This is a genomic window from Stenotrophomonas sp. 107298_Sma (assembly GCF_056480345.1).
In genome coordinates this window covers 3,831,388-4,284,609 of sequence record NZ_CM151094.1, presented here as the reverse complement: position 1 = coordinate 4,284,609, position 453,222 = coordinate 3,831,388, and the positions used below count along the sequence as shown (strand labels likewise).

388 protein-coding genes, 1 tRNA gene, 1 pseudogene and 3 riboswitches (2 of these 393 cut by a window edge) are annotated in these 453,222 nt (G+C 66.5%); of the genes and pseudogenes, 224 read left to right on the top strand and 166 right to left on the bottom strand.

The genetic code is table 11. The features are described from left to right. From ACZK2G_RS19810 to ACZK2G_RS19800, 3 genes are all read right to left on the bottom strand, one after another. Positions 1-1,419, bottom strand: the beginning of a protein-coding gene (locus ACZK2G_RS19810; RefSeq protein ID WP_478474182.1) for an efflux RND transporter permease subunit. It extends 1,704 nt beyond the left edge of the window; only the first 1,419 of its 3,123 coding nucleotides appear in the window; it begins with the start codon at positions 1,417-1,419; its stop codon lies off the left edge, out of view. A 31-nt stretch (positions 1,420-1,450) separates the two neighbouring features. Continuing rightward, positions 1,451-4,684 (bottom strand): efflux RND transporter permease subunit, encoded by a 3,234-nt coding sequence (locus tag ACZK2G_RS19805; RefSeq protein ID WP_136639172.1) that lies wholly within the window; start codon positions 4,682-4,684, stop codon positions 1,451-1,453. A gap of 74 nt (positions 4,685-4,758) precedes the next feature. Beyond that, positions 4,759-6,003 (bottom strand): efflux RND transporter periplasmic adaptor subunit, encoded by a 1,245-nt coding sequence (locus ACZK2G_RS19800; protein ID WP_136639173.1) that lies wholly within the window; start codon positions 6,001-6,003, stop codon positions 4,759-4,761. Between the two features lie 186 nt (positions 6,004-6,189). Here ACZK2G_RS19800 and ACZK2G_RS19795 point away from each other — a divergent pair, with 186 nt between their 5' ends. From ACZK2G_RS19795 to ACZK2G_RS19740, 12 genes are all read left to right on the top strand, one after another. Continuing rightward, positions 6,190-7,509 (top strand): M20 family metallopeptidase, encoded by a 1,320-nt coding sequence (locus ACZK2G_RS19795; RefSeq protein ID WP_478474179.1) that lies wholly within the window; start codon positions 6,190-6,192, stop codon positions 7,507-7,509. Positions 7,510-8,064: 555 nt separating this feature from the next. Further along, complete coding sequence (gene queF / locus ACZK2G_RS19790; RefSeq protein WP_136639424.1) at positions 8,065-8,883, top strand: NADPH-dependent 7-cyano-7-deazaguanine reductase QueF; 819 nt, start codon at positions 8,065-8,067, stop codon at positions 8,881-8,883. 233 nt (positions 8,884-9,116) lie between these two features. Next, positions 9,117-9,410 carry a LysM peptidoglycan-binding domain-containing protein gene (locus ACZK2G_RS19785; RefSeq protein WP_005419771.1) on the top strand — a complete coding sequence of 98 codons (294 nt, stop codon included), beginning with the start codon at positions 9,117-9,119 and terminating at the stop codon, positions 9,408-9,410. A gap of 44 nt (positions 9,411-9,454) precedes the next feature. Continuing rightward, entirely contained in the window at positions 9,455-9,964 is a 510-nt protein-coding gene (locus ACZK2G_RS19780) for a hypothetical protein (protein WP_046986070.1), read from the top strand. A 134-nt stretch (positions 9,965-10,098) separates the two neighbouring features. Continuing rightward, positions 10,099-10,968, top strand: coding sequence for an RHS repeat-associated core domain-containing protein (locus ACZK2G_RS19775; protein ID WP_189720140.1), 870 nt, complete (start codon positions 10,099-10,101; stop codon positions 10,966-10,968). Between the two features lie 784 nt (positions 10,969-11,752). Continuing rightward, entirely contained in the window at positions 11,753-13,975 is a 2,223-nt protein-coding gene (locus tag ACZK2G_RS19770) for an NADP-dependent isocitrate dehydrogenase (protein ID WP_046986069.1), read from the top strand. A gap of 358 nt (positions 13,976-14,333) precedes the next feature. Next, positions 14,334-15,302, top strand: a complete 969-nt coding sequence (locus ACZK2G_RS19765) for a hypothetical protein (protein WP_337302276.1) — start codon at positions 14,334-14,336, stop codon at positions 15,300-15,302. Then, positions 15,295-15,843: a GTP-binding protein gene (locus ACZK2G_RS19760; protein WP_046986067.1), complete on the top strand. Its 549-nt coding sequence runs from the start codon at positions 15,295-15,297 to the stop codon at positions 15,841-15,843. Before ACZK2G_RS19765 ends, ACZK2G_RS19760 begins: the two co-directional genes overlap by 8 nt. Continuing rightward, complete coding sequence (locus ACZK2G_RS19755; protein ID WP_478474176.1) at positions 15,836-16,252, top strand: roadblock/LC7 domain-containing protein; 417 nt, start codon at positions 15,836-15,838, stop codon at positions 16,250-16,252. The genes ACZK2G_RS19760 and ACZK2G_RS19755 overlap by 8 nt, the downstream gene beginning before the upstream one ends. 53 nt (positions 16,253-16,305) lie before the next feature. Beyond that, positions 16,306-16,665: a hypothetical protein gene (locus ACZK2G_RS19750; RefSeq protein ID WP_012512293.1), complete on the top strand. Its 360-nt coding sequence runs from the start codon at positions 16,306-16,308 to the stop codon at positions 16,663-16,665. Between the two features lie 147 nt (positions 16,666-16,812). After that, a complete protein-coding gene (gene aceK / locus ACZK2G_RS19745; RefSeq protein WP_426354995.1) occupies positions 16,813-18,543 on the top strand; it encodes a bifunctional isocitrate dehydrogenase kinase/phosphatase in 1,731 nt (576 codons plus the stop codon). Between the two features lie 72 nt (positions 18,544-18,615). After that, entirely contained in the window at positions 18,616-19,488 is an 873-nt protein-coding gene (locus ACZK2G_RS19740; protein WP_046986064.1) for an energy transducer TonB, read from the top strand. Positions 19,489-19,527: 39 nt separating this feature from the next. Here ACZK2G_RS19740 and ACZK2G_RS19735 read toward each other — a convergent pair whose 3' ends face one another. The 3 genes from ACZK2G_RS19735 to ACZK2G_RS19725 form a co-directional block, all read right to left on the bottom strand. Continuing rightward, complete coding sequence (locus tag ACZK2G_RS19735) at positions 19,528-21,102, bottom strand: sensor domain-containing diguanylate cyclase (RefSeq protein WP_046986063.1); 1,575 nt, start codon at positions 21,100-21,102, stop codon at positions 19,528-19,530. 114 nt (positions 21,103-21,216) lie between these two features. Further along, the gene (locus tag ACZK2G_RS19730; protein WP_046986062.1) at positions 21,217-22,227 is read right to left on the bottom strand and encodes a cupin-like domain-containing protein; all 1,011 of its coding nucleotides are present in this window, start codon (positions 22,225-22,227) and stop codon (positions 21,217-21,219) included. A 119-nt stretch (positions 22,228-22,346) separates the two neighbouring features. After that, positions 22,347-25,337: a TonB-dependent receptor gene (locus tag ACZK2G_RS19725; RefSeq protein ID WP_046986061.1), complete on the bottom strand. Its 2,991-nt coding sequence runs from the start codon at positions 25,335-25,337 to the stop codon at positions 22,347-22,349. Between the two features lie 490 nt (positions 25,338-25,827). Between ACZK2G_RS19725 and ACZK2G_RS19720 the strand changes: the two genes are divergently transcribed. Beyond that, complete coding sequence (locus ACZK2G_RS19720) at positions 25,828-27,024, top strand: sugar MFS transporter (protein WP_337302403.1); 1,197 nt, start codon at positions 25,828-25,830, stop codon at positions 27,022-27,024. Between the two features lie 17 nt (positions 27,025-27,041). Here ACZK2G_RS19720 and ACZK2G_RS19715 read toward each other — a convergent pair whose 3' ends face one another. Beyond that, positions 27,042-28,049, bottom strand: a complete 1,008-nt coding sequence (locus ACZK2G_RS19715; RefSeq protein WP_046986059.1) for a LacI family DNA-binding transcriptional regulator — start codon at positions 28,047-28,049, stop codon at positions 27,042-27,044. A 341-nt stretch (positions 28,050-28,390) separates the two neighbouring features. Here ACZK2G_RS19715 and ACZK2G_RS19710 point away from each other — a divergent pair, with 341 nt between their 5' ends. Next, positions 28,391-30,922 (top strand): glycoside hydrolase family 3 protein, encoded by a 2,532-nt coding sequence (locus ACZK2G_RS19710; RefSeq protein ID WP_295379553.1) that lies wholly within the window; start codon positions 28,391-28,393, stop codon positions 30,920-30,922. A gap of 155 nt (positions 30,923-31,077) precedes the next feature. Here the strand turns inward: ACZK2G_RS19710 and rho are convergent, their stop codons facing one another. Both rho and trxA read right to left on the bottom strand, forming a co-directional pair. Then, the gene (rho, locus tag ACZK2G_RS19705; protein WP_253078614.1) at positions 31,078-32,829 is read right to left on the bottom strand and encodes a transcription termination factor Rho; all 1,752 of its coding nucleotides are present in this window, start codon (positions 32,827-32,829) and stop codon (positions 31,078-31,080) included. Between the two features lie 232 nt (positions 32,830-33,061). Beyond that, complete coding sequence (gene trxA / locus ACZK2G_RS19700) at positions 33,062-33,391, bottom strand: thioredoxin (RefSeq protein ID WP_005411275.1); 330 nt, start codon at positions 33,389-33,391, stop codon at positions 33,062-33,064. Between the two features lie 510 nt (positions 33,392-33,901). Here trxA and rhlB point away from each other — a divergent pair. The 5 genes from rhlB to ung all read left to right on the top strand — a co-directional run bounded on the left by rhlB (position 33,902) and on the right by ung (position 39,050). After that, positions 33,902-35,626: an ATP-dependent RNA helicase RhlB gene (rhlB, locus tag ACZK2G_RS19695; RefSeq protein ID WP_046986056.1), complete on the top strand. Its 1,725-nt coding sequence runs from the start codon at positions 33,902-33,904 to the stop codon at positions 35,624-35,626. Between the two features lie 227 nt (positions 35,627-35,853). Continuing rightward, the gene (ftsE, locus tag ACZK2G_RS19690; protein ID WP_005419728.1) at positions 35,854-36,540 is read left to right on the top strand and encodes a cell division ATP-binding protein FtsE; all 687 of its coding nucleotides are present in this window, start codon (positions 35,854-35,856) and stop codon (positions 36,538-36,540) included. Positions 36,541-36,542: 2 nt separating this feature from the next. Continuing rightward, on the top strand, positions 36,543-37,490 hold the full coding sequence (gene ftsX, locus ACZK2G_RS19685; RefSeq protein ID WP_136639413.1) for a permease-like cell division protein FtsX: 948 nt from the start codon (positions 36,543-36,545) through the stop codon (positions 37,488-37,490). Between the two features lie 7 nt (positions 37,491-37,497). Continuing rightward, positions 37,498-38,340, top strand: a complete 843-nt coding sequence (locus tag ACZK2G_RS19680; protein ID WP_012512286.1) for a response regulator — start codon at positions 37,498-37,500, stop codon at positions 38,338-38,340. Next, entirely contained in the window at positions 38,337-39,050 is a 714-nt protein-coding gene (gene ung, locus ACZK2G_RS19675) for a uracil-DNA glycosylase (RefSeq protein WP_005419723.1), read from the top strand. Before ACZK2G_RS19680 ends, ung begins: the two co-directional genes overlap by 4 nt. Positions 39,051-39,087: 37 nt before the next feature. Here the strand turns inward: ung and ACZK2G_RS19670 are convergent, their stop codons facing one another. The 3 genes from ACZK2G_RS19670 to ACZK2G_RS19660 all read right to left on the bottom strand — a co-directional run bounded on the left by ACZK2G_RS19670 (position 39,088) and on the right by ACZK2G_RS19660 (position 42,672). Continuing rightward, positions 39,088-40,623, bottom strand: coding sequence for a serine hydrolase domain-containing protein (locus ACZK2G_RS19670; RefSeq protein WP_430766324.1), 1,536 nt, complete (start codon positions 40,621-40,623; stop codon positions 39,088-39,090). Positions 40,624-40,753: 130 nt separating this feature from the next. Further along, positions 40,754-42,283, bottom strand: coding sequence for a M56 family metallopeptidase (locus ACZK2G_RS19665; protein ID WP_478474171.1), 1,530 nt, complete (start codon positions 42,281-42,283; stop codon positions 40,754-40,756). Continuing rightward, positions 42,280-42,672: a BlaI/MecI/CopY family transcriptional regulator gene (locus ACZK2G_RS19660; RefSeq protein ID WP_006397459.1), complete on the bottom strand. Its 393-nt coding sequence runs from the start codon at positions 42,670-42,672 to the stop codon at positions 42,280-42,282. The genes ACZK2G_RS19665 and ACZK2G_RS19660 overlap by 4 nt, the downstream gene beginning before the upstream one ends. Before the next feature lie 357 nt (positions 42,673-43,029). Between ACZK2G_RS19660 and rpoH the strand changes: the two genes are divergently transcribed. After that, complete coding sequence (rpoH, locus tag ACZK2G_RS19655) at positions 43,030-43,905, top strand: RNA polymerase sigma factor RpoH (RefSeq protein ID WP_136639410.1); 876 nt, start codon at positions 43,030-43,032, stop codon at positions 43,903-43,905. A gap of 139 nt (positions 43,906-44,044) precedes the next feature. Here rpoH and purD read toward each other — a convergent pair whose 3' ends face one another. Genes purD through purH form a run of 3 tightly spaced genes read right to left on the bottom strand, consistent with a single transcriptional unit; the run spans position 44,045 to position 47,866 of the window. Beyond that, the gene (gene purD / locus ACZK2G_RS19650) at positions 44,045-45,328 is read right to left on the bottom strand and encodes a phosphoribosylamine--glycine ligase (RefSeq protein WP_478474170.1); all 1,284 of its coding nucleotides are present in this window, start codon (positions 45,326-45,328) and stop codon (positions 44,045-44,047) included. Positions 45,329-45,386: 58 nt separating this feature from the next. Beyond that, positions 45,387-46,265 (bottom strand): hypothetical protein, encoded by an 879-nt coding sequence (locus ACZK2G_RS19645; RefSeq protein ID WP_426355007.1) that lies wholly within the window; start codon positions 46,263-46,265, stop codon positions 45,387-45,389. A 17-nt stretch (positions 46,266-46,282) separates the two neighbouring features. Then, complete coding sequence (gene purH / locus ACZK2G_RS19640) at positions 46,283-47,866, bottom strand: bifunctional phosphoribosylaminoimidazolecarboxamide formyltransferase/IMP cyclohydrolase (RefSeq protein WP_426355008.1); 1,584 nt, start codon at positions 47,864-47,866, stop codon at positions 46,283-46,285. A 219-nt stretch (positions 47,867-48,085) separates the two neighbouring features. On the opposite strand from purH, the gene ACZK2G_RS19635 reads away from it, so the two are divergent. From ACZK2G_RS19635 to ACZK2G_RS19610, 6 genes are read left to right on the top strand one after another with little or no spacing between them, the layout of a single operon-like run. Continuing rightward, positions 48,086-48,703 carry a CDP-alcohol phosphatidyltransferase family protein gene (locus ACZK2G_RS19635; RefSeq protein WP_478474169.1) on the top strand — a complete coding sequence of 206 codons (618 nt, stop codon included), beginning with the start codon at positions 48,086-48,088 and terminating at the stop codon, positions 48,701-48,703. A 34-nt stretch (positions 48,704-48,737) separates the two neighbouring features. Continuing rightward, positions 48,738-50,489, top strand: coding sequence for a bifunctional alpha/beta hydrolase/class I SAM-dependent methyltransferase (locus ACZK2G_RS19630; protein WP_478474167.1), 1,752 nt, complete (start codon positions 48,738-48,740; stop codon positions 50,487-50,489). Positions 50,490-50,512: 23 nt separating this feature from the next. Continuing rightward, positions 50,513-51,817: a phosphatase PAP2/dual specificity phosphatase family protein gene (locus ACZK2G_RS19625; protein ID WP_295381684.1), complete on the top strand. Its 1,305-nt coding sequence runs from the start codon at positions 50,513-50,515 to the stop codon at positions 51,815-51,817. Continuing rightward, on the top strand, positions 51,814-52,251 hold the full coding sequence (locus tag ACZK2G_RS19620; protein ID WP_295381672.1) for a hypothetical protein: 438 nt from the start codon (positions 51,814-51,816) through the stop codon (positions 52,249-52,251). Before ACZK2G_RS19625 ends, ACZK2G_RS19620 begins: the two co-directional genes overlap by 4 nt. 13 nt (positions 52,252-52,264) lie before the next feature. Next, positions 52,265-52,894 carry a lysophospholipid acyltransferase family protein gene (locus tag ACZK2G_RS19615; RefSeq protein WP_478474165.1) on the top strand — a complete coding sequence of 210 codons (630 nt, stop codon included), beginning with the start codon at positions 52,265-52,267 and terminating at the stop codon, positions 52,892-52,894. After that, positions 52,891-53,886, top strand: a complete 996-nt coding sequence (locus ACZK2G_RS19610; protein ID WP_136639402.1) for a phosphatidate cytidylyltransferase — start codon at positions 52,891-52,893, stop codon at positions 53,884-53,886. The genes ACZK2G_RS19615 and ACZK2G_RS19610 overlap by 4 nt, the downstream gene beginning before the upstream one ends. A 128-nt stretch (positions 53,887-54,014) precedes the next feature. Here the strand turns inward: ACZK2G_RS19610 and fis are convergent, their stop codons facing one another. From fis to prmA, 3 genes are all read right to left on the bottom strand, one after another. After that, entirely contained in the window at positions 54,015-54,290 is a 276-nt protein-coding gene (fis, locus tag ACZK2G_RS19605) for a DNA-binding transcriptional regulator Fis (protein WP_006397198.1), read from the bottom strand. A gap of 114 nt (positions 54,291-54,404) precedes the next feature. Beyond that, complete coding sequence (locus ACZK2G_RS19600; protein WP_136639401.1) at positions 54,405-55,172, bottom strand: DUF3426 domain-containing protein; 768 nt, start codon at positions 55,170-55,172, stop codon at positions 54,405-54,407. A 42-nt stretch (positions 55,173-55,214) separates the two neighbouring features. Continuing rightward, positions 55,215-56,135 (bottom strand): 50S ribosomal protein L11 methyltransferase, encoded by a 921-nt coding sequence (gene prmA, locus ACZK2G_RS19595; RefSeq protein WP_046986074.1) that lies wholly within the window; start codon positions 56,133-56,135, stop codon positions 55,215-55,217. Positions 56,136-56,299: 164 nt separating this feature from the next. Here prmA and ACZK2G_RS19590 point away from each other — a divergent pair, with 164 nt between their 5' ends. Next, complete coding sequence (locus tag ACZK2G_RS19590; RefSeq protein WP_046986043.1) at positions 56,300-57,262, top strand: hypothetical protein; 963 nt, start codon at positions 56,300-56,302, stop codon at positions 57,260-57,262. Further along, entirely contained in the window at positions 57,259-57,633 is a 375-nt protein-coding gene (locus ACZK2G_RS19585) for a hypothetical protein (protein WP_065723554.1), read from the top strand. Before ACZK2G_RS19590 ends, ACZK2G_RS19585 begins: the two co-directional genes overlap by 4 nt. 134 nt (positions 57,634-57,767) lie before the next feature. Here the strand turns inward: ACZK2G_RS19585 and accC are convergent, their stop codons facing one another. The 5 genes from accC to ACZK2G_RS19560 all read right to left on the bottom strand — a co-directional run bounded on the left by accC (position 57,768) and on the right by ACZK2G_RS19560 (position 61,616). Continuing rightward, a complete protein-coding gene (accC, locus tag ACZK2G_RS19580) occupies positions 57,768-59,135 on the bottom strand; it encodes an acetyl-CoA carboxylase biotin carboxylase subunit (protein ID WP_006397186.1) in 1,368 nt (455 codons plus the stop codon). Positions 59,136-59,145: 10 nt separating this feature from the next. Then, positions 59,146-59,625: an acetyl-CoA carboxylase biotin carboxyl carrier protein gene (accB, locus tag ACZK2G_RS19575; protein ID WP_006397184.1), complete on the bottom strand. Its 480-nt coding sequence runs from the start codon at positions 59,623-59,625 to the stop codon at positions 59,146-59,148. 53 nt (positions 59,626-59,678) lie between these two features. Next, on the bottom strand, positions 59,679-60,101 hold the full coding sequence (locus ACZK2G_RS19570) for a lysozyme inhibitor LprI family protein (protein WP_006397182.1): 423 nt from the start codon (positions 60,099-60,101) through the stop codon (positions 59,679-59,681). Beyond that, positions 60,101-60,550 carry a type II 3-dehydroquinate dehydratase gene (gene aroQ / locus ACZK2G_RS19565; RefSeq protein WP_046986041.1) on the bottom strand — a complete coding sequence of 150 codons (450 nt, stop codon included), beginning with the start codon at positions 60,548-60,550 and terminating at the stop codon, positions 60,101-60,103. The genes ACZK2G_RS19570 and aroQ overlap by 1 nt, the downstream gene beginning before the upstream one ends. Positions 60,551-60,869: 319 nt before the next feature. Next, entirely contained in the window at positions 60,870-61,616 is a 747-nt protein-coding gene (locus ACZK2G_RS19560; RefSeq protein WP_478474163.1) for a DOPA 4,5-dioxygenase family protein, read from the bottom strand. 166 nt (positions 61,617-61,782) lie between these two features. On the opposite strand from ACZK2G_RS19560, the gene ACZK2G_RS19555 reads away from it, so the two are divergent. After that, on the top strand, positions 61,783-62,610 hold the full coding sequence (locus ACZK2G_RS19555) for an isocitrate lyase/PEP mutase family protein (RefSeq protein ID WP_136639398.1): 828 nt from the start codon (positions 61,783-61,785) through the stop codon (positions 62,608-62,610). A gap of 75 nt (positions 62,611-62,685) precedes the next feature. Here the strand turns inward: ACZK2G_RS19555 and ACZK2G_RS19550 are convergent, their stop codons facing one another. Next, complete coding sequence (locus ACZK2G_RS19550) at positions 62,686-63,216, bottom strand: hypothetical protein (protein ID WP_478474162.1); 531 nt, start codon at positions 63,214-63,216, stop codon at positions 62,686-62,688. A 127-nt stretch (positions 63,217-63,343) separates the two neighbouring features. Between ACZK2G_RS19550 and ACZK2G_RS19545 the strand changes: the two genes are divergently transcribed. Beyond that, positions 63,344-63,940, top strand: coding sequence for an NAD(P)H-dependent oxidoreductase (locus ACZK2G_RS19545; protein ID WP_478474161.1), 597 nt, complete (start codon positions 63,344-63,346; stop codon positions 63,938-63,940). A 16-nt stretch (positions 63,941-63,956) separates the two neighbouring features. Beyond that, positions 63,957-64,550 carry a TetR/AcrR family transcriptional regulator gene (locus ACZK2G_RS19540; protein ID WP_046986037.1) on the top strand — a complete coding sequence of 198 codons (594 nt, stop codon included), beginning with the start codon at positions 63,957-63,959 and terminating at the stop codon, positions 64,548-64,550. A 5-nt stretch (positions 64,551-64,555) separates the two neighbouring features. Here the strand turns inward: ACZK2G_RS19540 and ACZK2G_RS19535 are convergent, their stop codons facing one another. Next, positions 64,556-65,350: a D-alanyl-D-alanine carboxypeptidase family protein gene (locus ACZK2G_RS19535; protein ID WP_136639397.1), complete on the bottom strand. Its 795-nt coding sequence runs from the start codon at positions 65,348-65,350 to the stop codon at positions 64,556-64,558. 120 nt (positions 65,351-65,470) lie between these two features. Between ACZK2G_RS19535 and ACZK2G_RS19530 the strand changes: the two genes are divergently transcribed. After that, positions 65,471-67,024: an alkaline phosphatase gene (locus tag ACZK2G_RS19530; RefSeq protein WP_478474160.1), complete on the top strand. Its 1,554-nt coding sequence runs from the start codon at positions 65,471-65,473 to the stop codon at positions 67,022-67,024. Here the strand turns inward: ACZK2G_RS19530 and ACZK2G_RS19525 are convergent. Beyond that, positions 67,021-67,212 (bottom strand): hypothetical protein, encoded by a 192-nt coding sequence (locus ACZK2G_RS19525; protein ID WP_046986035.1) that lies wholly within the window; start codon positions 67,210-67,212, stop codon positions 67,021-67,023. The two genes, ACZK2G_RS19530 and ACZK2G_RS19525, sit on opposite strands and share 4 nt — an antisense overlap. 98 nt (positions 67,213-67,310) lie before the next feature. Between ACZK2G_RS19525 and ACZK2G_RS19520 the strand changes: the two genes are divergently transcribed. From ACZK2G_RS19520 to ACZK2G_RS19505, 4 genes are all read left to right on the top strand, one after another. Next, on the top strand, positions 67,311-68,216 hold the full coding sequence (locus tag ACZK2G_RS19520) for a LysR substrate-binding domain-containing protein (RefSeq protein ID WP_046986034.1): 906 nt from the start codon (positions 67,311-67,313) through the stop codon (positions 68,214-68,216). Positions 68,217-68,305: 89 nt separating this feature from the next. After that, a complete protein-coding gene (locus tag ACZK2G_RS19515) occupies positions 68,306-68,995 on the top strand; it encodes an HAD hydrolase-like protein (protein WP_478474159.1) in 690 nt (229 codons plus the stop codon). Further along, positions 68,992-70,287, top strand: a complete 1,296-nt coding sequence (locus ACZK2G_RS19510) for a DUF5690 family protein (protein ID WP_136639393.1) — start codon at positions 68,992-68,994, stop codon at positions 70,285-70,287. Before ACZK2G_RS19515 ends, ACZK2G_RS19510 begins: the two co-directional genes overlap by 4 nt. Positions 70,288-70,298: 11 nt before the next feature. Further along, positions 70,299-71,453 (top strand): TIGR03364 family FAD-dependent oxidoreductase, encoded by a 1,155-nt coding sequence (locus tag ACZK2G_RS19505; protein ID WP_253078598.1) that lies wholly within the window; start codon positions 70,299-70,301, stop codon positions 71,451-71,453. 40 nt (positions 71,454-71,493) lie between these two features. Here the strand turns inward: ACZK2G_RS19505 and phnF are convergent, their stop codons facing one another. After that, positions 71,494-72,240, bottom strand: coding sequence for a phosphonate metabolism transcriptional regulator PhnF (phnF, locus tag ACZK2G_RS19500; RefSeq protein WP_253078597.1), 747 nt, complete (start codon positions 72,238-72,240; stop codon positions 71,494-71,496). A 100-nt stretch (positions 72,241-72,340) separates the two neighbouring features. Between phnF and ACZK2G_RS19495 the strand changes: the two genes are divergently transcribed. Together ACZK2G_RS19495 and ACZK2G_RS19490 are read left to right on the top strand one after the other, a co-directional pair. After that, a complete protein-coding gene (locus ACZK2G_RS19495; protein ID WP_478474158.1) occupies positions 72,341-73,483 on the top strand; it encodes an alpha-D-ribose 1-methylphosphonate 5-triphosphate diphosphatase in 1,143 nt (380 codons plus the stop codon). A gap of 138 nt (positions 73,484-73,621) precedes the next feature. Further along, a complete protein-coding gene (locus ACZK2G_RS19490) occupies positions 73,622-76,234 on the top strand; it encodes a TonB-dependent receptor (RefSeq protein WP_337302257.1) in 2,613 nt (870 codons plus the stop codon). A gap of 54 nt (positions 76,235-76,288) precedes the next feature. Here ACZK2G_RS19490 and ACZK2G_RS19485 read toward each other — a convergent pair whose 3' ends face one another. Further along, positions 76,289-77,005 carry a transporter substrate-binding domain-containing protein gene (locus tag ACZK2G_RS19485; protein ID WP_478474157.1) on the bottom strand — a complete coding sequence of 239 codons (717 nt, stop codon included), beginning with the start codon at positions 77,003-77,005 and terminating at the stop codon, positions 76,289-76,291. An 82-nt stretch (positions 77,006-77,087) separates the two neighbouring features. Between ACZK2G_RS19485 and ACZK2G_RS19480 the strand changes: the two genes are divergently transcribed. Beyond that, positions 77,088-77,459 carry a VOC family protein gene (locus ACZK2G_RS19480; protein WP_046987302.1) on the top strand — a complete coding sequence of 124 codons (372 nt, stop codon included), beginning with the start codon at positions 77,088-77,090 and terminating at the stop codon, positions 77,457-77,459. A 64-nt stretch (positions 77,460-77,523) separates the two neighbouring features. On the opposite strand, the gene ACZK2G_RS19475 is transcribed toward ACZK2G_RS19480, so the two are convergent. Next, a complete protein-coding gene (locus tag ACZK2G_RS19475; protein WP_046987301.1) occupies positions 77,524-78,366 on the bottom strand; it encodes an arylamine N-acetyltransferase family protein in 843 nt (280 codons plus the stop codon). A 203-nt stretch (positions 78,367-78,569) separates the two neighbouring features. Between ACZK2G_RS19475 and ACZK2G_RS19470 the strand changes: the two genes are divergently transcribed. Then, positions 78,570-81,110, top strand: a complete 2,541-nt coding sequence (locus ACZK2G_RS19470) for a methyl-accepting chemotaxis protein (RefSeq protein ID WP_478474156.1) — start codon at positions 78,570-78,572, stop codon at positions 81,108-81,110. 121 nt (positions 81,111-81,231) lie between these two features. On the opposite strand, the gene ACZK2G_RS19465 is transcribed toward ACZK2G_RS19470, so the two are convergent. The 5 genes from ACZK2G_RS19465 to ACZK2G_RS19445 all read right to left on the bottom strand — a co-directional run bounded on the left by ACZK2G_RS19465 (position 81,232) and on the right by ACZK2G_RS19445 (position 89,126). Continuing rightward, positions 81,232-83,754 (bottom strand): PepSY domain-containing protein, encoded by a 2,523-nt coding sequence (locus ACZK2G_RS19465; RefSeq protein ID WP_478474155.1) that lies wholly within the window; start codon positions 83,752-83,754, stop codon positions 81,232-81,234. Positions 83,755-83,987: 233 nt separating this feature from the next. Next, a complete protein-coding gene (locus ACZK2G_RS19460; RefSeq protein ID WP_253077957.1) occupies positions 83,988-84,551 on the bottom strand; it encodes a TlpA family protein disulfide reductase in 564 nt (187 codons plus the stop codon). Continuing rightward, positions 84,548-86,932, bottom strand: a complete 2,385-nt coding sequence (locus ACZK2G_RS19455) for a protein-disulfide reductase DsbD family protein (protein WP_478474154.1) — start codon at positions 86,930-86,932, stop codon at positions 84,548-84,550. Before ACZK2G_RS19455 ends, ACZK2G_RS19460 begins: the two co-directional genes overlap by 4 nt. Then, positions 86,929-87,267, bottom strand: a complete 339-nt coding sequence (gene cutA, locus ACZK2G_RS19450) for a divalent-cation tolerance protein CutA (protein WP_006396762.1) — start codon at positions 87,265-87,267, stop codon at positions 86,929-86,931. The genes ACZK2G_RS19455 and cutA overlap by 4 nt, the downstream gene beginning before the upstream one ends. A gap of 68 nt (positions 87,268-87,335) precedes the next feature. Continuing rightward, positions 87,336-89,126: an endonuclease gene (locus ACZK2G_RS19445; RefSeq protein WP_478474153.1), complete on the bottom strand. Its 1,791-nt coding sequence runs from the start codon at positions 89,124-89,126 to the stop codon at positions 87,336-87,338. 357 nt (positions 89,127-89,483) lie between these two features. Between ACZK2G_RS19445 and ACZK2G_RS19440 the strand changes: the two genes are divergently transcribed. The 3 genes from ACZK2G_RS19440 to ACZK2G_RS19430 all read left to right on the top strand — a co-directional run bounded on the left by ACZK2G_RS19440 (position 89,484) and on the right by ACZK2G_RS19430 (position 92,250). After that, the gene (locus ACZK2G_RS19440) at positions 89,484-89,771 is read left to right on the top strand and encodes a co-chaperone GroES (RefSeq protein WP_006396661.1); all 288 of its coding nucleotides are present in this window, start codon (positions 89,484-89,486) and stop codon (positions 89,769-89,771) included. Between the two features lie 83 nt (positions 89,772-89,854). Further along, entirely contained in the window at positions 89,855-91,504 is a 1,650-nt protein-coding gene (gene groL / locus ACZK2G_RS19435; RefSeq protein WP_012512251.1) for a chaperonin GroEL, read from the top strand. A gap of 134 nt (positions 91,505-91,638) precedes the next feature. Continuing rightward, the gene (locus tag ACZK2G_RS19430) at positions 91,639-92,250 is read left to right on the top strand and encodes a DUF6445 family protein (RefSeq protein ID WP_046984259.1); all 612 of its coding nucleotides are present in this window, start codon (positions 91,639-91,641) and stop codon (positions 92,248-92,250) included. Positions 92,251-92,280: 30 nt separating this feature from the next. On the opposite strand, the gene ACZK2G_RS19425 is transcribed toward ACZK2G_RS19430, so the two are convergent. Further along, a complete protein-coding gene (locus ACZK2G_RS19425) occupies positions 92,281-93,168 on the bottom strand; it encodes a LysR substrate-binding domain-containing protein (RefSeq protein ID WP_046984237.1) in 888 nt (295 codons plus the stop codon). Between the two features lie 248 nt (positions 93,169-93,416). Between ACZK2G_RS19425 and ACZK2G_RS19420 the strand changes: the two genes are divergently transcribed. Next, positions 93,417-94,052, top strand: coding sequence for a glutathione S-transferase family protein (locus ACZK2G_RS19420; protein WP_046984238.1), 636 nt, complete (start codon positions 93,417-93,419; stop codon positions 94,050-94,052). 13 nt (positions 94,053-94,065) lie between these two features. Then, on the top strand, positions 94,066-95,094 hold the full coding sequence (locus tag ACZK2G_RS19415) for an LLM class oxidoreductase (RefSeq protein WP_478474151.1): 1,029 nt from the start codon (positions 94,066-94,068) through the stop codon (positions 95,092-95,094). 27 nt (positions 95,095-95,121) lie between these two features. On the opposite strand, the gene ACZK2G_RS19410 is transcribed toward ACZK2G_RS19415, so the two are convergent. Beyond that, positions 95,122-96,081, bottom strand: a complete 960-nt coding sequence (locus ACZK2G_RS19410) for a retropepsin-like aspartic protease (protein ID WP_428709738.1) — start codon at positions 96,079-96,081, stop codon at positions 95,122-95,124. A gap of 74 nt (positions 96,082-96,155) precedes the next feature. Between ACZK2G_RS19410 and ACZK2G_RS19405 the strand changes: the two genes are divergently transcribed. The 7 genes from ACZK2G_RS19405 to ACZK2G_RS19375 all read left to right on the top strand — a co-directional run bounded on the left by ACZK2G_RS19405 (position 96,156) and on the right by ACZK2G_RS19375 (position 101,639). After that, positions 96,156-96,863 carry a response regulator gene (locus tag ACZK2G_RS19405; protein WP_046984240.1) on the top strand — a complete coding sequence of 236 codons (708 nt, stop codon included), beginning with the start codon at positions 96,156-96,158 and terminating at the stop codon, positions 96,861-96,863. A 32-nt stretch (positions 96,864-96,895) separates the two neighbouring features. Further along, positions 96,896-98,194 (top strand): sensor histidine kinase, encoded by a 1,299-nt coding sequence (locus ACZK2G_RS19400; protein WP_136638560.1) that lies wholly within the window; start codon positions 96,896-96,898, stop codon positions 98,192-98,194. A 72-nt stretch (positions 98,195-98,266) separates the two neighbouring features. Beyond that, positions 98,267-98,767, top strand: coding sequence for a MarR family winged helix-turn-helix transcriptional regulator (locus ACZK2G_RS19395; RefSeq protein ID WP_046984260.1), 501 nt, complete (start codon positions 98,267-98,269; stop codon positions 98,765-98,767). Continuing rightward, positions 98,764-99,510: a DNA alkylation repair protein gene (locus ACZK2G_RS19390; RefSeq protein WP_046984242.1), complete on the top strand. Its 747-nt coding sequence runs from the start codon at positions 98,764-98,766 to the stop codon at positions 99,508-99,510. The genes ACZK2G_RS19395 and ACZK2G_RS19390 overlap by 4 nt, the downstream gene beginning before the upstream one ends. A 51-nt stretch (positions 99,511-99,561) precedes the next feature. Further along, positions 99,562-99,900, top strand: a complete 339-nt coding sequence (locus ACZK2G_RS19385) for a DUF6616 family protein (protein WP_295380740.1) — start codon at positions 99,562-99,564, stop codon at positions 99,898-99,900. Positions 99,901-100,012: 112 nt separating this feature from the next. Further along, a complete protein-coding gene (locus ACZK2G_RS19380; protein WP_478474149.1) occupies positions 100,013-100,270 on the top strand; it encodes a hypothetical protein in 258 nt (85 codons plus the stop codon). A gap of 295 nt (positions 100,271-100,565) precedes the next feature. Next, positions 100,566-101,639: a 3-deoxy-7-phosphoheptulonate synthase gene (locus ACZK2G_RS19375; protein ID WP_046984245.1), complete on the top strand. Its 1,074-nt coding sequence runs from the start codon at positions 100,566-100,568 to the stop codon at positions 101,637-101,639. A gap of 51 nt (positions 101,640-101,690) precedes the next feature. Here ACZK2G_RS19375 and ACZK2G_RS19370 read toward each other — a convergent pair whose 3' ends face one another. From ACZK2G_RS19370 to ACZK2G_RS19355, 4 genes are all read right to left on the bottom strand, one after another. Continuing rightward, positions 101,691-104,795, bottom strand: a complete 3,105-nt coding sequence (locus ACZK2G_RS19370; RefSeq protein ID WP_478474147.1) for an efflux RND transporter permease subunit — start codon at positions 104,793-104,795, stop codon at positions 101,691-101,693. Further along, the gene (locus tag ACZK2G_RS19365) at positions 104,792-107,926 is read right to left on the bottom strand and encodes a multidrug efflux RND transporter permease subunit (RefSeq protein ID WP_478474146.1); all 3,135 of its coding nucleotides are present in this window, start codon (positions 107,924-107,926) and stop codon (positions 104,792-104,794) included. Before ACZK2G_RS19365 ends, ACZK2G_RS19370 begins: the two co-directional genes overlap by 4 nt. After that, positions 107,923-109,089, bottom strand: coding sequence for an MdtA/MuxA family multidrug efflux RND transporter periplasmic adaptor subunit (locus ACZK2G_RS19360; RefSeq protein WP_046984247.1), 1,167 nt, complete (start codon positions 109,087-109,089; stop codon positions 107,923-107,925). Before ACZK2G_RS19360 ends, ACZK2G_RS19365 begins: the two co-directional genes overlap by 4 nt. A gap of 284 nt (positions 109,090-109,373) precedes the next feature. Then, complete coding sequence (locus ACZK2G_RS19355) at positions 109,374-109,991, bottom strand: trimeric intracellular cation channel family protein (protein ID WP_005411215.1); 618 nt, start codon at positions 109,989-109,991, stop codon at positions 109,374-109,376. A gap of 84 nt (positions 109,992-110,075) precedes the next feature. Further along, a riboswitch (glycine riboswitch) is annotated at positions 110,076-110,179 on the bottom strand. A 13-nt stretch (positions 110,180-110,192) separates the two neighbouring features. Next, a riboswitch (glycine riboswitch) is annotated at positions 110,193-110,282 on the bottom strand. 40 nt (positions 110,283-110,322) lie between these two features. Here ACZK2G_RS19355 and ACZK2G_RS19350 point away from each other — a divergent pair. Next, positions 110,323-110,580, top strand: a complete 258-nt coding sequence (locus ACZK2G_RS19350; protein WP_295380731.1) for a GIY-YIG nuclease family protein — start codon at positions 110,323-110,325, stop codon at positions 110,578-110,580. A gap of 72 nt (positions 110,581-110,652) precedes the next feature. Continuing rightward, complete coding sequence (locus tag ACZK2G_RS19345) at positions 110,653-111,084, top strand: nuclear transport factor 2 family protein (protein ID WP_478474145.1); 432 nt, start codon at positions 110,653-110,655, stop codon at positions 111,082-111,084. A gap of 41 nt (positions 111,085-111,125) precedes the next feature. Here the strand turns inward: ACZK2G_RS19345 and ACZK2G_RS19340 are convergent, their stop codons facing one another. Beyond that, a complete protein-coding gene (locus ACZK2G_RS19340) occupies positions 111,126-112,406 on the bottom strand; it encodes an NAD(P)/FAD-dependent oxidoreductase (protein WP_046984250.1) in 1,281 nt (426 codons plus the stop codon). 122 nt (positions 112,407-112,528) lie between these two features. Here ACZK2G_RS19340 and ACZK2G_RS19335 point away from each other — a divergent pair, with 122 nt between their 5' ends. After that, on the top strand, positions 112,529-113,308 hold the full coding sequence (locus ACZK2G_RS19335; protein ID WP_046984251.1) for an NYN domain-containing protein: 780 nt from the start codon (positions 112,529-112,531) through the stop codon (positions 113,306-113,308). Between the two features lie 124 nt (positions 113,309-113,432). Next, the gene (locus tag ACZK2G_RS19330; protein ID WP_046984253.1) at positions 113,433-114,053 is read left to right on the top strand and encodes a glutathione S-transferase family protein; all 621 of its coding nucleotides are present in this window, start codon (positions 113,433-113,435) and stop codon (positions 114,051-114,053) included. Between the two features lie 88 nt (positions 114,054-114,141). Here ACZK2G_RS19330 and ACZK2G_RS19325 read toward each other — a convergent pair whose 3' ends face one another. Beyond that, positions 114,142-116,319: a primosomal protein N' gene (locus ACZK2G_RS19325; RefSeq protein WP_478475604.1), complete on the bottom strand. Its 2,178-nt coding sequence runs from the start codon at positions 116,317-116,319 to the stop codon at positions 114,142-114,144. A 413-nt stretch (positions 116,320-116,732) separates the two neighbouring features. On the opposite strand from ACZK2G_RS19325, the gene ACZK2G_RS19320 reads away from it, so the two are divergent. The 4 genes from ACZK2G_RS19320 (at position 116,733) to sppA (ending at position 121,946) form a co-directional block, all read left to right on the top strand. Next, positions 116,733-117,737, top strand: coding sequence for a hypothetical protein (locus tag ACZK2G_RS19320; RefSeq protein WP_337302246.1), 1,005 nt, complete (start codon positions 116,733-116,735; stop codon positions 117,735-117,737). Beyond that, positions 117,730-118,305, top strand: a complete 576-nt coding sequence (locus ACZK2G_RS19315; RefSeq protein ID WP_136638551.1) for a DUF3106 domain-containing protein — start codon at positions 117,730-117,732, stop codon at positions 118,303-118,305. Before ACZK2G_RS19320 ends, ACZK2G_RS19315 begins: the two co-directional genes overlap by 8 nt. Before the next feature lie 237 nt (positions 118,306-118,542). Then, positions 118,543-119,907 (top strand): MATE family efflux transporter, encoded by a 1,365-nt coding sequence (locus tag ACZK2G_RS19310; protein ID WP_046984256.1) that lies wholly within the window; start codon positions 118,543-118,545, stop codon positions 119,905-119,907. A 116-nt stretch (positions 119,908-120,023) separates the two neighbouring features. Further along, on the top strand, positions 120,024-121,946 hold the full coding sequence (gene sppA, locus ACZK2G_RS19305; protein WP_478474144.1) for a signal peptide peptidase SppA: 1,923 nt from the start codon (positions 120,024-120,026) through the stop codon (positions 121,944-121,946). A gap of 114 nt (positions 121,947-122,060) precedes the next feature. On the opposite strand, the gene ACZK2G_RS19300 is transcribed toward sppA, so the two are convergent. Further along, the gene (locus tag ACZK2G_RS19300) at positions 122,061-122,273 is read right to left on the bottom strand and encodes a hypothetical protein (RefSeq protein WP_012512229.1); all 213 of its coding nucleotides are present in this window, start codon (positions 122,271-122,273) and stop codon (positions 122,061-122,063) included. Between the two features lie 111 nt (positions 122,274-122,384). On the opposite strand from ACZK2G_RS19300, the gene ACZK2G_RS19295 reads away from it, so the two are divergent. Beyond that, a complete protein-coding gene (locus tag ACZK2G_RS19295; protein WP_046984257.1) occupies positions 122,385-123,161 on the top strand; it encodes an SDR family oxidoreductase in 777 nt (258 codons plus the stop codon). Positions 123,162-123,255: 94 nt separating this feature from the next. Here the strand turns inward: ACZK2G_RS19295 and ACZK2G_RS19290 are convergent, their stop codons facing one another. The 9 genes from ACZK2G_RS19290 to ACZK2G_RS19250 all read right to left on the bottom strand — a co-directional run bounded on the left by ACZK2G_RS19290 (position 123,256) and on the right by ACZK2G_RS19250 (position 132,842). Next, positions 123,256-123,984: a hypothetical protein gene (locus tag ACZK2G_RS19290; protein ID WP_426355043.1), complete on the bottom strand. Its 729-nt coding sequence runs from the start codon at positions 123,982-123,984 to the stop codon at positions 123,256-123,258. Between the two features lie 35 nt (positions 123,985-124,019). Next, positions 124,020-124,709, bottom strand: coding sequence for a hypothetical protein (locus tag ACZK2G_RS19285; RefSeq protein ID WP_046983428.1), 690 nt, complete (start codon positions 124,707-124,709; stop codon positions 124,020-124,022). A 43-nt stretch (positions 124,710-124,752) separates the two neighbouring features. Continuing rightward, positions 124,753-125,343, bottom strand: a complete 591-nt coding sequence (tsaC, locus tag ACZK2G_RS19280) for an L-threonylcarbamoyladenylate synthase type 1 TsaC (protein ID WP_136638547.1) — start codon at positions 125,341-125,343, stop codon at positions 124,753-124,755. A 131-nt stretch (positions 125,344-125,474) separates the two neighbouring features. Next, positions 125,475-127,961 (bottom strand): DNA topoisomerase I, encoded by a 2,487-nt coding sequence (locus ACZK2G_RS19275; protein ID WP_337302243.1) that lies wholly within the window; start codon positions 127,959-127,961, stop codon positions 125,475-125,477. A gap of 192 nt (positions 127,962-128,153) precedes the next feature. Beyond that, positions 128,154-129,086: an RDD family protein gene (locus ACZK2G_RS19270; RefSeq protein ID WP_006395961.1), complete on the bottom strand. Its 933-nt coding sequence runs from the start codon at positions 129,084-129,086 to the stop codon at positions 128,154-128,156. Positions 129,087-129,135: 49 nt separating this feature from the next. Continuing rightward, positions 129,136-129,894 (bottom strand): pilin, encoded by a 759-nt coding sequence (locus tag ACZK2G_RS19265; RefSeq protein ID WP_046983425.1) that lies wholly within the window; start codon positions 129,892-129,894, stop codon positions 129,136-129,138. A 39-nt stretch (positions 129,895-129,933) separates the two neighbouring features. Next, positions 129,934-130,407 carry a DUF494 family protein gene (locus ACZK2G_RS19260; RefSeq protein ID WP_005411195.1) on the bottom strand — a complete coding sequence of 158 codons (474 nt, stop codon included), beginning with the start codon at positions 130,405-130,407 and terminating at the stop codon, positions 129,934-129,936. Between the two features lie 43 nt (positions 130,408-130,450). Next, positions 130,451-131,578, bottom strand: a complete 1,128-nt coding sequence (gene dprA / locus ACZK2G_RS19255) for a DNA-processing protein DprA (RefSeq protein WP_478474140.1) — start codon at positions 131,576-131,578, stop codon at positions 130,451-130,453. Positions 131,579-131,708: 130 nt separating this feature from the next. Beyond that, the gene (locus tag ACZK2G_RS19250) at positions 131,709-132,842 is read right to left on the bottom strand and encodes a LysM peptidoglycan-binding domain-containing protein (RefSeq protein WP_046983423.1); all 1,134 of its coding nucleotides are present in this window, start codon (positions 132,840-132,842) and stop codon (positions 131,709-131,711) included. Between the two features lie 126 nt (positions 132,843-132,968). Between ACZK2G_RS19250 and def the strand changes: the two genes are divergently transcribed. From def to ACZK2G_RS19230, 4 genes are all read left to right on the top strand, one after another. Then, on the top strand, positions 132,969-133,481 hold the full coding sequence (gene def, locus ACZK2G_RS19245; protein ID WP_046983422.1) for a peptide deformylase: 513 nt from the start codon (positions 132,969-132,971) through the stop codon (positions 133,479-133,481). Between the two features lie 121 nt (positions 133,482-133,602). Further along, on the top strand, positions 133,603-134,526 hold the full coding sequence (gene fmt / locus ACZK2G_RS19240; RefSeq protein WP_046983421.1) for a methionyl-tRNA formyltransferase: 924 nt from the start codon (positions 133,603-133,605) through the stop codon (positions 134,524-134,526). Positions 134,527-134,529: 3 nt separating this feature from the next. Continuing rightward, complete coding sequence (gene rsmB / locus ACZK2G_RS19235; RefSeq protein ID WP_136638543.1) at positions 134,530-135,861, top strand: 16S rRNA (cytosine(967)-C(5))-methyltransferase RsmB; 1,332 nt, start codon at positions 134,530-134,532, stop codon at positions 135,859-135,861. Positions 135,862-135,883: 22 nt separating this feature from the next. After that, positions 135,884-137,650: an ArnT family glycosyltransferase gene (locus ACZK2G_RS19230; RefSeq protein ID WP_046983419.1), complete on the top strand. Its 1,767-nt coding sequence runs from the start codon at positions 135,884-135,886 to the stop codon at positions 137,648-137,650. On the opposite strand, the gene ACZK2G_RS19225 is transcribed toward ACZK2G_RS19230, so the two are convergent. Next, entirely contained in the window at positions 137,623-138,744 is a 1,122-nt protein-coding gene (locus ACZK2G_RS19225) for a glycosyltransferase family 4 protein (RefSeq protein ID WP_046983418.1), read from the bottom strand. The two genes, ACZK2G_RS19230 and ACZK2G_RS19225, sit on opposite strands and share 28 nt — an antisense overlap. A gap of 44 nt (positions 138,745-138,788) precedes the next feature. Further along, a complete protein-coding gene (locus tag ACZK2G_RS19220) occupies positions 138,789-139,607 on the bottom strand; it encodes a glycosyltransferase family 2 protein (protein WP_136638542.1) in 819 nt (272 codons plus the stop codon). Here ACZK2G_RS19220 and ACZK2G_RS19215 point away from each other — a divergent pair. Further along, positions 139,606-140,664, top strand: a complete 1,059-nt coding sequence (locus tag ACZK2G_RS19215; RefSeq protein WP_136638575.1) for a CDP-glycerol glycerophosphotransferase family protein — start codon at positions 139,606-139,608, stop codon at positions 140,662-140,664. The two genes, ACZK2G_RS19220 and ACZK2G_RS19215, sit on opposite strands and share 2 nt — an antisense overlap. Before the next feature lie 97 nt (positions 140,665-140,761). Here the strand turns inward: ACZK2G_RS19215 and ACZK2G_RS19210 are convergent, their stop codons facing one another. The 4 genes from ACZK2G_RS19210 to ACZK2G_RS19195 form a co-directional block, all read right to left on the bottom strand. Then, the gene (locus ACZK2G_RS19210) at positions 140,762-142,300 is read right to left on the bottom strand and encodes a PH domain-containing protein (RefSeq protein WP_046983415.1); all 1,539 of its coding nucleotides are present in this window, start codon (positions 142,298-142,300) and stop codon (positions 140,762-140,764) included. Beyond that, on the bottom strand, positions 142,297-142,797 hold the full coding sequence (locus ACZK2G_RS19205; RefSeq protein WP_046983414.1) for a PH domain-containing protein: 501 nt from the start codon (positions 142,795-142,797) through the stop codon (positions 142,297-142,299). Before ACZK2G_RS19205 ends, ACZK2G_RS19210 begins: the two co-directional genes overlap by 4 nt. A 75-nt stretch (positions 142,798-142,872) precedes the next feature. Beyond that, positions 142,873-144,006 carry a GTP cyclohydrolase II RibA gene (ribA, locus tag ACZK2G_RS19200; protein WP_046983413.1) on the bottom strand — a complete coding sequence of 378 codons (1,134 nt, stop codon included), beginning with the start codon at positions 144,004-144,006 and terminating at the stop codon, positions 142,873-142,875. 75 nt (positions 144,007-144,081) lie between these two features. Then, the gene (locus ACZK2G_RS19195) at positions 144,082-145,002 is read right to left on the bottom strand and encodes a lauroyl acyltransferase (RefSeq protein ID WP_478474134.1); all 921 of its coding nucleotides are present in this window, start codon (positions 145,000-145,002) and stop codon (positions 144,082-144,084) included. Positions 145,003-145,063: 61 nt separating this feature from the next. On the opposite strand from ACZK2G_RS19195, the gene dtd reads away from it, so the two are divergent. The 7 genes from dtd to ACZK2G_RS19160 all read left to right on the top strand — a co-directional run bounded on the left by dtd (position 145,064) and on the right by ACZK2G_RS19160 (position 150,946). After that, positions 145,064-145,504, top strand: a complete 441-nt coding sequence (dtd, locus tag ACZK2G_RS19190; protein WP_046983411.1) for a D-aminoacyl-tRNA deacylase — start codon at positions 145,064-145,066, stop codon at positions 145,502-145,504. A gap of 90 nt (positions 145,505-145,594) precedes the next feature. After that, positions 145,595-147,451, top strand: a complete 1,857-nt coding sequence (gene rpoD / locus ACZK2G_RS19185; protein WP_046983410.1) for an RNA polymerase sigma factor RpoD — start codon at positions 145,595-145,597, stop codon at positions 147,449-147,451. Positions 147,452-147,586: 135 nt separating this feature from the next. Then, the gene (locus ACZK2G_RS19180) at positions 147,587-148,255 is read left to right on the top strand and encodes a hypothetical protein (protein ID WP_046983409.1); all 669 of its coding nucleotides are present in this window, start codon (positions 147,587-147,589) and stop codon (positions 148,253-148,255) included. A gap of 70 nt (positions 148,256-148,325) precedes the next feature. Beyond that, a tRNA-Ile gene (locus ACZK2G_RS19175) sits at positions 148,326-148,401 on the top strand. 525 nt (positions 148,402-148,926) lie between these two features. Continuing rightward, positions 148,927-149,472 (top strand): GNAT family N-acetyltransferase, encoded by a 546-nt coding sequence (locus tag ACZK2G_RS19170; protein WP_046983408.1) that lies wholly within the window; start codon positions 148,927-148,929, stop codon positions 149,470-149,472. 43 nt (positions 149,473-149,515) lie between these two features. Next, positions 149,516-150,142, top strand: coding sequence for a hypothetical protein (locus ACZK2G_RS19165; RefSeq protein WP_337302239.1), 627 nt, complete (start codon positions 149,516-149,518; stop codon positions 150,140-150,142). A 117-nt stretch (positions 150,143-150,259) separates the two neighbouring features. After that, a complete protein-coding gene (locus tag ACZK2G_RS19160; RefSeq protein WP_046983407.1) occupies positions 150,260-150,946 on the top strand; it encodes a hypothetical protein in 687 nt (228 codons plus the stop codon). Between the two features lie 24 nt (positions 150,947-150,970). Here ACZK2G_RS19160 and ACZK2G_RS19155 read toward each other — a convergent pair whose 3' ends face one another. Next, complete coding sequence (locus tag ACZK2G_RS19155) at positions 150,971-151,363, bottom strand: DoxX family protein (protein WP_046983406.1); 393 nt, start codon at positions 151,361-151,363, stop codon at positions 150,971-150,973. 116 nt (positions 151,364-151,479) lie between these two features. Here ACZK2G_RS19155 and ACZK2G_RS19150 point away from each other — a divergent pair, with 116 nt between their 5' ends. Beyond that, positions 151,480-151,899: an H-NS histone family protein gene (locus tag ACZK2G_RS19150; RefSeq protein ID WP_046983405.1), complete on the top strand. Its 420-nt coding sequence runs from the start codon at positions 151,480-151,482 to the stop codon at positions 151,897-151,899. Positions 151,900-151,948: 49 nt separating this feature from the next. Next, positions 151,949-152,356: a hypothetical protein gene (locus ACZK2G_RS19145; protein WP_478474131.1), complete on the top strand. Its 408-nt coding sequence runs from the start codon at positions 151,949-151,951 to the stop codon at positions 152,354-152,356. 22 nt (positions 152,357-152,378) lie between these two features. Here the strand turns inward: ACZK2G_RS19145 and ACZK2G_RS19140 are convergent, their stop codons facing one another. Next, positions 152,379-153,020, bottom strand: coding sequence for a glutathione S-transferase family protein (locus tag ACZK2G_RS19140; RefSeq protein WP_136638532.1), 642 nt, complete (start codon positions 153,018-153,020; stop codon positions 152,379-152,381). Positions 153,021-153,148: 128 nt separating this feature from the next. On the opposite strand from ACZK2G_RS19140, the gene ACZK2G_RS19135 reads away from it, so the two are divergent. After that, on the top strand, positions 153,149-153,565 hold the full coding sequence (locus ACZK2G_RS19135; protein WP_136638531.1) for a hypothetical protein: 417 nt from the start codon (positions 153,149-153,151) through the stop codon (positions 153,563-153,565). A 7-nt stretch (positions 153,566-153,572) separates the two neighbouring features. Here ACZK2G_RS19135 and ACZK2G_RS19130 read toward each other — a convergent pair whose 3' ends face one another. Further along, on the bottom strand, positions 153,573-154,376 hold the full coding sequence (locus ACZK2G_RS19130; RefSeq protein WP_295377251.1) for an AraC family transcriptional regulator: 804 nt from the start codon (positions 154,374-154,376) through the stop codon (positions 153,573-153,575). Positions 154,377-154,383: 7 nt separating this feature from the next. Here ACZK2G_RS19130 and ACZK2G_RS19125 point away from each other — a divergent pair, with 7 nt between their 5' ends. Next, positions 154,384-155,319, top strand: a complete 936-nt coding sequence (locus tag ACZK2G_RS19125; RefSeq protein WP_211195191.1) for a DMT family transporter — start codon at positions 154,384-154,386, stop codon at positions 155,317-155,319. Positions 155,320-155,327: 8 nt separating this feature from the next. On the opposite strand, the gene ACZK2G_RS19120 is transcribed toward ACZK2G_RS19125, so the two are convergent. Both ACZK2G_RS19120 and ACZK2G_RS19115 read right to left on the bottom strand, forming a co-directional pair. Next, a complete protein-coding gene (locus tag ACZK2G_RS19120; protein ID WP_478474129.1) occupies positions 155,328-156,356 on the bottom strand; it encodes a helix-turn-helix domain-containing protein in 1,029 nt (342 codons plus the stop codon). A gap of 257 nt (positions 156,357-156,613) precedes the next feature. Next, positions 156,614-159,448: a TonB-dependent receptor gene (locus tag ACZK2G_RS19115; protein WP_478474127.1), complete on the bottom strand. Its 2,835-nt coding sequence runs from the start codon at positions 159,446-159,448 to the stop codon at positions 156,614-156,616. Between the two features lie 556 nt (positions 159,449-160,004). On the opposite strand from ACZK2G_RS19115, the gene ACZK2G_RS19110 reads away from it, so the two are divergent. Continuing rightward, positions 160,005-160,457 carry a PA2169 family four-helix-bundle protein gene (locus ACZK2G_RS19110; protein WP_006395575.1) on the top strand — a complete coding sequence of 151 codons (453 nt, stop codon included), beginning with the start codon at positions 160,005-160,007 and terminating at the stop codon, positions 160,455-160,457. An 85-nt stretch (positions 160,458-160,542) separates the two neighbouring features. Here the strand turns inward: ACZK2G_RS19110 and ACZK2G_RS19105 are convergent, their stop codons facing one another. After that, positions 160,543-162,042, bottom strand: coding sequence for an MFS transporter (locus ACZK2G_RS19105; protein WP_478474125.1), 1,500 nt, complete (start codon positions 162,040-162,042; stop codon positions 160,543-160,545). Positions 162,043-162,176: 134 nt separating this feature from the next. Here ACZK2G_RS19105 and ACZK2G_RS19100 point away from each other — a divergent pair, with 134 nt between their 5' ends. After that, a complete protein-coding gene (locus ACZK2G_RS19100; RefSeq protein ID WP_046984789.1) occupies positions 162,177-163,082 on the top strand; it encodes a LysR substrate-binding domain-containing protein in 906 nt (301 codons plus the stop codon). A gap of 198 nt (positions 163,083-163,280) precedes the next feature. Next, positions 163,281-164,468 carry a CmlA/FloR family chloramphenicol efflux MFS transporter gene (gene cml, locus ACZK2G_RS19095; RefSeq protein ID WP_046984790.1) on the top strand — a complete coding sequence of 396 codons (1,188 nt, stop codon included), beginning with the start codon at positions 163,281-163,283 and terminating at the stop codon, positions 164,466-164,468. Between the two features lie 73 nt (positions 164,469-164,541). On the opposite strand, the gene ACZK2G_RS19090 is transcribed toward cml, so the two are convergent. Then, positions 164,542-167,925, bottom strand: a complete 3,384-nt coding sequence (locus tag ACZK2G_RS19090) for an autotransporter domain-containing protein (RefSeq protein WP_478474122.1) — start codon at positions 167,923-167,925, stop codon at positions 164,542-164,544. A gap of 188 nt (positions 167,926-168,113) precedes the next feature. Here ACZK2G_RS19090 and ACZK2G_RS19085 point away from each other — a divergent pair, with 188 nt between their 5' ends. Together ACZK2G_RS19085 and ACZK2G_RS19080 are read left to right on the top strand one after the other, a co-directional pair. Continuing rightward, the gene (locus ACZK2G_RS19085; RefSeq protein WP_478474120.1) at positions 168,114-168,314 is read left to right on the top strand and encodes a hypothetical protein; all 201 of its coding nucleotides are present in this window, start codon (positions 168,114-168,116) and stop codon (positions 168,312-168,314) included. A 105-nt stretch (positions 168,315-168,419) separates the two neighbouring features. Then, positions 168,420-168,770 carry a VOC family protein gene (locus ACZK2G_RS19080; protein ID WP_197617746.1) on the top strand — a complete coding sequence of 117 codons (351 nt, stop codon included), beginning with the start codon at positions 168,420-168,422 and terminating at the stop codon, positions 168,768-168,770. 16 nt (positions 168,771-168,786) lie between these two features. Here the strand turns inward: ACZK2G_RS19080 and ACZK2G_RS19075 are convergent, their stop codons facing one another. Then, complete coding sequence (locus ACZK2G_RS19075) at positions 168,787-169,416, bottom strand: TetR/AcrR family transcriptional regulator (RefSeq protein WP_478474119.1); 630 nt, start codon at positions 169,414-169,416, stop codon at positions 168,787-168,789. 125 nt (positions 169,417-169,541) lie between these two features. On the opposite strand from ACZK2G_RS19075, the gene ACZK2G_RS19070 reads away from it, so the two are divergent. Further along, a complete protein-coding gene (locus tag ACZK2G_RS19070) occupies positions 169,542-171,014 on the top strand; it encodes an MFS transporter (RefSeq protein ID WP_478474117.1) in 1,473 nt (490 codons plus the stop codon). Positions 171,015-171,025: 11 nt separating this feature from the next. On the opposite strand, the gene ACZK2G_RS19065 is transcribed toward ACZK2G_RS19070, so the two are convergent. From ACZK2G_RS19065 to ACZK2G_RS19055, 3 genes are all read right to left on the bottom strand, one after another. Then, the gene (locus tag ACZK2G_RS19065; protein WP_046984795.1) at positions 171,026-171,325 is read right to left on the bottom strand and encodes a KGG domain-containing protein; all 300 of its coding nucleotides are present in this window, start codon (positions 171,323-171,325) and stop codon (positions 171,026-171,028) included. A 136-nt stretch (positions 171,326-171,461) separates the two neighbouring features. Continuing rightward, positions 171,462-172,136, bottom strand: a complete 675-nt coding sequence (locus ACZK2G_RS19060; protein ID WP_136638506.1) for a CerR family C-terminal domain-containing protein — start codon at positions 172,134-172,136, stop codon at positions 171,462-171,464. Further along, positions 172,129-173,385 (bottom strand): M24 family metallopeptidase, encoded by a 1,257-nt coding sequence (locus ACZK2G_RS19055; RefSeq protein ID WP_136638505.1) that lies wholly within the window; start codon positions 173,383-173,385, stop codon positions 172,129-172,131. Before ACZK2G_RS19055 ends, ACZK2G_RS19060 begins: the two co-directional genes overlap by 8 nt. 208 nt (positions 173,386-173,593) lie before the next feature. Between ACZK2G_RS19055 and ACZK2G_RS19050 the strand changes: the two genes are divergently transcribed. Beyond that, a complete protein-coding gene (locus tag ACZK2G_RS19050; protein WP_308518098.1) occupies positions 173,594-175,078 on the top strand; it encodes a DUF4434 domain-containing protein in 1,485 nt (494 codons plus the stop codon). Between the two features lie 5 nt (positions 175,079-175,083). Here ACZK2G_RS19050 and ACZK2G_RS19045 read toward each other — a convergent pair whose 3' ends face one another. Continuing rightward, positions 175,084-175,548: a MarR family winged helix-turn-helix transcriptional regulator gene (locus ACZK2G_RS19045; RefSeq protein ID WP_046984799.1), complete on the bottom strand. Its 465-nt coding sequence runs from the start codon at positions 175,546-175,548 to the stop codon at positions 175,084-175,086. 49 nt (positions 175,549-175,597) lie between these two features. Here ACZK2G_RS19045 and ACZK2G_RS19040 point away from each other — a divergent pair, with 49 nt between their 5' ends. From ACZK2G_RS19040 to ACZK2G_RS19030, 3 genes are all read left to right on the top strand, one after another. After that, positions 175,598-176,509 (top strand): S41 family peptidase, encoded by a 912-nt coding sequence (locus tag ACZK2G_RS19040; RefSeq protein ID WP_478475603.1) that lies wholly within the window; start codon positions 175,598-175,600, stop codon positions 176,507-176,509. A 98-nt stretch (positions 176,510-176,607) separates the two neighbouring features. Further along, positions 176,608-177,501, top strand: a complete 894-nt coding sequence (locus ACZK2G_RS19035) for an NAD-dependent epimerase/dehydratase family protein (RefSeq protein ID WP_046984801.1) — start codon at positions 176,608-176,610, stop codon at positions 177,499-177,501. A 210-nt stretch (positions 177,502-177,711) separates the two neighbouring features. Further along, positions 177,712-180,243 carry a methyl-accepting chemotaxis protein gene (locus ACZK2G_RS19030; protein ID WP_478474114.1) on the top strand — a complete coding sequence of 844 codons (2,532 nt, stop codon included), beginning with the start codon at positions 177,712-177,714 and terminating at the stop codon, positions 180,241-180,243. 96 nt (positions 180,244-180,339) lie between these two features. Here ACZK2G_RS19030 and ACZK2G_RS19025 read toward each other — a convergent pair whose 3' ends face one another. Further along, on the bottom strand, positions 180,340-180,726 hold the full coding sequence (locus ACZK2G_RS19025; protein ID WP_046984802.1) for a DUF2628 domain-containing protein: 387 nt from the start codon (positions 180,724-180,726) through the stop codon (positions 180,340-180,342). A 217-nt stretch (positions 180,727-180,943) separates the two neighbouring features. Here ACZK2G_RS19025 and ACZK2G_RS19020 point away from each other — a divergent pair, with 217 nt between their 5' ends. Then, positions 180,944-181,114, top strand: a complete 171-nt coding sequence (locus ACZK2G_RS19020; protein ID WP_169050326.1) for a hypothetical protein — start codon at positions 180,944-180,946, stop codon at positions 181,112-181,114. Positions 181,115-181,174: 60 nt separating this feature from the next. Here the strand turns inward: ACZK2G_RS19020 and ACZK2G_RS19015 are convergent, their stop codons facing one another. After that, complete coding sequence (locus ACZK2G_RS19015; RefSeq protein WP_478474112.1) at positions 181,175-183,220, bottom strand: TonB-dependent receptor domain-containing protein; 2,046 nt, start codon at positions 183,218-183,220, stop codon at positions 181,175-181,177. Between the two features lie 492 nt (positions 183,221-183,712). Between ACZK2G_RS19015 and mdoH the strand changes: the two genes are divergently transcribed. The 5 genes from mdoH to hemC all read left to right on the top strand — a co-directional run bounded on the left by mdoH (position 183,713) and on the right by hemC (position 189,626). Further along, positions 183,713-185,638, top strand: a complete 1,926-nt coding sequence (gene mdoH / locus ACZK2G_RS19010) for a glucans biosynthesis glucosyltransferase MdoH (RefSeq protein WP_046984804.1) — start codon at positions 183,713-183,715, stop codon at positions 185,636-185,638. A gap of 50 nt (positions 185,639-185,688) precedes the next feature. After that, a complete protein-coding gene (locus ACZK2G_RS19005) occupies positions 185,689-186,348 on the top strand; it encodes an alpha/beta hydrolase (protein WP_136638499.1) in 660 nt (219 codons plus the stop codon). Between the two features lie 3 nt (positions 186,349-186,351). Continuing rightward, the gene (locus ACZK2G_RS19000) at positions 186,352-187,395 is read left to right on the top strand and encodes a sensor histidine kinase (RefSeq protein ID WP_478474110.1); all 1,044 of its coding nucleotides are present in this window, start codon (positions 186,352-186,354) and stop codon (positions 187,393-187,395) included. Positions 187,396-187,405: 10 nt separating this feature from the next. Continuing rightward, positions 187,406-188,137: a LytR/AlgR family response regulator transcription factor gene (locus tag ACZK2G_RS18995; RefSeq protein WP_046984806.1), complete on the top strand. Its 732-nt coding sequence runs from the start codon at positions 187,406-187,408 to the stop codon at positions 188,135-188,137. 577 nt (positions 188,138-188,714) lie between these two features. Further along, positions 188,715-189,626, top strand: coding sequence for a hydroxymethylbilane synthase (gene hemC, locus ACZK2G_RS18990; RefSeq protein WP_136639056.1), 912 nt, complete (start codon positions 188,715-188,717; stop codon positions 189,624-189,626). A 115-nt stretch (positions 189,627-189,741) separates the two neighbouring features. Here the strand turns inward: hemC and ACZK2G_RS18985 are convergent, their stop codons facing one another. Next, positions 189,742-190,518, bottom strand: a complete 777-nt coding sequence (locus ACZK2G_RS18985) for a DUF481 domain-containing protein (RefSeq protein WP_046987542.1) — start codon at positions 190,516-190,518, stop codon at positions 189,742-189,744. Positions 190,519-190,625: 107 nt separating this feature from the next. Beyond that, on the bottom strand, positions 190,626-191,228 hold the full coding sequence (locus ACZK2G_RS18980) for a LolA family protein (protein WP_046987543.1): 603 nt from the start codon (positions 191,226-191,228) through the stop codon (positions 190,626-190,628). 81 nt (positions 191,229-191,309) lie between these two features. Here ACZK2G_RS18980 and ACZK2G_RS18975 point away from each other — a divergent pair, with 81 nt between their 5' ends. Both ACZK2G_RS18975 and ACZK2G_RS18970 read left to right on the top strand, forming a co-directional pair. After that, entirely contained in the window at positions 191,310-192,281 is a 972-nt protein-coding gene (locus tag ACZK2G_RS18975; protein ID WP_046987544.1) for a helix-turn-helix transcriptional regulator, read from the top strand. 26 nt (positions 192,282-192,307) lie between these two features. Further along, the gene (locus ACZK2G_RS18970; protein ID WP_046987545.1) at positions 192,308-193,102 is read left to right on the top strand and encodes a MetQ/NlpA family ABC transporter substrate-binding protein; all 795 of its coding nucleotides are present in this window, start codon (positions 192,308-192,310) and stop codon (positions 193,100-193,102) included. Between the two features lie 106 nt (positions 193,103-193,208). On the opposite strand, the gene glpK is transcribed toward ACZK2G_RS18970, so the two are convergent. The 3 genes from glpK to ACZK2G_RS18955 form a co-directional block, all read right to left on the bottom strand. Next, complete coding sequence (gene glpK / locus ACZK2G_RS18965; RefSeq protein WP_478474107.1) at positions 193,209-194,708, bottom strand: glycerol kinase GlpK; 1,500 nt, start codon at positions 194,706-194,708, stop codon at positions 193,209-193,211. 79 nt (positions 194,709-194,787) lie between these two features. Beyond that, the gene (gene glpD, locus ACZK2G_RS18960; protein ID WP_478474105.1) at positions 194,788-196,269 is read right to left on the bottom strand and encodes a glycerol-3-phosphate dehydrogenase; all 1,482 of its coding nucleotides are present in this window, start codon (positions 196,267-196,269) and stop codon (positions 194,788-194,790) included. Positions 196,270-196,397: 128 nt separating this feature from the next. Then, complete coding sequence (locus tag ACZK2G_RS18955) at positions 196,398-197,033, bottom strand: OmpW/AlkL family protein (RefSeq protein WP_136639053.1); 636 nt, start codon at positions 197,031-197,033, stop codon at positions 196,398-196,400. 186 nt (positions 197,034-197,219) lie between these two features. On the opposite strand from ACZK2G_RS18955, the gene ACZK2G_RS18950 reads away from it, so the two are divergent. The 3 genes from ACZK2G_RS18950 to lpdA all read left to right on the top strand — a co-directional run bounded on the left by ACZK2G_RS18950 (position 197,220) and on the right by lpdA (position 201,532). Continuing rightward, positions 197,220-197,735: a DNA-deoxyinosine glycosylase gene (locus ACZK2G_RS18950; RefSeq protein ID WP_478474103.1), complete on the top strand. Its 516-nt coding sequence runs from the start codon at positions 197,220-197,222 to the stop codon at positions 197,733-197,735. A gap of 167 nt (positions 197,736-197,902) precedes the next feature. Next, entirely contained in the window at positions 197,903-199,615 is a 1,713-nt protein-coding gene (gene aceF / locus ACZK2G_RS18945) for a dihydrolipoyllysine-residue acetyltransferase (RefSeq protein WP_478474101.1), read from the top strand. Between the two features lie 108 nt (positions 199,616-199,723). Continuing rightward, the gene (lpdA, locus tag ACZK2G_RS18940) at positions 199,724-201,532 is read left to right on the top strand and encodes a dihydrolipoyl dehydrogenase (protein ID WP_046984970.1); all 1,809 of its coding nucleotides are present in this window, start codon (positions 199,724-199,726) and stop codon (positions 201,530-201,532) included. 461 nt (positions 201,533-201,993) lie between these two features. On the opposite strand, the gene ACZK2G_RS18935 is transcribed toward lpdA, so the two are convergent. Beyond that, positions 201,994-202,812 carry a hypothetical protein gene (locus ACZK2G_RS18935; protein WP_010481314.1) on the bottom strand — a complete coding sequence of 273 codons (819 nt, stop codon included), beginning with the start codon at positions 202,810-202,812 and terminating at the stop codon, positions 201,994-201,996. A gap of 462 nt (positions 202,813-203,274) precedes the next feature. On the opposite strand from ACZK2G_RS18935, the gene ACZK2G_RS18930 reads away from it, so the two are divergent. The 10 genes from ACZK2G_RS18930 (at position 203,275) to ACZK2G_RS18885 (ending at position 212,792) form a co-directional block, all read left to right on the top strand. Then, positions 203,275-203,640, top strand: coding sequence for a hypothetical protein (locus ACZK2G_RS18930; protein ID WP_211195204.1), 366 nt, complete (start codon positions 203,275-203,277; stop codon positions 203,638-203,640). Between the two features lie 31 nt (positions 203,641-203,671). Beyond that, entirely contained in the window at positions 203,672-204,472 is an 801-nt protein-coding gene (gene atpB / locus ACZK2G_RS18925; protein ID WP_295382031.1) for a F0F1 ATP synthase subunit A, read from the top strand. Positions 204,473-204,545: 73 nt separating this feature from the next. Continuing rightward, entirely contained in the window at positions 204,546-204,851 is a 306-nt protein-coding gene (atpE, locus tag ACZK2G_RS18920; RefSeq protein ID WP_005411133.1) for a F0F1 ATP synthase subunit C, read from the top strand. 106 nt (positions 204,852-204,957) lie between these two features. Then, entirely contained in the window at positions 204,958-205,428 is a 471-nt protein-coding gene (locus tag ACZK2G_RS18915; protein WP_012512170.1) for a F0F1 ATP synthase subunit B, read from the top strand. Between the two features lie 2 nt (positions 205,429-205,430). Beyond that, entirely contained in the window at positions 205,431-205,958 is a 528-nt protein-coding gene (locus ACZK2G_RS18910) for a F0F1 ATP synthase subunit delta (protein WP_006394588.1), read from the top strand. A 44-nt stretch (positions 205,959-206,002) separates the two neighbouring features. Then, entirely contained in the window at positions 206,003-207,550 is a 1,548-nt protein-coding gene (gene atpA, locus ACZK2G_RS18905; RefSeq protein WP_046984974.1) for a F0F1 ATP synthase subunit alpha, read from the top strand. A 78-nt stretch (positions 207,551-207,628) separates the two neighbouring features. Next, the gene (gene atpG, locus ACZK2G_RS18900; RefSeq protein ID WP_006394538.1) at positions 207,629-208,492 is read left to right on the top strand and encodes a F0F1 ATP synthase subunit gamma; all 864 of its coding nucleotides are present in this window, start codon (positions 207,629-207,631) and stop codon (positions 208,490-208,492) included. 38 nt (positions 208,493-208,530) lie between these two features. After that, positions 208,531-209,937, top strand: a complete 1,407-nt coding sequence (gene atpD / locus ACZK2G_RS18895; protein WP_046984975.1) for a F0F1 ATP synthase subunit beta — start codon at positions 208,531-208,533, stop codon at positions 209,935-209,937. Between the two features lie 113 nt (positions 209,938-210,050). Beyond that, on the top strand, positions 210,051-210,473 hold the full coding sequence (locus ACZK2G_RS18890; RefSeq protein ID WP_005411127.1) for a F0F1 ATP synthase subunit epsilon: 423 nt from the start codon (positions 210,051-210,053) through the stop codon (positions 210,471-210,473). A gap of 90 nt (positions 210,474-210,563) precedes the next feature. Further along, a complete protein-coding gene (locus ACZK2G_RS18885) occupies positions 210,564-212,792 on the top strand; it encodes a hypothetical protein (RefSeq protein ID WP_478474100.1) in 2,229 nt (742 codons plus the stop codon). 5 nt (positions 212,793-212,797) lie between these two features. Here the strand turns inward: ACZK2G_RS18885 and ACZK2G_RS18880 are convergent, their stop codons facing one another. Then, positions 212,798-213,181: a GtrA family protein gene (locus tag ACZK2G_RS18880; protein WP_046984977.1), complete on the bottom strand. Its 384-nt coding sequence runs from the start codon at positions 213,179-213,181 to the stop codon at positions 212,798-212,800. Positions 213,182-213,264: 83 nt separating this feature from the next. Here ACZK2G_RS18880 and glmU point away from each other — a divergent pair, with 83 nt between their 5' ends. Together glmU and ACZK2G_RS18870 are read left to right on the top strand one after the other, a co-directional pair. Next, positions 213,265-214,632, top strand: coding sequence for a bifunctional UDP-N-acetylglucosamine diphosphorylase/glucosamine-1-phosphate N-acetyltransferase GlmU (gene glmU / locus ACZK2G_RS18875; protein ID WP_337302222.1), 1,368 nt, complete (start codon positions 213,265-213,267; stop codon positions 214,630-214,632). Beyond that, positions 214,601-215,131, top strand: coding sequence for a GNAT family N-acetyltransferase (locus ACZK2G_RS18870; protein WP_046984979.1), 531 nt, complete (start codon positions 214,601-214,603; stop codon positions 215,129-215,131). The genes glmU and ACZK2G_RS18870 overlap by 32 nt, the downstream gene beginning before the upstream one ends. 86 nt (positions 215,132-215,217) lie before the next feature. On the opposite strand, the gene ACZK2G_RS18865 is transcribed toward ACZK2G_RS18870, so the two are convergent. From ACZK2G_RS18865 to ACZK2G_RS18835, 7 genes are all read right to left on the bottom strand, one after another. Next, positions 215,218-216,570 carry a sensor histidine kinase gene (locus ACZK2G_RS18865; protein ID WP_478474098.1) on the bottom strand — a complete coding sequence of 451 codons (1,353 nt, stop codon included), beginning with the start codon at positions 216,568-216,570 and terminating at the stop codon, positions 215,218-215,220. Beyond that, entirely contained in the window at positions 216,567-217,913 is a 1,347-nt protein-coding gene (locus ACZK2G_RS18860; protein WP_478474097.1) for a sigma-54-dependent transcriptional regulator, read from the bottom strand. The genes ACZK2G_RS18865 and ACZK2G_RS18860 overlap by 4 nt, the downstream gene beginning before the upstream one ends. Positions 217,914-218,033: 120 nt before the next feature. After that, positions 218,034-218,420, bottom strand: coding sequence for a PDZ domain-containing protein (locus tag ACZK2G_RS18855; RefSeq protein ID WP_478474096.1), 387 nt, complete (start codon positions 218,418-218,420; stop codon positions 218,034-218,036). Position 218,421: 1 nt separating this feature from the next. Further along, on the bottom strand, positions 218,422-219,639 hold the full coding sequence (locus ACZK2G_RS18850; RefSeq protein WP_046984982.1) for an ABC transporter permease: 1,218 nt from the start codon (positions 219,637-219,639) through the stop codon (positions 218,422-218,424). A 20-nt stretch (positions 219,640-219,659) separates the two neighbouring features. Then, on the bottom strand, positions 219,660-220,958 hold the full coding sequence (locus ACZK2G_RS18845; protein WP_253078348.1) for an ABC transporter permease: 1,299 nt from the start codon (positions 220,956-220,958) through the stop codon (positions 219,660-219,662). A 10-nt stretch (positions 220,959-220,968) separates the two neighbouring features. After that, positions 220,969-221,694 (bottom strand): ABC transporter ATP-binding protein, encoded by a 726-nt coding sequence (locus tag ACZK2G_RS18840; protein WP_006394322.1) that lies wholly within the window; start codon positions 221,692-221,694, stop codon positions 220,969-220,971. Between the two features lie 35 nt (positions 221,695-221,729). Then, entirely contained in the window at positions 221,730-223,007 is a 1,278-nt protein-coding gene (locus tag ACZK2G_RS18835) for an efflux RND transporter periplasmic adaptor subunit (protein WP_478474094.1), read from the bottom strand. Positions 223,008-223,219: 212 nt separating this feature from the next. On the opposite strand from ACZK2G_RS18835, the gene glmS reads away from it, so the two are divergent. After that, positions 223,220-225,058, top strand: coding sequence for a glutamine--fructose-6-phosphate transaminase (isomerizing) (gene glmS / locus ACZK2G_RS18830; protein WP_046984985.1), 1,839 nt, complete (start codon positions 223,220-223,222; stop codon positions 225,056-225,058). A 439-nt stretch (positions 225,059-225,497) separates the two neighbouring features. Beyond that, positions 225,498-225,929: a CBS domain-containing protein gene (locus ACZK2G_RS18825; RefSeq protein WP_046984986.1), complete on the top strand. Its 432-nt coding sequence runs from the start codon at positions 225,498-225,500 to the stop codon at positions 225,927-225,929. A gap of 67 nt (positions 225,930-225,996) precedes the next feature. Here ACZK2G_RS18825 and ACZK2G_RS18820 read toward each other — a convergent pair whose 3' ends face one another. Further along, positions 225,997-226,425 carry a VOC family protein gene (locus tag ACZK2G_RS18820; protein ID WP_046984987.1) on the bottom strand — a complete coding sequence of 143 codons (429 nt, stop codon included), beginning with the start codon at positions 226,423-226,425 and terminating at the stop codon, positions 225,997-225,999. Between the two features lie 93 nt (positions 226,426-226,518). Next, on the bottom strand, positions 226,519-227,034 hold the full coding sequence (gloA, locus tag ACZK2G_RS18815; RefSeq protein ID WP_046984988.1) for a lactoylglutathione lyase: 516 nt from the start codon (positions 227,032-227,034) through the stop codon (positions 226,519-226,521). A 125-nt stretch (positions 227,035-227,159) separates the two neighbouring features. On the opposite strand from gloA, the gene ACZK2G_RS18810 reads away from it, so the two are divergent. Then, positions 227,160-228,272: a PLP-dependent cysteine synthase family protein gene (locus tag ACZK2G_RS18810; RefSeq protein WP_046984989.1), complete on the top strand. Its 1,113-nt coding sequence runs from the start codon at positions 227,160-227,162 to the stop codon at positions 228,270-228,272. Positions 228,273-228,329: 57 nt separating this feature from the next. On the opposite strand, the gene ACZK2G_RS18805 is transcribed toward ACZK2G_RS18810, so the two are convergent. Then, a complete protein-coding gene (locus ACZK2G_RS18805) occupies positions 228,330-228,734 on the bottom strand; it encodes a hypothetical protein (RefSeq protein ID WP_046984990.1) in 405 nt (134 codons plus the stop codon). Between the two features lie 170 nt (positions 228,735-228,904). On the opposite strand from ACZK2G_RS18805, the gene ACZK2G_RS18800 reads away from it, so the two are divergent. After that, the gene (locus ACZK2G_RS18800; RefSeq protein ID WP_478474091.1) at positions 228,905-230,935 is read left to right on the top strand and encodes a M3 family metallopeptidase; all 2,031 of its coding nucleotides are present in this window, start codon (positions 228,905-228,907) and stop codon (positions 230,933-230,935) included. 81 nt (positions 230,936-231,016) lie between these two features. On the opposite strand, the gene ACZK2G_RS18795 is transcribed toward ACZK2G_RS18800, so the two are convergent. Together ACZK2G_RS18795 and ACZK2G_RS18790 are read right to left on the bottom strand one after the other, a co-directional pair. Further along, on the bottom strand, positions 231,017-231,820 hold the full coding sequence (locus ACZK2G_RS18795; RefSeq protein WP_046984992.1) for an SDR family oxidoreductase: 804 nt from the start codon (positions 231,818-231,820) through the stop codon (positions 231,017-231,019). Further along, positions 231,817-232,383, bottom strand: coding sequence for a DUF1415 domain-containing protein (locus tag ACZK2G_RS18790; RefSeq protein WP_032129027.1), 567 nt, complete (start codon positions 232,381-232,383; stop codon positions 231,817-231,819). The genes ACZK2G_RS18795 and ACZK2G_RS18790 overlap by 4 nt, the downstream gene beginning before the upstream one ends. 192 nt (positions 232,384-232,575) lie before the next feature. On the opposite strand from ACZK2G_RS18790, the gene ACZK2G_RS18785 reads away from it, so the two are divergent. The 3 genes from ACZK2G_RS18785 to ACZK2G_RS18775 all read left to right on the top strand — a co-directional run bounded on the left by ACZK2G_RS18785 (position 232,576) and on the right by ACZK2G_RS18775 (position 236,485). Further along, positions 232,576-234,042, top strand: coding sequence for a benzaldehyde dehydrogenase (locus tag ACZK2G_RS18785; protein ID WP_478474090.1), 1,467 nt, complete (start codon positions 232,576-232,578; stop codon positions 234,040-234,042). Positions 234,043-234,059: 17 nt separating this feature from the next. Beyond that, the gene (locus tag ACZK2G_RS18780; RefSeq protein WP_006393723.1) at positions 234,060-235,187 is read left to right on the top strand and encodes an NAD(P)-dependent alcohol dehydrogenase; all 1,128 of its coding nucleotides are present in this window, start codon (positions 234,060-234,062) and stop codon (positions 235,185-235,187) included. A gap of 200 nt (positions 235,188-235,387) precedes the next feature. Then, complete coding sequence (locus tag ACZK2G_RS18775; RefSeq protein ID WP_478474088.1) at positions 235,388-236,485, top strand: helix-turn-helix domain-containing protein; 1,098 nt, start codon at positions 235,388-235,390, stop codon at positions 236,483-236,485. Positions 236,486-236,520: 35 nt separating this feature from the next. Here the strand turns inward: ACZK2G_RS18775 and ACZK2G_RS18770 are convergent, their stop codons facing one another. After that, positions 236,521-237,003, bottom strand: a complete 483-nt coding sequence (locus ACZK2G_RS18770) for a YajQ family cyclic di-GMP-binding protein (RefSeq protein ID WP_006471121.1) — start codon at positions 237,001-237,003, stop codon at positions 236,521-236,523. 179 nt (positions 237,004-237,182) lie between these two features. Here ACZK2G_RS18770 and ACZK2G_RS18765 point away from each other — a divergent pair, with 179 nt between their 5' ends. The 3 genes from ACZK2G_RS18765 to ACZK2G_RS18755 all read left to right on the top strand — a co-directional run bounded on the left by ACZK2G_RS18765 (position 237,183) and on the right by ACZK2G_RS18755 (position 239,982). After that, a complete protein-coding gene (locus ACZK2G_RS18765) occupies positions 237,183-238,079 on the top strand; it encodes a DMT family transporter (RefSeq protein WP_012512153.1) in 897 nt (298 codons plus the stop codon). A 209-nt stretch (positions 238,080-238,288) separates the two neighbouring features. Next, positions 238,289-239,296, top strand: coding sequence for a methionine ABC transporter ATP-binding protein (locus tag ACZK2G_RS18760; RefSeq protein ID WP_478474086.1), 1,008 nt, complete (start codon positions 238,289-238,291; stop codon positions 239,294-239,296). Next, positions 239,293-239,982 carry a methionine ABC transporter permease gene (locus tag ACZK2G_RS18755; RefSeq protein WP_046984997.1) on the top strand — a complete coding sequence of 230 codons (690 nt, stop codon included), beginning with the start codon at positions 239,293-239,295 and terminating at the stop codon, positions 239,980-239,982. Before ACZK2G_RS18760 ends, ACZK2G_RS18755 begins: the two co-directional genes overlap by 4 nt. Positions 239,983-240,019: 37 nt before the next feature. Here the strand turns inward: ACZK2G_RS18755 and ACZK2G_RS18750 are convergent, their stop codons facing one another. Further along, positions 240,020-240,622 (bottom strand): lipocalin family protein, encoded by a 603-nt coding sequence (locus ACZK2G_RS18750; RefSeq protein WP_046984998.1) that lies wholly within the window; start codon positions 240,620-240,622, stop codon positions 240,020-240,022. Positions 240,623-240,749: 127 nt separating this feature from the next. On the opposite strand from ACZK2G_RS18750, the gene ACZK2G_RS18745 reads away from it, so the two are divergent. Together ACZK2G_RS18745 and ACZK2G_RS18740 are read left to right on the top strand one after the other, a co-directional pair. Then, the gene (locus ACZK2G_RS18745) at positions 240,750-241,076 is read left to right on the top strand and encodes a hypothetical protein (RefSeq protein WP_136639039.1); all 327 of its coding nucleotides are present in this window, start codon (positions 240,750-240,752) and stop codon (positions 241,074-241,076) included. A gap of 69 nt (positions 241,077-241,145) precedes the next feature. Further along, entirely contained in the window at positions 241,146-243,242 is a 2,097-nt protein-coding gene (locus ACZK2G_RS18740) for a prolyl oligopeptidase family serine peptidase (RefSeq protein ID WP_478474084.1), read from the top strand. Between the two features lie 123 nt (positions 243,243-243,365). Here ACZK2G_RS18740 and ACZK2G_RS18735 read toward each other — a convergent pair whose 3' ends face one another. Beyond that, on the bottom strand, positions 243,366-244,550 hold the full coding sequence (locus tag ACZK2G_RS18735) for a pyridoxal phosphate-dependent aminotransferase (RefSeq protein ID WP_046985001.1): 1,185 nt from the start codon (positions 244,548-244,550) through the stop codon (positions 243,366-243,368). 197 nt (positions 244,551-244,747) lie between these two features. On the opposite strand from ACZK2G_RS18735, the gene ACZK2G_RS18730 reads away from it, so the two are divergent. The 9 genes from ACZK2G_RS18730 (at position 244,748) to hslU (ending at position 252,616) form a co-directional block, all read left to right on the top strand. After that, on the top strand, positions 244,748-246,880 hold the full coding sequence (locus ACZK2G_RS18730; protein WP_295382046.1) for a S9 family peptidase: 2,133 nt from the start codon (positions 244,748-244,750) through the stop codon (positions 246,878-246,880). A gap of 55 nt (positions 246,881-246,935) precedes the next feature. Continuing rightward, positions 246,936-247,358 carry a YbaN family protein gene (locus tag ACZK2G_RS18725; RefSeq protein WP_046985003.1) on the top strand — a complete coding sequence of 141 codons (423 nt, stop codon included), beginning with the start codon at positions 246,936-246,938 and terminating at the stop codon, positions 247,356-247,358. A gap of 128 nt (positions 247,359-247,486) precedes the next feature. Further along, a complete protein-coding gene (gene lptM / locus ACZK2G_RS18720; protein WP_012512147.1) occupies positions 247,487-247,759 on the top strand; it encodes an LPS translocon maturation chaperone LptM in 273 nt (90 codons plus the stop codon). Next, the gene (gene dapF / locus ACZK2G_RS18715; RefSeq protein WP_046985004.1) at positions 247,752-248,603 is read left to right on the top strand and encodes a diaminopimelate epimerase; all 852 of its coding nucleotides are present in this window, start codon (positions 247,752-247,754) and stop codon (positions 248,601-248,603) included. The genes lptM and dapF overlap by 8 nt, the downstream gene beginning before the upstream one ends. Then, complete coding sequence (locus ACZK2G_RS18710; RefSeq protein ID WP_006393359.1) at positions 248,600-249,274, top strand: DUF484 family protein; 675 nt, start codon at positions 248,600-248,602, stop codon at positions 249,272-249,274. Before dapF ends, ACZK2G_RS18710 begins: the two co-directional genes overlap by 4 nt. Before the next feature lie 13 nt (positions 249,275-249,287). After that, on the top strand, positions 249,288-250,178 hold the full coding sequence (gene xerC, locus ACZK2G_RS18705) for a tyrosine recombinase XerC (RefSeq protein ID WP_046985005.1): 891 nt from the start codon (positions 249,288-249,290) through the stop codon (positions 250,176-250,178). A gap of 78 nt (positions 250,179-250,256) precedes the next feature. Then, entirely contained in the window at positions 250,257-250,457 is a 201-nt protein-coding gene (locus tag ACZK2G_RS18700) for a DUF3079 domain-containing protein (protein WP_046985006.1), read from the top strand. Between the two features lie 173 nt (positions 250,458-250,630). Next, positions 250,631-251,182, top strand: coding sequence for an ATP-dependent protease subunit HslV (gene hslV / locus ACZK2G_RS18695; RefSeq protein WP_005411093.1), 552 nt, complete (start codon positions 250,631-250,633; stop codon positions 251,180-251,182). A 60-nt stretch (positions 251,183-251,242) separates the two neighbouring features. After that, positions 251,243-252,616: an ATP-dependent protease ATPase subunit HslU gene (hslU, locus tag ACZK2G_RS18690; protein WP_046985007.1), complete on the top strand. Its 1,374-nt coding sequence runs from the start codon at positions 251,243-251,245 to the stop codon at positions 252,614-252,616. A 109-nt stretch (positions 252,617-252,725) separates the two neighbouring features. Here hslU and ACZK2G_RS18685 read toward each other — a convergent pair whose 3' ends face one another. Both ACZK2G_RS18685 and smeT read right to left on the bottom strand, forming a co-directional pair. Continuing rightward, entirely contained in the window at positions 252,726-253,718 is a 993-nt protein-coding gene (locus ACZK2G_RS18685) for a Gfo/Idh/MocA family protein (RefSeq protein WP_478474083.1), read from the bottom strand. A gap of 44 nt (positions 253,719-253,762) precedes the next feature. Next, positions 253,763-254,422 (bottom strand): efflux transporter SmeDEF transcriptional repressor SmeT, encoded by a 660-nt coding sequence (gene smeT, locus ACZK2G_RS18680; RefSeq protein ID WP_478474082.1) that lies wholly within the window; start codon positions 254,420-254,422, stop codon positions 253,763-253,765. 226 nt (positions 254,423-254,648) lie between these two features. On the opposite strand from smeT, the gene smeD reads away from it, so the two are divergent. From smeD to smeF, 3 genes are all read left to right on the top strand, one after another. Next, the gene (gene smeD, locus ACZK2G_RS18675) at positions 254,649-255,830 is read left to right on the top strand and encodes a multidrug efflux RND transporter periplasmic adaptor subunit SmeD (protein ID WP_046985010.1); all 1,182 of its coding nucleotides are present in this window, start codon (positions 254,649-254,651) and stop codon (positions 255,828-255,830) included. Between the two features lie 12 nt (positions 255,831-255,842). Next, complete coding sequence (gene smeE / locus ACZK2G_RS18670) at positions 255,843-258,965, top strand: multidrug efflux RND transporter permease subunit SmeE (protein WP_046985011.1); 3,123 nt, start codon at positions 255,843-255,845, stop codon at positions 258,963-258,965. A gap of 97 nt (positions 258,966-259,062) precedes the next feature. Beyond that, positions 259,063-260,448 (top strand): multidrug efflux RND transporter outer membrane subunit SmeF, encoded by a 1,386-nt coding sequence (gene smeF / locus ACZK2G_RS18665; RefSeq protein ID WP_046985012.1) that lies wholly within the window; start codon positions 259,063-259,065, stop codon positions 260,446-260,448. Between the two features lie 108 nt (positions 260,449-260,556). Here smeF and ACZK2G_RS18660 read toward each other — a convergent pair whose 3' ends face one another. The 4 genes from ACZK2G_RS18660 to ACZK2G_RS18645 all read right to left on the bottom strand — a co-directional run bounded on the left by ACZK2G_RS18660 (position 260,557) and on the right by ACZK2G_RS18645 (position 262,362). Continuing rightward, on the bottom strand, positions 260,557-260,979 hold the full coding sequence (locus tag ACZK2G_RS18660) for a low affinity iron permease family protein (RefSeq protein ID WP_012512139.1): 423 nt from the start codon (positions 260,977-260,979) through the stop codon (positions 260,557-260,559). A gap of 73 nt (positions 260,980-261,052) precedes the next feature. After that, a complete protein-coding gene (locus tag ACZK2G_RS18655) occupies positions 261,053-261,379 on the bottom strand; it encodes a hypothetical protein (protein ID WP_006393104.1) in 327 nt (108 codons plus the stop codon). A 74-nt stretch (positions 261,380-261,453) separates the two neighbouring features. After that, on the bottom strand, positions 261,454-261,711 hold the full coding sequence (locus ACZK2G_RS18650) for a hypothetical protein (RefSeq protein WP_046985013.1): 258 nt from the start codon (positions 261,709-261,711) through the stop codon (positions 261,454-261,456). A gap of 198 nt (positions 261,712-261,909) precedes the next feature. After that, positions 261,910-262,362, bottom strand: a complete 453-nt coding sequence (locus tag ACZK2G_RS18645) for a nucleoside deaminase (RefSeq protein ID WP_046985014.1) — start codon at positions 262,360-262,362, stop codon at positions 261,910-261,912. A 79-nt stretch (positions 262,363-262,441) separates the two neighbouring features. Here ACZK2G_RS18645 and ubiE point away from each other — a divergent pair, with 79 nt between their 5' ends. From ubiE to ACZK2G_RS18620, 5 genes are all read left to right on the top strand, one after another. Beyond that, positions 262,442-263,203: a bifunctional demethylmenaquinone methyltransferase/2-methoxy-6-polyprenyl-1,4-benzoquinol methylase UbiE gene (gene ubiE / locus ACZK2G_RS18640; protein WP_136639030.1), complete on the top strand. Its 762-nt coding sequence runs from the start codon at positions 262,442-262,444 to the stop codon at positions 263,201-263,203. Between the two features lie 301 nt (positions 263,204-263,504). Continuing rightward, positions 263,505-265,433: a M1 family metallopeptidase gene (locus ACZK2G_RS18635; protein WP_295382057.1), complete on the top strand. Its 1,929-nt coding sequence runs from the start codon at positions 263,505-263,507 to the stop codon at positions 265,431-265,433. A gap of 126 nt (positions 265,434-265,559) precedes the next feature. Further along, positions 265,560-266,291 (top strand): hypothetical protein, encoded by a 732-nt coding sequence (locus tag ACZK2G_RS18630; protein ID WP_478474081.1) that lies wholly within the window; start codon positions 265,560-265,562, stop codon positions 266,289-266,291. After that, positions 266,288-266,920, top strand: coding sequence for an HAD family hydrolase (locus tag ACZK2G_RS18625; protein ID WP_136639058.1), 633 nt, complete (start codon positions 266,288-266,290; stop codon positions 266,918-266,920). Before ACZK2G_RS18630 ends, ACZK2G_RS18625 begins: the two co-directional genes overlap by 4 nt. Before the next feature lie 285 nt (positions 266,921-267,205). Further along, positions 267,206-269,179 carry an LTA synthase family protein gene (locus ACZK2G_RS18620; RefSeq protein WP_136639027.1) on the top strand — a complete coding sequence of 658 codons (1,974 nt, stop codon included), beginning with the start codon at positions 267,206-267,208 and terminating at the stop codon, positions 269,177-269,179. 174 nt (positions 269,180-269,353) lie between these two features. On the opposite strand, the gene ACZK2G_RS18615 is transcribed toward ACZK2G_RS18620, so the two are convergent. Beyond that, positions 269,354-270,292, bottom strand: a complete 939-nt coding sequence (locus tag ACZK2G_RS18615; RefSeq protein ID WP_046985021.1) for a carbohydrate kinase family protein — start codon at positions 270,290-270,292, stop codon at positions 269,354-269,356. Between the two features lie 283 nt (positions 270,293-270,575). On the opposite strand from ACZK2G_RS18615, the gene ACZK2G_RS18610 reads away from it, so the two are divergent. From ACZK2G_RS18610 to ACZK2G_RS18570, 9 genes are all read left to right on the top strand, one after another. Continuing rightward, positions 270,576-271,622: a rod shape-determining protein gene (locus ACZK2G_RS18610; RefSeq protein ID WP_005419402.1), complete on the top strand. Its 1,047-nt coding sequence runs from the start codon at positions 270,576-270,578 to the stop codon at positions 271,620-271,622. Between the two features lie 121 nt (positions 271,623-271,743). Continuing rightward, on the top strand, positions 271,744-272,853 hold the full coding sequence (gene mreC / locus ACZK2G_RS18605) for a rod shape-determining protein MreC (protein ID WP_136639026.1): 1,110 nt from the start codon (positions 271,744-271,746) through the stop codon (positions 272,851-272,853). Beyond that, positions 272,850-273,335 carry a rod shape-determining protein MreD gene (mreD, locus tag ACZK2G_RS18600; RefSeq protein WP_046985023.1) on the top strand — a complete coding sequence of 162 codons (486 nt, stop codon included), beginning with the start codon at positions 272,850-272,852 and terminating at the stop codon, positions 273,333-273,335. Before mreC ends, mreD begins: the two co-directional genes overlap by 4 nt. 3 nt (positions 273,336-273,338) lie before the next feature. Beyond that, positions 273,339-275,414: a penicillin-binding protein 2 gene (gene mrdA / locus ACZK2G_RS18595; RefSeq protein ID WP_046985024.1), complete on the top strand. Its 2,076-nt coding sequence runs from the start codon at positions 273,339-273,341 to the stop codon at positions 275,412-275,414. Beyond that, a complete protein-coding gene (gene rodA, locus ACZK2G_RS18590; RefSeq protein ID WP_478474079.1) occupies positions 275,411-276,523 on the top strand; it encodes a rod shape-determining protein RodA in 1,113 nt (370 codons plus the stop codon). The genes mrdA and rodA (ACZK2G_RS18590) overlap by 4 nt, the downstream gene beginning before the upstream one ends. Positions 276,524-276,682: 159 nt before the next feature. Then, positions 276,683-277,762: a rod shape-determining protein RodA gene (rodA, locus tag ACZK2G_RS18585; RefSeq protein WP_136639057.1), complete on the top strand. Its 1,080-nt coding sequence runs from the start codon at positions 276,683-276,685 to the stop codon at positions 277,760-277,762. A 1,058-nt stretch (positions 277,763-278,820) separates the two neighbouring features. Next, complete coding sequence (gene mltB, locus ACZK2G_RS18580) at positions 278,821-279,966, top strand: lytic murein transglycosylase B (RefSeq protein ID WP_046985795.1); 1,146 nt, start codon at positions 278,821-278,823, stop codon at positions 279,964-279,966. Next, positions 279,963-281,234, top strand: a complete 1,272-nt coding sequence (locus ACZK2G_RS18575; RefSeq protein ID WP_253078328.1) for a septal ring lytic transglycosylase RlpA family protein — start codon at positions 279,963-279,965, stop codon at positions 281,232-281,234. The genes mltB and ACZK2G_RS18575 overlap by 4 nt, the downstream gene beginning before the upstream one ends. 100 nt (positions 281,235-281,334) lie before the next feature. Next, the gene (locus tag ACZK2G_RS18570) at positions 281,335-282,555 is read left to right on the top strand and encodes a D-alanyl-D-alanine carboxypeptidase family protein (RefSeq protein WP_046985793.1); all 1,221 of its coding nucleotides are present in this window, start codon (positions 281,335-281,337) and stop codon (positions 282,553-282,555) included. Between the two features lie 90 nt (positions 282,556-282,645). Here ACZK2G_RS18570 and ACZK2G_RS18565 read toward each other — a convergent pair whose 3' ends face one another. After that, a complete protein-coding gene (locus ACZK2G_RS18565; RefSeq protein WP_136638950.1) occupies positions 282,646-283,719 on the bottom strand; it encodes a lipid A deacylase LpxR family protein in 1,074 nt (357 codons plus the stop codon). Positions 283,720-284,078: 359 nt separating this feature from the next. On the opposite strand from ACZK2G_RS18565, the gene ACZK2G_RS18560 reads away from it, so the two are divergent. From ACZK2G_RS18560 to gnd, 8 genes are all read left to right on the top strand, one after another. Next, complete coding sequence (locus ACZK2G_RS18560) at positions 284,079-285,071, top strand: CsgG/HfaB family protein (RefSeq protein WP_136638951.1); 993 nt, start codon at positions 284,079-284,081, stop codon at positions 285,069-285,071. 168 nt (positions 285,072-285,239) lie between these two features. Continuing rightward, positions 285,240-285,518 (top strand): YbeD family protein, encoded by a 279-nt coding sequence (locus ACZK2G_RS18555; protein WP_012512125.1) that lies wholly within the window; start codon positions 285,240-285,242, stop codon positions 285,516-285,518. Further along, positions 285,506-286,216, top strand: a complete 711-nt coding sequence (gene lipB, locus ACZK2G_RS18550; protein WP_478474078.1) for a lipoyl(octanoyl) transferase LipB — start codon at positions 285,506-285,508, stop codon at positions 286,214-286,216. The genes ACZK2G_RS18555 and lipB overlap by 13 nt, the downstream gene beginning before the upstream one ends. Before the next feature lie 18 nt (positions 286,217-286,234). Next, the gene (gene lipA, locus ACZK2G_RS18545; RefSeq protein WP_136638952.1) at positions 286,235-287,245 is read left to right on the top strand and encodes a lipoyl synthase; all 1,011 of its coding nucleotides are present in this window, start codon (positions 286,235-286,237) and stop codon (positions 287,243-287,245) included. 301 nt (positions 287,246-287,546) lie between these two features. After that, positions 287,547-289,724, top strand: a complete 2,178-nt coding sequence (locus ACZK2G_RS18540; RefSeq protein WP_046986307.1) for a carboxy terminal-processing peptidase — start codon at positions 287,547-287,549, stop codon at positions 289,722-289,724. A gap of 247 nt (positions 289,725-289,971) precedes the next feature. Then, complete coding sequence (locus ACZK2G_RS18535; protein WP_295378966.1) at positions 289,972-290,562, top strand: DUF2242 domain-containing protein; 591 nt, start codon at positions 289,972-289,974, stop codon at positions 290,560-290,562. A 17-nt stretch (positions 290,563-290,579) separates the two neighbouring features. Then, positions 290,580-291,815, top strand: coding sequence for a hypothetical protein (locus ACZK2G_RS18530; RefSeq protein WP_136638983.1), 1,236 nt, complete (start codon positions 290,580-290,582; stop codon positions 291,813-291,815). Positions 291,816-291,825: 10 nt separating this feature from the next. Then, the gene (gene gnd / locus ACZK2G_RS18525) at positions 291,826-292,731 is read left to right on the top strand and encodes a phosphogluconate dehydrogenase (NAD(+)-dependent, decarboxylating) (RefSeq protein ID WP_046986309.1); all 906 of its coding nucleotides are present in this window, start codon (positions 291,826-291,828) and stop codon (positions 292,729-292,731) included. A 295-nt stretch (positions 292,732-293,026) separates the two neighbouring features. Here gnd and ACZK2G_RS18520 read toward each other — a convergent pair whose 3' ends face one another. Continuing rightward, positions 293,027-294,070, bottom strand: a complete 1,044-nt coding sequence (locus ACZK2G_RS18520) for an oxidoreductase (protein ID WP_426355133.1) — start codon at positions 294,068-294,070, stop codon at positions 293,027-293,029. A gap of 171 nt (positions 294,071-294,241) precedes the next feature. Between ACZK2G_RS18520 and ACZK2G_RS18515 the strand changes: the two genes are divergently transcribed. The 4 genes from ACZK2G_RS18515 (at position 294,242) to ACZK2G_RS18500 (ending at position 298,683) form a co-directional block, all read left to right on the top strand. Then, positions 294,242-294,625 (top strand): BON domain-containing protein, encoded by a 384-nt coding sequence (locus ACZK2G_RS18515; protein WP_012512120.1) that lies wholly within the window; start codon positions 294,242-294,244, stop codon positions 294,623-294,625. A 287-nt stretch (positions 294,626-294,912) separates the two neighbouring features. Further along, the gene (locus tag ACZK2G_RS18510) at positions 294,913-296,730 is read left to right on the top strand and encodes a sensor histidine kinase (protein WP_046986311.1); all 1,818 of its coding nucleotides are present in this window, start codon (positions 294,913-294,915) and stop codon (positions 296,728-296,730) included. Further along, positions 296,727-297,167 carry a response regulator gene (locus ACZK2G_RS18505; RefSeq protein ID WP_005411057.1) on the top strand — a complete coding sequence of 147 codons (441 nt, stop codon included), beginning with the start codon at positions 296,727-296,729 and terminating at the stop codon, positions 297,165-297,167. Before ACZK2G_RS18510 ends, ACZK2G_RS18505 begins: the two co-directional genes overlap by 4 nt. Positions 297,168-297,171: 4 nt before the next feature. Further along, positions 297,172-298,683: an ATP-binding response regulator gene (locus ACZK2G_RS18500; protein WP_012512119.1), complete on the top strand. Its 1,512-nt coding sequence runs from the start codon at positions 297,172-297,174 to the stop codon at positions 298,681-298,683. Between the two features lie 75 nt (positions 298,684-298,758). Here the strand turns inward: ACZK2G_RS18500 and ACZK2G_RS18495 are convergent, their stop codons facing one another. Beyond that, positions 298,759-299,502 (bottom strand): proteasome-type protease, encoded by a 744-nt coding sequence (locus ACZK2G_RS18495; RefSeq protein ID WP_046986314.1) that lies wholly within the window; start codon positions 299,500-299,502, stop codon positions 298,759-298,761. 92 nt (positions 299,503-299,594) lie between these two features. Here ACZK2G_RS18495 and folK point away from each other — a divergent pair, with 92 nt between their 5' ends. After that, entirely contained in the window at positions 299,595-300,080 is a 486-nt protein-coding gene (folK, locus tag ACZK2G_RS18490) for a 2-amino-4-hydroxy-6-hydroxymethyldihydropteridine diphosphokinase (RefSeq protein ID WP_253078733.1), read from the top strand. Positions 300,081-300,145: 65 nt separating this feature from the next. Here folK and ACZK2G_RS18485 read toward each other — a convergent pair whose 3' ends face one another. Beyond that, positions 300,146-300,883: a pteridine reductase gene (locus tag ACZK2G_RS18485; protein WP_006391894.1), complete on the bottom strand. Its 738-nt coding sequence runs from the start codon at positions 300,881-300,883 to the stop codon at positions 300,146-300,148. 59 nt (positions 300,884-300,942) lie between these two features. Here ACZK2G_RS18485 and ACZK2G_RS18480 point away from each other — a divergent pair, with 59 nt between their 5' ends. Beyond that, positions 300,943-302,127, top strand: a complete 1,185-nt coding sequence (locus tag ACZK2G_RS18480; RefSeq protein WP_478474074.1) for a class I SAM-dependent methyltransferase — start codon at positions 300,943-300,945, stop codon at positions 302,125-302,127. After that, complete coding sequence (locus ACZK2G_RS18475; RefSeq protein WP_478474072.1) at positions 302,124-302,516, top strand: VanZ family protein; 393 nt, start codon at positions 302,124-302,126, stop codon at positions 302,514-302,516. The genes ACZK2G_RS18480 and ACZK2G_RS18475 overlap by 4 nt, the downstream gene beginning before the upstream one ends. A gap of 137 nt (positions 302,517-302,653) precedes the next feature. On the opposite strand, the gene ACZK2G_RS18470 is transcribed toward ACZK2G_RS18475, so the two are convergent. The 3 genes from ACZK2G_RS18470 to ACZK2G_RS18460 all read right to left on the bottom strand — a co-directional run bounded on the left by ACZK2G_RS18470 (position 302,654) and on the right by ACZK2G_RS18460 (position 308,946). Further along, a complete protein-coding gene (locus ACZK2G_RS18470) occupies positions 302,654-305,011 on the bottom strand; it encodes a beta-N-acetylhexosaminidase (RefSeq protein ID WP_478474071.1) in 2,358 nt (785 codons plus the stop codon). A gap of 111 nt (positions 305,012-305,122) precedes the next feature. Then, positions 305,123-307,783: a TonB-dependent receptor gene (locus ACZK2G_RS18465; RefSeq protein WP_136638959.1), complete on the bottom strand. Its 2,661-nt coding sequence runs from the start codon at positions 307,781-307,783 to the stop codon at positions 305,123-305,125. A 143-nt stretch (positions 307,784-307,926) separates the two neighbouring features. After that, positions 307,927-308,946, bottom strand: coding sequence for a glucokinase family protein (locus ACZK2G_RS18460; RefSeq protein WP_136638960.1), 1,020 nt, complete (start codon positions 308,944-308,946; stop codon positions 307,927-307,929). A gap of 376 nt (positions 308,947-309,322) precedes the next feature. Here ACZK2G_RS18460 and ACZK2G_RS18455 point away from each other — a divergent pair, with 376 nt between their 5' ends. The 6 genes from ACZK2G_RS18455 to ACZK2G_RS18430 all read left to right on the top strand — a co-directional run bounded on the left by ACZK2G_RS18455 (position 309,323) and on the right by ACZK2G_RS18430 (position 318,261). Next, on the top strand, positions 309,323-310,612 hold the full coding sequence (locus tag ACZK2G_RS18455) for a sugar MFS transporter (RefSeq protein WP_006391721.1): 1,290 nt from the start codon (positions 309,323-309,325) through the stop codon (positions 310,610-310,612). A gap of 39 nt (positions 310,613-310,651) precedes the next feature. After that, on the top strand, positions 310,652-311,719 hold the full coding sequence (locus tag ACZK2G_RS18450) for a LacI family DNA-binding transcriptional regulator (protein ID WP_006391719.1): 1,068 nt from the start codon (positions 310,652-310,654) through the stop codon (positions 311,717-311,719). Positions 311,720-311,726: 7 nt separating this feature from the next. Continuing rightward, complete coding sequence (locus ACZK2G_RS18445) at positions 311,727-312,755, top strand: SIS domain-containing protein (protein WP_097048877.1); 1,029 nt, start codon at positions 311,727-311,729, stop codon at positions 312,753-312,755. Next, a complete protein-coding gene (gene nagA, locus ACZK2G_RS18440; RefSeq protein WP_136638962.1) occupies positions 312,755-313,903 on the top strand; it encodes an N-acetylglucosamine-6-phosphate deacetylase in 1,149 nt (382 codons plus the stop codon). Before ACZK2G_RS18445 ends, nagA begins: the two co-directional genes overlap by 1 nt. Next, positions 313,903-314,970, top strand: coding sequence for an acyltransferase family protein (locus ACZK2G_RS18435; RefSeq protein ID WP_478474069.1), 1,068 nt, complete (start codon positions 313,903-313,905; stop codon positions 314,968-314,970). Before nagA ends, ACZK2G_RS18435 begins: the two co-directional genes overlap by 1 nt. A gap of 264 nt (positions 314,971-315,234) precedes the next feature. Continuing rightward, positions 315,235-318,261: an autotransporter family protein gene (locus ACZK2G_RS18430; protein ID WP_478474067.1), complete on the top strand. Its 3,027-nt coding sequence runs from the start codon at positions 315,235-315,237 to the stop codon at positions 318,259-318,261. Positions 318,262-318,389: 128 nt separating this feature from the next. Here ACZK2G_RS18430 and ACZK2G_RS18425 read toward each other — a convergent pair whose 3' ends face one another. Next, positions 318,390-318,818, bottom strand: coding sequence for a hypothetical protein (locus ACZK2G_RS18425; protein WP_136638965.1), 429 nt, complete (start codon positions 318,816-318,818; stop codon positions 318,390-318,392). A gap of 417 nt (positions 318,819-319,235) precedes the next feature. On the opposite strand from ACZK2G_RS18425, the gene ACZK2G_RS18420 reads away from it, so the two are divergent. The 4 genes from ACZK2G_RS18420 (at position 319,236) to ACZK2G_RS18405 (ending at position 322,216) form a co-directional block, all read left to right on the top strand. Beyond that, positions 319,236-320,273, top strand: a complete 1,038-nt coding sequence (locus tag ACZK2G_RS18420; RefSeq protein ID WP_478474065.1) for a S41 family peptidase — start codon at positions 319,236-319,238, stop codon at positions 320,271-320,273. Between the two features lie 3 nt (positions 320,274-320,276). After that, a complete protein-coding gene (locus ACZK2G_RS18415; protein ID WP_337302198.1) occupies positions 320,277-320,612 on the top strand; it encodes a hypothetical protein in 336 nt (111 codons plus the stop codon). A gap of 49 nt (positions 320,613-320,661) precedes the next feature. Next, positions 320,662-321,096, top strand: a complete 435-nt coding sequence (locus ACZK2G_RS18410; RefSeq protein ID WP_136638968.1) for an SseB family protein — start codon at positions 320,662-320,664, stop codon at positions 321,094-321,096. Positions 321,097-321,211: 115 nt separating this feature from the next. Then, positions 321,212-322,216, top strand: coding sequence for an RHS repeat-associated core domain-containing protein (locus tag ACZK2G_RS18405; protein WP_080347447.1), 1,005 nt, complete (start codon positions 321,212-321,214; stop codon positions 322,214-322,216). A 241-nt stretch (positions 322,217-322,457) separates the two neighbouring features. On the opposite strand, the gene ACZK2G_RS18400 is transcribed toward ACZK2G_RS18405, so the two are convergent. Together ACZK2G_RS18400 and ACZK2G_RS18395 are read right to left on the bottom strand one after the other, a co-directional pair. Then, on the bottom strand, positions 322,458-323,678 hold the full coding sequence (locus ACZK2G_RS18400; RefSeq protein WP_478474064.1) for a multifunctional CCA addition/repair protein: 1,221 nt from the start codon (positions 323,676-323,678) through the stop codon (positions 322,458-322,460). 153 nt (positions 323,679-323,831) lie between these two features. Then, entirely contained in the window at positions 323,832-325,817 is a 1,986-nt protein-coding gene (locus tag ACZK2G_RS18395) for a transglycosylase SLT domain-containing protein (protein ID WP_337302195.1), read from the bottom strand. A gap of 151 nt (positions 325,818-325,968) precedes the next feature. Between ACZK2G_RS18395 and ACZK2G_RS18390 the strand changes: the two genes are divergently transcribed. Then, positions 325,969-326,376, top strand: coding sequence for an ExbD/TolR family protein (locus ACZK2G_RS18390; protein WP_136638972.1), 408 nt, complete (start codon positions 325,969-325,971; stop codon positions 326,374-326,376). A gap of 9 nt (positions 326,377-326,385) precedes the next feature. On the opposite strand, the gene ACZK2G_RS18385 is transcribed toward ACZK2G_RS18390, so the two are convergent. Beyond that, positions 326,386-326,817 carry a hypothetical protein gene (locus ACZK2G_RS18385; protein ID WP_136638973.1) on the bottom strand — a complete coding sequence of 144 codons (432 nt, stop codon included), beginning with the start codon at positions 326,815-326,817 and terminating at the stop codon, positions 326,386-326,388. Positions 326,818-327,089: 272 nt separating this feature from the next. Between ACZK2G_RS18385 and ACZK2G_RS18380 the strand changes: the two genes are divergently transcribed. Both ACZK2G_RS18380 and ACZK2G_RS18375 read left to right on the top strand, forming a co-directional pair. Then, complete coding sequence (locus ACZK2G_RS18380) at positions 327,090-329,951, top strand: TonB-dependent receptor (RefSeq protein WP_478474063.1); 2,862 nt, start codon at positions 327,090-327,092, stop codon at positions 329,949-329,951. Positions 329,952-330,258: 307 nt separating this feature from the next. Continuing rightward, positions 330,259-331,173 carry an IS110 family transposase gene (locus ACZK2G_RS18375; protein ID WP_478474062.1) on the top strand — a complete coding sequence of 305 codons (915 nt, stop codon included), beginning with the start codon at positions 330,259-330,261 and terminating at the stop codon, positions 331,171-331,173. Positions 331,174-331,218: 45 nt separating this feature from the next. Here the strand turns inward: ACZK2G_RS18375 and fhuE are convergent, their stop codons facing one another. The 3 genes from fhuE to ACZK2G_RS18360 all read right to left on the bottom strand — a co-directional run bounded on the left by fhuE (position 331,219) and on the right by ACZK2G_RS18360 (position 334,648). After that, positions 331,219-333,351 carry a ferric-rhodotorulic acid/ferric-coprogen receptor FhuE gene (gene fhuE, locus ACZK2G_RS18370; protein WP_478474060.1) on the bottom strand — a complete coding sequence of 711 codons (2,133 nt, stop codon included), beginning with the start codon at positions 333,349-333,351 and terminating at the stop codon, positions 331,219-331,221. 185 nt (positions 333,352-333,536) lie between these two features. Beyond that, a complete protein-coding gene (locus ACZK2G_RS18365; protein ID WP_478474058.1) occupies positions 333,537-334,088 on the bottom strand; it encodes a M23 family metallopeptidase in 552 nt (183 codons plus the stop codon). 77 nt (positions 334,089-334,165) lie between these two features. Continuing rightward, entirely contained in the window at positions 334,166-334,648 is a 483-nt protein-coding gene (locus ACZK2G_RS18360; RefSeq protein ID WP_478475602.1) for an Lrp/AsnC family transcriptional regulator, read from the bottom strand. Between the two features lie 72 nt (positions 334,649-334,720). Here ACZK2G_RS18360 and ACZK2G_RS18355 point away from each other — a divergent pair, with 72 nt between their 5' ends. Continuing rightward, positions 334,721-335,596, top strand: a complete 876-nt coding sequence (locus tag ACZK2G_RS18355) for an EamA family transporter (RefSeq protein WP_295379886.1) — start codon at positions 334,721-334,723, stop codon at positions 335,594-335,596. Between the two features lie 185 nt (positions 335,597-335,781). On the opposite strand, the gene ACZK2G_RS18350 is transcribed toward ACZK2G_RS18355, so the two are convergent. From ACZK2G_RS18350 to ACZK2G_RS18335, 4 genes are all read right to left on the bottom strand, one after another. Beyond that, positions 335,782-336,519 (bottom strand): endonuclease/exonuclease/phosphatase family protein, encoded by a 738-nt coding sequence (locus ACZK2G_RS18350; protein ID WP_478475600.1) that lies wholly within the window; start codon positions 336,517-336,519, stop codon positions 335,782-335,784. 53 nt (positions 336,520-336,572) lie between these two features. Then, entirely contained in the window at positions 336,573-337,400 is an 828-nt protein-coding gene (locus tag ACZK2G_RS18345) for a thiol:disulfide interchange protein DsbA/DsbL (protein WP_136638980.1), read from the bottom strand. A 106-nt stretch (positions 337,401-337,506) separates the two neighbouring features. Continuing rightward, a complete protein-coding gene (locus tag ACZK2G_RS18340) occupies positions 337,507-338,157 on the bottom strand; it encodes a thiol:disulfide interchange protein DsbA/DsbL (RefSeq protein WP_006391516.1) in 651 nt (216 codons plus the stop codon). Between the two features lie 106 nt (positions 338,158-338,263). Beyond that, on the bottom strand, positions 338,264-339,064 hold the full coding sequence (locus tag ACZK2G_RS18335; RefSeq protein ID WP_136638981.1) for a c-type cytochrome: 801 nt from the start codon (positions 339,062-339,064) through the stop codon (positions 338,264-338,266). A 155-nt stretch (positions 339,065-339,219) separates the two neighbouring features. Here ACZK2G_RS18335 and yihA point away from each other — a divergent pair, with 155 nt between their 5' ends. After that, positions 339,220-339,822: a ribosome biogenesis GTP-binding protein YihA/YsxC gene (gene yihA, locus ACZK2G_RS18330; protein ID WP_041864681.1), complete on the top strand. Its 603-nt coding sequence runs from the start codon at positions 339,220-339,222 to the stop codon at positions 339,820-339,822. A gap of 115 nt (positions 339,823-339,937) precedes the next feature. Here yihA and ACZK2G_RS18325 read toward each other — a convergent pair whose 3' ends face one another. The 3 genes from ACZK2G_RS18325 to ACZK2G_RS18315 all read right to left on the bottom strand — a co-directional run bounded on the left by ACZK2G_RS18325 (position 339,938) and on the right by ACZK2G_RS18315 (position 343,109). Beyond that, positions 339,938-340,912, bottom strand: coding sequence for an MBL fold metallo-hydrolase (locus ACZK2G_RS18325; protein ID WP_478474056.1), 975 nt, complete (start codon positions 340,910-340,912; stop codon positions 339,938-339,940). Positions 340,913-341,583: 671 nt separating this feature from the next. Continuing rightward, positions 341,584-342,408 carry a helix-turn-helix transcriptional regulator gene (locus ACZK2G_RS18320; RefSeq protein WP_046982986.1) on the bottom strand — a complete coding sequence of 275 codons (825 nt, stop codon included), beginning with the start codon at positions 342,406-342,408 and terminating at the stop codon, positions 341,584-341,586. Next, positions 342,405-343,109, bottom strand: a complete 705-nt coding sequence (locus ACZK2G_RS18315) for a VIT1/CCC1 transporter family protein (RefSeq protein ID WP_136639623.1) — start codon at positions 343,107-343,109, stop codon at positions 342,405-342,407. The genes ACZK2G_RS18320 and ACZK2G_RS18315 overlap by 4 nt, the downstream gene beginning before the upstream one ends. A gap of 152 nt (positions 343,110-343,261) precedes the next feature. Between ACZK2G_RS18315 and ACZK2G_RS18310 the strand changes: the two genes are divergently transcribed. Then, the gene (locus ACZK2G_RS18310) at positions 343,262-344,626 is read left to right on the top strand and encodes a glutamate--cysteine ligase (protein WP_478474053.1); all 1,365 of its coding nucleotides are present in this window, start codon (positions 343,262-343,264) and stop codon (positions 344,624-344,626) included. Positions 344,627-344,717: 91 nt separating this feature from the next. Here the strand turns inward: ACZK2G_RS18310 and ACZK2G_RS18305 are convergent, their stop codons facing one another. Further along, complete coding sequence (locus ACZK2G_RS18305; protein WP_428710408.1) at positions 344,718-345,776, bottom strand: NAD(P)-dependent alcohol dehydrogenase; 1,059 nt, start codon at positions 345,774-345,776, stop codon at positions 344,718-344,720. A 107-nt stretch (positions 345,777-345,883) separates the two neighbouring features. On the opposite strand from ACZK2G_RS18305, the gene ACZK2G_RS18300 reads away from it, so the two are divergent. Further along, the gene (locus ACZK2G_RS18300; RefSeq protein ID WP_046982989.1) at positions 345,884-346,768 is read left to right on the top strand and encodes a LysR family transcriptional regulator; all 885 of its coding nucleotides are present in this window, start codon (positions 345,884-345,886) and stop codon (positions 346,766-346,768) included. A gap of 141 nt (positions 346,769-346,909) precedes the next feature. Here the strand turns inward: ACZK2G_RS18300 and ACZK2G_RS18295 are convergent, their stop codons facing one another. Next, entirely contained in the window at positions 346,910-347,944 is a 1,035-nt protein-coding gene (locus ACZK2G_RS18295) for a DUF7832 domain-containing protein (protein ID WP_478474052.1), read from the bottom strand. A gap of 132 nt (positions 347,945-348,076) precedes the next feature. After that, positions 348,077-348,739: a TetR/AcrR family transcriptional regulator gene (locus ACZK2G_RS18290; protein WP_478474050.1), complete on the bottom strand. Its 663-nt coding sequence runs from the start codon at positions 348,737-348,739 to the stop codon at positions 348,077-348,079. Positions 348,740-348,815: 76 nt separating this feature from the next. Between ACZK2G_RS18290 and ACZK2G_RS18285 the strand changes: the two genes are divergently transcribed. Continuing rightward, on the top strand, positions 348,816-349,511 hold the full coding sequence (locus ACZK2G_RS18285; RefSeq protein WP_136639620.1) for a DAPG hydrolase family protein: 696 nt from the start codon (positions 348,816-348,818) through the stop codon (positions 349,509-349,511). A gap of 12 nt (positions 349,512-349,523) precedes the next feature. Here the strand turns inward: ACZK2G_RS18285 and ACZK2G_RS18280 are convergent, their stop codons facing one another. Further along, the gene (locus ACZK2G_RS18280) at positions 349,524-349,940 is read right to left on the bottom strand and encodes a VOC family protein (RefSeq protein ID WP_136639619.1); all 417 of its coding nucleotides are present in this window, start codon (positions 349,938-349,940) and stop codon (positions 349,524-349,526) included. Between the two features lie 99 nt (positions 349,941-350,039). Then, positions 350,040-351,143, bottom strand: a complete 1,104-nt coding sequence (locus ACZK2G_RS18275; RefSeq protein WP_426355170.1) for an alkene reductase — start codon at positions 351,141-351,143, stop codon at positions 350,040-350,042. Between the two features lie 131 nt (positions 351,144-351,274). Between ACZK2G_RS18275 and ACZK2G_RS18270 the strand changes: the two genes are divergently transcribed. Next, positions 351,275-352,180, top strand: a complete 906-nt coding sequence (locus ACZK2G_RS18270; protein ID WP_046982993.1) for a LysR family transcriptional regulator — start codon at positions 351,275-351,277, stop codon at positions 352,178-352,180. Between the two features lie 47 nt (positions 352,181-352,227). Here the strand turns inward: ACZK2G_RS18270 and ACZK2G_RS18265 are convergent, their stop codons facing one another. Further along, positions 352,228-355,320, bottom strand: coding sequence for a TonB-dependent receptor domain-containing protein (locus ACZK2G_RS18265; RefSeq protein WP_046982994.1), 3,093 nt, complete (start codon positions 355,318-355,320; stop codon positions 352,228-352,230). Positions 355,321-355,532: 212 nt separating this feature from the next. Here ACZK2G_RS18265 and frmR point away from each other — a divergent pair, with 212 nt between their 5' ends. The 5 genes from frmR (at position 355,533) to ACZK2G_RS18240 (ending at position 359,869) form a co-directional block, all read left to right on the top strand. Continuing rightward, the gene (gene frmR / locus ACZK2G_RS18260; protein ID WP_005411009.1) at positions 355,533-355,808 is read left to right on the top strand and encodes a formaldehyde-responsive transcriptional repressor FrmR; all 276 of its coding nucleotides are present in this window, start codon (positions 355,533-355,535) and stop codon (positions 355,806-355,808) included. Positions 355,809-355,865: 57 nt separating this feature from the next. Further along, complete coding sequence (locus ACZK2G_RS18255; protein ID WP_046982995.1) at positions 355,866-356,975, top strand: S-(hydroxymethyl)glutathione dehydrogenase/class III alcohol dehydrogenase; 1,110 nt, start codon at positions 355,866-355,868, stop codon at positions 356,973-356,975. 8 nt (positions 356,976-356,983) lie between these two features. Continuing rightward, entirely contained in the window at positions 356,984-357,343 is a 360-nt protein-coding gene (locus tag ACZK2G_RS18250) for a YqcC family protein (RefSeq protein ID WP_046982996.1), read from the top strand. 63 nt (positions 357,344-357,406) lie between these two features. After that, positions 357,407-358,237 (top strand): S-formylglutathione hydrolase, encoded by an 831-nt coding sequence (gene fghA / locus ACZK2G_RS18245; RefSeq protein WP_136639617.1) that lies wholly within the window; start codon positions 357,407-357,409, stop codon positions 358,235-358,237. A gap of 186 nt (positions 358,238-358,423) precedes the next feature. Next, positions 358,424-359,869, top strand: a complete 1,446-nt coding sequence (locus ACZK2G_RS18240; protein WP_136639616.1) for a GGDEF domain-containing protein — start codon at positions 358,424-358,426, stop codon at positions 359,867-359,869. A 29-nt stretch (positions 359,870-359,898) separates the two neighbouring features. On the opposite strand, the gene ACZK2G_RS18235 is transcribed toward ACZK2G_RS18240, so the two are convergent. Both ACZK2G_RS18235 and ACZK2G_RS18230 read right to left on the bottom strand, forming a co-directional pair. Beyond that, complete coding sequence (locus ACZK2G_RS18235; RefSeq protein ID WP_046982999.1) at positions 359,899-360,369, bottom strand: hypothetical protein; 471 nt, start codon at positions 360,367-360,369, stop codon at positions 359,899-359,901. Between the two features lie 5 nt (positions 360,370-360,374). Next, a complete protein-coding gene (locus ACZK2G_RS18230) occupies positions 360,375-360,821 on the bottom strand; it encodes a universal stress protein (RefSeq protein WP_478474047.1) in 447 nt (148 codons plus the stop codon). A gap of 141 nt (positions 360,822-360,962) precedes the next feature. Between ACZK2G_RS18230 and ACZK2G_RS18225 the strand changes: the two genes are divergently transcribed. The 4 genes from ACZK2G_RS18225 to ACZK2G_RS18210 all read left to right on the top strand — a co-directional run bounded on the left by ACZK2G_RS18225 (position 360,963) and on the right by ACZK2G_RS18210 (position 366,077). After that, positions 360,963-361,880 (top strand): LysR family transcriptional regulator, encoded by a 918-nt coding sequence (locus tag ACZK2G_RS18225; protein WP_012512076.1) that lies wholly within the window; start codon positions 360,963-360,965, stop codon positions 361,878-361,880. A gap of 154 nt (positions 361,881-362,034) precedes the next feature. Then, on the top strand, positions 362,035-363,564 hold the full coding sequence (locus tag ACZK2G_RS18220; protein ID WP_046983000.1) for an MFS transporter: 1,530 nt from the start codon (positions 362,035-362,037) through the stop codon (positions 363,562-363,564). Between the two features lie 21 nt (positions 363,565-363,585). Continuing rightward, positions 363,586-364,668, top strand: coding sequence for an HlyD family secretion protein (locus ACZK2G_RS18215; protein ID WP_136639615.1), 1,083 nt, complete (start codon positions 363,586-363,588; stop codon positions 364,666-364,668). Then, on the top strand, positions 364,665-366,077 hold the full coding sequence (locus tag ACZK2G_RS18210) for an efflux transporter outer membrane subunit (protein ID WP_478474046.1): 1,413 nt from the start codon (positions 364,665-364,667) through the stop codon (positions 366,075-366,077). Before ACZK2G_RS18215 ends, ACZK2G_RS18210 begins: the two co-directional genes overlap by 4 nt. A 111-nt stretch (positions 366,078-366,188) precedes the next feature. Here the strand turns inward: ACZK2G_RS18210 and ACZK2G_RS18205 are convergent, their stop codons facing one another. From ACZK2G_RS18205 to ACZK2G_RS18185, 5 genes are all read right to left on the bottom strand, one after another. Then, positions 366,189-366,527: a hypothetical protein gene (locus tag ACZK2G_RS18205; protein ID WP_046983003.1), complete on the bottom strand. Its 339-nt coding sequence runs from the start codon at positions 366,525-366,527 to the stop codon at positions 366,189-366,191. A 77-nt stretch (positions 366,528-366,604) separates the two neighbouring features. Next, complete coding sequence (locus ACZK2G_RS18200; RefSeq protein WP_046983004.1) at positions 366,605-367,546, bottom strand: DegV family protein; 942 nt, start codon at positions 367,544-367,546, stop codon at positions 366,605-366,607. A 95-nt stretch (positions 367,547-367,641) separates the two neighbouring features. After that, positions 367,642-368,274, bottom strand: coding sequence for a 2-hydroxychromene-2-carboxylate isomerase (locus ACZK2G_RS18195; RefSeq protein ID WP_478474044.1), 633 nt, complete (start codon positions 368,272-368,274; stop codon positions 367,642-367,644). A 20-nt stretch (positions 368,275-368,294) separates the two neighbouring features. Further along, positions 368,295-369,557 (bottom strand): amidohydrolase family protein, encoded by a 1,263-nt coding sequence (locus ACZK2G_RS18190; RefSeq protein ID WP_478474043.1) that lies wholly within the window; start codon positions 369,555-369,557, stop codon positions 368,295-368,297. Next, complete coding sequence (locus ACZK2G_RS18185; protein WP_337302182.1) at positions 369,557-370,966, bottom strand: amidohydrolase; 1,410 nt, start codon at positions 370,964-370,966, stop codon at positions 369,557-369,559. The genes ACZK2G_RS18190 and ACZK2G_RS18185 overlap by 1 nt, the downstream gene beginning before the upstream one ends. Before the next feature lie 152 nt (positions 370,967-371,118). Here ACZK2G_RS18185 and ACZK2G_RS18180 point away from each other — a divergent pair, with 152 nt between their 5' ends. Both ACZK2G_RS18180 and ACZK2G_RS18175 read left to right on the top strand, forming a co-directional pair. After that, entirely contained in the window at positions 371,119-371,895 is a 777-nt protein-coding gene (locus tag ACZK2G_RS18180) for an AMP nucleosidase (protein WP_005414446.1), read from the top strand. Between the two features lie 43 nt (positions 371,896-371,938). After that, on the top strand, positions 371,939-372,478 hold the full coding sequence (locus ACZK2G_RS18175) for a DUF924 family protein (protein WP_046983008.1): 540 nt from the start codon (positions 371,939-371,941) through the stop codon (positions 372,476-372,478). A gap of 77 nt (positions 372,479-372,555) precedes the next feature. On the opposite strand, the gene grxD is transcribed toward ACZK2G_RS18175, so the two are convergent. Further along, entirely contained in the window at positions 372,556-373,482 is a 927-nt protein-coding gene (grxD, locus tag ACZK2G_RS18170; RefSeq protein ID WP_046983009.1) for a Grx4 family monothiol glutaredoxin, read from the bottom strand. Positions 373,483-373,541: 59 nt separating this feature from the next. On the opposite strand from grxD, the gene ACZK2G_RS18165 reads away from it, so the two are divergent. Then, a complete protein-coding gene (locus tag ACZK2G_RS18165) occupies positions 373,542-374,321 on the top strand; it encodes a polysaccharide deacetylase family protein (protein ID WP_253078695.1) in 780 nt (259 codons plus the stop codon). 68 nt (positions 374,322-374,389) lie between these two features. Here ACZK2G_RS18165 and ACZK2G_RS18160 read toward each other — a convergent pair whose 3' ends face one another. Genes ACZK2G_RS18160 through ACZK2G_RS18150 form a run of 3 tightly spaced genes read right to left on the bottom strand, consistent with a single transcriptional unit; the run spans position 374,390 to position 377,006 of the window. Further along, positions 374,390-375,106 carry a methyltransferase domain-containing protein gene (locus ACZK2G_RS18160; RefSeq protein WP_478474041.1) on the bottom strand — a complete coding sequence of 239 codons (717 nt, stop codon included), beginning with the start codon at positions 375,104-375,106 and terminating at the stop codon, positions 374,390-374,392. A gap of 4 nt (positions 375,107-375,110) precedes the next feature. Beyond that, positions 375,111-375,728 carry an SGNH/GDSL hydrolase family protein gene (locus ACZK2G_RS18155; RefSeq protein WP_046983012.1) on the bottom strand — a complete coding sequence of 206 codons (618 nt, stop codon included), beginning with the start codon at positions 375,726-375,728 and terminating at the stop codon, positions 375,111-375,113. A 3-nt stretch (positions 375,729-375,731) separates the two neighbouring features. Further along, a complete protein-coding gene (locus ACZK2G_RS18150) occupies positions 375,732-377,006 on the bottom strand; it encodes a pyridoxal phosphate-dependent aminotransferase (RefSeq protein ID WP_046983015.1) in 1,275 nt (424 codons plus the stop codon). A 114-nt stretch (positions 377,007-377,120) separates the two neighbouring features. Here ACZK2G_RS18150 and rsgA point away from each other — a divergent pair, with 114 nt between their 5' ends. Continuing rightward, a complete protein-coding gene (rsgA, locus tag ACZK2G_RS18145; RefSeq protein ID WP_426355188.1) occupies positions 377,121-378,230 on the top strand; it encodes a ribosome small subunit-dependent GTPase A in 1,110 nt (369 codons plus the stop codon). Positions 378,231-378,440: 210 nt separating this feature from the next. Further along, on the top strand, positions 378,441-379,694 hold the full coding sequence (locus tag ACZK2G_RS18140; protein WP_136639609.1) for a flavohemoglobin expression-modulating QEGLA motif protein: 1,254 nt from the start codon (positions 378,441-378,443) through the stop codon (positions 379,692-379,694). A gap of 438 nt (positions 379,695-380,132) precedes the next feature. Here the strand turns inward: ACZK2G_RS18140 and ACZK2G_RS18135 are convergent, their stop codons facing one another. The 5 genes from ACZK2G_RS18135 to ACZK2G_RS18115 all read right to left on the bottom strand — a co-directional run bounded on the left by ACZK2G_RS18135 (position 380,133) and on the right by ACZK2G_RS18115 (position 386,556). Continuing rightward, positions 380,133-382,427 carry a TonB-dependent receptor gene (locus tag ACZK2G_RS18135; protein ID WP_046987158.1) on the bottom strand — a complete coding sequence of 765 codons (2,295 nt, stop codon included), beginning with the start codon at positions 382,425-382,427 and terminating at the stop codon, positions 380,133-380,135. 134 nt (positions 382,428-382,561) lie between these two features. After that, positions 382,562-383,098 (bottom strand): hypothetical protein, encoded by a 537-nt coding sequence (locus tag ACZK2G_RS18130; RefSeq protein WP_478474038.1) that lies wholly within the window; start codon positions 383,096-383,098, stop codon positions 382,562-382,564. Between the two features lie 149 nt (positions 383,099-383,247). Continuing rightward, on the bottom strand, positions 383,248-383,988 hold the full coding sequence (gene phbB / locus ACZK2G_RS18125; RefSeq protein ID WP_012481221.1) for an acetoacetyl-CoA reductase: 741 nt from the start codon (positions 383,986-383,988) through the stop codon (positions 383,248-383,250). A 24-nt stretch (positions 383,989-384,012) separates the two neighbouring features. Beyond that, complete coding sequence (locus ACZK2G_RS18120; RefSeq protein ID WP_046987164.1) at positions 384,013-385,341, bottom strand: CitMHS family transporter; 1,329 nt, start codon at positions 385,339-385,341, stop codon at positions 384,013-384,015. A gap of 75 nt (positions 385,342-385,416) precedes the next feature. After that, the gene (locus ACZK2G_RS18115) at positions 385,417-386,556 is read right to left on the bottom strand and encodes an OprO/OprP family phosphate-selective porin (RefSeq protein ID WP_478474036.1); all 1,140 of its coding nucleotides are present in this window, start codon (positions 386,554-386,556) and stop codon (positions 385,417-385,419) included. Between the two features lie 245 nt (positions 386,557-386,801). Between ACZK2G_RS18115 and ACZK2G_RS18110 the strand changes: the two genes are divergently transcribed. Genes ACZK2G_RS18110 through ACZK2G_RS18095 form a run of 4 tightly spaced genes read left to right on the top strand, consistent with a single transcriptional unit; the run spans position 386,802 to position 390,638 of the window. Continuing rightward, a complete protein-coding gene (locus tag ACZK2G_RS18110) occupies positions 386,802-387,491 on the top strand; it encodes a response regulator (RefSeq protein WP_253078688.1) in 690 nt (229 codons plus the stop codon). Continuing rightward, positions 387,484-388,875 (top strand): sensor histidine kinase, encoded by a 1,392-nt coding sequence (locus ACZK2G_RS18105; RefSeq protein WP_046987161.1) that lies wholly within the window; start codon positions 387,484-387,486, stop codon positions 388,873-388,875. The genes ACZK2G_RS18110 and ACZK2G_RS18105 overlap by 8 nt, the downstream gene beginning before the upstream one ends. Beyond that, entirely contained in the window at positions 388,872-389,927 is a 1,056-nt protein-coding gene (locus ACZK2G_RS18100; RefSeq protein ID WP_046987162.1) for an ABC transporter substrate-binding protein, read from the top strand. The genes ACZK2G_RS18105 and ACZK2G_RS18100 overlap by 4 nt, the downstream gene beginning before the upstream one ends. Positions 389,928-389,987: 60 nt before the next feature. Further along, positions 389,988-390,638 (top strand): response regulator, encoded by a 651-nt coding sequence (locus ACZK2G_RS18095; protein ID WP_046987163.1) that lies wholly within the window; start codon positions 389,988-389,990, stop codon positions 390,636-390,638. Positions 390,639-391,039: 401 nt separating this feature from the next. Here ACZK2G_RS18095 and ACZK2G_RS18090 read toward each other — a convergent pair whose 3' ends face one another. Both ACZK2G_RS18090 and ACZK2G_RS18085 read right to left on the bottom strand, forming a co-directional pair. Continuing rightward, on the bottom strand, positions 391,040-393,682 hold the full coding sequence (locus tag ACZK2G_RS18090) for a hybrid sensor histidine kinase/response regulator (RefSeq protein WP_478474033.1): 2,643 nt from the start codon (positions 393,680-393,682) through the stop codon (positions 391,040-391,042). Between the two features lie 66 nt (positions 393,683-393,748). Then, positions 393,749-394,918, bottom strand: a pseudogene (locus ACZK2G_RS18085) (OprO/OprP family phosphate-selective porin). A 332-nt stretch (positions 394,919-395,250) separates the two neighbouring features. Here ACZK2G_RS18085 and ACZK2G_RS18080 point away from each other — a divergent pair. Next, positions 395,251-396,594 (top strand): dicarboxylate/amino acid:cation symporter, encoded by a 1,344-nt coding sequence (locus tag ACZK2G_RS18080; RefSeq protein ID WP_253078774.1) that lies wholly within the window; start codon positions 395,251-395,253, stop codon positions 396,592-396,594. A gap of 229 nt (positions 396,595-396,823) precedes the next feature. Beyond that, positions 396,824-399,115, top strand: a complete 2,292-nt coding sequence (locus ACZK2G_RS18075) for an NADP-dependent malic enzyme (RefSeq protein WP_136638946.1) — start codon at positions 396,824-396,826, stop codon at positions 399,113-399,115. Positions 399,116-399,610: 495 nt separating this feature from the next. Here the strand turns inward: ACZK2G_RS18075 and ACZK2G_RS18070 are convergent, their stop codons facing one another. Both ACZK2G_RS18070 and ACZK2G_RS18065 read right to left on the bottom strand, forming a co-directional pair. After that, positions 399,611-400,351 carry a basic secretory protein-like protein gene (locus ACZK2G_RS18070; protein ID WP_478474031.1) on the bottom strand — a complete coding sequence of 247 codons (741 nt, stop codon included), beginning with the start codon at positions 400,349-400,351 and terminating at the stop codon, positions 399,611-399,613. Continuing rightward, entirely contained in the window at positions 400,348-403,692 is a 3,345-nt protein-coding gene (locus tag ACZK2G_RS18065; RefSeq protein ID WP_478474029.1) for a GH92 family glycosyl hydrolase, read from the bottom strand. Before ACZK2G_RS18065 ends, ACZK2G_RS18070 begins: the two co-directional genes overlap by 4 nt. Before the next feature lie 421 nt (positions 403,693-404,113). Here ACZK2G_RS18065 and ACZK2G_RS18060 point away from each other — a divergent pair, with 421 nt between their 5' ends. From ACZK2G_RS18060 to ACZK2G_RS18050, 3 genes are read left to right on the top strand one after another with little or no spacing between them, the layout of a single operon-like run. Further along, on the top strand, positions 404,114-404,311 hold the full coding sequence (locus ACZK2G_RS18060) for a zinc-finger domain-containing protein (protein ID WP_012512052.1): 198 nt from the start codon (positions 404,114-404,116) through the stop codon (positions 404,309-404,311). A 15-nt stretch (positions 404,312-404,326) separates the two neighbouring features. Next, a complete protein-coding gene (locus tag ACZK2G_RS18055) occupies positions 404,327-405,442 on the top strand; it encodes a glycosyltransferase (RefSeq protein ID WP_478474027.1) in 1,116 nt (371 codons plus the stop codon). Beyond that, positions 405,423-406,754, top strand: coding sequence for an O-antigen ligase family protein (locus tag ACZK2G_RS18050; protein ID WP_046985257.1), 1,332 nt, complete (start codon positions 405,423-405,425; stop codon positions 406,752-406,754). Before ACZK2G_RS18055 ends, ACZK2G_RS18050 begins: the two co-directional genes overlap by 20 nt. Positions 406,755-406,854: 100 nt before the next feature. Here ACZK2G_RS18050 and ACZK2G_RS18045 read toward each other — a convergent pair whose 3' ends face one another. Further along, on the bottom strand, positions 406,855-407,772 hold the full coding sequence (locus ACZK2G_RS18045; protein ID WP_136638942.1) for an LpxL/LpxP family Kdo(2)-lipid IV(A) lauroyl/palmitoleoyl acyltransferase: 918 nt from the start codon (positions 407,770-407,772) through the stop codon (positions 406,855-406,857). Between the two features lie 59 nt (positions 407,773-407,831). Here ACZK2G_RS18045 and waaA point away from each other — a divergent pair, with 59 nt between their 5' ends. Both waaA and ACZK2G_RS18035 read left to right on the top strand, forming a co-directional pair. After that, positions 407,832-409,130 (top strand): lipid IV(A) 3-deoxy-D-manno-octulosonic acid transferase, encoded by a 1,299-nt coding sequence (gene waaA / locus ACZK2G_RS18040; RefSeq protein WP_046985259.1) that lies wholly within the window; start codon positions 407,832-407,834, stop codon positions 409,128-409,130. Positions 409,131-409,349: 219 nt separating this feature from the next. Further along, entirely contained in the window at positions 409,350-410,600 is a 1,251-nt protein-coding gene (locus tag ACZK2G_RS18035; RefSeq protein WP_478474026.1) for an amino acid transporter, read from the top strand. Positions 410,601-410,699: 99 nt separating this feature from the next. Here the strand turns inward: ACZK2G_RS18035 and ACZK2G_RS18030 are convergent, their stop codons facing one another. The 3 genes from ACZK2G_RS18030 to ACZK2G_RS18020 all read right to left on the bottom strand — a co-directional run bounded on the left by ACZK2G_RS18030 (position 410,700) and on the right by ACZK2G_RS18020 (position 413,539). Beyond that, positions 410,700-412,058: a TolC family outer membrane protein gene (locus tag ACZK2G_RS18030; protein ID WP_046985261.1), complete on the bottom strand. Its 1,359-nt coding sequence runs from the start codon at positions 412,056-412,058 to the stop codon at positions 410,700-410,702. A gap of 16 nt (positions 412,059-412,074) precedes the next feature. Then, positions 412,075-412,722, bottom strand: coding sequence for a protein-L-isoaspartate O-methyltransferase family protein (locus tag ACZK2G_RS18025; protein ID WP_006390984.1), 648 nt, complete (start codon positions 412,720-412,722; stop codon positions 412,075-412,077). Between the two features lie 136 nt (positions 412,723-412,858). Further along, positions 412,859-413,539 carry a TetR/AcrR family transcriptional regulator gene (locus ACZK2G_RS18020; protein ID WP_046985263.1) on the bottom strand — a complete coding sequence of 227 codons (681 nt, stop codon included), beginning with the start codon at positions 413,537-413,539 and terminating at the stop codon, positions 412,859-412,861. A 123-nt stretch (positions 413,540-413,662) separates the two neighbouring features. Between ACZK2G_RS18020 and ACZK2G_RS18015 the strand changes: the two genes are divergently transcribed. Further along, entirely contained in the window at positions 413,663-414,802 is a 1,140-nt protein-coding gene (locus ACZK2G_RS18015; RefSeq protein WP_046985264.1) for an efflux RND transporter periplasmic adaptor subunit, read from the top strand. Between the two features lie 3 nt (positions 414,803-414,805). Beyond that, positions 414,806-417,967 (top strand): efflux RND transporter permease subunit, encoded by a 3,162-nt coding sequence (locus ACZK2G_RS18010; protein ID WP_046985265.1) that lies wholly within the window; start codon positions 414,806-414,808, stop codon positions 417,965-417,967. A gap of 163 nt (positions 417,968-418,130) precedes the next feature. Here the strand turns inward: ACZK2G_RS18010 and ACZK2G_RS18005 are convergent, their stop codons facing one another. Continuing rightward, on the bottom strand, positions 418,131-419,036 hold the full coding sequence (locus tag ACZK2G_RS18005; protein WP_295379120.1) for a LysR family transcriptional regulator: 906 nt from the start codon (positions 419,034-419,036) through the stop codon (positions 418,131-418,133). A 115-nt stretch (positions 419,037-419,151) separates the two neighbouring features. Here ACZK2G_RS18005 and ACZK2G_RS18000 point away from each other — a divergent pair, with 115 nt between their 5' ends. Then, a complete protein-coding gene (locus tag ACZK2G_RS18000; RefSeq protein ID WP_046985267.1) occupies positions 419,152-419,925 on the top strand; it encodes an SDR family oxidoreductase in 774 nt (257 codons plus the stop codon). A 104-nt stretch (positions 419,926-420,029) separates the two neighbouring features. On the opposite strand, the gene leuB is transcribed toward ACZK2G_RS18000, so the two are convergent. The 9 genes from leuB to ilvC all read right to left on the bottom strand — a co-directional run bounded on the left by leuB (position 420,030) and on the right by ilvC (position 429,677). Next, entirely contained in the window at positions 420,030-421,091 is a 1,062-nt protein-coding gene (gene leuB, locus ACZK2G_RS17995) for a 3-isopropylmalate dehydrogenase (protein ID WP_046985268.1), read from the bottom strand. Further along, entirely contained in the window at positions 421,081-421,659 is a 579-nt protein-coding gene (leuD, locus tag ACZK2G_RS17990; protein WP_136638940.1) for a 3-isopropylmalate dehydratase small subunit, read from the bottom strand. The genes leuB and leuD overlap by 11 nt, the downstream gene beginning before the upstream one ends. After that, positions 421,659-423,077, bottom strand: coding sequence for a 3-isopropylmalate dehydratase large subunit (leuC, locus tag ACZK2G_RS17985; protein ID WP_478474022.1), 1,419 nt, complete (start codon positions 423,075-423,077; stop codon positions 421,659-421,661). Before leuC ends, leuD begins: the two co-directional genes overlap by 1 nt. A gap of 60 nt (positions 423,078-423,137) precedes the next feature. Beyond that, positions 423,138-423,911, bottom strand: coding sequence for a class I SAM-dependent methyltransferase (locus ACZK2G_RS17980; protein WP_136638938.1), 774 nt, complete (start codon positions 423,909-423,911; stop codon positions 423,138-423,140). 10 nt (positions 423,912-423,921) lie between these two features. Beyond that, positions 423,922-425,508 carry a 2-isopropylmalate synthase gene (locus ACZK2G_RS17975; RefSeq protein ID WP_478474020.1) on the bottom strand — a complete coding sequence of 529 codons (1,587 nt, stop codon included), beginning with the start codon at positions 425,506-425,508 and terminating at the stop codon, positions 423,922-423,924. Next, positions 425,505-426,596 carry a threonine dehydratase gene (locus ACZK2G_RS17970; protein WP_478474018.1) on the bottom strand — a complete coding sequence of 364 codons (1,092 nt, stop codon included), beginning with the start codon at positions 426,594-426,596 and terminating at the stop codon, positions 425,505-425,507. The genes ACZK2G_RS17975 and ACZK2G_RS17970 overlap by 4 nt, the downstream gene beginning before the upstream one ends. A gap of 96 nt (positions 426,597-426,692) precedes the next feature. Then, positions 426,693-426,944, bottom strand: coding sequence for an ACT domain-containing protein (locus tag ACZK2G_RS17965; protein ID WP_012512039.1), 252 nt, complete (start codon positions 426,942-426,944; stop codon positions 426,693-426,695). Beyond that, positions 426,928-428,664, bottom strand: a complete 1,737-nt coding sequence (gene ilvG, locus ACZK2G_RS17960; RefSeq protein ID WP_478474017.1) for an acetolactate synthase 2 catalytic subunit — start codon at positions 428,662-428,664, stop codon at positions 426,928-426,930. The genes ACZK2G_RS17965 and ilvG overlap by 17 nt, the downstream gene beginning before the upstream one ends. A 38-nt stretch (positions 428,665-428,702) precedes the next feature. After that, positions 428,703-429,677 (bottom strand): ketol-acid reductoisomerase, encoded by a 975-nt coding sequence (gene ilvC / locus ACZK2G_RS17955; RefSeq protein ID WP_046985437.1) that lies wholly within the window; start codon positions 429,675-429,677, stop codon positions 428,703-428,705. 733 nt (positions 429,678-430,410) lie between these two features. Between ilvC and ggt the strand changes: the two genes are divergently transcribed. Then, on the top strand, positions 430,411-432,129 hold the full coding sequence (gene ggt, locus ACZK2G_RS17950; RefSeq protein WP_046985438.1) for a gamma-glutamyltransferase: 1,719 nt from the start codon (positions 430,411-430,413) through the stop codon (positions 432,127-432,129). Positions 432,130-432,692: 563 nt separating this feature from the next. On the opposite strand, the gene ACZK2G_RS17945 is transcribed toward ggt, so the two are convergent. Continuing rightward, positions 432,693-434,270 (bottom strand): BCCT family transporter, encoded by a 1,578-nt coding sequence (locus ACZK2G_RS17945; RefSeq protein WP_295376869.1) that lies wholly within the window; start codon positions 434,268-434,270, stop codon positions 432,693-432,695. A 246-nt stretch (positions 434,271-434,516) separates the two neighbouring features. Beyond that, positions 434,517-434,618: riboswitch (TPP riboswitch) on the top strand. A gap of 83 nt (positions 434,619-434,701) precedes the next feature. On the opposite strand from ACZK2G_RS17945, the gene thiC reads away from it, so the two are divergent. The 6 genes from thiC (at position 434,702) to ACZK2G_RS17915 (ending at position 444,226) form a co-directional block, all read left to right on the top strand. Next, positions 434,702-436,546 (top strand): phosphomethylpyrimidine synthase ThiC, encoded by a 1,845-nt coding sequence (gene thiC / locus ACZK2G_RS17940; RefSeq protein WP_478474015.1) that lies wholly within the window; start codon positions 434,702-434,704, stop codon positions 436,544-436,546. Positions 436,547-436,679: 133 nt separating this feature from the next. Continuing rightward, entirely contained in the window at positions 436,680-437,351 is a 672-nt protein-coding gene (locus ACZK2G_RS17935) for an ion channel (protein WP_136639586.1), read from the top strand. A 259-nt stretch (positions 437,352-437,610) separates the two neighbouring features. Next, positions 437,611-439,935 (top strand): winged helix-turn-helix domain-containing protein, encoded by a 2,325-nt coding sequence (locus ACZK2G_RS17930; protein ID WP_046983047.1) that lies wholly within the window; start codon positions 437,611-437,613, stop codon positions 439,933-439,935. A 115-nt stretch (positions 439,936-440,050) separates the two neighbouring features. Next, complete coding sequence (locus ACZK2G_RS17925) at positions 440,051-440,950, top strand: helix-turn-helix transcriptional regulator (protein ID WP_046983046.1); 900 nt, start codon at positions 440,051-440,053, stop codon at positions 440,948-440,950. A gap of 49 nt (positions 440,951-440,999) precedes the next feature. Further along, positions 441,000-443,846, top strand: a complete 2,847-nt coding sequence (locus tag ACZK2G_RS17920) for a TonB-dependent receptor plug domain-containing protein (protein WP_046983045.1) — start codon at positions 441,000-441,002, stop codon at positions 443,844-443,846. Between the two features lie 170 nt (positions 443,847-444,016). Continuing rightward, the gene (locus ACZK2G_RS17915) at positions 444,017-444,226 is read left to right on the top strand and encodes a hypothetical protein (protein ID WP_478474013.1); all 210 of its coding nucleotides are present in this window, start codon (positions 444,017-444,019) and stop codon (positions 444,224-444,226) included. A gap of 63 nt (positions 444,227-444,289) precedes the next feature. Here the strand turns inward: ACZK2G_RS17915 and ACZK2G_RS17910 are convergent, their stop codons facing one another. Both ACZK2G_RS17910 and ppa read right to left on the bottom strand, forming a co-directional pair. Continuing rightward, entirely contained in the window at positions 444,290-445,411 is a 1,122-nt protein-coding gene (locus ACZK2G_RS17910) for an HDOD domain-containing protein (RefSeq protein WP_046983043.1), read from the bottom strand. Positions 445,412-445,562: 151 nt separating this feature from the next. After that, complete coding sequence (gene ppa / locus ACZK2G_RS17905) at positions 445,563-446,099, bottom strand: inorganic diphosphatase (protein ID WP_005410935.1); 537 nt, start codon at positions 446,097-446,099, stop codon at positions 445,563-445,565. A 184-nt stretch (positions 446,100-446,283) separates the two neighbouring features. Here ppa and ACZK2G_RS17900 point away from each other — a divergent pair, with 184 nt between their 5' ends. From ACZK2G_RS17900 to ACZK2G_RS17885, 4 genes are all read left to right on the top strand, one after another. Next, positions 446,284-446,757 carry a hypothetical protein gene (locus ACZK2G_RS17900; RefSeq protein ID WP_046983042.1) on the top strand — a complete coding sequence of 158 codons (474 nt, stop codon included), beginning with the start codon at positions 446,284-446,286 and terminating at the stop codon, positions 446,755-446,757. Positions 446,758-446,829: 72 nt separating this feature from the next. Next, positions 446,830-447,330 (top strand): RNA polymerase sigma factor, encoded by a 501-nt coding sequence (locus ACZK2G_RS17895; protein ID WP_046983041.1) that lies wholly within the window; start codon positions 446,830-446,832, stop codon positions 447,328-447,330. Positions 447,331-447,434: 104 nt separating this feature from the next. Beyond that, the gene (locus ACZK2G_RS17890) at positions 447,435-448,373 is read left to right on the top strand and encodes a FecR family protein (RefSeq protein WP_478474011.1); all 939 of its coding nucleotides are present in this window, start codon (positions 447,435-447,437) and stop codon (positions 448,371-448,373) included. A gap of 210 nt (positions 448,374-448,583) precedes the next feature. Then, positions 448,584-451,505: a TonB-dependent receptor gene (locus tag ACZK2G_RS17885; RefSeq protein ID WP_337302163.1), complete on the top strand. Its 2,922-nt coding sequence runs from the start codon at positions 448,584-448,586 to the stop codon at positions 451,503-451,505. Between the two features lie 150 nt (positions 451,506-451,655). On the opposite strand, the gene ACZK2G_RS17880 is transcribed toward ACZK2G_RS17885, so the two are convergent. After that, the gene (locus ACZK2G_RS17880; protein ID WP_046983051.1) at positions 451,656-451,913 is read right to left on the bottom strand and encodes a DUF2789 domain-containing protein; all 258 of its coding nucleotides are present in this window, start codon (positions 451,911-451,913) and stop codon (positions 451,656-451,658) included. Between the two features lie 108 nt (positions 451,914-452,021). On the opposite strand from ACZK2G_RS17880, the gene ACZK2G_RS17875 reads away from it, so the two are divergent. The 3 genes in view from ACZK2G_RS17875 to exbB are tightly spaced (at most 31 nt apart) and all read left to right on the top strand, a layout consistent with a single transcriptional unit that may run on beyond the window. Next, the gene (locus tag ACZK2G_RS17875) at positions 452,022-452,609 is read left to right on the top strand and encodes a biliverdin-producing heme oxygenase (protein WP_253078748.1); all 588 of its coding nucleotides are present in this window, start codon (positions 452,022-452,024) and stop codon (positions 452,607-452,609) included. Between the two features lie 31 nt (positions 452,610-452,640). Beyond that, on the top strand, positions 452,641-453,108 hold the full coding sequence (locus tag ACZK2G_RS17870; RefSeq protein WP_136639591.1) for a YbaN family protein: 468 nt from the start codon (positions 452,641-452,643) through the stop codon (positions 453,106-453,108). Next, positions 453,095-453,222 carry the 5' portion of a tonB-system energizer ExbB gene (exbB, locus tag ACZK2G_RS17865; RefSeq protein ID WP_295376903.1) on the top strand. 601 nt of this gene lie beyond the right edge of the window, so only the first 128 of its 729 coding nucleotides appear in the window; the start codon lies at positions 453,095-453,097; its stop codon lies off the right edge, out of view. Before ACZK2G_RS17870 ends, exbB begins: the two co-directional genes overlap by 14 nt.

Here is a 453,222-nt window from a genome sequence, read left to right as displayed (position 1 = left end):
CACCACGATGGCCGCGACCAGGGTAACGGTGAACTCGCGGAAGAACGCACCCATCATGCCGCTGGCGAACAGCAGTGGGATGAACACCGCCACCAGCGAGGCGGTGATCGAGACGATGGTGAAGCCGATCTCGCGGGCACCGGTCAGCGCCGCCTGCATGCGCGGCATGCCCTCGTCGAGGTGGCGCATGATGTTCTCGATCACCACGATCGCATCATCGACCACGAAGCCGATCGCGATCACCAGCGCCAGCAGGCTCAGGTTGTTCAGGGTGAAGCCCATCACGTACATCACCAGCGCGGCACCGGCCAGCGACAGCGGCACGGTCACTGCGGCGATCAGCGTGGGTGCCAGCCGGCGCAGGAACAGCGCCATGGTCAGCACCACCATCGCCAGGCTGATCAGCAGGGTGATCTGCACTTCATGCAGCGACGAGCGGATGGTCGGCGTACGATCGAAGTACGGCGTCATCGTGGTGCCGGGCTGCAGGTAGTCGCGCAGGGTCGGGATCTGCGCCTTGACCCGGTCTACGGTCTCCACGATGTTGGCGCCGGCGCGGGTGAACACGTACATCACCACCGCCGGTTTGTGGTCGAACCACGCGGCCTGGTAGGCGTCCTGCTGGCCGTCGTAGACGTTGGCGATGTCCTTCAGGCGGATCACCCGGCCGTCGCCCTGGGTCTTCACCACCAGGTCGGCGAAGTCGGCAGCGCGTGCGACCGAATCGTTGGCGATGATCGCGGTGGTGGTGTTGCCATCGCTGAGGAAGCCGGTGGGTGAGGTCACGTTGGCCGCACGCACCGCGTTGCGCAGGTCATCGGCGGTCAGGCCCAGCGCGTTCATCAGGCGCAGGTTGACGTCCACACGCACCGCCGGCGTCGAGGCACCGGCGATGTCGACCGAGGCCACGCCGCTGATCTGGCGGATGCGCTGGGCCAGCAGTGAGTCAGCGACGTTGTACAGCTCGTCGGCCGACTGCGTTTGCGAGGTCAGCGCGATGGCGATGACCGGATCGTCGTTCGGGTTCGCCTTCTGGTACATCGGCGAACCCATGCCCGAGGGCAGGTCGGCCTGTGCAGAATTGATCGCGGTCTGTACGTCCAGCGCGGCCGAATCGATGTTGTGGCCGCTCTGGAAGATCATGAACACCAGCGAGCTGCCTTCCGAACTCGACGAGCGCATGCGGTCGATGCCGGGCAGCTGGCCGAGGTGGCGCTCCAGCGGTGCGGTGACCGTCGAGGCCATGGTCGCCGCATCTGCGCCCGATTGGCTGGCGTGCACGAAGATCACCGGGATCTCGATGTTCGGCAGCGCCGATACGCCCAGCCGCAGGTAGCAGATCAGGCCGACCATGAACAGGCCGATGGCCAGCAGCGCGGTGCCGATCGGACGGCGGATGAAGGGGCCGGACAGGTTCATCGTGCGGGCCACCACGGCAGTGGGGCGTGGATCATGCCTGCGGCTCCTGCAGTGAACCATCGCGCAGTGCGCGCTGTTCACGGCGGCGTGCCAGCCACTCGGAGAAGCGCTCCATGTACAGGTAGATCACCGGAGTGGTGTACAGGGTCACCAGCTGCGACAGCAGCAGGCCGCCGACGATGGCGATGCCCAACGGGCGGCGCAGCTCCGAACCGATGCCGGTACCCAGCGCCAGCGGCAGGGCGCCGAGCATGGCCGCGGCGGTGGTCATCATGATCGGGCGGAAACGCAGCAGGCAGGCGCGGCGGATCGCTTCGTGCGCGTTGGCACCGGCGCGGCGTGCCTCGATCGCGAAGTCCACCATCATGATGCCGTTCTTCTTGACGATGCCGATCAGCAGCACGATGCCGACGATGCCATCCACCGACAGGCTCAGCCCGCACAGCATCAGCGCCAGCAGCGCGCCAACACCGGCCGGCGGCAGCGTGGAGATGATCGTGATCGGGTGGATGTAGCTCTCGTACAGCACGCCCAGCACGATGTAGATCACCACCAGCGACGCCAGCAGCAGCCACACCACATCGGTCTGGCTGCCGGTGAATTCGGCAGCCTTGCCGATGAACTCGGCATGCAGGTGGGTGGGCATGTCCAGGTTGTCCTTGGTTTCCTGGATCGCCCGCACCGCTTCGGACAGCGAATAGCCCGGTGCCACGTTGAACGAGACCGTCACCGCCGGCAGCTGCTGCTGATGGCTGACCAGCAGTGGCGCGCTGCTGACCTTGCCCTCGGCCAGCGCCGACAGCGGGATGATGTTGCCGGCACCGACGGTGATACCGGTGTTCTGCGCACCGATGCCCGTAGCGGTCGACGAGTTGGACGAGGTGACCTGGCCGAAGCTGGTGGCATTGGTGCCTGTCAGTGCACCGGCACCATTGGAGGCAACGGCCAGCTGTTCCATCAGCGCGGTGCTGGTGCGGAACTCCGGCGCCACTTCCAGCACAACGCGATACTGGTTGAGCTCGGTGAAGATGGTCGAGATCTGGCGCTGGCCGAACGCATCATAGAGGGTGTCGTCGATGGTCTGCATCGGCACGCCCAGCACGCTGGCCTTGTCGCGGTCGATGTTCAGCTCAAGCGCACGGCCCTGGTTGGACAGGTTGTTGTCGACGTCGGCCAGTTCCGGGCGCTTGCGCAGTGCTTCGGTCAGGCGCGTGGCCTGGGTGGCCACCGTGGCCGAATCCACGTCCGACAGCGAGTACTGGTACTCGGTGGCAGCCACGCGGGTATCTAGGGTCACGTCCTGTACCGGCTTCAGGTACAGCGCGACACCTGGAATGCCGGCGACGGCCTTCTGCAGGCGCGGCAGGATCTTGTCCAGGCCGTCACGCTCGCCGCGTTCCTTCAGCACGATCGACAGCTGGCCCTGGTTGAGCGTGGGGTTCATGCTGCCAGCACCGATGAACGCCGACACGCCGGTCACGTCCGGGTCCTGGCGCAGTGCTTCGGCCACCTGCTTGGTGCGCTGCTCCATCTGCGGGAAGGCGATGTTCTGGTCGGCCTGGACCACGCCGGTGATCAGGCCGGTGTCCTGCTCGGGCAGCAGGCCCTTGGGAATCAGCACGTACAGCAGCACAGTCAGCACCAGCGCGCCGCCGGCCACGGCCAGGGTCAGGCGCTGGTGGCCCAGCACCCAGTCCAGGCTCTGTTCGTACAGGCCCACCGTGCGCGTCCACAGGTTCTGCTTGCCGGCCGCCGCCGCACGCTCATGCGCGTCCTCGCCCTCGGGCAGCGCGTCGGGCTTGAGCAGGTAAGCGCACATCATCGGCGTCAGCGTCAGCGAGATCAGCATCGACAGCACGACGGCGATGCTCAGCACCCACGCGAACTCATGGAACAGGCGGCCGGTGACGCCGGGCATCAGCAGCAGCGGCAGGAACACCGCCACCAGCGAAACGGTCAGCGACAGCACGGTGAAGCCGATCTGGCGCGCACCGATTTCGGCCGCTTCCTTGCCACTCTTGCCCTGCTCGATGTAACGCACGATGTTCTCGATCATCACGATCGCATCGTCGACCACGAAGCCGGTGGCCACCACCAGCGCCATTAGCGACAGGTTGTCCAGCGACATGCCGGCAAAGGCCATCACCGCGAAGGTGCCGGCCAGCGACAGCGGCACCGCCACCGAGGGAATGATCGTGGCCCACAGCCGGCGCAGGAACACGAAGATCACCGCTACCACCAGGCCGATGGTGAGGATCAGGGTGAACTGCACTTCATGCACCGAGGCGCGGATGGTCTCGGTACGGTCGTTGAAGATCTGCAGGTGCACGTCGGCTGGCAACACGCCCTGCAGCTGCGGCAGGATCGCGCGGATGCGCTCGACGGTCTGCACGATGTTGGCGCCGGGCTGGCGACGCACTTCCAGCAGCACCGCCGGTTTGCCATCGGCCCAGGCGGCCAGCTGATCGTTCTCAACGCCATCGATCACCTGGGCCACGTCCGACAGCCGCACCGGACGGCCGTTCTTGTAGCTGATGATGGTGTCGCGGTACTCGGCGGCGCTGGACAGCTGGTCGTTGGTGCCAATGCTGTAGGACTGGGTCTTGCCGTTCAACGAACCCTTCGGTGCGTTGACGTTGGCCTGGGTCAGCGCGCTGCGCAGCTGCTCCAGGGTCAGGCCCATGTTCGACAGCTGCGCCGGATTGACCTGGATGCGCACGGCCGGGCGCACGTTGCCGGCGATCGAGACCAGGCCCACGCCCTGCACCTGCGAAAGGCGCTGGGCGAGGATCGAGTCGGCGTAGTTGTTGACGTCGCGCAGCGGGCGCGTGTCCGAGGTCAGCTTCAGGGTGACGATGGCCGCGTCCGCCGGATTCACCCGGTTATAGACCGGCTGGTAGGGCAGCGACGAGGGCAGGGTGGCCTGGCGGATCGCCGCCTGCACGTCCTGCGCGGCGATGTCGATGTCGCGGTCCATCGAGAACTGCAGGATGATCGTGGACAACCCGGCCGACGAGTCGGAGGTCATCAGCTCCAGCCCGGAGATCTGCCCGAACTGGCGCTCCAGCGGGGTGGTGACCAGCGAGGCCATCGTGGTCGCGTTGGCACCGGGGTACTGGGTGGTGACCACCAGGCTGGGCGCATCGATTTCCGGCAGCGCCGACACCGGCAGCTTGCGGTAACCGAGGATGCCCAGCAGCAACAGGCCCGCCATCAACAGCGAGGTGGCGATGGGACGGCGGATGAAGATCGTCGAAAAGCCCACGGACTGATCCTTGCTGGCACTTCAATGTCGGCGCCGGCAGGCTTGCCGGCGCGAGGGAGGTCGGTAGCCTGCGCTCAGCGCGGGCCGCCGCCACGACGGCCACCGCCGCCAGCGTTCTTCTGCTCGGCCGCCTTCAGCTCGGCTTCGGTCGGCACCGCCGGGGTTTCGCCCGGCTTCAGCGCGGTGACCTTGCTGCCCGGCTTCAAGCGGAACTGGCCTTCACTGACCACCCGCTCGCCGCCCTTCAGGCCTTCGGCGATCTGCACCTGGCTGTCACCCACTTCCACGCCGCTGCGCACGGCCTGCATCTTCACCGAGTTGTCGCCCTGCACCACATAGACGTACTCGCCGTCCGGGCCACGCAGCACCGCCTGGGTCGGAATGACCACGCCACCGGCAATCGTGCGCAGCTGCATGCGTACGTTGACGAACTGGCCCGGCCACAGGCCGTTGTCGGTGTTGTCGAAGATCGCGCGCGCCTTGAACGTGCCGCTGTCGGCACTGATCAGGTTGTCGACCACGTCGAGCTTGCCGTCGCCGGACAGCACATGCGAATCGGCGCGGTCCAGTGCTGCCACCGGCACCGCACCGGCGGCCTGCGCCTGGCGCACATCGCCGAGCTGGCGCTCGGGCAGGTTGAACAGCACGTGGATCGGATGGATCTGGGTCAGCGTGACCAGCGCGGTGCCGGCGCTGACCACGTTGCCGGCGTCGACCGCACGGATGCCGGCGATACCGGTGATCGGCGCGGTGACCTTGGTGTACTGCAGCTGCACCTGCGCCGAGCGCATGCTGGCCTCGTTGGCCGCCACCGCGCTTTCATACTGTGCCACTTGGTTTCGCTGTGTATCCAGATCGGTCTTGGCGACGAACTGGCGATACTCCGGCGCGTTCGAGCGCTGGTAGTTGGAACGCGCAGTGGCCAGCAGCGCTTCGTTCTGGCGCTTGGAAGCCACCGCTTGGTCATAACTGGCCTGGGCGGTGCGCGGGTCGATCACCGCAAGCACATCGCCCTTCTTCACTTCCTGGCCTTCGCGGAAGTTCAGGCTCATCAGCTGGCCGCCAACCTGCGGGCTGACGGTGACGGTGTTCATCGCGGTCACCGTGCCCAGGGCACTGGCATAGACCGGCACGTCCTGGCGTGCCGCATCCACCACAGTCACCGGCACCGGGCCGGCATCCGGATCCTCGCCACCCTGGCGCGCAGCTGCCGCCGGGCCACCGGCCTTGTCCTTGCCCCCGCCGAGTACGCGCAGGCCGACCACAGCCAGCACCAGTACCGCCACGACCAGCAGCACGATCTTCCAAACACGTGACATTCAAGGACTCCAAGAGGGCTGGACGGGGCACGGCCCCGGTTGGCATTGCGCAAAGCATACCTGTGCCACATCACGTTTCCTGCATGACGGATGGGACGGGCGCTAAGACCGGATCCGGCCGCGGAGGTTCCCGTGGCGGCGGCGTTGCCCTACATTCAGCTGGAACCCCCTGCCGTGGAGATCGTGATGCGCCGTTCGTTGCTGCTGTCCGCCCTGCTGCTGGCCTTGCCGGCCCTCGCCCATGCCCAGGACGCGCAGCGCCCGGAAGTGACCGCCGCCGCCCAGCGACTGCAGGCCAAGGTGGTGGAGTGGCGGCGCGACTTCCACCAGCATCCGGAGCTGTCCAACCGGGAGGTACGCACCTCGGCCGAGGTCGCCAAGCGCCTGCGTGCGATGGGCCTGAAGCCGAAGACCGGCATCGCCCACCACGGCGTGGTGGCGATCATCGAAGGCGGCAAGCCCGGGCCGAAGATCGCCCTGCGCGCGGACATGGACGCGCTGCCGGTGACCGAACAGACCGGCCTGCCGTTCGCCTCCAAGGCCACCGACCAGTATCGCGGGCAGACCGTGGGCGTGATGCATGCCTGTGGTCATGACGCGCACACCGCCACCCTGCTGGGCGTGGCCGAAGCACTGGTGTCGATGAAGAAGGATCTGCCGGGCCAGGTGATGCTGATCTTCCAGCCGGCCGAAGAGGGCGCTCCGCCGCCGGAGGAGGGCGGTGCCGCACTGATGCTGAAGGAAGGCCTGTTCGCCGACTTCAAGCCGGAAGCGGTGTTCCGCCTGCACGTGTTCTCCAGCGTGCAGGCTGGGCAGATCGCCGTGCGTGGTGGTCCGTTGATGGCTGCCTCGGATCGTTTCGGAATCAAGGTGATCGGTCGGCAGACGCATGGCTCGGCGCCGTGGAATGGCGTGGATCCGATCGTGGCCACCGCCGACCTGGTCGGCACCGCGCAGACCATCGTCAGCCGCCGCGCCAACCTGTCCAAGCAGCCGGCGGTGCTGACCTTCGGCGCGATCAATGGTGGCATCCGCTACAACATCATTCCGGATGAAGTGGAGATGGTCGGCACCATCCGTACTTTTGATGAAGGCATGCGCCAGCAGATCTTCGCCGACCTGCGCAACGTGGCCGAGCACACCGCCGCCGCGCACGGTGCCAAGGCGGTGACCGACATCTACGAGTCGGAAGGCAACCCGGCCACGGTGAACGACCCGGCGCTGACCGCGAAGATGCTGCCAAGCCTGCAGGCGGTGGTGGGCAAGGACAATGTGTACGAGCCGCCGCTGCAGATGGGCGCGGAGGATTTCTCGCTGTATGCGAAGGAAGTGCCGGGCATGTTCTTCTTCGTCGGTTCGACCAGCGTGGGCATCGATCCGGCGACGGCACCGGCGAATCATTCGCCGAAGTTCCTGCTGGATGAGAAGGCGCTGGATGTGGGACTGCGCGCGCTGCTGCAGGTGAGCCTGGATTACCTGCACGGTGCCGGCACCCCGGCGGGGTGAGGATTACCGGCAGGGCTTGCAGCCCTGCACCCGCAGAGGCAACGGCAACAGCCGGAGCAACAGCAAAGGCTGGCATTCCGTGGGATGGCGGGGTGGGTCCGGTGGCAGGGGACGGCGCAAGTACGTCCCTGTAGCCTCGGTCGCGCCATCCATGGCGCTCACGCCCCTGCCACCGGACCCACCCCGCCTTCGACAGCTTCCCGCGGCTGTTGGAGCGACCTCCTGCTTTGGTAGGTGTCGACCTTGGTCGACACGGCGGACGTCATGAACGTCTGAAGCATCGGCTTTTGATTTTGATTGTTCTGATCTTTCCCGTGGTGGATCGGCGGCAGAAATGTGTCTGGGGGCCGGGCGGGTGGGGGTGGCGGGGTATCCGCGCCATGGATGGCGCGGCTAAGCCTCCAAGGACGGATTCACGGCGTCCCCGCCAGCCCCACCCGCCCGGCCCGCACCCGGGAGTCGGGGCTTCCTGCGACCAACCCACCCACCACGGAGGGGCTCCGCCGTTGGCCGACCCGGCCGAAGGCCCGCTCTGCGCGCGATACAATAAGCACCATGAACACCCCCCAGGATTCCAGCCTCGGTCGCGAGGTCAGTTACCCGTCGCAGTACGATCCCGGCCTGCTGTTTCCCATCCCCCGCAGCGGCGCCCGCGCCGAGATCGGCCTCGATGACGCCGCGCTGCCATTCGTCGGCCATGACCGCTGGCATGCCTTCGAGCTGAGCTGGCTCGACCCGCGCGGCAAGCCGCAGGTCGCCGTCGCCACCGTGCAGGTGCCGTGCACCTCGCCGCGGCTGGTCGAATCGAAGTCGTTCAAGCTGTACCTCAACTCCCTCAACAGCACCCGTATCGACAGCGCCGAGGCACTGCGCGAACGCCTGGTGACCGATCTGTCGGCCTGCGCCGGTGCGCCGGTGCAGGTGCGATTCGGCCTGCCGGAACTGCGCGAGGCGCCGCTGGGCGAGTCCATCGATGGGCTGGACGTGGAAATCGACTGCTACGGCCCGCCGCAGGCGGACTTCCTCGTGGCCGACGCGGGCGAGGTGGTGGAGGAGACCCTGGTCTCGGCACTGCTCAAGTCGAACTGCCCGGTGACAGGCCAGCCGGACTGGGCCACCGTCAGCCTGCGTTACCGTGGGCCGAAGATCGATCGCGCGGGCCTGCTGCGTTATCTGATCAGCTACCGCGAACACGCCGAGTTCCACGAGCAGTGCGTTGAGCGGATCTTCAGTGAGGTGTCCGCGCGTTGCCAGCCGCAGTGGCTGGAGGTGGAAGCCCGCTACACGCGCCGTGGTGGCCTGGACATCAACCCTTGGCGCGCCAGCCCTGGCATCGCCGCGCCGGCTGCGACCTACCGCGAACTGCGCCAGTAGCCGCCTCAGGCGGTTACGGGTAGCGCCGGCCGCTGGCCGGCAACCGCGTGGAACCCGCGTGCAGGCCAAGCCGGCCAGCGGCCGGCACTACCGGTTCAACGGCAAGCCCCACGGGTGCCTTCCGCCCCGATTGTTCAGCCGCCCCGGGGGGCGGCTTCACATCTGCACCATCCCCATTTAACAACCGTCATGGCAACGTGCGAACCACGTAGTCATGCAAACGGGAGTTGTGGATGAGTACCGAGAAGAAAGCCGATTTCTCCGGCGTCAGTGGCAGCGTCGACAGTACCGCCGAGCAGGTGCCGAAGGCAGACTTCTCTGGCGTCAGCGCTTCGGTGGACAGCACCGCAGACGTCGTCAGCGGCGGCACCTACACCGTGCAGAAGGGTGACTCGTTGTCGAAGATCGCCAAGCAGCATCTGGGCGACGCCAATGCCTGGAAGAAGATCTTCGAAGCCAATCGCGATGTGCTTGACGACCCGGACAAGATCTTCCCGGGCCAGACCCTGAAACTGCCGCCGAAGTAAACGGCGATCGAACGCCGTCCGACAATCCCTGGGAGGAACCCCGAATGATCAAGACCACCCCGCTCCAGACCGCCCTGATCGCCGCCCTGCTGGGCAGCGTTGCCCTGGTAGGTTGCAAGAAGAAAGAAGAGTCGACCGACAACAACGCCGCGCCCGCCGCAACCGCTCCGGCCGAGACGGCACCGGCGCCGATGACCGGCGCGCCGCCGCCGATGGCAGAAGCCGCTGCTGTCAGCGTCTCGGCGGTCACCGTGGGCAAGACCGCTGCCGCCGACAAGTCGGTTGCAACGGCGGCGCTGTTCGCTCCGAAGGATGACATCATCGTCTCGGTCAAGACCGATGGCGCTGCCAACAACGTCACCGTTGGCGCGAAGCTGACCTACCAGGACGGCCAGGTGGCCGGCGAACAGAACGCAACCCTGAACACCGGCGGTGCGGAAACCACCAACGTCACCTTCAAGAATGCAAAGGGCTGGCCGGCCGGCAAGTACCGCGCCGAGGTCACCGTCGATGGCAAGGCGGCCGGAACGCCGCAGGAGTTCGAGGTCAAGTAAGTCCTGCCGACTCTCTCCCGGCAGGGCTCACGATGGACGCAGCCGCGAGGCTGCGTCCTTTTTTATTGGGCGATACTCGATCGAGGGGGATCTCGGGTACGCTGAACGGAATATGGAAACGTGGGAGGGATGGGATGCTCAACTGGATTGTTCTCACGCTGGCAATGGCGTCGACGGACGGTGAAGTAGTCACCTATGTTCATACGGATGCACTTGGGAGTCCGGTGGCTATTACGGACTCAAACGGGAAGGTGGTCGAGAGATTCGCATATGAGCCTTATGGCTCTGTCGTTGGAATCGTCGCTGCAGATGGTCCTGGCTACTCAGGCCATGTGTTTGATTCCACGACAGGTCTCAATTACATGCAGCAACGATATTATTCTCCCGAAATCGGTGCTTTTCTCAGTGTAGATCCCGTCGCTGCCTATGGTGGGAAGTCTTCCCTCTTCAACAGATACCGATACGCCAATAGCAGTCCTTACAACTTTGTCGATCCGGACGGCAGAGTTCCTGTAGTCACGCGGATGAAGGACGGTTCGGTGAAAATCAGCTTCCCAACAAAGTTTTCAGGGGATGGTGCGACACCCAAGAACATAGCGACCTTCAAAGAGCAGGTGGCGTCAATGTCAGGAACCTATGATATTGGCGGGAAGGAGACGCGCGTGACGGTCGAGGTCACTGACATTGATAGAAGCACTCCGCGGGCCGCCCGTAATGAGATAAAGCTTGTCAACGGGGAAACCTCCCACCGCAGCGGACGGAGTTTCGCGGAGTTGGGCGGAAAGAAGGGCGAGATCAATGTCCTGGATAGATTTGACAAGGGTGTTGTTCCTCATGAAGTGTCACATCTTGGCGGTGTGGATGATCTTTATGACAAGACGACGGGGCTGCCCAATCCTGCACGTGGCGACGGAATCATGAATAGGGTTCCCGGTGTGGTTGACAGCCATACCATCGGTGGAATTGTGGAAGGCGATTCGGCGGTTCAAAAACGGGAGCGTTGAGATGCTTGCACGCATTTTGGTTTTCTTCGCTTTCTTGTGCCCGCTCACTTCGTGGGCCCAGGAATCTGGCCTGTGGAGCTACAGCTGCGACCACTTCCTATATGGCGCTTGTCTGCGCGTGCCAACAGGCATGTCCGTGACCTACGAGGCACCTGTTGACTTCGGCGTGCACCGCGTCAGAAGGGATGATCGGGAAGTCGCTTTGATCTACGAGGGTGATGCCCCCGAAAAGCCTGCGTCAGGAAGCACGCCGGATCTGCGCTTCACGGACGGCGGATATGTCGTGTCGGGGTATGCAAGGGCGGAAGGACGTTCCACCCGGTACGACGTCTACGTTCGACCCGGATCGTTTGGCGCCGGTTCGCTGCACATCCGAGGCTCTGCAGCGACGGCTGATGAACTCGCCAGCCTGGCCGCCGTCGTTGGGGGATTCCGCATCTGTAACTTCCAGCAAAGCAAACGCTCACAGACATTGACCTGTCCAAGGCGTGCCGAGTGGGGGCCGCGATTGTCGGAGTGGGTCATGCGTGTCTCAACGAGCGGGAAGTCGAATTAGCCATCAAGCCTCAGCTTCCAGACCGGAAGTGAGCCAACGACGAAACACAGCGGTCCAGTACCGCCGCGTATGGCGCGGCTTTGCCCCGCGCGGCTGAAAACGCGACAATGCAGGGGTTTCCCCGCCGCGCGCCCACCCTGACGGCGGCGGGGGAAGTGACACGGTTGCACGTGGCCCGGCGCTGGCGCCGGCCTTCCCCTGAGCACTGCTACAGAGTCCAAGTCCCCCATGTCCAAGATCCTCTACACGCTGACCGACGAAGCACCGTTCCTGGCCACCCAGTCGTTGCTGCCGATCGTCGACGCCTATACCTCCACTGCCGGCATCGCGGTGGAAACCCGTGACATCTCGCTGTCCGGCCGCATCCTGTCGCTGTTCCCGGAACTGCTGAGCGATGCGCAGAAGGTCAACGACGACCTGGCCGAGCTGGGCCAGCTGGCGACCACCCCGGACGCCAACATCATCAAGCTGCCGAACATCTCCGCCTCGGTGCCGCAGCTGAAGGCGGCCATCAAGGAACTGCAGGACCAGGGCTACCCGCTGCCGGATTACCCTGAAGCTCCGGCCGACGACCAGCAGCGCGACTACAAGGCGCGCTATGACAAGGTCAAGGGCAGCGCGGTGAACCCGGTGCTGCGCGAAGGCAACTCCGACCGCCGCGCACCGCTGTCGGTGAAGAACTACGCACGCAAGCACCCGCACCGCATGGGCGCCTGGGCCTCGGATTCGAAGTCGCACGTCGCGCATATGGCCGCCGGTGATTTCTACGGCAGCGAGAAGTCGGCCACCCTGGCCAACGCCGGTGCGCTGAAGATCACCTTCCACGGCAAGGACGGCAGCACCGTCGTGCTGAAGGAAAAGACCGCGGTGAAAGCGGGCGAGATCGTCGATGCCGCGGTGATGAGCCGCAAGGCGCTGGCCGCGTTCATCAGTGAGCAGATCGCCGATGCCAAGGCCCAGGGCGTGCTGTTCTCACTGCACCTGAAGGCGACCATGATGAAGGTTTCCGACCCGATCATGTTCGGCGTGGCAGTCAACGAGTTCTACAAGGACGTGCTGGCCAAGCATGCCGACGTGCTCAAGCAGGCCGGGTTCGATGCCAACAACGGCATCGGTGACCTGGCCGCGCGCCTCCCGTCGCTGCCTGAAGCCACCCGCGCTGCGATCGAAGCCGATCTGGCTGCCGAGTACGCGCAGCGTCCGGGCGTGGCCATGGTCAACTCGGACAAGGGCATCACCAACCTCCACGTGCCGAGCGACGTGATCGTCGACGCCTCGATGCCGGCGATGATCCGCGACTCCGGCAAGATGTGGAACGCCGAAGGCAAGCTGCAGGACACCAAGGCCGTCATTCCGGACCGCTGCTACGCCGGCGTGTACCAGGCCGTCATCGACGACTGCAAGGCGCACGGTGCCTTCGACCCGGCCACCATGGGTTCGGTGCCGAACGTGGGCCTGATGGCGCAGAAGGCCGAGGAATACGGCTCGCACGACAAGACCTTCCAGATCGCCGCCGACGGCGTGGTCAAGGTCACCGATGATGCCGGCACCGTGGTGTTCGAGCACGCCGTGGAAGCCGGTGACATCTGGCGCATGTGCCAGACCAAGGACGCGCCGATCCAGGACTGGGTCAAGCTGGCCGTCGAACGCGCCCGCCTGAGCAGCACCCCGGCCGTGTTCTGGCTGGATGCTGCCCGCGCCCACGACGCGCAGGTCATCGCCAAGGTCGAGCAGTACCTGAAGAACCACGACACCGCCGGCCTGGACATCCGCATCCTGCCGCCGGTGGAAGCCACCGCGTTCTCGCTGGACCGCATCCGCAAGGGTGAGGACACCATCTCGGTGACCGGCAACGTGCTGCGCGACTACCTGACCGACCTGTTCCCGATCATGGAGCTGGGTACCAGCGCCAAGATGCTGTCGATCGTGCCGCTGATGGCCGGTGGCGGACTGTTCGAGACCGGCGCCGGTGGTTCGGCCCCGAAGCACGTGCAGCAGTTCGTTGAAGAGGACTACCTGCGCTGGGATTCGCTGGGTGAGTTCCTGGCCCTGGCCGCGTCGCTGGAACACCTCGGCAACCGCTACGACAACGCCGCTGCCCGCGTGCTGGCCAAGGCGCTGGACGAAGCCAATGGCCAGTTCCTGGACAACGACAAGTCGCCGTCGCGCAAGCTGGGTGGCATCGACAACCGCGGCAGCCACTTCTACATCGCGCTGTACTGGGCGCAGGCCCTGGCCGCGCAGACCGAAGACGCTGCACTGCAGGCCCGCTTCGCACCGCTGGCCAAGGCGCTGACCGACAACGAGCAGAAGATCGTCGAAGAGCTGATCGCCGTGCAGGGCAAGGCCGTGGACATCGGCGGCTACTACCGTCCGGACGTGGCCAAGGCCAGCAAGGCGATGCGCCCGAGCGCGACCTTCAACGCCGCGCTGGAGCAGCTGCGCGGCTGATCCATCGCCGCTCGGTCGTGATACCGGAACCCGCGCTTCGGCGCGGGTTTCTTTTTTGCAGGCCGCGGGGGTCAGAGCCCTTCTGCATGGCAAAAGGGCTCTGACCCCTTCCTGCCCGGGGTCGGCTCCCTCTGCACCGCAGAGGGCTCTGACCCCAGCCGAAAAGCGCGACATCCGTCGGCTGTCGGAATGCCGTCAAAGGGGCATGAAACTTGCCCGCGATGGCCGTCGCAGAACCGATAAGAGTGAATCTGCAACCGCCCTCGATCTGAGCAGTCGATCACGACGGCTGCCGCTGGCGATGGCCTAGCCTTGGCGACGCGAGGCCACCGGGGAGGTGGCCGCACGGGGAACACGGATGGCACGCGTGCTGGTGGTGGGAACCGACATCCAGGGCGAGCAGGCCCTGCTGCAGCGGCTGCGCGTGGCATCGGCCCTGCCGGACGACCAGATCCGCCGCAGCCAGGACCTGGATGATTGCGACCTGCTGGTCATCCGCGATACCCCGGCGCTGCGCAACGCGGCCCTGCGCATGCGTCAGCAGCGTCCGCGACTGCAGTGCTGGATCGAGGACCTGGGGGGCCAGCTGCGTGACGGTGATGGCCACCAGGACGTACTTGATGACAGTGCCATCGGCCGTGCATTGCGCGGCATGCAGTTGGCAGTGGAGCCCCTGGCCATGCACGCACTCGCACCGATCCGCCTGGCTGATGGTGCGCATGCCATCACCCGTCTGCTGCGCGAGCGGCTGCCGCTGCGGCAGGGCCAGGCACTGCTGAGTGATGCGGGCGAGCCGTTGCTGTTGATGGATCTGGAGCACGACCAGGCGGTGCTGCTGCAGGAGCCAGCGGCCGCCCTTGTGGAACGCCTGGCCGATGCCTTCGAACGCCTGCAGCTGGATGCGTTGACGCCGGCGCGCCTGCAGGCGCTGGCCGGTGAGCGGCCGCGCCAACCGCTGCGGCCGCTGTTGTGGCAATGGGCGCAGCGCAGCCGCCATTGGCAGGCGCTGGATGAACGCCTGCGCAGCGCGTCGGTGAAACTGCTGCGCTGGCCGGACTTCCGCGTGCTGGGGCACGACCACGATGGCTTCCGCCTGTGCTCGCTGTTGCTCAAGCGGGCCTGCACGGTGGACGAGTGCGCGATGCTGCTCGAGCTGCCGGCCGCAGCGGTGCGCGATTTCATCCATGCCGCCTACCTGTGCGGCTATGCACAGTTGCAGGTGGCGTCGGGCGCACCGATAGCGTCGTCGAGGCACGGCGCCGGTACCGACAACGGCCTGCTCGCCCGCTTGTGGCGGCACCTGCGCGGGAGCGAGCGCAATGCGTGAGCACAAGGTGGTGGTGCTGGGCGGGATGGGCAGCGGCAAGTCGACCCTGGTGCGCAGCATCGCCGCCGGCGCGGTGATCGACACTGACGTTGCCAACAGTGACCGTGCGGGTGCGGACAAGGCGTCGACCACCGTAGCGCTGGACTACGCCGATATCCACCTGCCCAACGGTGAGCGCCTGCGCCTGTACGGAACACCCGGCCAGCAGCGTTTCGATTTCCTGTGGCCGATCCTGTTGCAGGGCGCACGTGGCGCGGTGCTGCTGCTGGATGCGCGTCGCGCCGGCCTGGCCAGCGAGCTGGAAGACTATCTTCAGGTGCTGCGCCCGTTCGCATCATCCTTGGCACTGGCGGTGGCGGTCACCCACCTGGACCAGGCGCCACAGGCCGCGCTGGATGACTGGGCCGCCCGTGCCTACCTCGATGACCAGCCGCTGCCGCTGCTGGCGGTGGATGCCCGTGACCGCGAACAGGGACTGCTGCTGATGGATGTATTGATGAGCGAAATGGAAGCGCACGCACTGGTGGCTGCGCATGGCTGACGGGCAGATGGCGGTACTGCCCGATGCCGGCCAGCGTGAGCGCCTGCAGCCTCTGCTGCAGGACCTGCAGCAGCGCGTGGAAGGCGTGCGCACGGTCGTGCTGGCCAGTGTCGATGGCTTCGCCCTGGTCAGCGCCGGGGCCGAGGGGCGCGGCGAACGGCTGGCGGCGATGACCAGCGCGATGCTGGCGCTGGCCGCGGCGGTCGGGCGCGAACTGGTGCTGGGTGATCTGCAGACGCTGATGCTGGAAGCGGCGGGCGGCAAGGTACTGATGCTGGCTATCCATGCCGAGGAGCGCGCGCCGTTGCTGCTGATGGCGGCCTGCGACCAGCGCAGCGTGATCGGCCAGGTGCTGTGGCAGAGCAGGGAATGTGGCCAGGCGATCCTGGCCGAACTCGGCGGATCGTGAGCCCGGCCGCAGGGGAACGAGGGGCTCGAACCAACATCGACAAGGGGTGCGACGTGGCTGGATTGAATGAATCGTTGAACGCACTGATGGGCATCGACGGCGCGCAGGCAGTAGCGTTGGTCGACTACGAGAGCGGCATGCTGCTGGGCGAGGCCGGTGCCGGCATGGACATGGAAGTGGCCGCCGCCGGCAACACCGAAGTGATCCGCGCCAAGATGAAGACCGCCGCGTCGCTGAACCTAAACGACAGCATCGAGGACATCCTGATCTCGCTGGGCAAGGCGTACCACATCATGCGCCCGGTGGCGAAGAAGCAGGGCCTGTTCTTCTACATCGTGCTGGACCGTACCAAGTCCAACCTGGCACTGGCCCGGCGCAAGGTGCAGGACGTGGAGGCCGAACTGGCGATCTGAGCCGGTAGTGCCGGCCGCTGGACGGCATCTGCATCGATCCATCGACGATCCAGGTGCTGCCGGCCAGCGGCCGGCACTACCTTCGCGCTCGACGGCATCGCACACGCCAGCGTATGGTGGAGACGGTCCTCCACGGGTACGTCGTGCATGTCCGAGCCTGTCATCGCAACCATACTGGCGCCGCGCATCGCCGGCGCCATCCGCGATGGTTTCGAGGATTACCATGCCCGTTTCGCGGCGATCACCGTTCGCGCCCGCCTGCGCTTCGAGCAGCGCGACTGGGCTGGTGCCCGCCAGGATGCGGTCGAGCGCATTGCCCTGTACGACCTGTGCATCGCCGAACAGATGGACGCGCTGCGTCGCCTGGCCGGAGAGGTGATCGGCGAGCGCGCGCTGTGGCTGCAGGTGCACGCGGAGTACAGCGCGCTGCTGCAGGGGCTGATCGACGCCGAGCTGTACAAGACCTTCTACAACACGTTGTCGCGGCGGCTGTTCGCCACTCGTGGCGTGGATCCGGCGCTGGAGTTCATTGCTTTTGATGTCGAACCGTCCGATGCGATCACCCATCCGGTTGCCCGGCATACCTATGCGGTCTCGCCGACGCGACCGGTGGAGGCGCTGCAGCGGGTGCTGGCCGATTACCGCTTCGATATTCCCTATGCCCACCAGCTGCGCTGTGCGGCGGCGATTGCCGTACGTCTGCAGGACGATCTCGCGCATTGGGGCGACACGCCGGTGCGCAGCATCGAGCTGCTGGATACCGTGTTCTACCGCGAGCGCCGTGCCTATCTGGTCGGCCGGGTATTCGGCGAGCATCGCTTCTCGCCGTGCGTGATCGCGCTGGTCAATGACGAGCGTGGCCTGCGTGCCGATGCGGTACTGACCCGGCGCCGCGATGTCGCCCACCTGTTCGGCGTTTCGCGCAGCTATTTCCAGGCCGATCTGGCCACGGTGGGTGATGCCGTGGTGTTCCTGCGCAGCCTGCTGCCGGGCAAGCCGATCGACGAGATCTATACCGTGCTGGGCCGGGCCAAGCAGGGCAAGACCGAGCGCTACCGCACCTTCTTCCGCCACTTCAACGAGCATCCGCAGGAACGGCTGGTGCATGCCGAAGGCACGCCGGGCATGGTCATGGCGGTATTCACTCTGCCCAGCTACCCGCTGGTGTTCAAGCTGATCCGCGACCGCTTCGCCTGGCCCAAGGCGATGTCGCGGCAGCAGGTGGAAGAAAAATATGCGCTGGTATTCAACCTGGATCGTGTCGGCCGCCTGCTTGATGCGCAGCCGTATCGCCACCTGCGGTTCCCACGTGACCGCTTCGCTCCGGCATTGCTGGAGGAACTGCTGCAACAGTGCGCGCAGAGCGTGCGACTGGATGGCGACGAGGTCGAGATCAACCTGTGCTACGTGCAGCGCCGCTTCCGCCCGTTGAACCTCTACCTGCGTGAGCAGGGCGCGGAGGCGGTGCGCGCGGCGGTGCTCGACTACGCGCAGGCAATCACCGACATGGCGCGCAACAACATCTTCCCCGGCGACATGCTGCCGAAGAACTTCGGCGTCTCGCGGCATGGCCGTGCGGTGTTCTACGACTACGACGAGCTCTGCCTGGTCAGTGACTGCGTGTTCCGTGCCTGGCCGCAGCCGCGCACGCCGGAGGAGGCCATGGCCGACGAGCCCTGGTTCCATGTGGGGCCGCGCGATGTGTTTCCCGAGCGTTTCGGCCCGTTCATGGGCCTGCCGGGCGGAGAGCTGGCAGCGGTGCGCGAGCACTACCGGCACCTGTTCGACCCGGGCTGGTGGCAGGGCCTGCAGGAACGCTTCGCCCACGGTGACTATCCGGATACGCCGCCCTATGCGGGCGCACACCGGCTGGCGTGATTGCCATTGTCATTGCCAGCTGCAGCGCCGCCTGCGGTAGGCTTGGCACTCCAAGCACAAGGAGTGAGTGTAATGCGGTCTTCCCTTTTCCTGGCCCTGACGCTGGCCCTGGGCAGTGGTGTCGCCTGCATCGGCGTGGCCGACGCACAGACCGCGCGTGAAGTACGCAAGCAGCTCGAGGCCAGCATGACGCTCAGCGGTATCATCAATATCGGCCGCGAAGGCCAGGTGGAAGGCTTCCAGCTGGATCGCCGTGAGAAGGTTGCCGCCGACGTGGCGGCAATGGTTGACGGCACGGTCAAGGGCTGGCGCTTCGAGCCAGTGCTGGTCGATGGCAAGCCTGTGCTCGCGCGCACCGCTGTCCGCTTGCGCCTGTTGGCCGAGACCCTGACCGGCAATACCATGCAGATCCGGGTGGTCGATGCCAACTTCGGCAGCATCGACAATGAACAGACGCGGCCCAGCGACGACGTAAGTGCGGCGAAAATGCGCCCGCCGGCGTACCCGGAACGGGCGGCTTCAATCCGTGGCCAGGGCGACGTGATACTGCTGGTCAAGGTGGGACGCGATGGCAAGGTCGCCGATGTGATCGCCGAACAGACCAACCTGGCGGTGGTCGCTCCCGAGCGCACCATGCAGATGCTGCGCGATGTGCTGGCAAAGTCCAGCGTGGCGACGGCCCGGGGCTGGACATTCAATCCGCCGACCACCGGTGAGTACAGGGATCGTGAGTTCTGGACCGTGCGGGTGCCGGTCCGCTATGCCTTCGACCGGAAGGAAGAGCGGTATGGCCGATGGTCGGCCTACATTCCGGGGCCGCGCCAACAGGCGCCATGGAAGACAGGCGAAGACGAGAAGGCGTCCGGTACCGATCTACTGCCCGAAGGTGGCGTCTACATGGTCGGCCGCAACGACGGCCCGCGGCTGCTGACGCCGCTGGGGTGAGGGCGCGTGGAGGCGGTGCCGGACGTATCCGGTGCCGCCTCAGTCCGCGTACGGGTACACCACCACCCGGTTGCGGCCCTGTTCCTTGGCCAGGTACAGCGCCTTGTCGGCCAGCCGCAGCGCCTGTTCGGCGTCGACATGGAAGCTCGGGAAATGCGCCACGCCCAGCGACACGGTGATGGTGCCGACCGGCTCGAACGGATGATCGGCAATATGCTGGCGCAGGCGCTCGCCGGCCTGCCGCGCCGATTCGGTGCCGATGCCCGGCAGCAACAGCAGGAACTCTTCGCCACCGGCGCGGCAGAGGATGTCGCTGTCGCGCGAGTAGCGGCGCATCTGGTCGGCGATGTGGACGATGGCGGCGTCGCCGACGTCATGGCCGTGGCTGTCGTTGATCGATTTGAAACGATCGATGTCCAGCGCCAGGATCGCGAACGGGATGCGCTGCACCTGCAGCGCATCCAGCGCCTGCTGGAGGCCGCGGCGGTTGAGCAGGCCGGTCAGTGGATCGGTGCGGCTGGCGCGGTTGAGCGTGCCGATCCGGTCCTGCAGCGCGTTGAAGCTGTGCAGTACCGCCTGCTTGAGCTGGGCGACCTCGAAATACCAGGCACGAATGCCGCTGACGTGGTTGATCGCATTGCCGGTGTCCTCACCGCCCTGCACGTTGCGCGCCAACTGCCATAGCGGCAGCGAGATGCGGCGCGCAAACCACCAGGTGATCAGCAGCGACAGCAGGCCCAGCGGGATCGCGTTCCAGATCACTGCGGTCATCAACCGCGACAGCGGCTGCAGGGTGGATTCGGTCGGGCGCTGGGCGATGATGCCCCAGCCGGTGGCCGGCACCGGTGCATAGCCGGCCAGCATCGACACCCCGCGGTTGTTGCGCACCTGCTGTGCACCGCGTTCGCCGCGAATCACCGCCTTCACCGCCGGGTTGCCGACCACATAGTCACCCACCCGCTTGCCATCGGCGTGGTACAGCAGGCGGCCGTGGCGGTCGACCACGTACAGGTAGGAACCGTCGCGGTAGTAGTGCTTGCCCAGCAGCGTATGCAGCGCGCTGCGCTGGCGCAGGTACAGGGTGCCACTGACATAACCGCGATAGTGGCCCTGGCGGTCGAAGATCGGGTGCGACAGCGAGACCAGCAGCTTGCCGGTGGCCGACTGGTACGGGTCGCTGATCATCGGCTGGCGCGCCGCCAATGCGGCGTTGTTGCCGACGCTGTGCAGGATTTCACCCTGCAGCTGCAGGGTCTGTGGAGAGGTGGCGATCACCAGGCCGTCGGCATCCACCACCAGCGATGAGTTGAAGCTGTTGGTCTGCAGCTGCAGGCGGCTGGCTTCGTCCTGCGCCTGTACCCGATCGAGGTCGCTCTGGCCGAGCCGGGTGGCGGCGTAGGCCAGCTCCTGCTGTGCGGCCAGCAGGAAGTTCTGGGTGGTCTCGGCCAGCTTGGTGGCATAGACACGGTTCGCTTCCAGGGTGTTGCCGACCAGCTGGTCGCGCTGCACCCGGTAGCTGGCCAGCAGGGTGTTGGCCAAGGCAATGATGGCACTGAGCAGGGCCAGGGCAAGGATCAGCTTGCCCAGGTTGAGGCGGGGCGAAATCAGGCGCATGCGGGGCAAACGGAGGCGGAGGGCGCTCAGCGCGGGCAGGTGCCGGCGGAGGCGGGGCTGCATTATCGCCACAAACGGGGCCGCCGCGGGTGAAGTGCGCGCCCCGCGCAGGGCTCACCGTTGCAGGCGTTGGCGCAGGATGTTCCTGATCTGCCCGGCACGCTCTTCGCTCAGTGGCGCAAGTACGCCGCGTGCCTGCGTAGGGATATGTGCGCTGGTCGACATATTGGCGTCGAACACATAGTGATCGAACATCACACGCCACTGCGCGCGCTGCGCTTCGGGCAGATCGCGCAACGCCAGGATCGCCAGCATCAGTGCGTTCATTGGTGAGTCCATCCATGACGGCACCGGGCGCCACCAGCTGTTGATCAGCACGTTGAAGGCATCCAGCCCTTCCATGTGGTGCCACCAGAGTGAAGGAATGAAGACGGCGTCGCCTGGCTCCAGTTCCGCCACCTGCGCCTGTGCCTGGCCGAAGCGTGGGAAGCGCTCGAAATCCGGTGCGTGGAAGTCAACCAGGCTGATGGCCTGGCCTGCCGGGGTGAGATCCAGAGGGCCGATGTAGAGATTGCGCACCTGGTCGGGAGCGAACAGGGTGACCCGGCGACGTCCTGCGGCCACGCAGGCCAGGTTGTCCGGCACATCCTGGTGGGCGGCGATGCGCGAGCGGTTGCCTATCCAGATGCTGGTCAGCGGGTCAGCCACGCCCAGCTGCAGCGGATTGGCCTCGGCCAGGCCAGGCAGGAAGCTGTCCAGGGTGGTCGATGCCACGTAGATCGACGGTGGAGACGGTTCGTGGGCGTACTTCAGCAGCGTGGCCAGCACCACTTTCAGCGGCACCTGCTCGCGGCGGAAGTTGAAGCCGCTCATGTCCTCGTTGTAGAACAGCCGCCCACCCGCTCCCGGCGCGGCCGTGGTGGCGGTCACCGGCATCTGCCCGTGATCGAACAGGGCAAGGTGGGCCACCGCCTCGGCGGCGGACCGGCGCGCGGCGGCCACCAGTGGCCAGTGTGCCACCAGCCCACGGATCACCTTGGGTGTGGTCCAGGTGGGCAGCTGCTCGTGCAGCTGCGCCGGGCCCAGGTCATGCACTTCATCGATGGGGCGGGGTTGGGCCAGCATGCGCGCAAATCCGGAGCGGTGTGTAGAGCCGAGCGTACGCTCGGCTCCGTCGGGATGCACGGCCCCGTCCCGGCCCGGCAGGGCCGAGCCGGCGCTCGGCTCCACGGCCCTGCAACAGGTCAGAACTTGTAGCGCACGCCGAACATGTAGCGTGGGCCGGTCTGGGTGGCGTAGCGCAGCATGTTGGTATGGCGCGAGTACGTGCGCATGGTCTCGTCGGTGAGGTTGATCGCCTCCAGGCTCAGTGTCAGCTGGTCACTTACCGCGTAGCTGATGTTCAGATCGAGCTGGCCATAGGCGGCAGTGTAGTTGGGATTGGGCCCCTGGCCGCCGATGCCGTTGAGGAACTTGTCGCGCCAGTTGTATGCCGCGCGGATCTGCCAGGCATTCTTGTCATAGAAGGCGACAACGTTGGCCGAGTCGCTCAGGCCGATCATCGGGTACTGGTCACCCAGGCTCAGGTTGTTGAAGGTCAGCCCCGACTTCACCTTGGTGTAGTTGGCCGCTACGCCGAAACCGGACTGGCCGAACAGGTGCTGTACCGCCACTTCCCAGCCATCGAGATGGTCCGAGTGCTGGTTGGCGGGCACGGTGACGTCGAAGCCGGCGATCGGATCTCCCGGCAGGCCGGTGATGGTGCCGGTCTTCTGACCCGCCGAATTGGTGCCGGTGTAGGTCACGCCGGGATCGCCGGCATGGTTGGTGAAGATATAGTCGCGGATGCAGGGCATGTCGGTGGTGCCGCAGCCGGAGGCCAGTGCCTCGTTCCAGTACGCACCGCCCACCGGGGTGTGCAGCGTCCCGGTGTTCTCGCGCACGATCGTGTCGCTGATGAAGTTCTTGATGTTCTTGCGGAAGAATCCAACCGAGGCATAGCTGGCCTCGCCGTAGTACCACTCCAGCGACAGGTCGAAGTTGTCCGAGATCAGCGGTTCCAGGCCCGGGTTGCCACGACTGGCGGTACCGCCCTGGGTGCGCACGATGTCGGCCAGCGACTGGCCGCTCTGGATCTGGGTCCAGCTGGGACGGCCCAGCGTGCGGCTGTAGCTGCCGCGCAGTGCCAGCGATTCGCTGAGGTCCAGCTTCAGGTCGACGTTGGGCAACACGTAGTCGTACTTGCCACGGCCACCGATGAAGCTGCTGTCGGCCGCATAGACGATGTTCAGCTCGTTGGCCGAGCCCCAGCTGATACCGGTGGGCACGCGAACCATCGCGTTCGATTCCACTTCGGTGCGCTCATAGCGCACGCCGGCGGCTACGTGCAGCGGCATCGACCAGTCAAAGCTGGTGCGGTACTGCAGGTAGGCACTGCGGGTCTTCTCGGTGGTGCGGATGTCCTCTGAATACTCGCTGGGCGCGTAGTAGCAACTGGGGCATGCCGGATCGGATGCGGTGCCGACCTGCGCGGCGCGATCGATCAGGCGGTCGAAGTCGAAGACCAGGAACTGGCCGGTCAGGCGCGGATCGCTGTGGCCGGAGAATGCCTTGAAGTACTTGGCCATGTTGTCCGCATACCAGATGTCATCGGCGTAGTCGGACGGCGTTCCCAGGCCACCCCAGGTATTGCGCTGCATGATCGCCGAGGCCGAGCGGTTCTCCACCTGGGCGTGGCCGATGCCGAAGTCCAGGGCCGAATAGTCTGCGAAGCGGAAGGTGCCGCGGCCCTGGTACTGCTGCACCTTGGACTTGTTGTAGCTGTTCTGGAATACCGACCCGGTCACCAGCGCATCGGATGCCTGCACGCCACCGGGCGGCAGGGCGATGTTGATGATCGGCAGGTCGCCGCTGTAGTCGACCGTGGTCTTGCCGCGCACGAAGGCGGCCACGCCCAGCACACCGGCAGAACCATACGGGCTGTCCGGCTTCGATTCGGCGGTGGAGTTGTGCGCATCGAACGACAGGTCCAGCGCATCGTTCACTTCCCAGTCCACGTTGAAGCCCAGCGAATGCATGCCGGTCTTGGTGGCCAGCTTGGCGCCACCCATCGACACATCGGAGTTGGTCATGTCCTCGCTGTAGATGATCGGCGCGGCCACCGGGCCGCTGGTCCAGGTACTGTCGCCGGGGCCGTAGTTGAACCATACCGACAGTTCGCTACGCTGCTGCTGCACCTTGTTCTCGACATAGGTGTAGTCCAGCGTGGTCGTCACATTGTCGGCCGGCTTCCACTGGAACGTAGCCTGCGCGTTGGTGCGCTGGCGCTGCACGCCATTGACGTTGTAGGCGGTGTTCTGCGGGCGTGCGTACACATCGTCCGGCCCGGGCCGGTTGGTGATGCGATCGGCGTAGCCCTGGCCAGGCTGCGGCAGCGCACGCCAGTCCGTGGTGTTGTTGCCGTACAGGGTCGCCCAGCCCTCGGCCACCGTGGCCTGGTTGAAGCCCGAATCGCGCTCCTGATGGCTGGCACTGAGGGTCACGCCGAAGCGGTCATCGGCGTAGCGCTGGCTGAAGATGCCCGACAGCTCGCCGGTGATGTTCGAGCCCTGCAGCGTGCGCGGCAGGTTGTCGTTGGATGAATCATTGACCGCCTTCAGGCCCAGGCTGATCACCGGCTCCGATTCCAGCGGGCGCATCGTCTTGATATTGATGGTGGCGCCGATGCCGCCAGCCGGATTGTCGGCGCGGCTGGTCTTGTACACCTCAACGGCCGAAACCGATTCGGATGCGAGGTTGGCGAAGTCGAACGAGCGCGAGCCGTTGAGGCCGCCACCGCCGTTGCCAAGGTTGGATGCAGGCATCTGTCGGCCATTCAACAACACCAGGTTGTAGTCCGGGCCGATGCCGCGCACGGTCACCTTGGAGCCTTCGCCGCTGGAGGTGCGGTCGATCGACACGCCACTGATGCGCTGCAGCGACTCGGCCAGGTTGGTGTCCGGGAACTTGCCGATGTCCTCGGCGACGATGCCATCGACCACGCCCTGGCTGTCGCGCTTGAGGTTCATCGACGACTGCAGGCTGCCGCGGATACCGGTGACCTGCACGGTATCGAGCGTCGCTGGGTCGGCAGGGGCGGCGGCGGGCGCGTCCTGTGCCCAGGCCGGAGCGGCCAGTGCTGCAAGCAGCGCGGAAGTGAGCATCGTCTTGCGAGGTACTGCCGTGTACGTCTTCATGGAAGCTCCCTCCCCAGGGAATTCGGTTGTGTCGGTGCGGCGCTGTCGTGATCGCGGTTACTGCACGTGGCCGGATTGGAGCGACGGTTGACAGCGTTGTCAACAAACTGCCATCAAGTGCGCCTGACCAGCGGTCGTGCCGGCCGTGATGTAACCGTTGCCATGGGCCCGCTCGCACCGATGAATTGCCTTAAAGGAAGGCATCTGCAGCGGTTTTCAAGGTATGACAGCGCTGCCAATCCGATTGCGGAAAAGCGTTGTGCGGTGCAGAACGAAACTGCGCGGATGGCGGTGCGGAACCTTGCCAGGACGGGGTGCAGCGAGCTGACAGCGCTGGACAACCCGGAGCGGCGTCGCATGTCGCACATGACCGATGGATGGCTTTAATCACTGACCGGGAGGACAGGCTTTGGACACAGCAACGACCGTCAGCGGACAGCACGTGCAGGGCAATACCCGCGCGCTGGCTGTGGTGACCGCGATCTTCTTCATGTGGGGCTTCCTCACCTGCCTCAACGACATCCTCATTCCGCACCTGAAGGCCGCCTTCGCACTGACCTGGGTGCAGGCGATGCTGATCCAGTTCACCTTCTTTGGCGCGTATTTCCTGATGTCACTGCCGGCCGGCCGGCTGGTGGCGGCGGTCGGCTACAAGCGCGGCATCGTCGCCGGCCTCGCGATCGCCTGCGTGGGTGCGCTGATGTTCTGGCCGGCGGCGGCCGCACACGTGTACAGCCTGTTCCTGGCGGCGCTGTTCGTGCTGGCCACCGGCATCACCGTGCTCCAGGTGGCCGCCAATCCATACGTTGCGCTGCTCGGTGACGAGCGCACCAGCTCCAGCCGGTTGACCCTGGCGCAGGCGATGAACGCGCTGGGCACGACGCTGGCGCCACTGTTCGGCGGCCTGCTGATCCTCTCGGCGCAGCCACGCAGCGAGGATGAGCTGGCCCTGCTGCCGCAGGCCGAAGCACTGGCCTATCGTGCGGCCGAAGCACAGTCGGTGCAGCTGCCGTACTTCGGCCTGGCGGTGGCGCTGTTCCTGCTGGCCGTGGCGATCTGGATGTTCCGCCTGCCCACCATTGCGGGCGTGGAGGGGCGCATCAGCGGCGAAGGCCGCGTGTGGGATGTGCTGCGCCATCGCCACGTGCGCCTGGGCGTGCTGGCCATCTTCTGTTACGTCGGTGCGGAGGTATCCGTCGGCAGCGTGCTGGTTAACTTCCTGTCCTCGCCGGGCATCGGCCAGGGCCTGTCCGAACAGGAGGCCACCGGCTATGTCTCGCTGTATTGGGGCGGTGCGCTGGCCGGCCGCCTGGTGGGTGCCGCACTACTGGCACGCTTGGACGCACGCCAGTTGCTTGGCCTGTTCGCACTGATGGTGATGGTCTTGCTGGGCATCACGGTCACCGCCAGTGGCGGTATGGCCAAGTGGGCCGTGGTCAGCATCGGTCTGTTCAACTCCATCATGTTCCCGACCATTTTCGCCCTGGCCATCGCGCGCCTCGGCGCACTCACAGGAAAGGCCTCCAGCTTGCTGGTGATGGCCATCGTTGGTGGCGCGGTCATTCCGCTGGCGATGGGCTGGCTGGCCGACAGCTACGGCCTGCAGGTGTCTTTCCTGCTGCCGATGCTGTGCTACGTCTACATCGCCTTCTATGCATGGAACGGCTCACGGCTACCGGCGCCGTGAGCCACGTGTTGCCGTTGTCAGCGCCGGCGTGGCGCGGCAGTCGATTCGCGATCCAGCACCGCATGTTCAACCGTGATCATGCGACCAGCGGCCTCGGCACGGATGTGCTCGATCAACTGCTCGGTTGCCAGCCGGCCCATGTAAGCGGTCGGCTGGCGCACCGTGGTCAGCGCCGGGTAGATGTGCCCGGCGATCGGCGTATCGTCGAAGCCGCACACCGACAGATCGCGTGGTACGCGCAGGCCACGCTCGCCAGCCACGCGGTACACCGCCGCGGCCATGTCATCGTTGGCCGCGAAGATCGCCGTTGGCGGGTCGACCAGGTCAAGCAGGGTATTGGCGGCGTCCACGCCCGATTCGAACGAAAACTGGCCTTTGACCACCAGCTCCGGGTCGTAAGCGATGCCGGCCTCGCGCAGCGCCTGGCGGTAGCCGGCGTGGCGCCACTGGCAGGCCCCATGTGCGCGTGGGCCCTTGATGTGGCCGATGCGCCGATGGCCCTGCGCGACCAGGTGGCCAATCAGTTCGATCACCGCTGTGGTCTCATCCATGCGTACGCCGATGCGGCCTTCCGGGTGGCGCGGCGCGATGCAGGCGAAGGGAATTTCATGCTCCTCCAGATAGGACAGCACCACCTCGTCATCGGTCAGCGGCGGGATCAGCACGACGCCGTCGGGGCGCGAATTCTCGAACAGCGCGGCCAGGTCGGGCAGGGTGCGGCGGCCGGTGCCGACCGGGCCCAGGATCAGGTTGTAGTGCTGCGCATGGCAGGCTTCCAGCATGCCGCTCTGGATTTCCATCAGGTAGTTGCGCGAGGGATTGTTGTAGACCAGCGCCAGCGCATACGAGCGCTGGCCGGCCAGGCTGCGTGCCGACGGGTTGGGCTTGTAGCCCAGCCGTGCCACGGCCGACAGCACCCGTTCGCGGGTCTGCTCGCGCACGTTCGGCTCGTGGTTGAGCACGCGGGACACGGTCTTGATCGAAACCCCGGCAACGGCGGCGACATCCTCGATTCGACTGCGCATGGTGCGATGGATCCTCCTGGAAGGCGGCGGGCACGCGGCGATGGTAGAGCGTGGTGGCCCGGTCGGTGTTGCCGAAGCAGGCGGATGTTGCCACGACAGGAGGTGCGCTGGCACGTCCCGATTCCTTGTCGCGATGCAACACACGGGCACCACTGTAGCGCGCTTGTGATGTGCCGGGGCCCGTGGTTGAGGGGCGGCCACCACAGCGCGCACGAGCAACGATTGACAGTACGGGAGCGGGCTTATATGACAGCGCTGTCAGGAACGGCACTCAGGTGCCCGCGCTGTCGTGCTGCTGCAGCCCCGCACGCCAGGAACTTCATCCACGGAGGTAGAACCCAGTGAATCGCCCCACCCAGACCCTTCTTGCCAGCTGCCTGCTGGCGGCCCTTGCCGCGCCCGCCGGTGCCGCACCGGCCAGCGGCGAACGCCTGCAGGACTGGCCGCACGTGCAGAGCGCGATCACCGCCGACGCGGACATCGAAAGCCGCGTGCAGAAGATCCTTTCGCAGATGACGCTGGCGCAGAAGATCGGGCAGATGACCCAGGCGGAAATCAAGACGATCACGCCCGAGCAGGTGCGCCGCTACTACATCGGTTCGGTGCTCAACGGCGGCGGCTCCTGGCCGGGCATGGACAAGCACGCCAGCGCGCAGGACTGGCTGAAACTGGCTGATGCGTACCACGCCGCCTCGCTGTCAACAGACGCGAAGACGCCGGTGCCGGTCATCTGGGGCACTGACGCAGTGCACGGCCACAACAACGTGCTGGGCGCGACCCTGTTCCCGCACAACATCGGCCTGGGCGCGGCCGGTGATCCGGAACTGATCGAGCGCATCGGTGAGGCGACGGCGCGTTCGGTGCGCGCCACCGGCATCGGCTGGGTGTTCGCGCCCACCCTGGCCGTGGCCCACGACCCGCGCTGGGGGCGCACCTACGAAAGCTATTCGTCCGATCCGGCGGTGATCCGCAGCTTCGCCCATGCCTACGTCAAGGGCGCGCAGGGTCGCTTCCACGACGACGGCAACGTGATCACCACCGCCAAGCACTACCTGGGCGACGGCGCCACCGACAACGGTCGCGACCAGGGCGAGGCGTTGGTCGACAAGGCGACGATGATCAACGTGCATGCACAGGGGTATTACGGCGCGCTGGCCGAAGGCGCGCAGACAGTGATGGCGTCCTTCAACAGCTGGAACGACCGCGCCGCCGGTATCGACTACGGCAAGATGCACGGCAGCAAGGCACTGCTGACCGATGCACTGAAGGACAGGATGGGCTTCGACGGCTTCGTCGTCTCCGACTGGAACGGCATCGCCCAGGTGCCCGGCTGCCGCAACGACAGCTGCGCGCAGGCCATCAACGCCGGCATCGACATGGTGATGGTGCCCGACGACTGGAAGGCGTTCATCGACAACACCATCGCGCAGGTCAAGAGCGGCGAGATCCCGGTGGCACGCATCGACGATGCGGTCACCCGCATTCTGCGGGTGAAGCTGCGCGCCGGGCTGTTCGAGCGCAAGCCGTCCGACAGCCGCTATGCCGGTGATGCCAGCGCAGTGCAGCACCGCGACCTGGCGCGCCGCGCGGTGCGCGAATCGCTGGTGCTGCTGAAGAACGAAGGCAAGCTGCTGCCGTTGCGCCGCGATGCGCGCGTGCTGGTGGTCGGCAAGGGCGCCGACAGCATCGGTGACCAGTCCGGTGGCTGGTCGCTGACCTGGCAGGGCACCGGGAACAACAACGCCGATTTCCCCAATGCCGATTCGGTGCTCGGTGCGCTGCGCGCGGAACTGGGCGCAGACAAGGTCAGCTTCAGCGTCGACGGCCAGGGCGTCGATCCGAAGGCCTTCGATGTGGTGCTGGCGGTGATCGGTGAGACGCCGTATGCGGAAACCAACGGTGACATCCTCGCCTCGGACACCGTGAGCCACAGCCGCGCCTACCCGCAGGATCTGGCCGCGCTGAAGGCCGCGGCGGCGACTGGCAAGCCGGTGGTGACGGTCTACATGTCCGGTCGGCCGATGTACACCAACGACCTGCTCAACCTGTCCAGCGCCTTCGTTGCGGCCTGGCTGCCGGGCACCGAAGGCAAGGGCGTCACCGATGTACTGGTGGCGGGCAAGGGCGGAACGCCCGCGCATGACTTCCGCGGTCGCCTCAGCTTCCCGTGGCCGAGCGTGCCTTGCCCGGCGCCGATCGACCAGCCCGATGCGAAGAAGCCGCCGCTGTTCCCGCTGGGCTATGGCCTGAGCTACGCCAGGAGCGGCAAGGTTGCTACGCTGGGCGAGGCCAATCCGGACAGCTGCGGTGAAGTGACCCTGCTGCCCATCTTCAACCGCGCCGACACCCCGCCGTTCGCTCTGCACGTGGCCGCGGCCGGTGCCACCCAGCCGCTGGGCAACGATCTGAATTCCACGCTGCGCTGGCCGACCGCCACGCCGGTGGTGCAGGTGCGCACCGTGCAGGTGAACACCCAGCAGGACGCCAGGGAAGTGACGTGGCTGGCCCCGGCGCAGCTGATCGCGCGCAGTACCTCACGCCGCAACCTGGGCGCGCTTGCGCGCAGCAATGGCGCACTGCAGTTCGACGTGCAGCTGGTGAAGCGCCCGGCATCGCCGGTGAAGGTGACCATGCAATGTGGCACCGGCTGCGAAGGGGGAGTGGACATCGCCCCGCTGCTGGGCAAACTTTCGCCCGGGCAGAAGCAGACGGTGACCGTGCCGCTGGCGTGTTTTGCAAAGCAGGGTGTGGATCTGGGCGCGGTCGAAGCACCGTTCGTGGTGAGCGCGGACACGCCGTTCGCCGCGGCGTTCACCCAGGTCAAGCTGACCGCCAACACGGCCAATTCGGAGGGCGCGGTGGCCTGCCCGTGATCTGGATGGATGCGCCGGGCCATGCCCGGCGTGTCTGTGACCGCGCGCGGTGATGCATTCCGCCGGGCATGGCCCGGCGCTACCGGTAGATCCACGCCACGCGTGGATGGGCCGTCCCGAAAACAAAAAAAGCCCCGCAGTGCGGGGCTTTTCTCTTACCGCTTCATCGAACCGAAGAACTCGTCGTTGGACTTGGTGTTCTTCATCTTGTCGAGCAGGAATTCCATCGCGGCCATTTCATCCATCGGATGCAGCAGCTTGCGCAGGATCCAGATCTTCTGCAGCAGTTCCGGCTCGATCAGCAGGTCTTCGCGGCGGGTGCCGGAACGATTGATGTCGATGGCCGGGAACACGCGCTTTTCAGCGATGCGGCGGCTCAGGTGCACTTCGCTGTTGCCGGTGCCCTTGAACTCTTCGTAGATCACCTCGTCCATCTTCGAGCCGGTGTCGACCAGCGCGGTGGCGATGATGGTCAGGCTGCCGCCTTCTTCCACGTTGCGCGCGGCACCGAAGAAACGCTTCGGGCGGTGCAGGGCGTTGGCATCGACACCACCGGTCAGCACCTTGCCCGAGCTCGGCACCACGTTGTTGTAGGCGCGGGCCAGGCGGGTAATCGAGTCCAGCAGGATCACCACGTCCTTCTTGTGCTCGACCAGGCGCTTGGCACGCTCGATGACCATTTCGGCCACCTGCACGTGGCGCGCGGCCGGTTCGTCGAAGGTCGAGCTGATGACCTCGCCGCGCACGGTGCGCTGCATTTCGGTCACTTCTTCCGGGCGCTCGTCGATCAGCAGCACGATCAGGTGCACGTCAGGATGGTTGGTGGTGATGGCCGTGGCCACCTGCTGCATCATCATCGTCTTGCCGGCCTTCGGCTGGGAAACGATGAGCGAGCGCTGGCCCTTGCCCTGCGGCGCCATCAGGTCGAGGATGCGGCCGGTGATGTCTTCCGACGAACCGTTGCCACGCTCCAGGGTGAAGCGGCGGCGCGGGAACAGCGCGGTCAGGTTCTCGAACAGCACCTTGTTCTTCGATGCTTCCAGCGGCTCACCGTTGATGGTGTCCACGATCGACAGCGCGAAGTAGCGCTCGCCGTCCTTGGGGAAGCGGATGCGGCCGGACAGGTGGTCGCCGGTGCGCAGGTTGAAGCGACGGATCTGGCTGGGCGAGATGTAGGTGTCGTCCGGGCCGGCCAGGTAGCTGGCTTCGGCCGCGCGCAGGAAGCCGAAGCCGTCCGGCAGGATTTCCAGCACGCCGTCGGCGGCAACGCCGTCACCATGGCGGGTCAGCACCTTCAGCAGGGCGAAGATCACGTCCTGCTTGCGCGCGCGCGCCACGCCTTCGGAGATCTGCAGCTGCTCGGCGATCTCCAGCAGCTTCTGTGCCGGCATGCGCTTGAGGTCGCTCAGCGAGTAGACCGGGAAACCTTCCGGCACGCTGGCATGCGGACGCGGCACGAAGGGCTGCTGCTCGCCGTTGTCGTTGGGCATGCCGTCATCGCGGAAGCGTCCACCGCCACCGCCGCCGTTGCGATCACGATCGCGGCGGTTGCGGAAACGGTCGCGGCGATTGCCCTGGCCCTGACCCTGCTGGTTCTGGTTGTACGGGTTCTGGTTCTGGCCACCACCCTGGTGGTTCTGCTGCCGCGGCTGGCCGGATTCGCGGCCCTCACCACCGTCACCGCCGCCACTGCTGGCAGGCGCCTCGGCGGCGGGCGCGCTCGGCGCGGGAGGCGCTGCAGCCGGTGCCGGCGCTTCGGGCGCGGCTGCCAGCGGCAGGGTGGGCTGCGCCGGGGTGGCGCTGGTTTCGGCGGCGGCCGGAGCGGCAGCCTTGGCTACGCGGGGCTTGCGCACGCGCTTTTCGGCGGGCGCTTCGGCGCTGCCGGTTTCGGGAGTGTTATCGGACAAGAGCGTTATTCCTCGCTTGAAGGTGCGAGCGCCCGGCTGGGGCGGCGAACGTTGGGAATGGGTCTGGAAGAAACTGCGTCCAGAGGGTGCGGCACGCGAACGCGGCCGGATATGCCGACACTATCATCGGCCCGCGGCGCCGTGCAAGGGTCACCGGGAACTGCATTCATGCTGGCGCGGTATGCGCCCACCGGCAGCCGCGGGTGGCGGCCGCCGGTGTTGTCACGCAGGATCAGGCCAGAGCCTTGTCCAGCAGGCCGGCCAGCTGGGCCTTGCCCACCGCGCCGATCTGCTCGCCGACCTTCTCGCCGTCCTTGAATACGACCAGGTACGGAATCGAGCGCACGTGGTACTTGGCGGCCAGCGCACGGTTGTGGTCGACGTTGACCTTGGCGATCTTGGCGCGGCCCTGGTAGGCGTCGGCCAGTTCGTCCAGCGCCGGGGCGATCATCTTGCACGGGCCACACCACTCGGCCCAGAAATCGACCAGCACCGGCTCCTTGGAATTCAGCACTGCGCTATCAAAGTCGGCGTCGCCGACATGTACAACCTTGTCGCTCATCTTGGTTTCTCGTCTTGGATTGCACCCGGCGAAGCCGGAGGTGGGTGAACTGGGCCATGCCCGGTGGCGCGACCCTCGTCGTTGCCTCGCGGCGCACTGCCGCGGTGCGTTCGGCGGGATGCCTGGACGCTCACGGCCGGCAGTGTACCCCTATCGCAGGGCAGGGACAGGCGCCGGCTGGAACCCAGCGTATCGTGATCGCTTCGATGCCTGATATGTGTCGGATTTCACTGTCCTCCTGTACATGGGGTTGGCAGGGGGCGACACCAGCGCCTCCGGCAGGGCTGTTCAAGTCCGGTGTTGCTGGGTGAAGGGTCAGCGTCTCCCTGCGTGGTGAGACGCGTCATTCCGGTTTGTCGGCCCGAGTGCGTTAAACTGGAACATTGAGCGGCGCGCGGACCCGGTGGTCCCGGCCCGCCGACCCGCCGCAGGGGCCGCAGTTTGCGACGGTGCCCCCAGACGATGCAGTGCCGCCCGCCCGCTGGCCGGTGGCCATACCAAGACGGACTCATGAGCGACAAACCGCTGACCGATTTGACCTTTTCCTCCTTTGAGCTGCATCCGGCCCTGCAGGCTGGCCTTGAAGGAGCCGGATTCACCCGCTGCACCCCGATCCAGGCACTGACCCTGCCGGTCGCGCTGCCCGGTGGTGATGTTGCCGGCCAGGCCCAGACCGGCACCGGCAAGACGCTGGCATTCCTGGTCGCTGTCGTGAACCGCCTGCTGACCCGTCCGGCCCTGGCCGATCGCAAGCCGGAAGACCCGCGCGCGCTGATCCTTGCGCCGACCCGTGAACTGGCCATCCAGATCCACAAGGACGCGGTGAAGTTCGGTTCCGACCTGGGCCTGCGCTTCGCGCTGGTCTACGGCGGCGTCGACTACGACAAGCAACGCGAGCTGCTGCAGCAGGGCGTGGACGTGATCATCGCCACGCCGGGTCGCCTGATCGACTACGTCAAGCAGCACAAGGTGGTTTCGCTGCACGCCTGCGAGATCTGCGTGCTGGACGAAGCCGATCGCATGTTCGATCTCGGCTTCATCAAGGACATCCGCTTCCTGCTGCGCCGCATGCCTGAGCGCACCACCCGGCAGACCCTGTTGTTCAGCGCCACCCTCAGCCACCGCGTGCTGGAGCTGGCCTATGAGCACATGAACGAGCCGCAGAAGCTGGTGGTCGAGGCCGAGACCATCACCGCCGCCCGCGTGCGCCAGCGCATCTACTTCCCGGCCGACGACGAGAAGATCCCGCTGCTGCTGGGCCTGCTGTCGCGCAGCGAAGGCGCCCGCACCATGGTCTTCGTCAACACCAAGGTGTTCGTCGAGCGCGTGGCCCGTTCGCTGGAAAAGGCCGGCTACCGTGTCGGCGTGCTGTCCGGTGATGTGCCGCAGAAGAAGCGCGAGAGCCTGCTCAACCGCTTCCAGAAGGGCCAGCTGGAAATCCTGGTGGCCACCGACGTGGCTGCGCGCGGCCTGCACATCGACGGCATCAAGTATGTCTACAACTACGACCTGCCGTTCGATGCCGAAGACTACGTGCACCGCATCGGTCGTACCGCGCGCCTGGGTGAAGAAGGCGATGCGATCAGCTTCGCCTGCGAGCGCTACGCGATGGGCCTGCCGGACATCGAAGCCTATATCGAGCAGAAGATTCCGTCCGAGCCGGTCACCAAGGAACTGCTGACGCCGCTGCCGCGCCCGGAACGCCCGGCCCCGGCGGCAGGCGAGGAAGGCGATGACAACGAAAGCGTCGGCCAGATCTTCCGCGAAGCGCGCGAAGCCCGCGCCGCCGAGGAAGAGCGTCGGGGCGGTGGCCGTAGTGGCGGCCGTTCAGGCAGTGGCGGTGGCCGCGGTGGTCGTGACGGCGAGCGCAGCGGCGAACGTCGCCCGCGTGGCCCGCGCAAGCCGCGTGTGGAAGGCGAGCAGGCTGCCGCCACCCCGGTTGCTGGCGCCGAGGCTGCCGTGACCCAGGCCCCGCGTCCGCCGCGCCCGCCGCGTGCCGAAGGTGCACCGGACGTGGCAGTGGATGGCGAGCACAAGCCGCGCAAGCGCCGTCGTCGTCGCCACGGCCGTCCGGTCGAAGGCGCCGAAGGCGTGCAGGCCACGGCCGGCAATGGCGCCAGCCCGGTCACCCCGGTGCAGGTGGTGGCCAAGCCGGTGCGCACCGCCGCCGATACCGGTGATTCGTTCCTGACCCGCATCGGCCGCAAGATCCGCCGGATGCTGTCGGGCAGCTGATCGGCGCCGCCGATCAGCGGGTAGCGCCCGACCGTTGGTCGGACGACCTTGAAGGGTGTGCCGACCAACGGTCGGCACCCACCGAGCCGAGCATTGGCTCGGCTCTACAGCCTTGATGCCGCAGGTAGCGCCGGGCCATGCCCGGCGAGCGCAGCGGCAGATCGAAAAATCCGCCGGGCATGGCCCGGCGCTACCGATCCGCGGCGCCGCTCCTGCATAATCGGGGTATGAGTGTCCTGCGCTTCGACAATGTCAGCAAACAGTACGCCGGTGGCCACGAGGCGCTGACCGATGTCAGCTTCGAGGTCGCGCCGGGCGAGATGCTGTTCGTCACCGGCCATTCCGGTGCGGGCAAGAGCACCCTGCTCAAGTTGATCCACCTGGACGAGCGGCCCAGCCGCGGCGCGGTGGTGTTCGACGAGCGCAACCTGCTGAAGGTGCGCGGCGGCGATGTGCCCCGCCACCGTCGCGCGGTCGGTGCGGTCTACCAGGACCACCGTTTGCTGATGGACCGCTCGATTGCCGAGAACGTGGCACTGCCGCTGATCCTGCGCGGTACCCGCCGTGGCGACATCAACAAGCGGGTGCGCTCGGTGCTGGAGCGGATGGGCCTGGGCCATCGCGAGAAGGCGCTGCCCTCGCAGTTGTCCGCCGGTGAGCAGCAGCGCGTCGGCATCGCCCGCGCCATCGTCGGCGAACCCAAGCTGCTGGTGGCCGACGAGCCGACGGGCAACCTCGACCCGACCCTGGCGGCGGAGATCATGGCGTTGTTCGCCGAGCTGCCTTCGCGCGGCACCAGCGTGCTGGTGGTCAGCCACGACCTGCCGCTGCTGCGCCGCATGCGCAAGCGCGTGCTGATCCTCGATCACGGCCGGCTGGTGGATGACATCTCGCCGCAGGACCTGGCGGAGTAACCATGGCGAAGAACGAAAACAGCGAAGCCGCCGCCCCGTCGCGCGTGGGTGTCTGGTTCCAGCACCACGTACACAGCGTGGTGTTCAGCCTGGGCCGCGCCTGCCGCAAGCCGTGGGCGACCCTGCTGACGGTGATGGTGATGGCGCTGGCGCTGGCCCTGCCGCTGGGCCTGTCGATCGCGCTGGACAACCTCAAGCAGTTCGCCGGCAGCGTGCAGCAGTCGCGCGACATCAACGTGTTCCTGAAGGGCAATGTCGATGGCCCCGGCGCGCTGCGCCTGGCCGGGCAGCTGCGCGACCGCGACGACGTTGCCGAAGTGAACGTGCGTACGCCCGAGCAGGGCCTGCAGGAACTGCGCGATGCCGGCCTCGGCGAGGCGATCGACGCGCTCGACGACAATCCGCTGCCCTCGCTGCTGGTGATCACTCCCGGCCAGGGCAAGGACGATGCGCGCCTGGCGCGCGCGCTGGAAAGCCTGCCCGAGGCCGACCTGGTGCAACACGATGCGCTGTGGCGCCAGCGCCTCGATGCCTGGCTCGCCTTTGGCGCGCGGCTGGTGCAGGTGCTGTCGGTGCTGCTTGGCGTCGGTGCCGCATTGGTGGTCGGCAACACCGTGCGCCTGGACATCCAGGCCCGCCGTGAAGAGATCGGCGTGCTGCAGCTGCTGGGCGCCAGCGATGGCTTCATCCGCCGTCCGTTCCTGTACCTGGGCGCCTGGTATGGCTTGGGCGCTGGCGCGGTGGCGCTGGCCCTGATCGCTGCCGCCGGTGCCGCGCTGCGCATGCCGCTGGCCGAACTCTCGCGCAGCTACGGCAGCCCGTTCGTGCTGCACGGCCTGGACCTGCTGCATGGCGGCCTGGTCCTGCTCGGCACGCTGCTGCTGGGCTGGCTGGGGGCGTGGCTGGTGACCGGCCATTTCCTGCGCCAGACCCGACCGACCGACACCTGAGACCGGCATGCAACCGCAAGCGTTGAAGCACCTTGAGGGGCCCGCGACGCGGGTGATGGTGGTCGATGGCTCGAAGCTGGTACGCAAGCTGATCGCCGACGTGCTGAGGCGTGACCTGCCGGGCGTGGAGGTGATCGGCTGCGACAGCATCGAGGAAGCGCAGCAGGCGCTGGCACAGGGTCCGGTGGACCTGGTGACCACCTCGCTGACCCTGCGTGATGGCGACGGCCTGGCATTGGCGCGGATGATCCGCGAAGCCGCTGGCCAGGCCTATGTGCCGGTGATCGTGGTCTCCGGAGATGCCCAGCAGCATCTGGAGCAGCGCCGCTTCACCGAGTACGTCACCGATTATTTCGACAAGGCGCTGGGCCATGAGGCACTGGCGACCTTCATCCGCGGCTATGTGCAGCCGCAGACCATTCCCGGCGCCACCATCCTCTATATCGAGGACAGCCGCGTGGTGGCCGAGGCCACCAAGCGCATGCTCGAACGCCAGCAGCTGAACGTGCTGCACGTGGTCAGCGCCGAAGAGGCGTTCACCCTGCTCACCGCCGAGTCGCTGGGCCGCAGCCGCCACCGCATCGACCTGGTGCTGACCGACGTCACCCTGAAGGGTGAACTGAGCGGCCGCGACGTGGTGCAGCGCGTGCGCGTGGACTTCGGCTACGGCAAGCGCCGCCTGCCGGTGCTGGTGATGACCGGCGATGGCAATCCGCACAACCAGACCGGGCTGCTGCAGTCCGGCGCCAACGACCTGGTGCTGAAGCCGATCGAAGAACGGCTGCTGGTCACCAAGGTGCTGTTCCAGCTGCGGCTGGCCCGATTGAATGATGGACCCCTGATTCGATGATGGATGAAGTAGCCGACACCCCGACGATCCAACTGGAACCGAGCTGGAAGCAGCATGTCGGCGATTACCTGCTGCAGCCGCAGATGCGCGAGCTGTCCAGCTTCCTGCGCCAGCGCAAGGCCAGTGGCGCGGCGGTGTTCCCGCCCGGCCCGCAGATCTTCGCCGCGTTCGATGCCACGCCGTTCGAGCAGGTGAAGGTGGTCATCCTCGGCCAGGACCCGTACCACGGCCGTGGTCAGGCCCATGGGCTGAGCTTCTCGGTGCCGCCGGGCGTGCCGGTGCCGCCGTCGCTGCTGAACATCTACAAAGAGATCGAGAGCGATCTCGGTATCCCGCGCCCGGACCATGGCTGCCTGATTCCGTGGGCCCAGCGTGGCGTACTGCTGCTCAATGCCGTACTGACGGTGGAAGAGGGCAAGGCCGGCGCCCATCAGGGGCGCGGCTGGGAAGGCTTCACCGACCACGTGGTGGACGTGCTCAACCGCGAGCGCGAAGGGCTGGTGTTCATGCTGTGGGGCGCCTACGCGCAGCAGAAGGGCAAGGTCATCGACACCCGTCGCCATCGCGTGCTGAAGTCGCCGCATCCGTCGCCGCTGTCGGCCCATCGCGGCTTCCTCGGCTGCCGCCATTTCTCGATGGCCAACGAGTACCTGCAGCGTCGCGGGCAGGCCCCGATCGACTGGTCGCTGCCGCCGCGTTCTGCGCTCTGAGCGGGCCGGGCAGTGGCCCGGCGCCGCCAGCGATGGATCAGTGGCCCGCTGCTGGCGCGATATCCGCGCGCCGATAGTAGGCGCGCGCGCCTTCGGCGATCACGCTCAATGCCTGCACGGTGCCATCGCCGCCGCGATGGAACAGCAGTTCCGCGCCCGCACTGCCTGCCAGGAAGCGGACGGGCGTCAGCGCCTGCAGTGCGACTGGTGCATCACGCCCGGGCAAGCGCAACTGCAGTCCAGCATCGACCGCCTGCACGTCCAGGGTGGCGGCGTCGAACCAATCGGCCAGGCCACTGCGCAGATCCATGGGCAGGGCTTCATCGAGTACGAAGCGGCCGCTGAAGCGCGCATAGCCATCCACCAGCAATGCGGGATCCAGCGTGCGGATGACCGGCTTGGCGTTGTGGCCGAGTGCATCGGACAGGGCATTGCGGATCTCCCCACGCAAGGCAGGGCCGTTGTCCCCATTGGTCAGGATGACGAATCCATCGCCGCTCTCGGGGTAGCCTTCGATGCCTGCGTGATAGCTGTCGTTGCTGCCGTTGTGGAAGAAGCGGCGACTGGCGCCAGCGCCGGCCAGCTCCGGGCCCAGGCCACGGCCGGCCGGTGCCACTTCGCTGACCATCTGCAGGGCCAACGACTGCGGCAGCCATCCATCCGTGGTGCGGATGCTGCGCAGCAAGGCCGCGACGAACAGGCCCATGTCATTGGCGCTGGTCCACAGCCCCGACGCCGCCTGTTCTGGAAAGCTCTGCCAGCCGCGTGGCAGGGCCTCCGGCAGGCCCTTGTTGTCGTGCGCATGGGCAACGTTGCCGTAGCCGGCAGGCAAGGGATTCTGATACGTGCTGCGCGACATGCCCAGTGGCGAGAACACCTCGCGTTGTGCGACCTCAGCGAATGCTCTGCCGGTCAGATCTTCGATCGCCAGCTGCACCACCGTGTAGCCGCCACCGGAATAGTCGACCTGCTGGCCGGGTGCGTGGATCAGGCGTACCGGTTCATTTTTTGCAGGCGCCAGTCCATCCAGTGTCTGCAGCAAGGTCGGAAGGCGTTCGGCGGGCTGGTAGTCCTGGAAGCCATGCACGTTGAAGCCGGCAGTGTGCGAGAGCAGCATGCGCAGGTTGATCGGCGGGTGCTGTCCCTGCGAATCGGCAGGCAGGTGCCAGCGGCGGAGGCGATGGTCGATGTTCTCCTCCAGCGAGACCTTGCCGGCAGCAACCAGCTTCAGGGTGGTCGCCGCAGTGCCCATTTTGCTGACCGAGCCGACCGAGAACACGGTATCGGCATCCACCGCGTCGCGCGTGCCCGCCTGGCGCAGGCCGTATCCGGCGGCGTACACCACCTTGCCATCGCGGATCACCGCAACGGCGGCACCCGGTACCTTGTAGTGGGCGAGGCGTTCTTCGATCGACCACTGTGGCAGCGCGGCGCCCAGCTGCGCGGTGCTGGGGCGTAGGCCACGGGCCATTGCCTGCGCAAAGCGCGCAGCGTCTTCAGCGCTGGCGTCAGTGGCCATCACGTGGAACGGGGCAAGGGAGACCAGCAGCGAACACAGCAACAGGCGGTTCATCATCGACATCCTTGCAGGAGTGGAAGAAGGGCGGGATCGGCGCACGCGGTGCCACGCACGCCTGTCGCGTCCAGTCGTTGCGGGTGGAACGGGTTACCGCCGCAGCGCAGGAGGCGATGCGGCGGAGGAGTCAGCGTCGTTCGCGGCGGGCGCCCTGCGCCAGCAGGTAATCGCGCACGGCCGCGTTGCCAGCCTGGTTCAGCGGTGTCCGCCAGCGCCCCAGCCAGCCGTCGGCTTCCACGCCCAGGTTGATGTCGGCGCCGTGAGCAAGCAGGTACTGCACGGTGACCAGGTGCCCTTCGCGCGAGGCATTTATCAGCGGTGTCTCGTCATAGGTCACGACCCGGTTGACGTCGGCACCAGCCTGCACAAGCTGCTCGACGATGGGTTGCAGGCCCAACGCGGAGGCGACGATCAACGGATTGCCTTCGCCCAGCGCGGCACGATCGGGGTCGGCGCCCAGTTGCAGCAGCGTGTCGACCATCGCCGGATCGCGTGCACGGATGGCCTGGATCAGCGCCGTGCCATCACCGAGCACGCGCGCATCAAGATCGACGCCGGCCGCCGCCAACAGACGGACCTGCGCGACGTCATGCGTGCTGGCGGCTTGGAACAGCTTGATGACGCGCGTATCGGAGGCGCTGGCAGCCGGTGATGGGGCGAGCCGTGGTGAGATGGCCACGGCGGTGCCGGTGCAGGCCAGCAGAAGCAGCAGGCCCAGCCCCAACAGGCTGCGGTGCCGGGGTGTGGGTGACCCGGCGTCCACCAGCTGATCAATGCGCTGCGCCAGCTGGCTGCGCGCACTGAACATACCCAGTGCAAGCGTCGGCGCCTCCTCGCGCAGGGCCTGCAGCTGTTCGACGCTGGCCAGCAGCGAACCTGCATAGTCCAGCGGTTCGCGTGCCTGCATCGCAGCGCGTGCATCACAGGCCATCTCGCGCAGTACCGCCAGGCGTGCCTGGGCAAGGTGCAGGAGCGGATTCCACCAGAACAGTGCTGTTCCCGCCCGCAGCAGCGTGCTTGTCCACAGGTCGCGCCGTTGCAGGTGTGCAACCTCGTGGCGGACGATGTCGCGCAGCACATTGTTGTCCAGGCGTGCCAGCAAGGGGCGGGGCAGGAGGATCTGCGGGTGCCACAGGCCGACGACCATCGGCCCGTCGACGGCGCAGGTGGCGATCGTCACGTGGGCGGGCACGATGTCGGCCAGGACCGCGCGCAGTCCGGCGGTCGCCGGTTGCGCCAGCCGCCGCAGCCGGCGTGCGTGCAGCGTCGCGTCCAGCAGGCGCATGCCCAGCCACAGGGTGCCCAGCAGCCACAGCAGTGCAAGCAGTGTCGGCAGGGTCTTCGGCAGTTCGACGTAGTAGATGTCGGGCTGTCGTCCGGCTTCGAAGATGGCTTCTTCCGCTGTTGCCCCTTCGCCGGGCATGGGGTGGAACGCGGCCGCGGGCGGTGCCGGTGCGGGCAGGGTGGTCGACCAGCCCGGCAGGAAGGCACTGAGTGGCAGCAGCAGGGCCGCTGCCATCGCTGCGGCCAGCAGCCAGGAACGTTGTTCGGCACTGAGGGCCCGCCGCCGTGCCAGCCACAGCGCGGGCAGCAGCACGATTGCGGACAACAGCAACTGTCGTACGCCCAATGCCATCGCCAAGTCGATGAGGTTCATTCCTTCCTCCCGGCCCTGGCATCGCTGACGCGCTGCTGCAGTGCCTGCAGTTCGTTGCGGTCGATTTCGCGTTCGTCCACCAGGTGCTGTGCCAACACGTTCGGTGAGCCGTCGAAGAACTGATGCAGAAGATGGTCAAGCGCTTGCCGGCGGGCCTGCTCGCGGCTGAGCGTGGCGTGATAGATGTAGGCGCGACCTTCCTGGCGATGACTGACAAAGCCTTTCTTCGCCAGCACGTTGAACATGGTCAGCACCGTGGTGTACGCGACCGGCTTGTGTTGGCCGAGCACATCCGCCACATCGCGCACGGACGCTTCGCCCTTGTCCCAGAGGATGTCCAGGATGGCCTGCTCGGCGGGAGTGGGATTCTGCGAGACAGGGCGGGCCATGCGCTTCTACGTATGAATTAGTTGATGCATCGGAGCATGTCGCCGGGTGGCTGTCAACGGGTTTATTAGTAGTAAAGGGTCAACCCTCAGCCCTCGGGCCTGAACACCGGGCAACGTCTCCTGGCCTGAATGGACCTCCAGGACGGCCCGTTCAGCTCCGCTTGACCGGAAATCGCCGGTTTCCGGTGGGTAATTGATTGAATTCCAAGGGATTGTGAATCCCGAAAAGCGTGCTCGCCACTGTCATCAAATCGCGCTACGGTAGGGCTCTGTTTGGGACCAGTGTTGCATCAATAGGATGCTGGAACTTTTTCCTCCTTTAGCAGTCCAAATCCCGGACTGCTAAGATGGGTGCCTATGAGCCAGAACACCTCTACTGCCCTTGTGGCAAACAATCTCCCGATTCCCAGTGCGCTCGGTTCGCTGGACGCCTACATCGGTGCCGTGCACCAGATCCCGGTGCTGTCGGTCGATGACGAACAGGACCTGGCCCGTCGCTTCCGCGACGGCAACGATCTGGACGCCGCTCGCGAGCTGGTGCATTCGCACCTGCGCTTCGTGGTGCACGTGGCCCGTGGTTACAACGGCTACGGCCTTGCGCTGGGCGACCTGATCCAGGAAGGCAACATCGGCCTGATGAAGGCGGTCAAGCGCTTCGACCCGGAGATGGGCGTGCGCCTGGTCTCCTTCGCGGTGCACTGGATCCGTGCCGAGATGCACGAGTTCATCCTGAAGAACTGGCGCATCGTCAAGGTCGCCACCACCAAGGCGCAGCGCAAGCTGTTCTTCAACCTGCGCAAGTCGAAGACCCGCCTGGGCTGGATGAACGCGGCCGAAGTCAGCGCCGTCGCCAAGGACCTGAACGTGTCCGAGCGCGAGGTCATGGAAATGGAATCGCGCCTGTCCGGTCGCGATATCGGTTTCGATGCGCCGACCGATGAAGACAACGACCACGCGCCGCCGTCGCCGGCTGCGTATCTGGTGGCCAATGACGAAGATCCGTCGATGGCCTACGAGCGCGAGGACAGCGAAGACAACCAGATGCAGCTGCTGCGCGAAGGCCTGGCCGAGCTGGATGCCCGCTCGCGCGACATCATCCGCCGCCGCTGGCTGGATGCCGACAGCAAGGTGACGCTGCAGGAGCTGGCCGACGAGTACGGCGTATCGGCCGAGCGTATCCGCCAGGTCGAAGCGAACGCGCTGAAGAAGATGAAGGCGCTGTTCACCGCGTAAGCGGGAGGGCGTTGGAACGAAGAAAGGCCCGGCATCGCCGGGCCTTTCTCGTTTGTGGGGCTCATCCACGCATGGCGTGGATCTACCCAGGCGGTGTGGCGCCCGTACGGCCACGCCATGCGTGGCAGCGGCGTCGGCCTCACCCCTCGCGTGCGATCGCGCGCCAACCAATGTCGTTGCGGTGGAACTCGTTGGCCCACGTCACCTTGGCCACGCCCGCATAGGCGTTCGTCTGTGCATTGCGCACGCTGTCGCCCAGTGCGGCCACGCACAGCACGCGGCCACCCGCACTGACGACCTGGCCCTGTGCATCCAATGCGGTACCGGCATGGAACACCTTGGCACTGGCCGGCACTTCGTCCAGGCCGGAAATCACGTCACCGGTGATCGGTGCTTCCGGGTAGGGCTTCGCGGCCAGCACTACGCCCAGCGACGGGCGCGCATCCCAGTGTGCTTCCACCTGGTCCAGCCGGCCATCGATGGCGGCTTCCACCAGTTCCACCAGATCCGACTGCAGGCGCAGCATCACCGGCTGGGTTTCCGGGTCGCCGAAGCGCACGTTGAATTCGATCACCTTCGGCGCACCGCTGGCATCGATCATCAGGCCGGCGTAGAGGAAACCGGTGAACGGGATGCCGTCGGCAATCATGCCCTGCACGGTGGGGTTCACCACCTCGCGCATCACACGGGCGTGCACCTCCGGCGTGACCACCGGAGCGGGCGAGTAAGCGCCCATGCCGCCGGTGTTGGGGCCGGTGTCGCCGTCGCCGACGCGCTTGTGGTCCTGCGAGGTGGCCATCGGCAGTGCATGCACGCCGTCCACCATCGAAATGAAGCTGGCTTCCTCGCCGTCGAGGAATTCCTCGATGACCACGCGCGCGCCGGCATCGCCGAAGGCGTTGCCCGAGAGCATGTCATGCACGGCATCTTCGGCTTCGGCCAGGGTCATCGCCACGATCACGCCCTTGCCCGCGGCCAGGCCATCGGCCTTGACCACGATCGGTGCGCCCTTCTCGCGGATGTAGGCCAGCGCGGCGTCCACCTCGGTGTGCACGGCGTAGAACGCGGTCGGAATGTTGTGGCGGGCCAGGAAGTCCTTGGCGTAGGCCTTGCTGCCTTCCAGCTGCGCGGCAGCGGCGGTCGGCCCGAAGATGCGCAGGCCGGCGGCGCGGAAGCGGTCGACCACGCCGGCCACCAGCGGCACTTCCGGGCCGACCACGGTCAGCGCCACGCCTTCGGCCTGGGCCAACGCCAGCAGGCCGTCGATATCGGTCACCTTCACCGCAACGTTGCGGCACTTGTCTTCGCTGGCGGTGCCGGCGTTGCCGGGCGCCACGATCACTTCGGTGACACGGGAGGACTGGGCCAGCTTCCATGCCAGGGCGTGTTCGCGGCCGCCAGAGCCGATGACAAGTACGTTCATCACGAGATTCCAGATTGCGTGGGAAGGGAAGGTCGATAGCCCCGGCGGCGCGCGTGGTTCACTCGCAGCCTTCGCGTCGCAGCGATTCGGGGAAGGAGTAGGTCCAGGACTTCGGGTCCAGGGTGAAGCGGTGCTCCTGGCGCACCCGCTTGCCGCCGCAGGTGTTGCCGGTTTCCTCGATCAGCAGTGGCCAGATGCGCGCACTGCGGTCGCTGTCGTCGAAACGCAGTGCGAAATCGATGCTGAAGCGGCGGGTGCGGCAGTCTTCGGCGGTATCGGGGTCGGCGGCCGCGTCGACGTTCTCGCATTCGTACTGGGCGTCGTTGTCGATGTGGCTGCGCACGTTGCCGGTGCTGGTCAGGCCTTTCGGGCCCGGCAGGACCAGGGTCTGCGAGAGCAGCGAGAAGCCCTGGCCGAACCAGCCATCCTCGACTCGGAAGCCGTAGAAATCGCTGCCGGCGCGGATGATGCTGGCGGTGCCCGGCTGGCCACCACTGCCGAAGCGCTCGCCGGTCAGCTCGCTGGCTATCCCGAAGCCATCGCCCTTGGGCTGCAGCACGAAGAACTCGATCGTTCCCGGGTCGATATGCGCACCATCGACCAGCGCACCGCACACCGCCAGTAGTTGTTGCCAGCTGTCACCGCTCACCACCGGTTGCTCGGCGCAGACCTGCCAGTCGATCGCGCGCGTTTCATCGTCCTGGGTCCAGCTGCCGCGCCATTGGCCGGAAAGCTTGGCGTCCTTGCCGTAACGCCCGGTCAGGAACGCCTGCAGACGCGCGGTGCGACTGACATGCGCCGCCGGTTCGCTGGCGGCGGGCTTTGCCGCATCTGCCTGGGGGGCAGATGCGGGTTCGGCAGCCGGCTTGCAGCCGGCCAGCAGGGCGGTGCCAGCGAAGGCGAGCACGGCAAGCGGTTTCAAAGAGACTGCAGACATCCGTGTCGCTCCAGCAATCAGTGGCGGAAGTGGCGGACGCCGGTGAACACCATGGCCAGGCCATGTTCGTCGGCGGCAGCGATGACTTCAGCATCGCGCATCGAACCGCCCGGCTGGATCACCGCCTTGATGCCGGCGGCAGCCGCGGCATCGATGCCATCGCGGAACGGGAAGAACGCATCGGAGGCCATCACCGAACCCTCGACCACCAGGTTCGCATCGGCGGCCTTGATGCCGGCGATGCGTGCCGAGTACACGCGGCTCATCTGGCCGGCGCCGACACCGATGGTGCGGTTGTCCTTGGCATAGACGATCGCGTTGGACTTCACGAACTTGGCCACCTTCCAGGCAAACAGCAGGTCGGTGAACTGCTTGTCGGTCGGCGCCAGCTTGCTCACCACCTTCAGCTCGTCGCGGGTCATGCCGCGGTTGTCGGAGGACTGCAGTAGCAGGCCTGAGCCGACGCGCTTGTTGTCGAAATTGTTCAGGCCGTCGCCGTGCGGGATGCGCAGCACGCGCACATTGGCCTTCTTCTGCGCGTATTCCAGCGCGGCCGGCTCGTAGTCCGGAGCGATCAGCACTTCCACGAACTGGCGGTCCAGGATCACCTTGGCGGTGGCCGCGTCCAGCGGCTTGTTGAAGGCGATGATGCCGCCGAAGGCACTGGTGGGGTCGGTGGCGTAGGCCAACTCGTAGGCATCGCCGTTGCCGGCACCGACCGCCACGCCGCACGGGTTGGCATGCTTGACGATGACGCAGGCCGGCGCGTCGAACTGGCGCACGCATTCCCACGCCGCATCGGCATCGGCCAGGTTGTTGTAGCTCAGCTCCTTGCCCTGCAGCTGCTGGAACGTGGCCAGCGTGCCCGGCACCGGGTACAGGTCGCGGTAGAACGCGCCGCTCTGGTGCGGGTTTTCGCCGTAGCGCAGGTCCATCACTTTCACGAAGGTGGAATTCATCTGCACCGGGTACTCGGCACGCACCGGCACCGCCGTGTCAGTAGCGGTGACCGCCGACAGGTAGTTGCTGATCGCGGCGTCGTACTGGGCGACGCGGTTGAACGCGGCCACCGAGAACGCGAAGCGGGTGGTGGCCGACAGCTGGCCGTCGTTGGCCTCCAGCGAGGCCAGCAGCTCAGCGTACTGCGACGGGTCGGTGGCCACCGCCACGCGGGCAAAGTTCTTGGCCGCCGAACGCAGCATGGCCGGGCCGCCGATGTCGATGTTCTCGACCGCGTCGGCCAGGGTGCAGTCGGCCTTGGCAGTGACCGATTCGAACGGGTACAGGTTCAGCACCAGCAGGTCGATGGCGCCGATGCCGTGCTCGGCCATCACCGCGTCATCCAGGCCGGAACGGCCCAGCAGGCCGCCATGTACCATCGGGTGCAGGGTCTTGACCCGGCCGTCCATCATTTCCGGGAAACCGGTGACGTCGGCCACGTCCTTCACGGCCAGGCCTGCATCGCGGATCGCCTTGGCGGTGCCGCCGGTGGACAGCAGCTCCACGCCGCGTGCCGCCAGCGCGGTGGCCAGCTCGACCAGACCGGTCTTGTCGGAAACGGAGAGGAGGGCCCGGCGGACGGGCAACAGATCAGCAGTCATGGGACAGAATCGGCAGCGGAGCGGGGCCGATATTGTAGGCGGTGGGGGCCGGTGGCGGGTGCTGGAAGGGGTAATTTGCCGCGGCTATCGACGTAAGACCGGGTCGGGCACTTCGATCCGGCCCGATCCAGCGTCCGGCGGGCTGGGGCCGGGTTGTCGGAATCAGCCGACGATGGGGTAGGCTGTGCCCGCACTGCCAAGGATCAGCGGGTACAGATCGTGTCGATCTATGCATTGAAAGGACGTTTCCAGGACCTGTTGCGTCCGGCCGTACGCGGCCTGTACCGCATGGGGATCACCGCCAACACGGTGACCGTGGCCGCCGCCGTGGTTTCACTGCTGGTGGCCGGCGCTGTGTGGTGCTGCGCGCCGGCCCAGCCCCTGCTGTACCTGCTGCTGCCGCTGTGGATGCTGCTGCGCATGGCCCTCAACGCCGTGGACGGCATGCTGGCCCGCGAGTTCGGCCAGCAGTCGCGGCTGGGCGCCTATCTGAACGAGTTGTGCGATGTGATCGCCGATGCGGCGCTGTACCTGAGCCTGCTCAGCGTGCCGGGCGTGCGCCCGGAAGCGCTGTGGCTGCTGGCCTGGGCCGCCGCGCTGAGCGAATACGCCGGCGTGCTGGGGCTGATGGTCGGTGCCAGCCGCCGCTATGACGGCCCGATGGGCAAGAGCGACCGCGCCTTCGTCATCGGCGTGCTCGGCCTGCTACTGGCGTTCGGCTGGGGTGCTGCGATGACGGTCAGCGGCGTGGCCGCAGTGATGGCGATGCTGTGCGGGGTGACGATGATCAACCGCGTGCGGCGTGGACTGCAGGAAGCGGCGGTTTCGCTGAAGTAATCAAGCAGATACAAAAAGACAATCAGGAGATTGCATGCGTCAGGCGCAGGAACGGGAATTCCACAGCTTCGACCACGTACCGCTGTTCTACCGGTACTGGGCGGGCACCACCGCAACCGCGGCCACCAAGGCCATCGTGCTGCTGCATCGCGGCCACGAGCACTCCGGGCGTGTCACCCACCTGGTCGATGAGCTGGACCTGCCCGACACCGCCTTCTTCGCCTGGGATGCGCGCGGCAATGGCCGTTCGCCGGGTGCGCGTGGCGATGCACCGGGCTTCCCCGCGCTGGTGCGCGACCTGGACAGCTTCATCGCCCACATCGGCGCCGAGCACGGCATCGCGGTGGAGGACATCGTGGTGATCGCGCAGAGCGTGGGTGCGGTGGTTGCTGCCACGTGGGTGCACGATTACGCGCCGCGCCTGCGCGCGCTGGTGATGGCCTCGCCGGCGTTCAAGGTGAAGCTGTATGTGCCGTTCGCGCGCGCTGGGCTGACGCTGATGCAGAAGCTGCGCGGCAACTTCTTCGTCAACAGCTACGTCAAGCCGCAGTGGCTGACCCATGACCCGGCGCGGGTGGAAAGCTACCGCACCGACCCGCTGATCACCCGGCCGATCTCGGTGCGCGTGCTGCTGGGCCTGTACGAGGCGGCCGACCGCATCGTGGCCGATGCGCAGGCGATCAGCGTGCCGCTGCAGCTATTGGTCTCCGGCTCCGATTTCGTGGTGCACCGTGGCCCGCAGGACCGCTTCTACGAGCGCCTGTCCAGCCCGACAAAGGAGCGCGTGCATCTGCCCGGCTTCTTCCATGACACGCTGGGCGAACGTGATCGCGCGCCGGCACTGGCGCGCATCCGCAGCTTCATCCAGGCGCGCTTTGCGGAGCCGCTGCGCGAACTTTCACGGCGCGACGCGCACCGGCACGGGCCAACGTTCGAGGAATCGGAGATCCTGGCCTGGCCGCCAGAGCGCAACAGCTTGGCTGACCTGCGCTGGCGTGTGGTGCGTGGCGGCCTGCGCTTCGGTGGCACGCTGTCTGAAGGCATCGCACTGGGCCTCCAGACCGGTTTCGATTCGGGCAGCACGCTCGACTACATCTATCGCGACGAAGCGCGCGGCAAGGGGCCGCTGGGTCGCATGGTCGACCGCAACTACCTGGATGCAATCGGCTGGCGCGGCATCCGTGTACGCGGCAAGCATCTGCAGGAACTGCTGCGCGATGCTGCCCAGCGCCTGCGCGGGCAGGGCGCGCCGGTACGCGTGCTGGACGTGGCTGCTGGCCATGGTCGCTACGTGCTGGAAGCGCTGGGAACGGGCGAACAGCGCGCCGAGCGCATCGTGCTGCGTGATTTCAGCGATCTGAACGTGACCCAGGGTCAGGCCTTGATCGAGCGCCTTGGTGCGGCCGACATCGCCCACTTCGAGCAGGGCGATGCGTTCGATCCCGCGCAGCTGGCCAAGGTGGAACCCGCACCGACGCTGGCCGTGGTGTCCGGGCTGTACGAACTGTTCCCGGACAACGATGCAGTGCTGCGCTCGCTGCAGGGCATTGCCGCGACGGTGCCGGCGGGCGGCTATCTGGCCTACACCGGCCAGCCGTGGCATCCGCAGCTGGAGTTCATCGCGCGTGCGCTGACCAGCCACCGCGGTGGCGCAGCGTGGGTGATGCGCCGCCGGACCCAGCACGAGATGGATGAACTGGTGCGCCTGGCTGGATTCGAAAAGGTGGCGCAGCGCATCGACGACTTCGGCATCTTCACGGTGTCGCTGGCGCGCCGGACCGCGTGATGGCGACGCTCGCTGCAACCCCGCTGGCCGCGGAAGGGCGCCCCTGGCGGCGCGCCCTGTTGTGGCTGGCGCTGCTGGGTCCGTTCTTCTTCGCCAGCTATGGCTTTGCCAACTGGATGGCCGGCCGCCATGCCGAACTGCCGGTGATGGCGTTCGGTTGGGAAACGCAGATTCCGTTCGTGCCGTGGACAATCGTGCCGTACTGGTCAATCGACCTGTTCTATGCGATCTCGTTCTTCCTGTGCAGGCGCCGGCTGGAACTGGACCGGCATGCACTGCGCCTGCTCAGCGCGCAGGTGATCGCAGTGGCGTGCTTCCTGCTGTGGCCGCTGCGCTTCAGCTTCGAGCGGCCGGAGATCGGCGGCGTGTTTGGTTGGCTGTTCGATGTGCTGCTGGGCTTCGACAAGCCGTTCAACCAGGCGCCGTCGCTGCACATCGTGCTGCTCATCGTGCTGTGGGTGAAGTTCGCACAGTATCTGCACGGGGTGTGGCGTTGGGTACTGCATCTGTGGGCGCTATTGATCGGCGTCTCGGTGCTGACCACGTTCCAGCATCATTTCATCGATATCCCGACCGGCCTGCTGGCCGGCTGGCTGTGCGTCTGGCTGTGGCCGGAGCAGGGCGCGCCACCGTTGCGTGCCTGGCGCACCGCGCGTGATGCAAAACGTTGGCGCCTGGCAGCGCTGTACCTGCTGGGGGCCGCTGTATTGCTGATGCCGGTGGTGCTTCTGCGTGGCGCGGCGTTGTGGCTGCTGTGGCCGGTGGTATCGCTGCTGCTGGTGGCGTTGGCGTATGCGGGGCTCGGTATGGCGGTGTTCCAGAAGCGCGCCGACGGTCGCCTGACGATGGCGGCGCGCTGGCTGCTGGCGCCCTACCTGGGTGCGGCCTGGATCAATTCGCGGCTGTGGACGCGCCGTGCGCCGCAGCCGGTGCCGGTGATGGATGGTGTGTGGCTGGGGCGTATTCCCTGCGCTGCATTGCCGGCACCCTTGGTCGGCGTGGTCGATGCCTGTGCCGAACTGTCCTGCCGCGCGCCGGGCGCCGCGTATGCCAGCGTGCCGGTGCTGGATCTGGTGGTTCCTGCACCGGAGCAGCTGCGCGAGGCGGCCGAGGCCATCGAGCGGCTGCGTGCACACGGACCGTTGCTGGTGTGCTGCGCACTGGGCTATTCGCGCAGCGCCGCCAGCGTCGCGACCTGGCTGCTGCGCAGTGGCCGTGCGGGCGATGCCGAAGCAGCGGTGGCGATCGTGCGCGCTGCACGCCCCGGCATCGTGCTGGGCACGGCGCATCTGTATGCCATCGCTGCTGCAGCGGGAGTGCGCGCATGAGTACGGTTCCCGATCTGGCGACCATGCAGTTGCTGCTGAGGCAGGGGCGTTGGCCGGCGCTGCTGTCGCTGGGCCTGTTGCTGGTGGCGTTGCTGCTGCTCGGTATCGAGCCGGGGCTGGCGATGATCGCTGCCGGCCTGTTGCTGCTCAGTGTCGTTGTCGGGCTTGCACAGGCGTACCACGCATGGCGGGTTGGGTTGGACGCGAGCCTGCTGAAGCTGCTGCGTAATGAAGGGCTGGAAGGCGAAGCCGCCGCGCGCCGTATCGATCAGGTGCTTCATGACAGCGGCTTGCGCCGCGTATCGTCCGACGCACCGCTGCGCGGCTGGGACCTGCGCTGGGCAGGCATGCGTCGCCTGTTGCTGCGGCAGTACCTGCTGACAGGCATGCAGGGTGTGCTGCTGGTGCTGGCCGTGTTGTGGCCGCAGACGTGAACGGGAGGACCCGATGTTCGCCGAACTGATTGCCCGCGCCTGCAGTGGTGCGATTCATGTGGTGACCGGTGCGCGTGCGCTGTGGATCGGCTGTGCACCGTCCAGCGAGCGCCGCGTGTACTACGGCAACCATGCCAGCCATGGTGACTTCGTGCTGATCTGGTCGTCGATGCCGCCGGCGTTGCGGCGCCAGGTGCGCCCGGTGGCCGCGGCCGAATACTGGCAGCGCGATGGCCTGCGACGCTACCTGATCGATGCGGTGTTCAACGGTGTGCTGGTCGAGCGCGAGGCCGGCCATCGCCAGCAGGATCCGCTGCAGGTGCTGCGTGATGCGGTGGACGAGGGGTGTTCGTTGATCCTGTTTCCAGAAGGTACGCGCAACGTGGGCGACGAGCCGTTGCTGCCGTTCAAGAGCGGCATCTTTCACCTGGCACGGCAACGGCCGGAGCTGGAGTTCGTACCGGTGTGGATCGACAACCTGAAGCGGGTGATGCCCAAGGGTCGTTTCCTGCCGCTGCCATTGCTGTGTACGGCCACCTTCGGTACACCGCTACGGCTGCAGGCTGACGAGGACAAGGCCGCATTCCTGGCGCGCAGCCGGCAGGCGCTGCTGGACCTGGCGCCGAATGGAGGTCGTGCATGAGTTTCGTGTTGGATGTCTCTGGCGATCTGGCAACGCAGAGTGTCGGCCAGCAGACCGGCCTGCTGTTCGCGGGCGTGGGCGCGGTGCTGGTGCTGGCCACGCTGGTGGCCGAAACGCTGCGCTGGCGCCGGCGTGGGCAGCCGAGCGCAGTGATCGCCAACCTGGTCTCGCGCATCCGCGCCTGGTGGGTGATGGCGATCGTGGTCGGGTTGGCGCTGTTCTTCGGCCGTGCCGGGGTGATCGTGCTGTTCGCGATCATCTCGCTGTTCGCGCTGCGCGAGTTCATTACCCTGGCGCCGACACGCTCAGGCGACTACTACGCGCTGCTGGCCGCGTTCTACATCGTGCTGCCGTGGCAGTACTACCTGGTGTGGATCGACTGGTACGGCATGTACACACTGCTGATCCCGGTCTATGCGTTCCTGTTCCTGCCGATCCTGTCGACCATCGGCGGCGACACCACCCACTACCTGGAGCGCACGGCGAAGGTGCAGTGGGGGCTGATGATCTGCGTGTTCTGCATCTCGCATGTGCCGCTGCTGCTGAACCTGCACGTGCCCGGCCATGACCCCTCGCGCAACGTGTTGCTGTTCGCCTTCCTGGTGATCGTGGTGCAGTCCTCGGACGTGCTGCAGTACATCTGGGGCAAGCTGCTGGGCAGGCGCCTGATTGCACCGAAGCTGTCGCCGTCGAAGACGGTGGAGGGCTTCGTGGGTGGTGTGCTCAGTGCCAGCGCGCTGGGGGCGGCGCTATGGTGGATCACCCCGTTCACGCCGCTGCAGGCCTTCGGCCTGTCGCTGTTGATCAACCTGATGGGGTTCTGGGGTGGTCTGGTGATGTCGGCAATCAAGCGCGACCGTGGCATCAAGGACTGGGGCCACATGATCGAGGGCCATGGCGGCATGCTCGACCGGCTGGATTCGGTGTGTTTCGCCGCGCCGGTGTTCTTCCACGTGGTGCGGTACTACTGGAAGGCAGGCGGCGGCGGTTGATGCCGCTGGGCCGTCATCCACGCATGGCGTGGATCTACCGGTAGTGCCGGCCGCTGGCCGGCAACTGCAACATCCTGCCATCGTTCATGGGGTTGCCGGCCAGGGGCCGGCACTACCCTCGTGCGCGCTTACGCGCTGATGCCGTATTCCTTCAGCTTCTTGCGCAGGGTGGCGCGGTGGATGCCCAGCATCGCTGCAGCCCGGCTCTGGTTGCCTTCGCAGTGGTTGAGCACTTCCACGAACAACGGGATCTCCATCTCGCGCAGCACGATCTCGTAGACATCGTCCGCGTCGCAGCCATCAAGGTCACGCAGGTAACGGCGCACGGACTGGGCGACATGTTCACGCAGCGGTGGCCGGGCAGCGCCACGACTGTTGTCAGGACGAGAAAGGACAGCGTTCAAGGGGGTTCCCGATTCGGTTGCCCGTGCGCGCGGAGCGCGCGGCCGGACGAGGTGGTGGCGGCCAGTCTAGCGCGAGCGTGCCCGGCCTGCCACGGCCAGTCGTGTCCATCCTGGTCACAGGAAGTCGAAGGTGAATGCGACGGTGGACGCAGCCGGCTCCTGTACACGGAAGGCAATACGCGCGCTCTGTCCCGGCTCCAGCAGGGCCGCACCGGGGTCTTCACCCAGATACTGCGCCGGCGTGAACACTGCGCTGCCGATCACCCGGCCATCCGCATCGGACAGCGACAGGCGCAGCGCCGGCCAGGCCTGCGCCCAGCGTGCATCGTTGCGGATGCTGGCCTGTACCTGCAGAACGCCTGCCTGGTTGGGCAGCGGCCGGATCTCGCGGCTGGTCATGGTGAATGCGGTTGGTTCATGCCAGGCGGGCAGGGTGCAGCGCAGGACGCCACACAGCGCCCCGAGCCACGCACGATTGCCGGCGTCGGCGGCCAGTCGCGCACGATCGGCAAGCACGCTTTGCAGAACCAGCAGCAGGGCCAGTCCGGCGACCAGCAGCCAGTGCCAGCGCGGCGTCGGCAGCCTGCGCGCGCGCGCGGCACCGAGGAAGCTGGGCGCGTCGCTGGCAACGGCGGTTGCCTGTATCGCGGCCGATACGGGCTCGATGCGCACCGCTTCATCGGCAATGACAGTGTCATCGTGGTGGTGCTTCATCGCTTCCTGTTGCGATACAGGGTCGATAGGTTCAGCCGGTGCTGCAGCAATGGGCACCGGCGCGGCTGCGTCCGGCGTGTGCGTTTCGGTCGCAGGCGCGGCATCACCTTCCGACGTGGGACGCAGGAAAGTGGCCAGTGGACGGCGCGGTGGGTTCGGCTCGGACATGCTCAGGGCGCGGGCTCGGATCCAGCGGTCATTCAACCACGATCAGGCGCGGCGCACGCCGGTGATGCGCATCCAGTCGCCGTCCTGGGTGGCCTGCAGGTCGTCGAACCACGGCGCATAGCGCTGCAGCAGTTCGCCTTCCTGGCCGTGCAGGATGCCCGACAGGGCGATGCGACCGCCGGCAGCGACGCGCGCGGCCAGCAGTTCGGCCAGCGCATCCAGCGCCGAGGCAAGAATGTTGGCGACCACGACCGGATAGGTCGCGACGGGTTCGTCCTGCGGCAGGTACACGTGCATGCGTGCCTGTTCGCCGTTGCGCTCGGCGTTGTCGGCGGTGGCCACCAGTGCCTGCGGATCGTTGTCGACGCCGATTGCCTCAGCCGCGCCCAGCTTCAGTGCGGCCAGCGCGAGGATGCCCGAGCCACAACCGAAGTCGAGCACGCGCTGGCCCTGCAGCAGGCCATCCACGGCCAACTGGTCCAGCCAGCGCAGGCACAGCGCGGTGGTCGGGTGGGTGCCCGAACCGAACGCCAGGCCCGGATCCAGTCGCACCACGGCGGCATCGGCGGACTGCGCGGCCTCTGGCAGTTCATGGTTCCACGGCACGATCCAGGTCCGGCTGCCGAAATCCATCGGCTGGAACTGGTCCAGCCAGGCGCGTTCCCAGTCCTCGTCCTCGACCGCGCGGAAGCTGCCGCCGCTCCAGTCCAGTTCCGGATCGAATGCTTCCAGTGCGGCCAGCAGCAACAGCGCATTGCTGTCGGCGGGGAACAACGCGCTCAGCACCAGGGTGTCCCACAGCGGCGTTTCGCCCACACCCGGCTCGAGGATGGCCTGTTCGTTGCTGGTATCGGCCTCGGCATCAAGCAGGGTCACGGCCAGTGCGCCGACGTCCTCCAGCGCGTTTTCATAGCGGGGCTGGGTCGCTTCGGTGCAGCGCAGGGTCAGTTCCAGGAACGGCATGGCAGTGGGGGCAATCGCGGGAAAGGGGGCCATGCTAGACCATCGGGGCGTCTCCGTATTGCCTGAGATGCCGCTCTGGGATGAACGACGCCGGTTCAGACAGGCCTGCCGGGCCTTGCTAAACTCCGTGCTTTCCTGTGCGCCCTGATGCTCCACCGCCGCCAATGGCCTTTGCTCCGACCCTGAAAACCTGGTTGCTCGTGCTGCCGGCGGTGGCCGTGCTGGGCGTGGCCGGCTATCGGGCCAGCGGCCACGTGGCGCCGTCCACGGTGCAGGCAGACCTGCCGGGCGTCGCGGTCGCCGATGACAGCGCAGCAGCGTTGCAGGTAATGCCGGAAGCACTGGCGCGCCGGCTGGCGGCCTTCGAGCGCGGCAACGCCCTGCCTTCAGGCCTGCCACTGGATCTCCGTGCCGATATCGAAGATGCCACCGATCTGTATGCCTACGCGCAGCGCCTGCGCGTGCAGGCCGATGAGGGCAACCACGAGGCGCGCTGGATGCTCAGCCGTGTCTATGACTACTGCGCACAGTATGCGGTCGACCCGGGCGGCTACCGCCTGGACAACAACGTGCTGGCCGGATCGGGGCTGACCGCGGCGCCGGCGATGGTGCAGGCACGCGAACGTGTCGCGCAGCGCTGCGGTGGCTTTGTGCCTGGCGACAAGCTGGGGCCGCCGCTGGTGCTTGCCGAACGGCGCAAGGCGGCGGAGCAGGGCAACCTGGCAGCCGAGGCAGCGTTGTTCGCCGAAGGCGAGCCGCTGCAGGACAGCCCCGAGTACCGCCGCGACCTGGTCGAGCGGGTGCGCACGTCGCGCGATCCGGAGGCATTCATGGCCATCGCGCCGGGCATGGGGGTGCGCGCCTCGGGCGATCGTGCGCTGAACGGCCTGGTGGCCGGCGAACAGCTCAGTGAACTGGCATGGCGGCTTGCGGCCTGCGAACTCGGTCTACCGTGTGGAGCAGACAGCGTGCTGGTCAACAGTTTTTGTGCGAACGGAGGGATCTGTTCGCAGGATGGAACGCAGGATTTCCGGGATTTCGTGTATGACGCTGCGGTTTCGCGGCAAGGTGCGGGGAAGATGAGGCAATGGATCAAGCGATTGGTTGGAAAGAGGGACGGGCAATGAATTACCGTCGATTCCTGCATGGGGCCAAATTCTGGTTCTGGGTGGCGCTGTTCGTGGCCTATTCGGCCGGTGCGGTTGGCCTGTTGATGATCGACACCTATGAAGATCGCTACCGGCATCTGTCGAAGGTGGAGCTGACCACGGTGAAGGCGCAGGAAGACGTGCGCCGCGCGGGCGCTAGCCAGGTCGCAGCGGTGTATCGCGCGCAGAGCGGCATGCCGTTCGCCTCGCTGCCGGCCGGCAGCACCTTCCAGGTGGTGTGGCCCGACGGCTCGACCGAGACCATGGTGATCGTCGACCCGACCTCGCCCAATGGCGTCCGCCCGTTGGCAAAGTCGCAGATTCCGGCGACGGCGGCCGACGCGCGCTGAAGGTAGCGCCGAGCCATGCCCGGCGGCCTCGCGCTTCGTTGTCATTTCGCCGGGCATGGTCCGGCGGTAGCGGAAGAGAAACAGAAAAGGGCGGGGATATCCCCGCCCTTTTCATGTCCAGCACCTGGCGCCGATCAGGTCAGCGCGATCGGCTTGTTCTTGCGTTCGGCAAGGCGCTTTTCCAGGTAGTGGATGTTCTGGCCACCGGCCTGGAAGCCCTTGTCGCGCATGATCCGCTGCTGCAGCGCGATGTTGGTCTTGATGCCGTCCACCACCATTTCGCTCAGTGCCACCCGCATGCGGGCGATGGCGGTCTCGCGGTCCGGACCGTGCACGATCAGCTTGCCGATCATCGAGTCGTAGTTCGACGGCACGCGGTAGCCACTGTAGATGTGGGTGTCCACGCGCACGCCGGGTCCGCCCGGCGGATGGAAGCCGGTGATGGTGCCCGGGCTCGGCACGAAGGTTTCAGCATCTTCGGCGTTGATGCGGCACTCGATCGCATGGCCGGTCAGTACCACGTCGCTCTGCTTGATCGACAGCTTCTGGCCGGCGGCGATCTTCAGCTGCTCGGCCACCAGGTCGATGCCGGTGACCATTTCGGTGACCGGATGCTCCACCTGGATGCGGGTGTTCATTTCGATGAAGTAGAAGCGGCCATCTTCGTACAGGAACTCGAACGTGCCGGCACCGCGGTAGCCGATGCGCACGCAGGCTTCGGTGCACACCTTGCCGATCTGCTCGCGCTGCTCGGCGCTGATGCCCGGTGCCGGTGCTTCTTCCACCACCTTCTGGTGGCGGCGCTGCATCGAGCAGTCGCGCTCACCCAGGTGGATGGCGTTGCCCTGGCCGTCGGCAAGCACCTGGATCTCCACGTGGCGCGGATTTTCCAGGAACTTCTCCATGTAGACCTCACCATTGCCGAACGCGGCCTTGGCCTCGCTCTTGGTGGTTTCGATGGAGGTCTTCAGCGAGGCTTCGGCGTGCACCACGCGCATGCCGCGGCCACCACCGCCACCGGCTGCCTTGATGATGACCGGGTAGCCGATCTCACGGGCGATCTTGGTGTTGGCGACGATGTCATCGCCCAGCGGGCCGCCCGAGCCAGGCACGCACGGCACGCCGGCGGACTTCATCGCGCGGATGGCTTCGACCTTGTCGCCCATCATGCGGATGGTGTCCGCCTTGGGGCCGATGAAGATGAAGCCGGACTCCTCCACGCGCTCGGCGAAGTCGGCGTTCTCCGACAGGAAGCCGTAGCCCGGGTGGATGGCCTGGGCGTCGGTGACTTCAGCGGCAGCAATCAGCGCCGGGATGTTGAGGTAGCTCTGCGGCGACGGCGCGGGTCCGATGCAGACCGACTCGTCGGCCATGGCCACGTGCTTGAGGTTGCGGTCGACCGTGGAATGCACGGCCACCGTGCGGATGCCCAGGGTATGGCACGCGCGCAGGATGCGCAGCGCGATTTCCCCTCGGTTGGCAATGACGACTTTGTCGAGCATGGCGTGCCCCTCAGCCGATCACGAACAGCGGCTGGTCGAACTCCACCGGCTGGCCGTTCTCGCCGAGGATGGCGACGATGGTGCCGGACTTGTCGGCCTCGATCGGGTTGAACATCTTCATCGCTTCGATGATGGCCAGGGTTTCGCCTTCCTTGACCTGCTGGCCAACGCTGACGAAGGCCGGCTTGTCCGGGGCGGCCGAGGCATAGAAGGTGCCGACCATCGGCGAGCGCAGCACGTGGCCTTCCGGCAGCGCCGGGCCCGGCTTGGCGGTGCCGCCGGTGGAGGCTTCGGTCGGCGACTGCATCGGCATCGCCTGCGGTGCGGGGGCGGCCGGGGCGGCATACACCGGTGCCGGCATCGGTGCGGCATAGCCGGCCACCGGGGCACGCGACAGGCGCACCGACTCTTCGCCTTCCTTGATTTCGATTTCGGCCAGGTTCGACTCTTCCAGCAGGTCGATCAGCTTCTTGATTTTGCGGAGATCCATGGTGGCCTCTTTGCTCTTGATGTCAGTGTGGTGGGAAGCGCGTCGCGCTCGGGTCAAAGCAGTTCGTAGAACTCGCGCAGCTGCCGCGTACGGTCGCGCGCGAGGGTGATCAGGCAGCGCATCTGTGCGCCGTTGCGCGCCGTGCCATCGGAATTGAGGGCATAGACGGCGTTGCAGTCGTGGTCGCGCAGCTGCATCCAGGCACGCTGGGCCAGCACCAGCTGCTGTTCGGCCTCGCCGCAGTAGCTGCAGCTGCCACCGTGGTCCGGCGTGCGCAGCTGCTGGCGCGCCTGGGCGTACACGGTATTGAGTTCAGCGTCTGCAGCCGCCGCTACGTCCGAGGCGCACAGGTCGCTCTCCATCGTAGTGGTCGGGTGCGCACAGTCGATGCCTTCGTCCTTGCGGTCGAACGCCGTGGCCGCGCCGCAGATGCCGGCCCACAGCACGACGCTGGCAAGCACGCGCGGCAGCATCATCACGCGCCGGCCACCCGCACGCGTGCCAGCGCTGCATCCATCGCATAGCGATAGCTGTCGGCACCGAAGCCACAGACCACGCCCACGGCCTTGTCACTGAAGTAGCTGTGCTGGCGGAACGGTTCGCGGGTATGCGGGTTGGACAGGTGGATCTCGATGAACGGCACCGCCACCGCTGCCAGCGCATCGCGCAGGGCCACCGAGGTGTGGGTGAAGGCGGCCGGATTGATCAGGATGAAAGCGGTTCCGTCATTGCGCGCGGCCTGCACGCGGTCCACCAGGACGTGCTCGGCGTTGGACTGCAGGCTCTCCATGGCGTGCCCGGCAGCGGACGCCTGGGCTGCCAGGGCCTGGTCGATGTCGGCCAGCGTGGTGTGGCCGTAGACCTCCGGCTCGCGGGTGCCGAGCAGGTTGAGGTTGGGGCCGTGCAGGACCAGCAGCTTCGCCATGGGATCCGGAAGACGGGAAAGGGCGGCAGTCTGGCGGAACCGGTGGATGCTGTCCAGTTCGGCGAAGTTTGCAGCGTTTCAATCGAGCGTTTGAAATCTGCCGGAGCGCTTGTGGCCGTATGGCGGGCGCTGGATCAAGGCGCGCTGAACGCCTTGCAGGCCGGGGATGCATGCACGTAGGCCGACGATGGCGGCAGGCCGGGCGATGGCGGCTGCCGCAATGGGCCGTGATGCCGTAGATCCACGCCATGCGTGGATGGCGGAGTTCGGTGCGCAGCAAGCGACACACCCACCACGAAGCCTCCTGGTACCGGGCCGCTCAGGTCTCCAGCGGCACCGTTGGTACAACGTTCGGGAACACCTCCTCCAAGGGCTCCCGTTCCCCCGGCTTCGGTGCCGGCCAGTTGTAGGCGTTCACCGGCTGCGCGCGGTTCACCCACAACGCGTAATACAGATGGTCGGCGCGGCCATCACCGGTATTGGGATGGATCAGGATGGTCAGGCCCAGGCTGTTGAGCTGCAGCCAGGGCACCAGCACCGGCAGCAGGTCGTTGGTGAAGCCGAAATAGAACGAGGGCGTGACGTGCGGGCCGCGCGGCTCCAGGTTCCAGTTGCCCAGCTCCACCGGGAAGCGCTCGGCCGCCCAGCGCCGCAACAGGGCCGCCTTCTCGAAGCTGTCCTCGTCGAAGTAGATATGCGCGTGATAGCTCCTGATATCGGTGTAGGCACGCGGGGTGGCCGGCAGGGTGGCCTCGCCGGGGCGCACACTGGTTGGACGCGGAGTCGGCTCGCTGACCGTGGCCTCGCCCCAAGGGCTGCGACCTTGGGGCGCGGGCGGAACAATGGCTCGGAAACCGGGGCGGCCCGGCTCGGTGGTGTTCGCCGCCGCTTCGGCGCGCGCGGCTGCCGGGGCGGCCGCCGCGCTGGCACTGGCCAGGCCACCGGCGGCCAGCCCGGCCGAGGCGATCAGCCGGCGGCGCGTGGGCGAGAGCAGGTCGGCCCACTGGGCATCGTCGTCGGCAGCAAACAGGGCGTTGGTGGCGGAGGTCTGTGGGTCCGGTTGCATGAAGGGCTCCATGGCAGCGTGCATCGGGGGCAGGCAAGCACGCTCAGGCACCTGCCTCGGCAGCGTCCAATAAGCAGGCGGTATCACCTCATGCCCGTTCACCCCTTGTCATTGAGCGCGGCCGATCGACGGGCTAGGGTGCAGGTCTGCCGCCCTGGAGCCCGCCATGACCTCGCCCGATGCCGACACCCGGCGCAAGCGCGCGACCTTCCGCCAACTGCACGCACAGGGTTGTTTCGTGCTGCCCAATCCGTGGGATGTGGGCAGCGCCCGCTACCTGCAGCGGCAGGGCTTCCAGGCGCTGGCCACGACCAGCGCCGGGTGCGCTTGGAGCGAGGGGCGGCCAGACGGCGCGGTTTCGCTGCAGGCCACGCTGGAACATCTGCGGCTGATGGTGGCGGCGACGCCATTGCCGTTGAACGCCGATTTCGGTGATGGCTTTGGCGCCACACCGCGCGCGGTGGAGGAGGCCGTGGCGGCGGCAATCGATACTGGCGTAGCCGCGTTGTCGATCGAGGACGCCAGTGGCGTGGCCGATGCGCCGTTGAGGCCGATCGACGAGGCGGTCCAGCGCCTGCGTGCAGCGCGCTCGGCCATCGACCGTGCCGGCGGCGAGGTGCTGCTGGTCGGCCGGGCGGAGAACTTCTTCGTCGGAGTGCCCGATCTGCAGGACGCACTGCAGCGGCTGCGCGCCTATGCCGAAGCGGGTGCCGATGTGCTGTATGCACCGGGCATCAGTACACGCGAACAGATCAGTGCGGTAGTCGCCGCTGCGGGCTCGAAGCCGGTGAACCTGCTGGTCGGTGGGCCGACGCCGCTGAGCCTGCAGGACATCGCCGCACTCGGCGTGCGCCGGGTCAGTCTCGGCGGTGCGCTGGCGCGTGCGGCCTGGGGTGGCTTGATGCAGGCCACCCAGCCTATCGTGCAGGGCGGCCGCTTCGATGGCCTGCAGCAGGCGGCCCCGGGCGCGGCGTTGAATACGCTGTTCCGCTGACGGAAACCTGGGTGCCGGCCCAGGTGAGCAGATTGGCAGCAGGTCCACGCGATGCGTGGACGGATGAGCCCGCGACTACAGCGCCTCGATCCCGCCCTTGGGCATGGACACTTCCGGCTCCAGCGCCGGCAGCAGTTGCCGCAGCAGCCCGGGGTTGTCCAGCAGCGCAGTGCCATCGAGATAACGCCAGTCCGCAGTTCCCACGCGGCGTACAGCGAACATGAACGAGGTGCTGCGTATCGGCGATTCGCGCACGCGCAACAGTGACTGGCGTGGCACGAAGCTGACCTCTTCGCCGCCAGCGGCGTAGGTGCGGCCGGGCATGCCGGCTTCGTCGCTGATGACGGTGACCGACTTGCGCAGTTCCTTCACGGTATCGCGGGTCATCCGTGCATAGGCATCATCGCCTCCGGCCAGCTGCTTCAGGCTGGGGTGGGTGCGCGCGATGATCATCTCCGCATCGCCGCGACCGAACGCATCCAGCATCGCCTGCACGTCCTGACGCAATGCCTTTGAATCGCTGGGGCTGAGTTCGCCTGCGAAGGCCGATGGCAGCACTACCGACAGCAGCAGGGCCAGCAATGGGAGAAGCGGGCGTCGATCCATTCTCGGCTATCTCTGGGGGGAACCGCCGCACTATACGGCGGATGCGGAAACAGCGTCCCACGCATGGCGCTGGTATCCCGACAATCACTACTTACTATTGGTAGTTAGTGAATTCCGGACATCCCCCATGCACAGCCTCATCGTTACCGCCCATCCTGAATCCGGCTCGTTGACCCATGCCATCGCCAAGCGCATCGGCGAAGCCATCACCGCGGCGGATGCCGCCAACACCGTGACCCACGCCGACCTGATGGCCGAAGGTTTCGATCCACGCTTCAACCCACAGGACCAGGCCCTGTTCCGTGGCACCGGCGCAGTTCCGGCCGACGTCGCCGCCGAGCAGGCGCGGCTGGACGCCACCGACACACTGGTACTGGTCTACCCGCTGTACTGGTGGTCATTCCCCGCGCTGCTGAAGGGATGGATCGATCGTGTATTCGCCCAAGGCTGGGCCTACCAGGACGGTGCCGATGGCAAGGTGCAGAAGAAGCTGCGACGGTTGCGCGTGCACTTGGTCGGGATCGGCGGCGCGGGCGCGGACATGATCGAACGACGCGGCTACGGCGCGGCGATGAAGGCCCAGATCGACATGGGCATCTTCGACTATTGCGGCGCGCGCGTGCTGTCGTCTGACCTGTTGCTGGACGCTGATTCCGGTGCGGCCGAAGCGCATCTGCAGTCGGCAGGGGAGATCGGCCGTAAAATCGGAACTCCAATGCACTGATCGCCGTGTCCCGCCGATGCCTGCCAACGCCGCTCCCACGCGCCGCCGATTGACCCGCGAGCAACGCGCCCGCCAGTTGCTGGATGTGGCCTGGGCGCTGGTTGGCGACGAAGGTACCGACGCGCTGACGCTGGGGCGGCTGGCCGAGGCCGCGGGCGTGACCAAGCCGGTGGCCTACGATCACTTCGTAACCCGCAACGGATTGCTGGCCGCGCTCTACGATGACTACGACGGCCGGCAGACGGTGGTGTTCCACGAGCGCATCGGCCGCGCCCGGGCGCAGCTGGCCGACCGCGCGGCAGCCATCGCCTCCGGCTACATCGATTGCATCCTCAGCCAGGGCAGTGAAGTGCAGGGCATCCTCGCAGCGCTGGTGGGCGCGCCGGAACTGCACGAAGTGCGGCGGCGTTACCAGCAGGACTTCATCAACAACTGCGACGCCTGGCTGGGCCCGTTCGCCGCCGATGGCACCGTGCCGTTGGCGGGACGCTGGGCGATTCTCGGTGCTGCCGAAACCCTGTCAGAAGGGGTAGCCGCCGGTGCCCTGGACAAGATGGAGGCCGAACATGAGTTGCAACGCCTGATCGTGGCCACCGTCAAACGGCGCTGAGCCGCTCAGGCGTCGGCGCTGCTGCCGGCCAGCGCAGCGAATCCGGCGGCCAGCCGTTCGCGTACCAGAGCATCGCGTGCGTCGCGGCTGTCCGAGCCAAGCACCACTGTGATCAGCCGTACCGGATGCGCGCGCCGTGGCACAGGTTGGCAGGCGGTGGCGGCCAGGCAGAAGCCCGCGGCCTGGGTGTAGCCGGTCTTCAAGCCATCCACGCCGTCATCGCCAAGCAGGGCATTCTGGTTGTTGCGGCTGAAGCTGCCGTGCGCGAACGCGCGCTGTGCGGTGACGGCCAGAATCTGCGGATGATCGTTCAGCAGGCAGGCCGCCAGCACTGCCATGTCGCGGGCGCTGGACGCATGGTGTGGCGTGGTGATGCCGGAGACGCTGGCGAACCAGGTGCTGCGCAGGCCGAGCTGGCGTGCGTGCCGGTTCATGCGGTCCAGGAATGCAGACTGTGATCCGTCCAGATGACGCGCGATGGCCAGCGCCGCATCATTGCCGGAGACGATCATCAACCCTTCCAGCAAGCGTGCCAGGCTGACCCTTTCGCCGGGCACCAGGCCCATCCGCGTTTCATCATCGGCCACCGCGTGCACGTCTTCGGCGGCAATGGTGACCGCCTCGTCCCATGTGCGACCCCCTTCTTCGATGCACGCATACGCTGCGTAGGCGGTCATCAGTTTGGTCAGCGACGCCGGCTGCCGCGCGACCCCGGCGTTGTCCTGATGGATCACCTCGAAGGTGGCGGCATCGAGGGTGATGAAGGAGAGAGGCGCGCGTGCAGGGGAAGAAGACGGCATGGATGCTGCGGTGGCGAGGGGAAGCTCGCAGGATAGTGCGCATCGGCTGCATGAAGCTGCAATATTGAAATGATATAACGTTCGAAATAATGGGCCGCCACTGGCCTGACGGGACCTCCGATGACTGCACACATGCCACGCCGTTGGCTCCCTTCCTCTCTGCTGCTCGCGCTGCTCGCGCTCGGTGGCTGTCAGCCGAACCTGCGCGCCGATACCGCTGCGGCCAGCACCACGCGCCCGCACAACGTGATCGTGATGATCAACGACGGTGCCGGTTGGGGCACCTGGGACGCGGCTGCCTACTGGCAGTACGGCAGCCGCGAAGGCGCCCCCTATGCGGACTTCCCGCAGCGCCTCGCCGTGACCACCTATCCGTTGAACGCCAGCAGCCAGCCGACCCGCGACAACGCGCAGACCCTCGGCTACGACGCGGCCAAAGCATGGGATGACTCCCCGGTTCCCGCGCAGGACCTGCCGTTCGCCGGCTACCAGTACCTGGCCGCGGTCGCCACCGACAGTGCAGCGGCGGGCACGGCGTTGTCCTCGGGCATCAAGACCTACAACAACGCCATCAACTACAGCAACGATGGCAACGCGGTGGAATTCAATACGCTGCATGCCAAGCGCCTGGGCATGGCCACCGGCGTGGTCACCTCGGTGCCGTTCGCACATGCCACGCCGGCCGCGTTCGCTGCGCAGAACGAATCGCGCAACAACTATCACGCCATTGCGCACCAGATGCTGGCGCAGGGCCACATGGACCTGGTGATGGGTACTGGTGGTCCCGGCTACAGCGTTGATGGCCATGCCTGTGACGAAGGCGCGGGCGCGGGCGCGGTGAAGGCCGAGGGCTGTGCGAACCCGTGGGAGTGGGTGTCGCAGCAGGATTGGCAGCAGCTGGAAGCGGGCAGCACCATCGCCGGTAATCCGTCCGGGCCGTGGCGCCTGATCCGCAGCAAGGAGGCGTTCGCTGCGCTGGCGCAGGGACGGCTGCCGACCGACCGGCCGCTGATCGGCGTGCCGCGCGTGGCCAACACGCTGCAGCAGGCGCGCCAGCTGCAGGTGCTGGGCAAGGATGCGGCCACGCCTTCTGGTGTGAGGAAGATCGACAGCGTGCCGGATCTTGCAACCATGACCCGCGGTGCGCTGCAGTTCCTGCAGCAGCGTTCGGCCGAGGGCCTGTTCCTGATGGTGGAAGGTGGCGCTACCGACTGGGCCGCGCATACCAGCGCCTGCGGCACCGAATGGCACTACGGCCAGTGCGGCGACCAGCCGCAGTACGGCCGGCTGATCGAGGAAACCGTGGAGTTCAACGACGCGGTGACAGCAGTGATCGAGTGGATCGAACGCAACGGTGGCTGGGAACGCACCCTGCTGATCGTCACCACCGACCACGACAACAGCATGCCGATGGGCCCGGATGCACAGAGCGTGGCCTTCGAGCCGGTGCGCAACAACGGCCGTGGACGCATGCCGGGGATGAGCTTCCGTCCCACCGGCAACCATTCCAATGCACTGGTGCCGTTGTGGGCCAAGGGGGCAGGGTCGGAGCTGCTGGGCCAGCGCGTGCGGGGCGTCGACGAGGGCTACCGCCAGCATGTGCGCTGGAACGACGGCCGTTACATCGACAACACCGACGTGGCTGCGGCGGTGCAGGAAGCACTGCAGCGCTAGGGTAGTGCCTGCCGCTGGCCGGCAACCTCGGTGACCGGGCATCTTGCCGCTGCCGGCCAGCGGCCGGCACTACCGGGAGTGCTGCTGGGCGGCGGGGACGGCGACGGGGAAGGGCTGGCCAGTTGCCGCGCCAGCTCGGCGTTGGTCACATGGCCATGCAGGAACAACAGGCCGCTGAAGATGTTCATGTGCGTACCTCCACTTGAGTGGATTGCACGATACGGGCAGCATGGAAGGCGAAAAAGCGACATTTCCGCAAGCTTGCCTTGAGAGGAATTCAAGCCTGATGTCCCGCCCACCCCTCCATGCCCTGCAGGGTTTCGTGGCTGCCGCCCGGCTTGGCAACCTGTCGCGCGCGGCGGCGTCGATGAACCTGACCGTCAGTGCACTCAGCCATCAGATGCGCCAGCTGGAAGAGCGGCTCGGGCAGCCGCTGCTGGTCCGCCAGCCACGTGGTGTCACCCTCACCCTTGAGGGGCAGCGCCTGCTCGACCAGGTGGGTCCGCACCTGGATGCGATCAACGAAGCCTTCCAGCCCTATGCCGCGCGTGCCGAGCACGTGCTGACGATCAGCGCGGTGCCATCGATGGCGTCGGCCTGGCTGGTGCCGCGCCTGGGCCACTTCGTGGCTGAGCACCCACAGATCGAGATCAACCTGCAGTCGAGTGAGCGCCTGGTGGATTTCGAGCGTCAGCGGCAGTTCGACGCGGCGCTGCGGCTGGGCAGCGGGCACTGGCCCGGGCTGGTGGTGGAGCCATTGTTTGACGAGTGGCTGCTGCCGATGGCCAGCCCGGCGCTGATTGAACGCATGGGCGGTATCGACCGCGTACCGCTGACCCAGTGGCCACTGCTGGGTGATCCTGACGGCGCGTGGGGCGCGTGGTTCGCCTTGAGCGGGCAGAGCCCGCCGCCGCGCTTCGTGGCGGTGCTGGATGATTCGGAAGCGCACCATCGCGCGGCGCTGGATGGCGTGGGCGTGGCGCTCGGACGGGTGACCCGGGCACGCCTGCTGCTGGAATCCGGCCAGCTGGTTGCGCTGTCCAGCCAGCGCCTGAAGACGGCGTGGCCGCATTGGCTGGTGTACCCGCAGCGCTCGGCCAGCCATCGTGGCTTCCTTGCTTTCCGCGACTGGCTGCATGCGCAGGCCGCCGAGCACGTGCGGCACATGGCAGGGCAAGGGCCGCACGGCTAGACAGGTGCACCGGCCTGTCCGGCCGCTGTCATCAGGGCGTGGCCGGCCGCGGCGAAGCTGGGCACCTCCACCCAACACCGCCTGCCGCCATGCGCTACCGCCTCGCCGTTCTTGATATCGCCGGAACCACCGTTGCCGACCCGGGACTGGTCGCCCGCGCCTTCGTTGAAGCGATGGCCGCCGCCGGCCACGCCATCGACGTAGAGCACGTGCGCCCGTTGATGGGCTACCCCAAGCCGCAGGCGATCGCCCGCCTGTTGGGGACTGCGGTGGACGACCCGCACGTGGCGCCGATCCATGCCGACTTCGTGGCGCGCATGCTCGAGTGCTACCGCCATGCACCGGGCATCGCGCCGCTGCCGGGTGCCGAGGTACTGTTCGAAACGCTGCGCGCGCACGGCATCCGCATCGGCCTGGATACCGGCTTCTCGCGTGACATTGCCGAGGTGATCATCGAGCGGCTCGGTTGGCAGGATCGCATCGATGTGTTGGTGGCCAGCGATGAGGTCCCGATGGGTCGCCCCGCGCCGTACATGATCCATGCGCTGATGCAGCGCACCGATGTGGATGACGCCGCCGCTGTAGTGAAGGTGGGCGACACCGAGGTCGACATCAACGAAGGCCGCAATGCCGGCGTCGGCCTGAACATCGCGGTCACAACCGGTGCGTTCACCCGTGCGGAACTGCTGCCGCATGGTCCGGACCACATCATCGACCACCTCGACCGCCTGCCGGCGCTGCTCGGCCTGGCACGTTCCGGCACGGTCGCCGCTGCATGAGCCGGCCCTCGCTGCGGGCTCGGCTGCAGGGGCATCGGTTGGCGCTGACGGTGTTCGCCGGCAGTGCCGCGCTGTCCACCTATGCATGCATGTATGCCTTCCGCAAGCCATTCGCCGCCGCATCGTTCGATGACCAGCATCTGTTCGGCGCCGACTACAAGGTGTGGCTGGTGGTGGCGCAGGTGCTGGGCTACATGTGCAGCAAGTTCATCGGCGTGCGGGTGATCGGCGAACTGCGCGCCGAGCGCCGCGCCAGCCTGCTGCTGGGCCTGATCGGCATTTCCTGGTTGGCACTGCTCGGCTTCGCGCTGGTGCCGGCGCCGTGGAACATCCCGTTCCTGTTCCTCAACGGCCTGCCGCTGGGCATGGTGTGGGGCCTGGTGTTCAGCTACCTGGAAGGGCGACGGACCACCGAAGCGATGGGCGCGATCCTCGCCTCCAGTTTCATCATGGCCTCCGGCGTGGTGAAGTCGGTCGGAAAATGGCTGCTGCTGCAGGGCGTTAGCGAGTTCTGGATGCCGTTCCTGTGCGGCCTGCTGTTCCTGCCGCTGCTGCTGGTGTCGGTACGCATGCTGGAACGCATTCCCGCCCCGGATGCCGCCGACCTGCGCGAGCGCTCGCCGCGGCTACCGATGGACCGAGCGCAGCGTCGCGCCTTCGTGCGCCGCTTCCTGCCGGGGCTGGCGCTGATGATCCTGTGCTACGTGTGCCTGACCGTGGTCCGCGATTTCCGCGACAGCTTTGAAGCCGAGCTGTTCCGCGAGCTGGGCTACGGTGGCAGCGCCGGCGTGTTCGCCGCCATCGAAACGCCGGTGGCGTTCGCGGTGCTGGCACTGACCGCCGGCCTGACCTGGTTCCGCAACAACCTCAACGGCCTGATGGCGCTGCACGCGCTGATGTTCATCGGCTTGGCCACTGCAGGACTGAGCACGCTGGCGTTTCGCGAAGGCATGCTGCATCCGCTGGCGTGGCTGGGCCTGGTGGGCTTCGGCCTGTACCTGGCTTACGTGCCCTTCAACTGCGTGTTCTTCGAACGCCTGATCGCCACCTTCAAGGTCGCTGGCAACGTCGGCTTCGTGATGTACCTGGCCGATGCGTTCGGCTACCTGGGCAGTGTGCTGGTCCTGCTTGGCCACGAATTCTCTGGCCTGCAGCTGTCGTGGGTGCGCTTTTTCTCCAGTGCGGTCATCCATCTGTCGCTGCTGGGCGGTGCCTGCCTGCTGCTGTCCCTGCTGTACTTCCACCACAAGGCGCTGCGCCTGGCCCGCATGCCAGCACTCGCCTCCGTCTGAGTCCATCACCCATGAAGAACACAACCGCCCTCGTGGTCGGTGCCGGCATCGTCGGCCTGGCCGTGGCCCGCGCGCTGGCCGTGCGTGGCTGCAAGGTCACCGTGCTGGAGCGCCATGAACGCGCTGTCGGCGCCTCCATCCGCAACTTCGGCATGGTCTGGCCGATCGGCGTGCCCAATGGACCGCTGTATGAGCGCGCGCTGCGCTCGCGGCAGATCTGGCAGGAGCTGATCGACGTGGCCGGCCTCTGGCACGATCCCAGTGGCTCGTTGCATGTGGCCCATGCCGACGACGAATGGGCCGTGCTGCAGCAGTATGCGACGGCCAATGCGCAGCTGCGCCCATGCCGCCTGCTGGATCGGGATGCGGCGCTGGCGAAGTCGCCGGCATTGGTGGCGCGCGAGCTGCGCGGCGCGCTGTTCAATGCCGATGAGCTGGTGGTCGATCCGCGCCAGGCGATCCGCGCGCTGCCGGACGTGCTGCATGAACAGCACGGTGTGCAGTTCCATTGGCGCACGCCGGTAACGGCGGTGGAGAGCGGTCGGGTGTGGTCCGGCAGCCGCCTGTTCGAGGCGGATCAGGTGTTCGTCTGCAGCGGTCCGGAGTTCGAGCAGTTGTATCCGGAGCGGTACGCGGCAGCACCATTGACCCGCTGCAAGCTGCAGATGCTGCGGTTGGCCGCACAGCCGTCCGGGTTCCGCCTGGGTGCGGCCCTCTGTGGCGGCCTGTCGCTGGTGCACTACGCCGGATTCCGCGAGGCCGCCGATGTCGCGCCGTTGCAGGCGCGTTACCAGGCCGAGCATGCCGACCTGATCGAGCTCGGCATCCACGTGATGGCCGCGCAGAACGGCCAGGGTGAAATCACCATTGGTGATTCGCATGCCTACGCACATACGCACGATCCGTTCGATGAGCACGCCATCAACCAGAAGGTGCTCGATTACCTGTCCCGTTTCATGCAGGTACCCGACGCGCGCATTGCGCAGACCTGGCACGGCATCTATCCCAAGCTGCTGGATGGCAGCAGCGAATTCGTCGCCGAGCCGGCACCGGGCGTGACCATCGTCAACGCCATCGGTGGCGGTGGTCTGGGCATGACGCTCAGCTTCGGTCTGGCCGAAGAGCTGGTGGACGGCCGCTACACGGCGCTGCGGCGCGCAGCCTGAGGCGCTGCACGCGGCGGGTGCAATGCCCGCCGCGCTTTCGCTAGAGGTCGCTGCTGACCATCAGCTGCACCCAGTCACCGGCGAAGCAGGTGATGCCGAACTGCACCGCTTGCCCCTGTGGATCGACATTCAGCGAATGCACGCACAGCACCGGCCGTCGCGTCGATTGCCCGAGCACGCGCGCGACCTCGGCATCGGGCAGGCGCGCCATCACCGTGGTGTGCCGGCGCAGGTAGTCGGTCACCCCGAATGCGGCCAGCGTGCGGGTCACCGACGGCGTGCGTGCGAACACCTCGCCCAGCCCCGGGAAGCGGGTGGCCGGGAAATAGGCTTCGCTGTGGTCCACAGTACGGTCTTCCACCTGGCTGGAGTACACCACCCGATGCACGCGCTCGCCAGCGATCAGGCCGAGCGCGCGCGCTACCTGGCGGCTGGGCACCTGCACCCGGGTATCGATCAGGGTGTAGTGGCTTTCTACGTTCAGGTCATGCATGGCCCGGCCGAAACGCGTGCGTCGGCTGATCGGGTAGTGGTACGGATGCTCCTGCACGAAGCTGCCGCGGCCGGTTTCGGTGCGAATGTAGCCACGCTCCTCCAACGCCTCGATCGCGCGCCGCACGGTATGGCGGTTGACTGCGAAGCGCGTGGCCAGTTCCTGCGCCGAGGGCAGCTGGTCGCCTTCCACCAGCTGGCGTTCGCGGATCTGCCGCAGCAGCGCCTGTTCGATCTGCTGCCACAGCGGCAGCGCCGAATCGCGCGGCGTCAGGGCCGGGTCGGTCATGGTCATCAAACCTCCATCTGCGGCTGCTGGACTAGACAGGTGCACTGCACGTGCGGGCATATCAACGCGTTGCGGTTGCAACGGCATGACACAGACGGCGAAATCCATGGGCGAGCGCATTCTCGACAACCTGAAGCTGGTGCTGGCCGACGAGGTCGTGCACGGCCACGTGGTGCTGGACGGGCCGTGTATCCGCGCGGTGGGGCAGGGGCGGGTGGGGCTGCCGGGCGCAGAAGACTGTGGCGGCGACTGGCTGATGCCGGGGTTTGTCGAGCTGCATACCGACAATCTGGAGAAACACCTGGTGCCGCGCCCGGGCGTGGCGTTTCCCGCCGCGGCGGCCGTGCAGGCGCACGATGCGCAGTTGCTGGCTGCTGGCATCACCACGGCCTGCGATGCCTTGGCGGTGGGCGACGTGGAAGCCGACAGCGTGCGCGTGCGCAGCCTGCAGGCCGCCCATGCGGCGCTGGTTGAGGCGCGCCGCGCCGGCGGCCTGCGCAGCGACCACTACCTGCACCTGCGTGCCGAGCTGCCGTATTCCGGGTTGCTGCCATTGCTGGAGCCACTGCTGGATGATCCGGCGGTGCGCCTTCTGTCGCTGACCGATCACACGCCGGGGCAGCGCCAGTTCCGGAATCTGCAGCGCTATGCGGCCTACTACGGTTTGCCGACCGACACGAAGACCGGTTACCTGGATGAGCTGCTGCAGGCACGCCGTGCGCAACAGGCGCGCTATCGTCAAGCACACCTGCAACAGGTGCTGCAGTGGGTGCGCAGCCGCGGCCTGTGCCTGGCCAGCCACGACGACACGGTGGCTGCGGATGTAGATGAAGCCGTGGCCTGTGGTGCACGCATCTGCGAGTTCCCGACCACGCTGGAGGCCGCTGCCGCCGCACGTGCAGCCGGTCTGACAATCGTCGCCGGCGCACCCAACCTGGTGCTGGGCGGCTCGCATTCCGGCAACGTGGCGGCGCTGGAACTGGCACGTGCCGGCTGCCTCGATGTGCTGTCCTCCGACTATGTGCCCGCCAGCCTGCTGCCGGCGCTGGGCGTGCTGTGCGCGCAGCTGGGCTGGAGCCTGCCACGTGCGGTGGCCACGGTCAGCCATGCGCCGGCGCAGGCGCTGGGCCTGCAGGATCGCGGTCGCATCGGCGAAGGCCTGCGCGCCGACCTGCTGCGGGTGCGTGGGTCCACGCCGGACTACGTGGCCGAGGTCTGGGTGGCCGGCCGTCGCCTGCTGGCCCAGTAGCCGCCGCGGTGCGAACACCTAGACAGCTGCCCCGACCTGCCTAGTGGATGCCGCCTGCGCTTCACCGCACTGATCGAAAGTGGCCGCCATCGCCGCTCCCGCCGGAGTGGCCCACTTTCCCTTGCCGCCGCCATCGCCATGTCCACACTGCCTTCGCGCCATCCGCTTACCCTGGGTCTGCTCGCCCTGCTGCATGCCCCGCTGGCCGTCCAGGCCGCCACGCCAGCCGCGACCGATACCGTGCCCACCACCTCCGCCGTCGACCTGGACACCGTCACCGTGGTCGGCAGCATCGTCAGTGGCGAGAAACAGGCGCTGGATGCACAGCGCGAAGCCAGCCATCTGATGAACGTGATCAGTGCCGACGGCATCGGCAAGCTGCCCGACCACAACGCTGCCGAAGCCGTGCAGCGGGTTCCCGGTGTGTCGATCGAACGCGACCAGGGCGAAGGCCGCTTCGTTGCCGTGCGTGGCCTGCCGGCACAGTGGAACTCAACCACCCTCAACGGTGACCGTCTGCCGACCGCCGAAGAGGAAACCACCAGCCGTGCCACGGCATTCGATTTCTTCCCGACCGAGCTGATCGAGCGCATCGAAGTGAGCAAGACGCTCACGCCCGACCGCGAAGGCGACGCCATCGGTGGCCAGGTCAACTTCGTCACCCGCACCGCACCGACACGGCGCACGTTTGCCGCCAGCGTGGCCGGCAACTACAACGACAAGGCAGTCGACACCGGCACCAGCGCGAACGTGCTGTACGGCGACCGCAGCGCCGATGGACGCTTCGGGTTCCTGATCAACGGTACCTACTGGAAGCGCCCGTGGGCGACCGACAACTTCGAGCCGCGCCGCAGTGCCGACGGCCTGGGGGTCTACCGGCTGGAGCTGCGCGACTACACCGGCGAGCGCACCACGCGCGGCGTCAACGGTGGCATGGAATTCCTTCCGGCCGATGGCCATCGCCTGTACGTGCGTGGCCAGTATGGCGAGTTGAGCGACGATGAGACCCACTACAAGCACCGCTACCGGTTCGACAAGGACCGCGTGGAGCTGCAGAACATCCACAACGAGCTGATCACCGAATTCAAGACGTTCGAATTCGGCGGCCAGCACACCTTCGGCCGGGGCCAGGTGGACTGGAAGCTGGCCAGTGCCGAGAACGATTTCCGTTATGGCTGCATTCCCACCTGTGCCGACAACGCGTACTTCGTGGTCCAGTTCAACCAGGGCAAGGTCGGCTACCAGGGCCTGCAGGACCGTGGTGTGGGCCGCAACTCGTACAACACCCTCGATGGCGGCAACGTTGCCGCCGACACCCCCGAAACCCATCTGCCGCCGAGCTTCGCAATGGATCCGCGGAAGATGTCGCTGAGCGCGGTGGAGCTGTATCGGGTGGCGATCAATGAGAAGGACAAGGCGGTCGCGCAGCTGGACTTCAGTTTCGACGCGAGCGACACGCTGACCTGGAAGATGGGGGCCAAGTACCGCGACAAGCAGCGCCGCGCACGCTTCTCCGACGAGTTCTATGCCTGGAACTCCGCCACCGGCGGGCCGGTGCCGACCCTGGCTGACTTCCCGTTGATGGACCAGCCGGACCGCAGTGGCTACGACGTCGGCAATGGACGTGACTACGCCCGCGATTTCTCGCAGGTGGTACCGGTGCAGGCATTGGCCGAATGGTACCGGCAGAACAAGCAGCACCTGGTGCTGGTGCCGGGCGATTCGGCACTGGTGGCCAACGGCGCGGCGCTGGGTCGCAACTTCGACGTGGCCGAGAAGCAATACGCGACCTATGCGATGGCCACCTGGAAGCCGGACGAGCGCTGGGACGTGGTCGGCGGCGTGCGCCTGGAACGCACCGCCACCGACGTGCGCGGTCTGGTGCTGGAGCGTGACGCCGATGGCAGCAGCGCGCTGGTGCCCAACCTGGGCCGCAAGCGCTACACCTCGGTGCTGCCGCAGCTCAACGTGCGTTTCTCACCGCGCAGCGATCTCAACCTGCGGCTGGGCCTGACCCGCAGCTTCGCCCGCCCGAACTTTGGTGACATCAACCCGGGTGGCTCGTTCATGGAAGCCGATGGCACCTTCACCTCCGGCAACGCCAACCTGGACCCGACCTATTCGGACAACCTGGACCTGATGGCCGAGTGGTATGCCGGTCCGCTGGGTCTGCTGTCCGGCGGGGTGTTCTACAAGAACATCAGCAATCCGGTGTTCCAGAGCAGCAGCACCGGCAGCTTCAACGGCAACCCCAACGTCACCTTCTACCGGCCCGAGAATGGTGACGATGCCAAGCTGTGGGGCGCAGAGTTCGCCTTCGTGCGCCGCTTCGATTTCCTGCCCGGCCTGTGGAGCAACTTGGGCATCAATGCCAACCTGACCCTGATGGACTCGCGCATGCGCATTCCGGCGCGTAACGGCAACGTGCCGATCACCGGCCAGGCCGACCGCCTGTACAACGTCACCGTGTACTACGACGACGGCGCCTTCGCTGCCCGTCTGGCCACCAATCACAAGGGTGCCTACATCGAAGCGCACGGCGACAGCAGCGTCACCGACGCCTGGTACGGCGCCAACACCTCGGTCGACTTCAGCGCTTCCTATACCTTCGATCGCTGGACGGTGTTCGCCGAGCTGAGCAACCTCACCAACGAGCCGTTGAAGTACTACCAAGGCAGCCCGCAGCGCCCGCTGCAGGTGGAGTACTACGGCCGTCGTGCGCAGATCGGCCTGAAGTATCTGTTCCAGTGAGCCGTACCGGCGTTCTGTAGAGTCGAGCCAAGCTCGACTGCTTCTGCTCTTCAATCATCGCACCAGCGTGACCGCCTGCCCGGCACGGGCGAAGGCTTCAGCCAGCAACGGGCCGGCCTTGATCGCCTCCACTTCCTCGAACAACGCCCTCAGCGCGTCGGCCGGGCGGGAGGCCGGCGCTGCCACCGCCTGCTGGATCGCGGTGAAGCGGCCAGCCAGCACGCGGTGGCCAGGATGGATCTGTGCCCAGGCTTCCAGCGGCTGGCGCACGCCGGCGGCGGCATCCAGGCGCCGCTGCTCGAACAGGGTGATCGCCGCCGCCGACGTCTCTGCCCGCTCGATCATGGCGTGGCGCAGTTCGCGGCTGAGAAACAGGTCGTAGGCCGCACCGCGGCCGACCGCGATGCGCAGTCCGTCGCGGTCCAGGTCGGCCACCTGTTGCGAGGGGCTGTCCTCGCGCACCAGGTAGGTGCCTTCGATCTCCACGTATGGGGCACTGAAGGCGATGCGGTCGGCCCGCGCCGGATCGATGGCCAGGAAGGCCAGGTCCCATGCATCTTCGGCCGCTGCGGCGACCACCGACGCCGCAGCGTCGTGGCAGGTGAAACGGGCCTCCACGCCCATCCGCTGCGCCATCGCTGTGGCCAGCTCCAGTGAAGGGCCACGCGGTGAACGGGCATCACCCTGCGCCAGCACTGGGTTGCCCAGGTTGATCGCTACGCGCAGAAAGCCTCGCGGTGCCAGTGTGCTTCGATGATCGGCCAGGGACATGCAGGGCTCCGCGGAACAGGGGGGCGTCCAGCATGCCAGTGCTGCTGCGCAGGCAGCGTCAGCGTCCGGTTATCCTGCGCGGATGAATCCGATCCTGCATGTCGAGATCCCAGCCAGTGACCTGGCCCGTGCCATCACCTTCTACCAGCAGTGGTTGCAGGTGCAGGTGGACGAACCGATCCTGCTGCACGATTGCCGGATGGCCTACCTGCCGTTCGGCGATGAAGCGGCAGGGGCCAGCATGGCGCTGGTGCAGGGGGCGGACTACCGGCCGTCAGAACAGGGCGCGCGCATCTACATCGGGGTCGATGACCTTGATGCCAGCCTCGAGCGAGCCTTGCAGGTTGGAGCCGAACTGTGTTTCGGCCCCGCTGATGCCGGTGACTGGCGCGTGGCCGAGATCCGCGACAGCGAAGGCAACCGCATTGCGTTGCAGGCGCGCGCGATTCTGTAGAGTCGAGCCATGCTCGGCTGCTGTTGGTCGCGCCGTCAATGCACCAGTCGAGCATGGCTCGCCGCTACAAGTGGGTCGCGGCCCGCGAGCGCTGCAACCATTCGTTGATCGCCGGGTCCAGCCGCGGGTCGTTCGGCAGCTGCATGCCGAAGCGCTGCTGCAGCACCTCGCGCACATCGCCGACATCGTGCAAAGGGCGCTTGTCCGGTGCCTGCCCGGGCCGGTACTCGGTGTAGTTGCCGCTACCAATGGTGCGGCGCCAGTCCGGTCCGGTCAGCGACGCACGCAGCTGGCCGGGGAAGCTCGAATCCGGATGGGTGCACACGTACCAGTTGCCCACCACGTTGTCGATCGGGGCCGGTGACTGCAGGTCGAAGCGATACATCGCCCGCCAACCATCGCTGGACTCGGCGGAGAGCACGAAGTCTCCGTCGCCGGGCAGCCGCTGCAGCAGATAGCGTTCGTGCGGCGTTGCCTGCGGCTGCGCACCCTGCAGGCGCAGAGGTACGGTCGGGGTCAGGCTGCCGAAGCCGGCGTCCACAAGCCATTCGTCACCGTCTACGTGCACGCGCAGCAGCAGGTGGGTGCGCGCCGTGAGCTCGCCGTCCCGTGCCGCCAGTAGAACGCGCGCGCTCAGCGGCTGCGCATCGAAGCCCAGCGCCTGCAGCAGCGCCAGCAGGCCGCCGTTGAGTTCGAAGCAGTAGCCGCCACGACGTTCATCGAGCAGTTTGCGCTGCACGCTGTCCAGGTCGATCGGCACTGCATCGCGCAGCAGGCAGCTGAGGGTTTCGAATGGCAGCAGCGCGTTGTGGCGCTGCTGCAGCAGGGTCAGGCCAGCCAGCGTTGGCGGTGGCGGTGCATCCAACTGCAGGCGCTGCAGGTAGCGGGGGACATCGAGCGTCGTCATGCGGCCACCGGTCGGGGGAGGGAGGTCCACTGTGTTCCCCCAACCGGGGTTGAGGTCAAGCACTGCGCGGGTGTCATCCCCCCGTCGCCTATGCCGGGTACAAAGGCCGCGTCCGCCAGCAAACGGTGGGACTGAACCAAAAAAAACCTAAAGTTGCCCCATATCCAGCCGATACAGGTGCGTCCTTCCGCCTGGAGTCTGTCATGTCGGCCGTTGTCCCCCACCTCCGGTCCCTGCGCATGCGGCTTGCCGCTTTGCGCTCGGCGTCCCCCGGCCTGCTGCTGTGGCTGCAGCCGCACCGGCTCAGCGTGGCCAACAAGCTCAAGGCGACCCTGTGGGTCTGTGGCCTGGGCCTGATCGCGATTGCCGCCGTCTACGCGTGGACCGGCCATGCCAGCACGCAGGCAGCGCGCAGCCAGGCCAGCTACCAGCACGGCAGCGATCTGGCCGCGAGCCTGGCCACGCGGGTGGCCGAGGCGCGTCGTCTGCAGACCCAGTATGCACGCAGTTTCGATGATGCCGACCGCGCGCAGCTGCTGGCGACGCAGAAGGCGCTGCAGGCCGATCTGCAGGCGCTTCGCGCGATGCCGATGGACGCCGGACGGCGCAAGGCGCTGCGGGCGCTGACCGAAGCCGCCGGCGCGTTCTCGCAGGGTGTGGCCGCCCTGTTCGAACGCGTCGATGAGATGGGTCGTGGCGATGCCGGCCTTGCCGCGCAGCTGCAGCAGGCCGCTGACACCCTGCAGGCGCAGGTGGATGCGCTGCAGCGGCCGTCGTTGGCGCTGTCCCTGCAGAAGATGCGCCGACAGGAAGCACTGCTGCTGCTCGATGGCGACTCCACCCATGCCGACCGTGCGAGCGAAGAGAAACTGCCATTCGATCTCGGGCTGGTGGGCCTGCCGACCGATGCGCAGGATGCCCTTCGCAACGGCATGGAGGCCTATCAGGTCGCGTTGCTGGGCTATACCGCCGCCCGCGTTGGCCTGGATGTGGAAGCACAGTCGCTGCTGGACACCGCGGCCAGCGTCGCACCGGCGCTGAGCGCCTTCCAGCAGGCCCAGGTCGCCGCGCTGGGCAAGGCACAGGCGCGCCAGCAGGCCGGTGCACGCACCATGAGCGTGCTGTTCGCAGTGACCCTGCTGCTGGTCGCCGGTGTGCTGATCACCAGCCTGATACTGGTGCTGCGCGCGGTACGCCAGCCGATCCAGGACACCCTGCGCTTCGCCAGCGACATTGCCGAGGACCGCCTGGACACCACGCTGCGTGTGTACAACGCCAACGACGAGATCGGCCAGCTGGCCCAGCGCCTGGTCCACATGCAGCAGCGCCTGCGCGCGCGTATCGAAACCGAGCGTGCGGTAGCGCGCGGCAATACCCGCGTGCGACAGGCCTTGGACAGCGCACAGACCGGCTTGATGGTGGTCGATGCCGAAGGCCAGGTGGCGTATGCCAACCCTGCGCTGCTGCAGCTGCTGGATCTGCAGGCCGAAGACCTGGTGGGCGGTGACGCGGTGCGCCTGCACCCGGCGCTGGCCAGCCTGGCCGGCGTGCGCCAGCGCGAGGAGCGCGAGATCGGCCACGCCGGCGTGCGCTACCAGTTGATCGCCAACGCCATCATCGACGAGGGCCATTTCCTTGGTGTCGCGGTGGAATGGCGCAGCCGCGCCCTGGAAACCCTGCTGGAAACCGAGGTGGCAGCCCTGGTCGATGCCGCCGCACACGGTGACCTGCACGGACGTATTGCACTGGACGGCAAGCAAGGCTTCGTGCGTACGCTGTCGACCAGCATCAACCGGCTTCTGGTGACCTTCGAAAGCAACCTCGGCGATCTACAGGCATTGCTGGCGGCACTGGCACGCGGCGATCTCAGCGTGCGCATGGAAGGTGAGCTGCAGGGCGTGTTCGCGCGCATGCGTGACGATGCCAATACCACCGTCGCGCAGCTGGGCCGCATCGTCACCCGCATCCAGCAGGCCACGTCCAGTCTGGATACGGGTGTTGGCGAAATCGTCGCCGGTCACCACGACCTGTCACAGCGCACCGAGCAGCAGGCGGCCAACCTGGAAGAGACTGCAGCATCGATGCATGAACTGACCGATACGGTCGGCCGCAACGCCGATGCCGCAGGCCGCGCTGATGCGCTTGTCCAGGGCGCGGCGGCAGTGGCCCAGCGCGGCGGTGAGGCGGTCGGCCAAGTGGTGGCAACCATGCATGGCATCAGCGAGGCGTCTCGACGCATCGGTGACATCACTCAGTTGATCGATGGCATCGCCTTCCAGACCAACATCCTCGCGCTCAACGCGGCGGTGGAAGCGGCGCGCGCCGGAGAGCAGGGTCGCAGCTTCGCCGTGGTGGCCGCCGAAGTGCGCCTGCTGGCACAGCGCAGCGCCGAGGCGGCCAAGCAGATCAAGGGGTTGATCGAGGATTCGGTGGCGCGTGTCGGGCAGGGCAACCAGCAGGCCGAACAGGCCGGCACCACGATGGGCGAGATCGTCGGCAGCGTGCAGCAGCTGGCCGAGCTGTTGGCCGGCATTCGCAGCGCGTCGCAGGACCAGCATGCCGGCATCGCGCAGGTGAACCAGACCATCGTGCAGATGGAAGCCAGCACCCAGCGCAACGCCAGCCTGGTGGAAGAGGCCGGCGCCTCGACCGCACAGATGCAGGCGCAGGTGCATGCCTTGGCCGAGGCGGTGGGGGCGTTCCGCCTGCAGTCGATGCCGCGGGCGCGCGCTGCGGCGGCCTAGCTTGCGGTTCCTTGTCGGCTGGCGGGGAATCAGCCGAGCGTAGGCTCGGCTCTACATCGGCTGCAGGAACACTGTAGAGCCGAGCCCATGCTCGGCTCACGCCAGCGTTCGGCGGCAGGAATCAATACACGTCGCGCCGGTAGCGCCCGTTCTCCAGCAGCGTTTCCACCGCGTCATCTCCCAGCGCAGCGCGCAGCACCTGGTCCACGCCTTCGGCCATGCCCTGCAGCGAACCGCAGACATGGATCACCGCGCCACGTTGCATCCAGTCGCACAGCGCATCGGCTGCGGCGTGCAGTCGATCCTGCACGTAGCCACCGTCGCCATCGCGCGAGAACGCCAGGTCCACCCGCGACAGATGGCCATCGGCCTGCCAGGCCCCGATTTCTTCGGCAAACAAGAAGTCATGCGCGCGCTGGCGTTCGCCAAACAGCAGCCAATGCCCGTGCTCGCCAGCATGGGCGGCTTCGCGCAACAGGCTGCGCAGGCCAGCGATGCCGGTGCCGTTGCCGACCAGCACCATCGGTGCACCCGGCACGCGGTGGAAGCCGGGATTGCGATGTACGCGGGCGACGATGCTGGCACCGATCGGTGCATGCAGTGACAGCCACCCCGAACCCAGTCCAGCCCGACCGGAGGCGTCATGTACCAGGCGCACCACCAGTTCCACTGCGCCGTCATCCGTGCACGAGGCGATCGAGTACTCGCGGCCGGGCAGCAACGGCAGTCCGCGCAGCCACAGGCAGGCATCCTGCACCGCCAGCGCGGCGTCTGCATCGGGTAGCTCGCGCTCGCTGGCCAGGGCCAACAGCGTGCGCGGGTTGCCTTCCACCAGCAGTGGTTGCAGTGGGTCCAGCCCATGCGCCTTCAGCACTGCACTGGCGTGCCCTGCATTGTGGCGGGGTGCGATATGCAGGATGTCACCGGCCTGCCACCGCACCTCGGCGGGCGCGGCAAGGCGGATACGCCAGATCGCGCCACCGATGCTGCCAGGGTTGAGACGGTCGCGGCCGAGCAGGCGCCAGTCATGCATCTGCGTGGCAGCCGGCAGCACGCTGTCATCGGTGGTGATGCCGGTCAATGCAGCCAGCTGCTGCTGCCACTGGCGCAGGGACGGTACCGAGGCAGCATCGACATCGATGCGCTCGAACAGCGGGCGCGCGCCGTTGCCGATCAGCCAGGCATCGACCTGGCGGCCGAAACCGCAGTAGTGCGGGTACTGGCGATCACCCAGCGCGAGCAGGGCAAACTGCAGGCCCGACAGGTCCACGCGCTGCGCGAGCAGCAGTCGCGAAGCGCGTCGCGCCGCATCCGGTGGTTCGCCGTCGCCAAAGGTGCTGAGCACGAACAGGGCCTGCACGGTTTGCTGTAGCTGTGAGCCGTCGACGCGGTCCAATGGCAGCACCTGCACCGCATGTCCGGCGGCCTGCAACAGCGCCGCCGCGCGCCAGGCCAGCTGCTCGCCCAGCCCGCTCTGGCTGGCATGCACCACAAGCCAGGGTATGTTGCTGCCATCGTCAGTGGCTACCGGCAGCGACTGGCGAAGCCCGCGCGCGGCGCGCTGGCTGCGGCGGCGGTCCAGGTACAGCATCCAGCCGGTGATGAAGAACAGGCTCATGCCCAGGCTGCTGAGCATCACCACCACGCGCCCGGGTGCACCGAAGTAACTTCCCGAATGCAGCGCGAACACGCTGGTGGCCAGCTGTCCGCCGGCGCCCTGGCGCGCATACGGACGGGCATCGAGGATCGCACCGCTGGCCGGATCGAGCTGCAGCAGGTCATGTGCACGATCGTGGTGGCCACCGCGCCGCGCCGGATCACCGGCCATCACGCGTACATTGAGTGGCTGCCCGGGCTTCTCCGGCAGGCGCAGGTCGATGTACCCGGTGCGCACGCCCGGCAACGCATACAGCGTGGCCTCGATGCGATCCAGGTCCAGTGCCGCGTCGGCGGCGACCTTGTGCTTCGCTGCCGGCGCCACGCCCAGCAGCGTGTTGGCGGCGCTGCGGTACCAGTCGAACGACCACCACAGGCCGGTCAACGCACTCATCAGGTAGATCAGCAGCACCCAGGTGCCGACCACCGAGTGCAGGCTCCACAGGAAGCCACGGCCGCTGCGCTTCCACTCCACCGCCAACCAGCTGCGCCAGTGCCACCAGCGCCGGGGCCAGCGCAGGTAGAGACCGGAGAGGGTGAAGAACAGCAGCGCGATCGCACAGCTGCCGGTGATCCATTTGCCCCGCTCGCCGGCAGCGAGGTGCCGATGCAGGTCTTCGATGAAGTCGAAGAAGGCCTGCCCGCGCAGGGCACTGAAGCGCTCGCCGCTGTACGGATCGAAGTACACCCAGTGTTCCTTGCCTCCGGCAAACCGCGCCACCGAGGGCCGCTGGCCGGTGGCGTCGATCCGCAGGCGCTGCAGGGGGCGCTCGCTTCCTGCCTGGAGCAAAGGCATCAGCTCGCTCAACGCCAGCGGTGGCTGGCCGTCGGCATGGTGCTCGGCGATCGCGGCGAATCCGGGATTGGCGGCACGCAGCAGTTCGTCCTCGAAGGACAGCACGGCGCCGCTGAGGCCCATAACGGCCAGTACGGCACCAGCGGTGATGCCCAGCAGCCAGTGCAGTTGGAACAGGACGTTCTTGAACATCGAAGGAGGAGGGCCTGGAAGGCTGCCGCCCGCATCCTGCGCAACAGCAAATGAGAATTAGTCGCGGAATTCTCCGTGGCGCCCTGCCTGTGGTCAAGCAGGGGGTATCGGCCGGGCGGCGCCCGGCACCCCTCGGAAAGCCCGCTGTTGCTGTTGCCTTGGCTGTTGTTTCTGAGGTTGCCGGCCAGCGGCCGGCACTACCGCGGGTGCAGGGTGCAACCCTGCCAAGACCCTCACTTCACCCAGCTGTCGATCTCGCCGTGGGTGAACGGTCCCAGCTTCGCCTTCTGCAATCGCCCCTGTGCGTCGAACAGCACGCTGTAGGGCAGCAGTCCCTGCGTATTGCCCAGCTGCACGCTGGCATCGCGCGGGCCCGGGGTCTCGATCACGATCGGGTAGTCCACCGGTACCTGCTGCAGGAAGCGGCGCACGTCTTCCGGCGTATCCAATGCCAGGCCCAGCACCTGCACGCCTTCGCTGCCCCGGGTATGGGCAAAGCGTGCCAGCTCCGGCATCTCTTCCACGCAGGGGGCGCACCAGCTGGCCCAGACATTGATCAGCAGCGGGCGACCGGCGAAGCGCTGGCGCAGGTCGAGCGGTCGGCCCTCGAGATCCGGCAGCGTCAGTGCAGGCAGTGGGTCACCCACCTGCAGCGCAGGCGTCGCGGGGGCTGCAGGGGAAGCGGCCGGCGCTGCGGCAGGTGCAGCCGGCGTTGGTGCCAGCCGGTACCCGGCCCACAGGCCGAGGCCGGCGGCCAGCACCGCTGTCCACAGCAGCGCTGGCCGTTGCCATTTCATCGTGCGGTGCGCAGCAGCGCTTCCTCGACCACCGCCTGGGTCAGCAGGGTCGGCAGCACGGTCGGCGGCGCGCCGGGGCCGTACACCACGTACAGCGGCACGCCCACGGCCTTGTGCTCTTCCAGGAACGTGGTGATCTGCGGGTCCACATTGGTGTAGTCACCGCGCATGTACACCGCATTGGTGCGCTTGAGCAGTTCCTTGAACTCCGGCCGCGACAGCACAGCGCGCTCGTTGGCCTTGCAGCTCACGCACCAGTCGGCGGTCATGTTGACGAACACCACGCGCTTGTCGGCGCGCAGGCGGTCCAGCAGCTGCGGCGAGTATTCGACCACGTTGTCGCTGGCCGCCTGTGCGGCGCGCGCTGGCGGTGCCAGCTGGGTGACGCCCCAGGCCGGCACCAGTGCAGCGATGGCCAGCAGCACGCCCAGCAGGGCAACGGGACGCGGGCCGGTCCAGCGGTTGCGTTCGAACAGCCACAGACCGAAAGCGAACAGCAGCAGGCCACCCAGCACCAGCGACATGCCGTCCACGCCGCGCTGCTTGCCCAGCACCCACAGCAGCCATAGCGCGGTGGCATACATCGGGAAAGCCAGCACGTGCTTGAGCGTTTCCATCCACGGGCCCGGCTTGGGCAGGCGGCGTGCCAGCGCCGGCACGAAGCCGATCAGCAGGAACGGCAGGGCCAGGCCGAGGCCGAGGAACAGGAACACGGTCATCGCCTGCAGTGGCGTCGCGATGAACGCATAGGCCACCGCACCGCCCATGAACGGGCCGACGCAGGCACTGCCGACCACGCAGGCCAGCGCACCGGTGAAGAAGTCCCCGGCCGGGCCGCTGCGGCTGGCCAGCGACTGGCCGAGGTTGCCGAGGCCACCGCCGAGGGTGAACACCCCGGACAGGCTCAGGCCCACTGCGAACATGACGTAGGCCAGTGCGGCCACCACGCCCGGGTGCTGCAGCTGGAAGCCGATGCCGACCGCGTTGCCGATCGCGCGCAGGCCGACCATCAACGCACCGATCACCGCGAACGCAACCAGCACGCCCAGCGTGTACCAGAGCGCATGGCTGCGCGCGCGCTGCGGGCTTTCACCGCTCTGTGCCAGGCCGAGTACCTTCAGCGACAGGATCGGCAGCACGCACGGCATCAGGTTCAGCACCAGGCCGCCGGCCAGGGCGAGCAGCAGGACCCACAGGAACGAACGGTCCGGGTTCGGCGTGGCCGCTGGCGGGCGCGTGCGCATGGCGTTGTCGCCGCGCGCGTCGGCGGCGAACGCGTTGTCAGCGGCGGCACTGCCAGCGCCGGCCGGCGTGCCGGCATCGGCGTTGGGCACGGTCGGCAGCAGGCGCAGCGGCGCGCCATTGGCAGCCTCGCGCGGAGCACCGGTGGCGGTCGGCAGCGGGCTGATCACCTCGCTGCGCGGCGGCGCCTGGTTGGCGCTGGCGTTGATCCTGCCGGCCGGGATCGACAGCTTCACCCGTCGCGTCATCGGCGGGTAGCAGATGCCGTCGGTCTGGCAGCCCTGGAAGGTCACCACCAGGGTGCTGTCGACCGCGTCGGCGACAGAGCGGCGCAGCGGCAGCGGCACCTCCACCTGGTTGAAATACACCGAGACATCGCCGAAGTGCTCGTCGCGATGCGACTGAGCGGCCGGCCATCGCAGCTTGTCGGCCAGCACGCCGGCGCTGCCTTCGAGCTTCAGCGAGGTGCGGTCGCGATACAGGTAGTAGCCCGGCGCCGGGCTGAAGCGCAGCAGCAGGGTGTTGCCATCGCTGGCAATGGCATCGAAGCCGAATGCCTGCTCCGACGGCAGTGGCAGCGCCTGGCTGTTGCTGGCCGCACCCGGCAGGCGCAGGCCGCCGCTGTTGCCGGCACCGGCCAGCGGGTTGTTGAACGGGCTGGCCGCACCGGGGCGTGCGGCCGGGGCCGCCGCCTGTGCACCGCCGCCGGGCAGGGTCACCTGCACCACGCGCTTCTGCGGCGGATAGCAGACACCGGCGTCGGCGCAGCCCTGGTAACGCACTTCCAGGCTGATGGTGCCGGCTGCATCGGTCGGTGCGCCGGGCAGGGTGGCCTGCAGCCGCTCGCGATAGGTTTCAACCTCGCCGAAGAAATCGTCGTGGTGCTTGTCGCCCTTGGGCATCTGCAGCGCGCCTGCGTTGAAGGCCGGGTCGGCCTTGACGCTGGTGCGGTGGCGATACAGGTAATAGCCCGGTGCGATCTTGAACTGCAGCTGCACCTGGCCGCGTTCGGGGGCGGTCGCGGTCAGCGCGAACGCCTGGTCCACCGGCAGCAGGTCCTTCTCATCCAGCGCGAAGGCCGGCAGCGAGAGCCACAACAGGGCGCACAGGGCGGCGCCACGCGCAAACAAAGTCTTCAATCAGTGTCCTCCCGGGTCTGTGCCCGGATCCAGTCCAGATACGCCGGCAGGCCGGCCCGGGTTTCGACCGCGATGCACTCCGGGAGTTCATACGGATGCAGTTCGACGATCCGGGCGATTGCGTCATCGACGCGGCTCGCGGTGGTCTTCACCAGCAACTGCAGTTCGGTGTCGGTGGTGACCTCGCCCTGCCAGCGGTAGGTCGACTGCGCGCCCTCCAGTCGTGTGACGCACGCGGCCAGGCGCTCGCCAACCAGCGCGTGCGCGATGCGCTCGGCACTGGCCCGGTCCGGGCAGGTGGTCAACAACAGCAGGACGGGATCGACGGTCGACATGACCGTCGAGTATAGGGCCGCCGCCGGGTCAGGGCCCGGCGGCGGCAATGGACCGCTGCGTTGCGCGGTCAGTTGGCCAGCTGGCAGGTGGCCGGCTTGGCCGAGGTGAACAGGCCCGGGGTGGCCCACTCGGGGTGGTCGATGAACGGGTTGCGGTTGCCCTGGAACGAGTAGATCACGTCATTACGCGCCTGCTCGGCGGCATCCGGCGGATCGGACAGGTGCCAGTCGATCAGGGTCGACAGCAGGCCCATGTAGGCCGGCGAGCTGCTGGTCTTGACGATCTTGCTGCGGTCGTCGGTCAGTTCCAGGTCCGGTTCGGACTGGCCGGTGGCCGCATCCTTGCCACCTTCATAGCGGATGGCCATGTACATCACCGCGCGTGCCATGTCGCCCTTGCGATGGCCCCACACCTCGAAGGTACCGGCATTGCCATCCGGTGTACGCACCCAGTTCGAATTGCCCGGGTAGCCACCGCTGCCACCGCCGTGGCCGTTGTTGGCTTCGGTGGCACGCTCGCCGCAGTTGGCATCGCACTTGCCGAACGGCTTGTTGCCGCGGTCGGCGTTCCACTGCGCGTCGGTGAGGTACAGCATGTGGGTGTCGGTGTAGGGCGCGTACGGCAGGCCCTTGTCGCCGGTGGTGCTGGCAAAGCCCAGCGAGTTCGGCCAGGTGTGCTCGCGGTTGTACTTCAGGCCGCCGCCGCTGCCGGCGCGATCGGTCCCCTTGGCGTAGCTGCGGTTGCGGTACGCATCCAGGATCCTGCCGCTGTTGTTCGGATCCTCGTCGGCGATCTCCAGGATGGTCCAGGTGCTGGTGCCCGAGCCGCTGTACGGGTAGGCGGTGTGGCCCTTGATGGTGGCGTGCAGCGAACAGCGCAGCTGGCTGGGGCTGCTGGTGTTGACCTTGGAGTAGTAACCGGCCGGCACGCCCGGGTTGCCCGGGTCCGGATTGCCACCGGTGCTGGCCACGGCGAAGGCGATGCGGCTGTCGGCGGCCGGGTGTGCGCCCTGCAGGTCGGTGATGCGCGCGGCGCGGATGTCGAAGCGGCAGGCTTCACCGGCCACCAGCGCAGTGTTGGTGGACAGCTTCACGCTGCGGCCGCTGGACGGGAAAGTCAGCGGTACGCTGCCGGAAGTGCCGCAGCTCAGGGCGAACGCGCCGCTGGCCAGGTTCACCGTCTCGCTGAACACCACTTCCAGGTCGGCGGCGGCGGGGAAGGTGCTGCTGCCCTGGGCCGGGGTGGTGGTGGACACCGACGGCGGCGTGTTCGGGCCCGGGGTGCCGCCACCACTGAAGGTCTGGCCGTTGTTGCAGTTGCCGAAGGTCTGCCTGGCCGACTCGGCCCAGGTGAAGTGGGCGTACTGGCTGCCACTGCCGGTCAGCTGCAGCGAGGTGCCCGGGGCCGTGCTATTGGTCTCGGCCACCGGAATGTTCTGGCTGGTCATGCCGGCCGCGGGCCCGCCGGACGCTGTGATGGCACCCTCGTAGCTGAGGAACTGGACCACCTTGCCGCTGGCGTCGACCAGGGCAATGCCATCGTTCGGGCCGTTCTGCAGGCCGTTGGTGGGGTAGGTGACCACGGCGATGCTGGCGCTGCCGCAGCCTGCAGCGGTACCGGCGGGAACCGGATTGTTGGCGTAGACCGTGGCGGCCGACGGATTGCTGCCGTTGTAGAGGTACAGGCGGTAGCCGGACAGATCCTCACCGGCGGTGGCCACGACCTCGATCGCTTCGCCGACGTCGCCGGCGGCGGTGCTGTCGTCGTAGTGCAGTTCGTTGATGAAGACCTCGGCCTGGGCCGGCGCGGCGGCCAGTGCCAGCAGGCAGGCAGCGGCAAGCGGGGACAGCAATCGCATCGACTACTCCTTGTGATTGGGAATGCGCGGCCGAGCCTAAGGCCGATCCAGTGACACTTTGTCGTAAATGAACGTCAGATATCTGACAGTGCGACGCGTATCACCAAATGTCGAGGGTTGCGGGCATCCGCTTGTCGCGTTGCACGCGGAACCCCGCCTTCACGCAGCACCTGGGTGCGCCTTTGCCGGGCGGTGAATTTTTTTGCGGGATCGGCCTTGAAAGGCCCGGGGCCAGCTCCATCTCTGTCCTGCTCCCGATTCGTCGGGCTTTTTCGCGAGCAATGCTGGCAGTCACCTTGGGTGAGTGCTAACATCGCCAGACTTTTTCAGACCAATCAATAACTTAAGAGGTCTCTCATGAGCATCAAGCCGCTGCACGACCGCGTTGTGGTCAAGCCGATCGAAGCCGACGAAATCTCCGCCGGTGGCATCGTGATCCCGGATTCGGCCAAGGAAAAGTCCACCAAGGGTGAAGTCGTGGCCGTGGGCCCGGGCAAGCCGCTGGACAACGGCAGCGTGCGCGCTCCGTCGCTGAAGGTCGGTGACAAGGTCATCTACGGCCAGTACGCCGGCAGCTCGTACAAGAGCGAAGGCGTCGAGTACAAGGTCCTGCGCGAAGACGACGTGCTCGCCGTCATCGGCTGAGCTTCGGCGCGACCTGCTTCATCCCCTGATCTCCAATTCCCAGCCGCCGGGCATCGCCCGGCGCTACCAAAGAGGTAACTGCAATGGCTGCCAAGGATATTCGTTTCGGTGAAGACGCCCGTTCGCGCATGGTGCGCGGCGTCAACGTTCTCGCCAATGCCGTCAAGGCCACCCTGGGCCCGAAGGGCCGCAACGTCGTGCTGGAAAAGAGCTTCGGCGCTCCGACCATCACCAAGGACGGCGTCTCCGTCGCCAAGGAAATCGAACTGGCTGACAAGTTCGAGAACATGGGCGCGCAGATGGTGAAGGAAGTTGCTTCCCGCACCAACGACGACGCTGGCGACGGCACCACCACCGCCACCGTGCTGGCCCAGGCCCTGATTCGCGAAGGTGCCAAGGCTGTTGCCGCCGGCATGAACCCGATGGACCTCAAGCGCGGTATCGACAAGGCCGTCGTGGCCGCCGTCAACGAGCTGAAGAGCATCTCCAAGCCGACCGCTGACGACAAGGCGATCGCCCAGGTCGGCACCATCTCGGCCAACTCGGACGAGTCGATCGGCCAGATCATCGCTGACGCGATGAAGGAAGTCGGCAAGGAAGGCGTGATCACCGTTGAAGAGGGCTCGGGCCTGGACAACGAGCTGGACGTGGTCAAGGGCATGCAGTTCGACCGCGGCTACCTGTCCCCGTACTTCATCAACAACCAGCAGTCGCAGACCGCTGATCTGGATGACCCGTTCATCCTGCTGCACGACAAGAAGATCTCCAACGTGCGTGACCTGCTGCCGGTGCTGGAAGGCGTCGCCAAGGCCGGCAAGCCGCTGCTGATCGTCGCTGAAGAAGTCGAAGGCGAAGCGCTGGCGACCCTGGTGGTCAACACCATCCGTGGCATCGTCAAGGTCGTGGCCGTCAAGGCTCCGGGCTTCGGCGACCGTCGCAAGGCGATGCTGGAAGACATGGCCGTGCTGACCGGCGGCACCGTGATCTCCGAAGAAGTGGGCCTGTCGCTGGAAAAGGCCACCATCAAGGACCTGGGCCGCGCCAAGAAGGTGCAGGTTTCCAAGGAAAACACCACCATCATCGATGGCGTGGGTGACAAGGCTGCGGTCGATTCGCGCGTTGCGCAGATCAAGACCCAGATCCAGGACACCTCCTCGGATTACGACCGCGAGAAGCTGCAGGAACGCGTGGCCAAGCTGGCCGGTGGCGTTGCCGTGATCAAGGTCGGTGCCTCGACCGAAATCGAAATGAAGGAAAAGAAGGATCGCGTCGACGACGCCCTGCACGCCACCCGTGCAGCCGTTGAAGAAGGCGTGGTCCCGGGCGGCGGCGTTGCCCTGGTCCGTGCGGTCTCCGCGCTGGCTGGCCTGAAGGGTGCCAACGAAGACCAGAACCACGGCATCCAGATCGCCCTGCGCGCGATGGAAGCCCCGCTGCGCGAGATCGTTGCCAACGCCGGCGAAGAGCCGTCGGTCATCGTCAACAAGGTCAAGGAAGGCACCGGCAGCTTCGGCTACAACGCCGCCACCGGCGAGTTCGGTGACATGCTGCAGTTCGGCATCCTGGACCCGACCAAGGTGACCCGTTCGGCGCTGCAGAACGCAGCCTCGATCGCTGGCCTGATGATCACCACCGAAGCCATGGTTGCCGAAGCTCCGAAGAAGGACGAGCCGGCCATGGGTGGCGCCGGTGGCATGGGCGGCATGGGTGGCATGGGCGGCATGGACTTCTAAGGTCCTGTGCTGCACCGGAAGCGGCCGGCCTTGGGCCGGCACGCTTCTCTGCTGCTGTGAAAGACCCCGCCGCAAGGCGGGGTTTTTCGTTGCCCGGTTGCCGCCGCGTCAACGCATCGCTACGCTCGGCGTCCATGCCTACCTCGTTCATCGTCGTTGACGACTTCCTTTCTCCCGCCGATGCGCACGGCCTGCGCCAGGCGGCGCTGGGCCTGACCTATCCGGCACAGGAAGGCGCATTCCCCGGCCGCAACTCCTTGGAGCGGCTGGAGCTGGACGGCCTGTCCGGAGCTGCGTCGCGGCTGGTCAATGAACCATTGCGACCGGTCAACCCACTGCAGTCGCACGGCAAGTTCCGTCTGACCCTGGCCGGGGATGTCGGCCGCGCGAAAGTGCACACAGACCACTCTCACTGGTCCGGCATCCTCTACCTGAGCGCGCCGGAGCACTGCGAGGGCGGCACCGAGTTCTTCCGTCACCGCCGCACCAACACCGAACGGATGGCCCTGGATGCCAGCGAGCTGGCCGCATTGGGCTATGCCAATGGCGGCGACATGCATCGCGACATCATCGAGCGCGACAGCATCGACGACAGCCAGTGGGAGATGACGATGCGCATTCCGATGCGCTTCAACCGGCTGGTGCTGCTGCGGCCCTGGTTCTGGCACACCGCCGGGCCGGCGTTCGGCGACCGGCCGGAGAACGGCCGGCTGGTGTACCTGATGTTCTTCGAGCAGGCGCGGTAAGCGGGGGAATCATCCACGCATGGCGTGGATCTACTGGCCCTGCAGCGCTGCGCGCAACCACGCCAGGAAGGCAGGCAGCGCCGGATTGCCATCTGCATCGGCGCGCGTCACTGCGTAGTAGGCGAAGGCCTGCGGCCATGGCTGGTCGATCACCACCTGCAGGCGCCCGTTGGCCAGTTCTTCGGCCGCATGGATGTCGCGTACCAGCGCGATGCCCTGCCCGGCCACCGCCGCACGGATCAGCAACAGGTCGTCATCGAAAGCAGGGCCGCGCTCCAGCCGCTCATCGGCCGCCAGGCCCTGTGCCTGGAACCACAGCCGCCAGTCGCTGCGATCGGCATCCTGCAGCAGCGGCAGCTGCAGGCAATCCTGCACGGTGCCCACGGCGGGCGCGCTGGCCAGCAGCGCAGGGCTGGCCACTGGCAGCAGCACCGGCGCCAGCAGATGCTCGGCATGCAGTCCGGGGTAGCGCCCCAGCCCGTGGCGGATCGCGATGTCCACACCATCGCGGCGCAGGTCGGCCAGCGCCGGGCTGGCATCGAGCTGCACGTCCACCTGCGGTTGCAGTGCGCTGAATTCACCCAGGCGTGGCGCCAGCCATTGCGCGGCGAAACTGGGTGCGGCGCTGATACGCAGCGTGCGCCGCGTTTCCCAGCGTTCGAGTGCCTGCAGGCTCTGTGCGATCTGCTCGAAAGCCAGCAGCAGTTCCGGGTACACGCGCGCGCCCGCCGCGCTGAGCACCACGCCATGACGGGTGCGATCGAACAGGTTCACGCCCAGGCGTTCCTGCAGCTGCCGCAGCTGCTGGCTGATTGCGCCGGGTGTTACTCCCATCGCTTCGGCGGCAGCGGTCAGGCTGCCGTGGCGGCCGGTTTCAACAAAGGCCCGCAGGCCCAGCAGCGGCAAAACCGCCCCCATTCCGTTCTCCCGTTGCTCCGCCGGCATCCACCGCGCGGCGACAGCATATCGACCGCGGCGCAGGCTGTCGCGCACCCGTCGCGCAAGTTGAGCCAGGCTCAACTCCCCGTGCAGAAGACATCGTTTCCCCGCCACGGCGGCCTTTCCTAGACTGCCTGCACGGCTGCTGCAGCGCCTGTTTCCGCATCGTCGGCCCTCGTGCATCGAAGGCTGGCGCGTGCCGTCGCTCCCTGCCGTCCAGGAACCCCATGAACGAACCTTCGCTGCACCTGTACACCGACAGCTCGCCCAATGGCTTCAAGGCCACCATCGCGCTGGAAGAACTGGGCCTGCCGTATCGCCTGCATCACGTCCGCATCGACGCGGGCGAGCACCGACATCCCGATTTCCTGCAGCTCAATCCGCATGGCCGCATACCGGTGCTGGAGGATCGCGCGCGTGGCATCGTCATTTTCGAATCCGCGGCGATCCTGATGTACCTGGCCGAGCAGGGCAACGCGTTGTTGCCTTCCGAGCCGTCTGCACGCTGGCAGACACTGACCTGGCTGATGTTCCATGCCGCCAGCGTCGGCCCGATCCTCGGCCAGCGCGTGCACTTCGAGCACTTCGCACAACAGCCCGACATGGCCGCAATCGAACGCTATCGCAGGTTGAGCGACGATCTGTTCGCCGTGCTCGACCAGCGCCTGCACGGGCGCGAGTGGCTGGCCGGTGATCAGTACTCGATCGCCGACATCGCCCACTTCGGTTGGCTGCATATCGCCCACATCATCGATATCGATTTCTCGCAGCATCGCCATCTGAGCGCGTGGTACGCGCGCGTTGCCGCACGCCCTGCGGTACAGCGCGGCGTGCAGTTGCCCGAACCGGCCACTGGCCCGTAAGGAGGCAACGCTCATGAACGACTCCATCGTGATGCCGGGTGCGTCGGCCCCGGCCTTTGCCACGCACCCAGGCTACCAGCGCATGTTCCGCCCCGATGCACTGACCCTGGGCATCTACCTGCCATTGCGCTTCTACCAGGGCGACATGGCCGTGCTGCAGGGCCAGGCGCGGCTGGTGGAGGACATCGACCGCCACGGCTTTGCCGCGGTGTGGGTGCGTGATGTGCCGCTGTACGACCCGATGTTCGGCGATGCGGGCCAATTGTTCGATCCATTCACCTACCTTGCGTGGCTGGCGGCGCGCACGCAGCGCGTAGCTCTGGCCACCGGCAGCGTGGTGTTGCCACTGCGCCATCCGATCGATCTGGCGAAGGCGGCGGCGTCGGTCGATCAGCTGTCCGGTGGGCGCCTGGTGATGGGCGTTGCCTCCGGTGATCGTCCGCTGGAGTTTCCCGCCTACGGGCTGGAGCACGCGGCGCGCGGTGAGCGCTTCGCCAGCGCGATGGGTGAGATGCGGCGTTGGCTGCAGCCGGGCGCGGACGGGCGGATGACGCATGCCTGGGCCGAACAGGGCCTGCAGTTGCTGCCGCCCACGGTCAACGGCCGCGTTCCGCTGGTTGTCACCGGTGGCGCACGCCAGCCGCTGGAGTGGATCGGCCAGCATGCCGATGGCTGGCTGACCTACCCAGAGGCCACTCATGACAACGCTGGTCCGCAGCGGCTGGCCACGAAGATCGGCGCCTGGCGCGCGCTGATCCCGGATGGTGGCTTCCGCCCGCACATGACCAACGAATGGATCGACCTGGTGGACGACCCGGATCATCCACGCACGCCGCTGCAAGGGGGCTATACCCTGCGCACCGGCCGCAAGGGCCTGATAGAGCTGCTGCAGGCCTGGCAGCAGGCAGGCGTCAATCATGCCGCGCTGGGCATCCAGTTCGCCGAGCGGCCCGCAGATGAGGTGCTGCAGGAACTGGCCGAAGAGGTGCTGCCATTGTTCCCGTCGCACCCGGGGCCGACGCCGCGGGTGATGGACTGGTAGCGCAGTAGGAATGGCGTCGGCCGGCGCTCAGCTGGCCGGCCGGCGCAGGCAGATGCGCGACGCCCCGGTGCTGATGTCCACCTGCCCACCCTGCATGGCGTCGGCGCCGAGAATCAGCGCGGGTCGCGTCTCGAGGCCGATCGCCTTGAACACGGGCAGTTCGCTGATCCGGACTTCCATCGGTGGATGCCGCCAGCCAGCGCTGGTCATGCTCGGCAGGGTGTACAGCCAGGTGGCCTGCTTCCCGCCGCCCAGGCCCTCGGTGCCCTTCTCACGTACCCGCACGCGGATGTCGCTGCCATCGGTGCGCACGCCCAGCGCACGGGCGGCTTCGGCATTGAGCACGGTCTGCGCCGCGCCGGTATCGACCACGGCGACGGCCTCCACACCGGTCTCGCCCAGTGCCAGCGTGATGAAGCCGAACTGGCGCAGCCCGGCACTGCGATCGGGCAGGGCATTGGCCTGGCAGCCGTTTCCATCCAGCGCGAGACGCCCCGGCGCCCACAAGGCAAGCTCGCCACGGCCGAAGTCCCAGCGCGTGTCCCAGCGCCCGGTCAGGTCGTTGCCGACCAGGCCATCAATGGCCGCTTCATCGTCCTTCGCCAACGAGGACAGGTCGGCCTGCGTGCCGCTCGCCTGCAGCTGCCAGCTGCCCAGCCGCCAAGAGGTGGTGCGCATCCTCCGCAGCGCGGCTGCCTTTGCGCTGGCACCCTGGGCATGTGAAACCGCCGCATCGGTGTCTTCCAGGCGATAGCGCCGGGCCACACGGTCATCCACCAGGGTTGCACCGGCCGCACTGTCGACCACGAAACGCAGTGGTTCGGCGCGCCCGTCCAGCGAGACAGCCACGGCTGGATGACCCCCCTGCATCCACATCGGCAGTACGTGTTCGGGAGCATCGGCCGCCAGCGCAGGCAGCGAGGCAGCAAGCAGGGGAAGCAAGGTGAGGCGCACGGGATGTCTCAGCAGTGAGGGTGGAGAGACCATTGGCGGGCACGGGCGTATCGCGGGAATATCGGCGTTGATACCGTCCTGATACACAGCTGGCTGATACTGAGCACATGAACGCTCCCGCCCGGGTCATCGTCGTCGATGACGACGCCAGCATCCGAGATGCCATCGCCGACTGCCTGCTGCTGCATGGCTACCAGGTGCGCGTGGCGGCCGGTGCCATGGCGTTGGATATGCTGCTGCAGGCCGAACGACCGGATGTGATCATCCTCGACTGGATGATGCCCGGCGAGGATGGCCTGTCGGTCTGCCGCCGGCTGCAGGCACGGGCCATCCCGATCCTGATGCTGTCGGCGATGGGCAGTGCCCCGGACCGGGTGATCGGTCTGGAAATGGGCGCGGATGATTACCTGGCCAAGCCGTTCGACCCGCGTGAGCTGCTGGCAAGGGTGCGTGCGCTGCTGCGCCGGCAGGACAAGCTGCGCACCCAGGTGGCGAGTGAGCTGCGCTTCGCCGGCTGGCGGCTGCTGCCCGAACAACGCCGCCTGATCGCGCCGGATGGAGCGGAGCTGGTACTGAGCCGCGGTGAGTTCTCTCTGCTGCTGGTGCTGGCCGAACGTCCCGGGCGGGTGCTGGCGCGCGAGCAGCTGCTGCAGCTGAGCCGCGGCGAGCCGAGCGACAGCGTGGATCGTGCCATCGACCTGGCAATCAGCCGCCTGCGTCGGAAGCTGGGGCAGGCCGCGCCCGGCGCTGAAGCCCTGGTACAGACATTGCGCGGCGAAGGCTATCGCTTCAATGCCGAGGTCCAGGTGCTGTGAGTGCCCGTTGGTCCACTGCGCGCTGGATCGCAATGCTGGCTCTCACCAGCCTGCTGCTGGCCACCCTGGTCAGCGTGGCGGTGGTGGGCTGGATGCCACGACCGGCGCCGCCGCCGATGCGCCTGGATCAGGCTCTGCAGGTGCTGCGGGGGGAACGTGCGGCGGCGCCGCTGGGGCTGCATCTATCGGTCGTCAGTTCGGCACCGGAAGGCCGCAGCAGCGACTGGCTGACCGAGCTGGCCGCCTTGCAGCTGGGTGTACCGGTGGATCACGTGCGCCTGGTCTGGGCCGGGCAGGGCAAGGCCCCCGATGTGCAGGTCATCGAGGGCGGTACGGTGCTGGATGCTTCAGGGCGTGCCGGAGTGCTGACGTCACAGGCGGCCCTGCTGACCGCCATGCAGTGGCCGCCGTTCGAGCTGGGTGTGCGCCGGGCCGATGATCGCTGGCAGGTGGTCGGCAGCGATCACAGTGATCTGGCGGCCTGGCGCGGTCAGGTTCTGCTTGCACTGTTGGCCGGCACGCTGCTGCTGGCGCCGCTGGCGGCCTGGGCGTCGCTCCGCATCGGGCGGCCCCTGCGCCGCTTGGCCGAAGCCAGCGCGCGGGTTGATCTGCAGGACGGGACGCCGCTGCCGGACGATGGCCCACGCGAGGTGCAGGTGCTGGCCGCAGCGATCAGCAGCGGTCGTGAGCGCCTGCGCGACCAGGCGCAGGACATGACCCGCATGCTGGCGGCCGTGGCGCACGACCTGCGCACGCCGCTGACCGGCCTGCGCCTGCGTGCGGAGTTTGCACCGCCGCCACAGGCAGCGCGGATGGTGGCCGACATCGAGCGCATGGACACGATGATCGAGCAGGTGCTCGATTACGCACGCGGGGAGCTGCAACCGCTGGAGTTGCGAGCACTGGACGTGGCCGCGTTGCTGGAGGAATGCGTGCAGAGCGCCTTGCTGCGCGGTGTCGATATTTCTGCAGAGGGACCGGACGTGCTGCCGTGGCAGGGGGATGCGCTCCTGCTGCGGCGGGCCATCGACAACCTCATCGACAACGCCGCTCGTTATGCCGGTGCCGTGCACCTGCGGGTTGCCATGGCAGGCAATCGCGTGCAGCTGGACGTGATGGATCGCGGACCGGGCATCGCCGAGGCCGATCGCGTGCGCCTGCTGCAACCCTTCCAGCGCAGCGAAAGCTCGCGCAGTCGTGCCACCGGTGGGACCGGCCTCGGTCTGGCCGTCGCCGCCAACGTGGCACGGCGGCATGCGGGTGAACTGCAGCTGCTGCAACGTGACGGAGGGGGATTGATCGCACGCCTGGTGCTGGGATCGGCCTCCTGACATCGCATGTCGATTGACTGAACGTCATCTTTCTGGTTTATGATTAGGCGCCTAATCATGTGGGTATCGATGATACTCGAAGCCAAGCACCATGCCCTGCTGGACGAGGCACAGCGACGAGGCCATGCCAACGTCGCGCAGCTGCGCCTGTGCTTCCAGCTGCTGTCGCTGTCATCGTCGATCGATCGCGACTGCGCCACACGTCTGGCGCCACAGGGTCTCAGCGAGGGGCGCTTCATCGTGCTGTTCCTGCTGCACGGTGCAGGTGGCACGCTGCCGCCGCATGAACTTGCCGAGCGCGCAGGCGTCACCCGCGCCACCATCAGCGGCCTGCTCGATGGCCTGCAGCGCGAAGGCCTGCTGCAGCGTCGCAGCGATGCCGAGGATGGCCGCCGCCTGCAGATCGTGCTGACCGCAAAGGGCGCGCGTCTGGCCGAGTCATTGTTCGACCAGCACACGCAGTGGATCGGTGGCCTGTTCAATGGGCTCGAAGCTGGCGAACAGCAGCAGCTTTCGCAGCTGCTGCACAAGGTCTGGCAGCACACCGACGCCGGGCGTGAGACTGCGGCATGAGCGGTGCCATCGCCGCAGAGCGCCTGCGTGCGCTCAACCGTGGCAGCGTCGCGACGACCCATCTGGCCGAGTGCCTTGCAGTGGACTTCGCTGCGCTGCTGCAGGTGGTAGCCCCCGCACTTGGACCGGATGCGCTGCAACGCATGCGCGACGCTGCGGGAAAGGGCATCACCCGACGCATGGGTTTGGCCGCACAGCTGCTGCGCGGGGCGGGGCAGGGCACGCCTGCGCTCTGGCAGGCTCACAGCTCTGACACCGTGCGCGGCTGGGCCTGCTATCTGATCGGCAGCGATGCCTCTACACCGCTGGCAACGAAGCTGCAGGCGATGCGACCGCTGGCCGATGACCCGCACTTCGGCGTGCGCGAATGGGCGTGGCTGGCATTGCGTGCCGACATCGTTGCTGCGCCGATGCAGGCGCTTGAGTACCTGCAGCCGTGGACGCATGACGCATCGCCGTACCTGCGTCGCTTCGCCTGCGAGGCGCTGCGCCCGCGCGGCGTCTGGGCCACGCATATCGCGCTGTTCAAGCAGCGTCCGGAACTTGCGTTGCCGGTGCTGGAAGCACTCGCCGACGATCCCGAGCGCTATGTGCAGGATTCGGTTGGCAACTGGCTCAACGATGCTGGCAGGATGCAGCCGCAGTGGCTGCTTGATCTCTGCACGCGCTGGCAGCGCGAACGCGACAGCGCTGCCAATGCCTACATCCGCAAGCGCGCACTGCGCTCGCTGCAATCCCGGTAGCGCCGGCCCATGCCCGGCGGACGCCAATCGACCACCTCAGGGAAGACCACCATGCCGCACACGCTCATCGAGCTCTACAGCGCCACCCCCGCCTGGACCACGCTGCCTCCCGAACAACGCGCGGCCTTCTTCGCCCTCATCGGCTCCGGTATGCAGCAGTTCGATCCGGCCCGCATCATGCCGCTGGCGATGGGCCGCATTGCCACGGGCGTACCGCGCGGCAGTGGTGAGCAGTTCTACGCGGTCTGGCGCTGCGCCAGCCGCGAGGAGGCCGACGCGCTGGTGGCGGGCATCGCCGCCACCGGCTGGCACGACTACTTCACCACCACCCATGCGGTAGGCGCGGTGGACGGCATGGCCCAGCACTTGGCTGATCTGGCTGCGCTGTAACGACGTGAAGAGCGCTCGCATGGCCCAGCCCACGGCATGGATGGCACATGCGCCTGTCACCGAGACACGGTAAACAGTGCATTGCCCATGTCCGTCCGCAGGGAAGTTGATCATGCAGAGCAAGCTCCAGGTCACGTTGTTCGGCCCTCTTGGTGCCAGCCCGGCGCTGCAGGTGCCGGGGCAGGAAGGGCCGTCGGTGGCCATTCCGGAAACGACGCTGCGGCAGCTGGTCTCCGATCTCTATACCGCGCGCTCCCTGCTCAACCCCGAGCAGCTGGACGAAGCCAGGCAGGAGCTGGACCGCGTGCTGGAGCGCTGGGCGGACATCCATGAAGGCCTGCTGCTGGACGTGGAAGTGCATGGCAGATGAGCGACTTCGCATGCGTGCCGCCGCGTAGTCGTCCCAGACGGGCCCATCGCTGAACCGCGTTCCCAGTTGCGGATGAAACATTTTGCACTGCGCAAAAGCTGTGCTATCAATACAACCCATGAACGCAGCCCCCACCAGCTTTTACTGGTATTACTTTCCGAAGCCACTGGCGGAGGAAGGACTGCGCTCACCCTGAAGAAAGCTTCAGACGCATTCCCGAAAGCCGCCAGCGAACCTGGCGGCTTTTTTCATGCCGCCACGCTGGGGACCCCCAACGTTCCGGAGATCTCCCGCAATGCCCCCGCACACCGACGACCTGCGTATCCGCACCATCGAACCGCTGACACCGCCTGCCCAGCTGCTGGCGATGCTGCCCTGTGACGATGAAGCTTCCGACACCGTCAGCGCCTCGCGCGCGGCCCTGCACCAGATCCTGCACGGCCGTGACGACCGCTTGGCGGTGGTGGTGGGCCCGTGCTCGATCCACGACCCGAACGCTGCCATTGAGTACGCCCAGCGCCTGAAGCCGCTGCGCGACGCACTGGCCGGCGAACTGGAAATCGTCATGCGCGTGTACTTCGAGAAGCCGCGCACCACGGTGGGCTGGAAGGGCCTGATCAACGACCCGGACCTGGACGGCAGCTTCAAGATCGACAAGGGCCTGCGCATCGCCCGCGGCCTGCTGCGCGACATCAACAAGCTCGGCCTGCCGGCCGGTGTCGAGTTCCTCGACGTGATCTCGCCGCAGTACATCGCCGACCTGGTGGCATGGGGCGCGATCGGTGCGCGTACCACCGAGAGCCAGGTACACCGCGAGCTGGCTTCGGGGCTGTCGTGCCCGGTCGGCTTCAAGAACGGCACCGATGGCAACGTGAAGATCGCCGCTGACGCAGTGGGTGCGGCATCCAATCCGCATCACTTCCTGTCGGTCACCAAGCAGGGCGGCACGGCCATCGTGTCGACCACCGGCAACCCGGATTGCCATGTGATCCTGCGCGGTGGCAAGCAGCCGAACTACGACGCGGGCAGCGTTGCCGAGGCCTGCCAGGTGCTGGCCAAGTCCAAGCTGCCGACGCGTTTGATGATCGATGCCAGCCACGCCAACAGCCTGAAGAACCCGGAGAACCAGCCGAAGGTGATCGACGACATCGCCGTTCAGCTGGAAGACGGTGAACAGCGCATCGTTGGCGTGATGATCGAGAGCCATCTGGTCGGTGGTCGCCAGGAGCTGGTGGAAGGCCAGCCGCTGGTCTACGGGCAGAGCATCACCGATGGGTGCATCGATTGGGACACCACCGTGACGGTGCTGGAGCGACTGGCTGCGGCCGTGCGCGCCCGTCGCGACGTAAAGGTGTCCGAAGCCGCCTGAGTGCGGCACGTGTGTGGATGGCGGCCAGCGCCTGCGGGGGTGCGGCCGCGATCAGGGCCGGTCGGAGTTGGAGGCCGGCCCATCTGCACCGGCGATGCGCCTGGCGCTGCGCATGAGCGACAGCGCCAGGTACATCGCCGGGGTGGTGTACAGCGTCAGCCACTGGCTGACCAGCAACCCGCCCACAATGGCGATTCCCAGCGGTTGCCGGAGTTCCCAGCCTTCGCCGTTGGCCAGCATCAGCGGCAGCGTGCCCAGCAGCGCCGCCAGCGAGGTCATCAGGATCGGCCGCAGGCGCAATCGCGCTGCTTCCATCACCGCGTCCCGTGCAGTCAGGCCACGCCGCTCGCCGGCCAGCGCGAAGTCCACCAGCAGGATGGTGTTCTTCATCACCACACCGACCAGCAGGAACAGACCGAGCAGCGCGATCAGGTTCAGTTCGTTGCCGAACAGCCACAGCGCCAGCAGTGCGCCGATGCCGGCCGAGGGCAAGGTGGACAGGATCACCAGTGGCTGCATGAAACTCTCGTAGAGGATGCCCAGCACCAGGTAGACCGCCAGCGTGGCGCCGAGCACCAGCCACAGCTGGCGCGAACGCAGCTGCTCCAGGCCGCCGGCCTCACCGGACAGCTTGCCCTGTACCGAACGTGGCAGCATCAGTTTCGACATCGCACCATCGATTGCCTGCGTGGCCTGTTCCAGGCCCACCCCCGGTGCCAGCGCGAACTCGATCCAGATCGAGGCGAACTGCTCACTGTGGTACACCCGGTCCGGTGCCATGCCATAGCGCCAGCTGGCGATGCTCGACAGCGGAATGCGCTGGCCGTTGCCATCGATCACCTGCAGGCGTGGCAGCGTGCCCGGGTCCTGGGTGTGCTTCGGGTCCAGCTCCATCACCACGCGGTACTGGTTGAGGCTGTCGTACAGCGTGGCGACCTGGCGCTGGCTGAAGGAGTTGTTGAGCATGTTGGCCACCGTGCGCAGGTCCACGCCGTGGCGCGCGGCTGCTTCGCGGTCGATGTCCAGCATCACCTGGCGCATGCCTGCTTCGCCCTGTGCTTCCACGTCCACCAGTTCGGGCAGGCCACGCAGCGCGGCAGCCACCTTCGGCGCCCATTCGCGCAGCGGTGCTGTATCGGCCGACAGCAGCTGGAACTCGTACTTGCCACTGCTGCCTGCGCCCTCCAGGCGGATGTCCTGGTCCACCCACAGATAGAGATTGCCGCCGGGCAGCTTGGGCAGCCGCGCGCGCAGGCGGTCAATCACCTCCTGGCTGGAGACCTTGCGATCGGCCAGAGGCTTCATCTTGATCATGATGAAGGCGTTGTTGACCCCGTTGCTGCCACCGATGTAGCCGATGATGTCCTCAATGGCCGGGTCGGACAGCAACAGCTTCCTGTACGCATCGATCTTCGGTTGCATGGCCTGGAAGGACAGGCCGTCATCGCCACGGGCGAAGCCGCGCAGCTGCGCGGTGTCCTGCTTGGGCACGATGCCCTTGGGCACCTGCTGGAACAGCCACGTGTTGAGCGCGATGACTGCAACGAAGGCCAGCAACGGCCAGCGCAGCCGGCGCAGGCTGGCCTGCAGCGTGCGCAGGTAAGCGCCGCGCACGCGCTCGAACAGTGCATTGCTGCCGCGCTGCCAACGCGAGGGTTGCTGCGCGGCATCCACGAACAATCGTGCACACAGCATCGGAACCAGGCTCAGCGCGACCAGCACGGAGACCGTCATTGCCGCCACCAGGGTCAGCGAGAATTCGCGGAACAGGCGTTCGACGAAGTCATCCAGGAACAGGATGGCGACGAACACCACGGCCAGTGCAACGTTCATCGACAGCAGCGTGGCACCGACTTCCGATGCGCCACGCACCGCCGCCTGCCAGCGGTCCGCGCCGAGTTCGCGATGGCGGGCGATGTTCTCCAGCACCACGATGGCATCGTCCACCACCAGCACCGCCGCGACAATCAACGCCATCAGCGAGAGCGTGTTGAGCGAGAAGCCCATCAGCGCGATCAGCGCCAGCGTACCGAACAGCACCACCGGGATCGCCACGCTGGGCACCAGTGCAGCACGCCAGTGGCCGAGGAAGGCCAGCACCACCAGCACCACCAATACGATCGCCAGCACCAGGGTGAGCTCTGCCTCATGCAGGGTGGCGCGGATTACCGGCGAGCGGTCCATCACCAGCCGCATGTCCACGCCGGAGGGCAGCAGTGCATGCAGCTGGGGCAGCTGCGCCTGGATGGCATCGACGGTAGCGATGATGTTGGCGCCGGGTTGGCGGCTGACGATCAGCAGCACGGCCGGGCGTTCGTTGTGGAAGCCGCTGGCATAGCGGTCCTCCACGCCATCGGCAACGGCGGCTACATCGCCCAGCCGCAGCGTGCGGTCGTCGCTCACCTTCAGAGCCAACTCGCGATACTGCGCGGCCTGGCGCAGTTGCAGCGGCGCTTCCAGCTGCCACTGCTGGTGCGCATCCCCCACCGCACCCAACGGGCGCACCGCATTGGCGCGGGCGATGACCTGGGCTACGTCTTCCAGCGCCAGCCCGGCGTGGTTCAGTGCGTTCGGATCCAGCGACACACGCACTGCCGGCAAGGCACTGCCGCCCACCTGCACTTCGCCAACGCCTGGTACCTGCGACAGCTTCTGCGCCAGCACGGTGGAGGCCAGGTCATACAGCTGGCCTGGCGAGCGCGTGTCCGAAGTCAGTGCCAGTGCCAGGATCGGTGCCTGCGAAGGATTCACCTTGCGGTACTGCGGCATGCCCGGCATGCCACTGGGCAGCTGGCCGCGAGCGAGGTTGATCGCGGCCTGCACTTCACGTGCGGCCTCATCGATATCACGGCCGAGTACGAACTTCAGTTCGATCTGGGTCTGGCCCTGGGTGCTGGCCGAATCGATGCGCGAGATGCCGGGCAGGCTGCCCAGCGCACGCTCCAACGGCGTGGCCACGGTGGCGGCCATCGATTCGGGCGAGGCGCCGGGCAGGCTGGCACTGACTTCAATGGCTGGGTAGTCCACCTGTGGCAGCGGCGCCACCGGCAACAGCCGCAGCGCCAGCAGGCCGGCCAGCACCAGTGCCACCGCCAGCAGGATCGTTGCTACCGGGCGCTGCACGCAGGCCTGCGCCAGGCGCGCGATGGGGGTCACGCGCGTGCCTCGTCAGCGCCCGTCGGGGCCGCTGCACGGCCACGCTGCAGGCGGTCGAAGGCCAGGTAGATCACCGGCGTGGTGAACAGCGTCAATACCTGGCTGACCAGCAGTCCGCCCACCATCACCCAGCCCAGTGGCTGCCGCAGCTCGGCGCCGGAACCGCTGGCCAGCATCAGCGGTACCGCGCCGAACAGTGCGGCCAGCGTGGTCATCAGGATCGGCCGGAAGCGCAGCAGCGCGGCCTGATGGATCGCCTCGCGTGGTGACATGCCGCGTGTGCGCTGCGCGTCCAGCGCGAAGTCGATCATCATGATCGCGTTCTTCTTCACCAGCCCGATCAGCAGCACGATGCCGATCACCGCGATCAGATCCAGGCTGCGTCCGCTCAGCCACAGTGCGGCCAATGCACCCACGGTGGCCGAGGGCAGGGTGGACAGGATGGTGATGGGATGGATGAAGCTCTCGTAGAGCACGCCCAGCACGATGTACATCACTACCACGGCCGCCAGGATCAGCCACAACGTGGACGATAGCGAGCTGCTGAAGGCGGCCGCCGCGCCCTGCAGGCGAAGTTCGATGCTCTGCGGCAGATTCACCTGCGCGCGCGCGGCGAGCACGGCATCCACCGCTTCGCCCAGCGAAGCGCCCGGGGCAAGATTGAACGAAAGCGTAGCCGCCGGGAACTGGCCCACGTGATTGCGCAGCAGCGCGGACGGACCCACCTCTACACGCGCTACCGAACCCAGCGGCACGGTCTGCCCGGCGCTGTTGCGCACGCGCAGGCCGGTGATGGCTTCCGGTCCCGGCTGGCGCGACGGATCGGCTTCCAGCACCACCCGGTATTGGCTGGCCTGGGTGAAGATGGTTGAAATCTGGCGCTGCCCATAGGCGTCGTACAGGGCATCGGCTACCGCTTCCACGCTTACGCCCAGGCGCGCCGCCGCATCGCGGTCGATCGCCACGCGCGCCTGCCGCCCCTGCATCTGCAGATCGCTGGACACATCACGCAGCGCCGGCGACTGGCGCAAGGCCTGCAGAAGCTTCGGTGTCCAGCTTTCCAGCGCTTCCAGATCCGGCGTGGTCAGGGTGAACTGGTACTGGTTGCGGCTGATGCGGTCTTCGATGCCCAGTTCCTGCACCGGTTGCAGGTACAGGGTGATGCCGGGAATCTTCGCCACGCGCTGCTGCAGCCGTTCCATCACGACGGCGGCACCGTCGCGGTCGCCATGCGGTTTCAGTTCGATCAGCAGGCGGCCGGTGTTGAGCGTGGCGTTGTTGCCGTCCACGCCGATGTAGGACGAGACGCTGGCCACTGCCTCGTCGGCTTCGATGGCCGCCGCCAGCGCCTGCTGGCGCTCGCGCATGGCCTGGAACGAGATAGCCTGTGGCGCCTCGCTGATGCCTTGCACCAGGCCGGCATCCTGCACCGGGAAGAAACCCTTGGGCACGGCGAAGTACAGCGCTACGGTCAGTGCCAGCGTCGCCACCGTGGCCAGCAGCATCAGCGGCTGGCGCTGCAGCACCCAGCGCAGCTGGCGGTCGTAAAGGGTGATGACGCGGTCGAAGACATCTTGTTTTGGGGTCGGAGCCCTGGCTGGATCCGACCCCTGGGCCGGGGTCAGATCCCCGTGGGGCTCTGACCCCTTCGCATGCGGCTTCAGGAAGCGCGCGCACAGCATCGGCGTCAGCGTCAGCGAGACCAGCAGCGAGATGCCGATGGCTACCGCCAGCGTCACCGCGAACTCATGGAACAGCGCGCCCACCAGGTCGGCCATGAACAGCAGCGGGATCAGTACCGCGATCAGCGAGACCGTCAAGGAGACCAGAGTGAAGCCGATTTCCGCTGCACCCTTGAGCGCCGCCTCGCGGGGGCTTTCGCCGTCCTCCAGATGGCGGGCGATGTTCTCCAGCATCACGATGGCGTCGTCCACCACGAAGCCGGTGGCGATGGTCAGTGCCATCAGCGTGAGGTTGTTGAGCGAATAGCCGGCCAGCAGCATCACCGAGAAGGTGCCGACCAGCGACAGCGGCACTGCAACGCTGGGAATCAGTGTGGCCGGCAGATTGCGCAGGAACACCCAGGTGACCAGCACCACCAGCGCGATGGCCAGCACCAGTTCCTTCTGCACGCCGCGCACCGACGCGCGGATCGATTCGGTGCGGTCACTCAGCACGTCCATCTGCACGCCGGCCGGCAGCGTGGCCTGCAGCTGCGGCAGCAATGCTCGCACCTGCTCGACCACGGCGATCACGTTGGCACCGGGCTGGCGCTGGATGTTCACCAGAACTGCCGGCGTAGTGCCGCTCCAGGCGGCCAGCTGCCGGTTCTCAGCGCCATCGCTGATGGTGGCCACATCGCCCAGCCGTAGTGGCGCGCCGTCACGCCAGGCCAGTGCCAGCGCGCGGTATTCGGCCACGCTGCGCATCTGATCGTTGGCGTCGAGCATCACCGCTCGGATCGGGCCATCGAAGCTGCCCTTGGGCAGGTTGACGTTGGCCGCAGCAATCGCGGTACGGATGTGGTCCATGCCCAGGCCGTTGGCGGCCAGTGCCGCTGGATTGACCTGGATGCGCACCGCAGGGCGCTGGCCGCCGGCCAGGCTGACCAGCCCGACGCCGGGCAGCTGCGCCAGACGCTGGGCAATGCGCGTATCGACCAGATCGTGCACCTGCGGCAGCGACAGTCCCTGCGAGGTCACCGCCAATGTCAGGATCGGTGTGTCGGCCGGGTTGACCTTGCGGTACACCGGCGGTACCGGCAGGTCTCCGGGAAGGAAGCTGCCTGCCGCGTTGATGGCGGCCTGCACGTCCTGCTCGGCCACGCCCAGCGACACCTCCAGCCCGAACTGCAGGGTAATGACCGAGGCGCCGCCGGAACTGGTCGACGACAGTTGTTTCAGACCGGGAATCTGCCCGAGCTGGCGTTCCAGCGGCGCGGTGATGGTGCGTGTGGTCAGTTCCGGGCTGGCCCCCGGATACAGCGTTGTGATCTGGATGATCGGATAGTCGACCTGCGGCAGTGCGGCCACCGGCAGCAGGCGGTAGGCCAGTACACCGGACAGCAGCAACGCCACCATCAGGAGAGTCGTTGCGACCGGGCGCAGGATGAACGGGCGCGAGAGATTCATGCGCCGGCCTTGATCGCGGCCTCCTCGGTGATGATCTCCACCGCCGTGCCGTCTTCCAGCCCGTCGATGCCTTCGATCACCACCTGGTCGCCGGCCACCAGTCCGGAGCGCACGGCCACGCGTCCATCGTCGGCCGGACCGAGCACCACGTTGCGGCGCTGTGCCTTGTTGTCCTTGTCGACGATATGCACGTAGTTGCCCTGGCTGCCGAACTGCACGGCGGCATCGGGAATCAGCAGCGCGCGCTGCTCGCCCAGTTGCAGGCGGACGTTGACGAACTGGTTGGGGAACAGCGCCAGATCGTGGTTGTCGAAGTGCGCACGCAGTTTCAGCGTGCCAGTGGCGGTATCGATGCGGTTGTCGACACTGGACAGCGCGCCACTGGCAAGCTGCCGGCCTTCTTCGCGGTCCCAGGTTTCCACTGCCAGCGCGGGTTGCACCTGCACGGCATCGAGCAGCGCCGGCAGCTCGGGTTCGGGCACGGTGAACAGAACGCTGATCGGTGCGGTCTGTGCCAGCGTCACCAGGCCTTCGGCATCGCTGGCGCGTACCAGGTTGCCCACGTCCAACCGGCGCAGCCCGACGCGGCCACTGACCGGTGCGGTGATGCGGGTGTACTGCAGCTGCAGGCGCGCCTCGTCAACAGACGCCTGATCGCTGAGGCGGCGGCCCTGCAGCTGGCGCACCTTGCTCTGCTGGTCGCTCAGTTCCTGCCCGGACACGTAGTTCTGCTTCTGCAGTTCGCGGTAGCGCTGCAGCTGGCGCTCGGCGTTCTCCAGCTCGGCCAGGTTCTGTTGCTGGGTGCCCTTGGCCTGCGCCAGCTTCACTTCATACGGGCGCGGGTCGATCTGCGCCAGCAGATCGCCGGCCTTCACCTGCTGGCCTTCCTGGAAATGCAGTCGCAGCAGTTCGCCATCCACACGGCTGCGTACCACCACGCTGTGCAGCGGCGTGACCGTACCGACCGCCTTCAGGCGCAGTACCAGCGGCTCGGCGCTGGCGCGGGCGATGCGCACGGGTACCGTCTTGCCGGGTGCATCGTCGCCGGCACCGGCCTCCGTGCGTGGCCAGAACCCCCACAGCAGGCCGCCGGCAAGGGCAACGCCCAGCATGATCAGCAACGGGCGGGCACGACGGAAGCGGGAGTTTTCGGCGACAGACATGGGGCATCCTGCGCCCTGCGCGCGCAGGGACATGCGGGCCCGTCGGTGCGTTCACGGCACCACGGGCAGCGGGGAGGGAGTGTCTGGCGGGGCCGCGGGCGCGGCGTGGCTGGATGCCGTCGCGGCAGCGACGGGGCGACAATGGTAGCCAATCACCCCGGCCAATGCCGCATGACCAACGTCATGCAACGCAATCGGTAGTGCCGGCCGCCGGCCTGCAACCGGCTGGAATCTGCGGGCGTGTGCCGTGTTTCCGGCCAGCGGCCGGCACTACCATCAAGCAATCAATGCACTTCGTCGTGATAGACGAACTTCGGCATTTCCCAGCGGTAGTGGATCGCCAGCAGGCGCAGCGCGAAGCCGCCGCCCAGGCAGCACAGGATCGCGGTAGCGTCGGCCACGCCCCAGTGCAGCAGCAACAGGTAGGCCGCGCCGGTCAGCAGCGCGATGATCGCGTACAGCTCTTTCTGGAAGATCAGCGGCACCTCGTTGCAGAGGATGTCGCGCAGCACGCCGCCGAAGGCGCCTGTCAGCATGCCGGCAATCAGCACGATCGGCATGGCATGGCCGGCCTCACGCGCGATCGAGCAGCCGATCAGGGTGAAGGCGATCAGGCCCAGGCCATCGAGCACCAGGAAGGTGCGGCGGAAGTGGTGCATCCAGCGTGCGACCCAGGTGGCGATCAGCGCCGCACACACGGTGAAGCCCAGGTACTCGGGATGCTTCACCCAGCCCAGCGGATAGTGGCCGAGCAGGATGTCGCGCAGTGATCCGCCGCCGAGGGCGGTGACGCAGGCGATCATGACCACACCGAACAGGTCCATGCGGCGGCGGCCGGCGGACAGCGCGCCGGTCATGGCTTCGGCGGAAATGGCGATCAGGTAGATGATGGACAACAGCATGGGACAGGCTCCGGGCGCGGTGGGGCCGGCCATGCGCCACTATCGCCATTGCCTGCGCAATGACGGGATGACGATGACCGGTGCCGCTCCCGCTGTCCTTTTGCCTGAGAGTTCAGCGGCATGGGCCGCGTGCCCCTTCGGCGGATCGTCCCGGGCGTGCCCGGTGACCTCTCTCCAGCTCGGCGAGTCGAATGCATGGTTGGTGGGATTCCAGCCCACCGGCCTGAGCGATCATGGGAGCCTGCGCCTTCGGCGGGCGCCAGCGCGGCGCCTCTCTCCTGCATTCGGGCGCCAGTATATCCGCTGCAGTGCAGCACGGCATAATCCGGGCATGGCACCGTCCCTCCGCCCGTGGTTCCTGTACCTGCTCGAATGCCGCGATGGCAGCTACTACGCCGGCATCAGCACCGACGTGGACGCGCGTTTCGCTGCCCACCAGGCCGGAAAGGGCGCGCGTTACACCCGGTCGCGGCCACCACTGCGGGTCCTGGCGGTGCGCGAGTACCCGGACCGAGCAGCGGCCTCACGTGCCGAATGGGAGCTCAAGCGGCAGCCGCGCGAACGCAAACTGGCCTGGCTGTTGCAGTAGATCCACGCCATGCGTGGATGGGGCGCATCCGGCCATGCCATGATCGCCCAGCCTTCAGCGCTGGAGACCCGGATGTCCACCGTTGCCCTGTTGTTCGCACTTTCCGCAGCAGCAAGCCCTGCCGCCGACGCCGCCACGATCGCAGCCATCGAAGCCACCTGCCATGACTACGTGGATGGCCAGCTGGAGGCCGACCCGCAGCGCGTCGCCCGTTCCCTGCATCCGGACCTGGCCAAACGTGCGGTGCTCGGTGATACACCGGACGAACGCCTGGGCCTGCGCCGGATGTCGAAGGAAGAGCTGGTTGCGTTGACGAAGCAGGGCGCGTTGAAGACCCCGAAAGATCAATGGGATCGCCGCTGCACGGTGCTGGACGTGACCGGCAACGCCGCATCGGTGCGGCTGGAAACGCCGTGGTTCGTCGACTACTTCCACATGGGCCGCTTCGAGCAGGGCTGGGTGATCGTCAACGCGCTGTGGTACCCGAAGCCGAAGGCGCCGTGAGCCGAGCATGGGCTCGGCTCTACAGGAACATGCGTGCGGCCCTAGCGCCTCGGCCGCCGGTCTTCCTGGTCATCACCGAAGATGATGCGCGCGCTGCGCTGGTAGCTCCAGTACGCCACGGCCCAGTTCAGCAGCACCACGATGCGGTTGCGGAAACCGATCAGGAAGAACACGTGCGCGGCCAGCCAGAACCACCAGGCGAGGATGCCCGAGAGCTGCAGCCTGCCCAAGTGCACGATTGCAGCCATGCGGCCGATGGTGGCGAGGTTGCCGAAGTCGGCGTACTTGAAGGGACCTGGCGCCGGCTTGTCGTGCAGGCGCGCGCGGAGCACCTCGGCCACGTACTTGCCCATCTGCTTGGCGGCGGGCGCAACGCCGGGTACCGGCTTGCCGTTGGCCTGGTTCAGCACGGCCAGATCGCCGGCCACGAACAGCTCCGGATGGCCAGGCAGTGTCAGGTCGGGTTGCACCTGCACGCGGCCGGCGCGGTCCAGCGGCACGTCCAGTGTACGCGCCAGCGGTGAAGCAGCCACACCGGCGGCCCATACCACCGTGCGTGCCGGCACGAATTGATCGCCGAGCTTGAAGCCCTGGCTGTCGATGTCGCTCACCGGGGTGCCGGTCAGCACTTCCACGCCCAGTTTCTCCAGTTGTCGGCGTGCCTTCAGCGAAAGCACTTCCGGGAACGAAGACAACACGCGTGGGCCAGCTTCGACCAGCCGCACCTTGGCGCTGGCCGGATCGATATGGCGGAACTCGTTGCGCAGCGTATGCCGTGCGATCTCTGCCAGGGTGCCGGCCAGTTCAACACCGGTGGGGCCACCGCCGACCACGGCGAAGCTCAGCCACGCCGCCTTCTTCGCCGGGTCCGGTTCGGCCTCGGCACGTTCGAACGCCAGCAACAGCTTGCGGCGCAGCGCGATGGCATCGTCCAGGGTCTTCAGGCCGGGGGCATCATCGGCCCACTGGTCGTTGCCGAAGTAGGCGTGGGTGGCGCCCGTGGCCAGCAGCAGGGTGTCGTAGTCCAGCGTGCTGCCATCGGCCATGCGGATCTGTCGGGCCTGCTTGTCGATGGTGACCACTTCGCCGAGACGGACTTCCACATTGCGCTGGTGGCCGAGGATGTGGCGCAGCGGTGCGGCGATATCCGGCGCGGACAGGCCGGCGGTGGCCACCTGGTACAGCAGCGGCTGGAACAGATGGTGGTTGCGGCGGTCGACCAGGGTGATGCGTATGCGCTCGCGGGCCAGGGCACGGGTGGCCCAGAGACCGGCAAAACCGCCGCCGACAACAACCAGGTGGGGAACGCGCTCACGACTCATCGACTCACTCCAGTGGGGGCATGGGGGAAGCGCTTGGCATCTTCGCACGGCAGGCGGTTGTCACGTCAGCGCCTGCGCGGATCGGCGATACTCGGGTTCAGGCAACCGCCCGCGAGGAATCCATGAGCGAACCGGAAAAGCGCATCGCCCTGTTGATCGACGCCGACAATGCGCCGGCATCGAAAATCGACGAGGTCCTGGCCGAAGTCGCCCGCTACGGCGTGGCCAACGTTCGCCGTGCCTATGGCAACTGGAAGAGCCCACGGTTGAAGGGATGGGAGGCGGTGCTGCACGAGTACGCGATCCGTCCGATCCAGCAGTTCGCCTACAGCAAGGGCAAGAATGCTTCGGACATGGCGATGGTGATCGATGCCATGGACCTGCTGTACGCGCGCAATCTGGATGGCTTCGCCATCGTGTCCAGCGATGCCGATTTCACCCCGATGGTGATGCGCCTGCTGACCGATGGCGTGAAGGTCTATGGCTTCGGCGAAAAGAAGACGCCGGAGCCGTTCGTCAACGCCTGCTCGAAGTTCACCTATCTGGAGGCGTTGGGGCAGACTCATGCCAGCGTGCAGGATGCGGAACAGTCATCGAACGAACAGGCACCGAACGAGCCGGTGGCCAACGACGATGCGCGTCCGCGCAAGAGCGGCGCGGAAATGCGCAGCGATACGCGTCTGGTGAAGATGCTGCGACGCGCGGTGTCCTCGGCCGAGGGCGAGGATGGCTGGTCGCACCTGGGCCCGGTCGGCAGCCAGATCGGCAACCAGGCCTCGTTCGACCCGCGCAACTACGGTTACGGCAAGCTCAGCGACCTGCTGGCCGCGATTGGCCTGTTCGAGCTGAAAAAGGACGGCAAGTCCTCCTACGTGCGCGCGCTGCCGAAGAAGAACCGGTAGCGCCAGAAGAACCGGTAGCGCCGGGCCATGCCCGGCGGGTGCGCGAGGGAGTCATGCCACTCGCACATCCGCATGCCGATCAGGCGTATCGTTGCCGCTCGCATTGCCAGCAAGGAAAACCCGCATGTTGAAGATCTGGGGCCGTCGCAATTCCAGCAACGTCCGCAAGGTGCTGTGGTGCGCCGAGGAGATCGGCCTGCCGTATGAGTCCATCGAAGTCGGTGGCAGCCACGGCGGCACGCAGACGCCGGAATACCAGGCGATGAATCCCAACAGCCTGGTGCCGGTGATCGAGGACCACGGCCTGCCGCTGTGGGAATCGAACGCCATCGTGCGCTACCTGAGCGCGCGTTACGCGCTGGGCACGCTGTACGCCGAGGACCCGATGGAACGCGCCCAGGCCGAGAAGTGGATGGACTGGAGCACTTCGCGGATGGCGCCGCTGTACACCGACCTGATCTGGGGCATCATGCGCACCGCCCCGGCGGACCGCGACGAAGCACGGATCAACGCCGCCATCGTGCGTGCCGGTGACTACCTGGCGATGGCCGACGCCACGCTGGCCAGGCAGCCGTGGCTGTCGGGCGAGACGTTCGCGATGGGTGACATCCCACTCGGCTCGCTGATCTACGCGTGGTTCGAACTGCCGATCCAGCGCCCGGAACTGCCGCACCTGGCCGACTGGTACGCGCGCCTGCGCGAACGCCCGGCGTACCAGCGCGGCGTGATGTCGCCGCTGACGTAAGCGGAAACGGTAGCGCCGGGCCATGCCCGGCGGACGCGGTGCGCGCAGAATCCGCCGGGCATGGCCCGGCGCTACCGTCCGCGTGCCCTCAATACAGATCCGTCGGGTCCACATCCAGCGACCAGCGCACCTTGCGTGCTTCCGGCAGCGCGTACAACTGCGGCACCAAGTGCGAAAGCACACCGTGCAACGGCGGCCGCTGCAGCGCAGACAGCAGCAGCTGGGTGCGCTGGTAGCCGGCGCGGCGCGGCATCGGCGCCGGCATCGGCCCATAGGCCTCGACCACGTTCTGTTCTCCCAGCAACTGCCGCGCGGCCAGCAGGAAGGCATTGGCGTGCTCCACCTGCTGGGCTTCGGCGCGCATCAACGCCAGGTGCGCGAACGGTGGGAATCCAGCCGCCTCGCGCTGGTTCAACTCGGCCTGCGCGAACGGGTGGTAGCCGCCGCTCACCAGCGTTTCCAGCAACGGATGCCCGGGATGGTGGGTCTGCAGCCAGACTTCGCCGGGATCGCGTGCGCGGCCGGCGCGGCCAGCGACCTGGATCAGCTGCTGTGCCAGTTTTTCACTGGCACGGAAGTCGGCCGAGAACAGCCCTTCGTCGATGCCCACCACCACCACCAGAGTCAGCTTGGGCAGGTCGTGGCCCTTGGCCAGGATCTGCGTGCCGACCAGGATGCCGGGCTGATCGCCCAGTTTCGCCAGCTGCTGTTCCAGCGCGTCGCGTCGCGACGTGGTGCTGCGGTCGATGCGCACCACCGGGAATTCGGCGAAGGCCGCAGTGAGGTGCTCTTCCAGGCGTTCGGTGCCGATACCCTGCGGCTGCAGCGCCAGGCTGCCGCAGGCCGGGCAGGCCAGCGGTGCCGGTTGCCGCGCACCGCAGTGGTGGCATTGCAGGCGACGACCGCCACCATGCACGGTCATCGGAGCATCGCAGCGGTTGCAGGGCGCGGTCCAGCCGCAGTCATGGCACAGCAGCACCGGCGCGTAACCGCGGCGGTTCTTGAATACCAGCACCTGCTGGCCGCGCTTGAGATGCTCGCCGATGCCGGCCAGTACGTCGGCCGACAAACCGTCATGCAGCGGCCGTTTGCGTACATCCAGGATGCGCACGCGCGGTGGCCGTGCGTCGCCGGCACGCTGCTTCAGGCGCAGGTGGGTGTAGCGCCCGGCATAGGCGTTGTGCAGGGTTTCCAGCGACGGCGTGGCGCTGCCCAGCAGCACCTGGATGCCCAATGCCTTGGCCCGCACCAGAGCGAAATCGCGCGCGTGGTAGCGGATGCCGTCCTGCTGCTTGTAGCTGCCGTCGTGTTCCTCGTCGACGATCAGCAGGCCGGCTTGCGGCAATGGCGTGAACACCGCCGAGCGGGTGCCGACGATGACTCGTGCCTCGCCTCGTGAGGCCGCCGCCCAGACGCGCGCGCGCTCGTTGTCATTCAACCCCGAGTGCAGCGCGTGCACGGCGATGCCGAGACGGCCGCGAAAGCGTGCCAGGGTCTGCGGAGTCAGGCCGATTTCCGGCACCAGCACCAGCGCCTGCTTGCCCTGTGCCAGGCAATGGATGATCGCCTGCAGGTACACCTCGGTCTTGCCGCTGCCGGTCACGCCATCCAGCAGGAACGGCTGGAAACCCTCGGTGGCGTTGATCGCGGCCACGGCCTCGGCCTGGTCCGGATTGAGGGTGGGGCCGGGCAGCGGTTGCGCGTGTTGCGGGGCCACACTCAGGGCGACGCGCTCGGCCAGCTCACGCTTGGCCAGGCTGCGCGCAGCGGTGCGCCAGTCCTGCATGCGTTCACCCAGCACGTCTTCGTCCACTGTGGCCTCGGCCAGCAGCTCGGCCAGTTGCCGGGGGCGGCTGCCAGCGCGCAGCTTCCCGCGCTGCAGGTGTCCTTCGGCGGTCAGTTGCCAGCCCCAGTGATGGGTATCGGGCAGGGCTTCACCATGGCGCAGCGGGCCAGGCAGAGCGGTGCTAAGCACCTCGCCCAGCGGCGCATGGGTATAGCGCGACAGCCACTGCAGGCTCTGCCACAGCTCGCCCTGCAGCAGCGGCTGCGGGTCGCACCACGCCAGCGCCTGGCGCAGGCCCTGGCCGTCGTCGGTCTGGCCGTGGCCGGCCACCACGCCGACCAGCTCGCGGTTGCCGAATGGCACCTTCAGGCGGCAGCCAACCGCCACCGCGGGAGCCTCACCCTCCGGCGACAGGTAGTCGAACAGGCGGGGCAGGGGGACGGGCAGGGCGACCTGCAGGGTCGGAATCGGTGAAAGCATCGGGCCAGTGTAACGGGCCATGCGCACGCGGATGGCAGGCGCGAAGGCGCCCGGGCGACGCCCGTTGAATCATAAATGTCACCTAAATATCGGTGTCCATTGGAGATTCAGTCTTATCCACATGTTCTGTGGATAAGACTGTGCGTTAACGGTCGGCGGGCGCGCGGGAGGCCGATGGCGACGGCCTCACGCTTGGGTTGGTCAAAAAATAGCCACACTTCAAAGTCAAGTAAAATCAATAACTTAAGTGTGAAACATTGCTGAAACAGAGTGAATTCAGCTGGATGCCGCAGTTTCCCGTGCGAGGGCCGTGGTGCTGTGCACAACCTGCAGCACGAAGTACCTGCGGGCGCAAGTCCTGCCGGGCGCCGATGGCCTGCCGCTATCATGCCGGCAGACCTTTGGAGTAACCGATGACGGCTGTGCCCGCCCCTGTTTCCTCGACCGCGGCCGGCGCGCTGTCGGCGTTCCTGCGTGGCGTCGAACGCCGTGCCCTGGTGGTGGCTGAACTGCAGTGCGGTGAAGCCGCCCGTGCCGAACAGACCCTGGTGGCGGTGATGCGCGCCTTTGCCGCCGTCGCCAGCGACCTGCCCATGGCGCAATGGCCGACCCGCTTCTGGACCCTGCTGGGCCAGCGCCAGGCGCTACGCGAACCGCTGGGCGGCCAGTGGGCACCGCCATTGGCTGCGCTGGGTGAGATGGGGCCACTGCCGCGCCTGGCGCTGTTGCTGCGGGTAGGCGGTAGTCTGGATGAAGGCATTGCCATGCGCGTGCTCGACCAGGACGAGGCCGGCTACCAGCAATTGCTGGCCGATGCCTGCCCGCGCGATACCCATGGCCAGCCTGATGCCTCGGCCTGGCGGCAGCTGGCCGAGCAGGTGCAGCTGCGCATCCGTGACCTGCCGGCCAAGCGCCTGCAGCAGCTGCAACAACCGGCCGCACCGGCCGCCAACAGTGAAACCCCGACCTCCAGCTGGCGTGCACCGCAGCGTGACGAGCGCGCGGCCGCCAACGGCAAGCGCCGCCGTGCGAATGCCAAGCCGCGCTGGCGCGGTCCGCTGATCCTGTTGCTGACCGTGGCGGTGCTGCTGGCCGCCGCGCTGGGCTGGCGCCATTGGCAGGGCCGTGTGCTCGGCAGCGATGCACCGCTGCCGGAAGGGGTGGTGGGCGATGCCGGTCCGGTCACGGTGGAGGCGCTGCCGCCGAGCAAGGTTGAAGCCGCGCCGGATGCGATCCCGGCCCAGGCTGCCGACGACGCCATGATGCTGGCCGACCGCGACTATCCGCTGGTGGCCGATGCCGACCTGTATGCGTGGACGGCCGCTGGCGGCCCGCTGCCGGTGGACGAATCGCAATCCAAGCCGAGCCGGCCGGAGCCGGCCAGTGCCACGCTGGAAACCGCTGCTGCCGATGAATAAGACTGTGTTCGCCAGCCTGCTGCTGGCCCTGCCGTTGTCGCTGTCGGCCACGCCGCAGACCGTGAACGTGCCGCTGCCACCGCCCTCGCCCGGAACCACGACGGCGCCACCGGCGCCGGCCGCGGCACCTTCGACGTTTGCCCACCTGGATGCGCAGCAGCAGCGCCAGCGCCGTGCCGACTACGCCACGTGGCGGGCGTTGCCGGAAGGCGAGCGTGAACGCGTCCGCCAGGCTGCGGCGCGTTTCAATGCACTGCCGGCCGATCAGCAGCAGCGCCTGCGCCAGCAGTTCCAGGCGCAGGACCAGGCGTTTCGCGAAGGCTGGCGGCTGGGCCCCCAGCTGGGCCTGGAATTCCCCAAGCTGCACGGCCTGTTCGGCTTTGTGCCGCCGGAACAGCGCGAGGCCGCGCTGGCCGTGCTGCGTCAGCTCAGCCCGGCGCAGCTGGCCCAGCTGACCCTGGTCGCACAGCGCACGCCGCCGCAGGAACGCGACGCGGTGCGCAGCGCCTTCCTCGCCGTGCCCGCCGCCGAGCGCGACAGTTGGCTCAAGCGCCAGGCGGGTCAGTAAACAAAGGGGACGGAGGGGATTAAGTCGTACTCGGCACAGTCGGGCTTGAAACGACTTAATCCCCTCCGTCCCCTTTTTTCTGTTCGTAACGCGATCGCAACGCGGTAAACCGGGGGCTGCTGAAACCCAGCATTCACGCCATGTCATGGGAATGCGCGCGCTGCGCGCGTAAGATGACCGGCCGCAACCCGGTGCCTGTGCCCTTCGCGCGCAACCGCAGTTCGCGTCAAGCACCTTATGTCTACTGCAACCTCCACGCCGCGCTTCAGCAAGGAAGTCGGCGCCACCGGTCTGCTTGCCCTGCCGCTTGTGCTCGGGCATGTCTCCACCGGTCTGATCTCCTTCGTCGACAACGTCATTGCTGGCCACCATGCCACGGCGACCCTGGCCGCGGTGACCATTGGTACCGCACTGCTGTGGCTGCCGATGCTGATCCCGATCGGTACCCTGATCTCGCTTACCGCCTCGGTGTCGCAGCTGCACGGCGCCGGTCGTGAGCGCGAGATCGGCCCGCTGTTCCGCCAGGCGCTGTGGCTGGCGCTGGGCCTGGGCCTGATCATGTTCACCTTCCTCACCGTAGTGCCGCCGCTGCTGCCGGCCTTCGGCATCGCACCGGACATTGTGCCGGGGGCGACCGCGTTCCTGCATGCGGTGCGCTGGGGTGGCCCGGCACTGACCCTGTACTTCTGCATGCGCTACCTCAGTGAGGGCATGCACTGGACCCTGCCGACCATGCTGATCGGCTTCGGTGGCCTGCTGGTGCTGGCGCCGATGGGCTACGTGCTGGCCAACGGCAAGCTGGGCTTCCCGGAAATGGGTGCCGAAGGCCTGGGCATCGCCTCGGCGGTGATGATGTGGCTGCAGGCGATCGCCTTCGCCACCTACCTGTGGTTCACCAAACGCTTCGCCCATCTGCGGCTGTTCTCGCACTTCGAAGGGCCGCGCTGGCCGGCGATCTGGGATCTGCTGCGCACCGGGCTGCCGATCGGGATCACCGTGCTGATGGAAGGTGGTCTGTTCATCGTCACCGCGCTGCTGATCGGTCGCCTGGGTGCCAATGAAGCGGCTGCGCACCAGATCGCGATCAACGTCGCCCAGCTGTGCTTCATGATCCCCATGGGCGTGGCCGAGGCCACTACCGTGCGCGTCGGCCATGCGGTCGGCCGTGGCGATGGCTTCGGCGTGCGCCGCGCGGCCTGGGCCGGCTACGCGATCATCATGGGCACGCAGACCCTGTCGGCGGCGGTGCTGCTGTTCGGCCATGACGCCATCGTCGGTGTCTACACCAACGATCTGGCAGTGGCCGGGCTGGCCTCGACCCTGCTGCTGTACGCGGCCACCTTCCAGTTCCCGGATGGCATCCAGGTGTTGTCGGCCGGTGCGCTGCGCGGCCTGAAGGACACCCGCGTGCCGATGTTCATCGCCATGTTCGCGTACTGGGGCCTGGGCATGCCGCTCGGCGCCGGGCTCGGCCTGGGCCTGGGCATGGGCCCGCAGGGCATGTGGATCGGCCTGATCGTCGGTCTCACCGCGGCGGCGATCCTGATGGGCTGGCGCCTGCGCCGCAGCAGCCTGCGCATCGGCCAGTCCAGCCTGTCCTGATCCTTCCTGCCCGCCCTGGCGACCCGTGGCGGGCGATCCCCTGACTTGTGTCCGATGCCGCATCACGCGGCACCGGCTATGCTGGCACTACGGCAAGAAGCCTTCCGGAGCGTTCCATGAATCAACCCGTGCCCCCGCTGCCCCCGGCGCGTCGCAACCCCGTCGCCAGTTTCTTCATCGGGCTGTGGGACGTCATGAATTTCACCCGCCGGTTGATCCTCAACCTGGTGTTCTTCGGCCTGCTGTTCCTGTTGCTGGTGATGTTCGTCATCGCCGCCGGCATGGGTGCCGGTGCCAGCAAATCGTTGCAGGACCGCACCACCCTGGTGATCGCGCCGGAAGGCCGCCTGGTCGAGCAGTTCAGCGCTGACCCGGTCAGCCGCGCGCTGGCCAAGGCGGTGGGCGACAACGGTGCCGAAGAGATCCAGCTGCGTGACCTGCTGCGGGTGATCGAGTCGGCCAAGGAAGACAAGAAGATCGAGCGCGTGGTGCTGGAGCTGGACAAGCTGCAGCCGTCGGGCTTCGCTTCGCTGCGTGAAGTGGCCGCTGCGCTGCAGGACCTGCGTGCGTCCGGCAAGCAGCTGGTGGCCTACAGCGAGAGCATGGGCCAGTCGCAGTACCTGCTGGCCGCGCAGGCCGACGAGGTCTACCTGGACCCGATGGGGTCGGTGGTGCTCGAGGGCCTGGGCCGCTACCGCCAGTACTTCCGCACCGGCCTGCAGGACAAGCTGGGCGTGGACGTGCACCTGTTCAAGGTGGGCGAGTACAAGTCCGCTGCCGAGCCGTACGTGCTCGACGCCGCTTCGCCGGCATCCAAGGAAGCCGACCTGTTCTGGATGAACGACGTGTGGCAGCGCTACCTGGGTGACATCGCCAAAGCCCGCCGCCTGGATCCGGCACAGCTGGCCGCCGGCATCGACACGCTGCCGGAAGGCATCTCCGCCGCCGGTGGCGACCTGGCCAAGTTCGCCCTGCAGCAGAAGCTGGTGACCTCGCTGAAGACCCGCGAGGAATTCGAGGATCTGATGATCGAGCGCGGCGTGGCTGACGACGATGCCGACGGTGGTTTCCGCAACGTCGACTTCGGCAGCTACCTGGGCCAGCTCGATGCGCGCCGCAACCCGGTCGACAGCCGTCCGCAGGTGGCGGTGGTGGTGGCAGCCGGCGAGATCAGCGGTGGCGACCTGCCGGCCGGCCGCATCGGTGGCGAGTCAACCTCGGCGCTGCTGCGTGCAGCGCGCGACGACGAGAACGTGAAGTCCGTGGTGCTGCGCGTCAATTCGCCGGGTGGTGAGGTGTTCGCCTCCGAGCAGATCCGTCGCGAAGTGGTGGCCCTGCAGGCCGCTGGCAAGCCGGTGGTGGTGTCGATGGGCGACCTGGCTGCCTCCGGTGGCTACTGGATCAGCATGAATGCCGACCGCATCTATGCCGATCCGTCGACCATCACCGGTTCGATCGGGATCTTCGGCATGGTGCCGAACTTCAGCCGCGCGCTGGACAAGATCGGTGTGCACACCGACGGCGTCGGTACGACCCGCTTCGCCGGTGCCTTCGATGTCACCCGCCCGATGGATCCGGCGGTGGGCCAGGTCATCCAGTCGGTGATCAACAAGGGTTACGCCGACTTCACCGGTCGCGTTGCCGACGCCCGCAAGAAGCCGGTCGAGGCGGTCGACGAAGTGGCCCGTGGCCGCGTGTGGAGCGGTGCGCAGGCCAAGGAACGCGGTCTGGTCGACGCCTTCGGTGGCTTGAAGGATGCGGTGGCCGATGCCGCCAGCCGTGCCAAGCTGGGCAAGGCCGATGCTTACCGCGTGCGTTACATCGAGAAGGCGGCGACGCCGTTCGCGCAGTTCGTCAGCGGCTTCGCCGGCAGCCGTGCCGGTGCCTGGATGCTGTCCGACTCGGGCATGGCGCGGATGATGCTGGCGCGTGCGATGCCGGAAGTGGATACGCAGCTGCGCTTCGTCGAGAACGCGGCCCGCGACAAGGGCAACGGTGCGCCGGTGAAGGCGCTGGCGTACTGCTTCTGCAGGTTCTGATCGGAAGTCCATCCACGCATGGCGTGGATCTATTGGAAACGCCCGGCCCCGGCCGGGCGTTTTCGTTCACGGGGTCGGATCCCTTTGCTCCGCAAAGGGCTCTGACCCCACAGGTCATTGCGTCGCGTCGGCCTCGGCCTTCTGCTCGCGTGCTGCAGCATCCTCCACGGCCTTCTGCGCGCTCTTGGCGCGGTCCAGCGGCTCATGCATTGCACGGGTCATTGCCTGCGGTGCCGGTGGCTTCTCCGGGTTGGGCGTCGGCGGCCGTTGGCACGCCGCCAGCAGTACGGCGGCCAGCAGGGACGTGGACACGATCAGGATGCGCATGGCGGCTCTCCGCAGTGGGCGTGCGTGCAGTGTCGCATTCCGGGCAGGGGGCTGCCGTGAGCGCGTATCCTTGCCGCATCGAAACACAGCGGGCGCGGCCCCGGAGGACACATGACCCAGCAACGGTGGCGCCTGGACGGCCAGACTGCCCTGATCACCGGTGCCAGTGCCGGCATCGGCCTTGCAATCGCGCATGAACTGGCTGGCTTCGGTGCCGACCTGATGATCGTCGGGCGCGATATAGACATGCTGGAGACCGCGCGCGACGAGCTGCTGGACATGTATCCGCAGATGCAGGTGCACGCGCTGGCTGCCGATGTTTCCGATGACGAAGACCGCCGGCAGATCCTGGACTGGGTGGAAGACCATAGCGATGGCCTGCACATCCTGGTCAACAACGCCGGCGGCAACATCAGCAAAGCGGCTACCGAGTATTCCGAGGACGAGTGGCGCAACATCTTCGAGACCAACCTGTTCTCGGCGTTCGAACTGTCGCGCTACGCGCACCCGCTGCTGGCACGCCATGCCTCGTCATCCATCGTCAACGTCGGCAGCGTATCCGGCCTGACCCATGTGCGCAGCGGCGTGGTCTACGGCATGAGCAAGGCGGCAATGCACCAGATGACCCGCAACCTGGCCGTCGAGTGGGCCGAGGATGGCATCCGGGTCAACGCGGTGGCGCCGTGGTACATCCGCACGCGGCGCACGTCCGGCCCGTTGTCGGACCCGGACTACTACGAGGAAGTGATCAACCGCACGCCGATGCGCCGCATCGGGGAGCCGGAGGAAGTGGCTGCGGCCGTGGGCTTCCTGTGCCTGCCCGCCGCCAGCTATGTCACCGGCGAGTGCATCGCGGTGGATGGTGGTTTCCTGCGCTACGGATTCTGAGCTTTCAGCAGGTAGTGCCGGCCGCTGGCCGGCAACTGCAATCATCTGAAGATCCTGTGGTTGCCGGCCAGCGGCCGGCACTACCGGGTGGCCGTCACCCCGGTACCGGGCAGTTGCTGGCCTCCAGCACACCCTGCAGCCGCTCGCGCTCGCTGCGTGCGCCGTCGCGGTTCTCTGGCGTGGCGAAACGTTCGCGGCCGCGTGCATCGCGGAAGCGCTGCTGCCAGCCGCCGCAACGCTGCGCTTCGGGCAGTTCCTCGCAGCGATCACGTACCACTTCGCAGCCGGCCGCATTCACCGGCGTGACGCCGCCCAGGCCCTGTACCGTCATCAGTTCGCAGCGACCGGGCGCGGCCTCGTACTCGTGCAGGTAGCTGCCGCCCTGGCTGTCGGTGCACTGGAAGATCGGGGGCAGGGGCGGCTTCGGTGGGCCGTCCTTTGCTTCGGCGCGGGCCTCGGCGTCACGACGCAGCGTCGCGCTGTCGAGGATCTGGTTGCCGCCCTCGCGTTCGACCATTCCCGCTTCCATGATCGTTCGGCCTTCGTCCGCACGGCGTGGCGTTGCAGAGGGCGCCTGCGCGGGCGCGGGTCCTGCCGGCAGGGGGGCTGGCGTCTCGACGGCGGGGGTGGGCGCGACCACCGCCGGCTGTGCGTTGGCCGGATCGGGTACGCGCAGTACCTGCTGCTTGCTGCCGGACGGGCAGGGCGTGCGTTGCAGCGTGGGTACGTCGCTGCTGCTGGAGGTGCATCGATACACCACGCTTGTTTCGGCCAGTGCCGCGCCGGGCAGCAACGCAAGGGCCAGCCAGATCAGTTTGTTCATGCGCACAGCGTACAGGTGGTGATGCGGCGCGGCGCTCAGCGCTGGCAATCGCGCGACACGCGAGCGTCGATGCCGCGCTGTTCGTTGCTGATGGCCGTACGTTCGCTCTGCAGCGCACTGTTGTAGCGGCGGTCCAGCTCCCAGCGGCGGTCACGCAGGCGCGCGCAGACTTCCTGCGGTGGCAGCGCATGGCAGCTGTCGCGCACCAGGACGCTGCCGGCCGGAACCTGTACCCCCATGCCCACCGAGGGCGGACGATAACCCGCGCCTTCACCGATGGGGGTCCCCACCGGTGTACCGAATGCCGGACGCGGTCCGGGATAGGCCGGGCCACGATGCCCGTGCGGCAGCCAGACACTGGTCCACAACGGGACCCAGCGCGGATTGCCTTCGTTATTGTCGCTGGTATAGCGCTGGCCATCCTCGGTGACGCACTCGTACATCGGCTGTGGCGGCTGGATGTAGACGTGGCGTACTTCGCGCTCGCGGATGACCGGGGTATCGCTGGGCGGCGATGGCGTGGCGTCACTACGCACCACCCGCGGCGCAGGATCCCGCGGACGCTGCAGGTCGCGCACTTCCTGGCGGCCGCTGTTGCAGGGCTTGTCCTGCAGCGCCACGGCACCATTGCTGGCCACGCAGCGGTATACGCGCACGTCCTCGGCGGCCGGTGAGTTCCAAGGCAACAGCAGGCACAGGCTCAAGGTGGCGCGCAGCAGGTTCATGGCGGCAGGGTGCGCGATTGTCGGTGGCTGTGCAATCGTCTGCTCAGGAGCGCAGCACGTTGCCGCTGAGCGCGTCGCGGATCGGCGTCGGCTGGGCCAGGCCGCCGGTCTCGCCATCGAGGATGCCGTCGAGCAGGCGCAACAGGCGTGGGTCGAGTTCCTCGCGGCTGCGCGCCGGTGGCTCGCCGGCCAGGTTGGCGCTGGTGGACACCAGCGGGCCACCCCAGGCACGGCATAGCGCGGCCACCAGCGGGTGGGCACTGATGCGCACCGCAATGCCGCTGTGCTCGCCGGTAATCCACGGTTTGGCTCGTGGGCCGGCCGGCAGAATCCAGGTGTTGGCGCCGGGCCAGCTGGCCAGCACTGCGCGCTGGCGGGCATCGGGCAGTGCCTGCAGGCGTACCCAGCCTTCCAGCTGCGCCAGCTCGGCGGCGACCAGGATCATGCCCTTCTCGATCGGGCGCTGTTTCAGCCGCAGAACCATGTGCACCGCGGCTTCGTGCGAGGGATCGCAGCCCAGGCCCCAGACCGCTTCGGTCGGATAGGCGATCACGCCGCCTGCGCGGAGCGAGGCGACAGCGGAGTCCAGGGTGAGTTCTTTCATGGCGGCGACCGGCCCGGCGTGGGCCTTCATTATCCCCCCGCTGCGTGCAGATGGGGTGGAACCAGGCACCCCGGCAGTGCCGGCCGCTGGCCGGCACCTGATGCTTCTGGGGGTTGCCGGCCAGCGGCCGGCACTACCCCTCATCCACGCAGGGCGCGGATCTACTTCGCGGCCTTCTTGACGGCCTTCTTGACGGCCTTCTTGGCCGGCGCCTTCTTCGCAGCAGCCTTTTTCACCGCTTTCTTGGCAGGGGCCTTCTTGGCGGCCGCCTTCTTCGGTGCCGCCTCCTTCTTCACCGCCGCCTTCTTCGCAGGTGCCTTCTTGGCCGCGGCCTTCTTGCCGAAGCCCTTGCGCACCGGCTTGCCGGTTTCTTCCATCAGCTGCTGCACTTCGGCCAGGGTCAGCGACGCCGGCTCGCGATCCTTGGGGATCTTGCCGTTCATCCTGCCGTCGCTGATGTACGGACCGAAACGGCCGTTCAGCACCTGGATGTCGCTGCCCTCGAACTCCTTGATGATCCGGTTGCGCGCGATCTCTTCCTTCTCTTCGATCAGGAACACGGCGCGGGCCAGATCGATGGTGTACGGGTCATCTTCCTTCTTCAGCGAGGCATAGGTGCTGCCGCGCTTGGCGAACGGGCCGAAACGACCGATGCCGACGCTGACGTCTTCGCCCTTGTCCTCACCCAGTGCGCGCGGCATCAGGAACAGCTCCAGCGCGTCTTCCAGGGTGATGGTGTGCATCGACTGGCCCGGACGAAGCGAGGCGAACTTGGGCTTCTCCTCGGCGTCCTCGGCGGTGCTGCCGATGGCCGCGTACGGCCCGAAACGGCCCAGGCGCACGCTGACCGGCTTGCCGGTCTTCGGGTCGGTGCCCAGTTCGCGTGCGCCGCTGGCCTCGGCGCGGTCGACCGATTCCTTCTTGTCTTCGACCAGTTCCTTGAACGGTCCCCAGAAGCGCGACATCAGCGGAATCCACTCTTCCTCGCCACGCGAGACGGCATCGAGCTCGTCCTCGAGCTTGGCGGTGAAGTCGTAGTCGACGTACTGGGTGAAGTGGCTGGACAGGAACTTGGATACCGCGCGGCCGACATCGGACGGGCGGAAGCTGCGGCCTTCCATTTCCACGTACTTGCGGAACAGCAGGGTCTGGATGATCGAAGCGTAGGTCGAGGGACGACCGATGCCGTACTCTTCCAGCGCCTTCACCAGCGCCGCTTCGGTGAAGCGCGGCGGCGGCTGGGTGAAGTGCTGGTCGGCCACGATGCGCTCCAGCGGCACGCGGTCGCCGGGCTTCATCGCCGGCAGCTTGCGGCCTTCGTCCTCGTCCTCGGCGCTCTTGTTGTCCTTGCCTTCTTCGTACACGGCCAGGAAGCCGGGCACCACCACGGTGGTGCCGCTGGCGCGGAACACGTGCTCGCTGCCGGCCGACAGATCGACGCTGACGGTGTTGAGCGTGGCCGGGATCATCTGGCAGGCCACCGCACGCTTCCAGATCAGTTCGTACAGCTTGCGCTCGTCATCGGTCAGGTAGCGCGCGACCTGCGCAGGGGTGCGCAGTGCCGAGGTCGGGCGCACCGCTTCGTGCGCTTCCTGGGCGTTCTTCGACTTGGTCTGGTAGGTGTTGGGCTGGTCCGGCAGCGAGGCGATGCCGTAGTCACGGGCGATCACGTCGCGGATCTCGGTCAGTGCATCCTGCGACAGGTTCACCGAGTCGGTACGCATGTACGAGATCAGGCCGACGGTGCCTTCGTCACCGATGGCCACGCCTTCGTACAGCTTCTGCGCCACCTGCATGGTCTTGCGGGTGGTGAAGCCGAGCTTGCGCGAGGCTTCCTGCTGCAGCGTGGAGGTGGTGAACGGCGGCGCCGGACGGCGCTTGCGCTCCTTGCTGGCCACGTCGGTGACGTGCAGCGCACCCTGCGCGGCCTGCTGGATGCGCAGGCGGGCCGCCTCGGCGGTGTCGCCATCGGTGACGGTGAACTGCTCGAACTTCTGCCCGTCCAGCTTGATCAGCTTGGCGTTGAAGTGCTGCGACGGGTGCGCGCACTCGGCGGCGATCGACCAGTACTCGCGGGCGATGAAGGCTTCGATCTCTTCTTCGCGCTCGACGATCATGCGCAGCGCCGGGCTCTGCACGCGGCCGGCGGACAAACCGCGCTGTACCTTGCGCCACAGCACCGGCGACAGGTTGAAACCGACCAGGTAATCCAGCGCGCGGCGCGCCTGCTGGGCATCGACCAGGTCGCTGGCGATCGCGCGCGGCTGGCTGATCGCTTCCTTGATGGCGCGCGGGGTGATCTCGGTGAAGACCACGCGCTGCATCGGCTTGTCCTTGACCAGCCCGCGTTCCTTCAGGATCTCGGCGATGTGCCAGCTGATCGCCTCACCCTCGCGGTCCGGGTCGGTCGCCAGCAGGATGTCGTCGGCGCCCTTGGCGGCCTTGGCGATCGCATCGACATGCTTCTCGTTCTTGTCGATCACGTCGTAGTGCATGGCGAACCCGTTGTCCGGGTCGACTGCGCCTTCCTTCGGAATCAGGTCACGCACATGCCCATACGAGGCCAGGACGGTGTAGTCCTTGCCGAGGTATTTGTTGATCGTCTTGGCCTTGGCCGGCGATTCGACGATGAGCAGGTGCTTGGGCATGTCGGGAAAGGTCTGTGGGCGGACCGGGGGAAGGGGCCGCTAGGGTGGAGCAAACGGCCGCATTAGTGAAGCGGCCACGGGCAAATCCATAAACTGAACGCCCGGTAGTGTGCCGGGCGTTCAGGTTTCACCTTATTAGAGGAATCACGCCCGGCCAGCCCATGTCAAGCAGCGAGGCGTGAGGATGGTCGTTCATGAGGCCATCTTGGCGATGAAGCCGACTGCTGCCACCAGCAGGACCAGGCCCGCCAACGACAGCAGGGCGGTCAGGACCAGAACCAGGATGGTGACCGTGCCCAGTTCCCGACGCTGCAGCTGCGGCTGGTCGGTATAGGCCCAACGGTCGACCACCAGAGTGTCGCATATCATGTCGTGCAGGCCCTGCTTGCGTTCGGTGAACGCGGCCATCAGGAAGCCGATGCCGAGAGTGAAGCTGCTCAGCAGCATGGCCCAGTAGCGACCGAAGGCGCGGGCCTTGGTGAGGCGCTCGCCATTGCCGCGCACGACCTTGATGCCGACCGCCATCTTTCCCAGCGTGGCACCGCCCCGCGAGGCATGGAACCAGGTGTAGTAGGCCATGCCGATGCCCAGGTTGATCAGCGCACTGGCCAGCTGCGCGACGATTTCGATGGACGATTCGCCACTGCCGACCGCGCCCATGCTGGCGCCGAGGACCACGCCGAGGATGGCACCGATGATGCTGCCCGGGATGACCAGCACGAAGTAGTCGATCATGTAGGCCGCTACGCGCTTCCAGAAACCGGCGTAGATCACTTCGCCGCCCATCACCGGCTGTACATGGCCGGCGGTACCGGCGGCGGCCGGCGCGTTGTACGGCGAGCTGCTGATGGCGCCGGTGCCGGGCAGCGGCGCGGTGCCGTTGTCGATGGCGGCATAGTCGCCGCGCAGGTCGAAACCGCCACTGCCGGTGGCAGTGCTGGCATCGGCCAGCGTCTGCAGTCCGAGCTCGTCGACCACCTGGCGCAGCGCAGCCCACTGCGCCATGCCCTCATGCCAGACCAGGGTGTCCAGGTTCAGTTGGCCGCGCTGGAAGCGCTGGCGGATCTCCTGGACCGGCAGGGGGCCCTGGCGTTGCTGTCCTTCGGCGTAATACCACTCAGTCATTGCATGTTCCCTGTTGGGTCGTCCTTGGAGGGGCTGGCGTGCGTGCGGCTCAACCGCGGCACGACGGCGGCAGGTACTTGTCGTCGCTTTCGCCGGTGCATTCCCAGCGGCCGCTGTCGCGGTCGTATTCCAGCCACAGCAGGTCGCCGTCGATGCTCTTGCCGGGCACGGCCAGGGTGGCTTCGATACCGCAATGGCCGTTGTTGAAGCGGCCGATGTTCACCGCCGACAGGCCGGCATGGGCGAAGTCGCCCGGCGCCGGGAAGCCGGCGTCGTTGGCGCCCGGGCAACGACCTTCGTCATCGGCGAAATGCTGCACCTGGTCCTTCAGCGGTTGCAGCACGGTCACCGCGCCAGCGACCTTGGCACGCAGGGTGTAGTCGTTGTAGGCCGGCAGGGCGATCGCGGCAAGGATCGCAATGATCGGCACAAGCACCAGCAGCAGGCCGCCGCCGATGATGGCGGTGAGCGCGCAGCCGGAGAGCTTCTTTTTCGGAGGCGGCAGGGCCGTCGTCGCCGTGCTGGTGGCATACGGTGTGGACGGCGGCAGTACGGGCGGCTGCGGCGGAGGCGGCGCTGTCGCCACCGCTTCCGGCTCGGGTTCGGCGGCGGCCGCAGCGACATCCAGTGCCGGTACGATCAGGCCGAGTTCGTCGACGACCGTGCGCAACGGCTGCCATTGTGGCAGCCCGTCGCGCCAGACCAGAGTGTCCAGGGAGATCTGGTTGTTGCGGAACAACTCGACCAACTGTTCCGCCGGCAGCGGGCCTTGCTGCCGGTTGCCTTCTGCGTGGAACCACTCGCTCACGGGGACGCTCCTGAATGCGCTATGCCCCCAAGTGTACGGTCAGTGCAGGGGTTCTGGCTCGTCCATGAACATCTGCGTTTCCATCCAGGCATAGGCCGCTTCGGAACCGGGCTGGTTGAACAGCACCATCAGCACGACCCATTTCAGGTCATCCAGGTCCAGTTCGTCCTGGTCCAGGGCCATGGCCCGGTCCAGCACCAGCTCGCGCTGGTCGGCGTCGAGGATGCCGTGCTGTTCCAGGTACAGCAGGAAACCACGGCATTCCACGTCCAGCTTGTCCAGCTCGGGACCGTGGTAGACGCGCACGGGGCCATCGACCCTCGCCTGGGCCACGCTCGGCCGCTGCGCGGCCAGGGCGTCGAGCCAGTCGAACGCCTTGTTGATCTCGGTTGGGCTGAAACCGGCCTGGATCAGGCCGTTCTGCAGCGAATCGCGGTCACGGATCAGGTCCGCATCTTCGCTGAAATAGTGTTCAAACAGGTACAGCAGTACGTCCAGGATGCTCTCTTTCATTGCCCCTCGGCCTGCGTCGCGCGACGCTGTGGAGGTGAAGAAACTAGGGAGTTCGACAGTAGCGGCCGTGTACGCACACCACGATTCCCGCCAGTTCCATGGCCAGCAGCATGGAGGACACCTGTGACGCCGTCAATCCACAGCGCGTGATCAGTGAATCCATACCGCTTGGGTTGTGGTCCAGGGCCCGCCACAAGCACTGGTAGTCAGGGTCGTCGGCCCAGCGCGCCGGCAGGAGCGCCGGCGGTGCCTGTTCAGTGGGGGTGGCCAGCCGCGATTGCAAGCCCGGCAGCTGTTGGCGCAGGGCCGGGGCCAGCAGCTCCAGCACTTCCTCGGGGCGCTCGACCAGCGCTGCGCCTTCACGGATCAGCCGGTGGCAACCCGACGCGCGTGGATTGAGCACCGAGCCGGGCAGGGCGCAGACCTCGCGCCCGGCCTCGGCGGCCAGGCGGGCCGTGATCAGTGCGCCCGAGCGTTGCGCTGCTTCGACCACCACCGTGGCCAGCGCCAGCCCGGCCACCAGCCGGTTGCGCGCCGGGAAATGGCCTGGGCGTGCCGGCGTGCCCGGCAGGTACTCGCTGAGCACCACGCCTTCTGTGGCGATCCGCGCCTGCAGCCGGGCATGGCTGTCCGGGTAGGCCCGGTCGGGGCCGGTGCCGATCACTGCCACGGTGCAACCGCCGACCTCCAGCGCGGCCAGGTGGGCGGCGGCGTCGATACCGGCGGCCAGCCCGCTGGTCACCGCCAGTCCGGCTTCGACGAAGCAGCCGGCAAAGCGTGTCGCCAGCGCCCGCCCACCGGGCGTCGGCGAACGGCTGCCGACCAGCGCCACCGAGGGGCGCCAGGCCAGGCTCGGGTCGCCGGCCACGAACAGTGCCAGTGGCGGGTTGGGGACGTCCAGCAGGGACGGAGGAAAGGCCGGATCGTTGAAGGCCAACAGATGGTGGTTGTCGTCCAGCAGCCAGCGCAGGCCCGCCGCCCAGGTCCGCGTATCGGGGCGCTCCAATGCCGCGCACTGTTCCGGGGTGCAGCCATGTGCACGCCATCCCGCCACGCCCAGCGAGATGGCCGCGCTCGCATCGCCCTGGCTCTGCAGCAGCGCCCGCCGTTGCGCCAATGCGCCCCCCGCCATCACCAGGCGCAGCAGCGCCTCTTCAGCTTGCTTGGTCATTCCCCACTATCGACCAGATGCAACAAAGGCGCCCTAGGGCGCCTTCGCGTGTGATCGTCAGGTTTTCCCGGAGGTGGCTGCCGGCCAGCGGCCGGCACTACCTGGGGTGGCCGGGGCAGCCCGGCAACGGTTACTTCGCGTCCGGATGCAGTGCGTTGTAACCCACGCGCACCGGCTTCACGCCCTGCATCACCAGTGCGTAGCTGACGTTGTCGAAGGTACGGAACACCATCGCGTGCGCGGCGTACTCATCCGGCAGCGCAACACGGCCAACGTTGCCGCTGAGGGCATCGTCCATACGCGACGAGGTCGGGTACTTCATGCGGTCCGCCACATGGCGGCCTGGCCGCCACAGCGAGAACACGGTGCCGTTGTCCACGCCCTGCGCGCGGCCGGCCGAAATCGCGATCACGTCGCGCGGACCACCGGCGGTGAACATGTCGGTCACTGCCAGCACGCGCACGTCGACGCCTTCGACGCCGGCAGCGGGCACATGCGGCACGAACTGCAGGTCGTAGGGCCGGGCCTCGATCGGGACCAGGCGGTCGCCGACACGTACTTCGCGGCCGCCTTCGTTCCTGTCCAGGACCAGGGTGGATGCCTGGACTTTGCCGCCAGCGATCCGGGTGATGGTGCCGGTGCCGACCTGGGCCAGCTCATAGCCGAGCACGCCGCGGCGGTGGTTGGGCGCGCTGTAGGCCTGCCACAGGTTGCCGCTGCCCGGGGTGACGTCGCCATTGGCAGTCAGGTCCTCGGTCGGCTTGGGCTGGGAGTAGCGCACGGTCGGGCGGACCACGGCCCAGCGCTGGCCCAGCTGGGCGTCGGCCAGGCGCACGTAGACGGCGTGGCCGCTGGTGGCACGCAGGCGTTCTTCTTCCAGGCCGGCCACGGCGGGCAGCTGCTCGATGCTGTCGACCACGCTCAGCTGCTTCAGGAACGGCTCGACCTGGGCCAACGGAATGGCGTCGATCGGAGCTTCCTGGCGCGGGCCGGGCTTGGCTGCGACGGTCACCCGGTCCAGATAGGCCAGGCTGAGCACGTCACCGGGATAGATCAGGTGCGGATTGGCGATCTGCGGATTGGCCTGCCAGATCTCCGGCCACAGCCAAGGCTTCTGCAGGAAACGTGCGGCGATATCCCACAACGTATCCCCTTTTCGGACCACATAGGTGTCCGGGTGCCCGCCATTCACTTCCACGGCGGTAGCATAGGCAGCCACGGTCAGCATCGCCGCGGCGACGACCGTACGAAAACGAAGCAACATAGGTGTGAAGCCCTGATTCCCCAACAGGTCCGCGCACTATAGTCCAGAAACCGGGGCGCAAGGCAAGCGTTGCAGCTAGAATCTGCGACGTATGCCGGCGTGCCGGCCCCCAATCCGGAAATTGCCATGGCTCTTCTCCCCATCCTCGAGTTCCCCGATCCGCGCCTGCGTACCAAGGCTGCGTTGATCGACGCTGCCGAAGTCACCACGCCGGCCTTCCAGGAACTGATCGACAACATGTTCCAGACCATGTACGACGCGCCGGGCATCGGCCTGGCCGCCACCCAGGTGGACGTGCACAAGCGCTTCATGGTCATCGACGTCAGTGAAGAAAAGAATGAACCGCATGTGTTCATCAACCCGGAAATCGTCGCCAAGGACGGAGGCCGGGTGTACCAGGAAGGCTGCCTGTCGGTGCCGGGCATCTTCGCCGACGTGACCCGTGCCGACACCATCACCGTGAAGTACCTGGACCGCAGCGGCCAGCAGCAGGAGCTGGAAGCCGGTGAAGTGCTGGCCACCTGCATCCAGCACGAGATGGACCACCTGGACGGCAAGCTGTTCATCGACTATCTGTCGCCGCTCAAGCGCGAGATGGTCCGCAAGAAGCTGGCCAAGCAGCGCAAGCACGTGGCGTGATCGCCAATCCGGGCCGCCCTTGGGGTGGCCCGTGCCTGCGCGGCAAGCGCGGGCTGTACGGCGCCGGCCGACGGCGCCGTTTTTCTTTCCTGCACGAATCCATCCTGCAAGTGGGGTAGCCATGAGGATTGTCTTTGCCGGTACGCCGGAATTCGCGGTGTCGTCGCTGCGCGCGGCCGCGCGTCATCACGAGGTCGTCGCTGTCTACACCCAGCCTGATCGCCCCGCCGGCCGTGGCCGTGGCCTGGCGCCATCGCCGGTCAAGCTGGAAGCCGTTGCCCGTGGCATCCCGGTCTACCAGCCGGAATCGCTGAAGGACGAGGCCGCCCAGCAGCAGCTGCGCGACCTGCAGCCGGACCTGATGGTGGTGGTGGCCTACGGCCTGATCCTGCCCAAGGCGGTGCTGGCCATTCCGACCCACGGCTGCTGGAACGTGCATGCCTCGCTGCTGCCGCGCTGGCGCGGTGCCGCGCCGATCCAGCGCGCGATCCAGGCCGGCGATGCGAAGACCGGCGTGTGCCTGATGCAGATGGAGGCCGGCCTGGATACCGGCCCGGTGCTGCTGCACCAGGAACTGCCGATCGCCGCCACCGATACCGGTGGGCAGCTGCACGACAAGCTGGCCGAACTCGGCGCGCAGGTGCTGTCTGACGGCCTGGGCCTGCTGCGCGCGGGCATCAAGCCGGTCGCGCGGCCGCAGCCGGAGCAGGGCGTGACCTACGCGCACAAACTGGACAAGGCCGAGGCCCGGCTGGACTGGGCACTGGATGCCGGCGCGCTGGCACGCACCGTGCGTGCATTCAACCCGTGGCCGATTGCCGAGGCGAGCCTGGCTGGCGAACGCGTGCGCATCCATGGCGCAGTGGCGCTGGATCTGGCCCATGGCCAGGCGCCGGGCACGGTGCTGGCGGCCAGCCGCGACGGTATCGACATTGCCTGCGGCCAGGGCGCGCTGCGCCTGCGCGTGCTGCAGCGTGAAGGTGGCAAGGCGATCACCGCCGCCGACTACCTCAACGCCCGCCGCGACCTGCGCGTGGGAGCATAAGCGGTGTCGAAGCAGAACGATTTTTCCGTCGCCAAGGCGGCGCCGGGCGCAGCCACCCGCATGCTGGCTGCACGCGTGCTGGCGCAGGTGTTCACCCGCGGCCGTTCGCTGAAGGCCGAACTGGCCTGGGCGCTGCCCAAGCTGGCTGACAGCCGCGACCGTGCACTGCTGGAAGCGCTGTGTTTCGCGGTCCTGCGCCGCCGCAGCACCTATGACGCAGCCCTGCAGGGCTGGATGCAGAAGCCGCTGTCGGCCCGCGATGCCGACCTGCGTACCTTGCTGATGGTGGGCTTTGCCCAACTGGATGTGCTGGAACTGCCTGCGCATGCGGCACTGTCGGCCACGGTCGATGCCGCGCGTGCGCTGGGTCGCGAGCGCCAGGCCGGCCTGGTCAACGCGATCCTGCGCCGTGCACAGCGCGAGGGTTTCCCGGAGCAGCCCGCACGCGATGCCTTCCCGGAATGGCTGGCCGATGCGATTGAACGCGACTGGCCGGCCCAGGCCGAGGCCGTCTTCACTGCCAGCCTGCAGCCCGCGCCGCTGTGGCTGCGGGCCAACCGCCAGCATGGCGGCCGCGACAAGGTGCTGGCAACGCTGGCCGAGGCCGGTATTGCTGCCGAAGCCAGTGCGCTCAGTGCAGATGCATTGCGGTTGGCGGTCCCCGTTGCGGTGAACCAGCTGCCGGGGTTCGCCGAAGGCGCGTTGTCGGTGCAGGACCTGTCCGCGCAGTGCGCGGCCGATGCCCTGGCGCCGGCGTCTGGTGCGCGCGTGCTGGATGCCTGCGCGGCACCCGGTGGCAAGTCTGCGCACCTGCTCGAACGCGATCCGAGCCTGCGCCTGCTGGCACTGGATATCGATGCCCGTCGCCTGGCGCGCGCACGCGATACCTACATCCGCACCGGCGTGGGTGAGCACGTACAGACCCTGGCCGCAGATGCCAGTGATCCAGGTTCATGGTGGGATGGCGTGCCGTTCGACGCGATCCTGCTGGATGCGCCGTGCTCGGCCACCGGCGTGATCCGCCGTCAGCCGGATGTGATGTTCCACCGCCGCGCCGAGGACATCGATGCGCTGGTCGGCGTGCAGGCGCGTTTGCTGGAAGCCTGCTGGTCGATGCTGCGCCCGGGCGGCGTGCTGCTGTACGCCACCTGCTCGATCCTGCGTGCCGAGAACATCGACCAGGTCCGAGCGTTCCTGAAGTGGCATCCGGACGCGCTCGCGCAGCCACTTGATGACACCTTCGGCGTGGATTGCGAGGGTGTGGCGCGGCAGAGACTGCCGGGTGAAGACGATGCTGACGGTTTCTTCTACGCGCGTCTGTTAAAAGCAGCCTGACCCCGCTGCCGCTTCGAGGCCCATGCTGAAATCCCCCGCGTCACGCCAGACCGGGTTGTTGGTGGTAATGGCCCTGCTGGTGCTGGGGGCCGGGCTGGGCCTTCGCGATCCGTGGCCCTCTGACGAGCCACGCTTTGCGCTGGTGGCCAAACAGATGGTCGACAGTGGCCACTGGCTGTTCCCGCAGCGTGGCACCGAGCTGTATTCGGACAAGCCTCCGATGCTGATGTGGTGGCAGGCCACGCTGTATAGCCTGGTCGGCCACTGGCGGGTTGCCTTCCTGTTGCCCTCGCTGATCGCGGCGCTCGGTACGCTGTGGTGCGTGATCGACCTGGGCAGACGGCTGTGGACGCGGCAGGTCGGTCTGTATGCGGGCTGGGCGCTGCTGTTCGCACTGCATTTCACCTTCCAGGCGAAGAAGGCGCAGATCGATCCGCTGGTGGTGTTGTTCATCACCCTGGCCAACTACGGCCTGCTGCGACACCTGCTGCTGGGCCCGGCCTGGCGCTGGTGGTGGCTGGGCTGGTTCTTCGCCGGCATCGGGGTGATCACCAAAGGCGTGGGCGTGCTCGCGCTGATGATGATCGTGCCAGCGGCGATCGCCTCGGCGCTGCACTGGCCAAGGGTGCGACTGCATGTGGGTGAGGGCCGCTTCTGGCTGGCACCACTGGCGTTCCTGCTGGCGTTGTCGCTGTGGCTGGTACCAATGCTGCTGGCTGGCCTGGCGACGGGCTCGGAGCAGTACCGTGCTTACGCGGGAGACATCCTGTTCCGGCAGACCGCGCAGCGCTATACGCAATCCTGGGACCATCACCAACCGTGGTGGTACTTCCTCGGGATCATGCCGTCGCTGTGGATCCCCGCATTCCTGCTGCTGCCCTGGGCGGTTCCGGCCTGGTGCCGGCGCCTGCGCCGCCGCGACCCGCGCTACCTGCTGCCGTTGGCCTGGTGGCTGCTGGTCGTGCTGTTCTTCTCGATTCCCCACGGCAAGCGTGATGTCTACATCCTGCCGGCACTGCCGATGTTCTGCCTGGCGCTGGCGCCGTTGCTGCCGGGGCTGCTGAGGCGGCGTGATGTTCAGGGCGTGCTGGCGGCATTCACCGGATTGCTGGCTGCGGCGCTGGTCGTGGCCGGGGCACTGGCGCTGCTGGGCGATCCGGCCTTCGAAGTGCGCCTGACCCAGGGTCGCGGCCTGGCACCCGGCGCCATCGATGCGCTGGCATGGGCGGCGCTGGCGATGGGGATCTGGGCGGCCCTGAGCCTGTGGGTGTGCGGTCGCCGTCGCCATCACTACGCCCTGGTCTCGACCCTGGCTGCCGTCTGGGTGCTGTACAGCCTTTTGGGCTATCCGGTGCTGAATGATTCCAGTTCGGCACGTGGCCTGATGCGCGAAGTCGGTGCACGCATCGGCCCGGAGGCCGAGCTTGGACTGGTGGCGTGGAAGGAGCAGAACCTGTTGATGGCTGATCGCCCGGCGGCGACCTTCGGCTTCGAGGAGCGTTGGCATGAACAACTGCAGGCCGCTGTGCGCTGGCAACGGCTGGTTCCGCAACGACGCTGGCTGCTGGTCAACGAGGATGCGATGCAGGCGTGCATTGATCGGTCGCGCGCGGAAATGGCCGGTATCTCCAATCGGCGGCGCTGGTGGCTGGTGCCGACGCCGGCGATCATGGGCCCCTGCAGGCCATCGGCGGCGGAACTCGAACGGGAGCGGCGCCTGCAGGGCCCGGCGCTGCGGATTGAGCGCGCCGGTGCCGCCGCTCAGGTCCCGGCCAGCGCAGCCTGGTAGCTGGCCAGCGTGGCATCAGCGAACGTCTGCAGGCCGAACTCACGCTCTGCGTGGCGACGCGCCGCCCGACCGTGTTCCGCCAGCGTATCGCGCTGCTCATACAACGCCTGCAGTTGTGCGGCGATGGCGTCGATGTTGCGGGTGGCCACAACCCAGCCATCGACACCCTGTTCAATGTTTTCCGGCAGGCCCGCGTAGTCGCTGACCAGCATCGGCTTGGCGCTGGCCATCATCTCGCGGCAGGCGAAGGAGATTGTCTCGACATCGTGGGACAGCACGAAGCCGACATCACCGGCGGCGATCAACACGCGGGTATCGGCCAGCAGGCCGGTGAAGTGCACCTGCGCAGCGACTTCCCCCAGGGCCTGCACCTGTTCGCGCTGCTGCGGGCTGGGCAGATGGCCGGCCACCGCCATGTGCACGTGCGGGCGGATCGCATCGGGCAGGCGCGCGATGGCCTGGCCCAGGTCGATCCAGCCCTTGTAATCGTCGGTGCCGGCATTGCTGACCAGCACCAGCGCCTGCGGATCCTGCGTCCATTGCTGGCGCAGCGCGTGGCCGCTTCCGGAGGGCAGCGGCGAGTAGCGCTCCAGATCGACACCATTGCGCACCACATCGATCGGGCAGCGCCGGTACGGGCCCTGCTGCAGCAGGCGCTTGGTGTCGGCCGATACCGCGATCACGCGATCGGTTGCCCAGCGTGCACGCAGCGCATTGCCGAAGGTGCCGGTCGGCTTGCTGTTGTGCTTGGTCAGCACGATCGGCGGGTGGCGCATGCCGAGCAGGCCCTGCATCACGAAGCGGTGGTCGCGTGCGCCATTGACGTGGATCAGGTCGATGCCTTCATCGCGGACCAGCCGGCGCAGCGCGCGCTGTTCGGCCAGCTGCTGCGGCAGGGTGGGCAGGCCGCTGCCGAAGGCCAGTGGCAGCGTGCTGGCGATGCTCTCGTCGGCCACGGTCCGCAGCAGGCGGCTGTCGGCCGGTGCAGCGACATGCAGCGTGTGCTGGCCATGCAGCGCACGCGCCAGCGAGACGATGTACGTGGTGTGGCCGCCACCGTCGCCGTAGTGGAAGTTGGTGTACAGGATTTTCATGGGGGAGTCTTCAGGCAACGCGCGGGCAGTGTGACACAGCAGGCTCAGGGCCGGTCCGGGCGGACCGCCGGGTCGGCCACGGCCTGACCGTTGCCCAGCATCCACAGCATGATGGTCTTCTGGCGCACGTAATTGGCGCGAACATAGGCGTAGACCAGGCCATGCCAGCCGTCGCGGAAGCCGCCGCGGAACAGGAAGCCGCGCCAGAACCGCCAGGCGGGCGCCAGCACCAGCTTGCCCAGGGTGGCGCGCTTGCCGCGTGCGAATTCGTGCTCGGCCATCATCCGCGCGTACTTCTCGGTCTTGGCCAGCTGCTGCTGCAATGAGCGGTAGGGGTAGTGGATCAGGTCGCCCTGCAGGGTGCCGACGCTGCCGTCGACACTGGCCGCCTCGTGGATCTCGCGCTTGCCGCGCCAGCCCCCCTTGCGGCGGTCGAACAGGCGCATCACCCGGTCCGGGTAGGCGTTGCCATGGCGCAGGAACCTGCCGAAGTACTCCGACAGGCGGGCGAAGCGGTAGCCAGCATGGCCGGTGAAGCCACCGTCACGGGCCTGTTCGATGGCCGCGCGCAGTTCCGGGCTGATGCGCTCGTCGGCGTCCAGGCACAGCACCCAGTCGTGCGTCGCCTGTTCTACGCAGAACGCCTTCTGGCTGCGGAAACCCTCGAACGGGCGCTGCAGCACCCGGGCGCCGGCGGCCTCGGCGATGGCCACGGTGGCATCGGTGGAATACGAGTCCACCACCACGATCTCGTCGCAGAAGGGCAGCGAGGCCAGGCAGTCGCCGATGCGCCCAGCCTCGTTGAACGCGATAATGCAGGCCGAGATGCGAGGCCGTTCGATGGGAGCGGTCGTGGAGGACATGATGGCCGGGTACCTGTTGTTTGCGACGGAGCGTTATGCGCTGCCTATTCTCGCCCCGTTGGCGCAGGCCTTGCACGCCTCCGGGCAGGAGGTGGCAGCCTGGTTCGAGGACGGCGCCGCGGGCAGTGCTCTGCCGGGGGTGCCCAACATCGGCCTGAAGCAGGCCCTGGCGATGCGTCCGCGAGCGGTGTTCAGCGCGGCCAACTGGGTGCCGACCTTCCTGTCCGGGGCCAAGGTGCAGCTGTTCCATGGGTTCAATGTGGAGAAGCGGGACAGTGCGCGCGGCCACTTCCGGGTGCGCGGCATGTTCGACCTGTACTGCACCCAGGGCCCGGCGACCACCGCGCCGTTCCGCGAGATCGCCGCCCTGCAGGGCCATTTCGCGGTGGCAGAGACCGGTTGGCCGAAGCTGGACCCGCTGTTCCGCGACGATGGCGGCGAGAGCGCTGCGCTGCGCGCGCCGGCAGATGGGCGCCCGGTGATCCTGTTTGGCTCGACTTTCACCGAGCGACTCAGTGCGGCCCCCCACCTGCATGCGCAGATCGCTGCCGACATCGCCGCCGGTGAACGCTACTGGCTGCTGACCCTGCACCCCAAGTGCCCGCCGGAGCTGTTCGAGCGCTACCGTGCGCTGGCCGGTGCCAATGCCCGTTTCATCGAGCCTGAGCAGGTGATGGCCGCGCAGCGTGCTGCCGATGTGCTGGTGTCGGATACCTCGTCGATCGTTTCGGAGTTCATCGTCCAGCACAAGCCGGTGGTGACCTTCCGCAACCGCGTGCCCAAACCGCACATGATCGACTTCGACGATGCGGCGCAGCTGCCGGCAATGCTGCAGCGTGCGCTGCATCCGGACGCCGCGCTGCAGGCGGAGATCGTGCGCTACGCCGATACCATCCACCCGTATCGCGATGGCCTGTCCAGCGAGCGGGTGATCACCGCCACCGAGGATTTCCTGGCTGGCGAAATGGGCGCGCTGCGCCGCAAGCCGTTCGGCACCTGGCTGCGCGATCTGCAGATCCGCAAGGACCTGGGTTATTGGGGCCGGTCGCAGCGTTGAGGTAGTGCCGGCCGCTGGCCGGCAACCCGGGAAATGTCTGCAATTGCCGGCCAGCGGCCGGCACTACCTGCTACATGTCCGGAATCCGACCCTGCCATCACCAGCGCAGCTTGCGCCGTGCCAGCGCCGCAGCCAACTGCTCCATCACCTGCTGCGCCTGCGCGCGCGGCAGATGGTGCAGGGTCAGCGCCACATCACCATGTGCGCCGGCGGTGTCCAGCTGCAGGCTGCTGGTGCCCAGCAGCTTGTCCAGCGGCGAACGCTGCAGGCGAAGGCCCTGCACCTTGTCCAGTTCGGCCCAGCGCCACCAGCGCTTCCACCAGCCGCCGCGCACCGCGACGTATTGATCGTCCAGGTACCAGCCCATGCGCGCCATCTGCCGGTGCGCGACCAGCAGTGCCACCGGCAGCCAGGCCAGCACGACCAGGCCCCAGGGCCCCCAGCGCCAGTACCCGGCCGCGGCCAGCAGGGGCACCAGCAGCAGCGCGCCCAGGCACAACCGCCACCAGCCACGCTGCGGAATGGCGTGCCATTGCAGCGGCGGCCACTGCAGCTGCGGCAGCAGGTGCTGCACCAGCTGCTCACAACGCGTACTGGACGCCAGCGGCGCAAGTTCGCGCAGGGCGCGGTCCTCATCGCGAGACGGCCCACCAGCGGCGCTGTCGATGCGCAGCTGGCGCAGGCCGAACCAACGATGCAGGGTGCTTTCGCGCAGCGTCCAGGCCTGGATGCGGCGCCGCGCCACGCTGCTGCGGGTGCGGCTGAGCAGTCCGGCCGATACGGTCAGGCGGCGCTCCTGCTCACTGAGGGTGAAGCCGTGGTAGCGCAGCAGGGTCAGCACCACCGACAGCGCACGCAGTCCCAGCCAGCCCAGCAGCAAGGCCGCGGCCAGCAGCAGGAAGGCGCCGGCCACGCCGGGGTGCAGGTGGCTTGCATAGCCGAAGGCCTCGCGGCCGCCGCGCTGGAGGGCGTCGTCCATCACCGGCCGCGGCACGGTCTGGAACAGCACGCCGAACGCGGCGATCGCCAGCGCCCAGCCGCGGTTGGAGAGAAGGCCCATGCGCACCACGTCCCAGCTCGACAGGCGCAGCAGCACATGTTCGCTGTCAGCGTCGGCCACCTGCCCGGATGTGGTCACGTCGCCAGCCTGCGGTGCTTGTCCGCGCTGGCGCACCAGCCGTTCCAATGCCAGTGCCTGGTCCAGCTTCAGTACCCGCATCTCCGCTTCCGGACGCACGCCGCCAGCCGATTCCAGGCGCAGCTCGGCCACGCCGAACAGGCGATGCAGCGGGTTCTGCCGCACTTCCACGTTGTGGATGCGGGCGAATGGAATTTCCCGCCGGTTGCGCGCCAGCAGGCCGCTGCGCACGGTGATCGCATCGCTGCCGATGCGGTAGCGATAGCTGAGGTACTGCAGCACCGATACCAGCACCAGCACGGCAATTGCCGACAGTGGAATGAGCTGGGCCCACATCGGATCGCGGTCACCGCGCTGGCCGAACACCAGTAGCGCCACCAGCGGCAGGAAGTAGTGGCGCAGCTGCATCAGCAGCACGAACAGCCACGACCACGGGTGCAGGCGATGATCCTCGCCACCGTTGGGCAGCGACGCGGGCAGGGGTGGCGGCTGGCTCACAGGGCGTCGGCGTCCTGGTCGAGCTGGTGCGAGAGGGTGTCGCGCAGGCGCTCGGCATCGGCCTCGTCCAGGCCGCTCACGGTGACCGCGCTCATGCGGGTACCGGCGGTGTGCACGATCAGCGTGGCCAACCCGGCGCGGCGTTCCAGCGGACCGCGGCGCAGGTCCAGGTGCTGTACGCGCGAAATGGGAATGCGCGTTTCCAGCTGCCACATCAGATCGCGGCGCAGGCCCAGTCCCTGCGCATCCAGGCGCCAGCGGGTGCGGGTCAGGCGCCGGCGGCCGAGCCAGGCGCCGAAGGCGATGCCCACCAGCAGCCCGACCACGGCGCCCCACAGGCCGGCGGGCAGATCGAAGAACCACCAGGCCGCTGCGAGCGGAAGGCCCGGCACGAACAGGCCGCCGAATGCGCCTTCCAGTGCTGCCAGGCGCGCGGCGCGTGCTGGCAGCGCCTGCCAGTCAGAGGTGAGCGGTGCAGGTATCGAGGCTTCGGTCACGCGGGCTCCGTCAGGCAGCAGGGCAGGCGATGGCGGCGACGACCGCACCGCGCAGACGGTAGCAGGTCGGCCGTATTACTGGGCAGCCTGGATCAGCGCGTCGACATCGAGCATGTGGCCGGCGCGGTCGGCCTTGGTGCGCAGGTAATGCTCGTTCTCGGCGGTGATCTCGCCGGTGACCGGAATGCAGTCCAGCACCTCGATGCCGGCATTGCGCAGGCGTTGCGCCTTGGTCGGATTGTTGCTGAGCAGGGCCACGCGCGCGATGCCCAGGCCACGCAGCATCGCCACCGCGCTGCCGTAGCGGCGCTCGTCGGCACCAAAGCCCAGCTGTGCATCGGCATCGATGGTGTCCAGGCCGTCGTGCTGGTAGCCGTAAGCACGCATCTTCGCGGCGATGCCGGTGCCACGGCCTTCCTGGTCCAGGTACAGCAGTACGCCGCCACCCAGTTCCTTCAGCTTGCGCAGGCCACGCCGCAGCTGATCGCCGCAGTCGCACTTGAGTGAACCGAACAGGTCGCCGGTCAGGCACGAGGAATGCACCCGCACCGGTACCACGGCTGACAGGTCCGGTTCGCCGACGATGATCGCCACCTGGTCGCGCTGGGCCACGCCACCGCGGAACACCGCGAAGGTGGTCATGCCGACGTCGCGCAGCGGCACCGGTGAACGCGCCACCAGCTCGTAATCGTGGGCGGCATGCGCCGCGCCTTCAGCCAGGTCGCACAGCGCCACTTCGGCGGCACCGTCGAAGGTGCGGTCATCGACGTCCAGGCGCACCGCCACCATCGCCGGCAGCAGCAGGCCAAGGCGGGCCAGTTCCACTGCGCCGGCATCGAAGGCGTCACCGGCGCTCCAGCCGTCCGGCATCGGGCCCGGCTCGCGCAGGTAGCCCAGCGAGGGCAGGGCATCGAAGGCGACACCGGCCAGCGGCAGGCGCGCGCCCTCCGCGGCCTCCACCCCGAGCACGCGGGCGCGGGTGGCGGTCAGGAACAGGTAGTGGCGCTCGCGCGCGGCAGTGGCGAAGGCCGCGAAACTGCTGGCGGTGGCGCTGTCCAGCGCGATCACCGCCAGGCGCTGGCCCTGGCCATCATGAAGCAGGACCGGGCGACCGGCGCGCAGTTCGGCCACCGCGCGCTCGCAGCGGATCGCGGCCGGATCGCCGAACAGGGAAGAAGCAGACATGGCAGGACCGGGGGAGGCAGACATCGGTGTCTCTATGGGGGCGCCAGCGTCGTATTCAACGTGCTGCGGCGGTCTGTCGCAGGCCGGCGGGAGCGGCTTTCAGTGTGGATGCTCTTCGGTCGCATACGGGTCTTCCTCGTCGCTGCCCGGTGGTCGCAGGGTATAGCGCTTGTAGGTCCACTGATACTGCGCCGGGTCGCGGCGGGCGATCCGCTCGATGCCGGCGTTGAGCGCGGTGGCGGCCACCTGCGGGTCCGGGTCGGCCACGGACGGGTCGGTCGGCTCGATGTGCAGCGCGAATTCCATGTCCGGGCCGATCCGCTCGCACCAGCCGTACAGCACGGTGGCCCCCGTGCGTTCGGCCAGGCGGTTGACCAGGGTCATGGTCAGTGCCTGCACGCCGAAGAATGGCACGAACACGCCATCGCCGGCCTTGGGCTGCTGGTCGGGCAGGATGCCGGTGGCACCGCCGTCCTTGAGTACCTTGAACAGCTGGCGCACGGCCGGGCCTTCGGCGCGCACCTGCTGCACGTTCTGGCCGCCGCGCACGATCTGCAGGAAGGCGTCGCTGGCCTCGTCCTCCGGCGGCTTGTAGACGATGGCGATCTGCCCGCGCGAGGCCAGCCATTGGTTCAACAGCTCCCAGTTGCCGAAGTGCGGCGCGGCCACGATCACGCCCTTGCCACTGGCCAGCGCCGCGTCGTACAGGACTTCGCCGTGGCGCTGCTTCAGGTGCAGGCGCAGATTGTCGGCGGGTTCCTGGCTCCACAGGCGCAGGGTCTCGATGGCCTGCAGGGCGGTGGAGCGCAGCAGCTCGCGGTGCAGGCGGTCGCGTGCGGCGCCGTCCAGTTCTGGATAGGCCAGTTCCAGGTTGCGCCGGGTGACGCGGCTCTCGCGGGCGTTGAGATTGATCCACGCCCACGCCAGGCCGCGCGCGAATCCCCGCAGCAGCGGCCAGGGCAGGCGGGCGAACAGGGTGGTGGCGCGGTAGACCAGCCGGGCTTTGCGTTGCGGATTCATCGGCGCCAGTTTAGCCAAGGGCGCTGCTATCGTGGCCGGCCCGTTCATTGGAAGCCCGCAGATGCTCGTCCTGATCCAACGTGTCAGCCAGGCCGCCGTCCATGTCGATGACGAAGCGGTGGGGCAGATCGGCCCCGGCCTACTGGCGCTGGTGGGGATGGAGCCGGGCGATACCGAAGCCCAGCTGCAGCGGATGGCCGAGCGCCTGCTGGGCTACCGGGTGTTCGCCGACGAGGCCGGAAAGATGAACAGATCATTGCGCGACACCGGTGGCGGGCTGCTGCTGGTCAGTCAGTTCACCCTGGCCGCAGATACCCGTTCGGGCATGCGCCCGAGTTTCACCAGCGCCGCTCCGCCGGCAGAGGCTGAACAGGGGTTCAATCGATTTGTCGAGATCTGTCGTGAAAATCACGCGCCGGGGGTGGAAACGGGCCGATTTGGTGCCCATATGGTCGTCAGCCTGGTCAATGACGGTCCCGTGACCTTCCTTCTCAGGCCCTGAGCCTGCGGGACCACCGCCCGGCAGGCGGGGCCCCGGGCTGGTATAATGCTACGTTCCCTATTTCCCCCTAGCCGGTGGCGCGAGCACTACATGGCCAACGAACGTCCTGCCCAATCCGAAATCAAGCAACTGATCAGCAAGGGCCTGGAACAGGGCTACCTGACCTACGCCGAAGTCAATGACCATCTGCCGGACGACATGGTCGACCCGGAACAGATCGAAGACATCATCGGCATGATCAACGGCATGGGCATTGATGTCCATGAAGTTGCGCCGGATGTCGAAACCCTGCTTCTCAATGACGGCAACACCGGTAACCGCGAAGTCGATGACACCGCGGCCGAAGAAGCTGCCGCCGCGCTGAGCGCACTCGACACCGAAGGTGGCCGTACCACCGACCCGGTGCGCATGTACATGCGCGAAATGGGCACCGTCGAGCTGCTGACCCGCGAAGGCGAAATCGCCATCGCCAAGCGCATCGAGGAAGGCCTTTCGCAGGTGCAGGCCGCACTGGGCCAGTTCCCGGTGTCGGTCGAATCGCTGTTGAACGATTACGAAGCCCACAAGGAAGGCAAGAAGCGCCTGGCCGAAGTGATCGTCGGCTTCAACGACCTGGCTGAAGAGGTGGCCGCCCCGGCCGCGCCCGCTGCCTCCGATGACGGTGACGACGCAGACGCCGACGCTGACGAGGAAGAGGACGATGATGTCGAGGGCGGCGATGAAGAAGCCGCACCGACCGGTCCGGACCCGGAGGAAGTCGCCGCGCGCATGCAGGCGCTGAGCGATGCCTTCAATGCGTTCAAGAAGGCTGTGGCCAAGGGCGACAAGAAGAGCCTGCTGAAGCTCCGCGAGGAGATGTCGGCGGTGTTCGTCACCCTGAAGCTGCCGCTGCCGCTGACCGACGTGCTGACCAAGCAGCTGCGCGACACCATGGCCGGCATCAAGGCCCATGAGCGCCGCGTGCTGAACCTGGCGACCGTCACCGCACGCATGCCGCGCAAGGATTTCATCCGCTCCTGGGAAGGCAACCAGACCAACCTGGAGTGGGTGGAAGACGCACTGAAGCGCAAGCAGAAGTGGTCATCGGCCCTGCGCGAAGTGAAGGACCAGATCATCGCCGAACAGCAGGCGACGATCGACATCGAGAAGCTGACCCAGCTGGACCTGGACGATCTGAAGGAACTCAGCCGTGCCATGGCCTACGGCGAAGCCAAGGCGCGCAAGGCCAAGAAGGAAATGGTCGAGGCCAACCTGCGCCTGGTGATCTCGATCGCCAAGAAGTACACCAACCGCGGCCTGCAGTTCCTCGACCTGATCCAGGAAGGCAATATCGGCTTGATGAAGGCCGTGGACAAGTTCGAATACCGTCGTGGCTACAAGTTCTCCACGTATGCGACCTGGTGGATCCGCCAGGCCATCACCCGTTCGATCGCCGATCAGGCGCGCACCATCCGTATCCCGGTGCACATGATTGAAACGATCAACAAGTTGAACCGCATTTCCCGCCAGATGCTCCAGCAGTACGGCCGCGAGGCCACGCCGGAGGAGCTGGCCAAGGAAATGGACATGCCGGAAGACAAGATCCGCAAGGTGATGAAGATCGCCAAGGAGCCGATCTCGATGGAAACCCCGATCGGTGACGACGAGGATTCCCATCTGGGCGACTTCATCGAGGACACCAACGTGGAGTCCCCGATCGAGAACACCACCAACATCAACCTGTCTGAAACCGTGCGTGACGTGCTGGCCGGCCTCACCCCGCGTGAAGCCAAGGTGCTGCGCATGCGCTTCGGCATCGACATGAACACCGACCACACGCTGGAAGAGGTCGGCAAGCAGTTCGACGTGACCCGCGAGCGCATCCGCCAGATCGAAGCGAAGGCCCTGCGCAAGCTGCGTCACCCGAGCCGCTCGGAGCAGCTGCGCAGCTTCTTGGATATCGACTGACGCGTATCCGCTGCACATGAAGTACCTGACAGACCCCGCGCAAGCGGGGTCTGTTTTTTTTGCCTGCGATCATCCGCGTTGCAGGCGAGGGGATAGGATACGTGTCCTGTTTTCGCCCAGGTCAATGGAATGCCGATGAAACTGCCGATCCTGCTGCTCTCGCTGTCACCGCTGGTTGCCTGGGCGGATACTCCACAACCGCCGGCGTGCAATGCCGAGAGTTTCTTCAGCAGCCAGTTCGACTATGTCGTGGGCCGCGTGGTCGACGCCGGGGAGGTGCTGTTGCTGGGCGAGGCGGAAGGCTGCCTGGACGAAGAGCGTGATGGGTGCCGCAGTGGCGAGGAGATGGAACCGGGCACTGGCCTGGTGATCGGCGACCGCTGGAACAGCTACTACTGCGTGAAAGCACGTCCGCCGAGCAAGGAAGTGGTGGGCTGGGCACCGGAGCCGCGCGTGATGAAAACGAGCAACTATGTCGAGACCAGCCTGACCGACTGGGTTGCCCATTGGGAGCGCAGCGACGGAAATGCCATCGACATCGCAGCCAAGGGGGGCGCATTCGAGCTGAGCGTGCCTGGTAACGGCGAGGGCGCCGCGCCGCGGGTTGTGGGCCGTGTTGCACCAGAGGAGGATGAGGACGTGCTGTACCTGCACCAGGGGCGCTGCACGACACGAGTACTGCTGCGCGGCACCGACCTGGTGGTGGCCGACAATGGGGAGTGTGGCGAGCGCGAGCGCGGCCTGCGCGGTGAGTACCACAACCGTGCTCCATTGGATCGGTTGATGCAGCGCCTGGGGCAGTAGTGGCGCACGGGCCTGGTTTGGCGCGCAGTGGAAACCCATTGCCAGCCTCACTACACTGTGAGGCTGCACCGGGCCTATAGCTCAACGGTTAGAGCAGGGGACTCATAATCCCTTGGTTCCAGGTTCGAATCCTGGTGGGCCCACCAATTAGACGTCCAATGAAGTCCAGCGGCGTCCGCAAAGCCCTTGTGTCGCTTGATTACAGGTGGTTCTAGCGTCCAGTGGTGTTCAGCGGCATCCACTTGCATCCACGAAAAAGTGAGTCAGGCTGTGTGTCAGCGGGCTAGACGCCCCTGGGCGACTCACAGGCGCTCGACTCACATGCTGATCGACACCAGGCCGCGCTCGCTCAAGCCGAAGGCCAGTCCCTTCCGTGTGGCTGACGCCAATGGCTTGTGTGTACATCGAAGTGCGCACCTCGGGATCCAAGGTCTGGCGTTACCGTTATTTAGGGAAGGCAAGCGTCCTATTCACCGTAAGCCCATTGAAAGGACTTCGGAGCACGATCGAAGTTGCGTGCATTGCGGTCTGCAGTTGAGAGGTTCCATGAATGACACACGGAAGCGTACGACTCATGCGGACAGAAAACCTCCCAGTGCGGAGATTATGGTTCGGTCACATCTGTCGAGGCTGTCGGTATGCAGAGGAATTTTGAAGTAACAAAGGCAGCTGTGAGCGATGCCAGTGCTGTCGTTCGGCTGATTGCATTGGCTGATGAAGAGGCCGTCATTGTTCTATCAGGGAAGCCCTCGTTGTCCGAGGCAATGGCACACTTTGAGCAGAACTTCGCACGTTCAGATGTCTACTTCAATTTTGAGAACGTTTTGATCGCGCGCAAAGGTAGCGCAGTCATTGGCTGCATCCTGTTTTTCAATGGCACGGATGAAAGTCGGTACAGCTCAGTAAGCGGTCTGGAAGAGAGTGAACCCAGGGAATCCGATGAAGATGAGGTCTACATTGATTCGCTGGCGGTCGATCCGGATCATCGGGGCGAAGGCATAGCTGGCGAATTGGTGCGCAGGGTCATCATTGAGGCGGAGGCCCGAGGCTTTACCAAGGTTGGTCTGCTGGCTGATGCCTCCAATCCGCGACTGGGCAAGATGTATCGAAATCTTGGGTTCGCGCAGGAAAAGCTTGTCCATTGCAGGAGTGGGGAGTACGAGAAGCTGACGCATCTGCTGAAGATCAGTCAGGCCGACCGCGCCAGGGGTGTGTAGCGACAGCCCGACGTCATAGGTCACGGTTGCAGGGAGCGAGAGGGTGAGGGTAACCAGTACGCATGTCGTTGCTTCGATCCTGATGCTTGCGGGCATCACTCTCGGTGCGCAGTCTGTCGCTCAGGGCCGTGCAGTGGATGAAGCGCAGGCCCATGAGATGGAACAAGAGATAGCGATCTCTGCGCGATCCATCATGACGCGCGCCCCCGGCATCACCTTGGATGAAGCCCGGCAACGGGCCAGGATCGAAGGTGAACTTCCGCCGCATCTGCAGGCCCTGCAAGCCGAGTTTGCACGCCGTCTGCTTGAGGTCCGCCTCATGCAGGCGACAGACCTGTATGTGCGGGTGTCGCTGCAAGGCGATGCTCCGGTCGCGCCCCGTACTCTGGTTGTGCCGTCAGGTCGCGTCCGCGTGGAATTCTCGACCGGACATCCGTTCACGGAAGAAGCATTCGCGCAGCGGCTGCGTGCCATCAGCCGGGAGGCTGCGGCCAGCATCCCGGGCTATGTCGGGTTGAGCGGAGATGCGCATGCCCATGCCGCGTCCGTTCGCATCCGGGGCGATGAGGCTGAGGCGCGACGGTACCGTGGCGCTCTGTCCGCCTTGCAGGAAAAGTACGGTCTTGCCCTGCGCTTCCAGACTTTGAGCGAACCAGAACGAAACTATTGAGCGGGCCCCGACGGATCGCCCCCGATGTTGAAGCAGGCCATCATCTGCGGGATGCTCGACCACGGCGCTGCCACATCTCGAGGCAGCGCCTGCCGTGCCACCCGTCCAGGAGTCCGCATGAAACGCAGTGCCCGCATGTTCGTCGCCCTGACCGCGCTCGCTGCATTGCCTGCCGCTGCAGAGCCATCCGAATCACCCAAGCGCCCTTCCGTTGAAACCCTGCAGCGCCTGATCGTCGACAAGGCACCACAAACGCGCGTGCAAACACCGGACCACGAGCGCATCACCGCACGGCGCATCGATATCGTCGATGACACGGGGGTGATCCGCATGACGTTGTCCGGCAAAACGCCGGCGCCGATCATCGATGGGCTGCAGTACAAGCGCGCCTTCAACGTGGCCGGCATGGTGCTGTATGACGATAAGGGCAGCGAGCGTGGTGGCTTCGGTACTGCCGACGTCGATGGTGGGATGGCGGTGCTGGCGCTGGATCATCCGGCGATGGATGCGATTGGCTGGCGGGTATCGCCGGACGGCGCGGTGAGTTTTTCGCTCAACCAGGCGCCGAAGCTGATCCGCGAGCCTGCGCTGGGCAACAAGTTGATTCCCGGCGTGCAGGCACCCACCCGTATCGGTCTGATGGTCGGGCCTGACGGCACCCCGGCCATTGCGTTGAATGACAAGGCCGACCGCACGCGCCTGCGCTTGACCGTCACGGCCGAGGGTTACGGTGCCATCGAGTTCCTGGATGCACAGGGCAGGGTGATCCACACGCTGGCGCCGGAGGCTGAGCTTCGCCGCTAGCGCGTGCGCGTCGCGGATCGGCGCTTACCCGCGCCGCCCGCGCCCATCAATGCTGTAGCGCCCGGCGCCGGTGCAGGCCAGCAGCAGGAAGCCACCGGCCAGCCCCAGGTTCTTCAGGAACATGATCTGCTGGGTCTGGTCTGCGAAGTTGTGGTGGAAGATGAAGGCGGTGATCAGGCTGAAACCCACCAGCACGATCGACACCAGCCGGGTCTGGAAGCCGAGCAGGATGCACAGCCCGCTGCCGATCTCGAAAACGATGGTTGGCCACAGCAGGATGCCCGGCACACCCATCGCTTCCATATAGCCCTGGGTGCCGCTGAGATCACCGAGCTTGCCCAGCCCGGAGACCAGGAACAATGCCATCAGCAGGATGCGCGCAAGCAGGTAGGCAAGCGAATGCGATGAGTGGCTCATGTGGATGTCCTCAGGGGCTGGCGACGCCGATCGGAGCCCAGCGCCGGTGAAGCCTGTGTATACAACCAGATAGGGCGTCTTGACAGACAGCCATGCCGCAGTAGACCTTTCCCGCCATGACGATCGATATTGAATCGCTCAGCCTTCGGGAACTGGGTGCCTTGGTGGCTGCCGCTGAACAGCGCAGACAACTGATTTCCAACCGTCGGCCGGCCAGTGCGGTGCGGCGCATGTTGAAGGCCGCAGCGGCCGAAGCCGGCTATACGCTCGAAGAGCTCTTCGGCGAAGAAGCCGTCGAAGACGCCGCACCCAGCCGCAAGCCCGCGAGGCGTAGAACCGGAAAGGTGGCGGCCAAGTACCGCGACCCGGAGTACAAGCGCCTGACCTGGTCCGGCCGCGGGCGCATGCCACGCTGGCTGGCGTCCAAGGTGCAGAAGGGCCACAAGGTGACCGATTTCCTGATTCCCGGCCTGGCCCGGCCGACGGCGCGCAAGAGCAGCCCGATCGGCAAGCGCACGGTCTTCAAGAAGGATTGACCAGGCCACGCTGTTAACCTGCCAGGATCTGCACAGAGCGAGAGCACGCATGCAACACAACGGCAGCATGACGATTGCGCCCAAGATCCTGTACGCCGCAGGCGCCGCAGCCGTGCTGATCAGTCTGCTGGCCTGGTCGGTGGAATGGAGTGGGGTGGCCTACGTCTGCCCATACTGCCGGGTGCAGCGCACGGGTATCGGGCTGTTGGGCCTGTTGGTGCTGTTCGCGCGGCCCGGCGGGCTCATCGTGCCTTGGCTTTCATACACCACGGGCGGTTTCGCGTTCGTGGTGGCGGCGATGCAGCACTTCAACGGCTGGAAGCGCATTTCCGCCGGCAATTTCAGCTTCAATGAACAGTGGTACATCGACCCCTGGCTGCTGTCGGGCTGCGCGATGCTGATCCTGGTGGCGCAGCTGATGCTGGTACAGGCGGCGTGCCGGCGCAGTCTGCACTGAGGCCTGCCCACGGGGCGTAGCGTCAGGCGTTCTGGAACACTGCCAGCTGTGCGGCATACGCACGTTGGTAGGCGGGGCGGTGCGTTGCACGGGCCACATAGGCGACCACCTGCGGGTGCTCGTCGAGGAGGCCGCTGCTCTTCAGGCGCAACAGCACCGAGACCATCATCAGGTCGCCCACGCTGAAGTCACCGTCAAGCCACAGGGCTTTGCCCAGCCACGCTGACAGCTGCGCCAGCCGCATACGCACACGCTCATCGAGCATCGGCAGCCGCTGCGCGTACCAGGGCTGCTCGCGCTCCAGCACCCAGGCCATCGAGCGTTCGACAATCGGCGGCTCCACCGTGTTCAGCGCGGCAAACACCCACATGATGGCGCGCATGCGCGCATCCGGATCGGTCGGCAACAGACCGGGATGCTGCTCGGCCAGGTGCAGGATGATCGCGCCGGATTCGAACAGGACCCGATGTCCTTCCTGCCAGGTGGGAATCTGTCCGAAGGGACTCCGTGCCAGATGCGCGGGCTGCTTCATCTCGGCGAAGGTGAGCAGCTGCACGTCATAGGACACACCCAGCTCTTCGAGGGCCCAGCGCACGCGCATGTCACGGGCCAGGCCCTGGCCGCGGTCCGGGGAGGTGGCGAAGGCGGTGAGGATGGGGCACATCGGGGTACTCCTTCGGGCCGAAGGGCCCGCCTTTCCTGTTCCGACGAACGACGGGGCGGGAAATCGACAGCCATTCCGGGACGCCGGGCGATACACTGCCCGCTACCCATCAACCCTGTGCCCTCCCCATGTGGCAGCGCCGCACCTCCCTGGCCGAACTGCGGCAGCAACGCGATCTGCTACAGGCTGAGATGGATGCGGAAGCCCGGCGACAGGTCTCATGGCTTCCGCCGGATGATCTCGTGGCAGCGCTGATGCCGCAGGCGCGCCGGCTGCAGGAGCTGAATCAGCAGATCATCCGGGCTACTCCGCCGCGTGAGCTGATGAAGCGCCTGCAGGCGCTTGAACGGCAGCTGGTCGAATCCGGAGCACAAAGCGCAGGTATGCGGCAGGCGCTGCGGGATGAACTGCGCGATCTGAACCTGCATTTCAGCAATCCGCGCCGTCGTCCATTGACAGCCAAGGTGTTGCTGATCCTGTTGGCCAGCGTTGCGGCGGCGTTGTTGCTGCCGAAGCTGCTCGTGGACCTGCTGGCCGCTATCTAACTCGCCCTCACTCTGCCCGATGCAGCTTCCGGTACTGATCCGGCGTGCACTGCGCGTGCCGCTTGAACATCTCGGCGAAGGCGCTGACGCCGGAGTAACCCAGCTCTTCGGCGATCCGGCTGATCGGCCGGCGTGTGCACAACGCCTCCGTGGCGCGCACGAACTTCACCCGCCCACGCCAGTCGCCAAGCGACATGCCCAGTTCACTGCGTGCCATGCGCTCCAGCTTGCGCACGCTCATGTGGTGGCGCTGCGCGACCTCGGCAACCGATTCGGCCGCCGACAGGCGTTTCTCCATGTACGCCATCACCTGCTTCAGTGCAGCGCTGCTGGCGATCGGCAGGAAACTTGGCAGCACCGCGGCATTGACGATCTGATCGATCACCACCGCGGCCATGCGCCGCTGGGCCGGTGTCTGCGGATCGGCAACCCCCTGCCGTGCCAGCTCATGCAGCAGTTCACGCAGCAACGGGCTGACTTCCAGCGCACTGCAACGCGTTGGCAGCCGACGTGACAGTGCTGCCGACAGATAGGCCGAGCGATAGGCCAGCTGCGATCGATTGCGCGAGTAGTGGGCCATGCCGGGTGGAATCCAGATGGCGTAATGGGGTGGAGATACCATCCACTCACCATCGATCTTCATCTCCATCACGCCCTGCGCGACGAAGTTGAACTGTCCCCAGGGATGACTGTGCGTGCCCCAGTTGGTGGGCTCCATCGAGCCCTGCCGGAAGTAGATTGGGCCGGGCAGCTGGAGGAAAGTGGGGACCGGCTCAAGCGGTTGCCGCAAGCGAGGGGTGGAATGGCGCATTTTCTGGATGTCCTCGATATGCGCCAAGCGTACGCTGGCCATTCCCCTGCGTACAGCCGCCGCCTTGAACTATCTCTTTCCTATCCTCGCGTGCCTGTTGTGGGGCGCAAACACCATCGTCACCAAGCTTGCCTCCGGTTCAGTGGGCCCGATCGACATCGGCTTCTTCCGCTGGCTGGTGGCGGCCGTTCTTCTGTTGCCGTTTGCCCTGCCACGTCTGCGCGGAAACCTGCCAACCGTGCGTGCAAATCTCGGCCGCTTCCTGGTGCTGGGTTGCCTGGGTGGGGTGATGTACCAGTGCCTGGCGTACTACGCGGCACACTTCACCTCGGCCACCAACATGGGGGTGATCCAGGCCCTGATTCCACTGATCGCGCTGGCGCTGTCACGTGTATTCATGGGCCATCCGGTGCGTGGCACCGCCATCCTCGGAGCGGTGATCTCCAGCATCGGCGTGGTCGCGGTGGTGTCCCAGGGCGACCTGGCGCGGTTGGCTACGCAGGGCCTGAACCGCGGTGATGCGATCATGCTGGTCGGAGCGTTGGCCTTCGCCGCCTACAACGTGCTGATGCAGCGCTGGAAGATTCCGCTGTCGGTGCTGGAGTCGCTGTTCCTTCAGGCCACGGCCGCGTCGCTGATCCTGCTGCCACTGCAGCTGCTGATCGGGACCGGGGTGGACAACCTGACGGCGGTCGGTTGCATCGGCTTCGCTGCGGTCTGTGCATCCATTCTCGCGCCGCTGACCTGGATGACCGGCCTTTCCCGGCTGGGCGCAGCGCGTGTTTCCGGCTTCTTCAATCTGGTGCCGATCGTCACCGCTGCGTTGGCGGTGATGCTGCTGGGGGAGTCGCTCACTGGATGGGTACTGGGCGGTGGCCTGCTGGCTGTCGGCGGCGTGGTGTTCGCCGAATACGCTGCCAAGCGCGCAGCAGCGCAGGCGTAGTGTCGTGATCAAGAATCGTGCACCGATCCGCACAATGCCTGCTGCACCCGCAACTCCAGTGCATCCACATCGTGACCTCGCTTGCCCTGCAGGCTGAGATACAGCGACAACGGGTCAACCGCATCGTCGATGCTGGTGAACCCGGGCGGATATGCCCAGATCTGCAACCGGGCATTCTGTGCGCAGGTGGGCCCCGGCGCGGGCAGTGCGCCCAGTACCCGCCAGGTTTCGATGTACAGGGCGCGGGTGGTGCTGGCCGCCTGCGAGGGACCGGCAAGGAGGGCATCGGTACCGGCCACGGGTGCCGGATGGCCGGCACTGCGGAGCACATCGGCGGTCTGTTCCCAGCAGACATCCACCTCTTTCAGCACCGGCGAACGCAGGAACGGTTGTGCCCGGGCCCAGACATCGTCGCGGTTGCCGGCCAGCGTGAGGAAGCGTTCGCGGCCGCCCTTGGAGCGTTCGACCAGTCCGCGTTCGACCAGTTCGGCAGAGAGGCGCGATGCCGTCATGGATGTGTAGCCGGCGGCCGCACTGATCTCGCGGGGAGACCACCATCGCGGCTGCCCCGACAACAGTACGTGGATCAACACGGCCTGTGCCGAGGGCAACAACGAGATGGCCTTCTTCTCGTGATCGGGCGCGTCGCGGAACTCGATGGCCAGGCTGGGCGCGAACAGCTGGGCATGCGGAACCACGAAGTCGATATGCGCTTCCACCAGGAACCGCCGCTGGGTGGGGGTGAGATAAGGAGAGACATACAGGACCAGTGCATTTGCGGCGGCGCGCAGGCAGCGGACGTCCTGGATGACGCGGCTGCTGGACTCGCTGGGCTCGCGGGCCACGGCAAGCATCGCAGGGGTTTCCCCATACAGCATCAGCTCGGCAAGGTGGTAGCGCGAGGACATCGCGCGTGGAATGGCATGCGATGAAGCCAGCGGGTGCACCGCAGAGGCGAGCCCGGGGAGAATCCTGCGCAGGTACCGCTGCGTGTCAGTGACCAGGTCGGTCAGGCCAGTGCGAACTGCCGTCGTCATCTCGTACTTTCCTTGCGGCGGCACGTCCGGAGGATCGGGACCGGGCCACACCGTCGCGTTCAGTGGTGAACCTGGAGACGGGCGTGCAGTGTCGAGGCGCGTGGCGATCCATGCGGTCCTGCTCCTTTGCCGTCATGACATCAGTGTTGCCGGGAACCTTGGAGATTCCGTCGAAGAACGATGGAGATCGGGTGGAGGTTGTGTGCATCGTGGCCGGCGGACTCCCCTTCCGCCGGCCACGAGCACGTACCTGTCGATCAGAAGCGCTGCGAGTACTTCACGTACACGGTGCGGCCGATGTCGAAGCCGCCGTAGTAGGGGAAGGAGCTGGACGGCTTGGAGAACATGATCGGGCCCTGGTGGTTGAACACGTTGTTCGAGCCTAGTGCCACCGTGCCGTCCCACGGCAGCTTGTAGCTGACCTGGATGTCGTGGAAGGCATTCGAACCCACCTTGCGCAGTGCATCCGGTTCACCATAGGCGTAGCGGTCGGGCAGGGTGCAGGGCCGGTTCGGCACGCAGTTTTCAACCATGCCGGAGAAGTAGCGCACGGTGTACTGGGTGCTGAAGTTGCCGAGCTGCCAGTTCACGCCCAGATTCGAGCGCAGTCGGGAAATGCCAGGCTGGCCGATCCGGCCCATCATGATCGTATCGCCGGCCGAGTTCTGGTTCTGCTCGTCGTACTTGGAGACGTAGCTGTTCTGCAGGTCGATGGTGATGCGGCCGAAGGAGAACTCGGGCAGGCGATAGCGGATGCCCAGATCCCAGCCTTCGGTCTCCATCGAGCCCAGGTTGGCGAGGCCGTAGAACATGCTGGTGATGTGGCCATCACCGGCGCGCTTGACGCTTCCGCAACGCGAGGCATTACCCAGCACGTAGCAGTCACGCAGGATGCGGTCGACGCTGTCCTGGATGATCATGTTGGTGATCTTGTAGCTGTACCAGTCGAGGTTGATGTCCAGGCCCTCGACCCAGCGCGGGCTCCAGACCACGCCCACGGTCTTGCTCTTGGACTCTTCCGGGCGCAGCTTCGGGTCTGAGCCGGTGGTGAACTCGTCAGGAGTGGCGCACGGATAGCTGGCACAGGGCTTCAGGCTCTGGTTCAGCTGCTGGTAGCCCAACGGCACGCCGGCGGCGTTGCAGGCGGCATTGCCGTTGACGCTGTTGGTGGCACCGATGCCGCAGGGGTCGACATACGTTTCGAAGCTGGTACCCAGGCCGCCGTACAGGTCGGAGATGCTCGGTGCGCGGAAGCCTTCGGCGAAGGTGCCGCGGATCATCAGCTCTTCGATTGGACGCCAGGCGAAGCTCGCCTTGGAATTGGTGGTACTGCCGAAGTTGCTGTAGTCGGAGTAGCGCGTGGCCAGGTTCACGGTCAGTTCCTTGGCGAACGGCAGGTCGCGCAGCACCGGTACGTTCACTTCGGCGAAGAACTCGTTGAGGCTGTAGTCCCCGGCGGTGGTGGAGGCGCCCAGCGCCGTGCTCTGCCGCGACTGCGCGAAGGCATCGGGCACGAAGCGGCCTTCTTCCTTGCGGTACTGGTAGCCCAGGGCGACCGACAGGTCACCGGCGGGCAGCTCGATCACCGGGCCGGAGATGTTGGCGAAGTAGCTGCGGGTCTTGGTGATGCCGGTGTCGTTGAACGTCGGGAACAAGAAGCGCTGCAGTTCAGGATCGGAGAGAGAGCCAGCCCCCGCGACCCCGAACGGCAGCAAAGGATTCCAGGCCAGGCAACCCGTGACCGGCGATGCCGCCGTGCCACACCGGGCCACACCGTTGGCATCGAGGTAGGAGGGCCCCAATGCCTGCCGGGAAGCGATCAGGCTCATGTCGCCACGGCCTGTTTTTGTAACTTCATTGCGGTTGAACAGCGCGCCGACGTCCCAGTCGTACGCCTTGCTTCCCAGCTCGAAGTAGCCGGACAGGCTGGGCGCGACGCGCAAGGACTTCAACTTGCTTTCGGTGGTGCGCGGCACCTCCCACAGGCGGCGATTGAACGCAATGCTGTGGTCGACGGGGTTGAACACGCTGGCCGCGTCCATCGGCGTGCCGAACTTGGTCGACTGGTACGGGTAACCTGCAATCTGCTGGTCGGTGGTGCGCTCGTTGTAGCCGATATCGGCAGTGAACTTGATCTGCTCGGTCAGCGCGTAGTCCGTGCTGAGGAACAGCGAGCGACGCTCGATGCCGGTCTGCAGGTGCATCTGCTCGTTGCCGTTGGCGAACTCGGCCGGCGTGATCGGGTGGTAGTCGTTCGGGTTCTTCGGGTTGCCGCCACGATTGAGTGTCTTGAACACCGCATCACCCGTGTTGCACTTGTACAGGGCCGGGTCGCACCACGAACCGTTCTGGCTGATGTTGCTCCAGTCCGCACCGGGGTAGTTGGGGCCAGCACCACCGTACCGGGAGAACTCACGGTCGCGGGCGAACACCGGGTCCGATTTCTGGTAATCCAGTGCGAGCGTGTAGCCGCCGCGTTCACCACGGGCGCCGGTGACCAGCGAGAAAGTGCTGTCCTTGCCGTCGCCCTCGCTGAACTGCCCATGTTGCACGGACACTTCCAGGCCTTCGTAGTTCTTGCGGGTGATGATGTTGACCACGCCGGCGATCGCATCCGATCCGTACAGCGCAGAGGCGCCGTCCTTCAGTACATCGATGCGCTCCACCGCGCTCATCGGGATCTGGCTGAGATCCTGGTAGCCGCCGGTGGTGGCGCCCAGGCGCTTGCCGTTGACCAGCACCAGCGAGCGGGTGGCGCCCAGGTTGCGGATGTTCACGTAGTAGCCGCCGACGTTCTCGCCGGAAGCCAGTGCGCGCGCACGCGAAATGGTCGGGGCGCCGGTGGAGGTCAGGTTCTGCAGCAGGTCGGCAATGGTGGTGAAGCCCTGCTGTTCGATCATCGCGCGGGTGATGGCGATGATGGGCTGCTGCGTCTCGATGTCGACGCTGCGGATGGCCGAGCCGGTGACCTGGATGCGATCGAGGTTCTTCGGTGTTTTCTCGCTGCCATCCTGGGCATGTGCGGCCGGCGACCAGGTGGCAGCCAGGGCGGTGCCCACTGCCAGTGAAAGCAGGGTGTACTTGTAATGCATTTGGCTCTCTCCAAATCCAGTTGAATGGGTTTCGTGCATTGCTGCGTGGAAACCGATCTGAAACTCCGCTGTGCGGAATCGGAAGGAACCTAACACTCCGTTTACATCCTGATTACGTTATGGACGCGTTATCGTCGCGCGCTGGCTCCGTGCGTTCCTGCACGGGTCCTGCACGAAATCTCTACGCGCGCACATGCTGCTTTGCATCAGTGTGCCTGTGCACCTTTTGCAGATCGAAGGAGATGCGTAGTGAATACCCCTGGAAAGCCCAAACCCAGTTGGCGGCAGAGGCATGTGCTGCTGCTTGTACTGGCCATCGTGCTGCTGGTTGCGTTGATCATCATCATCGCGCCCTGGTGAATCGATGTCGGTTCGCTTGTTTTCCGTGAACGGAAATGCGCCTGCGCATGAAGAAGTCAGCGCGCGTTGAACGTGGTGATGTGCACATCAATCGGTACTCACCCGACAGCCACGCCACACCCGCCACAGTGGGGTCGAAGGCAACGCAATCGCGCTGCCATTCCCCACAGATTTTCGAGCACACAGGAGCGACTCCATGAGCACCCAGTCCACCATTGAACATCGCCTCAACGACCTGATCGAGATCGCCCGCGACGGCAAGTCGTTCTATGAAGAAGCCGCGACCAAGGTGAAGGATGCCGAGCTGTCGGCATTGTTCACCCGTATCGCCGGTGTCAAGGGTCGTATCGTCTCGGCGTTGAGCAGCTCGGTTGCTGCCAGCGGCGGCAAGCCTGCCGAGCACGGCACCATGGTCGGTTCGATGCAGCAGTTCTACGGCAAGGTACGCGCCGCGTTTGGCGACACCAATTATGGCTATGTGGCCGAACTGGAAGAATCCGAAGATCGCCTGCTTGGTGCGTTCAAGGACGTGCTGAAGGACAACGAGCTGCCGCCGGCCGTGCGCCAGGAAGTCACCCAGCTACTTCCGGAAGTTCAGGAATGCCACAACGTCATGCGCGCCCGCAAGCACGCCATGAAGGCGGCCTGACGCTCTCTGGCGGCCTTCTCCCCGGGGCCGCCACGGCCGGGTCAGCGCGGCTGCCCCGGCCATCTTTGCAGAAGCAGGAAGAGAATCAGTTGCTCTCCTGCGATTGCCTTTGATGGTGGGAAATAGCGTCTGCTGATCGACTCCGCAGCAGTGCCACCGCCAGGCTGGCCAGCGCTGCGGCGATGGCCGAGGTCCACAGGGCGCTGGCGAAGCCGTGGCTGTAGATCGCCTGTGCGAACGTCGCGGTGTGTGAGCCAGCGAATGTACCGGTGGCGATCGCATCGGCCATCGGCCGCACGTCGCCGCGTGGCACCGCCGCCGCCAACGCGGTGCGGATGCCCAGGCTCAGTGCGCTGGAAAGGATGGTGAAGCCCAGCAGGATGCCGACGAAACGCGTGGTGGCGCTGATGCCGGAGGCCATGCCGGCGCGGTCGCGCGGTGCCGCACCGATGATGGCCTTGGAGGTCTCGCCATTGAGGATGCCCCCACCGGCACCGATCACGATCATCGCGAGCAATGCCAGCCATGGTTGCTGCTGCCACGCGGCGAGGCCGGCCACGGCGTTGCCGGCGGAGGTGATCGACAGGCCGATGGCCAGCACGGCCGGGCTCGTCAGGTGGCGGCCCAGCCGCCGGCCGATCGCAGGGAACAGCAGCATCGCCGCAGCGAAGGGCAGCATGCCGACACCGGCGGCCAACGCGCCCAGCCCCATGCCATTCTGCAGATACTGCGGCAGCATCGAGGCCATCACCTGGGCGCTGACCGAATAGCCGACCATGGCGATGAGCGCGCCGACGAAGCGCGGGCTGGCCAGCAGCCCGAGGTCCACCATGGGATGCGGCCGTGCCCGCTCAACGATGACGAAGGCGGTCCCCATGGCGAAGGCCAGGGCCAGCCCGGTCAACGCCGTTGCAGCGCCCCAGCCCTGCGCCAGGCCTTCCACCAGGAACAGTACGATGCCGAAGATCGCCAGGCTGAAGGTGGCGATGCCGGGCGGGTCGAGCGGGCGGAGCACGCTGTCGGAGGATTCCGGTATCCAGCGCAGCGCGCCGTAGCCGAGCAGGGCGAGGAACGGCAGGATCGCGATGAACACCGCGCGCCAGCCCCATAGCGTGGACAGTACGCCACCGATCAACGGTGAGAGCACCATCATCATGCCCATGGCCGTGCCCCAGAATGCCCACGCGTTGTCCTTGGCGGCCCCCTCGTGGAAGGTGTGGCCGATGATCGACAGCGATGGCGCCAACAGGAATGCGGCACCCACGCCCTGCAGCGCCCGCGCGAGATAGAGTGATGATGCGGTCGGCGCCAACGCGCACAGCAATGAGGTGAGGGCGAACACGGTGATGCCGATCAGCAGCACGCGGCGGCGGCCGCAACGGTCGGCGATGGCACCGGCCGGCAGCAGCAGCGAAGTGAAGGACAGGATGTAGGCGCTGATCACCCACTCGATATCCGCGAACCCGGCATGCAGGTCACGCGCGATGCCGGGCAGCGCGACCGCCACTGCATTGGTCTCCAGCACGGTCATCGTGCAGCCCAGCGAGGCCACCAGCAGGATCCGGTCGGGCAGCCTGCGTGTCACAGGGGAAAGGGTGGGGGAGGGTGGCACCGGTCGCTCGCAGGAGGGGGAGGACAGGCATTCCAGCAGCGATCAGTGTTTGTTTCATTCTCGGTGTTTTCCCGGTACGTTAGGTTTTGCCTAATGAAGCGTCGCCCATGGAACGTCGTCACCTGGAGTACTTCGTCACCTTGGCCGAGGAGTTGCACTTCGGCCGTGCGGCGTTGCGCCTGGGGATCGCCACGCCGACCCTGAGCGTGCAGATCCAGGACATCGAGCGCCGGCTCGGGACCCGCCTGTTCGAGCGCGGACGCCGGGAGGCGGCGCTGACCTCGGCCGGCGAGGTGTTCCTGGCCGAAGCACGTGACGTGCTGCGCCGGTTCGAGCAGGCCGAAACCGTGGGCCGGCGGGCTGGCCGCGGCGAGATCGGCAAGATCGAGATCGGTTATGTGGGTTCGGCGTTGTATGCCGGCGCGCTGCAGGACCAGCTGAGCCGGTTCCGCGACCGCTATCCCGGCGTTGACCTGCAGGTGAGCGAGTGGCCGATGGGCGTGCTGCCGGAGCTGCTGCAGCAAGGCCGGGTGGACGTGGTGTTCTGCCGGCCGCCGATGGAGGTGCCCGACAGCGTGGGTGAACACACCCTGGTCGAGGACCAGTTCTGCGTGGCCCTGCCGGAAATCCATCCGCTGGCGCAGGCGCGGAGTCCGGTGCAACCGGCGGCGCTGGCCAGGGAAGGGTTCGTGATGCCGGAACAGCCGGCAGGCGCGATGGAGGTCGCGCGACGGGGCGGCTTCATTCCACGCATCCGTTCGCAGCCCGGCCATCTGGCAGCGGTGCTGGCCGAGGTTTCCGTCGGCGTCGGTTCGGTGGCGATCGTGCCATCGGTGCTGCAACGCACGCTGGTGCTGCCGGGCATGGTCTATCTGCCGCTGGCCGGCCCGACCATCGTTTCGACCATTGCCGTGCAGTACCGCCAGGCCGAGAGCTCGCCGGTGGTGCGGCGCCTGATCGAACAGGTGAAACAGACGCCATGCAGGCGCATCGACATGCTGCCGCTGGGCTGACTGCTGCTGCCGCTTGCCGGTGGTTGCTACACTTGCGCCACCTGTACAGGTATTCGATGGCGCCATGAACAACGGGAACGGTCCGCAGACAGTTCGCTGAGCCGCAACAACGATGCAGACGTTGTTGCGGTGATCATCCCTGCGATGCACGCGAAGTGGATGGACCACCGCCGGATTCACTCTGGGCGGAGACTTCCCATGTTCAATCGACAGGCCCCACGTTGGGCCCATTCCCTGCCGTCGGCCATCGTGCTGATGGCCCCCTTCGATCTCCTGGCCTCGCTGGCCATGGATATCTACCTGCCTGTGGTTCCTGCAATGCCACGCGCGCTGGGCACCTCGCCGGTGCTGGTGCAGCTGACGCTCGGTGCCTACCTGCTGGTGCTCGGCGTGGGCCAGCTGGTGTTCGGTCCACTGTCCGATCGCATCGGGCGACGGCCGGTGTTGTTACTGGGCGCGTTGCTGTTCACCGCCGCGTCGTTGGCGCTGGCGGCGTCCAGCAGCGGCGCGGCGTTCCTGGCCTGGCGAACCGTGCAGGCGGTCGGTGCATCGGCGGCGCTGGTGGCGACCTTCGCCACCGTGCGTGATGTATATGCCGATACGCCGGAGGGTGCTTCCCTGTATGGGTTGTTCGCCTCGATGCTGGCCTTCGTGCCCGCGCTCGGTCCGATCCTTGGTGCGTTGGTGGCAGGCGCATTCGGCTGGCGTGCAATCTTCGCATTGCTGGGCGTGCTCGGCCTGATCGCGGGCCTGCGCGCGCAACGCCATTGGCAGGAGACCCGCCCGCCGCGCAGCGACGCGCCAGGCCCGGTGCTGCAGCGCATCCTCCGCAGCGGTGGATTCTGGGTGTACACGCTGGGTTTCAGTGCGGGCATGGGCACCTTCTTCGTGTTCTTCTCGATCGCTCCCCGCATCCTGGTTGGACGCATGCAGTACTCGCCACTGTCCTTCAGCCTGGCGTTCGCAACGGTGGCGCTGATGATGATTTTCAGCGCGCGCCTGGCCAAGAGGCTGATCGCCCGCTGGCAGGTGCGCGGGACCTTCCTGCGTGGGCTGTGGGTGATGATCGGCGGGGCGTTGCTGATGGCACTGGCGACGCTATGGCCACCGTCATTCGCCAGCGTGGTGCTGCCGATGTGGGCCATCGCGGTGGGCCTGGTGATGGTGGTATCGGTGGCTGCCAACGGTGCATTGCGTGATTTCGCCGATGCCTCCGGGATGGCGGTGGCGCTCTACTATGCCCTGCAGAGCGTGATCGTCGCCGGCGCAGGGACGTTGGCTACCGTGCTGCTGCCGGGAGACACGGTGTGGCCGCTGGTGGCCTATGGGCTGCTGTTGCCACTGGCCAGCCTGCTGGCTGCAAGCTGCCTGCCGTGTGGTACATAGCGGCTGGCGGCGGACAAAAAAAGGGGGCGGCCGCGAGGCCGCCCCAACCTGTCAAGAGAACACGTGCCTGGAACTAGAAGCGGACCGACCAGCGTGCGTTGGCGCCATGGTCGCGGCTTTCACTGCCGAACTGGCCGCTGTAACCCAGCTCCAGCTGCTGCCGCGGGGTCAGCCATGCCGACAGGCCCAGCTCGGCCACCACGGCGTTGTCGGCGATCGGTGCGCCCTGGACCGCGAAGGTGCTGCTGCTGTTGGCGAAGGCCAGATTGGCCACCTGGCTGCGGTCGCCAGATGCGCGGCGGTAGCCTACGCCACCGCGCAGGTGCAGCCAGCTGTCCTGCTGGAACGAGGCCTTCAGTCCCTTGTCGAAGCGCAGACCGGCGGTGGCGATCGTGGTTGCGGTGTCATCCACCTTGCCCTGAAGGGAGGCCGCACCACCGCGTTCGTTGATGCGCTTGAGGTCCACTTCCACGCGCGCCACCTGCAGGTACGGCTCCAGTCCGGCTTCCGGACCACCGAAGCGGTAACCGGCTTCGATGAAGGCCTGGCGGGTGCGGGCGTCGTAGCGTGCGCTCAGGCTGTCGCTGAAGCCAGCGAACGCCACGTCGCGCGTGCTCTTCACCTCGTGCTTGCTCCAGGCCACACCACCGCGCAGGCCGAATCCACCCCAGTTGTGGCTGGCGTAGGCGCCGAAGTGCGTGTTGTCGATCTTCGACTTGGCACGACGCTCCTGCTGCTTCACGTCGGTACGGCCGGTACCGGCCAGCACACCGACCTGCCAGCCGGAAAACTCGCGATCGATGCCGACCAGCAGGCCGTTGCTGTTGGCTTCGGTGCGGGCGGTGTTGCTGTTGCCATCCAGCTTGCTGTTGCCGCCGAGTGCCTGCACCCAGGCGCCGGTGGCATCGCCCGCGTCGGCACCTGGTGCGGTGGTACCGGCACGGCGCGACAGCGCGGCATCACGCACGTAGCGGCTGCCCTCGACCAGGGCCAGTGCCGTGGCCGGATGCAGTTCGCCGCTGAGGCCGTCAAGCACGCCACCGACCTGTTGCGGGAACAGCTGGGTCAGCGGCTTGGGCAGGCCCTGGTTGATCGCCAGGCCATCGGCGCTGGTCGCCACCGCGCGTTGGTTCGGCGTGGTGGCAGCACTGGCCAGCGAGGCGCCGCGTGCCACGTCGATGCGGGCGCCGTTGGCAGCATAGGCCAGGCTGAACTGCAGGAACGGCGAGAACGCGCTGAAGTCGGTTTTCGCGAACTGGCCGCTGACGCCACCGTCGGCGCGGATGAAGTTGAACTGCTCACCCAGGTAGTAGGTGCCAGGCTCCGGCAGTGCGACCAGGGTGCCGCCAAGGGTGGCGCTGCCGGTGACGTGCAGCTGGTCGCTGCGGCCGCCGGGGGCAAGCTCGGCGGCATAGACGCCGGTCGCGCCCTGCACGTAGTTGCCATTGATGGTCAGCGTGCCGATCGAGTTGCCCGGGGCGATGGTGCCGTCCACATGTGTGTTGCCCAGCGTGCCGATGCCCTTCAACAGGCCGTTCGCACCGACCGTGGTGGTGCCGCCGGTCTGGGTGCCGTTGAAGGACACCACGCCACCGTTGACGGTCAGGTTGCTGTCCTTCAGGACGCCACTGGCACTGACGGTGCTGACGCCACCGGTGGTGGTCAGTGCGGTGGAGACCAGGCTGCCGTTGAGCAGGAACTGGCCACCCTGTACTTCGACAGCCGAGGTGAGCGTGTTGGCACCGTTCAACTCCAGCGTGCCTTCACGCAGCACCGCGCCGTTGAAGCTGTTGTCGCCGCTCAGGCGCAGCCAGCCGATACCGGATTTGGTCAGCTTGCCGGGGCCCCCGATGTCGTTGGTCCAGTCATCCCAGGCGTCGCCTTCCCACACTTTCAGGCCGCCGGCCTTCTGGTTCATCACCACGTTGGTATCCACGCGCAGCGAGCCGTAGCCTTCAATGGCCTTGCGCAGGTCCATCAGGCCCCAGCCATAGATCTCATCGATGCCTGGTGCGCCGATATCACGCGCGGTGGTCAGCAGGACGTCACGGACCTGCGCGCTGTCCAGGTAGGGGAAGCGCTCGAACAGAAGACCGAGCGCGCCGGTGACATGCGGGGCGGCCATCGAGGTACCGCTGAGCAATCCGTAGTTGTAGGTCGGCACACGCTGGGTGACATCTAGGGAGAGGTTGCCGTTGGCATCCACACCCAGCGACGCGGCCAGGGTGGAATCATCGCCGTAGACCGTGGAGTTGATGTTCGAACCGGGGGCCGCCAGACACCAGTTGGCGCTGAGGGCGCACTTGTTGGAGGTTCGGCTGAGCGAGAAGTCCTGACCAACATTGACCACGCTGAGCCAGTACTTTTCGATATCGGCAAAGGCGCGCGGCAGGGTGGCGTACATGCCTGCGATCGGGCTGGCCGACACGGGCGCAGTGACTGCTCGGGCAGGCGAGTTTCCTGCGGCCCAGACTTGGATCATGCCATTGGCGCGCGAACCGTCGGCATAGGTGGCGAGATAGGCGCGATCATCCGGATCGTTGTAGATCTGGTCCATCAGTACCGCATTGGGCTCTTTGCTCAGGCCCCAGCTGTGGTTGATCGCGCGCACACCTTGGGCATTCATCTGCGCGTACATGTCAACCACGGCGGACGGATCGGGACCGACGCTGCCCAGCGAAACTACGGAATAGCTGGTCCCCACGGGCTGCCACTCTCTGGCGCTGTTGAAGAACAGGCGAGCGACGCTGAGATCGGCACCGAACGCCACGCCGTGCATGCCATTGCCATCGCGGTTGGCGGCGATGGTGCCGGCCACGTGGGTGCCATGCACCTCGAACTCGAGGCCGGGCTGCACGTAGTTGCCGGCCCGGATCAGGTCGCGGATGTTCTGCGGGACGTTGGCGTTGAAACCGACGTAGCTCACCTGCACGTCGTCACCATCGGAGGAGAAGCAGGCGCCGGACCCGGTGAGCTGGCTGGTGTTGGTGCAGCGGGTGCCATCGGCAAGCAAATCAGCGATATGGATGCTGCGGTGGTTCTTGCCGGCGAACTCCGGATGGTCCAGGCCAGTGCCGCTGTCGAACACACCGAGGCGGATTCCGGTGCCGGTCAGGCCGCGCGCGTAGGCGTGGTCCGCGTTGGTTGCCGCCAGGCCCCAGTCGGCGTTGAATTCATCGCTGCGCCAGCTGGCCGCATCGCCAGGGTTGCCGAGGATCGACGTGCTGCTGGCTGCGGCGGACGACACCGGCGCCGACAGGTTCGCGGTGCTGGCCGTGCTGGCCGGTTGCGCCCAGGCCGCCTGCAACTGGCGCTGTTGCTGCCAGGCATCGAGTGACTCGTTGGCCATGGCGGGTAGTGCGCTGGCCAGCAGCAGCGAACTGGCGACTGCCAGCGCCAGGCGGCTGTGCAGCGGGGAACGGGAGTGGGACGAACGGCCGTACAGCGGGTGATTCATCAGACAACTTCCTTGGTTGACGGACAACAAGGCCGTTAACCCTGCAACGGCGTCATCTCCCCCAGTGACGTGAGAGAAAATTTATGAACGCGTTAATTATTTGTGACGCTTGCGTTCACTCCGTCTCCCGGCGTCCTCGCTACGGTGGCCTGGCCTGGAGTCACCAGGCCTATCAAGGAGTGATGTCGATGCGTGCTTTCAGGAAAGTAATCGCAGGTGCCGTGTTCGCATTGGCCTGCAGCGGCTCTGTTGCCGTGGCCGGGCCGATTCCGCCCTGCGATCTGCCCTGCTGGAAGGCCTATCAGGCGTGTCTGTCCGGTGGCGGTGATGCCATGGAATGCCAGTACGAGTACGACCGTTGCATCATGGAGCGCTGTGGCGCCGTCTAAGCCCAGCCATGATGGGCTGTTGGCGCGCCCCGTCTCCGACGGGGCTCTTCTGTTTACGCGCAAGGTCGGGCAGTCTCGACGTGTCCTTTCCAACGGAAGCGTGCCATGGCCGTCAAACGCGTCGTCGCCAACATCGCCACGTCCGATCCGTCGCGCGCCGCCGCGTTCTATGGCGACCTGCTCGACATGGCCGTGCTGATGGACCACGGCTGGATCGTCACCCATGGCGGCCAGGGCAGTGCGCTGGCACAGGTCAGCTTCGCCAGCGAAGGCGGCGCCGGAACCCCGGTGCCGGACCTGTCGATCGAAGTGGACAACCTGCAGGAGGTGCTGGAGCGCATGCGCGCGGCCGGCATTGCGCTGGAGTACGGTCCCGTTGATGAACCCTGGGGCGTGCGCCGCTTCTTCGTGCGCGACCCGTTCGGGCGGTTGTTGAACATCCTGGCCCACGCCTGAGCGAAGGGGCTGCCTCTCAGCGGCGTTTGCCACCACGCGCCGAGGCGGGCGAGATGCCGACCATGCGGAGGCAATCGGCCACCACCGCCGCGATGAAGGCGTCTGCATCCTGGGCCGGTGCCGCGATCAGGTCGTCGGTGGCGCCGTGTACGCCAGCATAGATCAACGATGCGGTGACCTGCGGTGCCGGCAACTGCCACAGGCCGGCGGCGATGCCCGCCTCGAGGATCTCCCGCAGCTGCTTCTGGATCGCATTGCGTTCGGCATTGCCGCGCTGGTGATGGTGGTGGTTGGCGAACACCACGTCGTGCAGCGCATGGGTACGCACGTAGAGCTCGATGTTGGCGCGGATCCAGGCACGCAGGCGCGCCACGCCATCATTGGCGGGCTGCTGCTGCACGGCCAGATCGACCTCCTCCATGAACTGCCGCGTATAGCGCTGCGCCAGCGCCTGCAGGATTTCGGTGCGCGAGGCGAAGTAGGTATAGAAGGTGCCCTTGGCCACGTCGGCGGCAGCGACGATGTCGCTGATGGTGGTCGCTTCCACGCCCTGCGACAGGAACAGCGCCTGCGCGGCGTCCATCAGTTCTTCCTGGCGGGTTTCGGCGGGCTTGGTGCGGGGCCTGGCGACAGCTGGGGTCTGCATGGTGGGCGTGGTCCGGGTGCGGCGGCCACCATTCTAGCTGCCCTGTGCAGACGACTGACCGTCAGTCATTGACCGACGGTCAGTCAGTGGCTACGATGCGCGCATGTCCTCCGCGGGATCCGTTCATGCATCGCTTCCAACGGCCGGCCCTGGTGCTGGCGGCTTATCTCGGCACGTTCCTCGCCTCGCTGGACATCAGCATCGTCAACGTCGCCCTGCCGGCCCTGCAGCAGGCACTGCGGACCGACATGGCCGGCCTGCAGTGGGTGATCAATGCCTATGCGATCGCGCTGTCAGCGCTGATGCTGTCGGCCGGTCCGCTCGGGGACCGCTATGGCCATCGGCGGATGTGGCTGCTCAGCGTGGCGACCTTCACTCTCGGCTCGTTGCTCTGCGCCTGTGCCGGCAACCTGTCGATGCTGGTGGCCGGGCGCGCGGTGCAGGGCGTCGCTGGTGCGCTGTTGATTCCCAGCGCGATGCCGATCCTCAGTCATGCGTTTCCTGATCCGCGCCAGCGTGCACGTGCGATCGGCGGCTGGTCGGCGTTCAGTGCCCTGGCCCTGGTGCTTGGACCGCTGCTGGGCGGGGTGCTGGTACAGCGTGCCGGTTGGCCGAGCATCTTCCTGATCAACCTGCCGTTGGGCCTGCTGGCGCTCATACTCGGTGCCTGGGGTATTGCCGAACGCCTGCATCCAGAGCATGCCGCGCTGGATCCTGCCGGGCAGCTGCTCAGCATCGTCGCACTGGGTGCGCTGAGCTACGGCCTGATCGCGATCGGCGAGCATGGTCTGCTGGCCCCGTTGACGCTGCTGGCGTTGGGCGTCGCAGCCGCCGGGTTGATCCTGTTCGGCATCGTCGAACGCGTGGTGACACGACCACTGCTGCCCCTGGACCTGTTTGCCAGCCGCCGCTTCGGCATGCTCAACCTGGCTTCGTTCGTGCTGGGCTTCACCGCCTATGCCAGCCTCTTCTTCCTGTCGCTGTTCTTCCAGCAGGCACAAGGCCATGGTGTGGCACTGGCGGGAACGCAGCTGGTCCCGCAGTTCCTGTTGATGGGCGCGCTGTCGCTGCTGTTCGGCCGGCTGGTTACCCATATCGGCCTGCCGACCGCACTGGTGTTGGGCTATGCCCTGACCGGGGTGTCGCTGTTGGCGATGACCACGTTCGAACCGGATACGTCACGCTGGCACGCCAATGCACTGCTGATGCTGCTTGGCGTTGGAATGGGCCTGGCGGTGCCGGCCACCGGCATGGCGGTCATGGCCAGCGTACCCCCCGAGCGCGCGGGTATTGCCTCGGCCACGATGAACGCATTGCGCCAGGCTGGCATGAGCCTGGGTATCGCCTTGCTGGGCAGCCTGATGAGCATGCGTGCGGTGCAACAGTTCGCCAGCTCCGCACAGGTTGCCGGGCAGTCAGGGGTGGCCGAGCAGGCGCGCGCGCTGGTTCTGCGGCACACCTCGATGGTGTCCACACCGCAGATGCTGGCCTGGTACCGCAGCGCTATGGCCAGTGGCTTTGGCTGGGCGATGGCCGTGGCGGGTGCAATGGCTCTGCTGGCGGCCATCGGCCTGCAGCGGCAGCGGTTGCGGGACTGACTACGGGCTACTCATCCCTGCTGGCGCTTCGGGTCGTCCGCCAGGGTCGTGGACTGGCCCTGCTGCTGCTGCCGCGTATTGGCGTGGCGCGCATGCCCGCCTTCGCGACCGATCGCAGCCATGTGCTGTCGATCACGGCTGATCGCTTCGCCGCCTTTGCGACCCGCGACGCGCGCTTCAGCAGGACTGAACTCATGTGCGTTGCCGGACGCATGCGCAGCGCGTCCACCCTTGGCAGCGATCTCGCGCTGCTTGCCCTGGTCCATCGAGGCGAAACCCCGATTGGAGGTGCCGCGTTGCTGGTCAGCCATGTGAAATCTCCCGTTGCGTGGGTGTCGCCGCGTTCGACGACGGCGACCATCGTTGGCCATGGCACGCTAAGTCCAGGTCGCCATCTTCAGGGTCGCTTTCACCTGGCCTGCGCATCCGGTTGACGGTGATGCCCATTCAGGCTGGCGCCGCGCGTGCTGCCGCCAAGGCCATGCCGCCGACGATGGCTGCGATCGTCTCAACTTCGGCTGCCGCTGCTGTTGCTCCAAGCCGTGTCTGCAGGGCGCCGTGCGAGACAGCGAAGACGATTGCCTGACCGAGCAGGGCGTGGGTGCGCAGCAGCGTCTCAGTGCTGGATGCATCGGTGCCTCGCAGACGGGCCACGCACTCGGCCAACGCGCCATGCAGCGGCCCGAACAGCTCACGGTGGGCGCTGGCGAATGCAGCCGTCGGCTGGATCTGCTCCCGGGCCAGCAACAGGGTCCGTGGGCCTGCATCGGATGCAGCCAGCAGCGCGTGCACGAATGCCCGCATCAGCCGCTGCAACTGCTGTGCGGCCTGGCGTGGACTGGAGGGTGGCACGCTGGGCAACGGCAGCTGTTCGGCGATGGCCTGTGCGGCGCGCTTGAGCACGGCGGCATACAGTTCCAGCTTGCCGCCGAAGTGGTAGGGAATGGCTGATTGGCTGCAGCCCGCTATGTCCACCAGCTGGCGAGTGCGCACGCCCTCCACGCCGAACGCGCTGAACAGCTGAAGCCCGGCCTGCAGCAGTCGGGCTCGGGTCTGCTCGCTGCGCGTCTCGGCTGCCCGCTGTCGCGCCGGTGTCTGCAGGTGGGCGATGAACTCAGGCATCGGCCCGCATCAACCAGGTGGAGTTTTCGTTGAGGGCTACGCCGGCGTTCTCGCCGACGATGACCGTACCGCCGATGTTGGCCATGTGCCGGCCGAACGCGCAGTTTGGTTCGAAGGCGAAGCACATGCCGGCCTGCAGGGGCAGTTCGCGCCCGACGGTCGGCAGCGGCGCGATATGCGCATATCGCGTGGCCTCCGGCAGCGCTTCGATGCCCGGTGCACGGCCGAAGCCAACCGGTCCATAGGGGTTGAGGCTGTGGACCAGCGGGTGCACATGCCAGCCACGGGCCTCCAGCAGGGGGGCTTCCATCGCGTCGACGACATCGCCGAAGGTATTGCCCACGCGCAGTGCGGACAGGCCTGCCTCGTAGCTGCTGCGGGCAACGGTGGCGGCGCGATGGATGTCGTCGTGCACCTCGCCGATCGCAACCGCAGCCTGGTGCTGGGTTTCCATCAGCCCGTACAGGGCGAAGATCTCCGACAACACCAGATCACCATCGCGCAGGACGCGCGGCGGCTGCGCACGGTACTGCCAGGCGGGTGGCCCCCAGCCTACATACTCTGGACCCGAGCCGAGCAGCACTTCGGCGGTATAGCCCCCCAACGAGAAACAGGTGGCGGTCACTGCGGCAACCAGTTCGGCTTCGGAAACACCAGGGCGAGCAGTGGCACGCAGCGCCTCGCTCATCGATTCACCGATCCAGGCGGCGTGCGCGATCAGCGCCAGTTCCTCCTGGCTCTTCACCGAGGCACGCTGGAAGAACGCCCGAAACACCGGTACGAATTCCGCGCCCGGTACCGCCGCCTGCATGCCCTGCAGGGTGCGTGCGGGCATCGCACCGTCGAAGTAGAACGGCGGATAGGGCTCCAGCCCCAGCACGCCGATGCGTGCCGAGTACAGGCCGCACTGCTGCAGCCAGCGGCCGACTTCCTGACCGGATTTCCCTACCCAGAGTTGCTCGGGTGCGATCCATTGCAGGTCGCCGCGCAGGCCGGCCTGGAGGTGGTCGGCGATCATCAACGAGGCGAAGGTGAATACCCGTGGCGGCTCGTCGCCGACGAATACCACGATCGAGCCCGGGCGATCGTTGGTGAAATAGCAGTCCGGGGAAAAGCCAGCCGGGGCGGCAGCCTCCCGATCGCCATGCACGACCAGTGCATCGAGCTGCTCACTGGCCATGAGGTCGCGGGCCAGGGCCCAGCGGCGATTGCGTTCGTCCAGGCTTAGTGGTGCCGGTGGCGTGCGCATGAGAAGAGCTCCAAGGGGAAGGTGCGCGCAGGCTCGATCACGCAGATGAATGAATCAACCGCTTGAAATGGGTTCGAGTGTGCTCTGCCGCGGGTGCAGCGGAAGTGGGCGATTGCGCAGCCGTGCCGGTGATCGCGGCGTGGTGCCGGCCGATGTTGCTAGGATGGGCGACGACGCCACTCACCTGGCCTCGACAGGGACGTAGAAAATGAACAGGATTGGATTGATCGTGGTGCTGGCATGTGCCGCGCCGGCCCACGCCGCCAGCAGCCTATTGACCGGCAGCTTCGTCCACGTTGGCTATTCGGCCAACGATGAGCAACTGCCCGCTGCGCAGTTGCCGCTGTTCCTGGACGAGCTGCAGGACCTGGGCAACGATACGATCATCCTCGGCCAGACCCGTGCCACGCGCGCTGGCGTGGGATGCGCCAGCGGCGTGCAGGACTTCGAATGGATCGCCGGTTTCCCCGGCAAGCTTGGCACGGTGCTTGATGCTGCGGCGGCGCGCGGCATGAAGGTCGTGGTCGGCACCACCTACAGTTCGGGACAATGCGGCGCCTTCTGGCAGGGCCGGAACGCGACGGCGGTGGCGCAGGATGCAGCGCAGGCGTTGGCCCAGCTCGGCCAGCAGTACGGTTCGCATCCGGCCTTTGCGGGCTGGTACATCACCGACGAGCCGGCACAGGCGTCGGCTGATCGTGCGCCCTTCTATCGTGCGATCGTGACGGCGCTCAAAGGCAGCACGCCTTCGCGGCCGGTGATGGTCGCGCCCTACCTGGCGTCATCCAGCGTCGATCCGGCCAGTGTGGCCAACGCTGCAGCGGCGTTCCGCACGGCCACCGGCGTGGACGTGCAGATCTGGCAGGATGGCATCGGCGCGGCCTCGCATGCCAGGTTGTTCCAGTGGGACCGCCCGGGACATTCCACCGAGGAGTATTTCCAGGCGCTGTCGGCAACGCTGGGTGCTGACGGCCTGTGGGCCGACATCGAACTGTTCAACCATGGCAGCCCGTTGTTTATGGATACCGGCAACGGGCTGTCCGGCGCCTACCGGCCGGCCTCGGTACAGCGCATCAACCAGCAGTTGTGGAGTGCACGTTCGGCTGGCAAACGCGTTGCCTGGCTCAACCAGTACCACATGTCCGAGGTGGTCGGCCCTGGCCAGGGCCATGTCGAAGCGCCACGGATGATGAACACCTACCGCGGGTTGTATGGCCTGGGTGCCTCATACATCGTCGATCCGGTGCAGACCACCTACAGCTACAGCGTGGCGCCGGATGCGAACTATCCCGACGGCACAGGCCACGAGCTGTTCGACCGCCGGGTGGGCGATCCGCGCAACCCGATGGATGCCGGCTGGGTGGGCGTGCATGGCAACGTCGCCGTCACCATCGATCTCGGCCAGCGCCGGCAGGTGGACTGGATTGGCCTGCACACGATGACACGCCCCGCCTGGGGCATTCTCACTCCCACCTCTGTGGAAGTGATGTGTGCCGAGCCGGGCACGCCTGCCGTAAAGATCGGCGCGCTGTCAGCGCCCTTCACCCAGGCCGGGCTGAGCGCTTCAACCGAAGAGGAATACGTGCTGGGCAACGTGGCACCGCTGGCCGCGCAGTGCCGCACACTGGAGCTACGCGTGGCCAATGGCAGCTGGACCTTCCTCAGTGAAATCGAGATGGCGGCGGAGCAGTAAGGGCGTCAGCGCACGCGCCCATCGCGCAGTCGCTGCGCGAAGGGTCGCTGTTCAAGCGCTTGCAGCGTGTCGCGCAGCACCTGCTCCAACGACTGCCCGAGATCGACGTCCAGGCTGCGTGCCGCGCGCGCCGTCGCCTGCCACTGCGCCTGCAGCGCCGGCAGCGACTGCAGTGCATGCGGGCTCAGTTGCAGGATGCGCTCGCGACTGTCTTCGCCGACGGCGGTGTGCAGCCAGCCGTCGCGCACCATCGCTGAAACCGTCTGGCTGAGCGCCGAATGGCTGAGCCCGCAGGCCAGCGCCAGGTCCTTGATACGGCAGGGCCCCTGCGCCATCAGCGTGCGCAGCACCGGCGTGTAACGCGGCCGGTAGTCCAGTTGCAGATCGCGATAGGCCTGCTCGACGGCCGGGTCGAGCTGATCAAGAAGAGCACGTAGCAGGGTGCCCAGGGTGGCATGTTGGAGATCCATGGTCGTGATGATATATAAGCACTTACATATCATCAATGCGGGGTGGGGCATGGCGGTTTCGTGGATGCTTGGCGCGCTGCTGGCAGCCTCCTGCCCTGCACAGGAGGCGGTGCTGCAGGCGGCGGCCACGGCCATACAGGCGCAGTACCTGGACGCGGCGGAAGGTGCCCGCATCGCCGATGCCCTGCGTGGTTGGTCGAACGAACAGCGCTACGCCGATACGTGTGCGGATCCGAAGGCCTTCAGCTTGCGCCTGAACCAGGACCTGGACGTATTCGATGGCCATTTCCACGTCGAGCGGGTGGATGCCAGCGCCGGACAGGACGATTGGCTGATGGCCTGGCGCGCCGACGCCCGCAGCAACGGTGCCGGCGTGCGCGAGGTAAAGGTGCTGGAGGGCAATATCGGTTACCTGCGGCTGAGCACTTTCTATCCGCTCGACCTGGCCAGGCCGAAGCTGTCTGCTGCCTTCACCCTGCTGGCCGACACCGATGGGCTGGTGCTGGATCTGCGCCAGAACGGCGGCGGTGATGACGGCAGCGCCGACCTGCTGGTGCGTACCTTGCTGGATGCGAACATCACCCAGGTGCAGGCACTGGAGCAGCGTGGCCGACGTACCCCGGTGCCGTTGCCACCGGCGAGCCTGCCGGCGTACCTGAAGCTGCTGGTGGTACTGATCGACCGCCGCACCGGCTCGGCTGCCGAATATGTCGCCTTTTCGTTGCAGGCGCTGGGTCGCGCGCGCATCGTTGGCAGCCGCAGTGGCGGTGCCGCACATATGTTCGATGATCCTGTGCTGCTGCCGGATGGCTATCAGATCAGCATTCCGGACCGGCAACCGATCAATCTCCGCACCGGTGGCAACTGGGAGCGCACCGGTGTCAGGCCCGACGTCGCCGGTGGTGACGATCCATTGTTCGTCGCCCGTCAGTTGTTGGCCATGCCGGCGTCGTCAAGATGAACGCACAATTGCAACCATGCCCTATCGCAGACGACATGCAGCGTGCCTAGAATCGATGCATCCCGGTAGTTCCCGGGCGCTTCGAGTGAATGGACTCAATGAAGATTCTGTTGACCGGCAGTTCCGGGCGGATCGGGCGCGCGATCTTCGGCGCGTTGGCGGCGGCCCATGAAGTGGTGGGGCTGGATCGCAGTCCGTTCGCCACTACGCGCATCATTGCCGATGTCACCGATCGTCAAGCGGTCACGCGGGCGGTGCAGGGTGTCGACGCGGTCATCCATACCGCGGCGCTGCATGCCCCGCACGTCGGGCTGGTGCCGGATGCGGTGTTCCAGCAGATCAACGTGGACGCCACCGCACACCTGCTGCAGGCCGCGCGCGAGGCCGGTGCACGGCGCTTCGTGCTGACCAGCACCACCGCCCTGTACGGTCACGCGGTGGTGGCCGGCGGCTGCCGCTGGATCGACGAGGACACCGAGCCCCTGCCGCGCACCATCTACCACCGCACCAAGCTGCAGGCAGAGGCCCTGGCCGAAGCTGCAACCGCGCCGGATTTCAGTGTGCGCGTGCTGCGCATGGGCCGTTGCTTCCCGGAACCGCCCGAGCGCATGGCGATGTTCCGCCTGCACCGTGGCATCGACGCACGCGACGTGGCCAGCGCGCACGCCGCGCTGCTGCTGGATGAAGGCGCTGCCTTCGCCCGCTATCTCGCCTGTGCACCGACCCCGTTCCGGCGCGAGGACTGCCTGGAGCTGGCCACCCAGCCGCGTAACGTGCTGGCCCGGCGCGCGCCACAGCTGCTGGCCGAGTTCGAACGCCGCCGTTGGCCGTTGCCGCTGAGCATCGATCGCGTCTACGACAGTGCCCGTATGCGGCGGGCGTTGGGGTGGCAGCCGCGCTTCGGCCCGGACGATGTGTTGCAGCAGTACGCGGCTGGCAGCATCGAAGTGCTGCCGCGGGCGGAATGGATCAAGGACCGCGTGGCCGAATAGGGCGGCAGCAGGGCGGGTTCCTGACCCGACCCTGAGTACGTTCAGCAATGTGCAGGACGGCCGCCTCAACCTCGTTGGCGGGCGGCCGCTAACCCGGTGCGCTTCCTGTGCTGGGCCCGGCCCGGCGACCGGTGGCCTGCGCGATGGATCGCGCGCCTGCGCGGTGCCCTCGCGGTGCCGGTCGTCCTGAACTGCCTTGCGGATCCTTCCATGCCTTCTTCCCGCTCCGTCGCCGCCCGCCGCCCGGGCAGCATCGCCCACAAGCTGATGCTCGGCACCGCCGTGATCGCGCTGCTGTGCTTCGGCCTGACCGCGTTCCTGATCTATCGCCAGGCCAGCGCCAGCCTGGTCAATGCCTCGCGCCAGACCATGGCCAGCGAAGCCACCGCCGAGGCACGCCAGGTCGCGGCCGACCTCGGCACGGCTTTCGCCAGCAACGATGCCATGGTTGAAAGCGTGCTGGCCCAGCGTGCCCGTGGCGACGTGCCCGATCGCGCCAGCCTGGCGGCGGTGCTCGGCGAACAGCTGCGTACCCATCCGGAATGGCTGGGCAAGAGCACCATGTGGGAAGCTGATGCCTTCGATGGCAAGGATGCCGAGTTCGTCAACACCGAGGCGCACGATGCCACAGGTCGCTACATGAGCTACTGGGCCTGGCACGATGGCACGCCGCAGCAGTCGACGATGACCGACTACACCGAGACCGCCAGCGGCTCCGGCGACTGGTACATGGTACCCAGGCGCGACAAGCTGGCGAAGGTGAGCGAGCCCTACGCCTATGACATCGGCGGCCAGCAGGTGCTGATGAGCACGCTGAGTACGCCGATCGTCGAAAACGGTACGTTCCTCGGCGTGTTTACCGTCGACTTCTCGCTGGCCGCGCTGCAGAAGCACCTGGCCACGCTGAAGCCGATGGGCGCCGGCCGCGTCGAGCTGCTCTCGCCCAATGGCGTGGTGCTGGCTTCGGCCAATCCCGCTGAAATCGGCAAGCCGCGCAGCGATGCACTGACCCGCAGCATGCTGGCCGACATCGCCGCCGACCGCCGCTTCGAAGCCTTCACCCCGGATGCGGCCGGCAACGTGCGTGTGTACGTACCGCTGCGCGTGGGCGATGCCCCGCAGCGCTTCGCGCTGGGCGTGGTGATGCCGCATGCGGTGATCGTGGCAGAGGCGCGCCAGCTGCTGTGGCTGACCCTGCTGGTCGGTGTGGTGGCCGCCTTGACCCTCAGTGCGGGTGTCTACGTGCTGCTGCGCCGCCTGGCGATCAGGCCGCTGGCCGAAGCGGTGCGCGTAGCCGGCGATGTCGCCGCGGGCAAGCTGGACAGTGCGCTGCCGACGCGCAGCAATGACGAAGTGGGGCGCCTGCTGGAGGCGATGCAGGGCATGCGCGGCCAGCTGCAGTCGGTGATGGCCGCGCAGTCCGAAATGGCGCGTCGCCACGATGCCGGCGAGCTCAGCTACCGCATGGACGCCTCTGTATTCCCCGGCGAGTACGGCCGCATGGTGGCCGACAGCAACCAGCTGGTAGCCTCCAGCAATGCGGTCACCCAGCGCCTGGTCGAGGTGATGCAGCGCTACGCAGTGGGTGACCTCAGCGTGGACATGGAAGCATTGCCGGGCGAGAAGGCAGTGTTCAGCGCCGCGATGGCCACCACCAAGAGCAATCTGGCGGCGATCAACGATCAGATCCAGCAGCTGGCTGCTGCAGCCGCTGCCGGTGACTTCGCGGTGCGCGGCGACGCCCTGCGCTTCGACCACGATTTCCGCCGCATGGTCGAAACCCTCAATACCATGATGGAGGTCAGCGACCACAACCTGGCCGAGCTGTCGACGCTGCTGCGCGCGATCGCCGCCGGCGATCTGAGCGCGCGCATGCAGGGTGACTTCCATGGGGTGTTCGCGGTGATGCGCGACGATGCCAACAGCACCGTGCAGCAGCTGACCCGGATCGTTGGCCAGATCCAGCAGTCGGCCGCCAGCATCCGCCTGGCCGCCGGTGAGATTGCCGCCGGCAACAGTGACCTGTCACGCCGCACCGAGCAGCAGGCGGCGAATCTGGAAGAAACCGCCGCTTCGATGGAAGAACTGACCTCCACCGTGCGTCAGAACGCCGACCACGCGCTGCAGGCCAATACCCTGGCGGGCTCCGCTGCAGGTGTCGCCAGTGAAGGTGGCCAGGTGGTCAGCCAGGTGGTGCAGACCATGGAGCAGATCGAGGTCTCCTCGCAGCGCATTGCCGAGATCATTTCGGTGATCGATGGCATCGCCTTCCAGACCAACATCCTGGCACTGAACGCGGCAGTGGAGGCAGCACGCGCCGGTGAGCAGGGCCGTGGCTTCGCTGTGGTCGCCAGTGAAGTGCGCGCGCTGGCCCAGCGTTCGGCGGGTGCTGCCAAGGAGATCAAGGGGCTGATCGACGCATCGGTGGCACAGGTCGGTGCCGGAGCGCAGCTGGTACACGGCGCCGGACGCACCATGCAGGAGATCGTTGGCCAGGTCGGCCGGGTCAACGAGATCATGGCCGAGATCTCGGCGGCGTCGCGCGAGCAGTCGGCGGGCATCGAGCAGGTCAACCAGACCGTGGTGCAGATGGACGAGACCACCCAGCAGAACGCTGCGCTGGTGGAGGAAGCCAGCGCCGCAGCGCGGGCGATGGAAGAACAGGCCGAGCAGCTGGCGGTGGCGGTATCGCGCTTCCGGCTGCAGGCCGAGCCGGTAGCCGCGGCACGCTACGCGGCCTGAGCCGCGGCTGGCACAAATGAAGACGCCCGGCAAAAGCCGGGCGTCCTTGTTTCAGCTTGCTGGCATGCCGGTACCGGGTCCGGCAATCGCAATCGTTCAGAACATGCCTTCGAAGGGGTTCCAGCTGGCTTTGCCCTTCACCTGCTCCAGGTAGTAGCTGTAGTTGGTGCTGGCGGCGACCAGGAAGTTCATGGCAATGAACAGTGGACGCGCAACGACATCCGGCAGGAACAGGGAGACGATGCCCAGCACGATGCCGATGCCGATCACCACCAGCGCCTTGCGCCACATCCCCAGGATGAGCAGGTAGATGAAGCCGAAGAAGAACGCGAAGAAGTTGATGTTGATCTTCAGGCGGTCGCCGAAGGACAGCGCCTTCCAGGCGTGTTTGAATCCCGGCTCCTTGGGAGCACCGTGCTGCTGGAAGAAGTTGAAGCGGAACTGCCACTTCGGGCTGAAGCGGGTGAGGTCGACTGCGTTCATTGACGATTACGTCCTTGTAGGAAAACGATTACATGATACGAGGCCGCCGGTTCAGGAAACTACCCTCAACCGTCAAAAATGTGACGCGCCCAGCATGTGCAGGTCTGCGGCGGGGCGCCGCACCGTCACCCATCCGCCTTGTTTTTAGGATAGGGTGCGCAGTTCCGCCGCCGCCCCAGCTGATTCCGGGCAGCGGCGGGATGTCCATGGAGGTTGCATGACCACACCTGCTACACCGGAAAACGCACCGGGACCGGTGCTCCTGCCGACACCTGAAGTGGTGCAGGCACAACAACTGCTCGCACGCCAGCAACTGGCGGTGGCAATGGACCGTGCGCGCACGGCGGCCACGCAGAACGCGGCACCGGCCGCGCTGGAAAGCGAGTAACCCGCAACACCGCCGATCGCGCTGGCCAGCCGCCAGCGCGATCGCGGCGCGCGTCGCCGGTCAGAAGCGCGCGGTCATGCTCAGGAAGTAACTGTGCCCGGCCACGAAGTAGTCGGTGGAGCCTTCCGCGTACAGCTTCTTGTCGGCCAGGTTGCTGACGCCACCACGCAGGGTCAGTACCTCGTTGACGTTCCAGGCGGCGGTCAGGTCATACAGGGTGTAGGCCTTGAGGAAGGTCGTCGCCGTGCCGGTCTGCTTGCCGGTGTACTGCGCCGACAGGCTGCTGGAGAACGTCGTGTTGGGCGTCCAGTCCAGCGACGAGTAGCCCGAGAACTCCGGGGTATCGATCAGGTTCCTGCCGGTGGTCAGGTTCTTGGCTTCCTTCATCCAGGTCGCCGAGGTGCGCCAGCGCCAGTGCTCGCCGAAGCGGACGTTCAGGTTGCCTTCCATGCCGCTGGTACGCGCGCGCTGCACGTTGCTCATGCGCGTCCACCAGATGCCGTTGAACTTGCCCAGCGGTGCGTATTCGATCTTGTTCCTGAAGTCGGTATGGAAATAGGTCAGGCCGGCATCGACCAGGTCGTTGTCGAAGCTGATGCCGATCTCGCGGTTGGTGCTGGTTTCCGGATCCAGGTCCGGATTGCCGGCCATGTAGCAGCCGCCACGGGTATAGCCCAGCGGGATCAGCGAGGTGCAGCCACGGCCGCCGGACTGGGTGGCAGCGCTGGGCGAGTTCTCGGTCAGGCTGGGCGCACGGAAGCCCTTGGAGACGCCACCGCGGACCGTCCACTGTTCGGCCGGATGCCAGACCAGGTACGCACGCGGGCTGACGTGGCCGCCGAACTTCTCATGGTGGTCCAGGCGCGCGCCCAGGGTCAGGGCCAGCGTGCGGTGCAGCTTCAGCTCGTCCTCGACGAACAGCGCCCAGGTATCCACCTGCAGGTCGGAGCCGTTGACCGCGTTGCCTGCGTAGTCGATCGGCGCGCGGCCGATGGTGTCGGTGTTGGTCAGTTCCTGGCGCTTCCACTGGCCACCCACGGCGAACTGGTGTTCAACACCCAGGGTGAACGGCGTGGTCAGGCTGCCCTCGATGATCGTATCGGTAGCCTCGGAGCGGCCGGTGGCGCCGATGTCATTCTTGTACTCGGTCCAGTACGCGCTGATCTTCGAGTTGCCGAAGCTCCACTTTCCATCGTGGTTGAGCGCCAGCGAACTGCGCTTGAGTTCACTGGCACCCCAGGCGCCTTCGTCCTGCTTTTCCAGCGAGGCATCGATGAAGGCCTGCTGCACGCCATGGCCGGCTTCCAGCGACAGTTCCTGCGCATCGCTGAGCTTCCATTGCAGCAGTGCGTCGACGTTGCGGTCCTTCTCGCCGGCATAGGCATTGCCGTAGACGCCGCCGTTGGACTGGTCCGAATCGCGGCGCATGCTGTTGGCACCGATGCGCAGGCCGAAACGTTCGCCGAGCGGGCCGGAGAAGGTCGCGCCGATCTGCTGGGTGTCACCGCGCTTGCCGTCACTGGGGCGGGTGTAGCTGTGGGTGGCGCTGCCGTTCCATTCGTCGCCGATGCGGCGGGTGATGATGTTGATCACGCCGCCCATGGCGTCGGAGCCGTACAGCGACGACATCGGCCCGCGGACCACTTCGATGCGCTCGATCTGGTCGGGCGAGATCCAGTTCAGATCCTGGCGGCCAAGGTCGGGTCGATAGTTGGTCGAGGCCGAACTGCCCATGCGCTTGCCGTCCACCAGCACCAGCGTGTAGTTGGACGGCATGCCGCGCAGCTTGATCTTGGACTGCTCGCCAACGGCGCTGAGGCCGCCTGTCACGCCCGGAACGCGGCTGAGCAGGGTGGCCAGGTCATGCACCGGCTGGCGCGCGATGTCCTCGCGGCTGATCACGCTGATGCTGGCCGGGGCATCCTTGATCCATTGCTGGTTGCCCGAGGCGGTGACCACCACGGTATCCAGGTCCTTGGTGGAGGCATCGGCACTGGCTTCGGCGGCGGCCAGGCCGGGGAGGGCAAGCAGGCAGGCGGCAGACAGGGCGGTGGCCAGGCGGGTGCGCGGCAGGCGCGCACTACGGAGGTGGGACGACAGGGACATGACGGCTTCCATCGGAGGAGGGAGACCCGGTGGAAGCAACAGGCGCAAGCAGTCAGCAGGCAGCCCCTTCCATGGGTCGTTGGGCGCGCGGCTCGAACCGGCGCAGCTGGGTGGGTCTCGGCCGCACGAAGACGGTGACCTGCCTGGTTAATGAAATGATAACCGTTCGCGTTTGTTACGATCCAGTACCTGGGGCGATGAAGCGACATCCACCTGGCCCGCCCGGAGATCGCCTGCTGTTTGCTGAATGGGGGTAAATCCCGGCGTAGACCTTCGCGCGCGGCTTACATCCAGCGCCCTAGACTGGCGCCGCATTTTCGATTCCGCCCCGTTGGAGATCGTGTGGGTTCCGGTAGTGACAGACATCGACTGTGCGGCCAAAGGCCGGCACAGCCAGGACAAGTGCGGGCGCCGGGAAGGCGCGCCGGGAACCTTCGTGCATGCAGCCCGGCCGGGATGGCCGGCCGTGCCGACTGCGCGGAGTAGGCGGCGATGGGGGGGCAAACCATCCACGCGGAAGCGGATACGCCCCGGCTTGACGCCGGCTGGGCGCTGCTGCCTGCTGAATCGCCACTGCAGATGCCCGAGCAGACCCTTCGCGACGGCCAGCTGAAGGTCCGCAGGCATCGCACATCGCCGCGCATGATCGGCCTGCGTCGGCTGTACATCTTCGGCGGCACCTTCGCCATGACCGCCATCGCCACCCGGATGATGTGGCGGGTGCTGTCGGCCAATGGCATCAGTGTGCTCGAGGCCTGCCTGCTGGTGCTGTTCGTGGGGCTGTTCGCGTGGATCGCACTGTCCTTTGCCAGCGCCGTGGCCGGCTTCCTGACCGCGGTGTTCGACCGTGGCTACCGCCTCGGCATCGACCCGGACAAACCGCTGCCGACCGTGCACAGCCGCACCGCGCTGCTGATGCCGACCTACAACGAAGACCCGCGACGGCTGCTGGCCGGCCTGCAGGCGATCTACGAATCGGTGGCCGCCACCGGGCAGCTGGAACGTTTCGACTTCTTCGTGCTCAGCGATACCCGCCGCGAAGACATTGCACGGGCCGAGGAGCAGGTATTCGCCGAGCTGCGCGAGCGCGTGCCCGACGGCCAACGACGGCTGTTCTACCGCCGCCGCGGTGACAACGGCGCGCGCAAGGCCGGCAACATCGCCGACTGGGTGCGCCGCTTCGGCGGAGCCTACCCGCAGATGCTGATCCTGGATGCCGACAGCCTGATGACCGGTGACAGCATCGTGCGCCTGGTTGCCGGCATGGAACACAACGCCGACGTTGGCCTGATCCAGACCCTGCCCTCGGTGATCGGCGGCCGCACCCTGTTTGCCCGCATGCAGCAGTTCGGTGGCCGCGTGTACGGTCCGGTGATCGCCCGCGGCGTGGCCTGGTGGCACGGTGCCGAGAGCAACTACTGGGGCCACAACGCGATCATCCGCACGCGCGCCTTCGCCGATCAGGCCGGCCTGCCGGCGCTGCCGGGCCGCAAGCCGTTCGGGGGCCATGTGCTCAGCCACGACTTCGTCGAAGCGGCGCTGATGCGTCGGGGTGGCTGGGCCGCGCACATGGTGCCGTACCTGGGCGGCAGCTATGAGGAAGGTCCGCCGACCCTGACCGACATGCTGGTGCGCGACCGCCGCTGGTGCCAGGGCAACCTGCAGCACGGCAAGGTGGTGGGCAGCCGCGGCCTGCATTGGATCAGCCGCGTGCACATGCTGATCGGCATCGGCCATTACTTCACCGCGCCGATGTGGGCGATGCTGATGCTGATCGGCATCGCCATCCCGTTGTTCCAGGAGGGCATCGACTTCAACGCCCTGCTGCACCTGTCGCCCAGCGTGTACTGGCGCGCCCAGGACGAGGAACAGGTGGTACGCCTGTTCGCTGCGACCATGGCGGTGCTGCTGATGCCCAAGGTCCTGGGGTACCTGGCGATGCTGCTGGACCCGGTCGACCGTCGCGGCTGCGGCGGCGCGATCCGCGCATTCGTGTCGATGCTGGTGGAGACCGTGCTGGCCGCACTGATGGCGCCGGTGGTGATGTACGTGCAGTCGCGTGGCGTGGCCGAAGTGCTGTCCGGCCGCGATTCGGGCTGGGACGCCCAGCAGCGCGACGACGGCGGCATTTCCTGGATGGCGCTGATCCGCGGTTACGGTGGCCTGGGCGTGTTCGGCGCCTTCATGGGCGTGCTGGCGTGGGCGGTGTCGCCGTCGCTGGCGGCGTGGATGGCACCGGTGGTGATCGGCATGGTGCTGGCCATTCCGGTGGTGGCACTTACGTCCTCGCGGGGCCCGGGCGCCTTCCTGCATCGCCTTGGCCTGCTCGATATCCCCGAGGAGAACATCCCGCCACCGGTACTGGTGCGCGCCGCCCAGCTGCGCCGGGAAGCGGCCGAGCAACCGCCGCTGTACTGATTCCCCTGTGCCAGCGGCATAATGCGGCTCGAACTTGAAGGAGCCGCATCATGCTGCAAACGGTGGAACAGGAAACCGGCGCTTCGCCGCAGTGGTCGGTGATCTGGCTGCACGGCCTTGGTGCCGATGGCCATGACTTCGCGCCGATCGTGCCGGAACTGGTACGCCCACACTGGCCGGCGCTACGTTTCGTGTTCCCGCATGCACCGGTGCGGCCGATCACGATCAACAACGGCGTGCCGATGCGCGGTTGGTACGACATCGTTGGCATGGACTTCCGTTCGCGTGCCGACATGACCGGCGTGCAGGAATCGGTACTGCAGCTGGATGCGCTGATCGCCCGTGAGATCGAACGCGGCATCGCGCCGGAAAAGATCTTCCTGGCCGGTTTCTCGCAGGGCGGTGCCATCATCCTCACCGCCGCGCTGTCGCGTACCGCGCCGCTGGCCGGCCTGATTGCGCTGTCCACCTACCTGCCCGAAGCCGAGGCGGCCAAGCGTATTGAAGGTGCAGTGCAGGTGCCGGTGTTCATGGCCCACGGCAGCGCCGATCCGGTGATTCCGCAGGCAGTGGCCGCGCACAGCGCGCAGGCACTGCAGTCGCTGGGCCTGGCGGTGGAATGGCATAGCTACCCGATGGCCCACCAGGTCTGCGCTGAAGAGATCCAGGCGCTGGGTGACTGGCTGCAGGAACGCCTGGGCGTCGCCTGAGCCATGCCCCCGGCCAGCACACCGCCGTGGATGCCGGAACTGTGCCGCCTGCCACGGCTGGCGGCGATGCTCGGCCTGGCCGAGCTGGTCGTGGTGGTGCTGGCCCTGGCGCCCGACGGCAGCCGCCACTGGACCTTTGGCGAACTGCTGTCGGCCAGTGGCTTTGCGCTGTGGCTGGCGCTGGCGGTGACCGCCAGCCTGTGCCTGCTGCGGCAAGCGCTGTCGAAGCTGCCGCAGATGCTGGGCGCGGCCGCGGCGATTGCGTTGGCGGCGCTGATCGCGGTGATCTGCGCCGGCATCGTCCACGCCCTGTATGCGGTGCTGGGGGACAACTTCGCCAGCGGCATCAGCTTCTGGCGCTTCACCCTCGGCAGTGCCGCAACCACCGCACTTATCACCGCACTGGCCCTGCGCTACTTCTATGTGAGTGATCGCTGGGCCGCACAGGTGCAGGCCAACGCGCGCGCGCAGGCCGATGCGCTGCAGGCACGGATCCGCCCGCATTTCCTGTTCAACAGCATGAACCTGATCGCCAGCCTGCTGCATCGCGACCCGGCAGTGGCCGAGCGCGCGGTGCTCGACCTGTCCGATCTGTTCCGCGCAGCCTTGGGTGCGGGCGAGGGCGATTCCACCCTGCGCGACGAATGCGAGCTGGCCGAGCGCTACCTGTCGATCGAATCGCTGCGCCTGGGCGAACGCCTGCAGGTGCGCTGGCAGCGCGACGAACCGCTGCCATGGGACCTGCCATTGCCGAGGCTGGTACTGCAGCCACTGGTGGAGAATGCCGTGCTGCACGGCATCTCGCGCCTGCCCGAGGGCGGCACCATCGAACTGCAGCTCGTCCGCGAGGGCAATGAGCTGCAGATCCGCGTACGCAATCCGGCGCCCGATCCGCAGGCCCCGGGGCTGGCCCTGGCGCGGGGCGCGGGTCATGCCCAGCACAACATCGGCCATCGCCTGGCCTGGCGCTTCGGCAGCACCGCGCGGATGACGGCTGGCTGGAGCGAGGGCTACTATGCCTGCCAGGTGACAGTGCCGATCCAGTGAGGGGACGATCGTGAGGGTAGTCATCGCCGATGACGAACCGCTGGCACGCGAGCGGCTGCGCAGCTTGCTGGCAGCGCAGGAAGGCGTGGATGTAGTGGCCGAGGCCGGCAACGGCGAGCAGGCCCTGCACGCGTGCGCGGAACTACAACCTGACCTGGTCCTGCTGGATATCGCGATGCCCGGACTGGATGGCCTGGAAGCCGCCCGCCACCTGGCCAGCTTCGAGCCGCGCCCGGCGGTGGTGTTCTGCACCGCCTACGACGCGCATGCGCTGTCGGCGTTCGAGGCGGCCGCGATTGATTACCTGATGAAGCCGGTACGTGCCGAGCGCTTGGCGGCCGCCATCGCGCGGGCACGCACGTTCCTGGCCGGCCGTGACGGCCAGCCGCAGGACCACCGCGGGCAGCAGGCCCGCAGCATGTTGTGCGCGCGCCTGCGCGGCAGCCTGCGCCTGATTCCGCTGGACGACATCCATTACCTGCAGGCCGAAGAGAAGTACGTGGTGGTGCACCACGCGCGCGGCGAGGATCTGATCGAGGAGTCGTTGAAGTCGCTGGAAGAAGAGTTCGCCAGCCGCTTCATCCGCATCCATCGCAACTGCCTGGTGGCGCGCCACGAACTGGTCGAGCTGCGCCGTGGCACGGGTGGGCAGGTGCAGGCGGTGCTGCGGCATGGCAAGCAACCGCTGGAAGTCAGCCGCCGCTGCGTGGCGACACTGAAGCAGGAACTGCGGCATCTGTAGGTTTTCCGCGCGGCCTGCGGCCGCGACTGCTTCGAAATCAACAGCAACAGCAACAGCAACAGCAACAGCGGGTTGGTCGGCTCTGTATTGCTGCGCGTATGGCGCAACGGTGTGGACATGCAGGGGACGCCGTGAACCCATCCATGGGGGCTTGGTCGCCGCATCCATGCGGCTCACACCCCTGCATGCCCACACCGTTCCGCCTTCGACAGATTTCAGCGTCGGACGGCAAAGGCATTGTTGTTATCGGGCGGGGATAGAGGGGTCAGATCCCTTTTCCTGCGGAAAAGGGATCTGACCCCGGACGCCGCCGGCTGTTGCTTCTGCTTCTGCTCTTTCTTTTTTCTTTTGATCTTCCGTGGCTGACGCACACGGAAACTGTCAGAGGCCGGGCGGGGTGGGTGCGCGGGGGTGTCCGCGGCATGGATGCCGCGGCCAAGCCCCCAAGGATGGGTTTACGGCGTCCCCCGCGCACCCACCCCGCCCGGCCAAGCACAGCTGTTGCTTGCACGACCACACCAGCCACGAGGGGCTCCGCCGTTGGCCGTATCCCGCCGATAGGCGCGATAATGACCGGATGGAAACCGTCCGCATCGCCACCCGCAAGAGCCCGCTCGCCCTCTGGCAGAGCGAACACGTCGCCGACCGCCTGCGCCAGGCACATCCCGATCTGCACGTGGAACTGGTGCCGATGAGCACCCGCGGCGATGAAGTGCTTGACCGCTCGCTGGCGGCCATCGGTGGCAAGGGCCTGTTCCTCAAGGAACTGGAACTGGCCATGCTGCGTGGCGAGGCCGACTGCGCGGTGCACTCTTTGAAGGATGTGCCGATGGAACTGGATGCGCCGTTCGCGCTGCCGGCGATGCTGACTCGCCACGATCCGGCCGATGGCTTTGTTTCCAACTTGTATGCCTCGCTGGATGCGCTGCCGATCGGTGCGCGCGTCGGCACATCGTCGCTGCGTCGGCAGGCGCAGCTGCGTGCGCTGCGACCGGACCTGCAGCTGCTGGACCTGCGCGGCAACGTCAACACCCGCCTGGCCAAGCTCGACAACGGCGGCTACGACGCCATCGTGCTTGCGGTGGCCGGGCTGGAGCGGCTGGGGCTGGGCGAGCGCATCGTCGCCCGCCTGCAACCGCCGCAGTGGCTGCCGGCGCCGGCACAGGGCGCGGTTGCGGTGGAATGTGATGGCAGCAATGCGCGCTTGATGGCGCTGTTCGCCGGCCTGGATGACGCGGCTACCCGTGCCTGCGTCGAGGCCGAGCGGGCGATGAACCGTGCGCTGCATGGCAGCTGCCACGTGCCGGTAGCGGCGATCGCGCAGTGGCAGGGGCAGGATCTGCACCTGCAGGGGCTGGTCGGCAGTGCCAGTGATGGCCGCGCGGTGCGCGCCGAGGCGATCGGCCCGGCCAGTGACCCGGAAGCACTGGGCCAGCGCGTGGCGAAGATGCTGCTGGATGCCGGTGCCGGCGAACTGCTGAACGTCTGAGGCATCGCAGGTAGTGCCGGCCGCTGGCCGGCAACCTCGTGCCCCGATTGAATGCAGTTGCCGGCCAGCGGCCGGCACTACCGAAAGAAGAACGGGCGCCTTTGGCGCCCGTTTCTTATTTGAATTTGTAGACCACGTTCATCGTGGTCAGCGTATCGGTCTTGCGCTTGTCCTCGGCCACGTCACTGTTGTAACGCGCCTGCCAGCCGGCCTTCAGCGCCAGGTGCTCGTTCATGCTGACCGAGACGCCGAAGTCGTTCTGGCCGAAGGTGTTGTACGAACCCGATTCGACCAGGAGGGTGTTGACCAGGTCGGTGTTGTCGGTCAGCGAGTACTTCAGGTCGAACAGGCCACGACCAATCATGCCGGTGCGGGTGCGGTCGTCTTCGGTGCTGTGGGTGCGGCGCACACCGGGGCCGATCTGCGCGTCGAACGAGAAACGCTCGGTGTTCCACAGGCGGGTGCCGTAACCCAGACCGAACGAGCTCTGGCGGTCGTAGGTGGCGAAGTCGTCACGCTCGGTACGTACCGTCGCGGTCAGCTGGCGATGCTCGCCCAGCTGCAGCGCGCTGCCGGCACTGCCGGTGTAGCGGTTGGCGGTGGTGTTGTTGCGGCGGGTGGTGGTGCCGTCGTCGTTGGTCTCGGTCACCTTGGAGCTGGAGCGCAGGCCGAACAGGTCCATGCTGTGCACCCAGTCGCCGTCGGTGTAGCGCAGGCGCAGGCGACCGTTGAAGCTCTCGGTGCTGCTGTTGCCGCGTGCCGAGGCGAAGCCGAGCTCGCCGCCGCTGCCGCTCCACGGCGAAGACATCGCCGCCAGTTCGGAGGCGTCCTGCGCATACGCAAGCGGCGCGCACAGCAGCAGGGGGATCAGCAGGGACACACGCAGGGACATCGGGGCTTCTCCGAAGCGGTTGACAGCCGGTGATGATACTGGAAGCGTGATGGCGGTCCGAATCGATCCAAAACGCGCTTCAGGAAACGTTCCTGCCGCCAGCCCATTCAGGGTAGATCGACGCGCAATGCCGGGTCGTTGAAGCGCGAATAGCGCAGGCGCAGCTGGAAGCTGCGGCCGTTGCTGCTGCCACTGCGTACGATCTGCCGAGGCAGGCCCTGCGCGTCCACCCAGTACTCCATGCGTTCGCCGGGCTGGGCGCCGCGCAACCGGTAGTGGCGGGTTTCGACCCCATCCAGGGACTGGCTGCCGAGGTCTTCGGCCCGCAGGTCGGCGGGCAGGGCATCGGCCGGCAGCGGGTTGCGCCATTGCTCAAGCAGGCCCGGCGGGGTCGGGACCTGGCGGACCCCGCCGTCGGCCTGCAGGAACATGGTGTCGCCGATGATCGTCTGCGGTCCGGCCGCGGTCTGCAGCCGGAATCGATCGGGGGCGACGAAGTCCATGGCGCTGCGCACAGGTTCCGGCGCACCCAGCACCTCCAGCTCGGCATGGAAGCTGCGCAGGGTGGCGAAGCGTTGGCTGGCCGCCAGCACTGCCTGCGCCGGATCGGCGGCAGGGACGGCGGCCTCAGTGCCGGCCGGAGCCGGTGCGCGATCGCAGGCGGCCAGCAGCAGGCAGGCCAGCAGGGGCAGGGCAGGCAACCGGCGCATCGGGTGTTCCATGGGGCGGGGGGCGCCCACGATAGCCCAAACGTCCCACACAAGACCCGCGACTCGGACATAATCGGGGGTATGGACCGATACGAACGCATCACCGCCCTGCATCGTCTGCTCAAGTCCGCGCGCTATCCGGTGACGGTGGCGACCCTGCAGGACAAGCTCGGTTGTTCCCGCGCCACCGTCTACCGCGACCTGGCCTTCCTGCGCGATGCGCTGATGGCACCGATCGAGGGCGACGGCGAGGCCGGCTTCCGTTACCAGGCCGACGAGAGTGACCGCTTCGAGCTGCCCGGCCTGTGGCTGAGCTCGGAGGAGCTGCACGCCCTGCTGGCCTCGCAGCACCTGCTGGCACGGACCGGCGGCGGCGTGCTGTCCTCGGTGCTGGCACCGCTGCAACAGCGCATCGAGAGCCTGCTGGCGGCCCAGGCCGGCGTCTCCAACTGGCCGGTGGACCGTGTGCGGGTGATCCCGCACCGTGGCCGCAAGTTCGACGAGGGCAGCTTCCGCAGCGTGGCCTCGGCCGTGCTGGAGCGCCGCCAGCTGGCGTTCGAGTACCGCGCACGCTCCACCGACGAGCCGACCAAGCGCACGGTCTCGCCGCAGCGCCTGACCCATTACCGCGACAACTGGTACCTGGATGCCTGGGACCACGACCGCGAGGCCCTGCGCAGTTTCGCCGTGGACCGCATCCACAAGGCGCGGGTGGTCGACAGCACCGCCCGCGACGTGGCCGACAGCGAGCTCGACGAACAGCTGGGCGCCAGCTACGGCATCTTCTCCGGTGCACCGAAGGGCTGGGCGACCATCCTGTTCAGCGCCAAGGCCGCGCGCTGGGTGGCCGACGAACACTGGCACTCCAAGCAGCAGGGCCGTTTCCTGGCCGACGGCCGCTACGAGCTGAAGGTACCGTACAGCGTCTCCCGCGAACTGCTGATGGACGTGCTGCACTACGGCTCGGATGCCGAGATTGTCGAACCGGTGATGCTGCGCGAGCAGGCCAAGGCGCTGCTTGAGCTTGCCCTGAGCAACTACGACAACTCCTGACCCTCCCCCCGAGAACCCTTTCGCCCATGAAGAAGACCCTGTTGCTGCCCCTGCTCGCCGCTGCGCTGGCCCTGACCGCCTGCGGCAAGTCCGGCGAGCCCTCGCAGAAGCTGGTGGTGGCCGCCACGGCCGTGCCGCATGCCGAGATCCTGGAAGTGGTCAAGCCGATCCTCAAGCAGGAAGGCGTGGACCTGGATGTGCGCGTGTTCAATGACTACGTGCAGCCCAACGATCAGCTGGTGCAGAAGCAGGTGGATGCCAACTACTTCCAGACCGAGCCGTACCTGGATGCCTACAACCGCGATCGAAAGAGCGATCTGGTGAAGGTGATCGGCGTGCACATCGAGCCGTTCGGCGCGTACTCGCGCAAGATCAAGTCGCTGGCCGAGCTGCGCGAAGGCGCCGACGTGGTGATCCCGAACGACCCGAGCAACAACAGCCGCGCGCTGATCCTGCTCCACAAGGCCGGTGTGATCGAGCTGAAGGACCCGACCAACGCGCTGTCGACCCAGCGCGACATTGCTGCCAACCCGAAGAAGCTGAAGTTCCGCGAGCTGGATTCGGCGATGCTGCCGCGCGTGCTGGACCAGGTCGATCTGGCCCTGATCAACACCAACTACGCGCTGGATGCCGGCCTCAACCCGACCAGGGATGCACTGGCGATCGAGAGCAAGGATTCGCCGTACGTGAACTTCCTGGTCGCACGCCCGGACAACAAGGACGATGCCCGCGTGCAGAAGCTGGCCAAGGCCCTGACCAGCCCGCAGGTGAAGGCCTTCATCGAGACCAAGTACAAGGGCGCGGTGCTGCCGGCGTTCTGACCGGCGCCGCGGACGTTCTGGCCATGCGGTAGTGCCGGCCGCTGGCCGGCAATCTGCAAATGCTGCCAAGGATCATGGGGTTGCCGGCCAGCGGCCGGCACTACCGTCAGTCGACGTGGAAGGCGAGGGTGGCAGCCACCGCCTGTTGCCACCCCGCATACAGCTTCTCGCGCCGGGCCACCTCCATCTGCGGCTCGAAGCGCCGGTCCAGGCCCCACTGCGCGGCGATCTGCTCGCGGCTTGACCAGAAGCCCACGGCCAGCCCGGCCAGATAGGCCGCGCCCAGTGCGGTGGTTTCGGTCAGCCGAGGCCGCAGCAGTGGTACGCCGAGGATGTCGGCCTGGAATCCGGCCAGGAAGTCATTGCCGATCGCACCGCCGTCGGCGCGCAGTTCGGTCAGCGCGATGCCGGCATCGGACTGCATCGCATCAAGCACGTCGCGGGTCTGGTAGGCCATGGCCTCCAGTGCCGCGCGCACGAAGTGGGCCTTGCGGGTGCCACGGGTCAGGCCGAACATCGCCCCGCGTACGTCACTGCGCCAGTAGGGCGCGCCCAGGCCGACGAAAGCCGGCACCAGGTACACGCCACCACTATCGGGAACCTGCGCGGCCAGCGCCTGGCTGTCGCTGGCGCGCTCGATCATGCGCAGTCCATCGCGCAACCACTGCACCACGGAACCGGCGACGAAGATCGACCCCTCCAACGCGTACTCCACGCGCCCGTCCAGGCCCCAGGCGATGGTGGTCAGCAGGCCATTGCGCGAGCGCACCGCCTGCGCGCCGGTATGCATCAGCATGAAGCAGCCGGTGCCATAGGTATTCTTGACCATGCCCGGCTGGAAACAGGCCTGGCCGAACAGCGCTGCCTGCTGGTCACCGGCGATGCCGGCGATCGGAATCGGATGGTCGAAGAAGAACTGCGGCCGGGTGTGCGCGTATACCGAACTGGAGTCGCGTACCTGCGGCAGCATCGCGCGCGGGATGTCCAGCAGCGCCAGCAGGTCGTCGTCCCAGTCCAGCGTGTGGATGTTGAACAGCAGGGTGCGCGCGGCATTGCTGTAGTCGGTCACGTGCGCCTGGCCACCACTCAGGTTCCACACCAGCCAGCTGTCGATGGTGCCGAACAGCAGCTCGCTGCGTTCGGCGCGTTGCTGCGCGCCCTCCACATGGTCGAGGATCCAACGGATCTTGGTGGCCGAGAAATAGGCATCGATCAACAGGCCGGTACGCTCGCGAACCAGCGCTTCATGGCCTTCGGACTTCAACCGTTCGCAGATGGCGTGGCTCTGCCGCGACTGCCAGACGATGGCATTGTGGATCGGCTGGCCGGTCGAGCGGTCCCAGACCACGGTGGTTTCGCGCTGGTTGGTGATGCCCAGTGCGGCGATTTGGCGCGGGTCGATCTGCCCGCGGCTGAGCAGTTCGGTCAGCGTGGCATAGACACTGGTGAGGATCTCGCGGGGGTCATGCTCGACCCAGCCCGGCTGCGGGAAAATCTGCGCGAACTCGCGTTGCGCGCTGCCGACGATGTCGCCGGCATGGTCGAACAGGATCGCGCGCGAACTGGTGGTGCCCTGGTCGATGGCCAGCACGTAGCGGGGCGTCATGCAGCGTCTCCGGTAGCGACGGTGTTGGTAGAGTCGAGCTTGCTCGACTGCTTTTCATGTCAGTCGAGCAAGCTCGACTCTACCGTCTATCGATCCATTCCTGCAGCCGCGCCACCTGCGCGGTATCCAGCCGCAGGCCCAGCTTGCTCCGCCGCCACAGCACGTCCTCGGCACTGCGCGCCCACTCGTGCTCGCACAGGAACGCCACCTCGCGCGCATGCAGTCCAGCGCCGAACGCATCGCCCAGATCGGCCATGCTCTGCGCGCCTTCCAGCAACGCCAGGCTTCGGCTGCCGTAGGCTTCGGCCCAGCGCCGCGCGATGTCCGCTGGCAACCACGGCGCCAAAGCCAGCAAGCGTGAGCACGCCTGAGCGGCGTCGCCCCAGTCACTGCCCGGCAGTGGTTCTCCCGTTGCCGTCCATGCCGCTCCCATCTGCGACAGGGCGGGGCGCAGCAGCTCAAGCGCTTCCTCGGCCAGCACCCGATAGGTTGTCAGTTTCCCGCCCAGCACGTGCAGCGCCGGTGCCGGATCCACCTGCAGCTGCAGGCGGTAGTCGCGGCTCAGCTTTGCCGCGCGCGGGTCGGGGTCGGCCAGCAGCGGACGTACCCCGGCGAACTGCCAGACCACATCTGCCGCGCTGATCGGTTCGCGCAGATAGCGGTTGGCGGCCTCGCACAGGTAGGCGACCTCCGAAGGCAGCACGCTGCAGCGTGCCGGGTCGCCGCGGTAGTCGGTGTCGGTGGTGCCAACCAGCAGGTGTTCGTGGGCGAACGGCAGCAGGAACACTACGCGGCCATCGGGCTGCTGCAGCAGGCAGGCACTGTCGTCAGGCCAGGCGCGGCGCAGCACGATGTGGCTGCCCTGCACCAGGCGCAGGGCAGGGCCGGCGCTGCGCGGCTGCATCCGATCCAACAGGCCGCCTGCCCACGGACCGGCGGCATTGACCACGGCACGGGCGATCACCGCCTGCTGCTGGCCGTCGGCTGATTCCAGCGTCACGTGCCAGCGGCCCTGTTCGGCGCGCAGGTCGACGCAGCGGCTGTGGACCCGTACCTGTGCACCACGTTGCGCGGCATCCCGCGCGTTGAGGATGACCAGACGCGCATCATCGACCTGTGCGTCGGCATAGCTGAACGCCTGTCGCAGCGATGGCGAGAGCTGTGCACCCAGCGGGTCCTGGTGCAGATCCAGTGCACCCGATGCAGGGAAGGCGGGGCTGCGCGGCCCCAGGTGGTCGTACAGCCACAAGCCCGTGCGCAGCAGCCAGCGTGGGCGCAGGTGAGGTTCCCAGGGCAGCACGAAACGCAGCGGCCGGACCAGGTAAGGGGCCTGGCGGCGAACGACCTCGCGTTCGCCCAATGCCTTGCGTACCAGGCCGAACTCGCGCTGCTCCAGGTAGCGCAGGCCACCGTGGATCAGCTTGCTGCTGGCGCTGGAGGTATGCGCAGCAAGGTCATGCTGCTCGCACAGCAGCACGTGCAGGCCACGACCGCTGGCATCACGGGCGATGCCGGCACCGTTGATGCCGCCACCGATCACCAGCAGGTCGACTTCATGCATCGCGCCTCCGCATCCTGTTTGTGTGTAGAGCCGACTGTCAGTCGACTCTACAGAACGCGGGTGACGGAAACGACGACGGGCCCCGAAGGGCCCGTCGCGTTACATCAGTGAAGCAGGTACAGCCTGGATCAGAAGCGGGCGCCGATGCCGAAGCCGACGGTCCACGGATCCATCTTGGCTTCGCCGATCTTCTCGCCGCCGATCTTCACGTCCGGGCGCGAGCGCATGTAGCGGGCGTCGGCACGGGCGAACCAGGTGGAGTTGATGTTCATGTCCACACCGACGGTGCCGATCACGCCCTTGGCATCCTTGAAGCGGATGTCGCTGTCAGCGCCGTTGCCCAGCTTCTCGTTGCTGAAGCTCGACTGGTAGTAGCCCACGCCCACGAACGGACGGAACACGTTGTCAGCCTGGCCGAAGTGGTACTGGCCGCTCAGCGCGATCGGCTGCTGCTCGACCGAGCCCAGGCGGGCGTTGTCCGGACCCTTGAACTTGTTGTCGAACTTGTCGGCAGCGCCCCACAGTTCAACGGCCCAGTTGTCGTTGATGTAGTAGCTGAAGCTGACGGTCGGCGCCGGGCCGCCATCGGTCTTCTTCACGCCGGTGATCGGGTCGTTCTTCGGTTCCAGCAGCGAGATGCCGCCAACAACGGCAAAATGCTTGCCCGAAGCGGTATCGGTGGTGCTGCTGTCCTGGGCGAAAGCGGCCGGCGCGAACGCGGCGGAGGTCAGCAGGGCGAGACTCAGGATACGGATGGAGCGCATGGGGGTATCTCCTAATGTTTCTTGTTTTGGGCCCCCGGTTGCGGGGCGAGCACACCGTAGTCGCCCCAACATGAATCGAATCCGACGCGCGTTAAAAAATAGTTTTCCTTGTTCAGCGACTGGAGCGGAAAGCCTGTTTTCATGGGCTTTTCGGCCATCGGTGGCATTCATGCAGTTGGAGAAGATGTGAGCGAAGCAACGTTGTGCATCGGCCTGCAAGCGCAGGTGAACGTGGATTGCAGGGTGCTGCTGCTGGGCTCGATGCCCGGCGTTGCGTCATTGCAGGAGCAGCGCTACTACGCCCATCCGCGCAATCGTTTCTGGCCGTTGCTGGCCGATATCTGCGGCTTCGACGCAGGACTGGCCTACCGACAACGGCTGCAGGCACTGATGGCGGCAAAGGTCGGCCTGTGGGATGTGATTGGCCAGTGCGAGCGGCGCGGCAGCCTGGATGCCGACATCGTGCGTGGCACGGAAGTGCCCAATGCGCTGCCGGCACTGATCGCTTCGCTTCCTGAGCTGGAGCTGATCGGTTGCAACGGCGGTGCGTCGCTGCAGGCGTTCCAGCGCTGGGTGTTGCCCCGTCTGGAGGCCCCTCCGACGCTGCTGGCGCTGCCATCCACCAGCCCGGCCAATGCCGCGTGGTCGTTGCCGCGCCTGCGCCTGGCCTGGCAGCCGGTGGCCGACGCACTGCCGACATGAAGCGGACATCGTCCGGACAATACGCTACCGACTGGATGCAGCCGCAACCCATGGGCAACAGCGTGTCCCGGCTGCGTGCGTACTGAAAACACCTGTAACGGTTGGCGCTGGCCCCCGCTGGCCGCACAATAGACGTTTCCCTACACCAGATTGCCGGAGTTATCCCCATGGCCGAAATCAAGGAAGCACTTGTCCCCGATATCGGTGACTACAGCGATATCCCGGTAATCGAGGTGCTTGTCGCCGTCGGCGACACGGTCAAGAAGGACCAGGGCCTGGTGACGCTGGAAAGCGACAAGGCCACCATGGAAGTGCCGTCGGCCGTCGCCGGCGTGGTCAAGGAGATCAAGGTCAAGGTCGGTGACACCCTGTCCGAGGGCAAGGTCGTGGCGCTGATCGAAGTGGCTGAAGGCGAGGCTGCCAAGCCGGCAGCTGCCGCCCCGGCACCGGCCAAGGCAGCGGCTCCGGCTGCCGCCACCCAGAGCGCACCGGCCCCCGCCGCTGCTGCGCCGGCTGCCCCGGCCGCCAGCGGTGGTGCGGTTGAAGCGCTGGTGCCGGATATCGGCGACTACTCCGGAATTCCGGTCATCGAAGTGCTGGTCGCCGTCGGCGACACGGTCAAGAAGGACCAGGGCCTGGTCACGCTGGAAAGCGACAAGGCCACCATGGAAGTGCCGTCTTCGGTGGCTGGCGTGGTCAAGGAGCTGAAGGTCAAGGTTGGCGACAATCTGTCGCAGGGCAATGTGGTCGCCATCATCGAGGCCGAGGGCGCTGCTGCGCCGGCACCGAGCAATGCAGCGGCTGCCGCTGCTCCGGTTGCCGCAGAGACCGCCACCAAGGTGGAGCCGGTCGCCGTGCCGGCTCAGCCGGACAAGCTGGCTGCTCGCGAGATCGCCTCGGCGGGTACACCATCCAGCCCGCCGGTGCAGTTCAACGCCGATGGCGTGCTGCCGGCCAAGGTGCCGTATGCCACTCCGGCCGTGCGCGTGTTCGCTCGCGAGCTGGGCGTGGACCTGCTGCAGATCAATGGTACCGAGAAGGGTGGCCGCATCACCAAGGGTGACGTGCAGAAGTTCGTCAAGGCCGCGCTCAGCGGCGGCGTACCGGCGGCTGCCGGTGGTGCCGTTGCCGCCGGTGGCGGCCTGAACCTGCTGCCGTGGCCGAAGGTCGACTTCAGCAAGTTCGGCGACGTTGAAGTGCAGCCGCTGTCGCGCATCAAGAAGATTTCCGGCGCGAACCTGGCCCGCAACTGGGCCATGATTCCGCACGTCACCCAGTTCGAACAGGCCGACATCACCGACCTGGAAGGCCTGCGCGTGGCGCTGAACAAGGAAAACGAGAAGGCCGGCATCAAGCTGACCATGCTCGCCTTCCTGATCAAGGCCAGTGCCGCGGCGCTGAAGAAATTCCCGGAGTTCAACGCCTCGCTCGATGCCAGCGGCGAGAACCTGACCCTGAAGAAGTACTTCAACATCGGCTTTGCCGCCGACACTCCGAACGGCCTGGTCGTGCCGGTCATCCGCGACGTGGACAAGAAGGGCGTGGTGCAGATCGCGCAGGAAACCGGCGAACTGGCCAAGAAGGCGCGCGACGGCAAGCTGGGCCCGGCCGACATGAGCGGCGGCTGCTTCTCGATCAGCTCGCTGGGCGGCATCGGCGGCACCGCGTTCACCCCGATCGTCAATGCACCGGAAGTGGCCATCCTCGGCGTCTCCAAGTCGTCCATCCAGCCGGTCTGGAATGGCAAGGAGTTCGCACCGAAGCTGATGCTGCCGCTGTCGCTGAGCTACGACCACCGCGTCATCGATGGCGCCCTGGCCGCACGCTTCACCACGTACCTGTCGCAGGTACTGGCCGACATGCGCCGCGTGCTGCTGTAAGGCATCCGCTTCGCCCCCATCGTGCGGCCGCTGCCCCTGGCGCGGCCGCCTGTCGAAACGCAGTGACAGCCCGCCGGCCACGCCGGGCGGGCCCGAGGAAAACCCACCATGGCCACGATTGAAATCAAGGTTCCCGACATCGGCGATTACAGCGATGTACCGGTGATCGAAGTGCTGGTCGCCGTCGGCGACACGGTGAAGAAGGACCAGGGTCTGGTGACCCTGGAATCGGACAAGGCCACCCTGGAAGTGCCGTCCTCGGCTGCCGGCGTGGTCAAGGAAATCAAGGTCAAGCTCGGCGACACCCTGTCCGAAGGCGCCGTGGTCGTGGTGCTGGACGCTGAAGGTGCCGCCGAAGCCCCGGCCAAGGCTGCCGCGCCGGCCCCGGCAGCGGCCGCTCCGGCCAGCAAGCCGCCGGTGACCCCGTCGCACCGCGCCCCGGCTGAACCTGCTGCGCCGAAGCCGGCGCTGTCCAGCGGCAAGCAGGCCGACATCGAATGCGAAATGGTCGTGCTGGGCTCCGGCCCGGGCGGCTACACCGCCGCCTTCCGCGCCGCCGACGTCGGCCTGGATACGGTCCTGGTCGAGCGCTACGCCAGCCTCGGCGGTGTCTGCCTCAACGTGGGCTGCATCCCGTCCAAGGCCCTGCTGCACGCCGCAGCGGTCATCGACGAAGTGGCCCACGCCGGCGATTTCGGCGTCGAGTTCGGCAAGCCGACCATCACCCTGGACAAGCTGCGCCAGTACAAGGAAAAGGTCGTCAACCAGCTGACCAAGGGCCTGGCCGGCATGGCCAAGCAGCGCAAGGTCCGCAGCGTGCAGGGCGTTGGCAAGTTTGTCTCGGCCAACGAACTGGAAATCACCGCGGCTGACGGCAGCACCCAGCTGCTGCGCTTCCAGAAGTGCATCATCGCTGCCGGTTCGCAGGCGGTGAAGCTGCCGAACTTCCCGTGGGACGACAAGCGCGTGATGGACTCCACCGACGCGCTGGAACTGGCCGAAGTGCCGGGTTCGCTGCTGGTCGTCGGCGGCGGCATCATCGGCCTGGAAATGGCCACCGTGTACGGTGCGCTTGGCAGCAAGGTGACCGTGGTCGAGTTCATGGACCAGCTGATGCCGGGCGCCGACAAGGACCTGGTCAAGCCGCTGGCCGACCGCCTGAAGAAGCAGGGCATCGACGTGCACCTGAAGACCAAGGCCTCCGGCGTGACCGCCGATGCCAAGGGCATCACCGTCACCTTCGAAGCCGCCGAGGAAGGCCAGGCGCCTGCGCTGGCGCAGGGCACCTTCGACCGCGTGCTGGTGGCCGTGGGTCGCTCGCCGAACGGCAAGAAGATCGATGCCGAGAAGGCTGGCGTGCAGGTGACCGACCGCGGGTTCATCCCGGTCGACCGCCAGATGCGCACCAACGTGCCGCACATCTTTGCCATCGGCGACATCGTCGGCAACCCGATGCTGGCCCACAAGGCCACGCACGAGGGCAAGCTGGCCGCCGAAGTGGCTGCCGGCCACAAGAAGGAGTGGGTGGCCCGCGTGATTCCGTCGGTGGCTTACACCAACCCGGAAATCGCCTGGGTCGGCGTCACCGAGACCGAAGCCAAGGCCAAGGGCCTGAAGGTTGGCGTGGCCAAGTTCCCGTGGGCCGCCAGCGGCCGCGCGATCGGCATCGGTCGCACCGAGGGCTTCACCAAGCTGATCTTCGACGAGGAGACCCACCGCATCATCGGTGGTGCGATCGTCGGCGTGCATGCCGGTGACCTGCTGGCCGAGATCGGCCTGGCCATCGAGATGGGTGCCGAAGCCGAGGACATCGGCCACACCATCCATGCGCACCCGACGCTGAGCGAATCGGTGGCGATGGCCTCGGAAATCTACGACGGCACGATCACCGATCTGTACATGCCGAAGAAGAAGTAAGTCGTCCACGCCGTTCCGAACAAAAAGCCCCGGCCTCTGCCGGGGTTTTTTGTTGGTTGCAGGAATGTCTCCGGCTGTTGTCATCGCGAGGGTCCGGGCCACTGCGCGGGTGGCAGGCATTTCGACAAATGTCCCCCGTCGCCCGCCTGCGGCGGTCGCCTCCTCCTTTACTTTGTCCAAACGCCTGCCACTCGCGCAGCGGCTCGGCTTGCGGACAGTCGAGAGCCACTGCCTAGTCCGCCTGGATGCCTGACACGCGGACGGAGAGGGGGCTGGGTGCGAAGTAAAGGAAGAGGTGACGGCCGCAGGCCGGCGCCGGGGGACATTCGCACCCAGCCCCCTCTCTCCCTCAAGCGCTCGACCAACCCGCTTCTGCTCTTCTGTCAGAAGCCACAAAAAACGCGGCCCCGATGTTCCGGAGGCCGCGCCAGGAGAGAGGATGCCGTGGAAGGGGCGGAGGATCAGAACACGAAGCTGACGCCGGCCACCGGGCCCTTGAATTCCTGCTTCAGGCCGATGGTGCCATCGCTGCCCTTCTTGTCCGCGTCGAGCTTGAACCAGTCGTAGCCAGCGAACACACCGAAGTTCTTCGTGAAGCGGTAATCGACGATGGCGTTGGCGCGGCTCAGGTCGCCCTTGTAGTCATCGAAGCTGCCCCAGCGCGTATTGAGGTACTGGCCCTGCAGCGTGATCATCCACTTTTCCGACGGGGTGAAGCTCAGGCGCGCACCGACCACTGGCGCGACGCCGTCGGTCTTCTCGTTGAGGAACTGGCCCTCATAAACGGTACCCAGATCGGCGTAGGCCTTGGTGCTGACCTTGGCGTACTCGGCACCCAGCTGCAGGCCGAGGTCGAAGGTATCGGTGTCCACCACCGAGTAGTCATAGACCAGGCTGGCGACCTGGTATTTCAGCTCACCCTTGACGAAGCTGCCGGACGGCACGTTGACGTCACCGAAGGAGATGTCCTGGCCGAGGGTCTCGCGACGGTCCTTGTCGTACTTGAAGTAGTTGAACAGCAGGCGCTGGCGGTTGCTGATGCGGAACATGCCGTCGATGCGCGGCTCCCATTCCTTGCCACCCAGCTTGAAGTCCTCGGAGAAGCCGATGTCCTGGCCGGCGACGTTGGTCTTGCCGCGAAGGGTGTTGTCCGAGTCGATGTTCATCGCACCCAGGCGCAGGGCGAAGCGGTCATCGCCTTCAGCGGCGTGGGCGGCTGTGGCGAACGAAGCGCCGGCGGCGAGCAGGGAAAGGGCGAGCAGGGTGGGTACAGGGCGCATCGAAGAGTCCTTGCAGTGGTTCATCAGAATGAAGACCACTGTGCCGGACGGCGCCGTCCACCATCCGTGAACGTATGGTCCACGGCATGTGCACGGTTCAGCGCTGTCGCGACGATGCAAAAAAGATGGCCCCGGAGCGGGGCTTCGGGGCCATCGTGGGACCTGCGGGGCGAAGCGTCGACGAGGTTGCTGCAGGCAGGTCGAAAGATCGGACCGGCACCCTGCGGCGAAAGTTCCGTGGCCTGCGACCAAAGTTCAATACTGCGCTGCAACATCGCGCGGACGTCATTGTCCCCCGGGTGGCACGCAAAAATGTAAGCGCTACCGCAACTTGCGGCTTCCCGGGATGAACAGGCAGCGGTTGTCTCGCAAATTGTCCCATTGCTATAATTTGGCGGCTCGATGAGGCCCCCCTTGCTGTAGCCGCCTCAGCCTTCCACTTGCAACCACGCGGGACGTCCTGTGCTGAACTCCGTTGATGCGGGTCGGCGACTGATGCTGCGCGCCGCGGTCTACCCGCTGGCCGCAGTGGCTGTCCTGGCCCTGGCCTTCCTGCTGGTTGGTCCGAAGTATGCCCTCGGCGCGCTGGCGTCCGGTGTGGCCATTTCGGCCGGTGGCTGGGTTGCGGCACGGATGGCACTGGGCGGGGGGGCACTGGGCGCAGGATCGGCGATGGCTCGCCTGATCATTGCGATCGTCGCCAAGTGGGTGGTGGTTTTCGGCGTCCTGCTGGTGGGGTTCCTGGTCTTCAAGCTGCCTGCATTGGCGCTGTTGGCCGGTATCGCCGTCGGTCTGATGTTCCAGGTCCTGGCCATGGCCAGGCGTTGACAGAATTCAATTAACTGAAGGTTCCGGACACATGGCGGGCGAGGCTCTAACCCCTACCAGCTACATTCAGCATCACCTGCAAAACCTGACCGCGCCGGTCGGCAAGGGTGAGGGTATGTTCTGGCACATCCACGTCGACACCTTCCTCACCGCGGTCCTGATGGGCCTGGTGATTGTTGTCGCGTTCTGGCTGGGAACCCGCAAGGCCACCGCCGGCGTGCCGGGCAAGTGGCAGGCTTTCGTGGAAATCTGCCTGGAGTTCGTCGATCGCCAGGCCAAGGACACCTACCACGGCAAGAGCAAGCTGGTGACGCCGATCGCCATCACGATCTTCTTCTGGATCCTGATGATGAATCTGCTGAAGATGATCCCGGCCGATTTCATCGCCAAGCCGCTGGAATGGGCGGGCGTCCACTACTGGAAGCCGGTGCCGACCGCTGACGTCAATGCCACCCTGGGCATGGCCTTCAGCGTGTTCTTCCTGATGCTTTTCTTCGCGCTGAAGTCCAAGGGCCTGCTCGGCTTCATCAAGGAATTCCTGACGGCGCCGTTCGGCAAGTGGATGATGCCGTTCAACCTGATCCTCAACATCGTCGAGTGGCTGAGCAAGCCGATCTCGCTGGCGATGCGACTGTTCGGCAACATGTTCGGCGGCGAAATCGTGTTCCTGCTGATCTGGGTGCTGGGTGGTGCCGGTTTCTTCGGTGCCATTGCCGGTGGTGCGTTCGGCCTCGGCTGGATGCTGTTCCACCTGCTGGTGATCCCGCTGCAGGCCTTCATCTTCATGATGCTGTCGATCGTGTACCTGAGCCTGTCGGAAGACGCTCACTGAGTTTCAAGCTTCAACGCGTTTCAACCTTCATCCGTTTCATCACCCTTAGCAACTTAAGTTCCTGGAGATAACCATGTACTTCGCCGTCCTGACCAACTTCGCGCAGATTCAGAGCTCCACCGCCCTTGCCGTCGGCATCATGATCGGCCTGGCCGCGCTGGGCGCCGGTCTGGGTCTGGCCATCATGGCTGGTAAGTTCCTGGAGTCGGCCGCCCGCCAGCCGGAACTGATCCCGGTCCTGCAGGTGCGCATGTTCATCACCGCTGGCCTGATCGACGCCGCGTTCATCATCTCGGTCGCCGTCGGCCTGCTGCTGGCCTTCGCCAACCCGCTGTCGGCTGCCTTTGCTGGCGCCGTCACCAAGGCTCTGGCCGGCTGATACAGCGGTTTGAGACGACCGGGTGCTGATGCACCCGGTTTCGGATGAAGGCCGGATGCGCCGCTTCGGCGGCGCGTCCACCCCGAAACCAGCGATCGAGCTAACCATGAATATCAATTTCACCCTTCTTGCGCAGGCGCTCGCCTTCGCTGGTCTCATCTGGATCATCGCGACCAAGATCTGGCCGCCGCTGATGAACGCGATCGAAGAGCGCCAGCAGAAGATTGCTGAAGGCCTCGCTGCTGCCGACCGCAGCCAGAAAGATCTGGCCCAGGCGCAGGAGAAGGTCAACGAAGCGCTGAAGGAAGCCCGCACCAAGGCCAACGAGATCATCGATCAGGCCCACGCGCGTGCCAACCAGATCGTTGATGCTGCCCGTACCGAAGCGATCACCGAAGCCACCCGTCAGAAGGATCTGGCCCAGGCCGAGATCGACGCCGCCGCCAACCGTGCCCGTGAAGATCTGCGCAAGCAGGTGTCCGCGCTGGCCGTGACCGGTGCCGAAAAGCTGCTCAAACGCGAAATCGACGCCAACGCCCACAAGGCGCTGCTCGACGAGCTGGCCTCGGAGATCTAAGGATGAGCCAGGCCCTCACGCTTGCCCGCCCGTACGCCCGCGCCGCGTTCGCGACCGCGCGCGACGAAGGCGCGTTCGCGCCGTGGTCGGATGCCCTCGCGTTCTCCGCCCACGTCGCCGCCGACCCGCGCGTGGCGGCCCTGCTCGCCAACCCGGAGCTGGGCCGTGACGACGCCGTCGCCCTGCTGGCGCCGGTGACCCACGGCGAGACCTACTCGCGCTTCCTGGCCATCCTGGCCGAATCGCATCGTCTGCCGCTGCTGCCGGAAATCTCCGGCATGTTCGACGCCCTGCGCGCCGATGCCGAGCACGTGGTCAAGGCCAACGTGACCTCTGCCGCCGAACTCTCGGCCGGTGAACTGGACGCGATCAAGGTCGCGCTGCGCAAGCGCTTCAACCGCGAGGTCGAAGTGACCACCGCGGTCGACGCCTCGCTGATCGGTGGCGCCGTGATCGACGCCGGTGACGTGGTCATCGATGGTTCGCTGAAGGGCAAGCTGGCCCGTCTGCAGACCGCGCTCGCTAACTGAATTCATTTAACGTCCGGCCCCGCTGCCGGCACTAGGACTTGACGATGGCAACCACGCTCAACCCCTCCGAAATCAGCGAACTGATCAAGAACCGCATCGAGAAGGTCAAGCTGGCCGCGGAATCGCGCAACGAAGGCACCGTGACCAGCGTGTCCGACGGCATCGTGCGCATCTTCGGTCTGGCCGACGTGATGCAGGGCGAAATGATCGAACTGCCGAACAACAGCTTCGCCCTGGCCCTGAACCTGGAGCGCGACTCGGTCGGCGCCGTGGTCCTGGGCGGCTACGAGCACCTGCGCGAAGGCGACGTTGCCAAGACCACCGGCCGCATCCTGGAAGTGCCGGTCGGTCCGGAACTGCTGGGCCGCGTCGTCAACGCCCTGGGCGAGCCGATCGATGGCAAGGGCCCGCTGGGTACCGACCTGACCGCTCCGGTGGAGCGCGTTGCACCGGGCGTGATCTGGCGCAAGTCGGTCGACCAGCCGGTGCAGACCGGTTACAAGTCGGTCGACTCGATGATTCCGATCGGCCGTGGCCAGCGCGAGCTGATCATCGGTGACCGCCAGACCGGCAAGACCGCGATGGCCATCGATGCGGTGATCAACCAGAAGGGCACCGGCATCAAGTGCGTGTACGTTGCGATCGGCCAGAAGGCTTCGACCATCGCCAACATCGTGCGCAAGCTGGAAGAGAACGGCGCGCTGGCGCATACCGTCGTGGTCGCCGCCACTGCCTCCGAATCGGCTGCCATGCAGTACATCAGCGCCTACTCGGGCTGCACCATGGGTGAGTACTTCATGGACCGCGGCGAAGACGCGCTGATCGTGTACGACGATCTGTCCAAGCAGGCCGTGGCCTACCGCCAGATCTCGCTGCTGCTGAAGCGCCCGCCGGGCCGTGAAGCCTACCCGGGTGACGTGTTCTACCTGCACTCCCGTCTGCTCGAGCGCGCTGCCCGCGTGTCCGAGGAGTACGTCGAGAAGTTCACCGAAGGCAAGGTCACCGGCAAGACCGGTTCGCTGACCGCGCTGCCGATCATCGAAACCCAGGCGGGCGACGTTTCCGCGTTCGTTCCGACCAACGTGATCTCGATCACCGACGGTCAGATCTTCCTGGAAACCGACCTGTTCAACGCCGGCATCCGCCCGGCCGTGAACGCCGGTATCTCGGTGTCGCGCGTCGGTGGCTCGGCCCAGACCAAGATCATCAAGAAGCTGTCGGGCGGCATCCGTATCTCGCTGGCCCAGTACCGTGAGCTGGCTGCGTTCGCGCAGTTCGCCTCGGACCTGGACGAAGCGACCCGCAAGCAGCTGGAGCGTGGCCAGCGCGTCACCGAGCTGATGAAGCAGAAGCAGTACGCGCCGATGTCGATCGCCAACCAGGCGCTGTCGATCTACGCCGTCAACGAGGGCTACCTCGACGACGTGCCGGTCAACAAGCTGCTGGCGTTTGAAGAAGGCCTGCACGCCCACTTCGCCAACACCCAGGGCGAGCTGATCGGCAAGGTCAACGCCACCGGCGGTTGGGACAACGACATCGAAGGTGCCTTCAAGAAGGGCATCGCCGAGTTCAAGACCACCGGCAGCTGGTAAGACGGACGTGTGGCGGGGCCTGGCCCCGCTACACCGTTGATTGCAGCGGGGCATCGCCCCGCTCTACGGGAATCAAAGATGGCAAGCGGACGCGAAATCAAAACCAAGATCAAGAGCGTGCAGAACACCCGCAAGGTGACGCGCGCCCTGGAAATGGTCTCGGCCTCCAAGATCCGCAAGGCGCAGGATCGGATGAAGACCTCGCGTCCGTACGCGCAGGCGATGAAGCAGGTGATCGGCCACCTGGCGCAGGCCAGCACCGATTACCAGCATCCGTTCCTGGTCGAGCGCGAGCAGGTCAAGCGGGTCGGTTTCATCGTGATCTCCTCTGATCGCGGCCTGGCTGGCGGCCTCAACAACAACCTGTTCCGCAAGCTCCTGGGTGAAGCCAAGGCCTGGCAGGACAAGGGTGCCGAAGTGGACATGGTGACCATCGGCCAGAAGGCGTCGACCTTCTTCCGCCGGGTCAAGGTCAACATGGTCGGCAGCGTGACCCACATTGGTGACGTACCGAAGCTGGAATCGCTGATCGGCGTGATCAAGGTCATGCTCGATGCCTTCACCGAAGGCAAGATCGATCGCGTGTACCTGGTCTACAACCGCTTCATCAACACGATGACGCAGAAGGCCAGCTTCGATCAGCTGTTGCCGTTGCCGGCCGCCGAGAAGCAGGTCGCCCATCACGACTGGGACTACCTGTACGAACCCGATGCCGCGACCGTGCTCGAGCACGTGATGACGCGTTACATCGAATCGCTGGTGTACCAGGCGCTGCTGGAAAACGTCGCGTCCGAACATGCCGCGCGCATGGTCGCGATGAAGTCGGCCAGCGACAACGCCAACAAGCTGATCGGCGATCTGCAGCTCGTCTACAACAAGGCGCGCCAGGCAGCGATCACCCAGGAAATTTCCGAAATCGTCGGCGGCGCGGCAGCAGTCTGACCGCGTTCGTTCAAAGCACACATTTAGAGGATGCAGCAATGAGTCAGGGCAAGATCGTTCAGATCATCGGCGCCGTCGTCGACGTCGAATTCCCGCGTGAGTCGGTGCCGAAGGTGTATGACGCACTGAAGGTGGAAAACACCGAGATCACCCTTGAAGTCCAGCAGCAGCTGGGCGACGGCGTGGTCCGTTGCATCGCGCTGGGTTCCACCGACGGCCTGAAGCGCAACCTGGTTGCGATCAACACCGGTCGCGGCATCTCGGTGCCGGTCGGCGCCGGTACCCTGGGCCGCATCATGGACGTGCTTGGCCGTCCGATCGACGAAGCCGGCCCGGTGGCCGCCAGCGACAGCTGGGAAATCCACCGCGACGCGCCGTCGTACGAAGACCAGTCCCCGGCCACCGAGCTGCTGGAAACCGGCATCAAGGTCATCGACCTGATGTGCCCGTTCGCCAAGGGCGGCAAGGTCGGCCTGTTCGGCGGCGCCGGCGTCGGCAAGACCGTCAACATGATGGAACTGATCAACAACATCGCCAAGGCGCACAGCGGTCTGTCCGTGTTCGCCGGCGTGGGTGAGCGTACCCGTGAGGGCAACGACTTCTACCACGAAATGAAGGACTCCAACGTCCTGGACAAGGTCGCGATGGTGTACGGCCAGATGAACGAGCCGCCGGGCAACCGTCTGCGCGTCGCCCTGACCGGCCTGACCATGGCCGAGTACTTCCGCGACGAGAAGGACGAAAACGGCAAGGGTAAGGACGTCCTGCTGTTCGTCGACAACATCTACCGCTACACCCTGGCCGGTACCGAAGTGTCGGCACTGCTGGGTCGTATGCCGTCGGCGGTGGGTTACCAGCCGACCCTGGCCGAGGAGATGGGTGTCCTGCAGGAACGCATCACCTCGACCAAGAACGGTTCGATCACCTCGATCCAGGCCGTCTACGTTCCCGCGGATGACTTGACCGATCCGTCGCCGGCGACCACCTTCGCCCACCTTGACTCGACCGTGACCCTGTCGCGTTCGATCGCCTCGCTGGGTATCTACCCGGCAGTCGATCCGCTGGATTCCACCAGCCGCCAGATGGACCCGCTGGTCATCGGCCACGAGCACTACGACACCGCCCAGCGCGTCCAGCAGACCCTGCAGAAGTACAAGGAACTGAAGGACATCATCGCCATCCTGGGCATGGACGAACTGTCCGAAGAAGACAAGCAGGCCGTGTCGCGCGCCCGCAAGATCGAGCGCTTCTTCAGCCAGCCGTTCCACGTGGCCGAAGTGTTCACCGGCTCGCCGGGCAAGTACGTGTCGCTGAAGGACACCATCCGTGGCTTCAAGGCCATCGTCGATGGCGAGTACGACCACCTGCCGGAACAGGCGTTCTACATGGTCGGCAGCATCGAAGAAGCGGTCGAGAAGGCCAAGAAGATGGCCGAAAAGGCCTGATGCGGCGGGGACGGGTTTCGGCCTGTCCCATCCGTGAAACGGGGTGGGCCTGCGCCCACCGCTGCGGAAACCCCTGCGGTGGGTAACACCCGCCCCCTAGCGAAGAGAGTTCCATGAGCACCATCCGTTGCGACATCGTCAGCGCCGAGCAGGAAATCTTCCGTGGTGAAGCGACCCTGGTCGTGGCCACCGGTGAGCTGGGCGAACTGGGCATCGCGCCCAAGCACGCGCCGCTGATCACCCGCCTGAAGCCGGGCAAGGTGGTGGTGACCACGCCGAACGGCGAGCAGCTGGATTTCGCCATTTCCGGCGGCATCCTGGAAGTGCAGCCGCAGGTCGTGACCGTGCTGGCCGACACCGCGATCCGCGCGCAGGACATCGACGAAGCCTCGGTCCGCAAGGCCAAGGAAGAAGCTGAGCGCATCCTGGCCAACCGCGGCGAAGCGATGGAAGTGGCCGAAGCCCAGCAGAAGCTGGCTGAGGCCGTTGTCCAGCTGCAGGCGCTGGAGCGCCTGCGCAAGACCCTCAAGCACTAAAACGTGCTCGGGAGCCATCGGCAGCAATGCCGGTAGTGATGGAAGATCGCCGGCGCAATGCCGGCGATTTTCGTTCAGGAGAAGGGAGACATGCACGGAATGCAGTACGCATCGACCATGAGCATGGGCGCCACCGATGTAGCCCTCCCCCGATGGGCCCGACCTGAAACCCTGTGGGTGGCAAGCTGGCTGGTGCTGTGCCTGCCGTGGCTGATCGGTACCAAGGTCATCCCATACGATGCCGTGCAGCAGTTCTTCCCGGCGGTCAGTTTCAGTGCCGAGCAGCTTCTGAACCTGCAGGCCCCTTGGTGGAACCCCTACCTGTTCGGCGGCTATCCGCAGATCGCCGATCCGCAGATGATGACGCTGCAGCCGACCATGGTCCTGCCGATGCTGCTGGCGCCCGCTTCGTTGCATCTGTTCACCGTGGTGGTGCTGCTGCATGTGCTGGCGGGTGGCTTCGGCGCGCTGCGCCTGGCGCGTTCATTCGGTCTTTCTGCAGCCGCACAGTGGTTCTTTGCGATGGTGCTGATGTTCGGTGCGGTGGCAGCCTCCCGCTTGCAGCACACGCCGATGATCGTCAGCTACAGCCTGCTTCCCTGGATCTGGCTGGGACTGTCGAACGTTCGGAACCAGGGCCGCACGCGTGACGTGCTGCTGGCGGGAATTGCAGGAGGGCTGTGTGCGCTGCAGCTGACCCAGGTGACCTACTTCATCATCCTGGCGTGTGCTGTGTACGCCGTGGGCGCACTGCTGTTGGCCAGGGGCAAGCGCTTCCGCCTGGCATTGCAGCTGACCGCCGTCGCCCTGATCGCCGCCGCAGTGAGCGCCCCCCAGTGGCTTTCCACGTTGGCATGGCTGGGTGACACCAACCGTGACGGCATGATGCTGGAGACGGCGTTGGCCGGTGCGATGCACTGGCAGGGACTGGTGACACTGCTCTCGGGAAATGTGTTCTCGCAGGTGCGTGGGACCAGTTGGTCCTTCGGCGATATCACCACGGACTACCTCTATTTCGGCGCGGTGCCACTGGCGCTCTGGCTGGCTTGGGGCGGCAGCGTTGTGCACAGGCAGCGACGCGCCACCTGTCTGGCGCTGGGTGTACTGCTGTTGACGACGCTGGTCGCCCTGGGGAACGTCACTCCGCTGTTTGCGTGGCTCTTCAGCGGGTTGCCGGGTCTTGATCTGTTCCGACGGCCCTCCGATGCGCTGTTCCTTGCCGTGCCGGCAGCGGCCTGGCTGGGTGCACAGGCGTTGCAGGTTGCGTTGGAAAAGCGCGCACTGCACCCGCACCGGGTGTCGTTGGCGTTGGTCGTTGTACTCGTGCCAGTTGCTTCCTGGCTGGCCGTGAGCCACGGGCATCTGGAAGCCTTTGCGTGGCTGGCGGCCAGTGCCGGCATCGGCATTGCCGCAGTGCAGCTGCTGCGTCGGCACCCGGCTCCGATGCGCTGGCTGATCGCACTGGTCGTGTTCGACATGCTGCTGTTCAACGTGGGAGCACGCTTCAATACGTCGGGCGCCCGTCCGCCGGTAATGACGGCCGAGCGCAATGGCGCCACGCAGCGCGCGTATGCGCTGCTTGCCGCCGAGCGGCGCGCAGGCCTGCCCGAGCGCGCCATCGTCTTCGGCATCGGCGTGCTGACCAATGGCGCCGCTGTGCACGCGATTCCACTGGCCAATGGCTACAACCCGCTGCTGTCCAGTGACTACCAGCAGATGGTTGGAATGCCGACGGAACCCGTGGCTGCCTTCCAGCAGAAGGCGACAACCCCTTGGGCGCCAGACATGGATGCCCCCGTGTACGACCTGCTGGGGGTCCGCTGGCTGCTGTCACCGGAGCCATTTGCCGGGTCCGATGACCAAGGCAGCGACGTGCAGTTGGCGCTACGCGGAAGCGTGCTGCCGCGTACGCTCAATCCGCAACGGGTGCAGCGGCACAGTGAACGCCTGCCACCGGCTGCCGAGTTCAACCAGACGGACTTCAGCCAGGTGGTCTGGCTGCCCACCGGGCAGCAGACCGCCTGCCCTGAACGTGAGGCAGGCCGACTGCACGTGCTCTCACAGGCCTATCAGCCTGGCAGAATCGTCCTTGACGTGGACGCTGAGCATCCGGCGTGGCTGGTGATCAATGAGGTGACCGCCCAGGGTTGGCAGGCCCGACTCGATGGCGGAGCGCCGTTGCCGCTGATGCGTGCCAATGGCCTCTTCCACGCGGTGTGCGTGCCTGCGGGGCGGCATCGCGTAGAACTCGGGTACAGCCCCCTGCAGCTGTGGCGGGGTGGGCTGCGGCAGCGGTTTGCGATGGGCGTAGCAGGCTGAAGGTCTCAGCGGAAGACAACATGGCGCAACAGCAGGAAGGAGATCAGGGCGATTCCACCTTCGATCAGCGGCTTGGCCAGCCAGGCCCAATCCAATCCAAGATGGCGGCTGGTCAAAGCGACCAGCACCGTGCTGGCAGCGGTAAGTGCGGCCCAGATCCCCAGGAAACGTGAAAATCGACGCCAGCCAAGGCGCGCGCTGCCTGCGCTGGCAAAGGTGTAACGGCCGTTGAGCCAGAAGCCCAGCAGCATCCCGGCCAGGCGACCGGCAATGTTTGCTGGCACCACGGGCAGGCCCAGCGCGGTCGCGGCGACGAACACCAGCCAGTCGAGCAGCAGCTGCACGAGCCCGATGATGAGATAGGTGCTTCCCTGGCGAACGAGGCCCATTGGTACGGTGAAGGAGGTGGGATGCACATGTTAACGGCCCACGCTCTAGAATCATCGGCAACGAACCACGGACTGCCGTTTCCATGACCCAACCCCTGCACGTCATCATCCTCGCCGCTGGCGCGGGCAAGCGCATGAAGTCGGTGCTGCCGAAGGTGCTGCAGCCGATCGCCGGCCAGCCGATGCTGGCACACGTGATCGCGGCCGCCCGCGAACTGGAACCGGCGGCGATCCATGTGGTCTATGGCCATGGTGGTGAAGCGGTGCGCCAGCACTTCGCTGACCAGCCCGACCTGCAATGGGCTGAACAGGCGCAGCAGCTGGGCACCGGCCATGCGGTGGCCCAGGCGATGCCGCAGGTTCCGGATGCGGCCCAGGTGCTTGTGCTGTATGGCGACGTGCCGCTGATCCGAGCGCAGACCCTGCGCGACCTGCTGGCGCAGCCGGGCCGGCTGGCCGTGCTGGTCGCCGATGTCGAAGACCCGACCGGTTACGGCCGCGTGCTGCGCGACGCCGAGGGCAAGGTCGGCTCGATCGTTGAGCAGAAGGACGCCAACGACGACCAGCTGCGCGTACGCACGATCAACACCGGCATCATCGCCGCCGAATCCACCGCGCTGCGCCGTTGGCTGTCGCAGTTGTCGAACAGCAATGCACAGGGCGAGTACTACCTCACCGACGTGTTCGCCTTCGCCGCGCATGAGTACACCCCGGCCGAGATGGCGCTGGTGGCTGATGCACAGGAAGCCGAAGGGGCGAACGATCCCTGGCAGCTTTCGCAGCTGGAGCGTGCCTGGCAGCGCCGCGCGGTGCGCGCTTTGTGCGCGCAGGGTGCGCGCGTGCGTGACCCGGCACGCCTGGACATCCGCGGTACTGTCAGTGTCGGCAGCGACGTGCTGATCGATGTTGACGTTGTGCTCGAGGGCAACATCGTGCTGGGCGATGGCGTGACCATCGGACCGTTCAACCGGCTGAAGGACGTCAACCTCGGCCCGGGCACCGAAGTGCGCGCGCATTGTGACCTGGAAGGCGTGGTCACCGAAGGTGCTGCGCTGGTGGGGCCGTTCGCGCGGCTACGCCCGGGTACCGTGCTGGCCGACGGTGTGCACGTGGGCAACTTCGTCGAGACCAAGAAAGTCACCCTCGGTGTCGGCAGCAAGGCCAACCACCTGACCTACCTGGGCGACGCGGTGATCGGTAGCAAGGTGAACATCGGTGCCGGCACCATCACCTGCAACTACGACGGTGTGAACAAGTCGACCACCACCATCGGCGACAACGCCTTCATCGGCTCCAACAGTTCGCTGGTAGCACCGGTGACCATTGGCGATAGCGCGACGATTGCCGCCGGTTCGGTCATCACCCGCGACGCCCCGGATGGCAAGCTGACCCTGGCACGTGCACGACAGGAAACCATCGATGGCTGGAAGCGCCCGCTCAAAAAGCCCTGAGCCACGTGCAGCGCGCGCCGATGAGCTCGGGGTGCTGCCTGCGATCGAGCGACGTGCTGGCGAACTGCTGAAGGGCCACCCGGCCTACACGGTGTTCGCCGGCCATGGGCTGGACCTGCAGACCCTGCAGGAGGGCCTGCAGCGCGGTCAGTTGTGGGTGGTGGATGCAGCTGATGGCGGCATCGCGGGTTACCTGCTGGCCGGCGAACTGTGTGGTGAGTTCCATGTGCTGCAGATGGACGTGGACCCCATGCATGCCCGGCGCGGCCACGGCCGCGCGTTGCTGCGGCATGCATTGGGCGAGGCCAAAGCGCTTGGTTACCCGGCGGCAGTGCTGACCACGTTGTCCGATGTGCCGTGGAATGCGGACTTCTATGCAAGCGAAGGATTCGCGGTAGTGCCGCAGGCGGAGTGGAGCGATGGCCTGCGCGCCGTGATGGCTGAAGAGGCCGCGCTGGGGTTTCCGATGCATCTGCGGGTGGCGATGCGGCGCGTTTAGTAGCTGCCGACCTTGGTCGGCATATCCACGCATGGCGTGGATCTACTGACAGGCCGACCAAGGTCGGCAGCTGCCGGGAAACCCGCTCAGCCCACCGGCAACAGGATCGACACGCACAACCCGCCATCGCCGCGGTTCTGCAGTGATACCCGGCCGCCATGCGCTTCCACGATCTCGCGGGTCAAGGCCAAGCCCAGCCCGGTGCCATTGCGCTTGGTCGAATAGAACGGCATCAGCGCATTCTGCAGCACCTGCTCGTTCATGCCCTTGCCACGGTCGAGCACGTCCAGGCGCAGCCACTGCGGCAACCGCGTCAGCTGCACCTGCACATCGTCGTTCGGCGGATCAGCCTCGGCGCAGGCTTCATGAGCATTCTTCAGCAGGTTCAACAGCGCCTGCCCGAACTGCGCGATATCGATGCGGCTGCTGAGCTCTTCCTCCGGCTCGTGCTCCATGCCGAACGGGATCTGCTGGCGCATGCTGGACAGGAACGGTGCCCAGTGCACGGTCTGCAACTGCGGCTGCGGCAGCTTGGCAAAGCGCGCATAGCCGCGGATGAAACCTTCCAGGTGGCGCGCACGATCCTCGATGGTGGTGAAGATCTCCGGCAGCCGATCAAAGCGTTCGCGCTGCACCAGCACGCCGCCGGAGTGGGCCAGCGATGCGATCGGCGCCAGCGAGTTGTTGAGCTCGTGGCTGATCACCCGGATCACCTTCTTCCAGGTCTGAACTTCTTGGCGGCGCAGCTCGGCGGTCAGCAGGCGCACCAGCAGCAGGTCATGCGGTCGGCCGTTGAGCTGGAAGGCGCGCCGCGACAGGTGGTAGACCTGCTCGTCGTCCTCATCACCATCCTCTCCCTCGGCGTGCACCGCGAACAGGCTGTCGCCGCCACGGGCGATGGCATCGCGCAGCTCCACCGGCACCTGTTCCAGCACCTCTTCCAGACGTTGGCCTTCCAGTTTCCAGCCGCCGTGCAGCAGCTTGCGCGCGGCCAGGTTGGAGAACACCACGCGGGCGATGCCATCACCGCCGGAGGCGATCAGCAGCATTGCCACTGGCGTGTTCTGCACCATGGTGTCCAGCAGCAGCTCGCGCTGCACCAGCCCCTGTCGCTGCGCGCGCAGCACATCACCCAGCTCGCGGTGGGCTTCCACCAGGTCACCCAGCTCATCGTTGCCGGGCCAGTACACGCCGAAGTTGTATTCGCCATCGCGGTAGCTGCTGGTGGTGCCGGACAGGGCGCGCATCAGCGAACGCACCGGCGCGGTGGCGCGACGCAGGGTCCACCACATCAGCGACAGCAGGACCAGCGCCGATACCGTGGTGACCACCCAGCCATGGTCCATCCAGTACGCCAGCAGCCACGGCAAGGCAGCGGCCAGCGCCAGCACTGGCAGCAGGCGCAGGAACAGGCGGAAGGTGAACGAGCGCCGTTTCATTCGCGAGGGATGCCGTGGCGATCCATCCGCCGGTACAGCGCCTGCCGGCTCAGGCCGAGTTCGGCGGCGGCCTGGGCGATGACGCCGTGGTTGCGCGCCAGTACGTCTTCGATGCGCGCGCGGTCGGGATCATTGCCCACACTGGGCGTCGGGCGCGGAGCGGCGGCTGCGCGCGGCAGGTTGAGATCGGCGACTTCGATGCGGTTGCCGGTGGCCAGCAGTTCGGCGCGCTGGATCACGTTGCGCAGCTCGCGCACGTTGCCCGGCCAGGGGTGCCGCTGCAGGGCTGCGGTGGCGGCACTGGACAGGGGCTTGCCAGCGGTCAGGAAGCGCTCGGCCAGGGGCACGATGTCGCCCGGACGCTCGGCCAGCGGCGGCAGCACCAGTTCCACCGTGTTGAGGCGGTAATAGAGGTCTTCGCGGAAGCTGCCCTCGCGGATCATCGCTGGCAGGTCGGCGTTGGTCGCACTGACCACGCGCACCTTGACCTGGCGCTCGCGGTTGGAGCCCAGGCGCTCGAAGCGGCCTGTTTCCAGCACACGCAGCAGCTTCATCTGCCCGCCCAGCGACAGGTTGCCGATCTCATCCAGGAACAGGGTGCCACCATCGGCGGCTTCGAACTTGCCTTCGCGTGCCTTGTTGGCGCCGGTGTAGGCACCGGCCTCGGCACCGAACAGTTCGGCTTCGATCAGCTCCGACGGCAGTGCACCGCAGTTGACCGTGATGAACGGACCCTTGGCCACCAGCGAGTTGGCCTGGATGATCTGCGCGATCTTTTCCTTGCCGGCACCATTGGGACCGGTGATCAGTACCGGCAGCTCGGAGCGCGCGACCTGGCAGGCCAGCGCGATCACGCGCTCGCTGGCGGGGTCGGCGAAGACCGCGCCGCACAGGTCGTACTTCTCTTCCAGCGCGTTGCGCTGGCGCAGTTCACGGCTGCGGCGCCGGTCCAGTTCGCGGCGCGCTTCGGACAGTTCCAGCAGGTTGTTCACGGTGGTCAGCAGCTTGCGGTCGTCCCATGGCTTGGCCAGGTAGTCGGCGGCACCGGCCTTGACCAGGTCCACCGCGTTGCTGAGGTGGGTCCAGGCGGTCAGCAGGATCACCGGCAGGTCCGGATGGCGTGCGCGGATCTGCGCGAACAAGGCCTCACCTTCTTCGCCGGAGGTAGTGTCCTCGCTGAAGTTCATGTCCTGGATCACCAGGTCGACCGGCTGCGACTCGAGCAGGGCCAGCCCTTCGGACGGGCTCTGCGCCTGCAGGGTGTCGATGTCGTGCAGGGAGAACAGCACATCCAGTGCGGTGCCTACACTGGCGTTGTCGTCGATGATCAGGATCGAAGGCATCAAGCGGTTCTGCAGAAAGGGATGGGCGGCGCCGATGGAGCCGATCGTGTCCATGCACCGGGAGAGCCCGGCGCCACCCATCAAGCATAGCCAAACCCGTGGCCGCAGGGGCAGGCGGGGTCAGCGCTGCGCTGGCGGAGGGGGTGGTGCCGGTGGAGGCGGAGCGACCAGCGCCAGGCGCCAGGCAGCCGCATTCACCGGGACTGTCATTTCGCGCCTGTCGCGGCGCAGCAACAGATAGACGGTGGGGCCGGTGGAGTGGCGCAGGGCGCCGGCAAGGTGCTCGACCTGGCGCACCGCAGTGTCGTCCACGCGCAGGATGCGATCGCCGCTGCGTACGCCGAAGCGGGCTGTCGGGCTGGCAGCCTCTACATGCACCTGGCCCTCGGTCGAGCGCAGTGCCAGCCGTGCATCATCCTGGCGCCATTCCAGCGTCTGCGAGTTGCCACCGCCGGCCAGTGCCGGCAGTGGCAGGAGCATCACCAGCAGCATCCAGTGGGCGCGCATCTCACGCGCCCCGGGTGGCGACCGCAGGCGGGACGGCTGCAGCACGCCGGGCCGGCCCGAACACCGCGATCTGGCCCAGCACCCACAGCAGCAGCGCGCCCAGCGGCAGGTAGTACAGCGGCATGCGTGGCAGCTCGTACATGTTCATCAGTGCAAGGTTGATCGCATAGGCGGCGAGCATGCCCAGCACGATGCCCAGCGTGGCCAGCAGGAAGTTCTCGGTCTGGAAGTAGCGCAGGATCTGCCCACGGGTGGCGCCCAGTGCGCGGCGGATGCCGATCTGCTTGCTGCGCTGCTGCACCCAGAAGCTGGCCAGGCCGATGATGCCCAGTGCGGTGACCACCAGCAACGAGATGCTGACCGTGATCAGCAGGCCGACCATCGCGCGATCGTTCTTGAAGAAGTCCTTGCGCTGGTCTTCATAGGTCAGCTTGTCGCGCATCAGCCGGTTGGGATCATTGCGTTCCAGTGTTGTGGCGGCGGCGTTGAGCACTTCCTCGCGGCGCGCAGGGTCGGTGCGCAGTACATAGGTGCCACCTTCATCGAAGCTGCGGCGCAGCGGCAGCAGCATCGAGTTGGTCCAGTTGTCATTCCAGCCATTGGGCGTGCTGAGGGTGTCGACGATGCCGACCACATTCAGGGGCTGCTTGCCCATGTAGTAGGTCTTGTTCAGTGCGCTGCCGTTGGGCTCCATCTTGGCGGCAGTGGCCTGGGTGAGGATCACCGGAATCGCCTGTTCCTTGGCGCCGCCCTTGCTCGCTTCCTTCATGTCCTTGTACTCGCTGGGCAGGAAATCACGACCCGCGATCAGGTTGATGCCCATGGTTCCCAACCCACCTTCGGACAGGGTGTACATCGAGGCATTCGTGGTCGGGCGCTCCTGGTCGAGCTCACGCGAGATGCTGCTGCTGGAGGACCCATTGCGGAACGGAACCTGGTTGATGATGGTGGCGCTGGTGACGCCGGGAATGGCACGCAGCGAGGCCAGGTCTTCGCGGGTGCGGGCCATGGCGTTGGTCTGCTCGCCGATGCCGCTGACGCGCACCATCACCAGTTCGTTCTCGGCGATGCCACTGGGCATGCTGATCTTGTCGACGCGCTGGCTGACCAGGAACAGCGCGTTGCAGACGATGGCGCAGGTCAGCGCGACTTCCAGCACGATCAGGGCGGCCGCGGTCTTGTGCCGGCGCAGGGTGCTGAGGATGGGGCGGATGTCCATGGGAGTCCTCGTTCTCGTACTTACTGCGACTTGAGCTGGATGGCCGGGGTGACCTGCATGGCGCGCCAGGCAGGCAGGAAACCGGCGGCGAGGCTGGCAAACAGGGTCAGGCCCAGTGCGAGCAGCAGCATGTTGCCGTCCAGGTGGGCCAGCTTGGCGTACTCCACCGGTTGCTGGCGCACCGCGAACAGGCCGAGCAGGGCCAGGCCGATACCCAGCACGCCACCGACCACGCCGACCGCGCCGGCTTCCACCAGGCACTGCAGGAAGATCTGGCCACGACTGGCGCCGAGGGCACGGCGCACACCGATCTCACCGCTGCGGCGCAGGAACTTGGCCAGCAGCAGGCCCACCGTGTTGACCAGGCAGACGCCGAGGAAGCCCAGGGCCAGCCACAGCTGCAGGCGCACGTCGCTGGGCACCGCGCCGTTGAAGTCCAGCCATTCCATCACGGTGCGCAGGCGCACGTTCGGCGGGTGCTTGAAGCGGCCAGCCTCGCGCTGCTGTGTCGAATAGTTCTCCAGGTAGCGGCGATAGTCGGCGGCCTTGGCCGGGTCCAGTTCCACCCAGTACTGCAGCCAGGCGCACGGTGCATTGAGCGAGTAGCTGTTGCCGTCGGGGTTCTCACCGAAACAGTTCATGTTGCCGTTGTTGCCCAGCTTCAGGTCGAACGAAGTGGAGATCGGCAGCAGCAGATCTTCGTCCTTGCCGAAGCTGCCCGTGGTCAGATCGTAGAAGTGCGGCTCCGGGCTCCACTCCTTCATGACGCCGACCACGCGATAGCTCTGGCCTTCCATGCGCACGTCACGCCCCACGCTGTTGGCACCCTGGAACAGCTTGTCGTTGAGTGCCTTGGAGATGACCACCACGCGGGCGCGGGCGTTGTCATCCTCGCGCGTCCAGGGGCGGCCGTACTGCATGGGAACCTCGAACATCGGGAAGAAGTCGGCCGACGTCCAGCGGGTGTCGATGCTGAAGGGCTTGAGCGTGCTGTTGTTCGGCTCGATGGTGCCACCGCCGCCGCTCATCAGGGCTTGGCGCTCACCCTTGGCCTCGCGCAGCAGCGCTTCACCGTCGAACCGGGTCAACTGGGTTTCCGGCTCCTCGCCGGCGACATAGGCGCCGGTTGCCGCATCCAGCTGGACGTAGAACAGGCGGTCGCTCTTGCCGGGAATCGGGTCGCCGGACAGTACATGGAACACAGTCAAAGTGGTCATCGAGGCGCCGATGCCCAGCGCGATGGCAACCACCATCAGCGCGGTCAGTACCTTGTTGCGGCGGAAGCTGCGCACCGCCAGTCGGGAGTAGTAGGCGAACATGGTCGGGCCCTCACTCGTTGACGGCGACGATGTGACGCGGCGGGGTGGCCAGCACCGGCTCGCGCACCAGGTCGGTCACCTGGCCATCGACGATGTGCACGTTGCGCTGCGCGCGGGCGGCCAGTTCCGGATCATGAGTGACCATCACGATGGTGGTGCCAGCGGCGTTGATCTCTTCCAGCAGTTCCATCACGCCGCGGGCCATCTGCGTGTCCAGGTTGCCGGTCGGTTCGTCGGCCAGCAACAGGCGCGGGCTGCCGGCCAAGGCGCGTGCGATGGCCGCGCGCTGCTGCTGGCCGCCCGACAGTTCATTCGGATAGTGCTTCATGCGCGAGCCGAGGCCGACCTGGCTCAGCGCCTTCTCGATACGTTCGCGGCGCTCGTTGGCGCTCATCTTCCGATAGCGCAGCGGCACGTCGACGTTGTCGAACAGGTTCAGGTCGGGGATCAGGTTGAAGCCCTGGAAGATGAAGCCGATCTTCTGGTTGCGCAGGCGGCTGCGCGCATCGTCGCCGAGCTTGCTCACGTCCTGGCCGTCGAGCATGTAGGTGCCGCTGGTGAAGGTTTCCAGCAGACCGGCGATGTTGAGGAAGGTGGTCTTGCCGGAGCCGGACGGGCCGGTGACAGCGACGAACTCGCCTTCCTTGACCTGCAGTTCCAGCGAGCGCAACGCATGGGTTTCCACCTGTTCGGTGCGGAAGACCTTGGCGACCGAACGCATTTCGAGCATGTACATGGGGTGTCCTCTCTCCAGGATTCAGGTATCAGGTATCAGTTGACGGAGACGCGTTCGGCGTCCTTGAACAGGTCGCTGCCGGAGACCACGATGCGGTCCCCCGGCTGCACACCCGACTTGATTTCCACTTCGCCCAGGCTGCTGACGCCCAGCTCCACCGGGCGGCGCACCGCGGTGCGGCCATCCATCACGTAGGCGATGCCGTTGCCCTGTTCGACGAACGGGCCGCGCTCGACCTTCAGCACGTCCCTGCGGGTATCGAGCAGCACGCGCACCGACATCCGCTGGCTCTGGCGCAGGCCTTCCGGCTGCGCGCTGGCGAAGCGCACGCGGGCGTTGACCTCGCCGTTGACCACTTCCGGCGACACCGCACTGATCTCGCCCGGGAAAGGCTTGCCGTTGCCGCCGGTCAGCTGCGCCGGCATGCCGATCGCCAGGTCGCGCGCGAAGCTCTCCGGCACCTTGATCTCGACTTCGAACTTGGACAGGTCAACCACGCCCAGCACCGGCGCGTTGGCGGCCAGGTTGGTGGACTGGATGGCCTGCACCTGGCCGACCTGGCCGTCGAACGGTGCGCGCAGGGTCAGCGCGTCGACCTGGCGCTGCACCTCGGCCACCACCGCCTTCTGGCGATCGGCCAGCAGGCGCTTGTTGCGGGCATCCAGGTCCGCGCCCTGGCTCTGCAGGCGGGCATCGATGGTGGCGTTGGCCAGGGTGATGTCGGCCTTCTTCAGCGAGTCCTTGGCCTTGGCCAGGTCGATCTGCGGCACCGCGCCGCCGTCATAGCCGCGCTGGTAGCGCTGCAGGTCACGGTCGGCGGCCTGCCGTTCGATGGTGGCCTGATCGGTTTCCTTGCGCGACTTGGCGCGGGCCAGGGTGGCGTCCAGTGCGGCCCGGCTCGATTCAGCCTCCAGGCCGGCCAGGGTGGCCTGTTCCTGGGCCAGCTTGCTGCGCAGTTCCGGGCTGTCGATGACCGCCAGTTCCTGTCCCTTCTTGACCACGTCGCCGGCGACCACCTTCAGGTCCACGGTACCGGCCGAGATGGCATACAGAATCGGGCTGTTGGCAGCGATCACGCGGCCGTCGGCAGCAATGTCGCGGACCAGGTCGCCGCGCTTCACTTCGGCGATGCGCACGCGGCTGCTGTCGAAGGAGCGGCTGGCATTGGACCAGGCATGTACCGCCCAGCCAATGCCGGCCAGCAGTGCGATGGCGGCAAGCGCCGGCCAGCGGTAGCGCTGCCAGGAGGCGCGGGTGGTGCCTGCCGGGGCGGAGGAAACGATCTGGTCCTGTGCGGAGGTGTCGCGGATCATCGATGCGTGCCTGTCGGTGGTGCCTGGGTGGTACCCGATACAAGCACGATGCATGCCAACTTTATTTCCTTTCAGTTCAATGATTTGGATGGGTACGAAAAGTGTCCGCGTGTCCGCGGACACCTTTCCGGACACTTTCATTAAGCGGACAGGAGGGCGACGCCGGACGCTCAGGCTAGAATGCGCCGATCGTCTTCAAGGAAACGCCTGACATGTGTGGAATCGTAGGTGCGATCGCTGATCGCGACGTAGTGCCGGTGCTGATCGAAGGCCTGAAGCGGCTTGAGTACCGTGGTTACGATTCCTCCGGTATCGCGGTGATCGACCAGGGTGAGCGCCGGGATGTACGCCGCGTGCGTCGCACCGGTCGCGTTTCGGAAATGGCCACTGCGGCCGAGGCCGAGGGCTTCAATGCAGTGCTGGGCATCGGCCATACGCGCTGGGCCACCCATGGCGGTGTCACCGAGGCCAACGCGCATCCGCACATCAGCCACGGCGTGGCGCTGGTGCACAACGGCATCATCGAGAACCACGAAGAGCAGCGCGAGAAGCTGCGTGCGCTGGGCTACAGCTTCGAGTCGCAGACCGATACCGAAGTCATCGCGCACCTGATCCACCATCACCTGAAGGACGGCGATGACCTGCTGGTGGCGCTGCAGCGCACCGTGAAGGAACTGACCGGTGCCTACGCTCTGGCCGTGGTCAGCCGCGCCGAACCGGAGCGCTTCGTGTGCGCGCGGATGGGCTGCCCGTTGCTGATCGGTCTGGGCGAGGGCGAGAACTTCGTCGCGTCCGACGTTTCGGCGGTGCTGTCGGCCACCCGCAAGGTGATCTTCCTGGAGGAGGGCGACACCGCCGAAATCCGCCGCGACGGCGTGCGCATCTTCGATGAGCATGACCAGCCGGTCGAGCGCGACGTGCACCTGTCCGACGTGTCGCTGGCGTCGTTGGAGCTGGGCCCGTACCGCCACTTCATGCAGAAGGAAATCCACGAACAGCCACGTGCGCTGGGCGATACCATCGAGGCGGCAATCGACGCCGGTGGTTTCCCGGCCGAGCTGTTCGGCAAGAATGCCGAGGCCGTGCTGTCGGGCATCGAAGGCGTGCAGATCATCGCCTGCGGCACCAGCTACTACGCCGGGCTGACCGCGCGTTACTGGATAGAAGCCATTGCCGGCCTGCCGTGCAGCGTGGAGATTGCCAGCGAGTACCGCTACCGCGCCGCCTATGCGAACCCGAAGCACCTGATCGTCACCATCTCCCAGTCCGGCGAAACGCTGGATACGATGGAGGCGCTGAAGTACGCCAAGTCGCTGGGCCACAAGCACACGCTGTCGATCTGCAACGTGCCGGAGAGTGCGATCCCGCGCGCCAGCGAACTGGTCTGCTACACCCGCGCCGGCGCCGAGATCGGCGTGGCCTCGACCAAGGCCTTCACCACCCAGCTGGCCGCGCTGTTCCAGCTGACCGTAGTGCTGGGCAAGCTGCATGGCCGCATCGACGCGGCGCAGGAAGCGGACTACCTGGAGCAGTTGCGCTTCCTGCCGGGCAGCGTGCAGCACGCGCTGAACATGGAGCCGCAGATCGCTGCCTGGGCCGAGCGTTTCGCGCGCAAGAGCAGTGCGCTGTTCCTGGGCCGTGGCCTGCATTACCCGATCGCGCTGGAAGGCGCGCTCAAGCTGAAGGAAATCTCCTATATCCACGCCGAGGCCTATCCGGCGGGTGAGCTGAAGCATGGCCCGCTGGCGCTGGTGGACGAGGACATGCCGGTGGTAGTGATCGCGCCCAACGACAGCCTGCTGGAAAAGGTGAAGTCGAACATGCAGGAAGTGCGCGCCCGTGGCGGCGAGCTGTTTGTGTTTGCCGACCAGGACAGCAACTTCAACGAGTCCGAGGGCGTGCATGTGATCCGCACGCCGCGCCATGCCGGCGTGCTCAGCCCGATCGTGCACACCATCCCGGTGCAGCTGCTGGCATATCACACCGCACTGGCGCGTGGCACCGACGTGGACAAGCCGCGCAACCTGGCCAAGAGCGTGACGGTGGAGTAACCCCGCCGGATCCATTGGATACTGCATGCGAAGGGGCCCCACGTGGGCCCCTTTCGTTTGCGCCGTGGCAAGTGGGACAGCCGCCGGGTGTTCTGTCCGCTGTCGGCAGCCGGCAATCAATCTTTAATGCGCGACATCGCCTGTATTCAGCGGCGGTTTCAGCCACGGTGCCATTCTCTGGATCGTCAGTTGGTTCCCACGACGAACTGTCCTATCGATGCCGGTAGTGACCGATGGTCGCAGTCGTAGAATCACTTTGACCGAGGGTCGGGTTGAGCCGTTGAGCCCACCTCGTTCGCGTTGCAGCACGACGTCTGCCGATTCATTCCAAGCGGCAGGCGGGTGCGCCAGACGTGCGCTGAAAGGTCTGTTCCCGGGGAGGGGGCGTATCGGAAGAGCACACTTTTTTGACTTCAGTGACCTGCACCAGGAAACAAGAATGAACGTCCGCGAACTCCTGCAATCCAAGAAAGAAGCTGTCATCACCATCGACGCCGAAGACACCATCGGTGCCGCCGCCCACAAGATGAGCGCGAACAGGATCGCTGCGCTGGTGGTGATGAAGGACGATGCCCCGGTTGGCATCATTTCCGAAAAGGACATCGTGCGTACCCTGGCCGACGACGGCCCGCAGGCCGGCCGCCGGGTGATTTCCAGCCTGCCGTCCACTGGCCTGGAAGGTATTGCGCCGGAAGCCACCCTGAAGCAGGCCATGTCGTTGATGACGTACTCGCGGCGCCGTCATCTGATGGTCACCGAAGGCACGCTCCTGGTGGGCATCCTCAGCCTGGGCGACATCGTGAAGAACCTGCTGGGCGAGCTGGAGCTGGAAAAGGCCGTGCTGCAGGACATCTACATGGCGGCCCACTGAGGGCTGCATTGTCGGAACGAGAGAAGCCGGGCATTGCCCGGCTTCTTCGTTCACGGCTTCGGTGAAATCAGAAAGTGACCTTCACCGAGTCGGCGCTGTAGTTCGCCGGGCCGTGGTAGACCACTTCGATGTTGTTGCCATCCGGATCAATCACGAACGCGCCGTAGTAACCGGGGTGGTAGGGGCGCTCGCCGGGTGCGCCGTTGTCCTTGCCTCCGGCAGCGATGGCCGCAGTGTGGAAGGCATCGACGGTGGCGCTGTCGCGGGCCTGGAACGCCAGGTGGTGGCGGCCGGTCAGCTGGCCGGCGGCGGCTTCGCTGCTGGCGCTGGAAATGAACAGCTCGTCGGCCCAGAAGTAATCCTCGCCTTCGCCGGCGATCGGGATGCCGATCGTATCGAACACCGCCTGGTAGAAGCGCCGGCTGGCGGCCAGGTCGCGTACGACCAGCTGGATGTGGTCGATCAGTCGCCCGCGGTGCAGTTCCATCGTTTCCATACCAACCTCGCAAAAAAAGGGGACGGAGGGGATCAGGTCGCTTCCGGCCAATAGTGCCAGAAACGACCTGATCCCTTCCGTCCCCTTTTGGGGTCAGTTGGAGATGATCTCGACCCAGTAGCCGTCCGGGTCCTTGATGAAGGCCAGGTTCTTCATGCGGCCGTCGGTGAGGCGCTTCTGGAAGGTCACGCCCAGGTCCTCGAAGCGCTGGCAGGCGGCCTCGATATCCGGCACTGACACGCAGATGTGGCCGAAGCCGCGCGGGTCGCTGTTGCCGTCGTGGTAGACCGCGCCGTCCTGGCTCTCGGTGCCGTGGTTGTGGGTCAGCTCCAGCAAGCCCGGCAGGCCGGCCATCCACACGCGACGGGCGTCGTCATCCTCGGGTACCACGGCGCCGGCCGGTACGTAGGCCAGGAAGTACAGGCTGAACTGGGCTTCGGCGAAGTCGCGCTTGTCGATCAGCTGGTAGCCGAGCACGCGGGTGTAGAAGTCCAGCGAGGCGGTGATGTCCTTCACCCGCAGCATGGTGTGGTTGAACACGAAGCCGGTGGTTTCGGCCGGAGCCTGGGCGGCGACGCCGGGGACATCGCGCAGGGCGGGAATGGTCATGGGGGAGGTCCTTCAGACAGGGCCGTTGCCGGCCGGATGGCTTCATTCTACCGGCCAGCACCTGACGGCACCGCGACGTACAATGGCTTGATCGCACCGTTCCGTCCTGATGACCATTGCCCGCCATGTCGCAGCGTGAATGGGTGGCCGCCGCCATCCGCAAGATCGAAGCCGATTTCAACCGTTCCGCCGATACCCACCTGATCCCGTTGGCGCTGCCCGGGTTCGAGGGCATCGATGTGTACCTGAAGGATGAATCGAGCCATCCCACCGGCAGCCTCAAGCACCGGCTGGCCCGCTCGCTGTTCCTGTATGCGTTGACCAACGGCTGGTTGCGCGAGGGGCGGCCGGTGATCGAGGCATCCAGCGGTTCGACCGCGGTGTCCGAAGCCTATTTCGCGCGTCTGCTGGGCCTGCCGTTCATCGCGGTGATTCCGGCCACGACCTCGCCGGAAAAGATCGCAGCGATCGAGTTCCATGGTGGCCGCTGCCACCTGGTCGAGCGCGCCTGCGATCTCAACTGTGATTCGGAGAAGCTGGCCCGCGAGACCGGCGGCCACTTCATGGATCAGTTCACCTACGCCGAGCGTGCCACCGACTGGCGCGCCAACAACAACATCGCCGAATCCATCTTCAAGCAGATGGCCGAAGAGCCCAGCCCGGTTCCGGAATGGATCGTGTGCAGCCCCGGTACCGGCGGTACCGCGGCCACGCTGGGCCGCTATGTCAGCTACCGCCGGCATGACACCCGCATCCTCTGCGCGGACCCGGAAGTGTCGGTGTTCTTCGATGGCTATCAGGCTGCCGTGGCCGGCCAGCAGGACTGGCGCGGCCTGACCTGCAGCGGCGGTTCGCGCGTGGAAGGTATCGGCCGGCCGCGGGTGGAACCGAGCTTCATTCCGACCAGTGTGGATGCGATGGTGAAGGTGCCCGATGCACTGAGCCTGGCCGCGATGCGCCATGTCAGCCGCCAGCTCGGCCGACGCGTGGGTGGCTCCACCGGTACCAATTTCATCGGCGTGCTGCAGGCTGCGCAGTGGATGCGCGAGGCCGGCCACCAGGGCAGCATCGTCAGCATCCTGTGCGACAGCGGTGAGCGCTACGCGCAGAGCTACTACGACCCGGCGTGGTATGCACGGCAGGGTATCGATGTGCAGGGGGCCGACGCGCAGCTGGCTGCTGCGGTAGCCGGGCAGGGCCTGCCGCAACTGCCGTGGTGCAGCCTGGAGGCGCTGTAGCCAGCCGGCATTCCGCCGGGCCATGCCCGGCGAGCGCAGCGGTGTGTCGCACCCCGATCAATACCCCGCTGCGGTGAACGCATCCAGCACTGCATCGCGCAGCGCATCGGGCAATGCCTCGATGTCCATCGCGCGATCATCCAGGTGCAGGCTCGGGTCCAGGCCGCTGGCCCGGCCCTGGGCCAGTGCCTGCAGCCACAGCAGCACGCAGATCACAAACTCGCGCTCATGGCCCAGCCGCAGCTGGCTGGCGCCGCGTTCGATCACCTCGAACGGGTACCACTCCTGGGCATCGTTGAAGGTGCCGCCCTGCTGAAGCACGGCCTGCAACTGCTGCAGGTGGCGCGGGGCGTCGTCGCCGGCATCGCACAGCGCGGCGATCCAGGTCAGCTCGGCCGCGCTGGCGGACAACGCCAGCGACCGCGCCGATGAGACGGATGCAACTGCAGCCAGACCTTCCATGTGGGCCCTCGTTGGGTACCTACCGCTGCGGACTCCCCCGCAGCCAGAGCTTCGAACCGCGACCGTAAGGCCGACGTGAATACCGGGCAGCGCCCCCTTGTCAGCCACGCCCGGCAGCGCCATATCTACCGTGCTGCCCGCCTGTCGGGCCCGTACCCTGGAGATCTGCCGTGACCGTTGCTAACCCCCTGCTCGATTTTTCCGGCCTGCCGCGCTTCGAGGCGATCCGCCCCGAGCACGTGGCGCCGGCGCTGGACGTGCTGCTGGCCGAGGCCGAAGCCGCCGTCAGCGCAGCCGAGCAGGTGCAGCCGGTGCGCTGGGAGACCTTCGTTGCCCCGCTGGACGATGCCACCGAACGCCTGTGGCGCGCTTGGGGCTTGGTCGGCCACCTGCAGGGCGTGGTCAACACCCCGGAACTGCGCGAGGTCTACAACAGCAACCTGCCACGGGTGACCCGTTTCGCCAGTGCGCTGGGCCAGAACCTGGCGTTGTACCGGCAGTACCAGACCCTGGCTGCCAGCGCCGAGGCGGCGCACTTTGACGAGGCCCAGCGCAAGGTGCTGGACAACACGTTGCGCGATTTCCGCTTGGGTGGCGCTGAGCTGGCACCCGAGGCGCAGCAGCGTTTCGCGGCAATCAAGGAGGAGCTGTCGGCACTGTCGGCGAAGTTCTCGCAGAACGTGCTCGACGCCACTGATGCGTGGTCGCTGATCATCGAGGACGAAGCGCGACTGAAGGGCCTGCCGGAAGACGTGAAGGCTGCCGCGCATGCTGCAGCAGAGAAGGACGGCAAGACCGGCTGGAAACTGACCTTGCAGATGCCGTGCTACCTGCCGGTGCAGACCTGGGGTGAGGACCGCGACCTGCGCGAGATCCTTTACCGCGCCAGCGCACAGCGTGCGTCCGAGTTCGGCGACGATGCATTGGACAACAGCGGTAACATCGACCGCATCCTGGCCTTGCGCGCTGAACTGGCCGCGCTGCTCGGTTTCGGCTCGTATGGCGATTATTCGGTGGCGACCAAGATGGCGCAGGACCCGGCCGAGGTGCTCGGTTTCCTGCGTGACCTGGCCACGCGCGCCAAGCCGTTCGCGGCCGAGGACCGCGCCGAACTGGAGCAGTTCGCGCGCGAACAGTTGGGCATTGACACACTGCAGGCCTGGGACCTGGCATTCGCCGCCGACCGCCTCAAGCAGGCGCGCTACAGCTATTCCGAGCAGGAAGTGAAGCAGTACTTCACCGAGCCGAAGGTGCTGGGCGGCCTGTTCTCGGTGATCGAACAGCTTTACGGCCTGCGCGTGCAGGAGGACAGCGCTCCGGTCTGGCACGAGGACGTGCGCTTCTTCCGGCTGGTCGATGCGCAGGGCGCGCTGGTGGGCCAGTTCTACCTGGATCTGTACGCGCGCGAAGGCAAGCGTGGTGGCGCGTGGATGGATGATTGCCGCAACCGTCGCGAGCGTGCCGACGGCAGCGTGCAGACGCCGCTGGTCTACCTGGTGTGCAACTTTGGTCGCGGTGCCAACGGTAAGCTGGCTACCTTCAGCCACAATGAAGTGACCACCCTGTTCCATGAGATGGGCCACGGCCTGCATCAGCTGCTGACACGCATCGGCGAACTGGGCGTGGCCGGCATCAACGGCGTGGAATGGGACGCGGTGGAGCTGCCCAGCCAGTTCATGGAGAACTTCTGCTGGGAATGGGACCACCTGCAGGGCATGACCGGGCATGTGGAAACGGGTGAGCCGCTGCCGCGCGCGCTGTACGAGCGCATGCTGGCCGCACGCAACTTCCATAGCGGCATGGCCACCGTTCGCCAGCTGGAGTTCGGCCTGTTCGACATGCTGCTGCACAGCCAGTTCGAGCCGGCGCAGGACAGCGTGCTGGCACTGCTCGACCGCGTGCGCGCGGAAGTGGCGGTGAACCATCCGCCGGTCTGGAACCGCTTCCCGCATCAGTTCAGCCACATCTTTGCCGGCGGCTACGCAGCCGGTTACTACAGCTACAAGTGGGCCGAGGTGCTGAGCGCCGATGCCTATGCGGCGTTCGAGGAGGCGCCGCAGGCGCTGGCTGAAACCGGCGCGCGCTTCCGCGAAGAGATCCTTTCTCGTGGTGGCAGTCGCCCGGCGGCGGAGAACTTCAAGGCCTTCCGTGGCCGCGCGCCGCAGATCGATGCGCTGCTGCGCCATTCGGGCATGGCGTAACGCCTTGGTAGGCGCCAACCTTGGTTGGCGAAAAGCCCAGGCCAACCAAGGTTGGCCTCTACCGGGCGTCGCGCCTTGGGATCATTCGGCGTAGATCATCTTCCGGGTCATGCCGCCGTCCACGATGAAGTCCTGGCCGGTGGTGAAACCGGACAGCGACGACAGCAGGTACACCGCCAGTGCACCGATGTCTTCGGGGCGGCCGACCCGGCCCACCGGGTGTTGCGCATGGTCGATGGCTGAGTATTCCGGCGCGTGGCGCCGTGAGGGTGCCTGCCACGCAGTGGTGCCGATCCAGCCGGGGCTGATGCTGTTCACCCGCACCGCCGGCCCGCTGCTGATCGCCAGCGCGTGGGTGAAGGCGACCAGTCCACCCTTGGCTGCGGCATAGGCTTCGCTGTGTGATTCGGATTGCCACGCGCGGGTCGAGGCGATGTTGATGATCGCGCCGGCAGCATTCGCCGAGAGTGCCGGCAGCGCATGCTTGCTGCACAGGAATGCACCATGTAGCGAGGACAGACGGCGCTGCCATTCGTTCCAGTCCATGTCCTGCAGCAACGTGCCGTGCGGTCCAGCGATGCCCGCGTTGTTGACCAGCCCATCGATGCGACCGAAATGCTGCAGGGCTACGGCGATGAAAGCGCGCACGCTGGCTTCATCGGTGATGTCCAACGGTTGGAACGCGGCATCGTCGCCGCGCCGCCATTCCGCCAGGCACGCTTCGCCAGCCTCGGCGTCCAGATCGCCGATCAGCACGCGTCCACCGGCACCGAGCACGGCCTGGGCAATACCACGGCCGATGCCGTTGGCGCCGCCGGTGACCAGCACGACCTTGCCCGACAGTGGCGCGGCCGGCCATGCGGCAATCGGCGGCACCGTGCTCACGTCAGGTCTTCGCCGCGCAGGCGGCGGTGCCAGCCGTCCACACCGATGCGGTCCAGGGTCTGGATGTTGCGCTCGACGATCACGTCCGGGTCCGGATAGACATCCACCGCGCGTGCCACGCTGTCTTCGCGCAGCAGGTGCAGGGTGGGGAAGGGCGCGCGATTGGTGTAGTTGCTGGCGTCGTCTGCGGCCACGCCATCGAACTGGTAGTCCGGGTGGAAGCTGGCCACCTGCAGGATGCCCTGCAGGTCCAGCGCTTCGATGGCCGCGTCGGCGTTGTCGAGGAAATCGTTGTAGTCGAGGAAGTCGGTCAACACCTGCGGATGCACGATCAGGGTGGTGTCGATCTGCTCGGCCGGGGTATCGCGCAGCAGCACCAGCTCCTCGGCCAGCTGTTCAACCAGGGCTTCCGGCGTGGTCGCATCGCTGAGCACGATGCGGACCTGGTCCTTCACGTACACCGCCTTGGCGAACGGGCACAGGTTCAGGCCGATGACGATGCGCTCCAGCCACAGGCGGGTGGCGGCGATCGGGTCATCGGTGGGCAGGTGGGAATCGGTCATGGCGGGCACGTGGCTGGCGGGGCCGCCATTGTAGGCAGTGTGCCGGTGCTGCGCTGTCCACTGTGCAGGAACTGGACAGTGGCGAAGCTGGAAATCCCTGAAGATTCAAACCGTTGCGCGCTACCGATGGATGGCCGATTGCCAGCCCGGGGCGACGGGCGTGGAATGGATGCACGACACAGGAGGACACCCATGACTGCATCTTCCCCGTGGCTGCCGGACACCCTCTGGGCCGGCGCCTTCTTTGATGGCCACTGGCAGGCTGCCCCGCAACGGCACCCGGTGATCGAACCGGCTACCGGCCAGTCGCTCGGCGAGATCGGTCTGGCGGACCCGGCGCAGGTGGCGCGTTCGGCGGCCACCGCCGCGCAGGCACAACAGGCGTGGGCCGCCGCACCGTACGAACAGCGCGCCGAGGTGTTGCGCAAGGCTGCGCGGCTGGCCGAGGAGAACATCGATACCCTCATCGACTGGCTGGTCCGCGAAAGCGGCTCGACCCGCCTCAAGGCTGGCTTCGAGGCCAAGGTGACGATCAAGGCGCTGCAGGAGGCCGCCGCACTGCCGTCGCGCAGCGTGGGCGAGATCCTGCCCTCTGAACCGGGGCGGCTGAACCTGGCACGGCGCCGGCCGCTGGGCGTGGTGGGGATCATTTCGCCGTTCAATTTCCCGCTGTACCTGGCGATGCGCGCGGTGGCCCCGGCGATTGCACTCGGCAATGCAGTGGTACTCAAGCCCGATCCGCGCACGGCGGTGTGTGGTGGCGCGGTGATCGCGCGTTTGTTCGAGCAGGCCGACCTCCCGGCGGGCGTGCTGCACATGCTGCCGGGTGACGGTGCGGCCGGTGCTGCACTGACCAGCGATCCGAACGTGGCGATGATCCAGTTCACAGGCTCCACGGCGGCCGGGCGCAAGGTGGGCGAGGCCGCGGGCAAGCACCTGAAAAAGGTCTCGCTGGAGCTGGGGGGCAAGAATTCGCTGATCATTCTCGACGATGCCGACCTCGATCTGGCGGTGGCCAACACTGCGTGGGGTGTCTACCTGCACCAGGGCCAGATCTGCATGGCGACCGGCCGCGTGCTGGTGCACCGGAAGATCCACGCCGCGTTCCTGCAGAAGCTGGTGGCGAAGGCCAACGCGCTGAAGGTGGGCGATCCTGCACGCGAGGACGTAGCGATAGGCCCGCTGATCAACGCCGGCCAGCGCGACCACGCCGTGCGCGTGGTCGAGCAGGCGGTACAGGCCGGCGCCACGCTGGAAGCGGGCGGTACGCACCGGGACCTGTTCTTCGCACCGACCGTGCTTGGCAACGTCGCGGCCGACAATCCGGCATTCAACGAAGAAATCTTCGCGCCGGTGGCGGTGGTGGTGCCGTTCGACGATGACGACGAAGCCGTGCGTTTGGCCAACGACAGCGAGTACGGACTGTCGATGGCGATCATTTCCAGCAATGTCGGCCGCGCGCTGAAGATCGGCGAACGCCTGCGCACCGGCCTGCTGCACATCAACGATCAGACCGTGAACGACGAGGTGATCAATCCTTTCGGTGGCGTCGGCGCATCCGGCAACGGCACCAGTATCGGTGGCCCGGCCAACGGCGAAGAATTCACCCAGTGGCAGTGGCTGACCGTCAAGGGCGAAGCGCCCGCCTATCCGATCTGATCCAGGAGGATCCACGTATGAACATTGACACTGCAACCCGTGAGATCACCGCCGCCGTGGTACGCGGCAAGGAACAACCTTTCGTCATCGAGCAGGCCACGCTGCGCGGCCCACAGGACGACGAAGTGCTGGTGAAGGTGGTGGCCACGGGCCTGTGCCATACCGACCTGATCGTGCGCGACCAGTACTATCCGGTGCCGTTGCCGGCGGTGCTTGGCCATGAAGGCGCCGGCATCGTTGAAGCGGTCGGGCCCAACGTCAAGGAACTGAAGGCCGGCGATCATGTGGTGCTGACCTACGGTGCCTGTGGCCACTGCAATCCCTGCCGTGGCGGCCACGGCGCGTATTGCCGCGATTTCTTTGCGCTCAACTTCGGTGGCGACGATGGTCACGGCCATACCGCGATCACCGATGCGCAGGGCCAGTCGTTGCACGACCACTTCTTCGCACAGTCCTCGTTCGCCACCTACGCACTCGCACGCGAGATCAATGCAATCAAGGTGCCGGACGATGCACCGCTGGAACTGCTCGGCCCGTTGGGCTGTGGCATCCAGACCGGCGCGGGCGCGGTGCTCAACTCGCTGCAGGTGCGGTCCGGCAGCAGCTTCGCCAGTTACGGTGCCGGTGCAGTCGGCCTGAGCGCGGTGATGGCGGCCAAGGTGGCTGGCGCCACCACCATCATCGCCATCGATGTGGTGCCGTCGCGCCTGGAATTGGCGCTGGAGCTGGGGGCCACCCACGTGATCAACAGCCGCGAGACCGATGTGGTCGAGGCCGTGCGTGCGATCACCGGCGGCGGCGCTGATTTTGCGCTGGAATCGACCGGTCGCCCGGAAGTGCTCTCCGCCGGCATCGAAGCGCTCGGCGGGCTTGGCATGATGGGCGTGGTCGGTGCGCCGAAGCTGGGCACCACCGCCAGTTTCGATGTGAACAACCTGCTGCTCGGCGGTCGCAGCATCCGCGGCATCGTCGAGGGTGACAGCGTGCCGCAGGTGTTCATTCCGCAGCTGGTGACGCTGTTCCAGCAGGGCCGTTTCCCGTTCGACAAGCTGGTGAAGTTCTATCCGCTGGAACAGATCAACCAGGCCGCCGAAGACAGCACCCGTGGCATCACGTTGAAGCCGATCCTGCGCATCGCGGCGTAAGTGCAGGGGGGCACGGCTGGGTGCGGCCCCCCGCCTTGGACAGGTCTCCGCGATCTGTTGGACATGCGATGGGGTCGGAGCCGATTTCCTCCGGAAAGCGGCTCCGACCCCTTGATTGATTGGGTAAGGAATCCCTGGCGGAAACGTTCCGTTGCCGTGGCGTAACACGGGCATGGCGAACGCGGGTGTACTCTGCCTCCATGATGGCTTCCGCACTGGGACAACAACAGTTGGTGGCCGCCCGGGCGGCCTTCGCCGAGGGGGATGCGCGGTCATTGGGCCTCCTGCCCTTGCCGCTGCAGCAGTCGTGGCAGCGCTCACGTGCGGCCGGTCTGCAGCCGGGGCAGGAGCCGGACTACCGGCCGCTGCTGGGCGATGGCCGCCATCTGTCCCATCCCGATGACAGACGCCTGGCGCGCTGCGTGCAGCCGGAGCTGCAACAACTCTGGGCGGCCTTCGGTGGGCGTGGCTGGACGATGTTCTGCGCCAACCGCGACGGCATGGTGGTCGCGCAGCAGGCGCATGGCCTGGAAGACGCGCCCCTGTTAAGGCCGATCCAGGTTGGCCGACGGCTGGGCGAGAGCGAAATCGGCACCACGGCACCGGCGGTCAGCCTGGCCGACGACCTGCCGGCGCTGGTGCGTGGCAACGAGCACTACCTGCAGCGTTTCGCCCCGGTGTTCTGCCTCAGCGAGCCGCTGCACGATCTCGACGGCAAGGTCTTCGGGGTGATCGACATCACCGGCCTGGGTGAGCGCGATCCGTCCTTGCTGCAGGGCTATTTCCGGCAGGCGGCACTGGCCAGCGAGAACCGCCTGTTCCATGCCCTCACCGACGTGCACCTGCTGGCCGTGCAGCATGATCCACGCTGGCTGGCGTCGCCGCTGCAGGGGCTGCTGGCGGTGCAGGAGGACGGCCAGCTGCGCGCGGCCAACCGCGTTGCAAGGCGCCTGTTGGGTCTGCCACGGCGCGGGCCGCTGCCGTTGCTGAGTCTGGAGACGCTGTTTGCCGGTGCCAGTGCGGCGCAACGGCGTAGCCTGCTGCAACCGGGTGCGCCGCATCGGGTCCGTCTGGGCGAGGGCAGTGCGGTCTACCTGCAGCATCTGCAGGCACCGCGAGGTGCATTGCGGCGCGGCGCGCGGCGGAGTGCGCCGACAAACCCGGGTGCGCCGCAGCTGCGTGACCAGCAACGAGAGGCGGCACGGCGTGCGGCACAGGCCGCAGACGGCAATCTCAGTCTGGCCGCACGCCAGCTGGGTATCTCGCGCACCACGCTGTACAAGCTGCTGCGCGATTGACCGGAAGGTCGCCGGGCATGGCCCGGCGGCATCCATCAGTCGCGGAAGTTGTTGAACTGCAGCGGCAGCTCGAACTTGCCGGCCTTCAGCACGGCGATGGCGTCCTGCAGGTCGTCGCGCTTCTTGCCCTGCACGCGCAGCTTGTCGCCGTTGATCTGGCTCTCCACCTTCAGCTTGGCATCCTTCAGTGCCGCGGCGATCTTCTTGGCGATCTTCTGCTCGATGCCCTGCTTGACGGTGATCTTCTGCCGGGCCTGCGCCAGGTTGGTTTCGATATCGCCGAATTCCAGGCTGAGCACGTCGATGCCGCGCGCGGCCAGGCGTGCACGCAGGATGTCGTTCATCTGCTTGAGCTGGAACTCGGTCGGCGCAGTCTGGTTGATGACATCGCCATCGCGTTCGAACTTGGCATCCACGCCCTTGAAATCGAAGCGGGTGGCGAGCTCGCGGTTGGCCTGGTCGATGGCGTTGGTCAGCTCGTGGGTGTCGACTTCGGACACGACGTCGAAGGAAGGCATGGGCGGTACTCCGCAGAATTCAGTGGCGGCCATTCTATCGCGCCGGCCTGCATGCCCGCTTTCTGTAGCCATACTCGGCTGCTTTGTGAAGAGCAGCCGAGCATGGCTGGACTCTACAAGACGGCCAGCCAGGCTTGGCTCGGCGCTACATAAGAGCAACAGGCGGGCGATAATGGGCCATGAACCTGCAACGCTCTCCCTCGCGCGCGGTGACCTGGATGGTTGCGGCGGTCGCCTGTTTCTCGCTGATGGACGCTGGCATGAAACAGCTGTCGGCCAGCTATCCCACCCTGGAAGTGACCTTCCTGCGTGGCGCGGCCTCGCTGCCGTTCGTGCTGGTCTGGGTACTGGTCAGCGCCGGCCCGCGCTCGCTGATCCCGCGTCGCTGGGGGTTGCACCTGCTGCGTGGCGCGCTGGGCATGGCGATGATCGGCTGCTTCGTGTTCGCCCTGCGCGATCTGCCGCTGTCCACCGCCTACACCATCTATTTTGTCGCCCCGCTGCTGATCGCTGCGTTGTCGGTGCCGCTGCTGGGTGAACGGGTGGGCCCTCGGCGCTGGGTGGCCATCGGCATCGGCCTGATCGGCGTGCTGGTGGTACTGCGGCCGGGCGTGGACGGCTTCATCTCGGTGCCAGGGTTGATGGTGCTGGCGGCGGCCACCGCCTATGCCATCGCCGCGATCACGGTCAGCCTGCTGACCCGCACCGATACCTCGCAGTCGATGGTGGTCTGGTTCCTGGTGATCATGGCCATCGGCGCCGGCCTGCTGGCGATTCCGGGCTGGGTGCCGCTGCAGCTGGCGCATGCGCCGCTGATCGCCGGTATGGGGCTGGCCGGAGCGCTGGGCCAGATTGCCCTGACCAAGGCGTTCCAGCTGGGCGAGGCCTCGATGATCGCGCCGCTGGAGTACAGCGGCCTGGTCTGGGTGATCGGCTGGGATCTGGCCTTCTGGGGCCAGCTGCCGGATGGCTATACCTGGGTGGGAGCGGCGATCATTGTCGCCTCCGGCCTGTACCTGCTGCACCGCGAGCGGGTGAACCGGCAGGAGCCGCCGAAGCCGCTGGATCATCCCTGAGTCGGTTGGGCCGGGGAATGGGGTTAGAGCCCCTGCGGGGATCCGGCCCCGGGGTCGGATCCCGCAGGGGCTCTGACCCCAGCCAACGCTCCGGTTTGGGTGACTTAGAACCAAAAGGAATAACATTCTGGCCCATGGCGCGGGCGCGCAAGCCCCCACGCTGGTAGGCTGCACGCCCCCTTCCCCCACCCAGCCGGTGAGTCACGCCCGTGATCGAGTTCCAGCGCCTGCACAAATCCTATGCCGTTGCCGGCCGCGAAGTCAGCGCGCTGCAACCGCTGGACCTGACCATCGAGGCCGGTGAGGTGTTCGGCATCATCGGCCATTCCGGCGCCGGCAAGTCGACCCTGATCCGCATGATCAACCGCCTGGAAGAGCCCAGCGGTGGACGGCTGTTGATCGGCGGCGAGGATGTCACCGCGCTGGACCCGAACGGCCTGCGCGCGCTGCGTCGGCGCATCGGCATGATCTTCCAGCACTTCAACCTGCTGTCTTCGCGCACGGTGGCGGGCAACGTCGCCTTCCCGCTGGAGCTGGCCGGTACGCCGAAGACGGAGATCGACGCGCGCGTGGCCGAGCTGCTGCAGACCGTCGGCCTGGAAGCGCATGCGCAGAAATACCCGGCCCAGTTGTCCGGTGGCCAGAAGCAGCGCGTCGGCATCGCCCGTGCGCTGGCGACCCGCCCGCAGATCCTGCTGTGCGACGAGGCGACCAGTGCGCTCGACCCGCAGACCACCGCCTCGGTGTTGTCACTGCTGTCGAAGATCAACCGCGAGCTGGGCCTCACCATCGTGCTGATCACCCACGAGATGGACGTGATCCGCCGCGTCTGCGACCGCGTCGCTGTGCTTGATGCCGGCCAGATGGTCGAGACCGGCCCGGTCACTCGGGTGTTCCTGCACCCGAAGCATCCGACCACGCGCCGTTTCGTCAGCGAATCGGAGCACGTGGATGAAGGCGCGCTGCACCGCGATTTCGACGTCGTCGTCGGTCGCATCGTGCGCCTGACCTTCCTCGGCGGCGACACCTATGAACCCCTGCTCGGCAGCGTCGCCCGCCAGACTGGGGTCGATTACAACATCTTGTCCGGCCGCATCGATCGGATCAAGGACACCCCGTATGGCCAGCTGGTGGTCGCCCTGGTGGGCGGTGACCAGTCCGCCGCGCAGGCCGCATTCGTGGCCGCCGGCGTGCACGTTGAGGAACTGCGTCGATGATCGCCGCCACTGCTGAAGGTTTCTTCCGCCACCTGGATGCGGACAAATGGGTGGATATCGGCAAGGCGACCATCGAGACGCTGCTGATGATGGCCGGTTCGCTGCCACTGACTCTGGCCATTGGTTTGCCGATGGGCGTGTTGTTGTACGTGTTCGGGGCGCCGCAGCTGAAGCGCCGGCCCTTCGCCTACGGCGTGCTGGCGTTGGTGGTGAACCTGCTGCGCTCGGTACCGTTCATCATCCTGATGGTGGTGCTGATCCCGGTGTCGCTGTGGCTGATGGGCCAGTCGATCGGTGTGCTCGGCACGCTGCCCGCACTGGTCATCGGTGCGGCACCGTTCTACGCGCGGCTGGTCGAGACTGCTCTGCGTGAAGTAGACCGCGGTGTGGTCGAGGCGGCACAGGCGATGGGCGCCACCACCTGGCAACTGGTCAGCCGGGTACTGTTGCCCGAAGCTCGCCCGGGCCTGATTGCAGCCGCGACCGTGACCACGGTGGCGCTGGTCGGGTTCACGGCAATGGGCGGTGCGATTGGTTCCGGTGGCCTGGGCGACCTGGCACTTCGCGAAGGCTACCAGCGCAACCGTACCGACGTGGCCCTGGTCACCGTGGTGGTATTGCTGGTGCTGGTGCAGCTGCTGCAGATGCTCGGCGACCGCCTGGTCACGCATTACAGCCGCAAATAATCGGTTCGTCCGCCGGGCCATGCCCGGCGGCGCCACCTCAACGCACGTTCGGCACTTCGTAGCCCAGCTTGCCGACCTGCTCGGGGTGCTGCGGCACCCGCTTGAGCTTGTCGGTGTTGACGCCGTACTCGTCACGCAGGCGCTCGGCCAGCTCCTTGTACAGGGCTTTGTCCATGTCCGGAGTGCGCGAGAAGATCCAGGCCATCTCGCGACCCGGGTAGCCGATCAGCGCCCATGAGTAGTCCGGGGCCACTTCCAGCACGCGCGAATGCGTAGGCACCACGCGATAGAACCAGGTGCGCCAGCCATGGTTGCCGCTGTCCGGGTCGACGCTGGCGCGGGCGCGGACTTCCTGCAGGGGTTCGCCGAAGCCATCGCGGTAGCGGTAGGTGATGCCGACCTTGTGTTCGTCGCGCAGTTCGTACTGGTTGACGCTGGCGACATGGCCGCGTTCGATGAAGTTCGGTACGCGGCCGATCACGTACCAGGTGCCCATGAAGCGCTTCAGGTCGATCGGTTCGTCCAGGGCGGGAGCGCGCGTTGCGCTGGCACGGGGCGACGGCGGCTCACTGGCGGCCATGGCGGGGCCCGCCAGGGACAGGGCCAGCAGCACGGCGCAGAGCGGGCGGATCGAGGTCATGCGGGAGCGTGCTCCAGTGGGCTTGCACGCGCATGGTCGACTGTGTGCACGCGATCCGTCAATGGTGTCGCAACCTGTGAGAAGGGGCTTGCCCAAGCTGTGTTGCATTGTCTACCGGAGAAGCCCCATGAACGCACGTTCCGCCCTTCGCCCTGCAACTGAACGCGTCATCCTCGAGCGTGCCGACCCGCGCCTGCTGCGCAGCGTGCAGCAGTTGGCCCTGGCCGGCCTGGCGCTGGTACTGGTCTGGCCGGCCGCGCGCGGCAGCAGCACCTGGCTGGGCTGGCTGCCGATGTGGCTGGTGGGCATGCCGCTGGTGGCCTGGTGGGCACTGCTGCGCTTCCCGTTGCCACGCCTGTCGTGGTTGCGGCTGGCACGTCGTACCGGTGGACAGGCGCGACGTCGCAGCGGCGGGACGCCTCGAGGCCGGCGCGGCTCGACGGCCACGGCCTGACCTTCGACACGGGGGCGGCCGCGACGTTCCGTGCTAGCGTTCCTGGGCTTATGACTGCCTGGAGCTGCAATGTCACGACTCGCTTCCGCCTGCCTGTTGGCCGGCATGATGACCGCTGCCTCGGTGGGGACCGCCGTGGCCGCTGAAGAAACCGATCGCTACGCCTGGCTGGAGGACGTCACCGGCGACAAGCCGCTGTCCTGGGTCAAGGAACAGAACGCCAAGTCCGAAGGGCGCCTGGCGCAGACCCCGGCCTTCAAGCAGATGGAGACCAGCATCCGTGAGGTGCTCGACTCCGATGCCAAGATCCCCGGCGTGCAGAAGATCGGCGACTACTACTACAACTTCTGGAAGGACAAGCAGCACGAGCGCGGCCTGTGGCGGCGCACCACGCTGGCCGAATACCGCAAGGCCTCGCCGCAGTGGGAAACCGTGCTCGACCTGGACGCGTTGAACAAGGCCGAGGGCGAGAACTGGGTCTGGCACGGTGCCGACTGCCTGCGCCCGGACTACAGCCGCTGCCTGATCGCGCTGTCGCGCGGCGGCGCCGATGCCGATGTCACCCGTGAGTTCGACCTGTCCAACAAGTCCTGGATCAAGGACGGCTTCTTCCGTCCGGAATCGAAGGGCGGCCTGAACTGGATCGACCGCGACACCGTATTCGTCTACACCGACTTCGGTGCCGGCTCGATGACCACCTCCGGCTACCCACGCGTGGCCAAGCTGTGGAAGCGTGGTACGCCGATGGCCTCGGCCAGCGTGGTGTACGAAGGCAAGCCGGAAGACATGTACATCGCGGCGATGCACGATGACACTCCGGGCTTCGAGCGCAACCTGGTCAGCCGCACCCTGGCCTTCTACAACAACGAGCTGTACCTGCGTGCCGACAATGGCACGCTGACCAAGATCGACGCGCCGAACTCGGCGGAGAAGGGCCTGCACAAGCAGTGGCTGACCCTGGAGCTGCGTGACGCCTGGACCGTAGGTGGCAAAACCTACGCCTCCGGCTCGCTGCTGGCGACCAAGTTCGACGATTTCCTGGCCGGCAAGCGTGATTTCGAAGTCCTGTTCACCCCGACCGCGACCACCTCGCTGGCCGGTGCGACCTGGACCAAGAGCCACCTGGTGCTGAACGTGCTCGACGACGTCAAGAACCGCCTGTCGGTGCTGACCCCGGGTGCCAGCGGCTGGCAGAAGAGTGAGTTCGTCGGTGCGCCGGCCTTCGGCACCCTGGCCGTGGGCGCGGTGGACAGCAACGACAGCGACGCCGTCTGGCTGACCGCCACGGACTACCTGACCCCGACCACGCTGGCACTGGCCGAGATCGGGAAGGCGCCGGAAGTGCTCAAGACCATGCCGGCCTTCTTCGATGCCAAGGACAAGGTGATCGAACAGCACTTCGCCACCAGCAAGGACGGCACCCGCGTGCCGTACTTCGTGGTGCACGACAAGGCGATGAAGCTGGACGGTTCCAACCCGACCCTGCTGTACGGCTACGGTGGCTTCGAGATCTCGCTGACCCCGAGCTACTCCGGTGGCATGGGTCGCGCCTGGCTGGAAAAGGGCGGCGTGTACGTGGTCGCCAACATCCGTGGCGGTGGTGAGTACGGCCCGCGCTGGCACCAGGCGGCGCTGAAGCAGAACCGTCACAAGGCTTATGAAGACATGGCCGCCGTGGCGCAGGACCTGGTCACCCGCAAGATCACCTCGGCCAAGCACCTGGGCGTGCAGGGCGGCAGCAACGGTGGCCTGCTCACCGGCAACATGCTCACCCAGTACCCGGAGCTGTTCGGTGCGGTGGTGGTGCAGGTACCGCTGCTGGACATGAAGCGCTACAGCCACCTGCTGGCCGGTGCCTCGTGGATGGCCGAGTACGGCAACCCGGACACCAGCGACTGGGAGTTCATCAAGACCTTCTCGCCGTACCATCTGTTCGATGCGAAGAAGACCTACCCGCCGGTGCTGTTCACCACCTCCACCCGCGATGATCGCGTGCATCCGGGCCACGCCCGCAAGATGGCGGCGAAGATGATCGACGCCGGCAAGGACGTGACCTACTACGAGAACATCGAAGGTGGCCACGGCGGTGCGGCCAACAATGCGCAGGCCGCGCACATGGCTGCACTGGCCTACAGCTTCCTGTGGGAGCGGTTGGGCGGCAAGTAAGCAGAACGGAATAAGCAGAACGGAAAACGCCGCCCCAGGGCGGCGTTTTTCGTTATCGGGTGGCGCCGGGCCATGCCCGGCGAGCGCGGAGCGCGGCAATATGCCGCCGGGCATGGCCCGGCGCTACCGGAATCGCTTCAACCCGCGTGCGATCCGCGCCACCGCTTCCTGCAACCGCGGCACTTCCTGGGTGTAGGCCAGCCGCACGTGCTGGTTGGCGCGGTGGAAGCCGAAATCCAGGCCCGGGGTGAACGCCACGTGTTCGGTTTCCAGGAAGTGCGCACAGAACGCCTGCGCGTCGTCGGTAAACGCGCTGACGTCGGCGTACAGGTAGAACGCACCCTGCGGTTCCACTTCGATGCGGAAACCAAGCTCGCGCAGGGCGGGCAACAGATAATCGCGACGCTCGCGGAATGCTTCGCGGCGCTGCTCGAAGATCGCCATCGATTCCGCGCTGAAGCAGGCCAGCGCAGCGTGCTGGGCGATGCTGGAGGCGCTGATGTACAGGTTCTGTGCCAGCTTCTCCAGGTCCGGCACCGCCGCCGGCGGCGCCACCAGCCAACCCAGCCGCCAGCCGGTCATGCCGAAATATTTGGAGAAGCTGTTCAGCACGAACGCGCTGTCATCCACCTGCAGCACGCTGGCTGCGTCCAGGCCGTAGGTCAGGCCGTGATAGATCTCGTCCACCACCAGGTGGCCGCCACGCGCCTGCAGGGCCTTCGATAGTGCGGCCAGTTCGTCGGCGGAGAGCACGGTGCCGGTCGGGTTGGCGGGTGAGGCCACCAGCGCGCCGACACTGTCGGCATTCCAGTGCTGTTCCACCAGCGAGGGAGTGAGCTGGTATGCGGTGTCCGGGCCGACCGGCACCAGCTGCGCGCCGCCTTCCACAAGGCGCAGGAAGTGGCGGTTGCAGGGGTAGCCGGGGTCGGCCAGCAGCCAGTGGCGGCCGGGATCGACCAGCAGGCTGCTGGCCAGCAGCAGCGCCCCGGAACCGCCGGGCGTGACCAGGATGCGTTCGGGATCGATGTCCAGCCCATAGTGGCTGCGATAGAAGCCACTGATCGCCTGGCGCAGGGCCGGCAGGCCGCGCGCGGCGGTATATCGGGTGTGGCCGGCGGCCAGCGCAGCCTGGCCGGCGCGTACGACCGGTTCGGCGGTGGTGAAGTCCGGTTCGCCGATCTCCAGGTGGATCACATCATGGCCGGCCTGTTCCAGCGCCTGTGCGCGGGCCAGCAGGGACATCACGTGGAACGGGGCGATCTCATGGCTGCGCCGGCTGTAGCCCGGCGTGTGGGGCAGGGTGCTCATGCAGCCATGGTACGCCGCGTGCCGGGGTCGGATCCCTTTTGCGTGCAAAAGGGCTCTGACCCGGAGGAGGGGCGCGCGCGATCCATGACGATCCGCAGGGTTGCCGCATGGCCGGGATTGGGGTCAGATCCCTTTTCGGGAAAAGGGATCTGACCCCGTCGAAGACCATTGCATTGATGCACCAGGAGCCTTATCTCATGAAATCCACCCTCTGCCTGTTGCTTGCCAGCCTGATGACCACCACCGCTACCGCCGCCACTCCGCCCGTTCCGCCGGATGCCGCCAAGCATCCGCACGTGGTCAAGGCGCCGTTCGGCGCGACCCGCAACGATGACTATTACTGGCTGCGCGACGACAAACGCGAGAACAAGGACATGCTGGCCTACCTGCAGGCCGAGAATGCCTATGCCGACCAGCTGCTGGCACCGCTGAAGCCACTGGAAGACACCCTGTACAAGGAGATCGTCGGCCGCATCAAGCAGGACGATTCCAGTGTGCCGGCGCGTGAGCGCGGCTACTGGTACTACAGCCGCTACGAGACCGGCCAGGACTACCCCATCCATGCGCGCCGCAAGGGTGCGATGGAAGCGCCCGAGGAGATCCTGCTCGACGTCAATGCACTGGCCGCCGGCAAGGGTTACTTCAGTGTCGGCTCGATGGAGGTCAGCCAGGACAACCAGCTGTTGGCCTGGGCAGATGATGACGTCGGCCGCCGCCAGTACACCATCCGCTTCAAGGACCTGCGCACCGGCCAGGTGCTGCCCGATGTGATCAGCGGCAGCTCCGGTGATCTGGTCTGGGCCGACGACAACCGCACCGTGCTGTACGTCGAGAACGATCCGGAAACGCTGTTGACCGTGCGCGTGAAGAAGCACGTGCTGGGCACACCGGCCAGTGCCGACACCGTCGTCTACGAAGAGAAGGACGACAGTTTCTACATGGGCATCGGCCGCACCCGCGACGACCGCTTCATCACCATCGGCGTGCACAGCACCGTGTCCTCGGAGGAGCGCTACGCGCCGGCCAGTGATCCGACCACCTTCATCGTGCTTGCGCCGCGCCAGCGCGATGTCGAGTATGACGCTGACCACTACGATGGCCGCTGGGTGATCCGCACCAACGACGGTGCGAAGAACTTCAAGCTGGTCACCGCGCCTACCGATGCCACCTCGCGCTCGCAGTGGCAGGACTGGATCGCGCACGACGCTGCGGTGTTCATCGAAGGCTTCGAGCTGTTCGACAGCTATACCGCCATCGCCGAACGTTCCGAGGGCCTGGAGCGCATCCGCCTGCTGTTCAAGGATGGCCGCAGCGATTACGTGAAGGCTGATGAGCCGGCGTATTCGATGGGCCTGGGCGACAACACCGAGGCCGATACGCCGTGGTTGCGTTACGTCTACACCTCGATGACCACCCCTACCACGGTGTTCGAGCTGAACACTGCCACGGGCGAGCGCCGTCAGCTGAAGCGGCAGCCGGTGATCGGCTATGACGTATCGAAGTACGAAACCGACCGCGTGTGGATCACCGCCCGCGACGGGGTCAAGGTGCCGGTGTCGCTGGTCTACCGCAAGGGCTACCAGAAGGATGGCAAGGGCGCGCTGTTCCAGTACGCCTACGGCAGCTACGGCATGTCGATGGACCCGTACTTCAACCAGACCGCGGTGAGCCTGCTCGATCGCGGCGTGGTGTATGCCATTGCGCATATCCGCGGCGGCCAGGAAATGGGCCGTGACTGGTACGAGAACGGCAAGCTGCTGCACAAGCAGAACACCTTCAACGATTTCATCGACGTCACCCGTGGCCTGGTGGCACAGGGATGGGCGGCGAAAGATCGCGTGGCCGCCTCCGGTGGCAGCGCCGGCGGCCTGCTGATGGGCGCGGTGGCCAACCAGGCGCCGCAGGACTATCGGGTGATGGTGGCGCAGGTGCCGTTCGTCGACGTGGTCACCACCATGCTCGACCCGACCATTCCGCTGACCACCAACGAATACGACGAGTGGGGCAACCCGGAGCAGAAGCCGTACTACGACTACATGCTGTCCTACTCGCCCTATGACAACGTGAAGAAGCAGGCCTACCCGGCGCTGTTCGTGGGCACCGGCCTGTGGGATTCGCAGGTGCAGTACTGGGAGCCGGCCAAGTGGGTGGCCAAGCTGCGTGACGACAACACCGGTCATCTTCCGATCCTGTTCCGCACCAACATGGAAGCTGGTCACGGGGGCAAGTCGGGGCGCTTCCAGCGCTACCGTGAGCTGTCCGAGTCATACGCCTTCGTGCTGCAGCAGCTGGGTATCCAGGACCCGGCCGGCGCCGCTGCGGCGGAATGAGGCACGGTGGCGGCGGTGATATCGCCGCCGCCACCGCTCTGGGTATCCTTGTGCGATGAGCCAGCCCGACCCACCCGTTGCCAAAGCATCGTCCGCGCCGGTCCGGCCGGTACGTTTCCGCTGGGCCTGGTGGCTGCTGGCGTACGTCAGCCTCGGCACCGGCATCGTCGGCATCTTCGTGCCGGGCCTGCCGACCACCGTATTCATCCTGATCTCGGCCTGGGCCGCTTCGCGCGGTTCCGAGCGCCTGCACAACTGGTTGCTGCAACACCCGCGTTTCGGCCCGGCCATCGCCAACTGGCAGGCGCATGGCGCGGTCAGCCGTTATGGCAAGTGGATGGCCACGGTCACCATGGCGGTGTGCGCCGGCATCATGCTGTGGTGCGTGCCGATCGCCTGGGTGAAGTGGTTCTCGATCGGAAGCATGACCGTGGTGGCGATCTGGTTGTGGACCCGGCCGTTGCCGCCACCCGAGTAACGTCCCCCGCCGGGCATGATCCGGCGCTACCAGGGGGCCCGGTTGCGGTGGCGCCGGGCCATGCCCGGCGGATGCGCGGCACGGCACCCTGCACCAACCGCTCAGCCGCCAATGGCTATACTCGGGGCATGAAGATCCCCCATCGAAACGCCATCCTGATTCCGCTGGCAGCGGCTTCGCTGCTGCTCCTCGCCGCCTGCGGCAACAAGGGCCCGCTGGTACTGCCGCAGAAGCCGGTGCCGGTGGAAGAACTGGTCGAACCGGTTGCCGAGCCCGCCAACGAAGCGACTCCGGCGGAGACCCAGGGCACCGGCACCCCGGCCACGACCGTGGACCCGGCCGCGCCGACGACCCAGCCGGCGCCTGCGCCCGCGAAGAAGGTGGGCAGCGGGAATGAGTGAGGCCGGTTCCAAGGCGCTGCGTTTCAGCAAGATGCACGGCGCGGGCAATGATTTCGTAGTGATCGACCTGCGTGACGGCACCGTGCCGCCTACGCCCGAGCTGGCCGCGCGTCTGGCCGATCGCCACACCGGTGTCGGCTGCGATCAGATCCTGACCATCGAAGCGCCGCGTGCGGAAGGCTCGGTGGCTTCGTACCGGATCTGGAATGCCGATGGTTCAAATTCCGAACAGTGCGGCAACGGTGCGCGCTGCATCGCCGCCTGGCTGGTGCGCGAGGGCAGTGCACAGGGCGATGCGTTCGTCATCGACAGCCCGCTGGCCAGCCACGAAGTGAAGGTGCTGGGCGATGGCCAGTACGCGGTGACCATGGGCGTGCCCGCGTTCGAGCCGGCCAACGTGCCGCTGGTGGGCTTCGCCCATCCGCGCGAGGAATACCTGCTGCCGCTGCAGGGCGAGACCGTGCGTTTTGCCGCAGTGTCGATGGGCAATCCGCACGCGGTGATTGAAGTCGGCCTGATCGATGCCGCACCGGTCGAGCGCGTCGGTTCGCTGCTGCAGCAGCATGCGTCGTTCCCGCGTTCGGTGAACGTGGGCTTCGCCCAGGTGATGAGCCCCGCGCATGCACGCCTGCGCGTGTTCGAGCGCGGCGTCGGCGAAACCCTGGCCTGCGGCAGCGGTGCCTGTGCCGCTGCGGTGACCCTGATGCAGCGTGGCCGCTTGCAGCGCGATGCGCGCATCAGCCTGCCCGGTGGTGACCTCCGCATCCAGTGGCCGGGTGATGGCCAGCCGGTGGTAATGGCCGGCCCGACTGCATTCGTCTTCGAAGGGGAGTGGATCGCATGACCGAAACCGTCGACAAGCTCGGGGCCCACGAAGTTGCTGCCTGGTTGCGGCGTCATCCCGGCTTCCTCAAGCAGTTCCCGGACCTGGCCCTGACCCTGGTGGTGCCCCGCGATGACGGCCCGACCGCATCGCTGGCCAGCTACCAGCTGGAAGTGCTGCGTGAGAAGAACCGCGAGCTCGCGCGACGCTTGGCCGATCTGGGCGCCACCGCACAGGTCAACGAGCGCCTGGCGGTGCGTACGCACCAGCTGACCCTGGCGCTGATGAAGCAGGACAACGCCGCCGACACCCTGCGTGCGATGGCCGCCTCGCTGCAGGAAGACTTCGCCGGCGACCTGGTGCGGTTGGTGGTGCACACGCCGGTGGCGGGACTGGAACAGGCCGATTGGCTGCAGGTGATCGCCGCCGATGATGCGCAGCTCGGTCCGTTCCGCGATTGCCTGAAGGACGGCGAGCCGATCTGTGGCCGCCTGCAGCCGGAAAAGAACGCCGTGCTGTATGGCGTACGCAGCGAAGAAGTGCAGACCACCGCATTGCTGCCACTGCCGGGCGTAGGCCTGATCGCGGTCGGCAGCCATGACCCGAACCGCTTCTACCCGGGCATGGGCACGCTGTTCCTGCGCATGATGGGCGATGCGCTGGTCACCGGCCTGAAGCGCTTCCCGGGCTGAGCAGGACACGACGATGAGCGCGGTACAGGCCTTCCTGCAGCACCTGCAGGTGGAGCGGCGGATGTCGGCGCATACGCTTGATGCCTATCGCCGCGACCTGGACGCTCTGTCGGTGTGGGCCGAGCCGCGGGGCGTGGTGGTGGAAGCACTCGATGCCGAAACGCTGCGTCAGTTCGTCGCCGATGAACACCGCCGCGGACTGTCGGCCAAGAGCCTGCAGCGCCGCTTGTCTGCCTGCCGCAGCTTCTACGCCTGGCTGCTCAAGCACGACCGTATCGAGGTCAACCCGGCGGCGACGCTGAAGGCGCCGCGCGCGCCACGTCGGCTGCCGCAGGTGCTCGATGCCGATGAAGCCGTGCAGCTGGTTGAACTGGAGCCCGAGGGTGAACTCGGCCGTCGTGATCGCGCGTTGCTGGAACTGTTCTATTCCTCCGGCCTGCGCCTGAGCGAAGTGTGTGCGTTGACCTGGCGCGATCTTGATTTTGCCAGCGGCCTGGTCAACGTGATGGGCAAGGGCAATCGCCAGCGCCGGGTGCCGTTCGGCCGACCAGCGCGCGAAGCGCTGCAGGCATGGCGTGCGGAAAGTGGTGGTGGCCCGGCAATGCCGGTGTTTCCCGGTCGCAACGGGTCGATCAGCCAACGCGCGGTGCAGATCCGCATCCGCCAGCTGGCGCAGCGCCAGGGCCTGTTCAAGCACGTGCATCCGCACATGCTGCGGCATAGTTTCGCCAGCCATATCCTGGAATCCTCCGGCGACCTGCGCGGCGTGCAGGAGTTGCTCGGCCATGCCGACATCGCCACCACGCAGATCTATACCCACCTCGATTTCCAGCATCTGGCCAAGGTCTACGACGCCGCGCATCCACGTGCGAAGCGTCGCAGCAAGGACGACAAGGCTGAATAGACCGCCCTTGATCTGGATCAGGGCTGGGCGGATGCAACCGGCGCACCGTGGCCGCAGGCCACGAGGAAACTGCCTGCCATGGCGAAGCCCATTCCGCTGCACCCCAGGCATCCCGAGCGCATCTGCTGGGGCTGCGACCGCTACTGCGCGGCTGACGCGCTGGCCTGCGGCAATGGTTCCGGCCGGACCCAGCATCCGATCGAGACGCAGGGGGAGGACTGGTACATTGCCTGGGGCATCGAGCCCAATCCGGAGCGGCCGTCGCAGGCAAAACGTTGAACGACAGGCGTTCAACGTTCGGGCGGCGGGGCCCGCGCGCATTGCGATGCGCTCGTTGAAAAGGCGCCCGCCTGCCAATGGCGCGCCGCCAAGCGCTGAACGGCAGCCATCCGCACAGGCTTGATCGCACCCGGCGCTGTCCCCATCTCCCGGGAACAGCTATCGGAGGCCGCATGGACCCCAGTCAGAATCCCAACGTTTTCCACGCCACCACCATCGTCTGCGTCCGTCGCGGCGAGCACGTGGCCATTGCCGGCGACGGCCAGGTCACGCTGGGCCACACCGTGATGAAGGGCAATGCGCGCAAGGTGCGACGCCTTGGCCGTGACGGCCAGGTGCTGGCCGGCTTCGCCGGTGCCGCCGCCGATGCCTTCACCCTGTTCGAGCTGTTCGAGGCCAAGCTGGAAAAGCACGGCCAGCTGCAGCGCGCTGCGGTCGAGCTGGCCAAGGATTGGCGCACCGAGCGCCGTCTGGGCAAGCTCGAAGCCCTGCTGGCCGTGGCCGACAAGGAAACCTCGCTGATCATCAGCGGCACCGGTGATGTGATCGAGCCGGAGGACGGCATCATCGCCATCGGTTCCGGTGGTTCCTATGCACTGTCGGCCGCCCGCGCGCTGATGGCGCACACCGAACTGGATGCGCGCACCATCGCCAGTGAAGCGATCGGCATCGCCGGCGACATCTGCATCTATACCAACCGCAACGTGGTGGTCGAGGAGCTGTAACGCTCCCCGATCCGCCGGGCATGGCCCGGCGCTACCGACAACGAATTCGTGAGCACATCCATGTCGAAGATCGAAGTTTCCTCCGCCACCATGACCCCGCGCGAGATCGTGCAGGAGCTGGACCGGCATATCGTGGGCCAGCACGACGCCAAGCGCGCGGTGGCCATCGCCCTGCGCAACCGCTGGCGTCGCATGCAGCTGGTGCCTGAGCTGCGCAATGAGGTGATGCCGAAGAACATCCTGATGATCGGCCCGACCGGCGTCGGCAAGACCGAGATCGCACGCCGCCTGGCCACGCTGGCCAACGCGCCGTTCGTCAAGGTCGAAGCAACCCGCTTCACCGAAGTCGGCTACGTCGGCAAGGACGTCGAGCAGATCATCCGTGACCTGGCCGATACCGCAGTGAAGCTTTACCGCGAACAGGCCAAGGTGCGCGTGCGTACCCAGGCCGAAGAGCGCGCCGAAGACCGCATCCTTGATGCGCTGCTGCCGCGACGTAGTGGCGGCATCGGTTTCGATCCGGAGGTGGCGCGCAACGAGCCGTCGGCACAGGACAACGAGACCCGCATCAAGTTCCGCAAGATGCTGCGCAATGGTGAGTTGGACGACCGCGAGATCGAGCTCGACCTGGCCGCCAACGTCAGCATGGACATCATGACCCCGCCGGGCATGGAGGAAATGGGCCAGCAGCTGAAGTCGATGTTCGCCAACCTCGGTGGTGGCGCCAAGGCGCACAAGCGCACGCTGACCATCAAGGCCGCGCGTCCGCTGCTGATCGAAGAAGAAGCCGGCAAGCTGGTCAACGAGGACGACATCCGTACCGCGGCGATCGAAGCCTGCGAGCAGCACGGCATCGTTTTCATCGACGAGATCGACAAGGTCGCCAAGCGTGGTGACAACGTGGGTGGTGGCGACGTCTCGCGCGAAGGCGTGCAGCGCGACCTGCTGCCGCTGGTGGAAGGCTCCAACGTGTCCACCAAGTACGGCACGATCAAGACCGACCACATCCTGTTCATTGCCTCCGGCGCATTCCACCTGGCCAAGCCCAGCGACCTGATTCCCGAGCTGCAGGGTCGTTTCCCGATCCGTGTCGAGCTGGGTGCGCTGAGCAAGAACGATTTCGTGCGCATCCTGACCGAACCGAAGGCCGCGCTGACCAAGCAGTACGAGGCGCTGCTGGCCACCGAGGGCGTCAAGGTCAGCTTCACCGCCGATGCCATCGATCGCCTGGCCGAGATCGCCTTCCAGGTGAACGAGCGCCAGGAGAACATCGGTGCGCGCCGCCTGCACACCGTGCTGGAGCGGTTGCTGGATTCGCTCAGCTACGAAGCACCGGACCGTGATGGCGAGACCCTTGCAATCGACAGCGCCTACGTCGATACGCACCTGGGCGAGCTGGTGCAGGATCCGGACCTCAGCCGCTACATCCTGTAACGCAGAAGGCCGCTATCCGATGGGGGCGGATCCCTCGCCGTGGCGAGGGCTCTGACCCCGGCCGCTGCAACATGGAAGGCTGCCGCAAGGCGGCCTTCTTCGTTGATGGTCAGCGCGATTGCCGTGTGCGGTAGGCCTGCAGCACCTGATCCATCACCGCATTGGTGCGGGCGGCGCTGACGCCGGTTGACGGCGAGTGGCCGTTGCCGCGCAGCTCATCGACCAGAGTGGCGATCAACGGCTGCTGGATCGACGGCGGGTTCTGGATGTCGAACGCCTGCACGCCGGCCTCGGTCTCCAGTACTACCGGAACATCATCGAAGGTGGCAAAGCGCAGCTGACCGTGGTCGCCGGTGATCTCGACTTCATCCTGGCGGCGGAACGCGCAGAAACTCCACTGCGCGATGCCATGCACCCCCCGACCGGCACGAAAGCACATCGAGACGCTGTCCTCGGCGGCATACGCGCCTGCCTGCGAACTGGCCAGGCCACGCACATCGGTCAAAGGCCCGAGCAGGTGATCGAGCAGGTCCAGGGTGTGCGAGCCCAGATCAACGAACAGGCCGCCGCCGGAGATTGCCGGGTTGGTCCGCCAGAAGTCCGGCGACGCGGCATTCGCCGAGTGCGGTCGATGCAGGGTGGCGCGCACGCTGCGCGGTTCACCGATCGCGCCGCTGTCCAGCAGCTGCTTCACCTTCTCGAAGCGGGGCAGGGCGCGGCGGTAATAGGCTACGAACACCGGTACGCCGCTGCGTGCGCTGGCCTCCATGATGCATTTGCACTGGTCATGGTCCATGGCCATCGGCTTTTCGATGTAGACCGGCTTGCCCGCGGCAATCGCCTTCAATGCGTAATGCATGTGCGTGGAAGGCGGCGTCGCAACGTAGATCGCGTTCACTTCCGGATCGGCGATGAGCGCATCGGCATCGGCGTACCAGCGGGGAATCGCATGGCGCCGTGCGTAGTCTTCGGCCAGTGCCGCATTGCGGCGCATCACCGCGGCCACCCGTGAGCCGGGCGCGCCGGCCAGAGCCGGGCCGCTTTTCTTCTCGGTGACGCTGCCGCAACCGATGAAGCCCCACGCCACATTGTCCAGGATCATGGGGCCGTCCTCACATGGGGCCGTCGTGGCGGCAGCAATGCCGCTCACGCCTCCGGCAGCGGCTCGGGTACTGTGCCCGGCACGAACACGCCTTCCTTCACGTAGGCGGCCAGGGTCATGTCCAGCGCCAGCATGCCATCGCGCTTGAGGTCCATCAGGTCCGGTTCGACCATCGCCCCGTGCAGCACGCCCAGTACCGTGGCATGCAGCATGCGTGCGGCGATCTTCGGGTCCGCACCCTCGCGCAGCTGGCCCAGGTCCTGTGCGCGGCGCAGGGCGCGCTCCATCCGGTCCAGCGCATCGCGGAAACCGCTCTGCTGCAGTTCGGTCAGCACCCTGGTGTCGGCCGAGGCATCGCTGCGCAGCATGATCTCCATGGTCTTGCGCAGGCGCTCGTCCTCGGACAGCTCGATGAACGAGTGGATCATCACCGCGCGCAGGTCATGTATCGGCGTGTCGCGCTGGTCGGTGGAGGTGCGCTCCAGCTCCTGCATGAAGGGCAGGTGCACGCGCTCGACGATCGCGGTCAGCACCTCGCTCTTGTTCTTGAAGTGCCAGTAGACCGCGCCGCGGGTATAGCCGGCACGGGCACCGATCATCTCCAGCGTGGTCCGGGCCACGCCGTGTTCATGGAAGCAGGCTTCGGCGGCGTCAAGGATGCCTTCCCGGGTTGCCTGGGTGTCCTCTTTGGTCTTGCGGGCCATGGGTAGGTACGAGTGCGGGTGAAACGTGGCTGAATTGTACCTGTTTACAAACAAACACGCATGTATGTATATTTCGTTCCCATCATTCCCGTCGTGTGCGTGGCAGGCCGGCCCGGCCCCCACGCCGCATCGGGTGGGCGCTGTTTGCACGGTCTTCACTGTTTCTGGTGGAGGGTCCGCCGTATCAGTGCTCGCTGAGACCCTTTCCTTCAAGAGCCCTTCCGTCATGTTGCTGAGCCGAATCCGACCCTTTGCACTGTCGCTGGCGATCGCCGCGACCGTGGCTGCCTGTGGCGGCCAACCCCAGGCCCCCGAACAGGGCCCGGGCGATGTCACCGTGGTCACGTTGAAGTCCGAAACCGTGGGCCTGACCCGCGAACTGCCGGGCCGCACCAACGCCTTCCTGGTGGCCGAAGTGCGCCCGCAGGTCAACGGCATCGTCGCCAAGCGCCTGTTCACCGAGGGTGGAATGGTCAAGGCCGGCGAGCCGCTGTACCAGATCGAGGATGCGAGCTATCGCGCCCAGGCCAACAGCGCCCGTGCCCAGCTGGCCCGCGCCGAAGCCACCGCCAATGCGGCGCGGCTGAGCGCCAAGCGCATCACCGAACTGGCCAAGGTCGACGCGGTCAGCCAGCAGGATCTGGAAAACGCCGTGGCCGCGCAGAAGCAGGCCGAAGCAGACGTCGGCGCCGCCAAGGCAACGCTGGATGCAGCCAACGTCACCCTTGGCTATGCGCGCATCACTGCGCCGATCAGCGGCCGTATCGGCAAGTCCAGTGTTACCCAGGGTGCGCTGGTCAGCGCCGGCCAGGCCACGGCGCTGGCTACCGTGCAGCAGCTGGACCCGATCTATGTCGACCTGACCCAGTCCTCGGCCGAGCTGCTGCAGCTGCGCCGCGAACTGGCCGCCGGCCGCCTGCAGGACAACCAGCAGACCCCGGTCAGCATCCTGATGGAAGACGGTAGCGAATTCGCCCACAAGGGCACGCTGGAGTTCTCCGAAGTCAGCGTCGATCCGGCCACTGGCAGCTTCGCGCTGCGGGTCAAGGTCGAAAATCCCGATGGCCTGCTGATGCCGGGCATGTACGTGCGCGCGGTGATCGGCGGCGGCGTGCGCAGCGATGCGGTGCTGGTGCCGATGCAGGGCATCGCCCGTGACCCGAAGGGCGATACCAGTGCGATGGTGGTCGGCAAGGACAACAAGGTCGAAGTGCGCCCGGTCAAGGTCAGCCGCACCGTCGGCGACAAGTGGCTGGTCGAGGACGGCTTGAAGCCCGGCGACAAGGTCATCGTCGAGGGCCTGCAGAAGATCGGCCCGGGCATGCCCGTGAACGTCACCGAACAGGGCGCCGCTCCGGCCAAGCCGGCCGCCGCCCAACCTGCAGCTGCGGCCGCAGGCGCGAAGTAAGCGGAGAACCCCATGGCACGTTTCTTCATCGATCGACCCATCTTCGCGTGGGTCATCGCGATCATCATCATGCTCGCCGGCGGCCTGGCCCTGTTCAAGCTGCCGATCTCGATGTATCCCAACGTCGCGCCGCCGGCGGTGGAAATCAGCGCCAGCTATCCGGGTGCGTCGGCCAAGGTGGTCGAAGACTCGGTGACGCAGATCATCGAGCAGAACATGAAAGGCCTTGATGGCCTGATCTACTTCTCCTCCAACAGTTCGTCCAACGGCCAGGCCACCATCACCCTGACCTTCGAGAGCGGCACCAACCCGGACATCGCCCAGGTGCAGGTGCAGAACAAGCTGCAGCTGGCCATGCCGCTGCTGCCGCAGGAAGTACAGCGGCAGGGCATCAACGTGGCCAAGTCCAGCTCGGGCTTCCTCAACGTCATCGCCTTCGTGTCCGAAGACGGCAGCATGGATGCCAACGACATCGCCGACTACGTCGGCTCCAATGTCGTCGACCGTCTCAGCCGCGTGCCGGGCGTGGGCAACATCCAGGTATTCGGTGGCAAGTACGCCATGCGCATCTGGCTGGACCCGAACAAGCTGCACACCTATGGCCTGTCGGTTCCGGAAGTGACCGCCGCGATCAAGGCGCAGAACGCACAGGTGGCGATCGGCCAGCTGGGTGGTGCGCCGTCGGTGAAGGGCCAGCAGCTCAACGCCACCATCAATGCGCAGTCGCGCCTGCAGACTCCGGAACAGTTCCGCAACATCATCGTGCGCGGTGCGCAGGACGGTGCCGAACTGCGTCTGGGCGATGTCGCCCGCGTCGAGCTAGGCGCCGAGTCCTACGACTTCGTCACCCGCTACAACGGGCAGCCGGCCAGCGGCCTGGCGGTCACTCTGGCCACCGGCGCCAACGCACTGGATACCGCTGCCGGTGTCGATGAGACCCTGAAGGAGCTGGAAGGCTTCTTCCCGGCCGGCCTGAAGGCCGAGATCCCGTACGACACCACTCCGTTCGTGCGCGTGTCGATCAAGGGCGTGGTGCAGACCCTGCTCGAAGCGATCGTGCTGGTGTTCGTGGTGATGTACCTGTTCCTGCAGAACTTCCGCGCCACCCTGATCCCGACCATCGCCGTGCCGGTGGTGCTGCTGGGTACCTTCGGCGTGCTGTTGGTGCTGGGCTTCTCGGTGAACATGCTGACCATGTTCGCGATGGTGCTGGCCATCGGCCTGCTGGTGGACGATGCCATCGTGGTGGTGGAGAACGTCGAGCGCATCATGTCCGAAGAAGGACTATCGCCGCTGGAGGCCACCCGCAAGTCGATGGGCCAGATCACTGGCGCACTGGTGGGTATCGGTCTCGTGTTGTCGGCGGTGTTCGTGCCGATGGCCTTCATGAGCGGCTCCACCGGCGTGATCTACCGGCAGTTCTCGGCGACGATCGTGTCGGCGATGGCGTTGTCGGTGCTGGTCGCGATCGTGCTGACGCCGGCGCTGTGCGCCACCATGCTCAAGCCGCTGAAGAAGGGTGAGCACCATGTCGCCCACCGCGGTTTCGCCGGTCGCTTCTTCAATGGCTTCAACCGCGGCTTCGACCGCACCAGCGAAAGCTACCAGCGTGGCGTGCGCGGCATCCTGCACCGCCCGTGGCGGTTCATGGGCATCGTCGCCGCACTGTTCCTGCTGATGGGTGTGCTGTTCGTGCGCCTGCCCAGCTCGTTCCTGCCCAATGAAGACCAGGGCGTGCTGATGGCGCTGGTGCAGGCACCGGTCGGTGCTACCCAGGAGCGCACGCTGGAGTCGATCGCCGCGCTTGAAAAGCACTTCATGGAAAACGAGAAGGACGCGGTCGAGTCGGTGTTTTCGGTGCAGGGCTTCAGCTTCGCCGGCATGGGCCAGAACGCGGGCATGGCCTTCGTCAAGCTGAAGGACTGGAAGGACCGTGATGCCGACAACGGCGTGATGCCGATCACCGGCCGCGCGATGGCAGCACTGGGCCAGATCAAGGATGCCTTCATCTTTGCCTTCCCGCCGCCGGCCATCCCAGAACTGGGCACCGCCTCGGGCTACACCTTCTTCCTGAAGGACAACAGCGGTCAGGGCCATGAAGCCCTGGTGGCGGCGCGCAACCAGCTGCTGGGCCTGGCGGCCCAGAGCAGCAAGCTGGCCAACGTGCGTCCGAACGGCCAGGAAGACACGCCGCAGTTCCGCATCGATATCGATGTGGCCAAGGCGACGTCGCTGGGGCTGTCGATCGACCAGATCAACACCACCCTGGCCACTGCGTGGGGCAGCTCGTACATCGATGACTTCGTCGATCGCGGCCGCGTCAAGCGCGTATTCGTGCAGGCCGACCAGGCGTTCCGCATGGTGCCGGAGGACTTTGATCTCTGGTCGGTGAAGAACGACAAGGGCGAGATGGTTCCGTTCAGCGCCTTCGCCAGCAAGCGCTGGGACTACGGTTCGCCACGCCTGGAGCGTTACAACGGCGTGTCGGCCACCGAGATCCAGGGTGAGCCGGCGCCGGGCGTGGCCTCCGGTGATGCGATGGCCGAGATCGAACAGCTGGCCAAGCAGCTGCCGCAGGGCTTCGGTGTCGAGTGGACGGCGATGTCCTACCAGGAACGCCAGGCCGGTTCGCAGACACCGCTGCTGTACACGCTGTCGCTGATGATCGTGTTCCTGTGCCTTGCGGCCCTGTATGAAAGCTGGAGCGTGCCGACCTCGGTGCTGCTGGTTGCGCCGCTGGGCATCCTCGGTGCAGTGCTGGCCAATACCTTCCGCGGCATGGAACGCGACATCTACTTCCAGGTGGCGATGCTGACCACGGTGGGCCTGACCAGCAAGAACGCGATCCTGATCGTCGAATTCGCCAAGGAAAATCTGGAGAAGGGCGCGGGGCTGATCGAAGCGACGATGCACGCGGTCCGCGACCGCCTGCGTCCGATCATCATGACCTCGCTGGCCTTCGGCATGGGCGTGCTGCCGCTGGCGATCTCCAGCGGTGCCGGCTCCGGCGCCAAGCAGGCGATCGGCACCGGCGTGCTCGGCGGCATGGTCGTCGGCACGGTGCTCGGCGTGTTCTTCGTGCCGCTGTTCTTCGTCGTGGTGCAGCGCGTGTTCAAGCGCAAAACCGCCGAATGATGAAATCAGGCAGCGCCGGGCCATGCCCGGCGGATGTCTCACCGCGTAGCCGCCGGGTACGGCCCGGCGCTACCACCGTGATCCCCAAGGTGTTGCCATGAAGCTTCATTCCATTGCTGTTTCCATCGCCGCCGCGCTCGTGCTGGCCGGCTGCTCCACCCTGGTGCCGAAGGACACCGCCGTCGCTCCGGCCATTCCGGCGCAGTGGCCGGCCGAGGCCGCGCAGGGCCAGGTGGCTGACGTCGCCGCCGTCGGCTGGCGCGACTTCTTCACCGATGCGCGCCTGCAGCAGGTGATCGACCAGTCCCTGCAGAACAACCGCGACCTGCGTGTGGCGGTGCTCAATGTTGAACGTGCGCGTGGCCAGTACCGCGTGCAGCGCGCTGATCGCGTGCCGGGCGTGGCCGTTACCGGCCAGATGGATCGCCGTGGTACGGACGCTGGCGTCACCGAGCAGTTCACTGCCGGTGTTGGTGTGGCGGAGTTCGAGCTGGACCTGTTCGGTCGCGTGCGCAATCTCAGCGAGGCCGCCCTGCAGCAGTACTTCGCCGTGGCTGCGAACCGTCGCAACGCGCAGCTGAGCCTGGTCGCCGAGACCGCCACCGCGTGGTTGACCTACGGTGCGGACGCGCAGCGATTGAAGATCGCCGAAGCGACGCTGAAGACCTACGAGGATTCACTGCGACTGGCCGAGGCCCGCCACGAACGCGGTGGCAGTTCGGCACTGGAGCTGACCCAGACCCGCACCCTGGTCGAAACCGCACGCACCGACGCCGCACGCCTGCGTGGCCAGCTGGCCCAGGACCGCAACGCGCTGGCGCTGCTGGCCGGTGGCCAGCTCGACCCGGCGCTGCTGCCCGACGCTGTGGCGCCGAGCCTGCTGGCACTGGCGCCGCCGCCGGCCGGGCTGCCCAGCGACGTGCTGCTGCAACGCCCGGACATCATGTCCGCCGAGCATCAGCTGTTGGCCGCCAACGCCAGCATCGGTGCGGCGCGCGCGGCGTTCTTCCCGAGCATCTCGCTGACCGGCAGCATCGGCAGCGGTTCGAACGAACTGTCCAACCTGTTCGATAGTGGCACCCGCGTATGGAGCTTCCTGCCGAAGATCACGCTGCCGATCTTCCAGGGCGGCAAGCTGCGCGCGAACCTGGCCATCGCCAATGCCGATCGTGACATTGCATTGGCGCAGTACGAGAAGGCGATCCAGGTGGGCTTCCGCGAGACCGCCGACGCACTGGCGCTGAATGTCAGCCTGGATGAACAGGTCGCCTCGCAGCAGCGCCTGGTCGAGGCTGCCGAGCAGGCCAACCGCCTGTCGCAGGCACGCTATGACGCCGGCCTGGACAGCTTCGTGACCCTGCTCGACGCACGTCGTACCGCCTACAACGCGCAGCAGACGCAGCTGCAGGCGCAGCTGGCCCAGCAATCCAACCGCATCACCCTGTACAAGGTGCTGGGCGGCGGCTGGCACGAGCGCGGATAAGCAGCGCTTCTGGTAGGTGCCAACCTTGGTTGGCACGGATGCGTCAGCGCAGGCGGCCGGCATTGTGCCAACCAAGGTTGGCACCTACCAGAGCAGGTAGCGCTACCTTCAGACCGCTTCATCATCCCGGCGCACGCCATGGCAGGCGCGCACGCGCGCCAGCGCGTCACCGGCCTCGCGGGCCATCTGCTCGTACTCGGCGCGGATCTCCTCCAGGCGCTCTTCATCCAGCTCTTCCAGGTCCAGAAGCTCGTTGTTGGCTTCGGCTGTCGCCCGGATCAGCTCGTCCAGCTTGATCTGCATCGCCGCGGTATCGGCGTTCTGCGTGTGCTGGATCAGGAACACCATCAGGAAGGTGATGATCGTGGTGCCGGTGTTGATCACCAGCTGCCAGGTGTCGTTGAAGCCAAACACGGGCCCGCTGATGCCCCATATCACCACGATCATCACCGCAGCCAGGAAGGTCCACGGCGAACCGGTGGCGGCCGCAGCCTTCTTGGCGATCGTATTGAACAGGTTTCTTGCTTTCATCGTCGTCGTCCCACTCAGGTGACGAGGATGATCGGCAGTGGCCCGTGCAGGGGCCGTGCAGCCGTAGTTCGGCTCAGGCGCGCAGGCGCGGAGCGTCCTGCAGCCGCACCGGGCTGGTCTGGTAGACATGCTGCCAGCAGCGGTCTACGAACTCGCGGGCCTGGGACTCGCTCAGCCTCGGCATGATCTGCAGCGCGTACTGGGTCTGGAACATCTCGTCGCGCTGGGCATTGCTTGCGCGCGGTTGGGTGATCAGCGAATCGCAGGCGAACTTGATCCACGGCACGTAGGAACCGAACGAGTTGTGCGGCAGTGCGCCGTCGGCATGCTGGCGGCGCCAGTGATCAAGCTCGGCATCGACATTGATGACCGGGGGAATGGTGGGGACTTCAGCGTGCATGTCGATCCAATCGGTTGAGGTGGATGGGAGTGGGGGTTCATCGCAGTGTGGCGTATGCGCCGGTGCATGCCGCGTCAGCGCGGCGTGCAGCCGGTGTTGCCATCGAGCAGCTGCGCGCGGGTCACGGCACCGAGGTCTTCGGCGATGTCGGCCATGGCATTGCACAGCCGCACATGATCACGCGGATGGGCGCGGATCACTTCCTGCTGCAGTCCCTGGTAAACGGTCCAGAACGGCGCGGTGCGTCGATGCAACGCGAACTGCTGCGTCAATCGGTCGCGGATGCCGGCAAGGGCCGGGTCTGATGCAGGGCGTAGGGCGAGCGCGCACATGGCTGGCTCCGCCGGGGAAAGGGGCCCCGGTCATTCCACCCTAGGTGCGATGGCGGGCTCGGGTGTTACCGGCGCGTGTGCATGCCAGGCAACTGACTGTGCACTGGTTCACGGTGATGGCTGCAAACGCTGCCGGCACAAGGATGTGCCGGCACTGAAGCGTTCATTAAGCGGGTTCAACAGGAGGCTGCGCGGTGTTCATTCACCGATGTCTTCGTTCCAGATCTCCGGGTGCTGCGCAATGAAGCCGCCCAGCAGGTCCACGCATTCCTGGCTGTCCAGGTCGATCACCTTGACGCCGTTTTCGCGCAGCCAGTCGATGCCGCCCTGGAAGGTGCGCGATTCGCCGACCACCACGGTGCCGATGTTGAACTGGCGCACCAGGCCCGAGCAGTACCAGCACGGCGCCAGGGTGGTGACCATGATGGTGTCCTGATAACGGCGCTGGCGGCCGGCCTTGCGGAAGGCATCGGTCTCGCCATGCACTGACGGGTCGCCTTCCTGCACGCGGCGGTTGTGGCCGCAGCCGAGCAGACGGCCGTCGTTGTGGTACAGCGCCGCGCCGATCGGCACGCCACCCTCGGCCAGGCCCTGGCGGGCTTCGGCGATGGCGGTCTGCAGCAGGGCCTGGTAGTCGGGCGTGGTGATCATGCGGGGCTCCGGTAAGTCATGGCCCGCCATGATACGGGCAGGGGGTGCCGATGGCCCCCGGCGGTGCGATAATCGGGGCATGAGCGAATCCCCCTACAAATCCGGTACCACCCATTTCGGGTTCCGCGACGTCGCCGCCAAGGACAAGCAGAAGCTGGTCGGCCAGGTGTTCACGTCGGTCGCGCGCAACTACGACCTGATGAACGACCTGATGAGCATGGGCGTGCACCGGGCGTGGAAGCGCTACTACGTCGCCACTGCGCAGGTGAAGCCGGGTGACCGCGTGCTCGATCTGGCCGGCGGCACAGGTGACATCGCCGCGCTGCTGAAAGAGCGCGTCGGCGCCGAAGGTTCGGTGGTGCTGGGCGACATCAACGCCGGCATGCTGTCGGTCGGCCGCGACCGCCTGACCAACCGCGGCCTGGTGCTCGGCCTGGACTACGTGCAGTGCAATGCCGAAGCCCTGCCGTTCCCGGACAACAGCTTCGACCTGGTGACCATTGCCTTTGGCCTGCGCAACGTGACCGACAAGGACGCCGGCCTGCGCGAGATGTACCGCGTGCTGAAGGTCGGCGGCCAGGCCCGCGTGCTGGAGTTCTCCGAAGTCACCGCCGACTGGTTCAAGCCGATCTACGACTTCCACTCGTTCAAGATCCTGCCGAAGCTGGGCAAGCTGTTCGCCAACGATTCGGACAGCTACCAGTACCTGGCCGAGAGCATCCGCAAGCACCCGCCGCAGGAAGAGCTGAAGGCGATGATGGGGCAGGCCGGTTTCGAGCGCTGCCACTACAAGAACCTGACCGGCGGCATCGTCTCGATCCATTCCGGCTACAAGCTGTAAGCCCCGCTTTGGTAGGTGCCAACTTTGGTTGGCACACGCCCGTCCGCGAGCGATGACAGATCCGTGCCAACCAAGGTTGGCACCTACCGGTAGAGGCCAACCTTGGTTGGCATGCGCCCGAGGCGCAGCGCAGCCCCGGCCGCCCGTACCGCGTCCGTCGCCATTCCGGTAGAGGCCAACCTCGGTCGGCATGCGCCGGAGGCGCAGGATCGGCCCCCCCGCCATTACCCCGCAGCGCGCAACGCCTGCGGGGCCGGACGGAGGTACCATTGGGGTTTGTTCCCCGTAACGGTCCCGATTCATGCGTAATCCGCTGATGCTCCTTCCGCTGGCCGTGGCCCTGGCCGCCGGCTGCTCCCAGGAGGCGGCCGCGCCCGCCGCCGCCCCGACTGCCGAAAAGGCTCCCGCCGCCCCCGTGAACGCCGAAAACCGCAGCCACGATGAAAGCTCGTACGCCGAGCCGGACAAGGTCGTCGTCAAGGACATCGCGCTGGACCTGAAGCTGGACTTCGACCAGAAGCAGATCGGCGGCACCGCCACCTACACCCTGGAATGGAAGCAGAAGGACGCCAAGCAGCTGGTGCTGGACACCCGCGAGCTGAGCATCGCCAAGGTCGAAGCGATCGCCGCTGACGGCGCGCGCAGCCCGCTGCAGTTCGTGCTGGCCCCGGCCGACAAGGTGTTCGGCAGCAAGCTGACCATCGAAACCCCGGAACAGCCGGCCAAGGTCGAAGTGACCTACCACACCGCACCGACCGCTTCGGGCCTGCAGTGGCTGGCGCCGTCGATGACCGAGGGCAAGAAGCTGCCCTTCATGTTCAGCCAGTCGCAGGCGATCCACGCCCGTTCCTGGGTACCGCTGCAGGACACCCCCAGCGTGCGCTTCACCTACAGCGCGCACGTGGTCTCGCGCCCGGACGTAATGGTGCTGATGAGCGCCGACAACGATCCCAAGGCCGCGCGTGACGGTGACTACACCTTCAAGATGCCGCAGCCGATTCCGTCCTACCTGCTGGCCATCGCCGCCGGCGACCTGGTGTTCGAGCCGATCTCCGGCCGCTCCGGCGTCTGGGCCGAGCCGACCATGGTCAACAAGGCCGCCAAGGAATTCGAAGACACCGAGAAGATGATCGGTGCCGCCGAGAAGCTGTACGGCGAATACCGCTGGGGCCGCTACGACATGCTGGTGCTGCCGCCGTCGTTCCCGTTCGGCGGCATGGAAAACCCGCGCCTGACCTTCGCCACGCCGACCGTGATCGTCGGCGACAAGTCGCTGGTCTCGCTGGTCGCCCATGAACTGGCACACAGCTGGTCGGGCAACCTGGTGACCAACGCCAGCTGGAAGGACATCTGGCTCAACGAAGGCTTCACCACCTACGTCCAGGGCCGCATCACCGAAGCCCTGTACGGCAAGGAGATGGCCGAGATGGAAAAGCAGATCGACCAGACCGATCTGCTGGCCGAAGTGAAGGACATGAGCCCGGCCGACCAGGCGCTGGCGCTGCCGCCGCTGAACGAGCGTGATCCGGACGAAGCCCTGAGCCAGGTGGCCTACGTCAAGGGTTCGTGGTTCCTGGAATTCCTGGAACAGCGTTTCGGCCGCGAAACTTTCGATCCGTTCCTGCGCGGCTGGTTCGATGACCACGCCTTCCAGAGCGCCAATACCGACCAGTTTGTCGAGTACCTGAAGAAGAACCTGCTGCCGAAGAATCCGTCGGCGGTGACCGAGGCCGAACTGAAGGCGTGGCTGGACGAGCCGGGCATTCCGGCGTTCGCAGCCAAGGCGCAGTCGCGCAATTTCAGCAGCGTCGATACCGCGCGCATCGCCTTCGCCAGCGCCGGCACCGTGCCGAGCAGCCAGGTGATTGCCGAGTGGAGCACGCAGGAGTGGGTCCGCTTCATCGACGGCCTGGGCGCCACCCAGCCGCTGGACAAGCTGGCAACGCTGGACAAGGCGTTCCACTTCACCGGCACCCCGAATGGCGAGATCGCCATGCGCTGGTACCCGCTGACCATCCGCAGCGGCTACGAGCAGGCCAATGAAGCGGCCGCTGCGTTCATCGAGCGTGTCGGTCGTCGCAAGCTGATCCTGCCGATCTACGCTGAACTGGTGAAGACCCCGAAGGGTCTGGAGCTGGCCAAGCAGGCCTTCGAGAAGGCCAAGCCGGGCTACCACCCGATCACCACCGCCTCGGTGCAGGACATGCTGGCCAAGGCTGAAGCGAAGTAAACGGTAGTGCCGGCCGCTGGCCGGCAACCTGATGCTGCTTCACCAGCAACGGCGGGGAAACCCGCCGTTGCTGTATCCGCTTTTCGCTGCCGATAGAATCGGGATGCACCCGTAAAGGACTCCGCCATGAAACGACTGATCCTGCTCACCGCCTGCACCCTGGCCCTGGCCGCCTGCAGCAACCCCGAGGAAGAACGCAAGGCGCAGGAGGCCGCTGCGGCCGCCGTGCAGGCGCAGAAGGAAGCCAAGGCCGAGGACGTGGCCAAGCAGTACGACATGGCCGTGGCCGCGCAGGACTGGGAGCGCGCGCGCCTGCATGGTGCCTCGCTGCTGGACCAGTACAAGGACACTGCCGCCGCCGAACGCATCGCTGCTGGCTTCGACGAGGTCAAGGCCAAGGGCGATGCTGCACGCGATCTGCGCCGCATGCAGGCGCTTTGGCAGTACAACCAGATTCCGGTCGGCAGCAAGGGCAACCAGGTCTCGGCGCAGATCTACAGCAAGGAACGGGTGGATGTGGATGGCAGCGGTGCGAAGCCGGTGCAGCTTGTGTTCCGCGATCACCCGGAATGGAAGCGGCATGCCTACCTGGTGCTGCAGGCCGGCGATTTCCGCTGCCCGCAGTGCACGGTGAAGGTGACCGTGGACGACGGAAAGCCGATTTCCATGGCCGCCTGGCGGCCGAAGACCGATGAAGCCATCGCCATGTTCATCACCGACCAGAAAGCGCTGTGGAAGCTGGCAGCCAAGGGCAAGTCGATCAGCATCGAGTTCCCGGTCAAGGCCGGTGGCACCCGTACCGCGGTGTTCGAGACCGGTGGCGTCGATGCCAGCCGCATGCCAGCGTGGTGGCGATGACCCAGGCGGTACCCGTGGTGGCACCCGCGGCAGTACCGGCGTTGTCGGCAATCCGGCACTGGGTGTTCGACATGGATGGCACGTTGACCGTGGCGATGCATGATTTCGCGCGGATCAAGCGCGAACTGGCGATTCCGGCGCAGGACGACATCCTCACCCACCTGGCCGCTCTGCCCGCTGCAGAGGCCAGTGCCAAGCATGCTTGGCTGCTGGCCCACGAGCGTGAACTGGCCGCGGCCTCCGTGCCGGCGATGGGGGCGGTGGCGCTGGTGCGTGCGCTGCAGGGCGCCGGTTGCCGGCTGGGCATCCTCACCCGCAACGTGCGCAGCCTGGCCCAGGTCACGCTGCAGGCGATCGGGCTGGGCGATGTGTTTGCCGAAGAGGACATCATCGGCCGCGACGAAGCCGAGCCCAAGCCCTCGCCGGACGGCCTGCAGTACTTCCTGCGGCGCTGGCAGGTAGATCCAGCACAGGTGGTGATGGTGGGCGATTACCGCTTCGACCTGGAATGCGGCCGGGCCGCGGGCACGCGCACCCTGCTGGTCAATGCTCCGGACAACCCGTGGCCGGACATGGCCTGCTGGCACCTGGCCGATTGTGCGGCGGTGCTGGAGCATTGGCAGCGCTAGCGGGGCACCCTCTGCGCCCCATGGCGGGCAGGAGGAAAGGGTCCAGATGTCGAAAGCCGTCGAAGTAGACGGTCATCACAGTGTATTGTGCGCGGTCACCGCGCTGGACCTTGTCTGGCGGGATGGCCGGCCGGAGCTGAGGCCGGGGCGGTTGGGGAACCGCTGCCGACGACTGTCGTGGCCTGGTCGGGCGCTGGCGACGGTGTCAGGTAACACGTTGGTCGATGTGGCCCGCTGCCAGGGAGGTGGCAAGGGTCTCCGTTGTTCCATTCCTGGATTTCTTTCATGCCTCGAGCTGTGTTGCTGTCGCTGTGCCGGCGTCTGTGTCCGATCGCCGCCTTCTTCCTGTTTGGCCTGGTGGCCCTGTCGCTGTCGCGGCTGGGGTTGGCGCTGTGGCATGCCGCGCGGGTCAGTGCTGCCGACGGTTGGTCCACGATCTTCCTGCAGGGACTGCGTGTGGACGTGTCCACGCTGTGCCTGCTCTTTGGCATCCCTGCGGTGCTGGCGCTGCTGTTGCCGGTCGAAGGACGGTTGGGCCGCGCCTGGCGGCATGTCCTGCGCGGGTGGCTGATCGTGGCCAGCGTGCTGCTGGTGTTCATGGAGCTGGCTACGCCAAGCTTCATGGCCGAGTACGGCCTGCGGCCCAATCGTTTGTTCCTTGAATATCTGATCTACCCCGAAGAAGTTGGAATGACGCTGCTGCGGGGGCATCTGCTGGCGGTGGTGATCGAAGTGGTCGCCGTGATCGTGCTGTGCTGGGCGCTGCTGCGCGGCTCGCGTCGCTGGGTGGAAATCCGCCCGGCGACCGTGGTCGAAGCCGGGTGGCTGTGGCGATTGCCGCTGGCGGTGCTGGTGCTCCTGCTGGCGGCGATGGGTGTGCGTTCGAGCCTCGGCCATCGGCCGTTGAATCCGGCGCTGGTGGCGTTCTCCACCGACCCCACCATCAACGTGCTGCCACTCAACTCGCTGTACACCGTCGGCTATGCGGCGCGCCAGCTGGCTGCCCGCAGCGAGACCTCGCGCATCTATGGCGAGCTGCCGTTGGGGCAGGTGGTCGACGAGCTTCACGCGACCAGTGGCCTGCCTGCCACGGCGTACGTGTCCGAGGCGCTGCCGAGCCTGGCACTGCGTCCGCCGCTGCACCAGGGCAAGCCGCGCAACCTGGTGATCGTGCTGGAAGAAAGCCTCGGTGCACAGTTCATCGGCAGCCTCGGCGGGCGGCCGCTGTCGCCCAACTTCGACCGCCTGAGCAAGCAGGGCTGGGCGTTCGAGCGCCTGTATGCCACCGGTACGCGTTCGGTGCGCGGGATCGAGGCGGTACTGACAGGGTTCCCACCGACCCCGGCCGAAGCGGTGGTCAAGCTGCCCGCCAGCCGCCAACGCTTCTTCACCCTGGCCGATGTATTGGGCCGGCATGGCTACGACACCGGCTTCTACTACGGCGGTGAAAGCCATTTCGACAACATGCGCGAGTTCTTCCTCGCCAATGGCTTCACCCGCATCGTGGATCGCAAGGACTACCGCACGCCGACGTTCGTCGGATCATGGGGGGCATCGGACGAGGATCTGTTCAACCGCGCCGATGAGCAGTTCCAGCAGTTGAATGCGCAGGGCAAGCCGTTCTTCGGCCTGGTGTTCACCTCCAGCAACCATGATCCGTTCGAGTTCCCGGACGGCCGCATCGAGCTGTACGAGCAGCCCAAGCAGACCCGCGACAATGCCGCCAAGTATGCCGATCACGCGCTGGGAGAATTCTTCCGCAAGGCGATGGCCTCACCGTACTGGGAAAATACCGTGTTCCTGGTGGTGGCCGACCATGACTCGCGCGTGTTCGGCAAGGACATGGTGCCCATCGCCAACTTCCATATCCCGGGCTTGATCCTTGGCGGCGGCATCGAACCGCGGCGGGATACCCGCATCGTCAGCCAGATCGATCTGGCGCCGACGCTGCTGTCGCTGCTGGGCATCGCCGACCCCACGCCGCTGGTAGGCCAGGACCTGACCGACTTGCGGCGGCTGCAACCGGGTCGCGCGCTGATGCAGTACGACCGCAACCTGGCATGGATGGAGGGCAACGACGTCGCCATCCTGCAGCCGGACAAGCCGGCGCAGGGATTCCGCTACGACCCGGCGACCGATCAGCTGCAGCCACACCCACTACGGCCGGAGCTGGCACGGCGCGCACATGCCTATGCCATGTGGGGCACGTTGGCTTACGAGAAAGAGCTGTACCGGTTGCCGGAGAAACCCAAGCCCTGAGCCGGAAGGGCAGGGCGGCGTTGCGGTCCTGAGCCGGCCGCTGGCCGGCAGTGTCGACCAAGGTCGACACCTACCAGACGCATTCCCGATAGCGCGTCGGGTGGAAAGCCCCCTTGTTGTTCAAGGGGGCGCGCCAACGGCGCGGGGATAAGGCGGAATGCGCGGGCAATTCGCTTACGCGTTCAACGCGTAACCGAACTGCTGCTTGAACTGTTCGTTGAACTCTTCGAAGGTGAAGCGCTGGTTCTGGGTGCCCGGGTGCTCCACCTTCAGCGCGCCCATCAGGTTGCCCATGCGGCCGATGGTCAGCCAGTCGTAGCCCTTCTGGATGCCGTAGATCAGGCCGGCGCGGAAGGCGTCGCCACAACCGGTCGGGTCGACCACGCGGCGTTCGTGCGCCGGCGGGATGTCGTAGCTCTTTTCCGGGGTGTGGATGACCGCGCCCTTCGGGCCACGGGTGGTGATGTAGGCCTTGACCCGGCTGACGATCTCCTTCTCGTCCCAGCCGGTGCGTTCCTGCAGCAGGTTCGACTCGTAGTCGTTGACCACCACGTAGTCGGCCTGCTCGATGAACTCGCGCAGCTCCGGGCCGTTGAACAGCGGCATGGCCTGGCCCGGGTCGAAGATGAACGGGATGCCGTCTTCGTGGAATTCCTGCGCGTTCTGGATCATGCCTTCGCGACCGTCCGGGCCGACCAGGCCCAGGGTCACGCCCGGCACGCCACGCACGTGGTTCTCGTAGGAACGCATCATCGCGCCCGGGTGGAAGGCGGTGATCTGGTTGTTGTCGTGGTCGGTGGTGATGAACGCCTGCGGGGTGAACAGCTCATCGATCACGCGCACGCGGGTCAGGTCGATGCCCAGGCCTTCGAAATACTCGCGGTACGGGCCGAAGTCCGAACCGACGGTGCCCATCGGGATCGGCTGGCCGCCCAGCAGGTGCAGGTTGTAGGCGATGTTGCCGGCGCAGCCACCGAACTCGCGGCGCATGCGCGGCACCAGGAACGACACGTTCAGGATGTGCACCTTGTCCGGCAGGATGTGATTCTTGAACTGGTCCGGGAACACCATGATGGTGTCGAAGGCAAGAGAACCACAGATCAGAGCGGACATCGATGTAAGCCTATGCGGTGAATTTTGGGGTGGGCCGGCCCGGTTCAGCAGGCAAGCAAACGGCGCCCTTGGGCGCCCGACGGCGCAAAGGTTACCCGCTGGTGCCGCTCAGGGCCAGAACCGGGTGATGCCCGATCGGGCCGAAAGCCTGTCAAGGCGCGGGTTCAGCTAGTTTTTTCCTTGCTCGGCGGCAGGCGGGTTGCTAGGCTTGTCGGCCTCGATTTCTGCCCATTTTTTCGCCATCCCGCGGCGGGCACGACACCCCTCAGGACTCCTTCCTCAGATGTTCAAGAAACTCCGTGGCATGTTCTCCAACGACCTGTCCATCGACCTGGGCACGGCCAACACCCTCATCTACGTGCGCGGGCAGGGGATCGTGCTGAACGAGCCGTCGGTGGTCGCAGTGCGTCAGGATCGCGCCATCGGTGGTACCCGCTCGGTGGCAGCCGTCGGCGCCGAGGCCAAGCAGATGCTGGGCCGTACCCCGGGCCACATCACCACCATCCGCCCGATGAAGGACGGCGTTATCGCCGATTTCACCTACACCGAGGCGATGCTCAAGCACTTCATCAAGAAGGTGCACAAGTCGCGCGTGCTGCGCCCGAGCCCGCGCGTGCTGGTCTGCGTGCCGGCCGGCTCGACCCAGGTCGAGCGCCGTGCGATCAAGGAATCGGCCGAGGAAGCCGGCGCCCGTGACGTGTTCCTGATCGAAGAGCCGATGGCCGCCGCGATCGGCGCCGGCATGCCGGTCACCGAGGCCCGTGGCTCGATGGTCATCGACATCGGCGGCGGTACCACCGAAGTGGCGGTGATCTCGCTCAACGGCATCGTCTACTCGGCCTCGGTCCGTATCGGCGGCGACCGCTTCGACGAGTCGATCACCAACTACGTGCGCCGCAACCACGGCATGCTGATCGGTGAAGCCACCGCCGAACGCATCAAGGTCGAACTGGGCTGCGCCTATCCGCAGGCGGAAGTGATCGAGATGGAAATTTCCGGCCGCAACCTCGCCGAGGGCGTGCCGAAGATGATCAAGATCAGCTCCAATGAAGTGCTCGAAGCCCTGCACGAGCCCCTGTCGGGCATCGTCAGCGCGGTCAAGCTGGCGCTGGAGCAGACCCCGCCGGAACTGTGCGCCGACGTCGCCGAGCGCGGCATCGTGCTGACCGGTGGTGGTGCCCTGCTGCGTGACCTGGACCGCCTGATCTCCGAGGAAACCGGCCTGCACGTGCAGGTGGCCGATGACCCGCTGACCTGCGTGGCCCGCGGTGGTGGCCGTGCACTGGAGCTGGTCGACATGCACGGCAACGAGTTCTTTGCGCCGGAGTAAGCCGACCCGGCTGCCTGTGCCCGCAGCGCCCCTCCGGGGTGCGGCCCGCCATCATGGCGGGTCGGCACCGGCGGGGCGTCCGCGTGTTTCCCCTCCGCCTTCTGCCAGTTGAATCGTTGCCGTGCCGCCCTACGCCGGACCTCCCGTCGCTTCCCGATCCGGTGATGCCGCCAGCCCGCTGCGGCTGCTGGCTTACCTCGCACTGGCCATCACCCTGATCGTGCTTGACGACCAGGCCGGCTGGCTGGCGCGCCTGCGCGGGCAGGCCAACAGCCTGGTGCAGCCGGTGTGGGCACTGGCCGGCCTGCCAGGCAAGCTCGGCAACCAGGTCAAGGATTCTGCGGCCAGCCACAGCCAGCTGGTGACCGAGAACCGCGAACTGCGCAACCAGCTGCTGCTGGCCAACGCTCGCCTGACCCGGCTGCAGACCGCCGCGCTGGACAACGCACAGCTGCGCGAGCTGCTGAACGTGGCCGAGCGCAGTGGCCTGGACGTGCAGCTGGCGCCGATCCTGGACATCGACCTGGACCCGGTGAAGCAGCGCCTGGTGCTGGATGCCGGCAGCCGCGAGGGCGTGCACGTCGGCCAGGCAGTGATCGATGTCGGCGGTCTGATGGGCCAGGTGATCAGCGTCACCGGGAGCACCTCCACGGTGCTGCTGCTGACCGACCCTGACCACGCGGTGCCGGTCACCGTGGCCCGCAACGGCGTGCGCCTGATCGTCTATGGCCGCGGTGACAAACTGGAACTGCGCGACATCCCGCTCAGCGCCGGCGTGGAAGTGGGCGACGAGATCGTCACCTCCGGCCTCGGCGGTCGATTCCCGGCGGGCTTCCCGGTCGGCACCATCACCGGCCTGCGCCCGGACGACACCCATGCCTTCCTGGTCGGCGAACTGAAGCCGGCGGCCCAGCTCGACCGTGGCCGCGACGTGCTGCTGCTGCGCCCGGGTGCGGCGATCCGCATTCCGCCGGAACTGCGCCTGCAGCTGGAAGAGACCGCCCCGGGTGGCCCGGCCGCGGGCGGAACTGTGCCGGCGGCAACCGCACCGGCCACAGCCACGCCGACACCCGCACCTGCAACGCCCGCACCGGCTGTGGGCCGGTCGCCGGCTCCGTCTGCGACGCCGACGGTGGCCCCGGCATCGTCGCTTGATCCTGCTGCTCCGGTAGTGCCGGCCGCTGGCCGGCAACCGCAACCCACCCAGCCGCAGCCGGAGGCCCAGCGATGAGCCGCCTGCGCGACAACCCCTGGGTGCTTCCGGCCAGCCTGGTAGTGGCCCTGCTGCTCGGCCTGTTGCCGTTGCCGACACTGCTGCAGCCGCTGCGCCCTTACTGGCTGGCGCTGGTGCTGGCCTACTGGGTGATCGAAGCGCCCGAGCGTGTCGGCCTGGGCATTGCCTTCGCCAGTGGCGTCATCGCCGATCTGCTGTACGGCGGCGTGCTGGGAGAACAGGCGCTGCGGCTGGTGATGCTGGCCTTCATCCTGCAGCGCTTCCGTGCCCGCATCCGCTTCTTCCCGATGTCGCAGCAGATGCTGGCCATCGGCGGCCTGCTGTTCAACGACCGCATCGTCAGTGCGCTGGTCCACATCCTGGTGGGTGAGCCGACCCTGCCGTGGTCGTACTGGTGGGCGCCGTTGCTGGGCATGGGCCTGTGGCCGCTGGTGTTCGTGCTGCTGGACGCGGTGCGCTTCGGCAAGCGCGGGCGCTGAGCCATGATCCCGCGCCGCCAGGTCAAGAATCCGCACGCCGAAGCCGAGCAGTTCCGCCGTCGCGCGGCGCTGGGTTTCCTCGGCGTGCTGGTCTGCCTGCTGGGCCTGGGCGGCTGGTATTTCAAGCTGCAGGTGCTGGACCACGACGTCTACGCCACCCGCTCGGAAGCCAACCGCATCAAGCCGCGGCCGGTGGTGCCCGGGCGCGGGATGATCTACGACCGCAACGGCCGCCTGCTGGCGGAGAACGTGCCAGCCTTCCGCCTGGACGTGACCCCGGACAAGGTCAAGGACATGGATGCCACCCTAGAAGGGCTGGCGAAGATCATCAGCATCAGCCCAGAAGAGCTGGAAGCGTTCGACAAGTCGCGCAAGGCGCGCCGCAAGTTCCTGCCGGTCACGCTGAAGCTGCGCATGAGCGACGAGGAGATGGCGCGCTTCGCGGTCGATCGCTGGCGTTTCCCCGGCGTCGAGCTGGAACCCTATCTGACCCGGCGCTACCCGTACGGTGACCTGTTCGCGCACATCATCGGCTACGTCGGCCGCGTCGATGAAAAGGATCTGGAGATCCTCGGCGAGGGCAATGCAGCCCTGACCCACATCGGCAAGTCCGGGCTGGAGCGCTATTACGAGCAGCAGCTGCGCGGCAAGGTCGGCTACGAACAGGTCGAGACCAACGTACAGGGCCGTGCGATCCGTACGATCGGCCGCGTCGCCGCGCAGTCCGGCGCCGACCTGCGGTTGTCGATCGATGCCGACCTGCAGCGCGCAATGGTGGCCGCCTTCGGCGAACAGGAAGGCTCGGCCGTGGCGATGGACCCGCGCACCGGAGAGGTGCTGGCAATGGTCAGCCTGCCGTCCTACGACCCCAACCTGTTCGTCAACGGTATTTCCCATGCCGACTTCAAGGCGCTGAACGACAACCCGTCGCGGCCGCAGTTCAACCGCCTGGTGCTCGGTGGCGTCGCGCCCGGTTCCACGCTGAAGCCGCTGATCGGGCTGGCCGGCCTCGATTCGGGCGTGCGCCGGCCGGAAGACAAAGTGCTTTCCACCGGCATGTTCTACCTGCCCGGCACCTCGCGTGGCTGGGGTGACTCGCATCGCGGCGGCCATGGCTGGACCGACCTGCGCAAATCCATCGCGCAGTCGGTCAACACCTACTACTACAAGCTCGCGCTGGACCTGGGCATCGAGCGCTTCGACCATTACATGGAGTACTACGGCTTCGGCCAGCCGACCGGCATCGACCTGACCGGCGAGATCGGCGGCATCCTGCCGTCGCCGGCCTACAAGCGGAAGAGCCGCAAGGAAGCCTGGTACCCCGGCGACACGGTCAACATCAGCATCGGCCAGGGCGACTGGAAGGTTACTCCGCTGCAGCTGGCGCGCGGTGTCAGTGGGCTGGCCAACGGGCAGCTGCGCACGCCGCACCTGGTGATCCAGCAACGTGCAGGGTTCGACCATGACTGGATGGCCACCGACCCGGGCGAGAGCAAGCCGGTCAGCCCGAACCCGAACAACCTGCAGGCGGTGCGCGAAGGCATGATGGCCACCATGCTGCCCGGCGGCAGCGCTGCGCGGATGGCGGCCGGCGCCCCCTATACGATGGCAGGCAAGACCGGTACCGCGCAGGTCGTCAGCCGCAAGGGCACCGCCGCAGTGAACCCGAAGAGTCTGCCGATGCACCTGCGCCACCGCGCGCTGTTCGTTGGCTTTGCGCCGGTCGATCAGCCGGTGATTGCGCTGGCGATCGCGGTGGAAGGCGGTGGTTACGGCGGTGCGGCCGCCGCACCGATCGCCCGCAAGGTGTTTGATGCCTATCTGCTGGGCAAGATGCCTGAAGGCATGCAGCCGCTGGACAGCGAACGTGGCACCACTGCCATCGGTGCGACCGCATTCGACAACGAAGATGTGGGCGCGCGCCAGGCTGGCGACCTCGCCGCCACACAGGTGGGTGAACACCCGGTGCTGGTCGGCGTGCCTGCGCCGGAACCGGTACCTGCACCACAGCCGGGTACGCCGGCTGCCGCCGCACTGCCGGTCACACCACGCCCGACCGCCGCGGAGCCCGCGCGATGAAAGTATTCCTGCGCTGGGCCGGCGACATGCTGCGCCGCTTCTTCAGCACGCTGGACTGGGTGCTGTGCCTGGCGCTGGGCGCGTTGATGGTGATCGGTCTGGCGACACTCAAGAGCGCAGGCGGCGACAGCCTGGTGATGGCCCAGGGCGCGCGTTTCGCGGTGGGCATGGTCGCGCTGTGGGGCATCTCGCGGGTGCCGATCCTGCGCATCCGCTCGGCCACGCCGATGATCTATGCGATCTCGATGATTCCGCTGCTGGCAGTGTTCGTGCTTGGCACCGGCAAGTACGGTCGGCAGTGGCTGGACCTGAAATTCTTCTACCTGCAGCCGGCCGAACTGCTGAAGGTCAGCCTGCCGATGATGGTGGCCTGGTACCTGCACAAGATGCCGCTGCCGCCGCGCTTCAACACGGTGCTGGTTGCCCTGGTCATCATTGGTGTGCCGACCGGCCTGGTGATGCTGCAGCCCGACTTCGGCACCGGCGTGCTGATCGCTGCCAGTGGCGTGTTCGTGCTGCTGCTGGCCGGCTTGCCGTGGTGGTGGGTTGGCCTGGGCGTGGGTGGCGTGGCCGCGGTCGCACCGGTGGCCTGGTTCTGGCTGCTGCGGCCCTACCAGAAGGACCGCATCATGATGTTCCTGGATCCGGAGATGGATGCACTGGGCGCAGGCTGGAACATCATCCAGTCGAAGATCGCGATCGGCTCCGGCGGCTTCGATGGCAAGGGCTGGGGCGAAGGCTCGCAGTCGCACCTGAACTTCATTCCCGAGCAGACCACCGACTTCGCGTTCTCGGTACTGAGCGAGGAATTCGGCTGGATCGGCGTGGCCACCGTGCTGGCGCTGTACCTGGTGGTGATCGGTCGCTGCCTGTGGATTGCCAGCCAGTCACGCGACTCCTATTCGCGCCTGCTGGCCGGTGCCACCGGGCTGGCGTTCTTCGTCTACGTGCTGGTCAACGGCGGGATGATTTCCGGCCTGCTGCCGGTGGTGGGCGTGCCAATGCCGCTGATCAGCTACGGCGGCACCTCGGCGGTTTCGCTGCTGGCCGGCTTCGGGCTGGTGATGGCCGTGCGCAGTCACAACCCGGTGCACGGCGGCTACGGTTGAGTCCGGCTGTGGGGTCAGATCCCTTTTTCCACAAGAAAAAGGGATCTGACCCCACAGCTCGGAAGCAGTCGAGCATGGCTCGACGCTACAAACGCAGAAGCACCATGACAGCTTCACGCAAGCGCCCGTTGCTACCGTGGCCGCGTGGAATGGAAACGTATGCTTGGCGGCTGCCGTGAGGCGGTGCGCACGATCGATCTGCCGTTGCTGGTCGCGCTGTTGATCCTGATGGCCGCCGGCCTGGCGGTGCTGCACAGCGTGTCCGGTCCGGTGGCCGGGCAGGCGGCGCGCTTCGCCGGTGGTCTGTTGGCAATGTGGCTGCTGTCGCGTGTCTCGCTGCTGCGTCTGCGCGCATGGACGCCTGCGTTGTATGCACTGTCGATGCTGCCGCTGATGGCGGTGTATGTGATCGGCACCGGCAAGTACGGGCAGCGCTGGCTCAACCTGGGCGTGTTCTACCTGCAGCCGTCCGAACTGCTCAAGCTCAGCCTGCCGTTGATGATGGCCTGGTACCTGCATCGGCAGCCGTTGCCGCCGTCGCCACGCACGGTACTCACCGCAGTGGTGCTGATTGGCGTGCCAGCGGTTCTGATCCTGATGCAGCCCAACCTCGGCACCGCCACGCTGGTGACCGCCAGCGGCGTGTTTGCGTTGTTGCTGGCCGGCCTGCACTGGGGCTGGGTGGCGACGGGTGCGGCGGGGCTGGCGGTGGCCGCGCCACTGGCGTGGTTCGGACTGCTGCGGCAGTACCAGAAGGATCGCGTGCTGACCTTCCTTGACCCAGCGGCGGACCCGCTCGGCACCGGCTGGAACATCCTGCAGTCTCGCATCGCCATCGGCTCCGGAGGCTGGCAGGGCCGTGGCTGGGGGCAGGGTACGCAGGCGACACTGGATTTCCTGCCCGAGTACACGACCGACTTCGCATTTTCAGTGCTCGCCGAGGAGTTCGGTTGGATCGGCGTGGCGACAGTGTTCGCACTCTACCTATTTGTGGTCGGGCGCTGCCTGTGGATCGCGGTGCAGGCACGCGACACCCATGCACGGTTGCTGGCCGGCAGCCTGGGGCTGGCGTTCTTCGTCTATGTACTGGTGAACGGTGGAATGATTTCCGGCCTGCTGCCGGTGGTGGGCATTCCGATGCCGTTGATCAGCTACGGCGGGACATCGGCGGTCTCGCTGCTGGCCGGTATCGGATTGGTGATGGCGGTACGTGGGCACCGGCCGGTGCACGGGGGATAGGGTTTCCAGCCAACGGCGCAGCCCCTCGTGGGTGGTCGCGTAACGCGGGTCATGTGTGGGGCGGGCGCGGTGGGTTCGCGGGACACGCCGTGAACCCGTCCTTGGGGGCTCGATGGCGCCATCCATGGCGCCAACGGTCCCGCGAACCCACCGCGCCCGCCCTCTGACAGTTTTCGGGCGCGTTCACCCACGGAGAAGAAAAAGAAGATCAAAAGCAAAAGCGGCCTGGCGGATCGCTTCATTGCCTTGTGTAGAGCCGAAGGCACCGGCAGGAGCCGCTGCCAACATCGCCCACGGCGACGGCCCGAAGGGTGCCGGTCAGGACGACCGGCATAGCCATGCTCGGCTCACGAGCAAGCGCAGCGCGCGACCCGCTTCTGAAGTTTATTTTCTTTTCCGTGGGTGGACGAACACGGAATCTGTCAGCGGCCGGGTGGGTGGGCAGTGCGGGGTGTCCGCGGCATGGATGCCGCGGCCAAGCCCCCATGGATGGGTTCACGGCGTCCCCGCACTGCCCACCCACCCGGCCAGCCCTCAGCAATCCCGCTTTCAGCGACCAACTCCACCCACGAGGGGCTGCGCCGTTGGATGGAAACTTCCTGACTCTGCGCAACGCCCGTTGTGGAAGCGTTCTCACGACGATGCACGGCAGCACGCCCGCCGACCAAAGTCCGTAAAAAACGTTATCTGGTTCACACTTTTACAGCGCGTTGATCCTGATCAATGGACTTGTCGTAATCGGCCTGCACAATGGCGGCCCGTTCGGCACGGCGCGCCGTCAATCGTTGCAGCGCGAGGGGGCGTCGGGCGGGAAGCAGTACTGGTCCAACGGGTACAGGGAGCGGGGGGTACTGCCACTGGGGAGCGGCAGCCGCGCAGGTACCGACCGGATCCGGTCGCCGGTTGCGTCTGCGGGGATGGGGACGCAACCGGCAACCTCTATCTGAATGGGGAAGCGGGATCACGAGGTCTTCACATTTCCCGCTGCTCGCAGGCAAATCGTTGTGATTCATGGTGTTAGGGGTTTTAATTCATCCATGACCTGCTAACCTGCGACGATGATTCGACGCACTCTGGCCTGCATGCTCACCCTCGGCCTGGTCGCCTGCGCGACCCAGCCGAAGTCCCCACCGTCTTCGCCCCAGGCCAGCAGTACGCCGCGCCAACCTGCCGCCAAGGCCCATGGCCCGGCCGAGGCCGCGCCTGAAGCCACCGCTGCCACCGCGCCGCCGGTCGACCTCACCCCGGTCCCGTTCGAGACTGCGCGGGCACGGTTCATTGCCGATACCGCCAAGCGCTACGGCCTGAAGCCGGAGCAGATCAGCAGCGTGCTCGACCAGGCGCAGGTGCGCCAGCCGATCATCGCCGCCATGTCGCGCCCGGCCGAACGGGTCAAGCCGTGGAACGAATACCGGCCGATGTTCATCAGCAAGGCACGCATCGATGGCGGCCGCGCGTTCCTGGCCCAGCACCGTGCCGAACTGGATCGCGTGCAGCAGCGCACCGGGGTGCCGGCTGAAGTGATCGTGGCGATCATCGGCGTGGAAACCAGTTACGGCAAGAACGCCGGCAGCCATCGCGTACTCGATGCGCTGTACACGCTGGCGTTCTATTACCCGCGCAGTGGCGACCCGGCCAAGCTGGAGCGCGAAGTGCGCCGCGAACTGTTCTTCCGCGATGAGCTGGCCAAGCTGTTCGAGCTGGGCCGCGAAGAAAACCTGGACATCACTACGCTCAAGGGCAGCTATGCCGGTGCGATGGGCATGGGCCAGTTCATGCCGTCCAGCTATCTGGATTACGCCGTTGACGGCAACGGCGATGGTCGCCGCGACCTGTTCACCAGCTATGACGACGTGTTCTCGTCCATCGCCAATTACTTCGTGAAGAAGGGCGGCTGGGTACGTGGTGGCCAGGTCGCCGTGCCAGCAACGCTGGCTGCTGGCCGCGAGGAATTCAACCCGACCGAGTGGATGCCCACCTGGTCGCTGGCCGATCTGGCGCAGCGCGGCTACCAGCCGAACGCAGCGGTACAGCCGGGCGCCACCGCTACCCCGATCACCCTTGAAGGCAGCGCCGGCAAGCAGTACTGGCTGGGCTTCCAGAACTACTACGCGATCACCCGCTACAACCTCTCGAAGATGTACGCGATGGCCGTGTTCCAGTTGTCCCAGGCCATCGCCGGACAGGAGCTGCCCCCGGCATGAACATCAGATGGCTGGTCCCAGGCTTGATCGTCCTCGCGCTGGCTGCCTGCAGCAGCGCGCCGAAGAAGCCGGCCACGGCCGGCCATGGCGGCAAGTCCGGCGGTACGCTGGTGCAGGGCCGTGGCTCACGCCCGGCGCATTGCCCGGAGGGCTCGCCGTATGCGGCCGCCAAGGAAGACCTCAATACCCGCGGCAACTACACTGCCGGTGGCCTGTACAAGCCGGGCGTGCGTGACAGCACGCCAGACTACATTCCCAACGTGGCCTGCATCCCCGAGCCGGAAGTAACCGCGGAAGAACGCTCGGCGATCGGCAACAAGACCCCGTACGTGGTGCTGGGCAAGTCCTACAAGGTGCTCGACGACACCCGCAACTATGTCGAGCGCGGTACCGCGTCGTACTACGGTGCCAAGTTCCATGGCCGCCTGACCTCCAACCGCGAGGTCTACGACATGTACCAGTTCACCGCCGCGCACAAGACGCTGCCGCTGCCCAGCTTCGCCCGCGTGACAAACCTGGACAACGGCGAATCGGTGATCGTGCGCGTCAATGACCGTGGCCCGTTCCACGACGGCCGCGTGGTCGATCTCAGCTATGCGGCCGCCGTGCGCCTGGGCATTACCCAGCGCGGCACCGGCAACGTCGAAGTGCGCGCGCTGCAGCCGGGCGAAAGCAACCTGATGGCGCAGAAGCCGTCTCGTCGCGAACGCCGGGCTGCGGAAGCCGCCGCTGCGGCAACTGCGGTGGCCAGTGCGCGGCCGGTACCGGCCGCACGTGCCGCCGCCGACAGTGACATCGATCGCCTGGTCAAGGGCCTTCCTGCCGAGGGCATGCCGGCGCGCGGCCAGCCGGCCACCACCCAGGGCGTGGCCAGCACCGTGCCGGACGTGGCGGTCAGCAGCCTGCCGCCGAGTGCGCCGCCGGTACGCGGCACCGCGCCGGCACAGGCGGTCGTTGCCAGCACCACGCCGCGCGCTGTTGCGCCGGCGCCGGTCCGCACCACGCCAGCGGCACCCAGCCTGTCGCAGCAGGTAGTGGGCGCGGTGATGGTGCAGGTCGCCAGTTTCTCAAGCCGCGACAACGCCAACCGCGCGATGGGCCAGCTCAACGCCGCCGGTATCGTCGGCGCGACCATCAGCGACATCGCTGCCGGTGGCCGCACCCTGTTCCGCCTGCGCGTTCCCGCCAGCGACCATGCCAGTGCCGCGGAACTTGCCGGCCGCATCGCCGGTCTGGGCCTGGGTTCGCCGCAGATCGTCAAGGATTGATCCGCCCGGGCCGGTGCTGCCGGCCCATGCTCCCCCGGCCTTACAATGGCCGTTACGTTCCACCCTCCATTCCCGGCCGTCCCCTGGAGCCTGCTGTCCAATGAATTTCCGTTCCGCCGCCACCGCCCTGGCCGCCACCCTGGTGGTGGGCCTGGCCTCCGCCCAGACGCCGCTGCCGACCCCGGCGACGCCGGCGCCTGCCGCCGCCGCTGCTGCCCCGGCCACCGTCGCCACCCCGCCGGCACCCGCGCCCAGCGTGTCCAAAGCCTGGGTGCTGATGGATTACGCAACCGGCCAGGTGCTGGCTGGTGAAAACATCAACGAACAGCTGGCCCCGGCCAGCATTACCAAGGTGATGACGTCCTACGTGATCGCCGCCGAGGTCAAGAACGGCAAGGTCCGTCCGGACGACCAGGTGATGATGAGCGAGCGCGCTTGGCGCGAAGGTGGCGCGGGTACCGATGGCAGCTACAGCGGCTTCCCGGTCAACCAGACTGCACGCCTGGAAGACATGGAAAAGGGCATGGCGATCCAGTCCGGCAATGACGCCGCGATCGCCCTGGCCGAGCACGTGGCCGGCAGCGAAGAAGCCTTCGCTTCGCTGATGAACAGCTACGCTGCCAAGATCGGCATGAAGAACTCGCACTTCGTGAACGCCCACGGCCTGACCGCCCCGGGCCATCACAGCAGCGCCTACGACCTGGCCCTGCTGGGCCGCGCGATGGTGCGCGACTACCCGGAAACCTACGCGTACAACAAGATCAAGGAATTCCAGGTCGGCAACATCAAGCAGCCGAACCGCAACCTGCTGCTGTGGCGCGATGGCAGCGTGGACGGCATCAAGACCGGCCACACCTCGGAAGCCGGTTACTGCCTGATGAGCTCTGCCCAGCGCGGCGACCAGCGCCTGGTGGCCGTGGTGCTGGGTGGCGCTTCGGAAAAGCAGCGTGCCGACGACAGCCTGGCGCTGCTGAACTGGGGCTTCCGCTTCTTCGAGACCCACCGCCTGTATGAGCCGGGCAAGGCCGTGGCCGAGCACAAGGTCTGGAAGGGCACCACCGACAAGGTGCAGCTGGGCGTGGCCCAGCCGATGCTGGTGAGCGTGCCGCGCGGTCGCTACAACGACCTGAAGCCGAGCATCGACGTACCCAAGACCCTGGAAGCACCGTTCACCGCCGGCCAGCAGATCGGCACCGTGAAGGTGATGCTGGATGGCAAGCTGGTGGCCGAAGCGCCGCTGGTGGCGGTCGCTGCCGTTGAGCAGGCCGGCTTCTTCAAGCGCCTGTGGGACAGCTTCTGGATGTGGTGGGAATCGGAATGATCCACGCCTTGGCGTGGTGAACGGAAAAGGCCGGCGAATGCCGGCCTTTTCCGTTGGAATCGGTGTGCCGACCAACGGTCGGCAACTACCTTACAGCGACCGGCTGATGGTGAAGCTGCCGAACACGGGCGACTGGCGCTGGCCATCGAATTCGCGGGTGCTGTGGTAGCGCGCCACCGCGAACTTCCAACGGCCGCGCATCACTGCAATGCCATAACCGCCCTGTGCGACCACGTGGCGCTTGTCCACACTGTGGCTGCTGCGGAACGTGTTGCCGTCCAGCGTAATGTCGCGGATCACCCACGCCGCGTCGGTGGTCAAGAACATGTGCCACGACCAGCCGCTGGCACGTCCACCACGTGTCGGCGCGGTGTTTTCGCCGGCCGGGCGCAACGGCGTGCTGCCGAAGTCGTCGGGCAGCTTCCAGCCGAAGCGCACTTCGCCACCGGCGTTGGCCTTGGTTTCCAGGTTGCCGATCGCGCCGCCGTAGTGGCTGATCGCATCCCAGCCCCAGCCGCCGGCATTGACGCTGGCATCGGCCGGCCAGCGCCGCATGCGCTCGTGGGTCAGCATGAACACCGGCTCGTTGTGCAGCTGGTTGTCCCAGCCTTCGAACTTCTTGTCGTTGAGGATGTTGTGCACCGCATCCTGCACCTGCTTGCCCTGCGCCCACGGGCCGACCACGCCCAGCGCCAGCTGGGTGGTCTGCAGGCGGTCGCCGCTGCGCGCGTTGAAGCCGAAACTGGCCAGCAGCACACCGGCATACGGGCGGTCATCCTCGATCAGGTCGCGGCGCGTCGGGTCGGTCGGGGTGAAGATGCCCTGGCCGATGCTGAAGATCATGTTCTGTTGTTCGAACTTTCCCGGGTGCAGGCCTTCCAGGTACTGGTTCACCCAACGCGCCATACGCGGCAGGCACGGGTCATCGGTGTAGTCGACCAGATTCGGCGAGACCAGGGTCAGCTGCGCGCCGTTGGTATAGCCCTGGTCCTGGTGGCGGCCGCCAAACAGGTCGTTGTCGACGCGGAAGTTGATCTGCGGCGGATGGTCGCGCATCGCGTCCGGACCACATTGTTCAGCTGCCTGGGCAGCAAGGGGGAGGGCGGTGGCCAGCAGGCCAGACAGCCCGAAGGCTGCGAAACAGCGTTTGGAAGGGGGGCTCATGGGGGGCGGATTCTATTTGTCGTTTTCAGCCGCGACACGGTACCCCCAGGCGGTCCGTGAAACGACCACACGGCGCTCACTTGTCTGTTCCGAAAACAACATTGTCCATCCGACACGATGTGATACGGAATGTGGGGGACTGCGGGCAGGGACGGGTGCCGGTGGACCCGTGCTCGGGACCGGTCGCGCGCCCCGGCGGGGGCCAAACCGCACGTCCAGTCAGCTGCGGTTGTGGTTGGGGGCACCTTGCCCTATTCTCTGCGCCGACGCCTGGGGGGCGTCGCAAAGGATTCAGGTCCCAGACCCTTTCTCAACCCATGGATTGTGCTTCGCCGTCGGCGAGGTGCTGGATGACTCAAATGAACAAATCGAATTCGCTCGCCCATGCGCTGGCCTGCGCGCTGCTGGGTGTCGGTCTGGTGGCCATCAGTGCCCCGGCTTCGGCTGGCCTGCGTGACAGTTTTGCCAACAGCCGTACCTCTGCCCAGGAGCAGAGCAAGAAGGGCCAGGCCGAGATTCCGGTGTGCACCAAGCCGCTGGGCTCCATCTCGGTGATCGAGCCGGAAGACGTTGTGAACTGGTGGACCGGCCAGCAGCTGCCGGCGCCTTCGAAGCTGATCAAGGTGTTCGTCAACAAGTCCAAGTGCTTCACGCTGGTGGACCGTGGGGTCGGCATGGCGGCGGCCCAGGCTGAGCGCGCGCTGGCCAGCGAAGGCCAGTTGCGCGGCCGCTCCAACATCGGCAAGGGCCAGATCCGTGCCGCCGACTACGTGCTGGTGCCCGACCTGATCTCGCAGAACAGCAACTCCGGCGGCAACGCCATCGGTGGCCTGCTGGGTGGCCTGATCGGCGGCAAGGCCGGTGCCGTGGTCGGCGGGCTGAACTTCCGCAGCAAGACCGCCGACGTGACCCTGACCCTGACCGACGTGCGCTCCTCCGAGCAGGTGGCCATTGTCGAGGGCAACTCCAAGAAGACCGACCTGGGCTGGGGCGCTGGTGGCGGCCTGTTCGGCGGCGGCGGCATCGGGGCCATGGGCGTGGGCGGCTATGCCAATACCGAAATCGGCCAGGTGATCACCCTGGCCTACCTGCAGGCCTACACCAACATGGTGGCCGAGCTGGGTGGCCTTCCGGCCAATGCGTCGGCCGCCAACGCCGGCCAGGCCGTGACCATGCTCAAGGCCGGTCGCCTGCTGGCCAATGCCAAGGGCACCGGCGCGCCGGTACGCTCGCTGGAGCCGGGCATGCTGCTGTACCCCACCGGTGTCAAGGAAGGCACGATGTGGGAAGTGGAAGACGAAATGGGCAACAAGGGCTGGGTCAACTCCACCCTGATGGAAACGGCCAAGTAAGCGGCCTGCATACCGGCCGCGTGCGGTATGTGTCCTGCCAGGGGCCGGCCTTCACGGGCCGGCCTTTTCCATGTGTAGGCCCCCTTGCAACGCAGCGGCCCGCAGATGCCGCGTTTGACGTTGATGAATACTCTTGGGTTTGTTGCCCTGCGGCCCGATAATGGGGGCATGGAAATCAAGTCCGACAACCCCGACCACGGCTTCCAGTTCCCCGGCCAGTTCGAGCTCAGCGCGATGGGCCCGGCCAACCGCGGCCTGGAACATGAGCTTCCCCGCCTGCTGCTGGCTGCCGGTATCGATGTGGTCAATGAACGCATCAGCTGGAAGCACTCGACCAACGGCAAGTACGTGTCTGTGCGCATGGTGTTCAAGGCCGAGAGCCGCGAACAGTACGATCTGGCGCACCAGGCACTGCGTGACCATCCGGAAGTGAAGTGGACGCTGTAGCCGACAGCTGCCCGGCCGAAGCCGCCCCTGAGCACCGCGCGCCGCGTCCGGCGCTGGTCCGTGATCTCGGTCGCCAGGCCTATGAGCCGGTGTGGCGTGCCATGCAGCGCTTCACCGACCAGCGTAGCGACGCCGATGCCGACGAGCTGTGGGTGGTCGAGCACGATCCGGTGTTCACTCTCGGCCAGGCTGGCAAGGATGAGCACGTGCTGGCGCCGGGTGAGATCCCGGTGCTGCACGTGGATCGTGGTGGCCAGGTGACCTACCACGGCCCCGGCCAGATCGTGGTCTATCCGCTGCTGCGCCTGCCGCGGCTGGGTATCGGCGTGCGCGACTACGTGTGCCGCATCGAACAGGCGATCATCGACACGCTCGCCGAATGGAACATCGGCGCTGAGCGCCGCGAGGGCGCCCCCGGCGTCTATGTCGGTAACGCCAAGATCGCCGCGCTCGGCATCCGCGTGCGCCGTGGCTGCACCTTCCACGGCCTGGCCTTCAACGTGGCCATGGACCTGGAACCCTTCCACCGTATCAACCCCTGTGGCTATCAGGGGTTGCAGGTGACCTCGGTGGTAGACTTGGGTGGCCCCTCCGGGATGGATGCCGTCAAGCCGGTGCTGCTGGACCACCTGGCCCGCCAGTTCGGCCTGCTGCTGCAGCACACGCCCGAACTGCCTGATTTTTCTGCGGCCGCCTGACCGCCACCCGGAACTGCCATGACTGAATCCACCGCCCGTTCCATTCCCCTGCAGATCGTGCAGGGCGATTCTCCGTCCGCCGCGCCGTTGCAGGCCGGGGTCAAGCAGCTGGGCGGTGACAAGATCAACCGCTCGCCGGTGCAGTTCGCCGACGCGCCGGTGCTGCGCAAGCCGTCCTGGATCCGCGTGCGCATTCCCTCGGGCAATGCGGTGCAGAACCTGAAGGCCAAGCTGCGCGAGAACCGCCTGGTGACGGTGTGCGAGGAAGCCAGCTGCCCGAACATCCACGAGTGCTTCGGCCACGGCACGGCAACGTTCATGATCCTCGGCGAAGTCTGCACCCGCCGCTGCTCGTTCTGCGACGTCGCCCATGGCCGCCCGAAGCCACCGGATGCCAACGAGCCGGCCAGCCTCGGCCAGACCGTGGCCGACATGGGCTTGAAGTACGTGGTGGTGACCAGCGTCGACCGCGATGACCTGCGCGACGGCGGTGCCCAGCACTTCGTCGACTGCATCACCGCCATCCGCGAGAAGTCGCCGGGCACCCGCATCGAAGTGCTGACCCCGGACTTCCGTGGCAAGGGCCGCATGGAGCGCGCGCTGGAGATCCTGGCGCAGAACCCGCCCGATGTGTTCAACCACAACATCGAAACCGTGCCGGACCTGTACCGCAACGTGCGTCCGGGTGCGGACTACCAGTGGTCGCTGAACCTGCTGAAGAACTTCAAGGCGCAGCATCCGGAGGTGCCGACCAAGAGCGGCATCATGCTGGGCCTGGGCGAAGAGTTCGAACAGATCAAGGCCACCATGCGCGACCTGCGCGCGCATGACGTGGACATGATCACCATCGGCCAGTACCTGCAGCCGACCGCGCACCACCATCCGGTGCTGAAGTACTGGACGCCGGAAGACTACAAGGCGCTGGAAGACTACGGCTACGAGCTGGGCTTCAGCCACGTGGCCTCCGGCCCGATGGTGCGCTCGTCGTACCACGCCGACGTCCAGGCCAAGGGCGCAGGGGTCTCCTGAGGCCCCGGGCGGGCGCGGCCCGCCACCTTCGGTGGGTGCGAACCGTCCCGGTGGGTGCGAACCTTGGTTCGCACGCCTTTGCCTGCTATAGAGCCGAGCCCATGCTCGGCTGCTTGCTGGCGGCCTGCCGAGCAAGGGCTCGGCCGTGCCTTCGCCTGCATTCACAATTTGCTACACCGGCCCCGCTAGGCTGGTTTTCCACCGAGCGCGGCCGGGTGACAAACCCGGCAACTTTCGGCACTGTCGTGGTGTCTGAACACCCCGCAGTCTCCCCCTTGGCAAGGCGCCTTCGAGCACGTCAATGAAATTCAAAGCCCCCGCATTCCTGATGGCCCTGGCGCTGGTCGCGCCGCTGGCGCTGGCGGCCAAGGCCGACTCGCCTGCATTGCCCGCAGCGGCAACTGCCGATCAGGTGACCACCTCCAAGCTGGTGTACGGCCTGTTGTCCGACAGCCGCTACGCCTATCGGCCGCGCGCGCTGGACGAGGCAACTTCCAAGGACGTGTTCAAGCGTTACCTGGAAACGTTGGACGGCGGCAAGCAGTACTTCACCCAGGCCGACGTGGCGCGCTTCGCGCCGTTCGAGGCGAACATTTCCTCGGCCATCCGTGGTGGCGAGCTGGAGCCGGCGTTCCAGGTGTTTGCCGTGTACAAGCAGCGGGTCGGCGAACGCGTGGCGTATGCACGCAGGCTGCTCAAGCAGGAGCCGGACTTCACCGCCGACGAGCGCTTCGAATACGACCGCAAGAAGGTGCCGTGGGCGGCCAGCAGTGCCGAACTGGACGAGCTGTGGCGCAAGTCGGTCAAGAACGATTGGCTGCGCCTGAAGCTGGCCGGCAAGAAGCCGGACGACATCCGCAAGACGCTGGACAAGCGCTATGCGACGCTGCAGAAATCGGTCAACGAACTGAAGGGCGAAGACGTCTTCCAGTTCTTCATGAATTCGTACACCAGCGCGGTCGATCCGCATACCGACTACTTCACCCCGCGCACCGCCGAGAACTTCAACCAGGCGATGTCGCTGTCGCTGGAAGGTATCGGCGCGCAGCTGCAGCGCCAGGACGACGTGGTGGTGATCCGCGAGATCATCGCCGGTGGTCCGGCGGCGGTGGACGGCACGCTGAAGCCGGGTGACCGCATTGTCGGCGTTGGCCAGGGCAAGTCCGGCCTGGTCGAGGACGTGATCGGCTGGCGCATCGACGATGTCGTGGCCAAGATCCGCGGCGCCAAGGACACCGAGGTCAAGCTGGAGTTCATTCCGGCGGCCGAAGGTGCCGACGGCAAGCACCACACCCTGGTGCTGACCCGGCAGAAGGTGCGCCTGGCCGAACAGGCCGCCAAGGGCGAGACCATGAGCATTCCGGCTGCCAACGGCGAGCCGGCACGCAAGATCGGCGTGATCAAGCTGCCGACCTTCTACCAGGACTTCGAAGGCCGTCGCCGTAATGCCGCCGACTACGCTTCGGCGACCCGCGACGTGGCCAAGCTGCTGGCCGGCTTCAAGAACGACAAGCTGGACGGCGTGGTGCTGGACCTGCGCAACAACGGCGGTGGTTCGCTGGATGAAGCCATTGAACTGACCGGTCTGTTCATCGAGCAGGGCCCGGTGGTGCAGGTGCGTGAATCCGGTGGTCGCATCACCGTCAACAGCGACCGCAACCAGGGCGTGGCCTGGGACGGCCCGCTGGCGGTGCTGATCAACCGCGGTTCGGCCTCTGCCTCCGAGATTTTCGCCGGCGCCATCCAGGACTACGGTCGTGGACTGGTGATCGGTGAGACCAGCTTCGGCAAGGGCACCGTGCAGAACATCGTCGACCTCGACCGTTGGCCGAGTGGCGAAACCCAGCGCTTCGGCCAGGTCAAGCTGACCATCGCCCAGTTCTTCCGCATCAGCGGCAGCAGCACCCAGCACAAGGGTGTGGTGCCGGACCTGGCGTTCCCGGCCAGCGTCGATGCAACCGAATTCGGCGAGAGCACCTACGACAACGCGCTGCCGTGGACCCGCATCGCCGCCGTGCCGCACACCCAGTACGGCAACTTCGCGCCTCTGCTGCCGAAGCTGGAAACCCGCCATGACGCGCGCATTGCCGCCGACAAGGAATTCCAGTGGTGGAACGAGGACGTGCAGCAGTTCCGCACCGAGGCCGCGAAGAAGTACATCTCGCTCAACGAGGCCACCCGTCGCGCAGAGCGTGAGCGCCAGGACACCCAGCGCAAGGAGCGCCAGGTGATGCGCAAGGAACTGGGCCTGGCCCTGGACCCGCTGGCCGATGACAGTAGCGATGACGGTCTGACCGGCAACGAGCGCGACATCGTCAAGGATGCCGCCCGCGAAAAGGCTGCCGAGAAGCGTCCGGACCCGCTGCTGCGCGAGTCCGCGTCGATCCTGTCCGATGCGGTGAACCTGCTGGCCAACGATCGCCCGCTGTCGGCGCAGGTGCTGCCGCAGTCCACTGGTGCCGGTCGCTGGGCTGACTGAGCCGGGGCGACGACGTTAGATACCCGAGGGGCCGGCATTGCCGGCCCCTTTGCGTTTGAGGACCTCATTCCAAGTGGCGTCCGGCCATGCCCGGCGAGCGAAGTGGATCGCGCGCTTCCGCCGGGCATGGCCCGGCGCTACCGGTGCATGAACAGGCCGCAACGACGGGGTCTGGTGGGCGTACTTTCGACCTGCCGCACACGGGCGCGGGACTACCCTTGGCCGTACTGTCCTCGCAGGAGTACCCATGCGGGCCTCCCGTTTTTCCAGTGCTGCCGTGGCGCTCGCCAGCGCCCTGATCCTGTCGGCCTGCGGTGGTCGTGCCGCCGACAGCACCGTGCTGCGCGAATCCTTTGATTCCGGCGATACCTTCTCGCGCACCGTCGATGGCCGCGCGGCTGACGCCTGCGAGGCTGCGCGGCGCACGCTGCTCAGCCAGGGCTACGCAATCGCCCGTTCCGACGACACACAGGTGGAAGGCAACAAGAACTTCCAGCCGCGCGAGGATGACCACGAACAGCTGGTGCTGCGCATCTCCTGCGCGCCGCGTGGCAGCCAGACGCTGGTGTTCGTCAGCGCGGTGCAGGACCGCTACGCGCTGAAGAAGAGCCCGACCTCAGCCAGTGTCGGTGTCGGTGCGCTGGGCTCGGTGTCGCTGCCGTTCGGCAGCAATGACGACTCGCTGGTGAAAGTGGCCAGCAGCACGGTCACCGATGCCGAGTTCTATCGCCGCTTCTTCCAGCGCCTGCAGCAGTATCTGCCAGCGGCCGCAGCCCCGCCCGCGCCGCCTCCGACCGCACCACCGGAACCCGCACCGGCCAGCCTGGACCAGGGTTGAGCGTGCGCGGCAGGTTCATGTGCGTGGCCCTGTTGCTGGCCCCGCCGCTGGTCACGGCAGCTCCCATCGACTGCACGCAGGGCCTGCTGCAGCGGTTGGGCTGGCAATTCGACGAGGCGACGGTGGCCGCGCCACAGGTGCAGGGTGGTCCGGTGTGCACGCGTGCGTCGCTGGCTGAAGCGCAGGCGGCAGGTGATCTGCGCGTGCGCTGGCCGACGGCATTGCCGACCCAGGCTCGACAGGCGCTGCTGCAGCAACTGCTGGACGATCCGGCCACGGTCTGCGCCTATGCCTTCCAGTTGGGGGCAGCCACGCAACGTACGGCCTCGGCATTGCAGGACAACCCGGCCTTCCGCTTCTCCGGCCCGCAGCTGGGCTGGATCGGCTTCGGACTGGAGGGCGCGCAGGCACAGGGCTGGCAGCGCACGCGTAGTTTCGGCCGTGGCTTCGTGCCCAGCGCGGGCAACAGTCAGGCGCTGCAGGCGTTCTACAGCGGTGCCGTGCGTGCCGAATGCGGGGTCGGCCGCCAGGTCGCGCAGCTGGCCACGCAACGAGAGCTGTATGGCGATGCTGCGTTCGATACTGAGTTCGCAGCGGATGAACTGTCGATCGGCACCTTCCTCGCCCTGCACAAGACCGACAGCATCCTGCTTGGCGCGCATGCCGGCGATTTCTTCGCCGATGGCAAGGCGGTGCGCACGTCGGCGATGGGGCGGCAGGCCTTCGTTGGCGTGCCCGGTTTCATCGAGCATGTGTATGACAAGGGCACGCTGGATGACCTGAGCAACCAGGCCGAGAACTTCGTCGTGGTCGAGGTGGGCGAGGGCGCCGCGCAGGCACTGGCTGAGCATGGCGGCCTGGCCTGGTACGACCAGCGCAATGCCGAACTGTGGACGCTGGCGCAGCGTATTCCGCGCGTCGGCCGGCGCTACTTCGAGCGGCTGCTGTTCGAGCGCGACCCGGACCTTCGTGCACGGCTGGAACCGCGCTACCACGACACGCTCGCGCGAATGGACCAGCTGCTGGACGATCCGTTCTACCAGCAGTTCGTGATCTATGTGCACCCGCGCGGTATACGTCCCATCGGCTACCACATCGCCCGCCTGCTTGATCGCAACCCGCGAACGCCGTTTTCGATCGATCTGGCGGTGCACAATCTGCATACCACGCTCTACCGGCGTTGGCGCGAGGCGCAGCTGCGCCACTGCGCGGCTACCGGCAGGCCAGGCAGCCTGACCCTAGACCCCAACTGAAGGTGAAACAATGGACATTGCAATGATCGGCCTCGGCCGCATGGGCGCCAACATGGCCCAGCGCCTGCATCGCGGCGGCCACCGCGTGGTCGGCTACGACCCGGGCGAGGGCGCCCGCCAGCGCGCTGCCGAGGCCGGCCTGGAAGTGGTTGATTCGCTGGCCGCGGCCGTCGCCGCCCTGCCGGTACCGCGCGTGCTGTGGCTGATGGTGCCGGCCGGCGAAACCGTCGACCAGACCCTGGGCCAGCTGACCCCGCACCTGGCCGAGGGTGACATCGTCATCGATGGCGGCAACTCCAACTACCAGGACTCGATCCGCCGCGCCAAGGCGCTGGCCGAGGACGACCTGGGTTATGTCGACTGCGGCACCAGCGGTGGCGTGTGGGGCCTGCAGGAAGGCTACAGCCTGATGGTCGGTGGTGAAGCGTCGGTGGTGGAGCAGGTCGCACCGCTGCTGCGCACGCTGGCACCGGCCGAAGACCGCGGCTGGGCGCGTGTCGGCCCGTCCGGCGCCGGCCACTTCACCAAGATGGTCCACAACGGCATCGAGTACGGAATGATGCAGGCCTACGCCGAAGGCTTCGCACTGATGGAGCGCAAGCAGGAAATGGAGCTGGACCTGGCCCAGGTGGCCGAGGTGTGGCGCCACGGCAGCGTGGTGCGTTCGTGGCTGCTGGACCTTAGCACCGAGGCGCTCAAGCGCAATCCGTCGCTGGATGGCATTGCACCGTACGTGGAAGACTCCGGCGAAGGTCGCTGGACGGTTGCCGAAGCGATCGCACTGGATGTACCGGCGCCGGTGATCACCTTGTCGCTGCTGGAACGCCTGCGCTCGCGTGAATCGAATTCGTTCACCGACCGCCTGTTGTCGGCGATGCGCAACGAATTCGGCGGCCACGCCATCAAGAAGTCGTAATCACTGCGGTGGGGTCGGATCCCTTTCCGCAGGAAAGGGCTCTGACCCCATGAAGCCAGTCGAGCTGGCTCGACTCTACAAAAGCCGTCTCCGATCGTTCCCACGTCATCCACGCCTGGCGTGGATGTGTCGACCAAGGTCGACACCTACCGTCGGGCGCGGACAACTGTCGAAGGCGGAGTGGGTCCGGTTGCGGGGGCGTGAGCGGCCCCCCCGCCATCCCATGGATAGCCAGCTATTGCTTTGACGTTGACGTTGCCGTTGATTCGGCAGGTGCAGGGCGCAGCCCTGCCGGTCACCCCAACTGAACCCGCCGCCCTTCGCGCGCACTGACCATCCCCGCCTCCAGCAACCGCATCAGCTGCAGCGCCTGCATCGGGCTGACCGTCGCTTCGCCGTCACCATGCATCGCCGCCGCGAACTGCGCATACAACCGCCGGTAGTCACCGGGCAGGTTGTCGACAGTACTGCGCTGCACGTTGTCCTCCGCATCGCAGTGCACCCGCTCACCATGCCGTGGATCGATGCCCCAGCCTGGCGCCCCCGGCGCAACCCCACGCCGCAACTGCGCTTCCTGCACGTCCAGGCCGTGCTTGATCCAACTGGCCTTGCTGCCATGCACGCTGAAGTGTGGTGTCTGCGCCGCAACCAGCGAACCGGCATGCACGATTGCGCGAAGCCGTGGGTAGTGCAGCACCGCATGGAAGTAATCGATGCCGCTGCCGCCTTCGCGCTGCACGGCCAGATCGGCATCGATCGACTGTGGCCAGCCGAACAGCTCCAGCATCTGGTCCAGCAGGTGCGGTGCCAGGTCGTACCACAGGCCGCTGCCGGGGCCATCCTGCTCGCGCCAGCGGTCGCGCACCTGCGGCCGGTAACGGTCGAAGTGCGCGTGGCATTCGGCAACATCACCCAGCACGCCTTGCGCCAGCAGTGCCTGCAGGGTGAGGAAGTCGGCGTCGAAGCGCCGGTTCTGGAACACCGTAGCGATGCGCCCGGCGTCGCGCGCCGCAGCCAATACCGTTTCCGCTTCGGCCACGTCCAGCGCGAACGGTTTGTCGACCAGCACGTGCTTGCCCGCGGCCAACGCCGCGATGGCCAGCGGAGCGTGTTGTTCGTTCGGTGTGGCAATCACTACCGCATCCACTGCAGGATCGCCGAACACTTCCTGCGGCGTGGCACGCACGTGCACGTCGCTGAACGCGCGCAGCAGCGTGTCGCGTTGCGAACTGACGATGCTGTGCAGCACCAGGCCGGGCGTGTGCTGGATCAGGGGCGCATGGAAGACGCGGCCGGCGAGGCCGTAGCCGATCAGGGCCAGTTGCAGGTCGGGGCGCATGGCAGAGCTCCGGCAGTGGGGAAGGGCAGGGTAAACGACGGGGGATGGCAGGCCAAAACTGAACCGTTGCCGTTGGAAACGCTTTGATTCACGGCGGCATGACCGTAACGCCACGCCTGCTCTACGCCGGTGTGTCCAGACTGGCAGCACATCCCGAAGGAGTACGACACGATGAGCAATACCACCCGCACGCTGATTGCTTCCGCCCTGACGCTGGGCCTGGCGCTGTCCTCCTCGGCCGCATTCGCCAAGGATCCGGCCGCGAAGAGCCCGCCGACCAGCACTCATCCGGCCACCCACGCCGACCGCCATGATTCCAACGAGCCGGTGACCGACAGCTGGATCACCACCAAGGTGAAGGCCGACCTGCTGGCCAGCAGCAACGTCCCGGGCACCGAAATCAAGGTGGAAACGGTGAATGGCGTGGTCAGCCTGAGCGGTGCCGTGGCCACCCAGGCCGAGAAAGACAAGGCGGTCACAACTGCCAAGGGCATCAAGGGCGTGACCCGCGTCGATGCCGCCGCATTGAAGGTCAGCGCGGCCGCCAAGCGCTGAACCCGGTGGGCGCCCCGCATGGGGCGCCCACTGCCCGGGTAGATTCGAGTTTCCTCGGCTCGCTCCACTGCAGATCAACCCCCGAGTCAACCGCCCGAGCAGTCGAGCGACCTCGACTCTACGAAGCAGAGCCGACGGCCCCGCCCGGCCCTACCGTGGGTTTCCGGAGCCCGTTCAGCCAACCAGGCTGGAAACTCCAGAGTTGTGACCGCCTGCGCTATATTGCCCGTTCCGCCGCAGCCGGGCCGGTATCGGCCTACGCTCCGCGGCAGTGCTGACGAGGAACTATGGCGCAGGTTTTCAGTGATGACGTCTGGGATCGCTGGCGATTGCCGGCCCTGGCGCTGGCGGCTGCCGCGATCATCGTGGTGCCGTGGTTGACCCTGCGCAAACTGCAGCAGGACAACGAACAAGCGATGGCCTGGGTCAGCCACACCCAGGCCGTGGGCGTGGCCCTGCAACAGCTGCAGGCCGATGTCCGCGATGTCGAATCGGCTGCGCTGACGCTGTCCAAGGGTGTGGACGCGCCGGGCCTGCGTGAGCGCATGGCCAAAGCGAATGAAATACCGGGCCGGCTGGCCCAGCTCGGCCGCATGACCCGCGACAATCCCGAACAGCTGATCCGCATCGGCCGCATCGAGTCGATGCTGGACGGGCGCTTGGCGGTCGCGCGCGAGCTGGCCAAGTCCGAACCGAACAGCGACCAGCGTGAACTGGTGCAGGACCTGAGCACGCGTTACCCGATCCGTGGCCTGGTCGAGGAGCTGCAGGCCAGCGAGGAAAAGTTGCTGGCTCTGCGCGCCGAGCAGGCCGCACGCCAGCGCAGGCAGACCGAGTTTGTTTCCTGGAGCTCGCTGGTGGTGCAGCTGGCCCTGCTGGGCCTGGTGCTGTGGTTGTTGCAGCGGCAGATCGGCCGCCGCCTGCATGCGGAGCAGCAATCGCAGCGCTCGGCCGCGCGCGCGGCGTCGGTACTGCAGACTGTGCGTGAGCCGATCGTGCTGCTGGATCGTGAGTTGCGCGTACAGCTGCACAATCCTGCATTTGCTGAGCTGTACGGGTTGCAGGATGAGCGTGCCGATGGCCTGCTGCTGGAATCGGTCGGTGATGGCGCCTGGCGGGATCCGGTCATGCGCCAGCGACTGTCCGATGTGCTGCTGCGTGGCCGCGAACTATGGGACTTCGAGCACGAACAGCGCGCCGCCGACGGCATGGTGCGCTACATGCTGCTCAACGCCCGGCGCATGCCGCTGCCCGATACCGATGACGAGGTGGTGCTGATGACCGTCAGTGACGTCACCGTGCAGCGGGCCGTGCAGCTGCGCGTGGAAGAGCTGAACCGCCAGCTGGAGGGCAAGGTGGCGCAGGTATCGGAGGTCAACCGCGAATTGGAGGCGTTCAGCTATTCGGTCTCGCACGACCTGCGTGCGCCGCTGCGCCATGTTGCTGGTTTCTCCGACAAGCTGTCGCGCCATCTGGGCGAGCAGGCCGACGACAAGAGCCGCCATTACCTTGAAGTGATCTCCAGTTCGGCGCGGCGCATGGCAGCCCTGATCGACGACCTGCTGGTCTACTCGCGCCTGGGGCGCGTGGCGATGCGCCAGCAGGCGGTGGACATGCAGTCGCTGGTGGCCGATACCCGTGCCATGCTCGATTCCAACCTGCAGGCCGAGGCCGAAAACAACGGCCATGCGCATCAGGTGGAGTGGAGCATCGCACCGCTGCCGATCGTGGTCGGCGATGAAAACATGATCCGCCAGGTCTGGCTGAACCTGCTCGGCAACGCGGTGAAGTACTCGGGCAACCGCGAGCCGGCAAAGATCCGCGTGGACTACCAGCTGCAGCCCGACGGTGGTCATCAGTTCACGGTCAGCGACAATGGTGCAGGCTTTGACATGGCGTACGCCGCCAAACTGTTCGGTGTGTTCCAGCGCCTGCACAAGGCCAGCGACTACCCGGGTACCGGCATCGGCCTGGCCAGCGTGCGCCGCGTGCTGACCCGCCATGGCGGCCGTATCTGGGCAGAAGCCGAGCCTGACGTCGGCGCCACCTTCCACTTCTACCTGCCTCCCGCGATCGACGCGGACAAACAAGGTCCCTCTGCATGACGACTCTGCGCACCATTCTTCTCGCCGAAGACAGCCCGGCCGATGCCGAAATGGCAATCGACGCTCTGGAAGAGGCGCGTCTGGCCAATCCCATCGTGCACGTCGAAGACGGCGTGGAAGTGATGGACTACCTGCTGCGCCGCGGCGCCTTCGCCAACCGTGAGGAAGGCCTGCCGGCGGTGCTGCTGCTGGACATCAAGATGCCGCGCATGGATGGCCTGGAAGTGCTGCGGCAGATCCGCGAGCACGAAGAACTCAAGCGCCTGCCGGTGGTGATCCTGTCGTCCTCGCGCGAGGAAAGCGACCTCGCCCGCAGCTGGGACATGGGCGTGAACGCCTACGTGGTCAAGCCGGTGGACGTGGACCAGTTCTTTGGCGCGGTGCAGACCCTGGGCAAGTTCTGGGCGTTGATCAACCAGGCACCGGAACTCGAGTGAGCCCATGCCCCTGACCGGTCCCGCCCTGGGGGCGCTGCGCATCCTGCTGGTGGAAGATTCCCCGGAAGATGCCGAGCTGATGTCCGAACAGATGCTCGATGCGGGCCTGGAAGCCCGTTTCGAGCGTGTCGAGAGCGAGGTCGAGCTGCGCCAGGCGCTGGCTGCGTTCGTGCCGGACATCGTGCTGTCCGACCTGAGCATGCCGGGGTTCTCCGGTGACGATGCACTGCGCATCGTGCGTGAGACCTCACCGGAAGTGCCCTTCATCTTCGTCTCCGGCACCATGGGTGAGGAGAACGCAGTGGCGGCGCTGCAGAAGGGTGCCAACGACTACATCATCAAGCACCTGCCGGCGCGCCTGCCGTCGGCGGTGGCGCGCGCGATCCGCGAGGCGCGCAGCGCTGTTGAACGCGCACGCGTGGAAACCGAGCTGATGCGCGCGCAGCGGCTGGAGAGCCTGTCGCTGCTCGCCGCCGGCCTCAGCCATGACCTGCGCAACATCCTGCAGCCGCTGCTGATCATGCCGGACCTGCTGAAGGCCCGTACCGACGATCCACAGCTGCACCACCTGGCCGACGTCATCGCCGAGTGTGGTCGTCGTGGCCACGAGATGGCCGAATCGATGCTGTCGTTCGTGCGTGGCTCGCGCAAGCCGAGTGAACGCATCGAGATCGATGGCCTGTTCGATGCGGTGGCACTCCTGTTGCGCAGCAACGTGCCCGATGCCGTGCGCCTGGAACTGCAGGTGCAGGACCAGGGCCTGGTGGTCGATGCCAATTACACAGAGCTGCAGCAGGTGATGTTGAACCTGGCGCTCAACGCGATCCAGGCGATGCCCAACGGGGGCCGGCTGAGCCTGACCGCCAGCCATGCCGGCCAACGCGATGGCGTGGACTGGATGCAGATCCGTGTGGTCGATGAGGGCATCGGCATGGATGCGGACACGCTCTCGCACCTGTTCAACCCGTTCTTCACCACCAAGGCCGATGGCACCGGCCTGGGCCTGATTTCCTGCAAGCGCATCGTTGAAGGCGCCGGCGGCAGCATCCACGTCAGCAGCCAGCCGGGGCAGGGCACCTGCTTCGAACTGCGTCTGCCGATGCATGAGGCCATTGATGGCAGCGAGCCGATCGAGCAGCTGGTGGCGCTGGGCAGTGGCCAGTCGATCCTGGTGGTCGATGGCGAAGCCACCCGCCTGTCGCTGCTCGGCAATGCGCTGTCCAGCCAGGGCTATCAGCTGCAACTGGCGTCCGATGGTCCGGCGGCGCTGCGCTGGATGCAGCAGGAGGCGTTGCCGGCACTGGTGATCGCCGACGCCGGTTCCAAGCTGCTGCCGGCCAGTCAGCTGCTGGGCGAGATGGCTGTACTGGGCTATCGCGGCCCGGCGCTGGTGCTGGAAGACGCAACGGTGGATGTATCGGCCGATGCATTCCCCGCTGGCGTGGAAGTGCATGTGCTGCGCAAGCCGCTGCAGATGCAGCAGGTGTTCCGCGCGGTGGCCGAAGCGCTGGGCTGACGCCGCGGTAGTGCTGGCCGCTGGCCGGCGTCTGCGTGTGGTGGGATCATTGCGGTTGCCGGCCAGCGGCCGGTACTACCGTTCGGCGGTTTCCCACGGAAACCGCGGCAGGCTGTCCACCGCCTGTTCCAGCCGCCGCGACCAGTTCTGGTGGATGTCCGCATACAGCGCTGAATCCGCACCCAGCCGCAGCTGCTGGCCGATGCGCAGTTCGCCGTCGCGCAGCAGCGCCAGGTCGATCGGCAGGCCCACCGACAGGTTGGAGCGGATGGTGGAGTCCAGCGAGACGATGGCCGTGCGTGCGGCATCTTCCAGGCGTGTTGCCGGGCTGAGGATGCGGTCGAGGATCGGCTTGCCGTACTTGGATTCGCCGATCTGCAGGTAGGGCGTCTCCGGCGAGGCGGCGATGGCGTTGCCCAAGGGGTAGACCATGTACAGCCCTGGGCGTTCACCGGCAACCTGGCCGCCGAAGATCAGCGTGGCCTGGGTGTTGACCCCGTCATGGCCGTGCTCGCTGTGCTCGGTCTTGACCTGGCTGTCGACCAGCAACTGGCCGACGTAGGCCGCGGCCTCGAACAGGTGGGCCATGTCACGCAGGTTGGGCGTACGCCGCTCGTCGGCGTCGCGGACCAGGCGCGACACCAGCAGCTGGGTGGTGGCCAGGTTGCCAGCCGCCATCAGTACGTAGGCTGCCTGGCCGGGGTACTCGAACACGTGCAGCTTGCGGTGCACGCGCACATCGTCCAGCGAGGCATTGGTCCGGGTGTCGGCGGCGAAGACCAGGCCCTCGTCCACCTCGATTCCAACGCAATAGGTCATGTCGGTGCCCTATCATGTGCGTCCCGGATTGTAGGCAGGCCGCCGTGACGACGGCATGTCCACGCCCCCCCAAGTGCCGTCACCTGAACCGCATGACCACCGTGCTCCTGAGCCTGGGCAGCAACGTCCAGCCCCGCCGCTACCTCCACGCCGCGGTGACGGCCCTGCGCGAGCGCTTCGGCGCGCTGCAGGTGTCACCCGCCTACCGTACCGCTGCGGTCGGCTTCGATGGCCCGGCCTTCCTCAACAATGCGGTGGCGATCGAGACCGACCTGCCACTGCAGGAACTGGACGACTGGCTGCATGCGCTGGAAGACGCGCACGGGCGTGACCGCAGTGGCCCGCGCTTCTCCGACCGGACCCTGGACATCGATGTGGTGTTCTACGGCGACCTGGTGGTGGAGGGCCCTGGCCACCTGCGCATCCCTCGCCCGGAGCTGAAGCATGCCTTCGTACTGAAGCCGCTGGCGGACATTGCGCCGGGCTTCGTCGACCCGGTCAGCGGCCAGGACCTGGCCACGCTGTGGCGTGCGCACAGGCAGTTTGGCGAAGCGTTCGAGGTCGTGGACCTCGAATGAAGGGGTCAGATCCCTTTTCCTGCCTGGAAAAGGGATCTGACCCCATCATGCATCCCGGCAACGCCTCAGCTGACCGTACGCCCGCCATCCACGCGCAGGGTATGGCCGGTGACGAAGCTGGCATCGGCCACCAGCCAGTACACCGCCTCGGCGATCTCTTCCACGGTGCCGATCCGTGCCAACGGCGTGCGCGCCAGCAGCGCCTCGCGGGCGAAATCGTCCTTGCCCTGTTCCGGCCACAGGATCGCGCCGGGGGCGACCGCGTTGACCCGCACCTTCGGCGCCAGTTCCAGCGCCAGCGAGCGGGTGGCCATCTCCAGCGCGGCCTTGGCCATCGTGTAGGCGATGTGGTCGCGCATCGGGTCGGTGCCGTGCAGGTCGGTCAGGTTGACGATGCAGCCGTGTTGGCGGCGCAGGTACGGAGCTGCCGCCTGCGACAGCAGCAGGGGCGCCCGTGCATTGACCGCGTAAAGCTCGTCCATCGCCTCGGCGGTGACCTGGCCCAGCGGGGTAGGGAAGAAGTTGGAGGCGTTGTTGACCAGCGCATCCAGGCGGCCGAAGTGGGTCACGGCCTGTTCCACCAGATCGGTCAGCGCGTCGGCGTCACGCAGGTCGGCCTGCAGCGCCAGCACGCTGCCGGGGCGCACGTTGTCGAAATCGAACGCGGCCTGCTGCAGCTCGGCGCTGGAGGTGTTGGCATGCAGCACCACCGACCAGCCACAGGCATGGAACTGGCGGGCAATGGCCGCGCCGATCCGGCGCGCGCTGCCGGTGATCAGGACCACGGGGGTGGTGTCGCTCATCGAGGGTCCTCCAAGGCTCGGCTATCCTGTGCACCATTGTCACCGCATTCGAAGACGCCATGCAGCCCACCTTCCCTCTGCCCGAAGCCGATGCCCTGGCCCACAGCGACCAGCTGGCCGCCGCCCTGCGCGCTGAAATCCTTGCGCAGGGCGGGGCGATGCCGTTCTCGCGGTTCATGGAGCTGTGCCTGTATGCCCCCGGCTGGGGCTATTACAGCGCCGGCGCCAGCAAGTTCGGCGGCAGCGGCGACTTCACCACCGCGCCCGAGCTCGGCAGCCTGTTCGCCGGCAGCGTGGCCAATGCACTGGCCCCGGTGTTCGCCCAGTTGGGCGCGCAGGCGCGCATGCTGGAGCTGGGCGGCGGCACCGGCGCCTTCGCCGAAGCCGTGCTGCTGCGCCTGGCCGAGCTGGACGCACTGCCGGCGCGCTACGCCATCCTCGAACCCAGTGCGGACCTGCGCGAGCGCCAGCAGCAGCGTCTGCAGCAGAACCTGCCGGCCGAGCTGGCCGCGCGCGTCGACTGGGTCGACCGCCCGTTCGAAGAGGATTGGGAGGGCGTGGTGTTCGCCAACGAGGTGATCGATGCGCTGCCGACTCCGCGCTTCCTGATCAGGGACGGCGAGGTGTACGAGGAGACCGTCGAGCTCGATGGCGATGGCAACTTCATCCGCGGAGCGCAGCCGGCCGACATCCTGCTCAACGGTGCGGTGCGCCATCTGGAACGCTACCTGGAAAAGCCCTTTGCCGAGGGCTACCGCTCCGAAGTGCTGCCGCAGCTGCCGTATTGGCTGCAGGCGGTGGCCGGTGGCCTGCAGCGCGGTGCAATGCTGTTCGTCGACTACGGCTACAACCGTGGCGAGTTCTACATGGAAGATCGCGATGACGGCACCGTGCGCGCGTTCTATCGCCAGCACGTGCACAACGAGATCTACCGCTGGCCGGGCCTGCAGGACATCACTGCTTCGGTCGATTTCACCGCGCTGGCCGAAGCTGGCCTGCACGGTGGCTTCGAGCTGGCTGGCTACTGCAGCCAGGCCAGTTTCCTGCTCGGCAACGGCCTGGACCAGGTGCTGCTGCTGGCCGAGGAACGCACCGATGAGGTCGGCCGCATCCAGCTGCGTGACCAGGTGAAGAAGCTGACCCTGCCGACCGAGATGGGCGAGCGCTTCCAGGCTATCGGCCTGCAACGGGGCGTCGATTTCGAGCCGGCGTTCGAGCTGGGTGACCTGAGCTGGCGCCTGTGAGTGACGTGTTGCCGGTGATCAAGCCGCTGCAGCGGCCGCGGCTGTGGGCCGTGCTGTGGGCGCTGGCGGTGCTGTTGGTGATCGTGGTCTGCCTGATCCCGCCGCCGCCGATCCCGCTGCCGGAAAACAGCGACAAGGGCGAGCACTTCCTCGCCTATTTCATCCTCGCCGGCAGCGCGGTGCAGCTGTTCCGTCGTGGCCGCCCGCTGCTGTGGGTGGGCGTGGGCCTGGTGCTGATGGGCATCGGCATCGAGTTCGCGCAGGGCACACTGACCAGCAACCGCATGGCCGACCCGATGGATGCGCTGGCCAACACGATTGGCGTGCTGGCCGGCATGGCCACCGCGCTGACCCCGCTGCGCGACCTGCTGCTGCGCTGGCGGGGGTAAAGGCGTGCCAACCACGGTTGGCACCTACCAGTAGATCCACGCCAAGCGTGGATGGAATTTCAGTAGATCCACGCCAAGCGTGGATGGACTGCCCGAGGTGCCGACCAAGGTCGGCACCCACCAGGACAGACCTGCCGTTATTTCCCCAGCGTCACCTCATCCAGCACCCACATCGCCCGGCGCGTATCGCCGGTGAAGTTGATGCACAGGTCACCGGTGCCCTGCGTACCCTTCGGCAGCGTCGCACGCAGGGTCACGAAGCCATCGGCATCCGGCTTGGCCGGCAGCGGCACTTCAGCCAGCACCTTGCCGCTGCAGTCGCCGCGACGCACCAGCATCTCGCCATGCGCACGCTTGGCCTTCTCGAAGCGGCGCTTGGGTTCGTCATGGGCCAGCTGGAAGTAGTACGGAATGCGGCCAGCACGTACCTCCACGCTGCCGACGCCCTCCAGCTGCGCTTGCGGCCAGCGCCAGCACGGCTGGAAGATGTCCACGTTGAACACTGCACGCGTTCCCTCGCGCGGGCCATCGTCTTCCAGGCGCAGCACCAGCCCCTTCTTGCCTACGCAGCTGAGCAGTTCATCACTGCGGCGGCTGAGCAGTGACTGCGCGGTGAACGTGGCGATGGTCGGTTTCGCGGCCAGCATCTGGCCCTGGTAGAACGCAGCGGCCTGCACGGTGGCGGGCAGCTGCGCCGTCAGCGGCTGCTGGTACAGCGGCGACTGCGCGGTCACCGGCTGGCCATCGGTGCTGTAGCGCACTTCATAGCCCAGCGGATTGGCCAGCGACACGGTCACGGTGTTCTTCGCGCGATCATCGGTGTAGTCCACGCCTACTTCGAATGGAGTCTGCGCATAGGCCAGGCCCCAGGCGCGGTAGCGCTGCAGTTGTGCCGGCAGGCGTGCGAGGAAATCGCGGAAATCGCGGTGTTCCGGCGTGCTCCAGCCGGTTTCGGCCACGGCGGCCAGGCGCGGGAACAGGTTGTGCTGCAGGCGTGCATAGCTGCGCGTGTGTTCGGTGAACATGTTGGCCTGCAGGCCGAGAATGTGCCCGCGCTTGTCGGCGGCCAGTTCGGCCGGCACCGGCTCGAAGTTGTAGAGCTTGCCGAGATTGACCTGGGTCGGGCGGCCAGGCGGTTCGTTCGGCGAGGCCGTCTGCAGGTAGTCCAGGTACAGGTAGCCGACCGGCGACATGATCACGTCATGCCCGGCACTGGCCGCAGCGAGGCCGCCTTCGGTGCCCTGCCACGACATCACCGTGGCCTGTGGCGGCAGCCCGCCTTCGAGGATCTCGTCCCAGCCGATCAGGCGCCGGTCGTGTTCCTCCAGGAAGGTCTCCAGACGCTTGATGATGTGGCTCTGCATGGCCATCTCATCCTTGATGCCCAGCGCACGCATGCGCTGCTGCACCTGCTTCGAAGCTTCCCACTGGTCCTTCACTGCCTCGTCGCCACCCACGTGCACGTACTTGGCCGGGAACAGCGCGATCACTTCTTCCAGCACGTTCTCCAGGAAGGTGACGGTACTGTCTTCCACGTTGAACAGGTTCGGGAACACGCCCCATTCGCTGATCGGCTTCAGCGGCGTGCTGATCGAACCCAGCTCCGGATACGCGGCGATCGCGGCGGTGGCATGGCCGGGCACGTCGATTTCCGGAATCACCTGGATATGCAGCTTGGCGGCGTAGGCGATCACTTCGCGGATCTGCTCCTGCGTGTAGAAGCCGCAGTAGGGATGCTCCTGGCCAGTGACCGGATCGATGCCACCGTCGCCGGCCGGCAGGCGGCAACTGCCCACTTCGGTCAGCTTCGGGTAGCGCTTGATCTCCATGCGCCAGCCCTGGTCATCGGTCAGGTGCCAATGGAACGTGTTGAGCTTGTGTGCGGCCATCGCGTCGAGCACGCGCTTGATCTCGTCCAGGCTCTGGAAATGCCGCGCCGAGTCGAGCATGAAGCCGCGCCAGCTGAAGCGCGGCGCGTCCTGGATCTGCACCGCTGGCAGCACCCCATTGCTGCCGCCGGTGGCGAGCTGGGCGAGGGTGGTCGCGCCGTAGAACAGGCCGGTCTCGTTGCCAGCCTGCACCAGCACGCCCGTCGCCGTACTTTCCAGCGTGTAGCCCTCACCGCTGTCGCGGAAGGTCGGGATGATCTGGAAACGGATGCCGCCGTCCTGGGCGGCCGACTTGCCCTTGGCCAGCGCAAGGCGCGGGCCTCCGCTGCGCGCCAGCAGGTCGGCGAACTGGCTGGCGACCCGCTGCGCGGCCTCGCCTTCGGCATGCAGCGGAGTGCCAGCGCGTACGCTGATGCCGCTGCCCTGGCCGGCTTGCACTTGGGTGGGTGCGGGAATCAGCATCAGGCTGCCGGCGCGCAGCTGCGGGCCAGGAGCTTCAGCGACGGGGGTGGGATCGGCGGCGAGTGCCGGCATCGCCGGCAGCATCGCGAACAGGCTGCCCAGCAGCAGTGCGCTGCGCATCCGGGCGCGGGAAGGCTTGACCATCGGAACGACTCCTTGGAACGGTGCGATGAACGCTATACATGAAAAACGCCGGGCCCGGAATGACCCAGGCCCGGCGTGCGTGCACGACTCGGCGATGTAGCCGCCGCTGGATCAGTACTTGAAGCGGAAGTTGAGGTAGTACTGGCGACCGTTGCTGTAGAACGAGGTCGGGATGGCCGCGGTCTGGTAGTACTTGTAGGTCGGGTTGTTGAGGTTCAGCGCATCGAAGCTGATGCTCAGCCAGTCGGTGGCCTTGTAGCTCAGCGATGCCGACAGCGTGCCGAAGTCATCCTGGTAGTAAGGGTTGGCACCGGACAGGCCGATCAGGAACGACGAACGGCGGGTGTAGCTGACGCGTGCACCGAAGGTGTCGTTCTCGAAGTAGGCACCCACGTTGTAGGTGTTCTTCGAGGTGCCCAGCAGGTTGTCGGTGCCATCGGCCCAGGTGTGCTCGGTGCTGCCATCGGCGTAGGTGTAGTTGGCGTTGACGCCGAAGTACTCGCCGATCGGCTGCTCATAGGCCACTTCGATACCGCGTACCTTGCCGTCGGCGTTCTTCGGACGCGAGATGTCGTACTCCTCGAGCCGGTTGGTCAGCTCGCTGAACAGCATCTGCTTCTCGGTGCTGAAGGCCACGTAGTCCTTCAGGCGCATCGAGTACGCACCGACCGACAGCATGCCGCGCGGCATGAAGTACCACTCCAGGTTGGCGTCGAAGTTGGTCGAGATCACCGGCTTCAGCTTCGGGTTGCCGCCGCCGCCCTTGCGGTTCAGATCCGAGCCGTACGAAGACGCACCCAGTGCGGAGTAGTCAGGCAGGGTCTGGGTCTGGGAGGCGGCGAGGCGCAGCACCAGGTCGTCGCGCAGGTCGTACTTGAAGTTGGCGCTCGGCAGCACGCGGTTGTGCTTGTTCTCGAAGGCTTCGCGGGTCCACGCACCGAACAGGCTCTTCACGTCCGGCACGGTCGAGCCCGTGGCGGTGGCGTAGGTATCGATGTCCTGCTTGATGTTGACGTAGCGCAGGCCGACGTTGCCGCTCCAGCGGTCGCCGCTGAAATTGCCCTGCACGTAGGCAGCGAAGTTCTTTTCGGTCACCTTCCATTCGGCGCCGTAGTTGTGGCGGCCATCCGGACCATCATTGCCCGACAGCCATTCGGAATTGTTGGTCACCGCATTGCGCAGCGCTGCCGGGGTGTAGTACCAGATGTTGCGCGGGAAGTTGCCGCCGATGTCGCCGGCGAAGCCACCCGGGTAGTTGGCGGTGGGGCTGCCGCGCAAGGCGTCCCAGATGTTGCCCGGGGTGGCGCCTTCCGGCGACTTCGCTTCACGCGTGTGGTCGGCGTAGCGGGCGCCGAAATCGATCGAGCTCAATACGCCAGCATTGAAGTACTGGCTGAAATCGACGTTGGCCCACTTTTCCTTGTCGATCGCAGTGACCTGCTGGTTACCCCAGGTACCGCCCCAGCTGGCGCCGGCAGGGCTGATATCGCCCCCCACATTCCAGTCCACGGGCGAGCCGTTGCCATGGGTGGTCCAGCTGGCGCCACCACCGTTGGCGGTCAACAGCTCTGCGATGTACTGGCGCGGCGTTTCGCCAGTGCCCTTGGTGGTACCGGCCTGGAACTTCGCAGTCAGGTTTTCGCTGACCTGCCAGTCGGCATCCAGGGTGATGTAGTTGGTCTTGGCCGTCGACTCGCGGTAGATCATGTCGTACACCGCGTAGTTCGTGCCTGGCTTGCCGACGTAGCTTGCCTGGGTCAGCACCCCATCCTTGACCACGTAGCCCGGATCAGGCGCCTGCGACTTGCCGAAGCTGTTGCCGAACATCATGAAGTTGCGGTTGTAGTTGTTCGCTTCCAGCTTGGAGCTGAAGCCGCTGAGTACGAAGCTCAGATCGTCGGTCGGCTTGAACTGCAGCGAAACCAGGCCGCCGGTACGCTTGCGGGTCTGTTCAAACAAGGTCGAACCCAGCAGGCCCGGAACCTGTACGCCGACCAGATCCGGGTTGGTCTTGGCCACCGGATCGTTGGCTTCGATAGTGAAGAAGCCACCCGGAATTTCCTGCGCTTCACGGCGCAGCTCGCGCTTCTGGCTGAAGGCCTGCAGCATCACGCCGAAGGTGCCTTCATCGTTCTTGTAGTTGAACAGGGCAGACAGCTGCGGGTCGTTCGACTTGGCCTGGTCCGAGCGCACCGCGCCGATCGAGCCTTCAGCGGTGAACTGCTTGGAGAATTCCAGCGGCTTGCGGGTGATGATGTTGACGGTACCGGTGGTGCCGCCGTCCTGCAGCTTGGCCTGCGAGGACTTGTTCACTTCCACCGAGCTGACCAGTTCCGACGGCAGCAGCGAGTAGCTGACGCTGCGGCCGACGTTGTTGCCCTGGCTGAGCACGAACCAGTCGGCGGAGCCGACGGTGTGGCCGTTGATCAGGGTCTGGGTCAGGCTCGGGCTGGTGCCGCGAAGGCTGACACGGTCGGCTTCGTCGAAGCCGCCTTCATCGGCGCTGGACGAACTGATGTTGACGCCCGGCAGGCGCTGCAGGGTGTCGGCGACGTTGTGCGCGGGCAGTTTGCCCACGTCTTCGGCAGTGACCACTTCCACGCGCGCATTGGCTTCGCGCTTGGTGTCCAGCGACTTTTCCATCGAACCGCGGATGCCGGTGACGGTGACGGTGTCCAGATCGGTGGCGGTCTGGGGGGCCTGCTGCGCGTGCGCACTGAAGGCGATGCAGCTGACGATGGCGGCCGAAAGCAGGGTCTTGCGGGTGTTCATGATGTCTCTCCTCATCACTCGAATGGATGCCGGCGGCGGTGTTCGATTACGGTTGCGATGACATGCGCGGGGCGGCGGCGAAGTCCCGTGCGTTGGCGTGCCACGTACTGCGTGCTGCGATTGCGTTGAAGCCTGTTGCGGTGTCAGGCGGCGGACTGCTGCTGCAGGTACCAGCTGGCAGCGCCGACCACGCCCAGCTGGCCGTGTTCGACCACCTTCACCGGGATGCGTGCCAGCGCTTCGCCCATCGGACCCTTCTGCAGGTAGCGTTCGACGAAGGTGCTGCCGCGCAGGTATTCGCGGATCTGCGGCAGGATGCCGCCGGCCAGGTAGACGCCGCCATGGGCGCCGTAGAACAGGGCCATGTCGCCGATGGTGCTGCCGAGCAGGCCGCAGAACACATCCAGCGCCTGGCGCGCATGCGCATCGGTATCGGCCATGGCCGCTGCGGTGACCGCGTCGGGGCTGGCCAAGGTCGGTGCCTGGTCCTGCAGCGCACACACTGCGCGGTACAGGTTCATCAGGCCCGGGCCGGAGATTGCGTGTTCGATCGACACGTGGGCGCGGTCACGCTGCATGTGGCGGACGATGGCCATTTCCAGTTCGGTGCTGGCCGCCAGGGTCGGCTGGCCGGCTTCGGTCGGCAGCACCACCGGGCCGTGCGCGGTGGGAATCCACAGCGCCGCGCCAAGCCCGGTGCCGGGGCCGACCACCAGGGTCGGGCCACGGGCAGCGGTGTCCGGCCCGCACAGGTGCAGCACGCCACTGGCGTCAACCTGCGCGGCTGCGTAGGCCACTGCTTCGAAGTCGTTGACGATGTAGACCCGCTGCAGGCCGACGTCGGCTTCCACCTGGCGGGCTGACAGCGGCCACGGCAGGTTGGCGGTGATCACCGTGCCGTCTTCGCGGGCATAGCCGGCGCTGGCGACCACGCAATGGGTAGGACGCACGCCTTCACCCAGGAAATCGGACAGGATCGCGCTGAGGCCAGCATGGTCGGCATTGCGGTACTTGCGGTATTCCAGCACCTGCACCGGATGGGCAGCATCACCGCTGGCCTGGACCCGGGCAACGCGCACATGGGTGCCACCGACGTCGGCGGCCAGGAACGAGGGCGCGACTCGGGACAGGACATGGGCCGGGGCGGGGTGGCTGGCGGTCACGCGGGCTCCTGCTGCAGGTGGGGCCGGCCCCGGGATCGGGGGCGGCGATTGGGGCGGAGTCTGTAACCCCGCTGACAACGATGTCAACGAGTTCGTGACACTTTCGTTGCTGCATCGCAACGAATGCGATAGGCAGTAAACGTTTACATGGCGTGAGTGCGGGTTTCACGTTGGAACCATTGCCGCACATGGCCCAAGGCCTCCGGCGCATTCAGCACGAGGCGCCGCGATCGGGTTGCGCAGTGCAGCACGAGGTTCACAGGGCTGCGCGTGGAAGTTGACAAACCGCAGCTGTCCATCGAAAGAATGTGACAACGTTGTTCCCAGCCACTCTCCGACGCCGCGTTCTGCGGCCGTCGCCGCAGGAGCCCTCCTGATGTCCGCCGTCCCCGCTGCAAGCGCGCGCCCGAACGTGGCCACCTCCATCGCCATCGTTGGCGTGTTGTTCTTCCTGATCGGCTTCTTCACCTGGCTCAACGGCCCGCTGATCACCTTCGTCAAGTTGGCCTTCGAACTCAGCGAGGTCGGCGCCTTCCTGGTGCTGATGGTGTTCTACCTGTCCTACTTCTTCCTGGCCTTGCCGGCGTCGTGGATCCTGCGCCGTACCGGCATGAAGAAGGGCCTCAGCCTGAGCCTGCTGGTGATGGCCGGTGGTGCCGCGTTGTTCGGTGAATTCGCCACCCAGCGCTGGTACCCGGGTGCGCTCGGCGGCCTGTTCGTGATCGGCAGCGGCCTCGCCCTGCTGCAGACCGCGATCAATCCCTACATCTCCATCCTCGGCCCGATCGAGACCGCGGCGCGGCGCATCGCGCTGATGGGCATCTGCAACAAGATCGCCGGCATGCTCGCTCCGGTGTTGATCGGTACCGTGGTACTGCATGGCATCGGTGACCTGTCGGCCACGGTGGCCGCTGCGGACGAAGCCACCAAGGCGCAGCTGCTCAACGAATTCGCCGCCAAGATCCACGCGCCGTACCTGGCCATGGCCGGCCTGCTGGTGGTGCTGGCGGTGGCCGTGCTGTTCTCGCCGCTGCCGGAAATCAAGTCCTCCGAGGCCAACGCCACGCCGGTGGCTGCCGGTGCCGCCGAGCGCCGCAGCATCTTCCAGTTCCCGCACCTGTGGCTGGGCGTACTGTGCCTGTTCGTCTACGTGGGCGTTGAGGTGATGGCCGGAGATGCGATCGGCACCTACGGCCATGGTTTCGACCTGCCGCTGGACCAGACCAAGATGTTCACCTCGCTCACCCTCGGCGCGATGCTGGTGGGCTACGTGGTCGGCCTGCTGCTGATCCCCAAGGTCGTGTCGCAGTCGCGCTACCTGACGATTTCGGCGGTGCTGGGCGTGGTGTTCTGCCTCGGTGCCTGGGCCACCCACGGTTATGTGTCGGTGGCCTTCGTGGCCCTGCTGGGCTTCGCCAACGCCATGATGTGGCCGGCAATCTTCCCGCTGGCGATCCGCGGCCTGGGCCGTTTCACCGAGACCGGCTCGGCGCTGCTGGTGATGGGCATTGCCGGTGGCGCGATCATTCCGCAGCTGTTCGCCGTGCTCAAGCAGCACATCGACTTCCAGCTGGTGTTCGTGCTGCTGATGGTGCCCTGCTACCTGTACATCCTGTTCTATTCGGTGATCGGCCATCGCGCCGGCCTGCCGCAGGACAAGGTCTGATCGGCGATGATGGACGGCAGCCAACCCCAGGGGAAACCGATGCGCAGAGCGACCATCAAGGACGTTGCGGAGAAGGCCAAGGTCTCGCTGAAGACGGTCTCGCGGGTGATCAACAACGAGCCTTCGGTGATGCAGGCCACCCGTGCACGGGTGCTGCGTGCCATCGCCGAACTCGATTACGAGCCCGATCCGTCCGCGCGCAACCTGCGCAGTGGCACCACCTTCGTGATCGGGCTGGTCTACGACAACCCGAACCCGTACCACATCATCGGCGTGCAGAACGGCGTGCTGGCCGCGTGCCGCGAGACCGGCTTCGGCCTGCAGATCCATCCCTGCGATTCCAGCTCGCCGCTGCTGGCCGACGAGCTGGCCGATTGGGTGCAGCGTTCGCGCCTGGCCGGTCTGGTACTGACCGCGCCGATGTCCGAGCGTCGTGACCTGATCCAGGCGCTGACCGCGCGCGGCATCAAGCTGGTACGCATCATCGCCGCCACCGAAGACCCGGCCGACGGCGCCTGCGTGTTCGTCGACGACCGTGAGGCCGCCTATGAGATCACCGAGCACCTGATCCAGCTGGGCCACCAGCGCATCGGCTTCCTCTGGGGGGGCATCTCGCACCGTTCCTCGGGCGAGCGCTACGCCGGTTACGAAGCCGCGCTGAAGGACTACGGCATGACCGTGGACAAGCACCTGGTGGTGCAGGGCGACTACACCTTCGACGATGGTTTCCGTGGTGCGCGCCGCCTGCTGGCGCTGCGCGAACCGCCCACGGCCATCTTCGGTTCCAACGACGAAATCGCCGCCGGTGTGCTGGCCGCAGCGAAGTCGGCCGGCATGAACGTGCCGTACGACCTGTCCATCGCCGGCTTCGAGGACAGCCCGTTCTCGCGCCAGTCATGGCCGCCGCTGACCACCGCCAAGCAGGCCACCGAAGACATCGCCCGCCATGCCGCGCGCCTGCTGATCGCACAGCTGCGCAGCGACGCCTACGACGACGCGCCGGCACCGCTGCACAACCAGGGCTTCGTGCCGCAGCTGGTGGTGCGCGGTTCGACCGCGCCGATGCGCCCGGCCGGCGCACGCCCCCTTCCTTCCGATCCTGCCTGAGCCTGCCATGTCGCTGTCAGACCCCACTTCCACCCTGATGTTCGCCGAAGCCGCTGAAGCGGCCGACGTGGTCGCCCGCCAGTTCTCGCGCAACCACGCGACCATGGAGACCCTGGCCGCCAGCCTGCGCGCGGCGCCGCCGCCGTTCGTGGTCACCTGTGCCCGTGGCAGCTCCGACCATGCCGCCACCTACGGCAAGTACCTGCTGGAAACCCAGCTGGGCCTGGTGGTGGCCTCGGCCTCGCCGTCGGTGGGGTCGGTCTATGCCGCACCGCTGCAGCTGCGCGGCGCGCTGTTCATCGTCATCTCGCAGTCGGGCAAGAGCCCGGACCTGCTGCGCAACGCCGAGGCCGCCAAGGCGGCCGGCGCGCGCGTGATCGCGCTGGTCAATGTCGAGGATTCGCCGTTGGCGCAGCTGGCCGACACGGTCATTCCGCTGCATGCCGGTGCCGAGAAGAGCGTGGCAGCGACCAAGAGCTACCTTGCTTCGCTGGCCGCATTGCTGCAGCTGGCCGCGTACTGGAAGCAGGACAGCAGCCTGCGCAATGCGCTGGATCTGCTGCCGGATGCGATGCGCGAGGCCTGGCAGTGCGATTGGACGCCGGTGACCGAGGGCCTGGTCGAGGCGACCAATCTGTTCGTGCTGGGGCGCGGCTTGGGGCTCGGCGCGGCGCAGGAAGCTGCATTGAAGTTCAAGGAAACCTGCAGCCTGCATGCCGAGGCCTACAGCTCGGCCGAAGTGAAGCACGGCCCGATGGCGCTGGTCGATCGCGGTTTCCCGGTGCTGGCTTTTGCCCAGCCCGACGAAACCGGCGCCGGCACTCGTGCTGTCGTCGAAGAATTCACTTCGCGTGGCGCGCAGGTGTGGATGGCCGGTGCCGGTGGCAACCTGCCGGTGGCCGCCGCGCCGCACCCGCTGTGCGCACCGCTGCTGACCGTGCAGAGCTTCTACCGCGCGATCAACGCGCTGGCACTGCGTCGTGGCTTCAACCCGGACCTGCCGCCGCACTTGAACAAGGTCACGGAGACGGTGTGATGGCAACGGTCCTGCGCAACGCTCGCGTCCTTGCCGGCGACGAGTTCCGTGATGATCTGGCGGTGGTGATCGAGCACGGACGCATCAGCGCGCTGCTGCCCGATGCAGCGCCGCAACTGGGCCAGGCTGCCGAGCAGTTTGATCTGGGCGGTGGCTGGCTGCTGCCCGGTTTCATCGATGTGCAGGTCAATGGCGGTGGTGGTGCGCTGTTCAACAACACGCCGGACGTGGCGGCACTGCGCACCATCGCGCAGGCGCACCGCCGCTTCGGTACCACCGCGATGCTGCCGACGCTGATCAGCGATGACGTGGGCGTGATGCGTGAAGCCATCGATGCGATGCGCGAGGCGATCGCGCAGGGTGTGCCAGGCGTGATCGGCATCCATCTGGAAGGACCGTACATCGCGCCGGCGCGCAAGGGCACGCACGATGCCAGCAAGTTCCGCGTACCGGACGAAGATGAGATCGCGCTGGCCGCCTCGCTGGACAACGGCGTGACCCTGCTGACGCTGGCACCGGAACGCGTGCCGCTGGAAACCATTCGTGCGTTGGTCGAGCGCGGTGTGATCGTTGCCGCTGGGCACACCGCAGGCACCTACGAAGAGATCCGTGCCGGCCTGGATGCCGGCGTGCGTGGCTTCACCCATCTGTACAACGCGATGTCGCCGCTGCAGGGGCGTGAGCCCGGCGCGGTTGGCGCTGCGCTGGAAGACCGCGACAGCTGGATCGGCATCATCGTCGATGGCGTGCATGTACATCCGGCCAGCCTGCGCGTGGCGCTGGCAGCCAAGCCGCGCGGCCGCCTGTTGCTGGTCACCGATGCGATGCCACCGGTGGGTGCCGATGAACCCAGCTATGTGCTGTATGGCGAAACCATCACCGCCATCGATGGCGTGGTGCGCAATGCCGCCGGTTCGCTGGCCGGCTCGGCGCTGGACATGGCCACTGCCGTGCGAAACACCGTGCAACTGCTCGGCCAGCCGTTGGCAGAAGCCGCGCGCATGGCCTCGACCTATCCGGCGCAGTTCCTCAACGTTGACGATCGTCTGGGTCACATCGCCGAGGGCTACCAGGCTGACCTGGTGCTGCTGGATGATGCCCTGCAGGTGCGTGGTACCTGGATTGCCGGACAGTACGAGGCTGCCTGATGAACAGTACGCCGCCACGCCGGCTGGGCTCGATCGATGCCCTGCGCGGCATCACCGTGGCGGCGATGCTGCTGGTCAACAACCCGGGTGACTGGAGCGCGGTGTTCGCGCCGCTGCGTCATTCGGAATGGCATGGCTGCACGCCCACCGATCTGGTGTTCCCGTTCTTCCTGTTCCTGGTCGGCGTGTCGATGGCCTTCAGCGTGGCGCCACGCGCGCTGGACACGGCGGCGCGACCCGCGTTGGCGCGCGGCGTTCTGGAGCGCGCACTGCGCATCCTGGTGGCCGGTGCGCTGCTGCATCTGCTGATCTGGTGGGCGCTGCATACCCATCACTTCCGCATCTGGGGCGTGCTGCAACGGATCGCGGTGTGCGCAGCCTTGGTGGGTGTACTGGCGGTGTATGCACGGCCGCGCGTGCAGTCCGGCGTGCTGGTCGCGCTGCTGGTGGGCTATACCGTGTTGCTGCTGGGCATCGGTGATCTGGCGCCATGGACCAACCCGGCCAGCCGCCTGGATACCACGCTGTTCGCACCGTGGATCTACCAGTGGCATGCCGATACCGGGCTCGGACATGACCCGGAAGGATTGCTGAGTACGCTGGGCGCGCTTGCCAGCACGGTGCTCGGCCTGCTTGCCGGTGGCCTGCTGCGCAACGGGCGTTCGGCGGCGTTGGCCGGGCTGGGCGTGGCGACCGCTGTGCTCGGCCTGCTGCTGGCCATCGTGTTGCCGCTGAACAAACAGCTGTGGACGCCCAGCTACGTGCTGTGGGCCGGCGGCCTGGCCGCGCTGGCGCTGTGGCTGGGCCACGTGTTGATCGACCAGAAGGGCTGGCCGGCGCTGGGCCGTCGCTTCGGCGTCAATGCGATCACCGCGTATCTCGGGGCATCGGTGATGTCGGTGGCATTGATGGCGACCGGTGCCTGGGGCTGGATCTGGCAGCAGCTGGCCACCGCGATGCCGCAGGCGCTCGAGCTGGCATCGATGCTGCAGGCTGTGGCGTTCGTCGCCCTGTGGTGGGGCGTGGCGTGGTGGCTGGACCGGCGGAAGATCTATCTGAAGATCTGATGGCACTTCATCCACGCATGGCGTGGATCCACCACATGGGGCAGTAGATCCACACCATGCGTGGATGCTCTCCGCCCGGCTCGCGCCCGCCGCCATGATGAACAGTTTCAGCCACGTAGAGGTGAGGTGATGCCCGATCAAGTTCGCATCTGAACTGTGATGGCTGGCACGCAATTTCACCTATCGGAACCGTTCACCACACGGCAGACTGCCTGCGCAGTAACGCATGTCCGCAGTTCCTGATCCCCTGTCCAGGAGTGCTGTATGACCCATGCCGTCCCGCGCGCATTCCGTCCGCGCCGCCTCACCGTTTCCGTGCTGCAGGCCCTGGCCGTCCCGTCCGTCATGCTGATGACCGCCAGCAGCGCCTGGGCCGGCTGCAACAACTCGGCACCGACCGCCGGCCAGACAGTCACCTGCGATGCCAATGCGCCGAATCCACAGACCGTTCCCATCACCGCCAGTGGCGCGGCCGGCATCATCGTCAACGTCGCCAATGCCGCACAGCTGCAACAGAGCGGCGGCGGAAGTGCGATTTCGCTCGTCGGTGCAGGTGGTCACCTGCTGTCCAATCTGGGGGCGATCAGTTCGACGGGGGGTGTAGCCGTCCAACTTGGTGGCGGTAGCCGCGTCGAGAACAGCGGCAGCATCAGCACGGGCAACAACGTGGCCCTGCAGTTCGTCGGCACTGGTGACAGCGTTCTGGTCAACCGCGGAACGATCAGTGGCCGCACTGGCGTGCAGTTCGGTGCCGGCAACGATCGCCTCGAGATGCAGGCCGGCAGCATTACCGGCGGCGTCCTGCAAGGGGATGGCAACGACGTGTTGCTGCTCAACGACGGAACGATCGACAGTGTCGACCAGGGCGCCGGTGATGATCAGATGACGATCAACGGTGGCACCGTTACTGGCCTGGTGACGCAGGGCAGCGGCCGCGACGATTTCGTCATGACCGGCGGCACCGTCGGGGCCCTGCAGCAGGGTGACAACATCGATACCTTCCGCATGAGTGGCGGCCGCATCGTCGGCGCGTTCGAGGATGGCGATCAGGCCTGGATGACCGGTGGCCGCATCGGCCGGGTCAACATGAAGCTGGACAAGAACCTGTGGGACCAGTCCGGCGGCACGGTGGACGGCAACGTGGTCACCGGCTTCGACACCGATACCATCATCATCTCGGGTACGGCCTACATCGGCGGCAATATCAGCGTCAGCGGCGGCAATGACAGCGTGACCATCACCGATGGCACCGTGCGTGGCCAGGTGCTGCTCAGTACTGGCAATGACACGTTCAACTGGAATGGCGGCGGCATCGTCTACGGCGCGATCGACATGGGCCCTGACAACGATGTGGCCAACCTCAGCAATCTCAACCAGGCCAACCTGGGCGCGGTGCCGCTGTTCGACGGTGGCGCAGGCGACGACAGGCTCAGCTTCAACAACGTAAAGACCGCAGGCGTGGGGCGCTTCCAGAACTGGGAAGCGATCAGCCTGGCCAACAGCACCGAGCTGAACTTCGACGGCGATCTGGTGCTGGGCGACAGTGCCAGCGGCACCGGTTCGCTCACCGTGGATGACACCAGCACGGTCTACGCAGGCAGTGGCGGCCATGCCATCCGTCCGTTCAACAGTGGTGCATTGGTGGAGATGGTCAATGCAGGGCGCATCGACCTGACCGGTAGCGGCGCCGGGGATGTGTTCACTGTCCGCGGCAACTATCGCGGTGACGGCGGTGGCCTGTACCTGCGCACCGTGCTGGGCGCGGACAATTCCACCAGCGACCGACTGGTGATCGATGGCGGCACCGCAACCGGCACTACCGGCATCGGCATTCTCAACGCCGGCGGCGGCGGAGCGGCGACGCTGGCAGACGGCATTCTGGTGGTACAGGCCTTGAATGGTGGCAGCACCGCAGCAGGCGCATTCTCCTTGTTCGCGCCGGTGTCTGCGGGTGCCTACGAGTACTTCCTGTTCAAGGGCGGCGTCAGTGCCGGCACCGGCGAGAACTGGTATCTGCGCTCCACGTTGGTCAGCGGGCCGACGCCGGCACCCAACGGCGGCGGCAGCGCGACACCGCCGCCCCTGACGCCGCCGGTGGCGCCACCTCCGCCGATCACCCCAGCGCCGCCACCGCCGCCCGAAGGCGCTACTGATCCGAACCTGACCGCGGGCGAGACCGCACCGCCACCGCCGCCTCCAGAACCCGCGCCGGTGGCCCCACCCAGCGATCCAGCGGTGCCTGACGTGCCGGTGGCCGGCGGTGCATTACCCGGTACCGGCGCGCCGCCGACACCCGGTGCGCGTCCCGCCGAAGGCGCGGTGGTGCCGCTGTACCGCGTGGAGACCGCCACCTATGCGGTGGTGCCTCCGTTGCTGCGTGAGGCTTCGCTGGCCAGCCTGGGTACCTTCCACGAGCGCCAGGGCGAGCAGCGCCTGCTGTACAACCAGGGTGCGCTGCGTACCGCATGGGGCCGGTTGGTCGGGCAGAGCAGCGAGATCCACTGGAAGGGCGATGCGAAGCCGGGCTTCGACGGCGACGTGATGGGCCTGCAGGCCGGTCTGGATGTATGGGCCGCTGCCTCCGACAACCATCGCAACCAGATTGGCGTGTTTGTCGGACGTACCCGTGCGCAGGGCAAGACCACCGGCCTGGCACTGGGCTGGGAAAACGTGCAGGTGGGCCAGAGCCGTTTGGATGACAAGCACGTCGGCCTGTACTGGACATTCACCGACAGCAGCGGCGGCTACATCGATGCCGTGGCGATGCAGAGCCGTTACGACGGCCGCGTGCGTTCCTCGCGCGGGCTTGGCTTCGGCGTGAGCGGTGACGGTACCAGCGTGTCGGTGGAAGCCGGAAAGCCGCTGCTGCACTTCGGGCAATCCGCATGGTGGCTGGAGCCGCAGGTGCAGGTGATCTGGCAGCGCACTTCGCTGGACGATCGCCGCGATGAAGTGTCGAGCGTGCGTTTCGACAACGACAATGCCTGGACCGGCCGCATCGGCCTGCGCCTGGCCGGCGATTACCAGTTGGCCGACAACGGCTGGCAGCCGTATTTCAAGCTCAATTACTGGCATGGTCGTTCCGGCGAGGATCGCATCGGCTTCGACGATGACGTGATCGTCAATTCGCAGCGCTCGCGTGCACTGGAAGCCGGCGTGGGTGTGGTCGGGCGCTTCAACCGGACCATCAGCGCCTATGCCGTGGCCGACTACACGCGCGAACTGGGGGGCGACCGCAACGAGAAGCGCCGCATCATCGAAGGCAACATCGGCCTGCGCGCGGATTGGTAGCGCCGGGCCACGCCCGGCGGCGTGGCCCGCTCTGATAGGTGCCGACCTCGGTCGGCACCTATTCCGCCGACGCCATGACCCTGCTCTGGTAGGTGTCGACCTTGGTCGACACGAATCCATCGGTGCCATTACCCCGCGCATTCACCCGGCGCCACCAGCGCGCTGGCATGATCGGCCAACACCACCACCGCGTGCAGCAGGCCTTCCTCCACCTGCGGCGGACACTGCGCCTGCGCATCGTCTGTCTCGCGCGCCGACTGTGCAGCCAGCAGTACCCCGCCGCACGCAGACAATGCTGCCAAGCAGCGCGTCGCCTCCGCCAGTTCCCGGCCACGCACATCGCTGAGTTGCCGTTCGCGCCAGACCTGACCATCGGCGGCGTGGCTTTGCGCGATGCCGTGTAACCGGGCGAAGAAGGCCGGCGGCGGAGCGTGTTCATGGGCTTCTGTGAGCGCATCTTCCAACGCTTCGGCTGCGGCATTGGAGAGCTGCAGGCCGGGCATTGCGGCACCGAGCAGTACATGCAGACGTGGGTAGGTGGGGTAGAGCGTGGTCATGGCAGCAACCTCACAAGGCTGGGCCACCTGCAGGAATGCAAGGTGGCGGGCGGTGCGGGTTGGCGTGCCGGTGAAGCTACCCAAAGGAAACGAAGCCGGCGGATCGGAAGGATCCCCACGCACCGCCCGCCGCAGAACGACGGACGGTGCAGTATTCGAGCCCGCGACATGGTCGCAAGCCCGACTTCAGGTAGCTTCATTCAGGACGCCAATCCCGGCCAGCGCAGGAGGCGCCGACGGAGGTAACCTTCTCGCGCTCTACGTGGCGATGACATGGGCAAAGTTGCAATTTGCTGATCGCGTGCACGCTATCTTGCTGCAACCCGCGACCGGGCCAGATACGACAGTTCGCGCATGGTGGAAACCATCACCCGCGAGCTATCCTGCGCGCCTGACCCAACGACAAGGAAACGTCGCATGCAGGTTCGCAAGGGAGTGCGTCGCATCGGCGCGCTGATGCTCGTGTTGCTGGCGACCCGCGCCATGGCCGATACGCCAAGCGTGGTCGAGATACCCTCGCCGGAGGCCCAGGCCGAGATCCTCGCCCTGCTTGAACGCCAGGCGCTGTATCGCGATCGGGTGGACTGGCCCGCCACCCGCGTACGCCTGCAATCGGCGCAGGGCGACCCCGCGCAACGGCTGGCCGTTCTGCGCGAAGCCATTGCGCTCAGCACCGGCCACCATGGTGCGTGGACAACGACCCAGCGCCAGCGCGAATCCCTCGCGCGTGCGCAGCAGGCCGGTGCCGCCGCCGTGGACCGGGCCAGGGCCGCTGATGCGGTGGATGCGCGCATCGGCTGGGTGGTCATCGAGGGCTATGCCTCCACGCCCGGCGCGACGCCGCAGGAAAAATTCCGCCAGGACATCCAGCGTGCCGCGCGCTGGCAGCAGGTCATCCGCAGCAAGGACGACGGCGCGCGCTGTGGCTGGATCGTCGACCTGCGGGACAACGGCGGTGGCGCCATGTGGCCGATGCTGCTGGGCATGGCCCCGCTGCTGCGCACCTCGGTGGTGAACAACGAGGACGTGGGCTCGTTCGAAACCGCGCACGGGCCGCAGCGCTGGACGTTGACGGCGACCGCTGTGCAGCTGGCAGGCAAGCCATTGCTGGATTTCGGCCAGTCCGGTTATGTGCTGCGGCAGCCTGGCGCGCCGGTGGCGGTGCTGTTCGGGACCCGCACCGGCAGCTCGGGCGAGGCTTCGGTGCTGGCGTGGCGTGGCCGCCCGCAGGCGCGGAGTTTCGGCCAGCCGACCGCGGGTGTCTCCACCGGCAATGTCGTGCACACGCTTGCCGATGGCAGTCGCCTGCTGCTGACCACCAGCGTGATGCGCGACCGCAATGATCGTGGCGATGGGTTGAAGATCGAGCCCGACCAGCGCATCGAGGGTGATGCCGCCACTTTGGCCGCCGCCCAGCAATGGCTGCTGGCCCAACCCGCCTGCCAGGGCCGCTGACCCATGATCCTGATCGGCCAACAGGAACGGGTGGTGATCGTCGGCCCCACCGAAGCGCATCACTGCCTGCGCTGCCAGACGGAAACCGAGTTCGCCCCGCAGTTGCGCTACAGGATGGCGCGCATCGACCTGCTGTTCGGCTTCACCTACCAGCGCCGTTACGAGCTGGCCTGCACCCGCTGCGGGCACGGTTGGCTGCTGGACACCGACACCCTGGACCAGCAGCTGGGCGGGGTGCCGATCCCGTGGCGGCATCGCTTCGGCCTGCCGCTGATGCTGGTGGTGGTAACCGGGCTGGCCCTGCTGGGCTGGCTGTGGCGGCACGGATTCATCGGTTGAGGGCCGGGGCTGTTAAAGTCTGTCCTGCAATCACGTACCGGAACCGACCATGGACCACGACACCCCGTTCGAACCCCTCAACGACCTCGAGGTGCGCCTTCTGCAGGCCCAGGACGGCACGCTGACCGCAGCACAGTTCCTCGATGGCCTGCTGACTTCGACGGCGTTCGTGCTGCTGGACAAAGCCATCGGCGAAGACGGTGCCTGGGATGAAAGCATTTCGCCGCTGGTGCTGACCAGCGAGAACGGCGAGGCGATGTTCGCGGTGTTCACCGCCCCCGAGCGCGCCGGCCTGTGGCACGAGCAGCTGCCGCAGTTTGCCCATGCCATGCCGATCGCGGTGCACGCGCTGCTGGCCGGTATCGGCGACGGCGTCGGCCTGGTGCTGAACCCGGGCCTGGATGTGGGCATGGAGATGATTCCCGATGCCGTGGCCCAGCTGAAGCAGCGTGCGGCGGCGATCACACGTGGCATGGCGCATTGAGATTGATGGCATAGAAATCGAACCGTCCTCTTCGTTCCTTGCTGCTAGGCATTGATATGCCATTCGATTTGGGAATGTAAGAGCAAGAGCATTGGTGAAGAGCTTAAGAGCGAATATGCTATTCAAGGAGAGAGTAGCTATGCGGTCGATAGGTGTTGGTCTAGTTTTCGCTGTTTTCTCTGTAATCTATGCTTTTGAATCCAAAGCGGAAACAGTTACATATATTCATACTGATGCTCTGGGGTCAGTAGTTGCCGAGTCAGATGAGACTGGCCGGGTGACAAAGCGCTATAGCTATGAGCCGTACGGAGCGCAGATTGGAACTGGTATTGAAGATGGAGTGGGTTACGCCGGGCACGTGAGTGATTCGGCGACTGGGCTGAGCTACATGCAGCAGCGCTATTACGATCCAGGCTTGGGGCGTTTCTTGTCAGTGGATCCAGTCACAATGTACGGGAATGGTGATGGGAGACATTTCAATGCCTATGCATATGGATTCAACTCACCCTACACATTCAAAGATCCTGATGGCCGTTGTCCAATCTGCCCAGCCCTGTTTGGAGGCGCCGGTGGCATGGCGGTGGACTATGGGATTCAGAAGTACATGAATCCCGGAAAGCCAATCAACAAGACAGAGCTGGCAATTGCCGGCGTTGCTGGAGTTGTAACTGGTGGTACCGGCGGCCTGGTGGTTGGAGCCCTGGCGAGAGGGACGATTTCGATCGGTCAGGTCGTAGCAATTCAAGCGACGGTGGGTGCCGCGACTGGTGTTGCGGGTACGGCTGCACAGGGCGCAATCGAAGGAACACCAGTGACAAGCGCTCAACTGGGCTTATCGGCTGTCGGCGGGAGTGTTGGCAGTTTGGCGGGCAGCGGAATTGGAAAACTCGCTGGTGACTTTTCGCAGGCGTCTACTCAAGGGGCAGTGAGTAATATGATGAAGGCGCCAGTGAGTTCACCTGCTGGCATCGGTGCACATATTGCAGAGGCGACTGCGAGCGCCGGCGCAATTGGAGCAAAGCAAGGGGCGGTACAGGGTGCATTGTCTAATGCGGGCCAACGCGGTGCTGATGCCGCAGTTGGAACTGGACAGAAAATCGCTGAGGACAGGTTGAAGTGATGAGATTTTTTAATCGATCTCTCCTTGTGTACGAGCTTGGGCTTCTAGTCGTATTCATACTGGTCGCATTCTTCATCACCCGGTTCAATCCGGTGGAGACGCTCCGGTTGGGTGGATGGCTGTTCCTCTTGATGCAACCCATCTTGTTGGGTGCTCATGCTGTCGACCATTTTTCGCGCAAGCGCCGTCGATAGACGGGAGATGTGAAGGTGCCGGCCAGCGACCGGCACTACCCGGTGCTTCAGCGGGCGGCGGCGATGGCTTTCACCCGCGCCTTGGCCAGTGCCTCACCGATGGCCGGACCCTTCAGATGCGTCGTATCCAGATCCCGTGCCTGCACTGACAGCGCCGCCTGATGCAGGCGTTTGAGCGTTTCGCCCTGTGGGTAGTCGCTGTCCTCGAATCCAAGCCGCCCGCGCTTGTCGGCCTCGCAGCACAGTGCGATGCGTGCCACGCGTTCTGGCCGGCGCAATGTATCGCAGCGGCCCAGTAGTTCCAGCACGGTGGCATCGCGCAGATCGTCAATGCGGTGCACGTTCAAGTGCTCGCGGCAGACCGCTTCGGCCAGCTGCTGGTGCTCGGTGGGAATCTTCAACCGCGCGCACAGTGCCTTCAGCGGCTTGATGCCGCGCTGCTCGTGCATGATGTGGCGCGGCCATTCCTCCGGCGGGGTCAGGCCCTTGCCGAGGTCGTGGGTGAGGGCAGCGAAGCCGACCAGGTCATCGCCCGGCGCCAGTTTCGCGGCCATGTCGCTGACCATCTCCTGGTGGATGCCGGTGTCGACTTCCGGGTGGAATTCCGCGCGCTGCGGCACGCCGTACAGCGCTTCCAGTTCGGGCAGGATCGGGCCCAGTGCCTGTGCATCGTGCAGCGTGCGCAGGAAGGCGGAGGGCCGTTCACTGACCAGCGCCTTGCGCAGTTCCTGCCAGACGCGTTCCGGCACCAGCGCGTCCAGCTCGCCACTGGCGGCGACCTCGCGCATCAGTGCCATGGTCTCTTCGGCGATGGTGAAGCCCAGCGGCGCGAAGCGCGCCATGAAGCGCGCCGCGCGCAGCACGCGCAGCGGGTCTTCGACAAAGGCCGGACCGACGTGCCGCAGCACACGCTGTTCGATATCGCGTAGGCCGCCGTAAGGATCGACCAGTGAGCCGGTCTCCTCATCGCAGGCGATCGCGTTGATGGTGAAGTCGCGGCGCTGCAGGTCTTCTTCAAGGGTGACCGCCGGATCGGCATCGACCACGAAGCCGCGATAGCCACGGCCGGATTTGCGCTCGGTGCGAGCCAGCGCGTACTCCTCGCCGGTCTTCGGGTGCAGGAACACCGGGAAATCGCGGCCCACCGCAGTAAAGCCCTGCGCTTCCATCTGCGTGGGCGTGGCGCCGACGACGACCCAGTCACGGTCGCCGGCCGGGCGCTGCAGCAGGCGGTCGCGTACGGCGCCGCCGACAAGATAGATCTTCATGGGGGGCATGATGGCATGCCCGACCTGTAGAGCCGAGCCTATGCTCGGCTGATCAGCTGGTAGCGCGACCGGACAGAACGGCAGCCGAGCGTGGGTTCGGCTCCACAGGGGCAAGCGCCAGGCCGTACCCGGCGCTCCGGCATCGGCTCGCGATCAATCCCCGCCCTGGTCCGCGTTGGCGGCGCAACTGAAGCTCTTGCGCTTGTCCACCAGGCGGCCCATCAGGCGGTCGCTCAGCGGCAGCGCATCGCCGTTGAGGCGCCAGTCGTAGATCACGCTGAATGCCAGCACGCGCGCGACGTACTCGCGGGTTTCCTTGTAGCTGATGGTCTCGATCCACAGGTCCGGATCAAAGCCCGGGCGCTGGCCCTGCCAGCGTGCGGTCGGGGTCGGGCCGGCGTTGTACGCGGCGATGGTCACGTACGGCAGGCCGTCGTACTTGTTCATCAGCTGGCGCAGGTAGGCGGTGCCGATGGCGATGTTGGTGTCCGGATCGTACAGGCTGTCGGCGCCGCCGTAGCCGGTCAGGCCGATCGACTTGGCTACGCCGGCACCGGTGGCCGGCAGCACCTGCATCAGGCCCATGGCGTTGGCAGGCGAGCGCGCGCGCGGGGTGAAGGTGCTCTCGGCGCGGATCTCGGCGGCCACCCAGGCCGGATCGATCGCATTGCGCGCCGATTCGCGGCGGATGGTGGCGTCGTGGTGCAGCGGGAAGCGCAGGTCGTACAGACGCTGTTCCTGCGGCTGCTTGCCGAGCGCGAACACGGCGCGGTCGAACCAGCCGTTGTCCTGCGCCACGCGAACGGCGAGGCGGCGCTGGGTGTCATCGAAGCGCGACAGCGCGCTGTTCCATTCGGCCACGGCCCAGCCAGCGCGATCGATCTGGTACAGCGCCATCGCGCGCTGGATGGCCGGGTCGCGCGCGATCACCGCCTGTGCCTGTGCGCTGTCGTTCGGCTTCCACGGGCACAGCGTGTAGCCCTGCTGCAGTTTGTCGGCGGCGAGGAAACCATGGAAGGTCGGTGCACGCGCGGCCTCGCGGAACAGCGGCTGCGCCTGCTGGGCCTGGCCGGTCTTCTCCAGCATGCGGCCTTCGAAATAGCGCCAACGCGGGTCGCTGCGCTGCTTGCTGGCCATCTTGCGGATCGCGGTCAGCGCCGCCGGCCAGTCACCGCGCGACATCGCTTCGCGCACGCGCCATTCGTGCAGGCGTTCGTCATACGCCGATTCGGGCACCGCGTTGAGGCGGCGCGCCGAATCGGGCAGGTAGGAGGCCACCGTCCACAGCGCAATCTGGTACAGCACCTGGCCCTGCTGGTCGGCACTCAGGCCGAGGGCCTGGGCGTACTGCGGCAGCTGCTGTTCGGTGGCGCCGGGATCGGCCTTGGCCAGCTTGGCCAGGCCATCGGTGGCGATGCGCCGGCTGCGCTCGTTGCGCGGCCAGTTCAACGCGCTGGTATTGGGCTTATCGACAAAGGCGGCGTAGTTGTTGGCCAGTGTCAGGTCGGTGGCAGGCAGGCCACGTGCGGCGCTGCGCATCACGGCCGGCTGCTGGGCGTCGGCGGCGGCATCGATGCGTTCCCAGCGCAGGGCGTCGCTCAGACCACCCTGTGCCTGCAGCACGGCGAAAACGGCATCACAGCCGTCCGGCAGCGACTTGCCGTTCTTGCGCCACAGGTCCTGCGCTTCACTGATCCACTGTGGATCGACCTTGCCGGTCACCTGGCGTGCGGTCAGCTGCGCGCAGCGCAGGCCTGCGTTGTCGGTGGGCGCCCAGTTGGCCAGCAGGGTCGGCCAATCCTGGCGGCGTGCGACCGAGGGCAGCCACACACTGCGGAAGGTGTTGGCCACTGCCTGGCCGTCATAGCGCTTGAGGAAGGCCTGTGCCTGCGCGGTATCGACGGTGTCGATGTTGCGGCGCAGGTTGGCGTACTCCAGCCAGCCGTATGCTGGATGGCGGCTGAGTGCGGCGGCTTGGCCGGGATCGAACTGGCCGCGTTCGGCGGCCGCGATCGCGGCCTTCAGCTGCGCGTTCTGGGCATCGAGGGACTGGGCATTGGCGCAGCCGATCAGCAGCGTGGTGGCCAAGGGCAGCAGGGACAGGGCGGTCGAAGAGCGTCGGGTCATGGCGATCAGCATAGCGGGCAGAGGCTGAATTCAGTTTCGCATTGCGTGCACGTCCTTGGCCGGCAACGGCAGCTGAATGTCACAGCGGCGGGCACTGCCCCGCAGGGCTGCGGGAGCCGTACTGTCGACCTTGGGCGAACGGCCCGGCTGCAGGGAGCGGCACATGGCGTTCAGTAGCGCAGGAAGAAGCGGCCCGCTGGCGGACATCAATGTCACGCCACTGGTGGATGTGATGCTGGTGCTGTTGATCATCTTCATCGTGACCGCGCCGATCGTGGCCCGGCCGATTGCCGTGCAGTTGCCACAGGCCACCGATCGCGTGGTCGACCGTCCCGAACCGCCACCGCCGATCGAACTGCGCTTGGATGCGGCGAACCAGCTGAGCTGGGATGGCCAGCCGATGACCATCGGCGATCTGCAGGCGCGTCTGCAGGCACAGGCCGGCGAGCATGCCGGCAACCTGCCGGAGCTGCGCATCGCCACCGATCCGTCGGCCGAGTACGAAGGCATGGCCCGGATCCTGGCCGCCGCCGAGGCCACCGGCATGGAACGTATCGCCTTCGTGCGATAGGGCGTTGTCTCACTGCCGCTCATGCGGTGATTGCTGCATGAGCGGTGCTTGCCCTGCTGACAGCGTCGCATCCAGGATCCGCAGAAAAGCCATTTCAATCTGCGCTGGAACCGGGGTTGGATGTGCTCGCCACCTTCCGGTCCCAGGGTCATGTTCGACGTCGAAAGCAGTCAACTCGGCTCTCTCGAAATCCACCACAACCGTCAATCCCTCTCCTGAGGCCAAGGCCGCATCGGTGGGAGAAGGGCAGTTGTTGCACTCGATCAGGCCGCCTGCTCTCGGTTCGCCCGCTGGGGAAAGAAGCAGCGTCATCACCGTCGTGACGCCCAGCACCGCACTCACTGCTTTCATGATCGACTCTCCCGCGAATGGCTGGAGGTGCGAGTCTGCGCTGGGTCGATTAGCGGTGCCTTCTGAATGAAGGAATTTCAAACTATTCATGAAACGGTCCGGCAAAGACCTTTTCCATGAATGCGGCAGCTCCCGGCGCGCGCTGTCGCAGCCGGCATCAAGGCTGCCTGTCGTGAACAATATCGTCCGGTCATAAACTGCAGCTATCTGACGCAATCACCAGTCAATTGCGTCAATTCCGTGTGAAAGAGTGTCGATCATCACGCCGTGGTTTTTACCACTTGTTTACAAAGGAGACGCTGCCGCCATGCAGGGGGGAGCGCGGCAGCCAATGTCCCGACATTCCTTTGGAGAGAGAGCGAATGATTCACCTGCATCACCGCCCGTTGGCGGTTGCCGTTGCGCTGTGCGTGACGGCCCTGGCACCGCTGGGTGCCGCTGCACAATCCACCACCAACCTCGATGCGGTGGAAGTCACCGGTACCCGCATCAAGCGCGCTGAAGTGGAAGGCCAGGTACCGATCCAGACCCTGACCCGCGGCGACATCGAACGCACCGGCCTGACCTCGATCGGCGAGGTGCTGCAGCAGCTCACCGGGTCCGGTTCGGCGCTCAATGCCAAGTTCAACTCGTCCGGTAACTTCGGCTTTCCCCCCGATGGCAGCGGTGTAGGCGCCGGCTCGGCGCAGGTCGATCTGCGCCATCTGGGTGCCAAGCGCGTGCTGGTGCTGGTCGATGGCATCCGCTGGGTCAATGAGTCGTCCGCGTCCGGCGTGGGCTCGGCCACCGACCTCAACACCATTCCGCTGGCCATCGTCGAACGCATTGAAGTGCTCGAAGATGGTGCGTCGTCGCTGTATGGCTCCGACGCCATTGCGGGCGTGGTCAACATCATCACTCGCCGCGATTTCGACGGCGGGCAGGTGACACTGAACTACGGTGAGTACAGCAAGGGCGACGGCACGCAGAAGGGCGTGGATCTGGCCTGGGGCAAGAGCGGTGACCGCTACAGCCTGTTCCTGGGCGCCAGCTGGACCAAGCAGGATCCGGTGTTCGCCAAGGATCGCGAGCAGTCGCGCTTCCCGATTCCCGGCACTGGCCTGGCCTTCGGCAGCGGCGGCATTCCGCAGGGCCGCTTCGCCTTCGTCGATTCCAACACCGGTGCCGAGCAGGACATCGTGCCCAATACCGGCGTAGGCAACCCGCGTTACGACGGCAGTGCCGGCTGCAACCGCAGTGATGACTACCACTGCTTCACCAGCGCTGATCGGTTCAATTTCGCCGAGTACAACATGGTGCTGACGCCGTCGGAGCGCAAAGGCCTGTTCGGTCAGTTCCGCTTTGACATCACCGACAACGTGCAGTGGTACGTCAAGGCGCTGGGCAACCGCCGCGAGTCGACCAACCAGGCCGGGCCGGAGCCGCTGTTCTTCGGCCCCGATGGCGCCACAGGCAACCCGCTGGCCGACAACATCGTGGTGTCGCGCTTGAACCCGTACAACCCGTTCGGCTTCGATCTGGTGTCCGGCGGCAACATGAGCCTGATCGGCCGCCGCCCGGTGGAAGGCGGCGCGCGCGTGTTCGAGCAGAAGGTGGATACCACGTACTTCGCCACCGGTCTGGTCGGTGACTTCCATGCCGCTGATCGCAGCTGGTACTGGGACGTCAACGGCATGTACAGCAAGAACAAGGCCGAGCAGACCAACTACGGCAGCTACAACATCTACAACGTCAACATGGCGCTGGGCGATCCTGCAATCTGTGCGGCGACGCCGGGGTGTGTGCCGCTGAACATCTTCGGCGGCGTCGGCTCGATCACGCCGGACATGCTGAAGTGGATCCAGCCGGTGGTGCGTGACCGCAGCCAGAACGAACTGAGCCTGTTCACCGCCAACCTGTCCAGCGAACTGTTCTCGCTGCCGGCCGGTCCGGTCTCGTTCGCCACCGGTTTCGAGTACCGCAAGTACGAGGGGTCGTACCAGCCGGATCCGTTGACCGTGGCCGGCCATTACAACGGTGTGCCATCGCAGCCGACCTCGGGCTCGTACGACGTCAACGAGGCCTACCTGGAGCTGAGCGTGCCGATCTTCGCCGACTCCTCGTTCGGCAAGAAGCTGGACCTGAGCCTGGCCGGTCGCTACTCGGATTACTCGACTTTCGGCGGCGAGTTCACGCCCAAGTACGGCCTGCGCTGGCAGGTGACCGATGACTTCGTGCTGCGCACGACCTATGCGGAAGGCTTCCGAGCGCCGTCGATCGGCGAACTGTATGGCTCGGCGGCGCGTGCCGACCTGCAGCTGTTCGATCCATGCTCGGTGGGCCTGGGCGGTACGCCGCCGCGCGGCAGTGCGGCCAACTGCGCTGCGCTGGGCGTGCCGGCCGGCTTCCAGCAGGCCAACTCGCAGATCTCGGTGACCACCGGCGGCAACCGCGAGCTGGACCCGGAGCGTTCGCGCAGCTTCAGTGCCGGCTTCGTCTGGAGCCCGTGGTTCGGCAACAACACCTCGTGGTCGGAACGCTTCGACGTGGAAGTGACCTTCTACCGCCACGCCATCGACGGCGCGATCCAGGCGATCAACGCGCAGACCCAGCTTGACCTGTGCGTGGAGACGCTCGACCCGGTCTACTGTGATGGCATTACCCGCGCCAGCACCGGTGCGGTCAGCAGCTTCAACAATCGCCTGACCAACCTCGGCTCGATCAAGACAGATGGCTGGGACGTGGACCTGTTCTGGACGTTGCCACAGTCCTCCATCGGCCAGTTCAAGCTGGGCTGGAAGAACACCTTCGTCGGCCGCTATGAGGCTACCGGCGCGGCTGGCCAGAAGCAGCCGCAGAAGCCGGGCGTGGAAGTGGCCGACAGCTCGATTCCGGAATGGACCAGCAATGCCAGCATCGGCTGGACACTGGACCGCTGGAGCGCCAACTGGACGGTGCGCCACATCTCCGAGCTGACCGAGAATTGTGGAGATGCCGCTGCGTTCCCGGTGTGCAGCAACCAGGCCGCCGGTACCAATACGCTCTCGGCCACCACCTTCCACGACATGCAGGTGGGCTACAAGATCGACTGGATGAAGGGGCTGCAGCTGACCGCTGGCCTGAACAACGTGTTCGACAAGGATCCGCCGATCTGCCTGTCGTGCTCGTTGAACGGCTACGACGCTTCGACCTATGACATCCCGCGTGGCCGTTACTGGTACCTGCGCGCGGATTTGCGCTTCTGATGTGACGTGGCAGCGCCGGTCAGTTCCGGCGCTGCCTTGCTAGTGTGGAGCCGAGCCCACGCTCGGCTGATTCTCTGATCCGGGCATGGGCTCGGCTCTTATCTCTTGCGACTCTGGCACCTTAGGTGCCGAGAGCCCGGCGCGGGCGACCGTTCGGCTCTAGGTCTTCTCGATCGCTCTGTAGCAAGGATCTCCGCGCCGGTTTCTCCCTGATCCGCCCGAACAGTTGATCGAGTTGGCGCTCGCACTGATAAGACTGGGCAAGCGGGGGGAGCTCTCGGCCCTGTCAGCCTAGCGGAGTTACCTCATGTTTGGGATCGGGATCGATGTCAGTGGTGAGAATCTGGATGTTGCCGTCCATGAACAGGCCTTTCGCCAGTTCAAGAACAGCAAACGTGGCTGGAATAGCCTGATCCGGTGGTTGCAGCAGTGGCCAGCCAAGCAGGTCGTGCTCGAGGCCAGTGGCGGCTACGAGCAAAAGGCACTGGATGCGCTGCATGAAGCAGGCCTGCCGATGGTACGAATCAATCCTGGCCGTGGCCGCAGCTTTGCCTCAGCCACGGGAAAGCAGGCCAAGACCGATCGTATTGATGCCATGGTGCTGGCCCACATGGCCGATGCCCTAAAGCTGACCCGCTACGTACCGCCAGCGGCTTGGCAGCGCCGTCTGGGTGAGCTGTGCCAGCGACGTCGCCACCTGGTCCAGATGCGGGTGAGCGAGCATCAGCGCATGCGCGCGTTCAGCGAACCCAGCCTGATTTCCATGCTCAATCAGCACCTGCGCGAGATCCAGAAAAGCATCAAGCAGCTCGACGCCACCATCGCAGCGCTGCTGGCCGAACAGGAAGGATGGCGTGACTTTGCCAAGCTCAAAGGTGCCGGCCCGGTGTTGATGGCAACCCTGGCCTGCGAGCTCCCTGAGCTGGGCAAGCTCAGCGGGAAAGCCATCTCGGCCTTGGTAGGGGTTGCCCCCATGAACCGCGAAAGCGGCACCTGGAAAGGGAGACGGAGCATCACCGGAGGCCGCGCCGTTGTACGCGAAGCACTCTACATGGCGGCGCTGACCGCCAAACGCTATGAGCCCAGGCTCAAGGAATTCTTTGAATCCCTCGTCAACCAGGGCAAGCCGGGCAAGGTGGCTTTGGTCGCGGTGATGCGCAAGATGCTGGTGATCCTCAACGCCCGCAAAAGGGATGCGGAGGCCCAGATGGCCTCCGCCTGACAAGACAGTTGCTACAGGAGCGGGGCGGTTGTGCCCCGCAGCTGATCAGAACGCCCAGGTAAACGTCAGCGAGCCGTTGCGGCCATCGCCGTACGCACCGTAACCGGTGATCTGCGAGTAGTACTTCTTGTCCAGCAGGTTGTTGAGGTTGGCCTGCACGCTGAACTCCGGCGAGATGCGGTAGCGCAAGAAGGCACTCACCAGCGCGTAGCCTTCCTGTTCGAAACGGCCCACCACCGGCGCGGCGTAGTAGATGCGGTTCTGCCAGTTGGCGCCGCCGCCGACGGTCAGTGCCTGCAGCGACTGCGGGGTGTAGCTGGTGAACAGCTTCAGTGCGGTCTGCGGCAGGTTGGTGTTGATGTCGGCGTCGTTGATGTCCTTGGCCACATAGCGCGAAGCACCGAAGGTGGCATTCCAGCCCGGTGCCAGTTCGCCGTTCACTTCGAACTCGAAGCCGCGGCTGACGGTGCCGCGTGCAGCGATCGATGCGAACTCGCCTGGACGGCCGATGATCGGTTCGCTGGTGGACTGGGCCACGTTGTCCTGTTCGATACGGAACACCGCCAGCGAAGCGTTCAGGCGGTTGTCGAACCAGGCACCCTTGACACCCACCTCGTAGCTCTTGCCATCAACCGGATCGAGGTAGCGGTCGTTGCGGTCGCGTGCGGTCTGCGGCTGGAAGATCTCGGTGTAGCTGGCGTAGGCCGAGTAGGTGTCGTTGATGTCATACACCAGGCCGGCATACGGGGTGGTCACCTTGTGCTCGCGGTCGTCGTTCTCGCCTTCGCTCTTCCAGTTGGTGTAACGCGCACCGAGGATCAGCTTCAGCGGATCGGCCAGGGACAGGCGTGCGGCCGCGTAGCCGGCCTTCTGGGTGATGGTGCCCTGGCTGGCGAGCGCCAGCGGATTCCAGTTCGGCTGGGCGATGTTGCCGGTCCAGTTGAGATAGCTGTCGAACGGTTTCCAATTGGGACCGCCCATCTGGAAGTCACCATAGTTGGCGAACTCGCGCTTGTTGTAGCTCAGGCCGGCCATGAACTGGTGTTCGCGTCCGAACAGCTGGAACGGTCCGTCGATGTAGCCATCGATGCCATCGACCTTGCGCTCGGTGTTGTAGAAACCGGCCATCGGTGTGACGCCAGCACCGGTATTCTTGTCGAACGCGGTGTAGGACGGATAGAACAGCTTGTCGTCGGCCTTGGTGCGGTCATGGGTGGCGCCGATCTTGAACTTCCAGCCATTGCTGAAGGCGTGCTGCAGGGTGGCGAACGCACGCTTGCTGGTGGTATCCCAGTAGGTCCAGTCCGGCGACGGATTGAACGAGGTCGGGTAGTTGGTCGGGCTACCGTCGGCGTACCACATCGGGAAGCCGCCCCAGGTTGCGCCGTTGGCACGCTTCTGCTGATAGTCGTAGCCCACGCTGAGCTGCGTGTCCGGGGTCAGGTCGGCGTCGATCACCGCATAGCCCAGTGTCTTGCGCTGGTTGTAGCGGTCCATCTGGCCATCGGTATCCAGGTAGCTGCCGATCACGCGGCCACGCACCGTGCCGCTGGCATTCAGCGCACTGCCGACGTCCACGGTGGTCCGGGTGCGGCCCCAGCTGCCCACGTTCACCGAGACGCTGCCGGTCAGTTCGGCGCTGTCGGCGTGCTTGCGGATCAGGTTCACCGATGCGGATGGATTGCCGGCGCCGCTGAGCAGGCCGGTGGCGCCGCGCACGACTTCCACGCGGTCATAAAGGGCCAGGTCCAGGCCGGAATCGCCGTAGCTCCAGTTCTGCACCATCTGCGTCGGCAGGCCGTCGAACTGGTAGGCATCGATGTAGAAGCCGCGCGCGTAGAACTCGGTGCGCTCGCTGTCGGACTGGGTGCTGGTCACGCCGGTGGTGTTGGCCAGCACGTCGATGATGTCGTCCAGCTTCTGATCTTCGATGCGCTGGTGGCTGATGATGCTGACCGACTGCGGGATCTCGCGCGGTGCCAGATCGAAGCGGGTGCCGGCCGAGGTGCGGCGTACCGAATAGCCTTCGGCACGCTCGCCCTTGACCACCACCTTGTCCAGCGTGGTCGGGTCGGCGGCGGTGTCGGCAAAGGCGGCCGGGGCCACGGTGCAGAGAACAGCGAACACGGCAATGGACAGCCGCTGCGGCTGCAGGGTACGGAAGGCGGGACGGGTCATGGGGAATCCTGGACGAGCACGCGCGTTCGGCCGGCATCCAGGAGGCGAGGCGCTTACGGGTAGGGGAAGGGCGGGCAGGCCGTCCTGGCACCACCGGAAACGAAAGAAATGGTAATACGAACTATTCCTATTTACAAACCATAAACGATGAAGGCAGTCGGGCATGCTTGACGGTACAAAATGGGTCAGCGCAGCAGTGGCAGTGGATCGCGTGCACCGTCGGCGCCGTAGATGCCCCAGTGCAGGTGCGGCGGCGTGCCCTTGGCATTGCCGCTGTCGCCGACGTGGCCGAGCAGGTCGCCGGGCTGGACCACCTGGCCGCGCGCCAGGCCCTCGGCCCAGCCTTCCAGATGCGCGTAGTAGTAGCGCTCGCGCCCGGGCCCGATCACCCAGACCTGGCGGCCGCCGAGCCCGCGTTCGCTGACATCCGCGATGACGCCGGCAGTGACGCTGCGCACCGGCGTGCCGCGCTTGGCGAAGATGTCGATGCCGGCGTGGGAGCGGTCACGGCCTCGCGGCGCGCCGAAGGTGTCGGCAATCTGCCGGGGGCTTACACCCTCCACCGGCACCGGCAGTTCGGTGGCCGGCGGCATCCGCGAGAGTGCCCACAGCATTTTCGGCGCGGCCGCCCATGGGCTGTTCCAAAGCATCATCGCGGCAACGATGGCAATGCCCAGCCACAGGCCGCGCAGCAGCCAGCGGCGCAGGCGGTGGGCAGGAGAGGGGAATGTGCTCATGGTCTCCGGCTGTAGCGTCGAGCCATGCTCGACGGCTGTTGCTTTGCGGTAGTAAGGCAGTCGTGCATGGCTCGACGCTATGGAACTGGCAGCAGCGGCACTTCGAAACTCCGCTTCAACGTGCCCAGTGCCACCGAGGTGCGGAAGCGCTCGATGTTGTCATCGCCACCGAACAACCGCTCGGTGATCGTCTCGTACTCCTCCATCGACGCCGCCGAAAGCAGCAGCAGGAAATCGCCGTCACCGGTAATTGAATAGCACTGCTGCACGGCCGGGTCGTCCTGCACGCGGCGCTTGAACGGCGCCACGCGTTCGCGTTGCTCGCTGACCACGCGCACCTCGACAATGATGGTCAGCGGCCGCCCCACCTTGGCCGCGGCAACCACGGCCACATTGGCCGCGATCACGCCACTGTCCTGGAGGCGCCTGATCCGGCGCTGCACCGCAGGAGTGGACAGGTGCACGGCCTCGGCGATCTCGCGCTGCGGCAGGGTGTTGTCCCGCTGCAGCAGGTCGAGGATGGTGCGGTCGAAACTGTCGAGCACGGGGGCGATGGCCATGGTGAGCAGAAATTGCACGAACGGGCTGTCAATTGAGCCAAGTGCTCGGCGCCGGCGCAATAGACTTTGCGCATGCAGACTTCACGATTCGCGCCGATGTTGCCGGCGCTGGCAGTGCTCGGTTCGGTCACCTCGCTGGCCATCGGCACGTCCTACGCCAAACACCTGTTCCCGCTGATCGGCGCGCAGGGCACCAGCGCATTGCGGGTGGGCTTCTCGGCGCTGTTGCTGCTGCTGTTCTGGCGGCCGTGGCGCTGGAAGACCAGCCGCGTGGATGCGATCACCATCCTGCGCTACGGGCTCACCCTGGGCCTGATGAACCTGCTGTTCTACATGGCCCTGCGCACGATCCCCTTCGGCATCGCGGTGGCCATCGAGTTCACCGGCCCGCTGACAGTAGCGATGCTGTCATCACGACGACCGATCGACTTCCTGTGGGTGGGCTGCGCGGCGGTGGGGCTGCTGTTGCTGTTGCCGATCGGTGGCGGCCCGGCGCTGGATCCGGCCGGCGTGCTGTATGCCATGGGTGCGGCGGCGTGCTGGGGCCTGTACATCGTGTTCGGCAAGCGTGCCGGTCACCTGCATGCCGGGCATTCGGTGTCGCTGGGCCTGCTGGCCGCGTCGCTGGTGGTGGTGCCGGTGGGCGTGGTACATGCCGGCGCCGCGCTGCTCGATCCGAGGATCCTGGCCGCTGGCCTGCTGGTGGCGCTGGTGTCCAGCGCGATCCCGATGTCGCTGGAGATGATGGCGCTCAAACGCCTGCCGAAGGAGACCTTCGGCATCCTGATCAGCATGGAGCCAGCGGTGGCCGCGCTGTGGGCGATGCTGCTGCTGCACGAGCACCTGCATGGACTGCAGTGGCTAGCCATCGGCTGCACGGTGCTGGCCTCGGTGGGCAGCACGATGACGGCACGACGGCTGAAGGTGCCGGTCGTGCAGGCGGGGTAGCGCCGGGCCGTGACCGGCGGAGAGCGTGCGGACCAACGGTCCTCACCCACCAGGGCAGCGTGCCAACCAAGGTTGGCACCCACCAGGGCAGTGGTCCGCACCCACCAGAGCGGCGTGCCAACCAAGGTTGGCCCCTACCAGGGGCGGTAGCGCCGGGCCATGCCCGGCGAGCGCAGCGGAAGCGCTCAGCGCAGGGCGTTGGCCGGTACGTCGATCGCCATCGCCAGCGCGAGGTGATCGGAGAACGCCGCCGGTACGGCTTCCACGCTGCGGGTCTGCAGGCCGCTGCTGACCAGGATGTGGTCGATGGCGCGGTCGGGGCGCCAGCTGGGGAAGGTCGGCACGATGCAGCCGGGTGGCTGCAGCCGGGTCTTCTGGTACAGCACCTGCATTTCCGGGCGTTCGGCCAGGCAGTTGAAGTCGCCCATCAGTACGGCGTTGGGGTGGTCGGACAGCAGCTCGGCGATGAAGCCCAGCTGCGACATCCGCGAACCCGCCCCCAGCGACAGATGGGCCACCGCCACCGCCAGGCCGTCCTCGCCATCCCCGAACTTGGCCAGCAGTACGCCGCGCCCGCCGATGCGGCCGGGCAGGGCGTGGTCCTGTACTTCCACCGGTTCCAGTTTGCTCAGCAGGCCATTGGCGCTGGAAGCGACCCCGCCCATGCGCCGGTTCGGCTGGTGGCTCCAGTAGTTGAAGCCGGCGCGCTGGGCCAGGTAGTGGGTCTGGTTGGTGAAGCCCGAGCGCAGGCTGCCCGGGTCGGCCTCCTGCAGGCCGACGATGTCGTGTTCGCGTGCCAAGGTGGCGATCGCGTCAAGACTGCTGCGCTTGCGACCCGCCGGCAGTGCATGTGACCAGCTGCGGGTCAAATAGTCACTGTAGCGGCGGGTACTTGAGCCGGCCTGGATGTTGGCCGTCAGCAAGCGCAGGGTCCGTGTGTGGGGGGAAGTCACGGCCGGGAACAGCTTCTCTTGGATCAGTGAGCCTGGGCCGCACCGCGCTCGCGGGCGATCAGGTGGTCGGCGATGCGCAGCATGTCCGGGAAGCTCTTGCCCTTCACCAGGTACTTGCCGTTGACGATGATCGACGGGGTGCCGCTGATCTGGCTGCGCTGGGCGAACTGCTTGGCCGAGTTGGTCTTGGCGTTCACCGCGAAGCTGCCCATGGTGGCGGCGAACTGCTTCGGATCCACGCCATAGGCGCCGTAGAACTTGGCGATGTCGTCCACCGAGTCACGGCCGCGCTCGCCCTTCAGGGTCTTCTGCGAGTGGATGGCGGCGTACAGCGCCTCGTGGGTCTTTTCCTGCACGCCCAGGGTCTGCGCGGCGTAGAAGGCACGGGCGTAGTCATCCCAGGTGCCGCCGAACATGGCCGGCACGTAGACGAAGTTCACATCGCTCGGCAGGCCGGCCTTCCACGGGCCGACCAGCGGCTGGAATGCTGCGCAGGCCGGGCAGACATAGCCGAAGATCTCGGTCACTTCGATCTTGCCGGCGGCCGGCTGGAACGGCTGGCCGTTCGGGATCACCTGGTAGTCGGCGCCTTCCACCGGGGCCGGGCCGGTCAGTGCGGCGGTGGTCGGGGCCGGTGCGGCGGCCGGTGCGGCTTCAGCCGGGGCCTTGTCGCCTTCAGCGGCCGGGGCGGCGCCTTCGCTGCCAGCGGCCGGTGCTGCCGGCTCGGTGGTGGCCGGAGCGGCGGTCGGCTCAGCCGGGGCGGCGGTGGTGTTGGTGCTGCCATCGTCGGCCTTGCAGGCGGCCAGGATCGGCAGCAGCGCTGCGAGTGCGAGGGCGTAACGGATCTTCATGGAAACGTCTCCAGCATCTGGATAGGTGGGGCCGGCAACCAGTGCCGGCCAGAGGGAAATGATGACATGCGGCGGCGACAGCGCCGTGTCGATGGTGTGTATTGGTTCAGCGGCCGCGGGCGGCGCGGGCCTGGGCGATCAGCGCCGAGGCGATGCGCAGCTGGTCGTCGAAACTGTTGCCACGCACCAGGTACTGGCCGTTGATGATGATCGCCGGGGTGCCCGGAATCTTGGTGCGCTGGGCGAAGGCGCGGGCCGCGTCGACCTTCTTCTGCACCGCATCGCTGCGCAGGGCCTGGATGTAGCGGTCCGGGGTCACACCGTAGGCCTTGTAGAAGTTGGCGAGCTCATCGGCCGAGACGTTCTGCATCGGCAGCGAGCCATCCTGATGCAGGGCCTTGAACACGGCCGCGTGGCTGCGCTTGGCCACGCCTACCTGGTCGGCGGCGTAGTAGGCCAGCGCCCAGGCATCCCAGGCGCCACCGAATGCGGCCGGGACCGGGGTGAAGCGCACGTCGGCCGGCAGCTTGGCCGCCCAGGCTTCCAGCTGCGGCTCGAAATGGGCGCAGTGTGGGCAGGTGTAGCCAAAGACTTCGACCACCTCGATCTTGCCGGCCAGCGGCTGGAACGGGCCCGGCTGGGCGATGCGTTCGTAGTCTTTGCCTTCCACCAGCGGCGCGTTGGCAGGGGTGGCGGCGCTGGCGGCCAGCGGCAGCAGGACCAGCAGGGACAACAGCAGGCGGGAAATCAACCTCATCGACACGCATCTCCGTTGAAAAAAGCAACGCCGGCGCAGTCGCCGGCGTGAAGGAAACATACCGCAGGCGCGGGCCGTGGTGGCGGCCCGGGCCGACCAATGGTGGTCAGGGGGCGGCGGCCGGTTGTGCCGGCACAGGCGCGGCAGCCACGTCATCGGCCTTGTTGTGCAGGCCCTGCAGGTAGCTCGACAGCGCCTGCACCTCCTGCTCGCTCAGCTTCTGCGCGACCGCAGCCATGATCTGGAAGTGCGCCTTGTCGGTCTCGTGGGTCTGCCCGGCCTGGTATTCCTGCAGGCGCCGCGCGACGTAGCTGGCGTGCTGACCACCGATATGCGGGTAGGCCGGGCCCGGATTGCCGGCGCCGCTGGGGCCGTGGCAGGCCATGCAGGCCGGCAGGCCACGCTTGGCGTCGCCGCCGCGGTACAGCTGCTGGCCGATCTCATAGAACTTCATGCCCTTGTAGGGGCCTTCGGTGACCGCCGTGTCGTCGGCGATGCCGGCGGTGGCTTTCTGCGTGGCGAAGAACGCGCCGATATCGCGCATGTCCTGCGGGGTGAGGTTCTGCACGAACGGCACCATCGCCACCGCCGCACCGGAACTGCGCTGGCCGTTGGCGATCAGGGCCATCTGCTGGGCCACGTAGCGTTCGCTCTGGCCGGCGATGGACGGGTACATCTCCACCGTGGAGTTGCCGTCGGCGCCATGGCAGGCCGCGCAGGCCGAGGCCTTGGTCTGGCCTGCCTTGGCATCGCCCCAGTGGGTCTTGCTGAAATCCACCTCCAGCGAGGCGGTGTTGATCGGCCCGTTGTCGGGCAGCGGGGTCAACGTGGTCTGCGCGAACGCAGCGGCGGCAACGACTACGGCAGTGGCAAGGGCGGATACGGCAAGAACGCGAGCGTGGCGCATGCTGAAGCTCCGTATGGACCGGGCCGGGCGGCAGCCACGGCATCGCCCGGATTATCAACGCCGTTTCCGCGCACGGTCAACGCAGCAGTGCAGCATTTTCCCGCTGGAAGGCCCCGGGCCGGGCGCGCGGCGCCGCAACATGCGATCCTATGCGCATGTCATTGCTCATCGAACGCGCTCAATACCACCTCTCTGCCCACAACATGGGGCAGCTGCCGCCCGATGAGGGGGCCGAAGTGGCCTTTGCGGGCCGCTCCAACGCCGGCAAGTCCAGTGCTCTCAACGCATTGACCCGCCAGAACAGCCTGGCCCGGGTCTCCAAGACCCCCGGCCGCACCCAGCAGCTGGTGTTCTTCCAGGTGACCCCGGAAGCCCATCTGGTCGATCTGCCCGGTTACGGCTACGCCAAGGTGCCGCTGGACCTGCAGGCGCACTGGCAGGCCTTCATCGACCGCTACTTCCGCACCCGCAATGCGCTGAGGGGGCTGGTGGTGGTGATGGATATCCGCCACCCGCTGAAGGACTACGACCGGCAGATGCTGGCCTATGCCGTGCAGCGTGGCCTGCCGGCGCATGCGTTGCTGACCAAGGCCGACAAGCTGAGCCGCAGCCAGCAGATGCAGACCCTGCAGAAGGTGCGCAAGGAACTGCACTCCTCCTTCGGGGATACGGTCAGCGTGCAGGTGTTCTCCGGCGCCGCCCGCACCGGTGTGGACGAAGCCCGCGGCATCATCGGCGGCTGGCTGGGGCTGGAATAAGAACAAGGTGCGCCGGGCGACGCCCGGCGGCATTCCTGTAGAGCCGAGCCCATGCTCGGCTGCCGCGCGCAGCGCGGCGAGACCCCGAAGAGCCGAGCATGAGCTCGGCAAGGTTTCATTTCAGCGGCGAATACTCCGCCGGCACCCAGGCATAGGCCTGGCCCTCGCTGCGCACATGGCCCAGGCCGGGGAACGGCAGGTGCGCACCTGCCACCCACCAGCGGTTGGCGGTGGCCTGCTGCAGCAGGCTGCGGCGACTGGCGATGGCCGCCTTGCGGTCCGAATCGGCCTCGAACGCGGCCTCCGGGTGCGCGAACTGCACCGCATGGAAGTGCAGCACATCACCCCACACCAGCAGTGACTGGCCCAGGCTGTCGAACCGGTAGGAGACATGGCCCGGGGTATGGCCATGGGTATCCATCGCCACAGCACCGCCGGGCAGGGCATCGCCGGGGCTGAAGGTACGCAGATGGCCGCTGGCCTGGTACGGCGCTACCGCGTTGCGTGCCAGTGGGAAGGCGAAGCGTACGCCTTGCGGTGCACTGGCCTCGCTGGCCGGGTTGAGCCAGTAACCGGCATCGGCCTTGGACAGCCACACCGTGGCGTTCGGGTAGGCCGGCTTGCCCTGCGCGTCGAGTACGCCGCACAGATGGTCCGGATGGGCATGGGTCAGCAGCACCTCGTCCACCTCGGCCGGGTCGACGCCGGAAGCACGCAGATTGCCCAGCACCTGGCCCAGGCCGGGGCCGAAGCACTGCGCGGTACCGGTATCGACCAGGGTCAGGTGATTGCCCTGACGCACAAGGAAAGCGTTGATCGCGGTCTGCAGCCCCTTCTTGTCTTCCGGCACATAGCGACCTTCCAGCAGGCGGCTGACCAGCGTCGGCGGCACGTCCACCACTTCCTGCCGGCCCAGTGCGACCACACCATCGAACAGGGCGGTGACCTGCAGCGCCCCGACGCGCTGGTGGTAGACGCCGGGCACCTGTTGTGTGGGGGCAGGCGAGGTGGCTTCGGCCAGCGCGGTCAGCGGCAGGCAAGACAGGGCCAGCAGCAGGGCGCCGTGCAGCGGCAGGTGACGCAGGGTCATGGCGGTTCTCGGTGGATGACGGGCAATTCCGTTGCTGCATAGCCTGCCGTGGCCGGTGTGCGCGCGGCGCTCAAACCACTACGCGGAATGCTCAGGGAAGGGGTGTCTGCAGGGCTGCGCCCTGCACCCGCAGAGGCAAAAGCCGAAGCAACAGCAACAGCAACAGCAACAGCAACAGCGGCTATCCGTGGGATGGCGGGGTGGGTCCGGTTGCGGGGGACGCTGCAAGTACGTCCATGTAAGCTCGGTCGCCGCTTGCTCGTGTGCGCTGTCCTGCGCACACGGCAAGGCCCGGGTTGGGCGTCCTGCCCAACCCGCCCGAGGCATGCCTCGGGCCCATGCGGCTCACGCCCCCGCAACCGGACCCACCCCGCCTTCGACAGTTTTCCTCGATCTGTTGGATCTGACCCCAGAATTTCATTCGATATCTGACAGATGTGTCGACCAAGGTCGACACCTACCAACAGCCGCCGGAATCTATCGAAGGCGGGGCACTGTGGGGTTGCGGGGTGTGAGCGGCATGGATGCCGCGACCAAGCCCCCACGGACGGGTTTACGGCGTCCCCGCAAGCCCACAGTGCCCCGCCATCCCACGGAATGCACGCTGTTGCTGTTGCTTCGGCTGTTGCCGTTGCCTCTGCGGGTGCAGGGCGCAGCCCTGCCGAACACCCTCAAATGTCTGTAGGAGCCAGCCCGTACTGCTCGGCGAAGCGCTTGCTGAAACTGGCGGCAGACCGGTAGCCCGCGCGTGCGGCCACGGTCTTCAGCGGCAGATCCGTCGTGTACAGCAACGTCATTCCATGTGCCAGCCGCGCCTCGGTCAGCAACTGCCGCAGGCTGGTGCGCTCGGCTGCCAGCCGACGGCGCAGGGTCGCGCCGCTCAGCGCGAACTGCTCTTCCACATCGCGTGATTGCCAGTCGCGGGCCGGTTCGGCGGCGATGCGGTCGCGGATCTGTTCACCCAGGCTCGGTACCTGCGGCAGCAGCAGGTTGCCATGGCCCTGCCGGCACAGGGTCAGTACCAGCGAGGCCAGGGCCAGCCGTGCGTCGCTGTAACGGCCGTCCTGCAGCGATTGCCGCCACTGTCGCAGTACCGCGCCATGCTCGGTCAATGGCAACCGCCCCATCATCGGGCCGGGGCTGGGCAGCGCTTCGCTCCACAGCGTGCGCGCCGCGGCCAGTACTTCGGCACACAGCGGTACGATGGCACTGAGGTAGCGGCCGGTCCCCGGGTCGGGCGTGTTGACTACATCGATGCGGCAGCGCTGGGTGATCAGCAGGATGTCGCCGGGCACGAAATCCAGCGACTGATGCGCGGTGCGTACCTGCTTGCGGCCTTCCAGCAGGATTGCGAACTGCGGCTGTGGAATTTCCACCGAACTGGCGCCGTGTTCGCGGCGCGCAGTGATGCAGGCATAGCCTTCGGCGCGCTCGCAGCCGGCCAGGCTGGCCATCTCTGCCAGCAGGGCGACGGCCGGTGGCAGCATCGTGGTCATGACACGTGGGCTCCCAGCAGTCTGCCGACACCGGCAGCGGCGGCCATCGCCAGCGCGCCCCAGAACATTACCCGGATCGCACCGCGTGCAGGCGAAGCACCGCCGGCCCGGGCGGCCATTGCGCCGGTCAGGCACAGGCCGAGCAGGGTGCTGGCCGTGGTCATCATCGCCACCTTGTCGGCCGGTGCCAGCAGCGCGGTCAGCACCGGCAGCGCGGCGCCGCAGGTGAAGGCACCGGCCGAGGCCATCGCCGCCTGCAGCGGGCGTGCGCGCAGTTCTTCGGTGATGCCCAGCTCGTCGCGTGCGTGGGCGCCCAGCGCATCGTGGGCGGTGAGCTGTTCGGCCACCTGCCGCGCCAGTGCCGGCTCCAGGCCGCGGTGGCGGTAGATCGCGGCCAGCTCTTCCAGTTCGCTGTGCGGATCTTCGTGCAGTTCGCGCTTTTCCATCGCCAGGTCGGCGTCTTCGGTGTCGGCCTGGGTCTGTACCGACACATACTCGCCGGCGGCCATCGACATCGCGCCGGCCACGGTGCCAGCCACGCCGGTGGCCAGGATGGTCGCGGCGGAGGCGCCGCTGGCGGCCACGCCGACCACCAGGCCGGCGACCGAGACGATGCCATCGTTGGCGCCCAGTACGGCGGCCCGCAGCCAGCCGACGCGATCGGCACGGTGCAGCTCGGGATGTCGTGAATGGCGGCTCATGGCCCTGAGTGTACGAGGGTCAAGAGGGTGTCGGTAGGATGCTGAAACCCGTCACCGTCGCATGACGCGATGAAGTGCCACGCTATAGTGCGCCCTTGCGATGCAAGGCCCTCAGCCCCACATCCCCTGCCACTGTCCAGCGAGTCCTCCCCTTGTCGAGCCCCAGCCACGTCGCCGATACGCCCATTACCGACCGCTCGCAGCTGGTGGCGGAGATCGCCTCCGGCGAGAAGCCCCGCGCGCAGTGGCGCATCGGTACCGAGCACGAGAAGTTCGGGTTCCGCCTGGATGACCTGCGTCCGCCGACCTTCGAAGGCGAGCGCGGCATCGAAGCGCTGCTCAATGGCCTGGTGCGGTTCGGCTGGGCACCCGTGCAGGAGAACGACAACACCATCGCCCTGCTGCGCGATGGCGCCTCGGTGACGCTGGAACCGGCCGGCCAGCTGGAATTGTCCGGTGCGGCGCTGGAAACCATCCATCAGACCTGCGTGGAAACCGGCACCCACCTCAATGAAGTGGCGCAGGTGGCCGGTGAACTGCAGCTGGGTTTCCTCGGCATGGGCTTCCAGCCGAAGTGGACGCGCGATGAAATGCCGTGGATGCCCAAGGGCCGCTACAAGATCATGCGCTCGTACATGCCCAAGGTCGGTTCGCTCGGCCTGGACATGATGACCCGCACCTGCACCGTGCAGGTGAACCTGGATTACGCCAGCGAAGCGGACATGGTGAAGAAGTTCCGCGTGTCGTTGGCGCTGCAGCCGATCGCCACCGCACTGTTCGCCGACTCGCCGTTCACCGAAGGCAAGCCGAACGGCTACCTCAGCTACCGCTCGCACATCTGGACCGATACCGATGCCGATCGTACCGGCATGCTCGACTTCGTGTTCGAGGACGGCTTCGGTTACGAGCGCTATGTCGACTACCTGCTCGATGTGCCGATGTATTTCTCCTACCGCGATGGCATCTACCACGATGCCAGCGGGCAGAGCTTCCGCGACTTCATGCAGGGCAAGCTGCCGGTGCTGCCAGGCCAGCTGCCGACGCTGCGCGACTGGTCGGACCACACCACGACCGCGTTCCCGGAAGTGCGGCTGAAGAAATACCTGGAAATGCGCGGTGCCGATGGTGGCCCATGGAGCCGGCTGTGTGCGCTGCCGGCCTTCTGGGTGGGCCTGCTGTACGACGACACCGCCCTGGATGCCGCCTGGGATCTGGTGCGTGACTTCACCCTGGCCGAGCGTCATGCGCTGCGTGACGGCGTGCCGAAGCATGCGATGAACCTGCCGTTCCGCAATGGCAGCGTGCGTGACCTGGCCCGCGAGGCGGTGAAGATTTCCGTGGAAGGCCTCAAGCGCCGTGCCGCACGCAATGCCGACGGCCAGGACGAGAGCAAGTTCCTGGACGTGTTGCAGGAAATTGTCGAGTCCGGCCTGACCCCCGCCGAGCGCAAGCTGGCGCTGTTCCATGGCCGTTGGCACGGCGACGTCGATCCGGTGTTCCGCGAGTTCGCGTATTGATCGCCTTGCGGGGTTGCCGGCCAGCGGCCGGCACTACCAAAAGAAAAACCCCGGCATTGCCGGGGTTTTTCTTTTTCACACCTGCCTTGGATCAGGCGGCGTTCTTCATCGTCGCCATGTCGATCACGAAGCGATAGCGCACATCGTTCTTCGCCATGCGCTCCCAGGCTTCATTGACGTTCTTGATGTCGATCATCTCGACATCGCTGACGATGCCGTGCTCGGCACAGAAGTCCATCATTTCCTGGGTCTCGGCCATGCCGCCGATCGCAGAACCGGTCAGGTGCTTGCGGCCGAAGATCACGCTGCCACCGGTCAGCGGCGGGTCCAGTTCGGTCAGCACGCCGACCAGGCACATGGTGGCTTCGCGCTTGAGCAGACCCATGTACGGGTTGGTGTCATGGCCGACCGGGATGGTGTTGAGCAGGAAGTCGAAGCTGCCCGCATGTGCCTTCATCTGTGCGGCATCGCGCGAGACCAGCACTTCGTCGGCGCCCAGGCGCTTGGCATCGGCACCCTTTTCCGGCGTGGTGGTGATCATCACCACGTGCGCGCCGAGCGCCTTGGCGAACTTCACGCCCATGTGGCCGAGGCCACCGAGGCCGATCACGCCGACCTTCTGGCCTGGCCCCACCTTCCAGTGGCGCAGTGGCGACCAGGTGGTGATGCCGGCGCACAGCAGCGGCGCGGCCGCCTTCAGGTCGAGGCTGTCGGACACCTTCACCACGAAGCGCTGTTCAACCACCACGTGGTCGGAATAGCCACCGTAGGTCGGTGCGCCGCTTTCGCGTTCACGGCCGTTGTAGGTCCAGGTCGCGCCTTCGGCGCAGTACTGCTCCAGATCGTGCTCGCAGGCATCGCAGTGGCGGCAGGAATCGACCATGCAGCCCACGCCGGCATGGTCGCCGACCTTGAAGCGGGTGACGTTGCTGCCGACCTCGGTCACGCGGCCGATGATCTCGTGGCCCGGCACCATCGGGTAGATCGAACCACCCCAGTCGTCGCGGGCCTGGTGCAGGTCGGAGTGGCAGATGCCGCTGTAGAGGATCTCGATACGCACATCGTCCGGGCCGACCGCGCGGCGTTCGAACTCGTACGGGATCAGCGGGTCGGTATGTGAATGGGCGGCGTAACCACGGGCGAGGGACATGGGGAATCCTTGGCAGGGTTTGTCGAAAGGCGTTTTACAATACGCCCCGTACCCAGCGGCAAGAAGCACGGATATCGGCATGATTCATCAAGTGAAACTGCACAATCATGGCCACTGACAATCTCTCCCACCTGGCTGCGTTCGCCGCAGTCGCCCGCCACCGCAGCTTCCGCCGTGCCGGCGCCGAGCTGGCGCTGTCGACCTCGGCGGTGAGCTATGCGATCCGCGCGCTGGAAGAACGGTTGGGGGTGGGCCTGTTCCATCGCACCACCCGCAGCGTGGCCCTGACCGAGGCCGGGCAGCGGCTGCTGGAGCGCCTGCAGCCGGCCTTGGGGCAGGTGCACGATGCGTTGGAGGAGATGAATCAGTTCCGTGCTGTCCCGGCTGGCCTGCTGCGCATCAACGCCACCCGCGCGGCGGTGTCGACCCAGCTGGGGCCGCGGTTGGCGCGCTTCCTGCGCGCCCATCCCGACGTGCGGGTGGAGCTGACCGAGAACGACGGCCTGGTCGACATCGTGGCCGAGGGCTACGACGCGGGCGTGCGCCTGCACGAGTTCGTGCCCGAGGACATGGTGGCAGTGCCTATGGGGCCACCGCTGCGCGGGCTGATTGTCGGCTCGCCGGACTATCTGCGGCGTCACCCCGCGCCACAGCATCCGCGCGATCTCGCTGCACACGAATGCATCCGCTTCCGCTTCGCCAGCGGGCATCTGTACAAGTGGCAGTTCGAGCGCGGCGGGCAGGCGCTGGAGATCGACGTGCCCGGACGGCTGACGCTGGGCGAGCAGGGCACCGTGGTTGGCGCGGTGCTCGATGGAATCGGCCTGGCTTACGTGCTGGAAGACACCGCGCGGCCCTACATCGAATCGGGCCAGATGGTGGCGGTGCTGGAAGACTGGAGCGAGCCGTTCGCCGGCTTCGCGCTGTACTACCCGAAGCAGCGGCAGATGCCCGGTGCACTGCGTGCGTTCGTGGATATGTTGCGCGAGTGAGTTGCTGCAGGAGTGCCGGCCAACGGTCGGCACCCACCGGGATGGAGTCCACCAGAACCCGGACAGTAGATCCACGCCACGCGTTGATGTCGCTCCAGGAATCTCCGCGCAGTACGTGGAGGCCGATGAATACTCGGACTTCTACGATAGTTCGGAAGCCGCAGAGAGGTTTTCCACCATCTTCCGATACATTGCCGTGAGCTGGACGGCCTGGCCGCGGCTTACTTCTGTCTGAAGTCCTGTCAGGAGATAGTCCTTCCAGCGTGCGTCCAGCATCGTTGAAAAATGGCAGAACAGCCGCCATTCGTCATCTATGTTTGGTATCCCGCACTTCGACAGGTGGTTCACCACCGCGCTCAGATCGTCGTTGGGATGGCACCTGTCCGATCTTCCAATTCCAGGATGTGCTGAGTTGCGATTGCAGAGAGCATGAAAGTAGATGTAGGTAAAATGGCGCACGGGCTCGCGGATATCCCAGCTCCACAGTTCGCCTTCAAAACAGTTCGCACGGATGTAGTCCATCATGGACATGCGCTGCTGATGTAGATTCTGGATTTCTGCGCCGTGATCACAGGTATGTCGTTCGCTTGCGAAGCCTCTGAGAATGCACCAGTAGAGAAAGAAGGCGGTAGCCTGATCCCAATATTCCCACCTGTCTGAATTGGCATTCTGCTCTGGACGATCATTTCCAGCCGCAGCGTAGCTTGGCAAGGAGTAGCGGTGCATCTGTGCAAGTTTGATCTGCCAGCGCCGAGGCGTGCTGGGGAGGGCAAGCACGCAGTCTGGATGAGTTGTGAGCATCGCGGCCGTTCTCTTGGGCATATCCTCGACAATGAGCTGAGGAGCAGCCTTAACCAAATCCTCAGCGAGGGAGCTCGGAGACAACTGCAAAGGCAGGTTGTCTACTGTTGCCGGATCAAACCAGACTGAATCTACCCAGCAGACGAAGTGGCGGCCCGATTTCCGGGGTGGATAGTATTCGGGTGCGAGAACCTCGTGATTCCAGCTGATTTCCAGGCCCGTGGGGCGGTGAGACATTCCGCCAACAGAGTTGGAGTACGCGAAGGAAGTCGGCTTCGGTGCCTTCGCTCCGATGCGTTCGGCAATGGAAAGGACCGGATCGCTATCGATTCGTTGCCCCAGGAGATTGCAGAGTTCGGAAAAGAGATATCGCATGTGACCGCGCCGAAGAGATCGACCACGAATAGTCCCTGCAGTCTTTCCAGTAGGCCATACAAGAAGTTGCAAAGAGCCCTGCGAGGTAGCTTCGCCTGAATGCGTGGCACACAGCTGCGGCTTACTGGTTGGCTACGGCGCCTGCAACACCGGCGCCAACAACGCCATGCACTCACGCAGATGCATCTCTACCGGCGCATCCTCGGCCACCACACCGATCACGCGTTCGCGTAGTGGCTCGGCCACGGCCATCGCCAGGATCAGCCGTGCCATGCACGCGGCATCTCCCTCGCGCAGCAGCCCACGCTGCTGCTGCCGTGCCAGCCAGTCGGCCAACAGCGCCCGGCAGCGCTCGATGCCGTTGTCCAGGTAGGCCTGCAGCAGCGCTTCCTTGCCGGGAAAGTCCGTCGCCAGCAGGCGGAACACCTGCACCGCCTGCGGCGAAAGCGCCTGTGTGCACACTGCCTGCAGGATGACCTGCAGCAGCGGCAGTACCTCGTCACTGTCGCGCGCATCGCGCTGCAGCTGCGGCGCGAAGCCGTCGGTCCACTCGCGCACCGCCAACCCGACCAGTTCCTCGCGGTTGCTGGCGTGGCGGTACACGGTCTTCTTCGCCACCCCGGCATGCGCCGCCACCGCTTCGATGGTGGTGGCCTCGTAACCCTGTGCCAGCAACAGCTCCAGCGTGGCCTGCAGCACGGCGTGGCGGACTTCGGCTTCCGGCCGCGCAGGACGGCCGCGGCGGCGGGTCGGCGTTGAGGGCTCGGGCAGGGTGGTGCTGTTCATTGCGCCCATCTTACCTCATCCGGGTAATTGCGAAACGACTAACGTTTCCGTATTGTCGGGCATCCGAACCCCGTAGGAGACCTTCATGGATACCGCTGTGAACGCACGCGCCTGGCTGGATCACCACGATCTGCTTGACCCGGCACCGATGCATCTGGAAACCGGGATCCAGCGCCGGGAAGATGGCACCTTGCTGGTGGCGGTGCGCACTGACCTGCACGGTTGCAAGGGCCGCATGCTGGACTGGTGGTTCACCTTCTTCGAGACCACCCAGCACATCCGCTGGTGGCATCCAGTCGATCATGTCGAACATCGCGGCTGGGATGAGGCCTGGCAGCGCGGACGCAGCTACCACGGCGCCAGCATCCATGCCGTGGAATCGCTCGCCGACATCCCGCCGGTGGCGGCGCGTTTGAAGTTCCATGACCCGAGCACGCTGCTCGCACCCGAGCACCTGCGGGCGGCGCAGGAAGCAGGAGATGTGTCGGCGGTGATCGCCGCGCGCATCGGTTTTGGTGATCACGTGCGTCTGGATGCGCACGGTGATCCCTGCGACGGGCAGATGTTGCATGTGGCACGCGATACACCGTTCGGTTGCGTGCTGCGTAGCCGTTTCGTGCTCGGCCTGGACAGCACCGATCCGCAACGCGATGCCAGCGATGCGGTAGGCCTGGGCCTGCTCAAGCACTGCTACACGGAGTTCAGTTTTCTTTCCCGCCTGCTGCCGTCGCTGTACTACGGCGAGCGCGCCAACGGCGAGGCAGTGCCGTTGCCGTGGTGAACCACGCGCTGGTCATTCGAGCAACGCGTCGTAGCCTTCGCCACTGAACTGGATCAGGCAGAAACCGTGGCCGAAAGGATCGGCCAGCACGGCGATGCGACCCCAGCGATGTTCGCGCAGCGGCTGCTCGAGTGTTGCCCCGGCCGCAACCGCACGTGCCAACGCCGCTTCGATGTCATTCACCACCCAGTCCAGGTGCAGCGGCGTCCAATGGCGCTCGTAATCGCGCACGTCGCCGTCCTCGGTGGCGGCGCTGCCGGCCTCGTTCTGCAGCAGGTACAGCGGCGTTGGTCCGCCGAGCAGTTCCACGGCGCCCGGGCCGAGGCGCCGGCCGATCTGCAGGCCGAAGGCTTCGGTGTAGAAGGCCTCAGCCACCGCAAGATCGGGAACGTCGAGATTGACGATGAATGATGCGGTGGGCGTATCCATGGGCGCATCCAGTGAATCCGGGCGGGCAGTGTACGCCCGCTGTGCGATGCGGCGCACCGGCGCTGTGCGGGTGCGGCCGCATCCACGCATGGCGGGGATCTACTGTGCGCGCGGGTAATCGAGATAGCCAGCTTCGCCGCCGCCGTAATAGGTGCCGCGATCGGGTATGGCGAGTGCAACATCGCGTTGCAGGCGCTCGACCAGATCTGGATTGGCGATGAACGGCTGGCCGAACGCGGCCAGGTCGATGGTGCCGGCCTCGACCAGTTGCAGGGCGCGCTCGCGGGTCATGCCACCGGCCAGGATCACGGTGCCACCGTAGGCCTGCTTGAACTGCTGCAGGAACGCTTCGCCCAGCACCGACTGCCCTGCCTGCAGGTTGTCGTTGAGATGCACATAGGCCAGCCCGCGCTTGCCCAGTTCCTCGGCCAGATACAGATAGGTGGCCTCGTTGTCGGGGTAGTACGGCATGTCGAAGGTGAGGTTGTTCGGCGCCAGGCGCACGCCGATGCGGTGGGCGCCGATGCGCTGGGCCATCGCGTCGACGGTCTCCAGGATCAATCGCGTGCGGTTGGGCAGCGAGCCGCCGTAGCGGTCCTCGCGTTCGTTGATGAGTGGGTTGAGGAACTGTTCGAACAGGTAGCCGTTGGCCGCATGCAGCTCGATGCCATCGAAGCCGGCGGCGATGGCGTTGTCGGCGCCCCGTGCGAAGTCGGCAATGATGCCCGGGATCTCTTCAGTGGCCAGTGCACGTGCCGGAGTGGGATCAGCATGGCCTCGGCTGCCATCGTCCAGATACACGAATGAGGTGTTCTTCGGCGCGCTGGCCACCGTGCGCGTACCCGCGCTTACCGGTTGGCCGCCATTGGGCTGCAGCGAGGAATGCGACATGCGGCCCACATGCCAGAGCTGGGCGAAGATCGTGCCTTGGGCGGCATGCACCGCCTCGGTGACCAGCTTCCAGCCGGCCACCTGTTCGGCTGACCAGATGCCCGGCACGTCGATGTAGCCCTGGCCTTGCGGCGAGACCGGCGTGCCTTCGCTGATGATCAGGCCGGCGCTGGCGCGCTGCCGGTAGTACTGCGCGGTGAGCGCGTTGGCGATCGAGCCGGGATTGCGGGCGCGGGTCATCGGCGCCATTGCGATGCGGTTGCGCAGGGCGGCTCCAGCGAGGTCGTAGGGGTGGAAGAGGGCGGCGGTCATGTCGGTCATCTCGGTGCGGGGGAGAGGCGCCACAGGCGCGATGCACACAGGATGGAGTTGACATGCCGGCGCATAAAGCGCTTCGATCTCCCTTGGTGCGGGACTATTTGTCCCCAATGGGGGTGTAAGAGATGCTGCCGCTGGAATCCTTGAATGGCTTGGTGACGTTCGTCACTACCGCACGCTCGGGCAGCTTCACCGAGGCCGCCGATGCATTGGGCATCTCGCGCTCGGCCGTGGGCAAGGCCATCGCCCGGCTGGAAACACGGTTGGGGGTGCGCCTGTTCCACCGCACTACGCGGCGCATCGCACTGACCACCGATGGCGAGGCGTACTACGCGTCGTGTGCGGCGGCGCTGGAAGAGATCTCCGCGGCCGAGGCCTGCCTGGGTTCGGCCGGCCTGCCCAGCGGGCGGCTGCGCATCGACATGCCGTCCTCGTTCGGGCGGCTGGTGGTTCTGCCGGTGCTGCTGCGGTTGTGCCGGCAGTACCCGGACCTGCAGTTGACGTTGACCTTCACCGATCACTTTGTAGATCCGGTCGAAGAGGGCATCGACCTGCTGATCCGGTTTGGTGGGCTGCACCATGCCGAGCATCTGGTCGCGCGCCGGCTGGGTCGCCAGCGCCTGGTCACGTGTGCATCGCCGGCGTACCTGCAGGCACATGGCGTGCCGCGCACGGTGGAGGAACTGGCGCAGCACCGCAGCATCGTCGGCTTCCGCCATGGCCAGCCGGTCTGGTGGCGGATCGGCAGCGAGGAGGACGAGGGAACGTTCATTCCCAGTGCGCCGTATCAACTCAATGACGGCGACGCGGTGATCGAAGCGGCCATCGCCGGGCTCGGTATCTGCCAGATGCCGGTTTCACTGGTGCGTCGCCACCTGGAATCCGGCGCACTGCAATCGGTGCTGGACGAGCACATGCAGCGGCACATCGACATCCATGCGCTGTGGCCACCGACGCGCCACCTGCGGCCCAAGGTGCGCTACGTGGTGGATGAGCTGACCCGGTTGGCGGGTGAGGGATTGTTCGATTGAGCGGGGCCCGGAAACCGGGCCCCGCCTGTGGAACCGCTGCGCCTGGCCTACTTGAAGTTGTAGCGCAGGCTGGCCATGTAGCGACGGCCCAGTGAATCCAGCACATACGGGAACGGCCCGATGTCGTCGCCTACGTTGATCACCGACAACGTCACGCGAGCGGCATCGGTGATGCGGTAGGTGACGTTGGCGTCCCAGGTGGTCCAGCTGTCTCGATAGAAGTACTGACGACTTTCCGGGGTATCGGTCATGGTGTATTGGGCGCGGCTGGTGTAGTTGGAGGCCACGCCGTAGTTCCAGTTGCCGATGCGGTGCTGTGCGGTCCAGCGGAACTGGCGCTTGGGCTCGTTGAAGCTGCCCGCCTGTTCGACGAACGGCACGTCCCGGTTCGCGGCCTGGCCACGGTTCTTCGGCATGTAGCCGTAGAAGTCCAGGTCCAGCACGCCGAAGCGCGACAGGTCCCAACGGTAGCCGACTTCGGCGGTCCAGCCACGGAACATCAGCACCGGGCCGTTGCCATACTCGGTCTTGATGCTGGTAGCCACGCCGGTGTTCGGATCACGCGTCACCAGGCCGCAGAAGCGGTTGGCATTGGGCACGTTGGCGGCATTGAAGTCGGCGTTGTCGAAGCAACCGGTGATGATGTCGTTGGCGCTCAGCGAGGTGATCACGTTGTTGATCTTGATGTCATACCAGTCGGCGGCGACGCGCAGGCCCGGGATCCATTCCGGCGCGAACACGATGCCGGCCGTCCACGACTTCGCCGTTTCGTTCTGCAGGCGGGTGCTGCCGTTGGTCGAGCCCAGCGTATTGGTCGGTTGCTGGCGGAAGGTATTCGGATCGGCGCCCGGGTAAGCGGCGAAGAATGCCTGGCAGTTGCGGCGACGCACCGCCGGATTGGAGCCGCCGCTGATATTGTCCAGCGAGCACACTTCCGGGATGTTGTAGTAGGCCGGCTGCTGGGTGGTGTAGAGCTCGGCGATGGAGGGCGCGCGCAGTGACTGGGTCTTGTTGCCGCGCAGCTGCAGGCCAGCGATCGGTTCGTACTGGATGCCGTAGGTGAACGCATTGAACGCGCCGGCTATGGAGTTGTCGACGCGGCGGAACTTGGCGGTCAGGTCCAGGCGATGCAGGCCCGGGAGGTCCCAGTCGGGATTGAACAGTGGCGCCAGCACTTCGGCGAACACTTCGTTGGTGTGGTACTTGCCCTCGGCCGCCTGGGTCGGCACCGAACGGCCCTGGCCCAGACGCTGGTACTCGCTGGGGGTGAAGGAGCCTTCTTCGCGGCGGTGTTCGAAGCCGGCCGCCGCGGACAGCTCGCCGCCGGGAAGATCGAACAGGCCGCCGGATACCGATGCATTGATGACGGTCTGGCGGGTCTGCGCCTTGGCCACGGTACGGGTGGAGACATAGTCAAGGGCTTCGCGTGATGCCTGGTTTTCGCCGAACAGGTTCAGCGGGCGGCAGTTCGCATCGGCCGTAGTGCCCGGGCTCGTGGCATCGCAGATGATGCGGCCGCTGGCATCGGTGGTCACGTTGATCGCATTGATGAAGTTCTGCTGGATCAGGCCGGTGCCGAGGTAGTCGAAGTCACCACGGCCGTGGGTGACGCTGGCTTCCCAGTTGAAGTTGCGTTTCCCAACCTCGAACGCACCACTCAGGCCAAGCACCGCACGGGTCAGGCGGGTTTCGGTGCTGGCGTTGTTCATCGACAGGTCGCGCGAAGAACGCGACAGGCGGAACGAGGTGATGCCGTTGTCGGCGAGGATCTTGCGGGTTTCCGCACTGAGGAACGGATTGCTGGCACTGAAGGTCAGCGCGCCGCTGGCGGTACCGCCACCGTCCAGGCGCGCATTGCCGAAGGACACCGCGTTGTAGACGTTCTGGTCCAGGGTTTCGCGGGCGGTCGCTTCGTATCGCGAAAGCTCGAAGAAGCCGCGCACGTTGTCGGTGAAGTCGAAGCTGCCGGTGGAGAACACCGAGCGTCGTTCGAGGTCGGCGATCAACGGCACCGTCTCGAACAGGTTCAGGCCGTCACCGCCGGAGGCATTGCCGCCCGCGTAGCTGGTGCCGGGGTTGAACTCGACCAGCTTGCCCTCGTTGTTGAACTGCCACAGTTTGTCTTTGTTCGGGCCGAAGCCAAGGATGTCACCCAGGCCGTTGCGCGTGTAGCTGCCGGTGGCCGGCATCACCAGGCCACCGAAGGTCATGCTGGCAATGCGCCGGTTGCGGATCCAGACCTGGTCGGGGATGCCATCGCGGGGCCCGGTGTTGAACGGAATGCTGCCGTCGATGCGGCCATCATTGGTCGGACGGCGCAGGGGCTGGGAAGTGGCATTGGCCACCGTGGGATTGGCCTGCAGGCTGTAGCCCTGGCGGTAGAAATCACGTTGCAGCGCGTTCACACCGTCGGCGTTGTCCAGCTCGGCGGCCACCACGATGTGGCCGCGCCCATCAGCGAAGTCGGTACCGAAGATGGCCGACCAGGAGTAGCGCTCGTTGTCGTTCTTGCTGGTTCTACCGTAGCCCAGCTCGACTTCGGCGCCATCGAACTTGTCGCGCAGGATGATGTTGTTGACGCCGGAGATCGCATCCGAGCCATAGGTGGGGGCACCGCCCACGCTCAGGCTTTCAATGCGTTGCACCATGACGCTGGGGATGGCGTTCATGTCGACCTGGATGCCAGAGCCGCCGCCAGCACCAAAGATGGTGGGCGGGGTGGAGGTCACGAAGCGGCGCCCGTTGACCAGGGTCAGCAGGCGATTACTGCCCAGGCCGAATTTGCTGGCGAAGTTGACGCCGGCACCGAAGCCGGCCTGGTCGCCACGCGAACTGACGCCCGCGCTGACGCCGGGAATCCGGGTTACCGCATCGATGAGGTTGGTATCGCCATAGTTCTCGATCGATTCGCGGCTGACTACCGCGGCCGGTTCCAGCGTGTCGAAGCCTGCGCGGTAGATGCGAGAACCGGTGACCGTGATCCGGTCCAGTTGTACGGGGGTCTTGGTGCTGCTGGCGGGCTCGGCCTTCTCTTCCTGCGTGGCGGCCTGCTGTGCCATGGCCGGTGCGGCGGCCACCAGCACCAATGCCGAACCCAGCGCGACAGACAAGCGACTGCGGGCGAACAACGGTCGGTACATGATTTCTCCCTGGTCACGCCAATGTGACTCAGGGATAAACGCAGAGGCGAACACGGCACCCTACGTCATGAAAAAGTAACAATTGAATCTATTTATTATTCATTCATATTTACGGACTGGTCTATCCCTGGAGCATGCTCCGCCAGCACGATATGGCCTCATTCGTTCGCGCGTGTATACTATCCCCCAGTATAGTTCCGAGCGAGTTCGCCATGCCGCACTCCCCCGAAGAGAAGAAGAAGGTTCTGGCCCGCGTGCGCCGCATCCGCGGCCAGTGCGATGCGCTGGACCGCGCACTGGAGGCCGGCGCCGATTGCGGGCCGGTGCTGCAGCAGATCGCCGCCATCCGTGGTGCGGTCAACGGCCTGATGTCCGAGGTGATGGAGGCCCATCTGCGCGAGGAGTTCGGCCAACCTGCGGCCTCCGATGAACAGCGCGCCGAACGCGTGCGCGACATGAGCGCATTGATCCGCTCGTACCTGAAGTAAGCGATGGCGCATCACCGCGCCGTGCATCCCGTTTTCCCTATGTCTGGAGAGTCCACCATGAAGTCCCGTGCCGCCGTCGCCTTTGGTCCCGGCCAGCCGCTGCAGATCGTCGAGATCGACGTCGCCCCTCCGAAGGCAGGCGAAGTGCTGGTCAGGATCACCCACACCGGTGTCTGCCACACCGATGCGTTCACCCTGTCCGGCGATGATCCGGAAGGCCTGTTCCCGGTGGTGCTGGGCCATGAGGGCGCTGGCATCGTGGTGGAAGTGGGCGAGGGCGTGACCAGCGTCAAGCCCGGCGACCACGTGATTCCGCTGTATACCGCCGAGTGCGGCGAGTGCCTGTTCTGCAAGAGCGGCAAGACCAACCTGTGCGTGTCGGTGCGTGCCACCCAGGGCAAGGGCGTGATGCCCGATGGCACCAGCCGCTTCAGCTACAACGGCGAGCCGCTGTACCACTACATGGGCTGCTCGACCTTCAGCGAGTACACCGTGGTGGCCGAAGTTTCGCTGGCCAGGATCAATCCGGAAGCGAACCCGGAACACGTGTGCCTGCTCGGTTGCGGCGTCACCACCGGCATCGGCGCGGTGCACAACACCGCCAAGGTGCAGGAAGGCGACAGCGTGGCGGTGTTCGGCCTCGGTGGCATCGGCCTTGCAGTGATCCAGGGCGCGCGCCAGGCCAAGGCCGGCCGCATCATCGCGGTGGACACCAACCCGTCCAAGTTCGAGCTGGCCCGCGAATTCGGTGCCACCGACTGCATCAACCCGAAAGACTTCGACAAGCCGATCCAGCAGGTCATCGTTGAAATGACCACCTGGGGCGTGGACCACAGCTTCGAGTGCATCGGCAACGTCAACGTGATGCGCGCGGCGCTGGAATGCGCGCATCGTGGCTGGGGCCAGAGCGTGGTGATCGGTGTGGCCGGTTCGGGCCAGGAGATCTCCACCCGTCCGTTCCAGCTGGTGACCGGCCGCAAGTGGATGGGTACTGCTTTCGGTGGTGTGAAGGGCCGCAGCCAGCTGCCGGGCATGGTGGAAGACGCGATGAAGGGAGATATCGAACTGGCCCCGTTCGTCACCCATACCATGGACCTGGACAAGATCAACGAAGCCTTCGACCTGATGCATGAAGGCAAGTCGATCCGTTCGGTGGTCCACTACTGAGCCGCGTCATGGGCTGGCTGGATGCCCTGCACCGGCCGCGTGCGGAAGACCCGCGCGCGGCCCTGGTGGCCCCGATCGAGCAGGCGTTGCGTGCGCTGGGCTGGGTAGTGGGGGAGGTGTGGCCACCGCGTGTGGTGACCTCGGCCTTCGGCAGCGACGATGGCATGCCGTTCGAGCAGTGGCTTGCGCAGGTATTCCTGCCACGCCTTTACGAGGCGCGCGCGGCCGGGCAGTGGCCGCCGCGCAGCGATGTGGCCGCGGCTGCCTATCGCAATCTTGATGGCCAGCCTGGCGTCGAATCGTTGCTGCGCCTGCTGGCGCAGCTGGATGAACTGATCAACAAAGGCATCCACGCCGCGCGTGGATAAGCCGACCAAGGTCGGCATCTACCAGAAGCACGCGTGCGCTCACGCGCCGCGCAGGAGAGCACCATGGAACGCATTGAACACCGCGCCTGTTTCGGCGGCTGGCAGGACGTCTACCGCCATCATTCGGCCACGCTGGGCTGCGACATGCAGTTCGCCGTGTACCTGCCGCCGCAGGCGGAGACTCGCAAGCTGCCGGTGCTGTACTGGCTGAGCGGGCTGACCTGCACCGAGCAGAATTTCATCACCAAGGCCGGTGCGCAGCGCTATGCGGCCGAGCACGGCGTGATCATCGTCGCGCCCGATACCAGCCCTCGCGGCGATGACGTGGCCGACGCCGAAGGCTATGACATCGGCAAGGGGGCAGGGTTCTACCTCAACGCCAGCCGTGCGCCGTGGGCGAAGCACTACCGCATGCACGACTACGTGGCACAGGAGCTTCCGGCGCTGATCGAAGCCAACTTCGCGGTGACCGATGCACGTGCGATCAGTGGCCATTCGATGGGCGGCCACGGTGCGCTGGTAATCGCGCTGCGCAACCCGGGGCGCTACCGCAGCGTGTCGGCGTTCTCGCCGATCGTTGCACCCAGCCACGTGCCGTGGGGGCAGAAGGCGTTCCATGCCTACCTGGGGGACAACCCGGCCGACTGGGCGCAGTGGGATGCCTGCGAGCTGATCGCAGTGGCCAGCGAGCGCCTGCCGCTGCTGGTCGACCAGGGTGAGGCGGACGAATTCCTTCAGACCCAGCTGCAACCGCAGCGCCTGCAGCAGGCCTGTGATGCCGCCGGCCATCCGCTGACCCTGCGCCTGCAGCCGGGCTACGACCACAGCTACTACTTCATCGCCAGTTTCATCGGCGAGCACATCGCCCACCACGCCCGCGCCCTGCACGGCTGACGGCTTTCCGGTAGTGCCGGGCGCTGGCCGGCAACCTGCAGCCCTGTGATTCCCTGGGACTGCCGGCCAGCGGCCGGCACTACCATGGCGGTGCACGTGGAGTGTCGTCTTGCCGCAGTGGATCACGCCGCTGTGGCGCGGGCAGGACTATCGTGCGTCCATACGGCCTTGCGGATCGGGGGATGCATGCCGGTAGTGCTGGCGCTGCTGTATGTGCTGTGCCATGGCCTGGTGGTGGCCCTGTGGCCGGAAGGGGCGGGTGCCGGCTCGTTCGTGTTCCTGACCGGCGCGCCCCTGTTGGCGGCTGCCGCCTGCCTGTGGCGGGCCCGTCGCGACCGCGCAGCACTGGGCTGGCGTGCAACCGCACTGGCGCTGCTGCTGTGGGCCGGTGGCATGGCCATCAACATGTTCGACGCACTGGGTGCTGGCCGTGCCGACATCACCCCGCAGGCCAGCCTGTTCCTGTACGTGCTGTATGGCGTGCCGATGGTGTTCATCCTGGCCCGTGCACGACGCGAGCGGCTGAGCATCAGCCTGATCGATGCAGCGATGGCGGCACTGCTGGGCGTACTGTTCTTCGTACATACGCAGTCGTTCGCCGACCGGGTCGAGATCGATCCTTTGGCGCTGGTCAGCATGCAGCGCATGTTCGATATCCAGAACCTGTGCATCGCCGGCTTCGCGGTGGTGCGCTGGCTGGCCGGCGACGTGCCCGAGCGGCGCAGCTTCTTCCGCGCGCTGGCGTTGTATGCGCTGGCCTACCTGCTGGTGGCCTATTACATCAACCATTACACCTCGGAAGATTCCTTCGGTGCCTACAACGACCTGCTGATCGACCTGCCGTTCCTGCTGCTGGCGTTGCTGGCGCTGAGCCGGGCACCGCTGCCGGGCGCCGTGCCTCACCCGCGGCTGGCGCGCACGGTGCAGGCGGCTGGCCCGATGATCCTGCCGCTGCTGCTGCTGGTGGTCGGCACGCTGGTGGTCGATCACGCGCGGCCGTTGGCAGTCAGCGGGTTCGTGGTGGCGACGCTGGGCTTCGGCCTGCGCAGCATCCTGCTGCAGACCGACTTGATGGAGCGGCAGGCGGGCCTGGACCAGCTGGCGCGGCAGGATGGCCTCACCGGCGTGGCCAACCGCCGCGAGTTCGATGCACTGCTGCTGGCCGAGTGGAACCGTGCGCGGCGTAGTGGCAGCGAGCTGGGCCTGCTGCTGGTGGACATCGATCACTTCAAGGCGTTCAACGACCAGCACGGCCATCCCGCCGGGGATCGCTGCCTGCAGGCCGTGGCCGCGGTGTTGAAGGCCATTGCCGGTCGCGGCGGCGACAGTGTTGCCCGTTATGGCGGTGAAGAGTTCGCGGTGATCGTGCCGGCAAGCCCGCTGTCCGGTGTGCTGGCACTGGCCGAACGCCTGCGCGAGGCGGTGGAAGTGCTTCCGTTGCCGGAGGGACGGGTCAGCATCAGCGTTGGTGTGGGCTACCTGCATCCGCCGGCGCTGGCCAGCGCTGATCAGCTGCTGGCCGATGCTGACGCCGGCCTGTATGCCGCCAAGCGTGCCGGCCGCAACCGGGTGGTCCTGCATGCGCATGTGCTTGATGACGAAGGCAGCGCACATGGCACGATCGACTGCTGAATGCCGTGGATCCGCATCCCTGCGCTGGGTCAGCGTTGCCGCTGCCAGCCGGCCGGGTCGAGCAGCCTCAGCCCGACCGGTGACAACGAGCGTTGCCGCAACGGCAGGTTTGCCGTCTGCACGGCCAGCGCACAGCGCGCCAGTTGCTGGCGCAACGGTGCCAGCGTGTCATCTTCGCGCGGGCGTGCATGCCGCCACTGGGCGATGCGCAGCAGGCAGACCAGCAGGTCCAGTTCGCTGGCCGCGATGAACGGTGAGCCGGCGGGCAACAGGTCGATCGGGGCGGTGGGCGTGGCCAGCAGCGGCAGCAGGCCGACGAACGCGTCGCAGCCTTCGGGATCAATACCGAGGCTGCTCAGCTGGGCGAGTCCATCGGCCTGTTGATCAGGATCGTGCAGCTGGCGTATCGCCGCCAGCAGTGCCTGTTCGCCACGGCCGAACTGGCGGCCGAAGGCGCGGTAGTTGACGCGGGTGGGAAACAACGGGGAACGGGAGGCCATGGTTGCTAGGGCTGTGGGTCGCGGGTTTCCACCAGCACGGGACAGGGCGCGTGGTCGATGGTCCATTGCCCGATCGAGGGTTCGAACAGGCGTTCCAGGCGGGACAGATGGCGGTGGCCGATCACGATCAGGTCGCATTGCAGGCGCCGGGCCTGGTCGCTGATCACTTCGCCGGGGTCACCTGAAGGAATCTGGGCGATGGCATCGACGCCGCGTTCGCGCAGCTCGGCCAGTGCCTCGGCAAGTATCGCTTCGGCCCTCGAGCGCTGGCGCGCGGCTTCGGGGTACTCGACGCGGTCGGCGTCGCTGGCGTCGGCGGCCAGCGCGTACTCGGGGTCGAGCACGCACAGCAGGTGCAGGCGGCTGCGGGGGCCGGCAATGGCGGCGGCCAGGTCCAGCACGCGTGCGTGCTGGGGGCCACCGTCGAGGGCGACCAGCAGGGTAGTGAACATGGATGTCTCCTTTGCAGGCCAGGGATGGTCGCCGATGTCACCGCGCGCACCCATGCCGTGCGCGGCAGTCAATGAATGCATCAAACGCACTTCATGCCAGTGGCGATTGTCGTAGAGTCATCTGGTTTACTGGAGACTGTCATGCCCCTGCCGGACCTGAACCTGTTGTTGGCACTGGACGTGCTGATCGACGAATGCAGCGTGGCCGCCGCCGCGCGGCGGATGAACCTGAGCGCGCCGGCGATGAGCCGTACCCTGGGCCGGATCCGGACCGCGCTTGGCGACCCGGTATTGGTGCGCGCCGGCCGTGGGCTGGCTCCCACCCCGCGGGCACTGGAACTGCGCGAGCAGGTCCGTGATGTCATCGAGCAGGCGCACCGCGTGTTCAATGCCGGCCGTGAAGTGGACATGGCAACCCTGGAGCGGACCTTCAGCGTGCGCGCCAACGACGTGTTCATCGGCAGCTATGGAGGGCGGCTGCGCGAGGTGTTCCGCCAGCAGGCACCTGGCTGCATGCTGCGCTTCGTACCCGAGGGCGATACCGATGACGATGCGATGGTGCAGGGGCGGATCGACCTGTACATCAGCACCGCCGGCAAGCACAGCCCGGAAACCAAGGTGCAGCACCTGTTCACCACCTCGCTGCTGGGTGCGGCGCGCGCCGACCATCCCTTGTTCGATGGTGATATCAGTGCCGAACGTTTCGCCGCCTGCGACCACATCGCGGTGTCCCGGCGCGGCTTGGCGCACGGACCGATCGACGAGGAACTGGCAGCGCTGGGCCTGCAGCGGCGGGTGGCGGTGGTGATTCCCACCTTCCATGGCGCGATCTTCGCCGCTGCCGATTCGGATCTTGTGCTGCCGCAGATGCCGAGCGTGATGCTCGATCGCATCGCCCATATGGGCCTGCCGCTGCGCATGTTCCCGTTGCCAGTACCGGTGCGCACCGTGGCGCTGGTGCAGGCCTGGCACCCGCGGATGGACAACGATCCCGCCCACCAGTGGCTGCGGCGGGCGATCAAGAGCATGTGCGATTCGGTCGAGGCGGCTCGCCACTGATCGGCGGAAGGCGTGCGCCGGACGCACGCCTGGGATGCCGGTCACGCCATTTTTCGCAAGGTAACGGCTCCCTAGACTGCGCTCCCCGGAGTTTCACTGAGCGCATTCCAATGACCCCCAACATGCCGTGTACTGCACGGATCGGTGCCCGGCGATGAGTACGCCGGCCGCTGCTGTTCCGGCCACCGCAGCGCCCCGTCCCGCCGCCGCCCCCGGACTCGACCGCCGCGTCCTGGTCGGCTTGTGTGGCGTGCTGCTGGCGGTGCTGGTGTCGGGCTTCAACGAGAACATCACCAAGGTCGCCCTGGCCGACATCCGCGGTGCGATGGGTTTCAGCGTCGATGACGGCAGCTGGATTGTTGCCCTGTACAGCGCGATGTCGGTCAGCGCGATGGCCTTCGCTCCGTGGTGCGCCGCCACCTTCTCGCTGCGCCGTTTCGCGCTGGCGATGATCGGTGGCTTCATGGTGCTGGGTGTGCTGTGCCCGCTTGCCCCGAACCTGCAGACTTTCCTGCTGCTGCGCGCGCTGCAGGGTCTGTGCGGTGGCGCGCTGCCGCCGCTGCTGATGAGCGTGGCGCTGCGCTTCCTGCCGCCGGGCATCAAGCTGTATGGCCTGGCCGGCTATGCGCTGACGGCGACGTTCGGCCCCAGCATGGGCACGCCGCTGGCCGCGTTCTGGGTCGAGCAGGTGGGCTGGCACTGGGCGTTCTGGCAGATCGTGCCGTACTGCCTGGCCGCCATGGCGATGGTCAGCTGGGGCCTGCCACAGGACCCGCTGCGGCTGGAGCGCTTCGCCCAGTTCGACGGCGTGGGCCTGGCGCTGGGCCTGCCGGCGCTGGTGCTGCTGGTGCTGGGCCTGGTGCAGGGCCCGCGCCTGAACTGGTTCGACTCGCCGATGATCACCCTGATGATCGGTGGCGGTGCCGGCTTGATGGTGCTGTTCATGATCAATGAATGGTTCCATCCGCTGCCATTCTTCAAGCTGCAGCTGCTGGCCAACCGCAACCTCAGCTACTCGCTGGTGACGCTGGGTGGCGTGCTGTTCGTGCTGCTGGCGGTAATCTCGATCCCGTCCGGCTTCCTGGCCAGCGTGCAGGGCTACCGGCCGTTGCAGACCGCGCCGATGCTGCTGTGGGTGGCGTTGCCACAGGCGATCGCGCTGCCGCTGGTGGCGGCGTTGTTGAACGTTCGCGCGGTGGATTGCCGCTGGGTGCAGGCCACGGGCCTGGCGATGCTGGCGCTGGCGTGCTGGTTGGGCTCGCATCTGGATGTGGCCTGGATCCGCGACAACTTCCTGTGGGTGCAGCTGCTGCAGGTATTTGCCCAGCCGATGGCGGTACTGCCGCTGCTGATGCTGGCGACCAACGGCCTGCCACCGCAGGACGGCCCGTTTGCCTCGGCGTGGTTCAACACGGTCAAGGGCTTCGCTGCAGTGCTCGCCAGCGGCGTGCTTGATGCCGTCGCCCAGGGCCGCCGTCATTTCCATTCCACCGTGCTGGTCGACCGCCTTGGCGAGCAACCGTGGCTGGCCGAGGGCCCGCAGCTCGGCGCGCGCCTGCATGCACAGGTACAGGCGCTGACCTCGGCCGACCTGTACTGGGTGGTCGCGCTGGTCGCGCTGGCCTTCATTCCCCTCATTGCCTGGATGCCCACCCGCATCCATCCGCCACGTGCCGTGGCCTGAACCTTTCGCAGGAACCCCCTCATGACGATCAATAGAACCACTCTCCACACTGGCCTGGGCCTGGGCGTGCTGGCCCTGGCCATCGGCGCCTGGCTGCTGCTGCGCGATGGCAGCCACCAGGCCACCAACAACGCGTACGTGGTGGCTGATTACACGTTGGTCGCGCCGAAGATTCCCGGCTTTGTCAGTGCCGTGGAGGTGGAGGACAACCAGTCGGTGAAGGCCGGCGACGTGCTTGCCCGCATTGACGACCGCGACTACCAGGTAGCACTGCAGGCGGCCCGTGCCGACCTGGCCAATGCCCGTGCACAGCTTGCCAACGCGCAGGCCGCGCTGGCCCAGCAGGACTCGCTGATCGAACAGGCCAGGGCCAGCGTCGATGTCAGCCGTTCCGAATTGACCTTGGCCAGTGCCGACCAGCAGCGTTACCGCGAACTGGCCCGTGACGGCGCCGGTACCGTACAGAACGCACAGCAGGCGCAATCGAAGCAGGCCGTGGCCAGTGCGCATCTGCAGCAGGGCCAGGCCGCGCTGTCGACCGCACGCCAGCGCACCGACATCCTCAGCGCGGGCGTGCAGGCCGCGCAGGCTGCGGTGCAACGCGCAGAAGCGGCGCAGGCGCGCGCCGAACTGGATCTGTCGCACACCGTGCTGCGTGCACCGATCGATGGCGTGGTCGGTCGTCGCGCAGTGCGCGTGGGTGCCTACCTGACCCCGGGTACGCCGGTGGCTGCGGTGGTGCCGCTGAAGCGCGCCTTCGTGGTCGCCAACTTCCAGGAAACGCAGATGACCCGCATGCAGGCCGGCCAGCAGGTCGAACTGAAGGTGGACGTGTTCCCGGGCAAGCCGCTGCGCGGGCACATCGACAGCATCGCACCGGCGACCGGCGTCACCTTCGCCGCGGTAGCGCCGGAAAACGCCACCGGCAACTTCACCAAGGTGGTGCAGCGTATTCCGGTGAAGATCGTGCTGGAGCCGGGTCAGCCGCTGCTGGAGCAGCTGCGTGCCGGCATGTCGGTGGAAGCCAGCGTTGACCTGGGGAGCGGCACGCGTGCGCAGAGTGCGCAGCGCGAACAGGGCCACAAAGGCGAGGAGGGTGCATGAGCGCGGTCACCTTGTTCCGCACCTTCGTTGCGGCCAGCGTGTGCACGGTCCTGGCTGCCTGCACGATGGGGCCGGACTTCGTGCGCCCGCAGGCGGAACTGCCCAGCGACTGGCAGGGTGAGGCCGTCGCCGGCAACGCCATCGACCAGGACGCGGCCTGGTGGGCCGGCTTCGATGATCCACTGCTGGGCCAGCTGGCCAGCCAGGTGCTGGCGGCCAACCTGGACCTGCAGCTGGCGGCCAACCGCGTGCAGCAGAGCCGCGCCGCACGCGGCATCACTGCCGCTGATCGCCTGCCCAGCGTCAGCGCGAGCGCCAGTGGCGTGCGCGCACGCAACAGCGAAGTGGGCCTGAATGATCCATCCGGTAATGGCGGCCGTGATGACTATGGGCTGTTCCAGACCGGTATCGGCCTGAGCTGGGAACTGGACCTGTGGGGGCGCGTGCGCCGACAGGTGGAAGCGGCCGATGCACGCGTGCAGATGGCGGAGGAGGATGCACACGCGGTGCGCATTGCGCTGCTGGCGGAAACCGCGCGTGACTACCTGCAGCTGCGTGCGACACGGCAGCTGCTGGCGATCACCGAGGACAACCTCAGCATCGCCCTCGACATGAAGCGCCTGACCGAGGCACGCCAGCAGCAGGGCGTTGCCAGCACGCTGCAGGTGTCCAGCGCGTCCGCGCAGGTGGCATCGCTGCAGGCACGCATCGCGCCGCTGCGGCATCGTGAATCGCAGTTGCGCAATGCGCTGGCGTTCCTGCTGGCCCAGCCGCCGCAGGCGCTGGACGCGCAGCTGCAGGATGCACGCCGTGACTGGCCAGCGTTGCCGACCGTAGCGGTGGGGCTGCCCAGTGAACTGGCCGAGCGTCGCCCGGACATCCGTCGTGCCGAAGCGGCACTGCATGCGGCAACGGCCGGCATCGGCGTGGCCAAGGCCAGTTTCCTGCCGCGCATCACCTTGAATGGCGACGCTGGCTTCCAGGCCAAACAGCTGGATGATCTGGACGGCTGGAACGCGCACCGCTTCAGCATCGGGCCGTCGATCAGCGTGCCGATCTTCCAGGGCGGCCGGTTGAAGGCCAACTTGGCGCTGAGCAAGCTGCAGCAGCAACAGTCGTCGCTGCAGTTCCGCCGCACCGTGCTGCAGGCCTGGCATGAAGTGGACGACGCCATTGATGGCTACAGTGCCGAGCAGCAGCGCACGGCGCAGCTGCACGTGGCGGTGGATGAGAGCGAAACCGCACTGGGTACGGCGCGCCGGCAGTACCAGGCCGGTGTGGTCGACATGCTGGATGTGCTGACCACCCAGCGCATTGCGCTGGACAACCAGGCCGCGCTGGCCAAAAGCCAGGCCACCGCCGCGATCGCGCGGGTGGAGCTGTACCGCGCGCTGGGCGGTGGCTGGTAGGGAAATGGAAACGCCGGGCCATGCCCGGCGGTTCGTCGGTAGTTGCCAACCTTGGTTGGCGGCATTCTTCCAGAAGCGCCAACCAAGGTTGGCATCTACCAGCGCATGGCCTCAACGCACGTCGCGCAGCTCCCAGTGGCTGCCGGCGAGCAGGCGCAGGCGCTGCTTGAACACGTCACTGTCGATGCGGGTGGTGGCGACCAGGTTGATGCGCAGGTCCTTCTGCTCACCGGTCACGGTGGCCTCCGGATCGGTCACGCCCCACTGCGGTTCCACCGCATCCGGGTCGGGCTGCTTGGCTTTCCAGCGCTCGAACAGCGTGCCGTTGCGCAGGGCATCCTGCAGTTCTTCGGCGAAGCCGGCCGCACCCTGCGAATGGAAGGACAGGTCGGGGTCGTTACCGCGGGCCTTGGACGGGTCGGGCAGGCTGATGTGGTACTGCGCAGGCATGGAGTTCTCCTTGAAGTGTGGAAAGGCTGGCACAGTCGCGGTGGAATCGATGTGCAGATACCAGCCTGCGTTGGCCCTCATTCAAACCGATGCGGCCCATCGGCGAAGCCCACGGTGACCGCGCCCTTGCCGACGTTGACCATGCCGGTCAGGCTCATCACCGATTCGTACACGGTCACGCCATGGGTGGCGCAGATTTCCTTCAGCTGCGCGTAGCCGGGCAGGGTGCGCAGCTCGTCCAGCTCACCGCCGTAGCTGACGCACACCGTGGGTGTCATCAGCCCGGCGCGCACGCGCTGGCCGACCACCGCGAACAGCTTCTGCACGGCGTTGTCGAAGCCCTTGATCTTGGCCACCGGCCCGGTCTCGCCGCGGTAGCCATGCAGCACCGGCTTGATGTCCAGCGCGCTGCCCAGTGCGGCGCTGAGCAGGCCGACACTACGGTCGCCCTTGTGCCGCGCACGCGCGCGCATGTAGTACAGGTCACGGGTGACCATGTAGCCGTGTACGTTGCCAGCCAGTTCCTCCAGCCGCTCGCGGATCTGCTGCACGCTGGCGTTGCTGTCGCGCAGGCGCACCGCTTCCACCGCCGTCACCGCCTGGGCGGCGAACAGGTTCTGGGTGTCGAGCACACGCAGCGCGAACGGCGAGTTGTAGCCGGCCGCCTGACGCACCGGCTTGTAGTCGTTGAGGATGGCGAAACTGGCCTGCAGCGCGTTGTCGTGGATCGGGCTACGGGTCTTGGTGATGGTCATGCAGAACACGTGGTCGTAATCGATCACCAGCTGCTGCAGGAACAGGTCGCGGATCTGGTTGACGCTGAAGGGAATGGTCTCCGCTTCAGCACCGTGCTCGGCCACATGCGCATGCAGGAAGCTCAGCGTAGCCTGCTCATCGCGGTGATCGGCCAGCACCGCTTCGCCGATCCGTACGGTGATCGGCAGCAGCACGATGTTGTGTTCGGCAATGAAGGCCTGCGGCAGGTCGCAGGCCGAGTCGACGACGATTCCGATGCGCATCCGCGGCTCCCCCTCCAGGGCGGTTGTAGGTTCGGAAACGTGAAATCTATCTCAAATCCCAGCCAGGCGCGCGAGGGAAACGCGCCACGCCCTGTTCAGCGACTGCGCTGCACCGCCACCGGCAGGCTGGCCAGGCGCTGCCATTCGGGCTGCAGCAGCAGGCCAGGATCGGCCAGAACCGCGGCCATCAGCGGGTGGGCGTCGTTGCCCCAGAACAGTTCCCCGTCGATGGCCAGGGTCGGCACACCGAACACGCCGGCGCTGATCGCGGCCTCGGTATTGCGCCGCAACTGCTCCTTGACCGCCGGTTCGGCGATGGCCGTGGCGACATCATCGATGCCCAGCCGGGTGCCGGGCTCGCGCAGCGCCTCGGCGCTGTCGGCGGCATTGCCGTCGCGCCAGATCCAGTCGAACAGCACGTCCACCGCCTGCGCGCTGGCGCCGGCGGCCAGGCACAGGCGCAGGGCGGACAACGGGTTGAACGGATGACCCGGCGGGAAGCGCAGCGGCGTGCCCTCGGTCTGCGCGGTCCACAGCAGCTGGCGGTAGATGAAGCGCCGCTTGGCCGGAATCTCCGCGGGTCCGAGGTTGCCCAGGTGGTGCAGCACCGCACCGAAGGCGATCGGCACGGTCTGGATCTGCGCGAACTGCGGCAGCTGCTTCAGCTTCTGCCAATGCAGGTAGGAATAGGGCGAGATGAAATCGAAATACCAGCGCAGTGTGGCCATCGGTGTGTCCTCGTGTGCGGTCAGGGCTGCGCGTTGCGCTGCAGGTAGCGGTCGCGCAGTTCGGTCTGCCGTGAGCGCATCGGCATTGCACGACCACCCAGCCAGACCTGCTCGGCATAGTGCGCCACGTCCAGCGGGTCGCCTTCCCACAGCACCAGGTCGGCACGCTTGCCGGGTTCGATGCTGCCAATCTGGTCGGCCACGCCGAACGCCTGCGCCGGTACCCGGGTCAGGCCGGCCAGGCCATCGGCCCAGGGCAGGCCATTGGCCACCGCATTGCCGGCCAGCTGGCGCATCTTGCGTGCGTTGTGGCTGGCGTCGCCGCGCTGCACGAAGGAGACCGCTACGCCGGCACGCTGCAGGCGCGCAGCGTTTTCCAGGGTGGCACCGATCTGGTCGAAGCTGGCGGGCAGATTGGACAGTACGTCGACGAACACCGGCACGTGCGCAGCGGCCAGTTCCGGGGCCACCTGCCAGGCTTCGCTGGCGCCGGAGATGGCGATCTTCACTTTCTCGCGGGCGGCCCAGCGCAGCAGCTGGCGGATGTCGGCGGCACGGTCCACTTCCACCACGATGCGGCCCTTGCCGGCCAGGTAACGGCTGAGCGTGCGGCGCCCGGCGGGGGTCAGCAATGCATGCGGCGAGTCCGCAGCCACTTGGCCACGCGCCTCGTCGATCATCTGCTGCAGCAGCATCCACTGTGCGGCGCGCGAATGACCGGTCAGTTCTGAGGCCGCTGCGCCGATGCGCAGGAACAGCGCGCGCGGACCGATCGGGTCGATGCTGCCATCCAGCCGCATCACGCCGCCCTGGCCCGCCACGAAGCCACCGCCGGTGGCTGCCCCCAACGCAGTGAAGCCGATGCCTTCCAGCCGCGTGACCGGAATCAGCACTGAGGCCGGGTTGTAGGCGAGGGTGACGTCGAATTCCGGCCGCAGCGGTTGCTCGCCGATCTTCAGCGAACTGTCCACCGTGCTCGATTCACCGGAAACTTCTTCGATGCCGGTCTCGGTGATGCCGCCGAACAGTGCAGGCGTCAGTGGGCGGCCATTGGCCTCGACCACGGTGGCGCCGGCCGGTGCCGACAGGCCGTTGCCCACCGCGCGGATGACGCCACCCTGCACCAGCACATCGGCATTCTGCAGGCTGCCGCGCGCGCTGGCGGTATGCACCGTCGCGTTGCGCACCAACAGGTCCTGCGCCGAGGCTGCGGTTGTCATCAACAACAGCGCAACCAAGGTAGCGCCGGGCCATGCCCGGCGGCGCTTGTTCAACACGCCCATCAGCGCACCTCCTGGCCAAGCTGGAAATCGGAACGCGGCGTTGCTCGCGGCGCGTTGCGGTCGTACAGGCGTCGGCCATCGACGAAGACCTGCTCGGCCAGTGCGTACGAACTGAAGGGATTTCCATTCCACACCACCACGTCGGCCATCTTGCCGGCCTCCAGGCTGCCGGTCTGGCCTTCGATGCCCAGCGCCTTGGCGGCGTTGGCGGTCATCCAGGTGATGGCACGTTCGGGCGTGATCTCCGGCATGCGTGCGCGTCGCGCGGAGGCCATCACCTTGGCCGCTTCCTGGTTCAGGCGCTGGATGCCCTCGGGTGAATCGGAGTGGACGATGGCGCAGCTGTTTTTCGGGCGGTCGACCAGCGCGATGTTCTCCGGGATACCGTCGAAGGCTTCCATCTTGAAGCCCCACCAGTCGGCCCACAGCGCACCGCAGACGCCGTCGGCAGCCAGCCGGTCGGCCAGCTTGTAGGCCTCCACGCCGTGGTGGAACGCAGCGACCTTGAAACCGAACTCCTTGGCCAGGTCGAGCATGGTGGCCATCTCGTCGGCGCGGTAGCAGTGGATGTGCACGCGGATGTCGCCTTCGATGGCGCCGGCCAGCGTGTCCAGCTTGAGATCGCGCTTGCCGCCGGCGTCACCGGCACTGTCGCCCTTGTCACTGCCGAACCAGCCCTTGCGCTTGGCCGGCTTGGGCTTGTTCTTGGCGATGTAGTCGGCCGCATCGATGAAGGCCGCGCGGTAGCCGGCCACGTTGCCCATCCGCGTGGCCGGGGTCACGCCCTTGCCTTCGCCGTAGACCCGTTTCGGGTTCTCGCCGCAGGCCATCTTCAACCCCCACGGCGCACCGGGGAATTTCATGGCCTGGTAGGTGATGGCCGGGACGTTCTTCAGGGTCACGCCGCGGCCACCCACCAGGTTCGCCGAGCCTGGCAGCACCTGCATGCTGGTCACGCCGCCGGCCAGTGCGGTGGCGAAGCCGGGGTCCTGCGGCCACACCGAGTGTTCGGCCCAGACGTTGGCGGTGACCGGTGCGGTCATCTCGTTGCCGTCGCTGTGCGCGCCAACCCCCGGGCTGGGGTACACGCCCAGATGCGAGTGCACGTCGATCAGGCCCGGGGTCACCCACTTGCCCTGCGCGTCGATGCGGGTGATGCCGGGGTCGGCCTGCAGCTGGCGGCCGACCGCGACGATGCGGCCATCGCGCAGCAGCACGTCGGCGTTGTCCAGGCGCTGGCCGGTGCCGGTCAGCACGGTGGCGTTCTGGATCAGCACTGGCGCATCGGGATGGGCCTGGTAGGTGCTGGGGTAGGGATCGGCGACGAAGCGCGAGGCGCCCACTGCCGGTGCCGTGCTCAATGAAAGCAGCGCCAATGCCACCCCGGCGTGCAACAACGTCGATGCCATGCAGTTCCCCTCGCGGCGTAGTCCAGCCGCCGACGCTAGCCGGGCGGTGGCGTGCTTGCCAAGTGACCTTCTTCACATGGTGGCATGCGGCTGCTCGACGGCATCGCCCGGCTGGCCGAAAATAGCCGGTCCCCCGCCGTACCGGACCGTCCATGAAGAGCAAGCAGGAAATCGTCGACAACTGGCTGCCGCGCTATACCGGCGTACCGCTGGACCAGTTCGGCCAGCACATCCTGCTGACCAACTTCGGCGGCTACCTGCATACGTTCTCGGAGCTGACCGGTGCGCCGGTCATCGGCCTGGACCGGCCGATGGCCAGTGCCACCATCGATGGCATCACCATGATCAACTTCGGCATGGGCAGCCCCAACGCCGCGATCATCATGGACCTGCTGTCGGCGGTGATGCCCAAGGCGGTGCTGTTCCTGGGCAAGTGCGGGGGCCTCAAGCGCAAGAACCAGCTGGGCGACCTGGTGCTGCCGATCGCGGCGATCCGCGGCGAGGGCACCTCGGGCGACTACCTGCCGCCGGAAGTACCGGCGCTGCCGGCCTTCGCGCTGCAGCGTGCGGTCTCGACCATGATCCGCGACCTCGGCCACGATTACTGGACCGGCACCGTCTACACCACCAACCGTCGGGTATGGGAGCACGACGAGGCCTTCAAGGAGCGGCTGCGGGCAATGCGCTGCATGGCCATCGACATGGAAACGGCTACGGTGTTCGCCGCCGGCTTCGCCAACCACATCCCCAGCGGCGCGCTGCTGCTGGTTTCGGACCAGCCGATGATCCCGGACGGAGTCAAGACCGAGGCCTCCGATGCCAAGGTCAGCTCCCAGTTCGTGGAAAACCATATCCAGATCGGCATCGAGGCGCTTAAGCTTATCCGGCGCAACGGCAAGTCGGTCCGCCACCTGCGCTTCGACGAATGATGATGAAGGCCGGGCGCGGGGCGTCCGGGCCTGGGAGTAGGTAATGGACGTTGCCGCGCAAGTGGTGGAATTCTGGAAGGAGGCGGGCCCTGCGAAGTGGTTCGCCCGCGACGACGCGTTCGACGCGCAGTTCCGCCAGTTGTTTCTGGATGAGCATTTCGCAGCGGCGTCGCGCGCGCGCGAACATTGGCTGGGCAGTGCCGAAGGGGCGCTGGCCCTGATGCTGCTGCTGGACCAGTTTCCGCGCAACTGCTTCCGTGGTACCGCGCATTCCTATGCGACCGACGGCCTGGCGCGGCACTACGCCACGCGTGCCATCGAGGAAGGCCTGGATCTGCAGCTGGTGCCCAAGCTGCGCGCCTTCATCTACCTGCCGTTCGAACATTCCGAGGATCCGCTGGACCAGGACCGCTCGGTGGCGATGTTCGACGTGCTGGGTGACAAGGAATACCTGCAGTACGCCGAACTGCACCGCGACATCATCCGCCGCTTCGGCCGCTTCCCGCACCGCAACGCGGTGGTTGGCCGCATTCCGACGCCGGAAGAACTGGACTACCTCGCCGAAGGCGGGTTTGCCGGATAAGAAAAAGGGGACGGAGGGGATCAAGTCGTTTGAGGCACAAACGACTTGATCCCCTCCGTCCCCTTTTTCAGTGCCGATCAGTACTTCGGCACGCCGTTGTCCACGTCTTCCGACCAAGCGTTGATGCCGCCGGTGACGTTGAACACCTTGGTGAAGCCCAGCGCGCGGAACTGCTCGGCCGCCTGTGCGCTGCGGCCGCCGTGGTGGCACATGAAGGCCAGCGCGGTGTCCTTGGGCAGAGCTTCCAGTTCGGCGCGGCCGTTGCCGTCGAAGCTCTTGAACGGCACGCCGACCGCTGCGATGGCGCGCTCATCGGCCGGGCGCACGTCCACCAGGGTGATGTTGCCGGCACGCACCAGGTCGTCGGCATCACGCACGCTGATTTCCTGCACCGGCTTGGGCGCGTTCGGGTTGTCGATCGCCAGGCCCTTGCCGCGGATGTCGTCCACCCAGTCGATGGTGATGCCGTTGGCGCGACGGGCGCTGGCCAGGTCGAACTGCACGCGCAGGCCGTTGGATTCGGCGGCGATCGCGCCTTCGTCGTGCGGGGCCAGCTGGAAGTTCGGCTGGAAGCCGGCGTCGATGCTCAGCTGCAGGGCGGCGCCCGGGGCGTCGGCCAGCGCGCCCTTGAGCATTTCCACGGCGGCCGGGGTGACGGTGATGTTCGGCGGGGTGCGGTCCGGCGCGGCCAGGCCGAGCACGCTGCTCAGCTCGCCGCTGGCGGCCATCTGCAGCACGATGTCGCTGCCGCCGACCAGTTCGCCGTCGATGTACAGCTGCGGGATGGTCGGCCAGTCGCCATAGGCCTTGATGCCTTCACGGATTTCCTGGTCGGCCAGCACGTTGACATGGGCGAACTCGATGCCCAGGTCCTGCAGGGCGCCCACGGCCTTGGCCGAGAAACCACACTGCGGCATCGACGGCTGGCCCTTCATGAACAGCACGACGCGGTTGTCGTTGAGAATGGTTTCGATGCGCGAACGCAGGGCGGGATCGAGGGACATGGACGTCTGGGTTCCGGGAATTCGAATCGTCAATTCTAACCCCCATGGCATCATGGGGGATGAGCAGCGAAGGAACATTGCATCGCATCCCGGCCCGCCCCTGGCGCTGGCTGCCCTGGCTGGTGGCGTCGCAGATGGTCGTGATCCTGGCCTGGGTGCTGGCCGGCTGGCAGTGGGGACTGCCGCTGCTGGTGGCCAGCCATGCGTTGTTCATGGTGCCGGTGTTCCTGCCCAACAGCTGTTTCTATGCGCCCGTGCTGGCCCGGTTACCGAAGGCCGGAAACACGGTGTGGCTGACCATCGATGACGGCCCCAGCCAGGAAACTGGTGCCGTGCTCGACCTGCTGGACCGCCACCAGGCGCGTGCGACCTTCTTTCTGGTGGGCGCGCGCGCGCTGGCGCAGCCGGAACTGGTGCAGGAGATCCTGCGCCGCGGGCATGACCTGGGAAACCACAGCCTCAGCCACCCGCAGGCCCGCTTCTGGCGGCTTGGCCCGGCCGCGATGCATGCCGAGATCGAGGGCTGCCAGCACGCATTGCAGGCGCTGAGTGGCCAGCCGGTGCGCTGGTACCGCTCGGTGGTGGGCATGACCAACCCGTTCGTGGCGCCGGTGCTGCAGCGGTTGGGACTGGTCCGGGTGGGCTGGAGCGCGCGCGGCTACGACGGGGTCGACTGCACGCCGGACGGCGTGCTGGCACGGCTGCTGCCTGACCTGCGCCCGGGTGCCATCGTGTTGCTGCATGAAGGTGCGGCGCACGGCCACAACCTGGAGATCATCGAGCGCGTGCTGCAGGCGCTCGATGAGCGTGGGTTGAAGGCCGAACTGCCGGCCGGATAACCGGTAGCGCCGGGCCACGCCCGGCGAGCGCAGCGGCATGGATGGAATCCGCCGGGCATGGCGCGGCGCTAGCGGATGCGGTGCGCCACCAGCAGCCAGTTGTTGAAGGGGGTACGCCCGTGCAGCGGCCGGGGGGCCGTCACCTGCAATCCGGCTTCGGTCAGCGTCGCCTGCAGCACCTTTGGATCGGGGTAGTGGCACGGTCGCGTGCCCATCCAGCCAACCAGCCAGGCCAACCGGTCGGCCACCCGGGTGGTGCGGTCGCGGCCATCGCCGGTGGCCAGCGGCGTCCGCAGCAGCAGGCGGCCACCGGGGGCCACCCGCGCACTGGCCGCGCGCAGCAGCGCCTGTTGCGGACCCGCGTCCAGGTACTGCAGCACATCCAGCAGCAATACGTGCCCGGCCCGTGCCGGCAGCGGCGCCTGCAGATCCAGACAATCGAAGTGCACATCGTGCAGATCGACGGCAGCGCGCCGGGCGCGCGTGATCTTGGCGGCATCCACGTCTACGCCCAGGTAGCGTTGGGTACCGCCACGCTGGCGCAGCACGTGGGCCAACAGGCCCAGTCCGCAGCCCAGGTCCAGTAGCGGCTGCCCGTCGTCAGGCAGGTGCTGCAACACGCCGTCGTACAGGGGGTCGCTGCCGAGTTTGCTGCGGGCGTAGTAGTAGTCGCGGCGGTTGCCCCAGGCCTGCGCTGGACGGAATGCCTCGGCGATCAAGCGAGACTGCGCGCTCGTCAGAGGAGTGCAGGGCAGCGGCGTGCCAGTCCGTGGCATGCCGTCCATCGCTTCAGTCCGTGCCGCCAAGCAGGTGCGCGGCCACCGGCAGTGCCCGCTCGCTCCACAGCGCATACATCCGCGCCGAGGGGTGCAGGCCGTCCTCGGCGATCATCGCCGGATCGGTGCCGCGGTCGCGGCTGATGTCGGTGATATCGACGAAGGCCACGCCCAGCCGGGTGCTGATCACCTCAGCGGCCGCATTGAACTCGTCGGTCTCGATCTCGACCGCGGCCAGGTCACGGCCACTGCCAGCACCGAACGGGGTGGTGCCCCAATCCGGGAAGGACAGCACCAGCACACGTTCGGCGCGGCCGGCAGCAAAGCCGATTGCCCGCTGCAGCAGCGCCTGGAACTGCAGGCGGTACTCGTCCAGCGGTCGGCCGCGGTACTGGTTGTTGACGCCGATCAGCAGGCTGACGAAATCGAACGGGCCCTGCGGCGCGGCTGCGTCGATGCCGGCGTCGAGCTCATCGGTGGTCCAGCCGGTGGTGGCGATGGTCTGTGGCTCGGCCAGGTCCACGCCCTGCGCGCGCAGGGCGGCGGCCAGCTGGTGCGGCCAGCGGCCTTCGACCGCCACCGCTTCACCGATCGTGTACGAATCGCCCAGCGCAAGGTAGGACAGCGCCACGGCTCAGGCCACCGAGCGGCGTGGCTTCAGCGGCACGACCTTGGTCGCGTCCTCGGCACGGCGGGCCAGCACGCGGTCGATGCGGGCGAACACATCGCGCATCACCGAGGCTTCCGGCAGCAGGGTCACGCGGAAATGATGGCGGTAGGGCACGTTGAAGCTGGAGCCCGGCACCACCAGCACGCCTTCGTTGTTCATCAGGTCCAGCGCGAAATCATGGTCGTCGAAGCCCTTGGCTGCGGCACCGACCACGGCCGGGAACGCGTACAGCGCACCGGCCGGCGCGACCAGCGACAGGTGCTCGCTGGCTTCGCAGGCCTCGATCACCGCGCGGCGGGTTTCATACAGGCGGCCACCCGGGGTGCACAGTCCGGAGATGGTATCCGGGCCATTCACCGCAGCATCGATGGCGTACTGGCCCGGCACGTTGGCGCACAGGCGCAGCGCGCCCAGCAGGTCCAGTGCGGCGCGGAAGTCACCCAGGCGCGCATCGTCGCCGCTGAGGTGGGCCCAGCCCACGCGCCAGCCGCAGGCGCGGTGCACCTTGCTAAGGCCACTGAAGGTCAGGCACGGGTGGTCGCCGGCCAGCGGCGCGACCGGCTGGAAGACCGCGTCGTCGTACAGGATCTGGTCGTAGATCTCGTCGACCAGCAGCAGCAGGTTGTGGCGGCGCGCGATCTCGACCACGCGTTCCAGCAGCTCGCGCGGGTAGCTGGCGCCGCTGGGATTGTTCGGGTTGATCAGCACGATGGCGCGGGTGCGCGAGGACACCAGCGTCTCGATTTCGCTCGGGTCCGGCTGGAAGCCGTTCTCCGGCGCACAGCGGTAATACACCGGGCGGCCGTCATTGAGGATGGTCGAGGCCGACCACAGCGGATAGTCCGGCGAGGGCACCAGCACTTCGTCGCCCGGGTTGAGCAACGCCCGCAGCGACAGGTCGATCAGCTCGCTGACGCCGTTACCGACGAAGACGCGATCCGGGTGTGCATCGGGCGCACCGCGACGGGCGTAGGCCGCGGCAATGGCTTCACGCGCTTCCGGCAGGCCCTGCTGGTGGGTATAGGGATCGGTGCGGCCCATGTCATCGGCGATCGCGCGCTGCAGGTGTTCCGGTGCACGGAAGCCGAACGCACCGGGGTTGCCGATGTTGAGCTTGATCAGCTTGCGGCCCTGCGCCTCCAGCTCCCGCGCTCGTCGAGCCAGTTCTCCGCGGATTTCATAGCGCACTTCGGAGAGGCGCTCGCGGATGACCAGGGGCTTGGGCGAGGGGGTGGACATGGGCGGTGGGCCGTCGAATGGCATGGGGATTCCATGGTAGCGGAATTGCTGCAGCGCATGGCAAGGCCCCAGGGCTTGCCGTTGTTGGGCTGGCGGGGCACTGGCACAGGTAGAATGGCGGCGATGACCCAGACTCCCGATTTTACCGCCCTGCAGACCATCGGCTGGCCCTGGCCGGGCCCGGCGCAGCAGGCCGAGTGGCAGGCTGTGATGGCCGCCCACCCGCAGGCCCGCCCGGCGCGGGTGATCGAACAGCATCGAACGCACTATGTCGTGGCCGATGGCCCGGATGCGGCGATCAAGGCCGAATCGCTGCCGGAATGGCAGCGCCCGCGCTTCCCCAGCCACGAACGGCCGGCGGTGGGCGACTGGGTGCTGCTGGATGGCATCCGCATCGTTGCCCTGCTGCCGCGGCGTACCGCGATCAAGCGTGGCGCGGCCGGCGAGCATTACCACCAGCAAGTGATCGCGGCCAACATCGATACGGTGTTCATCGTCTGTGGCCTGGATGCCGACTTCAATCCGCGCCGCATCGAGCGCTACCTGCTGCTGGTCGGCGGTGGCGGTGCCGAGCCGGTGGTGGTGCTGACCAAGGCCGACCAGACCGAATACAGCGAGGATGCGCTGGCGGTGCTGGAAGAGCTGGAGATGCAGGGCATCGCCCTGCATGCGATCAACGGCCTGGATGCCGACAGCGTGGCGGTGCTGGAACCGTGGCTGGGCCCGGGCCGCACCGTGGTGCTGGTGGGATCATCCGGTGCCGGCAAGTCGACGCTGACCAACACCCTGCTGGGCGAGCAGCGGATGAAGACCAATGCGGTGCGCGCCAATGACTCGCGTGGCCGCCATACCACCACCCATCGCGCGCTGATGCCGCTGCCGATGGGCGCCTGTCTGATCGACACCCCCGGCATGCGCGAACTGAAGCCAACCGGTGAAGAGACGCTGGCCGAAGGCGGTTTCGCCGATATCGAAGCGTTGGCGGCGCAGTGCCGCTTCAACGACTGCATGCATCAGCAGGAACCGGGTTGTGCGGTGCGTGCGGCGATCGACGCGGGCGAGATTGAAGAAAGCCGGCTGCTGAACTACTTCAAGCTGAAGGAAGAAGTGGCCGCCGCCGCGGCCAAGCTGGCCGTTCGCCAGGCCGAGACCGCGCAGGAGCGGGGTGGCAGGAAGGGCAAGGGGCAGCAGTTCCGCCCGGCCGGCAAGCCGCGTAGGCGTTGATCGGTACTGCGGGGTCGGATCCCATCGCGCGGCAATGGGCTCTGACCCCTGCAATGAAACCCGCCTCTGCCTGCTTCGGGTGGATGCCAACTGCCCGCTCCTGGTAGGTGCCAACGTTGGTTGGCACGAATCTGTCCGAAGCCCGCCTTCGGCGGATGCCAACCAAGGTTGGCACCTACCAAAGCAAGGGCAGGGCGCTATAGTCCGCGCATGGAACCGACCGCGACGCTGGACCGTGACGTGGCCCACCATGCAGCGCTCGATGCGCGCCTGGTCGAGGCCGTGGGAGGCATCCGCCTGCTGGGCCTGACCAGCTGGCCGGCAACGCTGCAGGCACCGTTCCTGGACAGCGTGGCGCGTGGCCAGCCGGTGCTGCCGAAGGTGGATTACCCTCGGCTCAACTTCAGCGAAGAGCGCCGCGCGCTGGCCGCGATTGCCGCCGACTGCGATGACAGCCATCCGCTGGGTCACTACGTGCGGCAGTCGGCGCAGAGCTGGGACCTGGCCGCACAGCTTCTGGAAGGGTTGGGCACGGCTGCGGTCGATACCTGCTCGGTGCAGCTGTTCGGCGCCCCCGAGCAGCCGCTGCCGGGCAATGGCCCAAGCACGCGCGAAGCGGCGCGTCACTTCATCCAGATTGCTGCCGAACTCGATCACGAACTGCTGGCGCCGGAAGAGCAGGTGCCGGTTTCGGCCATTGCCCTGCAGCTGCAGCTGCAGAACGATCTGGACGCGTTCTTCGAGTCGCGCATCATCCAGGTGCAGCTCGATCCGGAGCTGGTGTCCAAGGCCGCCGCCGGCCCGACCCGCATCCGCCTGCGCACCAGTGCGCGCTTCAGCGCCTACGACCGCGCGCAGTTGTTCCACCACGAAGCGCTGGTGCATTCGCTGACCGCCTTGAACGGCCGTGAGCAGCCTGTGCTGCCGAGCCTGGCACTGTCCTCGCCACGGGTGACCGCCACCCAGGAAGGGCTGGCGACGTTCGCTGAACAGATCACCGGCAGCATCGACATCGAGCGCCTCAAGCGCATCAGCCTGCGTACCGAGGCAATCGCGATGGCGCGCGAAGGTGCGGACTTCATCGAGGTGTTCCGCTACTTCTGCGATGCCGGGCAGAACCCGGAAGAGAGCTTCGCCTCGGCGCAGCGGGTGTTCCGCGGTGTGCCGCCGAGTGGCGGCCTGGCCTTCACCAAGGACACGGTGTACCTGCGCGGGCTGGTGTCGGTGCATACCTTCTTCCGCCACATGCTGGCCGAGGATCGCCTGCAGGTCTGCCGATGGCTGTTCGCCGGCAAGATGAGCCTGACCGATGCGATTGCGTTCGCGCCGTTGTTCGAGTCCGGTGTATTGAAGCCGCCGCGTTGGCTGCCGCACTGGGTGAGTCGCGCCAACGGCCTGGCCGGCATGCTGGCGTTCTCGCTGTTCGCCAACCGGATACGGATGGACCAGCTGGCGCCGGAATGAAATGCGTTGGCGACTTGTGGCGTCTTGATTGATATCGGAGAGAGCGGGGGGCTTGCGCTGGCCAGGACACGCCGCAAGTACGTCCCTGTAGGCTCGGCCACGGCATCCATGCCGTGGACGGTCCTGGCCAGCGCAAGCCCCCCGCTCCAGACGATTTCCCGCGAGACGGCCAGCAATCCACCAGAGGGATTGCGTTTGAAAAGCTTGAAAAGCAAAGAGCCGGGCATTGCCCGGCTCTTTGCTTTTGCATTTGCTTTCAATTGTCTCCGCGCCGGCGCGGGGAACTGTCCAGCGTGGGTAGGCAGGCCCATGCAGGACCGTGAGGCGCATGGATGCGCCGATCGAGCCCCCATGGATGGGTTTACGGCGTGTCCTGCATGGGCCTGCCTACCCACGCCATGCAGGAACAATCAACGCGCCGCAGCGCCTGCTTCTGACTTAGAACTCCGCCGCCACCGTCATGAACAGCTGCCGCGGTGCGCTCGCATGGATCGCATAACGCGTGCCCTTTGGATCGGTCGGTGCGAACGAGCTCAGCTGGCCGGCATAGCGCTTGTTGGTCAGGTTGGTCGCGTTCAACGACACCCGCACGTTGCGCAGGCCCATGCCCGGGCCGAAGTCGTAGCCCGCACCGGCGTCGAAGGTGGTCACGCCCGGCACCGACTGGTCGTTGGTGTAGGTGTAGTAACGCTTGCCTGTGTACTTGGCACGCAGGCTGGCAAAGAAGCCATCGCGGTTCCAGCTGATTTCACTGGAGGCCATGCGCTGTGGCGTATCCACGGTGATCTTGCCGGCCACCGGCACCACCGCGCCGCCGGACAGGTAGTCGTCCTCGTAGGTGGTCTTGTTCCAGGACAGCGCGTTGTACCACTGCAGGCCGTCGATCGGCTTGAGTATGAAGGTCAGCTCCGCGCCGTGGCTCTTTACCGAACCGACGTTGATGAAACGGGTCACGCACTCCGGGCGCGTGCCGACTTCGATGCTTGAGCACGGGTTCAGCGACAGCAGGCGGTTGTCGAACTTCACGTTGTAGGCCGCGATCGACGCCTGGTACTTCTCACCGAAAGTACGGAAACCGGCTTCCAGGCTCTTCGACTTCTCCGGCTCCAGGCCGGCGCTGGCCGCGAACGATTCCGGCGACACCTGCAGCGGGCCGCCGCTGCCACCGCCGACGAAGGCAGCGATGTTCTCGGCATACGAGGCGAACAGCTCGTTGTTGGCGTTGAGCTTGAAGCCCAGGCCCAGCTGCGGCAGCACCGATTCCTTGGCAGTCAGCGTGCCCGAGGCGATGCTGGTTTCCACCCCCGGGTTGGCGGTGGCGCGCATGCGGGTGTTCGGGCTCTTGATGCCGACGTCCACGGTCAGGCGCTGGTCGAGGAAGCGCATGCGGTCCTGCACGTAGAACTGGCGCGTGCGGATGTCGAAGTCCTGGTTGAACAGCAGGCGGTCCGGGTTCTTCAGGTACAGGTCGTCCAGGAACGGACCGCTGATGTAGTAGAAGTTGCGCGAGACGTTATGGTCGTTCTGCTCGTACCACAGGCCGGCTTCCAGCTCGTGGATGCCCACCGTCCACGACAGCGCGGCAGTCAGGCCGTCGCGGTTGATCGTGTAGTTGGTGCTGCGGATCGAGATCGGCAGCATCTTGTCGGTTCCCGGGTAGGACGGCTGGCCCGGTGCCCACCAGTGGCCCTGGCCACGGTTGTCATGGTGGTAGGCCAGCAGCTTGAGGCGGCCCTGCTCACCGAGGCGCAGGTCGGCATCGACCGAATAGAGGTTGTCGTCGCGCAGTGCGCGGCTCTGGTAGTACGCATCGTCGATGCTGTTGACGCCACCACTGAACTTGCACTTGCTGCGGTCCAGCGTGCCCGGTGCGCAGTATGCGGCGGCGACGGCGCGCTCCCAGTCCGGCGCGTAGATGTTCCAGTCATAGCCCAAGCCGCGCGCCAGCATGTCCTTGGACAGGTAGGCGTAGTTGGCCTGGCTGGCGCGCGAGGTCGCGACGAACGCACCGAAACGATGGTCGCCCACGTTCCACACCGCCTTGGCATTGAACTGGCGGGTGGTCTGGTTCTGGTACGGCGCGGCCCACATGTCCTGGTCCTGGTGTACGCCGGAGACGTAGGCCGAGAAGCCGTTGATGTCGCCGGTGTCCACGCGCAGGTAGCCGCGGCGCTGGCTGTTGTCGCCAACGGTGACGCTGGCGCGGCCACCGAATTCGGTCGACGGGTCCATCGAGAAGTACTGGATGGTGCCACCCAGGTTGCTGGTCGAGGCCACGCCCAGCGAACCGATGCCCTGCGACAGCTCTGCGCCGGCCAGGTTCTCGGCGATGATCGCGCGGGCAATGCTCAGGCCGTTGTAGTTGCCGTAGCTGTTGTCACCCAGCGGGATGCCGTCCAGCGTGTAGCCGAGGCGACTCTTGTCGAAGCCGCGCAGGCTGATGGTCTGCGACTCCTCGTTGGCACCGAAGGCATCGTTGGACTGCACCGACACGCCTGGCAGGCGGTCGAGGATCTTCTGGCCGCTGGTGCCCGGCGGCAGCACCTGCTTGTCCACCGTGGTGATGCGCTGCACCTGGCGGGTCTCGCCCTGGCCGATCACGGAGACAGTATCCAGCGTCTGCGCGTTCAGCGCGGCATCGGTGCTGGCGCCGGTATCGGCGGCGGTGGCGGCATGGGCGCTGGCGGCGGAGAGCGCGATCGCCACGGCGATCGTCAGGTGTCGGGTCTGCATGGTGGTCCGTTGCATTGGGGGTGGTCACCGGCACGGATGCGCGGTGCATGGCTACTATGCGAACGGAACATGAAACCTTCTTTACGGAAAACCAACGAACGGTGCAGGGTGGTGTGCAACCTGCAACATTCCTGTCACGGCGGCGGTGCATCTGCCGGTTTGAGGATCACCTGCGCGACGCACGCGTGATGCAATCCGGGAAAAAGGTAGCTCACCCATCGATCCGGGGATGGGTAGCTCAACGTCAATGCCTGTTCCGGGGCGTGGCCTGAAGGAGGAAGCACGCGCGCTGGCGCGACCTGGCGCTGGACGATCTGCCGACGCGTCACGCATGCGCCCCCGACATCCAGGCGCACGGAGTGCACGTGCTGGCGATCGGCCTGCAGCAGGACCATGCCGCCGGTGATCTGGAGCGGTGGGGACAGGGCCACCGGTGGCAGCGTGATGCCCGGCAATGCATAAGGTGTTTCGATGATGGCCACTGTCGCTGGCAGCATGGCGCGAAGGTCTTCCAGACGCGCCGCGCGGGGCAACGGTTTGCCCCAGCTGCGGGTCAGTTCGAGCAGACGATCTGCCTGCACGTCGTCAGCCATCGGCAGCTGGTCGGGTGCGGCCGCCGCACACAGTGCAGGCAGCAGGATCGCAAGGTTTCCCCACCACAGACGCAGCATGGGTGAACTTCCGGTTCACGGATGCTGCCGGTATAGCACGCACCCGGTACAGGCAAGAAAAAAGGGGCCGGATCACCCCCGCAAGCGAAGGTTCTCCGGCCCCGCGCACTCCGTGGGGGAGGCGGTCCACGTACTGCGTGGACGAGGGCTTACCCCATGTACAGGCCACCGTTGACCGGATAATCGGCGCCGGTCACGTACGAGGCTTCATCCGAGGCCAGCCACGCACACAGGCCGGCCACTTCTTCCGGACGGCCCAGGCGGCGCACTGGCACCGAGGCGGCCAGCCGGTCCAGCACATCTGGCGGGAAACTGCTGATGGCCTGGCTGGCGATGTAACCCGGCGACAAGGTGTTGACGGTGACCCCGCGCGAGGCCACTTCCGCGGCCAGCGCACGGCTGAAGCCATGCATCGCGGCCTTGGCGGTGGCGTAGTTCACCTGGCCGATCTGGCCCTTGTGGGCACTGACCGAACCGATGTTGATGATGCGGCCCCAGCCCCGCGTAGCCATGCCATCGACCACCTGCTTGGTCAGGTTGAACAGCGAATTGAGGTTGGAGGCGATCACCGCGTTCCAGTCCTCCACCGTCATCTGTCGGAACAGCAGGTCGCGGCTGCCACCGGAGTTGTTGACCAGCACGTCCACTTCACCGACTTCGGCGCGCACCTTGGCGAACGCGGCGCTGGTCGAGGCCCAGTCGGTAGCGTTGCCTTCGGAGGCGATGAAGTCGAAGCCCTGTTCGCGCTGCTCGCGCAGCCAGTTGGCCTTGCGCGGCGAGTTCGGCGCGCAACCGGCAACCACGGTGTGGCCGCTGCGGGCCAGGCTCTGGCAGATGGCAGTACCGACACTGCCCATGCCGCTGGTGACGTAAGCGATTCGAAGCGTCATTGCAGAAGGCTCCTTGGTAAGAGGTCAGGCGGCGAGCGGGTACAGGCCGAACAGCAGGCTGCCGACCATCAGCAGCATCGAGATGGCGATGGCCCACTTCAGGGTGAACTTCTGGTGGTCGGCGAATTCGACTTTGGCCAGGCCTACCAGCAGGTAGGTGGACGGCACCAGCGGGCTGAGCAGGTGCACCGGCTGGCCGGCCAGCGAGGCGCGCGCCATTTCCACCGGGGTGATGCCGTAGTTGCCGGCGGCCTCGGACAGGATCGGCAGCACGCCGAAGTAGAACGCGTCGTTGGACATGAAGAACGTGAACGGCATCGATGCCACGGCGGTGATCACCGCCAGGTATGGGCCCCACGATTCCGGAATGACGGCCAGGAAGCTGTGCGACATCGCTTCGACCATGCCGGTGTTGTTGAGGATGCCGGTGAAGATGCCTGCGGCGAAGATCAGCGACACCACCGACAGCACGTTGCCGGCATGGTTGACTACGCGGCGGCGCTGCTCGGCCAGGTTCGGGTAGTTGATCACCAGGGCGATGGCGAAACCGACCATGAACAGGACCGGCATCGGCAGGATGCCGATGATCAGCGCGGTCATCAGTGCCACGGTCAGGGCCAGGTTCACCCACAGCAGCTTCGGACGCTTGATGTCCTCGGCGTCTTCCACCGTCGGCAGCGCATTGCTGTCGTCGGACACGCTGTTGTCCATCCAGCTGCCACCCTTGGGCAGGGTCACCACACCCAGCCGGCGGCGTTCCTTCAGGCCCAGGTACCAGGCCAGCAGCAGCACGCCGGCGCAGGCGATCACCATCGACGGGATCAGCGGCACGAACACATCGGCCGGGTCCACGTGCAGTGCAGTGGCCGCGCGTGCGGTCGGGCCACCCCACGGCGTCAGGTTCATCACCCCGCCGGCAAGGATGGTCACGCAGGTCATGTTCAGCGCGTTCATGCCCAGCCGCTGGTACAGCGGCAGCATTGCCGAGACGGTGATCATGTAGGTGGTGGAGCCATCACCATCGAGCGAGATCAGCATCGCCAGCACGGCGGTGCCAAGCACGATCTTCATCGGATCGCCCTTGACGAAGCGCAGGATGATCCGCACCAGCGGATCGAACAGGCCCGCATCGATCATCACGCCGAAGTAGAGGATGGCGAACATCAGCATCACGCCGGTCGGCGCGATCTTCTTGATGCCCTCCAGCATCATCTCGTCGAGGCCGGCGCCGAAGCCACCGATCAGTGCGAACAGGATGGGGATGGTGATCAGGGCGACGAGCGGCGACAGGCGTTTGCTCATGATCAAGTACATGAACGTAATGACCATGCCAAAGCCGAGGATGCTCAGCATCATCTGCGGACTCCTTGCGAAAACAGGACGTGGGGGAGTGGAAGGGGCCCGGGCGGCATGCCCGGGATTGCGGGCTTAGAAGTCGTACTGCAGGCGGCCGGTGACCGCGCGCGTGCGGTCCACCGTGACCCCGGCCAGGCGGTCGCGGTTGCGGCTTTCGATGACGTTGAGCATGAAGCGCAGGTTGTCGCGCAGGTACCAGTTGCCACCCAGCGTCCAGGCTTCGGTGCTACCGCGGCGCAGGTCCGGCGCACCGTCCAGGTGCTGCGCGCCCCACATCTGGTCGTAGCGCAATGCCAGTTCGAAGGCACCGGCCTTGTGGCGGATATCCTTCACCCGCGCGAAGCGGCCGGTCTTGCGGTCGTAGGCGCGGCTCTCGCCGGTGACAAACCAGCTGAGCATGCCGTAGGCGGCCATCACGTCACCGCGCTGGGCACCGTCATCGAAGGTGGCGCCGCTGAATTCGCCCTGCCAGGACAGCGGGCCGCGCACCTGCGCGTATTCCAGCGACCACTTGTTGACGTCGGTATCGCGGCCGGCGGAGAAGTTGACCAGGGTCAGGCGGCTTTCATCGGACAGATGGCCGGCCGGGCGCGGGCGGATGCTCAGGCCTGGAGTGCCGTTGGCGCCGGGGTTGTCGTACGCCTCGCGGGCCAGCGACAGGCCCAGGTGCAGCACGTCGCCCTCGCTGGGCGCGGGGGCCCAGGTGACGCGGCCACCGGCGGCGCGGCCCTTCATCTGCCAGGCGTCGATGCTTTCCAGGCTGTAGATGCTGGCCGCCCAGGTGAAGTCACCCGGATTGGCCTGCCACGACGCACCCAGACGGTACAGCGGGGCCAGCGTGGTGCCGGCGTTGCCGCGCTCCAGGAAGCTGCCATAGTTGGAACCGGTGCGGTCGTCCAGCGAGAAATACTGCTTGAACTGGCCCACGGTGAGGCGGCCGGCATCACCGAAGCTGCGGCTCAGGTAGACGTCTTTGGCCTCGACACGGTCGCCGGAGAAATCGGCTTCCAGCTTGTAGTCGACCACGAAGAACTTGCCGGAAACGTCAACCCAGGCGCGGCGGATCTCGGTGTCGTCCTTGTTCGGCGTACCGCGGTTGTCGTTGTCGAAGGTGGCGAAGTCCAGGTGCAGGCGGCCGCCCAGGCTGGCGGTGACCGGACGGTCGTCTTCGGCGGCAAAGGCCGGCGCCGACAGGGCAGCCATAGCCATCATGGCGGCAGGGCGCCGCCAGGCAAACGTGAATTCCACAAACCCTCCCAGGTGCACGCCAGGCGCGCGGCAATCGTGGGCACCGGACGGTGCGCGGCCGCAGTCTGGGTCGGGCAAGCTGTCATCGTCCTGTCAGCGATTTGTGCGGTGCAGCGAGGATCGTTGCCGCTGCGCTCGCCGGGCCATGCCCGGCGGACGCCATCCCGCTCCACGCGGTAGCATTCGTTTCCCCTCCCACCCCCGTGCCCATGCGCCTGCTGCTGGTCGAAGACAATCAGGATCTGGCCGATGCCATCATCCGCCGCATGCGCCGCAGTGGGCACGCCGTGGACTGGCAGGCCGATGGCCTGGCCGCCGCCAGCGTGCTGCGCTACCAGAGCTTCGACCTGGTCGTGCTGGATATCGGGCTGCCCAAGCTGGATGGCCTGCGCGTGCTTTCCGGCATGCGCGAGCGCGGCGACAGCACGCCGGTGCTGATGCTGACCGCACGCGATGGCATCGAAGATCGCGTGCAGGCGCTGGATGTCGGTGCCGACGATTACCTGGGCAAGCCATTCGATTTCCGCGAGTTCGAAGCGCGCTGCCGCGTGCTGCTGCGCCGCGCGCGTGGCCAGGCCAGTGAGGTGGTGCAGATCGGGGGGTTCCAGTTCGACAATGCCGCGCACCGCGTCAGTCTCGACGGCGAACCGATCGAACTGCCCAACCGCGAGTACCGGTTGCTGGAGATTCTGGTCGGCCGCCTCGGCCAGGTGGTCGGCAAGGACGAAATCGGCAATGGCCTGTTCGGCTTCGATGACGAGGCCGGTCCGAATGCGATCGAGCTGTACATCGGTCGCCTGAGAAAAAAACTGGCCGCTGCGCCGTTGCGCATCACTACGGTGCGCGGTGTCGGCTACCTGCTGGAAGCCAGTGATACCCATGCCGACGCCGATGGCTGACGCACGTGCTGCGACTGCGGCGCCGGGTTCGTTGCGGCGCACCCTGCTGCTCTACCTCGGCGTGCTGCTGGCGGTGTTCGCGGTGGCCCTGCTCTTCGCCGCACGCGATTACGGCCAGCGCGCCGCCAACCGATCCTATGATCACCTGCTGGTGTCCTCGGCGCTGTCCATCGCCGATTCGGTGGCCCTGGTCGACGGCCAATGGCAGGTCGACCTGCCTTATGCGGCGCTGGACCTGCTGGCGATGGCGCCGGAGGATCGCGTGTTCTATCGGGTCGCCGACAGCCGCGGCAACCTGATCACCGGCTATGGCGACCTGCCGGAGCCGCCGCGCCGGCCCGGCACGCAACCGCAGTTGTTCGATGCCGCCTACAGCGGCGAGACCGTGCGCTTCGTGGTGGTCGGCCGCAGTTTCGCGGCCGCCTCGGCGCAGGGCGAGGTGCAGGTCCAGGTCGGCCAGACCCGGCGCGCCCGCGAAGCGGTGGCGCAGGACCTGGTCAATCGAGCGTTGCTGGCGATCGGTGTGCTGTCCGGCCTGCTGCTGGCGCTGGTGGCCTTTGGCGTGCACCGCGCGTTCCGGCCGCTGGTGCGGGTGGAACGCGAGCTGTCGCGCCGCGAGCCGTCCGACCTGAAACCGCTGGATGCGCGCGTGCCGCGTGAGATGGACCAGATGGTGGCCGCCTTGAACCGCTTCATGGAGCGCCTGTCCAGCAGCAATGAAACCCTGCGTGCGTTCATGGCCGAGGCCGCGCACCAGATGCGCACGCCCTTGGCCGCGCTGCGTGCGCAGGCGCAGCTGGCGCTGGACGACGACGACCCGGAAGACATGCGCCGCAGCCTGCAGGCGATCGAGCGCAACGCCACCCATATGAGCCGGTTGCTCAACCAGCTGCTCAGCGATGCCAGCGTGATCCATCGTTCGCACCTGCAGCGCTTTGCGACGGTGGACCTGGCCGAGACCGTGCACCAGGCCCTGCATGAAGCGCTGCCGCAGGCCGGCCCGGCGCCGCGCGTGCAACTGGCGATGACCGCCGAGCCGGTGCAGGTGCATGGCGATGCACTGCTGCTGCGCGAGGCGATCAAGAACCTGGTCGACAACGCCCTGAAGTACGGTGGCGATGGCCCCTTGCAGATCGCACTGACCGTGGAAGGTGGGCAGGCGGTGCTGACCATTGCCGACCACGGTACCGGGATTGCCGCAGCAGACGCAGAGCGCGTCTTTGAACGTTTTGCCCGTGGCGAAGGTGCGCCGTCCGGCGGTGCTGGCCTCGGCCTCGCCATCGTCAAGCGCGTGGTCGACAGCCACGGCGGCCGCATCGACCTCAGCAACCGTCCGCAGGGCGGCTTGATCGCTACCATCCGCCTGCCCCGGAGCAGTTCATGATCCGCCTGTTCGCCGCTGCCGTTGCCCTGCTGCTGGCCGTGCCGGTGCTGGCCGCGCCGGGCGACGTGCGCCGCTTCCCTGCGCAGGGAAAGGCGGCTGCGCAGCTGCGCATCCACGGCACCACCGACATCGAAGTGTTCGCGGTGGTCATCGCCGACTACCAGCGCCTGCATCCCGGCACCGAAGTGGTGTACGAGGACATCATCACCCAGGACCTGTACGCGCGTTACCTGCATGACCGCGCCGGACCTGCATCGCCGGACCTGCTGATCTCCAGCGGCATGGATCTGCAGACCAAGCTCGTCAACGACGGCCATGCACTGCCGCACCGTTCGGCGCAGACCGCTGCGCTGCCGGCCTGGGCGCAGTGGCGCAACGAGGCGTTCGGGATCAGCTACGAGCCGGTGGTCATGGTCTACAACACCCGAGCGCTGCCTGCAGCGAAGGTGCCGCACACCCGGCGTCAGCTGCTGGACCGGCTGCGCGCGGAGGGCGCGCCGCTGCGCGGAAAGGTCGGCACCTATGACATCGAGCGCAGCAGTGTCGGTTACCTGCTGGCGACCCAGGACGCGCAGCGTGGCAGCATCGCCGGTGCATTGCTGGGTGCGCTCGGTGACAACGACGTGGTGCGCGAAGAGCGCACCGGCGTGCTGCTGGACCAGCTGGCCAGCGGTCAGCTGTCGCTGGTCTACAACGTGCTCGGCTCCTACGCGCAGGCACGTGTCGATGCCGGCGCGCCGCTGGCCATCGTCGAACCCGAGGACTACACGCTGGTGGTGCTGCGTACCGCAGTGATTCCGCGCACGGGTCCGCACCCGGAAGAAGCGCGGCGCTTCCTCGATTACCTGCTGTCGCCACGCGGCCAGCAGGTGCTGTCGCGCGAGGCGCGGCTGATGCCGATCGTCACCGGCAGTGCACGCGGCGCGAATGCACCCGGCCGCAGCCGCCGCCCGATCCAGCTCGGTCCCGGCCTGCTGGTGTACCTGGACGCGCTCAAGCGGCGCCAGTTCCTCGATGCGTGGCGCAGCAGCGTGGAGCCGGCGGGGCGCTGATGCCCTGATGGCGCCGGGCCATGCCCGGCGGAGGCCGTTGGCTGCCCGTACAATGGCCGCATGAGCGAATACACCATCCTGATCGCCGATGACCACCCGCTGCTGCGTTCGGCGGTGGTGCAGTCATTGCGGCAGAACCTGCCGCTGGTGCAGGTGCGCGAGGTTGCCAGCGCTGAAGCGCTGGCTGAGGCACTCGACGCGCACCCGGATGTGGACCTGGTGCTGCTCGACCTGACCATGCCCGGCGCACACGGTTTTTCCGCGCTGCTGCACGTGCGCGGCTCGCATCCGGACATACCGGTGGTCATCCTCTCGTCCAACGACCACCCGCGTGTGATCCGCCGCGCGCAGCAGTTCGGCGCGGCCGGTTTCATCCCGAAGTCGGCGCCGGCCGAGACCATCGGCGAGGCGGTGCAGGCCGTGCTTGATGGGGGCCTGTGGTTCCCGGCGATGGCCGCCGAGCGTTCGGAGGCCGATGCGCTGCTGGCCAGCCGCCTGGCGCAGCTGACCCCGCAGCAGTTCCGCGTGCTGCTGTGCCTGGCCGATGGCCTGCTCAACAAGCAGATTGCTTACACGCTGGGTCTGGCGGAAAACACGGTGAAGGTGCATGTCACCGCGATCCTGAAGAAGCTCGAATGCCACAGCCGCACGCAGGCCGCAGTGCTGGTGAAGGCGCTGGAGCCTGAGGGCGACGCCGGCACCGGGTTGTAGTTTCCAACCAACGGCGCAGCCCCTCGTGGGTGGTGCCTGGTTGGTCACCGAGAGCCGGATTGCTGAGGGCTGGCCGGGTGGGTGGGTAGTGCGGGGACGCCGTAAACCCATCCATGGGGGCTTGGCCGCGGCATCCATGCCGCGGACACCCCGCACTACCCACCCACCCGGCCGCTGACAGTTCATGGTGTTCTCCCACCCACGGAGAAGAAAAAGAAGATCAAAAGCGGGTCGCGCGCTGCGCTTTCTCGTGTAGAGCGGAGCCGATGCTCGGCTTCGCGGACCCGCCCAAAGCAGCCGAGCGTGGGCTCGGCTCTACAAAAAAAAGCGGCCCACCCACGGCTTTTGCTTTCCACGACCAACCAGACACCACCCACGAGGGGCTGCGCCGTTGGCTGGAATCACCCGCGATGCCGCACCAGCAACTGACTCATCAGCGCCCGCAGCGCCGGCGGCTTCACCGGCTTGGCCATCATTCCCCAGCCACGTTCGGCGGCCATCTCACGCAATCCCGCATCGCGTTCGGCGGTGACCAGCACCACCGGCGGACGGGCCTGCCACAGCTCTGCCAATGTCTCGTACAGCACCGGTCCATGGTGGTCGCCCATGCGTACATCCAGCAGCACCAGCTCCGGCACTGTTCCGGCGGTGGCCAGCTGCAGCGCGGCCTGCGGGCCGTCGGCCAGCACCACCTCGCAGCCCCAGCGCTCCAGCAACGCGCGGCTGGCTGCACACACGTGCGGGTCGTCGTCGATCACCCACACCCGGCACCCGCGCAGGGGATTGTCCGCAGCAGGCTCCTGCACCAGCACCGGAGGTGGTGCATTGGCTGGAATCGCGCTGGCCTCGCCGAATGGCACGCCCACCGCGAACACGCTGCCCTGGCCCAGCTGCGAGCGCAGCCGGATCGGATGGCCGAGCAGGCGGCCGATACGGTCGACGATCGCCAGGCCGAGGCCGGCACCGCGTTGCTGGCCATCATGCAGGCGGCGGAATTCCTCGAAGATCTCGCCCTGCAACGCGTCCGGAATACCAGGACCCTGGTCGTGCACTTCGATCCACAGCAGCCCTTCGCGGCGTCGGCAGCCCAGCAGCACGCGGCCGCGCTCGCTGTAGCGCAGTGCATTGGACAGGAAATTCTGCAGGATGCGGCGCAGCAGTGCCTCATCGCTGACCACTACGGCATTGGTATCGATCCAGTCGACCACCAGCCCACGCGACTGTGCGGCGATGCCGAATTCGCGTGCGAGCGTCTGCAGCAGCGGCCCGAGCCGGAAGGCCTGTACACGGGTCGGCAGGCTGCCCGATTCCAGCCGGGCGATATCCAGCAGGCTGTTGAGGATCGCATCCTGCGCGGCCAGTGCAGCGTCGATGTGGTCGCTGGTCTGCTGCTGCACCGGGTCACTCAGCTTGCCGCGCAGCACCGAAACGAACATGCGTGCGGCATTGAGCGGTTGCAGCAGGTCGTGCACGGCCGAGGCGACGAAGCGGGTCTTGTAGCGGTTGGCCTGTTCGGCCTCGCGGCGTGCTTCGTCCAGGTCACGGGTGCGCTCGGCAATCCGATGTTCCAGTGCATCGGCCAGCGAGCGCAGTTCGCGCGCGGCATTCTTGTAGCTGGTGATGTCGGCGTAGCTGGTGACGAAGCCGCCGTCAGGCAGCGGATTGCCGCGGATTTCCAGCACCGTGCCGTCATCCTTCTCGCTCTCGCGCATGTGCGGGCGGCCACTGCGCAGGTGGTTCAGGCGGCGCTCGATGGCCTCGTCGACCGGGCCGGGACCGAGCAGGCCACGGCGGGCGTTGAAGCGGAACAGCTCTTCGATCGGCCGGCCCACGCGTACCAGGTCCAGCGGGAAGCGGAACAGTTCCAGATAGCGCGAATTCCAGGCAACCAGGCGCAACTCGCGATCGATCACCACCACGCCCTGCGGCAGGTGTTCGAGGCTGCGGCTGAGTCCGCTGTCGGCGTCGGTGGCCGCCTGCAGCAGGCCATCCTGTGCGGTGCGCAGTTCCTGTGCGTGCTGCTTGAGCAGGGTTTCCAGTTCGCGGCGGCTGCGCAGTCGATGCTTGGCCAGGCGCCGCCGCTGCTGCACGAACAGCACCAGGAAGCCCAGTGCCAGCCACGCTGCGCCACCGGTCAGGGCCGCGGCTCGCCCGGCTGCAGTGGCGGCACTGGCATCGTGCAGCAGGTGCAGGTTCCAGTTCTCGGCTGGCAGCGGCAGGCTCTGCCACAGCATCGGCTGCGGCAGTACAGGATCCAGCAGGCGCACCATGCGGCCACCGTCGGCCAGCACGTCTTCAGTGCGTGCGCGCAGTGGCTGCAGGGCACGGTCGGCGTACTGGCGCGCATCCAGCATCTCGCGGCGCTCATCGGCGCCCAGCGGGCGCAGCAGCCTGTAGCGCCAGCTGTCACGGTTGGCCAGGAACACCACGTCGTGGTCGTCACTGGCCAGCACCACGTCCGGGCTGCTCAGCCATTCCTGTTCCAGTGCGGACAGCTCGACCTTGATCACCACTACGCCCAGTCGCTTGCCGTCTTCCTCGATGGCCTGCGACAGGTAGTAGCCGGGCACGCCGGTGGTCATGCCGATCCCGTAGAAGCGGCCACGGCCCTGGGCCAGTGCCTGGCGGTAGTAGGGGCGGTAGCTGTAGTTCTCGCCGACGTTGGTGGTCGGCTGGTCCCAGTTGCTCGCCGCCACGGCCACGCCATCGTGACCGACCAGAGTCAGGGTGGAAGCGCGGGTGACTTCATTGGCACGTTGCAGCTTGAGGTTCAGCCGCTGCCGTTCGGTGGGCGAGGGTGGCACGCGTAGTGCGTGCAGAAGATCCGGATCGAGCGCCAGCACCTGCGGCAACGTGCCGAATCGGTCGATACGCTGCTGCAGCCCCTGGCCGTAAAGCTGAAGCTGGCGTTGCACCTGGCTGCTCTCGTCGCCGAGGGCGCGTCGCCAGGCGTAGTGGCCGGCGGCGACGGCGCACAGCACGGTGCCGCCGACCATGACCAGCAGGGTGAGCAACAGCATCCGGTGGCGGCTGAGCCAGTACATGGCGGCAGTCTACGCAGGGCCGGCGGGCGTGACGTGCACGCCCGCCGGGGTCTGACGTGGAAGGGGTCAGAAGTGCATCTGCGCGCGCAGTTCGAAGATCTCCGGCGTGCTGTGCACGCCACGACGGCTGGCGTCGACCTTCACGTAGTTGGCCTGGAACTTGAAATGGCTGGTCAGGTACCAGTTCGCGCCCAGGGTCAGGTCGTGCTAGCGGCCGCCGAGGATGCTGCCGTCGTCGAGGTCGAGGCGGCTGTAGCGGGCCACCAGTTCCACCGCGCCGTAGTCGTGGGCCGGCTTGATGTTGGCCACCGCACCGGCGTTGTACGGGCGCGATTCGCCGGTCAGCACCCAGCTGGCCATCGCGTACTGGCCGCTGCCGGTGTAGTCGGGCTTGCCGTCATTGCGGGTGACCGTGGCGCGCAGGGCTTCGGCCTGCAGCGAGAATGGGCCGCGGATCCAGATGCCTTCCAGGCCGGTGCGCCGGATCTGGTCGGCGGTGACCAGCGCGCCGGAATCGACGAAGCGGATATCGGTCAGGCCGGCTTCCGGGCGGGCACGCAGGCGTGCGCTGGCTTCGTGGTGGACGTCGCGGCCATCGCTGTAACCACGCGGATTTTCCTGCGAATAGGCCAGCCCCAGGTGGATTACGTCACCAGGTGCCTTCACCGGGGTCCACACCGCACGCACCGCCTGGGTGGTGCCGGGGTTGTCACCCTGCAGGTCCTTGCCGCCATAGGCGCCGGCCTGCAACAGGTACTGCGGGCGTTCCAGCACCCATTCCACGCCGGTACGACGGCCTGCGTAGAAGGCCTGCACGGGCAGCGCGGTTTCCAGGAAGCTGCCGGCGCGCGAGGAGGTATTCGCATCCAGGCCGACCGGGGTCTTCATGTAGCCGAAGCGGAAGCGGCCGATGTCGCGGCCGAAGAAGGCCTTGCTCTCGAAGCGCACGAATACGTCCAGCCAGGTGTCGGCCTGGAAGTCGTAGTAGACCATCGCGTCGTAGACGCCCTTCTTCTTCAGCGTTGCACCGAATTCCTTGCGGCGCACGGCATCGTCATCCTCAAGGCCGCTGCCCGAGGAGAAATCGTTGTAGTCGTAGGCGATGTTGGCGGTGGCCGCCAGCTCGGTGCCGTCGCCGAAGGCGTACTTGGTCGGCCAGTTGTCGAAATCGGCAGCCGAAGCGAAGGCGGGAAGGGCGGCCAGCGACAAGGCCAGCAAGGTGGGAATCGGGCGCATGTTGTGTGCGGCTCTCTCAGATTGCGTGTGGACAGGACAACAACGGCCGCAAGGGCCGGAACTTTCGCAATGACGCGCCCGGCCGTTCAGCTCGGGCCACCGGCCTCCCCGTGATCGGGCGGTGCGGCGCCAGTGTAGGCACCGCTGCCACCTGAACCGGGGGGCTAGTACCAATAGGTTATCTGCGCCGGCGTGCCCGGCGCGTACAAAGGCGTCCATTGGTCGCACCCCCTGCGCGTGCAGCACAGGGCCTGCGAGCAGTTTCCACGGTAACGGTTCCCGTGCAGTGCTGGGGCCGTACGTGCCTGAAAACGCCCCTTCCGGAGTCCGCCATGCACATCCCGACCGCAGCCCCGGCGCCTGCAAAGCCGTTGCCGATCTATCGCCAGCTGTACTTCCAGGTGATCGTGGCGATCGTCCTGGGCGCCATCCTCGGCCACTACGAACCGCTGGTTGGCGAGAAGATGAAGCCGCTCGGCGATGCCTTCATCAATCTGGTGAAGATGATCATCGCGCCGGTGATCTTCCTGACCATCGTCACCGGCATCGCCAGCATGACCCACCTGCGCACGGTGGGCCGCGTATTCGCCAAGGCGATGGCGTACTTCCTGTTCTTCTCCACGCTGGCGCTGATCGTCGGCATGATCGTGGCGCATGTGGTGCAGCCGGGCGCCGGCATGAACATCAACCCGGCCGAGCTCGACCAGACCGCGGTGCACAGCTACGTCGAGAAGTCGCACGACCTGACCCTGGTCGGCTTCCTGATGGACATCATTCCGAAGACGCTGGTGAGCGCCTTCGTCGATGGCAACATCCTGCAGGTGCTGTTCATCGCGGTGCTGTTTGGCATCGCCCTGGCATCGGTGGGCGAGAAAGGCAAGCCGATCCTGAGCTTCCTGGAGGCGCTGGTCGCCCCGGTGTTCAAGCTGGTGCACATCCTGATGAAGGCCGCGCCGATCGGTGCCTTCGGTGCGATTGCCTTCACCATTGGCAAGTACGGCGTCGGTTCGCTGGTCAACCTGGCCTGGCTGGTCGGCTCGTTCTACCTCACCGCGTTCCTGTTCGTAGCGGTGATCCTGGGCGTGGTCTGCCGCCTGTGCGGGTTCTCGGTGTTCAAGCTGGCGCGCTACCTGAAGGCCGAACTGCTGCTGGTGCTGGGCACGTCCTCGTCGGAGTCGGCGCTGCCGTCGCTGATGGAGAAGATGGAACGCGCCGGCTGCAGCAAGTCGGTGGTCGGCCTGGTGGTTCCCACCGGCTACTCGTTCAACCTGGACGGCACCAACATCTACATGACCCTGGCCGCGCTGTTCATCGCCCAGGCCACCAATACCGAACTGACCCTGGGCCACCAGATCGCCCTGCTGCTGGTCGCCATGCTCAGCTCCAAGGGCGCAGCAGGTGTCACCGGTGCCGGCTTCATCACCCTGGCCGCTACGCTGGCGGTGGTGCCGGAAGTGCCGGTGGCCGGCATGGCACTGATCCTCGGCGTGGATCGCTTCATGAGCGAGTGCCGCTCGCTGACCAACTTCATCGGCAACGCCGTGGCCACCGTGGTGGTCTCGCGCTGGGAAGGCGCGCTGGACCGCAACCGCCTGCAGCTGGCGCTGGACGGCCGCGAGAGCGAGCTGCCGCCGCCGATCGACGCGGTGCCCGAGGCACTGCCGGCCAAGGGCTGATCCAGGTGTGTGGTACTGCGGGGCCGATCACGACAGTGGTACGGCCCCGCAGCGTTTCAAGGCGTCCCATGGCTGTCATGGCCAGCGCCGAAGCTGTCCCTTCAGGCCGTCGCATACGCCCCGGAATTGTGCGGTCGCAGCATGACTGCGACAGGGTAGCGACAGGTCCGAGCGCTCCAACGGGGGTATGATCCCCTGTCCCTTCTGCCCATTCATGTAACCCACATCGATGTCCAACGAAGATTTCAAACAGGCCGCCCTCGATTACCACCGGATGTCCCCGCCGGGCAAGATCAAGGTTTCCGCTACCAAGCCCATGCTGACCCAGCGCGACCTGTCGCTGGCGTATTCGCCGGGCGTGGCATATGCCTGTGAAGCGATCAAGGCCGACCCGCAGCAGGCCAGCGAGCTGACCGCGCGCGGCAACCTGGTGGCGGTGATCTCCAACGGCACCGCGGTGCTGGGCCTGGGCAACATCGGCGCACTGGCCGGCAAGCCGGTGATGGAAGGCAAGGGCGTGCTGTTCCAGAAGTTCGCCGGCATCGATGTGTTCGACATCGAAGTGGATGAAACCGACCCGGACAAGCTGGTCGACATCATCGCCTCGCTGGAACCGACCTTCGGCGGCATCAACCTGGAAGACATCAAGGCACCGGAGTGCTTCATCGTCGAGCGCAAGCTGCGCGAGCGCATGAAGATCCCGGTGTTCCATGACGACCAGCACGGCACGGCGATCATCGTCGGTGCGGCGGTGCTCAACGCCATGGCGATCACCGGCAAGAAGATCGAGGAAGTGAAGCTGGCGACCACGGGCATGGGCGCGGCCGGCATTTCCTGTGTGAACATGCTGGTACAGCTGGGCCTGAAGCCGGAAAACATCCTGGCCTTCGACCGCGAGGGCGTGATCCACACCGGCCGTACCGATCTGGACCCGGAAAAGCAGCGTTATGCGCGCGACACCGACAAGCGCACCCTGGCCGAGATCGTCGCCGGTGCGGACATCTTCCTGGGCCTGTCGGCGCCGGGCATCCTGACCGCCGACATGGTCAAGACGATGGCGCCGGATCCGGTGATCTTCGCGCTGGCCAACCCGACCCCGGAAATCATGCCGGAACTGGCGCGCGCGGCGCGCCCGGACGCGATCATCGGTACCGGCCGTTCGGACTACCCGAACCAGGTCAACAACGTGCTGTGCTTCCCGTACCTGTTCCGTGGTGCGCTGGACGTGGGCGCGACCGCGATCAACGAGGAAATGAAGATCGCCTGCGTGCGCGCGATCGCCGCGCTGGCGCGTCGTGCGGCCACCGACATGGGTTCGGCCTATGGCGGCGAGACCCCGAGCTTCGGCCGCGAATACCTGATTCCGCGCCCGTTCGACCGCCGCCTGCTGGTGGAGCTGTCGGCTGCGGTGGCCCAGGCTGCGATGGATTCGGGCGTGGCCGCCCGTCCGATCGCCGACATGGGCGCCTACCGCGACAAGCTGGCCCAGTTCGTCTACCGCACCAGCCTGATGATGAAGCCGGTCTACGACCGCGCACGCAGTGACAAGCAGCGCGTGGTCTACGCCGAAGGCGAAGAGGAGGTGGTGCTGCAGGCGGTGCAGAACGTGGTCGATGACGGCCTGGCGCATCCGATCCTGATCGGTCGCCCGGAAGTGATCGAGTCGCGCATCGAGCGTCTGGGCCTGCGCTTGAAGATCGGCGAGAACATTGAAGTCACCAACATCAATGACGACCCGCGCTTCAACGAGTACTGGCAGTACTACCACGGCCTGACCGGCCGTCGTGGCGTGACCGTGGCCGCGGCGAAGAACCTGATGCGTTCGCGTCCGACCCTGATCGCGGCGGTGATGGTGGCCCGTGGTGAGGCCGACGCGATGCTGACCGGCATCGTCGGCCGTTTCCACAAGAAGCTGGGTTACGTGCGCAGCGTGCTGCCGCTGGAGCCGAAGGTCACCTCGACCTCGGCGATGACCGGCGTGATCAACCAGCAGGGCGTGTTCTTCTTCGTCGATACGCACGTGCAGGAAGACCCGACTGCCGAGCAGCTGTGCGAAGCGACCCTGCAGGCCGCCTACCGCATGAAGCTGTTCGGCGTGGAACCGAAGGTGGCGCTGCTGTCGCACTCCAACTTCGGCAGCCACGACTCGAAGGATGCGCTGAAGATGCGCCAGGTGCGCGAGCTGCTGCTCAAGCGCAACCCGCGTCTGAACGTGGATGGCGAGATGCAGGGCGACACCGCATGGGATGAAGCGCTGCGCCAGAAACTGCTGCCGGGTTCGACCCTGCAGGGCCGTGCCAACCTGTTCGTGTTGCCGAACCTGGAAGCGGCCAACATCGCCTACAACCTGGTGCGCGTGTTCACCGACGGCGTGGCGATCGGCCCGATCCTGATGGGCGTGAACAAGCCGGTGCACATCCTGACCACCAGCGCGACCTCGCGCCGGATCCTGAACATGACCGCGATTGCCGCGGTCGATGCGCAGATCCGCAAGCAGCTGGAAGCGGAAAAGAAGGCGTAAGCCTTCTTTCCGATTCCGGCTGCAGAAGCGCCCCCCCCGGGGCGCGTTTCTGTTTCCGCAAAGCGGAAACGGGTAGTGCCGGCCGCTGGCCGGCAACCCCAATGAAGTCCAGGTACGACGACAGCCGGCCAGCGGCCGGCTCTACCGCCCGCCGGCCTGTGCCACACGCGCTACGCAACCCGGTCATTACCCTGCAACGCCACTACGGTCCAATACGCCCACGTGGCCCGGCCGCGGGAAGGGACCGGACCGGCCTTCCTGCCCTGGGCCCGACCAACTTTCCATTGGCGAGGGTGCCATGCGCAATCGAGTGACGCGTCGTTATTTCCGGCAGCTGTTCGCGCTGTACGCCGGCTTCGTGCAGTCGCGCTGAGGCGTTGGCCGGCCACGATGTAGCGACCACGAGGGTTGTGAGATCGGGTAGCGCCGGGCCATGCCTGGCGAGCGCGCAGCGCGGCGCTCTGCATTCCGCCGGGCATGGCCCGGCGCTATCCGTCAGCGCTTGCCGCGGCGTGTTGGCGGCGGCGGCGGCGCATCCGAGCGCGGCTTGGCGTACTGCGCCCATAGTGCCGGCAACAGCTTGCCGGTCTGCTTCTGCCACAGCGCAGGCGTGTAGCGGCCATCGCGCAGGGCTTTGTCCAGCGCCAGCACCAGGCCCGGATGCTCGGCCTCGGCCCACTTCAGGAAGGCGCCGGTGACCCGGTAGCCGCTGTCGAAGTTTTGCCCCTTTTCGACCTTGCCGGGCAGCGTCCAGCCGGCGGCCGCGTTGTCCATGCCGTAGCGATCACGCGCATAGTCGGCAATGCCTTCCACCAGCCAGCCCGGCACCCGCGCATCACCGTAGCCGGGATAGCCCTGCACGATGTGCATCGCTTCGTGGGTGACCAGGTCAATGTCGTTGGGATGCTGTGCCAGCCAGCCCGGATTGATGGTGATGGTCGCCGCCTGGTCCTTGTCGCCGACGAAGGCGATGCCGGTGTAGGCAGGATCGATCACGATGCGGACAATCGATGGCGCCGCCGGACGGAAGTCCGCGCGCTCACGCAGGTAGGCGAAGTAGAACGTGTCGATCAGGCGCTTGCGCTGCGGCGCGGCCAGGGCGCCACGGGCGTCCTGGTAGTTCAGCGTCACGCCATCGCGGGTCAGCTGCGTATCGAACGCCTGGGTCTGGCCGAAGCTGGAGAAGGACAGGGCAACAAGGGCCAGGGGCAGCAGACGGTAGCGCATAGGGCTCATTGTACGGTGCTGGCTGCCAACAGTTCGATCTCTGCCAGCGGCAGTCGGCCCGGTGCCAGCAGGCGCAGGCGGTACTCGCTGTAGCGGCCAGGCTTGGCGATGCGGAACGGACGGGTCTGGCGGGCGGATTCGAAGTCTTCGCCGCTGCGCTGGTCCAGCACGGCCCAGCTGCCATTGCCGTTGCGTGCCTCCAGCGCCCATTCGCCGCCACGGATGCTGCCGTCGCCACTGGTCAACGTGTACATCGTCGGGGTGCCGTCGGTCAGGCCGGTCAGCGCGATGGTTGCGCCACCGCCCAGGCCCACCGTGGTGGTGGCATCGTCATCAACCAGCGCGGGCAGGGCACGGCCATCGGCCAACGTCGCCTTGGCGCCGCTGCCGAGCAGGTCGTGCAGCAGCTGCGGGCGCTGGCCGCGTGCGGTCAGCGAGCGCGGCACGTCATCCACGCCGCTGCCCCAGCGCGACGGCTGTGGTCCCATCACGAAGTCCAGCGTCGCACCCTTGGCGATCACGTCGTGCGGCACCCAGGTCTTCGTCCACGGCGTGCCGTTGATCTTCAGCGACTGCACATAGACGTTCTCGCGCGAGTTGTTGGCCGCGTTCACGGTCAGCACCGCGCCGCCCTGCAGCTCCACCCGTGCGTGCTGGAATGCAGGCGAGCCGATCACGTACTCCGGCGCGCCCATGCGCAGCGGGTACAGGCCCAGCGAGGCCAGCACATACCATGCCGAAGTCTCGCCGTTGTCCTCGTCTCCCGGATAGCCCTGACCGATCTCGCTGCCGACATACAGCCGCGACAGGATCTCGCGCACATGCTGCTGGGTCTTCCACGGCTGCCCGGCATACAGGTACATCCATGGAATGTGGTGCGCCGGCTGGTTGCTGTGCGCGTACATGCCCATGCGCACGTCGCGCGCTTCGGTCATCTCGTGGATGGTGCCACCGTAGGAGCCGGCCAGTGCCGGATCGGCGGTTTCCGGGGTGGCGAAGAACGCATCGAGCTTGGCGGCCAGCCTGTCGCGGCCACCGTACAGCGCCGCCAGGCCTTCGCCATCGTGCGCGGCGGTGAAGGCGAACGTCCAGCCATTGGATTCGGTGTAATCGTGGCCCCACACCCGCGGGTCGTAGTGCTTGGGGTCCACCCGCCAGCGGCCATCGGCCCTGCGGCCCTGGAAGAAGCCCACGGCCGGGTCGAACATCGTCGCGTAGCTGGCGGCGCGATGACGGAAGTAGTCGGCCTCGGTGCCGTAGCGCTCGCGTGCGACGGGCGTGGTCGCGCGCTTGGCCAGCGTCTCGGCCATGTTGGCGATGCCGAAATCGTTGAGGGCACCTTCCATCGTCCACGACATGCCTTCGTGCACGTCGGCGCTGGCGTAGCCACGGAAGGTCGAGCGCTCCATGCCCTTGCGCCCGACATGACGGTCCGGCGGTACCACCGTCGCGTTCTTCAGCGCGGCGGCGTAGGCCTCGGCCGGGTCAAAGCCACCGATGCCCTTCAGCCATGCATCGGCGAAGGCCACATCGGAGCTGGTGCCGACCATCAGGTCGGCGTAGCCCGGCGACGACCAGCGTGCGATCCAGCCGCCGGCACGGTACTGCTCGATGAAACCCTGCACCAGCTGCCCGGCATCCTCCGGAGTAAACAGCGCATAGGCCGGCCAGGTGGTGCGGAAGGTGTCCCAGAAGCCGTTGTTGACGAACACCTTGCCATCGCGCACGGCGGCAAAGCTGCGGGTCGCGCTGCCGTCGGTATTGTCGTCGCTGGCGCTGGCCTGGTTGGCGTAGCGCCAGTCCGGCGCCGCCGCGCTGCCCACGTTCTCGTGGCCGGAGTTGGGGTACAGGTAGAGCCGGTACAGGCTGGAATACAGCGTGGTCTTCTGGTCGTCGCTGGCATCGCCGATATCGAAGCGGGCCAGGCGTGCGTCCCATGCGTCCTGGGCGCGCCCGGCCACGCTTTCCAGCGTGTCGGTTGTGGCGATTTCCAGCGCGAGGTTGTGCCGCGCCTGTTCCACCGACATCAACGAGGTGGCGATGCGCATGGTCACCCGACGCTCGCTACCGGTGTCGAACGTGATGTAGCCCGTGGGGCGGCCGGTAGCGAGACGGCCGCTGCTGCGCCAGGGCTTGTCGAAGCTCGCTACCACGTACATGCGGCTGGCGCCGTTGGACAGGCCGCTGCGTGTATCGGTGTAGCCGGACAGCGTCTGCGTCGCAGCGTCCAGGGTCAGGCCGCCACGTGCATCGACATTGTCGAACAGCAGGTTGGCATTGCCGTCTGCGGGGAAGTCGAAGCGGAACAATGCGGCATGGTCGGTCGGTGCGATCGAGGCCGCGATGCCATTGTCGAAGCGCACGTCGTAGCGGTACGGGCGTGCACTTTCATGAGCGCGGTCGAACGACAGTGCGCGCTTGCGGCGGTCTGCCTCCGGCACACCACGGCTGGCCGAGGGCATCACCTGGAAGGTCTGGCGGTCGCCCATCCACGGGCTGGGCTGGTGGCTCAACGCAAGCGCCTGCAGCTGCGGCCGGTTCTGCGCGTCGTTCTGCTCGTTCCAGCGGTACAGCCAGTTAAGCGCACCGGCATCGGTCACCGGGGTCCAGAAGTTGAACCCGTGCGGCACAGCGGTGGCCGGGAAATTGTTGCCGCGCGAGAATGTGCCGTTGGCCTGGGTGCCACGGGTGGTCAGCACCCAGTCGGAGACGCGCTGCGGTTGCTGGCGTGGCTGCGCGTCGAGGCGCACATCGTCGATCCAGCCGGAGACCGGTGCACCGTCGGCACTGGCTACTTCCAGTTCGATCGCCACCACGCGGCGGCCCTTCAGCGTGGCCACGTCGCCCAGCCGCACCGCCTTGCGCGCCCACTGCTGCGGATACAGCGTCTTCGAATCGCCCTGCGCGCGCGCACCGATGGCCACGCCATGCTGGTCACGCGCGGCGCTGGCGGAAACGCGGCTGCCGTCGTCCAGCAGCAGGTCCAGCGACACATAGGTCGAGGCCACGGTGTCCTTGCCGACGATCTCCGGCAGTACCAGCCACGACAGGGTGGTATCGGCCTCGATGGTCATGTCCGCCTTGAACAGCTCGCGCCGCGCGCTACCGCCTTCGCTGCTGTAGCGCAGTGCATGCAGGCCGCTGTAGCCGGCGTTGCGCTTGGCGGTGTAGGGCGCGGCGGGGCCGTTGCCGATCGTCACCTGCGGCGCACCTGCTGCCTGCACTGGCGCCGGTTCGCCGGGTTCGAAGGAGGTCTGCAGCCCCTGTGCCAGTGCCGGCATCGCAGTGGTCGCACAGGCCAGGGCCAGGGCGAGCGGAAGCAGGGCGCGGCGCGGATCGGACAGGGTCATGCAAGGGTCTCCCGGAGGGGCGGGCGGCAGGCAGAACCCGCATCGGCGGACACCACGGGCAGCATCGCTCCGTCCGCCAGGCTGGCAGTGGTAGAGGCGATGCCGGTCCGGTGGGGGCGGGCCATGCGATCGGGTCGGATTGGGCAGGTCGGGTTACGACCTGGCCCGATCCTGCAACAGCCATCGCGGCCTGACAAGTGCCATTTAGTTCGATCCAAATGCGGAAAATATCGCTGTCGGACGATTTCCAGTGCCAACCAGGCGGATCGATCGGCGAAATCCCTGGGGCGGCGCCCTTCGATGCCCAGCGCAAAGACGCATGGAATGACCGCGGCGTGCGCAAAGACCTGTTGCGGCGCAATGTCGGGGCAGCCCGGATGCTAGAATCGCAGGCCTCGCAACCCGTTCATCGACATCCGCCATGAGCCATACCGCCACCGCGCCCGCCAACGCCGAAAAGCGCTACACCGTGCACCGCAGCGATCTTCCGCTGAGCTGCCCGACGCCGGAAATGGCGCTGTGGAACTCGCATCCGCGCGTGTACCTGCCGATTGAAGACGAGCCCAACGGCGAAGCGAAGTGCGCGTACTGCGGCTCCGTGTTCGTGCTGGCCGACTAAGCAGGCCTTCGATCGATGCGCCGATTGACCGTGGTGCAGTTGCTGCCGGCGCTGCACTCCGGCGGTGTCGAGCGCTCGACCCTTGAAATTGCAGCGGCGCTGGTGGCTGCCGGCCATCGCGCGCTGGTGGTGTCCGCTGGCGGTCGCCTGGTACAGCCGTTGCTCGATAGTGGTGCCGAGCACCTCACCCTCGATATCGGCCGCAAGTCGCTGCTGACCCTGCGTCACCTGCCGACCCTGCGTCGCCTGTTCACCGAGGTCGGGGCGGATATCGTGCATGCCCGTTCGCGGCTGCCGGCCTGGCTGGGTCTGTACGCGATCCGTGCGATGCCCGCCGCACAGCGCCCACATTGGGTGACTACCGTGCACGGCCTGAATTCGCCCAGTCGCTACAGCGCGGTGATGGCCAGCGGAGAACGCGTGATCTGCGTGTCCAACACCGTGCGCGACTATGTGCAGCGGCACTATCCGACGGTTCCCGAAGCGAGGCTGAAGGTGATTCCGCGCGGCGTCGATGTCGGCCAGTTCCCGCGCGTGGCGCGTGCCGATCGCCGTCTGCGGCTGGCGCTGGCCGCGGATTACCCGTGGCTGACGCAGGTTGAAGGGCCGCTGCTGCTGCTGCCAGGGCGGGGTACCCGCCTGAAGGGCCACGCACACGCGCTGCAGCTGCTGGCTGACGTGCGCGCCACCGGTGTGCCGGCACAGCTGTGGATGCTGGGCACTGATGAACCCGGCCGCGAAGCCTACGTTGCTGATCTGCGCAGGCAGGCGGTGGCGCTGGGGATCGCCGATGCGGTGCAGATCAGCACGCCGACCGCGCGCATCGCCCAGGCCTATGCCGCCAGCGACCTGGTGCTGCAGCTGTCGGACAAGCCCGAAGCGTTCGGCCGCACCGTGGTCGAGGCGTTGTCGGTCGGTCGCCCGGTACTGGGCTGGGACCATGGCGGCGTCGGCGAACTACTGCGTCAGCTGCAGCCCAGCGGCGCGGTGCCGCTTGGTGATGCGCGCGCACTGGGTGAACGCGCGCTGGCCCTGCTGGCGCAGCCGCCGTCCTTGCCGACCCGCATCCCGTTTACCCTGCAGGCCATGCAGCGCGATACCCTCCGCCTCTATGCCGACCTCGCCGGCTGATCCTGCCGTCATCGTGCGCGACGACCGCGCCGGGCGCTGGGCGCCCTGGTGGGTGCTGGCGTACGTGGCGATGTGGCCGTTGCCGGGCATCGCCGAAACCGTGCTCGGACTTGGCGCGTTGTATGCTGCCGCGCGCATGGTCATGCGTCGGCTGCAGCGCCGCCCGCACCTGTTGAGCACGGCGGCGTGGGCGCTGACCTCGATCCTGTTCCTCGGCTATTGGCTGCCGCAGGCGTTCTCCGCGTTCGATGCCATCGATCCGGCGGCGTCGTGGACCAAGGCCGCCGCCGGCCTGCGCTATCTGCCCTTCATGTGGCTGGTGGCAATTGCTGTGGCCACGCCGGAACGGCGGCGGCTGACCTTCGGCGGGCTGGCGCTGATCACCGCTGCCTGGACGCTGGATGCGCTGGTGCAGGCCGCCGCCGGTACCAGCCCGTGGTTCTGGTCGCTGGAACACCTGAAGCTGGCCGTGAGCGGCCATGCACTGTGCCCGGCCGACGAGGCCGCGCTGGCCGACCGCCTCAGTGGCGCACTGGGTCCGTGCAACCTGAAGTTCGGGCAGGTGCTGGCCAGCCTGTCGCCGTTCCTGCTGCTGCCAGTGGCGCGCCGCTTCGGCAACCTGGGCTGGGTGCTGGCAGCGGTGGCACTGGGCTGCGTGCTGCTGCTGGCCGGCTCGCGCGCGTCATGGATCACTTTCGCGCTGGTGCTGGCCTACAGCGGCGTGCGCCAGTTCGGTTGGAAGCGGTTGGCGGTGCTGGCCCTGGTCGCTGTTCTCGGAGCAGGAGCGCTGGCCGCCAGCGTGCCGCAGCTGCGCGATCGCATGGCACGCACAGCGATGGCCTGGGACGATGGCGGACAAGGCGTTGATGAAGCGCTGTCGGGTCGCGCCCGGATATGGGAAGCCGCTGCATGCATGATCGAGGCGCATCCGGTCAATGGCGTTGGCGCACGTGGCTTCCGCGATGCCTATCCGGACTGCGTGGCTGAGGAGGGCCCTGCGGTGTGGGGCAATGCTCCGGCCTTGCATGCACACCAGATCGTGCTGGAAATCCTTGCTGAAACCGGCGTGCTCGGCCTGCTACTGTGGTTGGCCGCGGTCGCCCAGGCCTGGCGTGCGTGGCGTTTCGCGCCCGCCGCCGCCCGCGAGCGAGCGCGCCCGGCAATGCTGGCGCTGGCGGTCACGGTGTTTCCGCTCAACACCCACCTCGCGTTCTATTCCGCGTTCTGGGGTGGCCTGACGGTGCTGCTGGCCGCATTGTTCGCCGGCAGCCTGCTGGCACGCGAATCGGATGAATCTCCGCCGAGCCAGTAGTTGCCAACCTTGGTTGGCTCCTCGGGACCGGACTCGGTTCATCGGTGTCAACCAAGGTTGGCGACTACCATGAGCACGCCGGCCATTCCACCGCATCCGGTTATTTGTAGAAATCGCTCCGCCCACCGGGCTGGCGCTTGAAACGGCGGTGGATCCACAGGTACTGGTCGGGCGCCTCGCGCACCATCGCTTCGATGGCCTGGTTGACCCGCGTGGTATCGGCTTCCACGTCTTCGCTGGGGAAATTCTCCAGCGGCGCGCCGATCTTCAGGAAATACTTCCCGCCTTCGCGGCGGTGGAAGTACGGGATCACCGCACAGCCGGTCATCCGTGCCAGCTGGTGGGTGGCAGTGATGGTCGACGCGGTGTGGCCGAAGAACGGCACGAACACGGTGTCCTTGCCGCGCATGTCCTGGTCCGGCGCGTACCAGAGGAAGCCGCCCTTCTTCAGGTGGCGCACCGTGGCACGGATGTCTTCGTTGGCGTACATCGCCTTGGCGTAGCGCAGGCGGCCGAACTTCACCGCCCACTCGTACACCGGGTTCTTGTGCTTGCGGTACATGCCCGACAGGTCAACGTAGTCGCACAGCAGGCGGCCACACATCTCCAGGGTCATGAAGTGGCCGGAGACCAGCAGTACGCCGCGACCCTCGGCCTGCATCTGCCGCAGATGTTCCAGACCCTCGATCTGCACCTGCGGGCGGATGCGGTCGATGCTGCCCCACCAGGCGCGGATGCACTCGAACACGCCCACGCCCAGTGCATCGAAGCTGTCGCGGACCAGGCGCTGGCGCCAGGCTTCGTCCCTCTCGGGGAAGCACAGCTGCAGGTTGACCTCGGCGGCGCGGCGACGGCTGCCAAGCAGGCGCCAGCTGATCCAGCCGACGCCACGGCCCAGCGCACGCTGCAGCATCCACGGCAGGCGGGCGATGGCGAAAGCGCCGAACATGACGGCGAACATCGGCCAGTTGCGGGGATCGCGCAGCGACGGGCGGACGGCGGTGGAGGCATCGGACATTCCCCATTCTACCAACCCGGCCGCGTGTCTTTCCCGGGGGGCTCCCGTATCCTTGCCGCATGCGTAAAGACCCTGTCGAATGGATCCTGCGCGGCCTGTATTCAGCCGTGCTCTACATCCTGCTGCCGATCACGGTGTACCACCTGGTCTGGCGGGGTTTCCGGGTCCGTGAATACTTCCGGCGCTGGGACGAACGCTACGCGTCCTACCCGCAGCCCAGCGGACAGCCGCGGGTTTGGCTGCACGCGGTGTCGGTGGGTGAGGTCAACGCCGCCGCCCCGTTGGTGAACGCCCTGCGCCAGCAGCGCCCGGACATCCGCTGGGTCATCACCACCATCACTCCGACAGGCTCGGAGCGCGTGCGCGCGCTGTGGGGCGATGCGCTGGACCATGTCTACCTGCCGTACGACGTGCCGGGCAGCGTCAACCGCTTTCTTGGCCATTTCCAGCCCAGCCTGGCGCTGATCCTGGAAACCGAACTGTGGCCGAACATGCTGTTCGGCTGCCGCGACCGCCGCATCCCGGTCTATATCCTCAATGCCCGCCTGTCGGCGCGTTCGTTGCGAGGCTACCGTTTGCTGGCCGCACTGATCCGCCGCGCGCTGCGCACCGTCACCTGCGTTGCCGCACAGTCGCAGGATGATGCCGAGCGCTTCGTGCAGCTGGGCGCCGTGCCGGAACAGGTGCAGGCGCTGGGCAATCTGAAGTTCGATATCGCCACGCCGGAGGTACAGGGCTTTGTCGAACAGTTCCATGCACGCGTGCCGGCCGGGCGCCCGGTGTGGATCGCGGCCAGTACCCATGACGGCGAAGAACAAGCGGTGGTCGATCTGCATCGACGCCTGCGCCAGCAGCACCCCGGCCTGCTGCTGTTGTGGGCGCCGCGTCACCCCGAGCGTTTCCCCAAAGTGGAAGCCCTGGCCCGCGAACAGGGCTGGAACGTGGCGACCCGTCGCGCGAAGCAGTGGCCCGAGGCCGATACCGATGTGTTCGTCATCGATACCCTGGGCGAGCTGATGCCGTTCTACGCCTGCGCACAGGTTGCGTTCGTCGGTGGCAGCCTGCAGCCGATCGGCGGCCACAACCTGTTGGAACCGGCAGCGATGGGTACGGCGACGGTGACCGGTCCGCACCTGCATAACTTCGCCGAGATCTCGCGACGCATGCGTGAGGCCGGTGCATTGCTGATCGGCGAGGATGTGCAGGCGGTTGGCGATCTGCTGCAGCATCTGCTCGACAGCGTGCAGGCGCGCGAAGAGATGGCGCGTGCCGGGTGCACGTTGGTCAGCAATGGTCGCGGCGCGTTGCAGCGCACGCTGGAGCTGGTTGCGCCGCACCTGCCGCCGCCTCGCCGATAGGCAAGGGGCAGTTTCTCTGCCCGCAGCCGGGCTGTCGTGAACGCCTGCATCAATTCTGCTTAGCGGTTGGATTCCTGTCGCCGCCGGACCGGTTGTGTAGAAGACAGCGTGCGTGCGATCACATCGCGGCATAGACCGCACGGAATCTGATACCGCCCCTTGGCGCGGGCTGCCAGCCTGCGGTCGCCCGCATCTGGGCGGATATCAAGAGGACTTGCGATGGATGGCGGCAGCAGCAGGGATGGCGTCGGCGGACTGCATCCCGGGAAGGAACATCTGGCGGTGGTTGCGTTGACGCTGCTGCTGGGAGGAAACGTGGTGGCGCGGGTCGGCCAGTACACCGCTGCCCAGACCGGTCCAGCGATCGTGCTCAGTCTGCTTCTGGCCGCATTGGCTGCCGGACTTGTGCTGTGTTGCCTGCAGGTAGTGCGCCAGCAACGGCCAGGCGCGGATGGCCTGCACGGGCTGCTGGTTGCAAGTTGGGGCAGGGGCCTCGCCGGCCTGCTGGGCGCCGTATTGCTGCTGGAGCTGGTGGCGACGGCCGCAGGCGTCGCGCAGTCCGCCGCCCTGCATCTACATGCGGTGCTGGCCAGCCGAGGCATCAGCACGGACAGCTGGCTGCCGGGCCCGTTGCTGGCGGCTGCCGGTGCGCTGTCGTTGGGAATGTTCGCGGTGTTGCCGCCGCGGCGTGCAGCACTGCTGGTCTGCGCGCTGCTGACGGTGAAGATCGGTATTGGTGTGCTGCTGCTGGCGCTGGCGGCGCGGCATGTGCACTACGCTTATTGGATTCCCTGGTTGCCAGAGGCAACCGCGCCCTATCACTTCGGGCTGGGTGGCGTGCTTGCCGCGAGCGTGTCGTTGCTGGGCGTGTTTGCCAGCGTCGGGCTGGCGCTGGGCTTTCCCGGCCTGCGCCTTCGAACGGTATCGCAGCAGTCCAGGGTGCTGGCGGTGATGGTGCTGCTGGCCATGCTGCTGTTGATGCTGCTGGCCGCGCTGCAGGCTGGGCTGGTCGCGTTCCCGGCACTGGACAGCACGCGTCCGTTGTCGGTGGCACTGCAAGGCCATCCGGAACTGCAGTGGCTGCTGCCGCTGCTGCCTTTCGCCGGCATGACCGGATTGGCGGCGCTGCTACTGGTGCTGGTGTTGCTGGCCGCACATCTGGCAATGGGGATGTGGTCAGTGGCATGGGAAGAGGAACGCGGGCCCAGGAAAACGCTGGCGACCGTGGTCGTCGTTCTGCTCTCGGCCTTGCTGGCGCTATGGGTGCCGATCGGGTGGCTGCCGGTGCTGCCTGGCCCGGTGGCCTTGCTGGTGACGGCAGCGCTGTGCCTGGGAGCGTTGCGCACGCGGCACCGCATCGAGGTGTCGCGCGGCTCGCGATGGTCGGCGACGATGCCGGTGCTGGCGCCCTTGGCGGCGGCACTATGCCTGTTGTCGGCGGTGCTGCAGCTGCGCGCATGGCCCGGCTGATGCCGGTAGTTCCGCGTCATGCGTGGATGCGTGTGCATGCGGCGTCCACAAAAAAGCCACCCTCGCGGGTGGCTTCTTCGTTGCCGGCAGGGCGACGACTCAGTTCGTGGTCGTTGCCGGGTTGCCCGCGTCCTGGGTCAGCAGGCGGTTGACGTCCTGCAGCTCGGCCACGTCCAGCGCGCCCAGCGACTGGCTCAGCAGCAAGCGGTTCTGCAGGAAGGTGTAACGGGCCTGTGCATAGTCCAGCTGCGCCGAGAACAGGATGCGCTGGTTCTGGATCACGTCCAGCACGGTACGGGTACCGACTTCCAGGCCGACCTGCGACGCGTCGTACGCGCTCTGCGCCGAAACCACCGCCAGGCGGCGGGCTTCCACTTCGCTGATGCCCTGCACCAGGGTCTGGTAGGCATTGCGGGTGTTGCGGTCCAGGGCACGCTTCTGCTGCTCGTAGCCGTCCTGGGCGATGTCACGCTGGGCCAACGCCTGACGCACGCCGGACTGGGTGGCACCGCCGGAGAAGATCGGCACGCTCAGGGTCAGCCCGATGCTGTTGGTACGAGCGTCCGGCGACAGCGAACCGGCGCCGGTGCTGTCACCCCAGGTCGCGCTCTTGCCCCAGCTGCCGCCCAGCGACAGGGTGGGGTAGTGACCACCACGGGCGGCCTGCACGCCGGCTTCGGCGGCGCTTACCTTGAGTTCCTGCGCCTTCAGCGCCGGATTCTGGGTGCTGGCCTGGTGCACCAGCTCGTCGATGTTGCCGCGGTTGGCCGGCACTTCCGGACGGAAGTCCGCCGGCAGGCCCCGCAGGTTGACCACCGGCTGGCCGGTCAGTTCGGTCAGCGCCTGATAGTTATCGGCCAGGGTGTTCTGCGCAACGATGGTGTTGGCGCGCGCCTGGTCGTACTGGGCGCGTGCTTCGTGCACGTCGGTGATCGGCGCCAGGCCCACTTCGAGGCGCTTGTCGGCGAAGTCGAACTGCTTCTTCGCGGCCGCTTCATTGGTCTGTGCGGCGTTCAGAGATTCGATCGCCACCAGCACGTTGAAGTAGGCCGCCGAGGTGCGCACGATCAGGCTGTCGTTGGCCGAATCGAGGGTGAAGTCCGCTGCCTTGCTCAGTTCGCGCTGCGAACGCAGGTTGTTGATCTGGGTCCAGTTGAATAGCGTCTGGCTGCCGTTGATCGTGTAGTTGCGGCGCTTGCTGGTGACCGTGCCGGAGTTGGCGTCATGGTCGGCTTCGCTGCGCGAGCGGTTCAGTGTGGCCGTGCCGTCGATCTGCGGCAGCAGGGCAGCACGCGCCTGCACGGCGCCTTCCTTGTCGTACAGCCGGGTGGATTCGGCGGCGGACAGCTGCGGGTCACCATTGCGCGCCATTTCATAGACCTGCAGCAGGTCGGCGGCATGGGCGGACAACGGCAGCAGGGCAGTGGCCAGCGCAACAGCGAGGGATCGGCGGATCATTGCGGCTTCCTTGGACTCAGAGGTGGAACTGGGGTGCCGGGGCGGCACCGCGCAGGTAATCGATATCGGTCTCGAACAGGGACTCGCTGCTGCCGTCGGCCTTGACCAGCAGGGCCTCCATCGCCGGCGAACGGCCATGGATCACGAACAGGCGACCACCCGGACGCAGCCACGATGCGAACTGTGACGGCACCACGTCGACGGCACCAGTGACACAGATCACGTCAAAGCGGCGTTCGGTCTGCCAGGCCAGGGCGTCGGCCACTTCCACGCGGACGTTGGTGCCCAGGCCGGAAGCATCCAGGCGCGCGCGTGCGGCGGCGGCCAGCTCCGGGTCGATCTCCAGGCTCAGCACGTCGCGCGCCAGCGCGCCAATGCAGGCCGACAGGAAACCGCTGCCGGTGCCGATTTCCAGCACTTCGTCACCCGGCTGCAGGTCCAGTGCCTGCAGGGTACGGCCCTCGATGACCGGCTTCATCATCTTCTGGCCATGGCCGATCGGCAGTTCAACATCGGCGTAGGCCAGCGCCCGGTGCGCGTCGGCGACGAAGGCCTCGCGCGGCAGGCGGGCCAGGACGTCGAGCACCTTGATGTCCAGCACGTCCCAGGGACGGATCTGCTGTTCCACCATCAGTTCGCGGGCGTGGGCGTAATCAATCGTCATGAGGTTCAAATCCAGCGCAGTGGGCCGGCCATTTTACCGGTGCCGGAGGCCGGCGGCGCGCCCAGAGCATCAGCTGCCGGGTAGCCGGGGTCGCAGTGCCGGAAGTCATCGCGACCTCCGGTTCGTTCAGTTTTGGTTATCCGGCCGTCCCGGCCCCTCTTGGCGCGTAGGCGCGCAGGAAGAAGTCGATGCTGGCGGTCACGTGGGTGAGAGGGTCGCATTCCACCGGTGACAGTGGCATGCCGCACATCATATGCATGTGCACTTCGCCCTTGACCAGGGTCAGGAACTGCTGGCCGGCCAGGTAATAGTCGGGGATCTCCAGTTCGCCTCGCGCACCGCGCGCGCGCAGGAAGTCGGCCAGGGCCTCGCAGGTGCGCTCCGGACCGGCCTGCCAGAACAGCTCGCGCAGGCGCTCATCGGTTTCCGGCGCCATCATCATGCGCTGGATGGAGATCGCCGCATCGGAGGTGATCAGCTCGAAGAAGGCCAGGCCGATACCGATCAGCTGGTCGCGCAGCGGGCCGTCCGCGTCGGCCACGAACAGCGCGTCAGGCAGCATTTCAATGCATTTTGACTGCACTGCCTCGGAGAACAGGGTCTCCTTGTCGCCGAAGTGGCTGTACACGGTCAGCTTCGAGACGCCGGCCTGAGCGGCGATGGTGTCCATGCTCACACCCGTATAGCCCTGTTCGATGAACAGTGCTTTGGCTGCTTCAAGGATCGCCGCGCGCTTGCCGAGGTCCTTGGGACGCCCGGGTCCGGCGGCCTTGGCAGCGGGCTTGGCCGACGGCTTGCGGGAAGTGGGAGAACTCATTACGACAATACTAGACCAAGCGGTTCGATATTTATACTATACCGACTGGTTCACTAATGTCCGTGTCGCAACAGTATGTTGCCGACGCGTTCCCCCGGATCCCCTTTTCAGGTCTTGTACCTCATGAAGAACATGCGTTGGTTGGGTGTTGGCGTGCTGGCGGTGGTGGTGGCAGCCTGTGGCAGGCAGGCCGCCGAACCGGTGGCGGCCATTCCGGTGCTGGTGGTGCATCCCACCACGCAGGACGGACAGGCGCCGGCGGCCTACCCCGGCGAGGTACGCGCCCGCCAGGAGAGCCCGCTGTCGTTCCGGGTCGGCGGCAACCTGATCAAGCGTCATGTTGACGCCGGGCAGCGCGTGAAGAAGGGCCAGCTGCTGGCCGAGCTGGACGTGGCCGACTACGCCTCGCAGGCAGCCGCCTCGCAGGCGCAGCTGGCGGCGGCGGAAGCCGACCTGGTGCGCGCCCGCGATGACCAGAAGCGCTACGCCAAGCTGGCCGAGGACCAACTTGTCAGCCGCTCGGCGCTGGACCAGCAGACCGCCGCGTTCAAGGCCGCGCAGGGCCAGGCCAATGCCGCCCGCGCCAACCTGGCGGTGGCCCGCAACCAGGCCGAGTACGCGCAGCTGCGCGCGCCGGCCGACGGCGTGATCGCCAACCGCCAGGCCGAAGCCGGGCAGGTGGTCAGTGCCGGGCAGACGGTGTTCACCCTGGCCGCAGATGGTGGCCGCGAAGTGCTGATCGCGCTGCCGGAAAGCAGCATCCGCGACTACAAGGTCGGTCAGTCGGTGCAGGTGGAACTGTGGAACCGCCCTGGCCAGCTGCTTCCGGGCACCCTGCGCGAGATCGCGCCGGCCGCCGATGCGCAGGCGCGCACCTATGCCACGCGGGTCAGCCTGGCGCCGGAAGCCTTGAGCGAAGTCGAACTGGGCCAGAGCGCGCGGGTGTTCGCCGCGGCTGGCCGCAATGGCACCCTGCAGCTGCCGCTCGGCTCGGTGCTGCGCGGCAGTGATGGCAAGGCCAGCGTGTGGGTGGTCAATCCGTCCAATGGTGCGCTGAAGGCCACCCCGGTGACGGTCGGTGCCTATGGTGCGCAGGCGGTGCCGGTGCTGTCCGGCGTGGCCGCGGGTGACTGGGTGGTGGCTGCCGGCGGCCATCTGCTGCGCGAAGGCCAGGTGGTGACGCCGGTCGACCGCCAGAATCGTCCGGTGCTGGCACCGGCGGCCACGCCGGCCGCTGCGCCGGCCGCAGGCAAGGGGCACTGATCCGTGCGCCGCTTCAATCTCTCCGAATGGGCGTTGGGCAATCGCCCGCTGGTGCTGTTTGCGATGCTGGCCTTCGCCGTCATCGGCGCCTGGTCCTACAAGCACTTGGGTCAGTCTGAAGATCCACCCTTCACCTTCAAGGCGATGGTGGTGCGCACAATGTGGCCTGGCGCCACCGCCGAGCAGGTCTCGCGGCAGGTAACCGAGCCGATCGAGAAGGCGCTGATGAACACCGGCGAGTACGAGTTCATCCGCTCTTACTCCCGCCCGGGCGAATCGCAGGTGATCTTCATGGCCCGCGACAGCCTGCGTTCCAAGCAGATTCCCGATCTCTGGTACCAGGTGCGCAAGCGCGTGGGTGACATCAAGGCGACGCTGCCGCGCGAGATCGTCGGGCCGTTCTACAACGATGAGTTCGGCGATACCTTCGGCAACATCTATGCGCTGACCGGCGAAGGCTTCGACTACGCGGTGATGCGCGACTATGCCGACCGCATCCAGCTGGAACTGCAGCGCGTGCCCGACGTCGGCAAGATCGACCTGGTCGGCCTGCAGGACGAGAAGGTCTGGATCGAACTGTCCAACACCAAGCTGGCCACGCTGGGCGTGTCGCTGCAGCAGGTGCAGCAGGCGTTGGCCGACCAGAACGCGGTGACCGCCACCAGCTTCTTCGAGACCCCGACCGATCGCGTGCAGCTGCGCGTGACCGGCCAGTTCGATTCGATCGAAGACATCCGCAAGTTCCCGATCCAGGCCGGCGAGCGGACCTTGCACCTGGGCGACATCGCCGAGGTGAAGCGTGGCTTTGCCGATCCGGCCTCGCCGAAGATGCGCTTCATGGGCCAGGATGCGATCGGCCTGGCGGTGGCGATGAAGGATGGCGGCGACATCCTGAAACTTGGTGCCACCCTGGATGCCGAGTTCGAGCGGCTGCAGAAGACCCTGCCGGCCGGCATGCAGCTGCGCAAGGTGTCCGACCAGCCGCACGCGGTGGAAGAGTCGGTGGGTGAGTTCGTGCAGGTGCTGACCGAAGCGGTGGTGATCGTGCTGCTGGTCAGCTTCTTCTCGCTGGGCCTGCGCACCGGCCTGGTGGTGGGCGTGACCATTCCGCTGGTGCTGGCGATGACCTTCTTCGTCATGCACTACTTCGACATCGGACTGCACAAGATCTCGCTGGGCGCGCTGGTGCTGGCGCTGGGCCTGCTGGTGGACGATGCGATCATCGCGGTGGAGATGATGGCCACCAAGATGGAGCAGGGCTACGATCGCCTGCGTGCGGCCAGTTTTGCCTGGGAATCGACCGCGTTCCCGATGCTGACCGGCACGCTGATCACCGCGGCCGGCTTCCTGCCCATTGCAACGGCGGCCTCAAGCACTGGCGAGTACACCCGTTCGCTGTTCCAGGTGGTGACCATCGCCCTGGTGGTGTCCTGGATCGCCGCAGTGCTGTTCATCCCGTACCTGGGCGACAAGATGCTGCCGGACCTGTTCAATCCGCAGCTGCCCAAGCCGGACAGCCTGGCCGGTCGCTGGCGTGCCAAGCGCCTGCAGTGGGCCGACCGCCATCCGGCGCTCGCGCGCTGGATCGCTCCGAAGGAGCATGCGCACGACCATGACCCGTACCAGCGGCCGTTCTATACCCGCTTCCGGGCTTTCCTGGATACCTGCCTGCGCCATCGCTGGTGGGTGATCGGTGCGACCATCGCGCTGTTCATCGGCTCGCTGATGCTGTTCCGCTTCGTGCCGCAGCAGTTCTTCCCCGATTCCACCCGGCCCGAACTGATGGTGGACATCGAACTGGCCGAAGGCGCATCGCTGGCCGCCACCCAGGCGCAGGCCAGCAAGCTGGAAAAGCTGCTGAAGCAGCGCGAGGGCATCAGCAACTACGTGGCCTACGTCGGCACCGGTTCGCCGCGCTTCTACCTGCCGCTGGACCAGCAGCTGCCGGCGACCAACTTCGCCCAGTTCGTGGTGCTCACCGAAGACGCCAAGGCCCGCGAAGCGACCCGCGACTGGATGCTGAAGGACGTGATCAAGCAGTTCCCGGACGTGCAGATGCGCGTGACCCGGCTTGAGAACGGCCCGCCGGTCGGCTACCCGGTGCAGATGCGTGTATCCGGCGAGCACATCGCACAGGTGCAGGCGATCGCGCGCCAGGTCGAGGCCAAGGTACGGGAGAACCCGCACGTGATGAACGTCAATCTGGACTGGAGCGAGCCGAGCAAAGTGGTGCGGTTGGTGATCGACCAGGACCGAGCACGTGCACTGGGCGTCAGCAGCGCGCAGGTCAGCCAGTTCCTCAGCAGTTCGCTGTCGGGCATGAGCGTCAGCACCTACCGCGAAGGCAACCGCCAGATCGAGATGCTGCTGCGTGGCCCGGACAACGAGCGCGCGCAGCTGGACCTGATCGGCAGCCTGGCGATGCCCACCAGCAGCGGCACGGCGGTGACGCTGTCGCAGGTCGCGCGCCTGGAATACGCCTTCGAGGACGGCATCATCTGGCATCGCAACCGCCTGCCGACGGTGACCGTGCGTGCCGACATCAGCGACGGCATGCAGGCGCTGGACGTGGTGCAGCAGATCGTGCCAACGCTGGACGGCATCCGTGCCGAACTGCCTAGTGGCTACCTGCTGGAAACCGGTGGCTCGGTGGAAGATTCGGCACGTGGGCAGAATTCGATCAAGGCCGGCATGCCGTTGTTCCTGATCGTGGTGGCCACGCTGCTGATGCTGCAGCTGCGCAGCTTCTCGCGCGCGGCGATGGTGCTGGTGACCGCGCCGCTGGGCATCATTGGTGCCACGTTGTTCCTGCTGCTGTTCCGCGCCCCGTTCGGCTTCGTGGCGCTGCTGGGCACGATCGCGCTGGCCGGCATGATCATGCGCAACTCGGTGATCCTGATCGACCAGATCCAGCAGGATATCGACGCCGGGCATGACCGCTGGCATTCGATCATCGATGCGACGGTGCGCCGTTTCCGCCCGATCGTGCTGACTGCATTGGCGGCCGTGCTGGCAATGATTCCGCTCTCGCGCAGTGCGTTCTATGGCTCGATGGCGATTTCGATCATGGGCGGCCTGATCGTAGGTACGGTGCTGACCCTGGTGTTCCTGCCGGCGCTGTACGCGGCGTGGTTCCGGGTCAAGCCGGACGAATCCGGGGCGTGACGCCCCGGGTTCTGCGGCCGGGGTCGGATCCCTTTCCCGCTGGGAAAGGGCTCTGACCCCATCCACGATGTGCACATCCACGCATGGCGTGGATCTATCGCCGTGGGCCTGGTAGGTGCCAACCTTGGTTGGCACTGCGGCATGTATCCACGCATGGCGTGATCTACTGCAGCTGCAGGCTGTTCCGCAGCAGTGGCAGCAGCCATTCGATGAACACCTGCACGCGTTGCGCACGATGCTGCCGATGCGGCTGCAGCAGGGTCACCGGCAACGATTGCGCCACGTACTGCGGCATCACCTCCACCAGCGCGCCGGAGTGCAGTTCCGCCTGCACGTCGTAACGCGGAATCTGCAGCAGCCCCAGCCCCGCCACGCAACAGGCAATCGACGCCTCGGCGCTGTTCACCCGCACCCAGCCGGGCATCGGCTGCGTACGCAGCTGGCTGCCGTCCTGCCACTCCCACGGTTCCACCCGTGCCGTTGTTGGTGAGGCATAGTTCACTGCTCGGTGCTGCGGCAGATCCGCGGGATGCTGTGGCACCCCGTGCTCACGCAGGTAACTGGGCGCGGCAACGTTGACGAAGTCGAGCTGGCCCAGCGTGCGTGCCACCAGGCTGGAGTCACCCAGGTGGCCAACCCGCAGCACGGCATCGCAACCGTCCTCGATCAGGTTCACCGCGCGATCGGTCATGCCCAGGTCCAGTTCCACCTGCGGGTAGCGCGCAAAGAAATCCGGCAGAGCAGGGGCGAGGATGCGACGGCCGATGCGGCTGGGCACGTCGATCTTCAGCAGGCCCGCCGGCTGCGCATCGTCCTGTCGGAACAGCGATTCGGCGTCTTCAACCTCGGCGATCAGGCGCAGGCAGCGGGCATGGAACACGTCGCCGTCGTGGGTGGTGGACACCCGTCGGGTTGAGCGCTGCAGCAGGCGGGTGCCGAGCCGCTGCTCCAGTTCGGCGATGGCCGCCGATACCGTGGAGCGGGGCAGGCCGAGCTGGTCGGCGGCGCGGGTGAAGCTGGCGCACTCCACCACCCGGGTGAAGATGCGGAAGCGATCGATCCGGTCCATTGTTCGCTGGTTCTGGAAAGTTAAGTCAATGTAGCGGGCTTTATCCGGATTTTCTGCACGATATCGTCATCAGGGCAGGTTGCCATCCCGGGCAACCCCTCCCCGAGACCAAGCCATGACTGACCATTCCCTCAAGGGCAAGACCGTGCTGATCGCTGGCGGTGCCAAGAACCTGGGCGGGCTGCTGGCCCGCGACTTTGCCAGCCAGGGTGCCAAGGCCATCGTCATCCACTACAACAGTGCCGCCACCCAGGCTGATGCGGAAGCAACCGTGGCCGCTGTACAGGCCGTCGGCAGCAAGGCCGTGGCCCTGCAGGGCGACCTGACCTCGGCGGCGGCGATGGAACGCTTGTTCGCCGATGCCGTGGCTGCAGTCGGCCGGCCGGACATCGCCATCAACACCGTTGGCAAGGTGCTGAAGAAGCCGATGCTGGAGATCAGCGAAGCCGAGTACGACGAGATGAGCGCGGTCAATGCGAAGACCGCGTTCTTCTTCCTCAAGGAAGCCGGTCGAAACGTCAATGACGGCGGTCGCATCTGCACCCTGGTCACCTCGTTGCTGGGAGCGTTCACGCCGTTCTATTCCAGTTATGCCGGCACCAAGGCGCCGGTGGAGCATTTCACCCGTGCGGCCTCGAAGGAATTCGGTGAGCGCGGTATCTCGGTGACCGCGATCGGCCCCGGTCCGATGGACACGCCGTTCTTCTATCCTGCCGAGAGCGCCGATGCGCAGGCGTACCACAAGACGGCGGCGGCGCTGTCGGCATTCACCCGCACCGGCCTGACCGACATCGCCGACATCGTGCCGTGGATCCGCTTCCTGGTCACCGACGGCTGGTGGATGACTGGCCAGACCATCCTGGTCAATGGTGGGTACACCACCAAGTAGAGGCGAATCACCCGCGATTGCGGCGGACCTGAGGCGTCGCGCCATGCTCGACTGCTGTTGCATGAGCCGAGCATGGCTCGGCTCTACAGGTGCCGCCGGATGGATCAGGCGAGCTTCGCCAGCACCGCATCCGTGGCGGCGGCGGTACTCACCGCCGTTCCCTTCGCGGCCAGGTCGGCAGTGAACACGCCATCGTCCAGCACCGCATGCACGGCCGCTTCCACCGCGGCGGCTTCGGCTTCCAGACCCAGCGAATGGCGCAGCAGCATCGCCGCACTGAAGATCGTTGCGTAGGGATTGGCGATGCCCTTGCCGGCGATATCCGGCGCCGAACCGTGGATGGGTTCGTAGATGCCGACCGCGCCCGGCTCGCCCAGCGAGGCCGACGGCAGCAGGCCCAGCGAGCCGGCCAGCATCGAGGCTTCGTCGGTGAGGATGTCGCCGAACATGTTCTCGGTGACGATCACGTCATACTCGCGCGGCTTGGCCAGCAGGTGCATCGCCATCGAATCGACCAGCTGGTGCTCCAGCTCAACGTCGGGGAATTCCTCGCGGCCGATGCGCGCGGCCACGTCACGCCACAGGCGCGAGGTTTCCAGCACATTGGCCTTGTCCACCGAGGTGACCTTGCCGCGACGCTGCTGCGCCAGCCGGAAGGCACTGCGCAGCACGCGCTCGATTTCCACCACGGTGTAGCGGCACAGATCGCTGGCGCTGTCGGCGTCTCGGGTCTTGTCGCCGAAGTAGATGCCGCCGGTCAGTTCGCGCACGACCACGAAGTCCACCCCCTGCAACAGCTCGGCCTTGATCGGCGAGGCGTGCAGCGCGGCTTCATGGGTTCGCACCGGGCGCAGGTTGGCGTACAGGCCCAGCGCCTTGCGGATCGCCAACAGGCCCTGTTCCGGGCGCACCTTGGCGTTCGGGTCGGACCACTTGGGGCCACCGACCGCACCCAGCAGTACCGCGTTGGCAGCCTGGCAGGCAGCCAGGGTGGAGGCGGGCAGCGGTTCACCATGGCGATCGATGGCAATGCCACCGATATCGTGTTCGCTGAAGGCAAAGGTGTGGTTGAAACGTTCGGCGACGGCCTTCAGGACGGCGACTGCCGCGGCGGCCACTTCCGGGCCGATGCCATCACCGGGCAGGACAACAATTTCAGCGTGCATGCTCACTCTCGTAACGTTCGATTTCAGGGACACGGCCCAACAGATACCCCAACTGGTCGACACCTTCCAGCAGGCAGGTCTGCGAGAAACCATCCAGCGGGAAGGAATAGACGCGACCATCGGGCGTGCGCAGTTCGCGGCTGGCCACGTCGATGGTCAGTTCATCGTCCGGGCGCTGCATCAGCGCCTGCACATCGGCCTCGTCCAGCACGATCGGCAGCAGGCCGTTCTTCAGCGAGTTGCCACGGAAGATGTCGGCGATCTCGCTGCTGACAATGGCACGCAGGCCGAGGTCGGTCAGCGCCCACGGTGCATGCTCGCGCGAGGAACCGCAGCCGAAGTTGCGCCCGGCCAGCAGGATGCTTCGGCCGGCGTTGTGCGGTTGGTTGAAGGCGAAGTCCGCCACGGGCGAGCCATCGGCCTGCCAGCGCCAATCGTTGAACGCATTGCGGCCCAGGCCAGCACGTTCGGTGGTGGACAGGAACCGCGCCGGAATGATCTGGTCGGTGTCGATGTTGGTCTGGCGCAGCACCACGCTTGCCGAGCTCAGGGTGCGGAAGCCGCTCATCAGGCCACCTCCTGGGCGAACAGCTCACGGGCATCGGCGACGTGGCCCTGCACAGCGGCCCACGCAGCACTCATCGGCGAGGCCAGCAGCGTGCGCGAGCCCGGGCCCTGGCGGCCTTCGAAGTTGCGGTTGCTGGTGCTGACCGCCAGTTGGCCGGGGGCAACCAGGTCGCCATTCATGGCGATGCACATCGAACAGCCCGGTTCGCGCCATTCTGCACCGGCCGCGCGCACGATCTCATGGATGCCTTCGGCCTCGGCTTCGCGCTTGACGATCTCCGAGCCCGGCACCACCAGCATGCGCACGCGCTCAGCGACGCGACGACCGCGCAGCACCTGCGCCACTTCGCGCATGTCGCTCAGGCGGCCATTGGTGCACGAGCCCACGAACACCACGTCCACCGGCGTGCCGGCCAGCGTCTGTCCCGCCTGGAAGTGCATGTAATCCAGGCCCTTCTGCGCGGCGGCATCGTTGGCCGCCGGGATCGGCGCATCCACCGCGATGGCGGTGCCGGGATGGGTGCCCCAGGTCAGCGTCGGGCGGATATCGGCGGCGTCGATATGCACCTCGCTGTCGAAGCGCGCGCCTTCGTCGCTGCGCAGTTGCGTCCAGCGTGCGACGGCCGCCTCGAAGTCGGAACCCTTGGGGCCGCGCGGGGTGGCGGCGACGAAATCGAACGTCACCTGGTCCGGCGCGACCATGCCGGCGCGCGCGCCCGCCTCGATCGACATGTTGCACAGGGTCATGCGCTGTTCCATGTCCATCGCTTCGATGGTGCTGCCACGGAACTCGATCACGTGGCCGGTGCCGCCGTTGACGCCGATCACGCCGATGATGTGCAGGACCACGTCCTTGGCGCCGACGCCGGGCGCCAGCGGGCCATCTACGGTGATCGCAAAGGTCTTCGCCTTGCGCTGCAGCAGGCACTGCGTGGCCAGCACGTGGCCGACTTCACTGGTGCCGATGCCGAAGGCCAGCGAACCGAATGCACCGTGGGTGGAGGTATGGCTGTCACCACAGACGATGGTCATGCCCGGCTGGGTGAAACCCTGCTCAGGGGCGATCACATGAACGATGCCGCGATTGTCCGAGGCCATGTCGAACAGTTCGATGCCGTGCTCGGCGCAGTTGCGCGCCAGCGTGGCGACCTGGGCTTCGGAGGCGGCGCTGGCATAGGGCAGCTTGCCGTCGGCTGCAGCCGGCAGGGTCGGCGTGGAGTGGTCCATCGTCGCCTTGGTGCGATCCGGTCGGCGCGGAGCCAGGCCGCGCTCGCGCAGCTCGGTGAATGCCTGCGGCGAGGTCACCTCGTGGATCAGGTGCAGGTCGATGTACAGCACGGCGGGCGCGCTGTCGGATTCGGGGACAACCACGTGGGCGTCCCACAGTTTGTCGTACAGGGTGCGGGGTGCGGAAGTCATGCGTGTGCCTGGCAGAAGTACGAAGTTGCGAACATCGGAAAAGATAACGAATGGATCACGTCAGCGGCGACGGGCAAGTACCCGCAACCGCACATAGTCGGCCAGCGGCTGGCCGGCGGCATCGCGCGGCAGCTCGGCCAGCAGGGCGGCAGCGGCCTCGCGCACGGTGGCGCGTGCCTCCGCCGGCAGATCGTCCAGCAGTGGCGCAGCGAACACCCGCAGCCAGCCGGCCACGCCGGTCGGCAGTGCGGTCGGGCGCGGCGTGCACTCGATCAGTTGAACCTGGAAGCCATGCTGGCGCAGGCGGTCGGCATAGGCGTCGGCAGTAGGGAAGTACCACTGGAATGCGCTGGCGCCGTGGCCATGGGCCACGCGTGCGGCCTGCACCGCGGCAATGATCGTGGCCACGTTGCCATGGCCGCCGAACTCGGCAACGAAGCGGCCGCCCGGGCGCAGTGCGCGGCGCACACCTTCCATCACCCGGTCGGGGTTGCTCATCCAATGCAGCGCCGCGTTGCTGAACACCGCATCGAACTCACTGTCGAACGACAGCGCGTGGCCGTCCATCACCTGCGCATCGACGCCGCGTGCACGTGCGGCGATCACCAGCTCCGGCGAAGCATCCACACCGTGGATGCGCGCACCGCTGAGCGCCAACTCAGTGCTGAGCACGCCGTCGCCACAGCCCAGGTCGAGGATGCGTTCACCGGCGCGCGGGTCGAGCAGGCGCGATACCGCGCCGCCGAGCAGCGGCACGAAGCCGGCGTCGATTGCATAGTCCTGGGCATTCCAGTGCTGCCCTGCGGGCAGTGCCGTGGTGTCGAAGGCGCTCATGTCGGGTTCCTCAGGCGGTGGCGGGGGTGGCAACGTCGGTGCTGCTGGGGGCGCTGGCCTGGCGCTGGCGCAGCAGGCGGTTGGCCACGTCCAGCCAGGCCAGCGCGGAGGCTTCGATGATGTCCTTGCTGGTGCCGGTGCCGTCGTACTCCACGCCCTCGTGGCGCACGCTCAGGTTGGCTTCGCCGCGCGCATCGGCGCCGATGCCGACGCTGTGCACGTGGTAGCTGTCCAGCATCAGCTGTACGCCGGTGGCGGCAGACAAGGCGCCGAACAGCGCATCGACCGGGCCGTCGCCCTGCGCGGTCTCGGCCACGCGGTTGCCGTCCGGGTCGGACAGCTCGACCAGTGCATTGGCGCGGCTGCCAACGTCGCTGATGGTCATCGACGCCAGGCGATAGCCCTGCGTGGTGGAACCGCCCTGCATCAGCGTCTGCAGGTCGGCATCGGTGACCACGCGCTGTTGCTCGCACAGGCCCTTGAACTGCTCGAACACCAGCTTCAGTTCGTCTTCGTCCAGCCAGAAGCCCAGCGCACGCAGGCGCGCTTCGACGGCGGCGCGGCCACTGTGGCGGCCCAGCACCATCTGCGAATCCTCCCAGCCCACGTCTTCCGGACGCATGATTTCGTAGGTGCCGCGGTGGCGCAGCATGCCGTGCTGGTGGATGCCCGATTCGTGGGCGAACGCGTTGGCGCCGACGATGGCCTTGTTGCGCTGTACCGGCATGCCGACCAGGCGCTGCAGCAGCTGCGAGGTGCCGACGATGCGCGGGGTGTTGATCGAACTGTCCTGCTCGTAGAAGGCCTGGCGCACCTTCAGCACCATCGCGATCTCTTCCAGCGAGCAGTTGCCGGCGCGCTCACCGATGCCGTTGACGGTGCATTCGACCTGGCGCGCGCCGCCTTCGACGGCGGCCAGCGAGTTGGCCACGGCCAGGCCCAGGTCGTTGTGGCAGTGGGCGCTGAAGATCACGTTGGCTGCGTTCGGCACATCGGCGACGCCAGCGATGACCTGCTGGAACATCGTGCGGATCTCTTCCGGCGTGGTGAAGCCGACGGTGTCGGGCAGGTTGATGGTGGTGGCGCCGGCAGCGATCGCCACGCGCGAGACCTCGATCAGGTAGTCCAGTTCGGTGCGGGTGGCGTCCTCGGCGGAGAACTCCACGTCGTCGATATACGAACGTGCCAGCGATACGTGCTTGCGTACCGACTCCAGTACCTGCTCGCGGGTCATCCGCAGCTTGTGCTCGCGGTGCAGCGGGCTGGTCGACAGGAACACGTGCAGGCGCGGGTTGGCAGCGGCCTCCAGGGCACGTGCGGAGGTCTCGATGTCGGCCTGCAGGCAGCGCGACAGCACCGCCAGGCTCAGGCTCGGGCGGCGCAGTTCGCGGCCGATCAGCGCCATTGCTTCGCGGTCGGACTGCGAGCTGGCCGGGAAGCCGGTCTCGATGATGTCCACGCCCAGTTCGTCCAGCGCACGCGCCATCACCAGCTTCTGCGGCGGGCTCATGCTGCAGCCGGGGGACTGCTCGCCGTCACGCAGAGTGGTGTCGAAGATGCGGATGCGCGGGGTGGTAATTCGTTCGATGGTGGTCACAGGGAAATCTCCTCGACAGCGGGCGTGACGGCTTGCAGGGGGGAAGGGGAAGAGGTGGGGGGAACGATGGCACTGGCCTTGCTGGGCGAGCGCGGGGATTCACTGCGCCGTCGCCGCGGTTTGCGCGGTGGGCGTGGGCGGATGTCGGTGAGCAGGCCGGCCAGTACGCCGGCATCGATGTTGCCGCCGGAGACCACCGCGCATTTGCGGCGGCCGGCGACGCGGCGGCCGGCGGCCAATGCCAGCGCACCGGCGCCCTCGGCGATGATGTGTTCTTCCAGCGCCAGGCGGACCAGGGTTTCGCGCAGCTCAGCCTCGCGCACGATCACTACGTCGTCCAGCAGCGAGGTGCACAGGCGGCGGGTCAGGAAGCCGGGGATCTTCACCCGCACGCCATCGGCCAGCGAGGCAACGGGGGTGATCTCGCGCACGTCACCGCGGATCGCGCGTGCCATCGAATCGACACCTTCCACCTGCGCACCGACGACGCGTACGCCCTGCGACTTCAGCGCCAACGCAACGCCGGAGGCCAGCCCGCCGCCGCCGATCGGCACGATCACCACGTCCGGCGCGTGCGCGGCCAGCTCGATGCCGACCGTGCCCTGGCCGGCGATCACGTCGGCATCGTCGAAGGCGGACAGGAAGCGGTAGCCGTGGCGCTGCGCCAGTTCAACCGCGAACGCGTAGGCCTCGTCATAGCTGTTGCCATGCTGGCGCACGGTCGCGCCCCAGTGGGCGACGCCGGCGATCTTGGTGGCCGGCGCACCGTGCGGCATCACGGTGATGGCCGGTACGTCCAGGCGGTAGGCGGCCCAGGCCACGCCCTGGGCATGGTTGCCGGCCGAGGCGCAGATCACCGGACGGGTGTCGCCGCGCTCGCGCCCGGCCAGCAGCGCGTTGAGCGCACCGCGCACCTTGTAGGAGCCGGTGCGCTGCAGGTTTTCCAGCTTCAGCCAGGTGCCGAAGCGCTCGGCATGGTGCAGCGGCGTGGGCGGCAGGAAGCGGCGCAGGCGTGCCTGCGCTGCCAGTACGTCGGCGACGCTTACGTCGCCGACATCGCTTTCCTTGCTGGTGTCAGCGCCCGGCATGGACCACCAGCGAGGGGCAGGCGACCACCGCGTGCGGGGACGGGCGGCGAAGAAGACGCCTCCGTACCGGCACCGTGTTGGAAACGGTACGGGTGTTCATGCGGATACTCCTTCCAGTGCGGTCATCTGCACCGACACGCAGTCGTAGATCTTTTCCATCTGCCGGCACAGCGTTTCCGCCGGGCGCTGGCCATCCACCACCAGCTGCAGGTGCCAGCGACCATCATCGGCGGCCACCGGCGCACCGCTGATCGCGCACGGTGCGAAGCCGCGACGCTCGGCCATGCCGATCACGCGCAGCAGCGCTCCTTCGGCCGGGTGCAGCACCAGGTCAAGCCGGTATTGCATTGGGGATCTCCTGGCGGGCATGGGCGGGGTTGCTTTCCAGCATCGTGCTGTTGGCGGTGTTCGGCGGCACCAGCGGCCACACGTTGGCGCGTGCATCGATGGCCACGTGCAGCAGCGCCGGGCCCGGTTCGGCCAGCAGCGCGGCCAGCCCACCTTCGACGTCATCGCGTGCATCGATGCGGGTGGCGGCGATACCGAACACCTTGGCCAGCGCCACGAAGTCCGGGTTGTCGGACAGGTCGATCTCGCTGTAGCGCTCGGCGAAGAACAGTTCCTGCCACTGTCGCACCATGCCCAGCGAACTGTTGTCCAGCAGGATGATCTTCACCGGCAGGCGGCAGCGGGCGATGGTCGCCAGCTCCTGCACGTTCATCATGAAGCTGCCGTCACCGGACACCAGCACCACGGCGCGATCGGGGCAGGCGAACTGCGCACCCATCGCCGCTGGCAGGCCGAAGCCCATGGTTCCCAGCGCGCCACTGGTCAGGTGGTTGCGTGGGTGATTGAAGCGGCAATGCTGGGCGACCCACATCTGGTGCTGTCCAACGTCACAGGCGATCACCGCATCGGCCGGCGCCAGTTCGCTCAACCGCTTCAGCAGCGCCGGTGCGTAGATGTGCTGGCCGGGTGCGTCGTAGCGTGCGGTGAAGCGTTCGCGATGCTGCGCGCAGCGCTTGCGCCACGCGTCCTGGTGGGCCTTGGGGGAGGGAAAGGCCGCACGCAGGGCACGGATGGCGTGGCCGACATTGCCGGGCACGGCGACATCGGCGCTGCGCAGCTTGGAGATCTCGTAGGCGTCGGCGTCGATGTGGACGACGCGGGCGAACGGTGCGAACTCAGCCAGCTTGCCGGTGGCACGATCATCGAAGCGCGCACCCAGCACCAGCAGCAGGTCACTTTCCTGCACCGCCATGTTGGCCGCGCGGGTGCCGTGCATGCCCAGCATGCCCAGCGAGTGCGGGTGATTGGCCGGCAGCGCGCCCAGTCCGCGCAGGGTCATCACGGTGGGGATGGCGCTGGCTTCGACGAAGTCGCGCAGGTCCTGCACGGCATCGCCAAGGGCGATGCCACCACCGGCGTAGACCACCGGCTTCTCGGCTGCCGCCAGAGCGGCAATGGCCTCGGCGATGGCCGCGTCGGCGGGGGCCGGCGGCGGTTCCACATGGGCCGGCATATGCGCCGGCAGGTGGCTGGCATCGGCCAGCTGCACGTCCTTGGGCAGATCGATCAGCACCGGGCCGGGACGGCCTTCGCGGGCGATGCGGAAGGCATCGGCGACCACGCGCGGCAGGTCATCGACGCTGCGCACCAGCCAGCTGTGCTTGACGATCGGCATGGTCAGGCCGAACACGTCCAGTTCCTGGAACGCATCGGTGCCCAGCAGCGGCGTGGCGACCTGGCCGGTGATGCAGACCATCGGCACCGAATCGAGCATCGCATCGGCGATGCCGGTGACCAGGTTGGAGGCGCCCGGGCCGGAAGTGGCCACGCAGACGCCGACCTGGTTGCTGGCGCGGGCGAAGCCGTTGGCAGCCAGCGCCGCGCCCTGCTCATGACGTACCAGGATGTGCTTCAGCGAAGAATCCACCAGCGCGTCGTAGAACGGCATGATGGTGCCGCCGGGATAACCGAACAGCGTGCGGACGCCTTCGGCCTCCAGCGCCTGGGTCAGCCAGCGCGCGCCGTTGGCTGGCGCGCTGCGGTGTGTGGAAGAGTTCATGGGGGAACCTTGCAAAGCGGGTGGGGGAGGCCGCGTGGTTACGCGGCCTGTCCTTGCAACCAGACCATCTTGGCGCGCAGTTCCTTGCCTACCTTCTCGATCGGGTGCTCCAGGTCGGCCTGCTTGAACTTGTTGTAGTTCGGCAGGCCCGCTTCGTACTCGGCCACCCAGTTCTTGGTGAAGGTGCCGTCCTGGATGTCCTTCAGCACTTCTTTCATGCGCGCCTTGGTTCCGGCGTCGATCACCCGCGGGCCGCTGACGTAGTCGCCGTACTGCGCGGTCTCGGAGATGAACTCCAGCATCCGCGAGATGCCGCCTTCGTAGAACAGGTCGACGATCAGCTTCAGTTCGTGCAGCACTTCGTAGTAGGCGATTTCGGGCTGGTAACCGGCTTCCACCAGCGTCTCGAAGCCAGCCTGCACCAGTGCCGAAGCGCCGCCGCACAGCACCGCCTGCTCGCCGAACAGATCGGTTTCGGTTTCTTCCTTGAAGGTGGTCTGGATCAGGTTGGCGCGGGCGCCGCCCAGGCCGGCGGCATAGGCCAGGGCGTACTCGGCGGCCTTGCCGCTCTTGTCCTGGTAAACCGCCCAGATGCATGGCACACCGCGACCGATTTCGTACTCGCGGCGCACCAGCGCGCCGGGGCCCTTGGGTGCGACCAGCACCACGTCCAGATCCTCGCGCGGCTTGATCATGTCGAAGTGCACGTTCAGGCCATGCGCGAACAGCAGCACGGCCCCCTGTTTCATGTTCGGCGCCAGCACGTCGTCGTACAGCTTCTTCTGCACCATGTCCGGGGTCAGCACGGCGACCAGGTCGGCATCCTTCACCGCATCGGCCGGTGCTTTCACGGTGAAGCCGTCGGCCTGCGCCTTGACCTCGGTGGGGCCGCCCGGACGCAGGCCTACCACCACATCGAAGCCGGATTCACGCAGGTTCAGCGCGTGCGCGCGGCCCTGGCTGCCGTAGCCGATGACAGCGATCTTGGTCTGGGGCAGGTCGTTGGTGCTCATGGGGGAGGTTCCTTGCGGTGGGAAGAAAAAAGAACGGCCGGTCGTCGTAGTGACGTACCGGCCGGTCAGGGGAAAGCGGTGGGGGAGGCACCATGCATCGCACAGGCACAGCCACCGCGAGGTGTCGCGGTGGTGCTGGTCCTGGTTTTGAAGGTGGCGTTGTTCATGGTGGTTGCGTCTGAAACCAGGTCCTGAAATGAAAAAACCCGCACCTGGACGGGTGCGGGTTTTTGAAGAGTTCCGGTGTGTTTGTTGCTTACACGCTGGCTCGTCCCGCACCTGTTGGTTGGGTAATAAGTACGAGCACAAGAATCGAACGCAGCGAGGCGGCGCCGGTGTCGGCGGCTTCGATGTGGGTTCGCGGTGGCGTGTTGTGATGCAACATGTGATCGAGAGAAACACAGCCGTTTCGGCGATGTCAACCCTTGCGATGGAATTTCCATCGGTTGCCGCTGCATCCAGTTCAATCGCTTGCAGCACAAGGATGGTTGCCGATGAAAGTGTTTCGGTGAACCCAAATTCACTCCTTTCAGCGGGTTTTTTGCGCGGATTCCGGCGGATTTTCACCTTGGTGGGTGCGGACCTTGGTCCGCACCGGATTCACAGAAGTCGGGAACAGTGCGGACCCAGGCCAGCACCCACCCCAGAATCAACGTCCATGACCTCTGCCCGATACCACGTGAAGGCCGCAGCGGCGAAGATCGGGGAACCACCCTTCCATCGGAACCCGACCGTGTCCCGACGCCTTGCCCGTTCCCTGCTCGCCGCCGCCGTGCTGGCTGCCGTACCCGCGCTGTCCTTTGCCGCTGACCGCATTACCGGTCATACCTTCGCCACCCGATCGGAGGTGATCGCCCCGCACGCGATGGCGGCCACTTCGCAGCCGCTGGCCACCCAGATCGCGCTGGACGTGATGAAAGGGGGCGGCTCGGCGGTGGATGCCGCGATCGCCGCCAACGCCGCCCTTGGCCTGATGGAGCCGACCGGCAACGGCATCGGCGGCGACCTGTTCGCCATCGTCTGGGACCCGAAGACGCAGAAGCTGTACGGCTACAACGGCTCGGGCCGCTCGCCGAAGTCGCTCACCCTGGCCGAGTTCCAGCGCCGTGGCCTGAAGGACATCCCGGCCACCGGTCCACTGCCGGTGTCGGTACCGGGCGCTGTCGACGGCTGGTTCGCACTGCACGACCGCTTCGGCCGCAAGCCGATGGCCGACAACCTGGCACCGGCCATCCGCTACGCCCGCGACGGTCACCCAGTGGCTGAAGTGATCGCCTACTACTGGGACCGCTCGGTGCCCAAGCTGTCGCAGTACCCGGGCTTCAAGGAACAGTTCACGATCAACGGCCACGCCCCGCGCAAGGGCGAGATGTGGAAGAACCCGAACCTTGCCGACACCCTGCAGAAGATCGCCGACGGCGGCCGTGATGCCTTCTACAAGGGCGACATCGCCCACACCATTGGTGACTACTTCAAGGCCAATGGCGGCTACCTGAGCTACCAGGACATGGCCGACCATCATGGCGAGTGGGTCGAGCCGGTCAGCAGCAACTACCGTGGCTACGACGTGTGGGAACTGCCGCCGAACAGCCAGGGCATCGCCGCGTTGCAGATCCTCAATGTGCTGGAAGGCTACGACTTCTCGAAGATCCCGTTTGGTTCACCGGAGCATGTGCACCTGTTCGTTGAAGCGAAGAAGCTGGCCTTCGCCGACCGCGCGCGTTTCTACGCCGACATGGCGTTCCAGCCGGCACCGGTGCAGAAGCTGATTTCCAAGGAGTACGCCGCGCAGCGCCGCGCGCTGATCTCGATGGACAAGGCGTTGAAGGAAGTGCAGCCGGGCACGCCGAAGCAGCTGGAGCAGGGCGACACCATCTACATGACCGTGGCCGACGCCGACGGCATGATGGTGTCGTTGATCCAGTCCAATTATCGCGGCATGGGCAGCGGCATGGCGCCGCCGGGGCTGGGCTTCATCCTGCAGGACCGTGGCGAGATGTTCGTGCTGCAGAAGAATCATCCCAACGGCTACGCGCCGGGCAAGCGCCCGTTCCAGACCATCATTCCGGCCTTCATCACCAAGGGCGGCAAGCCGTACGCGAGCTTCGGCGTGATGGGGGGCGCGATGCAGCCGCAAGGCCACGCACAGATCGTGATGAACCTGGTGGACTTCGGGATGAACCTGCAGGAAGCCGGCGATGCGCCGCGCATCCAGCATGAAGGCTCGACCGAACCGACCGGACAGGCCACGGCAATGAGCGATGGTGGCGAAGTGAATCTTGAAACCGGCTTCCCGTACGAGACGGTGCGTGCGTTGATGCGCAAGGGGCATCGCATCGTGTTCGCCGATGGTCCGTATGGCGGGTACCAGGCGATCATGCGCGATCCCGAGACCGGGGTGTATTACGGTGCGTCGGAGAGTCGAAAGGATGGGCAGGCGGCGGGGTATTGAGGTTTCCCGGCCACCGGGCTGAGCCCCCTCTGCGGTGTCGGTTCAGAAGCTGGATTGCGTGATTGGGCCGGGCGGGTGGGCTGCTCGGGGGACGCCGTGAATCCGTCCCTGGAGGCTTGGCCGCGGCATCCATGCCGCGGACACCCCCGCCCAGCCCACCCGCCCGGCCCCTGACAGTTTCCGTGCCCATCACCGCAGGAAAAGAAAAAAGAAGATCAAGAGCAAAGGCAACGGCAACAGCCGCGCGCTTTGGGTTGGGGTCGGATCCGTTTTCCAGAGGAAAACGGATCCGACCCCTTCTTGTTTTCCGATACACCTCATCCACGCATAGCGTGGAAAAACCACCGTCACCGGGAAACTGTCGGGGGCGGGGAGGGGGCAGATGGCGGGACCGTCCACGGCATGGATGCCGTGGCCGAGCCTACAGGGACGTACTTGCGGCGTGTCCCGCCATCTGCCCCCTCCCCGCCAAGCAAGCAGCAACCCAGAGCCGCTCTGGCTTTTGAAGTTGCACTTGCACTTGCTTGAAAAAAAGCGGTGCAGCCGCAGGCTGCAAAACAACCTCAATCCTGATCGTGCGCGCGCGCGGCCTCCGCCTGGGTTTCCTCCTGCGCCGCCATCTCGCGTGCGATCCACGCATCGATCATGTGCCGCTGGCGCTGCGCCTGCCGCCGCTCGCGCGTGTACTCCTGGTCCAGTACCCGGTACAGCGACACCATCACCAGCACCATCAGCAGCGCGAATGGCAACGCCGCAATCGTGATCATGCCCTGCAGTGCCTCCAGCCCGCCCGCCAGCAGCAACGCACCGGCGATCAATGCAATGCCCACGCCCCACGCTACCTTGTGCTTCCGCAGTGGCTCGCCGGCATCGTCGGTGGACATGCTGGCCAGCACCAGTACCGCCGAATCGGCCGAGGTCACGAAGAAGATCATCAGCAGCACCAGCGCAATGCACGACAGCAGCAGCGGCAGCGACATGCTGTCGAACATGGTGAACAACACCGTTTCGTATCCGCTGCCCAGCGCCTGCACCAGGTCGGCCTGGCCGAAGATCTGCATCCAGATCGCGGTGCCGCCGAATACCGAGAACCAGAAAAAGCCCAGCAGTGTCGGCGCCAATACCACGCCGATGACGAACTCGCGAACGCTGCGCCCGCGCGAGATGCGCGCAATGAACGAACCGACGAACGGTGCCCAGGAAATCCACCACGCCCAGTAGAAGATCGTCCAGTCCGCGACCCAGGTGCTGGACGAGAACGGCGACATGCGCAGGCTCATCGTCACCAGCTGGTTCAGGTAGGAGCCCAGTGTGGTGGTGAAGGTGTTGAAGATCGCACCGGTCGGGCCCAGCACCAGCACCAGTGTCAGCAGGACCACTGCCAGCGCCAGGTTGAAGTTGGACAGCCACTTCATGCCACGGCCGACGCCGCTGAGGGTGGACGCCATGTACAGCACGAATGCCACTGCGATGATGCTCAGCTGCAGAGGAATGCCCGCATGCAGGCCGAACACGCGCTGCACGCCGGCGGCGATCTGCACAGTGCCGAAGCCCAGCGCGGTGGCCACGCCGACCGCGGTGGCCACGACCGCAGAGATGTTGACCACGCTGCCGATCCAGCCGCGGTGGTGGCGACCGATGATCGGCTGCAGCATGTCGCTGACCTGGCCGCGACCGTTGCGGTTGAACTGGAACCAGGCCATCGCCAGGCCGATAAGGGCGTAGATCGCCCACGGGTGCAGCCCCCAATGGAAGAACACGTAGCGCATCGACGCACGCGCCGCGTCCATGCTCTCGGGAGCGAGGCCTTCAGGGGGCTTGCTGAAATGCGAGATGGGTTCGGCCGCACCCCAGAACACCAGGCCGATGCCCATGCCGGCAGCAAACAGCATCGACATCCAGCTGGCGCGGGAGAATTCGGGCTCGGCGTCCTCGCCACCGATTCGCAGGTTGCCGAAGCGACCGAAGGCCAGGTACATGAGGAACGTCAGCGCAAGGAATACGACCAGCAGGTACAGCCAGCCGACGCTGCGGATGACATCGGCCAGCGCCGATTGCACCACGGTATTGAAGGGCCCCGGTGCAACACCGGCAAGCAGCACCAGCAGTAGAACCAGCGCGATGGAAACGCGAAACACCATGAAGGAGCTTCTCCGATCAAGGGATTGAGGGGAGCGAGCAGAGCTTGCTGCGAGGGGGCCGGCGGCATGCAGCACGAGCCGGGCAGGGGCCGCGAAGACGGCAACGGAAACACCGGCCGCAGCGGCACGATGCGCGTGCACGTTACTGAATGCGATGTCACGGTTCTGTTAATGCCGATGGAGCAGCGCCATGCCATGCGTGGATGAATCGCCAGGAGATGCAGTGGTTTCTATGCTCTAATGCACGCCAAGAAGCGGGGGTACCGCGGCCTGGTGGCCACGGTTGAGACAGTCCCTTGGAACCTGATCCGGCTCATACCGGCGTAGGGAAGCTTTGCAGTGCAGCCGTGCCCGGACTCCGCCCAAGGACCGTCCGCGCGCGGCAGCAGTGCGCCGCCGCTTCGTCCCTGACCTTTCTGGACGATGCCCCGATGAACGCACAGCTCTCCGCCCTGCAGCAACAGGCCCAGCAACTCTCCGAATCCGTGACCCGGCCGATTCCCGGTTCGCGCAAGATTCACGTGCCCGGCTCGCGCCCGGACCTGCTGGTGCCGATGCGCGAGATCGCGCTGACCCGCACGCCGACGCTGTTCGGTGGCGAAGAAAATGCACCGGTCACCGTCTATGACACGTCGGGCCCGTACACCGATCCGGAGGTGCGCATCGATCTGTCGGCCGGCCTGCCGGCGCTGCGGCGCGGTTGGGTGGAGGAACGTGGTGATACCGAGCAGCTCAACGGCCTGAGCTCGTCGTTCGGCCGCGACCGCGAGCATGACCCGAAGCTTGATGCGGTGCGCTTCCCCGCGCGCAGCCTGCCACGCCGTGCGCGCGCAGGTGCCAACGTCACCCAGATGCACTACGCGCGCCGCGGCATCATCACGCCGGAGATGGAGTTCGTCGCCATCCGCGAAAACCAGCGGCTGGACGCGATCCGCGATGCCGGCCTGCTGCAGCAGCACCCGGGCGAAGCGTTTGGTGCCTCGATCCAGAAGATCATCACCCCGGAGTTCGTGCGCGATGAGATCGCACGCGGCCGCGCTGTGCTGCCCAACAACATCAACCACCCGGAAAGCGAGCCGATGATCATCGGCCGCAACTTCCTGACCAAGATCAACGCCAACATCGGCAACAGCGCGGTGTCCTCGGGCATCGCCGAGGAAGTGGAGAAGCTGGTGTGGGCGATCCGCTGGGGTGGTGACACAGTGATGGACCTGTCCACCGGCAAGCACATCCACGAAACCCGCGAGTGGATCATCCGCAATTCGCCGGTGGCGATCGGCACGGTGCCGATCTACCAGGCGCTGGAAAAGGTCGACGGCCGAGCCGAAGCACTCACCTGGGAGATCTTCCGTGACACGCTGATCGAGCAGGCCGAGCAGGGCGTGGACTACTTCACCATCCACGCCGGGGTGCTGCTGCGCTACGTGCCGCTTACTGCCAAGCGGGTCACCGGCATCGTCAGCCGCGGCGGTTCGATCATGGCCAAGTGGTGCCTGGCACATCACAAGGAGAACTTCCTCTACACGCACTTCGAAGACATCTGCGAAATCATGAAGGCCTACGATGTGACCTTCTCGCTGGGTGATGGGCTGCGCCCGGGCTGCATCGCCGATGCCAACGACGCCGCGCAGTTCGGTGAGCTGGAGACACTGGGCGAACTGACGAAGATCGCCTGGAAGCACGACGTGCAGACCATGATCGAAGGCCCAGGCCATGTGCCGATGCAGCTGATCAAGGAGAACATGGACAAGCAGCTGCGCGAGTGTGGTGAGGCGCCGTTCTATACGCTGGGCCCGCTGACCACCGATATCGCACCCGGCTACGACCACATCACCAGCGCGATCGGCGCGGCGATGATCGGCTGGTTCGGTACCGCCATGCTCTGCTACGTGACGCCGAAGGAGCATCTGGGCCTGCCCAACCGCCAGGATGTGCGCGACGGCATCATGGCCTATCGCATCGCCGCGCATGCGGCCGATCTGGCCAAGGGCCATCCGGGCGCGCAGGTGCGCGACAACGCGTTGAGCAAGGCGCGTTTCGAATTCCGCTGGGAAGACCAGTTCCACCTTGGCCTGGATCCTGAGAAGGCCAAGGAGTTCCACGACGAGACGCTGCCCAAGGACGCGCACAAGCTGGCCCACTTCTGCTCGATGTGTGGTCCGCACTTCTGCTCGATGAAGATCACCCAGGACGTGCGCGAGTACGCCGAGTCGGGCATGAAGGAAAAGTCGGAGGCGTTCCGCGCCGCGGGTGCCGAGGTCTACCACCAGAGCTGATCCCGAGCGGGTAGCGCCCGGCCATGCCCGGCGACGCGGTGGTCCAGGAAACCCGCCGGGCATGGTCCGGCGCTACCGGAGCCTCACATCCGTCCCGGTTATCCTCCGCCCATCACCCCGGGGAAGGGACGCCATGCCTGTTGCCTTGACTACCCGCTGGCTGGCCATCGCCCGCCGCATTCCGTCCGCCTGGCTGCTGGGCGCACAACTGCTGGCGGTGCTGTTGTATCCGGCGCTGGATGACACCGCCAGTGGCCGTGCGGCACTGGGCATGTTCGGCATGGCGGTGCTCGGCCTGGCGTTGTGGGTGGTGCAGCGCAGTCCGCTGGGCACCTGGTTGGCGCTGCTGTTGGCGATCCCTGCAGTGGTGTTCTCGCTGGCTGGCGCGCTGCTGGACCGTAGCGCCCTGCTGACCACCGCACAGTTGCTGGAGAGCCTGCTGTACTTCTACACGGCCGGTGCGTTGATCGCCTACATGCTCCAGGACCATAAGGTCACACGCGATGAACTGTTCGCAGCCGGTGCAACGTTCACGTTGCTGGCCTGGGCATTCGCCTTTGCTTTTTCTGTGTGCCAGCAGTGGTATCCGGGCAGTTTCCAGGGCACGGGCGGGGGTGCGCAGCGCACTTGGATGGAGTTGCTTTATCTGAGCTTCAGCTTGCTGTCAGGGGTGGGCTTGAGCGACGTCGTGCCGCTGCATCCACAGGCACGCGCATTGGTCATGCTGGAGCAGTTTTCCGGCGTGATGTACGTGGCTTTGGTGGTTTCGCGACTGGTCGGATTGACCATGCTGAGGCGCGTTTGAAAATGAACGCCAGATAAAAATTTCGCGCCCAAAAGGGCGCGAATAGTGTTGCGAATTATGTGAATGCGTCGGCGAGAGAGAGCCTGATGTCGACCACGCGATAGGCGAGGTAACCGGCATAGGCTAGTATTCGCGCGCTTCATTGTTTTTGCGGTATGCGCCGATGCTTTGTGCGGAGTCTGGCTTTTCGCTGTTCCCAGGACGGGACGGTATCGAAGGCGAACACTGCCCGGGACCTGTCTCCACTGTGTAGCGGAAAATGAACAGCAGCGAATTCCAGCCCCCCGGATTCGATCGGATCCGGATAGGAGAGTGCACCGTCACTCTGTCCTCGCGCGAAGTCGAGGTCGTCGGTGCGCGTCGCCCGCGCCGGCTGACGCCGAAGGCGTTGGGCGTGCTGCGCGCGTTGCTGCGGCAGCCGGGTCGTGTCGTCACCCGCGATGAACTGTTTGCCGAAGTGTGGCCGGACACGCTGCCGACCAACGATGTGCTGACCCAGGCCGTCACGCAGCTGCGCAAGGCCTTCAGCAACGACGACGACAATGGTCAGGCCTATATCGAGACCATCGCCAAGACCGGCTATCGCCTGCTGGTGCCCGTGCAGGTGCTGGACGATGTCGAGCCGGTCTCATCGCTGATGCCCGATGACGAGCCCGTGGAAGTGCAGCCAGCCACTGCGGCGATTGCCGTGGTGCCTGCGCATGTGCAGGAGAAACGTCGCCGTTGGCGTCATGTCCGTCGTCGCGTGCTGCTGCTAGTGGGTGTGGTGATGCTGGTTGCGTTGCTGGTATTGACCGCGCTGCTGCTTCGCCGGGCACCGGCCAGCAGTTCGGCGGTGGACGCCGCCGTGGAGAACGGCACGCGAGTGATTGGCAGTCCAGAACGACCCTATCGGCTGATCACTGCGACCAGCGGCTTTGAAACCTATCCCACGCTCTCACCTGATGGCTCGCTGGTGGCCTATGAAGGCGCCAACGAAGATGGCACTGGCGGTGGCGCGATCAAGGTGCAGACCTCCGGCAACGCACCGGCACGGCAGCTCCTGGTGCCACCGGCCGGCGCGGTCGATCGTTTCCCGAACTGGTCGCCGGATGGGCGCGAGATCGCCTTCGCGCGTTTCTCTGCCGATGGTGGCTGCCAGGTGCTGGTCGCCAGCGCCACCGGCGGTGCAGTGCGCCAGGCCACGCGTTGCGATGGCACCGAGCTGCTCAGTTTCGACTGGACCCCCGATGGCCGCGGGTTGGTGTTTGGCAGTATGGTCGGGCGCTACGCACATCGCGGCATCCGAGTGCTGGATCTGGCCAGCGGCCAGTGGCGCGCGCTGGAATACAGCGTCGACCAGGATGACTTTGACTACGCACCGCGCTATTCGCCCGACGGACAGTGGCTGGTGTTCGTGCGCAATCCGCAGTTGGGTGATCTGTGGCGCATGCCGGCCAGTGGTGGTGTGCCCGAACAATTGACCAACGAAGCGGCCGAGCTGCGTGGCTGGGCCTGGCTGGACGATGGCCGCACCATCGTGTTTGGTCGCCGCGTCGACAGCGAAGCGCGGCTTTACTACCTGGATGTCGAGCGGCATACGCTGCGTGATGCCGGTCTGGACGATGCACAGTGGCCGGCAGTGTCGCGTCGCGGTGGCATGCTGGCCTTCGTTCACCGGCGCGCTCAGTTCGGCGTGTTCAAGGTGCCGATGCAGGGCAATGGCGCGCCTGAGCGGCTGTTTGCTTCCAGTGGCCGCGATGGGCAGCCGATGGCCGCGCCGGATGGGCGGCAGCTGGTTTTCACCTCCGATCGCTCCGGCAGCTTCGCGCTGTGGTGGGCGGACATGCAGCGCCCTGATTCGCTGCGACCCATTGAAGGCCTGCGGCCGGAAGCGCGGCAGGCGCCGGACTGGTCGGCCGACAGTCGGCAATTGCTGGTGGTCGGCCGCGACCAGCATGGACGGACCGTGGTCTATGAAATCGCCCCACGTGATGAACGCCTGCACCCTTTGCCGGTCCCGGCCGAGCAGCCCCTGCAGGCCTTGTATGGAGCCACGCCGGAACAACTGCTGGTGGTCGAGCGCGATACCGACCAGCGCACCCGGCTGAGCCTGTTCGATCGCAGTGTGCAGCCATGGCGCCTGCTGGCCAGCATCGATGGTGTTTCGCAGGCGCGATTCGACCGCAACAGTGGCCGGGTGTTGTTCACGCGGTTGGCCGCTGGCGGGCTGTGGTCGGTGGACGCGGCGCTGTCGCCAGCCAGCGTGCAGCAGATCAGTGATGACCGGCCCAGCCGTTGGCGATACCGGGCCTGGACCGTGGCCGGCAACAGCAGCATCGGTTACCTGGGCACATCGACCAGCTGTGGCACGACTCTGGTGCGGATCCAGGTCGGTCGCGAGGAACCGGAGCGCTGCCTGGACGCAGAACGGCTCAGTGCCGGCAACGGGCTCAGCGCCAGTACCGATGGACGTGACCTGTTCGTGGCGATGGCGGTCAGCGATGGTGCCGACATCGGTGTGATGCGGTTGCCTGAACGCCCGCCCGCGCTGTTCCCGGCTTTCTCCAAGTTGCTGTTGTTCAAGGGAAATGGGCCTTCGTAATTTTTTCGTCGGGACCTCGCCGCGAATTCGTGGCGATCTCGTCGGACTTTCCTGACGCGGTGCCGCCTGATTTGGCAAAACGGAGTCCTGTACTAGGCAAATCCGTGGTGCCCCCATGCGTCAACTCTCGCTGGCCGATCGCGGCCAAACCGTCTCCCTGGATCGCTCGCTCGACGATGTCGCCCCGACCTGCCTCGGTGTGGCACGGCTGGGCAGCCTGCAGACCGCTGGCAGCAGCTTCACTGTCTGGATGCAGGTACGTGGCAGTTCCTGGGTGGAAGCCAAGGAAGGGCGTTTCCGCCTGCGCCAGGGCGAGTGGATCGCCTTCGAGAAGGAATCGCGTCCACTGGTGCAGGCAGGTCGCAACGGGTTGTGCATTGGCCTGAACCTGACCGTCGAAGCCCTTCGCGTGCTGACCGAGATGGCCGACTGCGGACTGTATGCCGGTCGTGGCCGGATGAACCGCGGCGACGCCCGTGTTGCCCTGCGGCTGTGGCGCGATGCGCTGGCCAGCGGCCAGCCGGCCCAGGCGCTGCGCCCGCTGCTGCTGCACCTGGCGGGCCTGCAGCGCGGACTGGCCGACAACGTGCAGCGCTGCCCGGGCCGCTCGCGCAGCCGCAAGCGCCAGGTGTTCGGCCGCATGCAGCGTGCCCGCCTGTACCTGGAAGGCAACAGCCACCGGGTGGTGCGCATCGGCGAGCTGGCCGAGCTGACCAATTTCTCCAGCTGGTACCTGTCCAAGACCTTCCAGAGCCTGTATGAGGAAAGCCCGCAGTCGTTGTCGGCGCGGCTACGCCTGGAGCGGGCCGCCGATCTGCTGCGCGACACCGACATGATGGTCGGTGAGGTCGCTGCGGCCAGTGGTTTCGACAACTGCTGCAGCTTCGCGCGTGCGTTCCGTGCCCGCTACGGCCAGTCGGCTTCGCGCTTCAGGGAGAACGGCGGCTTGCTCCCGCCACATTCTGCAAAGTCTCCGGTTGGTTCGCGCAAATACAGCGCTGCAACGCAATCGTAACGTGCTGGGGTGTTTTAACACGCTGCTAACACGTACCTTGGAGAGATTGATGAACGTTCGTAATCCCGCTGTGCGGTTCGGCTTGCTGCCGGCCGGCATCGCGCTGGCGCTGGCGCCGGCCTTTGCTTCGGCTCAGGAAGCAAAGGGCACCACCGACCTGGACCGCATTTCGGTCACCGGCTCGCGTATCCGTGGCGCCAACATGGAGACGCAGCAGCCGATCCTGACGATGACCCGTGAATCCCTGGAAAAGCAGGGCTTCTCGAGCGTCGCAGACGTGCTCGGCAACCTGACCTCGGCCGGTTCCCCGGCCATCTCGCGTTCTGAATCGCTGGCTTCCGGCGAGAACGTGGGCGGCTACTACGTCGACATCCGCAACCTGGGCGCCGCGCGTACCCTGGTGCTGATGAACGGCAAGCGCCTCGGCGCGACCACCTCGGGCCTGCAGGATCTGAGCCAGATCCCGATGTCGGCCGTGGAGCGCATTGAAGTCCTGAAGGACGGCGCTTCCTCGATCTACGGCTCGGACGCGATCGCTGCCGTGGTCAACGTGATCACCCGCAAGAACTTCGATGGTGGCGAAGCCAATGTCTACGTCGGCCAGTACAGCGACGGCGACGGCGATACCCAGCAGTACTCGATGACCCTCGGCGCCCGCGGCGAGCGCGGCAGCCTGACCCTGTCGGCCGAGTACTCGAAGATGGACCCGGTGTGGGCCAAGGACCGTTGGTACAGCCGTGATGGCGCCAAGGGCCCGAACTCGGTCGCCGCCGATGGCAGCCCGATCAGCCAGTTCGGCAGCTGGTGCAATCCGACCCAGGTCGATTGCTCCGACTCCAAGACCGCCGTGTGGAAGACCCTGAACCCGGGTGGCGATCCGAAGAACCCGAATGACTACCACGTCATGACCCCGGCGGAGTACGCCAACTCCAACGAGCAGATGACCCTGCTGACCGGTGTCAAGCGCAAGTCGCTGTACATCAACGGTACCTACGACTTCACCGATTCGATCAGCCTGAACACCGACGTGCTCTACAACGAGCGCCAGACGTTCCAGCAGATCGCAGGCTATCCGTTCCAGTCCAGCGCCTGGGACCAGCCGCTGGCCGGTGACAGCGCCTTCAACCCGGTCGGCCAGGACGTCAATGTCCGTCGCCGCCTGTGGGAAGTGCCGCGCACCACCGACAGCCAGATGAAGACCCTGCGCTTCGCTCCGACCATCAGCGGCTTCTTCGAGCTCGGCGGCAAGACCTTCGACTGGGATGTCGGCGCACTGTGGAACCGCAACGAGACCATCAAGCGCAACCGTGGTGACATGAGTCTGATCAGCGCCGGGCAGGCGATGGGCACCTCGTTCATCGATGCTGGCGGCGTGGCACGCTGCGGCACCGCGGCCAAGCCGATCCTGGGCGATTGCCGCCCGTGGAACCCGTTGCTGCCGTACGGCGCAAATGGTCAGGGCTCGCTGGCCAACCAGGAACTGCAGGACTTCCTGTTCCCGACCTACACCACCCGTGGTGAGACCAAGACCACCAGCTTCAACGCCAACCTGGCCGGTTCGATCGTGACCCTGCCGGCCGGCGACCTGGGCTTTGCTCTGGGTGTCGAGCACCGCAAGGAAGAAGGCAACTACGTGCCGGACGCCTTCGCGCAGTCGGGCATGTCCACCGGCCTGGGCCAGAAGCCGACCAAGGGTCAGTACGACCTGAACGAAGTCTTCCTGGAACTGAACGTGCCGATCCTTGCGGACAAGCCGTTCGCCAAGGAACTGACCCTGAACGTTGCCAGCCGTTATTCGGACTACAGCAACTTCGGTGGCACCACCAACAGCAAGTTCGGCCTGACCTGGCGTCCGCTGGATGAACTGCTGGTCCGCGGCACCTACGCCCAGGGCTTCCGCGCTCCGACCATCAACGATCTGTACGGTGGCCTGAGCTCGAGCTTCGAGCGTTACATCGATCCGTGCGCCGTTGGTGCTCCGGGTAGTGTTGCTGGCAACGCGGCCTGCCTGGCCGGCGGTGCTCCGGCCAACTACGTGCAGCTGGGCCAGGGCAACGTGCCGTGCGCCACCCTGCCGTGCCAGTCGGGCGACCAGTTCGTCTCCGGTGCCAACCCGAACCTGAAGCCGGAAACCTCCAAGAGCACCACCTTCGGTGTGGTGTGGAGCCCGCGTTGGGTGCAGGGCCTGGACCTGTCGCTGGATTGGTACAAGTACGAAATCAGCGACATGATCATCGCTGACAGCGTCGACCGCATCCTGCGTGACTGCTACGTGCTGGGTAACTCGGCCCGTTGCGGCAGCGTGACCCGTGCGGCCGATGGCCACATCAGCGGCATCACCTACGGCACCGCGAACCTCGGCAAGATGAAGACCGAAGGTTACGACGTCGGCGTCAAGTACCGCCTGCCGGAACTGGCCATCGGTCAGTTCAACATCGATTGGCAGACCAGCTACACCGCCAAGTACGACGAGCAGGCCCAGAACAGCGCCGGCGACAACATCATGATGGGCCGCGTCGGTGAGTCCGGCGACACCACCGTGTTCCGTGTCCGTTCGAACCTGGGCGTCAACTGGCAGTACGGTGATTTCGGTGTGAACTACACCGCGCGTTACTACTCGGGCCTGCGTGAGTCGTGCATCTCGATCGGCTGCACCGATCCGGATCGTTACGCTTACGGCGAAAAGGCTCCGGTGCGTCGTACCGGTTCCAATACCTTCCACGACCTGCAGGTCAGCTGGAAGGCACCGTGGGATGCCACCATCGCCCTCGGTGCGAACAACCTGTTCGCGCACAAGGGCCCGCTGATGTACTCGGCACCGAACTCGAGCTTCGCTTACTACGGCGGTTTCGATGTCGGTCGCTTCCTGTACATGAAGTACACCCAGCGCTTCTGATAGTTCGAAGTGCAATCGCAGTAACAGGAGGGCGGGCCGCAAGGTCCGCCCTCTTTTTTTGTAGGGAAACTCCGAAGCATGTTGGAAGGTGAGCGAAGTCACGATCCTGCTGTGTCGTAATCAACACAGTTAAGGGGTCCACTTCCGGACGCCTGCACATGGAGAGAGCGATGAAGAGCACGCTGTTGCACAAACTGTCTGCTGCTGCACTGATCTATGCAACATTGGTGGGGGCGGTGTTCGCCCAGACCGGTGGCGTCTGCGCTGGTGGACTCTACTGCGAAGAGTTCCGGCAGCAGTGCCTGGCCGCAGGCAAGTCGAAGGTGCTGTGCGATCTGCAGTATCGTCATTGCGTGCAGGACGCCTGCGGCGCGCGTTGATGCATAAAAGGCGCGCCTTTGCAGGCGCGCCTTTTATTGGTCCTGCCAGTGTGATGGAGAGACTCAGGCCTCTCCTGGAATCAGTCCCATCAACGCATTGGCATGCTCGCGCCACTGCGGCAGCTTGTTGAGTACGCCCGCGCGCTGCAGGTAGTCCTCGTCCACCGGGTCGCCATTGACCAGTGCCAGTGCCACATGCACCGCGCCGGTCACCCAGAAGCTGCGGGTGCTGGCACGCTGTGGCTGCAGATGGAACGCCACCGCTTCGATGATCGGCATCGGCAGTCCCCACAGGCCCAGCAGGTAGGCGCCGGCTTCGGCGTGGCCTGGGCGCGCGTCGCCAGCCAGCGACGGCTCGGTGCGCTCGTTGCGTACACCCGGCAGCAGCAGGCCGATATCGGCCAGCAGCGCGGCGGTTGCGCCCAGTTCGGCACTGGATTCGGGCAGCAGGCGTGCGGCCAGCCGCGAGGCGAGCAGGGCACGTTGCTGCAGCGAGTTGCGTTCGGCCGTGGACAACGTCGGTGCCGAGAACACTTCGCTGGCCAATACCAGGTCGCGCAGCGTCGACAGGCCGAGGCGTGTCACCGCCGTGCGCAGGTCGGCAATGGTGCGGCCCTGGCTGAAGAACGCCGAGTTCGAAAGCTGCAGCACCTTGGCGGCAATCGCGGGATCGGCAGCAACCAGCTTGGCCACGTCGGCGCTGTCGGCATCGTCGTCGTGTTCCAGCGCCTGGGTCAGGCTCAGGTACAGGTGCGGCGGCGACGGCAGCTTCTCGATGCGGCCGATGGCACCGCGCAGACGGGGGCTGTCCAGTACCTCGCGCAGCTCTTCCAGGCTGGTCAGTGCCTCCAGCAGCACTTCCGGCGCCAGCGGCAGTGGCAGGAAGCGGTGGGCGACACCGATCAGGCGCGCCGGCGGCGGACGGTTGCCATGCTGGGCATCCACCAGTGCGATACGGATGGTTTCCGGGCGCAGCGTCCGGATCTGGCCGAGCAACGTGGTTGCATTGAGGTCCGGCAACTGCGGACAGACAATCACCGCATCCACGCCCTGCGTAGCCACCGCGGTCATCGCGGTCTGGCCATCGGTGGCGGTCAGCGGCTGCCAGTCTTCCCCAAGATCGGCAATGAATTCGGTCAGCTCGGCCGGCAGGCTGGCTGCATCCCCAACAAGCAGAATACGCACGACACATTCCCCTGGCTGTCTCGACGATGGATGTCGACGACGTGTGAAGTGACGCAATTTACCTAATACGGCGGCACGTGTGATGTGCCGCAGTCATGAAACGTGACCCGCATCGCTCCGACGGCCTGCGCCGGAGCGATCCGGTTCAGGCTCAGGCCTTGCTGTCGAGATGGCGCTGGTGCGCCTCGATCAGGATCTGCTTGGCCTCAGCGGCGCCGCCCCAACCGTCCAGCTTGACCCACTTGCCCTTCTCCAGGTCCTTGTAGTGCTCGAAGAAGTGGCCGATGCGCTCCAGCCAGTGGCTGGACACCTGGGCGATGTCTTCCACGTGGGCGTAGCCGCTGAAGATCTTCGAGACCGGCACAGCCAGGATCTTCTCGTCGCTGCCTGCCTCATCGCTCATCTTCAGCACGCCGACCGGACGGCAGCGCACCACCGAGCCCGGTACCAGCGGCAGCGGCAGCACCACCAGCACGTCGGCCGGATCGCCATCGCCGCACAGGGTGCTCGGCACGTAGCCGTAGTTGCAGGGGTAGCGCATCGGGGTGGACAGGATGCGGTCGACGAAGATCGCGCCGGTTTCCTTGTCCACTTCGTACTTCACCGGCTCCGAGTCCTTCGGGATCTCGATGATGACGTTGATTTCTTCCGGCGGGTTCTTGCCGGGCGAGACGAGTTCCAGACCCATGGTCGTGCTCCAGGTGGGGGATATAGACGGATAGCCCCCCATTTTATGCCTTTGCCGGGCGCTGTGCAGGGGGCGGGGCCGACAGCACGGCGCGGCAGTGGCCCACCCTTGCGGGAGGTGTTGCCCGATGGGGTTGTCGGGACGCCGGGTGCAGGCTGGAACCCTCTTCCCGAGGAGCTCCCGCATGAAAGTGTCTGCCCTGCCGATCGGCCTGACCTGCGCGCTGCTGATGGCGCCGTCGGTACAGGCGTTTCCCTATGTCGATCTGATCGACTACCCGCACCAGGAGGCCAACTGGGACCGCTTCTTCGCCCTGGAAGGCCGGTTGCAGCATGGTTTCGACGCCATCTGTGGCGACACCTTCTGCGAGGGCGAGTACAGCGACATCCGTGCCCTGCGCCTGCGCTGCTCGGTCGATGCGGTGCGCGGCACCATCCAGGAGTGCCTGTGGGCATTTGCCGCCAGTGATCTGGAGGTCTCCCGCAACGATGGCACGATCGTGGCCCGGCAGCCGACCTGGCTGTGCCGGCTGCCGCTCATGCCGGGCACCGGGGTGGAGGCCTTCCATGCCGCGCTGGCGGCTCGCAATCCGCTGCACGATCCGCTGCCGGGCACGTCGCAGAGCGCCTATGACGGCCTGACCGAGTGCATCCATTGATGAGAACGTGACTGATTCGCATTAACGGAGTAGCATGCGCGGCGCCTTCCGTCTGTCCTCCCGGCCTCGCGCATGTCCTCCAATGCCGCCACCCTCACCGAACTGCTGATCCGCGAGCGGCCGGCACTGCTGCGCAGGGTGCAGCGCATCCTCGGCGGAGACAATGGTGCCGAGGACGTGATCCAGGCGGTCTGGTTCAAGGCGCGTGGGGTCGACGACAGCCAGGCCATCGACAACCCACGGGCCTATCTGTACCGGCTGGCCGCCAACCTGGCCACCGACCACGGCCGTGAATCGACCCGCCGCAACCGCCTGCTTGCAGACCATTACCTGTGGGGGCCGGACGAGGTGATCTCGACCGAAGAGCAGGCGATGGCACAGGACGAACTGCAGCGGGTGCTGGATGCCGCAGGCCACCTGCCGGAGCCGACCCGCACCATTTTCCGCCTCAACCGCCTGCAGGGCCTGACCCAGGCCGAGATCGCACGCCGCCTCGGCGTGTCGGTGACCACTGTCGAAAACCACGTGCGCTCCGCGCTGCAACGCCTGGCCTGGGCGCGCAGCGGCCGATGATCGACCCGGCTTGGGGCAGGCCTTCGCTGAAACGTCTTGATTACTGGACCGTGCATGCGGTCTAGTTCCTCTGCCCGCGCTTGAATGCGCCTCTCTGCCAGCCGATGAGCCCGCCGAACACGCTGCCCGCCGCCAACGACGATGCCCTGGCCGAACAGGCCCGGGGCTGGATCGCGTGGTTGGCGTCGGGCGACATCAGTGATGCGCGCATGCGCGACTTCGAGTGCTGGCTGGCACTGCCGGGGCATCGTCGTGCCTTCGAGCACGAGCGTGTGCTGTGGCGCAGTGCCGGGCCGCGTTCGCCACGGGCCGCGGCGATCGTGCGGCGACGGCCGCAGCGCCTGCGGTGGGCGATGGCCGCCGCTGCGGCGCTGGCGATGCTGGTGGTGTGGCCGGAAGCCTGGCTGCGTGCACAGGCCGACCATCGAAGCACGCATGTCGTACAGAACGTGCAGCTGCCCGATGGCAGTCGCGCGGTGCTGGATGCCGACAGCGCGATCGCCGTGCGCTTCGATGCGAATGCGCGCCAGATTGAGCTGCTGCGTGGCCGCGCCTGGTTCGAGGTCAGTCCGGACGCGCAGCGGCGTTTCAGCGTGCGTGCCGGCAATGGTGTGGTTGAGGATATCTCCACCGCGTTCACCGTTGCGCGAGGCGATGACCGGGTGGAAACCCAGGTCGGGCAGGGCAGGGTGCGTGTGGCCAGCCCGGCCGACGGTGGCTGGACCTATCTGCAGGTGGGGCAGCGTGCGGTCTATGGCGAGCGCAGTGGCGTGACGCGGCTCGATGACGTGGCCGCTGACAGCGTCGGCGCCTGGCGGCAGGGTGAGCTGTTGCTGGAGCAGGCCAGCGTCGCCGACGCGGTGCGAGGGGTGGGGCGCTATCGTGCCGGCCCGACCTTCGTACGCGGTGATCTGTCGCGGTTGCCGGCGGTCAGTGCGGCGTTGCGCATCGATCGTCCGGAACAGGCGCTGGACGCGCTGGCGGCAACGGCAGGTTTGCAGGTCACCCGCCTGCCGCTCGGGATCGCCATCGTCCACCCGTAGATCCTCGCCATTGCCCGTGTGCCGACCAACGGTAGGCACCCACCGCGACAACCCGGGATACACCTTCAACTGCAAATCCCTCTTGGGGTTGTCGCCACCCCATCCGTCTTACCCCGCGAACGTACCCGCCGCCGCCACGTACGTCGCCGTGTCCGCGCCTGCCGCGGATGACGCCGCGCCCGCGGCTCCGATTACCTGACAGGTTCCCCCATGTTCGACTCCCATCGCCCGGGCCGCGTGCTGCGCCCGTCCCGCCTGTGCATCGCGTTGCTGGCTGCCGGCCTCGCCAGCGCTGCACCATCGTCCGTACTGGCGCAGAACGCCAACAACGGCCATGCGGCCATGCAGCGTTTCGACATTCCCGCGCAGCCGCTGGATGAAGCGCTGCGCAGCTATATGCGCCAGTCCGGGGTGCAGGTGGTGTATCCGGCTACGCTGGCCCAGGGCGTGAGCTCGCACGCGGTCAGTGGCAACCTGTCTTCCGATGAGGCCCTGGCCCGCCTGCTGCAGGGCAGTGGCCTGGCGGTGCGCCGGGTCGGCGCCGATGCGGTCACCCTGGAGGCGGCATCCCCAGCGCAGGCCGACAGCGGCGTGATCGTCACCGACACGCTGAGCGTGGCCGGCGACCGCGTCGACAGTGGCGCGGCCAGCGATGAGGCGCGGCTGCTCGACAGCTACCGCAGCGTGGGCTCCACCACCACGCTCAATCGCACGCATCTGGAGCGCTTCCGCGGTACCTCCAACGGCGACATCGTCAAGGGCGTGGCCGGCGTCACCGCCGGTGATCCGCGCGTGGGCAACGGTTTCGACGTCAACATCCGTGGTATCCAGGGCCAGGGCCGCGTGCCGGTGATCATCGACGGTGGCCAGTCGAGCATGGACACCTACCGAGGCTACGCAGGCCAGTCGCAGCGCAGCTACCTCGATCCGGACCTGATCTCCAGCCTGACCATCACCAAGGGCCCGAGCCTGCAGGCCAATGCCTCCGGTGGCATCGGCGGCGTGGTCGAGATGGAAACGCTGAAGATCGGCGACGTGCTGCGCGAAGGCCGTGACTTCGGCGTACGCGTGCGTGGTGGCCTGGCCAACGCCAGTGCCAACAACCTGCCTTCCTACAGTGCCGCGCCGCGCAGCGATCGCAGTGCCACCGGCAGCCAGTTCTTCAACGTCGCCGCGGCTGGTCATTGGGATCGTTTCGATCTGGTCGCCGCCTATGCCTACCGTGACAATGGAAACTACTTCTCCGGAAAGCACGGCTACGACGATTTCCCGCAGACCCGGCGCACGCTGGCACCGCTGAATCCGCCGCGTACCGAGGTCTTCAATACCTCGGCGCGCTCGAAGTCGGCGCTGCTCAAGGGCACCTGGCGCATCGACGATGCACAGACGCTGGAAGCAGGCTATCGCCGCTACGAAGGCACCGCCGGCGAGATCATGGCATCGCAGATCATCCGTGTGGATCGCGACCGCATCCCGCAGTGGGATCCGGGCCACGTTGACATGGACAGCTACACCCTGCGTTACCGCTTCAACCCGGACAGCGAGCTGATCGACCTGCGCGTCAATGCCGCCTACACCGACACCGACAGCGTGATGTACAACAGCCTCACCGGCATCACCCCGTGGTACTTCGATCGACGCACCGAGTGGTACGACGCGCCCAGCTTCAGTGGCGACCCCGGCTACAAGGATGCCTACCGCAATCCGCTGCGACAGAAGCGCTTCGGCCTGGATGCCAGCAATACCTCGAAGTTCGACACTCGTGCCGGCGCGTTCACCCTCGACTACGGCCTGTCCTACAGCGACGAAGACATCGCGCCGGGTAGTTCGGGGCCGGTCATGCACGACGATCTGATCAACAACCGTTTCCTGCGCAACGCCGAGCGCAAGGAATACAGTGCCGTGGCCTCGCTGAAGTGGCAGCCCGATGAGCACTGGGAACTGCTGGCCGGCGGCCGCTGGAACCGGGTGGACGTGCAGGACCGCAACCGCTTGGCCACGCCCGATGCCTATGAGGTGCAGGGCCAGTACCGCTACACCGAACTGCTCAACGGCAACCCGGCGCTGCCGTCGTGGCGTGCCAAACGCATCGCGCTGCTGAACTGGTATCCGGATGCCAACGGCAACTTCACCCAGGCATCGCTGCTGGCTTCACCGTACAAGAAGGGTACGGTGGGCGACATCGGTGGCTGGAACTTCTACGACGCCGGCAAGGCGCAGGACCTGGAGGTGCCGGTCAGCTGGACCTGGTCGCAACCGATCCGCCGTCGTGACACCGCGTTCTCGCCGACCGCCAGCGTGGCCTACCGCTTCAGCGAAGACACCATGGTCTACGTGAAGTACGCCGAAGGCACCAAGCTGCCGAGCCTGTTCGAGACCACGCTGGGCCTGTTCACCGCCGCCAAGCCGGTCGGCGAGCTGAAGCCGGAGCGTGCGCGCAGCTGGGAAATCGGTGCCAGTACCATCCGCTACGACCTGTTCACCGCCGGCGACCGCCTGGCGCTGAAGCTGGCCTACTTCGATACCCGCATCGACGATCTGATCACCCGCGACTACCGCACGCTGTCGGCCGGCCTGATCCGCAACGTCGATCAGTTCAAGGTCTCGGGCATGGAGTTCCAGTCCAGCTATGACAGCGGCAAGGTGTTTGCTGATCTGTCCGCGCACTACTACTTCAAGGCCAAGACCTGCGCACCGGACATCGCCGCCGAGCGCCGTGCCTATGGTGCGCAGCGCAAGAACGATGAGCTGGCCAATACGCCCAACTGCGTGGACGGCGGCTTCGAGGGCTCGTATACCAACACCCAGAACCCGCCGCGCTACATGGTCAACCTGACCCTGGGCTCGCGCCTGTTCGACGAACGCCTGACCTTCGGTACCCGCGTGGTCCACAACGCCGGCCCGATCAGCAAGCTGGACAAGGACTGGAACGTGGGCCTGTCGGCGATCCAGCAGCTGTACCGGCCGACTACCCTGGTCGACCTGTTCGCCAGCTGGAGCTTCAACGACCAGCTGTCGGTGGAAGCGGGCGTGGACAACGTCACCGACCGCTACTACCTGGATCCGCTGGCGCTGGGCGTGATGCCGGCCCCGGGCCGTACCGCGAGGCTGGCGCTGACCTGGAAGTACTGATCGGTCGCGGATGAGTGGTGGGGTCGGATCCCTTTCCTGCGGAAAGGGCTCTGCCCCCATCGGGCCCCGACCGCCCTCGGTGGGTGCGGACCTTGGTCCGCACCGCTTCTGCCGTGCAATCGCCAGCGCCGGGACATGCCCGGCGTCTGCTTACAGCCCGGTGGCAGCCTTCACTGCATCTTCGTGCAGCGACTCGTTCAACTCATCCACCACGGTGCTCCACGCCGCGTCGGCCTGCAACGATTCGGACAGGAACTGGCGCTGGGCGTCGTTCCAGTAGGTCGCCTCGGCCACCTCCACATCGGTGGCCAGCTGGTGCTCGCGGATGAAGCGGGCGATGCCCTCGGCGCTGGCGTCCAGGCCCAGCTGCAGGAACAGGTTGGTCATGCGCGGTTCGGTGGTGATCATCATCGGTTCCGGGTGGAAGAAGGGACTGGCCCATTATCGGTGCACATGGGCTTGGGGAAAGCCCCGTGGCGAACGTCTACAGCAGGACGACCCCCTTGGCATTCCCCCATGAACGCACACATCGCCCCTGAAGACAGCCGCAGCCTGCGGCTCAAGGCCGCCACCCGCGACAGCCACGGCGCGTTGGACAAACGCATCATGGCCGGCGACATCTTCGCTGACCGCGGCAACTTTGCCCGTTTCCTGCGCGTGCAGTACCGCTTCCACCGCAGCATCGATGCGCTGTATGCCAACCCTGCGCTGGACGCACTGCTGCCCGACCTCGGTGAGCGCCGCCGCCTTACACAGGTAGCACGCGACCTGCAGGACCTGGAGCAGAGCCTGCCGGGCGCCGACATCGCCGCGTTGCCGTCCGATCTGGAGCTGCCCGCTGCATTGGGGTGGCTGTATGTGGCCGAGGGCTCCAACCTGGGCGGCACCGTGCTGTACAAGATGGCTGCCAAGCTCGGCCTGGACCGCGACTTCGGCGCCCGTCACCTGGCCGCGCACCCGGATGGCGCGGCGCGTCACTGGCGTGAGTTCACCGCTGCGCTGGATGCGGTGCCGCTGAGCGCCGAGCAGGAGCAGCAGGTGATCGATGCGGCGGACGCCGCCTTCCGCAGCGTGCACGGCCACGTTGAAGTGGAATTCGCCTGATGGACACCTTCTGCGTGCAGGCGCACGGCTGATGCGCTGGCTCTGGTTCGCGCTGGGCTGGGTGATGGTCGGGCTCGGGGTGATCGGCGCGCTGCTGCCGGTGATGCCGACCACCATCTTCCTGATCCTGGCAGTGGGCTGCTTCGCACGCAGTTCACCGAAGTTCGAGCAGCGCCTGCTGGCGCATCCGCGTTATGGCCCGTCGCTGCGTCTGTGGCGCGAGCAGGGTGCGGTATCGCGCAAGGGCAAGGCGTTTGCCAGCGCCGGCATGGCAGTGGGGTTCGCCCTGTTCTGCTGGGGCGCGCACCCGTCGTGGCGGCTGCTGCTGGGCGTGGGCCTGTTCTTCGCGGTCAGCGCCGGCTACGTGCTCAGCCGCCCGGCACCGCGGCTGGAGCCCAATCCGGTCGTGGAAGTGGACGACGCCAATGATCCGCGCACGGCCCGCCGCCGTGCAGCGACCCCTGATGCTGATGGAAAACGAGACGATGCTGCCTGCTGACCTGGCCCCCGTGGCTGCCCCTGCACTGACGCCCTGGGGCATGTATCTGGCCGCCGACGTGGTGGTGAAGACAGTGATGATCGCGCTCGCGCTGGCATCGCTGGCCACCTGGAC

Bases quoted from the DNA above. Each gene is read 5' to 3' on its own strand.
- ACZK2G_RS18735 (WP_046985001.1), bottom strand. From the start codon at position 244,550: ATGAGCACCCTGCCCCACACGCCGGGCTACAGCCGGCGCAGCCATGAG.
- ACZK2G_RS19680 (WP_012512286.1), top strand. From the start codon at position 37,498: ATGCAACCGCAAGCGTTGAAGCACCTTGAGGGGCCCGCGACGCGGGTG.
- ACZK2G_RS18280 (WP_136639619.1), bottom strand. From the start codon at position 349,940: ATGGATACGCCCACCGCATCATTCATCGTCAATCTCGACGTTCCCGAT.
- ACZK2G_RS19465 (WP_478474155.1), bottom strand. From the start codon at position 83,754: ATGTTCAAGAACGTCCTGTTCCAACTGCACTGGCTGCTGGGCATCACC.
- ACZK2G_RS19570 (WP_006397182.1), bottom strand. From the start codon at position 60,101: ATGATGCTGCCGCGCGTGCTTGCCAGCGTCGTGCTGTGGGCCGGCATC.
- ACZK2G_RS18510 (WP_046986311.1), top strand. From the start codon at position 294,913: ATGGCGCAGGTTTTCAGTGATGACGTCTGGGATCGCTGGCGATTGCCG.
- ACZK2G_RS19520 (WP_046986034.1), top strand. From the start codon at position 67,311: ATGTCCCGCCCACCCCTCCATGCCCTGCAGGGTTTCGTGGCTGCCGCC.
- ACZK2G_RS19425 (WP_046984237.1), bottom strand. From the start codon at position 93,168: ATGGGGGCGGTTTTGCCGCTGCTGGGCCTGCGGGCCTTTGTTGAAACC.
- ACZK2G_RS18055 (WP_478474027.1), top strand. From the start codon at position 404,327: ATGCGCCGATTGACCGTGGTGCAGTTGCTGCCGGCGCTGCACTCCGGC.
- ACZK2G_RS18450 (WP_006391719.1), top strand. From the start codon at position 310,652: ATGCGCAGAGCGACCATCAAGGACGTTGCGGAGAAGGCCAAGGTCTCG.
- folK (WP_253078733.1), top strand. From the start codon at position 299,595: ATGACCACCGTGCTCCTGAGCCTGGGCAGCAACGTCCAGCCCCGCCGC.
- ACZK2G_RS18770 (WP_006471121.1), bottom strand. From the start codon at position 237,003: ATGCCTTCCTTCGACGTCGTGTCCGAAGTCGACACCCACGAGCTGACC.
- ACZK2G_RS19795 (WP_478474179.1), top strand. From the start codon at position 6,190: ATGCGCCGTTCGTTGCTGCTGTCCGCCCTGCTGCTGGCCTTGCCGGCC.
- ACZK2G_RS19065 (WP_046984795.1), bottom strand. From the start codon at position 171,325: ATGGCTGACCAGCAACGCGGCACCTCCAATCGGGGTTTCGCCTCGATG.
- ACZK2G_RS18515 (WP_012512120.1), top strand. From the start codon at position 294,242: ATGAGCAATACCACCCGCACGCTGATTGCTTCCGCCCTGACGCTGGGC.
- ACZK2G_RS18535 (WP_295378966.1), top strand. From the start codon at position 289,972: ATGCGGGCCTCCCGTTTTTCCAGTGCTGCCGTGGCGCTCGCCAGCGCC.
- ACZK2G_RS18700 (WP_046985006.1), top strand. From the start codon at position 250,257: ATGGCGAAGCCCATTCCGCTGCACCCCAGGCATCCCGAGCGCATCTGC.
- ACZK2G_RS18630 (WP_478474081.1), top strand. From the start codon at position 265,560: ATGAAACGACTGATCCTGCTCACCGCCTGCACCCTGGCCCTGGCCGCC.
- mltB (WP_046985795.1), top strand. From the start codon at position 278,821: ATGATTCGACGCACTCTGGCCTGCATGCTCACCCTCGGCCTGGTCGCC.
- ACZK2G_RS19025 (WP_046984802.1), bottom strand. From the start codon at position 180,726: ATGAACGCAGTCGACCTCACCCGCTTCAGCCCGAAGTGGCAGTTCCGC.
- ACZK2G_RS18620 (WP_136639027.1), top strand. From the start codon at position 267,206: ATGCCTCGAGCTGTGTTGCTGTCGCTGTGCCGGCGTCTGTGTCCGATC.
- ACZK2G_RS18885 (WP_478474100.1), top strand. From the start codon at position 210,564: ATGCACGGAATGCAGTACGCATCGACCATGAGCATGGGCGCCACCGAT.
- ACZK2G_RS19530 (WP_478474160.1), top strand. From the start codon at position 65,471: ATGACTGCACACATGCCACGCCGTTGGCTCCCTTCCTCTCTGCTGCTC.
- ACZK2G_RS18470 (WP_478474071.1), bottom strand. From the start codon at position 305,011: ATGGTCAAGCCTTCCCGCGCCCGGATGCGCAGCGCACTGCTGCTGGGC.
- ACZK2G_RS19340 (WP_046984250.1), bottom strand. From the start codon at position 112,406: ATGAGTCGTGAGCGCGTTCCCCACCTGGTTGTTGTCGGCGGCGGTTTT.
- lipA (WP_136638952.1), top strand. From the start codon at position 286,235: ATGACTGAATCCACCGCCCGTTCCATTCCCCTGCAGATCGTGCAGGGC.
- ACZK2G_RS19060 (WP_136638506.1), bottom strand. From the start codon at position 172,136: ATGCCTGAGTTCATCGCCCACCTGCAGACACCGGCGCGACAGCGGGCA.
- aceK (WP_426354995.1), top strand. From the start codon at position 16,813: ATGTCCGAGCCTGTCATCGCAACCATACTGGCGCCGCGCATCGCCGGC.
- atpG (WP_006394538.1), top strand. From the start codon at position 207,629: ATGGCAAGCGGACGCGAAATCAAAACCAAGATCAAGAGCGTGCAGAAC.
- ACZK2G_RS17970 (WP_478474018.1), bottom strand. From the start codon at position 426,596: ATGCCGGGCGCTGACACCAGCAAGGAAAGCGATGTCGGCGACGTAAGC.
- ACZK2G_RS19715 (WP_046986059.1), bottom strand. From the start codon at position 28,049: ATGCGCAGTCGAATCGAGGATGTCGCCGCCGTTGCCGGGGTTTCGATC.
- ACZK2G_RS18415 (WP_337302198.1), top strand. From the start codon at position 320,277: ATGATCCTGATCGGCCAACAGGAACGGGTGGTGATCGTCGGCCCCACC.
- smeF (WP_046985012.1), top strand. From the start codon at position 259,063: ATGAAGCTTCATTCCATTGCTGTTTCCATCGCCGCCGCGCTCGTGCTG.
- ACZK2G_RS18090 (WP_478474033.1), bottom strand. From the start codon at position 393,682: ATGTACTGGCTCAGCCGCCACCGGATGCTGTTGCTCACCCTGCTGGTC.
- rodA (WP_136639057.1), top strand. From the start codon at position 276,683: ATGCTTGGCGGCTGCCGTGAGGCGGTGCGCACGATCGATCTGCCGTTG.
- ACZK2G_RS18295 (WP_478474052.1), bottom strand. From the start codon at position 347,944: ATGCGATATCTCTTTTCCGAACTCTGCAATCTCCTGGGGCAACGAATC.
- ACZK2G_RS18020 (WP_046985263.1), bottom strand. From the start codon at position 413,539: ATGAGTTCTCCCACTTCCCGCAAGCCGTCGGCCAAGCCCGCTGCCAAG.
- ACZK2G_RS18325 (WP_478474056.1), bottom strand. From the start codon at position 340,912: ATGACCCTGCGTCACCTGCCGCTGCACGGCGCCCTGCTGCTGGCCCTG.
- ACZK2G_RS18655 (WP_006393104.1), bottom strand. From the start codon at position 261,379: ATGCACGCTGAAGTCCCCACCATTCCCCCGGTCATCAATGTCGATGCC.
- ACZK2G_RS19045 (WP_046984799.1), bottom strand. From the start codon at position 175,548: ATGGATCTCCAACATGCCACCCTGGGCACCCTGCTACGTGCTCTTCTT.
- phbB (WP_012481221.1), bottom strand. From the start codon at position 383,988: ATGACGCTTCGAATCGCTTACGTCACCAGCGGCATGGGCAGTGTCGGT.
- dapF (WP_046985004.1), top strand. From the start codon at position 247,752: ATGAGTGAGGCCGGTTCCAAGGCGCTGCGTTTCAGCAAGATGCACGGC.
- ACZK2G_RS19735 (WP_046986063.1), bottom strand. From the start codon at position 21,102: ATGCGCCTGATTTCGCCCCGCCTCAACCTGGGCAAGCTGATCCTTGCC.
- ACZK2G_RS19400 (WP_136638560.1), top strand. From the start codon at position 96,896: ATGCTGGCTCTCACCAGCCTGCTGCTGGCCACCCTGGTCAGCGTGGCG.
- ACZK2G_RS19270 (WP_006395961.1), bottom strand. From the start codon at position 129,086: ATGACTGAGTGGTATTACGCCGAAGGACAGCAACGCCAGGGCCCCCTG.
- ACZK2G_RS18035 (WP_478474026.1), top strand. From the start codon at position 409,350: ATGGATGGCGGCAGCAGCAGGGATGGCGTCGGCGGACTGCATCCCGGG.
- ACZK2G_RS19430 (WP_046984259.1), top strand. From the start codon at position 91,639: ATGCCTACCTCGTTCATCGTCGTTGACGACTTCCTTTCTCCCGCCGAT.
- accC (WP_006397186.1), bottom strand. From the start codon at position 59,135: ATGCTCGACAAAGTCGTCATTGCCAACCGAGGGGAAATCGCGCTGCGC.
- ACZK2G_RS19040 (WP_478475603.1), top strand. From the start codon at position 175,598: ATGGCGGTTTCGTGGATGCTTGGCGCGCTGCTGGCAGCCTCCTGCCCT.
- rodA (WP_478474079.1), top strand. From the start codon at position 275,411: ATGAAAGTATTCCTGCGCTGGGCCGGCGACATGCTGCGCCGCTTCTTC.
- ACZK2G_RS19660 (WP_006397459.1), bottom strand. From the start codon at position 42,672: ATGGCCCGCCCTGTCTCGCAGAATCCCACTCCCGCCGAGCAGGCCATC.
- ACZK2G_RS18910 (WP_006394588.1), top strand. From the start codon at position 205,431: ATGAGCCAGGCCCTCACGCTTGCCCGCCCGTACGCCCGCGCCGCGTTC.
- ACZK2G_RS19515 (WP_478474159.1), top strand. From the start codon at position 68,306: ATGCGCTACCGCCTCGCCGTTCTTGATATCGCCGGAACCACCGTTGCC.
- ACZK2G_RS18420 (WP_478474065.1), top strand. From the start codon at position 319,236: ATGCAGGTTCGCAAGGGAGTGCGTCGCATCGGCGCGCTGATGCTCGTG.
- dtd (WP_046983411.1), top strand. From the start codon at position 145,064: ATGCTCGTCCTGATCCAACGTGTCAGCCAGGCCGCCGTCCATGTCGAT.
- ACZK2G_RS17920 (WP_046983045.1), top strand. From the start codon at position 441,000: ATGAACGTTCGTAATCCCGCTGTGCGGTTCGGCTTGCTGCCGGCCGGC.
- ACZK2G_RS18980 (WP_046987543.1), bottom strand. From the start codon at position 191,228: ATGCGCCGGTTGCCTGCCCTGCCCCTGCTGGCCTGCCTGCTGCTGGCC.
- leuB (WP_046985268.1), bottom strand. From the start codon at position 421,091: ATGCACGCTGAAATTGTTGTCCTGCCCGGTGATGGCATCGGCCCGGAA.
- ACZK2G_RS18530 (WP_136638983.1), top strand. From the start codon at position 290,580: ATGTGCGTGGCCCTGTTGCTGGCCCCGCCGCTGGTCACGGCAGCTCCC.
- leuD (WP_136638940.1), bottom strand. From the start codon at position 421,659: ATGAGCGGCTTCCGCACCCTGAGCTCGGCAAGCGTGGTGCTGCGCCAG.
- ACZK2G_RS18100 (WP_046987162.1), top strand. From the start codon at position 388,872: ATGATCCGCCTGTTCGCCGCTGCCGTTGCCCTGCTGCTGGCCGTGCCG.
- ACZK2G_RS18400 (WP_478474064.1), bottom strand. From the start codon at position 323,678: ATGAAGATCTATCTTGTCGGCGGCGCCGTACGCGACCGCCTGCTGCAG.
- smeT (WP_478474082.1), bottom strand. From the start codon at position 254,422: ATGGCCCGCAAGACCAAAGAGGACACCCAGGCAACCCGGGAAGGCATC.
- gnd (WP_046986309.1), top strand. From the start codon at position 291,826: ATGGACATTGCAATGATCGGCCTCGGCCGCATGGGCGCCAACATGGCC.
- ACZK2G_RS18340 (WP_006391516.1), bottom strand. From the start codon at position 338,157: ATGAGGTTGATTTCCCGCCTGCTGTTGTCCCTGCTGGTCCTGCTGCCG.
- ACZK2G_RS18750 (WP_046984998.1), bottom strand. From the start codon at position 240,622: ATGACCTCGATCCGCCCGCTCTGCGCCGTGCTGCTGGCCCTGTCCCTG.
- groL (WP_012512251.1), top strand. From the start codon at position 89,855: ATGGCTGCCAAGGATATTCGTTTCGGTGAAGACGCCCGTTCGCGCATG.
- ACZK2G_RS18305 (WP_428710408.1), bottom strand. From the start codon at position 345,776: ATGTCCCTCGCCCGTGGTTACGCCGCCCATTCACATACCGACCCGCTG.
- ACZK2G_RS18660 (WP_012512139.1), bottom strand. From the start codon at position 260,979: ATGAAAGCAAGAAACCTGTTCAATACGATCGCCAAGAAGGCTGCGGCC.
- queF (WP_136639424.1), top strand. From the start codon at position 8,065: ATGAACACCCCCCAGGATTCCAGCCTCGGTCGCGAGGTCAGTTACCCG.
- ACZK2G_RS18320 (WP_046982986.1), bottom strand. From the start codon at position 342,408: ATGACCACGATGCTGCCACCGGCCGTCGCCCTGCTGGCAGAGATGGCC.
- ACZK2G_RS18000 (WP_046985267.1), top strand. From the start codon at position 419,152: ATGACTGACCATTCCCTCAAGGGCAAGACCGTGCTGATCGCTGGCGGT.
- purH (WP_426355008.1), bottom strand. From the start codon at position 47,866: ATGACTGCTGATCTGTTGCCCGTCCGCCGGGCCCTCCTCTCCGTTTCC.
- ACZK2G_RS18520 (WP_426355133.1), bottom strand. From the start codon at position 294,070: ATGCGCCCCGACCTGCAACTGGCCCTGATCGGCTACGGCCTCGCCGGC.
- ACZK2G_RS18575 (WP_253078328.1), top strand. From the start codon at position 279,963: ATGAACATCAGATGGCTGGTCCCAGGCTTGATCGTCCTCGCGCTGGCT.
- ACZK2G_RS17875 (WP_253078748.1), top strand. From the start codon at position 452,022: ATGAACGCACACATCGCCCCTGAAGACAGCCGCAGCCTGCGGCTCAAG.
- ACZK2G_RS18765 (WP_012512153.1), top strand. From the start codon at position 237,183: ATGAACCTGCAACGCTCTCCCTCGCGCGCGGTGACCTGGATGGTTGCG.
- ACZK2G_RS18435 (WP_478474069.1), top strand. From the start codon at position 313,903: ATGAACAGTACGCCGCCACGCCGGCTGGGCTCGATCGATGCCCTGCGC.
- ACZK2G_RS19115 (WP_478474127.1), bottom strand. From the start codon at position 159,448: ATGCATTACAAGTACACCCTGCTTTCACTGGCAGTGGGCACCGCCCTG.
- hslU (WP_046985007.1), top strand. From the start codon at position 251,243: ATGTCGAAGATCGAAGTTTCCTCCGCCACCATGACCCCGCGCGAGATC.
- ACZK2G_RS19160 (WP_046983407.1), top strand. From the start codon at position 150,260: ATGAAACGCAGTGCCCGCATGTTCGTCGCCCTGACCGCGCTCGCTGCA.
- ACZK2G_RS18390 (WP_136638972.1), top strand. From the start codon at position 325,969: ATGGCGTTCAGTAGCGCAGGAAGAAGCGGCCCGCTGGCGGACATCAAT.
- ACZK2G_RS18065 (WP_478474029.1), bottom strand. From the start codon at position 403,692: ATGACCCTGTCCGATCCGCGCCGCGCCCTGCTTCCGCTCGCCCTGGCC.
- ACZK2G_RS18635 (WP_295382057.1), top strand. From the start codon at position 263,505: ATGCGTAATCCGCTGATGCTCCTTCCGCTGGCCGTGGCCCTGGCCGCC.
- ACZK2G_RS18745 (WP_136639039.1), top strand. From the start codon at position 240,750: ATGAACGCACGTTCCGCCCTTCGCCCTGCAACTGAACGCGTCATCCTC.
- ACZK2G_RS19055 (WP_136638505.1), bottom strand. From the start codon at position 173,385: ATGCGCACGCCACCGGCACCACTAAGCCTGGACGAACGCAATCGCCGC.
- sppA (WP_478474144.1), top strand. From the start codon at position 120,024: ATGAATCAACCCGTGCCCCCGCTGCCCCCGGCGCGTCGCAACCCCGTC.
- prmA (WP_046986074.1), bottom strand. From the start codon at position 56,135: ATGCCGTTCCTGGAACTGACCCTGCGCTGCACCGAAGCGACCCAGCCC.
- ACZK2G_RS19035 (WP_046984801.1), top strand. From the start codon at position 176,608: ATGAAGATTCTGTTGACCGGCAGTTCCGGGCGGATCGGGCGCGCGATC.
- mreD (WP_046985023.1), top strand. From the start codon at position 272,850: ATGAGCCGCCTGCGCGACAACCCCTGGGTGCTTCCGGCCAGCCTGGTA.
- ACZK2G_RS19470 (WP_478474156.1), top strand. From the start codon at position 78,570: ATGTCGGCCGTTGTCCCCCACCTCCGGTCCCTGCGCATGCGGCTTGCC.
- ACZK2G_RS18300 (WP_046982989.1), top strand. From the start codon at position 345,884: ATGGCCACTGACAATCTCTCCCACCTGGCTGCGTTCGCCGCAGTCGCC.
- ACZK2G_RS19275 (WP_337302243.1), bottom strand. From the start codon at position 127,961: ATGCCCAAGCACCTGCTCATCGTCGAATCGCCGGCCAAGGCCAAGACG.
- ACZK2G_RS19645 (WP_426355007.1), bottom strand. From the start codon at position 46,265: ATGTCTGCAGTCTCTTTGAAACCGCTTGCCGTGCTCGCCTTCGCTGGC.
- ACZK2G_RS18120 (WP_046987164.1), bottom strand. From the start codon at position 385,341: ATGCTGAGCATCCTCGGCTTTGGCATGGTCATTACGTTCATGTACTTG.
- ACZK2G_RS18710 (WP_006393359.1), top strand. From the start codon at position 248,600: ATGACCGAAACCGTCGACAAGCTCGGGGCCCACGAAGTTGCTGCCTGG.
- ACZK2G_RS17945 (WP_295376869.1), bottom strand. From the start codon at position 434,270: ATGGTGTTTCGCGTTTCCATCGCGCTGGTTCTACTGCTGGTGCTGCTT.
- ACZK2G_RS19780 (WP_046986070.1), top strand. From the start codon at position 9,455: ATGATCAAGACCACCCCGCTCCAGACCGCCCTGATCGCCGCCCTGCTG.
- ACZK2G_RS19315 (WP_136638551.1), top strand. From the start codon at position 117,730: ATGAATAAGACTGTGTTCGCCAGCCTGCTGCTGGCCCTGCCGTTGTCG.
- hslV (WP_005411093.1), top strand. From the start codon at position 250,631: ATGGACCCCAGTCAGAATCCCAACGTTTTCCACGCCACCACCATCGTC.
- ACZK2G_RS18840 (WP_006394322.1), bottom strand. From the start codon at position 221,694: ATGTACATGCTCGAAATGCGTTCGGTCGCCAAGGTCTTCCGCACCGAA.
- ACZK2G_RS19230 (WP_046983419.1), top strand. From the start codon at position 135,884: ATGCTGAAATCCCCCGCGTCACGCCAGACCGGGTTGTTGGTGGTAATG.
- ACZK2G_RS19505 (WP_253078598.1), top strand. From the start codon at position 70,299: ATGAAGAACACAACCGCCCTCGTGGTCGGTGCCGGCATCGTCGGCCTG.
- ACZK2G_RS18385 (WP_136638973.1), bottom strand. From the start codon at position 326,817: ATGAATAGTTTGAAATTCCTTCATTCAGAAGGCACCGCTAATCGACCC.
- ACZK2G_RS18365 (WP_478474058.1), bottom strand. From the start codon at position 334,088: ATGAGCACATTCCCCTCTCCTGCCCACCGCCTGCGCCGCTGGCTGCTG.
- ACZK2G_RS19020 (WP_169050326.1), top strand. From the start codon at position 180,944: ATGACCACACCTGCTACACCGGAAAACGCACCGGGACCGGTGCTCCTG.
- tsaC (WP_136638547.1), bottom strand. From the start codon at position 125,343: ATGAAGGCCCACGCCGGGCCGGTCGCCGCCATGAAAGAACTCACCCTG.
- ppa (WP_005410935.1), bottom strand. From the start codon at position 446,099: ATGGGTCTGGAACTCGTCTCGCCCGGCAAGAACCCGCCGGAAGAAATC.
- ACZK2G_RS18480 (WP_478474074.1), top strand. From the start codon at position 300,943: ATGCAGCCCACCTTCCCTCTGCCCGAAGCCGATGCCCTGGCCCACAGC.
- ACZK2G_RS19380 (WP_478474149.1), top strand. From the start codon at position 100,013: ATGCAGAGCAAGCTCCAGGTCACGTTGTTCGGCCCTCTTGGTGCCAGC.
- ACZK2G_RS18820 (WP_046984987.1), bottom strand. From the start codon at position 226,425: ATGGAAACGATGGAACTGCACCGCGGGCGACTGATCGACCACATCCAG.
- ACZK2G_RS18115 (WP_478474036.1), bottom strand. From the start codon at position 386,556: ATGATGGCTATGGCTGCCCTGTCGGCGCCGGCCTTTGCCGCCGAAGAC.
- ACZK2G_RS19620 (WP_295381672.1), top strand. From the start codon at position 51,814: ATGAGTACGGTTCCCGATCTGGCGACCATGCAGTTGCTGCTGAGGCAG.
- ACZK2G_RS19375 (WP_046984245.1), top strand. From the start codon at position 100,566: ATGCCCCCGCACACCGACGACCTGCGTATCCGCACCATCGAACCGCTG.
- ACZK2G_RS19555 (WP_136639398.1), top strand. From the start codon at position 61,783: ATGACCTCGCCCGATGCCGACACCCGGCGCAAGCGCGCGACCTTCCGC.
- ACZK2G_RS19135 (WP_136638531.1), top strand. From the start codon at position 153,149: ATGTGGCAGCGCCGCACCTCCCTGGCCGAACTGCGGCAGCAACGCGAT.
- ACZK2G_RS19610 (WP_136639402.1), top strand. From the start codon at position 52,891: ATGAGTTTCGTGTTGGATGTCTCTGGCGATCTGGCAACGCAGAGTGTC.
- ACZK2G_RS19355 (WP_005411215.1), bottom strand. From the start codon at position 109,991: ATGCTGTTGTCCATCATCTACCTGATCGCCATTTCCGCCGAAGCCATG.
- ACZK2G_RS18285 (WP_136639620.1), top strand. From the start codon at position 348,816: ATGGATACCGCTGTGAACGCACGCGCCTGGCTGGATCACCACGATCTG.
- ACZK2G_RS18975 (WP_046987544.1), top strand. From the start codon at position 191,310: ATGGACCGATACGAACGCATCACCGCCCTGCATCGTCTGCTCAAGTCC.
- purD (WP_478474170.1), bottom strand. From the start codon at position 45,328: ATGAACGTACTTGTCATCGGCTCTGGCGGCCGCGAACACGCCCTGGCA.
- ACZK2G_RS18970 (WP_046987545.1), top strand. From the start codon at position 192,308: ATGAAGAAGACCCTGTTGCTGCCCCTGCTCGCCGCTGCGCTGGCCCTG.
- ACZK2G_RS18275 (WP_426355170.1), bottom strand. From the start codon at position 351,143: ATGACCGCCGCCCTCTTCCACCCCTACGACCTCGCTGGAGCCGCCCTG.
- ACZK2G_RS19730 (WP_046986062.1), bottom strand. From the start codon at position 22,227: ATGCTGGCCCAACCCCGCCCCATCGATGAAGTGCATGACCTGGGCCCG.
- ACZK2G_RS19495 (WP_478474158.1), top strand. From the start codon at position 72,341: ATGGGCGAGCGCATTCTCGACAACCTGAAGCTGGTGCTGGCCGACGAG.
- ACZK2G_RS19130 (WP_295377251.1), bottom strand. From the start codon at position 154,376: ATGCGCCATTCCACCCCTCGCTTGCGGCAACCGCTTGAGCCGGTCCCC.
- ACZK2G_RS19560 (WP_478474163.1), bottom strand. From the start codon at position 61,616: ATGCAACCGGACCCACAGACCTCCGCCACCAACGCCCTGTTTGCTGCC.
- ACZK2G_RS18080 (WP_253078774.1), top strand. From the start codon at position 395,251: ATGCACATCCCGACCGCAGCCCCGGCGCCTGCAAAGCCGTTGCCGATC.
- ACZK2G_RS18205 (WP_046983003.1), bottom strand. From the start codon at position 366,527: ATGCCTGCGCAGTACCACATCAGCCTGCCCGACCCGTCCAAGGCCCGC.
- ACZK2G_RS18915 (WP_012512170.1), top strand. From the start codon at position 204,958: ATGAATATCAATTTCACCCTTCTTGCGCAGGCGCTCGCCTTCGCTGGT.
- ACZK2G_RS18270 (WP_046982993.1), top strand. From the start codon at position 351,275: ATGCTGCCGCTGGAATCCTTGAATGGCTTGGTGACGTTCGTCACTACC.
- ACZK2G_RS18540 (WP_046986307.1), top strand. From the start codon at position 287,547: ATGAAATTCAAAGCCCCCGCATTCCTGATGGCCCTGGCGCTGGTCGCG.
- ACZK2G_RS18185 (WP_337302182.1), bottom strand. From the start codon at position 370,966: ATGGCATCGACGTTGTTGCACGCCGGGGTGGCATTGGCGCTGCTTTCA.
- ACZK2G_RS18025 (WP_006390984.1), bottom strand. From the start codon at position 412,722: ATGACGATTGATTACGCCCACGCCCGCGAACTGATGGTGGAACAGCAG.
- ACZK2G_RS19325 (WP_478475604.1), bottom strand. From the start codon at position 116,319: ATGCTTTCACCGATTCCGACCCTGCAGGTCGCCCTGCCCGTCCCCCTG.
- ACZK2G_RS19725 (WP_046986061.1), bottom strand. From the start codon at position 25,337: ATGAAGACGTACACGGCAGTACCTCGCAAGACGATGCTCACTTCCGCG.
- ACZK2G_RS18935 (WP_010481314.1), bottom strand. From the start codon at position 202,812: ATGCGCCCTGTACCCACCCTGCTCGCCCTTTCCCTGCTCGCCGCCGGC.
- ACZK2G_RS19720 (WP_337302403.1), top strand. From the start codon at position 25,828: ATGTGGGGCTTCCTCACCTGCCTCAACGACATCCTCATTCCGCACCTG.
- xerC (WP_046985005.1), top strand. From the start codon at position 249,288: ATGAGCGCGGTACAGGCCTTCCTGCAGCACCTGCAGGTGGAGCGGCGG.
- ACZK2G_RS19600 (WP_136639401.1), bottom strand. From the start codon at position 55,172: ATGTCCGAGCCGAACCCACCGCGCCGTCCACTGGCCACTTTCCTGCGT.
- ACZK2G_RS18215 (WP_136639615.1), top strand. From the start codon at position 363,586: ATGACGATCAATAGAACCACTCTCCACACTGGCCTGGGCCTGGGCGTG.
- ACZK2G_RS19630 (WP_478474167.1), top strand. From the start codon at position 48,738: ATGCGTCAGGCGCAGGAACGGGAATTCCACAGCTTCGACCACGTACCG.
- ACZK2G_RS19295 (WP_046984257.1), top strand. From the start codon at position 122,385: ATGACCCAGCAACGGTGGCGCCTGGACGGCCAGACTGCCCTGATCACC.
- glpD (WP_478474105.1), bottom strand. From the start codon at position 196,269: ATGCATGAAGTCGACCTGCTGGTGATCGGTGGCGGCATCAACGGTGCC.
- cml (WP_046984790.1), top strand. From the start codon at position 163,281: ATGTTCAATCGACAGGCCCCACGTTGGGCCCATTCCCTGCCGTCGGCC.
- ACZK2G_RS18045 (WP_136638942.1), bottom strand. From the start codon at position 407,772: ATGTCCGATGCCTCCACCGCCGTCCGCCCGTCGCTGCGCGATCCCCGC.
- ACZK2G_RS19260 (WP_005411195.1), bottom strand. From the start codon at position 130,407: ATGAAAGAGAGCATCCTGGACGTACTGCTGTACCTGTTTGAACACTAT.
- ACZK2G_RS17930 (WP_046983047.1), top strand. From the start codon at position 437,611: ATGAACAGCAGCGAATTCCAGCCCCCCGGATTCGATCGGATCCGGATA.
- aroQ (WP_046986041.1), bottom strand. From the start codon at position 60,550: ATGGCGAAGCTGCTGGTCCTGCACGGCCCCAACCTCAACCTGCTCGGC.
- ACZK2G_RS18565 (WP_136638950.1), bottom strand. From the start codon at position 283,719: ATGAGCCCCCCTTCCAAACGCTGTTTCGCAGCCTTCGGGCTGTCTGGC.
- ACZK2G_RS19480 (WP_046987302.1), top strand. From the start codon at position 77,088: ATGAATCCGATCCTGCATGTCGAGATCCCAGCCAGTGACCTGGCCCGT.
- ACZK2G_RS18175 (WP_046983008.1), top strand. From the start codon at position 371,939: ATGGACGTTGCCGCGCAAGTGGTGGAATTCTGGAAGGAGGCGGGCCCT.
- ACZK2G_RS17885 (WP_337302163.1), top strand. From the start codon at position 448,584: ATGTTCGACTCCCATCGCCCGGGCCGCGTGCTGCGCCCGTCCCGCCTG.
- ACZK2G_RS19090 (WP_478474122.1), bottom strand. From the start codon at position 167,925: ATGAATCACCCGCTGTACGGCCGTTCGTCCCACTCCCGTTCCCCGCTG.
- phnF (WP_253078597.1), bottom strand. From the start codon at position 72,240: ATGACCATGACCGACCCGGCCCTGACGCCGCGCGATTCGGCGCTGCCG.
- ftsX (WP_136639413.1), top strand. From the start codon at position 36,543: ATGGCGAAGAACGAAAACAGCGAAGCCGCCGCCCCGTCGCGCGTGGGT.
- ACZK2G_RS19335 (WP_046984251.1), top strand. From the start codon at position 112,529: ATGAGCGAACCGGAAAAGCGCATCGCCCTGTTGATCGACGCCGACAAT.
- yihA (WP_041864681.1), top strand. From the start codon at position 339,220: ATGTCATTGCTCATCGAACGCGCTCAATACCACCTCTCTGCCCACAAC.
- ACZK2G_RS18785 (WP_478474090.1), top strand. From the start codon at position 232,576: ATGACTGCATCTTCCCCGTGGCTGCCGGACACCCTCTGGGCCGGCGCC.
- ACZK2G_RS19015 (WP_478474112.1), bottom strand. From the start codon at position 183,220: ATGTCCCTGTCGTCCCACCTCCGTAGTGCGCGCCTGCCGCGCACCCGC.
- ACZK2G_RS19225 (WP_046983418.1), bottom strand. From the start codon at position 138,744: ATGAAAATCCTGTACACCAACTTCCACTACGGCGACGGTGGCGGCCAC.
- ACZK2G_RS19350 (WP_295380731.1), top strand. From the start codon at position 110,323: ATGGCACCGTCCCTCCGCCCGTGGTTCCTGTACCTGCTCGAATGCCGC.
- ACZK2G_RS19320 (WP_337302246.1), top strand. From the start codon at position 116,733: ATGACGGCTGTGCCCGCCCCTGTTTCCTCGACCGCGGCCGGCGCGCTG.
- ACZK2G_RS19545 (WP_478474161.1), top strand. From the start codon at position 63,344: ATGCACAGCCTCATCGTTACCGCCCATCCTGAATCCGGCTCGTTGACC.
- rpoH (WP_136639410.1), top strand. From the start codon at position 43,030: ATGAGCCAGAACACCTCTACTGCCCTTGTGGCAAACAATCTCCCGATT.
- ACZK2G_RS18485 (WP_006391894.1), bottom strand. From the start codon at position 300,883: ATGAGCGACACCACCCCCGTGGTCCTGATCACCGGCAGCGCGCGCCGG.
- ACZK2G_RS19410 (WP_428709738.1), bottom strand. From the start codon at position 96,081: ATGGTCTCTCCACCCTCACTGCTGAGACATCCCGTGCGCCTCACCTTG.
- fghA (WP_136639617.1), top strand. From the start codon at position 357,407: ATGGAACGCATTGAACACCGCGCCTGTTTCGGCGGCTGGCAGGACGTC.
- ACZK2G_RS19290 (WP_426355043.1), bottom strand. From the start codon at position 123,984: ATGAACAAACTGATCTGGCTGGCCCTTGCGTTGCTGCCCGGCGCGGCA.
- ACZK2G_RS18345 (WP_136638980.1), bottom strand. From the start codon at position 337,400: ATGAAGATCCGTTACGCCCTCGCACTCGCAGCGCTGCTGCCGATCCTG.
- ACZK2G_RS18110 (WP_253078688.1), top strand. From the start codon at position 386,802: ATGCGCCTGCTGCTGGTCGAAGACAATCAGGATCTGGCCGATGCCATC.
- ACZK2G_RS19180 (WP_046983409.1), top strand. From the start codon at position 147,587: ATGAAACTGCCGATCCTGCTGCTCTCGCTGTCACCGCTGGTTGCCTGG.
- ACZK2G_RS19390 (WP_046984242.1), top strand. From the start codon at position 98,764: ATGAGCGGTGCCATCGCCGCAGAGCGCCTGCGTGCGCTCAACCGTGGC.
- ACZK2G_RS18645 (WP_046985014.1), bottom strand. From the start codon at position 262,362: ATGATCACCACGCCCGACTACCAGGCCCTGCTGCAGACCGCCATCGCC.
- ACZK2G_RS18095 (WP_046987163.1), top strand. From the start codon at position 389,988: ATGAGCGAATACACCATCCTGATCGCCGATGACCACCCGCTGCTGCGT.
- ACZK2G_RS19310 (WP_046984256.1), top strand. From the start codon at position 118,543: ATGTCTACTGCAACCTCCACGCCGCGCTTCAGCAAGGAAGTCGGCGCC.
- waaA (WP_046985259.1), top strand. From the start codon at position 407,832: ATGCGTAAAGACCCTGTCGAATGGATCCTGCGCGGCCTGTATTCAGCC.
- ACZK2G_RS19585 (WP_065723554.1), top strand. From the start codon at position 57,259: ATGAATTACCGTCGATTCCTGCATGGGGCCAAATTCTGGTTCTGGGTG.
- ACZK2G_RS18355 (WP_295379886.1), top strand. From the start codon at position 334,721: ATGCAGACTTCACGATTCGCGCCGATGTTGCCGGCGCTGGCAGTGCTC.
- atpD (WP_046984975.1), top strand. From the start codon at position 208,531: ATGAGTCAGGGCAAGATCGTTCAGATCATCGGCGCCGTCGTCGACGTC.
- ACZK2G_RS18560 (WP_136638951.1), top strand. From the start codon at position 284,079: ATGAACAAATCGAATTCGCTCGCCCATGCGCTGGCCTGCGCGCTGCTG.
- ACZK2G_RS19150 (WP_046983405.1), top strand. From the start codon at position 151,480: ATGACGATCGATATTGAATCGCTCAGCCTTCGGGAACTGGGTGCCTTG.
- ACZK2G_RS19525 (WP_046986035.1), bottom strand. From the start codon at position 67,212: ATGAACATCTTCAGCGGCCTGTTGTTCCTGCATGGCCATGTGACCAAC.
- ACZK2G_RS19215 (WP_136638575.1), top strand. From the start codon at position 139,606: ATGATGGCCGGGTACCTGTTGTTTGCGACGGAGCGTTATGCGCTGCCT.
- ACZK2G_RS19195 (WP_478474134.1), bottom strand. From the start codon at position 145,002: ATGAATCCGCAACGCAAAGCCCGGCTGGTCTACCGCGCCACCACCCTG.
- ACZK2G_RS18755 (WP_046984997.1), top strand. From the start codon at position 239,293: ATGATCGCCGCCACTGCTGAAGGTTTCTTCCGCCACCTGGATGCGGAC.
- mdoH (WP_046984804.1), top strand. From the start codon at position 183,713: ATGGGGGGGCAAACCATCCACGCGGAAGCGGATACGCCCCGGCTTGAC.
- ACZK2G_RS19330 (WP_046984253.1), top strand. From the start codon at position 113,433: ATGTTGAAGATCTGGGGCCGTCGCAATTCCAGCAACGTCCGCAAGGTG.
- ACZK2G_RS19535 (WP_136639397.1), bottom strand. From the start codon at position 65,350: ATGCCGTCTTCTTCCCCTGCACGCGCGCCTCTCTCCTTCATCACCCTC.
- ACZK2G_RS18135 (WP_046987158.1), bottom strand. From the start codon at position 382,427: ATGCAGACCCGACACCTGACGATCGCCGTGGCGATCGCGCTCTCCGCC.
- ACZK2G_RS19665 (WP_478474171.1), bottom strand. From the start codon at position 42,283: ATGAACCTCATCGACTTGGCGATGGCATTGGGCGTACGACAGTTGCTG.
- ACZK2G_RS18240 (WP_136639616.1), top strand. From the start codon at position 358,424: ATGCCGGTAGTGCTGGCGCTGCTGTATGTGCTGTGCCATGGCCTGGTG.
- ACZK2G_RS19085 (WP_478474120.1), top strand. From the start codon at position 168,114: ATGCGTGCTTTCAGGAAAGTAATCGCAGGTGCCGTGTTCGCATTGGCC.
- ACZK2G_RS18650 (WP_046985013.1), bottom strand. From the start codon at position 261,711: ATGTGCGCGCTCGCCCTACGCCCTGCATCAGACCCGGCCCTTGCCGGC.
- grxD (WP_046983009.1), bottom strand. From the start codon at position 373,482: ATGTCCCTCGATCCCGCCCTGCGTTCGCGCATCGAAACCATTCTCAAC.
- rpoD (WP_046983410.1), top strand. From the start codon at position 145,595: ATGGCCAACGAACGTCCTGCCCAATCCGAAATCAAGCAACTGATCAGC.
- ACZK2G_RS19110 (WP_006395575.1), top strand. From the start codon at position 160,005: ATGAGCACCCAGTCCACCATTGAACATCGCCTCAACGACCTGATCGAG.
- accB (WP_006397184.1), bottom strand. From the start codon at position 59,625: ATGGATCTCCGCAAAATCAAGAAGCTGATCGACCTGCTGGAAGAGTCG.
- ACZK2G_RS18335 (WP_136638981.1), bottom strand. From the start codon at position 339,064: ATGCGCCACGCTCGCGTTCTTGCCGTATCCGCCCTTGCCACTGCCGTA.
- ACZK2G_RS17925 (WP_046983046.1), top strand. From the start codon at position 440,051: ATGCGTCAACTCTCGCTGGCCGATCGCGGCCAAACCGTCTCCCTGGAT.
- ACZK2G_RS19075 (WP_478474119.1), bottom strand. From the start codon at position 169,416: ATGCAGACCCCAGCTGTCGCCAGGCCCCGCACCAAGCCCGCCGAAACC.
- ACZK2G_RS19490 (WP_337302257.1), top strand. From the start codon at position 73,622: ATGTCCACACTGCCTTCGCGCCATCCGCTTACCCTGGGTCTGCTCGCC.
- ACZK2G_RS18810 (WP_046984989.1), top strand. From the start codon at position 227,160: ATGTCGCAGCGTGAATGGGTGGCCGCCGCCATCCGCAAGATCGAAGCC.
- ACZK2G_RS18200 (WP_046983004.1), bottom strand. From the start codon at position 367,546: ATGCGCATCGGAATCGTCGTCGACTCGGCCTGCGACCTGCCGCAGGCC.
- ACZK2G_RS19765 (WP_337302276.1), top strand. From the start codon at position 14,334: ATGGCACGCGTGCTGGTGGTGGGAACCGACATCCAGGGCGAGCAGGCC.
- ACZK2G_RS18360 (WP_478475602.1), bottom strand. From the start codon at position 334,648: ATGGCCATCGCCCCCGTGCTCGACAGTTTCGACCGCACCATCCTCGAC.
- thiC (WP_478474015.1), top strand. From the start codon at position 434,702: ATGAACGCACAGCTCTCCGCCCTGCAGCAACAGGCCCAGCAACTCTCC.
- ACZK2G_RS18160 (WP_478474041.1), bottom strand. From the start codon at position 375,106: ATGGACGGCATGCCACGGACTGGCACGCCGCTGCCCTGCACTCCTCTG.
- ACZK2G_RS18375 (WP_478474062.1), top strand. From the start codon at position 330,259: ATGTTTGGGATCGGGATCGATGTCAGTGGTGAGAATCTGGATGTTGCC.
- ACZK2G_RS18015 (WP_046985264.1), top strand. From the start codon at position 413,663: ATGAAGAACATGCGTTGGTTGGGTGTTGGCGTGCTGGCGGTGGTGGTG.
- ilvC (WP_046985437.1), bottom strand. From the start codon at position 429,677: ATGAGCACCAACGACCTGCCCCAGACCAAGATCGCTGTCATCGGCTAC.
- ACZK2G_RS18070 (WP_478474031.1), bottom strand. From the start codon at position 400,351: ATGAGCCCTATGCGCTACCGTCTGCTGCCCCTGGCCCTTGTTGCCCTG.
- ACZK2G_RS19510 (WP_136639393.1), top strand. From the start codon at position 68,992: ATGAGCCGGCCCTCGCTGCGGGCTCGGCTGCAGGGGCATCGGTTGGCG.
- gloA (WP_046984988.1), bottom strand. From the start codon at position 227,034: ATGACCATTCCCGCCCTGCGCGATGTCCCCGGCGTCGCCGCCCAGGCT.
- ACZK2G_RS18165 (WP_253078695.1), top strand. From the start codon at position 373,542: ATGAGCAGCGAAGGAACATTGCATCGCATCCCGGCCCGCCCCTGGCGC.
- ACZK2G_RS18445 (WP_097048877.1), top strand. From the start codon at position 311,727: ATGTCGCTGTCAGACCCCACTTCCACCCTGATGTTCGCCGAAGCCGCT.
- ACZK2G_RS18395 (WP_337302195.1), bottom strand. From the start codon at position 325,817: ATGCTGATCGCCATGACCCGACGCTCTTCGACCGCCCTGTCCCTGCTG.
- aceF (WP_478474101.1), top strand. From the start codon at position 197,903: ATGGCCGAAATCAAGGAAGCACTTGTCCCCGATATCGGTGACTACAGC.
- ubiE (WP_136639030.1), top strand. From the start codon at position 262,442: ATGAGCGAATCCCCCTACAAATCCGGTACCACCCATTTCGGGTTCCGC.
- dprA (WP_478474140.1), bottom strand. From the start codon at position 131,578: ATGACCAAGCAAGCTGAAGAGGCGCTGCTGCGCCTGGTGATGGCGGGG.
- fmt (WP_046983421.1), top strand. From the start codon at position 133,603: ATGAGGATTGTCTTTGCCGGTACGCCGGAATTCGCGGTGTCGTCGCTG.
- ACZK2G_RS18225 (WP_012512076.1), top strand. From the start codon at position 360,963: ATGCCCCTGCCGGACCTGAACCTGTTGTTGGCACTGGACGTGCTGATC.
- ACZK2G_RS19540 (WP_046986037.1), top strand. From the start codon at position 63,957: ATGCCTGCCAACGCCGCTCCCACGCGCCGCCGATTGACCCGCGAGCAA.
- ACZK2G_RS18405 (WP_080347447.1), top strand. From the start codon at position 321,212: ATGCTATTCAAGGAGAGAGTAGCTATGCGGTCGATAGGTGTTGGTCTA.
- ACZK2G_RS18195 (WP_478474044.1), bottom strand. From the start codon at position 368,274: ATGGCCACACTGCGCTGGTATTTCGATTTCATCTCGCCCTATTCCTAC.
- ACZK2G_RS18615 (WP_046985021.1), bottom strand. From the start codon at position 270,292: ATGTCCGCTCTGATCTGTGGTTCTCTTGCCTTCGACACCATCATGGTG.
- ACZK2G_RS18495 (WP_046986314.1), bottom strand. From the start codon at position 299,502: ATGACCTATTGCGTTGGAATCGAGGTGGACGAGGGCCTGGTCTTCGCC.
- ACZK2G_RS18380 (WP_478474063.1), top strand. From the start codon at position 327,090: ATGATTCACCTGCATCACCGCCCGTTGGCGGTTGCCGTTGCGCTGTGC.
- ACZK2G_RS18850 (WP_046984982.1), bottom strand. From the start codon at position 219,639: ATGGACATCCGCCCCATCCTCAGCACCCTGCGCCGGCACAAGACCGCG.
- atpB (WP_295382031.1), top strand. From the start codon at position 203,672: ATGGCGGGCGAGGCTCTAACCCCTACCAGCTACATTCAGCATCACCTG.
- ACZK2G_RS18570 (WP_046985793.1), top strand. From the start codon at position 281,335: ATGAATTTCCGTTCCGCCGCCACCGCCCTGGCCGCCACCCTGGTGGTG.
- ACZK2G_RS19125 (WP_211195191.1), top strand. From the start codon at position 154,384: ATGTCCTCGATATGCGCCAAGCGTACGCTGGCCATTCCCCTGCGTACA.
- ACZK2G_RS18265 (WP_046982994.1), bottom strand. From the start codon at position 355,320: ATGTACCGACCGTTGTTCGCCCGCAGTCGCTTGTCTGTCGCGCTGGGT.
- lpdA (WP_046984970.1), top strand. From the start codon at position 199,724: ATGGCCACGATTGAAATCAAGGTTCCCGACATCGGCGATTACAGCGAT.
- ACZK2G_RS18880 (WP_046984977.1), bottom strand. From the start codon at position 213,181: ATGGGCCTCGTTCGCCAGGGAAGCACCTATCTCATCATCGGGCTCGTG.
- rsgA (WP_426355188.1), top strand. From the start codon at position 377,121: ATGGCGGCGATGACCCAGACTCCCGATTTTACCGCCCTGCAGACCATC.
- ACZK2G_RS19760 (WP_046986067.1), top strand. From the start codon at position 15,295: ATGCGTGAGCACAAGGTGGTGGTGCTGGGCGGGATGGGCAGCGGCAAG.
- ACZK2G_RS19120 (WP_478474129.1), bottom strand. From the start codon at position 156,356: ATGACGACGGCAGTTCGCACTGGCCTGACCGACCTGGTCACTGACACG.
- ACZK2G_RS18870 (WP_046984979.1), top strand. From the start codon at position 214,601: ATGGCTGGAAGCGCCCGCTCAAAAAGCCCTGAGCCACGTGCAGCGCGC.
- ACZK2G_RS17935 (WP_136639586.1), top strand. From the start codon at position 436,680: ATGCCTGTTGCCTTGACTACCCGCTGGCTGGCCATCGCCCGCCGCATT.
- ACZK2G_RS19755 (WP_478474176.1), top strand. From the start codon at position 15,836: ATGGCTGACGGGCAGATGGCGGTACTGCCCGATGCCGGCCAGCGTGAG.
- ACZK2G_RS18250 (WP_046982996.1), top strand. From the start codon at position 356,984: ATGGGCTGGCTGGATGCCCTGCACCGGCCGCGTGCGGAAGACCCGCGC.
- ACZK2G_RS18190 (WP_478474043.1), bottom strand. From the start codon at position 369,557: ATGGGCGTGTTGAACAAGCGCCGCCGGGCATGGCCCGGCGCTACCTTG.
- ACZK2G_RS19440 (WP_006396661.1), top strand. From the start codon at position 89,484: ATGAGCATCAAGCCGCTGCACGACCGCGTTGTGGTCAAGCCGATCGAA.
- ACZK2G_RS19000 (WP_478474110.1), top strand. From the start codon at position 186,352: ATGCCCCCGGCCAGCACACCGCCGTGGATGCCGGAACTGTGCCGCCTG.
- ACZK2G_RS18220 (WP_046983000.1), top strand. From the start codon at position 362,035: ATGAGTACGCCGGCCGCTGCTGTTCCGGCCACCGCAGCGCCCCGTCCC.
- ftsE (WP_005419728.1), top strand. From the start codon at position 35,854: ATGAGTGTCCTGCGCTTCGACAATGTCAGCAAACAGTACGCCGGTGGC.
- ACZK2G_RS18610 (WP_005419402.1), top strand. From the start codon at position 270,576: ATGTTCAAGAAACTCCGTGGCATGTTCTCCAACGACCTGTCCATCGAC.
- ACZK2G_RS18465 (WP_136638959.1), bottom strand. From the start codon at position 307,783: ATGAACACCCGCAAGACCCTGCTTTCGGCCGCCATCGTCAGCTGCATC.
- ACZK2G_RS19365 (WP_478474146.1), bottom strand. From the start codon at position 107,926: ATGAATCTCTCGCGCCCGTTCATCCTGCGCCCGGTCGCAACGACTCTC.
- ACZK2G_RS18230 (WP_478474047.1), bottom strand. From the start codon at position 360,821: ATGTTCACTACCCTGCTGGTCGCCCTCGACGGTGGCCCCCAGCACGCA.
- glpK (WP_478474107.1), bottom strand. From the start codon at position 194,708: ATGACGCCCCGCTACGTGCTGGCCATCGACCAGGGCACCACCAGTTCG.
- ACZK2G_RS17890 (WP_478474011.1), top strand. From the start codon at position 447,435: ATGAGCCCGCCGAACACGCTGCCCGCCGCCAACGACGATGCCCTGGCC.
- ACZK2G_RS19300 (WP_012512229.1), bottom strand. From the start codon at position 122,273: ATGCGCATCCTGATCGTGTCCACGTCCCTGCTGGCCGCCGTACTGCTG.
- ACZK2G_RS17965 (WP_012512039.1), bottom strand. From the start codon at position 426,944: ATGCAATACCGGCTTGACCTGGTGCTGCACCCGGCCGAAGGAGCGCTG.
- ACZK2G_RS19100 (WP_046984789.1), top strand. From the start codon at position 162,177: ATGGAACGTCGTCACCTGGAGTACTTCGTCACCTTGGCCGAGGAGTTG.
- ACZK2G_RS18775 (WP_478474088.1), top strand. From the start codon at position 235,388: ATGATGGCTTCCGCACTGGGACAACAACAGTTGGTGGCCGCCCGGGCG.
- ACZK2G_RS18235 (WP_046982999.1), bottom strand. From the start codon at position 360,369: ATGGCCTCCCGTTCCCCGTTGTTTCCCACCCGCGTCAACTACCGCGCC.
- ACZK2G_RS19740 (WP_046986064.1), top strand. From the start codon at position 18,616: ATGCGGTCTTCCCTTTTCCTGGCCCTGACGCTGGCCCTGGGCAGTGGT.
- ACZK2G_RS18410 (WP_136638968.1), top strand. From the start codon at position 320,662: ATGGACCACGACACCCCGTTCGAACCCCTCAACGACCTCGAGGTGCGC.
- ACZK2G_RS18555 (WP_012512125.1), top strand. From the start codon at position 285,240: ATGGAAATCAAGTCCGACAACCCCGACCACGGCTTCCAGTTCCCCGGC.
- leuC (WP_478474022.1), bottom strand. From the start codon at position 423,077: ATGACTTCCGCACCCCGCACCCTGTACGACAAACTGTGGGACGCCCAC.
- ACZK2G_RS18210 (WP_478474046.1), top strand. From the start codon at position 364,665: ATGAGCGCGGTCACCTTGTTCCGCACCTTCGTTGCGGCCAGCGTGTGC.
- ACZK2G_RS19070 (WP_478474117.1), top strand. From the start codon at position 169,542: ATGCATCGCTTCCAACGGCCGGCCCTGGTGCTGGCGGCTTATCTCGGC.
- nagA (WP_136638962.1), top strand. From the start codon at position 312,755: ATGGCAACGGTCCTGCGCAACGCTCGCGTCCTTGCCGGCGACGAGTTC.
- ACZK2G_RS17870 (WP_136639591.1), top strand. From the start codon at position 452,641: ATGCGCTGGCTCTGGTTCGCGCTGGGCTGGGTGATGGTCGGGCTCGGG.
- ACZK2G_RS19080 (WP_197617746.1), top strand. From the start codon at position 168,420: ATGGCCGTCAAACGCGTCGTCGCCAACATCGCCACGTCCGATCCGTCG.
- ACZK2G_RS18985 (WP_046987542.1), bottom strand. From the start codon at position 190,518: ATGTCCCTGCGTGTGTCCCTGCTGATCCCCCTGCTGCTGTGCGCGCCG.
- smeE (WP_046985011.1), top strand. From the start codon at position 255,843: ATGGCACGTTTCTTCATCGATCGACCCATCTTCGCGTGGGTCATCGCG.
- ACZK2G_RS18825 (WP_046984986.1), top strand. From the start codon at position 225,498: ATGAACGTCCGCGAACTCCTGCAATCCAAGAAAGAAGCTGTCATCACC.
- ACZK2G_RS18075 (WP_136638946.1), top strand. From the start codon at position 396,824: ATGTCCAACGAAGATTTCAAACAGGCCGCCCTCGATTACCACCGGATG.
- ACZK2G_RS18835 (WP_478474094.1), bottom strand. From the start codon at position 223,007: ATGATCCGCGACACCTCCGCACAGGACCAGATCGTTTCCTCCGCCCCG.
- ACZK2G_RS18790 (WP_032129027.1), bottom strand. From the start codon at position 232,383: ATGACCGATTCCCACCTGCCCACCGATGACCCGATCGCCGCCACCCGC.
- ACZK2G_RS18030 (WP_046985261.1), bottom strand. From the start codon at position 412,058: ATGATCCGCCGATCCCTCGCTGTTGCGCTGGCCACTGCCCTGCTGCCG.
- ACZK2G_RS19670 (WP_430766324.1), bottom strand. From the start codon at position 40,623: ATGAACCGCCTGTTGCTGTGTTCGCTGCTGGTCTCCCTTGCCCCGTTC.
- ACZK2G_RS19050 (WP_308518098.1), top strand. From the start codon at position 173,594: ATGAACAGGATTGGATTGATCGTGGTGCTGGCATGTGCCGCGCCGGCC.
- ACZK2G_RS19250 (WP_046983423.1), bottom strand. From the start codon at position 132,842: ATGTTGCTTCGTTTTCGTACGGTCGTCGCCGCGGCGATGCTGACCGTG.
- ilvG (WP_478474017.1), bottom strand. From the start codon at position 428,664: ATGAACTCTTCCACACACCGCAGCGCGCCAGCCAACGGCGCGCGCTGG.
- ACZK2G_RS19345 (WP_478474145.1), top strand. From the start codon at position 110,653: ATGTCCACCGTTGCCCTGTTGTTCGCACTTTCCGCAGCAGCAAGCCCT.
- ACZK2G_RS18500 (WP_012512119.1), top strand. From the start codon at position 297,172: ATGCCCCTGACCGGTCCCGCCCTGGGGGCGCTGCGCATCCTGCTGGTG.
- ACZK2G_RS18740 (WP_478474084.1), top strand. From the start codon at position 241,146: ATGTCACGACTCGCTTCCGCCTGCCTGTTGGCCGGCATGATGACCGCT.
- ACZK2G_RS19770 (WP_046986069.1), top strand. From the start codon at position 11,753: ATGTCCAAGATCCTCTACACGCTGACCGACGAAGCACCGTTCCTGGCC.
- ACZK2G_RS18290 (WP_478474050.1), bottom strand. From the start codon at position 348,739: ATGGGCGCAATGAACAGCACCACCCTGCCCGAGCCCTCAACGCCGACC.
- ACZK2G_RS18425 (WP_136638965.1), bottom strand. From the start codon at position 318,818: ATGACCACGCTCTACCCCACCTACCCACGTCTGCATGTACTGCTCGGT.
- ACZK2G_RS19590 (WP_046986043.1), top strand. From the start codon at position 56,300: ATGGCCTTTGCTCCGACCCTGAAAACCTGGTTGCTCGTGCTGCCGGCG.
- ACZK2G_RS18955 (WP_136639053.1), bottom strand. From the start codon at position 197,033: ATGCGCTCCATCCGTATCCTGAGTCTCGCCCTGCTGACCTCCGCCGCG.
- ACZK2G_RS19140 (WP_136638532.1), bottom strand. From the start codon at position 153,020: ATGTGCCCCATCCTCACCGCCTTCGCCACCTCCCCGGACCGCGGCCAG.
- lptM (WP_012512147.1), top strand. From the start codon at position 247,487: ATGAAGATCCCCCATCGAAACGCCATCCTGATTCCGCTGGCAGCGGCT.
- ACZK2G_RS19775 (WP_189720140.1), top strand. From the start codon at position 10,099: ATGCTCAACTGGATTGTTCTCACGCTGGCAATGGCGTCGACGGACGGT.
- ACZK2G_RS19360 (WP_046984247.1), bottom strand. From the start codon at position 109,089: ATGTCTGTCGCCGAAAACTCCCGCTTCCGTCGTGCCCGCCCGTTGCTG.
- ACZK2G_RS18855 (WP_478474096.1), bottom strand. From the start codon at position 218,420: ATGCGCGCCCACTGGATGCTGCTGGTGATGCTCCTGCCACTGCCGGCA.
- ung (WP_005419723.1), top strand. From the start codon at position 38,337: ATGATGGATGAAGTAGCCGACACCCCGACGATCCAACTGGAACCGAGC.
- ACZK2G_RS17895 (WP_046983041.1), top strand. From the start codon at position 446,830: ATGTCCTCCAATGCCGCCACCCTCACCGAACTGCTGATCCGCGAGCGG.
- ACZK2G_RS18140 (WP_136639609.1), top strand. From the start codon at position 378,441: ATGGAACCGACCGCGACGCTGGACCGTGACGTGGCCCACCATGCAGCG.
- ACZK2G_RS18625 (WP_136639058.1), top strand. From the start codon at position 266,288: ATGACCCAGGCGGTACCCGTGGTGGCACCCGCGGCAGTACCGGCGTTG.
- ribA (WP_046983413.1), bottom strand. From the start codon at position 144,006: ATGTCTGCCTCCCCCGGTCCTGCCATGTCTGCTTCTTCCCTGTTCGGC.
- ACZK2G_RS18180 (WP_005414446.1), top strand. From the start codon at position 371,119: ATGAAGAGCAAGCAGGAAATCGTCGACAACTGGCTGCCGCGCTATACC.
- ACZK2G_RS18255 (WP_046982995.1), top strand. From the start codon at position 355,866: ATGAAGTCCCGTGCCGCCGTCGCCTTTGGTCCCGGCCAGCCGCTGCAG.
- ACZK2G_RS18890 (WP_005411127.1), top strand. From the start codon at position 210,051: ATGAGCACCATCCGTTGCGACATCGTCAGCGCCGAGCAGGAAATCTTC.
- ACZK2G_RS19030 (WP_478474114.1), top strand. From the start codon at position 177,712: ATGCCTTCTTCCCGCTCCGTCGCCGCCCGCCGCCCGGGCAGCATCGCC.
- ACZK2G_RS19615 (WP_478474165.1), top strand. From the start codon at position 52,265: ATGTTCGCCGAACTGATTGCCCGCGCCTGCAGTGGTGCGATTCATGTG.
- ACZK2G_RS17880 (WP_046983051.1), bottom strand. From the start codon at position 451,913: ATGATCACCACCGAACCGCGCATGACCAACCTGTTCCTGCAGCTGGGC.
- ACZK2G_RS18865 (WP_478474098.1), bottom strand. From the start codon at position 216,570: ATGAAACGGCGCTCGTTCACCTTCCGCCTGTTCCTGCGCCTGCTGCCA.
- fhuE (WP_478474060.1), bottom strand. From the start codon at position 333,351: ATGACCCGTCCCGCCTTCCGTACCCTGCAGCCGCAGCGGCTGTCCATT.
- ACZK2G_RS18805 (WP_046984990.1), bottom strand. From the start codon at position 228,734: ATGGAAGGTCTGGCTGCAGTTGCATCCGTCTCATCGGCGCGGTCGCTG.
- frmR (WP_005411009.1), top strand. From the start codon at position 355,533: ATGCCGCACTCCCCCGAAGAGAAGAAGAAGGTTCTGGCCCGCGTGCGC.
- ACZK2G_RS17900 (WP_046983042.1), top strand. From the start codon at position 446,284: ATGAAAGTGTCTGCCCTGCCGATCGGCCTGACCTGCGCGCTGCTGATG.
- ACZK2G_RS18780 (WP_006393723.1), top strand. From the start codon at position 234,060: ATGAACATTGACACTGCAACCCGTGAGATCACCGCCGCCGTGGTACGC.
- glmU (WP_337302222.1), top strand. From the start codon at position 213,265: ATGACCCAACCCCTGCACGTCATCATCCTCGCCGCTGGCGCGGGCAAG.
- glmS (WP_046984985.1), top strand. From the start codon at position 223,220: ATGTGTGGAATCGTAGGTGCGATCGCTGATCGCGACGTAGTGCCGGTG.
- ACZK2G_RS18150 (WP_046983015.1), bottom strand. From the start codon at position 377,006: ATGTCCACCCCCTCGCCCAAGCCCCTGGTCATCCGCGAGCGCCTCTCC.
- ACZK2G_RS18845 (WP_253078348.1), bottom strand. From the start codon at position 220,958: ATGTTCGCCTACTACTCCCGACTGGCGGTGCGCAGCTTCCGCCGCAAC.
- ACZK2G_RS19285 (WP_046983428.1), bottom strand. From the start codon at position 124,709: ATGAACCTGCTGCGCGCCACCTTGAGCCTGTGCCTGCTGTTGCCTTGG.
- ACZK2G_RS18685 (WP_478474083.1), bottom strand. From the start codon at position 253,718: ATGATCCTGGACAATGTGGCGTGGGGCTTCATCGGTTGCGGCAGCGTC.
- ACZK2G_RS19415 (WP_478474151.1), top strand. From the start codon at position 94,066: ATGAACGACTCCATCGTGATGCCGGGTGCGTCGGCCCCGGCCTTTGCC.
- hemC (WP_136639056.1), top strand. From the start codon at position 188,715: ATGGAAACCGTCCGCATCGCCACCCGCAAGAGCCCGCTCGCCCTCTGG.
- cutA (WP_006396762.1), bottom strand. From the start codon at position 87,267: ATGTCGACCGTCGATCCCGTCCTGCTGTTGTTGACCACCTGCCCGGAC.
- ACZK2G_RS19405 (WP_046984240.1), top strand. From the start codon at position 96,156: ATGAACGCTCCCGCCCGGGTCATCGTCGTCGATGACGACGCCAGCATC.
- ACZK2G_RS17915 (WP_478474013.1), top strand. From the start codon at position 444,017: ATGAAGAGCACGCTGTTGCACAAACTGTCTGCTGCTGCACTGATCTAT.
- ACZK2G_RS18455 (WP_006391721.1), top strand. From the start codon at position 309,323: ATGTCCGCCGTCCCCGCTGCAAGCGCGCGCCCGAACGTGGCCACCTCC.
- ACZK2G_RS19785 (WP_005419771.1), top strand. From the start codon at position 9,117: ATGAGTACCGAGAAGAAAGCCGATTTCTCCGGCGTCAGTGGCAGCGTC.
- ACZK2G_RS18130 (WP_478474038.1), bottom strand. From the start codon at position 383,098: ATGCTGCGTCTGTGGTGGGGAAACCTTGCGATCCTGCTGCCTGCACTG.
- rhlB (WP_046986056.1), top strand. From the start codon at position 33,902: ATGAGCGACAAACCGCTGACCGATTTGACCTTTTCCTCCTTTGAGCTG.
- ACZK2G_RS17980 (WP_136638938.1), bottom strand. From the start codon at position 423,911: ATGAGCGCCTTCGACACCACGGCACTGCCCGCAGGGCAGCACTGGAAT.
- ACZK2G_RS18430 (WP_478474067.1), top strand. From the start codon at position 315,235: ATGACCCATGCCGTCCCGCGCGCATTCCGTCCGCGCCGCCTCACCGTT.
- ACZK2G_RS18860 (WP_478474097.1), bottom strand. From the start codon at position 217,913: ATGCCTTCGATCCTGATCATCGACGACAACGCCAGTGTAGGCACCGCA.
- ACZK2G_RS18725 (WP_046985003.1), top strand. From the start codon at position 246,936: ATGAGCCAGCCCGACCCACCCGTTGCCAAAGCATCGTCCGCGCCGGTC.
- ACZK2G_RS19005 (WP_136638499.1), top strand. From the start codon at position 185,689: ATGCTGCAAACGGTGGAACAGGAAACCGGCGCTTCGCCGCAGTGGTCG.
- ACZK2G_RS18060 (WP_012512052.1), top strand. From the start codon at position 404,114: ATGAGCCATACCGCCACCGCGCCCGCCAACGCCGAAAAGCGCTACACC.
- ACZK2G_RS19155 (WP_046983406.1), bottom strand. From the start codon at position 151,363: ATGAGCCACTCATCGCATTCGCTTGCCTACCTGCTTGCGCGCATCCTG.
- ACZK2G_RS19475 (WP_046987301.1), bottom strand. From the start codon at position 78,366: ATGACGACGCTCGATGTCCCCCGCTACCTGCAGCGCCTGCAGTTGGAT.
- ACZK2G_RS18105 (WP_046987161.1), top strand. From the start codon at position 387,484: ATGGCTGACGCACGTGCTGCGACTGCGGCGCCGGGTTCGTTGCGGCGC.
- ACZK2G_RS19145 (WP_478474131.1), top strand. From the start codon at position 151,949: ATGCAACACAACGGCAGCATGACGATTGCGCCCAAGATCCTGTACGCC.
- ACZK2G_RS19385 (WP_295380740.1), top strand. From the start codon at position 99,562: ATGCCGCACACGCTCATCGAGCTCTACAGCGCCACCCCCGCCTGGACC.
- trxA (WP_005411275.1), bottom strand. From the start codon at position 33,391: ATGAGCGACAAGGTTGTACATGTCGGCGACGCCGACTTTGATAGCGCA.
- ACZK2G_RS18505 (WP_005411057.1), top strand. From the start codon at position 296,727: ATGACGACTCTGCGCACCATTCTTCTCGCCGAAGACAGCCCGGCCGAT.
- ACZK2G_RS19445 (WP_478474153.1), bottom strand. From the start codon at position 89,126: ATGCGATTGCTGTCCCCGCTTGCCGCTGCCTGCCTGCTGGCACTGGCC.
- def (WP_046983422.1), top strand. From the start codon at position 132,969: ATGGCTCTTCTCCCCATCCTCGAGTTCCCCGATCCGCGCCTGCGTACC.
- ACZK2G_RS19420 (WP_046984238.1), top strand. From the start codon at position 93,417: ATGAACGAACCTTCGCTGCACCTGTACACCGACAGCTCGCCCAATGGC.
- ACZK2G_RS19460 (WP_253077957.1), bottom strand. From the start codon at position 84,551: ATGAAATGGCAACGGCCAGCGCTGCTGTGGACAGCGGTGCTGGCCGCC.
- ACZK2G_RS18005 (WP_295379120.1), bottom strand. From the start codon at position 419,036: ATGGACCGGATCGATCGCTTCCGCATCTTCACCCGGGTGGTGGAGTGC.
- ACZK2G_RS19485 (WP_478474157.1), bottom strand. From the start codon at position 77,005: ATGTCCCTGGCCGATCATCGAAGCACACTGGCACCGCGAGGCTTTCTG.
- ACZK2G_RS19220 (WP_136638542.1), bottom strand. From the start codon at position 139,607: ATGTCCTCCACGACCGCTCCCATCGAACGGCCTCGCATCTCGGCCTGC.
- ACZK2G_RS19550 (WP_478474162.1), bottom strand. From the start codon at position 63,216: ATGGATCGACGCCCGCTTCTCCCATTGCTGGCCCTGCTGCTGTCGGTA.
- ACZK2G_RS19800 (WP_136639173.1), bottom strand. From the start codon at position 6,003: ATGTCACGTGTTTGGAAGATCGTGCTGCTGGTCGTGGCGGTACTGGTG.
- atpA (WP_046984974.1), top strand. From the start codon at position 206,003: ATGGCAACCACGCTCAACCCCTCCGAAATCAGCGAACTGATCAAGAAC.
- mrdA (WP_046985024.1), top strand. From the start codon at position 273,339: ATGATCCCGCGCCGCCAGGTCAAGAATCCGCACGCCGAAGCCGAGCAG.
- ACZK2G_RS18730 (WP_295382046.1), top strand. From the start codon at position 244,748: ATGAAATCCACCCTCTGCCTGTTGCTTGCCAGCCTGATGACCACCACC.
- ACZK2G_RS18315 (WP_136639623.1), bottom strand. From the start codon at position 343,109: ATGAGCCGCCATTCACGACATCCCGAGCTGCACCGTGCCGATCGCGTC.
- atpE (WP_005411133.1), top strand. From the start codon at position 204,546: ATGTACTTCGCCGTCCTGACCAACTTCGCGCAGATTCAGAGCTCCACC.
- smeD (WP_046985010.1), top strand. From the start codon at position 254,649: ATGTTGCTGAGCCGAATCCGACCCTTTGCACTGTCGCTGGCGATCGCC.
- ACZK2G_RS18050 (WP_046985257.1), top strand. From the start codon at position 405,423: ATGCCGACCTCGCCGGCTGATCCTGCCGTCATCGTGCGCGACGACCGC.